327 protein-coding genes, 1 tRNA gene and 2 pseudogenes (1 of these 330 only partly in view) are annotated in these 359256 nt (G+C 71.7%); 209 read left to right on the top strand and 121 right to left on the bottom strand.

What is annotated here, in order from left to right:
• Window positions 1-258 precede the first annotated feature (258 nt).
• The 13 genes from rpmH (at window position 259) to GC092_RS16065 (ending at window position 9639) form a co-directional block, all read left to right on the top strand.
• Window positions 259-396 (top strand): 50S ribosomal protein L34, encoded by a 138-nt coding sequence (rpmH, locus tag GC092_RS16125; protein ID WP_156242570.1) that lies wholly within the window; start codon window positions 259-261, stop codon window positions 394-396.
• A 16-nt stretch (window positions 397-412) separates the two neighbouring features.
• Window positions 413-751: a ribonuclease P protein component gene (gene rnpA, locus GC092_RS16120; protein WP_271172529.1), complete on the top strand. Its 339-nt coding sequence runs from the start codon at window positions 413-415 to the stop codon at window positions 749-751.
• A complete protein-coding gene (yidD, locus tag GC092_RS16115) occupies window positions 748-1098 on the top strand; it encodes a membrane protein insertion efficiency factor YidD (RefSeq protein WP_271172530.1) in 351 nt (116 codons plus the stop codon). Before rnpA ends, yidD begins: the two co-directional genes overlap by 4 nt.
• A gap of 5 nt (window positions 1099-1103) precedes the next feature.
• Entirely contained in the window at window positions 1104-2135 is a 1032-nt protein-coding gene (yidC, locus tag GC092_RS16110) for a membrane protein insertase YidC (protein ID WP_324013305.1), read from the top strand.
• 41 nt (window positions 2136-2176) lie between these two features.
• The gene (locus GC092_RS16105; protein ID WP_324013303.1) at window positions 2177-2671 is read left to right on the top strand and encodes a Jag family protein; all 495 of its coding nucleotides are present in this window, start codon (window positions 2177-2179) and stop codon (window positions 2669-2671) included.
• Window positions 2671-3318 carry a 16S rRNA (guanine(527)-N(7))-methyltransferase RsmG gene (rsmG, locus tag GC092_RS16100; RefSeq protein WP_271172533.1) on the top strand — a complete coding sequence of 216 codons (648 nt, stop codon included), beginning with the start codon at window positions 2671-2673 and terminating at the stop codon, window positions 3316-3318. Before GC092_RS16105 ends, rsmG begins: the two co-directional genes overlap by 1 nt.
• A gap of 77 nt (window positions 3319-3395) precedes the next feature.
• Window positions 3396-4211, top strand: a complete 816-nt coding sequence (locus GC092_RS16095; protein ID WP_324013301.1) for a class I SAM-dependent methyltransferase — start codon at window positions 3396-3398, stop codon at window positions 4209-4211.
• A gap of 1250 nt (window positions 4212-5461) precedes the next feature.
• The gene (locus GC092_RS16090; RefSeq protein WP_271172535.1) at window positions 5462-6388 is read left to right on the top strand and encodes a ParA family protein; all 927 of its coding nucleotides are present in this window, start codon (window positions 5462-5464) and stop codon (window positions 6386-6388) included.
• Entirely contained in the window at window positions 6388-7401 is a 1014-nt protein-coding gene (locus GC092_RS16085; RefSeq protein ID WP_324013300.1) for a ParB/RepB/Spo0J family partition protein, read from the top strand. The genes GC092_RS16090 and GC092_RS16085 overlap by 1 nt, the downstream gene beginning before the upstream one ends.
• Window positions 7402-7423: 22 nt before the next feature.
• Window positions 7424-7822, top strand: coding sequence for a VOC family protein (locus tag GC092_RS16080; RefSeq protein ID WP_324013299.1), 399 nt, complete (start codon window positions 7424-7426; stop codon window positions 7820-7822).
• 117 nt (window positions 7823-7939) lie between these two features.
• On the top strand, window positions 7940-8857 hold the full coding sequence (locus GC092_RS16075; protein ID WP_324013298.1) for an SDR family oxidoreductase: 918 nt from the start codon (window positions 7940-7942) through the stop codon (window positions 8855-8857).
• A 14-nt stretch (window positions 8858-8871) separates the two neighbouring features.
• Window positions 8872-9129 (top strand): DUF7218 family protein, encoded by a 258-nt coding sequence (locus tag GC092_RS16070; protein ID WP_271172539.1) that lies wholly within the window; start codon window positions 8872-8874, stop codon window positions 9127-9129.
• Between the two features lie 156 nt (window positions 9130-9285).
• Entirely contained in the window at window positions 9286-9639 is a 354-nt protein-coding gene (locus tag GC092_RS16065; protein WP_324013296.1) for a tryptophan synthase subunit alpha, read from the top strand.
• A gap of 81 nt (window positions 9640-9720) precedes the next feature.
• Here the strand turns inward: GC092_RS16065 and trxA are convergent, their stop codons facing one another.
• The 3 genes from trxA to GC092_RS16050 all read right to left on the bottom strand — a co-directional run bounded on the left by trxA (window position 9721) and on the right by GC092_RS16050 (window position 12214).
• Window positions 9721-10047, bottom strand: a complete 327-nt coding sequence (gene trxA, locus GC092_RS16060) for a thioredoxin (RefSeq protein WP_271172540.1) — start codon at window positions 10045-10047, stop codon at window positions 9721-9723.
• 62 nt (window positions 10048-10109) lie between these two features.
• On the bottom strand, window positions 10110-11078 hold the full coding sequence (gene trxB, locus GC092_RS16055; RefSeq protein WP_324013293.1) for a thioredoxin-disulfide reductase: 969 nt from the start codon (window positions 11076-11078) through the stop codon (window positions 10110-10112).
• Between the two features lie 74 nt (window positions 11079-11152).
• Window positions 11153-12214 (bottom strand): LacI family DNA-binding transcriptional regulator, encoded by a 1062-nt coding sequence (locus GC092_RS16050; protein WP_324013292.1) that lies wholly within the window; start codon window positions 12212-12214, stop codon window positions 11153-11155.
• A 118-nt stretch (window positions 12215-12332) separates the two neighbouring features.
• Between GC092_RS16050 and GC092_RS16045 the strand changes: the two genes are divergently transcribed.
• The 6 genes from GC092_RS16045 to GC092_RS16020 all read left to right on the top strand — a co-directional run bounded on the left by GC092_RS16045 (window position 12333) and on the right by GC092_RS16020 (window position 18993).
• Window positions 12333-13262, top strand: coding sequence for a carbohydrate ABC transporter permease (locus GC092_RS16045; protein WP_324014934.1), 930 nt, complete (start codon window positions 12333-12335; stop codon window positions 13260-13262).
• 1 nt (window position 13263) lies between these two features.
• The gene (locus tag GC092_RS16040; RefSeq protein WP_271172542.1) at window positions 13264-14175 is read left to right on the top strand and encodes a carbohydrate ABC transporter permease; all 912 of its coding nucleotides are present in this window, start codon (window positions 13264-13266) and stop codon (window positions 14173-14175) included.
• Between the two features lie 34 nt (window positions 14176-14209).
• Entirely contained in the window at window positions 14210-15529 is a 1320-nt protein-coding gene (locus GC092_RS16035; protein WP_324013290.1) for an ABC transporter substrate-binding protein, read from the top strand.
• A 98-nt stretch (window positions 15530-15627) separates the two neighbouring features.
• On the top strand, window positions 15628-17637 hold the full coding sequence (locus GC092_RS16030; RefSeq protein ID WP_324013288.1) for a beta-galactosidase: 2010 nt from the start codon (window positions 15628-15630) through the stop codon (window positions 17635-17637).
• A 61-nt stretch (window positions 17638-17698) separates the two neighbouring features.
• Entirely contained in the window at window positions 17699-18220 is a 522-nt protein-coding gene (locus tag GC092_RS16025) for a PadR family transcriptional regulator (RefSeq protein WP_324013287.1), read from the top strand.
• Window positions 18217-18993, top strand: a complete 777-nt coding sequence (locus tag GC092_RS16020; protein ID WP_324013286.1) for an alpha/beta fold hydrolase — start codon at window positions 18217-18219, stop codon at window positions 18991-18993. The genes GC092_RS16025 and GC092_RS16020 overlap by 4 nt, the downstream gene beginning before the upstream one ends.
• 265 nt (window positions 18994-19258) lie before the next feature.
• On the opposite strand, the gene murJ is transcribed toward GC092_RS16020, so the two are convergent.
• The 3 genes from murJ to GC092_RS16005 form a co-directional block, all read right to left on the bottom strand.
• Entirely contained in the window at window positions 19259-20884 is a 1626-nt protein-coding gene (murJ, locus tag GC092_RS16015; protein WP_324013284.1) for a murein biosynthesis integral membrane protein MurJ, read from the bottom strand.
• Window positions 20877-23144 carry a DUF6049 family protein gene (locus GC092_RS16010; RefSeq protein ID WP_324013281.1) on the bottom strand — a complete coding sequence of 756 codons (2268 nt, stop codon included), beginning with the start codon at window positions 23142-23144 and terminating at the stop codon, window positions 20877-20879. The genes murJ and GC092_RS16010 overlap by 8 nt, the downstream gene beginning before the upstream one ends.
• Window positions 23145-23237: 93 nt before the next feature.
• A complete protein-coding gene (locus GC092_RS16005; RefSeq protein ID WP_324013279.1) occupies window positions 23238-24215 on the bottom strand; it encodes a LacI family DNA-binding transcriptional regulator in 978 nt (325 codons plus the stop codon).
• 86 nt (window positions 24216-24301) lie between these two features.
• Between GC092_RS16005 and galT the strand changes: the two genes are divergently transcribed.
• Window positions 24302-25450 carry a galactose-1-phosphate uridylyltransferase gene (galT, locus tag GC092_RS16000; RefSeq protein WP_324013277.1) on the top strand — a complete coding sequence of 383 codons (1149 nt, stop codon included), beginning with the start codon at window positions 24302-24304 and terminating at the stop codon, window positions 25448-25450.
• Entirely contained in the window at window positions 25447-26643 is a 1197-nt protein-coding gene (gene galK, locus GC092_RS15995) for a galactokinase (protein WP_324013275.1), read from the top strand. The genes galT and galK overlap by 4 nt, the downstream gene beginning before the upstream one ends.
• A gap of 68 nt (window positions 26644-26711) precedes the next feature.
• On the opposite strand, the gene GC092_RS15990 is transcribed toward galK, so the two are convergent.
• The 3 genes from GC092_RS15990 to GC092_RS15980 form a co-directional block, all read right to left on the bottom strand.
• Window positions 26712-27560, bottom strand: coding sequence for an IS3 family transposase (locus GC092_RS15990; protein ID WP_324013273.1), 849 nt, complete (start codon window positions 27558-27560; stop codon window positions 26712-26714).
• Window positions 27557-27883, bottom strand: a complete 327-nt coding sequence (locus GC092_RS15985; RefSeq protein WP_324013271.1) for a helix-turn-helix domain-containing protein — start codon at window positions 27881-27883, stop codon at window positions 27557-27559. Before GC092_RS15985 ends, GC092_RS15990 begins: the two co-directional genes overlap by 4 nt.
• A 271-nt stretch (window positions 27884-28154) precedes the next feature.
• Window positions 28155-28592: an Hsp20/alpha crystallin family protein gene (locus GC092_RS15980; protein ID WP_271172552.1), complete on the bottom strand. Its 438-nt coding sequence runs from the start codon at window positions 28590-28592 to the stop codon at window positions 28155-28157.
• Between the two features lie 181 nt (window positions 28593-28773).
• Between GC092_RS15980 and GC092_RS15975 the strand changes: the two genes are divergently transcribed.
• From GC092_RS15975 to GC092_RS15960, 4 genes and pseudogenes are all read left to right on the top strand, one after another.
• On the top strand, window positions 28774-30297 hold the full coding sequence (locus GC092_RS15975; protein WP_324013268.1) for a DUF7059 domain-containing protein: 1524 nt from the start codon (window positions 28774-28776) through the stop codon (window positions 30295-30297).
• A 145-nt stretch (window positions 30298-30442) separates the two neighbouring features.
• Entirely contained in the window at window positions 30443-31870 is a 1428-nt protein-coding gene (locus GC092_RS15970; protein WP_324013266.1) for a CCA tRNA nucleotidyltransferase, read from the top strand.
• 87 nt (window positions 31871-31957) lie between these two features.
• A pseudogene (locus GC092_RS15965) lies at window positions 31958-33159 on the top strand (glycosyltransferase).
• A gap of 4 nt (window positions 33160-33163) precedes the next feature.
• Window positions 33164-34381, top strand: coding sequence for a glycosyltransferase (locus tag GC092_RS15960; RefSeq protein ID WP_324013264.1), 1218 nt, complete (start codon window positions 33164-33166; stop codon window positions 34379-34381).
• 1 nt (window position 34382) lies between these two features.
• Here the strand turns inward: GC092_RS15960 and GC092_RS15955 are convergent, their stop codons facing one another.
• Window positions 34383-34535: a hypothetical protein gene (locus tag GC092_RS15955; RefSeq protein WP_324013263.1), complete on the bottom strand. Its 153-nt coding sequence runs from the start codon at window positions 34533-34535 to the stop codon at window positions 34383-34385.
• 84 nt (window positions 34536-34619) lie between these two features.
• Here GC092_RS15955 and GC092_RS15950 point away from each other — a divergent pair, with 84 nt between their 5' ends.
• Window positions 34620-35627: a GlxA family transcriptional regulator gene (locus tag GC092_RS15950; RefSeq protein WP_324013260.1), complete on the top strand. Its 1008-nt coding sequence runs from the start codon at window positions 34620-34622 to the stop codon at window positions 35625-35627.
• Between the two features lie 9 nt (window positions 35628-35636).
• On the opposite strand, the gene GC092_RS15945 is transcribed toward GC092_RS15950, so the two are convergent.
• A complete protein-coding gene (locus GC092_RS15945; protein WP_324013258.1) occupies window positions 35637-36176 on the bottom strand; it encodes a small multidrug efflux protein in 540 nt (179 codons plus the stop codon).
• Window positions 36177-36333: 157 nt separating this feature from the next.
• On the opposite strand from GC092_RS15945, the gene GC092_RS15940 reads away from it, so the two are divergent.
• The 3 genes from GC092_RS15940 (at window position 36334) to GC092_RS15930 (ending at window position 40351) form a co-directional block, all read left to right on the top strand.
• Window positions 36334-37515 (top strand): sensor histidine kinase, encoded by a 1182-nt coding sequence (locus tag GC092_RS15940; RefSeq protein WP_324013256.1) that lies wholly within the window; start codon window positions 36334-36336, stop codon window positions 37513-37515.
• The gene (locus tag GC092_RS15935) at window positions 37512-38114 is read left to right on the top strand and encodes a response regulator (RefSeq protein ID WP_324013255.1); all 603 of its coding nucleotides are present in this window, start codon (window positions 37512-37514) and stop codon (window positions 38112-38114) included. The genes GC092_RS15940 and GC092_RS15935 overlap by 4 nt, the downstream gene beginning before the upstream one ends.
• An 89-nt stretch (window positions 38115-38203) precedes the next feature.
• Complete coding sequence (locus tag GC092_RS15930) at window positions 38204-40351, top strand: ATP-dependent Clp protease ATP-binding subunit (protein WP_324013254.1); 2148 nt, start codon at window positions 38204-38206, stop codon at window positions 40349-40351.
• Between the two features lie 66 nt (window positions 40352-40417).
• On the opposite strand, the gene GC092_RS15925 is transcribed toward GC092_RS15930, so the two are convergent.
• From GC092_RS15925 to GC092_RS15905, 5 genes are all read right to left on the bottom strand, one after another.
• Window positions 40418-41008: a nitroreductase family protein gene (locus tag GC092_RS15925; protein ID WP_324013253.1), complete on the bottom strand. Its 591-nt coding sequence runs from the start codon at window positions 41006-41008 to the stop codon at window positions 40418-40420.
• 172 nt (window positions 41009-41180) lie between these two features.
• A complete protein-coding gene (locus tag GC092_RS15920) occupies window positions 41181-42308 on the bottom strand; it encodes an ABC transporter permease (protein ID WP_324013252.1) in 1128 nt (375 codons plus the stop codon).
• Window positions 42305-43189, bottom strand: a complete 885-nt coding sequence (locus tag GC092_RS15915) for an ABC transporter ATP-binding protein (RefSeq protein WP_282978398.1) — start codon at window positions 43187-43189, stop codon at window positions 42305-42307. The genes GC092_RS15920 and GC092_RS15915 overlap by 4 nt, the downstream gene beginning before the upstream one ends.
• Before the next feature lie 119 nt (window positions 43190-43308).
• Window positions 43309-43965, bottom strand: coding sequence for a response regulator (locus GC092_RS15910; RefSeq protein WP_324013251.1), 657 nt, complete (start codon window positions 43963-43965; stop codon window positions 43309-43311).
• Window positions 43962-45281, bottom strand: coding sequence for a sensor histidine kinase (locus tag GC092_RS15905; RefSeq protein WP_324013250.1), 1320 nt, complete (start codon window positions 45279-45281; stop codon window positions 43962-43964). The genes GC092_RS15910 and GC092_RS15905 overlap by 4 nt, the downstream gene beginning before the upstream one ends.
• Window positions 45282-45434: 153 nt before the next feature.
• Here GC092_RS15905 and GC092_RS15900 point away from each other — a divergent pair, with 153 nt between their 5' ends.
• The 4 genes from GC092_RS15900 to GC092_RS15885 are packed head-to-tail and all read left to right on the top strand — an operon-like array spanning window position 45435 to window position 47815.
• Complete coding sequence (locus tag GC092_RS15900; RefSeq protein WP_271172568.1) at window positions 45435-45872, top strand: VOC family protein; 438 nt, start codon at window positions 45435-45437, stop codon at window positions 45870-45872.
• A 4-nt stretch (window positions 45873-45876) separates the two neighbouring features.
• Entirely contained in the window at window positions 45877-46587 is a 711-nt protein-coding gene (locus tag GC092_RS15895) for a winged helix-turn-helix transcriptional regulator (protein WP_324013249.1), read from the top strand.
• 15 nt (window positions 46588-46602) lie between these two features.
• Window positions 46603-47241: a dihydrofolate reductase family protein gene (locus tag GC092_RS15890; protein ID WP_282978405.1), complete on the top strand. Its 639-nt coding sequence runs from the start codon at window positions 46603-46605 to the stop codon at window positions 47239-47241.
• Between the two features lie 34 nt (window positions 47242-47275).
• Window positions 47276-47815: a P-loop NTPase family protein gene (locus GC092_RS15885; protein WP_324013248.1), complete on the top strand. Its 540-nt coding sequence runs from the start codon at window positions 47276-47278 to the stop codon at window positions 47813-47815.
• Here the strand turns inward: GC092_RS15885 and GC092_RS15880 are convergent, their stop codons facing one another.
• Window positions 47816-48658: an exodeoxyribonuclease III gene (locus GC092_RS15880; protein ID WP_271172572.1), complete on the bottom strand. Its 843-nt coding sequence runs from the start codon at window positions 48656-48658 to the stop codon at window positions 47816-47818.
• Window positions 48659-49016: 358 nt separating this feature from the next.
• Here GC092_RS15880 and pyrE point away from each other — a divergent pair, with 358 nt between their 5' ends.
• Window positions 49017-49595 (top strand): orotate phosphoribosyltransferase, encoded by a 579-nt coding sequence (pyrE, locus tag GC092_RS15875; RefSeq protein ID WP_271172573.1) that lies wholly within the window; start codon window positions 49017-49019, stop codon window positions 49593-49595.
• Window positions 49596-49667: 72 nt separating this feature from the next.
• Window positions 49668-50573, top strand: a complete 906-nt coding sequence (locus GC092_RS15870; RefSeq protein ID WP_324013245.1) for an ROK family protein — start codon at window positions 49668-49670, stop codon at window positions 50571-50573.
• A gap of 100 nt (window positions 50574-50673) precedes the next feature.
• Here the strand turns inward: GC092_RS15870 and GC092_RS15865 are convergent, their stop codons facing one another.
• Window positions 50674-51153: a hypothetical protein gene (locus GC092_RS15865; protein ID WP_324013243.1), complete on the bottom strand. Its 480-nt coding sequence runs from the start codon at window positions 51151-51153 to the stop codon at window positions 50674-50676.
• Between the two features lie 168 nt (window positions 51154-51321).
• A complete protein-coding gene (locus tag GC092_RS15860; protein WP_282978413.1) occupies window positions 51322-52140 on the bottom strand; it encodes an HAD-IIA family hydrolase in 819 nt (272 codons plus the stop codon).
• A 117-nt stretch (window positions 52141-52257) separates the two neighbouring features.
• Between GC092_RS15860 and GC092_RS15855 the strand changes: the two genes are divergently transcribed.
• On the top strand, window positions 52258-53247 hold the full coding sequence (locus tag GC092_RS15855; protein WP_324013242.1) for an SDR family NAD(P)-dependent oxidoreductase: 990 nt from the start codon (window positions 52258-52260) through the stop codon (window positions 53245-53247).
• A gap of 118 nt (window positions 53248-53365) precedes the next feature.
• On the top strand, window positions 53366-53680 hold the full coding sequence (locus tag GC092_RS15850) for a hypothetical protein (protein WP_324013241.1): 315 nt from the start codon (window positions 53366-53368) through the stop codon (window positions 53678-53680).
• A gap of 31 nt (window positions 53681-53711) precedes the next feature.
• Here the strand turns inward: GC092_RS15850 and GC092_RS15845 are convergent, their stop codons facing one another.
• The 5 genes from GC092_RS15845 to GC092_RS15825 form a co-directional block, all read right to left on the bottom strand.
• Window positions 53712-54368 (bottom strand): response regulator transcription factor, encoded by a 657-nt coding sequence (locus tag GC092_RS15845; RefSeq protein WP_324013240.1) that lies wholly within the window; start codon window positions 54366-54368, stop codon window positions 53712-53714.
• The gene (locus GC092_RS15840; protein WP_324013238.1) at window positions 54365-55630 is read right to left on the bottom strand and encodes a sensor histidine kinase; all 1266 of its coding nucleotides are present in this window, start codon (window positions 55628-55630) and stop codon (window positions 54365-54367) included. The genes GC092_RS15845 and GC092_RS15840 overlap by 4 nt, the downstream gene beginning before the upstream one ends.
• Before the next feature lie 67 nt (window positions 55631-55697).
• Window positions 55698-56516: a hypothetical protein gene (locus GC092_RS15835; protein WP_324013237.1), complete on the bottom strand. Its 819-nt coding sequence runs from the start codon at window positions 56514-56516 to the stop codon at window positions 55698-55700.
• Between the two features lie 11 nt (window positions 56517-56527).
• Window positions 56528-57448: an ABC transporter ATP-binding protein gene (locus GC092_RS15830; protein WP_324013236.1), complete on the bottom strand. Its 921-nt coding sequence runs from the start codon at window positions 57446-57448 to the stop codon at window positions 56528-56530.
• Window positions 57449-57529: 81 nt separating this feature from the next.
• Window positions 57530-58162, bottom strand: a complete 633-nt coding sequence (locus tag GC092_RS15825) for a metal-dependent transcriptional regulator (protein WP_271172588.1) — start codon at window positions 58160-58162, stop codon at window positions 57530-57532.
• A 129-nt stretch (window positions 58163-58291) separates the two neighbouring features.
• Between GC092_RS15825 and GC092_RS15820 the strand changes: the two genes are divergently transcribed.
• The 3 genes from GC092_RS15820 (at window position 58292) to GC092_RS15810 (ending at window position 60846) form a co-directional block, all read left to right on the top strand.
• Window positions 58292-59485, top strand: coding sequence for a Gfo/Idh/MocA family protein (locus GC092_RS15820; protein ID WP_324013234.1), 1194 nt, complete (start codon window positions 58292-58294; stop codon window positions 59483-59485).
• A 177-nt stretch (window positions 59486-59662) separates the two neighbouring features.
• Window positions 59663-60301 (top strand): TrmH family RNA methyltransferase, encoded by a 639-nt coding sequence (locus GC092_RS15815; protein ID WP_324013233.1) that lies wholly within the window; start codon window positions 59663-59665, stop codon window positions 60299-60301.
• 77 nt (window positions 60302-60378) lie between these two features.
• Complete coding sequence (locus tag GC092_RS15810) at window positions 60379-60846, top strand: VOC family protein (protein ID WP_271172591.1); 468 nt, start codon at window positions 60379-60381, stop codon at window positions 60844-60846.
• A 1-nt stretch (window position 60847) separates the two neighbouring features.
• Here the strand turns inward: GC092_RS15810 and GC092_RS15805 are convergent, their stop codons facing one another.
• On the bottom strand, window positions 60848-62173 hold the full coding sequence (locus GC092_RS15805) for an MATE family efflux transporter (protein ID WP_324013232.1): 1326 nt from the start codon (window positions 62171-62173) through the stop codon (window positions 60848-60850).
• 69 nt (window positions 62174-62242) lie between these two features.
• On the opposite strand from GC092_RS15805, the gene GC092_RS15800 reads away from it, so the two are divergent.
• From GC092_RS15800 to GC092_RS15780, 5 genes are all read left to right on the top strand, one after another.
• Window positions 62243-64210, top strand: a complete 1968-nt coding sequence (locus GC092_RS15800) for a M13 family metallopeptidase (RefSeq protein ID WP_324013230.1) — start codon at window positions 62243-62245, stop codon at window positions 64208-64210.
• 125 nt (window positions 64211-64335) lie between these two features.
• Complete coding sequence (locus GC092_RS15795; RefSeq protein WP_324013228.1) at window positions 64336-65247, top strand: serine hydrolase; 912 nt, start codon at window positions 64336-64338, stop codon at window positions 65245-65247.
• 66 nt (window positions 65248-65313) lie between these two features.
• Window positions 65314-67185, top strand: a complete 1872-nt coding sequence (locus GC092_RS15790) for an HSP90 family protein (RefSeq protein WP_282978426.1) — start codon at window positions 65314-65316, stop codon at window positions 67183-67185.
• A complete protein-coding gene (locus GC092_RS15785; RefSeq protein ID WP_324013225.1) occupies window positions 67182-69989 on the top strand; it encodes a hypothetical protein in 2808 nt (935 codons plus the stop codon). The genes GC092_RS15790 and GC092_RS15785 overlap by 4 nt, the downstream gene beginning before the upstream one ends.
• Before the next feature lie 59 nt (window positions 69990-70048).
• Window positions 70049-72010 (top strand): BCCT family transporter, encoded by a 1962-nt coding sequence (locus tag GC092_RS15780; protein WP_324013224.1) that lies wholly within the window; start codon window positions 70049-70051, stop codon window positions 72008-72010.
• Between the two features lie 62 nt (window positions 72011-72072).
• On the opposite strand, the gene GC092_RS15775 is transcribed toward GC092_RS15780, so the two are convergent.
• The 3 genes from GC092_RS15775 to purU all read right to left on the bottom strand — a co-directional run bounded on the left by GC092_RS15775 (window position 72073) and on the right by purU (window position 75530).
• Complete coding sequence (locus GC092_RS15775; RefSeq protein ID WP_324013222.1) at window positions 72073-73773, bottom strand: long-chain-fatty-acid--CoA ligase; 1701 nt, start codon at window positions 73771-73773, stop codon at window positions 72073-72075.
• A gap of 79 nt (window positions 73774-73852) precedes the next feature.
• A complete protein-coding gene (locus tag GC092_RS15770; RefSeq protein WP_324013220.1) occupies window positions 73853-74506 on the bottom strand; it encodes a ThuA domain-containing protein in 654 nt (217 codons plus the stop codon).
• Window positions 74507-74654: 148 nt separating this feature from the next.
• On the bottom strand, window positions 74655-75530 hold the full coding sequence (purU, locus tag GC092_RS15765) for a formyltetrahydrofolate deformylase (protein WP_271172600.1): 876 nt from the start codon (window positions 75528-75530) through the stop codon (window positions 74655-74657).
• Between the two features lie 117 nt (window positions 75531-75647).
• Between purU and GC092_RS15760 the strand changes: the two genes are divergently transcribed.
• The 5 genes from GC092_RS15760 (at window position 75648) to GC092_RS15740 (ending at window position 82003) form a co-directional block, all read left to right on the top strand.
• Entirely contained in the window at window positions 75648-77225 is a 1578-nt protein-coding gene (locus GC092_RS15760; protein WP_324013218.1) for a pyridoxal phosphate-dependent decarboxylase family protein, read from the top strand.
• Window positions 77222-78571 carry a lysine N(6)-hydroxylase/L-ornithine N(5)-oxygenase family protein gene (locus tag GC092_RS15755; protein WP_324013216.1) on the top strand — a complete coding sequence of 450 codons (1350 nt, stop codon included), beginning with the start codon at window positions 77222-77224 and terminating at the stop codon, window positions 78569-78571. The genes GC092_RS15760 and GC092_RS15755 overlap by 4 nt, the downstream gene beginning before the upstream one ends.
• A complete protein-coding gene (locus GC092_RS15750; RefSeq protein WP_324013214.1) occupies window positions 78568-80931 on the top strand; it encodes a GNAT family N-acetyltransferase in 2364 nt (787 codons plus the stop codon). Before GC092_RS15755 ends, GC092_RS15750 begins: the two co-directional genes overlap by 4 nt.
• Window positions 80932-81044: 113 nt before the next feature.
• A complete protein-coding gene (locus tag GC092_RS15745) occupies window positions 81045-81707 on the top strand; it encodes an acyl-CoA synthetase (protein ID WP_324013213.1) in 663 nt (220 codons plus the stop codon).
• Window positions 81704-82003 carry an amino acid transporter gene (locus GC092_RS15740; RefSeq protein WP_271172605.1) on the top strand — a complete coding sequence of 100 codons (300 nt, stop codon included), beginning with the start codon at window positions 81704-81706 and terminating at the stop codon, window positions 82001-82003. The genes GC092_RS15745 and GC092_RS15740 overlap by 4 nt, the downstream gene beginning before the upstream one ends.
• Before the next feature lie 138 nt (window positions 82004-82141).
• Here the strand turns inward: GC092_RS15740 and GC092_RS15735 are convergent, their stop codons facing one another.
• From GC092_RS15735 to GC092_RS15725, 3 genes are all read right to left on the bottom strand, one after another.
• Window positions 82142-83611: a DUF5129 domain-containing protein gene (locus GC092_RS15735; RefSeq protein ID WP_324013210.1), complete on the bottom strand. Its 1470-nt coding sequence runs from the start codon at window positions 83609-83611 to the stop codon at window positions 82142-82144.
• A 74-nt stretch (window positions 83612-83685) separates the two neighbouring features.
• Window positions 83686-84438: a hypothetical protein gene (locus GC092_RS15730; protein WP_324013209.1), complete on the bottom strand. Its 753-nt coding sequence runs from the start codon at window positions 84436-84438 to the stop codon at window positions 83686-83688.
• Window positions 84435-84983 carry a hypothetical protein gene (locus tag GC092_RS15725; protein WP_324013206.1) on the bottom strand — a complete coding sequence of 183 codons (549 nt, stop codon included), beginning with the start codon at window positions 84981-84983 and terminating at the stop codon, window positions 84435-84437. The genes GC092_RS15730 and GC092_RS15725 overlap by 4 nt, the downstream gene beginning before the upstream one ends.
• A gap of 135 nt (window positions 84984-85118) precedes the next feature.
• On the opposite strand from GC092_RS15725, the gene GC092_RS15720 reads away from it, so the two are divergent.
• Genes GC092_RS15720 through GC092_RS15710 form a run of 3 tightly spaced genes read left to right on the top strand, consistent with a single transcriptional unit; the run spans window position 85119 to window position 91248 of the window.
• Window positions 85119-86288: a hypothetical protein gene (locus tag GC092_RS15720; protein ID WP_324013205.1), complete on the top strand. Its 1170-nt coding sequence runs from the start codon at window positions 85119-85121 to the stop codon at window positions 86286-86288.
• A 37-nt stretch (window positions 86289-86325) separates the two neighbouring features.
• The gene (locus tag GC092_RS15715; protein WP_324013204.1) at window positions 86326-90630 is read left to right on the top strand and encodes a type VII secretion EssC family protein; all 4305 of its coding nucleotides are present in this window, start codon (window positions 86326-86328) and stop codon (window positions 90628-90630) included.
• A 9-nt stretch (window positions 90631-90639) separates the two neighbouring features.
• Window positions 90640-91248 carry an FHA domain-containing protein gene (locus GC092_RS15710; protein WP_324013201.1) on the top strand — a complete coding sequence of 203 codons (609 nt, stop codon included), beginning with the start codon at window positions 90640-90642 and terminating at the stop codon, window positions 91246-91248.
• 181 nt (window positions 91249-91429) lie between these two features.
• Here the strand turns inward: GC092_RS15710 and GC092_RS15705 are convergent, their stop codons facing one another.
• Complete coding sequence (locus GC092_RS15705) at window positions 91430-92410, bottom strand: putative endonuclease domain-containing protein (protein WP_324013200.1); 981 nt, start codon at window positions 92408-92410, stop codon at window positions 91430-91432.
• Window positions 92411-92848: 438 nt separating this feature from the next.
• Between GC092_RS15705 and GC092_RS15700 the strand changes: the two genes are divergently transcribed.
• From GC092_RS15700 to GC092_RS15670, 7 genes are read left to right on the top strand one after another with little or no spacing between them, the layout of a single operon-like run.
• Window positions 92849-93142: a WXG100 family type VII secretion target gene (locus tag GC092_RS15700; RefSeq protein ID WP_271172613.1), complete on the top strand. Its 294-nt coding sequence runs from the start codon at window positions 92849-92851 to the stop codon at window positions 93140-93142.
• 55 nt (window positions 93143-93197) lie between these two features.
• Window positions 93198-94247, top strand: a complete 1050-nt coding sequence (locus GC092_RS15695) for a WXG100 family type VII secretion target (protein WP_324013198.1) — start codon at window positions 93198-93200, stop codon at window positions 94245-94247.
• Window positions 94244-94552 (top strand): hypothetical protein, encoded by a 309-nt coding sequence (locus GC092_RS15690; protein ID WP_282978450.1) that lies wholly within the window; start codon window positions 94244-94246, stop codon window positions 94550-94552. Before GC092_RS15695 ends, GC092_RS15690 begins: the two co-directional genes overlap by 4 nt.
• A 5-nt stretch (window positions 94553-94557) precedes the next feature.
• Window positions 94558-99492 carry a DNA/RNA non-specific endonuclease gene (locus tag GC092_RS15685; protein ID WP_324013195.1) on the top strand — a complete coding sequence of 1645 codons (4935 nt, stop codon included), beginning with the start codon at window positions 94558-94560 and terminating at the stop codon, window positions 99490-99492.
• Window positions 99479-99931 (top strand): hypothetical protein, encoded by a 453-nt coding sequence (locus GC092_RS15680; protein WP_324013193.1) that lies wholly within the window; start codon window positions 99479-99481, stop codon window positions 99929-99931. Before GC092_RS15685 ends, GC092_RS15680 begins: the two co-directional genes overlap by 14 nt.
• Window positions 99928-100218 carry a hypothetical protein gene (locus tag GC092_RS15675; RefSeq protein WP_271172618.1) on the top strand — a complete coding sequence of 97 codons (291 nt, stop codon included), beginning with the start codon at window positions 99928-99930 and terminating at the stop codon, window positions 100216-100218. Before GC092_RS15680 ends, GC092_RS15675 begins: the two co-directional genes overlap by 4 nt.
• Complete coding sequence (locus tag GC092_RS15670; protein ID WP_324013190.1) at window positions 100215-100838, top strand: hypothetical protein; 624 nt, start codon at window positions 100215-100217, stop codon at window positions 100836-100838. Before GC092_RS15675 ends, GC092_RS15670 begins: the two co-directional genes overlap by 4 nt.
• Window positions 100839-100845: 7 nt before the next feature.
• Here GC092_RS15670 and GC092_RS15665 read toward each other — a convergent pair whose 3' ends face one another.
• On the bottom strand, window positions 100846-101475 hold the full coding sequence (locus GC092_RS15665) for a TNT domain-containing protein (protein ID WP_324013189.1): 630 nt from the start codon (window positions 101473-101475) through the stop codon (window positions 100846-100848).
• A gap of 162 nt (window positions 101476-101637) precedes the next feature.
• Here GC092_RS15665 and GC092_RS15660 point away from each other — a divergent pair, with 162 nt between their 5' ends.
• The 5 genes from GC092_RS15660 to GC092_RS15640 are packed head-to-tail and all read left to right on the top strand — an operon-like array spanning window position 101638 to window position 105283.
• Window positions 101638-102030, top strand: coding sequence for a hypothetical protein (locus GC092_RS15660; protein ID WP_324013188.1), 393 nt, complete (start codon window positions 101638-101640; stop codon window positions 102028-102030).
• 2 nt (window positions 102031-102032) lie between these two features.
• Window positions 102033-102623 (top strand): hypothetical protein, encoded by a 591-nt coding sequence (locus GC092_RS15655; RefSeq protein WP_324013186.1) that lies wholly within the window; start codon window positions 102033-102035, stop codon window positions 102621-102623.
• Between the two features lies 1 nt (window position 102624).
• The gene (locus GC092_RS15650; RefSeq protein ID WP_324013185.1) at window positions 102625-103632 is read left to right on the top strand and encodes an RDD family protein; all 1008 of its coding nucleotides are present in this window, start codon (window positions 102625-102627) and stop codon (window positions 103630-103632) included.
• 7 nt (window positions 103633-103639) lie between these two features.
• Window positions 103640-104401 (top strand): FHA domain-containing protein, encoded by a 762-nt coding sequence (locus tag GC092_RS15645; RefSeq protein ID WP_271172683.1) that lies wholly within the window; start codon window positions 103640-103642, stop codon window positions 104399-104401.
• Window positions 104402-104425: 24 nt separating this feature from the next.
• Window positions 104426-105283 (top strand): carbohydrate kinase family protein, encoded by an 858-nt coding sequence (locus GC092_RS15640; protein WP_324013184.1) that lies wholly within the window; start codon window positions 104426-104428, stop codon window positions 105281-105283.
• 8 nt (window positions 105284-105291) lie between these two features.
• Here the strand turns inward: GC092_RS15640 and GC092_RS15635 are convergent, their stop codons facing one another.
• The gene (locus tag GC092_RS15635) at window positions 105292-106203 is read right to left on the bottom strand and encodes an NAD(P)/FAD-dependent oxidoreductase (RefSeq protein WP_324013182.1); all 912 of its coding nucleotides are present in this window, start codon (window positions 106201-106203) and stop codon (window positions 105292-105294) included.
• 62 nt (window positions 106204-106265) lie between these two features.
• On the opposite strand from GC092_RS15635, the gene GC092_RS15630 reads away from it, so the two are divergent.
• Entirely contained in the window at window positions 106266-106757 is a 492-nt protein-coding gene (locus GC092_RS15630) for a MerR family transcriptional regulator (RefSeq protein WP_324013181.1), read from the top strand.
• Between the two features lie 51 nt (window positions 106758-106808).
• Here GC092_RS15630 and purB read toward each other — a convergent pair whose 3' ends face one another.
• Window positions 106809-108191, bottom strand: a complete 1383-nt coding sequence (gene purB / locus GC092_RS15625) for an adenylosuccinate lyase (protein ID WP_271172627.1) — start codon at window positions 108189-108191, stop codon at window positions 106809-106811.
• Window positions 108192-108398: 207 nt separating this feature from the next.
• Between purB and GC092_RS15620 the strand changes: the two genes are divergently transcribed.
• Window positions 108399-108659 carry a hypothetical protein gene (locus GC092_RS15620; RefSeq protein WP_324013179.1) on the top strand — a complete coding sequence of 87 codons (261 nt, stop codon included), beginning with the start codon at window positions 108399-108401 and terminating at the stop codon, window positions 108657-108659.
• A complete protein-coding gene (locus tag GC092_RS15615) occupies window positions 108656-109981 on the top strand; it encodes a hypothetical protein (RefSeq protein WP_324013177.1) in 1326 nt (441 codons plus the stop codon). The genes GC092_RS15620 and GC092_RS15615 overlap by 4 nt, the downstream gene beginning before the upstream one ends.
• A 6-nt stretch (window positions 109982-109987) precedes the next feature.
• Here the strand turns inward: GC092_RS15615 and GC092_RS15610 are convergent, their stop codons facing one another.
• Window positions 109988-110386 (bottom strand): phage holin family protein, encoded by a 399-nt coding sequence (locus GC092_RS15610; protein ID WP_271172630.1) that lies wholly within the window; start codon window positions 110384-110386, stop codon window positions 109988-109990.
• Window positions 110387-110453: 67 nt separating this feature from the next.
• On the opposite strand from GC092_RS15610, the gene GC092_RS15605 reads away from it, so the two are divergent.
• From GC092_RS15605 to GC092_RS15590, 4 genes are all read left to right on the top strand, one after another.
• Window positions 110454-111527: a histidinol-phosphate transaminase gene (locus tag GC092_RS15605; protein WP_324013174.1), complete on the top strand. Its 1074-nt coding sequence runs from the start codon at window positions 110454-110456 to the stop codon at window positions 111525-111527.
• Window positions 111528-111642: 115 nt separating this feature from the next.
• A complete protein-coding gene (locus GC092_RS15600) occupies window positions 111643-112782 on the top strand; it encodes a thiamine pyrophosphate-dependent enzyme (protein WP_282978471.1) in 1140 nt (379 codons plus the stop codon).
• Complete coding sequence (locus GC092_RS15595; protein WP_271172633.1) at window positions 112779-113759, top strand: alpha-ketoacid dehydrogenase subunit beta; 981 nt, start codon at window positions 112779-112781, stop codon at window positions 113757-113759. The genes GC092_RS15600 and GC092_RS15595 overlap by 4 nt, the downstream gene beginning before the upstream one ends.
• 12 nt (window positions 113760-113771) lie before the next feature.
• Window positions 113772-115097, top strand: a complete 1326-nt coding sequence (locus GC092_RS15590; protein ID WP_324013171.1) for a dihydrolipoamide acetyltransferase family protein — start codon at window positions 113772-113774, stop codon at window positions 115095-115097.
• 11 nt (window positions 115098-115108) lie between these two features.
• Here the strand turns inward: GC092_RS15590 and GC092_RS15585 are convergent, their stop codons facing one another.
• The gene (locus GC092_RS15585; protein ID WP_324013170.1) at window positions 115109-116128 is read right to left on the bottom strand and encodes a GTP-binding protein; all 1020 of its coding nucleotides are present in this window, start codon (window positions 116126-116128) and stop codon (window positions 115109-115111) included.
• 77 nt (window positions 116129-116205) lie between these two features.
• On the opposite strand from GC092_RS15585, the gene ykgO reads away from it, so the two are divergent.
• The 9 genes from ykgO (at window position 116206) to GC092_RS15540 (ending at window position 123809) form a co-directional block, all read left to right on the top strand.
• Window positions 116206-116328, top strand: coding sequence for a type B 50S ribosomal protein L36 (ykgO, locus tag GC092_RS15580; RefSeq protein ID WP_067949122.1), 123 nt, complete (start codon window positions 116206-116208; stop codon window positions 116326-116328).
• Window positions 116329-116369: 41 nt separating this feature from the next.
• Entirely contained in the window at window positions 116370-117383 is a 1014-nt protein-coding gene (locus GC092_RS15575; RefSeq protein ID WP_324013165.1) for a metal ABC transporter solute-binding protein, Zn/Mn family, read from the top strand.
• A gap of 65 nt (window positions 117384-117448) precedes the next feature.
• A complete protein-coding gene (locus GC092_RS15570; protein WP_271172637.1) occupies window positions 117449-118279 on the top strand; it encodes a metal ABC transporter ATP-binding protein in 831 nt (276 codons plus the stop codon).
• Window positions 118276-119184 carry a metal ABC transporter permease gene (locus GC092_RS15565; RefSeq protein ID WP_324013162.1) on the top strand — a complete coding sequence of 303 codons (909 nt, stop codon included), beginning with the start codon at window positions 118276-118278 and terminating at the stop codon, window positions 119182-119184. Before GC092_RS15570 ends, GC092_RS15565 begins: the two co-directional genes overlap by 4 nt.
• A gap of 23 nt (window positions 119185-119207) precedes the next feature.
• The gene (locus GC092_RS15560) at window positions 119208-119612 is read left to right on the top strand and encodes a Fur family transcriptional regulator (RefSeq protein WP_271172639.1); all 405 of its coding nucleotides are present in this window, start codon (window positions 119208-119210) and stop codon (window positions 119610-119612) included.
• Window positions 119609-120637 carry a permease gene (locus GC092_RS15555; RefSeq protein ID WP_324013160.1) on the top strand — a complete coding sequence of 343 codons (1029 nt, stop codon included), beginning with the start codon at window positions 119609-119611 and terminating at the stop codon, window positions 120635-120637. The genes GC092_RS15560 and GC092_RS15555 overlap by 4 nt, the downstream gene beginning before the upstream one ends.
• Window positions 120630-121601: a TIGR03943 family putative permease subunit gene (locus GC092_RS15550; protein ID WP_324013158.1), complete on the top strand. Its 972-nt coding sequence runs from the start codon at window positions 120630-120632 to the stop codon at window positions 121599-121601. Before GC092_RS15555 ends, GC092_RS15550 begins: the two co-directional genes overlap by 8 nt.
• The gene (locus GC092_RS15545; RefSeq protein WP_324013156.1) at window positions 121591-123141 is read left to right on the top strand and encodes a hypothetical protein; all 1551 of its coding nucleotides are present in this window, start codon (window positions 121591-121593) and stop codon (window positions 123139-123141) included. Before GC092_RS15550 ends, GC092_RS15545 begins: the two co-directional genes overlap by 11 nt.
• Window positions 123138-123809, top strand: a complete 672-nt coding sequence (locus GC092_RS15540) for a DNA-3-methyladenine glycosylase (RefSeq protein WP_324013154.1) — start codon at window positions 123138-123140, stop codon at window positions 123807-123809. Before GC092_RS15545 ends, GC092_RS15540 begins: the two co-directional genes overlap by 4 nt.
• Window positions 123810-123851: 42 nt before the next feature.
• Here GC092_RS15540 and GC092_RS15535 read toward each other — a convergent pair whose 3' ends face one another.
• A complete protein-coding gene (locus GC092_RS15535) occupies window positions 123852-124850 on the bottom strand; it encodes an arabinan endo-1,5-alpha-L-arabinosidase (protein ID WP_324013153.1) in 999 nt (332 codons plus the stop codon).
• A gap of 291 nt (window positions 124851-125141) precedes the next feature.
• Between GC092_RS15535 and rpmB the strand changes: the two genes are divergently transcribed.
• The 6 genes from rpmB (at window position 125142) to GC092_RS15505 (ending at window position 129549) form a co-directional block, all read left to right on the top strand.
• Complete coding sequence (gene rpmB / locus GC092_RS15530) at window positions 125142-125378, top strand: 50S ribosomal protein L28 (RefSeq protein ID WP_271172651.1); 237 nt, start codon at window positions 125142-125144, stop codon at window positions 125376-125378.
• Window positions 125378-125548: a 50S ribosomal protein L33 gene (gene rpmG / locus GC092_RS15525; protein WP_155049151.1), complete on the top strand. Its 171-nt coding sequence runs from the start codon at window positions 125378-125380 to the stop codon at window positions 125546-125548. The genes rpmB and rpmG overlap by 1 nt, the downstream gene beginning before the upstream one ends.
• 2 nt (window positions 125549-125550) lie before the next feature.
• Window positions 125551-125856 (top strand): 30S ribosomal protein S14, encoded by a 306-nt coding sequence (rpsN, locus tag GC092_RS15520; protein ID WP_271172652.1) that lies wholly within the window; start codon window positions 125551-125553, stop codon window positions 125854-125856.
• Window positions 125857-126110: 254 nt separating this feature from the next.
• A complete protein-coding gene (locus GC092_RS15515; protein WP_271172653.1) occupies window positions 126111-126398 on the top strand; it encodes an HU family DNA-binding protein in 288 nt (95 codons plus the stop codon).
• Window positions 126399-126527: 129 nt separating this feature from the next.
• Entirely contained in the window at window positions 126528-128498 is a 1971-nt protein-coding gene (locus GC092_RS15510; protein ID WP_324013147.1) for a bifunctional copper resistance protein CopD/cytochrome c oxidase assembly protein, read from the top strand.
• 115 nt (window positions 128499-128613) lie between these two features.
• The gene (locus GC092_RS15505) at window positions 128614-129549 is read left to right on the top strand and encodes an intradiol ring-cleavage dioxygenase (RefSeq protein ID WP_324013145.1); all 936 of its coding nucleotides are present in this window, start codon (window positions 128614-128616) and stop codon (window positions 129547-129549) included.
• Window positions 129550-129552: 3 nt separating this feature from the next.
• Here the strand turns inward: GC092_RS15505 and GC092_RS15500 are convergent, their stop codons facing one another.
• A complete protein-coding gene (locus tag GC092_RS15500; protein WP_271172659.1) occupies window positions 129553-130668 on the bottom strand; it encodes a hypothetical protein in 1116 nt (371 codons plus the stop codon).
• A gap of 92 nt (window positions 130669-130760) precedes the next feature.
• On the opposite strand from GC092_RS15500, the gene GC092_RS15495 reads away from it, so the two are divergent.
• Together GC092_RS15495 and GC092_RS15490 are read left to right on the top strand one after the other, a co-directional pair.
• Window positions 130761-132137, top strand: coding sequence for an ATP-dependent DNA helicase (locus GC092_RS15495; protein WP_324013141.1), 1377 nt, complete (start codon window positions 130761-130763; stop codon window positions 132135-132137).
• A 91-nt stretch (window positions 132138-132228) separates the two neighbouring features.
• Window positions 132229-133494 (top strand): serine hydrolase domain-containing protein, encoded by a 1266-nt coding sequence (locus GC092_RS15490; RefSeq protein ID WP_324013140.1) that lies wholly within the window; start codon window positions 132229-132231, stop codon window positions 133492-133494.
• Between the two features lie 12 nt (window positions 133495-133506).
• Here the strand turns inward: GC092_RS15490 and GC092_RS15485 are convergent, their stop codons facing one another.
• Both GC092_RS15485 and GC092_RS15480 read right to left on the bottom strand, forming a co-directional pair.
• The gene (locus GC092_RS15485; protein ID WP_324013138.1) at window positions 133507-134571 is read right to left on the bottom strand and encodes an FUSC family protein; all 1065 of its coding nucleotides are present in this window, start codon (window positions 134569-134571) and stop codon (window positions 133507-133509) included.
• A 22-nt stretch (window positions 134572-134593) separates the two neighbouring features.
• Complete coding sequence (locus GC092_RS15480) at window positions 134594-135772, bottom strand: MFS transporter (RefSeq protein WP_324013136.1); 1179 nt, start codon at window positions 135770-135772, stop codon at window positions 134594-134596.
• Window positions 135773-135882: 110 nt separating this feature from the next.
• Here GC092_RS15480 and GC092_RS15475 point away from each other — a divergent pair, with 110 nt between their 5' ends.
• Window positions 135883-136332 carry a MarR family winged helix-turn-helix transcriptional regulator gene (locus GC092_RS15475; RefSeq protein WP_282978498.1) on the top strand — a complete coding sequence of 150 codons (450 nt, stop codon included), beginning with the start codon at window positions 135883-135885 and terminating at the stop codon, window positions 136330-136332.
• Here the strand turns inward: GC092_RS15475 and GC092_RS15470 are convergent.
• From GC092_RS15470 to GC092_RS15460, 3 genes are read right to left on the bottom strand one after another with little or no spacing between them, the layout of a single operon-like run.
• The gene (locus GC092_RS15470; RefSeq protein WP_324013134.1) at window positions 136324-139656 is read right to left on the bottom strand and encodes an ATP-binding protein; all 3333 of its coding nucleotides are present in this window, start codon (window positions 139654-139656) and stop codon (window positions 136324-136326) included. The genes GC092_RS15475 and GC092_RS15470 overlap by 9 nt on opposite strands.
• Window positions 139653-140384, bottom strand: a complete 732-nt coding sequence (locus GC092_RS15465; protein ID WP_324013132.1) for a DUF4194 domain-containing protein — start codon at window positions 140382-140384, stop codon at window positions 139653-139655. Before GC092_RS15465 ends, GC092_RS15470 begins: the two co-directional genes overlap by 4 nt.
• The gene (locus GC092_RS15460) at window positions 140371-141858 is read right to left on the bottom strand and encodes a DUF3375 domain-containing protein (protein WP_324013131.1); all 1488 of its coding nucleotides are present in this window, start codon (window positions 141856-141858) and stop codon (window positions 140371-140373) included. The genes GC092_RS15465 and GC092_RS15460 overlap by 14 nt, the downstream gene beginning before the upstream one ends.
• Window positions 141859-142064: 206 nt before the next feature.
• Here GC092_RS15460 and GC092_RS15455 point away from each other — a divergent pair, with 206 nt between their 5' ends.
• Window positions 142065-142304: a hypothetical protein gene (locus tag GC092_RS15455; RefSeq protein ID WP_324013129.1), complete on the top strand. Its 240-nt coding sequence runs from the start codon at window positions 142065-142067 to the stop codon at window positions 142302-142304.
• On the opposite strand, the gene GC092_RS15450 is transcribed toward GC092_RS15455, so the two are convergent.
• Window positions 142276-143565 (bottom strand): MFS transporter, encoded by a 1290-nt coding sequence (locus GC092_RS15450; protein WP_324013127.1) that lies wholly within the window; start codon window positions 143563-143565, stop codon window positions 142276-142278. The two genes, GC092_RS15455 and GC092_RS15450, sit on opposite strands and share 29 nt — an antisense overlap.
• Window positions 143566-143728: 163 nt before the next feature.
• On the opposite strand from GC092_RS15450, the gene GC092_RS15445 reads away from it, so the two are divergent.
• Window positions 143729-144811 carry a carboxylate-amine ligase gene (locus tag GC092_RS15445; RefSeq protein WP_324013126.1) on the top strand — a complete coding sequence of 361 codons (1083 nt, stop codon included), beginning with the start codon at window positions 143729-143731 and terminating at the stop codon, window positions 144809-144811.
• A gap of 6 nt (window positions 144812-144817) precedes the next feature.
• Here GC092_RS15445 and GC092_RS15440 read toward each other — a convergent pair whose 3' ends face one another.
• Entirely contained in the window at window positions 144818-145063 is a 246-nt protein-coding gene (locus tag GC092_RS15440) for a hypothetical protein (protein ID WP_324013125.1), read from the bottom strand.
• Window positions 145064-145274: 211 nt separating this feature from the next.
• Here GC092_RS15440 and GC092_RS15435 point away from each other — a divergent pair, with 211 nt between their 5' ends.
• From GC092_RS15435 to GC092_RS15415, 5 genes are all read left to right on the top strand, one after another.
• Window positions 145275-146531: a cytochrome P450 gene (locus GC092_RS15435; RefSeq protein ID WP_324013123.1), complete on the top strand. Its 1257-nt coding sequence runs from the start codon at window positions 145275-145277 to the stop codon at window positions 146529-146531.
• Complete coding sequence (locus tag GC092_RS15430) at window positions 146528-146959, top strand: DUF6098 family protein (protein WP_324013121.1); 432 nt, start codon at window positions 146528-146530, stop codon at window positions 146957-146959. Before GC092_RS15435 ends, GC092_RS15430 begins: the two co-directional genes overlap by 4 nt.
• A complete protein-coding gene (locus GC092_RS15425) occupies window positions 146956-148608 on the top strand; it encodes a RecQ family ATP-dependent DNA helicase (RefSeq protein WP_324013119.1) in 1653 nt (550 codons plus the stop codon). Before GC092_RS15430 ends, GC092_RS15425 begins: the two co-directional genes overlap by 4 nt.
• Before the next feature lie 92 nt (window positions 148609-148700).
• Window positions 148701-149147, top strand: coding sequence for an SRPBCC family protein (locus GC092_RS15420; RefSeq protein WP_324013116.1), 447 nt, complete (start codon window positions 148701-148703; stop codon window positions 149145-149147).
• 30 nt (window positions 149148-149177) lie between these two features.
• Window positions 149178-149492: a DUF7882 family protein gene (locus GC092_RS15415; RefSeq protein WP_324013115.1), complete on the top strand. Its 315-nt coding sequence runs from the start codon at window positions 149178-149180 to the stop codon at window positions 149490-149492.
• Window positions 149493-149632: 140 nt separating this feature from the next.
• Here GC092_RS15415 and GC092_RS15410 read toward each other — a convergent pair whose 3' ends face one another.
• Both GC092_RS15410 and GC092_RS15405 read right to left on the bottom strand, forming a co-directional pair.
• Window positions 149633-150907 (bottom strand): HNH endonuclease, encoded by a 1275-nt coding sequence (locus GC092_RS15410; RefSeq protein ID WP_324013113.1) that lies wholly within the window; start codon window positions 150905-150907, stop codon window positions 149633-149635.
• A gap of 25 nt (window positions 150908-150932) precedes the next feature.
• Complete coding sequence (locus GC092_RS15405) at window positions 150933-151748, bottom strand: DUF222 domain-containing protein (RefSeq protein ID WP_324013111.1); 816 nt, start codon at window positions 151746-151748, stop codon at window positions 150933-150935.
• Window positions 151749-151950: 202 nt separating this feature from the next.
• Between GC092_RS15405 and GC092_RS15400 the strand changes: the two genes are divergently transcribed.
• Together GC092_RS15400 and GC092_RS15395 are read left to right on the top strand one after the other, a co-directional pair.
• The gene (locus tag GC092_RS15400; RefSeq protein ID WP_271174638.1) at window positions 151951-152121 is read left to right on the top strand and encodes a CsbD family protein; all 171 of its coding nucleotides are present in this window, start codon (window positions 151951-151953) and stop codon (window positions 152119-152121) included.
• Between the two features lie 267 nt (window positions 152122-152388).
• Entirely contained in the window at window positions 152389-152946 is a 558-nt protein-coding gene (locus GC092_RS15395) for a hypothetical protein (protein WP_324013109.1), read from the top strand.
• 65 nt (window positions 152947-153011) lie between these two features.
• Here GC092_RS15395 and GC092_RS15390 read toward each other — a convergent pair whose 3' ends face one another.
• Both GC092_RS15390 and ilvD read right to left on the bottom strand, forming a co-directional pair.
• Window positions 153012-153506, bottom strand: coding sequence for a GNAT family N-acetyltransferase (locus GC092_RS15390; protein ID WP_324013107.1), 495 nt, complete (start codon window positions 153504-153506; stop codon window positions 153012-153014).
• A gap of 31 nt (window positions 153507-153537) precedes the next feature.
• On the bottom strand, window positions 153538-155394 hold the full coding sequence (gene ilvD, locus GC092_RS15385; RefSeq protein WP_324013105.1) for a dihydroxy-acid dehydratase: 1857 nt from the start codon (window positions 155392-155394) through the stop codon (window positions 153538-153540).
• Between the two features lie 73 nt (window positions 155395-155467).
• On the opposite strand from ilvD, the gene GC092_RS15380 reads away from it, so the two are divergent.
• Together GC092_RS15380 and GC092_RS15375 are read left to right on the top strand one after the other, a co-directional pair.
• Window positions 155468-156259 (top strand): helix-turn-helix domain-containing protein, encoded by a 792-nt coding sequence (locus tag GC092_RS15380; RefSeq protein WP_324013104.1) that lies wholly within the window; start codon window positions 155468-155470, stop codon window positions 156257-156259.
• Window positions 156260-156291: 32 nt separating this feature from the next.
• On the top strand, window positions 156292-156828 hold the full coding sequence (locus tag GC092_RS15375; RefSeq protein WP_324013103.1) for a DUF488 domain-containing protein: 537 nt from the start codon (window positions 156292-156294) through the stop codon (window positions 156826-156828).
• 6 nt (window positions 156829-156834) lie between these two features.
• Here the strand turns inward: GC092_RS15375 and GC092_RS15370 are convergent, their stop codons facing one another.
• Together GC092_RS15370 and GC092_RS15365 are read right to left on the bottom strand one after the other, a co-directional pair.
• Window positions 156835-157263: an SRPBCC family protein gene (locus GC092_RS15370; RefSeq protein ID WP_324013101.1), complete on the bottom strand. Its 429-nt coding sequence runs from the start codon at window positions 157261-157263 to the stop codon at window positions 156835-156837.
• Window positions 157264-157336: 73 nt separating this feature from the next.
• A complete protein-coding gene (locus tag GC092_RS15365) occupies window positions 157337-158260 on the bottom strand; it encodes an SDR family NAD(P)-dependent oxidoreductase (RefSeq protein WP_324013100.1) in 924 nt (307 codons plus the stop codon).
• Window positions 158261-158401: 141 nt separating this feature from the next.
• Here GC092_RS15365 and GC092_RS15360 point away from each other — a divergent pair, with 141 nt between their 5' ends.
• Entirely contained in the window at window positions 158402-159130 is a 729-nt protein-coding gene (locus GC092_RS15360) for an MBL fold metallo-hydrolase (RefSeq protein ID WP_324013098.1), read from the top strand.
• Between the two features lie 38 nt (window positions 159131-159168).
• On the top strand, window positions 159169-160080 hold the full coding sequence (locus GC092_RS15355; protein WP_324013096.1) for a dihydrodipicolinate synthase family protein: 912 nt from the start codon (window positions 159169-159171) through the stop codon (window positions 160078-160080).
• Window positions 160081-160090: 10 nt separating this feature from the next.
• Here GC092_RS15355 and GC092_RS15350 read toward each other — a convergent pair whose 3' ends face one another.
• Both GC092_RS15350 and GC092_RS15345 read right to left on the bottom strand, forming a co-directional pair.
• Window positions 160091-160810: a hypothetical protein gene (locus GC092_RS15350; protein WP_324013095.1), complete on the bottom strand. Its 720-nt coding sequence runs from the start codon at window positions 160808-160810 to the stop codon at window positions 160091-160093.
• Between the two features lie 64 nt (window positions 160811-160874).
• Complete coding sequence (locus GC092_RS15345) at window positions 160875-161414, bottom strand: helix-turn-helix transcriptional regulator (RefSeq protein ID WP_324013093.1); 540 nt, start codon at window positions 161412-161414, stop codon at window positions 160875-160877.
• Window positions 161415-161507: 93 nt separating this feature from the next.
• On the opposite strand from GC092_RS15345, the gene GC092_RS15340 reads away from it, so the two are divergent.
• A complete protein-coding gene (locus GC092_RS15340; RefSeq protein WP_324013091.1) occupies window positions 161508-162365 on the top strand; it encodes an SDR family NAD(P)-dependent oxidoreductase in 858 nt (285 codons plus the stop codon).
• On the opposite strand, the gene GC092_RS15335 is transcribed toward GC092_RS15340, so the two are convergent.
• Window positions 162356-162976, bottom strand: coding sequence for a TetR/AcrR family transcriptional regulator (locus GC092_RS15335; protein ID WP_324013089.1), 621 nt, complete (start codon window positions 162974-162976; stop codon window positions 162356-162358). The two genes, GC092_RS15340 and GC092_RS15335, sit on opposite strands and share 10 nt — an antisense overlap.
• An 83-nt stretch (window positions 162977-163059) precedes the next feature.
• On the opposite strand from GC092_RS15335, the gene GC092_RS15330 reads away from it, so the two are divergent.
• The 3 genes from GC092_RS15330 to GC092_RS15320 all read left to right on the top strand — a co-directional run bounded on the left by GC092_RS15330 (window position 163060) and on the right by GC092_RS15320 (window position 169146).
• A complete protein-coding gene (locus GC092_RS15330) occupies window positions 163060-165255 on the top strand; it encodes an MMPL family transporter (RefSeq protein WP_324013088.1) in 2196 nt (731 codons plus the stop codon).
• The gene (locus GC092_RS15325) at window positions 165252-166118 is read left to right on the top strand and encodes an SDR family NAD(P)-dependent oxidoreductase (RefSeq protein ID WP_324013087.1); all 867 of its coding nucleotides are present in this window, start codon (window positions 165252-165254) and stop codon (window positions 166116-166118) included. The genes GC092_RS15330 and GC092_RS15325 overlap by 4 nt, the downstream gene beginning before the upstream one ends.
• Window positions 166119-166218: 100 nt before the next feature.
• Window positions 166219-169146 carry a glycoside hydrolase family 32 protein gene (locus tag GC092_RS15320; RefSeq protein WP_324013086.1) on the top strand — a complete coding sequence of 976 codons (2928 nt, stop codon included), beginning with the start codon at window positions 166219-166221 and terminating at the stop codon, window positions 169144-169146.
• A 38-nt stretch (window positions 169147-169184) separates the two neighbouring features.
• On the opposite strand, the gene GC092_RS15315 is transcribed toward GC092_RS15320, so the two are convergent.
• Window positions 169185-170225 (bottom strand): LacI family DNA-binding transcriptional regulator, encoded by a 1041-nt coding sequence (locus tag GC092_RS15315; RefSeq protein ID WP_324013085.1) that lies wholly within the window; start codon window positions 170223-170225, stop codon window positions 169185-169187.
• A 102-nt stretch (window positions 170226-170327) separates the two neighbouring features.
• Between GC092_RS15315 and GC092_RS15310 the strand changes: the two genes are divergently transcribed.
• The 5 genes from GC092_RS15310 (at window position 170328) to GC092_RS15290 (ending at window position 174537) form a co-directional block, all read left to right on the top strand.
• Window positions 170328-171413: a substrate-binding domain-containing protein gene (locus GC092_RS15310; protein ID WP_324013082.1), complete on the top strand. Its 1086-nt coding sequence runs from the start codon at window positions 170328-170330 to the stop codon at window positions 171411-171413.
• A 73-nt stretch (window positions 171414-171486) separates the two neighbouring features.
• The gene (locus tag GC092_RS15305) at window positions 171487-172524 is read left to right on the top strand and encodes an ABC transporter permease (RefSeq protein ID WP_324013080.1); all 1038 of its coding nucleotides are present in this window, start codon (window positions 171487-171489) and stop codon (window positions 172522-172524) included.
• On the top strand, window positions 172524-173321 hold the full coding sequence (locus GC092_RS15300; RefSeq protein ID WP_324014932.1) for an ATP-binding cassette domain-containing protein: 798 nt from the start codon (window positions 172524-172526) through the stop codon (window positions 173319-173321). The genes GC092_RS15305 and GC092_RS15300 overlap by 1 nt, the downstream gene beginning before the upstream one ends.
• A complete protein-coding gene (locus GC092_RS15295) occupies window positions 173318-173635 on the top strand; it encodes a putative quinol monooxygenase (protein ID WP_324013078.1) in 318 nt (105 codons plus the stop codon). The genes GC092_RS15300 and GC092_RS15295 overlap by 4 nt, the downstream gene beginning before the upstream one ends.
• Window positions 173632-174537: a carbohydrate kinase family protein gene (locus GC092_RS15290; RefSeq protein WP_324013076.1), complete on the top strand. Its 906-nt coding sequence runs from the start codon at window positions 173632-173634 to the stop codon at window positions 174535-174537. Before GC092_RS15295 ends, GC092_RS15290 begins: the two co-directional genes overlap by 4 nt.
• A gap of 56 nt (window positions 174538-174593) precedes the next feature.
• Here GC092_RS15290 and GC092_RS15285 read toward each other — a convergent pair whose 3' ends face one another.
• Window positions 174594-176180: a glycoside hydrolase family 68 protein gene (locus GC092_RS15285; protein WP_324013073.1), complete on the bottom strand. Its 1587-nt coding sequence runs from the start codon at window positions 176178-176180 to the stop codon at window positions 174594-174596.
• 317 nt (window positions 176181-176497) lie between these two features.
• Between GC092_RS15285 and GC092_RS15280 the strand changes: the two genes are divergently transcribed.
• A complete protein-coding gene (locus tag GC092_RS15280) occupies window positions 176498-178081 on the top strand; it encodes a glycoside hydrolase family 32 protein (protein WP_324013072.1) in 1584 nt (527 codons plus the stop codon).
• 26 nt (window positions 178082-178107) lie between these two features.
• On the opposite strand, the gene GC092_RS15275 is transcribed toward GC092_RS15280, so the two are convergent.
• The 11 genes from GC092_RS15275 to GC092_RS15225 form a co-directional block, all read right to left on the bottom strand.
• On the bottom strand, window positions 178108-179700 hold the full coding sequence (locus GC092_RS15275) for a glycoside hydrolase family 68 protein (RefSeq protein ID WP_416383308.1): 1593 nt from the start codon (window positions 179698-179700) through the stop codon (window positions 178108-178110).
• 263 nt (window positions 179701-179963) lie between these two features.
• Window positions 179964-180989 (bottom strand): LacI family DNA-binding transcriptional regulator, encoded by a 1026-nt coding sequence (locus GC092_RS15270; protein WP_324013069.1) that lies wholly within the window; start codon window positions 180987-180989, stop codon window positions 179964-179966.
• 24 nt (window positions 180990-181013) lie between these two features.
• Window positions 181014-182570 carry a glycoside hydrolase family 32 protein gene (locus GC092_RS15265; protein ID WP_324013067.1) on the bottom strand — a complete coding sequence of 519 codons (1557 nt, stop codon included), beginning with the start codon at window positions 182568-182570 and terminating at the stop codon, window positions 181014-181016.
• Window positions 182571-182650: 80 nt separating this feature from the next.
• The gene (locus GC092_RS15260) at window positions 182651-184093 is read right to left on the bottom strand and encodes a glycoside hydrolase family 32 protein (protein WP_324013066.1); all 1443 of its coding nucleotides are present in this window, start codon (window positions 184091-184093) and stop codon (window positions 182651-182653) included.
• Complete coding sequence (locus GC092_RS15255) at window positions 184090-185115, bottom strand: LacI family DNA-binding transcriptional regulator (RefSeq protein ID WP_324013064.1); 1026 nt, start codon at window positions 185113-185115, stop codon at window positions 184090-184092. Before GC092_RS15255 ends, GC092_RS15260 begins: the two co-directional genes overlap by 4 nt.
• Window positions 185112-186023 carry a carbohydrate ABC transporter permease gene (locus tag GC092_RS15250; protein ID WP_416383281.1) on the bottom strand — a complete coding sequence of 304 codons (912 nt, stop codon included), beginning with the start codon at window positions 186021-186023 and terminating at the stop codon, window positions 185112-185114. Before GC092_RS15250 ends, GC092_RS15255 begins: the two co-directional genes overlap by 4 nt.
• Entirely contained in the window at window positions 186020-186901 is an 882-nt protein-coding gene (locus GC092_RS15245; RefSeq protein WP_324013062.1) for a carbohydrate ABC transporter permease, read from the bottom strand. Before GC092_RS15245 ends, GC092_RS15250 begins: the two co-directional genes overlap by 4 nt.
• A 64-nt stretch (window positions 186902-186965) precedes the next feature.
• Window positions 186966-188303 (bottom strand): ABC transporter substrate-binding protein, encoded by a 1338-nt coding sequence (locus tag GC092_RS15240; RefSeq protein ID WP_324013061.1) that lies wholly within the window; start codon window positions 188301-188303, stop codon window positions 186966-186968.
• Between the two features lie 48 nt (window positions 188304-188351).
• On the bottom strand, window positions 188352-189824 hold the full coding sequence (locus GC092_RS15235; protein WP_324013060.1) for a GH32 C-terminal domain-containing protein: 1473 nt from the start codon (window positions 189822-189824) through the stop codon (window positions 188352-188354).
• Between the two features lie 139 nt (window positions 189825-189963).
• Window positions 189964-190689, bottom strand: coding sequence for an aspartate/glutamate racemase family protein (locus tag GC092_RS15230; RefSeq protein ID WP_324013058.1), 726 nt, complete (start codon window positions 190687-190689; stop codon window positions 189964-189966).
• A gap of 25 nt (window positions 190690-190714) precedes the next feature.
• Window positions 190715-192244, bottom strand: a complete 1530-nt coding sequence (locus tag GC092_RS15225; protein ID WP_324013056.1) for an NCS1 family nucleobase:cation symporter-1 — start codon at window positions 192242-192244, stop codon at window positions 190715-190717.
• 150 nt (window positions 192245-192394) lie between these two features.
• On the opposite strand from GC092_RS15225, the gene metH reads away from it, so the two are divergent.
• Window positions 192395-196015: a methionine synthase gene (gene metH, locus GC092_RS15220; RefSeq protein WP_324013054.1), complete on the top strand. Its 3621-nt coding sequence runs from the start codon at window positions 192395-192397 to the stop codon at window positions 196013-196015.
• Here metH and GC092_RS15215 read toward each other — a convergent pair.
• The 3 genes and pseudogenes from GC092_RS15215 to GC092_RS15205 form a co-directional block, all read right to left on the bottom strand.
• Window positions 195930-196637: an ECF transporter S component gene (locus GC092_RS15215; protein WP_324014935.1), complete on the bottom strand. Its 708-nt coding sequence runs from the start codon at window positions 196635-196637 to the stop codon at window positions 195930-195932. The genes metH and GC092_RS15215 overlap by 86 nt on opposite strands.
• A 482-nt stretch (window positions 196638-197119) precedes the next feature.
• Window positions 197120-198295: pseudogene (locus GC092_RS15210) on the bottom strand (ATP-binding cassette domain-containing protein); the annotation flags it as partial.
• A 581-nt stretch (window positions 198296-198876) separates the two neighbouring features.
• The gene (locus GC092_RS15205) at window positions 198877-199425 is read right to left on the bottom strand and encodes a hypothetical protein (RefSeq protein WP_324013053.1); all 549 of its coding nucleotides are present in this window, start codon (window positions 199423-199425) and stop codon (window positions 198877-198879) included.
• A gap of 136 nt (window positions 199426-199561) precedes the next feature.
• On the opposite strand from GC092_RS15205, the gene GC092_RS15200 reads away from it, so the two are divergent.
• Window positions 199562-203143 carry an ATP-binding cassette domain-containing protein gene (locus tag GC092_RS15200; protein ID WP_324013051.1) on the top strand — a complete coding sequence of 1194 codons (3582 nt, stop codon included), beginning with the start codon at window positions 199562-199564 and terminating at the stop codon, window positions 203141-203143.
• A 27-nt stretch (window positions 203144-203170) separates the two neighbouring features.
• Here the strand turns inward: GC092_RS15200 and GC092_RS15195 are convergent, their stop codons facing one another.
• Window positions 203171-204415 carry an ammonium transporter gene (locus GC092_RS15195; protein ID WP_324013049.1) on the bottom strand — a complete coding sequence of 415 codons (1245 nt, stop codon included), beginning with the start codon at window positions 204413-204415 and terminating at the stop codon, window positions 203171-203173.
• A gap of 236 nt (window positions 204416-204651) precedes the next feature.
• Between GC092_RS15195 and glnT the strand changes: the two genes are divergently transcribed.
• Genes glnT through GC092_RS15155 form a run of 8 tightly spaced genes read left to right on the top strand, consistent with a single transcriptional unit; the run spans window position 204652 to window position 212633 of the window.
• Window positions 204652-206004 (top strand): type III glutamate--ammonia ligase, encoded by a 1353-nt coding sequence (gene glnT, locus GC092_RS15190; protein ID WP_324013047.1) that lies wholly within the window; start codon window positions 204652-204654, stop codon window positions 206002-206004.
• A 40-nt stretch (window positions 206005-206044) separates the two neighbouring features.
• Window positions 206045-206992, top strand: coding sequence for a class II glutamine amidotransferase domain-containing protein (locus GC092_RS15185; protein WP_324013046.1), 948 nt, complete (start codon window positions 206045-206047; stop codon window positions 206990-206992).
• Window positions 206989-207690 carry a GltB/FmdC/FwdC-like GXGXG domain-containing protein gene (locus GC092_RS15180; protein ID WP_324013045.1) on the top strand — a complete coding sequence of 234 codons (702 nt, stop codon included), beginning with the start codon at window positions 206989-206991 and terminating at the stop codon, window positions 207688-207690. Before GC092_RS15185 ends, GC092_RS15180 begins: the two co-directional genes overlap by 4 nt.
• Before the next feature lie 19 nt (window positions 207691-207709).
• The gene (locus GC092_RS15175) at window positions 207710-209074 is read left to right on the top strand and encodes an FMN-binding glutamate synthase family protein (RefSeq protein WP_324013044.1); all 1365 of its coding nucleotides are present in this window, start codon (window positions 207710-207712) and stop codon (window positions 209072-209074) included.
• On the top strand, window positions 209071-209646 hold the full coding sequence (locus GC092_RS15170) for a HutD family protein (protein WP_324013043.1): 576 nt from the start codon (window positions 209071-209073) through the stop codon (window positions 209644-209646). The genes GC092_RS15175 and GC092_RS15170 overlap by 4 nt, the downstream gene beginning before the upstream one ends.
• Window positions 209647-209672: 26 nt before the next feature.
• A complete protein-coding gene (locus GC092_RS15165) occupies window positions 209673-210809 on the top strand; it encodes an FAD-dependent oxidoreductase (RefSeq protein ID WP_324013042.1) in 1137 nt (378 codons plus the stop codon).
• Window positions 210806-212032 (top strand): allantoate amidohydrolase, encoded by a 1227-nt coding sequence (locus tag GC092_RS15160; RefSeq protein WP_324013040.1) that lies wholly within the window; start codon window positions 210806-210808, stop codon window positions 212030-212032. Before GC092_RS15165 ends, GC092_RS15160 begins: the two co-directional genes overlap by 4 nt.
• 7 nt (window positions 212033-212039) lie before the next feature.
• On the top strand, window positions 212040-212633 hold the full coding sequence (locus GC092_RS15155) for a type II toxin-antitoxin system RelB family anti-toxin (RefSeq protein ID WP_324013038.1): 594 nt from the start codon (window positions 212040-212042) through the stop codon (window positions 212631-212633).
• 65 nt (window positions 212634-212698) lie between these two features.
• Here the strand turns inward: GC092_RS15155 and GC092_RS15150 are convergent.
• Window positions 212699-212772 (bottom strand) — tRNA-Gly (locus GC092_RS15150).
• An 84-nt stretch (window positions 212773-212856) separates the two neighbouring features.
• Between GC092_RS15150 and GC092_RS15145 the strand changes: the two genes are divergently transcribed.
• Complete coding sequence (locus GC092_RS15145) at window positions 212857-213843, top strand: hypothetical protein (protein ID WP_324013036.1); 987 nt, start codon at window positions 212857-212859, stop codon at window positions 213841-213843.
• Between the two features lie 32 nt (window positions 213844-213875).
• Window positions 213876-214481, top strand: coding sequence for a dCTP deaminase (gene dcd / locus GC092_RS15140; protein WP_271174620.1), 606 nt, complete (start codon window positions 213876-213878; stop codon window positions 214479-214481).
• A gap of 1 nt (window position 214482) precedes the next feature.
• Here dcd and GC092_RS15135 read toward each other — a convergent pair whose 3' ends face one another.
• Window positions 214483-215022 carry an NUDIX domain-containing protein gene (locus GC092_RS15135; protein ID WP_324013035.1) on the bottom strand — a complete coding sequence of 180 codons (540 nt, stop codon included), beginning with the start codon at window positions 215020-215022 and terminating at the stop codon, window positions 214483-214485.
• Window positions 215023-215079: 57 nt separating this feature from the next.
• Here GC092_RS15135 and GC092_RS15130 point away from each other — a divergent pair, with 57 nt between their 5' ends.
• From GC092_RS15130 to GC092_RS15120, 3 genes are read left to right on the top strand one after another with little or no spacing between them, the layout of a single operon-like run.
• Entirely contained in the window at window positions 215080-216315 is a 1236-nt protein-coding gene (locus GC092_RS15130) for an MFS transporter (RefSeq protein ID WP_324013033.1), read from the top strand.
• Between the two features lie 52 nt (window positions 216316-216367).
• Window positions 216368-217093, top strand: coding sequence for a lytic murein transglycosylase (locus tag GC092_RS15125; protein WP_324013031.1), 726 nt, complete (start codon window positions 216368-216370; stop codon window positions 217091-217093).
• 37 nt (window positions 217094-217130) lie between these two features.
• Window positions 217131-217904 (top strand): hypothetical protein, encoded by a 774-nt coding sequence (locus GC092_RS15120; RefSeq protein ID WP_324014929.1) that lies wholly within the window; start codon window positions 217131-217133, stop codon window positions 217902-217904.
• A 1-nt stretch (window position 217905) separates the two neighbouring features.
• On the opposite strand, the gene GC092_RS15115 is transcribed toward GC092_RS15120, so the two are convergent.
• Window positions 217906-218274 (bottom strand): YchJ family protein, encoded by a 369-nt coding sequence (locus GC092_RS15115; RefSeq protein WP_324013029.1) that lies wholly within the window; start codon window positions 218272-218274, stop codon window positions 217906-217908.
• 52 nt (window positions 218275-218326) lie between these two features.
• Window positions 218327-218932: a MarR family winged helix-turn-helix transcriptional regulator gene (locus GC092_RS15110; RefSeq protein WP_324013028.1), complete on the bottom strand. Its 606-nt coding sequence runs from the start codon at window positions 218930-218932 to the stop codon at window positions 218327-218329.
• A gap of 61 nt (window positions 218933-218993) precedes the next feature.
• Between GC092_RS15110 and GC092_RS15105 the strand changes: the two genes are divergently transcribed.
• Window positions 218994-219587, top strand: coding sequence for a MarR family winged helix-turn-helix transcriptional regulator (locus GC092_RS15105; RefSeq protein ID WP_324013027.1), 594 nt, complete (start codon window positions 218994-218996; stop codon window positions 219585-219587).
• Between the two features lie 213 nt (window positions 219588-219800).
• Here the strand turns inward: GC092_RS15105 and GC092_RS15100 are convergent, their stop codons facing one another.
• Window positions 219801-222119 carry an immune inhibitor A domain-containing protein gene (locus GC092_RS15100; RefSeq protein WP_324013025.1) on the bottom strand — a complete coding sequence of 773 codons (2319 nt, stop codon included), beginning with the start codon at window positions 222117-222119 and terminating at the stop codon, window positions 219801-219803.
• 269 nt (window positions 222120-222388) lie between these two features.
• On the opposite strand from GC092_RS15100, the gene GC092_RS15095 reads away from it, so the two are divergent.
• Window positions 222389-223600, top strand: coding sequence for an MFS transporter (locus GC092_RS15095; RefSeq protein WP_324013024.1), 1212 nt, complete (start codon window positions 222389-222391; stop codon window positions 223598-223600).
• A gap of 14 nt (window positions 223601-223614) precedes the next feature.
• Here GC092_RS15095 and GC092_RS15090 read toward each other — a convergent pair whose 3' ends face one another.
• Genes GC092_RS15090 through GC092_RS15075 form a run of 4 tightly spaced genes read right to left on the bottom strand, consistent with a single transcriptional unit; the run spans window position 223615 to window position 227422 of the window.
• Window positions 223615-224499, bottom strand: coding sequence for a helix-turn-helix transcriptional regulator (locus GC092_RS15090; RefSeq protein ID WP_324013022.1), 885 nt, complete (start codon window positions 224497-224499; stop codon window positions 223615-223617).
• A 42-nt stretch (window positions 224500-224541) separates the two neighbouring features.
• Window positions 224542-225372 carry a Cof-type HAD-IIB family hydrolase gene (locus tag GC092_RS15085; protein ID WP_324013020.1) on the bottom strand — a complete coding sequence of 277 codons (831 nt, stop codon included), beginning with the start codon at window positions 225370-225372 and terminating at the stop codon, window positions 224542-224544.
• A gap of 24 nt (window positions 225373-225396) precedes the next feature.
• Window positions 225397-226794, bottom strand: a complete 1398-nt coding sequence (locus GC092_RS15080; RefSeq protein WP_324014927.1) for an MFS transporter — start codon at window positions 226792-226794, stop codon at window positions 225397-225399.
• A 10-nt stretch (window positions 226795-226804) separates the two neighbouring features.
• The gene (locus GC092_RS15075) at window positions 226805-227422 is read right to left on the bottom strand and encodes a TetR/AcrR family transcriptional regulator (protein WP_324013019.1); all 618 of its coding nucleotides are present in this window, start codon (window positions 227420-227422) and stop codon (window positions 226805-226807) included.
• A gap of 77 nt (window positions 227423-227499) precedes the next feature.
• Here GC092_RS15075 and GC092_RS15070 point away from each other — a divergent pair, with 77 nt between their 5' ends.
• The 5 genes from GC092_RS15070 to GC092_RS15050 all read left to right on the top strand — a co-directional run bounded on the left by GC092_RS15070 (window position 227500) and on the right by GC092_RS15050 (window position 232704).
• The gene (locus GC092_RS15070; RefSeq protein ID WP_324013017.1) at window positions 227500-228384 is read left to right on the top strand and encodes an alpha/beta hydrolase family protein; all 885 of its coding nucleotides are present in this window, start codon (window positions 227500-227502) and stop codon (window positions 228382-228384) included.
• 299 nt (window positions 228385-228683) lie between these two features.
• Window positions 228684-230543, top strand: coding sequence for a molecular chaperone DnaK (gene dnaK / locus GC092_RS15065; protein ID WP_324013016.1), 1860 nt, complete (start codon window positions 228684-228686; stop codon window positions 230541-230543).
• Window positions 230543-231163: a nucleotide exchange factor GrpE gene (locus GC092_RS15060; protein WP_282980380.1), complete on the top strand. Its 621-nt coding sequence runs from the start codon at window positions 230543-230545 to the stop codon at window positions 231161-231163. The genes dnaK and GC092_RS15060 overlap by 1 nt, the downstream gene beginning before the upstream one ends.
• A 77-nt stretch (window positions 231164-231240) precedes the next feature.
• Entirely contained in the window at window positions 231241-232221 is a 981-nt protein-coding gene (locus GC092_RS15055; RefSeq protein WP_282980379.1) for a DnaJ C-terminal domain-containing protein, read from the top strand.
• A gap of 45 nt (window positions 232222-232266) precedes the next feature.
• The gene (locus tag GC092_RS15050) at window positions 232267-232704 is read left to right on the top strand and encodes a heat shock protein transcriptional repressor HspR (protein ID WP_324013012.1); all 438 of its coding nucleotides are present in this window, start codon (window positions 232267-232269) and stop codon (window positions 232702-232704) included.
• A gap of 22 nt (window positions 232705-232726) precedes the next feature.
• Here the strand turns inward: GC092_RS15050 and GC092_RS15045 are convergent, their stop codons facing one another.
• Genes GC092_RS15045 through GC092_RS15035 form a run of 3 tightly spaced genes read right to left on the bottom strand, consistent with a single transcriptional unit; the run spans window position 232727 to window position 235342 of the window.
• On the bottom strand, window positions 232727-233305 hold the full coding sequence (locus tag GC092_RS15045; protein WP_324013011.1) for a flavin reductase family protein: 579 nt from the start codon (window positions 233303-233305) through the stop codon (window positions 232727-232729).
• Complete coding sequence (locus GC092_RS15040) at window positions 233292-234332, bottom strand: methionine synthase (protein ID WP_324013009.1); 1041 nt, start codon at window positions 234330-234332, stop codon at window positions 233292-233294. Before GC092_RS15040 ends, GC092_RS15045 begins: the two co-directional genes overlap by 14 nt.
• Window positions 234333-234349: 17 nt before the next feature.
• Entirely contained in the window at window positions 234350-235342 is a 993-nt protein-coding gene (locus tag GC092_RS15035) for a DUF1852 domain-containing protein (RefSeq protein WP_324013008.1), read from the bottom strand.
• A gap of 120 nt (window positions 235343-235462) precedes the next feature.
• On the opposite strand from GC092_RS15035, the gene GC092_RS15030 reads away from it, so the two are divergent.
• Window positions 235463-236404 carry a LysR family transcriptional regulator gene (locus GC092_RS15030; protein ID WP_324013006.1) on the top strand — a complete coding sequence of 314 codons (942 nt, stop codon included), beginning with the start codon at window positions 235463-235465 and terminating at the stop codon, window positions 236402-236404.
• On the opposite strand, the gene GC092_RS15025 is transcribed toward GC092_RS15030, so the two are convergent.
• Window positions 236347-236976, bottom strand: coding sequence for a TetR/AcrR family transcriptional regulator (locus tag GC092_RS15025; protein WP_324013004.1), 630 nt, complete (start codon window positions 236974-236976; stop codon window positions 236347-236349). The genes GC092_RS15030 and GC092_RS15025 overlap by 58 nt on opposite strands.
• A gap of 111 nt (window positions 236977-237087) precedes the next feature.
• Here GC092_RS15025 and GC092_RS15020 point away from each other — a divergent pair, with 111 nt between their 5' ends.
• The 15 genes from GC092_RS15020 (at window position 237088) to glgX (ending at window position 253649) form a co-directional block, all read left to right on the top strand.
• Window positions 237088-238515 carry an APC family permease gene (locus tag GC092_RS15020; protein WP_324013002.1) on the top strand — a complete coding sequence of 476 codons (1428 nt, stop codon included), beginning with the start codon at window positions 237088-237090 and terminating at the stop codon, window positions 238513-238515.
• Window positions 238516-238547: 32 nt separating this feature from the next.
• Window positions 238548-239363, top strand: coding sequence for a MoaF C-terminal domain-containing protein (locus tag GC092_RS15015; protein ID WP_324013000.1), 816 nt, complete (start codon window positions 238548-238550; stop codon window positions 239361-239363).
• Window positions 239364-239390: 27 nt separating this feature from the next.
• On the top strand, window positions 239391-239726 hold the full coding sequence (locus GC092_RS15010) for a cupin domain-containing protein (protein WP_324012998.1): 336 nt from the start codon (window positions 239391-239393) through the stop codon (window positions 239724-239726).
• Between the two features lie 10 nt (window positions 239727-239736).
• Entirely contained in the window at window positions 239737-241065 is a 1329-nt protein-coding gene (locus tag GC092_RS15005) for a flavin monoamine oxidase family protein (protein ID WP_324012995.1), read from the top strand.
• 26 nt (window positions 241066-241091) lie between these two features.
• Window positions 241092-242501 (top strand): aldehyde dehydrogenase family protein, encoded by a 1410-nt coding sequence (locus GC092_RS15000; RefSeq protein WP_324012992.1) that lies wholly within the window; start codon window positions 241092-241094, stop codon window positions 242499-242501.
• A gap of 136 nt (window positions 242502-242637) precedes the next feature.
• A complete protein-coding gene (locus GC092_RS14995; protein WP_324012990.1) occupies window positions 242638-242997 on the top strand; it encodes an ArsR/SmtB family transcription factor in 360 nt (119 codons plus the stop codon).
• 1 nt (window position 242998) lies between these two features.
• Window positions 242999-243988, top strand: coding sequence for an SRPBCC family protein (locus GC092_RS14990; protein ID WP_324012987.1), 990 nt, complete (start codon window positions 242999-243001; stop codon window positions 243986-243988).
• Window positions 243989-244072: 84 nt separating this feature from the next.
• Window positions 244073-244735 carry a GntR family transcriptional regulator gene (locus tag GC092_RS14985; RefSeq protein ID WP_271174598.1) on the top strand — a complete coding sequence of 221 codons (663 nt, stop codon included), beginning with the start codon at window positions 244073-244075 and terminating at the stop codon, window positions 244733-244735.
• Window positions 244736-244842: 107 nt separating this feature from the next.
• Window positions 244843-245802, top strand: a complete 960-nt coding sequence (locus GC092_RS14980; protein WP_324012985.1) for a tripartite tricarboxylate transporter substrate binding protein — start codon at window positions 244843-244845, stop codon at window positions 245800-245802.
• Window positions 245802-246320, top strand: coding sequence for a tripartite tricarboxylate transporter TctB family protein (locus GC092_RS14975; protein WP_271174596.1), 519 nt, complete (start codon window positions 245802-245804; stop codon window positions 246318-246320). Before GC092_RS14980 ends, GC092_RS14975 begins: the two co-directional genes overlap by 1 nt.
• A complete protein-coding gene (locus GC092_RS14970; protein ID WP_324012984.1) occupies window positions 246317-247972 on the top strand; it encodes a tripartite tricarboxylate transporter permease in 1656 nt (551 codons plus the stop codon). Before GC092_RS14975 ends, GC092_RS14970 begins: the two co-directional genes overlap by 4 nt.
• Window positions 247969-248838 carry a dihydrodipicolinate synthase family protein gene (locus GC092_RS14965; RefSeq protein ID WP_324012982.1) on the top strand — a complete coding sequence of 290 codons (870 nt, stop codon included), beginning with the start codon at window positions 247969-247971 and terminating at the stop codon, window positions 248836-248838. The genes GC092_RS14970 and GC092_RS14965 overlap by 4 nt, the downstream gene beginning before the upstream one ends.
• Before the next feature lie 9 nt (window positions 248839-248847).
• Window positions 248848-250479: a fucose isomerase gene (locus GC092_RS14960; RefSeq protein ID WP_324012980.1), complete on the top strand. Its 1632-nt coding sequence runs from the start codon at window positions 248848-248850 to the stop codon at window positions 250477-250479.
• Between the two features lie 34 nt (window positions 250480-250513).
• Window positions 250514-251410 carry a ribokinase gene (locus tag GC092_RS14955; protein ID WP_324012978.1) on the top strand — a complete coding sequence of 299 codons (897 nt, stop codon included), beginning with the start codon at window positions 250514-250516 and terminating at the stop codon, window positions 251408-251410.
• 82 nt (window positions 251411-251492) lie between these two features.
• On the top strand, window positions 251493-253649 hold the full coding sequence (glgX, locus tag GC092_RS14950) for a glycogen debranching protein GlgX (protein WP_324012976.1): 2157 nt from the start codon (window positions 251493-251495) through the stop codon (window positions 253647-253649).
• A 21-nt stretch (window positions 253650-253670) separates the two neighbouring features.
• On the opposite strand, the gene glgP is transcribed toward glgX, so the two are convergent.
• The 4 genes from glgP to GC092_RS14930 all read right to left on the bottom strand — a co-directional run bounded on the left by glgP (window position 253671) and on the right by GC092_RS14930 (window position 258832).
• Window positions 253671-256241, bottom strand: coding sequence for an alpha-glucan family phosphorylase (glgP, locus tag GC092_RS14945; RefSeq protein WP_282979251.1), 2571 nt, complete (start codon window positions 256239-256241; stop codon window positions 253671-253673).
• A gap of 76 nt (window positions 256242-256317) precedes the next feature.
• Window positions 256318-257307 carry a CU044_5270 family protein gene (locus GC092_RS14940; RefSeq protein WP_324012975.1) on the bottom strand — a complete coding sequence of 330 codons (990 nt, stop codon included), beginning with the start codon at window positions 257305-257307 and terminating at the stop codon, window positions 256318-256320.
• A 5-nt stretch (window positions 257308-257312) separates the two neighbouring features.
• Entirely contained in the window at window positions 257313-257894 is a 582-nt protein-coding gene (locus tag GC092_RS14935; RefSeq protein ID WP_324012973.1) for an RNA polymerase sigma factor, read from the bottom strand.
• 5 nt (window positions 257895-257899) lie between these two features.
• Complete coding sequence (locus tag GC092_RS14930; protein WP_324012972.1) at window positions 257900-258832, bottom strand: hypothetical protein; 933 nt, start codon at window positions 258830-258832, stop codon at window positions 257900-257902.
• Between the two features lie 250 nt (window positions 258833-259082).
• Here GC092_RS14930 and GC092_RS14925 point away from each other — a divergent pair, with 250 nt between their 5' ends.
• The 11 genes from GC092_RS14925 (at window position 259083) to glgB (ending at window position 272934) form a co-directional block, all read left to right on the top strand.
• On the top strand, window positions 259083-260816 hold the full coding sequence (locus tag GC092_RS14925; protein ID WP_324012970.1) for a dihydroxyacetone kinase family protein: 1734 nt from the start codon (window positions 259083-259085) through the stop codon (window positions 260814-260816).
• A 25-nt stretch (window positions 260817-260841) separates the two neighbouring features.
• The gene (locus tag GC092_RS14920; RefSeq protein ID WP_374727757.1) at window positions 260842-261297 is read left to right on the top strand and encodes a ribose-5-phosphate isomerase; all 456 of its coding nucleotides are present in this window, start codon (window positions 260842-260844) and stop codon (window positions 261295-261297) included.
• 3 nt (window positions 261298-261300) lie between these two features.
• Window positions 261301-262095, top strand: coding sequence for a triose-phosphate isomerase family protein (locus GC092_RS14915; RefSeq protein WP_324012968.1), 795 nt, complete (start codon window positions 261301-261303; stop codon window positions 262093-262095).
• 19 nt (window positions 262096-262114) lie between these two features.
• Window positions 262115-262825 (top strand): GntR family transcriptional regulator, encoded by a 711-nt coding sequence (locus GC092_RS14910; protein WP_271173405.1) that lies wholly within the window; start codon window positions 262115-262117, stop codon window positions 262823-262825.
• Window positions 262826-263003: 178 nt separating this feature from the next.
• On the top strand, window positions 263004-263960 hold the full coding sequence (locus GC092_RS14905) for a sugar phosphate isomerase/epimerase family protein (RefSeq protein WP_271173406.1): 957 nt from the start codon (window positions 263004-263006) through the stop codon (window positions 263958-263960).
• Window positions 263957-264934 (top strand): 3-hydroxyacyl-CoA dehydrogenase family protein, encoded by a 978-nt coding sequence (locus tag GC092_RS14900; protein ID WP_324012965.1) that lies wholly within the window; start codon window positions 263957-263959, stop codon window positions 264932-264934. The genes GC092_RS14905 and GC092_RS14900 overlap by 4 nt, the downstream gene beginning before the upstream one ends.
• Window positions 264931-265698 (top strand): SDR family NAD(P)-dependent oxidoreductase, encoded by a 768-nt coding sequence (locus GC092_RS14895; protein ID WP_324012963.1) that lies wholly within the window; start codon window positions 264931-264933, stop codon window positions 265696-265698. The genes GC092_RS14900 and GC092_RS14895 overlap by 4 nt, the downstream gene beginning before the upstream one ends.
• Window positions 265699-265874: 176 nt before the next feature.
• Window positions 265875-267233, top strand: coding sequence for an MFS transporter (locus GC092_RS14890; RefSeq protein WP_324012961.1), 1359 nt, complete (start codon window positions 265875-265877; stop codon window positions 267231-267233).
• Between the two features lie 10 nt (window positions 267234-267243).
• Entirely contained in the window at window positions 267244-268590 is a 1347-nt protein-coding gene (locus GC092_RS14885; RefSeq protein ID WP_324012958.1) for a four-carbon acid sugar kinase family protein, read from the top strand.
• A gap of 94 nt (window positions 268591-268684) precedes the next feature.
• Window positions 268685-270715, top strand: a complete 2031-nt coding sequence (locus tag GC092_RS14880) for an alpha-1,4-glucan--maltose-1-phosphate maltosyltransferase (protein WP_416383280.1) — start codon at window positions 268685-268687, stop codon at window positions 270713-270715.
• The gene (gene glgB / locus GC092_RS14875) at window positions 270712-272934 is read left to right on the top strand and encodes a 1,4-alpha-glucan branching protein GlgB (protein WP_282979261.1); all 2223 of its coding nucleotides are present in this window, start codon (window positions 270712-270714) and stop codon (window positions 272932-272934) included. Before GC092_RS14880 ends, glgB begins: the two co-directional genes overlap by 4 nt.
• Before the next feature lie 329 nt (window positions 272935-273263).
• On the opposite strand, the gene GC092_RS14870 is transcribed toward glgB, so the two are convergent.
• From GC092_RS14870 to GC092_RS14850, 5 genes are all read right to left on the bottom strand, one after another.
• Window positions 273264-274949, bottom strand: a complete 1686-nt coding sequence (locus tag GC092_RS14870) for a glycoside hydrolase family 13 protein (RefSeq protein ID WP_324012955.1) — start codon at window positions 274947-274949, stop codon at window positions 273264-273266.
• 58 nt (window positions 274950-275007) lie between these two features.
• A complete protein-coding gene (locus GC092_RS14865; RefSeq protein WP_324012953.1) occupies window positions 275008-276681 on the bottom strand; it encodes a glycoside hydrolase family 13 protein in 1674 nt (557 codons plus the stop codon).
• 77 nt (window positions 276682-276758) lie between these two features.
• The gene (locus GC092_RS14860) at window positions 276759-277658 is read right to left on the bottom strand and encodes a carbohydrate ABC transporter permease (RefSeq protein WP_416383279.1); all 900 of its coding nucleotides are present in this window, start codon (window positions 277656-277658) and stop codon (window positions 276759-276761) included.
• Window positions 277658-278569: a carbohydrate ABC transporter permease gene (locus GC092_RS14855; protein ID WP_271173414.1), complete on the bottom strand. Its 912-nt coding sequence runs from the start codon at window positions 278567-278569 to the stop codon at window positions 277658-277660. Before GC092_RS14855 ends, GC092_RS14860 begins: the two co-directional genes overlap by 1 nt.
• Window positions 278566-279864, bottom strand: coding sequence for an ABC transporter substrate-binding protein (locus tag GC092_RS14850; protein ID WP_324012949.1), 1299 nt, complete (start codon window positions 279862-279864; stop codon window positions 278566-278568). Before GC092_RS14850 ends, GC092_RS14855 begins: the two co-directional genes overlap by 4 nt.
• Before the next feature lie 117 nt (window positions 279865-279981).
• On the opposite strand from GC092_RS14850, the gene GC092_RS14845 reads away from it, so the two are divergent.
• Entirely contained in the window at window positions 279982-281211 is a 1230-nt protein-coding gene (locus tag GC092_RS14845) for an ROK family protein (protein WP_324012947.1), read from the top strand.
• 87 nt (window positions 281212-281298) lie between these two features.
• Here the strand turns inward: GC092_RS14845 and GC092_RS14840 are convergent, their stop codons facing one another.
• From GC092_RS14840 to GC092_RS14830, 3 genes are all read right to left on the bottom strand, one after another.
• Window positions 281299-281565, bottom strand: a complete 267-nt coding sequence (locus GC092_RS14840; protein ID WP_271173417.1) for a GlsB/YeaQ/YmgE family stress response membrane protein — start codon at window positions 281563-281565, stop codon at window positions 281299-281301.
• A 115-nt stretch (window positions 281566-281680) separates the two neighbouring features.
• A complete protein-coding gene (locus tag GC092_RS14835) occupies window positions 281681-282535 on the bottom strand; it encodes an endo alpha-1,4 polygalactosaminidase (protein WP_324012944.1) in 855 nt (284 codons plus the stop codon).
• Window positions 282535-283113, bottom strand: coding sequence for a hypothetical protein (locus tag GC092_RS14830; RefSeq protein ID WP_271173419.1), 579 nt, complete (start codon window positions 283111-283113; stop codon window positions 282535-282537). Before GC092_RS14830 ends, GC092_RS14835 begins: the two co-directional genes overlap by 1 nt.
• Window positions 283114-283143: 30 nt before the next feature.
• On the opposite strand from GC092_RS14830, the gene GC092_RS14825 reads away from it, so the two are divergent.
• Window positions 283144-284205 (top strand): VanZ family protein, encoded by a 1062-nt coding sequence (locus tag GC092_RS14825; RefSeq protein WP_324012942.1) that lies wholly within the window; start codon window positions 283144-283146, stop codon window positions 284203-284205.
• A gap of 13 nt (window positions 284206-284218) precedes the next feature.
• On the opposite strand, the gene GC092_RS14820 is transcribed toward GC092_RS14825, so the two are convergent.
• Window positions 284219-284353, bottom strand: coding sequence for an LAVTG motif-containing sortase-dependent surface protein (locus GC092_RS14820; protein WP_271173421.1), 135 nt, complete (start codon window positions 284351-284353; stop codon window positions 284219-284221).
• A gap of 81 nt (window positions 284354-284434) precedes the next feature.
• Between GC092_RS14820 and GC092_RS14815 the strand changes: the two genes are divergently transcribed.
• Window positions 284435-284962, top strand: coding sequence for an adenine phosphoribosyltransferase (locus tag GC092_RS14815; RefSeq protein ID WP_324012938.1), 528 nt, complete (start codon window positions 284435-284437; stop codon window positions 284960-284962).
• A gap of 78 nt (window positions 284963-285040) precedes the next feature.
• A complete protein-coding gene (locus GC092_RS14810) occupies window positions 285041-286549 on the top strand; it encodes a nucleobase:cation symporter-2 family protein (protein ID WP_324012936.1) in 1509 nt (502 codons plus the stop codon).
• Between the two features lie 256 nt (window positions 286550-286805).
• Here GC092_RS14810 and pucL read toward each other — a convergent pair whose 3' ends face one another.
• The 4 genes from pucL to GC092_RS14790 are packed head-to-tail and all read right to left on the bottom strand — an operon-like array spanning window position 286806 to window position 289256.
• Complete coding sequence (pucL, locus tag GC092_RS14805; RefSeq protein ID WP_282979269.1) at window positions 286806-287723, bottom strand: factor-independent urate hydroxylase; 918 nt, start codon at window positions 287721-287723, stop codon at window positions 286806-286808.
• Between the two features lie 3 nt (window positions 287724-287726).
• Window positions 287727-288038, bottom strand: coding sequence for a hydroxyisourate hydrolase (uraH, locus tag GC092_RS14800; RefSeq protein WP_324012933.1), 312 nt, complete (start codon window positions 288036-288038; stop codon window positions 287727-287729).
• A complete protein-coding gene (uraD, locus tag GC092_RS14795; RefSeq protein ID WP_324012932.1) occupies window positions 288035-288580 on the bottom strand; it encodes a 2-oxo-4-hydroxy-4-carboxy-5-ureidoimidazoline decarboxylase in 546 nt (181 codons plus the stop codon). The genes uraH and uraD overlap by 4 nt, the downstream gene beginning before the upstream one ends.
• A 52-nt stretch (window positions 288581-288632) precedes the next feature.
• Window positions 288633-289256 (bottom strand): type II toxin-antitoxin system RelB family anti-toxin, encoded by a 624-nt coding sequence (locus GC092_RS14790; protein ID WP_324012930.1) that lies wholly within the window; start codon window positions 289254-289256, stop codon window positions 288633-288635.
• Between the two features lie 176 nt (window positions 289257-289432).
• Between GC092_RS14790 and GC092_RS14785 the strand changes: the two genes are divergently transcribed.
• The 12 genes from GC092_RS14785 to add all read left to right on the top strand — a co-directional run bounded on the left by GC092_RS14785 (window position 289433) and on the right by add (window position 303326).
• Window positions 289433-291106: an NCS1 family nucleobase:cation symporter-1 gene (locus tag GC092_RS14785; protein WP_282979273.1), complete on the top strand. Its 1674-nt coding sequence runs from the start codon at window positions 289433-289435 to the stop codon at window positions 291104-291106.
• Entirely contained in the window at window positions 291106-291858 is a 753-nt protein-coding gene (locus tag GC092_RS14780; RefSeq protein ID WP_324012927.1) for an aspartate/glutamate racemase family protein, read from the top strand. Before GC092_RS14785 ends, GC092_RS14780 begins: the two co-directional genes overlap by 1 nt.
• Window positions 291855-293207, top strand: a complete 1353-nt coding sequence (allB, locus tag GC092_RS14775) for an allantoinase AllB (protein ID WP_324012925.1) — start codon at window positions 291855-291857, stop codon at window positions 293205-293207. The genes GC092_RS14780 and allB overlap by 4 nt, the downstream gene beginning before the upstream one ends.
• Window positions 293204-294361 (top strand): acetamidase/formamidase family protein, encoded by a 1158-nt coding sequence (locus GC092_RS14770; protein WP_324012923.1) that lies wholly within the window; start codon window positions 293204-293206, stop codon window positions 294359-294361. The genes allB and GC092_RS14770 overlap by 4 nt, the downstream gene beginning before the upstream one ends.
• Window positions 294354-295931, top strand: a complete 1578-nt coding sequence (locus GC092_RS14765) for an AtzH-like domain-containing protein (RefSeq protein WP_324012922.1) — start codon at window positions 294354-294356, stop codon at window positions 295929-295931. Before GC092_RS14770 ends, GC092_RS14765 begins: the two co-directional genes overlap by 8 nt.
• A gap of 46 nt (window positions 295932-295977) precedes the next feature.
• On the top strand, window positions 295978-297222 hold the full coding sequence (locus GC092_RS14760; RefSeq protein ID WP_324012919.1) for a (S)-ureidoglycine--glyoxylate transaminase: 1245 nt from the start codon (window positions 295978-295980) through the stop codon (window positions 297220-297222).
• On the top strand, window positions 297219-298511 hold the full coding sequence (locus tag GC092_RS14755) for an allantoate amidohydrolase (protein ID WP_324012917.1): 1293 nt from the start codon (window positions 297219-297221) through the stop codon (window positions 298509-298511). The genes GC092_RS14760 and GC092_RS14755 overlap by 4 nt, the downstream gene beginning before the upstream one ends.
• A 116-nt stretch (window positions 298512-298627) precedes the next feature.
• Window positions 298628-299686 (top strand): ABC transporter substrate-binding protein, encoded by a 1059-nt coding sequence (locus GC092_RS14750; RefSeq protein ID WP_324012916.1) that lies wholly within the window; start codon window positions 298628-298630, stop codon window positions 299684-299686.
• A 65-nt stretch (window positions 299687-299751) separates the two neighbouring features.
• Window positions 299752-300564, top strand: a complete 813-nt coding sequence (locus tag GC092_RS14745; protein ID WP_324012915.1) for an ABC transporter ATP-binding protein — start codon at window positions 299752-299754, stop codon at window positions 300562-300564.
• Window positions 300554-301438, top strand: coding sequence for an ABC transporter permease (locus GC092_RS14740; RefSeq protein WP_271173437.1), 885 nt, complete (start codon window positions 300554-300556; stop codon window positions 301436-301438). Before GC092_RS14745 ends, GC092_RS14740 begins: the two co-directional genes overlap by 11 nt.
• A complete protein-coding gene (locus tag GC092_RS14735) occupies window positions 301435-302271 on the top strand; it encodes an ABC transporter permease (protein ID WP_324012913.1) in 837 nt (278 codons plus the stop codon). The genes GC092_RS14740 and GC092_RS14735 overlap by 4 nt, the downstream gene beginning before the upstream one ends.
• 20 nt (window positions 302272-302291) lie before the next feature.
• Complete coding sequence (gene add / locus GC092_RS14730) at window positions 302292-303326, top strand: adenosine deaminase (protein ID WP_324012911.1); 1035 nt, start codon at window positions 302292-302294, stop codon at window positions 303324-303326.
• Between the two features lie 3 nt (window positions 303327-303329).
• On the opposite strand, the gene GC092_RS14725 is transcribed toward add, so the two are convergent.
• Entirely contained in the window at window positions 303330-304763 is a 1434-nt protein-coding gene (locus GC092_RS14725) for an NCS2 family permease (RefSeq protein WP_374727779.1), read from the bottom strand.
• Window positions 304764-304935: 172 nt separating this feature from the next.
• Here GC092_RS14725 and GC092_RS14720 point away from each other — a divergent pair, with 172 nt between their 5' ends.
• Window positions 304936-305688, top strand: coding sequence for an SDR family NAD(P)-dependent oxidoreductase (locus GC092_RS14720; RefSeq protein ID WP_374727761.1), 753 nt, complete (start codon window positions 304936-304938; stop codon window positions 305686-305688).
• Here GC092_RS14720 and GC092_RS14715 read toward each other — a convergent pair.
• The 4 genes from GC092_RS14715 to GC092_RS14700 all read right to left on the bottom strand — a co-directional run bounded on the left by GC092_RS14715 (window position 305673) and on the right by GC092_RS14700 (window position 311791).
• Window positions 305673-308399, bottom strand: coding sequence for a molybdopterin-dependent oxidoreductase (locus GC092_RS14715; protein ID WP_324012908.1), 2727 nt, complete (start codon window positions 308397-308399; stop codon window positions 305673-305675). The genes GC092_RS14720 and GC092_RS14715 overlap by 16 nt on opposite strands.
• Complete coding sequence (locus tag GC092_RS14710) at window positions 308396-309232, bottom strand: FAD binding domain-containing protein (protein ID WP_324012907.1); 837 nt, start codon at window positions 309230-309232, stop codon at window positions 308396-308398. Before GC092_RS14710 ends, GC092_RS14715 begins: the two co-directional genes overlap by 4 nt.
• Window positions 309223-310605: an 8-oxoguanine deaminase gene (locus GC092_RS14705; protein WP_324012905.1), complete on the bottom strand. Its 1383-nt coding sequence runs from the start codon at window positions 310603-310605 to the stop codon at window positions 309223-309225. Before GC092_RS14705 ends, GC092_RS14710 begins: the two co-directional genes overlap by 10 nt.
• A gap of 85 nt (window positions 310606-310690) precedes the next feature.
• A complete protein-coding gene (locus tag GC092_RS14700; protein WP_324012903.1) occupies window positions 310691-311791 on the bottom strand; it encodes an XdhC family protein in 1101 nt (366 codons plus the stop codon).
• A 74-nt stretch (window positions 311792-311865) separates the two neighbouring features.
• On the opposite strand from GC092_RS14700, the gene GC092_RS14695 reads away from it, so the two are divergent.
• Window positions 311866-312420 (top strand): nucleotidyltransferase family protein, encoded by a 555-nt coding sequence (locus tag GC092_RS14695; RefSeq protein WP_324012901.1) that lies wholly within the window; start codon window positions 311866-311868, stop codon window positions 312418-312420.
• Window positions 312421-312483: 63 nt separating this feature from the next.
• Here the strand turns inward: GC092_RS14695 and GC092_RS14690 are convergent, their stop codons facing one another.
• The 5 genes from GC092_RS14690 to GC092_RS14670 all read right to left on the bottom strand — a co-directional run bounded on the left by GC092_RS14690 (window position 312484) and on the right by GC092_RS14670 (window position 321299).
• Window positions 312484-317265 carry a lamin tail domain-containing metallophosphoesterase family protein gene (locus tag GC092_RS14690; RefSeq protein ID WP_324012899.1) on the bottom strand — a complete coding sequence of 1594 codons (4782 nt, stop codon included), beginning with the start codon at window positions 317263-317265 and terminating at the stop codon, window positions 312484-312486.
• Between the two features lie 154 nt (window positions 317266-317419).
• A complete protein-coding gene (locus GC092_RS14685) occupies window positions 317420-318349 on the bottom strand; it encodes a 2-hydroxyacid dehydrogenase (RefSeq protein WP_271173447.1) in 930 nt (309 codons plus the stop codon).
• Window positions 318350-318415: 66 nt separating this feature from the next.
• Entirely contained in the window at window positions 318416-319123 is a 708-nt protein-coding gene (purQ, locus tag GC092_RS14680; RefSeq protein WP_324012896.1) for a phosphoribosylformylglycinamidine synthase subunit PurQ, read from the bottom strand.
• Entirely contained in the window at window positions 319120-319368 is a 249-nt protein-coding gene (purS, locus tag GC092_RS14675) for a phosphoribosylformylglycinamidine synthase subunit PurS (protein WP_282979291.1), read from the bottom strand. Before purS ends, purQ begins: the two co-directional genes overlap by 4 nt.
• A 104-nt stretch (window positions 319369-319472) precedes the next feature.
• Window positions 319473-321299, bottom strand: a complete 1827-nt coding sequence (locus GC092_RS14670; RefSeq protein ID WP_324012895.1) for a gamma-glutamyltransferase family protein — start codon at window positions 321297-321299, stop codon at window positions 319473-319475.
• A 142-nt stretch (window positions 321300-321441) separates the two neighbouring features.
• Here GC092_RS14670 and GC092_RS14665 point away from each other — a divergent pair, with 142 nt between their 5' ends.
• The 7 genes from GC092_RS14665 to GC092_RS14635 all read left to right on the top strand — a co-directional run bounded on the left by GC092_RS14665 (window position 321442) and on the right by GC092_RS14635 (window position 328333).
• Window positions 321442-322713 (top strand): ABC transporter substrate-binding protein, encoded by a 1272-nt coding sequence (locus GC092_RS14665; RefSeq protein WP_271173451.1) that lies wholly within the window; start codon window positions 321442-321444, stop codon window positions 322711-322713.
• A gap of 109 nt (window positions 322714-322822) precedes the next feature.
• Window positions 322823-323857 carry a carbohydrate ABC transporter permease gene (locus GC092_RS14660; RefSeq protein WP_324012892.1) on the top strand — a complete coding sequence of 345 codons (1035 nt, stop codon included), beginning with the start codon at window positions 322823-322825 and terminating at the stop codon, window positions 323855-323857.
• Window positions 323854-324741: a carbohydrate ABC transporter permease gene (locus GC092_RS14655; RefSeq protein WP_271173453.1), complete on the top strand. Its 888-nt coding sequence runs from the start codon at window positions 323854-323856 to the stop codon at window positions 324739-324741. Before GC092_RS14660 ends, GC092_RS14655 begins: the two co-directional genes overlap by 4 nt.
• A gap of 8 nt (window positions 324742-324749) precedes the next feature.
• A complete protein-coding gene (locus GC092_RS14650) occupies window positions 324750-326165 on the top strand; it encodes a GH1 family beta-glucosidase (protein WP_324012891.1) in 1416 nt (471 codons plus the stop codon).
• Window positions 326166-326285: 120 nt separating this feature from the next.
• Window positions 326286-327320 carry a LacI family DNA-binding transcriptional regulator gene (locus GC092_RS14645; protein ID WP_271173455.1) on the top strand — a complete coding sequence of 345 codons (1035 nt, stop codon included), beginning with the start codon at window positions 326286-326288 and terminating at the stop codon, window positions 327318-327320.
• A 38-nt stretch (window positions 327321-327358) separates the two neighbouring features.
• Window positions 327359-327964: a GNAT family N-acetyltransferase gene (locus GC092_RS14640; RefSeq protein WP_324012888.1), complete on the top strand. Its 606-nt coding sequence runs from the start codon at window positions 327359-327361 to the stop codon at window positions 327962-327964.
• Between the two features lie 15 nt (window positions 327965-327979).
• Entirely contained in the window at window positions 327980-328333 is a 354-nt protein-coding gene (locus tag GC092_RS14635) for a PLD nuclease N-terminal domain-containing protein (protein ID WP_324014924.1), read from the top strand.
• A gap of 3 nt (window positions 328334-328336) precedes the next feature.
• Here the strand turns inward: GC092_RS14635 and GC092_RS14630 are convergent, their stop codons facing one another.
• Both GC092_RS14630 and GC092_RS14625 read right to left on the bottom strand, forming a co-directional pair.
• Window positions 328337-328726: a VOC family protein gene (locus GC092_RS14630; RefSeq protein ID WP_324012886.1), complete on the bottom strand. Its 390-nt coding sequence runs from the start codon at window positions 328724-328726 to the stop codon at window positions 328337-328339.
• A complete protein-coding gene (locus GC092_RS14625; protein ID WP_324012884.1) occupies window positions 328723-329139 on the bottom strand; it encodes an MmcQ/YjbR family DNA-binding protein in 417 nt (138 codons plus the stop codon). The genes GC092_RS14630 and GC092_RS14625 overlap by 4 nt, the downstream gene beginning before the upstream one ends.
• Before the next feature lie 81 nt (window positions 329140-329220).
• Between GC092_RS14625 and GC092_RS14620 the strand changes: the two genes are divergently transcribed.
• On the top strand, window positions 329221-329646 hold the full coding sequence (locus GC092_RS14620; protein ID WP_324012882.1) for a GNAT family N-acetyltransferase: 426 nt from the start codon (window positions 329221-329223) through the stop codon (window positions 329644-329646).
• A 153-nt stretch (window positions 329647-329799) separates the two neighbouring features.
• On the opposite strand, the gene GC092_RS14615 is transcribed toward GC092_RS14620, so the two are convergent.
• Together GC092_RS14615 and GC092_RS14610 are read right to left on the bottom strand one after the other, a co-directional pair.
• The gene (locus GC092_RS14615; protein ID WP_324012881.1) at window positions 329800-330273 is read right to left on the bottom strand and encodes a hemerythrin domain-containing protein; all 474 of its coding nucleotides are present in this window, start codon (window positions 330271-330273) and stop codon (window positions 329800-329802) included.
• 161 nt (window positions 330274-330434) lie between these two features.
• Complete coding sequence (locus GC092_RS14610) at window positions 330435-331820, bottom strand: uracil-xanthine permease family protein (RefSeq protein ID WP_324012879.1); 1386 nt, start codon at window positions 331818-331820, stop codon at window positions 330435-330437.
• A 230-nt stretch (window positions 331821-332050) separates the two neighbouring features.
• Between GC092_RS14610 and GC092_RS14605 the strand changes: the two genes are divergently transcribed.
• Window positions 332051-334024 (top strand): BCCT family transporter, encoded by a 1974-nt coding sequence (locus tag GC092_RS14605; protein ID WP_324012877.1) that lies wholly within the window; start codon window positions 332051-332053, stop codon window positions 334022-334024.
• Between the two features lie 15 nt (window positions 334025-334039).
• Here GC092_RS14605 and GC092_RS14600 read toward each other — a convergent pair whose 3' ends face one another.
• Window positions 334040-334933: a phosphoribosylaminoimidazolesuccinocarboxamide synthase gene (locus GC092_RS14600; protein WP_324012875.1), complete on the bottom strand. Its 894-nt coding sequence runs from the start codon at window positions 334931-334933 to the stop codon at window positions 334040-334042.
• A 246-nt stretch (window positions 334934-335179) separates the two neighbouring features.
• Here GC092_RS14600 and GC092_RS14595 point away from each other — a divergent pair, with 246 nt between their 5' ends.
• From GC092_RS14595 to GC092_RS14585, 3 genes are all read left to right on the top strand, one after another.
• Entirely contained in the window at window positions 335180-337036 is a 1857-nt protein-coding gene (locus tag GC092_RS14595) for a DEAD/DEAH box helicase (protein WP_324012873.1), read from the top strand.
• A gap of 371 nt (window positions 337037-337407) precedes the next feature.
• Window positions 337408-338466 carry a DUF998 domain-containing protein gene (locus tag GC092_RS14590; RefSeq protein ID WP_324012871.1) on the top strand — a complete coding sequence of 353 codons (1059 nt, stop codon included), beginning with the start codon at window positions 337408-337410 and terminating at the stop codon, window positions 338464-338466.
• A gap of 44 nt (window positions 338467-338510) precedes the next feature.
• Window positions 338511-338927 (top strand): DUF2695 domain-containing protein, encoded by a 417-nt coding sequence (locus tag GC092_RS14585; protein WP_324012869.1) that lies wholly within the window; start codon window positions 338511-338513, stop codon window positions 338925-338927.
• Window positions 338928-338991: 64 nt separating this feature from the next.
• Here GC092_RS14585 and purD read toward each other — a convergent pair whose 3' ends face one another.
• On the bottom strand, window positions 338992-340263 hold the full coding sequence (gene purD, locus GC092_RS14580; RefSeq protein WP_324012868.1) for a phosphoribosylamine--glycine ligase: 1272 nt from the start codon (window positions 340261-340263) through the stop codon (window positions 338992-338994).
• A gap of 48 nt (window positions 340264-340311) precedes the next feature.
• Window positions 340312-341064: a helix-turn-helix domain-containing protein gene (locus tag GC092_RS14575; protein WP_271173469.1), complete on the bottom strand. Its 753-nt coding sequence runs from the start codon at window positions 341062-341064 to the stop codon at window positions 340312-340314.
• A 61-nt stretch (window positions 341065-341125) separates the two neighbouring features.
• On the opposite strand from GC092_RS14575, the gene GC092_RS14570 reads away from it, so the two are divergent.
• The 7 genes from GC092_RS14570 (at window position 341126) to GC092_RS14540 (ending at window position 346467) form a co-directional block, all read left to right on the top strand.
• The gene (locus GC092_RS14570; protein ID WP_271173470.1) at window positions 341126-341656 is read left to right on the top strand and encodes a VOC family protein; all 531 of its coding nucleotides are present in this window, start codon (window positions 341126-341128) and stop codon (window positions 341654-341656) included.
• 4 nt (window positions 341657-341660) lie between these two features.
• Entirely contained in the window at window positions 341661-342029 is a 369-nt protein-coding gene (locus GC092_RS14565; protein WP_271173471.1) for a sterol carrier family protein, read from the top strand.
• A 62-nt stretch (window positions 342030-342091) separates the two neighbouring features.
• The gene (locus GC092_RS14560; RefSeq protein WP_324012864.1) at window positions 342092-342415 is read left to right on the top strand and encodes a potassium transporter Trk; all 324 of its coding nucleotides are present in this window, start codon (window positions 342092-342094) and stop codon (window positions 342413-342415) included.
• A 35-nt stretch (window positions 342416-342450) separates the two neighbouring features.
• Window positions 342451-343590, top strand: coding sequence for a phosphoribosylformylglycinamidine cyclo-ligase (gene purM, locus GC092_RS14555; RefSeq protein ID WP_324012862.1), 1140 nt, complete (start codon window positions 342451-342453; stop codon window positions 343588-343590).
• A gap of 6 nt (window positions 343591-343596) precedes the next feature.
• Complete coding sequence (gene purF / locus GC092_RS14550; protein WP_271173474.1) at window positions 343597-345069, top strand: amidophosphoribosyltransferase; 1473 nt, start codon at window positions 343597-343599, stop codon at window positions 345067-345069.
• Window positions 345070-345110: 41 nt separating this feature from the next.
• A complete protein-coding gene (locus GC092_RS14545) occupies window positions 345111-345473 on the top strand; it encodes a TIGR02611 family protein (RefSeq protein ID WP_271173475.1) in 363 nt (120 codons plus the stop codon).
• A 79-nt stretch (window positions 345474-345552) separates the two neighbouring features.
• Window positions 345553-346467, top strand: a complete 915-nt coding sequence (locus tag GC092_RS14540; RefSeq protein ID WP_324012859.1) for a CPBP family intramembrane glutamic endopeptidase — start codon at window positions 345553-345555, stop codon at window positions 346465-346467.
• A gap of 3 nt (window positions 346468-346470) precedes the next feature.
• On the opposite strand, the gene GC092_RS14535 is transcribed toward GC092_RS14540, so the two are convergent.
• Window positions 346471-346836: a pyridoxine 5'-phosphate oxidase C-terminal domain-containing protein gene (locus GC092_RS14535; protein WP_324012856.1), complete on the bottom strand. Its 366-nt coding sequence runs from the start codon at window positions 346834-346836 to the stop codon at window positions 346471-346473.
• 25 nt (window positions 346837-346861) lie between these two features.
• Here GC092_RS14535 and GC092_RS14530 point away from each other — a divergent pair, with 25 nt between their 5' ends.
• Window positions 346862-347902 carry an aldo/keto reductase gene (locus GC092_RS14530; RefSeq protein WP_324012854.1) on the top strand — a complete coding sequence of 347 codons (1041 nt, stop codon included), beginning with the start codon at window positions 346862-346864 and terminating at the stop codon, window positions 347900-347902.
• 7 nt (window positions 347903-347909) lie between these two features.
• On the opposite strand, the gene GC092_RS14525 is transcribed toward GC092_RS14530, so the two are convergent.
• Window positions 347910-348905 (bottom strand): LacI family DNA-binding transcriptional regulator, encoded by a 996-nt coding sequence (locus tag GC092_RS14525; protein WP_324012851.1) that lies wholly within the window; start codon window positions 348903-348905, stop codon window positions 347910-347912.
• 117 nt (window positions 348906-349022) lie between these two features.
• Here GC092_RS14525 and GC092_RS14520 point away from each other — a divergent pair, with 117 nt between their 5' ends.
• The 9 genes from GC092_RS14520 to GC092_RS14480 form a co-directional block, all read left to right on the top strand.
• Window positions 349023-350153 (top strand): Gfo/Idh/MocA family protein, encoded by a 1131-nt coding sequence (locus tag GC092_RS14520; protein WP_271173480.1) that lies wholly within the window; start codon window positions 349023-349025, stop codon window positions 350151-350153.
• A complete protein-coding gene (locus GC092_RS14515) occupies window positions 350150-350878 on the top strand; it encodes a cupin domain-containing protein (RefSeq protein WP_324012848.1) in 729 nt (242 codons plus the stop codon). Before GC092_RS14520 ends, GC092_RS14515 begins: the two co-directional genes overlap by 4 nt.
• Window positions 350875-351963 carry a Gfo/Idh/MocA family protein gene (locus GC092_RS14510; RefSeq protein WP_324012846.1) on the top strand — a complete coding sequence of 363 codons (1089 nt, stop codon included), beginning with the start codon at window positions 350875-350877 and terminating at the stop codon, window positions 351961-351963. Before GC092_RS14515 ends, GC092_RS14510 begins: the two co-directional genes overlap by 4 nt.
• Before the next feature lie 44 nt (window positions 351964-352007).
• Window positions 352008-353036: an ABC transporter permease gene (locus GC092_RS14505; protein WP_271173483.1), complete on the top strand. Its 1029-nt coding sequence runs from the start codon at window positions 352008-352010 to the stop codon at window positions 353034-353036.
• A complete protein-coding gene (locus tag GC092_RS14500) occupies window positions 353030-353959 on the top strand; it encodes a carbohydrate ABC transporter permease (protein WP_416383278.1) in 930 nt (309 codons plus the stop codon). Before GC092_RS14505 ends, GC092_RS14500 begins: the two co-directional genes overlap by 7 nt.
• 44 nt (window positions 353960-354003) lie before the next feature.
• Complete coding sequence (locus tag GC092_RS14495) at window positions 354004-355671, top strand: ABC transporter substrate-binding protein (RefSeq protein ID WP_324012837.1); 1668 nt, start codon at window positions 354004-354006, stop codon at window positions 355669-355671.
• A 62-nt stretch (window positions 355672-355733) separates the two neighbouring features.
• Window positions 355734-356438, top strand: a complete 705-nt coding sequence (locus GC092_RS14490; RefSeq protein ID WP_324012835.1) for a hypothetical protein — start codon at window positions 355734-355736, stop codon at window positions 356436-356438.
• Entirely contained in the window at window positions 356431-358530 is a 2100-nt protein-coding gene (locus GC092_RS14485; protein WP_324012833.1) for a beta-galactosidase, read from the top strand. Before GC092_RS14490 ends, GC092_RS14485 begins: the two co-directional genes overlap by 8 nt.
• 42 nt (window positions 358531-358572) lie before the next feature.
• Window positions 358573-359256, top strand: partial view of a CBM35 domain-containing protein gene (locus GC092_RS14480; protein WP_324012832.1) — the start only. Its footprint extends 1011 nt past the window's final position; only the first 684 of its 1695 coding nucleotides appear in the window; it begins with the start codon at window positions 358573-358575; its stop codon lies beyond the right edge, outside the window.

Genomic DNA, 359256 nt, shown 5'->3' with positions numbered 1-359256 from the left:
GGCCTCCCCTAGCCTGTGGATAACTTCGTGACACGCTAGTGGATGGACGGCGAACGGCAAACTCCGTCTTGGCGCGCGCTCGCGTGTTCCTGCGGGCGCGGATCCGACACTGTGGAGATACTGTCAGGTTGTCCGCCTCATTTGCAGGATCGCCCTCGGTCGGCGTACTCTAAATCGGTTGACTTATGCCCTTCCGGGCTCCACCAACTCTCGTCTCCGGTCACATGATTCCGGTGACCATCCCTCCGGAGTGATTCCATGAGCAAGCGCACTTTCCAGCCCAACAACCGCCGTCGTGCCAAGAAGCACGGCTTCCGCGCTCGTATGCGCACCCGCGCCGGCCGCGCCATCCTCGCCGCACGTCGCGGCAAGGGTCGCGTCGAGCTCTCGGCGTAATCCCGACGACGAGTCCGTGCTCGCGAGGCCGCATCGCCTGGTCCTCGGCGCCGACTATCGCAAGGTCGTGCGTCGAGGCTCTCGATGCGCCGGTGCGTCGACCGTGACGCACGTCGTGCACTCCTTCGAGGAGCGCGCGCCGCGGTTCGGATTCATCGTCAGCAAGGCCGTCGGCAACGCCGTCACGCGGAACACCGTGCGCCGCCGCCTCAAGGCGGTGTGCGCGGAGGCGCTTCCGGACGTGCGACCGGGGGCCGATGTCGTCATCCGCGCCCTGCCCTCGGCGGCCGACGCCACCTTCCAGGAGCTCCGCTCCGAGGTGACGCGCTGCCTCGCGCGCAAGGCGGCGGCATGAGCGTGCTGCCCGCGTCGGCCACAGGGTCGGCGCGGTTTCGCGTATCCGACGCCGTTCGGGCGCTCCCGCTGCTGCCGCGCAACGCCGGCCTCGTGCTCCTGCATGGATATCGCGCGACGATCTCGCACCTCTACGGCGACGTCTGCAAGTACTACCCCTCCTGCTCCGCATACGCGGTGACGGCCGTGCAGCAGCACGGTCTCGTGAAAGGATCGGGACTGGCGGCGATGCGCATCGCCCGGTGCCACCCGTGGGCTGCGGGCGGCGAAGACGACGTGACGCCGCACCCGCGCTTCCGCTACGACCTCACCCGTCACGGCTTCGTCGTGCCGCTACGAAAGGACTGACCTCCGTGGACTTCCTCGGAATCATCCTCTGGCCCATCCGCTGGGTCATCGAAATGATCCTCGTCGGCTGGCACGCCGTCCTGACCTTCTTCGGCATGCCGGTGGACGGCGGACTCACCTGGGTCCTCTCGATCGCCGGCGTCGTCGTCATCGTGCGCACGGCTCTGATCCCGCTCTTCGTGAAGCAGATCAAGAGCCAGCGCAAGATGATGGAAATCGCTCCTGAGATGAAGAAGATCCAGGAGAAGTACCGGGGCAAGCGCGATCAGCTCTCTCGCGAGGCGATGAGCCGCGAGACCATGGCGCTGTACAAGAAGCACGGCACGACGCCGGTGTCGAGCTGCCTGCCTCTGCTCGTGCAGATGCCGGTCTTCTTCTCGCTGTACTACACGCTGTACGACATCAAGGCGCACGCGGCGGCGAACAAGGGCGGCGTCGGTCTGCTGTCGCCGGAGCTCACGCAGCAGTTCAACGACGCGAAGCTCTTTGACATCGCCCCGCTGAGCGAGACGCTCGTCGACGCCATCCAGCACCGCCCGGACGGCTGGGTCGGCACCACGATCATCCTCGTGATCATGGTCGCGCTGATGATCGCGACGCAGTTCTTCACGCAGCTGCAGATCGTCTCGAAGAACCTCTCGCCCGAGGCCAAGACGGGCCAGGCGTACCAGATGCAGCGCATCATGCTCTACATCATCCCGTTCGCGATGATCTTCTCGGGCGTCTTCTTCCCGCTCGGCGTCGTCTCGTACTGGTTCTTCAACAACCTCTGGACCATGTGCCAGCAGTTCCTCGTGATCCGCGAGCTGCCGACGCCCGGCTCGGATGCCGCGAAGGAGCGCGAGGCGCGTCTGGCCCGCAAGGGCAAGGCGATCAACAGCCAGGGCAAGGTCGTCACGATCGCCGAGTACGAGGCCGAGCAGCAGGAGCTGCTGCGCAAGGCCGAGGAGGCCCGCGCGAAGCAGCCCAAGCGCCAGCAGCCCATGAGCGCGAAGCGCGCGAAGAAGCAGCAGCGGCCCGACGGCGCGTCGAGCTGACGCCCCCTTCCGCCCGGACCGGCCACACGAGAATGGACGCCATGAACACGCAGCCCGCCACCGCGGCCGACGCCCCCACCGAGGCCGACCTCGAGCGCGAGGGCGACGTCGCCGCCGACTTCCTCGAGGGCCTTCTCGACATCGCCGACATCGACGGCGACCTCACGCTCGACGTGCGCCAGGGGCGCGCGTACGTGTCGGTCGAGTCGGACGACGCGTCGCTGCGCGTGATCTCGCACCCGGACACCGTGCAGGCTCTGCAGGAGCTCACCCGGCTCGCGGTGCAGAGCGAGACCGGTGCCTTCTCGCGGCTCATCCTGGACATCGGCGGCTCGCGCGACGTCCGCCGTCGACAGCTCGAGACCCTCGTCGACGCGGCCGTCGCGAAGCTCGAGGAGGGCGCCACGCAGGCGTCCCTTCCGTCGATGTCGTCGTACGAGCGCAAGCTCGTGCACGACATCGCGGCGGACCGCGGTCTCGTCTCGGAGTCGTACGGCGAGGGACCCGACCGCCACACGGTCATCCGCCGCGGGTGATGGTCTCCTCCCCCGCCGGCCTCGAGGCCGAGCCCGCCGAGGCGGCCGCGCTCTTCGGAGATCGGATCGATCTGGCGCGCACGTACACGCAGGCACTCGCCGAGCACGGCGAGGAGCGCGGGCTGATCGGCCCCCTCGAGGTTCCGCGCCTCTGGTCGCGCCACATCCTCAACTCCGCCGTGACGGCACCCCTCTTCCCCGAGGGCGGACGCGTCGGCGACGTGGGGTCGGGTGCCGGTCTGCCGGGGCTCGTGCTCGCGATCGCGCGGCCGGACGTGCAGTGGGTGCTCATCGAGCCGATGGAGCGTCGCACGACCTGGCTCAACGAGCAGGTTGCGGCGCTCGGCCTCGACAACGTCGTGGTCGAACGCGCACGCGCCGAAGAAGCGGGGCGCTGGGAGGGTGTGCTCGACGCCGTCACGGCACGCGCGGTGTCGGCGCTGAGGACGCTCATCCCCTGGACTGCTCCGCTCGTGCGCGACGGCGGAGAGCTGATCCTCCTCAAGGGGCAGAGCGCTCCGAACGAGATCGATGCCGCGGCGAAGGCCATCCGGAAGTACAAGCTCTCGGATGTCCGCGTCGAGATGGTCGGCGAGGGCACGATCTCCGAGCCCACGCGGGTCGTGCGCGCTCTCGTCCGCGCGTAATTGGCCGCTGACCTGGGATTCCCTTCGTTGCACGACTGATGATGTCTCCGGGCGCTGCCTCTCGGTAGCCTCGGAGCATGGATCAACGCGAGCGTGACGAACGCATCCGCGCGTACTACGGGGAGCATTTCGACGAGGGCGAGCGCCTGTCCTCGCGATCGGCGGCGGGTCGACTTGAGTTCCTCCGTGTTCAGTCGCTGGTCCGCGCCCGGCTGCAGCCCGCGTCGACCGTGCTGGACGTCGGCGGGGCGACCGGCACGCATGCGCGCTGGCTGGTTGCGGACGGGCATGCCGTGACCCTGGTCGATCCGGTGCCTGCCCAGGTCGACGTCGCTGCCCGCATCCCCGAGGTGAGGGCTCTGGTCGGGGATGCACGTTCTCTGGAAGACGTCGATGCGAGCGCGGACGCGGTGATCATGCTCGGGCCGCTCTACCACCTGCAGGATCGGGCCGATCGGCTGCGCGCGTTGACTGAGGCGCTTCGCGTCCTGCGCCCGGGTGGCGTCGTGTTCGCGGGAGCGATCTCTCGTCTCTCTGCACTGACCAAGACGGTGCTGGCTCGTGGATTCCGCGATCTGCCCGCGGATGAGGTGCGCGTGCTGGTCGAGAACGGAGCCACGGCGGGATCGCTCGAGCCCGCCGCGGGGCGCTTTCCGGGTGGCCATCATCACACGGCCGCGGAGCTCTCCCACGAGCTTTCGGAGGCTGGCTTCGTGGACGTGGAGATCGTGGGGCTGGAAGGTCCCGGCGGGATGGGTCTCGAACTGATGGCGCCGGACGAGGAGGTGGTCGCGGCCGGGGACGTGCTTGCGAAGCGCCTTGAGGCGATTCCGTATGGCCCGGACCTGTCACCGCACCTTCTCGGCATCGCGTCGAGACCGCACGAGGTGTGAGTCGCTGCGCACCCGGCGCGGTCCTGGGTGCAGATGTGTTTCACGTGAAACCCTTTCGGGAGTGGTTGGGTCGCTCGCGTGTGTGCACCGGGTTCGTGTGGCGTTTCATGTGAAACGCCACGGCCCCTCGCGGATCGCATCGCTACTTCGCGGGATTGCTCCTGGATGCGTGGCCGGCCACGCTCTCGGGCGCTGACGATACGGAGTGACGGGCGGCGGGAGTGGCCGTGCGCGACATCGATGAATCTGGATCTTCCGGTTCACCGCGAGTACGCGCCCGGATCGGACGATCACGAGGATCCCGGAGCGCATTGCGCCCCGGGTGGCGCCGTGGAACCGGGTGTACCGGCGGTCGCCCGCACGCGCACGCCACTCGGCACTGAAGTCGAGGAGATGACGCGTTTCACGTGAAACATTGCGGAGCGCGGCGACCGCGGTCGCGGCCAGCGGGTGTCGCGCGAGCTGTCGCGCCCCATGCCGTCCCGAGGCGCGTATGTCCGGAGGAGATGGCGCGTTGTGAGGATCGCGAGGGGTTTCACGTGAAACAGAGCCATGTTGGTCCGTGTGGGCGCCACCTTGAAGACGGAAGCGACGCCTCGGACTCGGCAGCGTGAGAAATCTGGGAGAGCGACGAGACGTCGATGTGGAGGCCCGCTTGGTCGTGGGCGCTGCCCGCCCGTTCCCGGGCCGCACCCGCGCTCTGCACGAATCTCACTCGTCAGATCCAGTGCAACGCGGTCGTCTCCGTGATTCGATGTGGGACGTTCCTCGATGCCTTCTGCCCGTCGGTCTCCCCCGCGGTGGCGACGTTGGGCCCTCCGCTCGCCCTGCATCGACTCCGGAGATGCGGTTGGGTAGACCGGGCGCTCGAGATCAGCCCGGTCGGGACGTTTCACGTGAAACACGGGGACGGCCGACCGCTTCGGACCGCAACTTCGAGCGGAGCCCGAGCTCGCCGCTCTGCAACACGCCGAGCCACCCCGCGCCCATCTCTATTGCATGGGTTCGATGGCTCGTGCCGCCGCTCTGAGGTTCGAGTGCGGCATTGCTGCGCGCGATGTTTCACGTGAAACGCTGCGGGCCGCCGCGCGAGAACCGGACCGGCAGTGCGGCGGCGCCGTGATCGACGCGACGTTTCACGTGAAACATCCCGCCGGCACCAACACCCAGCCTCTACCTGGGTGCCCCTGCAGGCGTGGCGGGGTATCGCCCGTTAGAGTGGAGAGCGTCTGCTCGCGGCGAAGGGATGAGTGTTTCACGTGAAACAGTCCGGCAACATCACGGAGCCTGACGACAGTCCGATCGCGCGGGAGCTGGCCGACCTCACAGCCCGTCGCCGCGCGCTTGCGGACGTCGAGGTGTCGTTCACCGGCCCCACTCGGATCATGACGATCTCGAACCAGAAGGGCGGGGTCGGCAAGACCACGACGACAGTGAACATCGCTGCCGCGATCGCCTCGCTGGGTGGTCGTGTCCTCGTGATCGACCTCGATCCGCAGGGGAACGCGTCGACGGCGCTCGGTGTCCCCCACAACGCCGAGAGCCCGAGCATCTACGACGTCCTGATCGACGACGTTCCGCTGAAGGATGTCGTCCAGCAGAGCCCTGAGGGGGAGACGCTGGTGTGTGCACCGAGCAACATCCACCTCGCCGGCGCCGAGATCGAGCTGGTCACGCAGGTCGCCCGTGAGCAGCGGCTGAAGACCGCGCTGGCGGAGTATCTCGAGGATCGCGAGGAGCGTCTCGACTTCGTCCTGATCGACTGCCCTCCCTCGCTCGGGCTCCTCACGATCAACGCATTCACGGCAGCGACCGAGGTGTTCCTCCCGATTCAGTGCGAGTACTACGCGCTTGAGGGACTGAGCCAGCTCCTCGGGAACGTGAAGATGATCCAGAAGCACCTCAATCCGCGCCTGCGTCTGTCGACCATCCTTCTCACCATGTTCGACGCGCGCACGCGTCTGTCTCAGCAGGTCGCCGACGAGGTGCGAGGGCACTTCACGGGCGAGGTGCTCGACACCGTCATTCCGCGCTCCGTGCGCGTCTCCGAGGCACCGAGCTTCGGGCAGACGGTCATCACATACGACGGCAACTCCGCAGGTGCGATCGCGTACCGCGAGGCCGCGCTCGAGATCGTGCGACGCGGAAGCGCGGACGCGAAGGAAGGGGAATCCTGATGGCGAAACGTACTGGCCTGGGTCGCGGCATCGGAGCGCTCATTCCGACCTCGGAGCTGAGCGACGAGCGTCCCGTCGACGTCTTCTTCCCGTCGTCGACGAAGACCAAGGGCTCGAGCGCCGGCGAGACGTCGCCCCGGAAGCGCGCGTCGAAGGAGGAGGCCTCCCCCGCGTCGGGCGAAGAGCTCGTCGAGGTCCCGGGTGCGCGCCTCGTGCACATCGACCCGAAGGCGATCGTCCCCAACCCGCGTCAGCCGCGCACGAACTTCGACCCCGACGACCTCGCCGAGCTCGTCCACAGTGTGAAGGAGTTCGGCGTCCTGCAGCCGGTCGTCGTGCGCGACAAGGGCGACGGGACGTACGAGCTCATCATGGGCGAGCGCCGCACGCGAGCGTCGCGAGAGGCGGGACTGACCGAGATCCCGGCGATCATCCGCGACACGGCGGATGAGGACCTCCTGCGCGACGCCCTGCTGGAGAACCTCCACCGGTCGCAGCTGAATCCGCTCGAGGAGGCGTCCGCGTACCAGCAGCTCCTCGAGGACTTCGGGATCACGCAGGAGAAGCTCGCGACTCGGATCGGGCGCTCGCGCCCCCAGATCAGCAACACCATCCGTCTCCTCCGGCTGCCGGTGCCCGTGCAGCAGCGAGTGGCAGCGGGCGTGCTCAGCGCCGGCCACGCGCGCGCCATACTCTCCCTCGAGACCGAGGAGCAGATGCAGCAGCTCGCGGACAAGATCGTCAACGAGGATCTGTCCGTCCGCGCTGCCGAGGCAGCGGCCAAGCAGATCGCCGCAGCCGGGACCGCAGCGCCCCAGCGCACTCCTCGCCCTCAGGGCGGAGCGCGGCGCGCCTACCTCGATGAAGTGGCGACGCGACTCGGCGACCGGCTGAGCACGAAGGTCCGGATCAAGCTGACGGCGAGAAAAGGCCAGGTCACGATTGATTTCGCTTCGATCCAGGATCTCAACCGGATGCTCGAGGAGATCGGCGAGACCGCTTACGGCGAGTGAGGGTGGCGGCTAGCGTGGTCGCATGACCGCGCCCACGCCGTACATCCTCTTCCCCGGCACCTGCCGAGAGGCGCTGGAGCACTATCGCGCTGTGTTCGGCGGTGAGCTCGAACTCCACACGTACGGCGAGTTCGGGCGCACCGACGGCCCTGCCGACGACGTCGCGCACGGCGATCTCCTCGGGCCCGTCTCGCTTCAGGGCGCCGACGCCGGCGCGGACGAGGACGCGGTCGCGCTGACCGGGGTCATGCTGTCGCTCCTGGGGCGATCTGACGCGGCTACGCTGCACCGCTGGTTCGATGCGCTGGCCGAGGGCGGAACCATCGTCTCGCGGCTCGAGAGGCGCCCCTGGGGCGACTGGGACGGGATCGTCGTGGATGCGCACGGGCTGCGCTGGCTGATCGGCTACCGCGGGGCCTGAGCGCTGTCCGTAGGGCATGCGCCGCACGACCGTCAAGGGGTTTCGAGCAGAGTCACGGATTCGTAACGTCGAAACCGCACGACCTGTCGAGACACCGAGCCGGGAGGACGAAGCCCCATGGAGACGACCGAGAACGCAGGCACGAGCGGAGCGCAGAGCGGGCAGGACCCCCGCGACGCGAAGGACGGGGGCCCCTTCCCCGAGCAGGAGCAGGAGACGCAGCCGGGGCTGACCGAGGAGATGACCCCCGAGCCCGACCACGGCGAGTCGAGCTGGGTCGGTCGAGGCCGCCTGATCGGGCGCAAGGCGCTCATCACGGGCGGCGACTCGGGCATCGGCCGCGCGGTCGCGCTCGCGTACGCGCGAGAGGGCGCGGATGTCGCGATCGCGCACCTTCCCGAGGAGGAGGCCGACGCAGCCGAGACGCGGCGTCTCGTCGAGGCGGAGGGTCGCGTCTGCGCGACATTCGCCGTCGACCTCACCTCCGAGCAGGAGACCGTCGAGCTCGTGCGCGCGGCGCGCGAGGCCCTCGGCGGCATCGACATCCTCATTCCCAACGCCGCCTACCAGAAGCAGCGCGACGGCATCGAGTCGATGCAGGTGTCGGAGATCGAGCGCGTGTTCCACACGAACCTCGTCTCCGCCATCGTGCTGGCCCGCGAGGCCGTGTCGCACATGCCGGCAGGCGGCTCGATCATCGTCACGACGTCGATCCAGGCGTCCGAGCCCTCCCCCGGGCTGCTCGACTACGCCATGAGCAAGGCCGCTCTCGTGGCCTATGCGCAGGCTCTGGCGCAGGAGCTGGCCGAGAAGGGCATCCGGGTCAACGCAGTCGCTCCTGGCCCCATCTGGACGCCGCTGATCCCCGCGACGGGCTTCCCCGCCGACAAGGTGAAGACCTTCGGCTCGGACACCCCGCTCGGCCGGGCCGGCCAGCCGGCCGAGCTCGCGGGCGCCTACGTGTACCTCGCGAGCGACGAGGCGACGTATGTCACCGGTGCGGTCATCCCGGTCACCGGGGGCCGCCCCTTCTGAGAGGAGGCACGCAGATGCCCAACCCGAGGATCAAGGACGAGAAGCTCTACGAGGAGCTCCGCGAGGACGGTGCGTCGGCCGAGAAGGCCGCACGCATCGCGAACGCGGCCGCGCGAGACGGCCGGAGCTCGGTCGGCAAGCGCGGCGGCAAGGCGGAGGACTACGAGGAGCGCACGGTGCCGGAGCTGAAGAAGCGCGCGAAGGAGCTCGGAATCGAGGGGTACTCCAAGCTCCGCAAGGGCGAGCTCATCGACCGGCTCCGCAACCACTGAGCCGCCCGCGGCCGCACTCTGCATGTCTCACTCGGCGAGGCCATCCGGACCCGGATCCCTCGTCGAGTGAGACATGCAGAGTCGGGAAGCGCGGTAGAGCGGGCGGAATGGGGTGCGCGCGGCCCTCGTGCGCGTGCACGCGCGTACGCTTGACGGGTGGAGCTGCCCGCCGAATCCCTCCCCCGCCGCCGCGCGAGCGTCGAGGTGCTGCGCGCCGAGGCGGCCGACGAACTCGCGGCCCTCATCCACGAGCGGCTGCGCGAGGGCGAGGATCCCTGGGACTTCATGGAGGACCTCCCCACGGTCGACGAGCTCGTCGTCTTCACGCTCCGGGCTGAGCACATCGAGGCGGATGGCGGCCTGCGGCCTACGCACGCGCGCAATCAGCGCGTGCTGCGGCTCATCGCGGCCGAGTACCCCGAGCTCACGAAGGCCGTCTGGCGGCTCATCGGCCAGGAGAACACCCATCGCCGCTGGGACGCCGTCGTCCGGGTCGTGGATCGCGGCTGACACGGCGAAGCCGCCCTGCGGACGGATCCGCAGGACGGCTTCGAGGTGCACGCGGCGCAGGATTCGCTCCTGCGCGGAGTCTCAGCCCAGGTAGGGGGCGAGATCCTGCTCGAGCGCGAACTTCGGCTTGGCGCCGATGATGGTCGAGGCGACCTCGCCGTTCTGGAAGACCTTCATCGCCGGGATCGACGTGATCTGGTACTTCATCGCGAGGTCGGGGTTCTCGTCGACGTTGAGCTTGAGGATGGTGATCTTGTCGGGGTTCTCGGCCTGGATCTCGTCCAGGACGGGCGCGACCATGCGGCACGGACCGCACCAGGCGGCCCAGAAGTCGACCAGCACCGGGCCGTCGGCCTGGAGCACATCCTGCTCGAAAGTGGCCGACGAAGTGGCCTTGACGTTGCTCATGGGATCTCCTTGTTCAGCAGCTAAGGGGGAGAACACCGGATGGCGGTGCGATGTTCCCCGGGTCAGGCTTCGACCAGCTGGTCCTCGGTCGGGGCCGGCTCTCCCGCGTCGCCCAGCGACGCGAGGAAGTGCTCGGCGTCGAGCGCGGCGACCGTGCCGGACGCGGCCGCGGTGACCGCCTGACGGTACGACGGGTCGATCACGTCGCCGGCGGCGAACACGCCGCGCGCGGACGTGCGCGACGAGCGGCCGTCGACCGCGATCGTGCCGTCCGCCGTCAGCTCGAGCTTGTCGTGGACGAGGTGCGTGCGGGGGTCGTTGCCGATCGCCACGAACAGGCCGTCGAGCGCGAGGTCGCGGGTCTCGCCGGTGACGGTGTCACGCAGTGTCACGCCCTCCACGGCCGACTCACCGCGCACGTCGGCGACCTCGGCGTTCCACACGAACTCGATCTTCTCGTTCGCGAAGGCGCGATCCTGCATGATCTTGGAGGCCTTGAGGCTGTCGCGGCGGTGGATCACGTAGACCTTCGACGCGAACTTCGTGAGGAACGTCGCCTCCTCCATCGCCGAGTCGCCGCCGCCCACGACCGCGATCTCCTTCTCGCGGAAGAAGAATCCGTCGCAGGTCGCGCACCACGAGACGCCGTGACCGGACAGGCGCTCCTCGCCGGGCACGCCGAGCTTGCGATAGGCGGAGCCCGTGGCGAAGATGACCGCCTGGGCCTCCTCCACGGCGCCGCTGCCGAGCGTGACGCGCTTCACATCGCCCGCGAGGTCGAGCTCGGTCACGTCGTCATAGCGGACCTCGGCGCCGAAGCGCTCAGCCTGCTCCTGCATCTTCTGCATGAGCTCGGGGCCCATGATGCCCTCGGGGAACCCGGGGAAGTTCTCGACCTCGGTCGTGTTCATGAGCTCGCCGCCCACTTCGACCGAGCTGGCCACGACGAGCGGCTGCAGGTTCGCGCGCGCCGCGTAGATCGCCGCCGTGAATCCGGCCGGGCCTGATCCGATGATGATGAGCTGTCGCACGCGCGCCTCCTGAGGTGTCTGGATGACTCAACCCATGGTACGTCCGTGGTATTCCATAGATATTCGTCAATGTATCAGGATGGCCGCGCCGGCGGGGCGGTGCTCTCGCGCACGACGAGCTCGGTCGGCACGACGTCGACCCCCGGTCGGCTCTCGGCTCCGGTCCGCAGCTGAGCGAGAGCGGCCGCGACGGCCCGTCGACCGGCGTCCGCGAAGTCCTGATGCACGGACGTGAGCGGCGGGTCGTACGCGACCGCGTCGGCCGTGTCGTCGAAGCCCACCACGCTCACGTCGTCGGGCACGCGGCGCCCGGCCTCCCGCAGCGCACGGTAGAGGCCGAGCGCCATCTGATCGTTCGCGCAGAAGACGGCCGTGCACGACGGATCCGCGGCGAGAGTCCGCCCGATCTCGTAGCCGGACTGCGCCGACCAGTCGCCGCGGAGCAGCGGCGGCACGTCGCGCCCGGCGCGCTCGAGCGTCTGCCGCCATCCGTCCGCGCGGCGCTGCGCGGGATGCGACTCCTCGGGGCCGGTCAGATGCCACACCGTGCGGTGTCCGAGCGAGAGCAGGTGCTCGGTCGCCTGGCGCGCGCCGTCGAACTGATCGGTGTCGACCACGACGTGGGTGTCATCCGCGCTCGTGTCCATGAGCACGATCGGCACCCCCGGCGGGACGAGCGTCTCCGCGCGATCCAGCAGCTGCTTCTCGATGTTGAGGATGAGCGCGTCGACGGCGAGCTCCTGGAGGCGCGAGTACACGCGCTTGACGCCGCCCTCGGCCTGCGCGCGGAGCGGGATGAGCGTGGTCGTGTACCCCTCGACGGCAGCCGAGTGCGCGATCGCCTCGATCGTGCGGATGTCTCCGATCGTCGACAGGGTGCTGGAGACCACGCCGATCGTCCGGAAGGACCCGAGCTTGAGCGCGCGCGCCGCGCTGTTGGGCCGGTAGCCGAGCTCGTCCATCGCCGCGATGACCAGCTCGCGGGTCTCGTCGAGCACCCCGCCGAAGCCGTTCGCCACGCGCGAGACGGTCTGCGCCGAGACGCCGGCATGGGCCGCGACATCGGCCATCGACACGCGGCGTCCCTCGGAGGTGCGGCGTCGGCGCCGGGGGCGGGGGGAAGCGTCTTCGTCCATCGTCCTGAAACCGTATCGTGACCCCGCCGAGTTGCGCGCTCATCGATGTCGCGTACGATGTTTACGCAAACATAGCTGTTCCCACACTCCTGTCGACGCAGCGGAGGACCCCAGGATGATGACGACGTCGCCTGCCGTCTCGGTGAAGCCACCGGGCCGGGCGCAGACGAGAGCCGCGCGCCATGCACGCGGCCGATGGACCGGATGGGGGTTCCTCGCTCCGTTCATGATCGTGTTCGCGGTCGTCTTCCTCGCCCCGATCGCGTACTCGATCTACCTCAGCCTCTTCCGCTCGCAGCTCGTCGGCGGCACGGTCTTCGTCGGCCTCGACAACTACGTCGCGGCGTTCTCCGACGCCGCGTTCTGGGAGGGCTTCGTCCGCGTGGCGCTGTTCCTCGTCGTGCAGGTGCCCATCATGCTGTGCATCTCGCTCATCGCCGCTCTCGCGATCGACAGCGGCCGCCTGTACGGACGGGACTTCTTCCGCATCGGCATCTTCCTGCCCTACGCAGTGCCGGCCGTCGTCGCCGCGTTCATGTGGGGCTTCATGTACGGCGAGCGCTTCGGGCTCGTCGGCAACCTCGAGGACCTGCTCGGCATCGCGCTCCCCGAGCTGCTCTCCCCCGACCTCGTGCTCGCGTCGATCGGCAACATCGTCACGTGGGAGTTCGCGGGCTACAACATGCTCATCTTCTACTCGGCGCTGCGTGTCATCCCGACCTCTCTCTACGAGGCGGCGGCGATCGACGGCGCGAGCCAGTTCCGGGTCATCCGTGCGATCAAGCTCCCGGCCATCCGCGGATCCCTCGTGGTGGCGACGATCTTCTCGATCATCGGCAGCTTCCAGCTCTTCAACGAGCCGAGCATCATGCAGTCGCTCGCGCCGAACGCGATCACGACCTCGTTCACGCCCAACCTGTACGCCTACAACCTCGCGTTCTCGGGTCAGCAGCTCAACTACTCCGCGACCGTCGCGATCATCATGGGCGTGATCACGATGGTCATCGCCTACGTCGTGCAGCTGCGCGGGATGCGGAAGGCCGACTGACATGTCCACCACGAGCCTCGTCACCCTCCGCCCCGGCGCTCGCGCGCGCCGCCCGCTCGGCACGATCGACCGCCCGCGTCGCAGCGTGCTCCTGACCGCGCTGACCGCGATCATCCTCATCTACTCGCTCATCCCGCTCGTCTGGCTCTTCATCAACGCATCGAAGACGCAGGACGACCTCTTCACGACGTTCGGCCTCTGGTTCGGCGACGAGTTCGCGCTGTTCGACAACATCGGCCGCGCGCTCACGTACGACGACGGCATCTTCCTGCGCTGGTTCGCGAACACCCTCCTGTACGTGATCGTGGGCGCGGGCGGGGCGACCCTGCTCGCCGTCCTCGGCGGCTACGCCCTCGCGAAGTACGACTTCCCGGGGAAGAAGGCCGTGTTCGCGGTCGTCATCGGAGCGGTCGCCGTGCCCGGCACCGCCCTGGCCGTGCCGACCTTCCTCATGTTCAGCGAGATGGGCCTCACGAACACGCCGTGGTCCGTCATCGTCCCGTCGCTCATCTCGCCGTTCGGCCTCTACCTCATGTGGACCTTCGCGAGCGAGGCCATCCCGACCGAGCTCATGGAGGCCGCGCGGATCGACGGCGCCAGCGAGTTCCGGATCTTCTGGCAGGTCGCGCTGCGCCTGCTCGCTCCCGGGATGGTCACGGTGCTGCTGTTCACGATGGTCGCCACGTGGAACAACTACTTCCTGCCGCTCATCATGCTGCGCGACCCCGACTGGTACCCGCTCATCATCGGCCTCAACCAGTGGAACGCGCAGGCCGCGACCGCCGGCGGCACGGCGATCTTCGACCTCGTCCTGACCGGGTCGCTCCTCACGATCGTCCCGCTCATCATCGCCTTCCTCTTCCTCCAGCGCTTCTGGCAGTCCGGCCTCGCGGCCGGGTCCGTCAAGGAGTGACCGTCCTCACCCATCACAAAGGAGTGCCAACCGCATGAACCGCACCTTCCGCCGCCTGGGCCGCCGCGCCCTCATCGGCACCGCCTTCACGGGCGTCGCAGCCCTCGCCCTCGCCGGGTGCTCGGGCGGCGCCGCCGACCCCGACACCGCTGCCGAGGAGGGCGGCGAGCTCACCGTCTGGGCCTGGGATCCGACCGTCGAGACCATCGCGGACGCATACCAGGAGGAGCACCCCGACGTCACGATCGACGTCGTCAACGTCGGCACCGGCAACGACCAGTACACCGCTCTGCAGAACGCCATCACCGCCGGATCCGGTGCCCCCGACCTCGCCCAGGTCGAGTACTACGCGCTGCCGCAGTTCGCGATCGGCGAGTCGCTCGCCGACCTGACGGAGTTCGGCGCGGCCGATCTCGCCGACGCGTTCGCTCCGGGGCCCTGGAACGCCGTGAACTACGGCGGAACGGGCGTCTGGGGCCTGCCCCTCGACTCGGGCCCGATGGCGCTGTTCTACAACCAGGCCGTCTTCGACGAGCACGGCATCGAGGTGCCGACCACGTGGGACGAGTACCTCGAGGCCGCGCGCGCTCTCCACGAGGCGGACCCCGACCTCTACATCACGAACGACACGGGTGACGCGGGCTTCGCGACCTCGATGATCTGGCAGGCGGGCGGTCAGCCGTTCCAGGTCGACGGCACCGACGTCTCGATCGACCTCGCCGACGAGGGCTCCACGCGCTTCGCCGAGTACTGGCAGCAGCTCGTCGAGGAGGACCTCGTCGCGCCGATCAGCTCGTGGAGCGACGAGTGGTACCAGGGTCTCGGCAACGGCACGATCGCGACGCTCACCATCGGCGCGTGGATGCCCGGCAACTTCGAGACCGGCGTTCCGGACGCGGCGGGAGACTGGCGCGTCGCGCCCATGCCGCAGTGGGAGGAGGGCGGCACCGCGACCGCCGAGAACGGCGGGAGCGCGATGAGCGTGCTCGAGAGCAGCGAGAGCAAGGCGCTCGCCTACGACTTCCTCGAGTTCGCCGCGAACGGCGACGGCGTGCAGCTGCGCATCGACGGCGGCGGGTTCCCCGCGACGGTCGCGGACCTCGAGTCGGAGGAGTTCCTCGCGAAGGAGTTCGAGTACTTCGGCGGTCAGACCGTGAACGAGGTTCTCTCCGAGTCGTCGGCCAACGTCGTCGAGGGCTGGGAGTACCTGCCGTTCCAGGTGTACGCGAACAGCGTGTTCAACGACTCCGTCGGCAAGGCGTACGTCGGCGACACGACGATCGCCGAGGGCCTCGCCGAGTGGCAGCAGACCCTCGTGAAGTACGGAGCCGACCAGGGCTTCACGGTCGAGTAGCCGCGACCTCCCCTCGCGGGGTGCGTCGCGACCGCGACGCACCCCGCGCCTCGTCCCGCACCATCCGCCGGACCATCCCCATGACAAGGAGCCGATCCATGCAGACGCACCGCTGGCTGCGCACCCCCGAAGGCACGACGCGACGCATCTCGTACGGGGCCGACTACAACCCCGAGCAGTGGCCCCGAGAGGTGTGGGACGAGGATGTCCGCCTCATGCGCGAGGCGGGCGTCGACGTCGTCTCGGTCGGGATCTTCTCGTGGGCGAAGATCCAGCCGGCAGAGGACACGTGGGACTTCGCGTGGCTCGACGAGGTCATCGACCTGCTGCACGCGAACGGGATCGGCGTCGACCTGGCGACGGCCACGGCGTCGCCTCCGCCGTGGCTCACGATCAAGCACCCCGAGGTGCTCCCCGTCACGCACCACGGGCACATCCTCTCCCCCGGCGCGCGTCAGCACTGGCGCCCGACGTCGCCGGTCTTCCGCGGCTACGCCCTCCGCCTCGTCGAGGCGCTCGCCGAGCGCTACCGGGACCATCCGGCGCTCGTCGCGTGGCACGTCAACAACGAGCTCGGCTGCCACAACGCGTGGGACTACTCGGATGACGCGGCGCGCGCCTTCCGCGGATGGCTCGAGAGGCGATACGGCACGATCGAGCGACTCAACCACGCGTGGGGCACGGCGTTCTGGTCGCAGCAGTACGGATCCTTCTCCGAGATCCTCCCGCCGCGCGAAGTCGACTCGCATCCGAACCCGACGCAGCAGCTCGACTTCAAGCGCTTCTCGTCCGACGCACTCAAGGAGCACTTCATCGCCGAGCGCGATCTGCTGCGGCGGATCACCCCCGACATCCCCATCACGACGAACTTCATGGTGATGGGCGAGACGCAGCACGCGGACTACGCCGACTGGGCGCACGAGCTCGACTTCGTCTCGAACGACCACTACCGGCACCCCGGGCCGCAGTCGTACGACGAGCTGGCCTTCTCGGCGGCGCTCGTCTCGGGCATCTCGCATCGCCGCCCGTGGTTCCTCATGGAGCACTCGACGAGCGCGGTCAACTGGCAGAGCGTGAACCGCCCGAAGCGCGAAGGTGAGCTCGTCCGCGACTCGCTCACCCATGTCGCCCACGGAGCGGACGCCGTCTGCTACTTCCAGTGGCGCCAGTCGGCGGCGGGGGCGGAGAAGTACCACTCGGCGATGGTGCCGCACGCCGGCCCCGACAGCCGGGTGTTCCGCTCGGTCGTCGAGCTCGGCGCGACGCTGCGGCGCCTCGACGACATCGCGGGCGCCGAGGCCGTGCCGGCTCCTGTCGCCATCCTGTTCGACTGGGACTCGTGGTGGGGCAGCGAGCTCGACTCCCACCCCACCGAGCTGCTGCGGTACCGGCAGGAGGCCCTCGACTGGTGGACCGCCCTGCGGGATGCCGGCGTGCGCGTCGACGTCGTGCCCGCCGACGTCGACCTCTCGGGCTACCGCCTCGTCATCGCCCCTGTGCTCTACGCCGTCCCGGCCGCGCTCGCGGAGACGCTGGCGGCCTACGTCGAGGCGGGCGGGCACCTCGTCACGACGTACTTCTCGGGTGCCGTGAACGAGGACGACCGCGCGTGGCTCGGCGGCTACCCCGGCGCGTTCCGGGAGCTGCTCGGCGTGCGCGTGGAGGAGTTCCGTCCTCTGTACGACGGCGAGACCATCCGCCTCGACTCCGGCGCGATCGGCACCCTCTGGAGCGAGCCCGTCGACCTCGTGGACCCGGGCGTCGAGGTGCTCGCGCGCTACGCGGAGTCCGAGCTCGACGGCTCCCCCGCCGTCACGCGGCGCGCCGTCGGCGCAGGATCCGCCGCCTACGTCTCGACGCGCCTCGGCGCCGAGGGGCTCGCCACGATCGTCCCCGCACTGCTCGAGGGCGCGGGCGTCGAGAGCGAGCTGCCGGAGGCTCTGCGCGGGCGAGCCGCGCTCACGCTGCGCGGCTCCGACGGTGCCCGCTTCGCGTTCGTGCTCAATCGCACGGATGACGAGCTGCCTCTCGACGGGGTCGCCGGCGCGCCGCTCCTCGGCGGGGAGACCCTGCCTCCGCGCGGCGTGGCCGTGTTCCGCCAGGACTGAGGGGCGAGGGCTCGCACCGAACTAGTAGACAAGTCAACTAGATGTGTTGTCTACTAGGGGCGTGACCCTCTCCCGCATCATCCTCGGCCTGCTCGCTCTCGCGCCGATGACCGGCTACGACCTCAAGCGGCATTTCGACTCCACCGCCCGGCACTTCTGGGCGGCCGACAAGGCGCAGATCTACCGGACGCTCGCGCGCCTCGTGGACGACGGGCTGGCGGCCGTCGAGGTCGTGCCCGGTGCGGGCGCGCCCGACCGCCAGGTGCATCGCATCACGGCGGAGGGGCGGGCGGCGCTCGCCGAATGGCTGGTCTCGCCCGTCGAGGCGCATGCCGACCGCGACCCGTTCCTCGCGCGTCTCTTCTTCGCCGACGGGCTCGAGCCGGAGGCTCTCCGTCGACTTCTCGCGGTGCGCCGTCAGGAGGCGGAGGAGCTCCTCGCGCACTTCGAGAGCATCCGAGAAACGACGGGCGCACCCCGCGATCGCGCTGCCCGCTTCCGTCTGGCGACGCTCGCGAACGGCATCGCGCACATGCGGGCGGAACTCGCCTGGCTCGACGAGATCGAGGCGGACCTGCCATGAGCGCCTTCCCCGTCATCCACCCGGCGCATGCGGAGACGGGCACTCGGCCCCTCGTGCTCCTCCACGGCGGGAACGTCGCCAACTGGATGTGGGCGCCGCAGGTCGAGGCGTTCCGCGACCGGCTGGTCCTCACGCCGGATCTGCCGGGGTTCGGCGCGCGCACGGCGGAGGACTGGCCCGGCCTCGACGCCGTCGCGGATGACGTCGTCGCGCAGGTGCGGTCGGCCGGGGTCGGCGGCGCGTTCGACCTCGTCGGACTGTCGCTGGGCGGAGTCGTGGCCCTCCGGCTGCTGGCCCGGCACGGGGCGGATGTGCCGCGAGCGCTCGTGACGGGGGCTCCGCTCACGGGTGTGGGGCGCAGCGCGCGGGCCATCACCGCGCTGCAACTCGCCCTGTGGGACGCCGCCTGGTTCTGGCGTGCGCAGGCCGCGGCCTTCCGGCTGCCGGAGGATGCCCGCGAGGAGTTCGTGCGGCACGGGCTCTCGGTGCGGAAGGAGAACGCCCGTGCGATGTCGGCCGATGTCGACGCGGGCCGCGTGCCGACGGGTCTCGGCGCCTACGGCGGCGCCCTCCTCGCGGTCGCCGGGGAACGCGAGCCGGCCGTCGTGCGCCGGTCCCTCGCCGTGCTCCGGGCAGCGCTGCCGACCGCGCGGACGGGCCTCGTCCCTCGGATGCACCACGTCTGGAACGTCGAGGATGTCCCCCTGTTCAACGACGTCGTGCGCGAGTGGATGGATGGCCGGATGGACCCGCGGATCGCGCGCGCCGACTGAGCCCGAGAGCCGGGGAGGCAGGTCTCGCGGAGATTCTGACCACGACTCCCCGTTCTGCCCGGGTGGAACTGCCCGCCTGGCGTGGTGCGACGGGCGACGCGCCCGAGGCGCTCGCACCGCGCCGATAGCGTCGGAGGCGCCCGCGTTCCGCGGGTGCTCCGCTCGGGCGACCCCAGCGCCCGGAGCCGCACCGGCAGGCGTCCCCAGCGCTCCGGTGACCGCCTGCGGCGGGCGCGCCTCGGAACGCGCCCGCCGCAGGTGAGCGTCAGCGCCTGAGCCGCGCGCGGATGAGCTGCGTGACGGACTTCAGCTCGGGTGAGCGCAGGACCGCGAGGGCGACGACGTAGACGAGCGCCGTGGCGCCGCCGATGAGGATGCACCCCGCGATCGCCTGCGCGATGCCGTCGAGCATCCATCCCCCGGCGCCGCCGCACAGGAGGTACACGCCGACGCCCGCACCGGCGGCGGGGAGGGCGGCCAGCGCGAAGCGCAGCAGGGCCCGGAGCGAGACGCCGAGGCCGAGCGGCCCGAGACGACGCCGGAGGAGCCAGGTCGCGAGCACGACCTGCGCCGTGCTCGACAGCGACTGCCCGGTGGCCACCGCGGCGGTGAGGTAGGGGCGCAGCTCGTCGGTCGAGAACACGAGGATCGAAGCCGTCGCGAAGGTCACCGACAGCGCGCCCTGGAAGACCGTGAACCAGAACGGCGTCCGCGTGTCTCCGTAGGCGTAGAACGTGCGCTGCACGACGAACTGGACCGCGAGCGGGACGAGCCCGATGAGGAATCCGATGAGCACGAGGGAGGCCTCGACCGCCTGCTCCCCGTTCTCGGTGAAGATCCGCGCGACGGGCGCCGCCGCCGCCATGACGGCCGCCGTGGCGAGCACGCAGAGGAGCCCGAGCATCCGGATGGCCCGGCTGATGTCGGCGCGCACCTCGTCGTCGCGTCCGGCAGCCGCGTGCTCGCTGAGCTGGGTGAAGTAGGGGGTGCCGATCGAGAGGACGATCACCGAGTACGGGAGCATGAACACGAGCCACGACGTGAACCAGACGGTCACGGACGCCTGCCCGGACGCGTCCGAGATCGTGCTCTGCTGGTACATCGACACGAGCTGGCCGATGACCATCATGAGGAACGTCCAACTCGTGAGGCTGCCGACCTCGCGCAGGCCCATGCCGCGCCAGCGGAAGTCGGGGCGGATGCTCAGCCCCGTGCGTCGCCAGAAGAACAGCAGGACGAACATCTGGGCGACGATGCCGAGCGTCGCGACGCCGCCGAGGAGCGCCACCTTGGGGAGGTTCCAGCCGCCGTCCGCGGTCGTCCACTGCGCGAGGGACGACTGATGGCCGCCGAACACGGCGATGAACACGCCGAATCCCGCGATCGAGACGATGTTGTTGACGATCGGCGCCCACGCGTACGGGCCGAACACGCGGCGCGCGTTGAGCGTCTCGCCGAGCAGCGCGAACATCCCGTAGAAGAAGATCTGCGGCAGGCACCAGTAGGCGAAGGCGACCGCGAGCGCGATGGTGTCGGGGTCGAACCGGGCGCCGTACAGCCAGATGAGCGGCCAGACGAGGATCATCGCGAGCACGCTCGCGCCCGCGAGCAGCACACCGCCCAGCGTCATGAACTTCGAGATGTGCGAGGCCCCGCCGTCCTCGCGCGCGCTCCACCTCACGATCTGCGGCACGATCACGGCCGTCAGGACGCCCGTCGAGATGATCATGAAGATGTTGTTCGGCAGCTGGTTCGCCGCCGTGAACGCGTCGGAGGCGTTGCCGAACGAGCCGACCGCCGCGATGAGGACGATCGAGCGCACGAGACCCGTGACCCGCGAGGCGAGCGTCCCGGCCGCGATCATGGCGCTGGAGCGGCCGAGGCTAGTCATCCGATGCGTCCCTCTCCCCTGCGGGCGGGCCATCCGCGCCGTCCGCCGTCGCGCCGTCCGCATCCGCGCCATCCGGGGTCGCGCGCTCGGCCATCCGCCGGCGTCGCCGGAGCACCGTGCGGATCACGCCGCCCACGACGAGCAGCACGATGATCGCGACGAGCACGGCGATGCCGATGCGCTCCCACTCGGCGCGCACGGTCACGTCCATGGTCTGCACGCCGCCGATCTGCTCGCCCGATGCCGTGAACAGCGAGACCGCGAGCTGCACCTCGCCGCTTCCGACGCGCGCCTCGACGGGGATCTCGACGCGCGGGTTGCTGCCCGCCGGCACCTGCACCTCGATGCGCTCTTGCACGTCGAGGCGCACGTTGTCGGGCTGCACCTCGAGCACGACCGTGATGGGCCACGCGAGGCTGTTGCGCACCCAGACCGGCAGCGGCGCCTCGGCGCTCAGCAGCTGCACCTGGTCGGACACCGTCACGCCGATGCCGTCGACGCGCTGAGCGGTCAGCTCGGCGTGCGCGCCGATGGCCTCGCGCCAGCGGTCGGGGTCGTCGGTCCATCCGACGCCGAGCAGCTGCAGGGCCTCGGCGCGCGCCTGGCCCGTGAGCAGCTCGGGCTCGTCGAGCGCCGACGCCATGTGCGCGAGGCCCGGCTCGGCGGACGTGAAGGCCGAGACCGCCGCGGTGCGCTCCGGCTCCGGCGCGACCTCGGACACCGTGACGGGCTGCGCCTCGGCCTCGAGGACGTCGGTGAGCGGCACGGCCTCGACCGACGCATTGCGGGTGACGCTCTCGATGGCGTCGCGCAGGCTCTCCTCGGTGCGGATGGCCGTGGGCGCCTCCGCGTCGTCGGCCGGGTAGGCGGGGCGGTCGAGCGCCACGAGGAGCGGAGCTCCTCCGGTCTCGTGCGCCGCGAACCACAGCTCCGCGGAGGCCTCGACGAGATCGTCCTCGTGCGCGCTCTGGTCGAGCGCGGCGGCGCTGAGCACCTCGGAGATGGCCTCGTCGTACACGAGCGCGCCCTCGGCGCGCGCGGGCACGGCGGCTCCTTCTGCTCCCTCGGCGGTCGACGTCGAGGGGATGAGCGTGGTCGCTCCCTCCGCGGCGAGAGCGGACACGACGTCGGGCCCCGCGGAGCCCTCGGCCGGCCAGTACACGCGCGCCGCCTCCTCGCCGATGGAGAGGAGCTCCTCGAGGGAGGGGTAGGCGGGCTCATCCGGCGCGGCGGGCTCCTCCTCCGCGGCGGGCGTGGCCGACGGCGTCGGCTCCGGTGCCGCGAAGTTCTCGCCGCTCTCGAACGCGCGCAGACTCGTGGGCGCGAGCGGCGCCGCGAGGCCCGCCTGGATCTGCGGTGTCACGTCGGCGTCGCCGAACTGGAGGGCGAAGCGCTCGTTGGGCAGCTCCTCGAGCCGCTCGAGCCACTCGAGGGCGGCAGCAGGCGCTGCCGTGCCGAGCGCGCGGATCGCCGCCGGGATGGCCGGATCGACCGCGAGCACGGCCGTCGTGCCGGCGACGGCCTCGAGCGCCTGCGACAGCGCGCCGTCGGGGCCGGTCAGGGTGCCGATCTCGTCGGCGGTGAGGAGCCCCGCCGCGGTCGGCGGCGCGGTGATCGGGACGATGACCGAGACCGGCGCGCGCTCGCCGTCGGCGACCACGACGACGCTGCGGCCCTCGACCGCGGACGCGCCTGCGCCGAGCGTCGCGCGCAGCGGGTAGACGCCGGCTGCGAGACCCTCGAGGCCGGCGACATCCGCCGCGACCGAGAGCTCCTCGGTCGCGCTCGCACCTCCGCCGACCTCGTCGACCGGTGCGGTCTGGAGCGTCGCGAAGTCTCCGTCGGCGTCGCCCGACGCCAGCCAGGCGTCCAGCGCGGCGCGGTCGCCGAGTGCCGACCGCGCGATGTCGAGGCGGAGCGTGCCCGCCGGCAGCGCCTCCGCGCCGGGATTGGCGATCGTCGCCGTCGCGTTGAGGGCGGCACCGGCGCCGAGCACTCCCTGCTGGGCGGGGAGGAGCGAGAGAGCGGGCGCCTGGTCGTCGTCGCCGTCCGCGTCTGCGGGGACGCCGACCCGCGCCTCCTGCCCGCTCTCCTTCGGAGCGGTCACGTGACGGCGGGGCGCATCGGATGGCTCGGAGGTCGCATCGGGGACCGACGCGAGCGCGGGCTGGGCGCCCAGGAGCAGCGCGAGCAGGACCGCGGTCGGCGCGCCCAGACGTCGCAGACAGCTGCGTGCCTCGGCCGTGCGGCGGTGGGTCATGGACATCCTGCTCATCGGGTCGTGCGAGGGCGCACGGGACCGTTCAATCCTACGAACACGGCTGGACGCGCCCTGCGAGGCGTGCCGCAATGGTCACCGGGGGCGCAGTGAGCTCTCGCGGACGATGAGGCGCGTCGGCACGATCGTGCGGTCGGCCACGGCGTCGCCCGCGAGCAGCGCGAGGAGCAGGTCGACCGCGGTCGAGCCGAGCTCGTCGAAGTCCTGCGCCACCGTCGTGAGCGGCGGCCAGTAGTCCGCCGCGTCGACGACGTCGTCGAACCCGGCGACTGCGAGGTCGTCGCGCCCCGCTGCGTGGGCGGCGTGCAGGGCGCCGAGCGCCATCTGGTCGTTCGCCGCGAAGACCGCGGTGACCGCGGGGTCCGCGACGAGCTCCTCCGCGAGATCGCGGGCGGACGCGGCCGTCCAGTCTCCGCGCAGAGGACGCGGCGCGGTCGCGCCCCTCGCCGCGAGGGCGGCGCGCCATCCCCGTTCGCGCTCGGCGGCGGCGAACGAGCCCGCGGGGCCGGCCAGATGATGCACGGAGGCGTGCCCCTGCGCGAGGAGGTGCGCGGTGGCGCTCTCGGCGCCGCCGGCGTGATCCGACGAGATGACGGTGAACCGCTCGCTCGTGTCGGCGTCGACCGCGACGACGGGGAACCCGGGCTCCGCGGCCTCGTGGATGCTCGGTGTCGCCTCGTTGAGGACCACGGCGCCGTCGACGCCGTGGTCGGCGAGCGCCGCGAACGCCGTGTCGGCGCGCTCGGCGTCCTCCGAGAGCGTCACCACGAGGACGGCGTGGTCGCGGGCCGACGCGGCCTGCGTGACGGCCTCGAGCATGCGGGTGTTGCCGACCGAGGCCAGCGTGCGCACGACGACGCCGATCGTGCGGGTGCGGCCGGTCCGCAGGGCGCGCGCGGTGCGGTTCGGCCGATAGCCGAGCTGAGCCATGGCGGCCTCGACCCGCGCGCGGGTCGTCGGGTCGACGCGAGGAGATCCGTTGGCGACGCGCGAGACGGTCTGGCCCGAGACCCCGGCGAGTCGGGCGACGTCGGCGGCCGACACCTGCGCCATGGGGTCTCCCTTCTCCTGCGACCCACTTTGCACTACCATCCATGTTGACGTCAACACGCGCGGCATCGCGCAGGAACGGAGGAGCCATGGTGGCACCGGGGACGACGCTGGGCGCCGGCGTGGTCAAGCGCGTCGCGCGTCTCGCCGACGGGCGCGAGCTCATCTACTACGACGACCCGGGCACGACGCTGCCCGAGGAGCGGCGCATCGACGAGCGCGAGCTCGGTCCGCGGCCCGAGACGGCGACGATGCGTCGCGACGTGCTCACGGGCGACTGGATCTCGGTCGCCGCCGCGCGCCAGAACCGGGCGTTCCTGCCGCCGGCCGAGCTCGACCCGCTCGCCCCGCAGACGCCGACGAACCCGTCGGAGGTGCCGAGCCTCTACGACGTCGCGGTCTTCGAGAACAAGTCGCCGTCGTTCGGCCCGGCACTCGACGTCGCCACGGGGGACGCGCCCGCCGCCGTCGACCCGCCGCTCGGCCTCGACGACCTCGACGCGCCGGGGCTCGGCCGCAGCCGCACGTCGGTCGGCCGCTGTGAGGTCGTGTGCTTCAGCCCCGAGCGCGAGGGCTCCTTCGGCACGCAGACGGAGACCCGCGCTCGGACCGTCATCGAGGCATGGGCAGACCGCACCGCCGCGCTCTCGGCCCTGCCGGGCATCCGCCAGGTCTTCCCGTTCGAGAACCGGGGCGAGCAGATCGGCGTGACGCTGCACCATCCCCACGGCCAGATCTACGCGTACCCCTACATCACGCCGCGCACGAAGCTCCTGCTGCAGGCCATCGAGCGCGAGGGCGCCGATCTGTTCGAGAGGATCATCGCCTTCGAGCAGCAGGGCCCCCGCGTCGTGCTCGAGGCCGAGCACTGGATCGCGTACGTGCCGTTCGCCGCGCGATGGCCCGTCGAGGTGCACCTCGCGCCACGGCGCCACGCTCCCGACTTCGCCGCTCTCACGGACGCCGAGCGCGACGAGCTCGCCTCGGTGTACCTGCGTCTGCTGCGGGGCGTCGACCGTCTCTACGACACCCCCACGCCGTACATCGCGGCGTGGCATCAGGCGCCCGTGGACGTCGCGAGGGACACGGCGCGCCTGCACCTGCAGCTCACCTCGCCGCGTCGCGCGGCCGACAAGCTCAAGTACCTCGCCGGATCGGAGGCCGCCATGGGAGCGTGGATCGGGGATGTCCCGCCCGAGCAGACCGCAGAGCGACTGCGCGAGGCGGTGGGGGCATGACCGCGCAGCACGAGGCGATCGAGCTGCTCCGCCCGCTCACCGGCGGAGAGCCGGCGGGCGTCTGGTCGGCGCCGGGGCGCGCCAACCTCATCGGGGAGCACACCGACTACAACGAGGGCTTCGTGCTCCCGTTCGCGATCGAGCACCGCACGTATGCCGCGGTCGGCATGCGAGGCGACCGCATTCTCCGGGTCATCTCGACCCTCGACCGGGCCCCGTTCGAGCTGTCGATCGACGCGCTCGCGGCCACCTTCGACGGCGCAGCGGGTCACGCCGTGCAGAGCGGATCGGTGCCCGAGTGGGCCGCCTATCCCCTCGGCGTCGCCTGGGCCGCCCTCGCGGCGACCGGGCGCAGCGCATCCGACGTCGGCGGCCTCGACATCGCCCTCGCATCGGACGTGCCGGTCGGCGCGGGACTGTCCTCGTCGGCGGCGATCGAGGGGGCGACGGCATCGGCGCTCAGCGATCTGTGGGAGCTCGGGCTCGACGGCCTCTCGATCGCGAAGATCGGGCGGACGGCGGAGAACGAGGCGGTCGGCGCGCCGACGGGCATCATGGACCAGGTGTCGTCGACGCTCGGCCGGCCCGACGCCGCGACGTTCCTCGACTGCCGGACCCTCGCGACGGAGTCCGTCGACCTCGGCTTCGCCCGGGAGGGGCTCGCCCTGCTGGTCATCGACACGCAGGTCACGCACGCGCACTCGACGGGCGGCTATCGCGACCGCCGGGCCTCGTGCGAGAAGGGCGCGGCCGACATGGGGGTGCCCTCGCTGCGCGACCTGTCGGTCGACGACCTCGCGCGCGCCGCGGAGACGCTCGACGAGGTGACCTTCCGCCGGGTGCGGCACATCGTGACGGAGAACCAGCGTGTGCTGGACACCGTCGCCACGCTGCGCACGGCCGGGCCGCGGGCCATCGGCGATCTCCTCGTCGCGTCGCACGCGTCGATGCGGGACGACTTCGAGATCTCGGTCCCCGAGCTCGACACCGCCGTCGAGGCTGCGCTCGCGGCGGGCGCGATCGGCGCGCGCATGACCGGCGGCGGCTTCGGCGGCGCGGCGATCGCGCTCGTGGACGCCGATCGGGTCGACGTCGTCGCCGAGGCGGCGCATGCGGCCTTCGCGGAACGCGGCTTCCGGGCGCCGCACACCTTCACGGTGACGCCGTCGGAGGGCGCGCGTCGCGACGCGTAGCCAGCGCACAGGGAGAGGGGCAGATGCGATGAACTGGTCCGCGTTTGTTGGACTGGTCTAGTTGAAGCCTAGGCTGCGAGGGTCTGGGTCCGGTGTTGCGCCGGGCTCAGGCCCTCGAGTCGTTCGGTGATGCGGTCGTTGTTGTACCAGCGGATGTAGTCGTGCAGTGCGGTGTCGAGGGCTTCGATGCTGAGGTAGCGGACGTGGTGGAAGCACTCTTCCTTGAGGTGGCCGAAGAAGTTCTCCATGACCGCGTTGTCGAAGCAGTTGCCCTTGCGGGACATCGACTGTGTTGCGCCGGCGTCGGCGAGCAGCGCCCGCCAGGAGCGGTGCTGGTACTGGAATCCCTGGTCGGAGTGCACCAGCGGGTGCTGCCCGGGCTCGAGTGTTGCGATCGCCGCGGACAGCGAGCTGTTCGTCAGGTTCAGGTTCGGGGACCGGCTGGTCGAGTACGCGATGATCTCCCGGTTGCAGAGGTCCATCACCGGCGACAGGTAGAGCTTCTCGTCGCCGACGCGGAACTCGGTCACATCCGTGACCCACTTCTCATTCATCGTCTCGGCCGTGAAATCACGGTCCAGGATGTTCTCGGCGATCTGCCCGACCTCGCCCTGGTAGGACACATACCGCCGTTTCCGGCGGGATGTGGAGGCCAGACCGAGCTGACGCATCAGCTTCAGCACGGTCTTGCGATCGATCTGCCACCCGTCGTGCACCAGCACACGGTGCACGCGCCGATACCCGTAACGGCCCTTGTTCACGGTGAACACGTCCGTGATCGCGGCCTTCAGCTCCGCATACGGGTCCGGGGCGTCGCGGCGGGCCTGGTGATAGAAGAACGTCGACCGGGCAAGCCCGGCCGCGGCGAGCAGGTCGGTGAGGGAGTGTTCTGCCTTGAGGGTCACGACGGCGTTCACTTTGACCGTCGTTGCTGCTCCATCAAGGCCCGCAATTTTCCCAAGTACGCGACCTGCGCCTGCAGCCGCGCGTTCTCCCGCCGCAACCGCTCCAGCTCAGTCGCCTCGCTCGGGTCAGCGTTCCGTTCGGGTGGTCTGCCCGTGCGTTTGGGGCGCAGCGCGTCCTCGCCCTCGTTCCGGTATCTCCGCGCCCACGTCTCGATCAGCTTCGGAGACGACAGATCGAACTCGCGAGCCAGTTCCGCCTTGGTCTCGCCGGCGAGGAACCGGGTGACGATCTCGAGTTTGCGTTCGAACGAGTACGACGCCTTCGTCGGCTTCATCAGCAATGTCCTACCCTCACGCACCCGCCACCGGTCATAGAGCCGGCGCACCGGATTCAGACGCGATTCGAGTCGCGTGGCGACCGCATCCGGACCCCACCCGACCTCGAACAACGCTACCGCCGCCTCCCGCTGGTCATCGGACAGTGAACTACGTGGATGCATGAAACTGCTCCCTGGAAGTCGGAACTGAATTCAACAGTCCAACTTCCAGGGAGCAGTTCACGATCGCATCTGCCCCTCTCCCTGTGCGCGCGGATGATCCGGGGGATCAGGAGGTGAGCTCCGGGGCCGTCAGCGTCTGGCTGCTGTCGCCCGAGCGCTGCACCTCGATCTTGCGCGGCTTCGCCTTCTCGCTGATCGGGATGAGCACGCTCATCACGCCGTTCTCGTAGGTCGCCGTGATGCGCTCGGTATCGATGCCCTGGCCGAGGTTCAGCTGACGCATGTACGCGCCCGTCGGCCGCTCGCGCGTGATCCACTTCACGCCCTCTTCGCTGCGGCCCGTCCGCTGCGCGCGGATGGTCAGGAGCTGGCCGTCGACATCGATGTCGACGCTTCCGGGATCGATGCCGGGAAGGTCGGCGCTCAGCACGTAGTGGTCTCCGTCGCGGTAGAGATCCATCGGCATGAGGCGGGGGCCCTGGCGGTCGAAGAGCTGCTCGGCCACCCGGTCGAACTCACGGAACGGATCGAAGAACATCGCCATCGTGATCGTCCTCCTCTGTTCGCTCGGCGCTGTTCGCAACATCACCTTGAGTCGCATCGACTCATGTTTCAAATTAGCACTCTCAGGGGGAGAGTGCTAAAAGTGCGCTGTGAGCTCCCTTCGAGCTCGCTCGGAGCGGCGCGGGGAAGCGGATGACACGAGCGCGCGGTTGAATGGTCGGGTGACCCCGCGCCCCGATCCCGCCCTGTGCCGCGACCTCGCCGCCGACCTCTCGGCCGCGCGGTTCCGATCCGAGGCGCTGCGCGCGATGTGGGGAGTCGAGGCCGATGACGCGATCGGGCGCGGGCTCCGCGCCCCCGCCCTCCGGGCCATCCGCGAGCGCGACGACGCGCTCGCCGTCCTCGCGCGGCTGCTCGTCTTCGGCGTCGGGCAGCCGCTCGCCGCGGTCGACGCCGCGCTCCCCCGGGTCGGCGCCAGCGGGCTCGTCGCACTCGGACTCGCCGCGGTCGACGCCGACGTGGTCGCGCCGCTCGCGGTCATCCGCCCCCAGTCCTTCCACGACGACCGCGGTCCGGGCGAGTGGCTGCTCGCGAGCGATCTCGACGAGATCGCCCTGGGCGGGGGCGCGCTCGCGGAGGATCACGTGCTCGGCGCGGGCGGAGCATCCCTCACGCTGGCCGGTCTGCAGCTTCCGACTCCCGTGCGGACGGTCCTCGACCTCGGCACGGGGTGCGGCATCCAGGCCCTGCGCGCCCGTCGCTTCGCCGACCGGGTCGTCGCGACGGACATCTCCCGGCGCGCCCTCCGCTTCGCGGGGCTGAACGCGGCGCTCGCGGGCGCGACGGGCATCGAGACGCGGGCCGGGTCGCTGTTCGACCCCGTCGCCGGCGAGGTGTTCGACCGCATCGTGTCGAATCCGCCGTTCGTCATCACGCCGCGGGTCACGGGCGTGCCCGAGTACGAGTACCGCGACGGAGGGCTCGTCGGCGACGCGCTCGTGCAGCAGGTCGTCGCGGGCGTCGGCCGCCACCTCGCTCCGGGCGGAACCGCGCAGTTCCTCGCGAACTGGGAGACGAAGGACGGCGTGCCCGGGCTCGACCGCATGCGCGCGTGGGTCGAGGCGTCCGACGTCGCTCTCGAGGCGTGGGTGATCGAGCGCGAGGAGCTCGACCCGATCGCCTACGCCGAGATGTGGATCCGCGACGGCGGCACGACCCCTGGCAGCCCCGCGCACGACCGACTCCTCGACGCCTGGCTCGACGACTTCTCCGAGCGAGGCGTCACGGCGATCGGCTTCGGCTACGTGCTCCTGAGGAGAGCGGATGGCGCGCCGCGGCTCGCGCGCTATGAGCGCGTCACGCAGGCGATCCCGTCGGAGGGCGCGCTCGGCACGCATCTCGCGGCGGTGCTCGCGGCGCACGACCGCATCGCGCCGCTCCCCGACGCCGAGCTGCTCGCCCTGCGCCTGCGGGCGGCGCCCGACGTCACCGAGTCGCGTCACCACCTCCCCGGCGCCGCGGACCCCAGCGTGATCGAGCTGCGTCAGGGCGGCGGCTTCGGGCGCTCCGCGCAGGCCGACCCGGCGCTCGCCGCGCTCGTCGGCGCGTGCGACGGGGAGCTCGCCCTGGGGCAGATCGTCGCGGCGCTCGCGCAGCTGCTCGAGACGGACGAGGACGCGCTGCGTGCGGGGCTCCTGCCCGCCGTCCGCGAGCTCGTCCTCGACGGCTTCCTCGCCCCCGCCTGACCCCGCCCCCGGCCCCCGGGCCCGGCCCCGGCCTCCCGGTCCGTGAGACTAGCGCTCGTCGTCGAGACCAGTGCACCCGGCGCTGGCCTCGACGACGGACGCTAGTCTCGGGGCCGCCCTGCGACCGCCCGGTACCCTGGAAGCCATGCTCAACATGGCCGCCGGTCTCGCGCGCCTCGGCGACCTCGCGGCGTCGCCCGTGGTCGCGACCCTCGCGCAGGCGTTCGCCGATGCGGGCCACGGCCTCGCGGTCGTCGGCGGACCCGTGCGCGACGCCCTCCTCGGGCGGACGACGAACGACCTCGACTTCACGACCGACGCGCGCCCCGACGACATCCTGCGGATCGTCACGCCGGTGTCCTCCGCGCAGTGGGACATCGGCCGGGCGTTCGGCACGATCGGCGCGCGCGTGCAGGGCGAGCAGGTCGAGATCACGACCTACCGGGCCGACAGCTACGACGGCGAGACGCGCAAGCCGACCGTCGAGTTCGGCGACACCCTCGAGGCCGACCTCACGCGACGCGACTTCACCGTGAACGCGATGGCGCTGCGCGTCCCCGACGTGCGGCTCGTCGACCCGACCGGCGGCGTGGAGGACCTCGTCGCCGGCGTCCTGCGCACGCCGATCGATCCGCGGGTCAGCTTCGGAGACGACCCGCTGCGCATGCTGCGCGCCGCCCGCTTCTCCGCGCAGCTCGGCTTCGCGATCGAGGAGGGCACGCTCGCGGCGATCGCCGACCTGCGCGAGACGCTCGCGATCGTGAGCCCCGAGCGCGTCCAGGGCGAGCTGACCCGCCTCCTCCAGACCGACGACCCCGTGCGCGGGCTGCGCGTTCTCGTCGAGACGGGCCTCATCGACCAGTTCCTCCCCGAGATCCCCGCGCTGCGCCTCGAGGTCGACGAGCACCACCACCACAAGGACGTCTACGAGCACTCCCTCACCGTGCTCGCGCAGGCCATCGAGCACGAGCGCGCGCGCCATCCGGACGCCGAGCCCGATGTGAAGCTGCGCCTCGCCGCCCTCCTGCACGACATCGGCAAGCCGCGCACCCGCAAGCTCGAGCCCGGCGGAGCCGTCTCGTTCCACCACCACGACCTCGTCGGCGCGCGGATGGCGAAGAAGCGGCTGCAGGCGCTGCGCTACGACGGCGAGACGATCGGCTCGGTCTCGAAGCTCATCGAGCTGCATCTGCGCTTCTTCGGCTACGCCGAGGGCGCGTGGACGGATTCCGCCGTGCGCCGCTACGTGCGCGACGCGGGCGACGAGCTCGAGCGCCTGCACATCCTCACCCGCGCCGACGTCACGACGCGCAACCGCCGCAAGGCCGCGCGTCTCGCGCACGCGTACGACGACATCGAGGCGCGCATCGCGGCTCTCCGCGAGCAGGAGGAGCTCGACGCCATCCGCCCCGACCTCGACGGGAACGAGATCCAGCGGATCCTCGACGTGGGCCCGGGCCCGGTGGTCGGCCAGGCGTACCGGTTCCTGCTCGACCTGCGCCTGGATGAGGGCGCGCTGGGCCCCGAGGAGGCCGAGCGACGGCTGCGCGCGTGGTGGGCCGAGCAGGGCTGAGCCGCGTCGGCACGCCTCACAGTCAGCTCCAAACTGGTGCAATAGGCTCGGGAAGACTTCCCCCAGGCCGCATGGCGCCGCCACGAACTGCACTGTGAGGCATCCGTGACCACTTCCGCGTCCGACCGACTGACCATCCTGCTCGGGTGCGACACGTTCTCGCCCGACATCAACGGGGCGGCCCGGTTCGCGGAGCGCCTCGCCGCGGGTCTCGTCCAGCGCGGACACGACGTGCACGTGAGCGCGCCGAACACGGCGTGGAAGCGCACGGCGCCGCGCACCGAGGTCATCGAGGGCCAGCCCATGACCCTGCACCGGCTGCCGTCGGTGCACCTGTGGTGGCACGAGTGGCTCCGATTCGTGTGGCCGTGGCGCTCGAAGCACTACGCGCGCCAGGTGCTCGACGCCGTGAAGCCCGACGTCGTGCACATCCAGTCGCACATCGTCATCGGCCGCGGCCTCGCCCGCGAGGCGCGCAAGCGCGGCATCCCCGTGATCGCCACGAACCACGTGATGCCCGAGAACATCGTCGACTCGACGAAGCTGCCGCCGGCCCTCAACCGCCTCCTCGTCAAGCTCGCGTGGGACGACGCCAAGCGCACGTTCGACCTCACCGCGGCGGTCACGACCCCGACGCGCAAGGCCGCCGACTTCCTCGAGGCGACGATCGACATCGCCGGCGTCATCCCCATCAGCTGCGGCATCGACAAGTCGCAGTACACGGCCGACCTCTCCCCCGCACGGAGAACCGCGTCGTGTTCGTGGGGCGCATCACGACCGAGAAGCACGTGGACGTGCTCCTCCGCGCGATCGCGCGTCTCGATCCCGCCCTCGACGTCAAGCTCGACCTCGTCGGCGACGGCGACCAGCGCCCGCTGCTCGAGCGGCTCGCCGACGAGCTGGGGATCGCCGACCGCGTGACGTTCTTCGGCCACACGACCGACGAGGTGCTGCGCGACGCGCTCACGCGCGCCTCGGTGTTCGCGATCGCCTCGATCGCCGAGCTGCAGTCGATCGCCACCATGGAGGCCATGGCGTCCGGTCTGCCGGTCGTGGCGGCGAACGCCGTCGCGCTCCCGCACCTCGTGCACGAGGGCGAGAACGGCTACCTCTTCGAGCCGGGCGACGTCGACGCGCTCGCGGCGCGGCTGACGGATGTGCTCACGGCAGCTCCCGAGGAGCGCGAGCGCATGCAGAGAGCATCCCTGCGGATGGTCGAGGCCCACGACATCACGCGCACGCTCGACACGTTCGAGGCGCTGTACCGGGGCGAAGCGCTCCCCGCCTGACGCCGTGCACATCGTCATCTTCGGCGACCAGCACGTCGAGACGCTGGGCGGGGCGCAGGTCTCGACGCGGCTGCAGCGCAGCTTCCTCGAGCGGGCGGGTCACGTCGTCACCGTCGTCGCGCCCCGGCGCTGGTCGCGCGACCCCGTGAACCGCGACGATCCCGCCTACCTCGACCTGCCGTCCGTGCCCGTCACGTGGGACCGCGAGTACTCGTTCACCTGGCCGGGCGCCTCGGCCGACGCGTTCATCGACCGCGCGCTGACCCGCCGGGTCGCACAGGGCGCGCCGCTGCCCGACCTCGTGCACGTCCAGGCCGACTTCTGGAGCGCGTTCCTGGGGCATCGCCTCGCGCGGCGGCTCCGGGTTCCGGTCGTGCACACCATGCACAACCGGGTCGACGTCGGCATCGAGGCCACCGCGCCCTTCCCGGGTCTCGTCCTCCGGGCGCTCAACGCATGGCGACGACGCGCCCTCCCCGGCTCAGGACCGGGCGATGACGGATGGGCCTACCTGCGCGGCCTCGCGCGCGGTGCGTCGGCGGTGACGGCGCCGTCGCGCCACTTCGCGCGGCGGCTCGAGGAGCACGGGGTCTTCGCGCCCGTCGACGTCGTGTGGAACGGCATCGACGACGACGTCCGCGCGCGCGTGCTGCAGGCCGCCCCGATCCTCCGCGCCCCCGGGCGTCCGCGCTTCGTGTGGCTCGGGCGCATGTCGCCCGAGAAGCGGCTCCTCCCCGCACTCGAGGCCTTCGCCGACGCCGGCGTGCGCGCCGAGCTGGAGGTCATCGGCGGGGGCTTCGAGCTCGAGAAGGCGCGACGACTCGTTGCGCAGCGGGGGCTCGGCGATCGCGTGCGGTTCGCCGGCCGGCTCCCCTACGAGCAGACTCTCGCGCGCATCGCAGCGGCCGACGCCCTCATCCAGACATCGATCGGCTTCGAGACCCAGGGCATGACCCCGTTCGAGGCGGCGACCCTCGGCACGCCGTCGATCATCAGCGACCCCGACATCGCGGGCGAGTTCGACGGCGGCATCTGGGCGGTGCCCGCGCCCGACGACGAGCCGGGCCGGATCGCGGCGCTCGCCGCGGCCATCCGCACCGCCGCCGCCGACATCGCGGCCGGCACCGCGCCCGTCCCGACGGAGCGCGTCGCCCACGAGTTCCTGCAGTCGTCGCGCACGGCGGCGATGGTCGAGGTCTACGAGCGCGTGCTCGGCCGCTGACTCATCCCTGCACGGGGTTCACGCCGACCGTGTGCGCACGTGCCGCGTCGGCTTCGGACCCGTCCGAGGGCGCGCCGCCGCCCGGGAGCACCGCCGCGGCGACGGCGGCTCCCGCGGCGACCACAAGGGCGGTGACGATGACGACGACGAGCATGGCAGGAACGCTACGGTTGTGCGATTCCTGCCGCGAGTGGCAGGATGGCCGCAGATCGTCGCATTTCTGCCAACCGGAGCGCTCATGAAGACCGTCGCGTGCATCGTCCAGGAGGGGTTCGCCCCGTTCGAGTTCGGGCTGGCGTGCGAGGCGTTCGGCCTCGACCGCAGCGCCGACGGCGTGCCGAGCTTCGACTTCCGTCTCGTCTCCCCGACGCCCGGTCTCGTGGCATCCAACCTCGGGTTCTCGATCACGGTCGACGCCGACCTGTCCTTCGCCGACGAGGCCGATCTCGTCGTCGTCACCCCGATCCCCCGGTCGTCGTGGGGCGCCGTCGACGAGCGCGTGTGCGAGGTCATCCGTCGCGCGGTCGCACGCGGAGCGTGGGTGCTCACGGTCTGCAGCGGCTCGTTCGTCGTCGCGGCCGCGGGCGTGCTCGACGGGCGCAGGGCGACGACGCACTGGATGTACGCCGACACGATGCGGCGCATGTACCCGCGCATCGAGGTCGACCCCGACGTCCTCTTCGTGCAGGAGGGCCGCATCATCACGAGCGCGGGCACGGCGGCGGGTCTCGATGCCTGCCTGCACCTCCTTCGCCAGGAGATCGGGGCCGAGCTCACGAACCAGATCGCGCGGCGGATGGTCGTCCCGCCGCAGCGCGACGGCGGCCAGGCCCAGTTCATCCTGAACCCGCTGCCGGCGGAGGCGAGCCTGTCGCTCGCGCCGGTCGCCGACTGGGCTCTCGAGAACCTCCACCGCGAGCTGCCCGTCGACGAGCTCGCGCACCGTGCGCACATGTCGCCGCGCACGTTCGCGCGGCGGTTCAAGGCCGATTTCGGCACGACGCCGGCCGCGTGGCTCGCGCGCCAGCGGGTCATCCAGGCGCAGCGCCTGCTCGAGCGGACGGACTGGGGGCTCGACCGCATCGCGGCCGACTGCGGCTTCGGCTCGGCCGCGGTGCTGCGCCAGAACTTCTCGCGCGTGCTCGGGATCTCGCCGGCCGCGTATCGCGCGCGCTTCGCGTGCCCCGAGATGGCAGACGGCGACGAGCGGATGGCCGCAGGGGCCGATCCGCTCGTCGCCGCGTAGCGCGGGGCGTCAGCTCGCGATCGAGATGATGCCGGTCAGGGCGAGCGTGATGAGGGTCGTCCATCCGACGATCGCGATGCCCTGCCAGAAGAGGATGCGCGCGCGGCCCACGCCGGCGGCGGCGAGCATCGTCGCGGTGAACTGCGTCGGCAGGAGGAGCGGGCCGAGGAGGCTCACGCCAGGGACGCCGTAGCGCACGAGCGCCCGCTGGAACTTCTCCCTGCGGGGCGACGCAGCGGGGGCCGCGACGGCGGTGCCGCCCTCGGCGATCGCGCCGCCGCCCGCGGCGACCGCCACGCGCTCGCGGTGCCGCGTCACGATCGCGCGTCGGGTGCCCGAGCCGAGGAGCACGAGCGCGGCGACGCAGAGGAAGTTGCCGATCGCGCCGGCCGCGGCGGCGATCGCCGGGTGGATGCCGCCGATGATGCCGATCGCCGCGGCGCCCTCGCCCTCGATGAACGGGACGGCGCCCGCGAGGGCGACGATGAGCGGCTGGACGAGCTCCGGGACCTGGGCGACGAGGTTCTGGAAGGTCTCGATGAGGTTCATGCTGTGCTCCTGTCGGCTGTGCTGCGGAGGGGTCTCTCCGGCGATGTCTCCACTCCATCGCGCCGCGGCCGATCGCGGCAGTGCCGAGGTGTCACCGGAGTGCGGGAGAGCTGCACGCGCAGGGGGTGACATCTGTCACGGCCGTACTGTGGTGAGAGTGAAGGCGACATCGGGGGACGCGCGTCGGGGCGCGATCGATCTGACGCGCGGCATCGCCGCGACATGGTGGTACACGATCAGCGCGGTGATCTTCTTCGAGGCCATGATCGCCCTGCTCTGGACGACGACCTGGACCGTCGCGAGCGGGGCCGCGTGGCAGGGGCTCCTCGCCGGAGCCGTCGGCGTCGTGTGGGTCGCGTGCACCGTGCCCCTCCTCCTCGTGCATCGGTCGCGCAGCGAGTCGGACCCGCTCGTGGCGAAGCGCCTCGTGCCGCTCGTGCTCGTCGCAGCCGCATCGGGCGCGGTCCTCGGCGTCCTGACGCACAGCTGGCTCCTCGGCCTCCTGCTCCCCGCGCACGCCGTGGTCCTGCTCAACTGGTCTCGCGGCGTCCGCCTGCGCCTCGTCATGGCGATGACGGCCGCGCTCGCGGCGGCATGGTGGGTCGACGCGCGCGGCGGCGGGGGCGTCCTCGCGGTCGAGGGGGCGCCGATGCTCGCGGCCTTCTGCGTCATGCTGCCGGGAGTGGCCGTCCTGTCGCTGTGGTGGTGGGATGTGCTCGTCGCGCTCGACCGCGCGCGCGTCGCGGAGTCGCGGCTCGCGGCGACGCAGGAGCGGCTCCGGGTCGCGACCGACGTGCACGACCTCCAGGGGCACCACCTCCAGGTGATCGCGCTGCAGCTCGAGCTGGCCGAGAAGCTCATGGACCGCGGCGAGACCGGCGCGGCGCTCGAGCAGGTGCGGGCCGCGCGGGTGAGCGTCGCGGATGCCACGCAGGGCACGCGCGACCTCGCGACGCGCTTCCGGTCGGCGCCGCTGTCGGATGAGCTCGCCAACGCGCGCGACCTCCTGCAGGCCGCGGGGGTCGCGGCGGCGCTCGAGATGCCCGCGGATGCCGACGAGGCGCCTGGCGCCGTGCTCGGGCCCGTCATCAGGGAGACCACGACCAACGTCCTGCGGCACGGCGGGGGGCGGATGGCGCGCCTCTCGCTCGCGCGCGTCGACGGCGCATGGCGCTACGAGATCGCGAACGACCGCGCAGGGGCCGCCGAGGCGCGCGACGGCGCCGGCCTCGAGGGGATCGGACGCCGTGTCGCCGAGGTCGGCGGGCGTCTCGACGTTCGACGGGACCCCGACGCGTTCGCCGTCGTGGTGGAGGTTCCCGAGGAGGTCGTCCGATGATCCGCGTGCTGCTCGCCGACGACGAGGCGATGATCCGCTCCGCGCTCGCGGCGCTCCTGCGCCTCGAGAACGACATCGAGGTCGTGGCCGAGTGCGCCGATGGCTCCGAGGCGGTCGCGGAGGCGCTGCGCGTCGAGCCGGACGTCTGCCTCCTCGACCTCGAGATGCCGGGTCTGGACGGCGTCGAGGTCGCCGCGCAGCTGAGCCGGCGCATCGCGACGCGGTGCGTGGTCGTCACGCGCCATGCGCGGCCCGGCGTGCTGCGCCGCGCGCTCTCCTCGGGCGTCGCGGGGTTCCTGCCGAAGTCGCGCGGCGCGGGCGAGGTGGCCCAGGTCATCCGGCGGGTCGCGGCCGGCGGCCGGTACGTCGACCCGGAGATCGCGGCCGACGCCCTCGCGGACGAGCGCTGCCCGCTCACCCCGCGCGAGCTCGACGTGCTGCGCGTGGGACGACGCGGCGAGACCACGGGGCAGATCGCGCGCTCGCTGTCTCTCGCGCCCGGCACGGTGCGGAACCACATCTCGGTGATCCTCGGCAAGCTCGGGGTCGAGACACGGCAGCAGGCCGTGCTCATGGCCGAGGAGAGCGGCTGGATCTGAGCCGCGCCCTTCCCCGCGGGTCAGGCGGCTGATAAACTTGAGTCACTTCGACTCAGGTTTAGAGTCACCGTGACTCAGGGAGGACAGGAATGCAGGCGAACCAGATGCCGCAGCAGGAGGAGCAGCAGAGCGCCCTCGAGCAGTTCGGCATCAACCTCACCGAGCGCGCCAAGCAGGGCAAGCTCGACCCCGTGATCGGCCGTGACAGCGAGATCCGCCGGGTGAGCCAGGTGCTCACGCGGCGCACGAAGAACAACCCCGTGCTGATCGGCGAGCCCGGTGTCGGCAAGACCGCGGTCGTCGAGGGGCTCGCCCAGCGGATCGTCGCCGGCGACGTCGCCGAGAGCCTCAAGGGCAAGGAGCTCATCGCCCTCGACATCTCCGCCCTCGTCGCGGGCGCGATGTACCGCGGCCAGTTCGAGGAGCGCCTCAAGAAGGTGCTCCAGGAGATCACGGAGTCCGAGGGCCGCGTCATCACGTTCATCGACGAGCTGCACGTGCTCATGGGCGCGGGCGGCGGCGAGGGGTCGGTGGCCGCGGCGAACATGCTGAAGCCGATGCTCGCCCGCGGCGAGCTGCGCATGATCGGCGCGACGACGCTCAACGAGTACCGCGAGTTCATCGAGAAGGACGCCGCTCTCGAGCGCCGCTTCCAGCAGGTCTACGTGGGCGAGCCGAGCGTCGAGGACACCGTCGCCATCCTCCGCGGTCTCAAGGAGCGCTACGAGGCGCACCACAAGGTCGCGATCTCGGATGGCGCGCTCGTCGCGGCTGCGGGGATGTCGCACCGGTACATCCCGAGCCGGCAGCTGCCCGACAAGGCCATCGACCTCATCGACGAGGCTGCGTCGCGGCTGCGCATGGAGATCGACTCCGCGCCGCTCGAGATCGACGAGCTGCGCCGGCACGTCGACCGCCTGAAGCTCGAGGAGCTCGCGCTCAAGAAGGAGAAGGACGCCGCGTCGAAGGACCGGCTCGAGAAGCTCCGCGAGACGCTCCGCGAGGAGGAGGCGCACCTGAAGGGGCTGCAGGAGCGCTGGGAGGCCGAGCGCGCGTCGCTCAACCGCGTCGGCGACCTCAAGACCCGGCTCGACGCCGCACGCAGCGAGGCCGAGCGCGCGCAGCGCGAGGGCAACCTCGAGCGCGCGTCGCGCCTGCTCTACGGCGAGATCCCGGGTCTCGAGCGCGAGCTCGCGGATGCCGAGAAGGCCGAGCGCAGCGACGAGCGGATGGTCGGGGACCAGGTCAACGACGCCGACATCGCGTCGGTCATCGCGGCGTGGACGGGCATCCCCGTCGGGCGCCTGCTGCAGGGCGAGACGGAGAAGCTGCTCCACCTCGAGGCCGAGCTCGGCAGGCGGCTCATCGGTCAGAAGGAGGCCGTGAAGGCGGTCTCCGACGCCGTCCGGCGCTCGCGTGCGGGCATCAGCGACCCGAACCGGCCCACGGGGTCGTTCCTGTTCCTAGGCCCCACGGGCGTGGGCAAGACCGAGCTCGCGAAGGCGCTCGCCGAGTTCCTCTTCGACGACGAGCACGCCATGGTGCGCATCGACATGTCGGAGTACGGCGAGAAGCACTCCGTCTCGCGCCTCGTCGGCGCCCCTCCGGGCTACATCGGCTACGAGCAGGGCGGGCAGCTCACCGAGGCGGTGCGCCGGCGGCCCTACAGCGTGGTGCTGCTCGACGAGGTCGAGAAGGCCCACCCCGAGGTCTTCGACGTGCTCCTGCAGGTCATGGACGACGGACGGCTGACGGATGGCCAGGGCCGCACGGTCGACTTCAAGAACGTCATCCTCATCCTGACCTCGAACCTGGGATCGCCGATCCTCATCGATCCGACGATCTCGGCCGAGGCCAAGCGCGAGCAGGTGATGCTCCTCGTGCGGCAGGCGTTCAAGCCGGAGTTCGTGAACCGTCTCGACGACATCGTGATGTTCCAGGCCCTCAGCCAGGACGACCTCGCCCAGATCGTCGAGCTGCAGGTCGACGCGCTGCAGGAGCGGCTGGGCGACCGCCGGCTCACGCTCGCGGTGACGCCGGATGCCCGCGCCTGGCTCTCCGAGCGTGGCTATGACCCCGTGTACGGGGCGCGGCCGCTGCGCCGCCTCATCCAGCAGGAGATCCAGGACCGCCTCGCCATGGCCATCCTGTCGGGCGGCGTGCATGACGGCGACACGGTGCGCGTCGACGTCGACGCCGCGGGCGACCACCTCGCGCTCGTCAGCGAAGGCCAGTAGGTCCGGCCGAACACACGGAGCCGGCCCCGGGAGGATTCCCGGGGCCGGCTCCGTGCGCTCGTCAGGTCAGCGCGCGTCGACGATGACCGTCTCGGCGAGCGGACGGCGCTCGCGCGGCGCGGTCTCGCGCTCGCGGAGCGCCTCGGGGAGGGCGTCGACGTCGCCGAGCTCGCCGAGCGCGACCACGGTCGTCGGGGCGAAGCGCGCGTCGAGCGAGAAGCGCTCGCGGACGACCTCGGGGTCGAAGCCGCTCATCTGGTGGACGACGAGGCCGTCGTGGTGGGCCTGCACCGAGAGGTGCGCGACGGCCTGACCGAGGTCGTAGACCGCGTGCGAGTTCGCGCGGCCCTCCTCGTTCGCCGTCTCGGCGACCGCGACGATGAGGACGGCGGCGTTCGCGGCCCAGAGCTGGTTGAACTCGACGAGCGACTCGACAACCGACGCATGCTCGGCCGTGCCGCGGCGCGCGACGATGAACCGCCAGGGCTGCACGTTGTAGGCCGACGGGCTCCAGCGGGCGGCCTCGAGGGCGCTCGCGAGCTTGGCCTCGTCGACGGCGCCGGTCGCGTCGTAGGCGCGCGGGCTCCAGCGGTCGGCGAGGACATCGAGGACGGGGTGGTCGGTGGCCGCGGTGCGGTCGAGGGTCGTGGCGCCCATGGCGTGCTCCTTGCTGGTCGGTGGACTCGGTGGGCGCCGTTGCCCGATGGGAGAGGGAACCTCCGCGGGGACGATTGTATTCCGGCGCATGCTCTTCGCCGCGAGCCGACGCAACACGCGGAAACGCGAGACGCCGCCGCCCGCGAGGGCGACGGCGTCTCGCGCGTCGGGCTCAGCCCTTCAGAGCGTCCTTGAGCTTGACGCGCGCGCCCATTCGCAGCAGCGAGTTCTCGTAGATCTTGGCGCCGAGCGCGATCACGAGCACGCACGAGCCGAGCAGCACGACGAGCGAGAGGAGCGGTTCCCACCACTGCGCCTCGTTGAAGAAGAGGCGCAGCGGCATCCCGACCGCGGCCGAGAACGGCACGTACGACAGGATCGTCATGACGAGGGGGTTGTCGCCGAGGAAGATGACGAGGAAGTACGGGATCATCGTCAGGTAGATGAGCGGCGTGAGGGTCGGACCCGAGTCCTCCTGCCGGGAGACGAGCGAGCCCGCAGCGGCGAACATGGCCGCGAGCAGGATGAATCCGAAGAGGAAGAACACGGCGAACCAGACCATGGGCGCGCCGAGCCCCTGGAGGAACTCCGTCTGCCCCGTCACGATGAGGCCCACGACGGCGACCGCGATGAGCACCACGATCTGCGCGAGGGCGAGGATGGTGTTGCCGAGCACCTTCCCCGCGAGCAGCACGCGGGCCGGGATCGCCGAGATGAGGATCTCGACGACGCGGGTCTGCTTCTCCTCGATCACGCTCTGCGTGATGGGGGTGCCGAAGGACATCGCGGCCATGAAGAAGACCATGCCGAACACGATCCCGAGGATGTAGCGCAGGGGGCCCTCCTCCCCCGCTCCCGCATCCAGCAGCTCGACCGTCGGCGACAGCGACAGCGCCGCGATGACCGACGCCGGCGCCTCGCTCTGCGCGATGACGGTGACGCCGGTCGGCGACGCGTCGTCCTGCACGGCGGCCGCATCCACCTCGCCCGCTGCGACGAGCTGCTCGGCCTCGGCTCGATCGTCGACCTCGATGACCTCGAGGGCGTCCGCCGCGCTCAGCTGCGCCGCCACGGCCTGCGTCGCGGCGACCGGCGTCGTGCCCCCTCCTGCGGCCGAGAAGCCCATCCACAGCACCGCCGCGAGGGCGCCGAGCACGAGGATGGCGGTCGAGATGAGGAACGCCTTGCTGCGCAGCTTCGCGGCGAGCTCGCGCTCGGCGACGAGCCACACGCTCTGCGCGGTCGTGGGGGCGGGCGCCGGGGTGCGGTGCGTCGACCGCACGCTCGTGGGGGTGCTCACTGGATGACCTCCTTGAAGATCTGGGAGAGCGAGGGGTGCTGGGGCGCGAAGCTCGCGACCGCCCCGAGGTCGACGGCCTTGCGCAGCACGCGCTGCGCCGTGTCGTCGGAGTCGACGTCGAAGACCGCGAAGCCGCCCGCGAAGTCGACCACCTGCACGCCGGGCTCGCCGCGGAGCCAGCCGGCATCGCCATCCGACACGAGCTCGTAGCGGTTCGTCGCGTGCTGCTCGCGGAGGGCGTCTCGCCCGCCGGCCGCGCGGATGGTGCCGCCCGCGATGATGACGAGGTCGTCGCACAGGCGCTCGACGACGTCGAGCTGATGCGACGAGAACAGCACGGAGACGCCGTCGGCCGCGCGCTGCTGCAGGACCGACGCGACGGTCTCGACGGCGAGCGGATCGAGCCCCGAGAAGGGCTCGTCGAGGATGAGCACGCGCGGCTCGTGCACGAGCGACGCGGCGATCTGCGCGCGCTGCTGGTTGCCGAGCGAGAGGGTCTCGACGTTGTCGCCCAGGCGCTCGGCGAGGCCGAGCTGCTCGAGCAGCTCGGTGGCCCTGCGGGTGGCCTCCGCCCTGCCGAAGCCGTGCAGGCGGGCGAGGTAGACGATGTGGTCGAGGACCTTCATCTTGGGGTACAGGCCACGCTCCTCGGGCATGTAGCCGAAGTTGCGGCGCTCCTCCGGCGTGAGCGGCGCACCGTCGAGCGTGACCTCTCCCCCGTCGCGGGCGAGCAGGCCGAGGACGATCCGCATCGTCGTCGTCTTGCCCGCGCCGTTGCCGCCGACGAAGCCCGTGAGGCGGCCGGGCGCGACGTCGAACGAGACGTCGTCGAGCACCTGCCGCTCGCCGTATCGCTTGGTGATCCCGCGCAGTCTCAGCATCCGCGCTCCCTTCCTCATCGTGTGCTTCACACGCTACGGACGGGCGCGGAGGCGCGCGTCCCCCGCGGGGAGGAACGCGCGCCTCCGTCGCGCGGGGGAGCCGCCTCCCGCGCGAGGCGTCAGGTCAGTCCATGCCGGTGCGCGTATACGACGGCGGCGACACGGTCGCGCGCACCGAGCTTCAGCAGCAGGTTCGACACGTGGGTCTTGACGGTCGCCTCGCCGATGTACAGCTCGCGGGCGATCTCGCTGTTGCTCATGGCCCGGGCGAGCAGCCGCAGCACCTCGAGCTCGCGCTCCGTGAGACCCGCCGCAGACGGGTCCGCAGGGCCCGCGGACGGGGCAGGGGCGGACGCCGTGTGCCGCTCGATGACGCGCCGCGTCACCTCGGGAGCGAGCAGCGCGTCGCCTGCGGCGACGACCCGCACGGCGCCCACGAGCTCCTCGGGCCCCGCATTCTTGAGCAGGAATCCACTGGCACCGGCGTCGAGCGCGGAGAAGAGGTAGTCGTCGCGGTCGAAGGTCGTCACGATGACGACCTGTGCCGCCGTTCCGGCCGCGACGATGCGGCGCGTGGCCTCGATGCCGTCCATGTCGGGCATCTGGACGTCCATGCAGACGACGTCGGGGCGCAGCTCGGCCGCGCGTGCGACGGCCTCCTCCCCCGTGGCCGCCTCCCCCGCGACGTCGATCCCCGACGCCTCGAGGATCATCCGGAAGCCGGCGCGCATCGTGGCGTGATCGTCGACGAGCAGGACGCGGATGGGCGAGGTCATGACGGATCCTCCTCTGCGGTGACGGGCGAGGCCAGTGGCACGGTCACGCGCACGAGGTAGCCGCCCTGCTCGCGCGGCCGGAGCTCGAGCTGGCCGCCCGAGGCGATCGCGCGCTCGCGCATCCCCAGCTGACCGAGACCCGGCCGCGCATCGAGCGCGACGCGGCCGGTGTTGACGACCTCGAGCTCGACGGTGTCCGGGGTGTAGCGCACGCGCATCTCGGCGCGGGCGTCGGGGCCGCCGTGCCGGCGGGCGTTGGTGAGCGCCTCCTGCGCGATGCGGTACAGGTTGACCTGCACGAGATCGGGGACGGGCACCGGGTCGCCCACGACGACGTGCCGCGTGGGCGTCCCCGACGCGGTCATCACCTCCGCGAGGGCGGGCAGCCCCTCGAGGGTGAGCGTCGACGGCGCGCCGACCGCGAAGTCGGGATCGCCGTCGAGCGACCGGAGGGTGTCGAGGAGGTGGCGGAGCTCCGCGATCGCCGAGCGCGCCGACTGCTCGACGACCGAGAGGGCGCGGCGCGCCGCCTCCGGGTCGCGCTCGATCACGGTGCGGGCGGCCCCCGCCTGCACCCCCATGGCCGAGACGTGGTGGGCGACGACGTCGTGCAGCTCGCGCGCGATCCGCACGCGGTCGAGGGCGACCGCCTGGGCTGCGGTGAGCTCGCGCTCCTCCTCGAGCTCGCGCGTGCGCCGCTGGAGCACCGCGCGGTCGCGCGCGGCGGCATATGCCCGATTGCCCATATAGTAGGCGCCGCCGAAGTACGCGGCATTGATGAGCCACATGAGCAGCATGTAGGCGATGTACGGGGAGAGTCCGCCCGGGAAGTTCTCCTGGAGCGCTTCGGTGTCGGTCGCGCCGACGAAGGTCGTGACGAGCAGCCACACGAACATGCCGACGATGATGACGACGCGCGCGAGCGCGGCCCGGCGTCGATCGTCGACCCAGGCGCCGATCGTGAACATGCCGATGAACATCGTCACCTGGCTGACGTAGATCTCCGGAACCTGGAACGACGTGGCCACGAAGTACGCGGTGCAGATCACGGCCGCGACCGTGACGGGAAACCGTCGGCGCAGCGCGAGCGGCAGGGTCATGAACACGCTCGCGAGGAGCGACCACCCCGCGTTCTCGGGCTCCGTGAGGTACGCGCCGGAGACGGCGGTCAGGGCGATGCTCACGATGGCCGCGCCGAAGAGCGCGACCGCGAGGATCGCGTCCTTGCGCAGGTCCCGTGGCGTGACGCGCCGATTCAGCGGCTCTGATTCGTCGATCTCCGCCTCGGGCTCGGCGGGCGCGGTCGTGGCGGTCATCCCTCCACCGTAGGCATTCTGCGCCGTCCGGACATCCGTCGCGAGACGGACGAACTTGCTCTTGACAAGCGTGCTTGCTTTTAACAAGCTGGTGCCGTGCCGCACAGAGGCGGCGCGAAACAGACCAGAGCGATACGCGAGGAGCACACCGTCATGGCCACTCACATCTTCGTCAACCTGCCCGTCACCGACCTCGACCGCGCGAAGGCGTTCTACGAGTCGCTCGGGACGACGATCGTCCCCGAGTTCACCGACGAGAACGCCGCGTGCGTGAAGTGGGACGAGAACGTCTTCTTCATGGTCCTCAAGAAGGAGTACTTCGCGACCTTCACGTCGAAGTCGGTCGTGCTCGGCTCGGAGGGCGCGCAGGTCATCACCGCACTCAGCCGCGACTCCCGCGAGGACGTCGACGCGATCCGCGCGAAGATCCTCGAGGCCGGCGGATCGGAGAACAAGGATCCCCAGGACTACGGCTTCATGTACTCCGTGAGCATGGCCGACCCGGACGGCAACATCATCGAGTTCCTGTGGATGGACCCGGTGGCGGCGGAGAAGGGCCCCGAGGCCTTCTTCGCCGAGCAGGGAGCCTGATCGCTTGGCAGCACGCAGCTACGGGCAGTACTGCGGCGTGACGACGGCCGTCGAGCTGGTCGGGGAGAGGTGGGCGCTGCTCATCATCCGCGACCTGCTCGTCGGCCCTCGGCGCTACACCGATCTCAAGCAGGGCCTGCCCCGGATCCCCACGAACATCCTCAGCGCGCGGCTCAAGGAGCTGCAGGCGGGGGGCGTCGTGCGTCGCGTGCCCATCGCGCGCTGCGGGCTCGTCTACGAGCTCACGCCGTACGGGCGCGAGCTCGAGCCGATCGTGCTCGCGCTCGGACGCTGGGGATTCCAGAGCATGGGGGAGCCGGAGGAGGGCGACGCCGTGACGCCGGACTCGCTCACGATGGCTCTGCGCACCGCGTTCCGCCCGGATGTGGCCGCGACTATTCCGAGCACGGCATATGAGCTGCACGTCGGGGACGTCGTGCTCCGCGCCGACGTCGCGGGCGGCGAGCTCGCTGTCGCGCAGCTCGCACCGCCCATGCCGCCCGTCGGCGGGGCGGCGCCGAGCGGCGAACCGGACGCCGTCATCGTGGCGGGTCCGGGCATCCGCGGCGTGATCTCGGGCGAGATCGCGCCGCAGGACGCGATCGATCAGCAGATCGCGCACCTCCTCGTGGGCGACGTCTCGCACCTCGAGCGCTTCGCGAGGACCTTCCACATCGACCCCGGCCGCTCGACCGCCACGGCGCAGGCGGCCTGACCCCAGGAGGAGCTCATGGACGAGCAGACAAGCACGCGAGGCCGCATCCGCATCGACCTCTTCACGACCCTCGACGGCGTCGCGCAGGCGCCCGGCGGCCCCGAGGAGGATCCCTCGGGCGCGTTCCCCTTCGGCGGCTGGCAGGCGCCGCTGTTCGACGAGACCGTCGGCCGCGAGGTCGGACAGGCGATCGACGCCATGGATGCGCTGCTGCTCGGCCGGCGCACCTACGACATCTTCGCCGGCTACTGGCCGCAGCACACGACGGGTGAGAACGGGCCGATCGGGCGGAAGTTCGACGCCGTGCCCAAGTACGTCGCCTCCCGCGGCGAGCCCGACCTGTCCTGGCAGGGGAGCGCGCGCATCGGCGACGATCTGGAGGCCGACATCGCGGCCATCCGCTCCCGTCACGCCCTCACCGCCGTGATCGGCAGCGTCGACTTCGTGCAGACGCTGCTCTCGCGTCAGCTCTTCGACGAGCTCTGCCTCTGGGTGTACCCGGTCGTGCTCGGCCGCGGGAAGAAGGTCTTCCCGGATGGCGCGGCGCCGGCGACCCTGCGGCTCACGGCGCCGCCGGTGGCGGGGGAGAGCGGAGCGGTCCTGCTGCGGTACGCGCCGGTCGATCTCGAGGTGCGAACCGGGACCTTCGACTGAGCGATGGGAGGGCGCGCGCCGATAGGCTCCTCCGGTGGAGTTCACGGCGCGGCGCATCCTCATCGCCGGGGTGTCCGGCTCGGGCAAGTCGACGCTCGCCGCGCGCATCGCGGAGCGGACGGGTATCCCGCACGTCGAGCTCGACGATCTCCACTGGGGCCCAGGCTGGCAGCCCCGGCCGACGTTCGCTGCCGATGTCCGCGACCTCGCGGCGCGCGACGAGTGGGTGACGGAGTGGCAGTACGCGGGCGCGCGGCCTGTCCTGCTCGCCCGCGCGGAGGCGGTGGTCTGGATCGACCTGCCCACGCGCGTCACGATGGCGCGCGTCATCCGCCGGACCATCCGGCGCCGGATCCGACGCGAGCGCCTGTGGCGGGCGGGGAACGTCGAGCCGCCGATCCTCTCGGCGCTCGTCGACCCCGACCACATCGTCCGGTGGGCGTGGCGCACACGCGACAAGTACCGCACGGGCGAGGAGGCGCTGCCCGCGCGCCTCGAGAGCCGACCCGACGTGACGCTCGTGAGGCTGCGCACCGCGCGCGAGGTCGCGGACTGGCTCGACGCGCTCGGCTGATCAGCCGAAGATCATCGGCACGTCGTCGTCCTCCGCAGGGGAGAGGTCGAGGTCCACGACGACGGGCACATGATCGCTCGGGGAGTCGCCCTTGCGCTCCTCGCGCTCGATGAACGCGCCCGTGACGGCGTCGGCGAGCGCACGGGAGCCGAGGATGAAGTCGATGCGGATGCCCTGGTCACGCGGGAACTTCAGGCGCTGGTAGTCCCAGTACGTGTAGCCGGAGGGGACGAGCGGGCGGACGACGTCGGAGACGCCGGCGGTCTCGAGGGCGAAGAAGGCGTCGCGCTCGGGCTGCGAGACGTGCGTCGAGACGCCCGGCACGATGTCCGGGTCGCCGTTGTCCTCGTCGAACGGGATGATGTTGAAGTCGCCCACGAGCGCGAGCGGGAGGTCGGGCTCCGCCGCGAGCTGGGCGCGCGTCGCCTCGCGGAGCGCCTCGAGCCACCGCAGCTTGTACTGGTAGTGGGGGTCGTTCAGCGAGCGGCCGTTCGGGACGTAGAGGCTCCACACGCGGACGCCTCCGACGAGCGCCGAGATCGCGCGCGCCTCGTGCGGAGCGTCGTCGCCGTCGTACCCCTTCTTGAACCCGGGCATCCCCGCGAAGGCGTGCTGCACATCCTCGAGGGGCTCTCGGCTGGCGATCGCGACGCCGTTCCACTGATTGAGCCCGTGCGCCTCGACGTGGTAGCCCGCCGCCTCGAACGCGGCGTACGGGAATTGCTCGGGCTTGCACTTGATCTCCTGCATGGCGAGCACGTCGATGTGCTGGCGCTCGGCGAACGACACGATGCGGTCGACGCGCGCGCGGATCGAGTTCACGTTCCAGGTGGCAAGGCGCATGCTCCCAGCCTATTTCCCGCCGCCGACACGGCCGTCGCTCCGAGGGGCCGTGGCTTGGCGGGGTCGCTTGTCGGGGGCGTCGCCCTGTCCAGGTCGCGACTTGCGTCCTGAATCGGCGGTTGGGGGCCGCGAACTGCGACCTGGGCGAAGGAGGTGCCGTTCCGGTCGCGGTTTGCGTCCTGGATCGGCGGTTGGGGGCCGCGAACTGCGACCTGGGCGAAGGAGGTGCCGTTCCGGTCGCGGTTTGCGTCCTGAATCGGCGGTTGGGGGTCGTCAACTGCGACCTGGGCGGGGTGGGTGCCGTCAACGGCGCCGTCGCCGTCCTCCGCGGCAGCCCATCGTCTCTAAGCTGGAGCGCATGGCCATCGCATCCACGCCCGAACTCGAAGCCGACCGCCAGGAGCTCATCCGGCTCATCAAGGAGGACGCGGTCTTCCACGGCGACTTCACGCTCTCGAGCGGCAAGAAGGCCACGTACTACGTCGACATGCGCAAGCTCACGCTCGATCACCGCGCGGCACCCGCGATCGGCCGCATCATGCTCGACCTCATCCGCGACATCGACGGCGTCTCGGCGGTCGGCGGGCTCACGCTCGGTGCCGACCCCATCGCCAATGCGGTCGTGCACGCCTCGGTGGCTGCGGGCACACCCGTCGACGCCTTCGTCGTCCGCAAGGAGCCCAAGGACCACGGTCGCGGGCGCCAGATCGAGGGAGCCGAGGTCGAGGGCAAGCGGGTCGTCGTGCTCGATGACACGGTGACCACGGGCGGATCGCCGCTCAAGGCCGTCGAGGTGCTGCGCAAGGCGGGCGCCGAGGTGGTCGCGGTCGCGACGATCGTCGACCGGCGGACGGGGGCGCAGGAGCGCATCGAGGCCGAGGGCCTCCGCTGGCTCGCGGCGATCGACCTCGACGACCTGGGGCTCGAGGCCCAGTAGTCATAGCGGCGATCGCGGTCGCCGCTACGCTGTGGGGTGCCCGCGCCTCGGGCCATCCGCAGAGGAGCTCTCATGACCCGCATCGCGCTCGCCGTCGACCTCGGCGGCACCAAGATCGACGCCGCACTCATCGACGACGAGGGCGCGATCCTCGCGCCCAGCCGGAACCGTCGACCCACGGGGCCCGCCATCACGCCCGACGGCCTCCGGGCGGCCGTGACCGACGTCGTCTCGCGTGCGCTGGCGCACCTGCCCGAGGGTGCGGAGTTCGCGGGCGCCGGCATCGGCAGCGCAGGGCCGATCGACCTCCCGACCGGCTCCATCCATCCGGTGAACATGCCCGGCGTGCACGGCTTCGGTCTCGTCGAGGCGGTTCGCGATGCCGTCATCGCGTCGAGCGGGGAGTTCGATCCGATCGTCCGTCTCCGGCACGACGGCGGATGCCTCGCGCTTGCCGAGTCGTGGCTCGGCGCCGCCGCGGGCGCGCGCACCTCCCTGTCGCTCGTGGTCTCGACGGGCGTGGGCGGGGGAGTGGTGATGGGCGGCATCCCCATCGGAGGGGCGTCGGGCAACGCCGGCCACCTCGGCCAGATGCACGTCGGCGAGCTGACCGTCGAGGAGATCGCGGCGGGCCCCGCGAGCGTCCGCTGGGCGCAGCTGCAGGGATGGCACGGCGAGACCGGCGAGGACCTCGCGCGCTCTGCAGCGGAGGGCGACCGCATCGCCCGCGCGGCGATCGAGCGGTCGGCGAAGACGGTCGGCCAGGCGCTCGCGGACGCGTCGTCGCTGCTCGACCTCGAGGTCATCGCGATCTCCGGCGGCTTCTCGAACGTGTCCGACGACTACGTCGACCTCGTCGCGGCGGCGCTGCGCGACTGGGCCGCCCTGCCGTACGCGCAGCGCACCCGTGTCGTCCGCAGCGCGCTCGGCGGCGATGGGCCGATCATCGGCGCCGCCGCGCTCGTGCTGCGCGCCTGACCCGTACGCGGAATCGGAGTGCTGGGGCTGGTGTAGACCCGCGGGACCGACACGCGCACACGCGACCCGGCCATCCGATTCCGGTGACGCGCCGACCCGCTCAGGCCCGGCGGTAGGCGGCGCGCATGCGCGGCGTCGTGAGGAGCGCGCCCACGCCGAGCATGAGAGCGGCGAAGGCGAGTTGCTCGACGGTCATCCAGAGCGGGTAGATCCCGGGGATGGCGGCGATCGCCAGGGTGACGCACGGGAAGATGAACGAGAACAGGCGCATGCGCGAGTAGGCCCAGTACCAGCCCTGCTCGGCGCGGAACGAGAAGTAGCCGAGCCCGCCGGTGAGTCCGAGCACGACCGCGCTGCGCATCCACACCATGAACGGCTCCGGCATGCCCTGCATGGTGAGCCAGAAGGCGATCCCGAGCGCGCTCACGCCGAGCATGATCGCGACCCCGAGGAGCACGCGCACGACGAGCCAGTCGCGATGCAGGGTCGGATCGGCGAGGCGCACGGCGGGCACGCGGATGTCGCGCTGGCGCCCGGCTGCGAGTCGGTCGATGCGCAGCAGCACCTCGTTCAGACTCACGTCTGAGATCGTACCCGCGGGTCTGCGGCGGACCCCGGGAGGAGCCTCGACGTCGAGACGCTCAGTCGTCGTCGCGGTTGCGGCGGATGTACTGCCAGACGAACGCGACGAGGGTGCCGGCCGTGATGACAAACGTCGCGGCGAAGAGCAGGTCGCGCTCGGACATCCTCAGACTCCGGCGTCGAGCTCGGCGCCGCCCTCGCCCTCGACCTCGGGGTCGAGCAGCTCCGCGACCGAGGTGACGATCTCGTCGGGCCGGAACGGGTACTGCTCGATCGAGGTCCGCGTGCTGATGCCGGTCATGACGAGCACGGTGTGGAGCCCCGCCTCGATGCCCGCGACGATGTCGGTGTCCATGCGGTCGCCGATCATGCCCGTGTTCTCGCTGTGCGCGCCGATCCGGTTGAGGGCCGACCGGAACATCATGGGGTTGGGCTTGCCGACGATGTAGGGCTCCTTGCCGGTCGCCTTCGTGATGAGCGCGTTGATCGCGCCCGTCGCCGGCAGCACGCCCTCGGCGCTCGGCCCGGTCGCGTCGGGGTTCGTCGAGATGAACCGGGCGCCGTTGTTGATGAGGCGCACGGCCTTCGTGAGCGCCTCGAACGAGTAGTTCCGGGTCTCGCCGACAACGACGTAGTCGGGATTCGTCTCGGTCATGATGAACCCGGCCTCGTGCATCGCCGTGAGGATTCCGGCCTCGCCGATGACGAACGCCGAGCCGCCGGGGCTCTGCTGCTTGAGGAACGCCGCCGTCGCGAGGGCGCTCGTCCAGATGTGCTCCTCGGGGACGTCGATGCCCGAGCCGCGCAGACGGGCCGCGAGGTCGCGGGGCGTGAAGATCGAGTTGTTCGTGAGCACGAGGAACGGCGTGCCGGTGTCGCGCCACTGCGCGAGCAGCTCGGACGCGCCGGGGATGGGCTGCTCCTCGTGCACGAGGACGCCGTCCATGTCGGTCAGCCAGCACTCGATCTCGTCGCGTCGCGCCATGGCATCAGCCTAGAGAGCGGGCGGCTCGGCCGCGACGCTCCGCGCGCCGGGACGCGGTTTCCGGCGCGCGCTCGCGGCATGCTCCCGAAGGCATGCCGTTCGGCGTATCTTCGTCTCGTGACCGAACACGCGCCCCGGAGCTGGGATCCGGCGCGCCTGCCGGATCAGACCGGCCGCACCTACCTCATCACGGGCGCCAACGCGGGTCTCGGCTACTTCGCGAGCGAGCAGCTCGCGCGCGCAGGCGCCCACGTCATCCTCAGCGGGCGCAGCCCCAACAAGCTCGCCGCGGCGCACGACGCGCTCGAGGCTCGGGTGCCCGATGCCTCGGTCCAGACACTCCTCCTCGACGTGAGCAACACCGGGTCGATCCGCGCGGCGGCCGCGAGCGTGCGCGGCGGCCTGTTCAAGCGGCAGCGCCTCGACGGCGTGCTGCTGAACGCGGGCATCGTCCACACCCCGCGCCAGCGGGAGACGACCCGCGACGGCCGCGAGCTCGTCCTCGCGACGAACGCCCTGGGGCACTTCGTGCTCGCCGCCGAGCTGCTGACGACGCTGTCGAAGTCGGCGACCCGCACCTGGACGCCGCGCATGGTCTGGCTCGGCAGCATGTCGACGCGCATGGGCGCGTACGACCCCGTCGACATCCAGCTCGAGCGCGGGTACCACGCGTATCGCGCCTATGTGCAGTCGAAGGTCGTCGTCCAGGCCCTCGGAATCGAGGCCGACGTGCGCCTGCGCGACGCCGGCGTGCCCGTCGAGAGCGTCGTCGCGCATCCCGGGTACTCGATCGGCGGACGCACGCCGCGCGTGCAGGGCGTGAACGAGCCGAGTGTGTGGAAGCGCTTCAAGGACGGCCTCCAGGCCCCGATCGCGCAGTCCAAGGAGCGCGGGGCGGCCTCCCTCGTGCGCGCGCTTGTCGATCCCGCCATCACGGGCGGCGAGTACTGGGGGCCGCGCCTCATCACACGGGGTGAGCCCACCCGGCAGCAGCCCTCGCGCACGTCGGCGGACCCCGAGGTGCGTCAGCGGATCTGGGAGACCTGCGAGCGGCTCTCGGGCATGGAGTGGCCCTTCGCGCGCGCGGCGCGCGTGGCCGGCCGCTGACGCGTCAGCTGCCCGCGATCCCCGCGATTGCAAACCCGCGCAGGGGCGCTTCGGGGCGCGCGTCCTGATGGATGGCGCGATCGAGGCACTGGTACGTTGCGCTGACAAGGAGGTCATCATGTCTGACCCGTCTGCGGACCCGCGCTCCGCCCGGAATGACCGGCCCCCGGTGGAAGCGAGAAGGGGCTGGACGATCCACGCAGGGACGGCCCCCTTCCGGCCATCCGAAAGGCAGCGCGAGCTTCTGGGCGAGGTCGAGCGGATCATCGCCTCGGCGCGGAGGGGCGATGATCACCGGCAGATCCTCGAGGAGCTGGCGCCCCTCGTCGCGGAGCTGGCGAGGACAGGCATGACACGCGATCAGATCGCCGATCATTCGAGGATTCGACCGCAGGGCGTCGCCGCGATTCTGGAAGGTGACGAGCCGTCGTGAACAAGGGCGCGCCTGGCCGGCCGCTGACGCGTCAGCTGCCCGCGATCCCCGCCTCGTAGGCGAGGATGACGAGCTGCACGCGATCACGCGCCCCGAGCTTCTGCAGGAGCCGCCCGATGTGCGTCTTCACCGTCGACGACGCGAGGTAGAACCGCGCGGCGATCTCGTCGTTCGTGAGGCCCTCGGCGATGGCCGCGAAGATCTCGCGCTCTCGCGGCGTCAGCGCGTCGAGCTCGGCGGATGGCCGCGGTGCGGCGTGCGCGGTGAACTGCTCGATCATCCGGCGGGTGACGCTCGGCGCGAGCGCGGCGTCGCCCGCGTGCACGGCGCGGATCGCGCCGAGGAGGTCGGCCGGCAGCGCGTCCTTGAGGAGGAAGCCGCTCGCTCCTGCGCGCAGGGCGGCGAACGCGTACTCGTCGAGGTCGAAGGTCGTGAGCACGAGCACACGGGGGAGGGGCCCCGCGGCCGCGATCCGCTCGGTGGCTGCGATCCCGTCGAGCTGCGGCATGCGCACGTCCATGAGGATGACGTCGACCCTGCCGTCGCGGGCGACGGCCACGGCGTGCTCACCGTCCTCGGCCTCGGCGACCACCTCGATGTCGGGCTGGGCGTCGAGCACCATCCGCAGCCCCATCCGCACGAGCTGCTGGTCGTCGGCGATCGCGACGCGGATCCGCTCCCCGGTCATCCCTGCTCCTCCTTCAGCTGCGCGCGCAGCAGCCATCCGCCATCCGCCGTCGGCCCCGCGTCCACGTGACCCGCGTACAGAGCGGCGCGCTCCCGCACCCCGATGATGCCCGTCCCGCGCCCGGGAGGCGCTGTGCTCTGCCGCGCGGGCGCGTCGTTGCGCACCTCGACGGTCACGATCCCGTCCTCGCGGCGGATGGTCACGGCCGCGTACCGCGCGCCCGGCGCGTGCCGGAGGGCGTTCGTGAGGCCCTCCTGGACGATCCGGAAGACCGCGAGCTGCAGCGCGCGGTCGGCGATCGGGGTGCCGATCCGCGTGAGGCGGACGGGGAGGCCCGTCTCGCGGAAGCGCTCGGCGAGGATCTCGAGATCCGCGTCGCCCGGCTGCGGCGCGAGCTGCGCCGCCTGGTCGGGCGCGCGCAGGACGCCGAGCAGACGCCGCATCTCGGCGAGCGACGACCGGCCGGTCTCGGCCACGAGGCGCATGGCCTCGGCGGCGCGCGGCCCGCCCGTCTCGGCCTGCGCCGCCGCCCCCTCAGACAGGGTCACCATCACCGTGAGGCTGTGCGAGACGATGTCGTGCATCTCGCGTGCGATGCGCGCCCGCTCGTCTGCGACCGCGAGCTGCGCGCGCTGGTCGCGCTCGCGCGCGAGGTCGGCGGCCCGCGCGATGATCGCGTCGATGTACCGGCGGCGGTTGCCGACCGAGAGCCCGAGCAGGGTCGGGACGAGGTAGACGATCGCGTTCGGGACGGCCGTGGCCGCGGGGCTGATGTCCGGGTCCTCTGGGAGCACGGCACCCGAGAGGGTGAGCCACGTCGCCACGCCGGAGACGATCACCGTCACCGCCGCCACGACCCCGTAGCCGATCCAGGTGCGCCGCGGGGTGCTGTGGACGCCCAGCGCGTAGAGCGCGACGAAGACGGCGAGATGGCCGCCCATGCTGAAGGGGAGCGGCAGGACGGCCAGGCTGCCGCACACGATCGCGGCGATCAGGGGGCGCTCGCGCCGCACCACGAGCGCGACCGAGCCGACGGCGATCGATGCGGCGGCGCCCGCTCCCGACCATCCGTCGAGGGGGAAGTCCTCCGGGACCGCGGCCGCGAGGACGAGCGTGAGCAGGGCCGGCGCGATCTGGCACGTGAAGACGATGAGGACGTCGACGATCCGCGGATGGCGATCGACCCATCGCCGGATGACGCCGGGAGGGCGGGGGAGGGCGAGGTCCAGCCCGCCCGTCCTCGTCCCCTCTGCGCTGCTCACGTCTCCGACCCTATGCGGATGGCCCCGTCCCGCGCGGGACGGGGCCATCGGCCCGATGAGCGGATGGTCACGCGTCGCGGCGGCGGACCACGGCCATCCCGGCGACGAGTGCCGCGATCGGCCACGCGAAGGCGATCGCGATGTCGCGGACGGTCTCGCCGTCGACGTCTGCGTTCGGCGTCATGAGGGCGTCGCCGGCGGGTGCCATGAGCGCGTCGTGGATCGTCGGCGCCCATTCGAACGGCAGCGTCAGCAGCACGGTCGGGAGCACGAGGAGGAACACGAGCACGAGCGTGACCGACCAGGTCTCGGAGCGCAGGAGCGCCGCGACGCCGAGGGACAGCACGCCGACGAGCGCCGTGAACAGCGCCGCGCCGACGATCGGCAGCAGGATGGCCGTGAGCGCGTCGTCGAGGGCGGGCTCGACGCCCCAGACGGCGCCGACGGCGACGACGCCCGCGAACGACAGGAGCAGCGAGGCGAGCGACCACGCGAACGTGCTCACGGCGACGACCACGGCCTTCGCGCCGACCGTCGCGACGCGGCGCGGTGCCGCGGCCAGCTTGGTGCGGAGCGAACCCGTCGCGTGCTCCTTCGCGAAGACGCCCACGCCCACGAGCACGGCGATGATCTGCGCGACGGTCGCGGCGCCGAGGGTCATCATGAGCGCGGGCGGCGCGCCCGCCGGGTCGCCGTTCACGGCGAGGAGCAGGGCGGTCATGCCGACCGAGACGGCGAGCACGAGCACGGTCCCGACGACGAGCGAGGCGATCGTGCCGCGCAGACTCGTCAGGCCGATCCACTCGGCGCGGACGAGGCGGGAGAAGGTCAGGCGCGGGGCGCCGAGAGAGGCGGTGCGGCGCGGAGCCGCGGCGATGGCGGTCATGGGAACTCCGTTCAGGCCGCGAGAGCGGCGGGGTCGCTGCGGTACTCGACGGCGTCGCCCGTGAGAGCCAGGTAGGCCTCCTCGAGCGAGCCGCGCAGGGGGACGAGCTCGTGCACGTCGATGTCGGCGTTCACGGCGACGCGCGTGATCTGCGCCGCGGGCAGGCCCTCGACGTCGAGCGTGTCGGCGGCCGCCTGGGTGATGGCGACGCCCGGGTCGGCGAGGAGGAGACCCAGCCGGCGCGCGTCGGAGGAGCGGACGCGCGTGCGCTCGCGCTCGGACCCGCGCAGGAAGTCGCCCACGGGTGCATCCGCCAGGATGCGGCCCTTGCCCAGGACGATGATGTGGTCGGCGGTCTGCGCCATCTCGCTCATGAGGTGCGAGGAGAGGAAGATCGCGCGCCCCTCGGCCGCGAGCGAGCGGACGAACCCGCGCACCCAGTGCACGCCCTCGGGGTCGAGGCCGTTGACGGGCTCGTCGAGGATGAGCGTGTGCGGGTCGCCGAGCATGGTCGCGGCGATCCCGAGGCGCTGGTGCATGCCGAGCGAGAAGCCGCCGATGCGGCGCTTCGCGACTCCGGCGATGCCCGTGAGCTCCATGACCTCGGCGACCCGGGCCATCCCGATGCCGTGCGTCGCGGCGAGCATGCGCAGGTGCGCCTCCGCCGTGCGCCCCGGGTGGACGGCCTTCGCATCGAGGAGCGCTCCGACCTCGGTCAGGGGAGCGGCGTGCTGCGCGAACGGGCGCCCGTTCACCGTGACTGAGCCGGCGTCTGGCCGGTCGAGGCCGACGATCATGCGCATGGTGGTCGACTTGCCCGCGCCGTTGGGCCCGAGGAAGCCGGTGACCTGCCCCGGCCGCACCTCGAACGAGATGCCGTCGACGGCGGTCTTGGCGCCGAAGCGCTTCGTGAGGTTCTCTGCCGTGATCATGCCTCCGACGCTACGGAGGACAGGTGCCCTGCCGCGTCGGCGCGGAGGCGGATGTTCGCGGGGCGGTGCGGTACTGCGGTACTACGCCGTCAGCCAGATCACGTCGGCCGCACCTTCGGGCAGCACGACGTCGTCGCCGTCGAGCAGCACGCCGCGCTCGGTGACCGCCACCTCGCGGCCGACGTCGATGCCGGCGCCCTCGATCTCGCGCAGGAGCTCGGGGTCGCGGTCGCGCACGCGCAGCACCCGGCCGACGTGCCCGACCGGGGCATCCGCCAGCAGGACGAAGGCCTCGCGCTCGATCTGGCCCTCGGCATCCGGGATCTTGTCGCCGTGCGGGTCGAGCGACGGGCGCCCGAGGCGCTCGTCGATCCGCTCGAGCAGCCGGTCGCTCAGCGCGTGCTCGAGGACCTCGGCCTCGTCGTGCACCTCGTCCCAGCCGTAACCCATCTCGCGCACGAGCCACGTCTCGATGAGACGGTGCCGGCGGATGATGCCGATCGCGCGACGCTCGCCCTCCTCCGTGAGCCGCACGGCGCCGTAGGGCACATGCGAGACAAGGCCGGCCGCCGCGAGCTTCTTCACCATCTCGGTCACGCTCGACGGGGCGACGCCGAGCTTCCCGGCGAGCACCGACGGCGTGATCGGGTCGTCCTGCCACTCGGTGTGCGAGTACACCGTCTTGAGGTAGTCGTCCGCCGCGGGTGAAGCCACGCGATCAGCCTACGGCGACGCGCGGAGGTGCTGAAAGAGCTAATGTCTTGACAAAAGGGATGCGCGTTCGTAGCGTGGTGCGGTCCCGTTCCCGCGACGTCGTCGTCGCCCGTGCCCCGGAGGTCGTCGATGACCGCATCCCCCGTCCGCGAGATCGGCGTCGGCCTCGTCAGCGTCGGCTGGATGGGCCGGCTGCACAGCCGCGCCTACCGGTCGGTCCCGTTCGTCTACCCCGAGCTCGGTCTGCGGCCGCGCCTCGTCCAGGCCGCGGATACCGCGGAGGCGGGTCGCTCGCACGCGACGGATGTGCTGGGCTACGAGAGCGCCGTGGCGGACTATCGCGAGGTGCTCGCGAACCCCGACGTCGACGTCGTCTCGATCTGCGCGCCGAACTTCCTGCATGCCGAGGTGGGCGTCGCGGCCGCGCGGGCGGGCAAGCACATCTGGATCGAGAAGCCCGCGGGGCGCGGCGCGCACGAGACCGCGGCCATCCGCGACGCCGTCGTCGACGCGGGCGTGCAGTCGGCCGTGGGCTTCAACTACCGGCAGCCGCCGGCCATCCAGCGGGCGCGCCAGCTGATCGGGGAGGGCGCCCTCGGCCGGATCACGAACGTGCGCGGTCGCTTCTTCGGCGGCTTCAGCGCCGACCCGCAGTCGCCGCGCGCGTGGCGCTTCGTGCGCGAGACGAGCGGATCCGGCGTGCTCGGCGACCTCATGGGCCATCTCGTCGACCTCGTGCACTTCCTGCTCGGCCCGATCGGCTCGGTGACCGCGTCGACCGGCACGTTCATCACGGAGCGCCCGGGCCTTGCCGGGACGCCCGACGAGGGGCGGATGCTCCCGGTCGAGAACGACGACTACGCGAACATGCTCCTGCGCTTCGACGACTCCGCGCTCGCCGCGGGCGCGCTCGGCACGCTCGACGCCTCGTGGCTCGCGGTCGGCCCCAAGGCGGAGTACGCGATCGAGGTCTTCGGCACCGAGGGCTCGCTGCGCTGGGACTTCGAGCGCCTCAACGAGCTCGAGCTCGCCATCCGCCGCCCCGGCGAGAGCCTCGGGTACACCCGGCTGCTCGCCGACGAGACCTTCCCCGAGTTCGCGCGCTTCCAGCCGGGGTCCGGCACGTCGATGGGCTACGACGATCTCAAGACGATCGAGGCGAAGAAGTTCCTGCTCGCGGTGGCGGGTCAGCCATCCGATACTTCGACCATCCACGACGGGCTCGCGTCGGCGCAGGTGCTGACCGCGGCCGAGGAGTCGGCCGCCTCGGGGCAGTGGGTCGAGACCCCCGTGGTCCCTGGACACACGGGTCACGTGCGCTGAGCGGACTCGGGCAGCGGCCCGTGTTGCGCTGGCGCCGGGCCGGCGTGCGTGTGCGGATTCGGATGGCTGGGGCTGGTGTCGCCGGGTGGGGTCGACACGCGCACACGAGCCCCACGGGTCCGACAGGAGGACCGGGCGCCGGGGCCGTGTTGCGCTGACACCCGGTAACCTCGTCCGGTGACGGACCCGCAGCCCGAGCCCCACCGCGAGGCGTCGACGCACGGCGTCGGGCCCTGGCCCGGCGCGTGGCCCGAGGGCGATCACTACGACCCCGAGCTCCTCGCGAACGGCGATTCGCGCAATGTCGTCGACCGGTACCGCTACTGGCGCATGGAGGCGATCGTCGCCGACCTGGACACGCGCCGCCATCCGTTCCATGTCGCGATCGAGAACTGGCAGCACGACATGAACATCGGGTCGATCGTCCGCAGCGCCAACGCGTTCCTCGCCGAGTCGGTGCACATCATCGGCCGCAAGCGCTGGAACCGGCGCGGCGCGATGGTGACCGACCGCTACCAGCACGTGGTCCACCATCCGGATGTCGCGTCGTTCGCGGCCTGGGCCGCGAAGGAGGGGCTCCCGATCATCGCGGTCGACAACGTGGGCGACGCCGTGCCCGTCGACAGGGCCGAGCTGCCAGAGCGGTGCGTGCTCCTCTTCGGCCAGGAGGGGCCGGGCCTGACGGACGAGGCGCTCGCCGCGGCCTCGGGCCACATCGAGATCACGCAGTACGGCTCGACGCGCTCGATCAACGCCTCCGCGGCGGGTGCGATCGTCATGTACGAGTGGGCCCGGCGGCACGCGCGCGACGCGTGACGCCACCCCTCGACGCGACCCGCGCGCGGGCGTAGCGTGAGCGGCGTCAGCGACCGTCGACGCCGAAGGAGTCCGAAATGGCCGAGCTCGCCCGCATCCAGCCGTGCCTGTGGTTCGACGACAACGCGCGGGAGGCGATGGAGTACTACGTCTCCGTCTTCCCGAACTCGCGCATCCGCAGCATCGAGGAGTACCCCGACGAGAAGCTCGACGCCCACTTCACGGGCATGAGCGGGAAGGTCCTCAACGGGCAGTTCACGCTCAACGGGGTCGACTTCGTGTGCCTCGACGGCGGACCGCTCTTCACCTTCAACGAGGCCGTCTCGTTCGTCGTCTCGTGCGACGGGCAGGAGGAGATCGACCGCTACTGGGAGGCGCTGTCGCACGTGCCCGAGGCCGAGCAGTGCGGATGGTGCAAGGACCGGTTCGGGGTCAGCTGGCAGATCATCCCGCGCAACATGGGCGAGCTCGTGAGCAGCCCCGCGGCCATCCAGGTGATGATGCAGCAGAAGAAGGTCGTGATCGCCGAGCTCGAGAGCGCCTGAGCTACGCGGCCTGCTCCATCCAGGCCCGGCCGCGGATGCGCGCGCCGAGCGTGACGCCGCGCGCGAGCATGTAGACCCCGTAGTAGGTCGCGGAGAGCCACGCGAGCGCTCCCGGTCCGGATGGCGAGAGCCACGCGAGCGCGATGAGCGCGGGCAGGTAGGGGAGGAGGTTCAGGCCTCCCGCGATCGCGAGGTAGCGTGCGTCGTTCGCGCCCATGAGCACGCCGTCGAGCACGAACACGAAGGCGCCGATCGGCTGCGAGACCGCGAGCACGAGGAGCGCGGGCTGGATGTCGGCGGCCACCTCCGCGTCGCCCGTGAAGACGACGCCGATGACGCCCGACAGCGCGGCGATGACGACGCCGGCCGCCACGCCGCCCCACACGCCCCACAGCACGGTGCGGCCGAGCACGGCGCGCACCTGCCGCGGGTCCCTCTCGCCGAGCGCCTTGCCGACGAGGGCCTGCGCGGCGATCGCGAGCGCGTCGAGCGCGAACGCCGTCGTGGAGAAGATCGTGAAGACGACCTGCCATCCGGCGAGCTCGCGCGTGCCGAGGTCGGTCGCCACCCAGACCGTGCCGAGCGTCGCGACGCGCAGGCTCACGGTGCGCAGGAACATCCATCCGCCTGAGCGGGCGGAGCCGCCGAGCCCCTCGCGGTGCGGACGGATTGTCGCGCGGTGGCGTCGCGCGAGCCGCCCGATGACGACGACGTAGGCGCCGACCATGCCCCACTGCACGAGGACGGTTCCGGCCGCCGACCCGGCGACGCCCCATCCGAGCCCGTAGATGAGCAGCCAGTTCACCCCGGCGTTGAGCGTGAAGCCCGCGCCCGCGATCCACAGCGGCACGATCGTGTTCTGCAGCCCGCGCAGGAGGCCCGTCGCGGCGAACACGATGAGCATCGCGGGAAGACCCCACATCGAGATCCCGAGGTACGCCTCGGCGTGCCCGGCGACCGCGGCGTCCGGCGAGAACGCCGCGACGAGCGCGGGGACGGCGAAGGTCCCGGCGACTGCGAGGACGGCGCCGATGCCGAGTGCGAGCCACATGCCGTCGATGCCGACCGAGACGGCCGCGCGGACGTCTCCCGCGCCGAAGCGGCGCGCGACCGCGGGGGTCGTGGAGTACGCGAGGAACACCATGAGGCCCACGATCGTGGTGAGGACCGCCGACGCGATGCCGAGGCCCGCGAGCTCGTCGATGCCGAGGTGCCCGACCATGGCGGCATCCACCGCGAGGAAGAGCGGCTCGGCGATGAGCGAGCCGAGAGCGGGGACCGCGAGCCGCAGGATGTCGCGGTCGAGGGAGCGGCGGGCGGTCACCATCCGAGCCTAGGACGGAGGCGGGACGCGAGCGCGGCGCCCGCGTCCGGGGCTGTGCATACGATGGAGCGCATGACGGCTGCATCCCTCCCCTCCGGTATCGCCCTCGACGAGCTCAGTGAGGAGATCCGGCCGCAGGACGACCTGTACCGCCACGTCAACGGCGCCTGGATCGATCGCACGGAGATCCCGGGCGACAAGGCGCGCTGGGGCGCCTTCCACCAGCTCGCGGAGCAGGCCGAGAAGGACGTGCGCGCGATCGTCGAGGAGGCGCAGGCCGCCGAGCCCGGCACCGAGACGCGCAAGGTGGGCGACCTCTACTCGAGCTTCATGGACACCGAGCGCATCGCCGCGCTCGGGGCCGCTCCGCTCGTCCCGCTCCTCGAGCGCGTCGACGCGGTCTCCGACGTGGCATCGCTCCTGCGCACCGCCGGGGAGTTCGACCGCGAGGGTCTGGGCGGCCCGATCGGCGTGTTCGTCGAGCCCGACCCGGGTGACCCCACGCGCTACGTCCCGTTCCTCGTCCAGTCGGGCATCTCGCTCCCCGACGAGAGCTACTTCCGCCTCGAGAACTTCGAGGGCACGCGCGCGGCGTTCCGCCGTCACGTGGAGCGCCTGCTCGAGCTCGCGGGCGTCGACGACGCCGCGGGCCAGGCCGAGCGCCTCTACGCGCTGCAGAAGGACATCGCGTCGCATCACTGGGACAACGTCCGCAGCCGCGACGCCGTCGCGACCTACAACCTGAAGTCGTGGGACGAGATCCAGCAGCTCGCGGGCGTCGACCTCGCGCCGTGGCGCGACGCGGTCGCGCCGGGCAGGCCCGAGGTGTTCGCCGAGGCGGTCGTCTACCAGCCCTCGGCGCTCGAGGGCCTCGGCTCGCTCCTCGTCGCCGAGCGCCTCGACGACTGGAAGGCGTGGCTGCGGTTCCAGGTCGTGCACGCCCTCGCGCCGTACCTGTCCGACGACTTCGTCGATGAGAACTTCGCCTTCTACGGCACCGAGCTCACCGGCGTGCCGACCATCCGCGAGCGCTGGAAGCGCGGTGTGTCGCTCGCGGAGGGAGCGCTGGGCGACGCGATCGGCCGCGTCTACGTCGAGCGGCACTTCCCGCCGAGCGCGAAGACCGCGATGGACGAGCTCGTCGCGAACCTCACCGAGGCGTACCGCCAGAGCATCTCGACGCTCGAGTGGATGAGCCCTGCGACGCGCGAGAAGGCGCTCGAGAAGCTCGACACCTTCACCCCGAAGATCGGCTATCCCGCGAAGTGGCGCGACTACGACGCCGTCGAGATCACCGCGACCGATCTCATCGGCAACGTCCGCCGCACGAACATCGCCGAGCACGACCGGCAGCTCGGCAAGGTCGGCAAGCCGATCGACCGCGACGAGTGGTTCATGACGCCGATGACCGTGAACGCGTACTACAACCCGCTCATGAACGAGATCGTCTTCCCCGCGGCGATCCTGCAGCCGCCGTTCTTCGACGCCGATCGCGACCCCGCGGCGAACTACGGCGGCATCGGCGGCGTCATCGGGCACGAGATCGGCCACGGGTTCGACGACCAGGGGAGCCGCTACGACGGGACCGGTGCGCTCAACGACTGGTGGACCGAGGAGGACCGCGCCGCCTTCGAGGAGCGCACCCGGTCGCTCATCGAGCAGTACAACGCCCTCGTCCCGCAGGGCCTCGACGCGTCGCACACCGTCAACGGAGCGCTCACGATCGGCGAGAACATCGGCGACCTCGGCGGTCTCGGCATCGCCCTCAAGGCCTACGAGCTCTCGCTCGGCGGCGAGGAGGCGCCGGTCGTCGACGGCCTGACCGGTGTGCAGCGCCTTCTGCTGTCGTGGGCGCAGGTGTGGCAGCAGAAGTCGCGCGAGGCCGAGACCATCCGCCTCCTCACGATCGACCCGCACTCGCCGAACGAGTTCCGGTGCAACCAGATCGTGCGCAATGTGGACGCGTTCTACGCCGCCTTCGACGTCCAGCCGAGCGACGCGCTGTGGCTCCCCGAGGACCAGCGCGTGACGATCTGGTGAGAGTTCGCTGAGGGCGGCTCCCGCGCGGGCATAATCGAGACACACCTGCATCCATCGCGGAGCGGGCGTCGCCGAGAGCACCCCGACGTCGCCGCTCGCGGGTGCGAGCGGATGGGAAGGGACCCGTGGCCATCGAGCCTCAGAAGGAAGCCGTCTCGCTGCGCGGCGAGCGTCGGGAGGCGCGCCGCCTGCGTCGCCGTGCCATCCTGCAGCCGACCTTCACCGCGACGCTCCGCTCGATCGAGGCCCTCGTCGCGGCGGACGCCCGTGCCGGCGTGCACGTCGTCGACCTCGACCGCGAGACGGTGCTGCTGAGCGGAGACGACCACGTGACCCTGCCGGTCGGCGGCGTGGGCACGGTGCCGCTGCTCGTCGAGGCCGCCGCGCAGTTCGACGCCGGAGAGCTGGATCCCGACGAGATCGTCGCGCGGGATCCGCTCGACCCGGTGCGGATGTCGGGGGTGTGGCGGCACCTGCGCACGCGCGAGCTCCCCGCCGGCGACCTCGCGATCCTCGCCGCCACGACCGACGACGCGCTCGCCGCGAACGCCCTGCTGGACCGGGTCGGGCACGAGAGGGTGACCCGGCGCTTCGTCTCACTCGGGATGCCGCGGTCGGCCCTGCTCGACCACTTCCGCGAACGGCGAGGGCCGGATGATGCCCCGCACGTCGCGCTCGGAACGGCGCGCGAGTTCGCGCGGCTCTTCGCCGACATCGTGTCGCGTCGCGTCGTGAACGCCGCGGTGAGCGCGCAGGTCGCGGAATGGCTGACGCAGGGTCACGATCTCAGCCTCGTGGGCAGCGCGACCGGGCTCGACCCGTTCGCCCACGACGACGACCCCCACGGGCTCCTCTTCCTCAATCGCACGGGCAGGGCGCCCGACGTGCGCGCCGAGGCCGGCGTGCTCGCGGGAGCGCGCGGCGCCGTGGCCTACGCGCTCTTCGTCGAGTTCGACGACGCCGGGATCCTGCACCGCGACCGTGCGCACGAGGCGTTCCGGGCACTCGGCCGCGAGCTCATGGAGTACGTCGTCTGAGGCACGCCGCGACGCCTGACGGCCCCGCGCGCACGGGGAGTTCACCGACATCCGTAGGCTGGACGGGTGCGGTTCGAATCGGGTGCCCCTGACGTCCGGCCTTTCCAGGTCGATCTCCGCGGGGTCGTCGACCTCCTGAGCCGCCACATCTACTCCAGCCCCCAGGTCTTCCTGCGCGAGCTGCTCCAGAACGGCCGGGACGCCATCCGGGCGCGCCGCGACCTCGACGGAGGGGCTCCCGCCGGCGTGCTCGAGATCGAGCCGGCCGCCTCCGGACGCCCCTTCCGCTTCCGCGACAACGGCGTGGGCCTCACGGCCGAGGAGGCCGCCGAGCTGCTGTCGACCGTGGGGCGCTCGTCGAAGCGCGACGACCTCCTGCAGGCCCGACGCGCGGACTACCTCGGCCAGTTCGGCATCGGCCTGCTGAGCTGCTTCATGGTGGCCGACCGGATCGTCGTGCGCAGCCGGTCGGCGAAGGGCGCCCCCGCGATCGAGTGGATCGGCGACGCGTCGGGGCAGTTCGGCATCCGGGAGCTCGACCCGGAGGAGACCGCGCGGATGGCCGTGGGCACCGAGATCGTGCTGGAGCCGCGCCCCGACGACGCGGCTCTGCTCGCGCCCGACCGCGTCCGGGCCCTCGCGACGCGCTTCGGGCAGTACCTGCCGGTCTCGGTCGCCATCCGCAACGACGACGCCACGCTCGACACCGTCACCCGCACGCCCGTCTTCCTCGGGGCCGCGGCGGATGAGCCGTCCGACGCGCTCCTCGCGCTGGGCACGGAGCTGCTCGGCCGGCGGCCGCTCGACGTCATCCCGCTCTCCGTCCCGGGGACGGGGACGGAGGGCGTCGCGTTCGTGCTCCCGTTCGCGCCGCCTCCCGGTGCGCGCCAGGCGAGCACGGTGCACCTGGGCCGGATGCTCGTGAGCGAGCACCTGGACGGCCTGCTGCCCGACTGGGCCTTCTTCGCCCGATGCGTGCTCGACACGACGGGGCTCTCGCCGACCGCGAGCCGCGAGGCCTTCGTGGAGGACCCCGCGCTCGAGCACACGCGCGAGCAGCTGGGTGCCGCCATCCGCGCGTGGATCCTGCGGCAGGCGACCACCCGGCCGTGGAAGTTCCAGGAGTTCCTCGCCGTGCACCAGCTCGCGCTCAAGGCGATGGCGGCTCACGACGACGAGCTCGCGCGCACGGTGCTGCCGTGGCTGACCGTCGAGACGTCGGCGGGCGACATGACCATCGCCGACCTGACCCGGCGGCACGACGCGGCGCGCTACGCCGAGACGGTCGACGAATTCCGCCAGGTCGCGGCGATCGTGCCGTCCGACGCTCCCGTCGTGAACGGCGGATACGCGTACGACGCCGCGCTGCTGCGGCGGCTGCCCGAGCTGCTGGACTTCCCCGTCTCGCGGGTCACCGTGAGCGAGCTCCTCGACGAGCTCACGCCGCCGCCGCTCGCCGAGCGGGCGAGGGCCGTCGCGCTCGAGGAGCGGGCCACGGCCGCGCTCGCCGAGGTGGGCTGCTCGGTCTCGGCTCGCGGGTTCGCTCCCGCCGAGCTGCCCGCGCTCTGCGTCGTGGATCCCGAGGTCGTGCGCCGCATCGAGCGCGACAGCGCGCGCGAGGTCGCATCTGGCGGGATCTGGGGCGACGTGCTCGGCGACGTGAGCGCCCTCATCGAGGAGCGCCGTCGCGAGGACGGCAGGGAGGCCGCGACCGTGCGCCTCTGCCTGAACTGGACGAGCCCGCTCGTCGCGCGCCTCGCGGCGCTCGGCGACGACCTCGTCTTCGACCGCACGGTCAAGCTGCTGTACGTGCAGGCGCTGCTCGCGTCGCATCGGCCGCTCACCGCGGCCGATCGCCGGATGCTGACGTCGGCGATGAACGACATGGTGACCCTGAGCGTCGGGATCGCCGGAGACCTCGAAGGGGAACAGGCATGAGCGCACTCGGAAGCCGCAAGGCGCGGAAGATCGAGCGGCTTCTCGAGGAGGCGGCGGAGCTTCCGGTCGGACCGGAGGAGCGCGCGCTGCTCGACGAGGCCGTGCGGCTCGCCGACGAGGCGGGCGAGGAGGAGCTCGCCTATCGCGCGCGCATGCACCTCACCCCGTCGGCGCACATGGCAGGCGACACCGACACGATGCTCGCGTCGTTCGGATGGTGCGTCGGCAAGCACGATGCGGACCCCGTGCGCTTTCCGATCGACCCCGGCGTGCACGTCGACCTGCTGTTCCAGTACAAGTGGATGGCCGGGCGGCTCGCGAGCAACAGCCGGTTCCCGCGGGAGCGCGTCACCGCGTTGCACGCCGACATGGAGCGGCGCTATCGCGAGGCCGGCGTCGGCCAGACCGGCGTCCTGCAGTCCCGGCACGACGTCGCGCTGCTGCTCGGCGACCCGGATGCGGCCGCGCGCTTCCTCATCGAGCGCGACGGACTCGAGCGAGACGACTACTCGCACTGCGAGGCGTGCGTGCGCTCGAGCGACGCCACCTTCGCCCAGCTGCGGGGAGACGATGCCGAGGCCATCCGGCTGTGGGAGGAGATCCTCGAGCAGGGCCTCTCGTGCGGGGAGGAGCCCGAGTTCGCCGAGTCGGAGGCGCTGCTCCCGCTCCTGAGGGCGGGGCGCGTCGAGGAGGCGCTCGCCGCCCACGCCCGCAGCTACCGCGCGGCCCGGACCAACCCGGACGGCTTCCCCATCATCGCCAACCACCTCGTCTTCTGCGCGGTGACCGGCAACCTCGCGCGCGGGCTCCAGCTGCTCGAGCGGCACATCGACGGGCTCGCGCACGACCCCTTCCACGAGGCGAACCACTTCTCCGGACTCGCCGCCGTCGGCGTCCTCCTCGACGCGGTCGTCGAGGCGGGCGAGGGAGCGACCCGGGTGCGCGGCTCCGACCATCCGACGCTTGAGCCGCTCCTGGGCGCCGCGGACGGGCCGCGGACCGCGGGCGAGCTGCGGGATGCCGCGTGGTCGGCCGCCGAGACGATCGCGGCGCGCTTCGACGCGCGCAACGGGAACGACTGGTTCGCCCGCACGCTGGCCGGCAAGCGGGCCCTGAGCGCGCAGCGCTGGGAGGCGCCGTTCGGCGGCGAGAGCTACGCGCCGCCCGTCGTCGACGACGCCGAGCCCGCTGACGCGGCCGGATGGCTGACGCACGCCCGTCGGCGCCTGTTCGCGGCCGACCTCGATGGCGTGCGAGCGGCCGTCGCCGCAGGCCTCGCGCTCGGAGAGGGCGACCACGATGCCGAGCTGCATCGCGTGCTCCTCTACGCGCAGCTCGAGAGCGGCGACGATGAGGCCGCCCTGGCTACTCTGGCCCTGCGGACCGCGGCCCTGCGCGCCCACGGCCTCGCCGAGCACGCGGACCTCGAGGAGCGTCTCGGCCTGCTCCTGCTCGGCCGGTGCACCCCCGACGACATCCCGACGCTCGAGGCGGAGATCGAGCGCGCACGCGCCGCGCACCTGCCGTCGACCGTCGTCGCCGACCTGCTCATCACGATCGGCGCCGCCCGCCTGCGCGCCGAGCAGCCCGAGGCCGCGCTCGCCGCTCTCGACGAGGCGGAGGTGCTTCTCCCCGCCGACGACCCGCTCCTGCTGCGCCACGCGCTCGAGAGCGAGCGGCTCCAGGCGCTCATCCAGCTCGGACGAGCGGACGAGGCCGACGCGCTTGCCGCGTCGCGCATCGACGACCGCGCGAACGCCGGGTGGCCGCTGTTCTCCGAGCTGCGCCTGCGCGCCCAGGTGCTCGGCGGTCAGGGGCGCTTCGACGAGGCGCTCGGCTTCGCGGAGCGGCTTCTCGCGGAGTCTGTCGCGATCGACGTCGCGGGCCTCATCGCGTCGTCGGCACAGCTCACCGCCATGATCCTCAGCGACCTCGGGAGGCCTGAGGAGGCCGCGGCGCGCATCGAGTTCGCCCTGCGCCACGCCGAGCGGGCTGAGCTGCCCACGGTCGGCCTGCGGTTCAACCTCGCGCGCATCCAGCTCGAGGCGGGTCAGGCGGCCGCCGGCCTGGAGAACCTCGAGACGGTCTACCTCGAGGAGAAGGCGACGGGCGCGGCTCCCGAGGCGGTGGCCGAGACCGGTCTCCATCTCGGGCACGCCGCCCTCGCGAACGACGAGCCGGGGATGGCGTATCGCGCGTGGAGCGAGGCGATCGACCTCGCGGAAGGGGCGGAGGCCTTCGGGCTGGCCGCCGAGGCGGGCTCCGCACTCGGCGAGCTGCTGCTCCGCTTCGGCGACCCCGACGCGCGCGACGTGTTCGAGCGCGCGCTCGAGCACGGGCGGCGCGTCGAGGGCTTCCGGGGGATGCCCGCGCTCCTGCACGGGATGGGCCGCGCGCGGCTGATGGGCGGCGACGAGGCGGGATTCGCGGACCTCGACGCGGCGACCGCGCAGGCGGAGGCCGAGGACGCGGTCTGGTACGCCGCGAACGTGCAGGACACGAAGGGGCGCTTCCTCGTCGACGCCGGCCGCCTCGACGAGGGCGTGCGCGTCCTCCTCGCCTCGGCCGACGTGCTCGCGCGCGAGGGCGACGTCATGACGGCAGCGGGCGGCGAGGTGTACGCCGCACGCGGTCTGGCAGCGGCCGACCGCGCGGACGAGGCCGTCGCGGTGATGGCGAGCGCCCGCGATCGGGTGTCCGTCGGCACGGCAGCGCACACGGGGATCAGCCTCGAGCTCGCCGACCTGCTCGACGGGCTGGGCCGCGGCGCCGAGGCGGCGCAGGTGCGCGCGAGCGTCGCCTAGGGGCCGCTGCGCACGGGTGCCCAGGTACCGCTCAAGGCCTGCGTGGCAGGATGGAGCGAATGAGCGGAACTGAGAAGAGCCGCCGTGAGCAGAGCGCGCCCCTGAAGCCATCGGGGCCCGCCGACGCGGCGAAGAGAATCGTCCGTGACATCGCCGACCCGGCACCGCAGGGAGTCCACCCGGCGCTCATCCCCGGCATCGGGGTCGAGCAGACCGGCCGTGATTTCCGGACGGACCGGGTCGTCTTCGGTGCAGCGATCGTCGTCACGATCGCGTTCATCGTCTGGGGCGTTGCGGCAGGAGACAACCTCGCGGGGACCGCCTCGAGCGTGCTGTCGTGGGTCATCGAGTACGTCGGGGTGTTCTTCACCGTCATCGCGACGGTGGTCCTGGCCTTCATGCTGTACATCGGCTTCAGCCGGTTCGGCCGCATCCGGCTGGGGCGCGATGACGAGGAGCCCGAGTTCTCGGTGTTCTCCTGGATCTCGATGCTCTTCGCCGCCGGGATGGGCATCGGGCTCGTCTTCTGGGGCGCAGCCGAGCCGCTGACCTTCTTCGAGTCGCCTCCTCCGAACACGGCGGAGGCGGGCACCGTCGAGGCGATGCACACCGCCCTGACCCAGGTGCTCTACCACTGGGGCCCGCAGGCCTGGTCGTTCTACGCGCTCGTCGGCGGCGCGATCGCGTACGGCGCGTACCGCCGCGGGCGCACGCCCCTCATCTCGTCGATCTTCGCGCCGCTCCTCGGCGAGCGGCGGACGACGGGTCCGGTCGGACGCACGATCGACGTCTTCGCGATCATCGTCACGCTGTTCGGGACGGCCGCGTCGCTGGGCCTCGGCGCGCTGCAGATCGGCCACGGCGTCGAGCTCATCTCGGGGATCGGCGAGGTCGGCAACGGCCTCCTCATCGGCGTGATCGCGGTGCTCACGGCCGCCTTCATCGCGTCGGCGGTGTCGGGCGTCTCGCGCGGCATCCGCGCGCTCTCGAACATCAACGCCGTCGTCGCGCTGCTCCTGGCGTTCTTCGTCTTCTTCGTCGGCCCGACGATGCTCATCATCAACATCATCCCGTCGGTCGCCGCGCAGTTCCTCACCGACTTCACGACGATGGCCGCGCGCTCGGGCTCGCAGGGGCCCGAGGTGCAGGCGTTCCTCTCGGGCTGGACGATCTTCTACTGGGCCTGGTGGATCTCGTGGTCGCCCTTCGTGGGCATGTTCATCGCGAAGATCTCGCGCGGCCGCACGCTGCGCCAGTTCGTGTCGGTCGTCGTCGTGGTGCCGTCGGTCATCTCGTTCATCTGGTTCGCGATCTTCGGGACCACCGCGATCGACCAGCAGATGAACGGCGCCGGGCTCGAGGTCTCGCCGCCCGAGAGCGTGCTCTTCGGCGTGCTCGGCAACCTTCCTCTCGCGGGCGTCACGACGGTCATCCTCGCGGTGCTCGTCGCGATCTTCTTCGTGACCGGCGCCGATTCCGCCTCCCTCGTGATGGGGACGCTGTCGCAGCGCGGCAACCCCGAGCCGACGCGCTGGGTGACGATCGTCTGGGGCGCCCTCGTCGGCGTCATCGCGGCCATCCTCCTCGTGTCGGGCGAGGAGGGGAGCGGCCTGACCGCCCTGCAGAACGTGACGATCATCGCCGCGCTGCCGTTCGCGGTCATCATGGCGCTCATGATGGTGGCGTTCATGAAGGACCTGCACCGCGACCCGCTCATCCTCCGCGACGAGTACGCCGAGCGCGCCGTCCGCCACAGCGTGCGGACGGGTCTCGAGGAGTACGGCGACGACTTCGCGCTCGTCCCCGCTCCGTACGACCACTCGAGTGACGACCTCGCGTGGGTCGAGCCGGTCGTGGACGAGGAGTTCACGGAGCTCTACGCCAAGACCGAGGCGATGCCGATCGTCTCCGACGAGACCGAGCCCGATCTCGGCGGCTCGGCCGCGCCGGGCGGCGACCGCCTTCCCGACGACGAGCGCGACGAGGAGCGCGACGACGAAGGGCGCAGGGCGGAGGTCTGACGACCTCGGAATGCGACAGGGGCTCGGCTTCGGCCGAGCCCCTGTCGCATTCCGGAGGTGCGCTACGGGCGCGCTCCGACCATCCGCTCGCGCACCTCGCGCCGCAGGACCTTGCCGACGAGCGAGCGCGGCAGCTCGTCGACGACGTCGATGCGCCGCGGCACCTTGTAGGCAGCGAGGTGCGTGCGGCAGAAGTCGCGCAGCGCCTCGGGCTCCGCCGCCGCGCCCTCGCGCAGTACGACCGACGCGCCCACGGACTCCCCGCCCTGCCCGCGCGGGAGCGACACGACCGCCGCGTCGACGACGTCGGGATGCGACAGGAGCGTCTCCTCGACCTCGCTCGGCGAGACGTTGAACCCGCCTGTGATGATGAGCTCCTTGAGCCGGTCGACGATCGTCACGAACCCGTCGGGCGAGACCGTCGCGATGTCGCCCGTGCGCAGCCATCCGCCCTCGAGCAGCGCCGCGCGCGTCTCGGCGGGGCGCTGCCAGTAGCCCGAGAACACCTGCGGCCCGCGCAGGAGCAGCTCGCCCGCCTCGCCCGGAGGCAGGTCCTTCGTCGGGTCGTCGGGGTCGACGACGCGGATGTCGGTGCTCGGAAACGGGACGCCGACCGTCCCGGGGCGGCGCGTGGGTCCCATCGGGTTGCCGAGCGCAACGGGGGAGGACTCGGTCATGCCGTAGCCCTCGACGAGCACGCCGCCGCTGATCTCCTCCCAGCGGCGGACGGTCGCCGTCGGCAGGCTCATGGCGCCCGAGATGGCGAAGCGGATCGAGCGGAGGTCGATCGCGCCCTGCGCGGCCGCGCGCGCGAGGCGGTCGTAGATCGGCGGAACCGCCGGCAGGAACGTCGGCGGGCTCGTGCGCGCGGCCTTCGTGACGAGGTCGACGTCGAACGTCGGGAAGAGCACGAGGCGCGCGCCGATGCTCATCGCGAAGGTGAGGCAGAGCGTCATGCCGTACGCGTGGAACAGGGGGAGGACCCCGTAGAACGTCTCCGCACCCGGCCGGAGCCCTGGCACCCAGGCCTCGCCCTGCATCGCGTTCGCGCGGAGGTTCCGGTGCGTGAGCATGGCGCCCTTCGGCGAGCCGGTCGTGCCGCTCGTGTACTGCAGGAGCGCGATGTCGTCGAGCGCGGGGCGGGGCGTCCGCCGCGACAGGCGGCGCGCGCCGACGATCGACTCCCAGGTCGTCACCCGGCGGGCGGATGGCCGCCGGGTGAGCTTCGCGCGGGCGGCGCGCGCCGACGGGAGGGGAAGGCGGAGGCCCAGCCGCATCGCGAACGGGAGCGCTCGCGTCAGGTCGACGCTCACGATGCCCTCGACGCGCACGTCGTCGGGGAACCCCGCCACGGTGTCGTGCACCCTGTCCCACACGATCGCGAAGCGCGCGCCGTGGTCCTCGAACTGATGACGCAGCTCGCGCGCGGTGTACAGCGGGTTGTGCTCGACGACGATGGCTCCCAGACGCAGAAGCGCGTAGAACGCGGCCACGTGCTGCGGGCAGTTCGGCAGGACGATCGCGACGCGGTCTCCGCGTCGCACGCCGAGACGACGCAGGCCCTCGGCCGCGCGCTCGATCTGCTCGCCGAGCTCGCGGTAGCTCGTCTCGGCGCCGAAGAACTCGAGCGCGGTGCGGCGTCCGAAGGCGGCGACGCTCGCGTCCATCATGTCGACGAGCGTCTGGGTGACCTCGCCGATCTCGTGCGGCACCTCGGGCGGATACGCGGACAGCCAGGGCCGGGAGTCGTACGGAGACGTCATGACCCCACGCTAGCCGCGGCCCCTCTGCGCCACCCGGGTCTTGACAGGCGGCAGGGTCTTGACGGGCGGCCGAGTCGCGTCAGTCGCGGGATGTCACCCAGCGCGCGAGCTGCGCGAAGAGCGCGCGGTGGCCATCCGAGGCCCACGACCGCTCGTCGTGGCCGAGCGCGTCGACGGCGACCCGCGACGCGCCGTGCGTGCGCACCCACGCGGTCGGCTGGCTCTCGCCCTCCGTCTCGTGCCGCGCCACGACCATCCGCTCGCCGAAGGCCTGCAGACGCGTGTAGCGCTCGTCCTCGACGTCGAAGTCGTCGATCCGCGTGCCGTCGGGCAGCGCGTCGCCCGCGATGCGCACGCGGTCGAGGGGCGGATGCCACGAGATGCCCGGCACCCACATCCCGCCGATCGCGCCCGGCCAGTCGGGGTAGTCGCGCAGCGAGGAGAGCGCCGCGTGCACGGCGATGACGCCGATCCCGCGCTCGAGCGCGGCGTGCAGGCCGTCGACGGAGGCGCCGGGGAGCGGCTCGGTCGTCTCGGATCGCCACGGGTCGCCCGCGTTCACGACGAGCAGGTCGACGCCCTCGAGCCGGGTCATCGCGCCGTCGACGTCCTCGTCGATCTCGACGTCGAAGCCCGCCTCGCGCAGGACATCCGCGATGAGCGGGCTGGTCTTCGTGTACGGATGCCAGGGGTCGGCGTAGCGGCCCGTTCCGGTGGCGATGAGCGCGCGCATGGGTCTCCTTCGTGTCCAGCCCGATGCTATCGGCCCGCCCACGTCGGAGCGGAGAGCTCACCGTGTCTCACTCGCCGCGGGAATGGCGGCGGGATTCCCGCGGCGAGTGAGACATGCAGAGGGGGCAGAAGACCCGGGGGTCAGAGGGTCAGAACACGATGGTGTGGTTGCCGTGGCGGATGACCCGGTCCTGGGCGTGCCAGAGCACGGCGCGCGAGAGGACCGCGCGCTCGACGTCGGCTCCGCGGCGGCGGAGGTCGTCGGCCGAATCGGCGTGCGTGACCCGCACGACGTCCTGCTCGATGATCGGACCCTCGTCGAGGTCCTCCGTGACGTAGTGGCTCGTCGCGCCGATGAGCTTGACGCCGCGCTCCTTCGCCTTGCGGTACGGGTTCGCCCCGATGAAGGCCGGCAGGAACGAGTGGTGGATGTTGATCACCGGCACGCCGACCTGCTCGAGGAAGTCGCTCGAGAGGATCTGCATGTACCGGGCGAGCACGACGAAGTCGACGTTGCCCTTCAGCAGCCGGACGATCTCGGCCTCGGACTGCGACTTGTCCGGCCCCGCCTGCGACGGCACGTGGAAGAACGGCACGCCGAACGAGCGGACGTCCTCGGCGGTCGTCGTGTGGTTCGCGATGACCATCGGGATGCTCACCGGCAGCTCGCCGCGACGATGGCGCCAGAGCAGGTCGAGCAGGCAGTGGTCGTCCTTGGAGGCGAGGATGGCCATCCGCTTCGGGATCGACAGATCGTTGAGCGTCCAGTTCATGCCGAGCGGCGCGAGCGTCGCGGTGAGATCGGCCTCGATCTCGTCCTTCGCGACCGGGAAGTTGGGGCGGTGGAACACGACGCGCTGGAAGAACTTCCCGCCCTCGGGGTCGGTCGAGTGCTGATCGAGCGACACGATGTTGCCCTGGTTGCGCGCGATGAGCGCGGCGATCGCGGCCACGACTCCCGACTGGTCGGGGCCGTCGACGATGAGGCAGGCGTGGTCGATCAGTTCTTCCCTCTGGGGCGTCATGCCCTCCATTCTCTCAGCGCCTCTCCGGGCATCCGTGCAGCGGCGACTCGCCGGATCCGCTACCGTGCCTTAGGTTAGCCAAGCCTAAGTAGAAGACGAGCATGGAGGATCACGCGAATGGCACGAGTTCTGCCGGAGACGAGCGGGAGCGCCGCGGGGGAGACAGCCGGTGCGACCGCGCTGCTGACGGATCGGACCGCGGACGAGTACGCGCGGCTCGTGCACGGCGTCGTCGACGCCGTCGCGGCGCGGTTCCGGATGACGACCGCCCCGTCCTCGGGTGCCGAGCGGCGGGAGCTCGAGGCGCTCGTCGACGCCGTCGCGCTCGACGACGATGGCATCGGCAGCGCGGCGGCCCTCCGCGAGGCCGACGAGCTCTACGCGCAGCACGCGGTCTGGTTCCACCACCCGGCCTACGCCGCGCACCTCAACTGCCCGGTCGTCCTCCCGGCCGTCGCCGCCGAGGCGATGCTCGCGGCGATCAACACCTCGGTCGACACGTACGACCAGTCGCTCGTCGCGACGCTCATGGAGCGGCGCCTCGTCGCCTGGACGGCGGAGCGGATCGGGTTCGCCGACGGCGACGGGATCTTCACCTCGGGCGGCACGCAGTCGAACCTGCAGGCGCTCTTCCTCGCGCGGGAGAAGGCGCTGCGCGGGGTCGACGACCGCGGACGCGCGATGGCGCGGCTGCGCGTGCTCACGACCGCCGCGAGTCACTTCTCCGTCGCCCGGTCCGCGCACCTTCTCGGGCTCTCGGCCGACGCGGTCGTGCCGGTCGGGGTCGACGCGGACGGGCGGATGGATCCCGCGGCGCTCGCACGGGCGCTCGCGGAGACGACGGGCGCGGGCGGGGTCGTCATGGCCGTCGTCGTCACCGCGGGCACGACCGACCGCGGCATCGTCGACCCCATCCGTCCGGCGGCCGGTCTGTGCGACGCGTACGGCGTGTGGCTGCACGTCGACGCCGCGTACGGCGGGGGCCTGCTCGTGTCGCCCACACGGCGCGGGCTGCTGGACGGGATCGAGCGCGCGAGCTCGGTCACGGTCGACTTCCACAAGACGTTCTTCCAGCCCGTGTCCTCGAGCGCGCTCATCGTGCGCGAGGCGACCGACCTCCTCGCCGCCGCGTGGCACGCCGACTACCTGAACCCCGCCGAGGAGGCGCGGGCCGACGACGCCGACCCGAACCAGGTCGACCGCTCGTTGCAGACCACGCGGCGCTTCGACGCGCTCAAGCTGTGGACGACCCTGCGCGCGCTGGGCCCCGACCGGGTGGGGCGGATGTTCGACGACGTCTGCGCGCTGGCCCGCCGTGTGCGGGAGCGCCTCGACGCCGACCCCGAGCTGCGCCCGGTCGGCACGACCGATCTCAGCACGGTGCTGTTCCGCTACCAGCCGGATGGCGTCGACGACGCGACCGCGGACCGGCTCGTCCCGCTCGTGCGCCGCGTGCTCTTCCAGTCGGGCCGCGCCATGGTCGCCCGGACGGTCATCGACGGCGTCCCGTGTCTCAAGCTGACGCTGCTGAACCCCGACGCCACTCTGGCGGACATCGAGGCCGTGCTCGACCTCGTGCGCGCGACGGCGCACGGGCTCCTCGCGGGCGACGCCCTCGCGACGCGCGACGATCCGCCCTGCCGCGACGTCCATCCGCGCCTCCCGCGCCTGACCGCCGAGGAGGACGGCCGATGATCGCGGTCCGCGATCTCGTCGGGATCGGCATCGGCCCGTTCGGACTCGGGCTCGCCGCCCTCGCGCAGCCGCTGCCCGACGTCGATGCCGTCTTCCTCGATCAGGCCGACGGCTTCCGGTGGCATCCGGGCATGATGATCGACGGCGCGACCATCCAGGTGCCGTTCCTCGCGGACCTCGTGACGATGGCCGACCCGACCTCGCCGTACTCGTTCCTCGCGTTCCTGAAGGCGACGGGGCGGCTCTACCCGTTCTACATCCGCGAGTCCTTCTATCCGCTGCGCTCGGAGTACGACGCCTACTGCCGCTGGGTCGCGGCGCAGCTGCCGACGCTGCGCTGGCGCCGCCGTGTCGTCGCCGTGGAGGAGGCCGGAGACCTGCTCCGCGTCCGCGCCGAGGTGCGCGGGCCGGATGGCGAGGTGCGCGGCATCGAGGAGCATCTCGCGCGGCACGTCGTCCTGGCCGTCGGCACGCGGCCCGTGCTGCCGTCGGCTCTCCAGGGGCTGTCCGGCGCGGGCGCAGGCCCGGTCGTCCACTCCGCCGAGTACCTCCCGAACCGCGCAGCGCTCCTCGCGAGCGGCGCGGTGACGGTCGTCGGCAGCGGGCAGTCCGCCGCCGAGGTCTACCGCGACCTGCTCGAGGCGCGCGAGGGGCGGGTGGACTGGGTCACGCGCTCGCCGCGGTTCTTCCCGATGGAGTACACCAAGCTCACGCTCGAGATGACGTCGCCCGAGTACACCGACCACTACCGCTCCCTTCCCGAGGAGCTGCGCGAGCGTCTCGGCCGCGAGCAGCGCGGGCTCTACAAGGGCATCAGCGCGGACCTCGTCGACGAGATCTACGACACCCTCTACCGGCTGTCGAGCGCGGACGGCACGGTGCCGTCGACGCTGCTCACCGACACCGAGGTCGTCGACGCGCGCCATGACGTCGAGACGGGCGAGCACGTGCTCACCCTGCGCCACGCGCAGCTCGATCGGACGCACGAGCACCGCACGAGGGCCGTGGTCGCCGCAACCGGCTACCGCGCCGAGGTCCCCGACTTCCTCGACCCGGTCGCGCATCGCGTGCGCAGGGATCGCCGCGGCCGCCTCGACGTCGCGCGGACGTACGCCGTCGACGACGCCGAGCGCATCCACGTCGTCGGGGGCGAGGAGCACACGCACGGCGTGACGGCGCCCGACCTCGGCTTCGGGCCCTGGCGGGCGTCGGTCGTGCTCGCCGCCATCACGGGCCGTGAGCCGTACCCGATCGAGCGAAGGATCGCCTTCCAGACCTTCGGCGTCCCCGGTGACGGCGCGGCGACGGATGGCGCGGCGCGCGTGCTCGAGGAGGCGGCGCGATGAGCGCGGCGGCTGTCTCCGCCCGGCTCGCCGTCGAGATCGAGCCGATCGATCCCGCGCGCGATGCGGCGCGCCTGCAGCGGTGGCTCGCGCATCCGCGCTCGCGCTTCTGGGAGATGGCGGACCTCGACGTCGCGCAGGTCCGCGCGTACCTCGAGACGATCGCGGATGACGCGAGGCACGGCGGATGGCTCGGGCGCGTCGACGGGGAGGCCGCGTTCTACGTCGAGACCTACGAGCCCGACACGCTGCTCCCGCCGGACGTGTTCCGCGCCGAGCCCGGCGACATCGGCATGCATCTCCTCATCGCGCCGCCTGCGGGCGACCCGAAGACGGGCTTCACGTCGGCGGTCATGCGCGGGGTGATGCGCTTCTGCCTCGGCGCGGCGCAGGAGGGCGGACTCGGCCGGAGCCGGGTCGTCGTCGAGCCCGACGTGCGCAACGAGCCGATCCTCGCGAAGAACGCCGCAGCGGGCTTCCGGGTGCTCGGGGAGGTCGACCTCCGCGCGGAGGGGCGGGTCAAGCGCGCCGCGCTCAGCGTCTGCACGCGCGACGACTTCGCGGCGAGTCCGCTGGGCGCCGGCTGGGCGGGGGAGCGCTCGCCGCTGCCGCACCTCACCGCCGACCTGGCGGCGCACGCGCATCGGCACCTCGTCGTGAAGGCGCTCTCGGAGCTCTCCCACGAGCGGCTCATCGCGCCGACGCCGCTCGCGGACGGGCGGTGGGAGGTGGCCGAGGGCGACGTGCGCTACACCTTCCGCGCCCGCCTGCTCCCCCTCGAGCACTGGGCGATCGATCCCGCGAGCGTGCGGCGCGAGCGCGACGGCGCCGAGCTCGAGCTCGACGTGCTCGAGCTGATCCTCGAGCTCCAGCCGCGCCTGGGCATCCCCGATCAGCTCCTGTCGGTGTACCTCGAGGAGCTCTCGTCGACGCTCGCGAGCGCGGCCGGCAAGCGTCTGCGCGGTCTCGAGGGCGCGGCGCCCACCGCCGAGGGCCTGCTCGAGGCGAGCTTCCCCGAGACGGAGGCGGCGATGACGGAAGGGCATCCGGGGTTCCTCGCGAACAACGGGCGCATCGGGTTCTCCCACGCGGACTGGAGCGCGTACGCGCCCGAGAACGGCCGCCGCACGCGCCTCGTGTGGGTCGCGGCTGCCCGCGAGCACACGCACCTGTCGCTCGGGCGCGGTCTCGACGAGGCGACGCACCTCGAGCAGGCGCTCACGGCCGACGAGCGGCGCGCCTTCGCGGAGCGCCTCGCCGACGGGGGGCACGACCCCGCGGGCTTCCACCTCCTCCCGCTCCACCCCTGGCAGGCGGAGCACCGTCTCCCGGTCACCTTCGCCGCGGACGTCGCGCGCGGTCACCTCGTCCTCCTCGGGCGGAGCGCCGACGAGTACCAGGCGCAGCAGTCCATCCGGACGTTCCTCAACCTCACGCGACCCGGCGCTCCCTATGTGAAGGTGGCCCTGGCCATCCAGAACATGGGCTTCCTGCGCGGGCTCTCGCCCGCGTACATGCGCGACACCCCCGCGATCAATGACTGGGTCGCCGACACCGTCGCTTCGGACGCGACCTTCGCGGAGGCCGGCTTCGCCGTGCTGCGCGAGCGTGCGGCGATCGGGTACACGGGCGACGTCTACCACCGCACGCCGACCCCGAACCCCCACCGGAAGATGCTCGCGGCGCTGTGGCGGGAGAGCCCCGTGCCGCTCATCGGCCCGGGGGAGCGGCTCGTCACGATGGCCGCCCTGCTCCACCGCGATCACGAGGGCTCCGCCTCCGCGACGACCCTCATCCGGGCGTCGGGTCGATCGCCCGAGGAGTGGCTGCGGGCCTACCTCCACGCGTACCTGCGGCCGCTCGTGCACGGCGTGCTCGGCCACGATCTCGCGTTCATGCCGCACGGCGAGAACCTCATCCTCGTGCTGCGCGAGCACACCGTCGCGCGCGCGTTCATGAAGGACATCGGCGAGGAGGTCGCCGTGCTCGGTCCGCGCGGCCTGCCGCCGGAGGTCGAGCGCATCCGCGCCGAGGCGCCGGGGAGCGAGAAGGCCCTCGCGATCTTCACCGACGTGTTCGACGGCGTCCTGCGGCACCTCGCGGCGATCCTCGATGCGGACGGGCTCCTCCCTGCCCCGTCGTTCTGGCGGCTCGTGGCCGAGTGCCTCGACCGCTACGAAGGCGACCACCCCGACCTCGCGCGCGGGCTCGCGGGCGACGTCGACCTGAGGGCCGGGTCCTTCGCGCACTCGTGCCTCAACCGCCTCCAGCTGCGCAACACGCTCCAGATGGTCGACCTCGCCAACCAGGCGGAGTCGCTGCTGTACGCGGGTGAGATGCCGAACCCGGTCGCGCGCGTCTGATCGTCACGCGAGGGAGGGGAGTGCACGAGCCCCTCCCTCGCGTGACGGGCCGTTCCCAGGGGCGGGTTCCCTAGACTGGACGTGTCCCTTCGCACGCACGAGGTCCCATCACCATGCCCGCACGTCAGCCGTTCGCCCCGAGCACGCGCCACGTCCAGCTGCTGCGCGCGCTCATCGCGGCGCTGGCGGCCCTCATGGTGACCTTCTCGCCCGATCACTCGGCCGCGGTCGGGCTCTCGGTCTTCAGCGGGTGGGCGATCGCGACCGCCGTCGTGCTGGGGCTCGGCACCTGGATGGTCACGCCCGCGGGGCAGCGCGTCCTGCCTGCCCTGCTGGCCTTCGCGCACCTCTTCGCCGGCATGGCCGCGGGCATCACGAGCCTGCGCGGCCCCGCTCTCTACTTCGTCGTCATCCCCGTGTGGGCGCTCGTCGCAGGAGCGCTCGAGACGGGCCTCGGCGTCGCCCAGCGCCGCCGTGGCGAGAGGATCGTCGCGCGCGACACCCTCACGATCGGCGTGCTGACCCTCGTCATCGGCGCGGCGACGCTGCTCGTGCCCTCGGGATACGCGCTCGACTACTTCATCGAGGACGCCGGACGCACCTTCACCCTCACCGGCGAGATCATCGCGGTCGGCCTCTTCGGCGGCTACGCGGCGATCGTCGCGGTGTTCCTCGCGATCGCCGGGTTCTCGCCCGCGTCGCCGTCCGCCGCGTCGGCGGAGACCGCAGCACCCATCAGCGGGGGCGACCCCCGCACCTCGGAGGACCGTCCGTGACCGACAAGCCCACCCGACGCGCGCTCATGCGCCCTGTCCAGCTGCTCGCGATCGCCTTCGGGTCGGCCGTGTTCGCGCTGCTCGTGGGCGCCATGTCGATGGGGGCGTTCACGCAGCAGCCCATCGAGGTCATCTCCCAGGCGTGGACGGTCGCCTCGATCATCGCGGGCATCGTCTTCATCGTCGTGCTGCTCGTCGTCGCGATGCTGCTCCTCGTGGTCGACCCGGCCGACGTGACGAAGACGATCGACCGCCCCGTGCTCCTCCCCGACGAGGACGAGCCGGAGGCGAAGTAGCCCGCGCGCCACCGCCCCGCGCCCCGCCGCGCCCTGCGCCACCGCCGAGCGCAGGAGAATCGCGCGGCAGCAGGACGTCGTCGCCGAATCCATCCTGCTGTGGGCGGATTCTCCTGCTCTGGCGCGCGCTCCGCGTGCTCAGAACCGGGACGAGCTGCCGGAGCCTGAGAAGCTCCCGCCGCTCGATCCGTACCCGGTCGCGCTGCCGCCGCTCGAGAACGAGGACGACGACGCGGCGCTGCGGTCGCTCTCGACCTGCGTGACGCCGGCCGAGTAGCCGGCGCTGAAGGCCACGGGGCTCCAGTACTGCCCCGGCGTCGACACCGTGTCGAGGATCGAGCCTGTGCGGGCGCGGTTCGTCTGGCGCTCGCGCTCGAGCTCGGCCTCCATCGCCTCGCGCTCGGAGTCGGCCTGCGCGAACGCCGCGATGAGGGCGCGCGAGTGATCGGCGAGCAGGTCCGAGAGCCGCGCGCGCAGCGCCTCCAGCGCCGCGAGCGCATCGCCCGGTTCGAGGGAGCCTGCGCGCAGTCCGGCGCCGAGCCGCTCGAGCTCGGCCTCGGCCTCCGCCCGGAAGGCCGTGAGCGCGTGGGCGGTCGCGAGCTCAGCCGCCGCGGGGTCCTCCACGAGCGCCGTGATCCCCGCGAGGTCCTCGCGCACCGGATCGACCTGCGCAGCCCACGCGCGCTCCCACGTGTGCGACTTCGTGAGGAGCGCCGCGGCGTGCACGATCGCGTCGTCGACGAAGTCCATCTCGGCCGTCTCGTCGGCGAACCGGCGCGCGGCCTCCACGGCGTCGGCGCGCGAGCGCTCCTTCTTCGTGAGCGCCTCGATGCGGCGCTGCTCCTCGAGGGCACGGTGGTAGCGGGCCGAGAAGTCGTGGAAGCGCTGGTCGAGCCGCTGCGCGTACGGCGAGTCCGACGGCAGCGTGCGCGCCGCGAGCTCGGTCGTCTCGAGGTCCATCGTCACGCGGGTGAGATGCTCGCCGCCGCGCGCGAGCGCCGTCGCGACCTTCTCGCGGCGGCTCGCGCGGACGCCGAGGGCGATGAGCCACGCGCCCACAGCCGCACCCCCGCCCACCCAGCCTGTGACGATGACGGCGGGCGAGGCGTACCAGGGGCGCTCGATGATCCCCGCGGCGGCCTCGACGCCGTCGATCACCCCGCCCGTCCAGTCACCCGCGCGGAACGCGTCCTTCGTCGCGTCCTGGATGGCCGCCTGGTCGTCGAGCGACACGGCGCGATCCTCGCCGAAGTACGTCCCGACCTGTCGGCCCTCGGGGTCGAGGGCGAGGAGGAACAGCCCGTCCGCCCACTTCTGGCCGTTGTCGGTGATCCACTCGGGATGGCTCTCGCGCGCATACGCGAGGACGCGCTCGTTCATCTCATCGGAGGCCTCGCCCTCGTAGGTGTAGATCGCGACGGTGGTGGGCGCGTAGAAGTCGATCTCGTCGAGCGCGTCCTCGAGCTGCGGCAGGTAGAGGCGACCGGCGGTGTCGTCGACGACGAGGTCGCCGTCGTCGAGGGAGACGGCCTGCGCGGCGGTCGCGCCGCCGAGCGCGGTCAGGGCGAGGATGGCGGTCGCGACCGCCGCGCGCATCCATCGGGACATGGGACCTCCCCGGTCGTCGTCGTGACCACCCTAGGCGCGCGTCCCGGCCGCGCGGATCCGCCGCACGACGGAGGTCAGCACCCCTGCGCGAGATCCTCCGGGGCCGTCACCGCGACGTCCTCGCCCCATCCCGCGAACGAGAAGCGGCCGTCGCCGGAGCCATCTCCCGCGAGGAACTCGAGAGGGAGCGGCGCACCCACGGCGGCGACGGTCAGGTGACCGGTCGGGCTCTCGCTGCCGCCCATCACGAGCTCGGCCGTCTCGGCGTCGGCCGCGGGCGGCATGACGGCGACCTCCTCGGCGCTGCGCAGGAGCTGCTCGACGAGCAGCGACGGATCCAGCAGCGGCTGCCAGTCGTCGAGCGCGCTCGCGGAGGCGAGGCACACGAAGCCGTCCCGCGCCGCCGCGAGCCCGCTTCGCTGCGCGAACGCGTCGTTGCCGCGGACGTACGCGGCGCCCTCGGCGACGACGACGTCGAGCGCGAGGTCGCCGGCCGCGAGGCTCGCCTCGTACGACTCGGGGTCGCCCGCGAACGTCACCGACACCGTGCGCCCGGGCGAGGGCGGCGTCTCGGGATCGTCGTGCGCGACGAGCTCGGTGTACGACCCCTCGTAGCGCACGTCGCCCGCGGCGCGCACCGCCTCCGCGATCTCCGCGATCGCCTGCTCTCCCGGGATGAGCCAGAGTCCGTTCCCCGGGTGCGCGGGGTCGTAGGCGCCGAGGTCCACGCCCTCGAGCGGCTCCGCCTCGACGCCCGCGGCGCCCGAGCAGCCGGCGAGCGCGAACGCAGTCGCCGTGAGCACGAGGGCGGCGGAGGGCCGTCTCATCGCTTCGCCTGCGCCACGCAGACGCTCTGCGCGCCCTCGCGGGTGAGGGCCGCCGCGTCGAGCGCGACCGGCTGGTCGGCGAAGGCCGCTGCGCGCACGACGAAGCACGTGTCGCTCTCGAAAGCGCCCGTCGACTGCGGCAGCCAGACCTCGGAGCTCTCGATCACGAACTGGCTGAGGTCGGTCGCCGTGCCGTCGCCGTGCACGGCGTAGACCGAGTACGCCGCGTCGGGACCCTCCCAGTCGAGGTGGGCGTTGCCGTCCTGCACGGTGAGCGCGATGTCCGAGACGACGACGTCGCTCGAGAGCATCGCGCTGACGACCATCCACGCGGCCATCCCGAGCATCGCGAGGATCGTGAGGATGGCCGAGACGAGGAAAGCGGGGTGCCGCCACCACCGCTTGGGGCGCTGCTGGCGCGCGGTCAGCTCGGGGAGCGGCCATCCGCCGCGGCCGAGAGGCGGCTTCGGGCCGTCGGCGCGCAGGCGGGTCTGCCCGGCGTCGGTTCCGATCGCGGGCGGCGGGGCTGCGGATGGCGCGTTCATGGGATCCCGTCGATTCTCGCGCACGACCGGATGGGCGGAGGTGGGGAGTACTGCCCCCAACGACACCGGGCAGCCCGACCTAGCATGGGAAGCCGCCGCGTCCGCGCGCGGCGAGGCGACGGAGAGGAGCGACGCATGCGCCGCAGCCTCGCCGTCCTCGCGCTCGCCGCGGCCTCTGCCGCGAGCCTCGTCGCGCCGGCCGCCGCCTACAGCGGGCCGAACGCGATCGCCATCCCGTATCTCGATGAGAAGGCGGTGAACACGCCGGAGGGCTGGACCGTGACGGACTGCGCGCCCGTGCTGGCCGCGTCCGACCTCGTCGTCGCGTGCGCGGCGGACGGGTTCCTCCTGCGCGCGGAGGAGTACGACCCCGACTACGGCAGCGACATCGTGCCGGTGCCCATGACGAACGGGCGCACGACGACGATCATGGAGTACGTCGTGTCTCTCGAGGCGCCCGAGGCGCCGTCGGTCCCGTCGGCCGCCTACCCGCATCCGGTCGCGGCCGGCGGCACCCTGCTCCTCCCCGTGAGCGACCTCGGGGCGACGTGCCTCGTCTGCGGGGGAGGCGGTCGCCTGGAGGTCTTCTCCGTCTCGCCGTCCGATGTCGCCGAGGTCACGGCCACGGAGACGCACCTCGTGATCCGCCCGAAGGCCTCGTTCGACGGCCCGCTCGAGGTCACGGTGCGGATGGCCGACCAGTACGGCACCTGGTCGGAGCCCGCGACCATCTCGGTGCCGGTGTACCGCGCCGAGCGGCCGCCCGTGGCGCAGTCCGTGCATGCGCCGCTCACGCCCGGGGAGGTCTCCGAGTTCGATCTCGCGGGGCTCGTGGCGACCGAACCGGGTGCGCGTCTGTCTCTCGTCTCGTGCGGCGACGCGGTGCACGGGACGGTGGTGTGCGGCGCCGACGGCATCGCGCGCTATCTGCCCCGCGACGGCGCGCGCGCCGATCAGTTCAGCTTCCACGTCGCGCAGGGCGGCGCGCAGGCGACCGGCTCCGTGACGCTCGCGCTCCCCGACGGCGACCTGCCCACGGAAGGCCTCGTGTCCGCCCAGCCGGTCGAGCCCGCGGAGCGGGTGCCGCGCGCCGAGCTCGAGGCCGCGCAGCAGGCGCAGCGCGACAAGGAGGTCGAGGCCGCGGAGGCGCGCGGCGAGGAGCCGCCGGCAGAGGACGAGGACGTCGAGCTCGTCGGCCTGCGCGTGCCCCTGCGGCTCGCGCCGGCGACGCCCGTGGAATCGGAGCGCTCGGCGGGCGTCTTCCGACCGCTCGGCGCGCTGCTCGACCGGGTGGGCGCCCGATGACCCCGAAGACCCCGAACGACCGAGAGGACGCGAGCCGATGAGCGTGCGCCTGACCCTGCAGACGACGCCCGTGCAGGCCGATTCCTGGCTGCTCGACGTCGACGAGGCGACGACCGTCGGCGAGGTCGCCGAGTCGCTCGGCGTGAGCCCGCAGCTGCTCGCGGGCGGCGCAGACCCGGCGACGCCGCTCGCCGGGGCCGGTCTGCTCTCCGGCGCGGTCATCCCCGACCGGGCCGCGCCCGAGCCCGACCCGCGCACCGTGCGCCTGGAGATCGTCGGCGGCCCGTTCGCGGGCCAGACCGTCCCCGTCGAGCGCGGGCAGGCGCTCACCGTCGGCTCGGGCGAGGGCGACGACGTGCGCGTCGCCGACCCGGCGCTCGCACCCGCCCACCTGACGATCCAGATCGCCCTCGGCGGGCCATCCGACCCCCTCCTCGCGACGATCACCCCCGCGGCCGGGGCGAAGACGCTCGTCAACGACGTCGCGATCACCGCGCCCGAGCGCATCGTGCCGGCCGACCTCGTCCAGATCGGCAGCCTCGTGCTCCGCATCGGCATGGCGCCGCACGCCGACGCCGACCTCACAGACACGATCGGGGGCCGAGGATTCAACCGCCCGTCGCGCGTCCCCGCGCGCGCGGTGCAGCCGTCCATCCAGCTCCCGGGCGACAAGCCGGACGACCCCGATCAGTCGCCTCTGCCGTGGCTGTCGGCCGTCATCCCCGTCGTGCTCGGCGTGACCATGGCCATCCTCTTCCAGCGACCCGTCATGCTGCTCATGGCCGCGGCGAGCCCGATCATGGTGATCGGCTCGTTCCTCACGCAGCGCAAGCTCGCGCAGAAGAAGGGGCTGAAGACCGAGCAGCAGTGGATCGACGAGGTCCGCGTCGCGGGCGAGCGCATCCGCGATCTCGTCAAGCGCCAGCGCCTGGCCGCCTGGTACCGGCTGCCCGACCCCGTGGTCGTGCGCGACATCGTCCTGCGCCCGCTCTCGCGTCTGTGGGAGCGGCGCAAGGCCGACGACGACGCCATGGCGCTGCGCGTGGGCGTGACCGAGATCGACCTCGACGTGCGCTTCGAGGGCGGCGGCCGCGACCGCGGCGCCGAGCAGCGCGTCGGCGTCGGGCCCGCGCCCGTGGCCGTCGACTGCCGCGCGGGCGTCGTGGGCGTGGCGGGGCCGGCCGACGCCGTGCGGTCGCTCGCGCGCTCGATGGTGCTGTCGTTCGCGGCCCTGCGCAGCCCCCGCGACGCCGAGGTCATCGTGCTGTGCGACGACGGCGCGGAGGCCGAGTGGGGGTGGACGAGCTGGCTCCCGCACGCGCACACCGCCGAGCACGTGCCCGCCCTCATCGGCAACGACGACGACACGCGCCGCGAGCGGCTGCGGGAGATCGCCGTCGCCCTCGACGTGCGCATGCGGATGGCCGGCCAGCGCGGCTACGAGGCGCCCACCGACGTGCTCGTGGTCGTCGACGGGGCGCGCCGCTTCCGCATGCTGCCCGGCATGGTGCCGCTGCTCGAGCACGGAGCGCAGCACGGCATCCACGTCCTCGCGCTCGACAGCGACCGGTCGCGCCTGCCCGAGGAGGCGACGAGCGTCGTGGTCGTCGACCCGTCTGATCCGTCGATGGCGTCGCTCGAGCGGCCGGGCGGCTACTTCCCGTCGGTGCTGCTCGACGGCGTCTCGGTGCCGCAGTGCGAGCGGATGGCCAGGGCGCTGTGCTCGCTCGAGCACGTCTCGGGGGTGGGCGACGAGGCGATGCTGCCGACGAGCGTGCGGATGGTCGACCTCCTCGGGATCGACCTCGAGGATCCGTCGCCGCTCGTGCGCCGCTGGAACGCGCAGCCGCGCAACACCTACGTCGTGGTGGGCGCGAACGCCGACGGGGAGTTCGCGCTCGACATCTCGCGCGACGGCCCGCACGCCCTCGTGGCGGGAACGACCGGATCGGGCAAGTCGGAGTTCCTGCAGGCGCTCGTCGTCGGCCTCGCGATGGCCAACCGCCCGGACGCGCTCAACTTCGTGCTCATCGACTACAAGGGCGGGTCGGCGTTCGCCGACTGCGAGCGCCTGCCGCACACCGTCGGCATGGTCACGAACCTCGACGCGCGCGAGACCGAGCGCGCGCTCGCGTCGCTCGACGCCGAGCTCAAGCGCCGCGAGCAGGTGCTCCGCGAGATGGGCGCGAAGGACGTGGACGCCGCGTGGGCGAAGGACGCCGAGACGGCAGCCCGCCGCGGCCTCGCGCGCCTCATGCTCGTGATCGACGAGTTCGCCGAGCTCCGCACCGAGCTCCCGGAGTTCATCGACGGCCTCGTGCGGATCGCCCGCGTCGGCCGCTCGCTCGGCGTCAACCTCGTACTGGCGACCCAGCGGCCATCCGGTGTCGTCACGCCCGAGATGCAGTCGAACATCAACCTCCGCGTCGCCCTGCGCGTGACCGATCGCAACGACTCGTCCGACGTGCTCGGCTCGGGCGAGGCCGCGCTCATCAGCCCGTCGACCCCCGGGCGCGGCTTCGTGCGCCTGGGGCCGTCGGCGGCGCCGATGGGCTTCCAGACGGCGCGCGTCGCGGGCATCCGCCCCGGCGCCGTGCGCACGACGAAGGTGCTGCCGCCCAAGGCGCCGATCACGTGGGATGCGCTCGGCTTCCCCGTGAAGTACCCGCCCGCTGCCGCGCACGCCGAGAACCACGACCACGACGACACGGATCTGCGCGCGCTCGTGAACCTCATCACGGCCGCGGCGGACCAGCTCGGCATCGCGAAGAACCCGAGCCCGTGGCTCGTCCCGCTGCCGGTGACGCTGCCGATCGAGCGGTTCGAGGGGGAGGCGCTGCGGGAGACCGAGATCGTTCTCGGCCTGGAGGACGTGCCGAAGGCGCAGGCGCAGCGCACGCTCACGTGGGACATCGCGACCGGCTCGCACCTGCTCTTCGCGGGCGGGGCCCTGTCGGGGCGCACGACGGCGCTGCGCACCGTGCTCGCGCAGGTGGTCGAGCGGGTCGACCCGGGCGACGTGCACCTCTACATCGCCGACTTCGGCAACGGCGCCCTCCTGCCGCTCGCGGACGCCCCGCACTGCGGCGCGGTCGTCACCCAGCTCGACAGCGACCGGCTGCCGCGCCTCATGCAGCGCCTCCTCGAGGACCTCCAGCGCCGCCAGACGGTGCTCTCGAGCGCGGGCGTCGGGCACATCTCCGAGCAGCGGCGGAACGCGCCCGGGGCCGCACTGCCGTTCGCGATCGTCGCGGTCGACGGCTGGGAGCGCCTGCTCTCGTCGATGGGCCCCGACCAGCTCCTCGCCTTCCGCGAGCAGTTCATCCGACTCCTGCGAGAGGGCCCCGCCGTGGGCGTGCGCGTCGTGATGACGGGCGACCGCGGCGTCTTCGGCGACAAGGTGACGAACTTCGTCGACACGCAGTACGTGCTGCCGGTGCGCGACATCGCGGACTATCGCGCGGCGGGCATCCACGCGAAGGATGTCCCGACCGATCTCCCGCAGGGACGCGTGCTCTTCGGCGCCGAGGCGGCGGAGGCGCAGCTGGCCGTGCTCGGGCGCGACACGAGCGGCGAGGCCCAGACGACCGCGCTGCGGCGCGTCGTCGAGCGCGTGCGCGACGCGTTCGACGAGCGCGGGGGAGCGACCGGCCCCGAGCCGTTCCGCGTCGACCCGCTGCCGAAGTACATCGCGCTGTCGGCCGTGCGCGACCTCCCCGTGGCGGAGGGCGACGACCCCGACGGCATCGTCGTCGCCGTCGGGGGCGACCGACTCGCGCGCTGCACGCTCACGTGGCCGGGCGACGGCGGCTTCGTCGTCTCGGGCACGCGGCGCTCGGGGCGCTCGTCGACGCTCGCCGTCATCCTGCGCCAGCTCGCCGAGCGCGGCGACCACGCGGTCGTCGTCGCCCCCCGGCCCTCGCCGCTCAGCGAGCTCGCGCGCGACATGGGTGTGCCGGTCATCGAGAACACGGCACTCACCCCGCTCGAGCTCGACGAGGTGCTCGCGCCCTACCCCGGGGTCGTGACGTTCGTGGTCGACGACGTCGAGCAGCTGAAGAACGCCCCGCTCGACCACGCCCTCACGGGCGTGCGGCACCGTGCCGTCTTCATCGTGGCCGTCGACGCCGAGTCGACGTCGACCCTCTTCGGCGGTCCGTTCGTCGAGGCCAAGCGCTCGCGGCGCGCGATCGTGCTCCGCCCGGAGGCCGCGCTGTACGGCACCCAGGCCGCGGGCGCGGCCATCCCGAAGTTCATGCTCGGGCAGGTGCCGATCGGCGGCGGGGTGCTCTCCACGCCCCGCGGCTGGCTGCCCGTCCGCGTTCCCGACATCCGCCAGTGAGGAGCTGACATGGCATCGGCACGCTGCGCGTACTGCGCTGCGACACTCGAACCCAGCAGCATGTACTGCCTCGCGTGTGGGCAGCTCGTCCTCACCACGCGGGCCGACCGCGCCGCCGACGACGGGTGGGAGCCGACGGAGCGCGCGGCGGCTCCGGCACCCGTGCCGCCCGCGGAGCCGGCCGCGGATTCGAGGGCCGCCACCGCGCCATCCGCCCCCGCGTGGACGCCGCCCGACATCGCACCGCCCGCGACCCGTGCCGCGGCCCGGGCGCGCGAGGCGTGGGGCGAGCGGGTCCGACTCGTCTTCTCGACAGGGGAGGACGTCATCGTCTCGGGCAGCGCGGTCATCGGGCGGCGACCCGAGCAGACCGCGGCGACCCTCGGCGCGCAGGCCGTGGAGGTCGCCGACACGACGCGGTCGATGTCGCGCGTGCACCTGTACCTCGAGCTCGAGCGGGGCGTCCTGCGGGCGGGCGACGCCGGTTCCGGTAACGGCTCATCGCTGCGCCGCGGCGACCGGACCATCCCGCTCCCCGTGGGCGAGGAGCGGGTCGAGGTGCGCCCGGGCGACGCCCTCCGCGTCGGCGACGTCGAGATCGCGCTGTCGCCGGCCTGAGCCCGTGGTGGCGCCGGTGGCGGGGGCGGCGCCGGTGGTGGGTGCGGCTGTCGGGGTCGCAGTTCGCGGCCGTGTTCGGCGGTTTGGGGCCGGGAAGTGCGACCGGAGTGGTGGGTGCGGCTGTCGGGGTCGCACTTTGCGGCTCTATTCGGCTGTTTGGGGCCGGGAAGTGCGACCGGGATCAGGCGCGACGGCCGCCGAGCGCGTGACGCACGCGTCGGACGAGCTCGCGCGGATTCGCCAGCAGCGGTGCGGTGACCTCGACGACCGTCCATCCCGCTGCGCGCAGTGACGCGATGCGCTCCACGTCGCGAGCCCACGAGGCGCCGTGCAGCATCCCGAGGTACTCGATCGCCACGCGCTCGCGGCGGTAGAGCATGTCGACGCAGGCGAGGAATCGTCCGGAATCGTCGAACACGTCGCCGTTGAGCTCCGGCTCGGGCAGTCCGCCGCAGACGAGCTCGAACCGGACGCGCGATTCCTTGGGCGACCAGGCGTCGGGCCGGATCCATCCGACCGCCTCGCGCAGCCTGACGATTCCCTGCCACCGGCCGGTCGCGAGCGCGGCCTCGAGCTGCGCGACGGTGGCGAGGGGAAGCCGTCCGGGCGTCGGCCGGCCGACGCCTTCGCGCCAGACTCGGCAGAAGAAGTCGCCGAGAGCGATGAGATCCGGCAGCGGAAGCGTTCCGAGGCCGGCCCAGGTCGTCGCCGGCGAGGTCACGAGCAGGCCGGCGTGCTCGCGGAGCGACGTCATCTTCGCCTGCGCGCGGTGCCGGATGACGCCTCGAGCGCGAGGAAGCGCCGTCGGTCCGATCACACCCACGTGGACGCCGAGGTGCGTCTCGTCCGCGACAGCTCCGTCCGGCGTGAACACCAGGGGCAGCGGCGCGCCCCAGACCGACGCTGCCGTCTCGCGGCAGAAGAAGTGGCCCGGATGCAGGCGATGCGCGTACGCCCTGGCGAGTCGGAGCCGCTGCTGCCGCTGCCGTTCGTAAGGGTCCTCGACCTCGAGCGGAGCCAGGTCGACCGTGCGGATGCCGCGAAACGGGCGCCCGAGATCGGCCGCGCGCAGGCGCTTCTCCCCGACGCCCAGCGCGCGTGCGTCGCGCACGGCGAAGGTGTCGCCGAGATCCTGCGGGAGGTTCATCCGGTGCCGGCCCATCTCCTCACCGTCGCACCAGCGCGCCGAGGCGCGTCCGCGCTCTCCACAGCCACCGCGACCTCTGGCTCGCGGTCCACGAACGTTCCGGTCGTAGCTCGCGGCCCCCATCGTCGATTCGGGGCCGCAAACTGCGACCTGGGCGGTGGTGGCGCTCTTCCCGGGGGCGGAACGCGGCAGGTCCCGGCGGGTCCCGGCGGATCCGGGGCGGGTGCCGGCGCGTCGACGGCGGCGCTGTGCAGACGGCGTCGACGCGCGTCCGGGAGACGCCCTCGGCGTCGCCGCCGGCGACATCCCCTGCCGCCTGCCCGCCGGCTGCGCCTGGGCACTCCTCCCCACAGACGGATTTCGGGCCCGCGGCTAGCGTGGAGGCGACCCCGATCATCTGGGGTCAGGGGGCACGACTTCACCGCGCAGCGCGGTCACACCACGGAGGAAGAAATGGCAGAGATCAAGGTCACATCCGAGTCGCTCGCCAGCGTCGCGGGACAGCTCTCGAGCGGATCGCAGTCGATCGAGTCGCAGCTGTCGAACCTCAAGTCCCTCGTCGAGGGCCTCATCGCGGGCGACTGGAACGGCCAGGCGTCGCAGAGCTTCAACGAGCTCTACTCGCAGTGGGACCAGGCGGGCATCCAGCTCAAGGAGTCGCTGCAGGGGATCAGCGACCTCCTCAACCAGGCCGCGCTCTCGTACGAGGACAGCGAGTCGGCGATCGCCGCGACGTTCAACGGCTGATCCGTCGCGGTCGTCGGCGTCCGCGCCGACGACCGCGCCTGCGTAGGGGGCTTCCATGGTGCAGTTCAGGGTGCGGGCCGAGTCGCTCGCCGAGGTCGCGGGCCTTCTCGGCTCGGTGATCGCGACGTTCGACGGCAACATCTCGTCGGTCGACTCGCAGGTCCAGAACGCGCTTCAGAACTGGAAGGGCGACGACGCCGAGTCGTTCCGGCAGAACTGGTCGCGGTTCGTCGCCCTCTCCGAGCAGGTGCGCCTGTCGCTGACCGGACTGCAGAACGGCCTCATCTCCGCCGGCGTGAGCTACGACACGACCGAGAGCGGGCTCCGCCAGGGGATGGCGCAGACGGTGCCGAGCGTGCAGGGGCTGCGCAAGCACGCCGTGCAGTTCGAGGAGGGCGTCGCCCGAGGCGAGGCCCGCGCCGAGGACATGGCCGAGTTCTTCGGCCGCGACTACGCGGGCGACGACGAGGTCGAGCGCTTCGGGGGAGGCGCTCTCGGCGGTTCGAAGGGCCGCTACACGGGCGGCGGCTCGGGCGACACCGACGGCGACGGCGACGACGACTCGATCGGCACCACGCCGTTCCTGTCGGACGAGTCGGTCGAGGAGCTGCACGGCGACGACAGCGAGCTCGAGGCGGGCTTCGTCGAGACCGAGGACGGCGTCGTGCAGAAGCCCGAGGGCGACGTCGACGCCGGCGACGACGCCTCGGACGGCGGCGCAGCAGCGGATGGCGGTGCGCCAGCGGATGGCGGTGCGCCAGCGGATGGCGGCGCGGGCGCGGGCGAGGACGCCGCCGGGCTCGACGCCCAGGGGCAGCCGGCTCCCGCCGATCTGCCGCCGGCTGCGGACTCGTCGATCCACGGCGACGCCGTGCCCGCCGAGTTCGAGCGGCCCGCACCGGAGCAGCGCGCCGAGGCGCCATCGCTCGATGCGCCGTCCTTCGAGGCCTTCGTCGGCGAGCAGCGGGTCGAGGCCCCGTCGCTGCAGGCCGAGTCGCTCCGGGCCGAGATGGGCGCCGTGAGCTTCGAGAGCCCGTCGCTGCAGGCCGAGTCGCTGCAGGCCGACGTCGAGCTCTCGTTCGATGACACGCAGGGGGAGCGATGACCGATCAGCAGGCCGATCCCGCCGAGCTCAAGGCGCTCGAGCAGGCGATGACCGAGCTCGTGGGCTACTGCGACGCACTCCGGAGCGGGGCGTCCGGGTTCGCGTACATGCTCCCCAACGAGTGGCAGGGGCCCGCCATGCAGGCGTTCCTCGGCGCGTTCAACTCCTGGGCGCTCGGCGCCGAGGCCATGCGCCTGAGTGCGGAGGGCCTGCAGAAGCAGGTGCACGCCGCTCAGGTCGCGTACGAGACCTCGGTCGACGCCATGGAGGACTACTGGTCGACCCTCGCGGCGGCTCTGGGATAGGCACGATGTCGAAAGAAGTGAAGATCACCGCGGCCACGATCGAGGCCGACGCCGCCACGTATCGGAACGCCGCGCAGCAGCTCGAGTCGGCCGTCTCGGTGGCGAAGGGGTCGCTGAGCGGCGTCGCGGGCATGGCCGGCGACGACAACGCCGCCGAGGACTTCGCCGGCGGCGGCGACGACGGCTACGACGCGACGGCCACAGCCGTGCTCCAGTCGGTCCAGAGCATCGCGAACGGCTACTGGATCATGGCCGCCGCGCTCGAGAACACCGCGCGGATGTACCGCGCCGCGCAGTCTCCCGGTGCGGGTCAGACTCCCACGATCGAGAAGGCGACGGCGACCGAGGTCAAGGACGAGAAGGGCATCGACGCCCCCTCGGCGCTCGGCCCGGGGCTCCCCGGCGTGCTCGGCGAGTTCCAGGAGATCATCGAGTGGGGCCTCCAGCAGGTCGGCGTCGTGATCCCCACGGGCGACGAGGACAAGCTCGCGCGCGGATCGACCGCGTGGATCACCCTCGCGACGACGGTGCGCACCTGCGGCACGACTGCCGACGGCGCGCTCTCGTGGATCGGCGGCATGAGCCTGCCGCAGCAGGCGATGGTCCAGACGTCGCACGACGGCCTCCGCGCCTCCACGACCGCGATCGCCGGCAACGCCGAGAGCCTCGCGACGCGCATCGACGACTTCGTCGAGCAGCTCAAGATCATGCGCGAGCAGCTGAAGGACTTCCTGCAGCAGATGGCGCTCGAGCTCGCCGTGGATCTCGCGATCACGGGCATCCTCGGCGCCCTCACCTTCGGGCTCGGCGCGATCGCGGGCTCCGCCAAGGCCGCCGCGACCGTCGTTCGCTGGGCCATCAAGATCAAGAACCTCATCGACAAGCTGAAGAACGCCCTCCGCGCGATGCGCGGGGCGCGCGGGGTGACGGCACGCGCCGCGCTCGCCGCGGGCCGTGAGGGCCTCCAGTCGGCGATCTCGAGCTCCGTCTCGACGGCGATCATGAACGCCGCGCACGACGAGAACGACCCGTCCTACCAGCAGCAGGATGTCGGCACGGCCTTCATCTCCGCGTTCGCGGGCGGCGCGGTCGCCTCCCCGGTCTCGCGCGGGCTCGGCGGATCGGGCGGCCCCGGGTTCCGGAGCGGGCTGCGCGAGGTCGGCGGCGAGACGGCGGGCGGTGCGCTCGACGGCCTCGCGAGCGGCGCGGTGGATGCCGCGATGAACGGCACCGAGTTCAACCCGCTGAGCGCGGCGGTGGGTGGCATGATCATCGGCGGCGTCATGTCCACCGGCATGCGCGGCGGCACGAGCGCCGTGAACGCGGGCCGGAACGCCCTCGGGCTCAACAACGGGCGCACGGTGACGCCGAACCCGGCCGGCGACACGAGCGGCAACGCCTCGCCGAGCCAGAACGCGGGCACGACGACGAACCTGCCCGACAGCCCGGCCACGGGCGGAAGCGTCGGCGGCGGATCGTCGAACGGCGGCGGCGGCGGGACGGGCCGCACCGACTACGACGGTCCGACCCCCGGCGGCGTGGGCAGCGGCGGCTCGACGACCGCCGGCGGCGGCGGAGCGGGCACGTCGGACTACGACGGCCCGACCCCGGGCGGCGGAGCGGATGGCGGCGGCGCGGGAGGCGACGGCGGTCACGTCGACGTGCCCACCGATGCGAGCCCCGACGCGCCGGCCGAGCTCCCGGGCGACGGCCCCTCGGCCGAGACCCCGGAGAACGGCTCTGCCCCGGAGAACGGTGCGGGCGACAGCGGCACGGATGGCACGACGCCCGACGCGACGCAGAGCACCCCGGAGACCACGTCGCCCGACGGCACGACTCCCGAGAGCGCGACGCCGGATGGCACGACCCCGGAGGGCCCGACGCCGGATGGCACGACTCCCGAGGGCGCGACGCCGGATGGCACGACTCCCGAGGGCACGACTCCCGAGGGCACCACGCCGGTTGGCGCGACTCCCGAGGGCGCGACGCCGGATGGCACGACTCCCGAGGGCACCACGTCGGATGGCACGACCCCGGAGAGCGCGACGCCGGATGGCACCACACCGGACGGCACGACCCCGGAAGGCACGTCGCCGGAGGGCACGGCCCCGGACGGCACCACGCCGGACAGCACGACTCCCGAGGCCACCACCCCGGAGACCACGGCCCCGGACGGCACAGCCCCCGAGACCACCTCGCCGGAGGCCACCTCGCCCGAGGCCACCTCCCCGGAGGGCGCGTCGCCGGAGTCGGGCACGCAGACGGATTCTCCGTCGGACGGCTCGGCGGAACACCCTGTGGCCGGCGACTCGGACGCATCGCCCGAGAGCTCGACGGACTCCGCCTCGAACGCAGACGCGGCCTCGCCGCAGGAGAGCTCGACGAGCACCGAGTCGCCCGACTCGAGCACGGACGCCGCTGCGGACAGCGACCAGACGCCCGCTGCCGCGGCCGCCGGTCGCGCATCGACGCGCGAGACCGACGCGGCGCCGGTCGATGCGGATGCCGGGCAGAGCGCGGGCGACGGCGCCGGAATCGAGGCCGCGACCTCGGCCGAGTCCGACGCCGACGCGTCGTCCGACGCCGATGAGTCGTCCCACACCGACGACTCCGGTGACACCGAGGAGTCCCGCGACGGCGAGAGCGACCAGCAGGACGCGGATCAGCAGGACGCGGAGCAGCAGGAGGCCGAGGAGGCTGCCGCGGCCGGAGCGGCTTCCGCCGCCGCGGCGGCGGGCGTTCTGGCCGCCCCGCGCGCGATGCCGTTCCGGGGGGCGGGAGCCGGAACCGGCAGCGTCGCCGGCGGTCATGGCGCGGGTGCCGGCAACGGCTCTTCGTCGTCCAGCGATTCGTCGTCCAGCGACCCGATGAGCTCGCCGGATCAGTTCGGGAACGGGTGGGATCGCACGCAGAGCCCCGTCGGGTCGAACCCGATCGATCCGGCCTACGGCGACCCGCGGGGGCCGGGCAACAGCGGGCAGCTCGACCCGCGGTACACCCACCCGGGCGCGGTCCGCCCGGACGTCCAGCACCTCGTCACCGACCCTGCTGCCCCGTACGGGCGCGACGACGCCGGCAACCCGCTCTCTCAGGCGGACTGGGAGTCGCGGTACACCGACGCGAACAACCGGCCGGTGTATCCCGGCAACGACGGCGGCGACCCGGGGTCGTATCGGCACATCACAGACCTCGACGTGTTCCACCAGAACTACGGCGGGCAGCTCGATCGCATGGGCGGTCCGCAAGGCGACTACTTCTCGCTTCCCGGCACGCCGTTCGAGGCGCGCGCCCTTCCGCCGGGCAACCTCCGCGCGGACTACACGATCCGCGATCTCGTGAGCCTCCCTCCGGGCGGGCGGATCGAGGTCTCCCGGATCGCGCCGGCCTTCGGGCAGCCGGGCGGCGGCCTGCAGGTGCGCATCCTCGACGGCAGCGGCCGGCCGATGTCGCAGGAGGCTCTCGAGCGCGGCGGCCACCTCCGCGATCCCGATGCCCCGGACGCGTCCGACGGATCGAGCACGCGGAACGGCGCTGCGACCGGACACGACGCGGACGCCTCGGATGGCCCTGCGGACGGCGCTGCGGACGCCTCGGATGGCGCTCCGGACGCCTCGGATGGCGCTGCGGACGCCTCGGATGGCGGTGCGGACGCGGACGAGACGGGTGCGGCCTCCGACGACCAGTCCGCGGCCCAGGAGGGCGAGCGTGACCCGCGGTCGCCCTCGCCCGAGGACAGCCCCGAGCAGATCCGCGACAAGATCGACGAGGCGCTGGGGCAGTCGAACACGGGCTACGACCCGTACGACCTCTCGAACGGGTACGCCGAGAACTGCGGGAACGTCGCGGCGAACATGCACGACTTCCTGAGCGGCCAGCCGATCCGGGATGCCGACACCGGCACGCTCGACATCGACGAGATGGAGGCGCGCACGGGGCTGCCGCAGACCCCGATGACGCCGGATCAGATCGAGGCCACGCTGCGCGCTCAGGGACCGGGCTCCCACTGCGTCGTCGGCGTCGACCGCGGCGACGACCTCGACGGGCACTGGTTCAACGCGGTGTTCGACGGCGAGCAGGTCTGGGTCGTCGACGGCCAGGACGGCACGCGGTCGCCGTGGCCGCCGGACGAGCCGGACGCGACGAACTGGGACGCGTCGATCGACCCGTCAGACGTCGTCGACGGAGGCGTCGACGCGGATGCCGGCGCCGACGGGGCCGGCGCCGACGTGGACGGCCCGGCCGGTGACCGGACGGGCGGGCGGCGGATGCAGCCCGTGCACACGGGACAGGACGCTGCGGGCCGGCACACGTACACGGTCGACTGGGATCGTCCGAGGACGCCGTTCGCGAAGCAGAGAGGGCTGGAGCCGAACGCCGTCTACGAGGTGAAGGGCCGGGGGACGTTCTACACCGACGCTTCCGGCACGGTGACCCGCGTTGAGACCTCGTACAGCTCGGACGGACTGAATCCGGACCTCCACAATCCGCAGCCGAGCACGACCTACGTCGTGACCACGGAGAACGGCAACAGCACGCACACGTTCGAGACGGACCATCGGGGCCGGACGATCGAAGCGCACACCGACAGCCTCGACTTCGACGACGCGCGTCGATCGGAGAGCGTGCAGAGCCGTGTCGGTCGGCAGGGCGGTGCCGACTACGACGGCGGGCACCTGTTCGGCAATCAGTTCGGCGGCGGCGGCGAGAGCGTCAACCTCGTCGCGATGCTGCGCGACGTCAACCAGAACAGCGGAGCGGACAGCTTCTACGCGCTCGAGCAGCACTGGGCCGACCTCCGCCGCGCCCACCCGCAGACGCCGATCGAGGTGCGGATCTCGCCGATCTACGATGGGAACGCCAAGACGCCGGATGTCATCCAAGTCCGCTGGACGGAGAACGGACAGGTGAAGATGAGGGAGTTCTTCAATGACGACATCTGATGACGCGGCGGTCGAACCCCCCTTCCTCGTCGAAGCGCGGCTCCGAGAGGAGATCGCGAGGACCCTGGCGAGCGCCGCACCCGGCGACTGGGAGGCCATCCGCTACCGCGCCGCGACCGTCGCCGGCGTCGCGGATGTCACGATCTCCCTCGTGCGGGAGGGACGCGAGGAGCCCTTCCTCGACGCTCCGTCGGTCGCGCTGCCTCGGAGGCGACTCCGCGCGGCGATGTACCGGCCGGGCGAGGGGACCTGGTTCTCGCTCGAGCTCGAGGTGTCGCGGAGCGGGTCGGTCGAAGCCCGGTACGACTACGACGGCGAGCCGGCCTTCCACGTCGCCCCGGCGGCGAGCGCATGGGCGCAGGACCAGGAGCGGTTCCCCCGCGATCCGGAGAACCAGCCGGACTGGCTGAAGCGCAAGCTCGAGGAGGCGTCGTCGTGAGCGGCGCATCACCCTCTCCGGCGCAGCAGCGTCTCATCGACGTCGGTGTGGCGTACTGGCGGCGGATGGTGTCGGAGGAGGCTCCGCTCGGCGTCGAGCTGCTGCCGGACGACGATGCGGTCGTCGTCTCGCACGCCGTGCGCGGCGGAGGGCGGATCTACGTCGCCGCCGATGAATCCGTCCTGTTCGCGGGGTCGGGGGCGCCCCCGCACGAGGCGATCGAGGTCTTCCGGTCGGGGCGGCGCACGCCGCCGGAGCAGTTCCGGCCGCGCGACGGCCGCCGGTGACGATGCGCACGAGCTTCTCGGCGCCTCCGCCTCACGGCCCGGACGCGCCCCTCGTCGGCGAGGCCGAGCTCGACATCTGGGGTGCGCGTGCGGTCCGGCACGCGTCCTGGGCGAGAGAGCTCCTCGGCCGGCTCGCGGCGCAGCGCGGGGAGCATCTCGACCGGGAGAGCCTCCGCTACGCGGTGACGGCGGGTCCGGAAGAGCTCGCGGCCGTGTGGGCAGCGGGGCACGCCGTCGTGTACGTCGCGCCCGACGGCTCCGTGTGGCATGCGGACGCGGAGACCGTGCGCCGAGAGGACTACGAGGACTTCGCACGGGGAGAGCGGACGCCGATCGAGCGGTTCGGCGCGCCGGCCGACGAGGGCGACCTCGCGCGGTCCGCGATCCCGGGGCTGGCCGAGGATCTGGCCGCGCGCGCGGGACTCGACGTGCTCCCTCGTCGAGCAGGGGTGCTGCTCGCGGTGGGCGACATGGAGCTGGAATGGCTCATCGCGGAGGAGGACGGCGTGCTCGTCGCCTATCGCGTCGAGCGGGGCTCCGCGCGGGAGCTCGCGCGATCGTCCGACGCGTCCGTCGCGGTGCGCGCTGTCGAGTCCTCGCTCGGTCTCCCGCGCGACTGAACGGCCGTCAGCCGTCGACGCGGATCCGCTCGAGCGCTCCGCCGACGACGAGGTCGCGGATGCCGACGAAGTCCTGAGCGAGCGTGCAGCGGAGTCCTCCGCCGCGCTGACCGAACCAGGGCTGGGCGATCTCGACGCGCACGAGCACGTTCGACCGGGTGAGGAACGCATGCCGTTCCGAGCCCTCGGGCAGCACGCCCACCGGCGGGAGCGAGCGTGCTTCGTAGGCCGTCCCGTAGGGGAAGAGCATCGTGCCGTCGAGAGCGCCGATCCGGTCCAGCGCGACGCCCGACGGCAGCTCGACGAGGAGCGAGCCGCTCGCCGCGCGGTCCTGCAGATCGGCGAAGTGCGCCGTCGCATCCTGCACCGCGCGCTCGACCTCCGCCTCCGGCAGCGTCGTCTCCTCCGGGATCGGGCGGTCCAGGTACGCGAGCAGGAGCGTGGCGGCGGCGGCCTCGTCCGGCGCCGATCCGAGCGCGAAGGCGCGCCCGTAGTCGACGGTCTCCAGCAGCCATCCGTCGGCGTCGGGGGAGAGGCGCAGTGCACCCTCCAGCGCGGGGCCGTCGTCTCCGGGCAGGATCACCGCCCGAGGGTGCACGGATCGGCGCGCGAGTTCCTGCCGCAGCGTGTCGAACATGCCTCGAGCCTAGCCAGCGCGCCCGCCGGGCGCGGGTCTCCGACATGGGCAGGACGACCCGCTGGCGCGCCCGTCCCGGGTGCAGCGCATGCGCATGGGCTGAACTCCCCATCCCGCGGACGGGGAGCGGATGGCCCGCGCCTCTAGCATGGAGGATCGCGAATGCCGTCGCGCCCGCGCGACGGCGAGGCAGGACCCACGGAGCGGAGCAGGACTGTGTCGACGACCGCGGACACCCTCGCGCAGCGCTGCGAGCGGCTGCGCGAGCCGGTGACCCAGCTGACCGCCGTGAGCATCGGCGCTGCGGTGAGCCCGACGGGCATCGCGGAGGCGCTCGTCGCGGCGCGCGAGGTGCAGGCCATCCTCGAGGACGACAGCTCGGGCATCGAGCCCGGAGCCTTCGCCGACTGGCTCCCGACCGCCCGCTCGACCGTGCGCGGCATGGTCGAGGCGCTCGAGCGCGGCGACGCCGCCGAGTCCTACCGGCTCTTCACCGACCAGTCCACGGGCTTCTACCGTCTCGCGCTCGGGTGCGCGGGATTCCCGGGGTGGTGAGGATGGCCCTGCAGGAGATCGAGCGCGGGCTCCTCCGCGCGCAGCCCGAGCGGTTCGCGCAGGAGCGCTCGCGACAGAAGCTCGTCGGGTACGGCATCGCCGCGGGCGTGCTGCTGCTCGCCGCGATCATCGGCACGGCGAGCCTGCCCGCGTTCTGGGCGCACTTCAGCGGGATGGCGCAGGCCGGGTACGACCCCGTGCGCCCGTTCCGCGGCGCGGGGATGGGGTTCGTGGGGGTCGTGATCGCCCTCGTGTTCCTGTGGCTCTTCGGCCTCCTCTTCGCCCATGCCGCGATCTTCCGCGCACGCAACTGGGTCGAGCGCGCGTCGGGTCACCGCATCCGCACGGGTCGGACCGCCCGGTTCGGGGACGTCGGCGCATACGACCGCTGGCTCGCGCAGATCCAGTCCGGCGGCCTCGCGTCGTTCCCCGACGCGGCCGGCGGCGCCGGCGCGGGGAAGGCCATCCTGCAGACCTTCGAGGATCGCGAGGGCGGCCGTGTCTTCGTGTGGCTCGAGGCGGCCGACGGGCGCCACGCATCGTTCGAGTTCGAAGGCGCGCCCGCCCGGGCGCTGATGACGCCCGCGGGGTGACATGAGCGGCTGGGCGATCATCGACGCACGGGAGGCGGCGCCGGAGCCGACCCCCGTGAGCGTCGACCGCGCCGCTCAGCTCGGCCTCCGTGCCGCGCCGCTCGGGCGCCGCATCGGCGCGGCGGCGATCGACGCCCTCCCGGCCGCCGTGTTCGCGGCGCCGGTCGCGCTCGCTCCCCGCGCCATCCTCTCGGGCGAGCTCCTCTGGATCCTCATCGCCGCGACGGGTGCGCTCCTCCTCGTCGTCTACGGGCTCGTGCAGCTCGCCTCGCACGGTTCGCGCGGTCAGACGTTCGGCAAGCAGCTGCTGCAGCTGCGCACCGTCCGCGCCGACACGCTCCGTCCGATCGGATTCTGGCGCGCGGTCCTCAAGGCCGGCATCCCCGTCGCCGCGGGCGTCGTGCCCGTGGTGGGAACCGCCGTCGTGCTGCTGTCGCCGCTGTGGGATCGCGAGGGACGCCGCCGCGGCTGGCACGATCATGCGGCGCGCGCGTGGCTCATCGACCTGCGCGCGGTCGACCCGACCGACCCGATCGCGTTCGAGGCCGCGCGCGGCCGGGCCAGGGCGCGCGTCGACGTGGCGCCAACGCCATCCGCTGCCGCGCCGTCGCCATCGCCCGCGTCGGCGCCATCCGCCGAGCCCGTGCCGTCCGCGCCGGCCGAGCCCGCGCCATCCGCATCGGCACAGGCGCGCGTGCGCCTCGACACGGGCGAGGAGTACCTCGTCTCGGGGCTCTGCCTCGTCGGCCGGATGCCCGCACCCGAGCCCGACGAGCGCGTCGCCTACGCGCTGCCCGTCCGCGACGATGCGCGCTCGGTGTCCAAGACCCATTTCGCCCTCGACGTGCGGGCCGAAGGGATGGCGGTCCTCGATCGCGGTTCCGGCAACGGCACGCGCGTCATCCGAACCGGCGTCGAGTACCCTGTCGCCGTCGGTGTCCCTGTTCCGATCCGCCCAGGCGACCGCATCCGCTTCGGCGATCGCACGATGGAGGTCCTCCATGTCTGACAACCTCATGAGCGCGCCCGACAGCGCTCCCACCGACACCGTCCCGGGGGCCGAGCGCCCGCTCCGCGTCGAGTTCGCCGGCGAGTGGTTCACGGTGAGCCCGAGAGCGCGCTTCTCGATCGGGCGCGAGGGCGACCTCGAGGTCGACGACAACCAGTACCTCCACCGGCACTTCCTCGAGCTGTCGTTCAACGACGGCCTCTGGTGGCTCGCGAACGTCGGGTCGCGCCTCGCGGCGACCGTCTCGAGCGCGGGCGGAGCGGTGCAGTCGTGGCTCTCGCCCGGCGCCCGCATGCCCGTCGTCTTCGCGCAGAGCGTGATCGTCTTCACCGCCGGCCCCACGACGTACGAGATCGGGCTGCACACGGAAGAGGCCCACTACGCCGTCTCGAGTCAGGTGCAGACGTCGATGAGCGGCGAGACGACCGTGATGCCGGTGAGCTTCACGCCCCTCCAGCGCGTGCTCATCGTCGCGCTCGCCGAGCCCATGCTGCGTCGCGAGGGCGTGAGCGTGAGCGAGCTGCCGTCGTCGAGCGCCGCGGCCGCGCGGCTCGGGTGGACGATGAGCAAGTTCAACCGCAAGCTCGACAACGTCTGCGACAAGCTCGACCGGATGGGCGTGCAGGGCCTGCGCGGAGGCCCCGGCAAGCTCGCGACGAATCGCCGCGCGCGCCTCGTCGAGTACGCGGTGTCGTCGCAGCTCGTGACGCGCGCCGACCTGCCGCTCCTCGACGACGAGGCGCTGCGGAACTCGACCGAGGAGGACTGACCCGCCATCCGGTTGGATGGGGGCATGCCCTCTCCTCGCGTCGTCGTGTGCGGCCCCTCCGCCTGGAACCATCTGATCGTGCTCGACCGGCTCCCCGAGCCCGTTCCGCACATGCAGTTCGCCGAGCGCGCCTGGCACACGGCGGGCGGCACATCGGCCGGCAAGGCGCTGCACCTCGCCGACCTGGGCGTCGACGTGCGCCTGCGGACGCCCGCCGGCGACGACGCCGACGGCGCGCGTCTTCTCGCGGCGCTCGAGGCGGCAGGGGTCACGGTCGACCGGGTCGCGTCGGAGCGCACCGAGCGCCACGTCAACCTCATGACCGACGCCGGCGCGCGCGTATCGCTGTACGTCTCGACGCCCACCACGCCGTCGTCGGCGGATGTCGACGCGGCCGCGCTCGCCGTGGCGGAGGCCGACATCGCCATCGTCGACCTGAGCGAGCTCGGGATGCTGCTCGTCGAGCGCTCGCCCGCGACCCCGCTGTGGATCGACCTGCACGACTACGACGGCTCATCGGCCTTTCACGAGCCGTTCGTCCGCGCGGCCGACGTCGTCTTCATGAACGACGACCGCACCGACGACCCCTGGGCGCTCATGCGGTCGTGCCTCGACCGCGGCCCGCGCCTGGCCGTCTGCACGCGCGGAGCGGAGGGCGCGGTGGCCCTGTCGGCGTCGGGCGAGCGGTTCGAGGTCGCGGCCGCACCCGCGACCGTGGTCGACACGAACGGCGCGGGCGACGCCTTCATGGCGGGCTTCCTCGCGGCGACGGCGCGCGGGGCGGCGGTGGACGATGCCCTGCGCGCCGCCGCCGAGCAGGCCCGCATCGCGATCGGATCGCGGCACCTGCACCCCGCGCTCGAGAGCGCCGTCGGCGACTGAGCCCGCGACTACATCCCCAGCGCCTCCGCCACGAGATCCTGCACGCACGCGGCGCCGGCGAGCTGCCCCGACGCGACAGCGGCCGCGACCGCGTGCAGCGGCATCGGCAGGCCCGGTGGCTGCGCGATGTCGCCGGCGGCGTACACGCCCGCGCGGCTCGTGCGGCCGAAGCCGTCGACGACGATCGCTCCGCCGTCGCTCATGGCGAGCCCGAGGTCCGCGGCGAACGGCGCGGCCTGCCGCCACGCGGTCGACGTGAACATCCCCGCGAAGCGCTCGCTCGAGCCATCCGAGAACCGCGCGGCGACGCCGGCGCCCTCCTGCGCGATCTCGGCGATCCGGCCCGAGCGGATGGCGGCGCCGAGCCGCGCGAGCACGCCGGCCACCTCCGGGGCGACGGGCTCGTCACCGGGCAGGACCACCGTCTCGGCGGCGATCGGAGCGAGCATGGCGACGAGGCGCGGCGTGTGCTCGCCGGCCCCGATGATGCCGACGCGTCCGCCCGCGAACTCGTGCCCATGGCAGAACGGGCAGTGCGCGACGGCGTCGCCGAACGCATCGGCGAGGCCCGGGATGGCCGGCAGGGCGTCGGCCACGCCCGTCGCGAGGATCACGCGGCCGGCATCGATGCGATCGCCGTTCTCGAGCTCGAGGGCGAACGCTCCGAGGTCGCCCGTGATCGACACGACCTTCCCCTCGACCGGCGTGATCGTCGGGTAGGCGGCGATCTCCTCGCGTGCCGTGGCCCGGAACGCGGCGGGCGGGCGTCCGTCGTTCGTGACGATGTTGTGCATCGCGCTCGTGGGGGCGTTGCGGTAGACGCCCGAGTCGATGAGCGCGGCCGAGCGGTGCATCCGGCCCAGTGTGAGGGCGGCCTGGAGGCCGGCCGGGCCTCCTCCGATGATCGCGACGTCGTGCATGTGCGGCTCCTTCCGGATGGTGCGGGTTGCGGGAGGAGGCCAGTGTGTGACTTCATGTCGACATGAAGTCAAGTGCGTGGACGGTCGGCGAGCTGGCGGAGCGATTCGGGCTGGCGACGCACGTGCTGCGCCACTGGGAGGACCGCGGGCTCCTCGCGCCCGAGCGCGACGGCGCGGGGCGGCGCCGCTACGGCGAGGCCGACGCGTATCGCGTCGCGGTCATCATCGCGAGCAAGGCCGCCGGGATGAGCCTCGATCAGATCCGCGCGCTCGTCGACACGGGCGCGGCCGGGCGGCATGAGATCCTCGAGCGCCACCTCGCCGAGATCGACGAGAGCATGGCCGCGCTCGAGCGGGCGCGCGCGATGGCGCTGCACGCGCTCGAGTGCCGCGCGCACGACATCTCGACGTGCCCGAACTTCCGCGCGAACGTGGCCGACATCGTCGCGGGCACGCGTCGCGGCATGGGGTTCCCCGGCGTGCGAGCGCAGGAGAATCCGCCGAGAGCAGGACGGCAGGGGCCGATCGGTCCTGTCGCGGCGCGATCGTCCTGATCCCGCGCGGGCGCTGCGGCCATCCGCCGACGACGGATGGCCGGACCCGGCTCAGAGGTAGGTGCGCGTGAGCTGCTCGGCCAGGCCCGAGTAGGTCGCGGGCGTGAGCGCGAGCAGGCGCTGCTTCGCCTCGTCGCCGATGTCGAGGCCCTTCACGAACTCGGCCAGCTCGGCCGCGCCGACGCGGCGACCGCGCGTGAGCTCCTTGAGGAGCGCGTAGGGGTCGCTGATCTGCGAGCGGCCCGCGACGACCTCGGCGCGCACGACGGTCTGGATGGCCTCGCCGAGAACCTCCCAGTTGACGTCGAGGTCGGCGAGGAGCACGTCGCGCGAGAGCGAGATCTCGCCGAGACCCCGGCGCAGGTTGTCGAGCGCGAGCAGCGAGTGCCCGAACGCGACGCCGATGTTGCGCTGCGTCGTGGAGTCGGTGAGGTCGCGCTGCAGGCGCGACGTGACGAGCGTCTGCGCGAGCGTCGTGAAGATGCCGCCCGCGATCTCGAGGTTCGCCTCGGCGTTCTCGAAGCGGATCGGGTTGATCTTGTGCGGCATGGTCGACGATCCGGTCGCGCCCGCGACGGGGATCTGCGCGAAGTAGCCGAGCGAGATGTACGTCCAGATGTCGCTCGCGAGGTTGTGCAGGATGCCGCCGGCGTGCTTCGCGCGGTCGTACAGCTCGACCTGCCAGTCGTGCGACTCGATCTGCGTCGTGACCGGGTTGAACGTGAGGCCGAGCGACTCGACGAAGTCGCGCGCGAGGTTCGGCCAGGCCACCTGCGGGTCGGCCGCGAGGTGGGCCGACCACGTGCCGGTCGCACCCGAGAACTTGCCGAGGTACTCGGTGCCCTCGATCTGCCGGATGACCCGCTCGAGGCGCCACACGAAGACGCCCAGCTCCTTGCCCATGGTGGTCGGCGTCGCGGGCTGTCCGTGCGTGCGCGAGAGCATGGGCGCGTCGGCGTGCTCGTGGGCGAGTGCGCGCAGGCGCTCGACGACCGCGCGCAGGGCCGGCAGCCAGACGCCGATGACGGCGCGCTTCACCGTGAGGGCGTACGAGAGGGAGTTGATGTCCTCGCTCGTGCAGCCGAAGTGCGTGAGCTCGGCGATCGCGTCGAGGCCGAGCTCGGACAGGCGGTCGCGCACGAGGTACTCGACGGCCTTGACGTCGTGGCGCGTGACGGCCTCGCGCTCGGCGAGCCAGTCGATCTCGGCCTGGCCGAAGGTGAGGTAGAGGGCCCGCAGCCGGTCCTTGTCCTCGCCCGACAGCGGCGCGGTGCCGAAGAGGGCGTTGTCGGTGAGGGCGATGATCCACTCGACCTCGACCTCGACGCGGGCTCGGTTGAGGCCCGCCTCCGACAGGTAGTCGCCGAGCGGCGAGACGACGCCCTGGTAGCGGCCGTCGAGCGGGCTCAGGGGCTGGGTGGGGAATGCGGTCACGATGAGCCTCCGGTGACGGGCTGGCGCGCGCTCGCGTGCGGATGGCGGAAGGGAGCGGCGGGACAGCGGCGTGGCTGGCCCTCCCGATCATACTCAGCGCGGCATCGCGGCCCCTCACCGCGTGCACAGGCGGGCGACACGCGCGCGGGCCATCCACGCGCCCGCTCCGTCGTCTTCCCGGGCCGCCGTCCGCACGATCCTGGACGCATGATGACGCAAGACGAGCTGGCCGCGATGATCGAGATCGCCCAGCGCAGGATGGACGAGATCGCCGGCGAGCTGCGCGAGGTGGCGGCCTCGGTCGAGGCCGTGTCGCTGCTCACGACATGGCGGTCGGAGGCGGCCGACCGGTTCCGCGCGTCCGCCAGGGACCTCCTCACCGCCCTGCACAGCGCGGCGTTCCGGTGCGAGGCCGAGGCGCGGGCGCTGCCGTCCGCCGCGGCGACGGTGCTCTTCCCCGCGGCATGATCGACGTCGGCTCGGGCGGCGCCGTGGCCGTCGATCCCTCGGAGCTGCGCACCCTCGCGGCGCAGCTGGATGGCGACGCCGCTCGGCTGGGCGACCTCGCGCGCGAGATCGGCGGCGTCGCGCGCCTGCTCGGCGACGTGCTCGCGGCGGTCGAGGGGCTGCACGCGTGTGCCTCGACCGTCGCGGTGGACGCGGCATCCGCCGGAGACATCGCGCGGGCGATGCGCTTCGCCGCCGACACCTACGAGATGGTCGAGCTGCAGGCGCGCGCGCTCATGGAGCAGCAGGACGCAGACGCGCGAGGTCCGCTCGCCGAGCTCCTGCGGATGCGCCAGGAGCAGCTCGAGCAGCGGAGCCCCGGTGCGGGTGAGGAGGCGGAGCGCCTGCTGAGCGCGTGGCGCGCCGAGCATGGCGGCGAGTTCCTGCGGCAGATCGACCGCGGCCCTGGCTGGCTGCTCGGGATGTTCGGCCTCTCGGCTCCGCTCATGTTCGCGCCCGTGCCGTTCATCATCCAGGGGCTGCGCCGCGCGCGCACGGGGCGGATCCCCGACGGCACCTCCCTGCGCGGGCGCGCCCCCGAGCCGGTGATGCGGCCGGGGGCACGCGGGGAGCCGGGGCGCGCTCCGCTGTCGTTCGGCGATCTCGCTTCCCGCGTGCCCGACGGCGATGACGCGACGATCCGCGTCGAGCGGTACACGCTCGCGGATGGCCGACGCGAGTTCGCCGTGTACGTCGCGGGCACGCAGGGCGAGAGCGGCACGGTGCTCGACTGGGACTCGAACGTGCGCCTCTACAGCGGCGAGCGGTCGCAGGCGTACGAGGCCGTCGAGCGCGCCCTCGAGGAGGCGGGGGCGCAGCCGGGCGACGTGCTGCACGCGGCCGGGTTCTCGCAGGGCGGCATGATCGCGGGCTGGCTGGCGGCCGAGGGGCGCTACGACGTGCAGACGCTCGTGACCCTCGGTGCGCCCATGGAGCTCGACACCCGCTCCGACACGGTCGTGGTCACGGTGCGCCACGACGACGACCCGTTCCCGCTGCTCGTGGGCGGCGGGGCGCCGCATGCGCCCGGCTCCGACCGGAGCGTGCTCATCGAGCGCACGCTCGACCCGGCGAGCACGCCCTTCGACGTCGCGATCCCCGCGCATCGGCTCGAGGCGTACATCGAGACGATGCGCTCGTTCGACGCCTCGGGGGATCCGAGGGTCGCCGCGCTCGGCGAGCGCCTCGCGCACCTGCAGGAGGCGCCGACCGTCGAGGTGTTCGACTTCCGGCCCGAGAAGTCGCCCGAGCGGTCGGCGCGGGAGGGAGGCGGTGCGTTCTGACCCGCGTCAGCGGGCGCGCTTCTGCTGCGGGCGCAGGATGACGCCGAACAGCCAGTTGATGATGCTGATGAGGATGCCGGCGAGCACGGCCGGCCAGAACCCGTCGAGGCCGAGACCCCATCCCCACGACGACATCACCCAGGCCGTGACCCACAGCAGCACGCCGTTGAGCAGGAGGGAGATGAGGCCCAGCGTCAGGATGAACAGCGGGAAGGCGACGATCTTGATCGCCGTGCCCACGATCGTGTTCACGATCGCGAACACCGCCGCGATCGCGAGCAGCGTGAGCACGAGCTGCAGGTCGCCGCCCGGCGCGAACGGCGTCACGGTGACATGCAGGAACGGGATGAGGCTCACGATCCAGATCGCGAACGCGTTGACGACGACGCGGATGACGAAGCGCATGCCCGCAGTCTTCCACCGCCGTCTGCATCCGCGCTGGCCATCCGGCGGCGGTCCCTAGAATCGACCCGTGACCACGCCAGAGCCCGTCCTCCCGCGCATCCGTCCCGAGATCGCGGCCCTCCCGCCGTATCGCCAGGGCAAGGCCGCGGGCGTCGGCGGGTTCAAGGTCTCGAGCAACGAGAACCCGTTCGACCCCCTTCCGAGCGTCGTCGAGGCCGTCCGCGGGGCGTCGGCGCTGAACCGCTACCCCGACGCCACGGCCGCCCGCCTGCGCGAGAAGCTGGCCGAGCGCTGCGGCGTCACGGCCGACGGCGTCATCGTCGGGGCGGGCAGCGTGTCGCTGCTCGCCGCGTTCATCCAGGCCGCCGCGGGGGCGGGCGACGAGGTCGTCTACGCGTGGCGATCGTTCGAGGCGTACCCGAGCCTCGTCCTCGTCGCGGGCGCGACGGGCGTGCAGGTGCCGCTGCTGCCCGACGGGCGCCACGATCTCGACGCGATGGCGGCCGCCGTCACCGATCGCACGCGCGTCATCCTGCTCTGCACGCCGAACAACCCCACCGGGCCGATCATCACGGCGGCCGAGTTCGCGGCGTTCATCGCGCGGGTCCCCGCCGACGTCCTCGTGCTCCTCGACGAGGCCTACGCCGAGTTCGTGACCGACGCGGCGCGCGTCGACGGGCTCGCCGAGCGCGTCTTCGAAGCGCACCCGAACGTCGTCGTCCTCCGCACCTTCTCGAAGGCCTACGGGCTCGCGGCGCTCCGCGTCGGCTACGCGATCGGGCACCCGCGCGTGCTCGACGCGGCCCGCAGCACGGCCATCCCGCTGTCGGTGACCGCGCACGCCGAGGAGGCGGCGCTCGCGAGCCTCGACGCGGCCGACGAGCTCGAGGCGCGCGTCGCCGAGATCGTCGCCCGGCGCGACGATCTCGCCGCGCGACTGCGCGAGCTCGGATGGCGCGTGCCGGCCGCCGAGGGGAACTTCGTGTGGCTGGACGGAGCGGATCAGGCGATCGCAGACGCGTTCGAGGAGGCCGGCATCATCGTGCGGCCGTTCCCCGAGGGCATCCGGATCTCGGTCGGCGAGCCCGAGGCCGTCGAGCGCATCCTCGAGGTCGCCGCGGCCGTCGCGCCGGCCTCCTGATCGTCCGCGCATCCGCCGCGGCGCATACGACTGTGGGGTGCGGACCACGAAATCGGCGATCCGTTGTCCGCCGTGTTCCCCCGCCCGACCGCCGCAGGGCGATTAGCGTGGAGAAGTGACTTCGTCAGACTTCCTGACCGACCCGGAGACGGTTCGCGTCCTGGCCCCGGACGGGACCTTCGCGCCGTCCCCCGCGGCGGAGCGGTACCTGCCCGTGATCGAAGCGCTCGGCGACGCCGATCTCGAGCAGTTCTACCGCGACATGGCCGTCATCCGCGCGTTCGACCAGCAGGCGACGCTCCTGCAGCGCCAGGGGCAGCTCGCCCTGTGGCCGCCGTCGTTCGGGCAGGAGGCCGCACAGGTCGGGTCCGCGCGCGCGACGCGCCCCCATGACCACGTCTTCCCGTCGTATCGCGAGCACGTCGTCGCGCGCATCCGCGGCGTCGACCCGATCGACATCATCAAGCTCATGCGCGGCCTCACGCACGGCGGGTGGAACCCGTGGGAGGAGCGCAACGGCAACACGCACATCTACACGCTCGTGCTCGGCTCGCAGACGCTGCACGCGACCGGCTTCGGGATGGGCCTGAACTTCGACGGCAAGACCGGATCGGGCGACCCCGAGAAGGACGAGGCCGTGATCGTCTACTACGGCGACGGCGCATCGAGCGAGGGCGACGTGCACGAGGCGATGGTGTTCGCCGCCTCGTACAAGAGCCCGACCGTCTTCTTCCTGCAGAACAACCAGTGGGCGATCTCGGTTCCGGTCGCGACCCAGGCCAGCGCGCCGTTCGCCGCGCGCGCGGCCGGCTACGGCATCGGATCGGTCCGGATCGACGGCAACGACGTGCTCGCGAGCTATGCCGCGACGCGCGTGGCGCTCGACGAGGCGCGCTCGACGCCCGGACCGCGTGCGATCGAGGCGGTCACCTACCGCCGCGGCGCGCACACGACGAGCGACGACCCCACGAAGTACCGCACGGAGGACGAGGAGGCCGCCTGGGCGCAGCGCGACCCGATCGCCCGCATGCGCGCGTACCTCCTCGCGCGCGGGGCATCCGAGGCCTTCTTCGCCGAGGTCGATGCCGAGGGCGCCGACCTCGCCGCCGACGTGCGCAAGCGCACGGTCGAGCTGCCGGCGCCCGTGCCCGCCGACATGTTCGCGCACGTCTACGCCGATCCGCACCCCCTCATGGACGAGCAGAGCCGCTGGCTCGCCGACTACGAGGCCTCGTTCGAGGAGGGACGCGCATGACCCTCGAGACCCTGACCTTCGCGAAGGCCCTCAACGCCGGCCTGCGCCAGGCGATGGCCGACGACCCGCGCGTGCTCATGATGGGCGAGGACATCGGCCGCCTCGGCGGCGTGTTCCGCATCACCGAGGGCCTGCTCGCGGAGTTCGGCGAGCAGCGCGTCCTCGACACCCCGCTTGCCGAGTCGGGCATCGTCGGCACCGCGATCGGCCTCGCGATGAACGGCTTCCGCCCCGTCGTCGAGATCCAGTTCGACGGCTTCGTGTTCCCGGCGTTCGACCAGATCACGACGCAGCTCGCGAAGCTCACGAACCGGCACGAGGGCGCCCTGTCGCTGCCCGTCGTCATCCGCATCCCGTACGGCGGTCACATCGGGGCCATCGAGCACCACCAGGAGAGCCCCGAGGCGTACTTCACGCACACCCCGGGTCTGCGGGTCGTGAGCCCCTCGACGCCGAACGACGCCTACTGGATGATCCAGGACGCCATCCGCTCGAACGACCCCGTGATCTTCATGGAGCCGAAGAGCCGCTACTGGCCCAAGGGCGAGGTCGACCGCAGCGAGCGGCCCGCGCCCCTGCACGCGAGCCGGATCGTGCGGCGCGGCACCGACGTGACGCTGGTCGGCCACGGCGCGATGGTCACGACGCTCCTGCAGGCCGCCGCGCTCGCCGAGGCGGAGGGCACGAGCTGCGAGGTCGTCGACCTGCGCTCGCTCTCGCCCGTCGACTACGGGCCGATCATCGACTCCGTGAGCGCGACCGGCCGCATGGTCTACGCGCAGGAGGCGCCGCAGTTCACGAGCCTCGGCAGCGAGATCGCGGCGACCGTCGCGGAGCGCGCCTTCTACTCGCTCGAGGCGCCCGTGCTGCGCGTCTCGGGATTCGACGTCCCCTTCCCGCCCGCCAAGCTCGAGGGCGCCTTCCTGCCCGACGCCGACCGCGTGCTCGAAGCCGTGGACCGCGCGCTCGCGTACTGAGAGGATCGACGGATGCAGACCTTCCACCTCCCCGACGTCGGCGAGGGCCTGACCGAGGCCGAGCTCGTCGCGTGGCGCGTCAAGCCCGGCGACGCGCTCCAGGTCAACGACGTCGTCGCCGACATCGAGACGGCGAAGTCGGTCGTCGAGCTGCCCTCGCCCTACGCGGGGGTCGTCGGCGAGCTCCTCGTGTCGGAGGGCGAGACGGTCGACGTCGGAACCGCCATCATCACGATCGCGGAGGCCGACGACGCGGCCCCCGAGGAGCCCCGAGGGGCGGCGGATGGCGCTGCCGCGAAGGAGGGCGGCGGCTCGGTCCTCGTCGGGTACGGATCGGGGGGCGAGGCGTCGACGCGCCGACGCCGCAAGCGCCCCGAGACACCGCCCGCGAAGCCCGCCGGCGTGCTCGCGAAGCCGCCCGTGCGCAAGCTCGCACGCGACCTCGGCGTCGATCTGTCGGAGGTGCGCGCCACGGGCCCGTCCGGCGAGGTGACGCGCGACGACGTCGTGCGCCACGCCGAGCAGGCGTCGGTGTTCCGGAACATCTCCACGCCCGAGTGGTCGCCCGTCCGCGAGGAGAAGATCCCCGTGGCCGAGCCCGCGGCCCCCGAGGCCCAGCCCTGGACATCCGATCCCTCCCGCGTCGAGTCGATCCCGGTCAAGGGCGTCCGCAAGGCGACCGCGAACGCCATGGTCGGATCCGCGTACTCGGCGCCGCACGTGTCGGTGTGGACCGACGTCGACGCGAGCCGGACGATGGAGTACGTCAAGCGGCTGAAGGCGTCGCCCGACTTCGCCGACGTCAAGGTCTCCCCGCTGCTCATCATGGCGCGCGCCGTCATCTGGGCGGTGCGCCGCACGCCCATGATCAACGCGGCGTGGGTCGAGGAGGAGGACGGCGCGAAGATCCACGTGCGCCACTACGTCAACCTCGGCATCGCCGCCGCGACCCCGCGCGGCCTGCTCGTGCCGAACATCAAGGACGCGCAGAGCATGTCGATGCGCGACCTCGCGAAGGCGCTCGAGCGGCTCACCGTCACGGCGCGCGAGGGCAAGACGACGCCCGAGGACCAGCGCGACGGCACGATCACGATCACGAACATCGGGGTGTTCGGGATGGACGCCGGCACGCCGATCATCAACCCGGGCGAGGCCGGCATCATCGCGATGGGGGCCATCCGCCAGAAGCCGTGGGTCGTCGACGGCGAGGTGCGCCCGCGCTGGGTGACGACCGTGTCGGGGTCGTTCGACCACCGCATCATCGACGGCGACAAGATCAGCCGGTTCATCGCCGACATCGCGTCGGTGCTCGAGGAGCCGGCGCTCCTGCTCGACTGACGGCGGCGGGGTCAGTCCGCGCCGGCACCCTCCCACGCGGGGAACGGGTCGGGCAGGCCGGCCCACGCCTCGGGGCCGGCGGCGAACTCGTCGTCGGTGAGGCACGCCGCGTCGAGGGCGGCCACGAGTCCGGCGCGATCGAGGTCGAGGCCGATGAACGCGAGGTCCTGCCCGGCGGCGAGCAGCTCGTCATCGACGCCCAGGTCGTCGTCGGTCGCGAGGGGCTGGAACGACAGCATCCGCCCGACGTGCTCCCAGTGCGCCGTGACGTGCGGCCGCGTCGCGAGGCGGCAGAAGCCGGCCGAGCGGAGCACCGTCCCGAAGGCGCCCGCTTCGACGGGGCCGTCGAGCAGGGCCGCGAGACGACCGGGGTGGAACGGGCGCAGCGCCTCGTAGCGCAGCGCGCTCACGCGCGCGTCGGTCATGTGCGGTGCATGGTCGTCGTTGAGCACGGCGATCCACCCCGGGCGCTCCTGCACCGCGGCGTACTCGGTGCGGAGCTCGGGCGCGGACGACGGCGCCGGATGGAGGCGCAGGCGGCAGCGAGGGCTCAGTGCGCTCACGATCGCGAGCGCGAGCGACAGGTCGGGCGTCGAGAGGCGCTCCCAGCCCACGAGGACGACGGTCGAGGCGTACTCGATCTGCGTCACGGCCGCGAGCGCGGCGGCCCGCAGCGTTCTGCCCCCGTCGGGCGCTCGATAGGCCAGGTAGTCGTCGCGCCCGAGATCGTCGAGCAGGTGGGGCGCATCGACGACGCACGTGACGCCGACGAGGCGGGCGGGCGACGACGGATGCGCGAACTCGCCGATGATCTCGGTCGTCGGCGTGCCCGTGGGGAATTCGATCACGGCGCCCGCACGCGTCTCCACCCACGGCGCAAGGGCGATCGCCTCGTCGACGGGGTCGAGCGAGACGGCCAGACGCGAAGCGGGGATGACCGTGCGCGCCGTGTGCTCGGCCGTCTCGACCGCGTATCGGAGGCGCTCCGGCGGGCACGTGCCGACCACGGCGACGACGTCGATCTGCGGCATGAGGTGGTCCTTCCGTTGGGCAGGCGGGTCTGCACACGCTACCTTAGTGAGAACCATTCTCAGTAACGGAGGTCGCCATGAAGGTCCGCGCATCCCTCAAGTCGCTCAAGAATCAGCCGGGGGCGCAGGTCGTGCGCCGTCGGGGTCGCGTCTACGTCATCAACAAGCTCAACCCTCGCTTCAAGGGTCGGCAGGGCTGACCCGATTCGAGAACGATTCTCATTTCGTTTAGTCTGGAGTCATGATCGATCGCCGCCTCGCCCTGCCCGCCCTCATCGCCCTCCCCGCGCTCGCCCTCGCCGGCTGCGCGACGGCGTCGAGCGGTGAGACGGGCGACGGCGGCGACGCCTTCCGGATCGTCGCCTCGACCAGCGTCTACGCCTCGCTCGCCGAGCAGCTCGTGGGCGACGCTGCCGAGGTGACCGCGATCATCGACTCGCCCACGCAGGATCCGCACTCGTACGAGGCCACCGCGCGCGATCAGCTCGCGGTCGACGGCGCCGACATCGCCATCCTCAACGGCGGCGGGTACGACCACTTCATGGAGGAGCTCGTCGAGGCCGCGGGGACCGAGCACGTGCTCACCGCCGTCGAGTTCTCGCATGCCTACCCCGGCAACGAGGGGCATGAGGAGGGCGACGGCCACGACCACTCCGCGGAGGCGGAGGAGGAGCACGACCACGCTGAGGAGGAGGAGGGCGCCTCTCACGAGGGCCACGACCACATCGAGGGGTTCAACGAGCACGTCTGGTACGACCCGCACACGATCGCGCACGTCGTCGAGGATCTCGCGGGCGAGCTCGAGGAGCTCCTCCCCGACGCCGCATCCGACATCGCTGCGGCCGAGGAGGCGCTCGTCGCCGACATCGAGGGGCTCGAGGCGTCGCTGGATGAGATCTCCACCGCGCATGCGGGCTCGCACGTCTTCTTCACCGAGCCCATCGGCGGCTACCTCGCCGAGGCGGCCGGTCTCGAGGACGTCACGACCGACGGCTTCGCGGAGGCGGTCGAGGAGGGGCAGGATGTCGCGCCCGCGACGCTCCTCTCCGCGACTGAGGCGATCGAGGGCGGCGAGGTCGACGTGGTCGTCGCGAACGCGCAGACCGGCGGTGCGGAGACGTCGCGGATCATCGAGACGGCCGAGGCCGCGGGGGTCCCGGTGGTCGAGTACGCCGAGACGCTCCCGGAGGGGCAGACGTACGTCGAGTGGATGGCCGACAACATCGCCGCCCTGGGCGACGCTCTCGAGGGCTGATGCGCGGCGGGGGAGTTCCCGCTCTCACGGAGAACGATTATCAATCCGGGACTAGGCTGACCGTCATGCCCGAACCCGTCCTCGAGATCTCCGGAGCCGCCCTCCGCCTGCGCGGACGCGAGCTGTGGTCGGGGCTCGACCTCGCCATCCGTCCCGGCGAGTTCGTCGCCGTGCTCGGGCCGAGCGGGTCCGGCAAGACCACGCTCCTGCGCGCGATCCTCGGTCTCCGGCAGCTCAGCGCCGGCTCGATCCGCGTCGAGGGCAAGCCCGTCCGCAAGGGCAACCGCCGCATCGGGTACATCCCGCAGCAGCGGCCGTTCACCCCGGGAACGAGCCTGCGCGCCCGCGACCTCGTCGCGCTCGGCGTCAGCGGCTCACGGTTCGGCCTGCCGATCCCGCGGCGCGGCGACCGCGCGCGCGTGGATGCGCTGCTCGAGGCGGTCGGCGCGACGCGGTACGCGGATGATCCGGTCGGGTCGCTCTCGGGCGGCGAGCAGCAGAGGCTGCGGGTGGGGCAGGCGCTCGCCGACGCGCCGGGTCTGCTCCTGTGCGACGAGCCGCTCTCGAGCCTCGACCTCGCGAACCAGCGCGCCGTGACGGCGATCATCGACCGCGAGCGCGCCGAGCACGGCGCCGCGGTGCTGTTCGTGACGCACGACGTGAACCCGATCCTCGACTCGGTCGACCGCATCCTCTACATCGCGGGCGGCCGCTTCACGTTCGGCGCTCCCGACGAGGTGCTCCGCACCGAGGTGCTGAGCGACCTCTACGGCGCTCCCGTGCAGGTGCTGCGCGCGGGCGGCCGCCTCGTGGTCGTGGGGATCCCGGACGCCGAGCCGCACCATCCGCACGAGCACCACGACCACGCCCACCATGACGCGGAGGCGCACGCATGAGCCCGCGCATCCTGCCCGGCGTCGAGTGGAGCGACGTCTTCTCGTTCGACGACTACGGCGCCCTGCTGCAGCTCGTGTCGAACTCGATCATCGCCGCGGCGGCCCTCGGCATCGTGGGCGGGCTGATCGGCGTCTTCATCATGCAGCGCGACATGGCGTTCGCCGTGCACGGCGTGAGCGAGCTGTCGTTCGCGGGCGCCGCCGCCGCGCTCCTCTTCGGCGGCAGCGTCGTGATGGGGTCGCTGCTCGGCGCCGTGGCAGCCGCGCTCATCATCGGCGCCCTCGGTGCGAAGGCGCGCGACCGCAACTCCGTCGTCGGAGTGCTCATGCCCTTCGGGCTCGGCATCGGCATCCTCTTCCTGTCGCTCTACGAGGGCCGCAGCGCGAATCGCTTCAGCCTGCTCACGGGCCAGATCGTCTCGGTCTCGAGCCCCGACCTCGGCTGGCTCATCCTCATCAGCGCGATCGTCTTCGCGGGCCTGCTGCTCATCTGGAATCCGCTGCGCTTCGACTCCCTCGACCCGCAGTCGGCCGAGGCGCGCGGCGTGCCGACCCGGCGCGTGAGCATCCTGTTCATGCTGCTGCTGGGCCTCATCGTCGCGGTCGCCGTGCACATCATCGGCGCCCTGCTCGTCATGGCCCTGCTCGTGACGCCCGCGGCGGCGGCGATGCGGGTGAGCCACGGTCCGCTCGCCGTGCCGCTCCTGTCGGCGCTGTTCGGATTCGTCTCGGCGGTCGGCGGCATCCTCCTCGCGATCGCGGGAACCCTGCCGGTGAGCCCCTACATCACGACGATCTCCTTCGCGATCTGGGGCGCGTGCCGCCTCATCTCGTGGCGTCGCGATCGGGCCCTGCGCACCGGCGATGCTCAGTCGGCGCCCAGCGCTGCCCCGAGCATCGCATAGGCGCCCGGCCTAGAATCTCTCGTATGGCCCAGCGGAACACGTGGCAGCGCGAGCGCGTGCGCGACGCCCTCAGCGACGCCGAGGGATTCGTCAGCGCGCAGGCGCTGCACGCGGCCCTGCGCGACGAGAACACGGGCATCGGGCTCGCGACGGTGTACCGCGCGCTCGCGGGGCTGACGGCCACGGGCGAGGCCGACACGCTGCAGAGCCCGGACGGCGAGGCGCTCTACCGCGCATGCTCGCAGGGGCATCATCACCACCTGATCTGCCGCCGCTGCGGAAAGGCCGTCGAGATCGAGGCCCCGCCGGTCGAGCGGTGGGCACAGGAGACCGCCGCCAAGCACGGCTTCCGCGAGGCCGAGCACATGATCGACATCTTCGGGATCTGCGCCGAGTGCGCGGCCGAGAAGGACGCCGCCTCGGCGTGACGTCCGTCACGACGCGCGAGCGCCCCGCGCAGCCGCCGACATCCCGGAGCCGTCTCGCGATCGGGCTGGGAGCGGGGCTCGCGGTCGTCGCGGCGCTGTTCCTCATCGACGCGCTCGCGCCCGCGCTCTTCCCGCAGCCGCTGCCCACGCGCGCGCAGGACGGCCTCACGCTCTCGCTGAGCGTGCTCATCGAGTCGCTCCCGTTCGTCGTGCTCGGCGTGCTCCTGTCGATCGTCGTCCAGGTGTGGGTGCCTGCGCACGTGATCGAGCGCGCGCTCCCGCGGCAGGGCTGGGCGCGGCGGGCGGTGCTGTCGCTCCTCGGCATGCTCATCCCGGTATGCGAATGCGGGAATGTGCCGTTCGCACGGGGGCTCCTCATGCGCGGGCTCACCCCGGCCGACGCCCTGACCTTCCTCGTGGCGGCGCCGATCGTCAACCCGATCGTGATCCTGACGACGCATCAGGCGTTCGGGTGGGACGGCGGCATCCTCGTGGCGAGGCTCGTCGGCGGCTTCCTCATCGCGAACCTCATCGGATGGCTGTACAGCCGCCATCCTGATCCGGAGCGCATCCTCACCGATCGCTTCCGCGACACGTGCGAGGTCGTCGCGGGCGAGCAGGGCGACCGCGCGCGTCGCAGCCTCGCCCAGTTCGTCGTCGAGCTGCGCGCGGTCATGCCGGCGCTCGTCATCGGGTCGGCGATCGCGGGAGCCGTGCAGGTGCTCATCCCTCGCAGCGTGCTCATCGCGATCGGCTCGAACCCCGTGCTGTCGATCGTGGCGATGATCCTCCTCGCGATGACCGTCGCGATCTGCTCGAACGTCGACTCGTTCTTCGCGCTCTCGTTCGCCTCGACGTTCTCGTCTGGCTCGCTCGTCGCCTTCCTGCTCGTCGGGCCGATCGTCGACGTGAAGATGCTCGCGCTCATGCGCACGACCTTCACGGCGCGCGTCCTCGCGGGCATCGTGGCGGTCGTGCTGCTGTCGGCCTTCGTCATCGGGATCGGGGTGAATCTCGTTGCGTGACGATCGGACGGCCGCCGTGCGGAAGGCGGGCGCACGCTGGCTCGGCGTGGGCCTCGCGGCCGTGCTCGCCGTCGTGACGATCGGGCTCGCCGTCGCCGGCCGGCTGCAGCTCTACATCAACCCCGCGCAGACCTGGTTCGCGGTCGGGATGGCCGTGCTCGCGCTCGTGGGCACGGTGTGGTCGTTCGCGCTCCCGCTCGGCGCCGAGGCCGACCACGGCCACGACCACGGCCCCGGTGGCGCCCACGATCACGCTGACGCCCACGGCCACGGCCACGCCCACCACGACCACGTTCACGCCCCGGCCGACGGGCACCACCCCGATCAGCATGTCTCGATCGCCGCGGGAAACCGACCGCCATACCCGCCGGGAGTGAGACATGCAGAGGGGCGGCACGGCGCAGGGGCACGTGGGGTCGCAGGGGTGCGGCGAGTCACCGGGACGCGGCGCGTCGCAGGGGCGGCGGCGGTCGTGGTCGGCGGTGTGGCGGCATCGGCCGTCGCGGTCGCGGCGCTCGTCCTCCCGCCGGCCTCGCTGTCGGTCGAGCTCGCGATGGACCGCGACACGGGCACGCCGCCGCTCTTCGCCGGAGCCGACACCGTCACCCTGGCCGCGAGCGGCGACACGAGCGGGTTCGGCATCGGGGAGTGGTCGACCGTCTTCGCGACGGCGACGAACCCCGACGCCTATGCGGGCAAGGAGGTGACCCTCACGGGCTTCGTCACGCCCGACGAGGAGAGCCCCGACGGCGTCCGCCTCGGGCGCCTCGTCATCACGCACTGCGTGATCGACGCGCAGCCCGCCTCCGTTCCGGTGTCGGTGCCCGAGGGCACGGCCAGCCTCGCCGTCGGCGAGTGGATCGAGGTCACCGGCACGATCGCCGCCGACGCGTCGGGCGCGCTCTCCATCGAGCCCGAGACCATCACGGCCGTCGACGCACCGGAAGATCCGTATGAGTACTGACGGCGGGCGTCCTCTCAGCCGCCGGGAGCTGCGCGAGCGGACCGAGGCCGCGCGAGCCCCCGAGGCCGCGCGAGCCCCCGAGCCGCCCGAGCCCGAACCGCCTCAGCCCGCACCGTCCCGCCCCGCGGAGCCCGAGCCATCCGCGCGGCCTCGCCGCTTCGTCGCGGCGATGCTCGCGGTGCTCGGCGTGCTCGGGGTGCTCGCCGGCGGCGGCGCGGCCGTGAGCCTCACGCAGGGGCCGCGCGTGAGCACGGTCGAGGTCGACGCCGAGGCGGCCACGCAGGCCTCGGGGAGCCGCGTCGTCCTCACCGCGAACCAGGCCCTCGCCGAGATCGACGCGTCGCAGGTCACCGTCTCTCCTGAGACCCCGTTCACGGTCGCCGCGGCCGGGCGCATGGTGGGCGTGCGGTTCACCGTGCCTCTCGACGACGACACCGAGTACACGGTCACGATCGACGGCGCGGAGAGCGTGGGCGGCGGGCCGGCGGCGACGCTCGAGACGACGTTCACCACGCCGCCCGCGGAGATCTTCCTCCTGCAGCGCGACGCAGACGGCGACGACACGATCTTCCGCAGCGACATCTCGGGCGACGCGGCGGTGCCCGTCTACACGGCGGCGTCGATCGACGACTTCCGGGTCACGGGCGAGCACCTCGTCGTCTCGGTGCGCGAGGACGACGCCTCGGCGCTCTACGTCGCCGACCGCGACGGTTCGCACGCGGAGAGGATGCCGCTGCCGGGCGAGGGCACGATCACCGGCCTCCAGGTCTCCAGCCGCGGCGAGCTCGTCGGATACACCTACACCGACCTGCAGCTGAGCGAGACCGAGGGGCGGGCGAGCGTGCTCTTCACCGCAGACCTCCGCGAGCCAGATGCGGAGCCCGAGCCGATGGTCGTCGGCGACGAGGAGCCGAGCATCGCGAGCTGGCGCTTCGTGCCCGACTCCTCCGCGCTGCTGTTCGTGAACTTCGCGGGCGACCTCATCGTCTACGACCCGGCCGCCGAGAATCCGTCGCCGACCGCTCTCGGCACGGCGTTCGCGATCGACGCCGTCACGCGCGGCACGTACACGGCGTTCATCGAGCGCCTGGATGTCGCCGGCGGCGTGCAGCTCGACCTCACCACCGGCGACGAGACCGACCTCGTCGAGCCGTCAGACGACCTCGGGCAGCCGGGTCGTGTGCTGCCCGTGCCCGGCGGAGGGACCGTCCGGGAATTCGTCCGGCTCGGAGCGGATGGCACGCCCGAGGCGCAGCTGGTCGCGTACGTCGACGACGAGGGCGCGTCGCGGACGCTGCTCGAGGCGACGGGCGCGGATGGCCTGCTCCAGACGTGCGTGTCGCCGAGCGGCCGGTACGCGGCGGCTCTCGTCGCTCCGGATCTCACGACGAACCGCTACGACTACGACGCCCTGCAGCCGCTGCCGACGACGCTCGAGACCCACATCATCGAGATCGAGACCGGCGAGGAGGTCTCGAACCTGTCGGGCTTCGGCATCAGCTGGTGCGACGTCGGCCCGTGGGACTCAGTGACCGGATGACCGACGGTCTCCACGCGGCGACGCGGGAAGAGCTGCGCGGTCTTCCCGTCGAGGTCGCGCCCAGGCTCCTCGACGGGCTCCTCGCGACGACGATCGACGGCGACGACGTCGTCGTGCGGCTGACGGAGGTCGAGGCGTATCACGGACTCGGCACGGGCGACGTCCATGACGCCGGCTCGCACGCCCGCATGGGGCGCACCGCCCGCAATGCGACGATGTGGGGCGAGCCCGGCCATCTCTACGTCTACCTCAGTCACGGCATCCACTCGTGCGTCAACGTCGTCTGCGGCCCCGAGGGAGAGGCCGGCGGAGTCCTCCTGCGCGCCGGGGAGATCGTGGAGGGTGCGGATGTCGCGCGCCGGCGGCGCGAGGAGCGCGGCGTTGCGCGCACGGATCGGGATCTCGCCCGCGGCCCCGGTCGCCTGGGCGACGCCGTCGGGCTGCGGTACCCCGTGCACGACGGGATCGATGCCGTGACCGGCGAGCCGCAGGCCGGCGCGACCGCCCGCCTGCAGCTGCGGGACCATCCGATCGGGTTCGTCTCGGGGCCGCGCGTGGGCGTCGCGGGCCTCGCGGGCACGAGCGCGTTCCCGTGGCGCTTCTGGATCCCGGGAGACCCGACCGTGTCGGCGTTCCGCCCGGGCCGCGGAGCCGTCGAGCCGCGCTGAGGCGCGTGCGCCGCCCGTGGACGGCGCACGCGCCTCAGCGGCTCAGTACACGTAGGGCCATCCGCCCGAGTAGCCGAGCAGATTGATGCCGAGGCGCGAGGCGCCCGCGTCGTCGTAGTAGTGGTAGAAGAGCACGTCGGCGTCCGCGTCGGCGAGCACGGCCTGGTGCCCGGGACCGTGGATCGATCCGTGGCTCGCGAGGATCTCCGTTCCGCCGCCCGCGGTCATGGCGACGCCGTTGCGGTCGAGATACGGCCCCGTGACCGACGTCGCGCGGCCGACCATGACGCGGTACGTGCTCGCGGCGCCCTGGCAGCAGCGGTCGAACGACACGAAGAGGTAGTAGTACCCGTCGCGGTAGTGGATGGTCGGCGCCTCGATCGCGCCGCCGCCGCGCCCCGCGATGCTCGCGAACGTGCTGTCGAGCCGGAGGCCGGACACGTTGCTGAGGCGGATCATCTTGATGCCCGACCAGAAGGATCCGAACGACAGCCACCATCGTCCCGTGTGGTCGATCACGAGGTTCGGGTCGATCGCGTTCCAGTCGTTCGACGTCGTCGACGAGATGATCGCGCCCTGGTTGGTCCAGGTGCCCGGAGCGCCGCTCGTGCTCGTCGCGAGGAAGATCGCGGAGTTGTTGGAGCCGAAGGTCGACGCCGAGTAGTAGAGGTAGTACTTGCCGTTGGCATAGGTGATGTCGGGCGCCCACACCGTGTTCGTCCCGTTCGTGTAGCCGTGCACCCACGGCATGCCGCCGGGGAAGGCGACGCCCGCGTCGGCCCAGGCGGTGCGGTCGCCCGAGGTCTTCAGGGGGATGTTGTCGCCGGTCTGCGCGAGCAGGTAGGTGCCGTCGGGCTTCTTCACGACCTCGGGGTCGTGCGTGTAGGTCGAGCCGGTGACGTATCCGGGATTCGGATACGTCGCCGCGGCGGTCGGCTCGGCGCCGCCGGGGGCGACCAGCGGCGCGAGGGCGACCGCGAAGGCGAGCGCGAGGGCGATGCCGGCGCGTCGTCTGCGGTGCGGGCGGGGGAATGCGGCCATGAGACCTCCTCGTCGAGGTGATGGATGCGCTCGGCTCCGAGCGCGTCGCCAGTATTCCAACGTTGGAAATGCTGCGTCAAGGGGGAGATGGAGGAGCGGGCAGGGGTCCTTGCGCTCCGATTCGGGCGACACGCCCGGCTGTGCTAGGATCGACGTTTGTCTGCGTGCACTCCTGCGCGCAGTTCGTGCGGCCCCACCTGTACACAGCCCGGTCTCCGGGTGGGTGACGGCTGCGCAGACAAGAGATCTTGGGTGGAGCCGTCCGGCTCCACGGTAGTGAAGGAGTGAACCATGGCTGCTGTGTGCCAGGTGACCGGTGCCGTACCCGGCTTCGGTCACAATGTCTCGCACTCGCACCGACGGACGAAGCGCCGCTTCGACCCGAACGTGCAGAAGAAGACGTACTACGTTCCGTCGCTCGGCCGTAAGGTCACGCTGAACGTCTCCGCCAAGGGCATCAAGGTGATCGACGTCCGCGGCATCGAATCGGTCGTGAAGGACCTGCTCGCGAAGGGTGTGAAGCTCTAATGGCGAAGAAGGCTCAGGACGTCCGTCCCATCATCAAGCTGCGTTCGACCGCGGGCACGGGCTACACGTACGTGACCAAGAAGAACCGCCGCAACAACCCCGACCGCCTCGTGCTGAAGAAGTACGACCCGGTCGTGCGCAAGCACGTCGACTTCCGCGAGGAGCGTTAATCATGGCGAAGAAGAGCAAGATCGCTCGCAACGAGCAGCGCAAGGCCGTCGTCGACCGCTACGCGGCGAAGCGCCTCGAGCTGAAGAAGCAGCTCGTCGACCCGAACGCGACGGACGAGCAGCGCGAGGCCGCTCGCGTGGGCCTGCAGAAGCTGCCCCGCAACGCGTCGCCCGTGCGTCTCCGCTCGCGCGATGTCATCGACGGCCGCCCCCGTGGCGTGCTGACGAAGTTCGGCATCTCGCGTGTCCGCTTCCGCGACATGGCGCACCGTGGCGAGCTGCCCGGCGTGACCAAGTCGAGCTGGTAAGCACCCGCTTCGGCGAGAGGGCGGGACTCCTTCGGGAGTCCCGCCCTCTTCCTTTTCCCGCCTCGCGAACCGTCACTTCCGTCACATCCGTCACATCCGAGGGGCGACACGCCGGGCGAATCGCGCGGAAAGCCGCGAGAATCCGCGGAATTCCGGGGCGCGTTGGTACATTCATCACGGTCGCAAGACCACCGGAGGCAAACGCCTGCGGTCCGTTGAAACGTCGCGGCGTCCTCACGCCGCTGGAGGATGACATGGCCGACAAGACCATCACCAAGACCGAGCTCGTCGCGAGCATCGCCAGCGCCACCGGTCAGAGCCAGGCCGCCGTCTCGGGCGTCCTCGACGCTCTGTTCACCTCGGTCTCCGAGTCCGTCGCCAAGGGCGCGAAGGTCTCGATCCCCGGCTGGATCGCGTTCGAGCAGGTCGACACCGCCGCCCGCACCGGCCGCAACCCGCAGACCGGCGAGGAGATCGCCATCCCCGCGGGCAAGCGCGTCAAGGTGACCGCGGGCTCGAAGCTCAAGGCCGCCGTCAAGTAAGACGTCTGCCGCGTCGAAAGGGCGCCGTCCTCCGGGACGGCGCCCTTTCGCATGCCCCCACGGAAGGGTGAACGATCCGGACATGCCCCGCGCGGCGTCCGCCCAGGGGCGCGCGCATAGGGTTGAGGGGTGAACCCGCGCGCGCTGCGGGCCGCTGGGCCCCTCATCCTCGTCGTCGCGGCGATCGCAGCCGTCATCGCGGGTCTCGTGATCGGCGGCGGTGCCGCCGAGCGGTTCAGCGCCGACCCCGGCGCCTTCGTCCGCTGGGGCCTCCCGATCGCGAAGCTCGTCGTCAACCTGGCGGCGGCGACGATGCTCGGCGCGCTGGTGCTCGCGCTCTTCGGGCTGCGCGCGCAGGAGCGCGAGTTCGACGTCGCGCTCGACACGGCGTCGATCGGCGCGGCCGTCCTCACCCTCTCGAGCGGCGCGGTCGGGTTCCTGACGTTCCTGTCGTCGTTCAACCCGCAGCTCAGCCTCGGCGCGGAGTTCGGTGCGCAGCTCGGCCGCTTCCTCACGCAGACCGAGCTCGGCAGCGCCTGGCTCCTGACGACCGTCCTCGCGGCCGTCGTCACGATCCTCGCGTTCGCCATCCGCTCGTGGACCCCGACGCTCCTCACCGCCGTCCTCGCGGCCATCACGCTCGTCCCGATGGCCACCCAGGGCCACTCGGGCGACCTCGCGGGCCACGACGCGACCGTGACCGCGTTGACCCTGCACATCGTCGCCGCGGCGGTCTGGCTCGGCGGCCTGCTCCTGCTCGTCATCCTGCGCCCCGCCATGGAGGAGGGGCGCCTGGGCCCGCTTCTCGCGCGCTACTCGTCGCTGGCGCTCGCCGCGTTCGTCGTCGTCGCGGTCTCGGGCTACGCGCGAACCCTCACCTCCATCGGGCAGTGGGACCAGCTGCTCACCCCGTACGGGGCCATCCTCATCGCGAAGATCGTCGCACTGCTCGCGATGGGCCTCCTCGGCGCGCTCTACCGCCGTCGGCTGCTCGCGCGGGCGGCGGATGGCGCGGGCGCGTTCTGGGGTCTCGTCGCCGTCGAGCTCGCGTTCATGGGCATCGCGAGCGGAGCGGCCGCCGCGCTCGCGCGCACGTCGCCGCCGGTCGGGGAGGTCTCGGCGCCGCAGTCGACGCCCGCCGAGATCCTCACCGAGGCGCCGCTGCCGCCCGAGCTGACGCCTGCGCGCTGGCTCACCGCGTGGGACGTCGACCTGCTGTGGGTGTTCGTCGCGGGCTTCGGGCTCTTCTTCTACTACGCGGGGGTGCGGCGCCTGCGTGCGCGCGGCGACGCGTGGCCCGTGCACCGCACCGTGCTGTGGACGATCGGCATGGTCCTGCTCGTCTGGGTGACGTGCGGGCCGCTCACGGCGTACGGCGACTACCTCTTCAGCATGCACATGCTCGGGCACATGCTGCTGAGCATGGCCATCCCGCTGCTCCTCGTGCCCGGCGCACCGGTCACGCTCGCGGCGCGCGCCATCCGCAAGCGCGAGGATGCCACGCGCGGCGGCCGCGAGTGGATCCTGTGGGCGGTGCACAGCCCGTTCGCCCGCGTCATCACGCACCCGCTCGTCGCGGCCGGCATCTTCATCGGGTCGCTGTGGGCCTTCTACTACACCGACCTGTTCCGGTGGTCGCTGTACGACCACTTGGGCCACGAGTGGATGATCGTCCACTTCCTGCTGTCGGGCTACCTCTTCGTCATGTCGCTCGTGGGCATCGACCCGGTGCCGTACCGCCTGCCGTACGCGGGGCGTCTCGTCACCCTCATCGTCACCATGGCGATGCACGCGTTCTTCGGCATCTCGATCATGAGCCACTCGGGTCTCATGGTCGCGGAGTGGTTCGGCGCGATGGGCCGCACGTGGGGCGCCACCCCGCTCGAGGACCAGTACACGGGCGGCGGCGTCGCGTGGTCGATCGGCGAGATCCCGACGCTCATCACGGCCGTCATCGTCGCGATCCAGTGGAGCCGCAGCGACGAGCGGACGCAGAAGCGCGCCGATCGCCACGCCGACCGCACGGGCGACGCCGAGCTCGAGGAGTACAACGCCCGCCTCGCCCGTCTGGCCGAGCGCGACCGCCGTCGCGGGCTCTGACCCTCAGCCCTCATAGGCCGTTCACAGACCGGTGAACGGCCGCGCATAGCGCCGTTCTCCAGCATGGACGCATCACCGCCCCCAAGCGGGCGGCCGCGAGACAAGGAGACGGATCATGGCGCGCATTCCCGAGCCCGAGCAGACCCCTGACGGGCCGGCCTACGAGGGCCGGCTCCTCGCCCGACCGGACGAGGAGGTCGTGGACCAGGGTGCCGGCTTCGACCTCAGAACGCTCGTCAGCCGGCGAGGCATCCTCAGCCTCGTCGGAGTCGGCGTGGGCGCCGCGACCCTCGCGGCCTGCGCGCCCGCCGCGACGAGCTCGACGCGCACCTCGACCCCGAGCGCGACATCGGACACCTCCACGAGCACGTCCACCCCGACGCCGACGGCAACGGCCGATTCGACGGAGGCCGCGCTCCCCGACGGCGAGATCCCCGACGAGACGGCTGGGCCCTATCCGGGGGACGGGTCGAACGGGCCCGATGCGCTTGCGGACTCGGGCATCATCCGCAGCGACATCACGTCATCGATCGACGGGTCGGCCACCGCCGAGGGCGTCCCCCTGACCTTCACTCTGCGGCTGACCGACATGGCGAACGGCGACGCGCCGTTCGAGGGCGTGGCCGTGTACGCCTGGCATTGCGACGCGCAGGGCCGCTACTCCATGTACTCGTCCGGCGTCGAGGACGTCACCTACCTCCGAGGCGTCCAGATCGCCGACGCGAACGGGCAGGTGACCTTCACGTCGATCTTCCCCGCGTGCTACACAGGGCGCTGGCCCCACATCCACTTCGAGGTGTACCCCGACGCGGCGTCGATCTCGGACTCGGCGAACGCGATCGCGACGTCGCAGCTCGCGCTTCCGCAGGCCGCGTGCGAGACCGTGTACGCGCTCGCCGGGTACGAGGGCTCGACCGCGAATCTCGCTCAGGTGACGCTCGCGAGCGACAACGTGTTCGGCGACGACGGCGGCGCGCTGCAGGTCGCGACCCTCACGGGCGATGCGACGGGCGGCTACGCGGCATCTCTCGTCGCCCGCGTCGGGACGTGAAGCCTAGACGTCCGGCGACCCGATGCTGATCGCGGCGGAGCCGTCGGGCAGGATGTCGATGGCCCCGTCGATCGTGAAGGTCACGTCCTGGCTCACGTGGAAGATCGAGCCGTCGTAGATCGACTGCACGTCCATCTCGATGTGGGCGATCGCGCCGGCGGGCGCGATCGCCCAGTACGCGCCGTCCGGCACGACGGCGACGTTCGGCTGCGCGGCGATCGACCAGGTGGGCGGCGTGATCACGCGCTCGTAGGTCTCGTAGCCGAACGGGCAGCCGGTCGGCTGAAGCACCCGCTGCGTCGTGCACTGCTCGAGGAAGTCGTGCACCTGACCCGTGATGATGTCGTTGAACTCGTCGGTCGGGCGCGCCTGCACGTCGACGGGGACCGCCGCGAGGGACTGCTGTGCGAGCGCGCGGACGGGCGCGGCCTGCGCGGCCGACGTGTCGACCGAGACGGCGTACGCGCCCGGCGCGAACACGAGCATCGAGACCGGATCGAGGGGCGCGGCGTCGGCCCCGTCGGGCGAGACCTGCCGCTTGTCGAGCTCGAACCCGTTGACCGTGAAGCGCATCGAGCCGCGCACCGTCACATCGAGCACGGCGAGGGGCGTCGTCTCGAAGCGCCAGGCCGGGACGAGGCCCGACCATCCGTCCTGCTCGACGCGGAACGTGGAGCGCCCTTCCTGGCCCGCCGCGGAGAACGAGAGGGTCACCTCGACGACGCCCTCGGACATCCGCGACGCGATCACCTTCACGTCGCCGAGGTCGTCGGACAGCGCCGATCCGCGCAGCAGCGCGTCGCTCACGGTCGTCGGGATCCCGGCGGCCTCGAGATCCGCCGAGTCGACGGCGACGCCGGGGATCGTGAGCGCGTCGGCCGCGCGCCCGTCGGCGAGCATCCCGACGTACCGCTCCACGAAGGCCTCCGGGCCCCAGAAGACGCGATACAGGGCCGCGAAGCCCGCGGCGATCGCCGCGACGAGGAGCAGCCCGACGACGACGAAGCCCGCCACCTCGGCGGTGCGCCCCCGCTCGCGCCGGCGGATGGCCGTGGCCGGGGAGGGCGCGTCGGCCGACCCTCCGCGCGAGGGCGCGGCATCGGTCACGGCCTGCTCCATGCGGCCAGTCTAGGAACGACACGCCGGGCGGAGCCTGCGAACGGCTGTGGAGTGCCGGAACCGGGCCGCGTTCACCTCTCTACGATGGAAGGGTGACCGCACCTGCTCTGTCGGCGGAGCAGGAAGCCCTGTTCCGCCTCATCGAGGACACGCGCGAGCATGTCTTCATCACGGGGCGCGCGGGCACGGGCAAGTCGACCCTGCTGCGCCACCTCACGTGGCACACGAGCAAGCAGATCGCGATCTGCGCGCCGACAGGCGTCGCGGCGCTCAACGTCGAGGGCCAGACCATCCACTCGCTCTTCAAGCTCCCGATCGGGCTCATCGCCGACCAGGATCTCGAGCAGAGCGACGCGACCCGCAAGCTTCTCAACGCGATCGACACGCTCGTGATCGACGAGATCTCGATGGTCAACGCCGACCTCATGGACGCCATCGACCGGTCGCTCCGGCAGGCGCGCGGCCGACGGCGCGAGCCGTTCGGCGGCGTGCAGGTGGTCATGTTCGGCGACCCCTACCAGCTCGCCCCCGTCCCGCCGCGCGGCGACGAGGCGCGCTACATCGCCGACCACTACCGCTCCTTCTGGTTCTTCGACGCCCACGTGTGGGCCGGGGCCGAACCGGGCGGCGACGGGCTCATCGACCTGGGGCGCCACGGAGCGGATCTGCACATCCGTGAGCTCACCCACATCCACCGTCAGTCCGACGACGGGTTCAAGGCGATGCTGAACGCGGTCCGGTACGGGCGCGTCACCGCCGACATCGCCGATAAGCTCAACCGCGCGGGCGCGCGCACCCCGCCCGCCGACCCCTCCGATCCCGTGATCACGCTCGCGACGCGCAACGACCGCGTGAACGCGATCAACGCGAAGCACCTCGCCGCACTGGCCGGGAGAGAGCAGACCGCGGTCGCCGAGATCAGCGGCGACTTCGGCCGCGGTGACGTGTACCCGGCCGACGAGCAGCTCAAGCTCAAGGTCGGCGCGCAGGTGATGTTCCTCCGCAACGACGTGTCGGGCCCCGACGGGCCGCGCTGGGTGAACGGCACGATCGGCATCGTCACCCGCATCATGGGCGACTCCGTGCGCGTCGAGGTCGACGGCGAGGAGTTCGACGTCGAGCCGACCGTGTGGGAGAAGCACCGCTACTCGTACGACGCGGCGTCGAAGAAGCTCAGCCGCGACGTGGTCGCCGAGTTCACGCAGTTCCCGCTCCGCCTCGCGTGGGCCGTCACGATCCACAAGTCGCAGGGGAAGACCTACGACCGCGCGATCGTCGATCTCGGCTCAGGCGCCTTCGCCCCCGGGCAGACGTACGTCGCGCTCTCGCGCCTCACGTCGCTCGACGGCCTGTACCTCACCCGCCCCCTGCGGCCATCCGACATCCGCGTCGACGAGGACGTCCGCCGGTTCATGCGGGCCGCGTGGGAGCGCGACGCGGCGGGCATGCGCTCGGCGGCGACGGGCTGAGCGCCGCGGAACGTCACGGTTCTGCATCCTCGCCGGGATCCCGGGCAAGGGTCGCCTAAACTCGACCTCGGAGCAACTGGGGGGTTGTGGAATGCGGAAATCCACTGTGCGCGCGCGGATGGCGCGCGCCTCGGCGGTCCTCGCGGGACTCGCGGCGATCGCGCTCGCGGCGTCCGGCTGCACGGCGAGCGCTGCGGCTGCCGGATCGGAGGTGCCGATCGCCTCGTCGGAGCTTCCGAAGAAGACCGTCGAGCAGCTCGAGGCGGCGGTGGACCACGCGATGCAGGGTGCCGGAGCATCGGGCGCCCTCGTCTCGGTCTGGATCCCGTGGGCGGGGGCCTGGGTCGAGGGCATCGGCACGACCGGCCCCGACTCGGACGAGCCCGTCACGACCGACATGCGCTTCCGCGTCGGCGAGGTCACCCGGGCGATGACGTGCGACGTGCTCTATCGGGTCGCCGACGAGGGCGTCGTCGCCCTCGACGACCCCGTGAGCGAGTGGGTGTCGAGCGTTCCCAATCTCTCCGACGTCACCCTCCAGCAGCTCTGCGACGGCACGTCGGGCCTGGGCGACGGCCGCGACCGCCTCTCCCCGCAGTTCACGGCCACGCCGAAGCGCGAGTGGAACCCGCGTGAGCTCGCCGCGACCGGCATCGCCGAACGGGGGCGCGTGGGCGCGGAGGTCCGCGACTCGGACGCCGGGTACATCCTCCTCGGCATGGCCCTCGAGCACGCGACCCGCGAGAGCATGCACACGCTGTTCGAGGAGTACCTCGTCGAGCCGCTCGACCTGACCGCGACCGAGCTCCCCAAGGACGCGGCCGCCGAGCCGGGGGAGCCCGCGCTGCGCGGCTGGATCTCGGACGGCGCGGATCGCGAGGCCGGCTGCGTCGCGCCGAAGGAGTACACGACGAGCTCGTCGAGCATCGGCTTCACCGACTCGGGCGCGACGAGCACGATCGGCGATCTCGCCCGCTTCGGGCAGTCGCTCGCGCTCGCGTCGGTCGACGATGAGGGCGAGCGCACGGAGCGCTGGTCGAAGGCGCTGCCCTACGAGGGCGACGACTACGTCAGCGGCGCGTACATCGCGGGCAGCCTCGTCGGCCAGAAGGGCGCGGCGCTCGGGTACCTGACGAGCGTGTACGCCGACCCGCAGACGGGCATGACCGTCGCCGTCGCGCTCAACAACTCGGCCGCCGGCGCGGATCTCGTGGGCGCGCTCGCGAAGGAGCTCGCGGCGATCGCGTCGAAGGCGCCGGCCGCGGACGGCCAGGAGCAGCCCGAGTTCGGCCTCCCGTGGACCGCGGAGGACTTCCACGCCGTCGTCGCCGAGAAGGCGGTCTGCCCGATCGACTGACGTCGACGGCGCCTACTCCGCGTCGCCGCGCTGACGGCGCTCGCGGGTGATCAGCGTGATGGCCATCGCGACGGCGACGCCGAGCACGGTCTCGATCGCGCGGTCCGCCATGAGCTGCGTCACCGGCAGCGGATGGCCGAGCTGCACCATGCACAGCGCGAGCGGTGTGATGAAGAGCAGCGCGACCGTGTAGTTCCGGCCGATGAACAGCTCGGCGCCGAGCTGCATCACCGCGATGATGAGGATGAGGGCGAGCGGCGGCGGCGCGAAGGCCAGCACGGCCCACGTGATGAGCACGCCGACGAGGGTCCCGACGACGCGCTGCGTGCCGCGGAGGAGGCGCGCGGATGCCGTCGGCGCCGCCATCGGGACGACGACCGAGACGATCGCCCAGTACGGATGGCCGATGCCGATCGCGGTCGCGACGGAGCCCGCGAGCACGACGCCGAGTCCGTACCGGACGAGGTAGTGCCGCAGCGGCCACTCGGGGCCGTCGCCAGGCAGGGTGCCGGGGTCCGCGGGGCGGCGCGGCCAGGTCTGCGCGACGCGCGCGACGTGGCGCCGCCAGAGGTGGCGACCGAGCGAGGTCAGATAGGTGAGCGCGAGGCTCAGCGCGAGGGCGGCGGCCGACACGAGCGCGGCGGGCACGAGGTCGGCGACAGTGCGGGCGGTCGAGGCGCACGCGCCGAGCGCGAAGACGTGGAAGAGCACGCCGGGCGGGTGCCAGTTGCGTCGGTGCGAGACGACCGCGATCCCGGTCGCGAACACGGCCGCGACCGGGATGAGCAGCCACTCCCGTCCGGGCGAGAGCGCCACCGCGACGCCGAGGAGGATCGCGAGGATGAGCGTCAGCCCCGCCTCCGCCTGCGACCGCAGCCGCTCGGGGAGGGGGAGGGTCCGGCCGAAGATCGACGACAGCGCGCCGAACGACGCGTACATCGCCCAGTCGAGCCGGTCGGCTCCCCAGAGCACGAGGAGGGGCAGCAGCACGGACAGCGCCGTCCGGATGGCCACGGTCCACTCCCCGCGCGCCGGCTGGATGCGGAAGAGGTCGCGCAGGAAGGAGGGAGGAGCCATCCCCTCTATTCTCCTCCTGCGGTCAGGCCGCGACCGCGACCGCGTCGGCGGCGACCCGGGTGCGCGCCATCCCGGCTGCCACGGCGAGCACGGCCAGGGCGGCGGCGGTCATCGCGGCGCCGACCCAGATCGGCGCGGTGTAGCCGAGGCCCGCGGTGATCGCGACGCCTCCGGCCCACGCGCCGAGCGCGTTGCCGACGTTGAACGCGCCGATGTTCGCGCCCGAGGCGAGCGTCGGAGCCTGGCCGGCATACGCCATGATGCGGCTCTGGAGGCCCGGGACGGTGCCGAAGCCGAAGCCGCCCATGAGGAAGAGGGCGACGACGGTCGCGATCTGCGATCCGGCGAGCAGGGCGAAGAGCGCGAGCACGACGACGAGCGCCGCAGTGAAGACGATGAGCGTCCGGTCGATCGCGCGGTCGGCGAGCCGCCCGCCGACGCCGTTGCCGAGCACGAGGCCGGCCCCGAACACCACGAGCAGCCAGGGCACGGCGCCTGCCGCGAAGCCGCTGACCTCGGTGAGCGTGTACGCGATGTACGTGAAGGCGCCGAACATGCCGCCGAACGCGAGGACCGTGACGACGAGCGAGAGCCAGACCTGGGTCGAGCGGAACGCACGCAGCTCGCGGCGCAGGCTCACGCGCTCCTCGGGAGAGGGGATGGCCGGGACGAGGGCCGCGACGCCCGCGAGCGCGATGAGGCCGATCGCGGAGATCGCCCAGAACGTGGAGCGCCAGCCGAGCTCCTGGCCGAGGAACGTGCCGAAGGGCACGCCCAGCACGTTCGCGGCCGTGAGGCCCGTGAACATGATGGCGATCGCGCCGGCCTTCTTCTCGGTCGCGACCAGGCCCGCGGCGACGACCGAGCCGATGCCGAAGAACGCGCCGTGACAGAGCGCGGCGAGGACGCGCCCGGCCATGGCGGTGGCGTAGTCGGGTGCGAGCGCAGTGAGCGCGTTGCCGAGGATGAAGAGGACGACGAGGCTGAGGAGCACGGCCTTGCGGGGGAGGCGGATGGTCGCGGCCGTGAGGAGGAGGGCGCCGACCACGACGCTGAGCGCGTAGCCCGAGATGAGCCATCCGGCGGCCGCCTCCGAGACGGCGAACTCGCGTGCCACCTCGGGCAGCAGGCCCATGATGACGAATTCCGTGAGTCCGATGCCGAAGGCGCCGATGGCGAGGGCGATCAGTCCGAGGGGCATGAAGGGGTCTCCTGGTATGCTCGGTTTACTTGCACGCGCGGGATTTTGCAGCGGCCCGAGAAATACTGCCACACGCGGATACAACGCGCAAGCAACTATCTGGAGGAGACATGGGAATCGCCGACGACGCGGTCGAGGTGCGCGCGCAGGGATGGCGCACGCTCGCGGCCCTGCATGGCCTCATCGAGACCGCCCTCGAGCGCGCGCTCGCGACATCCGTCGAGCTCTCGGTCGTCGAGTACACGGTGCTCGACGCGCTGAGCCGTCAGGACGGGTGGCACATGCGGATGCAGCAGCTCGCGGGCGCCGCCGCCCTGAGCGCGAGCGCGACGACGCGGCTCGTGAACCGGCTCGAGGACCGCGGGCTGCTCACGCGCGTCCTCTGCGCGGACGACCGCCGCGGCATCTACACCGAGCTCACGCCCGCCGGACGCGATCTCTTCGAGCGGGCGCGCCCCATCCACGACGAGACGCTCGAGCGCGTGCTGGACGAGGCCGCTGCACGACCCGAGCTCGCTCCGGTCGTGCACGCGCTGCAGGGCGCGCCGGTCTCAGCGTAGGGCGACGTCGCGGAACGCCGTGATGAACGAGTAGCCGGCGTCGTTCTTCGTGACCGAGAGGTTGAGCCCCATGTGCGGCTCGAGCGTCGTCACCTTGTCGAGCGGCGCCACGACGATGATCTGGAAGCCGAGGCCGAGCCACGCGCGGATCGCGCGCCCCGTGAACGCGCTGTCGGCCTTGACGAATCCCTCGTCGAGGAAGACCGGCGCGAACCGCGGCCAGGAGCGCGTCTGATCGCCGAGCTGGTACCGCAGGGCGGCGCCCACGATGAACGCCACGAGCTCCTGCGACTCGCCGCCCGACTTGTCGCCGAGGGTCGAGTACGTGCTCACCTCGCGGCCCTCGGGATCGATGCGGCTCGCCGTGATCTCGATGTGGCGGCGCACGTCGAGCACCTCGTCTCGGCGCGGGTTGACGCCGGACTCGGGGAGGTCGATGAGGTCGATGAACTCCTGCAGACGCGCGAAGCGCCGGTCGGCCTCCTCCGCGGTCCACTCGCCCGTGACATCCGCGGAGAGCTCCCTCAGCTGCGTCTTGATCGACTCGATGCGCTCGGGGTGCAGATGGCGCATGTCGATGCGGAGCCGGTCGGTCTCCGATGCGAACGGCAGATCGCGGAGGATGTCGTTGACCGGCTCGAGGCGCTCCTCGATGCTCAGCAGGGCGTGGCCGAACGAGTCGCTCAGCATCTTGAGGTCCATCGTGCTGACCTCCTGCAGGTGACGCCGGAACTCGAGCCGGTGCTGCGAGAGGCCGTGGTGCGTGATCTCCTCGTAGATGGCGGCGAACTCGTCGTACGCGTCGACGGTCGTGCCGCGGTTCGGATCCGGCCACCTCTCGTTGTAGGCGGCGAAGATGCGCTCGAGCGACGCCGCGGCCGAGTCGAGCGTGGCGTGCGCGCGGCGGACGTCCAGCTGCAGCTCGTCGGCGAGCCGGGGGACGGCCTTCGCGAACCGGTCGTGCGTCGCGTCGGGCTCGATGCGGCGGAACTCCCGGTCGAGGTGCGCCGCGTCCTCGTCGGTCAGGACGATGTCGGGGCGCTCGGCCAGGCGGTCGCGCTCGGTCGCGACGGCATCCTGCCGGTCGACGATCGCGCCCCACGTGCGCTCGAGGTCCTCGAGCGCGGCCGCGCGGCGGTAGCGCTCCTCGCGCGCCGACTCGAGGCGCTCCGCCGCATCGCGCAGCCGCTCCTCGAGCTCGACGAGAAGGTCCGACCGGTCGAGGATGGCCTCGCGCTGCGCCTCGAGCTCGGCGACCTCCTTCTCGACGGAGGCGACATCGATCGACGCCCACTCGACGTCCTGCACGCGGCGGTACGCCTCGGCGACGCGCTGCACCTCGTCGGCCTCGCGCTCGTGTGCGGCTCGGGCCTCCTCGTGCGCGGCGATGCGGGCGGTCGTCTCGGCGATCTCCGCCTCGATCTCCTGCCGACGCGCGGCGTTCGAGAAGCCGAGGATCGAGCGCTCGCGCGGATCGCGGCCGTGCGCACCGCGCCGGCCGTGCGACGTCTGGCCGTTGACGGTGACCTTGGGCTCGTCGCCGCCGAGCTCGGCGGGCGAGTCCACGCAGAGGTGGTCGCCCGCGACGACGCGCCGCTTGACCCACGCCGTGAACGGCGAGTCCCGGAAGATGAGGCGCCCCGAGATGTACCGCGGGTCCGACGGGGTCTCGGCGTCCTCCGACAGGTCGACGCCGTCGAAGCGGATGCGCCGCGTGAGCTTCATCGACTCGATGGCCTCGCGGATCTGCCGCTGCCGCCGCGCGTCCATGAGCATCGTCATGCCGATGCCCGACAGGGTGACCTCGGCGGCCGTGCGCCACGGCTCGTGGTCGGGGTGCACGTCCATGAGCTCGGCGGCGAAGGGCAGGTCGGATGGCTCGAGCCCGCATGCGCGGGCGATCTCGCGCCGGGTGCGGTCGTAGGCGTCGGGGATGAGGCTGTCGCGCCCCGAGAGCGATTCGAGCTCTGCGGCGTCGCCGCGCCGGCGGCGGGTCAGGTCGCCGATCGCGAGGACCTCCTCGTCGCGACGGCGCTTGAGCTCGGCGAGCCGGTCGTCGACGCCCTCGAGGAACGTCGCCGCGGCATCCTGCACGGCGCGCAGCGCGCTCTCGGTGGGGAAGTCCGCGCCGAGCGTGCGCACGCGCTCCTGCAGGGTGCGCCGGGCGTCGGCGATCCGGGCCGCTCGGGCCCGCGCCTCCGCGACCCGCGCGTCGAGCCGGGCGAGCAGGTCGCCGCCGTTCTGCGCCCGCTGCTCCTTGATCTCCTCGACCTCGACCGCGAGCGCGGTCTCGGCCGAGAGGGCGAGCGTGAGCGCCTCCTTCTCGGCGTCGCGCGCGGCCTTGTTCGCCTCCTCGGCCTCGCCGAGCAGGCGGTACTCCGTCGTCAGGCACCACAGCCGGAAGGGCGTCGCGTCGTCGCCGCGCGTGAGGCCGTAGCGGTCGAGGCGCGCGACGCGGTCTCGTGCGCTCTCGTAGTCGTCGTGCAGGTGCGCGATCTCGGCGAGCATCCGCTCCTTGGCCTCGTCGGTCGCGAGGCTCTCGTGACTCTGCTTGAGCGCCTGGAACTGCGCGAGCACGGCGTCGGCGGCCGCGTACGTCGGCGGCTCCTCGAGCACCATCTCCTTGTAGAGCCGGTCGACGGTGCGCACCTGGTGGCCGGCCTGGATGCGCGACAGGAGGCGCAGGGCGTTGTCGCTGTTGCCGCCCTCGCCGATGCCGAGCCGGGCGGCGACCGCGGAGAGGAAGTCCTGGGTCGTCTCGTAGGAGCGCAGCCCCGTGAACCGGGCCCGCAGGGCGCGCGGATCGAACCGGCCGTCCGCGAAGTCGGCGAGATCGGGCAGATGGAAGTCGCCCTCGACGGTGAGCTGGCGCGTGCGCACCTCGGTGCTGCGCTGGGCGCCCGCGGGCGCGAAGTACGTGCGCAGGGCCGTGTACCGCCGGCCGGAGCCGTCGACGAAGGTCATCGAGATCGCGCCCCACGCGCTCGTGCCGTCGCCGCGGAGCACGCGCTCGACATCGCGGACGGTGTCGCGCTTGCCGCGCAGGTACGTCAGCACGTTGCGCTGGTCGGCACCGCGGGCCCGGCCGACCGTCGCGTCGTTCGAGGCGCCGTTGAACGGCACGGTCGACGGCATCATGAGCGCGATGTACGCGTCGAGGAGCGTGCTCTTGCCCGTGCCGGAGCCGCCCGAGATGAGGGTCGCCTCGCGGTCGAAGTCCACGCGGTGGTGGCCGTGGAAGCCGCCCCAGTTCAGCACCTGGAGGTGGCTCGCGCGCCACTGGGCGGTCTCGTCGTCGTACCCGGCGATGAGCAGATCCGTCACGCGGCGTCCTCCTCGTCGTCCTCGTCCTGCGGTGCGTCCTCCGGCTCATCCGCCGCCGGCTCGATCCGCCGCCGCAGCGCGTTCTCGGGGCGGTTCTGCTCGGCCAGCCACTCCTGGATGACCCGCAGCCGGTCGATCGGCAGGAGCGTCTCGATCACGGGCGAGATGAGGAAGCGGTCGTCGCCGTCGGCCTTCACGAGGATGCCGGACTTGAGGAGCGAGTCGACGGCGGCGCCCGCCTTCTTCTCGTCGCCCGAGCGGTCGGTCGCGTGCGCCGGGCGGAACTGCGCCACCGCGGCGAGGCAGTCGTCGCGGTCGATGTGGGCGTGCGGGCGCCCGCTGCCGCGCTCGGCGAGGTGCCGCTGGCGCAGGTGCGCGAGGAGGACGGTCTCCTCGCGGGTGTAGGCGGAGTCGCGCAGGAGCGGGGGGACGTAGCCCGACGCGTCGGAGCGGATCTGCACCTTGTAGGCGACGCCGCGATCGCGGTCGATCACGAGGTCGAGGAAGAGGTCGTTGAGGCGGCTCTTGATGAGGCGCGCGTCGCGCAGGAGGACGGGCCACTCCTCGCGCTCGTCGGTGATGATCTGGTGCTTGAGCATCACGACGAGGCAGCGGCGCTGCTCGAGCGTGAGCATGCCGTCGTCGCCGTCGAAGAGCGACAGGGCGGTGTCGTCGGGCGCGTTCTCGATCGCGTCGGGCGTCGTGAAGGCGTCGTCAGGCGTCGTCATCGTCGTCTCCTGTCAGGTCGGTCGGCGGCTGCAGGCGGGGGAGCGCGAGCGCGCGCTCGGTGCCGTCGGGGCGGACGGTGCGGACGACGCCCCCGTCATCGGCGATCCCGCCGGGAAGGCCGTCGCGGGCGGCGAGGTAGGCGAGGCCGAAGACCTCGACGGGGCGGCGCAGGTCGTCCGGGAGGGCGTTGAACGCCTCCGCGAGGGTGGTCGCGCCGTCGGCGGCCGCGGCGTCGAGCCCTCGGCGCACCTCGTCGAGCAGCGGGCCGCCCTGACGCCGGACGTCGTCAAGCGACGGCGGCGCCGGCGCGAGGTCGGAGACGTCCTCGAGCGCGGGAGCGGGCTTCTCCCGGCTCGGATCGTAGAAGCGCGTGCGGAGGTGCTCGATGTCGAGGCGCGACGGCATCCACGGCAGGGGGACGGTGTCGCGGGCGCGGGCGGTCTCCATCCACACCGCGAGCTCCTGCTCGACCCGGCGCAGCGTGCGGGTGACCTCGCGCTCCTGCAGGGAGTCGTACGCCGCGAGGTACTCGGCGAGCGACTGAGACGCCCGCTGCTGGCGCGTCTGCACGTCGCGGAGACCGCGGCGCAGCAGCGCGTCGGCGTTGACGAACGCCGCGCGCTCGTCGGGGGACAGGTCGCGCGCGAACGGATGGCTCATGATCGCGCGGAGGTCCTCGCGGAACTCGGCGAGCAGGTCCTCATCGCTCAGCACGGTGAGGGCGCCCTGGAACGCGCGGCCCTCGCGGGTCTGCGACGCGAGGCGGGTGCTCGAGGCGAGGTACTCGCCGAGCACCTCGCCCTTGGGGCGCTCCTCGGCGCGGAAGTCGCGCACCATCTGATCGTGGATGGCGTCGAGCGCCTCCTCGACGCGGCGGAAGTCGCCGGGGAGCTGACCGAGGAGGTCGACGAGATCCGTGTAGCCCCCGAGCATCCGCTCGTCGTCGGCGATCTCGACCTCGCCGCCCGCCGCGATGCGGTCGCGCTCGGCCGTGAGGCGCGCGATCTCGGCGTCGAGCATGGCCATCCGCGTCGTCTCGTCGGGGTTCGCCTCGGTCGCCCAGCGGCGGACCGCGTCGAGGATGGTCGTGAGCCGCGACTCGCTGAGCAGAGCGCGCTCGCGCGAGAGCTCGCTGTGCATCCGCATCGCGGCGAGGGCGTGCGACGTGAGCTCGTAGGCCTCGCCGCCGTCGTCGAGCGGGACGCGCCGCAGCCACTGACTGCGCATCCACGACAGGCACAGCGCGCGCCCCTCCTCCTGCGCGGGGACCTCGAAGCCCGCATCGCGCAGCTCGTGCAGGTAGGTGTCGACCTGCACGTGCAGGCGCTCGGCGCGGACCTGCTTGATCTCCTGCGAGAACGAGGCCCGGAAGATCGCGAGGATGAGCGGTGCCCAGCGGCTGCGGACGAGGCTGAGCGCCGCGCCCTCGCGCGCCTCGGTGAGGCGTGCGACGTCCCTGGGGACTCCGCTCACTCGGGCCGCTCCGTTCTGCGCTTCGGGGGTTCTCGCCGCACGGCGGCGGCAACCCTCGATTCTCTCACGGAGGCCGGGATGGTCCGGAAGCCGGGTGCGCGGCGGATGTCCCTCTCGAGGATGACGCGGTTCGGCCTGCGGGGTGATCCCCTCGCGGCTGCCGCCCGCGAGAGTGGGATCACCGTCGTTCGAAGAGGGAGAAGCCGATGTCCACGGTCCAGTCGGTCGGAAGCGAGGTGCTCGTGCGCGGCGCATCCGCCGCCAGCGCCGTCGTCGAGGTGCTCGTCCTCGCGGGAGTGGCGGTCTTCATGGTGGGGGTGGTCGTCGTGTCCCAGATCGTGCAGGCCGTCGAGGCCGCCAAGGAGGCCCGCAGCCTGCGGCGGCGACTGCGGCACCCGGTGACCGCCCCGCCCGTCATCACGCCTCCACGCGCGAGGGCTTCGTGAAGCAGAACGCGATCGCGCCCACGAGGAGGAGCGCTGCGGAGAGATAGAAGCCCGACTCGAGCATGCCGGTCGCGTCGGCGAGGGCGCCGGTGATGTACGGAGCGAAGATCGACGACAGCATCCCGGCGAAGTTGAAGTAGCCGTACGCCCGCGAGTACATCTCCTGAGGCGTGTTCTCGGCCAGGAACGCGATGAGGATCGGGTCGAGCGCGAGCTTGCCCACGAGGCCGTAGACGACGAGTCCCGCGATCATGAGCGCGTAGTCGCCCGTGAGCGGAACGAGGATCTGGCAGAGGCCGCCCAGCAGCGCGAGGGCGATGATCAGCGGCCGTGTGTTCGACATCCGGCGGGCGAGCATGCTGAGCACGATGGCCCCGGGGATCGAGGCCCAGGGCACGAGGGAGGCGATGATCCCCGTCTGCGCGGGGGCGACGTCGCGCACCTGCTGCAGGTAGGTCGGCAGCCACGTGAGCATCGAGAAGAAGCCGTACAGCGAGCAGAAGATCAGCACGTACGTGAGCAGGTGGTTGCGCGAGAAGAGCGCGCGTCGCGCCGGCGCGTCGGGAGTCGCCACGGTGCGCGCGGCGGCGAGCTGCGCGCGGTGCTCGTCGTCGATCGGCGCGAGGAAGTAGTGGATGAGGCCGGCCACCACGACCGTCGCGATGCCGAACACGAGGAAGGTGACGTGCCACGGCAGGCCGAGCGTGAAGGTCAGATAGCTCGACCCGATGAATCCGAGCGAGATGCCGACGGCCATCCCGCTGTTGATGACGGCCGCCGAGACGCCGCGCCAGCGCTTCGAGACGTAGCTCGACGAGATGCCGTAGACGGGGCTGTAGTACGTGCCCTCGCCGACGCCCGTGAACGCGCGGAACATGAGGAAGATGAGGAACGTCGACGCGAAGCCGCTCAGAATCGTGCCGATTCCGAAGAGCACGTAGCCCACGACCACGACCCGCACGCGGCCGAACCGATCGGCGATGTACCCCGTCGGGATCTGCATGAGCGCGTAGGTGAGGAAGAACACCGTCGACATCAGGCCCAGCTCGGTGCGCGAGAGGCCCCACTCCTCCTGGATCACCGTCATCACGGGCGAGAGGATGTTCCGATCGGCGTACATGAAGACCCAGCCGAGTGAGAACAGGGCCGTCACGAGGAGCGGGCCCGGTCGGCGTCGGCTCGCGGGGAGCAGCCGCCTGGCGGGGGAGGGCGGTGCGGTCGGGGCGGAGATCGTGGGACGCGACTGCGTGGACGTGGTCATCTGGCTCCTCGTCGCCGGGCTCGAATGGTCGTCTCATTCGAGCGGAGCCGTGTTGCGGCCGATCCCGCGCCGTGTGAAGGCTCTGTTACGCGCCCGCTACCCGATCCGGAGCCCTTCCGGCAAGCACCTCCCGTCGCGCGAGCGCACGTGCGGATACTCGAGCATGAGGACATTCGGCGTGGAGGAGGAGCTGCTGCTCGTGGACGCGACCACGGGGCGGCCGCGTCCGCTCGCGCCCGAGATCCTCGCGCAGGCGGCCGGCCGCGAGCTGGCCGGCTTCGCGCTCGAGTCGGAGATGGACCAGGAGATGCTCGAGGTCATCTCGCCCCCGTGCGCGACGGCCGACGAGCTGAGGTCGTTCGTGCTCGCGGGGCGGGAGACGGCGGATGGTCTCGCTCGCGAGCTCGATGCGCGCGCGGTCGCGCTCGCCACGTCGCCCATCCGCGGCCGGCCGCACACGAGCGTGAGCCCGCGCTACAACGCGGTGCTGGAGCGCTTCCGCGGACTCGCCGCGGCGACGCTCGAATGCGGCCTTCACGTGCATGTGTCCATCGCGGACGCCGAGGAGGGTGTGGCCGTCCTCGACCGCATCCGCGCCTGGCTGCCGATCCTCCTCGCCCTCAGCGCCAACTCGCCCTTCCGCGACGGCGCCGACACGGGGTACGCGAGCTACCGTCATGTCGTGTGGCACCAGTGGCCGACCGCCGGTCCGCTCGAGCTCCTGCACACGCCCGCCCGCTACGAGCAGCTCGTGCAGTCGCTCCTCGCGACGGGCGGCATCCTCGACGACGGGCAGCTCTACTTCGACGCGCGTCTGTCGCGGCACCATCCGACCGTCGAGATCCGCGTCGCCGACGTCTGCCTCGATCCCGAGGACACGATCACGATCGCCGTCCTCGTGCGGGCCCTCGTCGACACCGCGGCCGCGGCATGGCGCGCGGGCGAGCCGGCCCCCGACATCCCGACGCCGAGCATCCGCCTCGCCTCGTGGATGGCGGCGCGGTGGGGCGTTCGCGGCGACCTGGTCGACCCGGGCACGGGGCGCGCGGTGCCCGCGGCGGATGCCGTCGAGGCGCTGCTGGGTCACGTCCGCGCGGCCCTGCGCGCGAACGGCGATGCGAAGCGGGCGCAGACCGGCGCGCGGGACATCCTCGTGCGCGGCACGGGCGCCGAACGGCAGCGGGCGCGGCACGAGCTCTCCGGATCGCTCGCGGGCGTCGTGCTCGGAAGCGATCACGAGGGCTGAGCGGCGCTACCCCATGACGGTGCGCACGGCCTCGAGGAGCGTCCGGCGCACGCCGAGGTCCTCGGCGGTGTCCAGGGCGCGTCCGGCGCAGCACTCCCATCCTTCGCTCGTGCAGCAGAGGTATCCGCGCACCTGGTCGCCCACGGCGACCTGATAGCAGGTCAGGGTCACCGGGATCAGCCGCGCGCCCAGGGACCGCACGGCCTCCGGCGTCGCGCTCCGGGCCTCTCGGGCATCTGAGATCACGCTCACGGTTCTCCTCCGCTCTCGACAGCGCTGTCGATCCGTCCGCTGATGTGCCGTCCAGTGTCGCGTCCGCGATCCTCCGGAGCACACGGGTTGACAACGCCTGTCGAACGTGAGGGGCGAGGGCGCGCGAAGATACCCGTCGTCGGGCTGCCCCGTGCCGGAGGCGCCTGTCAACCCCGTGGGATCCGGCCCTGCGCCCTGATTACCTCGGAGCATGACCGCATCCGCCTCCGCGCCCTCGAGGCCCTCCGACGGATCCGCCGCGGACGGCGTCCCGACGCTGTGCCTCGACGCCACCCATCGCCTCGCGCGCGACGGCTACGCCTTCGGCCTCCGCGGATACCGGGACGTCGGGGCCGACGCCTTCCGCACCCGGCTCGTCGGGCGCCCCGTCGTCGTCGCCCGCGGATCCGAGGCCGCCCACGTCTTCGGCGCGGGCGGCTTCCGACGCAGCGGCGCCATCCCGCGATCCGCGATGCACCTCCTGCAGGACGAGGGCAGCGTCCAGGCGCTTGAGGGCGAACGGCACCGCGTGCGCCGCGCGCTCCTCGTCGAGATCGCCGAGCGCGGGCGCGGGACGCTCGTGGCGCTGTTCCGCTCCGAGTGGGGCGCCGCGGTGGAGGAGGTGTCGGGGGAGCGGACGAGTCTGCTGGATCTCGCGACGACGGCGCTCGCACGCGCTGCGTTCCACTGGGTCGGGGTGATGCCGCCGCCCGTGGAGGAGCGCGCGATCACGGCCGGACTGCGCGGCATGATCGACAGCGCGGCGAGCGTCGGCCCCCGCAACTGGGCGGCACGCGCGCACCGTCGCCGGGTCGAGCGCTGGGCGGCGTCGCTCGTGTCCTCCGCCCGATCCCGCGGAGACGCCGTCTCGATCGTCGGTCGCCTCGCGCACCACGAGGAGGATGGCCGCCCGCTCGACGTCGAGGTCGCCGCGGTCGAGCTGCTGAACCTCCTGCGCCCCGTCGTCGCCGTGGCCCGGTTCGTCGCGTTCGCGGGCCACGCGCTCCACGCGCATCCGGAATGGGCGGCGCGGGTCGGGACCGGCGACGCCGAGACGACGCGCTGGATGGCCGACGAGGTGCGGCGCTTCTACCCCTTCTTCCCGATGATCGGCGGGATCGCGACCGCGCCGTTCCGCCTGCGCGGAGAGGAGTTCCCGGCAGGCCAGTGCCTCCTCTTCGACCTCTACGGCACCGACCACTCGCCCGAGCTCTGGGAGCGGCCGGACGTGTTCGACCCGTTCCGCTTCGCGGACGCCTCGCCGCACGCGATCGTCGCGCAGGGCGTCGGCGATGGCCTCGGAGCGCACCGGTGCCCCGGCGAGCTCGCGACATCCGATCTCGTCGCCGAGGCGCTGTCGCTGCTCGTCAACAGCTCGCGGTACGAGGTTCTGCCGCAGGATCTGCGCATCAGCCTGCGGCGCATCCCGGCGCGGCCGGAGGGCGGGATGGCGGTGGTGTTCGCATGAGCCTGCCCGTTCTGCGCACGCTCGAGGAGCTCGCGGCCGCGGTCCGCGCGGCGAGGGGCCTGCACGTGCGCTACTCCGCGGGGCCCGATGCCGACGCGTCGCGGACGAGCATCGACACCGAGAGCGGCCTCGAGCTGCCTGGCCTGTCGGTGAACCCGCTCGATCCGGAACCGTGGTGGACGCGCCCGCTCGACGACTGGCTCGCCCGCCAGCTCTGCCAGTACCGCCACCTGGAGGAGAAGGACGCCGAGCGCTATGCGTGGGTTCTGCGCGGCCGCGAGGCCGGTCGCGGCCCCGACTGCGAGCCGCTGCTCGCCGACGTCGAACCCGTCGCGAGACTCGCCGACGCGCTGCTCGACGAGGCCGAGGAGCGGTATCGCGCCCGCTTCGACGCGGGACGCGGCCCGGCCGATGGCGACGAGGGATGAGCCGCGCCGACATCGAGCGCACCGCGCGCGAGCGCTTCGGGCTGGATCGGCTTCGCCCTGAGCAGGCGGAGGCGATCGCCGCGGCGGTCGAGGGGCGTGACGTGCTCGCGGTCTGGGCGACCGGATCGGGCAAGTCCGCGGTGTACCAGGTCGCCGGTGCGCTGCGCCCGGGGCTCGCGGTGGTCGTCTCGCCGCTCATCGCCCTGCAGGAGGATCAGCTCGCCGGGCTCGGAGATGCGCCATCCGCGCCCGGTGCGGTCGCACTGAACTCCGCGCGCGGCGTGCGCGCTCAGAGAGAGGCCTGGCGTCGGATTCGCGAGGGCGACGCGGAGTACGCGCTTCTCGCACCCGAGCAGCTCGTGAAGGACGATGTCCTCGACGCGCTCGCCGCATGCGATGTCTCGCTGCTCGTCGTCGACGAGGCGCACTGCATCACGTCGTGGGGGCACGACTTCCGCCCGGACTACCTCCTCCTCGGAGGGCTCGCCGATCGGCTGGGGCGCCCGCCGATCGTCGCCCTCACGGCGACCGCGTCGACGCCCGTCCGCGAGGAGATCGTGCGGCGCCTGGGAATGCGCGAGCCCGCGGTGCTCGTGGGCGACATGGATCGTCCGGAGATCTCTCTCGCCGTCCGCCGCCACCGCGACGACGCCGCCAAGCGCTCCGCCGTCGTCGACGAGGTCGCCGGTCTCCGCGGCACGGGTCTGCTGTACACCTCGACGCGGAAGGACACCGAGCGGTACGCGCACGAGCTCGCGGATCGCGGCGTGCGCGCTGCGGCCTATCACGCGGGTCTTCGCGCCGCCGAGCGCCATCGCGTGCATGAGGCGTTCCTCGACGGCGAGGTCGACGTCGTCGTGGCCACCTCGGCGTTCGGGATGGGCATCGACAAGGAGGACGTGCGCTTCGTCGTGCATGCCGATGCGCCCGAGTCGCTCGATGCGTACTACCAGGAGATGGGTCGCGCCGGTCGCGACGGCGAGGCCGCGCAGGCGACGCTGCACTATCGGCCCGAGGACCTCGCGCTGCGCCGGTACTTCGCGGCCCGCTCTGCCGATCCGGACGATCTGCGGGGTGTTCTCCGGGCCATCCGCGACGGACGCCGGCGCCGCGCGGAGATCGCGGAATCCGCGGGCGTCCCGGCCCGCAGGGTCTCGGCCCTGCTCACGCTCCTGTCCGACACCGGCACGGTGCGCCTCGACCGGCGAGGGGCGGCGCTCGTGCGCGGGGTGGACGACGATTCGGCGGTCGACGCCGCGCTCGCGCACGTCGAGGACCGGGAGCGCATCGACCGATCGCGCATCGAGATGCTCCGCTCGTATGCCGAGGCGCGGCGCTGCCGACGCCAGGTGCTCCTCGGCTACTTCGGCCAGGAGCTCGCCGACGCGTGCGGCAACTGCGATGTGTGCGCGGAGGAGCGGGGAGAGGGGCCGGATCTGACGGACGTTGCCGTGTCAGACGTGTCAGACGCGCCGGATGCGGCGTTCCGCGCGGACGATCGCGTGCGTCATCGCGAGTGGGGCGAGGGCACCGTCATGGAGGTCGAGGAGGATCGGATGACCGTGTTCTTCGAGACGGCGGGGTACCGGGTGCTCGCACTCGAGCTCGTCGACGAGGGGGGTCTGCTGGACCGGGTCTCTTCGGGCTGACGGGAAGGTGGGTGCGGCATGCCCACCACGGGTCTAGGATCTGTTCACCAGGAGGGCGGCCCGACGCCCGACGTCAGCCCTGGGGAGGGAAGATGACGACCACGCAGGTTGCGCAGATCCACGTCGACGTGCCGATCGAGGAGGCCTACCGTCGCTGGACGGCGGTCGAGTCGTTCCCGGACTACATCGACGCAATCGACTCCGTGCGGCGCATCGACGAGGTGCGCTCGCGATGGTCGGCCACGATCGAGGGCGTCTCCGACGACTTCTACGTCGACATCGTCGATCAGACCCCTCCCGAGCGTATCGCCTGGCAGAGCACCGACGGCGTCTTCCACAATGGCCGTGTCGACCTCTCTCGCGACGGCACGGGCACCCGGATCGTGCTGCGCATGGCGTGGGAGGTCGAAGGCGATGAGGGCACAGGCTCCGAGCTCGGCGACCGCCCGATGCAGCGCGACCTCGAGCGGTTCAAGGCGCTCGTCGAGGGTGCGGCTGCGGCGGACGACGATGCGGAGGACGGAGCCGTCGCCTCCTGACCGGCCGCGGCGTCGCGTAGGGTCGTGCGCATGGGCGTCCTCTACTACGGCTCCGAGTCGCTGCCGATCGCGATCGAGGATCGCACCCTCGCGCACCTCAAGGCCGTGATCGTGACCAAGCTCCGCCGCCACGAGAGCTTCGCCGTCTCGTGGCGCCATCCCGAGGGCGAGCCCGCGGGCCGAAGCACGATCTGGGTGCACCCCGCCATCCCGCTGCGCTTCGAGTTCGATGAGCCGGTCGCGCCCGAACTGAACCGAGCCTGGCTCGAGGAGCTGGCGACCTCGGCCAACGTGCTCGGCGGTGTCACGCTCGTCGAGGAGCACATCGCCCCCGCCGTGTCGTAGCCGGGGGTCTCCGCGCCTTCGCGTCTCCTCGCGTCCGTGTCCGCCGCGTTTCCGTCGGCCCAGGCCTCCTCGCGATTCCGTCGCCCGCGTCTCCGTCCGCCATGCGTCCGCCCGTCCGGGCCTCCGCCGGCGGGCCGGTTTCAGGGTGCTGCTGTGGCGAGCTGCGGTTGCGGTTCGGTGCGTGGGGGTGTGCCGGGGCCGTGGTCGAGGTCTTCGTGGTGGGCGATGTCGTCGGCGTCGAGGAGGGCTTGGGCGAGGTATTCGGGGGTTGTCCGGTAGTGGCGGAGCCATTCCTGGATGTCCTGTTCGATCTCGAGGTGCAGCCGCCTCTCCCGCTCCTCCTGCTCACGCTGGCGGTGCTCCTGCTCTCGCTGGTGCTGTTCCTGCTCGCGCTCCTGTTCGCGTTCGTGCTGGCGGGCGCGGCGGCGCTGCTCGGCCTGCTCGCGGTCGCGGTGGTGGCGGGCGAGGGCGTCGGCGATGAGCGGGTTCGGGGTGGCTTCCGCGCGGACCTGCGGGGGTGGTTTCTCGGTGTACGTGTGTCCGGCGGGGCTGGTCCATTCCAGGACCCCGTCGCCGAGCTGCCTGACCTGCCAGGGCGTGTGGTGCTTGTCCTGGTGGCATCCCTCGCACAGGCAGGCGAGGTTGCCCACGTCCGTGACACCGCCCTGGGCGTACGGGATGGTGTGGTCCAGGTCGGCGGTGATCGCGAGGTTGCGGCACCCGGGGGTGCGGCAGCGTTCGTCGCGGGCGAGGAGGTACCGCTTCTGCGCCGCGGTGGGGGTGTACCGGTCGACGGTGAGCAGCGCCCCGGTGTCGGGATGGCAGAACACCCGCTCCCACCCCGCCGCGTTCCCCGCGAGCTTGCGGGCGGTGTCCGCGTCGATCGGCCCGTACCCGGCCAGGAACCCCGGCTCGTCATCCAACCCCGCCAGCGTCGTCGCCGCGACCGTGACCTGCACCACCGCCCGCACCCGCGACAGCACCCGATCCACATCCCCCACCAAGCCCCGCACCGACGGCGCCACACGAGGAGGACCTCCGTCTGGAGGCGATCCGTCCGGGGGCGCTCCGTCCGGGGAACCCGCGTCCACGCTGTCCGCGTCGGGCCTCGCGCCGTCGTCCTCGGCGGCCGCATCGGGGGCCGCCGAATCCGTGTCCGCGGTCGCACCCGCGGCATCCACTTCGGGCGCCGTCGTGCCCGTTCCCGCGTCCGCGGGGTCCGCGCCGTCCGAGTCGGGTTCCATTGAATCCGCGCCGGGCTCCATCGTCCCCGTCGCGCCCGCGTCCGCATCGCCGACATCCGTCGCGTCCGCGCCGTCTGCGTTCGTGTCTGTGCTCCAGGGGGCGGGGGTGTCGTCGGCGTCGCCGCACAGGGCGGACAGGACCTCCACGGCGAGGTCCGACGCGATCTGCATCGCCGTCCGCGACCCCTCCCCACCCTCACCGACCCGCTCCGAATCCTCGAACCGCACACCCGACCCACCGGCGACGCCCGCACCCGCGGCGCCCACACCCACACCCGCACCCGCGCCCGCAACGCTCCCGACGCCCCCACCGGTGGTGGTTTTCGGCGGCGCGGCGTTCCTGCCGGGCCAGGTCCCGTGCGTGCTGGCGCAGGGCCCGGGCGATCGCCTGGATCCGGGTCGCCTCGCCCACGATCTCCAGCGCCTGCGTCCCATCCGGGAGCACCTTCACCCACACACCCCGCCGCGCCATCGCCGACCGATGCCGATCCGAGAACGACCCCGGATCCAGCCTCTCCGCCAGGGCCTCCGCGAACACCCGCGTCTCGAACGGCGTCGCACCCTCCGCGTACCCGACGGCCGCGGCCTCGAACACCTCCCGCAGCCCATCCGGCAGCCGCATCCCGACCTGCCGGATCACGTCCGCGTGCCGACCCGTGATCCGCGCGCCCTCCAGTGCCGCGAACGTCTCCGGGAACGACCCCAGCAGCACCATCGCATCCGAGATCCGCGACTGCATCCGCCCCTTCGACTCCCCCAGAGCCGCCGCGAACTCCCCCGCCATCGCCCGGAACGGGAAGTCATACCGCGACGAGACCGCCCCCGACCTCGCCAGCTGCGCCCGCGCGACCTCCCCCGCCTCAGCCAGCGCCCGCGCCTCCATCGCCGCCGCCTGCGCCTGAAGCACCCGCGCCTGGCGCGCCCGCTCCACCGCCGAACGCGTCACCGCGACCTCCGCCGGAGTGGGCTCCCAGCCCACCCCCGCGTCCTCCCGCGGCATCGTCCTCGACATACCCCCACACTACCCACCCCATCGGACATTCCACCAAACAATCCCGAACTGTGGATAACTCCACATTCGCAAAGAGATACGAGCGATGAGAGGCGCGCAGGGCCCCTGCCTTCTCCTCCTCACTCTGTCAACCCCGTTCTGCCTGCCCGTCGCGTGTAGTCGAATGGTCTGCACGACCGAAGGCACGACGAGAGGAGGCCCCATGGGACTCGACGACAAGATCGAGAACGCCGGGCAGGACATCGCGGGCAAGGCGAAGGAAGCCACCGGCAAGGCCACGGACAACGAAGAGCTCGAGGCTGAGGGCGAGGCCGACCAGTTCGGCGCGAAGCTCAAGAAGGCCGGAGAGAACGTCAAGGACGCCTTCAAGTAAGAGGCCTCCTCAACGCCGGCGGCGCACTCGCGCCGCCGGCGTTGCCCTCGCACCCGGGAGTGCGACATCGCGTGATCGACGAAGACCACACGACAGACGAGGACGTGCACCATGATCGAACCCCTGCAGAACGCAGACCCCCACAGACGCGACGGTTTCCGCCGTGCCGGCGCCGCGAACGGGAGGCACCCGTCGCAGCGACCCGTGCCCATCCCGCATTTCCCGCCGTTGACCGACGGCTACCACCGTCCGACGGGGCGGTGACCCGTGCTCAAGCAGATCGGCGGCCGCCGCGGCTACGCGGGCCGCGAGGTCATCGAGGGCTGCTGCGCGGATGACGACGCCTGGGCTCTCATCGCCTGGGACGGATGGGACGACGAGCGCTGGTGGGAGCTGCCCGACGGGCGCGCGATCGACGAGGTCCTCGCCGCGGGCGATCTCGCGTCGCTCCCGCCGCTGCGACTCGCGTTCGAGCGCGGCGGCCGTCTCGGCGACATCCTCTGGTCGAGCACGCCCGTCGCGCCGATCGTCTCGCAGCGCTTCGCGACCGTCCTCGCCGACATGGGTGCCACGGGGTACGCCCTGGTTCCGCTCGCGACGCCCGAGGGCATCCCGCCCTACTTCCTGCTGCTGCTCGACGACAACGACTTCGACGATGTGCGGGCGTTCCCCCAGGGCGCGCAGCCCGTGGATCGCCTCGACGTCTCGCGCGAGGTGATGGCGGCGCTCCGCGCGGCGCACGCCGACTGCTTCCATGTCGAGCATGCCGAGGCGGCGTCGCAACGTGAGCGGATGCGCCAGCTCACGGTGGCGATCCCCTCCTGACAGCCGATCGTGGGCGGACGCCCCGGCTCACCGAGCGGGGGAGCGGGGAACTCCGCCCACGATCCTCAGTCGAGCGGCTTCTCGAAGAGCGCGGCCGGCACGCGGCCGATCTCCGGCGGGAACTCGCGGATGCCCTGGAAGACGTACCCGCGGCCCTCGTAGTAGCTGCGGAGATCCGCGTTCGACGCGACGCAGTCGAGGCGCGCCGCGGCCCACCCGCGCGAGCGGATCATCCCCTCGGCGAACGCGAGGACGCGCCCGCCGAGGCCCTCGCCCGCGCGCGACCGCGCGACCATGAGGCCGTGGATGTATCCGGCGTCGTCTCCCTCGGCGTCGGGCCAGAAGAGCGGGTCGTCGTCGAGCACCCGCACGGTCGCCTCGATCCCGTCGCGATCATCGAGGACGTGCCACTGGCCATCCGCGATCTGCGCCTGGATCTCGGCGAGCGGCACCTGCCCGGGCGTCCACTGGCGGATGCCGCGCGAGAGATGCCAGCGCGCGAGCGCATCGCGCAGCGCGAGGATGGCCGGGGCGTCGTCGGTCTGAGCGGGGCGCAGCACCCGACCATCCTCTCGCATCCGGATGCCCCGATCAGATCTCGGGGACGATCCGGACAGCGCCCTTGTCGGCCGACTGCGCGAAGGCCGAGTAGGCGCGCAGCGCGGGCGAGACCTCGCGGACGCGGTTCCTCGGCCGGTAGCCCCCGCCCGCCTCGAGCGCAGCGCGACGGCGCTCGAGCTCCTCGGGCGCGACGTCGAGCGAGATCGCGCGCGTGGGGATGTCGATCGAGATGATGTCGCCGTCCTCCACGAGCGCGATGAGCCCGCCCGCCGCGGCCTCGGGGGAGACGTGTCCGATCGAGAGACCCGACGTGCCACCCGAGAAGCGGCCGTCGGTGATGAGCGCGCAGCTCTTGCCGAGGCCGCGCCCCTTGAGGAACGACGTCGGGTACAGCATCTCCTGCATGCCCGGCCCGCCCTTGGGGCCCTCGTAGCGGATCACGACGACGTCGCCCTCCGCGACCTCCTTCGCGAGGATCTTCTGCACCGCCTCGTCCTGCGACTCGCACACGACCGCGGGGCCCGAGAACGTCCAGATCGACGGATCGACGCCGGCGGTCTTGACGACCGCGCCGTCGACGGCGATGTTGCCGCGCAGGACCGCGAGGCCGCCGTCCTTCGAGTACGCGTGCGCGACGTCGCGGATGCAGCCGCCCTCGGCGTCGAGGTCGAGCGCCGCCCAGCGCTCGGACTGCGAGAAGGCCGTCGCCGAGCGGCGCCCGCCGGGAGCCGCGTGCCACAGCTCGACGGCCTCGTCGCTCGCGGAGCCGCCGCGGACATCCCACTCGTCGAGCCAGGCGCCCAGCGTCTGCGCGTGCACCGTGTGCACGTTCTCGTCGAGGAGCCCGCCGCGCCGCAGCTCGCCGAGGAGCGCGGGGATGCCGCCCGCGCGGTGCACATCCTCCATGTAGTAGGTCCGGCCGTTCGCGACGTTCGGCGCGACCTTCGCGAGACACGGCACGCGGCGCGAGACCTCGTCGATCTCATCGAGCCCGAACGCGACGCCGGCCTCGTGCGCGGCAGCGAGCAGGTGCAGGATCGTGTTCGTCGACCCGCCCATCGCGATGTCGAGCGCCATCGCGTTGCCGAACGCGGCAGGCGTCGCGATGCTGCGCGGGAGGACCGAGGCGTCGTCCTCGTCGTAGTAGCGGCGCGTGATGTCGACGACGAGCGAGCCGGCCTTCTCGTAGAGCGCGCGGCGCGCGGTGTGGGTCGCGAGCACCGACCCGTTGCCCGGGAGCGAGAGGCCGATCGCCTCCGTGAGGCAGTTCATCGAGTTCGCCGTGAACATCCCCGAGCACGATCCGCAGGTGGGGCAGGCCGACTCCTCGATGCGCTGGATGTCGGCATCCGAGACGTTCTCGTTCACGGCCTCCGAGATCGCGTCGACGAGATCGAGGGTGCGCACGGTGCCGTCGACGAGCGTCGCGCGGCCGGCCTCCATGGGCCCGCCCGACACGAACACGGTCGGGATGTTGAGGCGCAGCGCGGCCAGCAGCATCCCGGGAGTGATCTTGTCGCAGTTCGAGATGCACACGAGGGCGTCGGCGCAGTGCGCGTTCACCATGTACTCGACCGAGTCGGCGATGAGGTCGCGCGACGGCAGCGAGTAGAGCATGCCGCCGTGGCCCATGGCGATGCCGTCGTCGACCGCGATCGTGTTGAACTCGCGCGGCACCCCGCCCGCGGCGGTGATCGCGTCGGAGACGATGCGGCCCACGGGCGCGAGGTGCGTGTGGCCGGGCACGAACTCGGTGAACGAGTTGGCGACCGCGATGATCGGCTTCCGGCCGATGTCGGCGCCGGGGACGCCGGCGGCGCGCAGCAGTGCGCGGGCGCCGGCCATGTTGCGGCCGTGCGTGATGGTGCGAGAGCGGAGTGCGGGCATGCTCCCATCTCCGCACGTCGCACGAGGAAGCGGGAGATGCGGTCAGTACCGGTACTCGCAGTACCATCAAAGCGTGATCCGGCCGCGCACTCCTCGTCGCGAGCAGCTCGGCGAGTTCCTTTTCGCGCGCCGCCGCACGACGAGCCGCTCCGCCTTGGGGCTGCCGCTGACCGCCCGCCGCGGCGACGCCGGTCTCACCCGCGAGGAGGTCGCGACGCTCGCCGGCGTGAGCGGGTCCTGGTACACGTGGCTCGAGCAGGGGCGCGACATCAACGTCTCCCGCCAGGTGCTCGCCGCCGTCGCGCGCGTGCTCGGGCTGACCTCGGTCGAGACGGAGTACGTCTTCGCGCTCGCCGAACAGGAGTCAGCCGAGCCCGCGCCCGAGCGCGAGGCGGTGCCCGACCACCTGCAGCGGCTCGTCGACGCCCTCGACTTCCCGGCTTTCATCGTCGCGACCGACTGGGCGATCGCCGGATGGAACGCGCGCTACGCGTGGCTCTACCCGCGGATCGCGACCCTCGACGAGGCTGACCGCAACCTGCTGTGGCTCGTCTACACCGACCCCGAGCTGCGCGAGATGCTGCCCGACTGGGAGCGCGACAGCCGGCGGTTCCTCGCGGAGTTCCGCGCCGAGGCCGGGGTGCGCCTCGCCACTCCGCGGCATCGCGCGATCGTCGAGCGGCTGCGCGCGGCGAGCGACGACTTCCGCGTCCAGTGGGCCGAGCTCGAGATCCTGCGCTTCGCGTCGCGGCGGCGGATGTTCCGGCATCGCGAGGCGGGTCTGCTCGCGTTCGAGCACCATCGGCTCGTGCCATCCGACGCCTCCGACCTCCACGTCGTGATGTACGTGCCCGTCACGACCTGAACCGCGACATACTGCAGAGGATGCTTCCGCTGATGACGACCGTGTTCACGGTCGGGCACTCCAACCGGCCGATCGAGGAGTTCCTCGCGATGCTTGCCGCGAGCGGGATCGAGCTCGTGTGCGACATCCGCTCGGTCGTCGGATCGCGTCGGAACCCGCAGTTCGGGCGCGACGAGCTGCCGCGCGCGCTCGAGGACGTGGGCATCGCATACCGGCGTCTCGAGGATCTCGGAGGGCGTCGCTACACGCGGGTCGGCGAGGAGTCGATCAACGGAGCCTGGCGCAACCGCAGCTTCCGCGCGTACGCCGACTACATGCAGACCGAGCCGTTCGCGCGCGGCGTGGACGAGCTCATCCGCCTCGCGGAGCGGCAGCGGACCGCGATCATGTGCGCCGAGGCGGTTCCGTGGCGCTGCCACCGCTCGCTCGTGGGCGACGCGCTGCTCGTGCGCGGGATCGAGGTCGTCGACATCATGAGCCCGACCGCGTCCCGGCCGCACACGCTCACGTCGTTCGCGCGCGTCGAGGGCGAGCGCGTCTGGTACCCGCCGGAGGACGACCCGGCGTGAGCGACGTCAGTGGGCGGCGCGGCTGCGCTCCTCGACGAGGCGCTTGAAGCGCTCGAGGTCACGCTGGGCGAGGTCGTGGTCGAGGTCGAGCGGCAGGCCGATCGCGGCGAACGGATCGGGAGCATCCCAGGTCGTCTCGAGCGCGACATGGGTGCCGCCGTCGCGCGGCTCGAACTCGGCGCGTCCGGAGTGGAGCGCGCCGTCGGTGCTCTGCCAGCAGATGCGCCGTTCGGGCACGTCGTCGACGATGTCGGCGTAGAACGTCTGCGGGGTCCGCCCGAGCCGCACCGTCCAGAACGAGCGGATGTCGTCCACACGGCGGACGGATTCCACGAGCTCGACGAACTCGGGGAACGCCTCGACGTCCCTCCAGCGCGCGTACACCTCCCCGGGAGGGGCCTCGACGTCGATCTCACCGGTGAGTGCTGTGCGCATGTGTGCCTCGGCTGGTCGCATGATGGAGTGCTCTCTTCGTGGACCCGAGGCTATGTTCTGCTCCCGCGCGGGTTTAATGGGCTTGACGAGCGGTCCGCTTCTCCTCACGCGCACGCGACCGCCGCCATCCGCCGCTCACGGCGTTCGAGCCGGGGTCGACGTGGAACAGATTCCCTTCGGAGGGGGAGGCGGCCATCCGGCGCACGCCGACATGGCGCATGTACGCCGACATGAACGCGTCGACGAGCCCCGGGCACAGGGGGCGCAGGTAGACGGCCGCTCCCTGCGTCCAGCCGACGACGCGACGGCGACGCGGGCGGATGGCGAGCTCGACGATCGCGCTCGCGACGCGCTCCGCTGGCACGAGCGGAGGGAGGGGGCGGATCGCGCGGCCGGTCGCGTTTGCGGCGTGCTGGTGGATCGGGGTGTCGATCGTCGCAGGGAGAAGCAGGCACACGTCGACCTCGCCGCGCAGCTCGAGGCGGAGGACCTTCGCGAATCCGGCGATGCCGTGCTTGCTCGCGGCGTACGCGCCGACGAACGGCGCGGGGACCTCCGAGAAGACGGAGCCGAGGAGGATCATCGCGCCGCGCGACCTCCGCAGGTACGGGATGGCCGCACGCGCGGCCTCCATCTGCGCGATGAGGTTCACCTCGAGGATGCGTCGCGTCACCTCGCTCGGCGTGCTCTCGACCGTGCCGAGACTGTAGAGGGAGCTCGCGGCGACCCAGACGTCCACGCGTCCGAGGCGGCGCTCGACCGAGGCGAGCATGTCGGCGACCGCGTCTTCGTCGACGACGTCGAGGGGGAAGATCAGGACGTCGGCCGCACCGAGGCTGCGGCACTCGTCCGCGGCGGCCTCGAGGCTGGCCGGCGTGCGTGCGCAGAGCACCAGACGCGCTGCGTGCCGCGCGAAGGCGTGCGCAGCCGCGCGCCCGATGCCGCTCGAGGCGCCGAGCACCACGACCACGGTGCCCGAGTCGATGCGGCGTCTCATGGCCGCTCGCATGCTGCCATCGGTTCCTCCCGTCGGTGCCATCCCTAACACCGCCGATCGGCGCGCGGCAAGCCCCTGGCGGACGCGGCGGCGCGGACGCAGGGTGCTCTCATGCGCGATCGATCGAGATCCTGGAGCGTGGTGGCCGAGGGGGTCCACCGGCTCGATGTCGCGCACGTGAACTGCTATCTCGTCGTGCGCCCCGACGGCATGACCCTCGTCGACGCGGGCCTGCCGGGCACGTGGGGCGCGCTCCGGGACGTGCTCGGCCACCTCCGCGCGACACCGGCCGACATCGACGCCGTGGTGCTCACGCACGGCCATTTCGATCACGTCGGGATCGCCCGGCGGCTGCAGCGCGCGCACGAGACCGCCGTGCACGTCCACGCGCGGGATCGACGACTCGCGCGCCATCCGTACCTCTACCGCCCCGAGCGCGCCCGGCCGCCGTACCTCGCCCGGTATCCGAAGGCGCTCCCCGTGCTCGGCGACATGGTCCTGCACGGAGCGCTCGGCGTGCGCGGCGTGACCGCTCGCGCGTCGCTCGCGAACGGCCATCCGCTCGATGTGCCGGGATCGCCCGTGCCGCTGTGGACGCCGGGGCACACCGACGGGCACTGCGCGCTTCTCTTCGACGACATCGGGATCCTCTTCTCGGGCGACGCGATCGTCACGCTCGACCCGTACACGGCCGAGACCGGGCCGCGCCTCGTCGCGAACGCCGCGACGGCCGACAGCAGGGCCGCGCTCGCCTCGCTCGATGCGCTCGCGCAGGTCGAGGCGCCGCTGATGCTGCCCGGCCACGGCGAGCCGTGGCGCGACGGCGTGCGCGCGGCCGCACGTCTCGCCCGCGCCGCGGGCGCCCGCTGACGCTGGCACCCGCCCCACCAGTGCACTATGGTGCACCTATGACCTCTGCGGCATTCACGGGTGTGAGCGCGTTCCCGCTCACGCCGCTGCGCGACGACGCGCTCGATCGCGACGCGTACGCGGGCCTCGTGGAGCGCCTGGCGCGCAGCGAGGTCGACACGATCACCGCGCTCGGCTCGACGGGCTGCTCCCCGTACCTGTCGCGCTCCGAGCGTGCGGAGGCGGCGCGCATCGCGGTCGAGAGCGCGGGCGAGAAGCCCGTGCTCGTCGGGATCGGCGCGCTGCGGGCGAGCGAGGTGCGCGCGCTCGCCGCAGACGCGCAGGAGGCGGGAGCGGCGGGTCTGCTCGTGCCCGCGCTGAGCTACCAGCCTCTGACCCATGACGAGGTCTTCGCTCTCTTCGAGACGGTGACGGCCGAGGTGTCGGTGCCTGTGGTCGTCTACGACAACCCCACGACGACGGGTTTCGCCTTCACCGACGATCTCCTCGAGCGTGTGGCGGCGCTGCCCCACATCGCCTCGATAAAGATCCCCGGCGTGCCCGCCGAGCCGCTCGCTGCCCGGGAGCGGGTCCGGGCTCTGCGGCGGCGCATCCCGGCGAGCGTGAGCGTCGGCATCTCGGTCGACCCGCTCGCCGCGGCGGGCTTCGCCGCCGGCTGCGCCGTGTGGTACTCGGTGGTGGGCGGCCTCTTCCCGCAGGCCGCGATGGCGATCGCCGAGCCTGCCGGCCGGGGCGATCACGCCGCCGCGGCGGCGGCATCCGAGCGCCTCGAGCCGCTGTGGCAGCTCTTCCGCGCGCACGGGAGCCTGCGCGTCGTCGCCGCGCTCGCTGGGGAGCTTGGCCTCACGGCGGACGACCCGCTGCCGCGGCCGCTCCGCGCGCTCGAGGGGGACGCGCGGCGGCGGGCCGTCGAGGTCGCGCACGAACTGGGCCTCGACGAGGAGCTCTGAGGAGGGCGGGTCACCCGTCCGGCTGGGGCCGTTCGCTTGGCTTCCCGGACGTCCACGCCTGGACCTCGCGGTACGACGGGTCGCGGATCGCGTGGATCCACGACGCCACCGTCGCGCCCGGCGGAACATGCGCGCCCACGTCGATGCGCTCGGACGTGTCGAGCGCGCCGGTCTCGTGCCGGAGCGTGAGCTCGGCGAAGGGATGCCAGCGCCCGGTCGGGGTGGCGACGTGCAGGCGCAGGCGCCAGGGCGTCTCGCGCAGGGCGGCGGCCAGAGCGGATGGCTCGCTCGGCAGATCGCTCGGCGCGAGCGGCCGCGCGGCGAGCAGCAGAGAGCCCCGGGAGCCCCTGTAGGGGAGGAAGGTGCTCAGCCATGCCGCCGAGGGCGACCGGTGCGCCGTGAGAAGCCAGCGGGAGACGGGCCCACGCCCCGTCGACGCCAGAGCGAGGTGCACGCGGCCGCGTTCATCGTCCACACGGAGCGCAAGGCCGATCACGTCGGGCAAGGGCGCGGGCACGCCGATCGAGCGCGATGCTCGGGCCGACACGCGCTGCGGGCCGCTCGGCGGCTCGTCGACCCACGCGATCCCCGAGCCGCTCGGGCCGAGCCATCGCATCTCGCCCGTGAGCGCGACGCCATGGGGATGCACGGGGCGCGGATGGCGCACGCGCACGAGTCCCGAGAAGAGCGCCTTCAGGACCGTGCCGGTGAGCGAGGCGATGCGATGCATGCGTCCATCCCACAGAAGCGGGCGGTCTCGGCGGAACCCGTTGACAGCGTCTGCGGTCAAGGGCTCAGCTGCTGCCGGACTGGTCCTTCCTCGCCTGCTCGGAGACCCATTCCGCCCACTCGGCGAGCGCGTCGTACAGTCGCACCCCGGCCTCGAGCGTTGTGCGCACCGAGCGTCCGGATGGCGTCTGGGTATGCCCCGACGCCTCCTTCGCCTGCGCGATCTGCGCGTACGTGTCGCGGAGTGTGCGGTAGTGGGCGGCCTCCGCGACGGCGACGTCCAGCAGCTCCGCGGGCGTCAGCGTCCAGAAGAAGAACGACCTCAGGAGGGGCTCGTAGCGGAGCGTGTGATCGGGCTCCGAGAGCAGCCAGCGGTGCAGCTCTCCCTCACCCTCGCTCGTCAGGCGGTACACCTTCCGTGCTCGAGCGCCCTCGCTCTCGATCTCGATGAGTCCCTCGTCGCGAAGGCGCGCGAGCTCCCCGTAGATCTGCGGGTGGCGGGCCGGCCACACGGCACCGAGAAGCTCTTCGAATCGCTTCGCGAGGTCGTATCCGCTCGCCGGCGCCTCCGCGAGCAGGCCGAGCAGTCCGTGGCGCAGCGACATCGGCGCCTCCCTTCTCCCCTCAGACTAGCGCTCGCCACCGCGGACATGTATAAGTAGACCTGTCCGTAAGTACATGTGGAAGGGATGACTCGGATGAGCCGAGAAGCAGTGTTCCTCACCGGCGCGAACGGAGGGATCGGCCGGGCGACCGTCGCTCGTCTGTCCGGCACCGGCCTGAGGGTGTTCGCGGGCGTGCGCGATCGCGCGACGGCCGCCGTGTTCGACGGTCTCGACGGGGTCGAGTCCGTCCATGTCGATGTGGCCGACGACGCCTCCGTGGCCACGGCCGCGCGTGAGGTCGAGCGCCGGCTCGGCGGCGATCGCCTGGCCGCTGTCGTCAACAATGCCGGGATCATCGTGCAGGGGCCGCTCGAGCAGGTCCCGCCCGCGGAGCTCGAGCGGCAGTTCCGGGTGAACGTCCTCGGCCCGGCCTCGGTCATCCGCGCCTTCGGCGAGCTCATCCGGCGCGACGGCGCGCGCGTCGTGAATGTGAGCGCGCCGACGGCACGTCGTGCGGTTCCGCATCTGGGTGCGATCTCGGCGAGCAAGGCCGCGCTCGAAGCGCTCTCGGCCGCGCTCCGTGTCGAGCTCGCGCCGTGGGGATGCGACGTCGTCATCGTCGAGCCGACGGCCGCCGAGACCGGCGTGTTCGCCGCCGCGGCGGAGTCGGCTCGCGCGGTGCAGGGCGAGGTGCCGAGCTCGGTCAGGGACGCGTATCGGGAGCAGTGCGCGGCCGTCGAGCGGGCGACCGAGAAGCAGTCTCTCGCCGACCCGGACTCGGTCGCGGCGGTGCTCGTTCGCGCCATCACGGCGCGACGGCCGCGAACCGTCTACTTCGCGGGCCGCGGCGCTCGGGTGCTGCCGATGCTCAGCGCCCTCCCTGATCGGATGGGCGACAGGCTCGTGGCAGGATCCTTCGGCCTCGACGCACGGGTGCGGCGTCAGTCCTGATCGACCTCGCGGCGCACGGCCGTGAGGTAGGCCAGGACGCCGCGGTGCAGCTCGTCGGCGAGTGCCCGGCGGCGGTCGTCGTCGGCCTCGGCGACGATCACGGGCAGAAGGCCCTTCACCATGCTGAGGATCACGGTCGCGGTCGTGTGCACACGGCCCTGGTCGGCGTGCGGCAGCACGGCCGCGACCGCTCCCCGGATCCGCTCCTCGATCGCGGCGTGCGCGGGAGCGACCGCCTCGCGCATGGACGCGGGCATGTCGGTGCGCGCGAAGAGCGCCTTGAACCCCGGATGGTCGATGTTGAACGCCGTGATGCGATCCAGCGCGTCGCGCAGCGCTCCGTCGAGGCTGTCCGCACGGAATCCGGCGAGCACATCGAGCGTGGCGAGTCGCTCGGCGTAGGTCTCCGCGAGTGCTCGGCCGACCTCGTCCTTGTTCGCGAAGAACTGGTACAGCGAGCCCGGGGAGATGCCCGCGCGCGCCGCGATGGCATTCGTCGTCGCCGCTTCATAGCCGACCTCGCCGAACACCGCGGCTGCGGCCTGCAGGATCTGCTCCATCCGCGCTCGACCGCGCGCCTGACGTCGTCGCGGACCGGTGTCGTCCGGCATCGCTTGACCTCCCCGCTCACTAATGCGAGTATTTGCTCGCGTTACAAATACGACTGACTGCTCGCATTCTATGGGAGGCGCCCATGATCATCCGCGCTGTCTCGACCCGTCCCCGGGTCGTGATGCTCGTCACCGCCGTGATCTTCGCGGTGTACCTCGCGCTCGGCGCGGCCGCGTTCGAGGCGCTGTCGCTGAGCCGCTACGAGGCGCCGGGATCGGAGTCCATGCAGGTGCGCGCCGAGCTGGCGAGCGAGTTCGAGACCGGTGCGGCCAACATCGCCGTCCTCGTCGAGGCGGATGCCGGGGTCGACGACCCCGACGTCGCCGAGGCAGGGCGCGACCTCACGGCACTGCTCGCGGACTTCCCCGGGATCGGGGACGCCTGGTCGTACTGGACGCCGGGGGCGGCCGAGACCCTCGCGGCGGACGATGGATCATCGGCGCTCGCTCTCGCCTGGGCGCCGGGCGATGCCGATCTCGTGCGCGCCGAGCTGCTGCCGGCGCTCGCCGAGGCGATCGACGAGCGCATCGACGACCCGTCGATCCACGTCACGCTCGGAGGAAGCGACGAGGTGTTCCGCGCGGTCGCCGAGCAGGCGAGGGCGGACTTCCTCCGCGCCGAGGCGATCATCCTGCCGCTCGTGCTGGGTCTGCTGTGGGTCATCTACCGGCGCTTCCGGACGGCGCTCGCGACGCTCGCCGTCGGCCTGTACTCGGTCGCCGGCACGCTCGCCATCCTCCGACTCGTCAGCGGCTTCGCCGAGATCTCGACCTTCGCGTCGAACATCGCGCTCGTCATGGGCATCGGGCTCGGCGTTGACTACGGCCTGTTCATGACCTATCGCTTCCGTGAGGAGCTCCGCCGCGGCTCCGACGCCCAGCAGGCGACGGCCGACGCCGTGCGCACCGCCGGCCGGACCATCCTGTTCAGCGGCGCCACCGTCGCGGCGTCCCTCGCGGTCCTGTTCGTCTTCCCGCTGCCGTTCCTCTCCTCGTTCGCGTACGCCGGGATCGCGGTCGTGCTCACGGCGATCATCGGCTCGACCGTCTTCCTGCCCGCGGTCCTGCGCCTCCTCGGCACGCGCGCGCTCCCGAGAGGGGAGGGGCAGAGGCAGAGGCAGCCGGATGGCGACGCGAGCGGCTGGGCGCGGCTCGCATCGCGGGTCATGCGGCGGCCCGTCGCCTTCGGCGCCGTCGGGCTCGCGGTGCTGCTCGCGCTGGGCGCTCCGTCGGCCGCGGCGCAGTTCGGCGCCCCGGACGACCGCGTGCTCCCCGCCGGTCAGCCCGTGCGCGACATGTACGACACCGTCCGGAGCGACTACACGGCGGAGGACGCCGATGCGATCCAGGTCGTCGCCGGCGACATCTCGGACGCGGAGGTCGCCCGCTTCGCGGCGGAGGCATCGCTCGTCGAAGGGGTGGAGAGGGTCGACTCCTCGGCCGGCGTCTTCATCCGCGGCGCCGTCGCCGCGGAGGCTCCGGATGATCGCTTCCGCTCCGGCGATGCGGCGTACCTCGCCGTGCTGCCGACGTCGGAGCGCCTCGCGGCCGATCCGGTCGGGCTCGTCGAGGAGATCCGCGGGCTCGACCCCGGACTCGATGCGCGGGTCGGCGGGTATCCCGCCGAGCTCGCCGACTACCGCGCGACCGTCATGGAGCGCCTGCCGCTCGTCCTCTCGCTCATCCTCGCCGTGACGTTCGTCCTGCTGTTCCTCATGACCGGGAGCGTGATCGCGCCGCTCAAGGCCTCCGTGCTGAACCTCCTGTCGCTGTCGGTGATGTTCGGGGCGCTCGTGTGGGGATTCCAGGAGGGCGGGCTCGCGCCCCTGCTCGGCTTCACGCCGACGGGGGTCATCGAGCCGAGCATCCCGCTGCTGATGTTCTGCATCGCGTACGGGCTCTCGATGGACTACGAGGTGTTCCTGCTCGCGCGCATCAAGGAGGACTACGACCGCACCGGCGACGTCCGCGGCTCCGTCGTCCGAGGGATCGGCCGCTCCGCCCCGCTCATCGGAGCCGCGGCGCTCACGCTCGCCGTCTCGTTCCTCGTCTACGCGACGAGTCAGGTGACCTTCCTCCAGCAGCTCGGAATCGGGATGGCCCTTGCGGTGCTCGTCGATGCCACGGTCATCCGAGGAGTTCTCCTTCCCGCATTCATGCAGCTCGCGGGCGACCTCAACTGGTGGGCGCCGGGGCCGCTCCGGCGTCTGCACCGGAGGCTCGGATGGCGCGAGGTGGCGGCGCAGGACCGCGTCGAGGCCGTCGAGGTGGCGGCGTGACCGGGCGGATCCTCGTGACCGGCGGGTTCACGGGGCTCGGGCGGGAGCTGACGAGAGAGCTCTCCTCGCGCGGTGAGTCGGTGATCGCTGCCGGGCGGGACGCACGCCGCTGCCCTCCGTTTGCCCGGGTCGTCCCGCTCGAGCTGGATCTCGCCTCGCTCGGCTCGATCGCCTCGGCGGTCGAGCGCGTGAGGGAGGTGGTGGAGGACGGGCTCTCGGGCATCGTGTGCAATGCCGCCGTTCAGGTCGTCGACGGCGTCCGCCGTTCGGCGGAGGGCCACGAGCTCACGTTCGCGACGAACCATCTCGGCCACTTCGCACTCGTGACGCGGCTGCTCGAGAGCGTTCGCGACGGCGGCACGGTCACGATCGTCAGCAGCGGAACGCACGCCGGGCCGCAGGGCGCTTTCGGGTTCCCCGGGCCGCGGTGGCGCCCGCCGGCCCTCCTCGCGGATCCGCGCGAGCAGGACCCCTCGCCCAGGGCGGGGCGCGTGCGATATGCCACCTCGAAGCTCGCCAACCTCTACTTCGCGTACGAGCTCGCCCGGCGCGAGCCCCGGCTGCGCGTCCGCGCCTTCGATCCGGGGCTCATGCCGGCGACGGGTCTCGCACGGGACTACCCGGTGCTCGTGCGCGGTGCGTACCGCCTGCTCGCCCCCGCGATCGCCGCGCTCGTCCCCGGCGTGCGCACGCCGGCGTCCGCGGCGCGTCACCTCGCCCGGCTCGTGTGCGATGCGGCGGACGCCCAGACCGGCGCCTACGTCGTCGGCGGCCGCGTCGCGCGATCCTCCGAGGAGTCATACGACCGTGAGCGGGCCAGCGAGCTCTGGCGGTTCTCGGAGGCCGTGGTGTCGTCGGGCTGAGTTCGCTCGCTTGCAATGTCCGCCGGACAATGCGTAGCGTCTCGCTCCAGGCGTTGACAACGATGTCAACCCCCGCGCGACGAAGGGCGAACACCATCCCATGACGAAGAGACGACTCCTGCGCTTGGCCGCGATCGCGGCCGCCACTGCTCTCGGATGCTCCCTCGCGGCATCGCCCGCATGGGGCGCGGACGAGCCACCACCGCCCGAGACCGAGCAGCACCGGCCGTACCTCCACTTCACGCCCGAGCGCAACTGGATGAACGACCCGAACGGACTCGTCTTCGAGAACGGCACGTGGCACCTGTTCTTCCAGCACAACCCTCATGGCACGCGCTGGGGCAACATGAGCTGGGGGCACGCGACGAGCACGGATCTCGTGCACTGGGAGGAGCAGCCGCTCGCGATCCCCCGCGGGTTCGGCGAGAGCGGCACCGAGATCGAGCAGATCTTCTCGGGCTCCGTGGTCTACGACGAGGCGAATACGAGCGGCTTCGGGACGAACGAGAACCCTCCGCTCGTGGCGATCTACACGAGCGCGTACACCTCGCAGCACCCGACCCATCCCGGCATCCAAGCGCAGTCGCTCGCGTACAGCCTCGACCACGGCCGGACGTGGACGAAGTACGAGGGGAATCCCGTGCTCGACCGCGGCTCGCAGAACTTCCGCGACCCGAAGGTCATCCCGTACACCGATCCCGAATCGGGTGAGTCGTACTGGGTGATGGTCGCCGTGGAGGCGCTCGATCACAAGGTCGTGCTGTATCGCAGCGAGGACCTCCGCACGTGGACGCATCTCAGCGACTTCGGCCCGGCGAACGCGGTCGGCGGCATCTGGGAGTGCCCTGACCTCTTCCCGCTTCCGGTCGACGGCGACCCCGCGAACACCAAGTGGGTTCTCGTCGTGAACCTCAACCCGGGTGCACCAGCCGGCGGGTCGGGTGGCCAGTATTTCGTCGGCGAGTTCGATGGCACGACCTTCACCTCCGAGAGCACCGTCGCGGGCGATGCTCTGCCGCAAGGGGAGCTGTTCGCGGGCTTCGACGGCGGCGGCTACGACGGCTGGACGGTCATGAACGAGCAAGGGGGCACCGGTCCGTGGGGCGCGGCTCCCGCGCCCGGCACGCTGGACGGCCAGAACCCCGTGACCGGCTTCGTCGGCAGTGGTCTCGTCAACGGCTTCGTCGGCGGCGACGGGCCGGTCGGCTCGATGGAGTCGCCGCCGTTCACGGTGTCGGAGTCGCACGTCAACCTCCTCGTGGGAGGCGGGCGCCATCCGCGTGTGGACGGCACCCAGCTCGGCAACGAGCCGCCCGAGGGTCGCCTTCTCTTCGATGGCTTCGAGCTGCCCGACGGCACGGACCTCGCCGACGCCGGATGGGAGCTCACGGGCGACTTCGCGACGGATCCGTCGCGCAACCCGTCGACCACAGGTGGGGACTACTATCTGGGAGCCAAGCGTCTGAACACGTGGGAGGGTGGGCCGAAGGGCGACGAGAACCTCGGCGACCTCACCTCGCCCGCCTTCGCGATCGAGCCCGGCGAGGACCACCTGTCGTTCCTCATCGGCGGTGGCAAGCGTGCGAACGGGACCCTCGAGGTGCGCCTGATCGTGGACGGGCAGGTCGTTCGCACCGCGACCGGCCCGGAGGCCGGCCAGCTCAACTGGCAGTCCTGGGATGTGTCGGAGTTCGCCGGGCGCGAAGCGCGCTTCCAGGTGCATGACGACGCGACAGGCGGGTGGGGCCACCTCACGGTCGATCACCTCGTGCTGGGTGCGGAGCCCGCGCAGCCGCGCTCCGAGGAGACAAGCGTGAGTCTCGTCGTCGATGGCGAGGTGGTGCGGACCGCGACCGGAGCGAACAGCGAGACCCTCGACTGGGTGAGCTGGGACGTCGAGGAGTACCTCGGGCGCGAGGCGACCATCCGCATCGTCGACAACAACCGGTTCGGCTGGGGGCACATCCTCGTCGACCAGATCATGTTCGGACCGGAGGCGGCTGCCCCCCGCATCGAGTCCTTCGACTGGCTCGACTGGGGGCGTGACGCGTACGCGACCGTGTCGTTCAACGGCGCGCCGGACGGGCGGCGCGTGCTCCTGGGGTGGATGAACAACTGGGACTACGCGAACGACATCCCGACCGGCTCATGGCGCAGCGCTATGGCGCTGCCTCGCGAGGTCGAGCTCGCGTCCACTCCCGAGGGGCCGCGTCTCGTCCAGCACGTCGTACCCGAGTTCGCGCAGCTCGAGCAGTCGGACCGCGCGTGGAGCGAACCGGTCGGGCCGATCGCCGATGGCGCGGCGACGCTCCCCGTCGAGGGCGACGTGCTGAGGATCGACGCCGTGCTCGCACCCGGCGGTGCCGACGCCGTCGGACTCAGCGTTCTCGGAGACGACGAGAGCGCGACTCGGATCGGCTACGCGGACGGGCGGCTCTTCATCGACCGGCGCGACTCGGGCGACGTGGCGTTCCACCCCGCGTTCCCGTCGCTCGACGACGCCCCCGTCGCGCTGGAAGACGGCCGCGTCGCGATCACGGCCTACGTCGACCGCGCGAGCGTCGAGGTCCTCACGGCCGACGGCGAGATCTCGATCACCGACCAGGTGTTCCCGAACGAGGGCGCAGACCGCATCGCGCTCTGGGCTGAGGGAGACGGCGCGACGGTCGAGTCCCTCACGATCACGCCGATGCACGGGGCGATGTGGAAGGAGGCCGGCGCGGACGACGCGACCGCGACGCCCCCGGCCGCCGAGGTGAGCGCCCTAACCGGCCCGAGGCGTGGACCGGATGCCGATGGCGACTTCTCGATCAAGGTGAAGGTCGGCAAGGGGCAGCCCACGACGGTCGTCCGGCTGCTCGAGGACGGACGCGTCATCGGCCGCGTCCACCGCGCCGTCGCGAGCGATCGCGTCGTCGAGTTCCTGGTCAGCGGCGCCTCGCCGGGCGCGCACGAGTACCGCGTCGAGCTCGAGAACTCGGTCGGCGTCGTCGACGGCGGTGCAGTCCGCGTCGGCGTCGCGGGGTGAGTCGGGGTGTCCCGGGGCTCGTCCCCGGGGCACCCCGCTCACGCGGGAGCGGCGATCTCGCCACTCCCGCGTGGGATGAGGCTCGTCTGCACGACGATCCGGCGGGCGGAGGCGTCCTCGCCTTCGAGCCGCGCGAAGAGCAGCTCGACAGCGCGGCGACCGATCTCCTGCGGGTCCTGCGCTGCGACGGTGATGCCCGGATCGAGAAGGTCCGCGAGGGGCAGGTCATCGAACCCGACGAGCGCGACCTGATGCTGGAGACCAGCCTCGCGCAGGGCGTGGAGTGCGCCGACGGTGACGAGGTTCTGGCTGCTGAACACGGCGGTGGGCGGCGTCTCGAGCGCGAGGAGCTCGGCGAGCGCCGCGCGCGCCTGCTCAGGGGTGTGCAGCTCGGTGACGGTCGGAGCGAGTGCGGTCGGGATGCCCGCCGCCCCGAGCGCGTCGAAGAATCCCGCTTGGCGCATCCGTGCGGTCTCGATGTCAAGCCGATCGGCGAGAAGGGCGATGCGGCGGTGCCCGTGCCGGATCAGGTGGGCCGTGGCTGCGGCTGCCCCGTCACGGTTGTCGCTCGCGACCTGGTCGACCTCGGCGAGCGGGTCGCGGTCGACGAACACAGACGGGATGCCCCGCGCGCGGAGCGTCTCGAGGTAGGCGGGGCGCGCCTGGGCCGTCGTGAGGATGAGCCCGTCCACTCGGCGCTGCAGGAAGGTCCGCACCGCAAGGTCCTCGCGGTGCGGGTCGTCGTCCATGCTCGCGGCGAGCACGGCCACGCCGCGGGGAGAGGCCGCGTCCTCGACCGCGCGGTGCACGGCGCCCGCGAACGGGTTGTCGACGCTTCCGACCAGGAGCCCGATCGTCCGCGTGCGTCCGTCGGCTCTGCGCAGGCTGCCGGCCTGGAGGTCCACGTGGTAGTCCAGCGTGCGCACCGCGTCCCAGACCTTCGCCGCCGTCGCCGCAGCGACGTTCGGCTCGCCGTTGACCACGCGCGAGACGGTCTTGATCCCGACACCCGCGAGCGCCGCCACGTGCTTCATGGTCGCCCGGGGTCTGCGGGCGTGGTCTTCTGCCAGATCTGACATCGATGTCACATTCTCATCTCGGCGACGGTTTGTCCCCTTGACTCTATCCGAGCTCTCAGATACAAACGTCACTGACATCGTTGTCATCACCTGGAGGACTCAATGACGAAGCACAGCATCCGGTCCCGCTCCCTCATGGCGGTCGGCCTCGCGGCAACCGCCGCGCTCGCGCTCTCCGGCTGTGCCGGTTCCGCGTCGAGTGGCGACCCAGACGCGATCGGCGTCTCGCTCATCGTGAAGACGAACTCGAACCCGTTCTTCATCGCGATGGAGGAGGGCGCCCGCGCTGCGGCAGAAGAACACGGCGTGAGCCTCACGGTCGCCGCCGGCAAGGAGGACGGCGACGAGGACACCCAGATCCAGGCCATCGAGGCCGCGATCTCGAAGGGCGACCAGGGCATCCTCATCACCCCGAACGGTCCCTCCGTCCTCGACGCGATCCAGAAGGCGCGCGACGCCGGGCTCTACGTCATCGCCCTCGACACCGTGCCCGAGCCGGCCGACGCGGTCGACATCACCTTCGCCACGGACAACTTCCTCGCGGGACAGCTGATCGGCCAGTGGACGGCCGGCGCGCTCGGCGGGGAGGACGCCGTGATCGGCATGATCGACCTCTTCGACGACAAGGTCGTCACGGTGGACTACAGCCGCGACCAGGGCTTCCTCGATGGGCTCGGCGTCGATCTCGGCGATCCGGCCGTCAACGGCGACGAGGCCGCGAGCGGCGAGTACTCGGGCGGCTCATACACGATCGTCGGCAACGAGGCGTCGCAGGGCGCCGAGGACGGCGGACGCGCGGCGATGGAAAACCTCCTCGCGAAGAACCCCGACATCAACGTCGTCTACACGATCAACGAGCCCGCGGCCTACGGCGCATATCAGGCGCTCGAGGCAGCGGGCAAGAGCCCCGAGGACGTCATCATCGTCTCGGTGGACGGCGGATGCGCCGGCGTCGGCCAGGTCGCGGACGGCATCATCGACGCCACGAGCCAGCAGTACCCCGTCAAGATGGCGGAGCTCGGCGTCGAGGCGATCGCGCAGCTCGCAGAGACGGGCGAGACCCCCGAGGTCAGCGAGGGCCTGGACTTCTACAACACGGGCGTCGCGCTCGTGACCGACACGCCCGTGGACGGCGTCGACTCGATCGACACCGCCGAGGGTGCGGACCTCTGCTGGGGCGCCGAATAGGCGGAGGTGGCGGGGCGGCGCGTCCTCCCCGCCCCCGCTCCTCGTCCACGCCATCCCTATCCCTGGAGATCCCGTGACTCAGAACATCTCACCGCCGACCAGCGCCCTCGACCTCGCAGCCGAGTTCCTCGATCGTCGGACGCCCGTCGACCGCCTTCGCGGCCTGCTGCACCGGTACCCTGTGATCAGCCCCGCGGTGGTGCTCGTCCTCGCGGTCATCGTCTTCGGCAGCATCAACCCGCGATTCTTCGCTCCCGCGAACCTGTCCCTCGTGCTCGACCAGGTCTCGGTCGTCGGCACCGTCGCCGTCGCGCAGACGCTGATCATCCTCACCGCCGGCATCGACCTCTCGGTCGGCGCGGCGATGATCCTCGCGTCCATGGTCGCCGCGCAGACCGCCGCCGACGCGGGGCTTCCGGCGCCTCTCGCGCTCGTCGTGGGCCTCGTCGTGGCTCTCGCTGCCGGTGCGATCAACGGACTGCTCGTGACGCGGCTGAAGCTGCCGCCGTTCATCGCCACGCTCGGGACGTTCAACGCGTTCCTCGCGCTGAGCCTGCTGTACAGCGGCGGGCAGACCGTGAGGCGCACCGACATGCCCGACCTCATGACCTGGACTGCCACGGCCATTCCGGTCGGAGACGTCCGGCTGACCGTCGGGGCGATCATCATGCTCGCGCTGTACGCGGGCGTCGCGTTCATCCTCGGCCGAACCGCCTGGGGGCGTCACGTCTACGCCGTGGGCGACGATGCCGAGGCCGCGCGCCTCGCGGGCATCTCCACGAGCCGCGTGCTGATGAGCGTCTACGTCGCGGCGGGAGCCGTGCTCGCGATCGCCGCCTGGATCCAGATCGGACGGTCCGGCGCTGCCAGCCCCAACGCCGGCGCGGATCTCAACCTCGACTCCATCACGGCGGTCGTGATCGGCGGCACGTCGCTGTTCGGCGGGCGCGGCGTCATCTGGGGCTCGCTGCTCGGCGCGATCATCGTCGGCGTCTTCCGCAACGGCCTCTTCCTCGCCGGTGTGGACGGGCTCTACCAGACGCTCGCGATCGGCATCCTCGTCATCGTCGCCGTCTCCGTCGACCAGTGGATCAGGAAGGTGCGCAAGTGATCCCTTCAGAGAGCGCCGCCGCGGCGGCCGTGGCCTCGGGGCGCGCCCCGGTGCTGGAAGCACGCCGGCTCGTGAAGACCTTCGGCCGCGTGGTCGGCCTGGACGGCGTGAGCCTCCAGCTCCACGCGGGCGAGGTGCTCGCTGTCATCGGCGACAACGGCGCCGGCAAGTCCACGCTCATCAAGTGCCTCACGGGCGCCTACATCCCCGACGAGGGCGAGCTCCTCCTCGACGGCTCCCCCGTGCACTTCAAGCGTCCGCAGGACGCGCGCGCGGCGGGCATCGAAACCGTGTACCAGAACCTCGCCGTGTCGCCCGCGCTGGACGTCGCTTCGAACCTGTTCCTGGGGCGCGAACGGCGCAAGCCCGGTGTGCTGGGCTCGGTCTTCCGCATGCTCGACACCGCGGGGATGCGCAAGGATGCCCGCGATGAAGTGCAGCGCCTGGGCATCTCCACGCTCCAGGACGTCACCGTCGCCGTCGAGAACCTGTCCGGGGGCCAGCGTCAGGCTGTGGCTGTCGCGCGCGCTGCGGCCTTCGGCTCGAAGGTCGTCATCCTGGACGAGCCGACGGCCGCGCTCGGGGTCCGCGAGTCGAATATGGTGCTCGAGCTCATCACGCGGCTGCGCGACAACGGCGTGCCGGTCATCCTCATCTCGCACAACATGCCGCACGTCTTCCAGGTGGCCGACCGCATCCACATCCAGCGTCTCGGCAAGCGGGCCGCGACGATCACGCCGCAGTCGCACTCCATGACCGACGCCGTTGCGATCATGACGGGAGCGGCCACCGAATGAGCGAACCGGTCGTCCTGCATGCCGAGTTCACCGCCCGACCCGGCTCCGAGGATCATGTCGCGCAGCTGATCACCGCGTACGCGAGCGTCGTGCGCGCAGAGTCCGGGAATGTCGTGTTCGACGTGTACCGGAGGGCCGAGGCGCCCGAGCATTTCTTCGTCTTCGAGGTGTACCGCGATCGCGCGGCGTTCGACGCGCACCTCGGGGGCGACGCCGGTAGCGCGTTCAACGCCGAGCTGGCCGACCACGTCACGGGCGGCGGCAGCGCGCTGCGCTTCCTCGAACCGGCGTCGGTCGACGGATGGCGCACGTGACGGCGCGGCGGATCCTCGTCGTCGGCGAGGCGCTCATCGACATCGTGCGCCGCGCCGACGGGCGCATCGAGGAGATCCCCGGTGGCAGTCCCGCCAATGTGGCGATCACGCTCGGGCGCCTCGGACGTTCGCCGCGTCTCCTGACGGCGCTCGGGGCGGATGGCCACGGCGGGGTGCTGCGCGACTGGCTCGCCGAATCGGGCGTCGATGTCGCGCACGCTGAGATCCCGCGGACGGCGACCGCGACGGCCGAGCTCGATGGGACGGGAGCGGCCACGTACGTCTTCGACATCGCCTGGTCGCTCTCCGGGGCGACGACCGAAGATGCGGACGTCATCCACGTCGGCTCGATCGCCGGCCTGCTCGAGCCGGGAGCGGACGAGGTCCTGCGCATCGTGGAAGCGGGGCGACCCGGAGCGCTCGTCACGTACGACCCGAACATCCGCCCCGCCCTCGTGTCGGATGGGGCCGACACCCGGCGGAGGGTCGAGTCCCTCGTCGCCCAGGCGGACGTCGTCAAGGCGAGTGACGAGGATCTGCACTGGCTCTATCCCGGATTCGACCCTCGCGACGCTGCACGCGCCTGGCAGGCTTCCGGGCCGGCCGTCGTCATCGTGACGGAGGGGGCGAAGGGTGCGTTCGCTGTCGCCGACTGCGGGGAGCTGGAGGTGCCAGGGCGCCGCGTCTCGGTCGTCGACACGGTCGGTGCGGGGGACACGTTCATGGGCGCTCTGATCGACGGCCTCATCTCCGCAGGGTGGGTAGACGGCACCGCGCGCGATGCGCTGCGCGCGGCGGACTCGGCGCAGCTCGCGTCGATCCTCGACTGGGCCGCGCGGGCTGCAGCCGTCACGGTCTCACGCCCGGGCGCGGACCCGCCGCGACGCGGCGAAGTCGCCTAGCGAGATGAGGGAGGGCCCTCCACGCGCGTGCGCGGAGGGCCCTCGTGTGCTGCGGCTCAGCGGCTGTTCTGGGGCTTGAGCTCGAGGTTGGAGGGGATGTCGGCGTAGCCGCCGAGGCCGTTGTCGCCGTACGTGCGGTCGACCGTTGCGGTGTCGCCGTCGATTTCGATGCGGACGGTGGGGCCGAGGGTTCCGCCGCGGCGGAAGTCGTCCTTGGTGCCGATCGTGTCGATGAACGACTGCACGAGGCCGTTGGGCATGACGTAGTGCGAGTACGCCTGGAACTGGCCGGGGTGCTGGTTGTAGTCCGGGTCGAAGGGGTGTCCCACCGCGTAGTTCAGGTTCGACGGGCTGGCCAGCGCGAGTCCCGAACCGCGGTTGAGGGGCTGGTAGTCGCTGCGGATGCCGTCGCCGACGAAGCCGTACACGCCCTCGGGGCCGTCGAGGCCTGCGGCATACGTGTGGCGGTGGCTGATCGTGAAGAGGTAGTACTTGCCGTCCTGCATGTAGATCTGCGGGCGCTCGGTCTGGTCCGTGACGCAGTTCGCGGAGAGGATGGGCGGGAGGAACTCCCACTCGGTGAGGTCCTTGTTCGTCGCGCGGGCCAGTCCGACGTTGCCGATCTGGTAAGTCGCGCCCGAGGCGTTGACCTCTTCGACGGTCTCCGCGTAGGGGTCGCCTTCGCGGTAGCCGAGGTCCTCCTCCGTGCAGTAGGCCTCGTCACGGGGCATGGCGGTGTTGCCCTCGAAGACCATGAAGGTCTCGCCGGGGTGGGCGGGGTCCTCGAACGTGAACGGGTCGCGGAAGTTGAAGAACGGGTTCTGCTCGGCGGTCTGGTAGTACTCGCCGTCGGCCTGGAGCAGGTCGTGGACCTTGTCGAAGCCCGTGAGCTTGACGCCGTTCTTGTTGGCGTGCACGTGCCCGACCGAGAGGGCGATGCGCGGGTCGTAGGGCTTGATGTCCTGCCCGTTCTCGTCGCGGTAGAACGCCACGTCGGTGAAGAAGAGCTTGATCTCGCCGTTCGGGTACACCCGGGCGGAACCGGACCACTGGGTCTGGTGGCTGTAGGACTGGTCCTCGAAGATCGTGCCGGTCACGCCCTCGTCGAACACGAGGCCGCCGTAGGTCCAGCCGCCGTTCTCGGCGTACTCGCCGCCCTCGTTGCCCGGAGCGGTGCCGGCCGGGCGGTAGAAGTAGCCGATCTTGGCGTAGTGGTGGCGCTCGTCGAAGCCGAGGCTGCGGTCGGCGACGAGGGAGAAGATGATCTCCCAGCCGTTCACGCGGTACTGGTTCGCCTTCTCGTCGGTGAGCGGCCAGGTGTCCCAGACCCAGACCTGCTCGTTGCTCATGTCGGGGAAGTCCTGCGGGATGGTCGGCATCGTGTACTCCTCGGGGAGGGAGTTCTCCCGGGGAGCGGCGTTCGGATCGGACATCGCCTGGATCTGCATGGCATCCGCACGCGTCCACTTCGCGGTGAAGTCCGACAGCGGGTCGTATGCCTCCTGCGTGTGCTCGGTGGGAGCGGGGAAACCGGGCACCGCATCCGAGGCGGCGATGGCTGGGGTGGCCAGGAGGGAGGCGCCGAGGGCGCCGATCGCGACAGCGGCACCGAGCAGGCGCCGTCGAGTGCGTGTGATGGTCACGTTCTTCGCTTTCGTGGGGAGACAGGAAAGTCGCTCGAACGCAGGGTGTGATCTTCCGGTGGGCAAGCTATGCGCGCGCTGAGAGCCGTGTCAAACGCGTCGGGTACCCAGGCGGAGATCCGCTGCCGATTCCGCCGCGTCATCGCGCGGCGGAAGACGGTTTCCTGGGAATCCACTGATTGCAAAACGGTTTGCAACGCCATACGGTGGAGGCGTCACTCGGATGTGGCGTGCTGAACTTCCACCCCTGTTGTCCGCGATGGTGCACCGTCTCCGTCGCCCATCGGCGGGGAGGCGGTGCACCCCAAGGAGTCCTCATGACCTCCCGCCGCGCTCGCACGCGCCTCGCCGTGCTGGCCGCGCTCTCCATCGTCCTGGTTGTCGGCGCCGCTCTCGTATGGGCCTGGCCCCGCGACGACGACCGATCCGCACCCGGGCCGTCTGGGTCGCCCGCCGCGACGGCCGATGGTCGTCCGAGCATCCACCTCACCCCGTCGGCGCACTGGATGAACGACCCTCAGCGGCCCGTCTTCGTCGACGGTCGCTGGCATCTCTACTACCTCTACAACGCCGACCACCCGCACGGCAACGGCACGGCCTGGTACCACGTGAGCTCGACCGACCTGGTGCACTGGCGCGACGAGGGCGTCGCGATCGAGAAATACCGGAACGGCCTCGGCGACATCTGGACCGGCAGCGTCGTCGTCGACGAGCACGGCACAGCGGGCTTCGGGGCGGGCGCGCTCGTTGCGCTCGTCACGCAGCAGGACGACGGCGTCCAGCGGCAGTCGCTCTTCTTCTCGACCGACGGCGGTGCCAGCTTCGCGTCGTACGACGGCAATCCGGTGATGGACAACCCGGGGGTCGACGCCTGGCGGGATCCCAAGGTGATCTGGGACGAGCAGCGCGGGCGCTGGCTGATGCTCCTGGCTGAAGGCGACAAGATCGGCTTCTACACCTCGCCTGACCTGAAGGAGTGGACCTATCGCTCGGGGTTCGAGCGCGACGATCTCGGCGTGCTCGAGTGTCCGGACCTCTTCGAGATGACGGCCGAGGACGGGTCGCGGCACTGGGTGCTCGGTGTGAGCGCCAACGGCGAGGCGCACGGGCGCACGACCGGGTACGCGTACTGGACGGGCTCATTCGACGGCGAGGTGTTCGCCCCCGACGAGGATGACCCGCTCTGGCTGGACGGCGGCGCCGATTTCTATGCGGGCGTGACGTGGAGCGATCCGCGCGACGGCGCCGCGAGCATGCGGCGGTATGCGCTCGGATGGATGAACAACTGGGCGTACGCCGGATCGCTGCCGACCGCAGGGTGGCAGGGCGGAGCGCTCTCGATCGTGCGCGAGCTCCGCCTTCGCGAACAGGACCGGCGCCTTGCTCTCACGTCGGAGCCCATCGACGCGATCGGCGCCCTCGAGGGCGCGCCGATCTCGGCATCCGGCATCCGGATCGTCGAGGGCGAGACCGCGGTCGACGGGATCCCGCAGCCAGCGGAGGGCGCGTTCCGGTTGCGGATGACGATCGCCCAGGACCCTCGCGATCCTGCGGACGAGGTCCGGGTGCGGGTCGGCGACGAGAGCGCGTTCGCGACGGTCGGCGCGGACTTCGCCCAGGGAGCCGTCTTCCTCGCCCGCGACGCGGACCTCGCTGCGGACGCGATGCCCGAGCAGTACGGGGCTGTGCGCACCGCGCGGGCGCCGCTCGCCGACGGGCGGGTCGAGTTCGACGTCGTCGTCGACGCGATCTCCATCGAAGCCTTCGCGGAGGGCGGGATCGCGTCGCTCACGGGGCTGGTCTTCCTCGATCCCGCGGCGCGAGCGATCGCCGTCGAGTCCGTCGGCGGTGACGTCATCGTCGAGGACGTGAGTGTGGCGTCTCTCTCCAGCACGCGCTGACGAGAGACGCCACACTCGGCACCGCGTCAGCGGTTCTTCTTGGGCTTCAGTTCGAGGTTGGCCGGGATGTCGGCGTAGCCGCCGAGGCCGTCATCCCCGTAGGAGCGGTCGACGACGGCGGTGTCGCCGGAGATCTCCAGCCGCACCGTGGGGCCGAGGGTTCCGCCGCGGCGGAAGTCGTCCTTGGTGCCGATCGTGTCGATGAACGACTGCACGAGGCCGTTGGGCATGACGTAGTGCGAGTACGCCTGGAACTGGCCGGGGTGCTGGTTGTAGTCCGGGTCGAACGGGAACCCTGCCCAGTAGTTCAGGTTCGACGGGCTTCCGAGGGCGAGGCCGGAGCCGCGGTTGAGGGGCTGGTAGTCGCTGCGGATGCCGTCGCCGACGAAGCCGTAGACGCCTTCCGGGCCGTCGATGCCGGCTGCGAAAGTCGATCGGTGGCTGATCGTGAAGAGGTAGTACTTGCCGTCCTGCATGTAGATCTGCGGGCGCTCGGTCTGGTCCGTGACGCAGTTCGCGGAGAGGATGGGCGGGAGGAACTCCCACTCGGTGAGGTCCTTGTTCGTCGCGCGGGCCAGTCCGACGTTGCCGATCTGGTAAGTCGCGCCCGAGGCGTTGACCTCTTCGACGGTCTCCGCGTAGGGGTCGCCTTCGCGGTAGCCGAGGTCCTCCTCCGTGCAGTAGGCCTCGTCACGGGGCATGGCGGTGTTGCCCTCGAAGACCATGAAGGTCTCGCCGGGGTGGGCGGGGTCCTCGAACGTGAACGGGTCGCGGAAGTTGAAGAACGGGTTCTGCTCGGCGGTCTGGTAGTACTCGCCGTCGGCCTGGAGCAGGTCGTGGACCTTGTCGAAGCCCGTGAGCTTGACGCCGTTCTTGTTGGCGTGCACGTGCCCGACCGAGAGGGCGATGCGCGGGTCGTAGGGCTTGATGTCCTGCCCGTTCTCGTCGCGGTAGAACGCCACGTCGGTGAAGAAGAGCTTGATCTCGCCGTTCGGGTACACCCGGGCGGAACCGGACCACTGGGTCTGGTGGCTGTAGGACTGGTCCTCGAAGATCGTGCCGGTCACGCCCTCGTCGAACACGAGGCCGCCGTAGGTCCAGCCGCCGTTCTCGGGGCGCTCCTCGGACGGGACGCCGGCGGGGCGGTAGAAGTAGCCGATGCGGGCGTACTGGTGGCGTGCGTCGAAGCCGAGGCTGCGGTCGGCGACGAGGGAGAAGATGATCTCCCAGCCGCCCACGCTGTACTGGTTCGCCTTCTCGTCGGTGAGCGGCCAGGTGTCCCAGACCCAGACCTGCTCGTTGCTCATGTCGGGGAAGTCCTGCGGGATGGTCGGCATCGTGTACTCCTCGGGGAGGGAGTTCTCCCGGGGAGCGGCGTTCGGATCGGACATCGCCTGGATCTGCATGGCATCCGCACGCGTCCACTTCGCGGTGAAGTCCGACAGCGGGTCGTATGCCTCCTGCGTGTGCTCGGTGGGAGCGGGGAAACCGGGCACCGCATCGAGCGCGGTAGCCGCAGGGGCGGCGATCGCCGGCCCCGCGATGACAGTGGCGCTGAGTGCGCTCAGCGCCAGGGCGACGCCCAGAAGGCGGCGCCGGGTTCGTTGTGTGCTCACGATCTTCGCTTTCGTCAGATGGGTGGGACGGCCGCTCGAACGTGACGTGTGATCTTCCGGGGCAGACGCTATGACTGCGCTGAGGGTGTGTCAACTGCCCGGGTTACCGGGCAGCGGCGGCACACGGTTTCCGCGAGAAGACGGGTTGCAAATCGGTTTGCAACAGTGTTAGCCTCCGGGCGGTCACTCGAGAAGTGACGTGCGCATCTTCCGATCGCTGCACGGTGCATCGCCCTGTCGTGACCCGACGGGGCGATGCACCCCGCTCACGCGGGAGGCGCGACCGAGCCGCGCTCCACGAGGGCGCATTCCAGGCGCGCCTGGACCGGCTCGGTGTCGCCCTCGACAGCCGCGAGCAGACGCGACGCCGCCCAGTGGCCCATCTCGGCATGCGGCAGCGCGATGGTCGTCAGAGACGGGCGGAGACCTGCGGAGATGATCCGCAGGTCATCGACGCCGACGACGGAGAGCTCGTGCGGGATCGAGATGCCCGCTGCTGCCGCCGCCTGGTACACGCCCATCGACATCTCGTCGTTGAAGCAGAAGACGGCGGTCGGGCGCGGTGTGCGCGCGAGCAGCGCGACGCCGGCTTCGTAACCACCGGCCGGATCGCCGCTCGCGCGGACGACGAGCCGCTCGTCGGCCGCGAGCCCCGCTTCCGCGAGGGCCGCGCGGTAGCCGGCCTCTCGCCCGTGCGCAGCGGGCACGTCCCCGCCGATCGTGGCGAGAGCGATCCGACGGTGCCCCGCCGCGATGAGGTGCCGCGTCGCGGTGAGTCCGATCCCGTGCTCATCGGGCACGACCGACGAGAGGCTCGGATCGTCGCTCGTCGCGTCGGCGAGGACGACGTTCTGGTCGCGCAACTCCTCGGGGACGACGACGGATCGGTGGAACATCCGCGCGTAGATGAAGCCGTCGACGCGATGCGTCAGCAGCGTGCGGATCTGACGTCGCTCGCGGTCGGCCATCCCATCGGAATCGAGCACGACGAGGACGCTGTCGTGCTCGGCAGCGGCCGCCTGGGCGCCGCTCACAATGCGACCGGCGTGCGGCGTGGATGCGATGACGTCGCTCAGGAAGCCGAGCGTGTACGTGCGCGAGCCGCGCAGCGATCGCGCGCGGACATCCGGCAGGTAGCCCAATCGCTCAGCCGTCTCGATCACCCGCGCGCGGGTATCGGGGTTGAGAGCGCGTGCGCCGCTGAAGGCGTGGGAGACCGTCGTCGGCGACACGCCGGCGGCAGCAGCGACATCACGGATGCCGACCCTCCGCTTCGGTTCCGCCGTGGCCATAGCGCAACGCTAGTGCACACGCCTTCAGCTCCCCTCGAAAGAGCGGATGACGATACCCGAGAAGCGCGCCGGGCCGCCGTCGGTGTAGAGCGAGATGCCGGTGTCGCCCTCAGTGAAGTGGACCTGCTGTGACAGGACCGTGTGTCCGGCGTTCACGAACACCTCCACGCTCTGCGTGTCGACGAAGATGCGAAGGTGCACCGTGCGCGCGGCGGGATCGATCGGCGCAGCTGCCCGCGTGTAGGGCGCAAGCTCATACCCCGCGAGCTCGGACGGCCCGCGGTCGACGTAGAGGTCGCTGCCGTACTTGCCGATGTTCGTATGGCGCGCGCCGTCTGCGGAGCGCCCGACCGAGACGCCGACGTTGGTCGCCGAGTCCCACGAGATGTCCACTTCGAGTTCGTAGGCGCGCCCGCTCCAGGGCAGCACGACACTTCCGTCGACGATCCGATCAGGCAGGGCCGTCTCGGAGGTCACGCGTTCCGCGAGCGTCGCGACGGGACTGCTGAGGAGGCTGTACCAGCCGCCGGCCTGGCGTACGAGGCGCAGTTCGCGCGTGATCGCGTTCTGCCCGTTGTATCCGTCGGTCGCGTCTGTCGGCACATCGCGGGCGGCGTACTTCCAGTTGTTCATCCAGGCGGTCGCATAGCGCCGGGTCTCGGGCGCGTCCGCCTTCGGCCACGTCACCGCTCCGTACCAGTCCCAGCCCCAGTCGAGCCACTGCGGAGTGAGGTCGTCGGCAAGGAACTGCTCGCCGTCCCACGTGCCCATCCAGTACGCGTAGGTCATGGGGAGTCCGACGCCGTACGCGTCCATGCTCGCGCCGAGGATCCAGTGACGAGAGCCGTCGTCGGCCGTCATCTCGAAGAGGTCGGGGCACTCGATGCCGCCGAGCGCGTGGTCCGGGTAGTCGAAGTTGCGTCGCAGGCGCCAGTCGCGCAGGTTCGTCGAGGTGTAGAAGGTCGCGTAGCGCGCACGGCCGATCACGCACACCCACTCGCCCCGTGCAGCATCCCAGTGGATCTTCGGGTCGCGGAACCATTCCGCGTTCGCGATCTCCTCGGGCGTGCTCGCCGTGCGCCCATCCGGGTTGACGATCACGGGGTCCGGCAGGGGAGTGAACGTGTACCCGCCGTCCGTCGACCAGTACAGGTACTGCTCCTGGAAACGGCGCACGCCGTCGGTCGGCTGCGTCGCGAGCGCGACGATCGCCCCTGACCCGAAGCCCGCGGTGTTCGCCGCGTCCACGACGAGCGATCCGGACCAGACCGGGACGTTCTGCCGCAGCGGCATGACCGTCCCGTGGTGCGTGAACGTCACCGCATCCACGGTCGTTGCGTGGTCCCATCCGCCTGGCCCATTGTTCACATCGGAATGCAGGTAGTACAGGTGGTAGGCGCCGCCCACGTGGACGGGACGCTGGGGATCGCAGAGCCAGCCGGACGGCGGGGTCAGGTGGTAGATCGCGCGCAGGGACGTCAGCGCGCGCGCAGGCGCTGCGTCGACGGAGCCGACGAGCAGGGCGAGGGCGCCGGCTCCGGCGCCTTGCATGAGTCGGCGGCGGGAGATTGGATGCATCATCGCAGATTCCTCTCGGTGTTCGCGGGCGCAACGGTGCGCCCGCCGTGGCGTGTGCGGACGGCGGCGTTCGAAGGGCAGGGTCAGGCGAGGGCGGCGGCGAGGGCCTCGGTCGGACGATCGGCGGCGAGATGGGCGGTCGAGGCCCTGACGGCGCCCGCCCGCTCGGTCTGCAGGCTTGCGACGACTGGGCCGTCCCCGAGCATCACGAGATGTGTGATCGTCGCCGCGCCGTCGTCGGCGAACACCTCGAGCAGAGGGCCGTCGAGGCTGATCAGCAGCCGTCGTGTCGATCCGTCCTCGATCAACCCGGTCGTGCACGCCGATGCGAAGTCGGGATGGACGGCCTCCGCGTCGGGGCCGCCGCGCTCGAAGCGGAGGGTCGCTGTCTCGGGATCGTGGCTCAGCTCTGCGAACGCGTCGGCGTCGCCCGCGAGCCGCAGGCGCAGAGAACCGGTCGTGCGCGGATCCCACTCCAACTCGAGCAGGGAGTGGCCGGTCAGGGCGAGCTCAGCGAATGGTCTCGCGGCGAGGACCACCTTCGACGGCGTATCGGCGAGGTGCTCACGCACGAAGACCGGGGGTTCCTGGCGCAGTCGCACTCGTCCGCGACAGTCTCGGCGGAGCGAGAGTCGACGCGGGAGCGACATCGCTCCCCGCCAGGGCGACGACGGGATGGCATGGGCGTAGCGCCAGTTGCTCATCCACGCGAGCATGACCGCCTCGCCGTCTGGTGCGCTGTCGAACGTGACGCCGGCGTAGAGGTCACGTCCCTCGTCGAGCCGAGCGAACCGGCGGGTGTCGGGTGTGAAGGCGATCCCGTCGAAGGTCCCGGCGATCCAGCTCATGGCCGATCCGCGAGGATCGGCATCGTCGCCGACCGGGTTCGTGCTGAGCAGGAGAACCCAGCGGATGTCATCCGGATCGTCGTCGACGGCGAGCGGGACGAGGTCGGGGCACTCCCAGACCACACCGCCGGGTCCGAGTGGCCCGAACGAGCTGAGATGCTCCCACGTGCGGAGATCGTCGGACCCGTAGAAGAGCACCTGACGCGCGTCGGCTTCGACCGCGACGAGGATCCATCGATCGCGGCCGTCGGCCGTCGGGAACCGGACGACCTTCGGATCGCGGAAGGACGTCGTCCCTCGGTCGAGCACCGGGTTCTCGAGGTCGGGCGACCAGGTGAGGCCGCCGTCGTCGCTCACGGCGCGGGACTGCGCTTGCCGGCCGTCGTCGTATGCGCTCGTGTAGTGCGCGATGAGCCGGCCGCCGTCCTGCTCGGCCACCACGGACCCGGAGAAGATCTGTTCACCCGGCCGGTGCCGCAAAGCGACCGGGTGCTCGGTCCAGTGCGCGAGATCCGTGCTGGACGCGTGGCCCCAGCTCATGTTGCCCCAGTCGGACGACTCGGGGTTGTACTGGAAGTAGGCATGCCAGAGGCCGCTGTGATGGACCAGGCCGTTGGGGTCGTTCATCCAGTTGCGCCTCGGCGTGAGGTGGAACGCCGGACGAGGGACGCGGATCATGACCGAGGCTCCGCGATCGACGCGCGCGCGACGGGAGGGCAGGCGATGCGGCGCAGTCCGTCGGCCGCCTCGTCGATGCCGAGCAGAACCCGCACGCCGGCGGCCCCCAGCTCGTAGTGCGGGAGGGCGACCGTCGACAGGGGCGGTCGGAGGTGCGCGGCGATGACCTCCTGGTTGTCGAACCCCATCACGGCGATGTCCTCCGGCACGCGTCGTCCGTGTTCGCGGAGTCCGTCATAGAGGCCCATCGCCACGCGGTCGTTGTGACAGAACACCGCTGTCGCCTGTGACGCGAGGACCTGCCGCGTGCACGCGTAGCCGCCCTCCTGCTCGGGCGCCGCGGGGAGGACGAGCGCGTCGTCGAAGGGGACGCCGGCCGCCTCGAGGGCTGCGCGGTAGCCCGCCAGGCGTCCGCTCTGAGCGGGCGAGGGCGTGGTCGTGTTGATGAAGGCGATTCTCGTGTGCCCCGCTGCGAGCAGGACCTCGGTGGCCGTGCGGCCGCCCTGCTCCTCGTCCGGCACGACGGCGGGGAGGCCGCTGCCCGGCGCGAAGCAGTCGACGAGCACGGTGTCGGTCTGGCGGAGCGTCTCCGGGACGACGATCTCGCGGTGGTACCAGGTCGAGTAGAGGATGCCCTGCACCTGGTGCTCGAGCATCATGGCGATCGCGTCCGTCTCGGCGGCGGTGTTGCCGTCGGTGTTGGCGACGAGCAGCACATAGCCGTGCTTCCAGGCCTCGTCCTGTGCGCCGTGGATGATCTGGCCGGCGAACGGCGTCGTCGCGATCGCGTCGGCGACGAGGCCGATGAAGCGCGAGGAGCCTTGCGACAGGGTCTTCGCGAGGGCGTTCGGACGGTAGCCGAGTTCGAGCACGGCCTCTTGCACGCGGCGGCGGGCGTCTTCGCCGATGCGCGCGCCGGGCTTGTCATTCACGACGTGGGAGACGGTCGCCACCGAGACGCCTGCGGCCCTGGCGACGTCTCTCATGGTGACCGGCGAGCGCCCGTGGTCGGTGGTCGTCATCCCTTGGTCGCTCCGCTCTCGAGTCCGCTGATCATCGCCTTGTTGAGCACGAGGAACACGAGGAGCAGCGGAGTCACCGTGACGCACACGGCGGCGAACGTCGCTGTCCAGTCGGTGTTGCCCATCGCCCCGATGTAATTCTGCAGGCCGAGCGGGATGGTCTTGAGACCATCCGACAGCACGAACGTGTTCGCGAAGATGAAGTCGTTCCAGATGAAGATGCTGTTCACGAGGACGACCGTGATGATCGTGTTCGCGGAGAGGGGGAAGGTGATCTTCGCGAAGATCCGATACGGGCCCGCTCCGTCGAGTGAGGCGGCCTCGTACATCTCTCGCGGGATGTACTCGTAGAAGGAGGAGAACAGGTACACCGACATCGGCAGAGAGAACGCCGCGAGCGGAATGATCATCGACATATGGGTGTCGAGCAGGCCCACTTGCGAGTAGTCGATGAACAGCGGAACGAGCGCGATCTGGACCGGCACGATGATGCCGAGGAGGAACAGCGAGCGCACGAGCCCGCTGAAGCGGAAGCCGAGCACCTGCAGGGAGTACGCCGCCATCATCCCGGCGATCACGATGAGCGCGCTCGAGCCGAGCGTCACGATGAGGCTGTTGAGGATGTTCAGCCACAGGTCGCCGGTCGCGAACGCCCGCTCGTAGTTCTCGAGCGTGTACGCCGACGGCAGGGCGAACGGGTTGCCTCCCGCGAAGTCGGACGCCGTGCGGAAGCTCGTCACGAACAGCCAGGCGAGCGGGTAGACCTGCACGACCACGATCAGGGCGACCGTGACGCTCAGCAGTGCGCGGTGGATCGGGAGTCGCTGCGTGCGCGGGCTCCGCGCGCGATCGCGCGGCGGTTCGGTCACGGCGGTCTCCGGAGGTCGGATGAGGGCGGGAGCGGTCACGAGTCGTCCCTTCGACGGAGCAGGAGGATGATGAGGCCGACGGCGACGAGGCACTCGACGACGATGAAGACCGAGATCGCGCTCGCGTACCCGTAGTCCGTGTGCACGAACGCGGTCTTGTACATGTACGTCGTCAGGAGCTCGGAGGCCTGCCCCGGACCTCCTCCTGTCAGGAGGTAGGGGATATCGAACCCCCGCAGGGCGAAGGTCGTCGCCATGATCGTCGTGGTGATCCAGACGGGGCGGATATACGGGAAGCGGATGCGCCAGAAGGTCTGCCACCAGGAGGCGCCGTCGAGACGAGCGGCCTCCTCGAGCTCGCGCGGGACCGCGATCAGGGCCGCGTAGATGATCAGCATGTACAGGCCGGTGAAGCGCCATCCCTCGGGGATCGAGACCGCAGCGAGCACGGTCTGGACGTCCGAGAGCCACGCGGATTGAAGGTCTTCGAGACCGAGCCACGCGAGCGCCTGGTTGAGGAGGCCGACCGGGTCCAGCGAGTAGATGCGCTGGAAGAGGAAGGCGATCGCGACGGTCGAGATCACGGCAGGCAGCAGGTAGAGCGTCTTCACGAGCTCCCGGGCGCGCGGCAGCGCGGTGAGCAGCCCGGCGACCGCGAGCGCGCCGCCCAGCTGCAGCACGAGGCAGATCGCGAGGTAGCCGAGCGCGTTTCCGAACGACGTCCAGAACACGTCGTCACGCGTGAGCATCTTGACGTAGTTGTCGACGCCGACGAAGACCATGTCGGTGATCCCGTCCCAGCGGAACAGACTGAGGACGAGCGACTGGATGATCGGCAGCAGCACAGCGACGCCGTAGAGCAGCAACGGCGGGACGAGGAACACCGCGACCGAGAGCGCCGAGCGGCGCGGCAGCATGGACGTCCGCATCGTCGGGCGGGGCCGGGACGGGCGGCGTACGCTCGCCCCGGACCGAGCCGTCTCAGCCATCGAGGTTCTCCGCGAGGGTCGCGTCCATTGTCTCGATGAACTGGTCCGGGGTGATCTCGCCCTGTACGAGCAGCGTCAGCTCCTGCTGGAGGCGCGTGTTCGTCGCGGGATCGAGCTGCGTGTCCCACGGCATCGCGATGGCCTCGCCGACGCCGTCGGCCTGCTCGACCGCGCGCGTGTACAGGTCGGTGGCGCCCTCGGGGATGGCGGTCTCGGAGGTCGTCGTCGGAGACAGTGCGCCCGTGGCCGCGTAGACCTCGGGGTAGCGCTCAAGCGCGAACGCGAGGAAGTCGCGGACGAGCGGGTCGTACGTCTTCGCGTTCACGGCCATCCCGATGCCCGACGGCGTCACGTACTCGTTATCGGCCGTCACCGCCCCGTCGATCGTCGGCAGCGTGAAGTAGTCGACGGCGTCTCGCACCGCCGGGTCGAGGGCATCGGTCGCGAGGCTGCCGAGCTCCCAGGTCCCAATGTTGTAGATGGCCGCGCGCCCCGAGGTGAAGAGCGCCTGCGCGTCCGCGTATCCGGTCGAGGAGAAGCCGTCGGCGAAGCAGCCGGCCTCGCCGAGTGCGTGCATCCACTCGGCAGCGGCGCGACCCGCCGGGTCGGCGAACGACGCGTCGCCGTTCTTGAGGTCCTGAACGTACTCGGGCCCGGCCATCCGGAACGGGTAGTAGGCCAGGTAGCGCTCGAGCGGCCACTGGTCCGCCCCGTCGAGGGCGATCGGTGTGATGCCGGCGGCGCTCAGCTGCTCGCACATCTGCGGAAAGTCGTCGAGTGTGGCGGGCACCTGGACGCCCGCCTCGGCGAAGAGATCGGTGTTGTACCAGAAGAACTCGAGCTGGAACTCGAACGGCACCATGTACAGCGACCCGTCGTCGAACCGCTGGTAGGCGAGGGCGGCCTCGCGGTAGTCGTCGGCGAGTCCGAGATCCTCGAGGAGCAGTTCCACGTCGACCATGCGACCCTGATCGGCGAGCTTCTGCGCGAACGGCGTCGCATCGGTGTCGAACAGCTCGGGCAGCTTGTTCGCCGCGGCGAGCGTCTCGTACTTCTGGATGTACGAGGGGCGGTCCGGTGTCGTGATGAGGTTCAGAGCGAACCCGGGGTGCTCATCGGCGTACTCGTCGGCGATCTGCTGCATGGCCGTGATCACGCCGCCGTCTGCTGGTCGGGAGAGGAGCCACGAGATCTCGCGGGCGACGATCTCGCCGTCGGGGTCGACGTCGGCGGGATCGGAGGAGGCGGTCGTGCCGGAGCAGCCGGCGAGGGCGAGAGCGGAAGCGGCGAGGCCGGCGAGCAGCGCCGCGCTGCGGTGAGGGCGGGACATGGTCGTCATCTCCATTGACTGATCGATCGGGTGTGGGCGGGCGTCGGCTCAGCGGCCGAGGGAGAGGAGGTTCTCGCGGCGATCCGCAGAGGCGGTGGACTCGGGGACGCGGACGGTGAGTTCGTGCAGGAGTGCGGATCCTTCGCCGACAAAGAAGCCCACGCGGCCCGAGGTGCGGTCGTAGATGCGCGTGCTGAGCACCGTTGCGTCGTCGAGGGTCGCGACGCAGATGTCGCCGTCGACGAGGACGTCGAGTACGTGCGCGCCCGGGTCGACGGTGCACGGCCGCTCGAGCTCGACCGCGAACGGGACGTCGCCCGAGATCTGCCATTGCTCGCCGCCCGTGCGGCGCCTCGGCCAGCGGTCGAAGACGAGGCGGTTGCGTCGAGGCTCCACGCGGATGGCGTAGCCGGCGTCGCCGTCGGCGCTCGTCCGCAGGAGCATGCCGCACTCCGTCGTGCCTTCGCTGATCTCGAACTGAGCAGTGACTCGGAAGGCGTCAGGGGCATCCTCGTGCGAGAGGATGTGCTGATAGCCGTCGGGTGCGGCGAGCGTCTCAGCGTGCATGACGACCCCCGTCGACCCGGTGGAGTAGGCGCTGCGCAGCTCGGCGGGCGGATGGAAGGCGAGCGTGCCGTCCATCCGCTGCTCCGCCTCGAGCACCGAAAGCGTGCCGGCCCACTGCCACGCGCCGTCGTCGCACGCGCCTTCGCGCGTCGCGATCCAGCCGAAGAAGAGGCGTCGTCCGTCTCGCTCGGCCGACTTGGCCGCGTAGTAGGCCCGTCCGTCGAGCGTGTCGTGCTCGGGTACCAGCCACGGGCCGTCGAGGCTCCGGGCCATCCGGTACCGGGTGGTGAACGACTCGCTGAACTCCGACGAGACGAGGTACCACCAGTCCCCCCACTGGAACACCTCGGGACACTCGTGCGCGAGAAAGCGCCGCGGGTCCCAGAACGGCGCTGCGGGTTGCCACGCGCGCAGGTCGTGCGAGACGCACTGCGCGATGACGCCCCGTCGGCGCCGCGGCCCGCTGTCGTGGCGAGCCGTGATGAGCATGCGCCAGAGGCCGGCCTCGTGGTCGCGGAACACGAACGGATCGCGCCAGTCCGAGGTCTCGTAGCCGGGCGTTGCGCCGAAGGCGTCGTCGGGGTGCCGTTGCCACGTGCGCATGCCGTCTGCGCTCGTCGCATGCATGACGACCTGGACGGGAAGGCCGTCGGATCCGAGTACGGCCGGGTTCTGACCCGTGTAGAACGCGTGGTGGAGGCCGCTCTCGTCGCGGACGATGCTGCCGGTGTAGACGTTGAAGTCTGCCGCGTCCGGCCCGCCCGAGGCGAGTGCGACGCCCTTCTCTGAGAACTCGACGAGGTCCGTCGTCTCGATGCGCAGCCACGGCATTCCGGTCTTCGGTTCGCGGCGCTCTTCGTGAAGGTAGAAGAGATGGAAGACGCCATCCTCCTGCCAGGGGATCACGTCCCCCACCCAGGCTCCGTCCGGTCGGTAGAACCCTCGTCGGCTCATCGTCACCCCGTCATTGGTGGTTAATCGGTTGAGCAGGACGTTAGCAGGTCTCGGTGGAGATGGTCAAACGGTTAATCACGATCAAGGGGAACGGGCCCTCCGCGTCTGACGCGGAGGGCCCGTCGTTCGGCCCCCCTCGTCAGCGTGCGAGTGCGGCGAACCCGGTGACGCGCTTGGGGCGCGGCGGCGCATAGGTCCGCACCTTGGACGTGCGAAGGCCCAGGCGCACGAGGCCCTCCGCGACCGCGACCGCCGCCTGGACGCCGTCCACGACGGGCACCCCGCACAGCTGCACGACGCGGTCCTTCAGCTCGGCCATCCCGCCGCATCCGAGCACGATGACCTCCGCGCGGTCCTGCTCGACGGCGCGCTGCGCCTCCGCCGCGATCGCCTCGACCGCGCGGGCGGGGTCGGACTCGAGCTCGAGCACGCCGAGGCCCGACGACCGCACGGAGGCGCACCGATCGTGCAGCCCGGCGAGGACGAGCCGGTCCTCGATGAGCGGGACCGCCCGGTCGAGCGTCGTGATGACCGAGTACGAACGGCCGACGTACATCGCGGTCGACGCCGCGGCCTCCGTGATGTCGACGACGGGCACGTCGAGCAGCTCCTGGAGTCCTTCGCGCCCGTGCTCGCCGTACCCTGCCTGGATCACGGCGTCGTACGGGCCCTCGTACCGCGTCACCTTGTCCATCACGGCGATCGCGGCGAGGTAGCTCTCCACGTTCCCCTCGCACGACTCGGCGCCGAAGTCGGGGGTGAGGCCGATGATCTCGGTGCCCGGAGAGGCGGCCGAGCGCGCGGCCTCCGCGATGCCCTCGGTCATCGACTCCGTCGTGTTCACGTTCGCGACGAGAATGCGCATGTCGGTGCTCCTTCTTCCGGGGCGATCAGTGGGTCGGCGTGACGGCGATGTCGGTGCCGGCGACATCGTGGAACGGCCCGCGGCGATCGGCGATCACGGCGTACACGACCGCGGCGAGTCCGGCGGCGAAGAACCACGAGAAGTCGCGGACCGCGGCGAACGCGGGCAGGAACGTGAACAGGAGCGAGATCGCGCCCGAGATCGCGAGGGCGATGACGGCCCGTGGGTTGAAGCCGCGCGTGTACGCGTACTCGCCGACCGGCGAGGTCGAGTACAGCTCGGGCACGTTGATCCGCTGCCGGCGGATGATCCAGTAGTCGACCATGATGATGCCGAAGAGCGGGCCGAGCAGGGCGCCGAGGCCGCCGAGGAACACGTTGATCACGACGGGCGAGTTGTAGAGGTTCCACGGCAGGATCGCGAGGCCGATCACGGCCGACAGGATGGCCGCCTTGCGGAAGTCCAGGTGACGCGGCAGGAGGTTCGTGAACGCGTAGGTCGGGGCGACGAAGTTCGCCATGAGGTTCACCGCGATCGTGAGGGCGATGAGCGCGAGCGAGGCGAGCACGAGCAGGAAGGTGTTCGGGATGGCCGCGACGACGTCGGCGGGCGAGGTGATGAGCGTGCCGTTCAGGCGGAACGTGCCGCCCGAGAGCACGACGACGATCGCGCCGAAGAAGAGCATGTTGATCGGGATGCCCCAGAAGTTGCCCTTGACGACGGCCGCGCGCGACTTCGCACCGCGCGTGAAGTCGCAGAAGTTGAGCACGAAGGTGCCGTAGATCGAGACCCACAGCGACGCCGCGCCGAGCATCGTGAGCCAGAGCTCGCCGCCCTCGGCGGTGCCGAGCGGCGCCCAGTCGATCTGGAACCCGCTCTGGATGAGCACCCAGACGGCGAGGACGACGAAGGTGCCGAGGATGATCGGCCCGGCCCACGCCTCGTACTTGCGGATCATCTCCATGCCGTAGCTGACGATGACGACCTGGATCGCCCACAGGGCGAGGAACGTGATCCACCCGAGGGCCGACAGGCCGAGGAAGGATCCGGCCTGCAGCGCGACCGCTCCGGGCGCGACCGCGATGATGACGACCTGCAGCACCTGCGACGCGAGGTACGTCTGGATGCCGAACCATGCGATCGCGACGATGCCGCGGAGCAGGCCGGGGATCTGCGCGCCGTGCACGCCGAAGGCGATGCGGCTCATGACGGGGAAGGGCACGCCCGTCTTCTCGCCCATGAAACCCGACAGCGTCAGGAGCAGGAAGAGGAAGAGCGCCCCGAAGGCAAGTGCCCCGAGGATCGCGCCGCCGCTCAGCCCGAGCGCGAACAGGCCGATCGCGAACGCGTAGTTGCCGAGGCTGTGCACGTCGTTCGCCCAGAGGGTGAAGATGCTGTAGGCGCTCCAGTGGCGGCCCTCGCGGGTCGTGGGCGCGAGGTCGCTGTTGTAGAGGCGCGGGCTGATGCCGGCCTGGACGGCGAAGGTCGCGGATGGCGGGTTCGCGAGCCCCTCGGAGGCGCGGCTCGGGATGTGGACGTACTCTTCGGTCGACATGGACGCTTCTTTCCTCGACATCGTCGTCAGGGGAGAGGGATGATAAAAGTTCCATAATATGGAACGCCTGTTTCGGGTAAAGGAATTTCACCACGTCGTCGGTCGAGCTGTCAACGGTCTGGCCTGCGCCCGCGCCCTAAGATCGACCCCGTGCCGACCCCCTCGCTCCGCCACCCCCTCGACATCGACGGGATCCCGTACGCGCCCCGCGCGCAGGCGCTGCGCGACGCGCTCGCGACGCGCGTCGTCATCGCCGACGGCGCGATGGGCACGATGCTGCAGCGGTACGAGCCGACGCTCGACGACTACCAGGGGCTCGAGGGCTGCAACGAGATCCTCAACGTCTCGCGCCCCGACATGGTCGGCCGCATCCACGACGACTACCTCGCGACCGGCATCGACGCGATCGAGACGAACACTTTCGGCGCCAACTGGTCGAACCTCTCCGACTACGACATCGACGACCGCATCCACGAGCTCGCCGAAGCGGGCGCCCGCATCGCGCGCGAGCGGGTGGATGCGGCGGAGGCGGCGGATGGCCGGATGCGCTGGGTCCTCGGGTCGATGGGGCCGGGCACGAAGCTGCCCTCGCTCGGGCACACGACCTACGCGCACCTCAAGGAGACCTTCGCGCGGCAGGCCGAGGGCCTGATCGACGGCGGCGCCGACGCCCTCCTCATCGAGACGTCGCAGGACCTGCTCCAGACGAAGGCCGCCGTGAACGCGTGCAAGCAGGCGATCGTCGCCCGCGGCATCCGCCTGCCGATCTTCGTCGAGGTGACCGTCGAGACGACCGGCACCATGCTCATGGGGTCGGAGATCGGCGCCGCGCTCACGGCTCTCGCACCGCTCGGCGTCGACGCGATCGGCCTGAACTGCGCGACGGGGCCGCAGGAGATGAGCGAGCACCTGCGGCACCTCTCCAAGCACTCGCCCGTCACGGTCATGTGCATGCCGAACGCCGGCCTTCCCGTGCTCACGGCCGAGGGCGCGCACTACCCCCTCATGCCCGCCGAGCTCGCCACGGCGCACGAGCAGTTCGTACGGGAGTTCGGCCTCGGCCTCGTCGGCGGATGCTGCGGCACGACGCCCGAGCACATGCAGGCCGTCGTCGACCGGCTGCGCGGGGCATCCGCCGCCGAGCGGTCGGCGCAGATCGAGCCCGGCGTCGCCTCGCTCTATCAGCACGTGCCCTTCGACCAGGATGCGTCCTACCTCGCGATCGGCGAGCGCACGAACGCCAACGGGTCGAAGGCGTTCCGCGAGGCGATGCTCGAGGGCCGGTGGGACGACTGCGTCGAGATCGCGCGCTCGCAGATCCGCGTCGGCGCGCACCTGCTCGACGTGTGCGTCGACTACGTCGGGCGCGATGGCGTCGCCGACATCCGCGAGATCGTCTCGCGCTTCGCCTCGGCCTCCACCCTGCCGCTCGTCGTCGACTCGACCGAGCCCGCCGTCATCCAGGCCGGTCTCGAGCTCATCGGCGGTCGCCCCGTCGTGAACTCGGTCAACTACGAGGACGGCGACGGCCCGACCTCCCGCTTCGGGCGCATCATGCCGCTCGTCAAGGAGCACGGCGCGGCCGTGATCGCGCTCACGATCGACGAGCAGGGGCAGGCGCGCACCGCGGAGGACAAGCTCCGCATCGCCTCGCGCCTCGTCGACGAGCTCGTCGGCGAGTGGGGCATGAAGGTCTCCGACATCATCGTCGACTGCCTCACCTTCCCGATCGCGACCGGCCAGGAGGAGACCCGGCGCGACGCGATCGAGACGATCGAGGCCATCCGCGCCCTCGTCGCGAAGTACCCCGGCATCCACACGACGCTGGGCGTCTCGAACGTCTCGTTCGGGCTCAACCCGGCCGCCCGCTCGGTGCTGAACTCGGTGTTCCTGCACGAGGCGTCGCAGGCGGGCCTCGACTCGGGCATCATCGACGCCGCGAAGATCGTGCCGCTCGCGTCGATCCCCGAGGAGCAGCGCCAGGTCGCGCTCGATCTCGTCTGGGACCGCCGCGCATACGACGCCGACGGCACCCTGACCTACGACCCGCTCGCCCGCATGCTCGACCTCTTCGCGGGCGTCGACAGCGCCGCCCTCCGCGACCAGCGCGCAGCCGAGCTCGCCGCGCTGCCCACGGGAGAGCGGCTCCAGCGGCGGATCATCGACGGCGAGCTGAAGGGGCTCGAGGACGACCTCGACCTCGCGCGCGCCGAGGGGATGACCGCACTCGGCATCATCAACGACCACCTGCTCGAGGGCATGAAGGTCGTCGGCGAGCGCTTCGGGTCGGGCCAGATGCAGCTGCCCTTCGTGCTGCAGTCGGCCGAGGTCATGAAGACGGCCGTCGCGCTGCTCGAGCCGCACATGGAGAAGAGCGACGACGCGGGCAAGGGCCGCATCGTCCTCGCGACCGTGCGCGGAGACGTGCACGACATCGGCAAGAACCTCGTCGACATCATCCTCACGAACAACGGGTACGAGGTGATCAACCTCGGCATCAAGCAGCCGATCGCCGACATCATCGCCGCGGCCGAGGAGCACGACGCCGACGTGATCGGGATGAGCGGCCTGCTCGTGAAGTCGACGGTCGTCATGAAGGAGAACCTCGAGGAGCTGCAGGCGCGGGGCCTCGCGAAGCGCTGGCCGGTCATCCTCGGCGGTGCGGCGCTCACGCGCGCCTATGTCGAGGACGACCTCGCGAGCCTGTTCGAGGGCGAGGTGCGCTACGCGAAGGACGCGTTCGAGGGCCTCGCCCTCATGGAGCCGCTCGTCGCGATCGCGCGCGGCGCCTCCCCCGACGAGGTGGGCCTCCCGCCCCTCAAGAAGCGCATCCACCGCAAGGGCGCCGCCCTCACGCTCACCGAGCCGGAGAGCATGCCCGAGCGCTCCGACGTCGCGGCCGACAACCCCGTGCCGGCGCCGCCGTTCTGGGGCACGCGCATCGTGCGCGGCATCGCCCTGGCCGACTTCGCGGCCTTCCTCGACGAGCGCGCGACGTTCATGGGCCAGTGGGGGCTGAAGCCCGGTCGCGGCGACGACGGACTGTCGTACGAGCAGCTCGTCGAGCGCGAGGGCCGGCCGCGCCTGCGGTACTGGCTCGACCGCATCCTCGCGGAGGGCATGCTCGATCCGTCGGTCGCGTACGGGTACTTCCCCGTCGTCTCGGAGGGCGACGACCTGGTCGTGCTCCATCACGGAGACGATCCGGATGGCCGCATCGGCCGCGCGGGGCTGCTCGCGCCCGACGGAGGGTCGGGCGGGCCGGTCGGCTCCGACCGGCTGCGCTTCCACTTCCCGCGCCAGCGCCGTGATCGGCACCTGTGTCTGTCGGACTTCGTGCGCGCACGCGCATCGGGCGAGGTCGACGTGCTGCCCGTGCAGCTCGTGACCGCGGGCGCGAGGATCGACGAGGTGACCGCGCGGATGTTCGCCGAGAACCGGTACCGCGACTACTACGAGCTGAACGGCCTCGTCATGCAGCTCACCGAGGCGCTCGCCGAGTTCTGGCATGCGCGCATCCGCGACGAGCTGGGGTTCTCGGCCGAGGACCCGACGAGCACCGAGGGGCTCTTCAAGCTCGAGTACCGCGGCGCGCGCTTCTCGCTCGGCTACCCCGCATGCCCCGACATGGAGGACCGCCGCAAGGTCGTCGAACTGCTGCGGCCCGAGCGGATGGGCGTCGAGCTCAGCGAGGAGCTGCAGCTGCATCCCGAGCAGTCGACGGACGCGTTCGTCTTCCACCACCCGGAAGCGAAGTACTTCTCGGTGTGACGGCCGGCTTCGCCCGCCGCAGCGCGCGCAGGCACGCGGTGCCGACGAGGGCGAGCCCGACGACGGTCGTGATCGCCCGCAGCGTGTCCCAGCTCAGCGTGGAGGTCACGAGCGAGTACACGAGGAAGCTCGCGAGGTTCTCGGCGAGCGGCGCCCCGGGCGCGTAGGACGCTCCCGTGCCCGCCCCGACCGCGAACGGCCAGAACCACATGTTCATGATGAGCCCGAAGGCGTACGACGCCGCGACTCCGTAGACGCACAGCATCGCGATCTCGGCCCGTCCGCGCACGCGGCGGGGGAGGAGCCCCGCGCCCGCCGCGACCCATCCGCACGCGAACATCTGGAACGGCAGCCACGGGCCGACGCCTCCCCAGAGCAGCGCCGACATCCCGATCGACACGGCGCCCAGCAGCAGGCCGAAGCGCGCCCCGAGCACGCGGCCCGCGAGGATGAGCAGCACGAACAGCGCCTCGACGCCGCCGACGCCCGTCCCGACGATGCGGATGGCCGCGCCCACGGCGCCGAGGACGGCCAGGTGCGCGAGCGTGTGGGCGGAGCGCACCGAGCCGTCGAGGAGGGCGAGCACGGCGATGACCGCGAGCGGCGCGACGGCGACCGCCACGTACGGGACGGCGGCCTGCGCCTCGGTCGGGAGGGCGCTCGCGAAGAGGGGCCACAGGAAGGCCCCCCTGCGACGAGGTTGGCGAGTGCGAGCAGCGACCTGCTTCCGGTCGTTGAGCGAGCGGAGCGAGTCGGTTCGTTCGGGGAGCGCAGCGACCTGCTTCCGGTCGTTGAGCGAGCGGAGCGAGTCGGTTCGTTCGGGGAGCGCAGCGACCTGCTTCCGGTCGTTGAGCGAGCGGAGCGAGTCGAAACGTCGTGACCCGTCGTCGACAACCGCACCCCCGTTCCGGCTCCGTCCGCGGGCACCCTGCCCCCGGTCGTTGAGCGAGCGGAGCGAGTCGAAACGCCGTCCCCCTCCGTTGAGAACGCACCCACGCGCCCGTCCGCGATCGCCAGCCGGCGGTCCGCGACGAGCTCCGCGAACGCCGCGTCGTGCGTCGCGAGCAGCACGCCCACGCCGGCGTCGGCCTCGGCGAGCACGGCGCGTGCGACGAGCGCGCGGGCCGCGGGATCGAGCCCGCGCGTCGGCTCGTCGATGAGCAGCGCCCTCGGGCTGCGCGCGGTCTGGAGGGCGATGGCCAGGCAGCGTCGCTGCCCCGCGGAGAGGTCTCGCGGGTGCGTGCGGAGGATGCGCGTGAATGCCGGCGCCCCGGGCTCGAGGCCGAGGAACGCCGCGAGCCGCTCGGCGGTGGGCTGCGCGGGGCGGAAGCGCCGGTCGGCCGCCCGGCATTCCGCGGCGACCGTGTCGCGCAGGAGGAGGTCGTCGGACGCATCGGGGACGAGCGCGACGCGGCGGCGCACCCCGCCCGCGACCGCGACCCCGGGCGCTCCGGTCGCGAGCGCCTCGAGAAGGCTCGACTTGCCCGCCCCGTTGGGGCCGGTCAGCACGAGCACCTCGCCCGCGTGCAGCTCGAAGCTCGCCTCGTCGACGGCGATGCGCTTCCCGCGTCGCACGGTGACGTCGTGGGCCGCGAGGGCGACGGCGGCTGCGGGCGGCGGCGTGCGGCGCGGCGCTCTGCTTCGCTCGGAGCCGGAAGGGCGGTCGGCAGGCCCCGCCGTCCCATCCTCGATCCGCAGCGAGAGGTCGGCGATCGACGCGAGCTCGGCCATCCGGTGCTCGGCGACGACGACGCACATGCCGTCGCGATGGGCGAGCGCGTCGAGGAGCGCGACGATCCGGCCGCGGAAGTCGGCGTCGAGGTCGGCGAGCGGCTCGTCGACGAGGAGGAGCGCCGGGTCGTCGACGATGGCCGATGCGAGGGCGACGAGGGTCGCCTCGCCCGCCGAGAGCCCGCGGACGGGGCGCTCGAGGAGGCGCGCGATGCCCATCCGCTCCGCGACGTCGGCGACCTTCTCGCGACGGTCCGCTGCGGAGACGCCGCGCAGCTCTAGGGTGAAGCCGATCTCGTCGACCACGCGAGCCGCCGCGAACGCCTGCCGGGGCTGCTGCAGCACGACGCCGATGTCTCGCGCGAGGTCGCGCGGCGGCACCGCGCTGCGGTCGCGGCCGACGACCTCCGCGCGTCCCGCCATCCATCCGCCGTCGACGTGCGTGTGGAGCCCCGCGATGAGCCGCAGGAGCGTCGACTTGCCGGCGCCGGTCGGCCCCGAGAGGCAGACGACGGATGCCCGCGGCAGCGCGAGCGCATCGACGCGCACGACCTCGACGGGCCCGAATCCCGCGCGGAGGCCATCGAGCAGGACGGCCGTCTCGGCGCGCGCCGCTGGGGATGGCCGGGCCGCGTAGCCGCGGAGCTCGAGTGCCGCGCTCAGCGCGGTCGCGCGCTCGATGGCGCGCTCGAGCACGGGCGCGAGGAGGCGCACGGCGTTCCGCTCGTCGCGCAGTCGCTGGGCGAACCGCGCGGCGCGCACGGCGTCGGCGAGAGAGGGAACGGTGGCCCACGCGATGGCGAGGGCGCGGCAGATTCCGCCGAGGAAGCGCCCGCGCGCGCCGTGCGCGAGGAGGCGCGGCACGTCGACGAGCGCCGTGAGCACGCCGATCCCGAGGATGACGAGCGCGATCGGAACCGCGCTCAGCGCGGCGTCCGCCAGGCCATCCGCCGTGACCTCGCCGAGCAGGCGCACATGCGCGAAGGGCGGCGGGAGGCGCAGCTCGGGCAGCGCCCAGAGCACGGCGCCGTCGCCGTCGGCGCCGTGGAAGAGGATGCGGTAGACGATCCGGACGACGATGAAGCCCGCGGCCACGACGGCCGCGGTCCTCACCGCCGCGGATCGCGTGGTCACGGTGCCGCGGGTGCGCCGTCCAGCGCGAAGAGGAGCTCGAGGCTCTCGCCCGGTGCGACCTCCTGGGTCGACAGGCCCTCCATCGCGTACCCCCACTCGCCGTCGGCGGGCTGGATCCAGATCGACCAGTAGGCGAACGCGGCGGGCATCGACGCGCACTCCTCGACGTACGCCGGGCCCTCGGTCGAGCCGACCGGCTCGGTCGCCGACGGCAGGCCGTCCACGCGGCAGAGCACCTCGTCGCCGTACTCCTCCGTGCCCTCGGTCTCGACGCCGGCCTCGGCCAGGACGTCGGCCGCGACCTGCGGCTCGTCCGCGAGGACGCAGCGCTCGCTGCGCTCGCCGCCCTCGAGCGCGGTGCTGTCGACGATGAGCGTGATGCCCTCGTCGTCGGCGCACGCGCCGTCGACGACCGTCTCGGCCGCAGGGGTCTCGGCCGGTGCCGACTCGGCCGGCTCCTCGGATGCGGGGCTTGCACAGGAGGCCAGGGCGAGCAGGGCGATCGCGCCGGCGAGGCCCGAGAGGGCGCGCAGTGTCTTGGTCACCGACTCAGCGTAGGGCGCGCGGCGGCGGTGGTCGGAACCGTGCGTAACAGGAGCGCTCGGGGGCATGCCGACGTTTCCCTGCCCTGATGCCCCGGCAGCGCCCGCCTGTCGGTCGTTGCCCGTAGCGTTGGCGGTGATGTCCGACGCAGCCTCTCCCGATTCTCCCGCGCCCTCCGGCCCCCGTCGTCCCGCTGACGCGGCGCGGAGCGCATCCGAGCGCCCCGCCTGGCGCCGACTGGGCTGGCGTCGGCTGGGCGGGCCCGCTGCGTTCGCCGCGATCGTCCTGCTCGTCGCGGGCACGACCGGCCAGGCCGCGGGGACCGTGATCGCGGGGCGCCTCTCGGGCGACCCCACGGTGGACGCGCTGCTCCTCTTCGCCCTGTGCGTCGTCGGCGGCGCGGTCGTCGACAGCGTCGGGCAGGTCCTGTGGGCCGGCGTCGTCGACCGCGCCGAGGGGCGCCTGCGCGGCGATCTGCTCACGGCCGCGATGAGCCAGCCCCTGGCGGTGCTGTCGGAGCAGGCGGTGGGCGAGGTGCTCGACCGCGTCGACGACGACACGCGCGCGGTCGGCTCGCTCGTGCGGCGTCAGCTGTGGGGAGCCGGGCGGACCCTCGTCGGCGTCGTGCCGCTGTGGATCGTGGCGAGCACGACGTGGTGGCCCGCGTGGATCCTCTTCCCCGTCCTCGGCGTGATCGTGGCGCTCGTCGCTCGCCCGCTGCTGCGCGAGATCGCCCTGCGCAAGGTCGCGGAGGAGGAGGCGTGGACCGACCACGCCGCCGCGTTCGAGGAGGCGGTCGCTGCGCGGAACGACCTCCGCACGAGCCTCGGCCAGGCGTTCGCGGTGCGGCGCCTCGCGCAGATCTCGGCCGTCGTGCACGCGCGGCTCCGCACGCTGACGGGCCTCGAGATGCGGCTCATCAACCGGGCGGAGGTGCTGCTGCACGCCCTGCTGGGCGGCGTCGCGGTGACCGGAGCCGTGCTCGCCTTCGGCGGCAGCCTCCCCGTGGAGCAGCTCGTCACGCTCTTCCTCTCGACCGCCCTGCTCGTCGGGTCGGTGTCGAACCTCGTCCACCACCTGCCGGACATCCAGGAGGGCATCGGCGCGCTCATCCGCATCCGGCAGATGCTCGAGGTGGAGCCCGAGCCGGTGGGTGGCCTCGACGTGCCGCCCGGCCAGGTCGGTCTGGAGGTGCGCGACCTCGACTTCGCCTATGAGGAGGGCGCGTTCGCCCTCGCCGGGGTGTCGCTCGACGTGCCGGCCGGGCAGACCGTGGCGCTCGTGGGGCGGACGGGGTCGGGCAAGTCGACGCTCGCCGCGCTGATCTCGCGCGCGCAGGAGCCGCCGCGCGGCACCGTGCTGCTGGGCGGCGTCGATGTGCGCGACCTGGATCTGCAGAGGCTGCGCGCCGCTGTCGGCGTCGTGACGCAGCGCACCGAGATCCTGTCGGGCACGCTCGCGGAGAACATCGCTCTGTTCGCGCCGGTCGACCGGCGCGAGATCGAGGCGGCCGTCGCGGAGCTCGGCATCGCCGACTGGGTCGCCGGCCTGCCCGACGGGCTCGACACCGCCCTCGGGCCGGGGGGAACTGCGCTCTCCGCAGGCGAGGAGCAGCTCGTCGCCTTCGCGCGCCTGCTCGTCCGCCACGTCCAGGTGGTCGTCCTCGACGAGGCGACGGCGCGGATGGACCCGCTCACCGAGGCGCGCGTCGTCGCGGCGTCCGAGCGGCTGCTGCGGGGGCGGACGGGCGTGCTCGTCGCGCACCGCCTCACGACGATCGAGCGCGCCGACCTCGTCGCCGTTCTCGACCATGGGCGCATCGTCCAGCAGGGGCCGCGCGAGGCTCTCGCGGCAGCGGACGGCCCCTTCCGCCGCCTGCGCGAGGCGGCGGCGTCCGACGGTCAGATCGACGACGCCGCGCCCGACGCGCAGCCGGATGGCGCAGGGGCGGATGCCCCGGCGGCGGTTCCCGACGCCGCGGCCGGCGTGGGCACGCGGCGCCGCACCGGCACTCCGCCCGCGCTCTCGGAGCCCGGCGATGGGCCGTCGCTCGCGCGCGGCATCCTGCACGTGCTGTTCGTCCGGCCCCAGTGGGGCATCGCGGGCGCGGCGCTCTTCCTCGTGTCGTCGCTCGCCGCGGCGCAGGGCGCGCTGACCGGCTTCCTCTGGGGGCGGATCGTGGAGGCGCTTCAGGCGGGCGAGCTGCCGTCGGCTCTTCTCCTCGGGCTCGTGGTGCTGATGCTGCTCAGCCCGCTCGCGCTGGGTCGGGCGATCTACCTCTACCCGAGCTGGTGGGTCGAGAACCTGCTGCGCGTCCGCATGCGCGTCATGTACGGCCAGACCCGCCAGCACCGGCTGCCGACGACTCCCGCCGGCGAGATCGTCGCGCGCGCGATGGACGCCGACCGCTACGTCATGTACGCCGACCGCTGGGTCGACTTCGTGAACGGCCTGGTCATCGCGGCGGTCACGGCCCTCGTCTCGCGCTCCTGGCTCGCGGGCGGCGTGCTGCTCGCGGTCATGGTGGTCTCCGCGCTCGCGGCCGCCGTCGGCCGGCCGATCGCCGGTCGCTCGGCGACCCGCTCCTCGGCTGCCCGCGCGCGGTTCGGGCGCTCCCTCGTCTCGGCTCTCGATGCCGCGCGCACGGTCAAGCTCGCCGCCCGCACGCCGGAGGTGCACCGTCATCTCCAGGAGGTCGACAGCGGCCGCGTGCGCGCGGCGATCTTCGAGCACCGCGTGCAGGCCGTCCTCGATGGCGTCCCGATCGTCGCCCTGCACATCGGGGCGGTGGCCGCATGGGCGGCGTTCCTCTCCGGCGTCTGGGATCTCGCGACCACCCTCCTGGTCGCGAACGCGGTCACGGGCTTCGGATGGTTCGGCGTCGTCGCGGGAGCGGTGGTCACCGAGGCGCCGGGCACGCGCAGCTGGCAGCAGGCGACCGCGCGCTTCGCGGGCGGCGTCGACCTCGTCGATCCGGTGCCCGGCGTCGACCTCGTCGCGGGGACCGCGCCCGAGCCGCCCTCGACGGGCCGCGAGCCGCTGCAGGCGCTCGAGCTGCGCCGGGTGAGCGCGGTGCACGACGACGGAACGCTCGGCGTGACGGACGTCGATCTCGAGGTGCGCCGAGGCGAGCTGGTCCTGCTCCTCGGGCAGGTCGGATCGGGCAAGTCGAGCCTGCTCGCGGCGCTCGCGGGGCTCATGGAGCACACGGGCGAGATCCGGTGGAACGGCGTCGAGATCGCCGATGCGCAGGAGTTCCTCCGCCCCGGCCAGGTCGCGCACGTCGCTCAGGTGCCCCGCGTCCTCAGCGGCACCTTCGCCGACAACGTGCGCCTCGATCACGAGCGCGACGTCGACGGCCCGATCGACAGCGCCCGGCTCAGCGAGGACGTCCGCGAGGCGGGCGGCGCCCACGCCCTCGTCGGCCACCGCGGGGTGCGCCTGTCGGGCGGGCAGGTGCAGCGGCTCGCGCTCGCGCGGGCGCTCGCGGCCGACGCCGAGCTCCTGCTCGCGGACGACGTGTCGTCTGCGCTCGATGCGCGCACGGAGATCGAGCTCTGGCAGGCGCTGCGCGATCGGGGTGCGACCGTCATCGGCGCGACCTCCAAGCGTGCCGCGCTGGCCCGAGCGGATCGCGTGGTCGTGCTGTCCGACGGCGAGGTCGCGGCCGTCGGCCCCTGGCGCGAGCTGGCGCCGCGGTGGGGGCACCTGGCGGGGTGAGGCGCGACGCTCGCCGTCCGGCGCGCGTCAGTCCGCGAGTGCGTAGGCCTCCTCGTGGTGGATGGTGTCGATGCCGGCGATCTCGTCCTCATTCCTGACGCGGAAGCCGATGGTCTTCTCGATCGCGAACCCGAGGAGCCAGGTGACGGCGAAGGAGTAGGCTGCCACGCCCACCGAGGCGATGATCTGCACGATGAGCTGGGAGAGGTCGCCGCCCGTGAACAGGCCCGTGCCCTGCGCGAAGAAGCCCAGGTACCAGCAGCCGAGGAAGCCGCCGACACCGTGGATGCCGACGACGTCGAGGGAGTCGTCGAAGCCGAGCTTGTACTTGAGCTCGATCGCGAGGGCGCACAGGGCCCCGGCCATCAGACCGAGCAGCAGCGCCCAGCCGGGGTCAAGGGCGGCGCAGGCGGGGGTGATGGCGACGAGACCGGCGATGGCTCCGGAGCCGGCCCCGACCGCGGTGGCCTTGCCCTCCTTCAGCTGCTCGACGAGCACCCAGCCGACGATGCCCGCGCAGCCGGCGACCAGCGTGTTGAGGATGATCTCGCCCGCATCGGCGTTGTCGGGGCCGAGCAGGCCGAAGGTGCCCTCGGCACCGGCGTTGAATCCGAACCAGCCGAAGAACAGGATGCCGACGCCGATCAGAGTCAGGGGCACGTTGTGCGGCTTGGACACGCCCTTGGCGAAGTGGATGCGCTTGCCGAGCACGAGGGCGAGCGCGAGGGCCGCGGCGGCGGAGTTGATGTGCACGGCGGTGCCGCCCGCGTAATCGATCGTGGAGGCGCCGAGTCCGAGGATCTCCCCGAGGTCGAACACCCAGCCGCCCGCGCCCCACACCCAGCCGGCAACGGGGAAGTAGACGAGCGTGGACCACAGCGCGGCGAACACCAGCCAGGAGCCGAACTTCGCGCGGTCGGCGATCGCCCCGGACACGAGCGCGGTCGTCGCGATCGCGAACGTGGCGCCGTACGCGGCGGTGATCAGGGTGAAGCTGTCGTAGCCGGCGAGGGCGAAGTGCTCCGTGAACGGATTGCCGGCGAACGTGAACCCGGGGAATGATCCGTCCTCGGCATCCGGGATCGCGGACATCCCGAATCCATAGAGCACCCAGAGCATGCCGACGACGCCCATCGCGCCGAAGCTGAGCATCATCATGCTGATCACCGACTTCGCCTTGACCATCCCGCCGTAGAAGAGCGCGATGCCGGGCGTCATGAAGACGACGAGGGCGGTCGCGACGATCGCCCAGGTGAACTGTCCGCTGTCCATGAGGGTCCTCTCGTGCGCGGCGAGGCCGCGCGAGCTTGGGAGACTGATATGCAACAAGGTTTACGGACAGGAGGCGGCGCGCGGGTTTCGCTGTCATGAAGTGCCTGTTTCGCGTTTCCTCGGGGCTTTTACGTGCTTGCAACACGTGCGGCACGCGCCCGTTATCCGTGAACGGTTAATGTCAGGGAACCAGCTTCACTGTTGGTAAACTTCCGGCATCGAACACGGAGACTCCCATGACTCTGACCACCCCGTTCGCCACGGACATCGCGCCGGCGACGCCCAGCCTCAAGGAGCGTGCCCTCGCCGATGGTGTGCGGTTCATCCTTGCCCTGTTCGTCGATCTCAATGGCAAGCCCTGCGCGAAGCTCGTGCCCGTCAGCGCGTCGGACGAGCTCGAGGGCGGCGCCCTCGGCTTCGCGGGGTTCGCCGCCGGCCTGGTGGGGCAGAAGCCCCAGGACCCGGACCTCATCGCCATCCCGGACCTGGACTCCTACACGCCGGTGCCGTTCATCCGCGAGGGTCTCGCGATCGTCCACTGCGATCCGCATGTGGACGGCGAGCCCTGGCCGTTCGCGCCGCGTGTCATCCTGAAGCGCGCGTTGTCCCGGCTGGCCGAGCGCGGACTGAGCAGCAAGGTCGGCGCGGAGGTCGAGTACTTCCTGCTCGACAAGGATGAGGAGGGCCGCCTCGTCACGGCGGACCGCCGAGACGGAGAGCGCGCGTGCTACGACGCGCGCGGCCTCACCCGCATGTACGAGCACCTCACGGCCGTGAGCGATGCGATGAACCGGCTCGGCTGGGCGAACTACGCCAACGATCACGAGGATGCCTCGGGTCAGTTCGAGCAGAACTTCGCCTACGACGACGCGCTCGTCACCGCCGACCGCGTGATCACGCTGCGCTACCTCATCAACGTGCTCGCCGAGCAGCGCGGCATGACGGCGACATTCATGCCCAAGCCGTTCACGGAGCGCACCGGCAGCGGCCTGCACCTGCACCTGTCGCTGTGGGAGGGCGATGCGCCGGTGTTCCCCTCTGCCGCGGACTCCCGCGGATTGGGGCTCTCGGGCACCGCCTACTCGTTCATCGCCGGGGTGCTCGACCACGCGGCCGGGCTGCAGCTGTTCCTCGCTCCGAGCGTGAACTCGTACAAGCGTCGCGGCGCGACGACCAGTGCCTCCGGCGCGACCTGGTCGCCTCGGCGCGCGACGTACGGCGGCAACGACCGCACCCACTTCATCCGCGTGCCGGACGGCAACCGGATCGAGCTGCGCGCGGGCGCCGGGTCCGCGAACCCCTATCTCGCGATCGCGACGACCCTGCTGGCCGGGCTCGAGGGGATCGAGCGCTCGGCTGATCCGGGCGACCCGTGCGGCCCCGGGCAATCGCGCGAGGGATCCGCGGAGCTGCCGCGCACGCTGCTGCATGCGGTCGAGGAGCTTCGCCGTGACGAGACGCTGCTGGGCGCCATCGATGCGGGTCGCGGCGTCGGGCGCTACTTCGCGGACGCGAAGGAGGAGGAGTTCCTGCGCTGGCACAACACGGTCAGCGAATGGGAGATCGATCACTACCTCACGGCGTACTGAACACCACCACGTCCTCAGAACACTTCGACAGGAGAAGACCATGTGCGGGATCGCTGCACTGCAGATCCGTAACCCCGAGCTGCGCGAAAGCCTCGGGCAGATGCTGCACGGCATGCTGTGTGAGATCGTCGACCGCGGGCCCGACTCGGCCGGGCTCGCGCTGTACGGATCGGACCGGCTCACGCCCGAAGGCACGGCGACCGTGACCGTGCTCGAGACGGGCTCGTCCGCCGATGTCCTGGCGGCGACGATCGCCGCCGTGCTTCCGGGGGACGCCGACGTCACGGTGACCGACTACGGCGAATCGACCCTGATCAACGCGCGCACCGACGCCGCCGTGCTCGAAGACGCCGTCGCCCGCGCGCTGCCGGACGCGCACGTGATCGGCCGCGGCGAGCATGTGGCGGTCCTGAAGGGCGTCGGTCACCCCGTGGAACTCGCCGAGCTCTACCGTCTCACGGCGACCTCCGGTGTGCAGGGTCTGTCGCACACGCGCATGGCGACCGAGTCGGCGGTCACCGCCGGCGGCGCCCACCCGTTCACGGTCTCCGAAGACCTGTGTCTCGTGCACAACGGCTCGTTCAGCAATCACGCGACCATCCGCGGGCGTCTGCGTCGCGTGGGCGTCGAGTTCGACAGCGAGAACGACTCCGAGGTCGGCGCGCGCTACATCGCCTGGCGGATGGAGCAGGGCGCCGACCTGAGAACCGCGCTGCAGGATCTCGGTCGAGAGTTCGACGGCTTCTACACCCTCGTCGTCACGACGGCCGACAGCATGGCTGTCGTGCGCGATCCGATCGCCTGCAAGCCCGCCATCATCGCGGAGACCGACGACTGGGTGGCCATGGCCTCGGAGTACCGGGCCCTCGCCGGCCTGCCCGGCATCGAGGGCGCCCGCATCTTCGAGCCCGACCCCGGCGTGGTCTACACCTGGAGCATCTCGGCGCCCGTCGCCGACCTCACCGTCGCGGAAGGAGCGATCCGATGAGCATCATCACACCCGTCGCGGAGGCCACCGTGGTGGATCTGGCCGTGCGCACCGTCCGCGAGGTGAACCAGTGCCTGCACGACGCCGAATCGGGCACGTCGTGGCTCATCGAGAACCCCGCGGGGCAGCACAACGTCGCCGTCGGCATCGACCGCGAGCTCGATGTGACGGTCGAGGGCAACGTCGGCTACTACTTCGCGGGCATGCATCAGCGCGGCACGGTCAGGGTGCACGGCAGCGCGGGCGTCGGCCTGGCCGAGAACATCATGTCGGGCACGGTGCATGTCACCGGCGACGCGTCGCAGTCCACCGGCGCGACCGGGCACGGCGGGCTCGTCGTCGTGGAGGGCAACACCGGAGCGCGCTGCGGCATCTCCATGAAGGGCGTGGACATCGTGGTCGGCGGCAGCATCGGACACGCCTCGGCCTTCATGGCGCAGGCCGGGCGCCTTGTGGTGTGCGGGGACGCGGGTGAAGCGCTCGGCGATTCGATCTACGAGGCCCGCATCTACGTGCGCGGCACCGTCGCATCGCTCGGCGCCGACTGCGTCGAGAAGGAGATGCGCGCCGAGCACATCGCCGAGGTCGCCGAGCTGCTGCAGCGCGCCGGTCGACCAGAGGACCCGTCGGAGTTCCGCCGCTATGGATCGGCACGCACGCTCTACCACTTCCACGTCGACAACGCCGGCGCGTACTGAGCCGGAAGGGAACCGCATCATGACTCTCGACCTCGCCCCCGACCTCGCCGGCCCGACGCGCGCCCGCGACCTGTCCGCTCTCGGACTGCGCGAGTCGGCCACGTTCGATCGCGCGACGATCCATGACATCCAGCGCGCCGCGGCCACGGGCATCTACGACATCCGCGGCTGGGGGGCCAAGCGCGCCCTGCCGCACTTCGACGATCTGCTGTTCCTCGGCGCCAGCATGTCCCGATACCCGCTCGAGGGCTATCGCGAGAAGTGCGGAACCGACGTCGTGCTGGGTTCGCGCTACGCGCAGAACCCCATCCAGATCGACATCCCGATCACGATCGCGGGCATGAGCTTCGGCGCCCTGTCCGGCAACGCGAAGGAGGCCCTCGGTCGCGGTGCGAGCGCCATGGGCACCACCACCACCACGGGTGACGGCGGGATGACCCCCGAGGAGCGCAGCCAGTCGTCGAAGCTCGTGTACCAGTACCTGCCGTCCCGGTACGGGATGAACCCCGATGACCTGCGCAAGGCCGACGCGATCGAGGTCGTCCTCGGTCAGGGCGCCAAGCCCGGAGGCGGCGGGATGCTGCTGGGGCAGAAGATCACCGAGCGCGTCGCCGGCATGCGCACCCTCCCCGTCGGCATCGACCAGCGCTCCGCCAGCCGCCACCCCGACTGGACGGGCCCGGACGACCTCACGATCAAGATCGCCGAGCTGCGCGAGATCACCGACTGGCGCGTGCCGATCTACGTCAAGGTGGGCGCATCGCGCCCGTACTACGACACGGCGCTCGCGGTGAAGGCGGGGGCGGATGTCGTCGTGGTGGACGGTATGCAGGGCGGCACGGCGGCGACGCAGCAGGTGTTCATCGAGCACGTCGGCATCCCGACTCTGGCGGCCATCGGGCCGGCGGTCGCGGCCCTGCAGGACCTCGGTGTGCATCGCACGGGCGTCCAACTCGTCGTCTCCGGCGGCATCCGCACCGGGGCCGACGTGGCGAAGGCTCTCGCGCTGGGCGCGGACGCGGTCGCGATCGGCACTGCCGCGCTCATCGCGCTGGGAGACAACGATCCGCGCTACGCGGACGAGTACGCGCAGCTCGGCTCCGCGGCAGGGTTCTACGACGACTTCCAGGACGGCCGCGATCCTGCCGGCATCTCCACGCAGGATCCGGATCTCGCCTCCCGGCTCGACCCGGTCGCCGCCGGTCGCCGACTGGCGAACTACCTCAGCGTGCTGACGCTGGAAGCGCAGACGATCGCCCGTGCCTGCGGCAAGTCGCACGTGCGCAACCTCGAGCCGGAGGACCTCGTCGCGCTCACGGTCGAATCCGCGGCGATGGCCGGCGTGCCGCTGGCCGGAACCTCCTGGGTCCCGGGCCGCGCATGAGGGCGGAGCCGGGCGCGACGGCGCGCTTCGAGAGCGATGTCGTCGCGCCCGGCTCCGTCGTCGCCGAACCCTGGTCCAACGGCGTCGGCGTCACCCGGGTGCTCGCGCGGCGTCTGGGCTGGCGCCTGAGCGTCGCCGACATCCGCGGCGCGCACCGCTTCTCGCACTTCCCGGGGCTCGACCGGCTGCTGCTCGTGGCGGGAGACCAGCCCCTCGGCCTCACGATCGACGGACGCGCGCATCGGCTCGACCCGGGTCAGGGTGTGGAGTTCGCGGGCGAGGCGCGGGTCGTGCCGGCGCCGACCGCCCTCGGCGCCACGGTCGTCAACCTCATCACGTCCCGCGCGCTGACCACGACGCGATGGGCGCTCGCGGCGTTCGACGGGAGCCGCCCTGTGCGGGCGGAAGAGACCAGCGTCGTCGTCGTGCTGACCGGCGACGTGCGCTACAACGGCGTCCTTCTCCCTCACGGCACCGCGTTCCTGCCCTCCGAGCGCCCGCGGACCGTGACGGGACGCGGCGTGCTCGGCGTCCTGACCATCGAATCGCAGCGCGACGCCCTCTCCCTCTAGCCGACATCGATCCGAACCGGAGCATCATGTCCGTCACCTCCATCGCCGTCATCGGCGCAGGCCTCGCCGGCGCCGCCACCGCCTGGCAGCTCGCACGCCGCGGTCACGATGTGACCGTGCTCGAGCGCAGCGAGCCGGCCAACCCCTGGGGCAGCTCGCACGGCTCGGCCCGGATCTTCCGGTACGCCTACCCCGACCCGCTCTACACAAGGCTCGTCGTCGAGTCCCGCGCCGGATGGGACGAGCTCGAGCGCGACGGAGGGCGGCGGCTGATCGCACCCGTCGGCGCCCTCGACCACGGCGCCGAGCGCGACCCGGAGGGTCTGGCCCGCGTCCTCGAGGTGGCGGGTGTCGCGCACGAGCTGCTGTCCGCGGCAGCGGCATCCGAGCGCTGGGGCGGCATCTCCTTCGATGGGCCGGTGCTCTGGCATGGGGACGCCGGAGTCGTCGACGCCGAGGGCGCGGTCCAGACCATGCTGCGTCTCGCCACAGCGGCCGGTGCTGTCGTGCACCGCGGCTGGTCGGTCGCAGCCGTGACGCCCCGGGGGTCCGGGTACCGGGTCGTCTCGCAGACGGGCGAGATCGTCGAGGCCGCGCAGGTGGTCGTCGCCGCCGGCGGCTGGCTGCCCGACCTGCTGCCGCGCCTCGGCCTCGGCCCCGGCGTCCTCCGCGGCCTTCCGACGCTCCAGGTTCGTCAGGAGCAGGTGTTCCACTTCCCGTACCGCGATGGGGTGGGCGAGTGGCCCACGATCATCCACAAGACCGCGCCCATCCGGGTGTACGCGCTTCCGGGCGGACGCGATGCCGGCTTCCGCGGGCAGAAGGTCGCCGAGTACAACGGCGGCCCGGCGATCCCGTCCGCCGCGTGGCACGATCGCGTGATCGACGAGGCCCGGCGTGAGCGGGTCGTCGCGTACGTGCGAGAGCACCTGCCCGGCCTCGAGCCGGAGCCGTACGCCGAGTCCACGTGCCTGTTCACGAACACCCCCGACGAGGACTTCGTGATCGACAGGGTGGACGGGATCACGATCCTCTCTCCGTGCTCGGGCCACGGGGCGAAGTTCGCTCCGCTCATCGGGGAGCACGCCGCTCGGCTTGTCGAGGGCGATGCACGGGTGCCCGAACGGTTCCGCCCGCTGTCGGCGCGTGGTGTGCGCGCATGACGGGCGTTGCACGCCTGCTCGGCGAGGTCGCGCACATCGGCGTCGACGCCCGCGGCGGGTACGCGCGTCCCGGATACGGCGACGCCGACCGCGAGCTGCGCGAGTGGTTCGTGGGGCATGCGCAGGCGCGGGGGCTCGACGTGCACCGCGACCGCAACGGCATCGTCTGGGCGTGGTGGCGCCCTCCCGGCAGCAGCGGCCCCGCCGTCGTCACCGGCAGCCACCTCGACTCCGTGCCGGGCGGCGGCGCCTACGACGGCCCGCTCGGGGTCGCGTCCGCCATCGGCGCGATCGACGTGATGCGCGCCCGCGGCCTCGCCCTTCAGCGCCCGATCGCGATCGCCGTGTTCCCGGAGGAGGAAGGCTCGCGGTTCGGGCTCGCCTGCCTCGGCTCCCGTCTCCTTGCGGGCGGGGTGCAGGCGGAGCGCGCCCTCGCCCTCACCGACCGCGAAGGGGACACGCTCGCCGAAGTGCTGCGGCGCGACGGTCTCGACCCGCGGCATGTCGGCCGCGACGACGAGACGCTTGCCGGTGTGGGGTGCTTCGTCGAGCTGCATGTCGAGCAGGGCCGCGGGCTGGTCGACCTCGGTCGGCCGGTGGCGATCGGCTCCTCCATCCTGGGACACGGCCGGTGGCGCATCACGATCGACGGCCAGGGCAACCACGCGGGCACGACGCGGATGAGCGATCGCAGGGACCCGATGGTGGCGGCGGCGCGCACGGTCGTGGAGATCCGCGATCTCGCCCGGGGGATCCCCGACGCCCGCGCCACCGTCGGACGGATCGAGCCGGTCCCCGGCGGCACGAACGTGATCGCCTCGCGCGTCTCCTTCTGGGTCGACGCCCGCCATCCGGACGACCTCGTCACCGCCGCGCTCGTGACATCGATTCGCGACGCCGTCACCCGGGTCGCAGCGGAGGAGGGGTGCGCCGCGGCGCTGCAGGAGGAGTCGCTCAGCCCGACCGTCGACTTCGACCACGGTCTGCGGGACCGCCTCCGCTCCGCCCTGCCGGATGCGCCTGAGCTCGGCACGGGAGCGGGCCACGATGCGGGCGTGCTCGCCTCGCGCATCCCCACCGCCATGCTGTTCGTCCGCAACCCCACGGGCATCTCGCACTCGCCCGAGGAGCTGGTCGAGGACTCGGACGCGGATCACGGTGCTGTCGCGCTCGCGGACGCGCTGGAGGCGGTGGCGGGAAGCGCGGCTGATGGCTCCATATGATGGGTCGATGACGATCGACGAAGGCGACCCTGGCGGCGTCCTCGAGCCGATCATCGCCCAGCAGGTGCGCCGATACCGGGCCGAGCTCGGGTACACCGCCGCCGAGCTCGCCGCCCGCACCGGGCTGTCGAAGGCGATGATCTCGCGCATCGAGTCGGCAACGACATCCTGCTCCCTGACCACCCTCCAGCGGCTCGCGGAAGGGCTGGGAGTTCCCGTCACCGCGCTGTTCCGGGGAAGCGACAGCGACCGCGAGGCCTCGTTCACGAAAGCCGGGCACGGGAGCGTCAGCGTCCGCAGCGGCACTCAGCACGGGCACGAGTACCGGATGCTCGGCGTGCTGAAGGATGTCCCCGGCGCGATCGAGCCGACCCTCGTCACCCTCACCGACGCGTCGAACGTCTTCCCTCTGTTCCAGCACCCCGGCACCGAGTTCCTCTACATGCTCGAGGGCAGCATGGTCTACGGACACGGCGGCTACGAATACGAGATGGAACCGGGTGACTCGCTCCTGCTCGACGGCGGGGCGCCCCACGGCCCGGTCGAGCTGCGCGAGCTGCCGATCCGGTTTCTCGCCATCCGAGATCGGTGGCGTCTCTAGCGCTCGAATCGAGCGCTCAACTCTCTGCGAGACGGATCGCGCTCGTTCGGGGAGAACGAGCCAGGTGGAGGGGCTGACGGGAATCGAACCCGCGCTGTCTGCTTGGGAAGCAGAAGTTCTGCCATTGAACTACAGCCCCGCGCGCGTGGAGCACGCGACTCCGCCAGCATAACAGGGGCTGCGGGCGCCCCGGGATCCCCCGACAGCAAGTAGCGTCGGCTTCATGGGACGCGACGACCGGTACACCGAGACCTTCACCTCGGTGCCCGAAGGGCATCAGGGGCCCTACGTCATCCCGCCTCTCGACGAGATGCGGCGTCGCGGGACGCGCACGCCGACCCCGCAGCCCTCCCGACCCCGACGGCGCGGACGCGGGTGGCTCGTCCTCCCGATCCTCGTCGTGATCGTGGTGGCGGCGTTCGAGACACGGCTCTTCGGGCTGTGGCCGGTCGTCGTGGAGACCGTCGAGACGTGGATCAGCAGCGCGCCGGACGAGCCCGAGCCCGTCGTGCCGACCGCGGATGCCGATGCCGATGCCGAGCCATCCGCCCCGCCCGTGCCGCAGCCATCCGAGTTCCCTCCCGTCGATGCAGCCCGGCTCGCGGCCATCCTGGATGCCCCCGAAGCGCACGTGGGCGAGGGGTTCGTCGCGTACGCGGAGATCCTCGCGCCCGACACGCCGGAGGCCGACGTGCCCGCCGACGCCGCCGCGCACCTCGTCACGCTCAGCGCACGGCAGCCCGCGACCGCGTACGAGTACGTCGGCGACAACCAGACGGTCATCGTCGACCCCGAGGGGCGCCCCGTCGAGACAGGCGACGTGCTCCTCGTCTCGCTCGCCGTGCCCGATCTTGAGAGCTTCGAGTCGTACTACGACCTCGCCGGCATCGACTCCGCGCGGTTCGACGTCGTCGAGCTCGAGGTCGTCGGCCTCTACGACCTCGCGCAGGACGTGACCCTCGGCGAGCTGAGGCTCGACGGCGACGAGCCCGTCCTGCCCGTGAGCGTCCGGAACTCCGCCGACGTGCCGATGGAGTACGCGATCGACATCACCGCCCTGAACCCCGACGGGTCGGAGGCGGCGACGTCGATCGCCTGGTCCGCCGACATCGCGCCGGGCGAGACGGGTGCGGCCGACGTCACGCTGTACGGGGCGGTCCCGGATGGCGTCACGTTCCGCATCGACAGCGTCTCGCGCTACGCGCACTGAGGCGGATGGCCGCGGCCGACTACGCTGGCACCGTGCTGCTCTCGGATCGCGACATCAAGGCCCAGCTCGACGCCGACCGCATCAGGCTCGACCCGCTCGATCTCGCGATGGTGCAGCCCTCGAGCGTCGACGTGCGCCTCGACCGGTACTTCCGTCTCTTCGACAACCACAAGTACCCCTTCATCGACCCCGCCGAGGACCAGCCCGAGCTCACCCGCCTCATCGAGGTCAAGCCCGACGAGCCGTTCATCCTGCACCCCGGCGAGTTCGCGCTCGGCGCGACGTTCGAGCAGGTCACGCTCCCGGATGACATCGCGGCCCGTCTCGAGGGCAAGTCATCGCTCGGCCGCCTCGGTCTCATCACCCACTCGACGGCGGGCTTCATCGACCCGGGCTTCACCGGCCATGTCACGCTCGAGCTCGCCAATGTCGCGACGCTGCCGATCAAGCTCTGGCCGGGCATGAAGATCGGCCAGCTCTGCTTCTTCCAGCTGACCTCGGCGGCCGAGAACGCCTACGGCTCGGGCCCCTACGGCAACCGCTACCAGGGGCAGCGCGGGCCGACCGCCTCCCGCTCGTTCCAGAACTTCCACCGGACGGACGTGTCGGTGAGCGATGCGGGCGCGAGCGGGGCCTGACCTACAGCCGCTTCAGATGCACCGCCGCCATCGCGAGCGCGGCGATCGACTCGCCGTCTGAGATCTCCCCGGACACGGACATCCGCAGCGCCTCGTCGAGCGGCACCCACCGCGAGGCGGTGATGCCCTCCTCGGCCTGATGCGCGCCCGCGTCGTGAGCGGACATGAGCCCGCGGGCGAGGAACACCGTCTCGGGGGCGACGCAGATGCCGTTGAGCGCGTTCATCCGCCCCACCTCGATCCACTCGGCCGCCTCGAGCCCGCTCTCCTCGAGCAGCTCTCGACGCGCGGCCTGCTCGGCGGGCTCGCCATCGCTGCCGCCCGCGACGACCTCCCACGATCGTCCGACCGTGTAGCGGTCGACCTCGACGAGCAGCACGCGGCCCTCCTCGTCGAGCGCGACGACGAAGACCGCCGGATGCCGCAGCTCGACGACGCCGTAGATGCCCTCCCCGCCGTCCGGCCGGGCGACGTCGTCCTCCCGCACGCGGATCCACGGGTTCTCGTACACGGTGCGCGTGCGCTTCGTCTGCCAGGCCATGGCCCCATCGTAGGAAGGCGCCCCGCATGTCGCCGATCGGTGCCAGGATCGACTCTCGTGGCATCACTGGGTGAGATCGTCGCGCCGCGGCGGATGGGGCGCGACTTCCGATGGCTCCTCGCGTCGTCGTGGACGAGCAACATCGGCGACGGCATCGCGCTCGCCGCAGGGCCGCTGCTCGTCGCGTCGCTGACCGACTCCCCGTTCCTCGTGGCCTCGGCGGCCCTGCTGCAGTACCTGCCGTGGCTGCTCTTCGGCCTGCACGCCGGCGCGATCGCCGACCGGTTCGACCGCCGCACGCTCGTCATGATCGCGAACGCGCTCCGCGCGCTGGTCGTGGCGATGCTCTGCGTGTTCATCGTCACCGGCGCGGTGAACATCGGGATCGTGCTCGTCACGATGTTCGCCTACGGGGTCGCCGAGGTGTTCGCCGACTCCGCGAGCAGCACGCTGCTGCCGATGCTCGTCGACCACGACGACCTCGGCGTCGGCAACGCGCGCATGCAGGGCGGCTACCTCGTCGCGAACCAGTTCGCGGGGCCGCCCCTCGGCGCCTTCCTCTTCGCCGCCGGCTCCGCCTGGCCGTTCGCCGCGCAGATCGTCTGCGTCCTGCTCGCGATCCTCCTCGTCTCGCGCATCGCCCTCCCGCCGCTCCCGCCGCGCGAGGGCGGCCATCCGCCCGTCCGCCGCGACATCGCGGAGGGCCTGCGCTGGACGTGGCGCAACCCTCCCATGCGCACGCTCGCGATCGTCATCCTCGTCTTCAACATCACGTGGGCGGCGCCGTGGGGCGTGCTCGTCCTCTACGCGACCGAGCACCTGCACATGGGCGCCGTCGGCTACGGGATGCTCACGACCGCATCCGCCGCGGGCGGTCTGCTCTCGACGATGGCGTTCGGATGGCTCGAGCGGCACGTCTCGTTCGCCACGCTCATGCGCGTGTGCCTGTCGCTCGAGGTGGTCATGCACCTCGCCTTCGCGCTCACGACCGAGGGATGGCTCGCGCTCGTCATCATGGGAGTGTTCGGCGCGTACGCGTTCGTGTGGGGCACGATCTCGACGACGGTGCGCCAGCGGGTGGTGCCGAACGAGCTCCAGGGCCGCGCGAGCTCGCTGAACATGGTGTGCGTGTTCGGCGGGATGGTCGTGGGTCAGGCGCTCGGCGGCGTGATCGCGCAGCTGTGGGGCCTCACCGCCCCGTGGTGGTTCGCGTTCGGCGGCGCCGGCATCACGCTGCTGCTCGTCTGGCGGCAGCTCGGCCACATCGCCGCCGCGAAGCGCGCGCCGGCGTGATCGCACGGCGGGCGCCGGGCGGACCGTCAGGAGACTGCGGCACGCTGAGGGCGTGAGCAGGCGCCGGAGGAGCACGACGCAGGCCGCCGCGGTCGTCGTGAGCGGCGTCGTGGGTGCGGGCGTGCTCGTCGGGCTGATCGCCCTGGCCGTGCGGCCCGCGGAGCCCACTCGGCCCGCACCCACCTCGGCTGCCGCGCTCGCGACGCCGTCGTCGGACGGCGCCGCGGTCGACGCCGAGTGGCTCGCGGCGACGGCCGCGTCGCAGGGGATCCCCGAACGCGCGCTCGCGGCATACGGGGCGGCCGACCTCGGCGCGCGGGCGACCTACGGCTGCGCGGTCGGATGGAACACGCTCGCCGGCATCGGATGGGTCGAGAGCCGGCACGGGGCGCTCGAGGGCGGAGCCGTGGACGGCGACGGCGTCGCCCGTCCGGCGATCATCGGCATCCCGCTCGACGGCACGAACCGCACCATGGCCATCCCCGACACCGACGGCGGCGCTCTCGACGGGGACGCGGTCTGGGATCGCGCGGTCGGGCCTCTGCAGTTCATCCCGGAGACCTGGGCCATCTGGGCCGTCGACGCCGACGGCGACGGCCGCACGGACCCGCACGACATCGACGACGCCGCGGCCACGGCCGCACGCTACCTCTGCCAGGCGCACGGGACGCTCGATTCGCCCGAGGCCTGGATCGGCGCCATCCGCTCGTACAACGACACCGACGACTACCAGCGGCAGGTCGCCGAGGCTGCGACGCGGTATGCCGAAGGCGGATGAGCCCGATGTCGCCCGCTCGCGCTAAGGTCGCGCCGTGATGCGCGACTCCCTGCCGCCTCCTCCGTCGCGTCGCCCCGACGTCGAGGACGACTTCGCCGACGGCCCCGATCCTGCGCTCTGGGTCGCGCACTACCTGCCGCACTGGACGACGCCCGACCGCTCCGCGGCGCGGTTCGACGTCGCCGCGGATGGCCTGCGCCTCCGGATCGATGAGGACCAGCTCGACTGGCGCCCCGAGGACGCCCCGCTGCGCGTCTCGAATCTGCAGACCGGGGTCTTCTCGGGGCCGCTCGGGTCGACGCGCGGCACGCATCGGCATCGCCCCGATGGCCTGACGGTTCGAACCGAGACACCGGCGCGCCTGCTGTGGGCGCCGCGCTCGGGCCGCGTCGAGGTCACCGTGAGTGCGAGCACGGATGAGGGCGCGATGCTCGCCGCTTGGCTCGTCGGGACAGAGCATGAGCGCGCAGAGGACGCGGGCGAGATCTGCATCTTCGAGATCGACGCGGACGCTGTGGGGTCATCGACCGTCGCCCGCACGGGCATCAAGGCCCACGGCGACCCGGGGCTGCGCACCGACATGGCCGAGGTGACGCTGCCGTTCGACGCCGCGAGACCGCACACGTGGACCGCGATCTGGGGCGCGGGCGAGACCGTCATCGGATGCGAGGGCGTGGTCGTGCGCCGGATCCCGCAGGCCCCCGACTGCCCCCTGTTCCTGCTCGTCGACCTGTTCGAGGTCGGCGGGCGCGGCGGCTCCTACCCGAAGACGGCGCGGCTGCACCGCGTGCGCGGCTGGAGCGGCGCGTGACTCAGCCGGCGACGTCGCCGTCGACGTAGACCCAGCGGCCGCCGCGGCGCGCGAAACGGGAGCGCTCCTCGAGCCGGCCAGGGCCATCCGCCGTCGTGAAGTGCGCGACGAACGCTACCTCGTCGCCCGCGGCCTCGAGGATATCGAGGCGCGTCCACGTCGTGCTGTCGTCGAGCGCGAGGTCGGCGGGGCGCGTGCGCGGGTGCCAGGTGCGCGCGAGGTAGTCGACATCGCCCTTCGCGAAGGCGCTGTATCGCGAGCGCATGAGCTCTTCCGGGGTCTCCGCGACGCGAGCGCCGGAGTGGAGGGCGCCGCAGCACGACGGGTACGGCCGCCCGCTCCCGCACGGGCAGGTCTCGGCGAAGCTCATGACTCGAGCCTACGGTCCGGGGCCGAGACCGCCCGTGTGCAGGGAGACCGCGTCACGACGCGTCGCGGTGGCCGTGGTGGAAGCCGCGCGCGCCGAAGCGGTGGGGCCCGAAGCCGTGGCCGTGCGGGCCGTGGCCGTGGCCGTGGGGCCCGAACCCGTGGGGCCCGAAGCCGTGGCCGTGCGGGCCGAAGCCGTGGCCGTGTCGGCCGCGGGGACGCTTGCGGCGGGGCAGGGGCTTGCCCTCCTCCCAGCCGAGCTCGCGCGCGATGGCCTCGAGTGAGGCGAGGGTCGTGGCGAAGTCCTCGGGAGAGACCGCGGCGGCGACGTGCTCGCGCACGGCGGCGACCCGGGGCGCGAGCCGATCGAGCGTCGTGCGCCCCTCGTCGGTCAGGGTCCACTCGCCGTCGACGAGCTCGACCCATCCGTGCTCGGCGAGCATCGTGACGCGGTGGGGCTTGCGGGCGAGTCGGTCGTGCAGACCTGGCGCGTCGACCGTGCCCGCGAGTGCGTTCAGCAGCCGCCAGTCGCGGTGGTCGATGCCCTCGCTCTCGAGCGCGGCGTCGATCTGCTGGGAGAGCAGGGAGTCGACGGCCTTCAGCCAGAAGCCGAGGGGGCGTCCGTCGTCGTGCGGGGTGCGGTGTGTGGTGTCGGTGTTCATGGAGGTCTCCAAATCAATGTCATCGTGCATGTATATGCAGGATGACATGCATCGGATCTCCATGTCAAGTGTCATGTACTTTAGAGGGGTGGCAGAGCCGACCGATCCCGCAGCCCGCATCGCCGCCGCCCTCGCGCGGCTGCGGCTCGGGCGCCGCGGCGGGGAGGGGCCGTTCGAGCACGGGCATCCGCTTCACGGCGGCCCGTTCGGAGGCCCCCACGCCGGGCCGCACGGCGGTCCGCTCGGTGCGCACCATGGGCACGGCGGTCCGCACGGCGATCACCCGCGCGGTCCGTTCGGGCGCTCGATCGCACGTCTGCGGCTGCTGGAGATCCTCGCCACGGCGGATGGTCCGCTGTCGGTCGGGCAGATCGGCGAGCGCCTCGGCGTCGATCAGCCGCGCGCGAGCCGGCTCGTGCAGGCCGTCGTGGAATCGGGGCATGCTCGTCGGGAGGCCGATCCTGCCGATGCACGTCGGACGCTCATCGCGCTCACCGACGAGGGCCGCGCGATCGCGGCGCGCACGCACGGCGCGCGCACGGAGGCCGTCGAGCAGGCGCTGGCTGGCTTCACCGCCGAGGAGCGCGCGCAGCTCGCCGACCTCCTCGGCCGCTTCGCCGACGCGTGGCCCGACCCGCGCCGTCCGCAGGGCTGAGCCGGCCCGGGCTCCGAGCCGAGCCATCCGTCTCCCGCCCCGGGACACACCGCAGGAGTTTCTTCCCACCGCGCGCTGACCATCCGCGGGATCACGTGCCTCGGGCGCGCACGTGTGCGAGATTCTCCTGCGTCGTGTCCCGCTCGCAGCCCCGCTGACGCGGAGAGGCCGGGCCGCCCGGAGGGGCGACCCGGCCTCGGTGTCGTGCCGTCGTCAGGACCCGGCGTTGACCTCGATGGTCATCGTGCCCTCGCGGCGGTCAGCGCCCACGACCTGGATGGTCGTGCCCGTGCCGCCGACGATGACCGAGTTCTGCGGGTTGGCCTCGTCGTAGTAGGCGTACGGGTCGGAGTCGTCGAAGAGCGACACCGGCTTCTGCTTCTTGAGCTCGAGGGTGGTCATGCCCTCCTCGGTCTCGCGGTGCAGCGACAGCTTGTCGGTCTTGTCGAGCCCGAACGTCGCGTCGAACGTCTGGATGCGGTTGCGCGCGATCGTCCCGTCCGTCCAGGTCAGCGCCTGCGGACGCGCGTCGACCGGCAGGGCCTGGCCGCCGCCCGGGTGCGCCGAGGTGTTGTTGTCCTCGTAGAGCCCGTTCACGTACCAGATGAGCAGGCCGTCCTGGAACGGGAAGTGCTCGACCTGGTTCGGGTTGGTCTGCGACCAGCCGAAGTTGTACGGGCCCTCGGCGAGCGTCGCGTCGTAGCCGCCGTACACGCGGTTCTCCGCGATGTAGCGGTGGTCGTACTGCACGGTGTACCCGCCGTCCTCGATGAGCTCGAAGCCGGCGCGCTCCCAGTCCGCTGCGCCGTCCTCGACGTCGGTCGACAGCGCGTCGCCCACGGCGATGTCGTCGACCTTGAAGCCGGGGTTGTTGACCGCGCCGTCGGTGACGTACCGGAAGCGGATCTGCGCGGTCTGCCCCGCGTAGGCCCCCAGGTCGGCGGTGAGGGCCGTCCAGCCCTCGGTCGCGCCCGTGATGCCGTTGCCGAGGTTCGCCCCGTTCGGGTCCTCGGTCGTCGAGTGGTCGGTCGCGAGCGGCGTCCAGCTGGACCCTGCGTCGGTCGAGATCTCGGCGTACGCGTAGTCCCAGTCGGCTTCGATGTCGTAGTCGACCTGCGCGGTCAGCGCGGCGCCTGCCGGAACCTCGAACGCAGGGCTCGTGACGGTGCTGTCGAGCCCTGCCCCGCTGCCCGAGAAGAAGTACTTCGTGCCGGATGCCGCGGGCCCGGTCTCGACGAACTGCTCGCCGGGAGGCAGGTTGACGATGACGGCCTGCGGGCGCGTCGTCGCGTGGAAGGCTGGTCCGAGGTCGACGGTCGCCGACTCGCCCGCCTCGACCGTCTCGTAGTCGAGCCAGCCGAGGAACAGCTTCTCGGTCGCGCCCATGTGGTTCGGGGTCGTGCCGATCGTGCCGTCGCCGTGCCCGAGCCACGAGCCCGAGCTCATCAGCGTCCAGAAGGCGGTGCCGTTGTCGCCGCCGTCGGTGTCGTAGTAGTCGGGAAGGCCCAGGTCGTGCCCGAACTCATGGGCGAAGACGCCGAGGCCGCCGTTCTCGGGCTCGGTCGTGTAGTCGCGGATCCAGATGTCCGTGTCGCCGATGCGGACGCCGCCCGCCTTCGGGTGGTCGGCCGGTCCGTCGACGCCGAGACCCGCCTGGTTCGCCGCCCAGCGGTGCGACCAGATCGCCCACTCGGGGGCGCCCGCCTCCTCGCCCTCGCCGGCGTGGATCGCCTGGAAGTGGTCGATGTAGCCGTCGGGCTCGTTCGTGATGCCGTCGCCGTCGAGGTCGTACCGGTCCCACACGTCGAACGCCTGGAGGTACGCCACGATCTCGTCGTGCGTCTTGCCCTGCGCGAGCTGATCGGCGTACCACGCGTCCGCGGAGTCCTGGATGAAGCGCGTCATGTCGTCCTGCGACTCGGTCTGCCCGTACGACGCCTCCGCGTACGGCACGGTGACCCAGTCGGACACGTCGCCCTGCAGGTCGAAGCGGCCGGACGACATCTCGTCGTAGACGCCGCGGAACGACTCCCCGCCCTGGTCCTCGAGGCCCGTGAAGAACATCTCCAGGAAGTGCTCGCGCGAGAAGTCCTCCTCCCAGTAGGTCGAGTTGTCGTCGGCGGCGGGCTCCGGGATCTCGTTGTGCAGCGGACCCGCGGCCGGGGCCTCGGGGAACCGCTCGTCCGGGGTGTCGCCGAACTCCACGAGGATCGAGAACAGCTGGGCCGTCTCCTCGACGCCGTACTCCACCCAGTCATCGGGGGCGATCTCCACGACGCGGGTCTTGTTCTTCCCCTTGCCGCGCTCGGTGACCTCGGCCTGGCCCGTCGCGACCAGCTCGGCCGCCCGCATCTTCTCCGCCGTGCGCTTCTCGGCGAGCGGATCGGGGCGGTCGTCCTGCTGTGCGGGGACGGTCGGGTCGAGCGGCGGAGCCGTGTCGGTGTCGCTCGGTGCCGCGGTGGCGGCCGTCGGTGCGAGCGCCCCGGCGAGCAGGATCGCTGCTCCCAGTGCGCATGCGGTGCGTGACTTCACTCTTCCTCCAGGTTTCACGCGTCGACCGCGAGGTCGGCGCCCGGATGTCCGCGACACGGCGTCGTCGCCGTGCGCAGACGGATGAACCCAACCTAGAGACCCAGGTGTTTCACAGAAATGACATTCTGTCGAACCGCGATGGGGAGTTCTGCCCATGAGGTGCCCATCTGGTGCGTCGTTCCGCACATCCACGCGGATGCGGACGATCGGTCGGATGGCCCGGACGCGCGGTCGGGCGGCCAGCGCCGGGCTCCGCGACGCTGGAGGGCATGACGAACACCGCCTCGCTTCCGACCGTCGACGAACGCCTCTCACCTCCGCGCGAGCGCCTCCGCTACGGCGCGCTCGTGACGATGATGGTCATGAGCTTCGTGCTGGTGACCGCGGAGTTCCTTCCGAACGGCGTGCTCACCGAGTTCGCGCGCGACCTCGGTGTGACGGCGGGCCAGGCGGGGCAGGCGGTCACCGTGACCGCTCTCGTCGGATTCCTCGTCGCCCCGACGATCGGCCTCCTCGTGCCGCGCCTCGACCGCAGGGACCTGCTCGTGTGGCTCGCGGTCGCGGCCGCCGTGTCGAACCTGCTCGTCGCGCTCGCGCCGTCCCTGGGCATCGTGCTCGCGTCGCGGGTCCTGCTCGGCGCGGCGCTCAGCGGGTTCTGGTCGATGTCGCTCACGGTGGCGTCGCGCATCGCCGGCCCGGAGCGGCTCGGGCGCGCGGTCATGTTCACGACCGCCGGGACGTCGCTGGCGACGGTGCTCGGGGTTCCGCTCGGCGTGCTCCTCAGCACGTTCGCCGACTGGCGCGCCGTCTTCGCGGGCGCCGCCGTCGTCACGGCCGCCGTCGCCGTCGCGCTCCGCGTGCTCCTGCCGAAGGTGCCGGCGCAGAGCGCAGCGAGCCTCGCCATCCTCGGCAGCACGCTCCGCCGGCCCGGGATCGCACTGGGCCTCGCCGGCCACGTGCTCACGGTTCTCGGCCACTTCACCGCGTACACCTACATCCGGCTCGCGCTGGAGCGGATCACGGAGGGACCCCAGCGCACGCCGCTCGACGAGGGGGCGATCGTGCTCCTCCTCGCCCTCTTCGGCGTCGGCGGGCTCGTCGGCAACGTCGTCACCGGCGTGATCGTCGACCGCCACCTGGGCCTGCTCTCGGCTGCCGTGCCGGTGCTCGTCGGCGCGCCGATCGTCGCGGTCATCCTGTGGCCGACCTCGCTCGCGGTCGTCGGCGTCGCCGTGGTCGTGTGGGGTGTCGCGTTCTCGGCGTGGCTCATCGTGCTGAACGCCTGGATCGGCCGCCGCCTGCCCGACCGACTCGAGGCCGGCGGAGGCCTGGTCGTCGCGGGATTCCAGCTCGCAATCATGCTCGCGGCCGGCATCGGCGGGGTGCTCGTCGACGCCGCGGGGGTCGACGCGGCCTACATCACGGGAGCCGTCGCGGTCGCCCTCGGCGCCGTGCTGTTCGGTCTCGCCGGTCGCGGGTAGGGGCCCGGCCGCGTCTACGCGCGGACGAGCGCTCGCGCACGCCACGCCGACGGCGTGACGCCCGTGTGGCGTCGGAATGCGCGGCTGAAGCCCTCGTCCGACGCGTAGCCGAGGCGGCGGGAGACCTCGGAGACCCCGGCACCGCCCGCGAGCAGGTCCTGCGCGGCCGCCATGCGCACCTCCGTCAGGTATCCGAGCGGCGACCGTCCGACGACCGAGCGGAACCGCTCGGCGAAGACCGAGCGAGACATGGCCGCGATCGCGGCCATCCGCTCGACCGTCCAGTCGCGCCCGGGCTCTGCGTGGATGGCCTCGATCACGCGCGCGAGGAACGGATCCGCGGTGCGCGCGGGCCATCCGTCGGGTGCGCAGCCGGCGACGGCCCACGCGCGCAGCGTCGCGAGAGCGAGCGTCGTCGCCATGAGGCGGCAGATCACGGGAGCCGCCCCGGCGTACGGGCTCGTCACCGCGGGGAGGCCGAGGTGGGCTGCGAGCGCCGCGGCGGCGGGCTCGATGCGCGAGAATCCGCTGACCGACACGAGATCCGGCACGATCGCGAGCTGCCGCTGGACGGACTCGGATGCGCTCAGCCGCGAGACGATCACGAAGGCTCCGTCGCCGCGGATCCGCATCGGCTCGCGGCCCAGGGAGAGAAGCGTGTCGCCCGCGACGAGCTCCGTCGGCGGCGCTCCGTCGCGCGCGCCGCAGTCGTAGGCGCGCGGCGGCAGGGCCAGTGCCCCCTCGAGTACGTACACGAGCGCGGCGTCGCCCGCGCCGAGAGCGATCTCCCGCTCGATGCGGAGCCGGTCGGTGCTGCGCACCTCCCACTCGAGCGACGACAGCAGGCGCTCGAGCGCATCGCCGTCGCGCAGTGCGGGGAGCGGGGTCAGCAGCGTCACACCGGCGTGAACCGCCGTCGGCGCGCCCCTATTCCGTCTGCGTCAGAGGAGACCGTGCCGCGCGAAGGCCTTCGCGAGGCCGTCCTCGTCGATCGGAGCGGTCACCTCGTCGGCCGCCTCCTTCGCCTGCAGCGTGCCGTTGCCCATCGCGATGCCGACACCCGCGAGCTCGAGCATCTCGAGATCGTTGTTGTTGTCGCCGATCGCGATCGCGTCGGCGAGGTCCATCCCGATCCGGTCGACCAGCTCGCGGATCGCGCTGCCCTTCGTCACCGCGGGCATCGACACCTCGCCGCTCGCCGTGCCCATGCCGGGGATCGTGCCCGTGATGACCGTGAACTCGGCGCCCACGGCACGCTGCACGGCGTCATAGGCCCCGAGGTCGTCGCCCGAGAACACGGCCTTCGCCGTGCGATCGTGGCGCAGCGGCGGGATCTCGCCGAGGTACCGGCCGAGCCCGCGATCCGAGACGCCCTCGCCATCCGAGACGCCGAGCTGACGGCGCAGGTGCCGCTGCATGCCCGCGGTGGCATAGAAGTACTCGCGCCCCTGGAGCACGTAGTCCAGCCCGAGCGCGTCGAACTCCTCGCGCAGCCTCCGGCAGGACGCCTCGGGCATGAGGCGCTCGATGACCCACTCGCCGTCGTACTCGACGAAGGCGCCGGCGCCCGCGACGATGCCATCGAACCCGATGTCGGTCACCTGCACGTCGACCTCGTAGGGCGTCCGCCCCGTCGCGAGCAGCACGAGATGGCCGTTGGCGCGAGCGCGGCGGATGGCATCGGGCGTCGAGGGCGGGATGGTCCCGTCGTGGTCGAGGATCGTCCCGTCGATGTCGAGGAACACGATGCGACGGCGGGCGGTGCGGGGCATGCTCCCGACGCTACCCGCCCCGGATCACCGCGCGGCCTTCACGGGCAGCAGCAGGAGGAATCCGAGCAGGAGGACGAGCACGAGGCCGAGGATGCCGAACGTCGTCTGGTGCGTGACGGTGATGAGGAGCGCCCATGCGGCCGAGGCCATCCAGCTCGCGGCGCGCCCCGTCGTCGCGTAGAGGCCGAAGATCTCGCCTTCGCGGCCCGCGGGCGTGACCCGGGCGAGGAACGACCTCGACGCCGCCTGGGCCGGTCCGACGAACACGCACAGGATGAGCCCGCCGATCCAGAACACGGTGCGCCCGGCATCGGCGAGTGCGAAGACCGCGAGCCCCGCGAGGGTCATCGCGCCGAGCGAGAAGAGGATGATGCGCTTGGGCCCGAACCGGTCGTCGAGGCGACCCGAGATGATCGTCGAGACGCCCGCGATGACGTTCGCGGCGACGCCGAAGATCATGAGCTCGAGGGTGCCGAAGCCGAAGACGCTCGCCGCGATCACCGCGCCGAACGTGAACACCCCGGCGAGGCCGTCGCGGAAGACCGCGCTCGCGAGGAGGAACCAGAAGGTCGGGCGCGCGGCGGGGGAGCGGTAGAGGCCGGCGACATCCTTCACGAGCAGCGCGTACGACTGCACGAAGCCCACGCGGCGCTCGGGGCGCCCGAGCGAGGGCTCGGGCACCTTCACGAAGATCGGGATGGCGAACGCGATCGTCCACAGCGCGCAGCCGACCGCGATGACGCGGAATGGGAGGCCGCCCTCCGACGAGAGCCCGAACCAGTCGCCCAGGTAGAAGACGATGACGAGAGCGAGGGCGACGATGCCGCCGAGGTACCCGAACCCCCAGCCGAGGCCCGAGATGCGCCCGATCGTCTTCGGCGTCGCGATGCCGACGAGGATGGCGTTGGAGTTGACGGCCGCGATCTCGCCGAACACCATGCCCGCGGAGATCAGCGCGACCCCCAGCCAGAACAGGGTCGGGGTGGGCTCGACGAACCACAGGCCGAGCATGCAGACGATGAGCGCCCCCGTGCCGATCCCGAGCCACAGCTTCTGCCGGCCTGCGGCATCCGCCTGCTGTCCGAGAACCGGGGCGAGCAGGAGGATGAGGAGGCCCGCGACCGTGGTGCCCCATCCGAGGCCCGACGCGAGGTCGGCGAGAGCCGCGACCTTGACCGGGTCCTGGTCGGCGAGACCCTGCACATCGGGCGGAAGGAAGGCGTCCGTCGTGAGGTAGAGGGCCGTGAAGATGAACGTGAGGATGACCGTGTTGAACGGCTGGGTCGCCCAGTCCCAGAGCGCCCAGGCGAAGACTGTGCCGCGCGATGCGGGAGCGCGCTGAGGGAGCTCGAGCCCCATCACGGTCAGCGCGGCGGTGTCGGCGGCCGCGGGCGGCGCGGAGGGGTGGGCGGGCTCGGGCATGTCGGTCACGCTAGGCCTCCTCGGTGAACGCGCGGTGGCGCGCCGTCGCGCCGCGCTCGAGACGAGTCTCCACCACATCGCGGAGGACGTCGAAGGCCCGTTCCGCGCGCCGCTCGTCGCCCGTGCTGATGAGGTCGACCATGAGGCCGCGCAGCGACGCGAGGACGAGGGTCGCGAGCGGCTCGGCCTCCTCCTGCGGGCAGCCCGCCTGCGTGAACCCCGCGGCGAGCAGATCGACGCGCTCGCCGACCGACCGGACGACCGCCTCGCGCAGGGCGCCGTCCGCGTGCGCTGCCGCGACGGCGATCTCGAGGAAGGCGGTCGACAGGGCTCGGCCCCGCGCAGACCGCGCCCTCTCCCAGAGGGCGGCGAGCGGATCGGGATGGCCGTCGGGGATCTGCGGTGCGGCCAGCGCGGCGCCGAGGATCGACTCGACGACCTCGGCGACCAGCTGCTCTCTGCTCCCGAAGTGGTGCAGCAGCGTGGCGTGGCTGACGCCGACGTGCGCGCTGAGGCGGCGAAGCGACAGCCCGGAGAGCCCGTGCGCGAGCACCGCTTCGGTCGCTGCCTGCAGCACCTCTCCGCGGCGGTGCTCGAAGCGGCGTCGGCGCCCGTCGTCGTCCGTCATGGACCCAGGGTAGACAGCGCGGCACACGCCTGGCAGATTGATCTACCAATTGGTAGATCAATCCAGAAAGGGAAGCCATGGGGGGACGCACGACGTCATTCAGGAGGAGAGTTCGCGCGGCGGCGCTCGCGATCGCGCTCGCCGCGGGGTCGCTGGCGGCAGCGGGGCCGGCGGCCGCGATCGTTCCCGCGGTCGAGATCGGGCCGCCTCCGACGCAGCAGACGATCGAGGCGCCGCGGGGTCCGTTCGCGGTCGCGGAGGAGCGCGTGCCGGGCTACGCCGTGCGCGGCTTCGGCGGCGGCGCGATCTACTTCCCCTCCGGCCAGCAGGGCGTCGCATTCGGCGCCGTGGCCATCTCGCCGGGGTACACGGCCTCGCAGTCGAGCATCGCCTGGCTCGGGCCGCGGATCGCCTCGCAGGGGTTCGTCGTCTTCACGATCGACACGCTCGGGCGCTATGACCAGCCGGGCCAGCGGGGCGACCAGCTCCTCGCCGCGCTGGACTACCTCGTCTCCTCGAGCGACGTCCGCGACATCGTCGACCCGAACCGGCTCGCCGTCATGGGGCACTCGATGGGTGGCGGCGGGGCCTTCGAGGCGGCCAAGGACGATCCGTCGCTCCAGGCCGCGATCGCGATGACCCCGTGGGACGCGGACAAGACGTTCCCCGAGGTGTCGACCCCGACGCTGGTGTTCGGCGCGGAGCGCGACACGGTCGCTCCCGTCGCTCGTCACGCCATCCCGCTGTACGAGGGGCTGCCCGCGGATCTGCCGCGCGCCTATCTGGAGCTGCGCGGGGCGTCGCACTTCGCGCCCAACACGTCGAACACGACGATCGCGGCGCAGTCGATCGCCTGGCTGAAGCTGTTCGTCGACGACGACCCGCGCTACAGCCCCTTCGTGTGCCCGGGCCCTGCGGTGGGCATCACCCTGAGCGACGCCCGCTCCACCTGCCCCTTCTGACCGGCGCCCGGCCCCGCCGCCCCGCCGCCCCGTGCCGCCCGTTCTGCCGCCCGTTCTCCCGCTGAGACTAGTGTCCGGCGTCGAGACCTCTGTTCCCGACACCGGTCTCGACGACCGGCGCTAGTCTCGGACCCCCGCTACACCGGTCTCGACGGCCGGCGCTAGTCTCGAGGGTGCGGGGTGAAGTTGAGTCGGGCTGTATCAAGTTTCTTGACTTCCCCCGGTTGTCGCCGTACGCTTGAGTCAGCGCGACTCAAGATCGCGCGCAGACTTCAGGCAGCGACAGAAGGAGAAGCAACATGGCACGTGCTGTGGGTATCGACCTCGGGACGACCAACTCGGTCGTCTCGGTCCTCGAGGGCGGCGAGCCGAAGGTCATCGCCAACGCCGAGGGCTTCCGCACGACCCCGTCGGTCGTCGCGTTCACCAAGGACGGCGAGGTGCTCGTCGGCGAGACCGCGAAGCGCCAGGCCGTCACCAACGTCGACCGCACGCTCGCGTCGGTCAAGCGCCACATGGGCACCGACTGGACGTTCAAGGTGGACGACAAGTCGTACACGCCGCAGGAGATCTCGGCGCGCATCCTCCAGAAGCTGAAGCGCGACGCCGAGCAGTACCTGGGCGACACGGTGACCGACGCCGTCATCACCGTGCCCGCGTACTTCAACGACGCCGAGCGCCAGGCCACGAAGGAGGCCGGCGAGATCGCGGGCCTCAACGTCCTGCGCATCATCAACGAGCCCACGGCCGCCGCCCTCGCGTACGGTCTCGACAAGGGCAAGGAGGACGAGCTCATCCTCGTCTTCGACCTCGGCGGCGGAACCTTCGACGTCTCGCTGCTCGAGGTGGGCAAGGACGACGACTTCTCGACCATCCAGGTGCGTGCCACGGCGGGCGACAACCGCCTCGGCGGCGACGACTGGGACCAGCGCCTCGTCGACTACCTCATCAAGCAGTTCAAGGACTCCACGGGCGTCGACGTCTCGAACGACAAGATCGCCCTGCAGCGCCTCAAGGAGGCCGCGGAGCAGGCGAAGAAGGAGCTCTCGAGCTCGACGTCGACGAGCGTCAACCTGCCGTACCTCTCGCTCACGGAGAACGGCCCCGTGTCGCTGTCCGAGACGATCTCGCGCGCGAAGTTCGAGGACCTCACGAAGGACCTCCTCGAGCGCACGAAGAAGCCGTTCCAGGACGTCATCCGCGAGGCGGGCATCAAGGTCTCCGACATCGCGCACGTCGTGCTCGTCGGCGGCTCGACCCGCATGCCCGCGGTCAGCGAGCTCGTGAAGAGCGAGACGAGCCAGGAGCCCAACAAGGGCGTCAACCCGGACGAGGTCGTCGCCGTCGGCGCCGCCATCCAGGCGGGCGTGCTGAAGGGCGAGCGCAAGGACGTCCTCCTCATCGACGTCACCCCGCTGAGCCTCGGCATCGAGACCAAGGGCGGCGTGATGACCAAGCTCATCGAGCGCAACACGGCCATCCCGACCAAGCGCAGCGAGACCTTCACGACCGCAGACGACAACCAGCCGTCGGTGGCCATCCAGGTCTTCCAGGGCGAGCGCGAGTTCACCCGCGACAACAAGCCGCTCGGCACCTTCGAGCTCACCGGCATCGCGCCGGCGCCCCGCGGCGTGCCGCAGGTCGAGGTCACGTTCGACATCGACGCGAACGGCATCGTGCACGTGTCCGCCAAGGACAAGGGCACGGGCAAGGAGCAGTCGATGACCATCACGGGCGGCTCGTCGCTCTCGAAGGAGGACATCGAGCGGATGGTCCGCGACGCCGAGGAGCACGCGGCCGAGGACAAGAAGCGCCGCGAGGCCGCGGATGTCCGCAACCAGGCCGAGACGCTCGCGTACTCGATCGAGAAGCTCATCTCGGAGAACGACGACAAGCTCCCCGCCGACGTGAAGGACTCGGTCAAGGCCGACGTCGACGCGCTCAAGACCGCGCTCGCGGGCGAGGACGACGACGCCGTGAAGGCCGCGTTCGAGAAGCTCAACGAGAGCCAGACCAAGCTCGGCGAGGCGATCTACCAGCAGGCTCAGGCCGCGCAGGAGCAGGCGCCGCAGGACGCCCCGGCCGGCGAGCAGAGCTCGGCGGAAGAGGACGTCATCGACGCCGAGGTCGTGGACGACGAGGACGAGAAGAAGAGCTGATGACGGACAAGGACTTCGAGGAGCCCCAGGGCGAGCAGCCCGACGGCGACGAGGTCCAGCCGGACGCCGAGGGGTCGGAAGCCGCCGCTTCCGACCCCGCGGCGCAGCCGGCTGAGACCGCAGAGGAGGGCGACGGCCTGACGGTCGACGACATCCTCGGCGCCGAGCAGACCGACGAGGCGGCGGAGGCGGAGAAGAGCGACTACGAGACGCAGCTCCTGCACGACCTCAAGCGCCTCCAGGCGGAGTACGCGAACTACCGTCGCCGCACCGAGGAGCAGCGCGAGATCGAGATCTCCCGTGCCAGGGGCGAGGCCGTGAAGGGCCTCCTCCCCGTGCTCGACGACCTCGACCGGGCCGAGAAGCACGGCGACCTCGCCGAGGGCAGCCCGTTCTCCGCTGTCGCTGCCAAGGTGCGCGGCGTCGCCGAGCGCCTGGGCGTCGTCGCGTTCGGCGCGACCGGCGAGACGTTCGACCCGCAGCGTCACGAGGCGATCTTCCAGCAGCCGGTTCCCGGCACGACGGAGAGCACGATCCTCGAGGTCGTCGAGGTCGGCTACCTGCTGGGCGACGTCGAGCTGCGCCCCGCCAAGGTCGTCGTCGCCGTCCCGGCGGAATGACTCCCGGTCGGCCCCGCTGCGGCGGGGCCGACCGCTTTCCGGATCACGCGTAGAGCATTCGCAAGAAGAAGGTGCAGATGGCCAGTCAGGACTGGTTCGACAAGGACTTCTACAAGATCCTCGGCGTCGACAAGAACGTGAGCGACGCGGATCTGAAGAAGACCTACCGCAAGCTCGCGCGCAGGTACCACCCCGACTCGAACCCGGGCGACGCGGCTGCGGAGTCGCGGTTCAAGGAGATCAGCGAGGCGTACTCGGTGCTCTCCGACCCCGAGCAGCGCAAGGAGTACGACGAGCTGCGCGCGATGGGCTCGGGTGCGCGGTTCACCGCGCCCGGCGGCGCCGGCGGCGGGTTCGACGACGTCTTCAGCCGGTTCACGCAGCAGCGCACGGCGTCCCCGGGCGACTTCGACGACATCTTCTCGATGTTCTCCGGCGGGGGCGGAGGCTTCGGCTCCGGCCGCTTCGGGCAGTCGACGGGCGGGTACCGCGGCTTCGGCGGCCCCCAGCGCGGCGCCGACGTGCGTGCGCGCACGACGATCGACTTCACGACGGCCGCCAAGGGCGAGACCATCACGCTCCAGGGCGAGGACGGCAAGCCGTTCAAGGTCAAGATCCCCGCGGGTGTCGCGGATGGCCAGAAGATCCGCCTGCGCGGGCGCGGGCGTCCCTCGCCGGACGGAGGCGAGAGCGGCGACATCGTCGTCGAGGTCGCGGTCCGATCGCACCCCGTCTTCACGCGCGACGGCCTGAACGTCCGCGTGACCGTGCCGATCACGTTCACCGAGGCGGTGTTCGGCGCGACCATCGAGGTTCCGACGCTCGGTGGCGACCCCGTGAAGCTGCGTGTCGCCCCCGGCACGCCCTCCGGCCGCGTGCTCCGCGTCAAGGGACGCGGCATCGCGTCCAGCAAGGGCACGGGCGATCTCCTCGCCGAGGTGCAGGTGGCTGTGCCGTCGCATCTCGACGACGCCGCGCGCGAGGCGCTTCTCGCCTACCGCGAGGCCGAGCCGAAGGAGAACCCCCGCGCTGAGATGATGGCGAAGGCGAAGCAGTAGCCCGCTGCCGCCATCCGCCCCCGACACCTTCAGGAGGTGAGGACCATGCCGATCCCGGTCGACCCGGCCGACATCGACCCCGATGCGCCGATCTTCCCCATCGCGGCGGCTGCCGAGCTCGCCGCCATGCACCCGCAGACCCTGCGGCAGTACGACCGCATGGGCCTCGTCGTCCCCGGGCGCACGCGCGGCGGATCGCGGCGCTACTCGCTGCGCGACATCGACCAGTTGCGCGAGGTCGCGCGGCTGTCGTCCGAGGGTGTGCGCCTCGCCGTCATCGAACGCATCCTGCACATGGAGAACGAGGTGCAGGAGCTGCGCGGCCGTGTCCGGGAGCTCGAGCGCGAGCTGCGCGCCGAGCGCGAGCAGCGTCCGGGCGCGCGCGTGTTCGCGACGAGCGCGAACGGCGCGGTCGTGACGCTGCGTGCGGGCACCCGCGTGCGCCGTCAGACCGACGTCGTGCTCTGGCGTCCCACCGACTGACGCCCGCAGGCGCGCGCGGCCGTCAGGGCTCGATGCGCGAGTGCTCGCCGAGGCGGTGCCACGTGCGGTTGTGATAGACCAGCGCGTCGCCGGCGTCGCCCGGGTGGACGTCGCGCTCGATGTGCGACTGCAGTGCGTGGGCCGCGACGACCGTCGACGTGCCCGCATCCATCCGGTCGATGACCGCGCAGCGCACCCACGCGCGCACGCCCTCGTACACGGGCTCGCCCGTGGCCAGGCGCGTCCACGGGTGCTCCTGGGCGAAGCGGTCGACACCGCTCGCGGCGCCGAGCTTCGCCACCTCCAGATCGTGAGCGTCGAGGAAGTGCACGACGACGGTCTCGGCGCGCGAGAGAACGTCCGACGCCGACGACAGCGCCGAGATCGAGAACACCAGGAGCGGGGGCTCGGCGCTCACCGACGCGACCGAGGTCGCCGTCAGGGCGACGGGCCCGTCGCCGGCATCCGCCGTGATGACGGTGACGCCCCCGGGGTGCCCCCGGAAGAGGGCCTTGAAGTCGTCGGGCGACAGCGACGGCGCGAAGCCGTGGCGCGGGGTCTCGGCGGGTGCGTCGGCGGGCGACGCCTCAGACGCGCGCATCGGCCAGCTCCTCGCGCAGGATGGCCGCGCCCGCGCTGAGCGCGCTGAGCTTGCGCAGCGCGACCTCCCGGGGGAACGGCGCCATGCCGCAGTTCGTGCTGGGCACGAGCTTGTCCGCGTCCACATAGGCGAGCGCACGGCGGAGGGTGTCGGCGACCTCCTCGGGGGTCTCGACCGTCTCATCCGCGACGTCGATCGCGCCGAGCATGACCTTCTTGCCGCGGACGAGCTCGACGAGCTCGAGCGGGACGCGGGAGTGGTGGCACTCGAGCGAGACGATGTCGACGGCCGACCGCTGCAGAAGCGGGAACGACTCCTCGTAGTGGCGCCACTGCGAGCCGAGCGTCGCCTTCCAATCGGTGTTCGCCTTGATCCCGTAGCCGTAGCAGATGTGCACGGCGGTCTCGGCGCGCAGCCCCTCGCACGCGCGCTCGAGGGCGGCGACGCCCCAGTCCTTGACCTCGTCGAGGAAGACGTTGAAGGCGGGCTCGTCGAACTGGATGATGTCGACGCCCGCGGCCTCGAGCTCTCTGGCCTCCTGGTTGAGGATGGTCGCGAACTCCCACGCCAGCTTCTCGCGGCTCCGGTAGTGGGCGTCGTAGAGCGTGTCGACCATCGTCATCGGGCCCGGCAGCGTCCACTTGATCGGGCGGTCGGTGCTCGCACGGAGGAACGCCGCGTCGTCGACGAAGACGGGGCGCTCGCGGTGCACCGCGCCGACGACCGTCGGCACGCTCGCGTCGTAGCGGTCGCGGATGCGCACAGTCCTGCGCTGCGCGAAGTCGACGCCGTCGAGGTGCTCGATGAACGTCGTCACGAAGTGCTGGCGCGTCTGCTCCCCGTCGCCGATGATGTCGATGCCGCGGCGCGTCTGCTCCTGGACGGCGATGCGCATCGCATCCTGCTTGCCCTCGGTCAGCGCGGCGCCCTCGAGCTTCCAGGGGGACCAGAGCGTCTCCGGCTCGGCGAGCCACGACGGCTTGGGAAGGCTGCCGACGATCGAGGTCGGCAGGAGCGCGGGGGTCATGGATGGTCCTCCGGGGGTCATGCGACGAGAACGGGGTCGCCGGCGGTCCACTGCTCCAGCAGCTCGCGGTTCGGCTCGATGAAGTGCTCCTGCGCGTACTTCCCCTGCGTGACAGCGAGCTGGCTGCGCTCCTCGCGGTCGTAGGAGATCTGCGTCCGCGAGAAGTCCTGCGCGCCCAGGCTCGGGCGGTAGACGGCGGCGGCGGCCGAGTTCGCGTTGTAGATCTCGGGGCGGTAGATCTTCTGGAATGTCTCCATCGTGCTGATCGTGCTGATGAGCTGCAGGTTCGAGTAGTCGTTCAGCAGGTCGCCGCGGAAGTAGAACGCGAGCGGCGCGACGCTTCCGCGCGGCATGAAGTAGCGCACGCGGAGCCCCATCTTCCCGAAGTACTCGTCGGTCAGGGAGTGCTCGTCCTGCTGGTACTCGACGCCGAGGACGGGGTGGCTGTTCCCGGTCTGGTGGTAGGTCTTGCTCGTCGAGACGCTGATGCAGATGACGGGCGCCTGCGGGAAGCGCTGCCGGTAGACATCCGAGTCGAGGAAGTGCTGGAAGAGCCTGCCATGCAGGACGCCGAAGTCGCGGGGGAGCGCGGGCGCGCCCGTGCCATCCTTCGCCGAGGGCAGGACGACGCTGAAGTCGTAGTCGCGGATGTAGGACGAGAAGTTGTTGCCGACGATCCCGTGGTGGCGGGCGCCCGTGTGCCGGTCGATGATCCGCGTGTCGAGGACCTCCAGCAGTGGGAACGGCTGAGCCTCGTCATCCGCCGACGTGCGCAGCTGCACGGAGACGATCTCGAGTTCGAGGGTGTAGCGGTCGCGAGTCGGGTTGTCCCAGTGCGCGAGGTCGTTGAACCGCCGGTCGATCATCGTCAGGGTGCTGCGGAGGTTCTCCTGACGGCGCTCGCCGCGCGCGAGGTTGGCGAAGTTGGTCGTGATCCGGGAGCTCTCCGACGGCGTGTAGTCCTCGTCGAAGGGGGTGGTCGTGATGCTGAACTCGAATGCGCTCGCCATGGGCCAATCCAGGGGTGATGAGGGTCGGGTCGATCCTCGGTCGTCGGAGCCTCCATCGTGCCGGGATCCGGGCGATATCGGGTAAGAAGACGACGCTATCCCTTCATATAGTCTGTGGCTATGGCACAGGGAACGAGCGGTCTCACGCTGCAGCAGCTCCGCTACTTCATCGAGGTCGCCGCCGAGGGCTCGATCTCGGGTGCCGCCGACCTGCTCTACGTCGCGCAGCCGACCATGTCGGCGGCGATGAAGGAGCTCGAGGCGCGCGTGGGGCGCACGCTCCTGGTGCGCTCCGCACGCGGCGTGACGCTCACCCTCGACGGGGCGGAGTTCCTCGGCTATGCGCGGCAGGTCGTCGAGCAGGTGGAGCTCCTCGAGCAGCGCTACCTCGACCGGCCCCCGTCACGGCGTCTGCTCGGGGTCTCGGCGCAGCACTACTCGTTCGCGGTCGACGCGTTCGTGCGGATGGTCCAGGCGAGCGGGGCGGCCGAGTACGAGTTCTCCCTGCGGGAGACCCGGACGGGGGACATCATCGAGGATGTCCGCACGCTCCGCAGCGAGATCGGCATCCTCTACCGGAACGACTTCAACCGGAAGGTGATCGACAAGCTGCTGCGGGACTCGGGGCTCGCGTTCCATCCGCTGTTCCTCGCCGAGCCGCACATCTTCATCTCGCGGCGCAACCCGCTCGCCTCCCGGAAGCGCGCGACCCTCGCCGACCTCGAGGATCTGCCGCGACTCACCTTCGACCAGGGTGCGGACAACTCCTTCTACTTCGCCGAGGAGATCCTCTCCACCATGTCGAGCAGGCGGGAGATCCGGGTCTCCGACCGGGCGACGATCTTCAACCTCATGATCGGCCTCGGCGGGTACACGATCTCGACCGGCATCATCAGCGACGAGCTCGATCCGGAGATCGTCGCCATCCCCCTCGACGTCGACGAGCGCATCGAGATCGGGTGGATCGACCACGCCGCGATCCCGCTGACGGAGCAGGCGCAGCGCTACCTCGACGAGGTGCGCGCGGTCGTCGCCGGGTTCGGCGTGGAGGTGCTGGGGTAGCGCGTCCCTGATGCAGCAGCAAGACGCCAGAGGGCGCTGACGGACGCGTCCACCTGGTCGCGCGTGATCGCGCCGCCGACGTACTGGAGCACGAGACCGTCCAGTGCTGCGAAGACGGCGCGTGCGAGGGCGTCGTCGTCGGCTGTCGCGGCGCTGCCGAACATGCTCCGCGAGACTCCCGCCGTGTAGCGGTCGTACATATCGATGATCTGCGAACGGACTTCGGCGTCCCGACTCGCTTCGAGAATCATCTCGAACTGATAGACGTGCAGGTCCCGACGCTGGTCGAGGGTGGACCACAGCGCGGCCTTGTAGTCGCTCTCCGAGTCAAGGAAGCCGTCGAGGTGGGAGTCGCGCATTGCGGTCGCGGCCGACCACTCGAGGGCGGCGTTGGCCAACGCTGACAGCGACCCGAAGTGGTGGGCGACCAGCGAGTTGTTGACACCCGCCTCCTGCGCGACCTTTCGGAAGGTCATGCCATGCAGGCCGTGTCGCGCGACCACGCGAACGGCGGCCTCGATGAGCGCCTCGCGGCCGGTGCCGTACTTGATGCGTTGAGGTTCATCGGCCATGTTCGCACCCTATCTCCCGATGAAGCGACGGCGAATCTAAGCAAACGCTTGACTTTAAATTGAGCAGATGCTGGAATTGCTCGCACTACCCGACGTTCAAAGGAGAACGCCATGGCAACCGCTCGAACGGATGCGACCGCCGGACCGACGACGGCGCTGAAGCGCAACAGTCTCGGCGTGGTGGGCATCGCCTTCTTCGTCATCGCCGCCGCTGCCCCGATGGCTGCCTTCGTCGGCGCGTCTCCTGTCGTCTTCTCCCTCGTCGGCCCTGGTGCACCTGCGGTGTACGTGATCGTCGCCGGAGTGATCGCGATCTTCGCGATCGGATATCTGAAGATGAGCCGGCACATCACGAACGCGGGCGGCTTCGTGGCGTACATCGCTCGCGGGCTGGGATCGAGGACGGCCACCGGCGCGGCGGGGATCGTCGTCGTGACCTACCTCGCCCTTCAGATCGGCCTGGTGGCTCAGTTCGGTGTGTTCGCACAGCAGCTGGCTGCCGAGGCGGGGCTCGACCTCCCTGTGTGGGTCTGGGTCATGCTCGCCATCGTCATCACCACCATCCTCGTCATGCGCGGCGTCGACCTGAACATGCGCGTGCTCGGCGTGATCATCGCGCTCGAGGTCGTGGTCGTCGCCATGCTCGTTGTCGGCATCCTCGTCGCTTTCCCGGGCCAGGACCCCTCGCTGGTGAGCTTCAGCCCCGCGGTTCTCGCGAACCCGGGCGTCGGCGTCGCCGGCCTCTTCGTCTTCACATGCTTCACGACCTTCGAGGCGACGACGGTGTTCGCCGAGGAAGCCCGCAACCCTCGCCGCACCATCCCCGTCGCGCTGTTCGTCGTGATCGGCTTCGTCGCTGCCTTCTACACCCTCGCCACGTGGGCGGTCAGCTACGGGATCGGCGCCGACAACGTCCAGCAGGCGTCGGCAGACGATCTCTCCGGGGTGATCTTCGATATCGCCAACCGTGCCGTGGGCCCGTGGTTCTCGCTCGTCCTCCAGGTCCTCGTGCTCACGAGCTTCCTGGCGATGCTCATCGGCGTGCAGAACATGTTCGCCCGCTACTGCTTCGCGCTGGGCCGAGCCCGCGTCCTGCCTCGTCTCTTCGCTCGCGTGTCCGAGGTCAAGCGCGCCCCGCACCTGGCCGCGCTCGTGGATGCCGCTGTCTGCGTGGTGATCCTGGCAGCGTTCTTCGCCGCCGGGGCGGACCCCATCGTCGTCATCTACGCCTGGTTCGTCGCGCTGGGCACCATCGGCTTCATCGTGATGATGACCATCGCTTCGGTGGGCATCCTCGCCTTCTTCATCCGTGAGCGGCTGGAGACCGGATTCTGGAGCACCAAGTTCGCGCCGACGCTCGCGATGCTCCTGAATGCCGCGGTTCTCGTCATCGCTCTCTCGAACTTCGACGTGCTGCTGTTCGATGACGGCACGGTCGCGAAGACGATGCTCTGGATGATCCCCATCGCCTTCGCCATCGGGTTCGTGATGCCCAGCTTCCGCAAGAACATCGACTTCCACGTCGTCGCGATCTCCTGAGCCCCACCGCCAGCTTCAGCAAGGAACGAATCATGAGCACAACCACCGACTCCCAGGTCCAGGCACGGGACTTCGTCGCCCAGAGTGACTGGCCCGACGTCTCCGCCATGATCAGCGGCTTCGGCGACCCGAGCCTGCCCGCCAGCAGCGCACTCGTCGGCCAGACCATCGACATCACGTACGACAACGGATGGATGGTCCGGCACGAGTTCCATACCGACGGTGAGTTGACCTGGACCTTTCTCGAGGGCGACGATGCCGGCGCAGCGGGCACCCATCCGTACCGCGCCGTCGAAGTGCGCCCCGGCATCCAGCTTGTCGACGTCCTCAAGGGCGAGGGGCCGCGTACGCACTCCTTCACCTTCGTGCTCGACCTCGCTGACGGACGGGTCACGGCCGCGGACAGCGGCATCACCATCGCGGATGGCATCGGACGGACGAACACGACGTTCCTCTCGGGTCGCGTCGTCGGCACGGGCGAGATCGAACCCCGTCGTCGCAGTGACGAGCTCGTGGGCAAGCGCATCTACTACCGCTACAGCGAGACCGAACGGTACGAGCACATCTACCTCAATGGCGGCACGTTCGTGTGGCACTGCATCTCTGGTGCCGAGGCCGGCCTCGCCGACGTCGACGAGACGAAGGCGTTCGAACTCGCCGACGGGATCGTCGTCTTCTTCTGGAAGGAAGGCGTGATGCCGGTGGAGAGCTTCCTGGTGGTCGACCTCGACGAGAAGCGCTCCGTCGGACGCATGTTCTGCTGGGAGAACTCGACGCAGAGCGTCGTGCACATCCCCTTTGACAGTCGCTTCACCATCCTCAACGAGACCACTTATCCGAACGACTGATCGGCACCATCCACAAAGGAGATCACGATGCCAGACTTCATCAGCCACGCTCGTCTCGACCGCTCGAATGCGGAGCCGTTCGAGGTCGGCGTCGTCCAGTGGACCCGACGCCCGGGCGACGGCGAGCGACCCCATCTGTCCTCCGGTTTCTGGTTCGTCACCCCCGAAGAAGCGCCTGGTGCAATGCGTGTCGTCGGGCACGCCGACGAGACCGTGTACATCCTCGAAGGGCATCTGCGGATCGAGCCCGAGGGTGGCGAGCCCTTCGAGCTGACCGCAGGTTCGGTGGCCTCCTTCAACAAGGGCGCTGCCGCGCTGTGGACCGTCTTGGCGCCCACGGTCGAGTTCTTCGTCTACTCCTGAGAAGCGCGCCATGATCGATCAGCACTACGAGGTCATCGTCGTCGGAGCCGGGTTCGCAGGCCTCACCGCCGCACGCGAACTCACCTGGAGCGGAAAACGCGTCCTCCTCGTCGAAGCGCGCGACCGCATCGGCGGACGCACATGGTTCGACCGTCGGCTCGGCATCGAGATCGAGCTCGGCGGCACCTGGGTGCACTGGACGCAGCCGTACGTCTGGGCCGAACTCCATCGCTACGGACTCGGAGTCGTGGCCAGCCCAGCGCCCGCCACTGCGTGGTGGCACGTGGACGGAAAGCCGACCGTCGTCGCGCCCGATGCGCTACTCGAGCTCATGGACGAGCCGAACCGCGAGCTCGGTGCAGAAGCGCGTGCCGTCTTCCCGCAGCCGTTCTCGCCCCTGAGCTCTGCACCCGGAGCGGCATTCGATGCCCGCGGGATCTCCGAGCGCATCGACGCTCTGGATCTCGACGAGAATCGTCGCGCACTCCTCCGCGCGTTCTGGGCGCTGAACTTCAACGGGCGCCTCGGCGAGGCCGCCTACACTCAGGCCCTGCGCTGGCTCGCGGTCGCCAATGGTGACTGGAGGGTCATGTTCGAGGCGTGCGCGAGTTACAAGATCGCGGGAGGTACGCGCGCTCTGGCCGAAGCGATCCTCGCCGACACGAACGCGGAGCTGCGACTCGGCGCAGAAGTGACGGCCGTGGTCGAAGGTGACGGCCCCTCTCGCGTGGAGTTCGCAGACGGCACGCACGCTCGCGCGGACGCCGTGATCCTGACGGCTCCGCTGAACGCACTCTCCCGCATCCGCTTCGAGCCCCCGCTGCCGGAGAGCGCCGGGCGGGCGGTCTCCGCCGGACAGATCGCACTCGGTACGAAGATCTGGTTCGCGGTCCAGGGAGAGCTTCCCCATTTCGTCGCCTTCGGCAGCGAAGACGATCCCTTCACCTTCCTTCAATCCGAATACCACGTGGACGGACGCACCATCGTCATCGGCTTCGGCCCTGATGCGCGCGCGATCGACGCGAGCGATGTCGCCGCCGTGCAAGCCGCGGCGGACAGGCTCGTGCCCGGGCTCGCCGTCGTCGCTGCGACGGGCCACGACTGGACGGCCGATCCGCTGTCGGGGGAGACCTGGCCGATGCACCGCACCGGATACCTCTCACAGGGGCTGCCGGCGCTGCGCGCCGGACATGGATGCGTCGTCTTCGCCGGCTCAGACGTCGCCGAAGGGTGGGGCGGATTCATCGACGGCGCCATCGAGAGTGGCCTGTCAGCTGCGCGGAAGGTTCTCGACCGCGCACCCCACGCCGTCGATTCGACGCTCACCCGTACCGCCTGATCACCCCACTCAGCCCAGGAGCAATCATGACGACCGCCACCAGCATCCTCGATGCCATCACCGTTCCCGTCTCAGAGGGTCGTGCGATCCCTGATGCCGCGACGCGGGAGACCATCGGCTACGCGCCGATCCACACCCTCGCCGACCTCGAGTCCGCCGTGTCCGCCGCCCGCGCCGCGCAGCCTGCCTGGGATGGCCTCGGCCACGCGGAGCGCAGCCGTGTGCTGCATGCCATCGCCGATGACATCGATGCCCATGCGGAGGAGCTGGCCGTCATCCTGTCTCGCGAGCAGGGCAAGCCGCTCGACGGGCCCAACGCCCGATTCGAAGTCGGCGCGTGCGCGGTGTGGACCCGCAGCGCGGCGGACACCGTTCTCGAACCGGAAGTCGTCTTCGAGGCGGGCGCAGCGCGAGCCGAGGTCCACTATGGGGCACTCGGAGTGGTGGGAGCGATCGGCCCCTGGAACTGGCCGATGATGATCTCGGTCTGGCAGATCGCGCCATCCCTGCGCATGGGCAACACGGTCGTCGTCAAGCCCAGCGGGTTCACACCGCTCTCGGTTCTCGCGCTCGTGGAGATCTTCAACCGCCACTTGCCCGCGGGTGTCCTCACCGCGGTCACGGGCGACCGGGAGATCGGATCGACTCTCGCTGCGCACCCTGGCGTGGACAAGATCATGTTCACGGGTTCGACACCGACGGGTCGGAAGATCGTCGAAGCCTCGGCGCAGAACCTCGCCCGCCTCACCCTCGAGCTCGGCGGAAACGACGCCGGCATCGTCCTGCCGGGCACCGACGTCGCCGCGCACGCCGAGGACCTGTTCTGGGGCATCTTCATCAACACCGGGCAGACCTGCGCCGCGCTCAAGCGCCTGTACGTCCACGATTCCGTCTACGACGAGACCGTCGAAGCGCTCGCGCACCTCGCACGCACGATGCCGATGGGGCGGGGGCTCGATGAGGGCAACGTCCTGGGGCCTCTGCAGAACCAGAATCAGTTCGACATCGTCCAGCGCCTCGTCGAGGACGCCCGTGCCCGTGGAGCGCGGATCGTCGCCGGAGGCGAGCCTGCGGCCGACCTCGGGCCTCTGTTCTTCCAGCCGACCGTGGTTGCGGACATCGCCGACGGAGCAGCGCTCGTCGACGAGGAGCAGTTCGGGCCGGCGATCCCGGTCATCCGGTACAGCGATGTCGATGATGCGATCTCGCGCGCGAACGCCGCCGAGCAAGGTCTCGGTGCCTCCGTATGGTCCGACGACCCTGAGGCGGCGCTCGCCGTGGCGCAGCGCCTGCAGGCCGGTACCGTTTGGATCAACCAGCACGGCGTGCTCAACCCCCAGGTCCCGTTCGGGGGCACCAAGTCGTCCGGATACGGGCAGGAGTTCGGTGTCGCCGGCCTCAAGGCCGTTGCCGCCCCGAAGGTCATCAGTCGATGACGTGCGCCGGGGCGGCTGTCAAGGCGGTCCGCGTCCCGCCCGACGCTCAGCAGTTCATCCGACGGTCGTTGCGTCACCGGTCTTTCTCGACAGCGAGTCTTGACACGCGCCCGCCGCGGCCCTAACGTACAACCAAATGGTTGCACAAACGGAGTTGAGCGAGACGGAGATCGACCGTGTCTTCCATGCACTGGCAGCGGCGACGCGGCGCGACATCCTGCGTCGGACGATCGAGCGCGAGCAGTCCGTCTCCGCACTGGCCCGCGACTACGACATGTCGTTCGCCGCGGTCCAGAAGCACGTGGCCGTGCTCGAAGAGGCGCGGCTCATCGTCAAGCGCGCGGAGGGGCGCGAGCGGCTCGTCCGCGCGAACCCCGAGATGATCGCGCGCGCCAGGGCCCTGCTGGGCCGATACGAGCAGCTGTGGCGCGCCCGCATTGCGCGCCTCGACGACCTGCTGGGCGAACCGCACGACACCACTGGATCAGGAGATTGACATGCCCGTCACCGATGTCACCACCGACGCCGAGAATCTCACGATGACCGTCGTCGCCGACTTCGCAGCGCCGATCGAGCGCGTGTGGAGCGCCTACGCCGACCCGCGCCAGCTCGAGCGCTTCTGGGGTCCTCCCGGCTGGCCTGCGACATTCACGGCCTTCGACCACACGGTCGGGGGAATGGCGCAGTACACGATGGCCGGCCCGCGCGGCGAGCGCTCCTCGGGGTCGTGGGAGTTCCTCGAGATCGACGAGCCGCGGGGGTTCGCGGTGATCGACCGGTTCGTCGACGACGAGGGCCGTCCGCTCGAGGGCTTTCCCTCCCTGCGCATGACGTTCTCCTTCGAGGAAGCGGGCGACGGCACGCGGATGGTCACCACGAGCCACTTCGACTCGATCGAGGCGCTCGAGCAGGTCGTCGAGATGGGCGCGATCGAAGGCACGCGGATGGCCATGGCCCAGCTGGACGCCGTGCTCCAGGACCTGCGCGCCTATGCGCAGGGGAAGGGGACGCGCGTCGAGGAGCTCGACGACACCCACGTGCGGATCACGCGCCTCGTGGAGGGCCCGCGGGAGCTCGTGTGGCGGGCCCACCACGACCCCGACCTGCTGCGGCAGTGGATGCTCGGTCCCGACGGGTGGGAGATGACCGAGTGCGTCGTCGCGCTCGCTCCCGGTGACCGGCACAGCACGTCGTGGGCGCCGGTCGGCGAGACCGAGGGCGAGGCCTTCGGCTTCGAGGGGGAGGCGCTCCTCATCGAGGCTCCGCGGCGCGCTGTCACGACGGAGCGCATGAAGGGCACCGAAGGGCCCGAGACGCTCAACGACCTCAACCTGTACGAAGAGGACGGCGCGACCCTCATCACGCTCCTCATCGAGTACCCCGACAAGGAGACGCGCGACATGATCCTCGCGACCGGGATGGCCGACGGCATGGAGGCCTCGTACGCCCGCCTCGAGAGGGACGTGCTCGTCGCCTCCGGTCGCTGACTCGCCGCGGCCGCGTCACCCGAGGTGGCGCGGCCGCGTTCTGGGCGTACTCTGTTGACAGTCAACGACGTTCAGGGAGGCACGATGCGGGACAAGGTCGAGCGCGGCGTATCGCTCGGAACGCAGGTCGCGGACATCATCCGGCAGCGCATCGTGCGCGGCGAGCTCCAGGCCGGCGACCGCCTGACGGAGGAGGGTGTCGCCGAGGAGTTCCAGGTGAGCCGCGGGCCGGTGCGCGACGCCGTTTCGCAGCTGAGCTACGAGGGCCTCGTCGAGGTGCGGCGCCCGAGGGGCATCTACATCCTCGGGCTGTCGGCCGATGACGTCGAGCAGCTGTACAGCCTGCGGGGCGCGCTCGAGCGGCTCGCCGTTCAGCGCGCGATGGATGTGACGGACGACGAGCCGTGGCGCCGCGTCTGGCAATGCGTCGAGCGGATGGCTGTCGCAGCCGATGAGGGCGATCATCCCGCCTTCCAGAAGGCCGACGTCGAGTTCCATTCGCTCTTCTACGAGATGGCGCGGCATCCGCGTCTTCTCGCGACCTGGCGTCAGTACGAGCCGACGTTCGCCGCTCTGCTCGACGTGACGATCAACCACGACGACGACCTGCACGAGTCGTCCGAGGCGCACCGGCGCTTGTATGACGTGCTGCGCTCCGGTGATCGAGCCGCCGCCGAGGCGGAGCTCATCGAGCATCTGCGAGGCGCGGAGGAGCGCATGCGGCTGGAGCTCGTCGCTCGGCGCTGACTCTCCTCGGATGATCTGAGCGCGGTCAGCGTTGACTGTTAACAGTAAACGTGCAAGACTCGGCTCAGCCGACAGAGCCCGTCGGTTCCGCGCCGAGAGGAGCAATGATGCCCCGGTACATCCGTTTCACCGCAGCGTTCGCGGCGGCAGGCCTGGCCGCGACCGCGCTGGCTGCCTGCACGCCGGTGGCTGAGGGCGGCGACAGCTCGTCCTATCCCGAAGAGGACATCCGCCTCATCATCCAGGCTGACGCGGGAGGCGGCTCCGACCTCTCATCGCGCGCGCTCGCGACGGAGCTCGAGAAGATCCTCGGCGTCAGCGTGATCCCCGAGAACATGCCCGGGGCATCCGGAGCGCTGGCGATGGAGTACGTCGCCGAGCAGGAGCCCGACGGCTATGTCATCGGCTTCGGTCCGGTCGAGATCTCCATGCTGAACACGACCCAGAACGCAGACGTGCTCCCGGAGAACTACGACCTCCTCGGACAGATCATGCTCGCGCCCGGCGTCATCTCGGTCAGCGCTGACAGCGGCATCGAGACGCTCGAGGATCTCATCGCGCAGGGTGAGTCCGGCGCGCTGACGGTTGCCAATTCCGGCGCCGGCTCGATCTGGGAGGCCGCCACTCTCGGCCTCGGCGACTCGACGGGGGCCCAGTTCACTCCGGTCGCGTACGACGGCGGCGCGACGGCGGTGAGCGCCGCTGCATCGGGTGAGGTCGTGGCCGCGGTCTCCGGAGTCGGCGAGGCTCTCGCTCAGGCTGAGTCGGTCCGGATCCTCGCCATCATGCACGACGAGCGTCATCCCGACCTGCCCGACGTCCCGACGGTCGCGGAGGCGATCGGCGAGGAGATCGAGTTCGGCGGCTGGGGTGGGATCTACGCCCCCGCAGGGCTTCCTGACGATGTGCACGACACCCTCGAGTCCGCGATCGCGAAGGCGGTCGAGACCGAGTCCTACCAGGACTTCCAGAAGAGCTCGGGCAACCTCGTGGTGTACCGCGACTCCGCGGAGTTCACGACCTTCGTCGACGAGCAGTTCACTCGCTTCCAGGAGCTGCTCGGCTGATGAACGTCGACGCTGAGGCGGAGCCGGGCACAACGCCCCGCCCCTCTCGAGCACTCGAGATCGCTTTCGCAGGCACCGCCCTGGTCTTCTGTGTGGTCTACTTCGCGCTGGGGCTGCAGATCGAGCTGCGGCGCGAAGTGCCCGGTCAGATGGACGCGCGCACCTGGCCGCTCGTCCTCGGCGTCCTCGGAATCGTCGTCTCGCTCGTGCTCGTCGCGATCGCGATCACCCGACCACCGTCGACGAGGAGCGACCTGGAGCGCGTCGCCGTCGGCGGCCCGCTCAGGGTCGTGCTCACGCTGCTCGTCTCGGGCGGGTTCCTCGCTCTCTGGTCGTTCTCCGATGTGATCGCATTCGGGTACCGCATCCAGCTGTTCCCGATCGCGGCGGCGATCTACCTGGTCGCTCTGCTGCTGCTCTTCGGACAGCGGCGCCTGATCGGACTCATCGTCTATCCCGTCGCGGTGACGGCCTTCGTCTACGTCGTCTTCGGCCTGCTGTTGAGGATCCCGCTATGAACCCGCTGATCGAGGGTCTGTCGTCCCTCATGGACATCTCCGTCCTCCTGTACATGTGCGTGGGACTCCTCCTCGGCTTCCTGGTCGGAGCGTTCCCCGGCATCACCGCGACGATGGCCGTCGCGCTCGCCGCCGGGTTCACCATGACGCTCGACCCTGTCCAGGGACTCGCGGTCCTGCTCACCATCTACGTCGCCGCGAACTTCGGCGACCGGGTGCCGGCCATTCTCGTGAACACGCCGGGCACACCCGCGTCGGTTGCGACCACGCTCGACGGATACCCCATGGCGAAACAGGGAAGAGCGGGGCTCGCCCTGACCATCTCGGCGATCGTCAGCGCGGTCGGGATCCTCGCCTCCGTCATCCTCTTCGCCGCACTCGCCGTGCCGATCGCGACGCTGGCCAGGAACCACTTCCGCTCGCCCGAGCTGTTCGCCCTGGTGGTGTTCGGCATCGCGATCATGATCGGCATCTCGTCGAAGTCCATGATGAAGGGGATCCTCGCGGGCCTGATCGGGCTCATGCTCGGAACCGTGGGCACCTATGCCGCGACAGCGGACCAGCGCTTCACCTTCGGAGTGCTCGAGCTGTCGGAGGGCCTCAACTTCATCGCCGTCATCATCGGGCTCTTCGGCATCGCGGAACTGCTCGATCAGCTGCTCACGCATCACGCATCGAAGGTGCGTCCCATCTCGTCGCTCGGGCGCTGGTTCCCGAACGGCCGCGAACTGCGGCAGACCGGGCGAGCGGTCGCGGTGAGCGGCGCGGTCGGCCTCGGTGTGGGTCTGGTTCCCGCGGCAGGCGGCGACATCGCCGGTCTCATCGGATGGGAACGGGCGCGCGCGGTCTCGCGGCACCCCGAGATGTTCGGCAAGGGATCGATCGAGGGAGTCGCGGCTTCGGACACCGCCTCGAGCGCGACTCTCGGCGGGTCCCTCACGACCACCATGGCGCTCGGCATCCCGGGCGACTCCGTCATGGCCGTCATGATCGGCTCGATGATCATCTGGGGCATCACCCCGGGGCCCACGCTCTTCGCCGAGCGCCCGGAGCTCGTCGTCTCGATCGCGACGATCATGATCGTCGCGACGGTGCTCTCCCTGGCGCTGAGCCTCGTGCGCATGCGCGGGATGGTGAAGCTCCTGGACATCCCGCGGCCCTATCTGTGGAGCGGCATCCTCGTGTTCTGCATCATCGGGACCTACGCCACGTCGAACAGCCTCTCGGCCGTCATCCAGATGCTCGTGTTCGGTGTCGTCGGGCTCGCCTTCAAGCGCCTCGAGATCCCCGCAGGCCCCGTGGTGCTCGGCCTCCTTCTCGGTCCCCTCGCAGAGCAGAATCTCGCTCGCACGCTGGCGATCCTCCCGACCGAGCCGTTCTTCAGCGTGGTCAGCCCGATCGCACTCGTGCTCATCGCTCTCGCGATCGCCTCGATCATCGTGCCGGTCGTCCGCAACGCGCGGCGATCGCCCGAGCAGCGTCGGTCCTTCGCCGAATCGGTCCTCAGCGAGGACACCGTCGCCGAGATCGAGGAGGCGCACGACGAGCTGCGCGCGCGCCCGGATCTGCTCACATCGACCATCCGCAACGACGAAGCCGACCCTGCGCGCGAGCGCACGGCGCGAAAGAACCGCAAGGAGCCCCGTTCATGACCCGCCGAGACATCCTCACCGCCGTGCCGACCTCGTTCCTCGCGGACGGCCGACTCGACCTCGAGGGGAGCCGCGCGATCTTCCGCTACGTCGCGGAGTCGGGGAACGAAGGGGCGTTCGTCCTCGGGACGACGGGCGAGTTCCCGGCCGTCGACGACGCCGAGTTCGCCGAGCTCGTCGAGGCCGCGCTGGCGGATCTCGCCGACGCCATGCGCGTCGTCGTGCACGTCGGGGCGACCAGCGCGTTCGAGGCGGTCCGCCGCGTGCAGATTGCTCGCCGCCTGGGTGCCCGCGAGTTCGCCGCGGTCACGCCCTACTACCTCCCCTCGTCGGAGGCCGGTCTGTTCGCGTACTTCGCCGCCATCTCCGAGGCGGTCGGCGACGGGCAGCTGTACGTCTACGCGTATCCGGCCCGCACGGGGAACCCCGTCTCGCCAGAGCTTCTGGCCCGCCTCGCCGAGCTGCCCAACGTGGTCGGGATCAAGGCCAGCGAGCTCTCCCTCGAGCAGATCGCGGCCTATCGCGCGGCGGTGCCCGCGGACTTCGTCATCTACACGGGAGCGGATCGCGACCTCGTCGCGGCCGGAGAGGTCGGCGCCCAGGGCGTGGTGTCCGGAGTCTCGTCGGTGCTGCCGAAGCCGTTCCGCGCACTCGCAGCCGCTGCCGACTCCGGTGATGCGGACGCGATCGCCCGTGCGCAGGCCGCCGTCGACGACGTGGTGTCGGTAATCGGCGGCGACATGCCGCGCATGAAGGCCGCCTACCGCGCGATGGGGGTCGCGGATGGCCGCTGCCGCATGGCCCTCGACGAGCCGGACGCCGCCGCCCTCGCCGAGATCGACCGCGTCATTGCGACGCACCGCTGAAGGAGCCCCATGTCCTACGCATTCCCTGAACCGTCCACGCGGCCCGCGCTCGCCCCGAAGACGGCGTATCTCATCGCGTCGGGCGATCTGCGCGAGTCCGCGAACGTCGCAGGATGGCCCACGCAGGTCGCGCTCGAGTCCGCGGTGACGCGCGTGCTGAACGACCTGGGGTGGCAGGTGATCCGCGCCAACGACGTCGATCCCGCGACGGGTCACGGGTTCATCTCGAGCCAGCGGATGGGCCTCGAGGTGTTCAAGACGATCCCGGTCGACGCGCCGCTCATCGTCGCCGAGGCGGTGTGGCAGTACTCGCATCACGTCCTGGCGGGTCTCCGCACGCATCGCGGGCCGGTCCTGACGGTCGCGAACTTCGCGGGCGACTGGCCGGGTCTCGTCGGGCTTCTGGGCCTCAACGCGGGCCTGACGAAGATGGGCAAGGACTACGCCACGATCTGGTCGACCGACTTCACCGACGAGTGGTTCACCGCCGGTCTCAAGGAATGGACCGAGACCGGTCGCATCACGCACGACGCCTCGCACGTCCGCGCGCTCCCGTCGCTTCCCGACACCCCCGAGGTCGAGCTCGGCCGGGCGCTGGGCGATCAGCTGCTCGCCGACAAGGCGATCATCGGCGTGTTCGACGAGGGCTGCATGGGCATGTACAACGCCATCTTCGACGACGAGCTGCTGAACCCGACCGGCATCTACAAGGAGCGCCTGTCGCAGTCCGCCCTGTACGCCGAGATGCTGACGGTGCCGGACGCGGAAGCCGACGCCGCCCGCGACTGGCTGGTCGACCGCGGAATGACGTTCCGCTTCGGCAGCGATGAGGCGACAGAGCTCACCGAGTCGCAGGTGCGCTGGCAGATGAAGATGTACATCGCGGCCCTGCGCATCGCCGACGACTTCGGCCTGGACGCCGTGGGCATCCAATACCAGCAGGGCCTGAAGGACCTAATCCCGGCATCCGACCTCGCCGAAGGCGTGCTCAACTCCACCGAGCGCCCACCGGTGTTCTCGCGCGACGGTCAGCGCGAGCTCTTCGCCGGCCGCGCATTCCCGCACTTCAACGAGGCCGACGAGGGCGTCGCCGTCGATGCGCTCGTGACCGACCGCGTGTGGACGGCGATGGGACTCGTGCCCGACAACACCCTGCACGACGTCCGCTGGGGCGAGGACTACGACGGGCAGTTCGTGTGGGTCTACGAGATCTCGGGCTCGGTCCCCGGATCGCACCTGGGCGGATGGGACAAGGCGGAGGGCTGGCGTCAGGACCCCGTGTTCTTCCCGGCCGGCGGGTCGACGATCAACGGCGTGTCCCGGCCGGGGGAGCTCGTCATCTCGCGGATCTTCATCGCGGACGGCGTGCTTCAGGCCGACATCTTCCGCGGAACCGCGATCGAGCTGCCCGAGGAGGAGACCGCGCGCCGGAAGCAGGCGACCAACCCCGAGTGGCCCATCGCGCATGTCGTGCTCCACGGCATCACGCGTGATCAGTTCATGGCCCGGCACAAGGCGAACCACGCTCAGGTGGTCTACGCGCCCGACGCCGCCACGGCCGACCGGGCGCTCGTCGCGAAGGCGGCCATGCTCGACCGCATGGGCATCCGCGTGAATCTCGTGGGGGACGTGCGCCTGTGACCGGCGAGACCGGGCGCGCACTAGCGTGGACGTCGTGAACCGCACGGGCCCCATCGTCGTCCTCGGCAGCGCCAACATGGACCTCGTCACGCGGCAGCCGCGTCTCCCCGAGCCGGGCGAGACGATGGCCGGCTCCGACTTCTCGACGGGCGCCGGCGGCAAGGGGCTCAACCAGGCCGTCGCCGCCCGTCGCGCCGGAGCCGAGGTCGCGTTCGCGGGCGCGGTCGGCGACGACGGGTTCGGGCGCGAGCTGCGCGCCTTCCTGGAGGGCGAGCGCATCGCGACCGCCGCGCTGCGGACATCCGCTGCGCCGACGGGCATCGCCCAGGTCAGCGTGCTCGACGGCGGCGAGAACAGCATCGTCATCGTCGCGGGCGCGAACGGCGAGGAGGAGCTGACGGATGGCGACCGCGCGCTGATCGCGTCGGCTGCGGCCCTCGTCGTGCAGCTCGAGCGCCCGCTCGCCCTCGTCGAGCGCGCCCTCGTCGCCGGCCGGCAGGCCGAGGCGCTCACGGTGCTCACCCCCGCCCCGGTCGACGCCGAGGCGGCGCGCCTGCTGCCGCTCGTGGACATCCTCGTGCCGAACGAGTCGGAGGCGCTCGCGCTGTCGGGCGCGTCCGATGTCGAGACCGCGGCACGGCGCCTGAGCGAGCAGGCGTCGACGGTCATCGTCACGCGCGGGTCGGCGGGCGCCCTCATCGCACGCGGCGGCGAGATCGTCGCCGCGGTGCCGGCGCACGAGGTGGAAGCCGTCGACACGACGGGCGCCGGTGACACGTTCGTCGGCGTGCTCGTCGCGTGGCTCACCCGCGGCGAGCCGCTCGAGGCGGCGGTCGAGGCGGCGACGGCGGCTGCCGCGATCGCGGTGACCCGGCCCGGGGCCGCGCCCGCGATGCCGACGCGCGAGGAGATCGATGCCGCGCTCGAGTGACCGGCGCGCATTGTGTCCGTACTGTGGCCATCCGGTTACCGGAACGGCGGGTTCTGTCATCTGAGCCTGGGACAATCGCCCTGTGAGCCCGGAGATCTGGACCCGCATGGGTGAGACAGCCGCCATCTGGCCAGGACGCAACTGGCCGCTCGGAGCGACCTGGAGCGAGGAGTCGACGAACTTCGCGGTCTACGCGCCCAACGCGACGCGCGTGTGGCTGTGCCTCTTCGACGAGAACAACTCCGAGACGCGGCACGAGCTCACCGAGCACTCCCAGAGCATCTGGCACGGAGCCCTTCCCGGCATCCGCCCCGGGCAGCGCTACGGCTACCGCGTCGACGGCCCGTGGGATCCGGCGCAGGGCCTCCGGCACAACCCGCAGAAGCTCCTCCTCGACCCGTATGGCCTCGCCACGAGCGGCACGATCATCGCCGAGCAGCCGATCTTCGGTGTCCGCGAGGACGACCCCGCCGTGCGCGACGACACCGACTCGGCCGCGTACACGGCACGGAGCGTCGTCGTGAACCCGTCGTTCGACTGGGGCGACGACGAGCCGATGAAGACGCGCTGGCGCGACACGGTCATCTACGAGCTGCACGTGAAGGGGTTCACGAAGCTGCACGACCGCATCCCCGAGCACCTGCGCGGCACCTACGCGGGCCTCGCCGAGCCGGCGGTCGTCGAGTACCTCCGCGACCTCGGCGTCACGGCCGTCGAGCTGCTGCCCGTGCAGCAGTTCTTCTCGGAGCCGGGCCTCCTCGAGCGCGGGCTCGTCAACTACTGGGGCTACAACACCCTGTCCTACTTCGCGCCCGATGCAGCGTACTCGTCGTCGGGCGATCGCGGCGAGCAGGTCGACGAGTTCAAGCGGATGGTGAAGGCGCTGCACGGAGCGGGGATCGAGGTCATCCTCGACGTCGTCTACAACCACACGGCCGAGGCCGGTCCGCACGGGCCGACCCTCTCGTTCCGCGGGCTCGACGACCGCGGCTTCTACAAGCGGCTGATCCCGGAGAACGGCGGGTTCGACGACACCTACTGGGATGTCACGGGCTGCGGCAACACCGTCAACACGGGCGACCCCTACGCGCTGCGCCTCATCCTCGACTCGCTGCGCTACTGGGTCACCGAGATGCACGTCGACGGGTTCCGGTTCGACCTCACCTCGGCGCTCACGCGCACGGGATACGACATCGACTTCGCGTGCGCGTTCCTCATCGCGGTCGACCAGGACCCGGTGCTGCGTCACGTCAAGCTCATCGCCGAGCCGTGGGACGCGTCGATGGACGGCTACCTCGTCGGCCGCCTGCCGCAGCCGTGGGTCGAGTGGAACGACAAGTACCGCGACACCATCCGCGACTTCTGGCGCGGGCACGCGCAGATCAAGGACGTCGCGACGCGGCTCGCGGGCTCGAGCGACCTCTACGCCGACGACGGCCGCTCCGCGTACAACTCGGTGAACTTCATCACGGCGCACGACGGCTTCACCGTGCGCGACCTCGTCAGCTACGACCACAAGCACAACGAGGCGAACGGCGAGGACAACCGCGACGGCACCGACAACAACCGGTCCTGGAACCACGGCGTCGAGGGCGAGACCGACGACGCCGAGATCGTCGCACTGCGCCGCCGCCAGGCCGCGAACCTCATGATGACGCTGTGCCTGTCGAACGGCGTGCCGATGATCACGGCCGGCGACGAGCGCGGCCGCACGCAGCGCGGCAACAACAACGCCTACTGCCAGGACAACGAGATCTCGTGGATGGACTGGCGCCCCGACGACGCGTGGCTCGACGTGTACGAGCTCACCAAGGCGGCGCTCAGGCTCCGGCGCGAGCACCTGGCGCTGCGGCAGCGGCACTGGTTCGAGGGGTCGCCGACGATCAAGGGCGGCCCGGCCGACCTCGTCTGGCTGCATCCCGAGGGGCGCCGCATGCGCACGGCCGACTGGGCGGATGGCGGGCTCAGGACCATCGGGATGTTCCTGTCCGGCGGTCCGCTGCGCGAGCCGGGCCCGCACGGCGAGCAGCTCGTCGACCACTCGTTCCTGTTCTGGTTCAACGCGGGCGAGACCGAGGTGACGATCACGTTCCCCGAGAACGAGTGGATCAGCATGGGCGACGTCGTGCTCTCGACCGATGAGGCGGTGCCCCCGGGCACGCGCGTCACGGTGGAGGCGCCGCTCGTCATGGCGCCGCGCACCGTGGTCGTGATGCAGTCGCTGCAGGCTCCGCTCTGACGCGGGCCGGGCCGCTCGACCCTACGCGGTGGCGACCAGGCCCAGCTCGGCGACCGAGGCGAGGTGCTCCTCCTGGGGCACGACGCGCACGGTGTACCCGAACGCGCCCGATCGGTCGAGGGTGATCCCGCCCGCGAAGCAGACCCGTCCGCCCTCGTAGCTCTCCACCGGCGAGAGCGCCGTGTACGTCGGGTCCGCGATCTCGTCCTCGCCGACCGCGCGCCCCGAGACGAGCTGCACCGCGACATCCGCCGGCCGCAGGTCGCCCAGCGCGACGAACGCGCGCACCGACAGCTCGCCGCCGACCTCGGCGGCGTCGCCCGGGCCACTCGACTCGACGTGCTCGACGCGCACCGCGTGCCATCCGGCCGCGACGCGCGCCTTCCAGGCCGCGAGGTCGATCGCCGCGGCGAAGCCGTCGTCGAGCGCCCGTCCCGACGTCGCGGCCGGCGCGTAGAGCTCGGTGACGTAGTCGCGCACCATGCGGGTCGCGAGCACCTTCGGGGCGAGCGACACGAGCGTGTGCCGCACCATCTCGAGCCAGCGGATGGGCAGGCCGTCGCCGTCGCGGTCGTAGAAGCGCGGCGCGATCTCGCGCTCGACGAGGTCGTAGAGCGCAGCGGCCTCGAGGTCGTCGCGCTTGTCGGGGTCGTCGAGGCCGTCGGCCGACGGGATGGCCCAGCCGTTGTCCCCGTCGAACCACTCGTCCCACCATCCGTCGAGGATCGAGAGATTGAGCCCGCCGTTCAGCGCGGCCTTCATGCCGCTCGTGCCGCAGGCCTCGTAGGGGCGCAGCGGGTTGTTGAGCCAGACGTCGCAGCCGGGGTAGAGCGGCAGGGCCATCGCGATGTCGTAGTTGGGCAGGAACACGATGCGGTGGCGGACCTCGGGGTCGTCGGCGAAGCGCACGAGATCCTGGATGAGCTTCTTGCCGCCGTCGTCGGCGGGGTGCGCCTTGCCCGCGACGACGAGCTGGATGGGCCGCTCGGGGTCGAGAAGGAGGCGCTTGAGCCGCGCGGGGTCGCGGAGCATGAGGGTGAGGCGCTTGTACGACGGCACGCGCCGCGCGAAGCCGATCGTGAGCACATCCGGATCGAGCGCGTCGTCGATCCAGCCGAGCTCGGCCTCCGCTGCGCCGCGCTTGCGCCACGAGGCGCGCAGCCGATCGCGCGCATCGAGGACGAGCCGCTCGCGCATCGCGCGCTTGAGCTCCCACATGCGGCGCGACGGCGCGGTGTCGATCGCCTGCGCGAACTCCGCGGGGTCGCCGTCGGGGTCGGCGCCGAGCTCGGCCACGAGCTGCTGGAACTCGCGAGCCACCCACGTCGGGGCGTGCACGCCGTTCGTGATGGAGGTGATCGGCACCTCCGCCTCGTCGAACGCGGGCCACAGGCCGTGGAACATCTCGCGGCTCACGTGTCCGTGCAGCTGCGAGACGCCGTTCGCGCGCTGCGCGAGGCGGAAGCCCATCACGGCCATGTTGAACACGCCGGGGTCGCCGCCCGGGTAGCTCTCGGCGCCGAGAGCGAGGACCCGGTCGAGCGGCACGCCCGGCGTCGCGCCGTCGGATGCGAAGTACTGCTCGATGAGCGTGCGGGGGAAGCGGTCGATGCCCGCGGGCACGGGCGTGTGCGTCGTGAACACGGTCGAGGCGCGGCACACCTCGAGCGCCGCGTCGATGTCGAGGCGCGGGCCCGCTGCGTCGACCGTGAGCTCGCGGATGCGCTCGAGCCCCTGGAACCCCGCGTGCCCCTCGTTGGTGTGGTACACCTCGGGCACGGGCGCGCCGGTCAGGCGGCTGTAGGCCCGCAGCGCGCGCACGCCGCCGACGCCGAGGAGCAGCTCCTGGCGGAGCCGGTGCTCGCTGTTGCCGCCGTACAGGCGGTCGGTGACGGCGACGTGGTGATCCGGGGCGCCCTCGACCGCCGTGTCGAGCATGAGCAGCGGCACGCGCCCGACCTTCGCGACCCAGATGCGCGCGACGAGATCGCGGTCGCCGGGCTGGGCGATCGAGATCGTCGCGGGCGTGCCGTCCGGCTCGCGCAGAGCCGTGATCGGCAGCTCGTCGGGGTCGAGCAGCGGGTAGCTCTCCTGCTGCCAGCCCTCGCGCGACAGCGCCTGCGAGAAGTAGCCGTGTCGGTAGAGCAGGCCCACACCGACGATCGGGACGCCGAGGTCGCTCGCCGCCTTGAGGTGATCGCCCGCGAGGATGCCGAGGCCCCCGGAGTACTGCGGCAGCACCGCGGTGATCCCGAACTCGGGGGAGAAGTACGCGATCGCGCGCGGGCCATCCGCGACCTGGCGCTGATACCAGCGGTCCTCGGCGAGGTAGCGCTCGAGGCTCGCCTCCGCCTGCCCGAGGCGCGCGAGGAAGCCGTCGTCACCAGCGAGCTCGTCGAGCCGCTCGCGCGAGACCGATCCGAGCACGTGCACGGGATCGTGCGTCGCGGCCCACGCGTCCGGCGCGACCTCGGCGAAGACATCCTGCGTGGCGGGATGCCAGGACCATCTGAGGTTCCCGGCGAGGCTGCCGAGCGCCGCGATCGGGGCGGGGAGGACGGGTCGGACGGTGAAGCGACGGATGGCGCGCATGCGCACACGGTAGTGCATGGACGTAGCCATGTCAGCACAAGGGGGTTGACACGAGGTGTCGGAGCGTGCGGCTCCGTCAGTCCACGGGCGACGCGCCCCACGCCGTGTACTCGATCACGGTGTCGGCGGGCAGATCGAGTGTGTCGCTGCCGCCCCGGTACACGACGTCGGCCGCGATGAACTGGCGCGTGTCCTCGTCGAGCACGACGGTCACGTCGAACGCCGGCCGCTGCTCGGCGGTGACGGAGAGCGCGACGCCCTCGCGCCCGAGACGATCGGTCACCGAGCCGAGCAGGTCGACATCCCCCGTCCGCATCAGGAGCTCGAGAGCCGCGGCGGACTGCTCTCCGGACAGCATCCATTCGTCAAGGAGCGCGTCGACCGCACCCCACACCTGCAGGCCGTCCGCCTCCTCGGGCAGATATGCACGCTCCCTGAGGTACGCCGCGAGAGCGTCGGCGTCCGACGGGGGAGATTCGTAGAACCATCCCTCGTAGCTCGCCTCGTCCCACTCCTCGGCGGTCATGCCCTCCGCCGCGGGCGGAAGCGGGAACTCCTTCTCGACGACCTCGCCGTCCTCGATCGAGTAGGCGTCGCCGGGGACCGTCTCGAGGTGGCCGGTGCCGTCGTCGTCCCAGACCCAGCGCGCCCAGAAGGGGGCGATGACGCGCTCATCCGCGATCTCGGGGTCGTAGTGCCAGGTGACATGCCAGCCGCCGCGCTCTCCGGCCGTGCCCGCGGTCTCCAGTGCGGCGAGCGACTCGTCCACGACCTCGTCGAGGGATGCCGCGAGCGGCGCGGTCTCGAGCAGGGGCGGTGTCACCGCCACCGCGGGTGCGGGCGCCGCGACCTGGGCGGCGACGACAACCGCCGTCGCGAGCGCCATCGCCGCGAGCGGCGTGATCCAGGCCACGCGGATGGCCGTGCGCGACCGCCGAGGGCGGCTCGCGTCCATCGCGCGCTCGAGGCGCGCCCATTCCGCCGCGGTCGGCCGGGCATCCGCGCCCGAGGCCGCGGGATCCATCGCGCGGAGCCCTTCGGCGATCCGCTCATCCGTCCACTGCATGCCACTCACCTGCTCTCTGTCTGGCGGGGCTCGGCGGGTGCTGCGAGGCGGGAGCGGAGCGCGTCCCGCGCCCGGCTCAGCCGCTTCCATACCGCGGCCTCGCCGCATCCCAGCACCTTCGCGGCGTCTGCCGCGGAGAGTCCGTCCCAGTACACGAGCGCGAGGACCTCGCGCTCCTTCGGCCGCAGCCCCGCCATCGCGATGGCGAGCTCGGCGCTCTCGAAGCCGTCCGACCCGTCGGCGTGCCGGCCCGCCTCGAGGAGGTGCGCGGTCGCCGCGCGCTCCCTGTCGCGCTTCCGGTAGGCGTCGCCGATGCGGTTCCGTGCCGTGCGCAGCAGCCATGGCAGCTCGAACGGCGCCGCGGGGTCGAAGCGGCGCCACGCGATCTCGAAGCTGTCCATCGCGATCTCCCTCGCCTGCTCGCGGTCGTCGACGCGGCGCTCCGCGAAGCGGAGGACCGTGGCGAAGTGCGCGCGGAAGAGGCTCTCGAACGCGGCCCTCGCGCCATCCGCGGCGGTTCGCGCCGAGGCTCTCGCCGTGAGGGGGAGATCGCTCTCGGAGCCGAGATCGGCCGGCACGCTGCTCACGTCGGTCAGCCCTCGACGGTGTAGCCGTCGACGGCCGCCAGCATCTCCGTGCGGAGCTCCGACCAGCGGTCGCGCTGCGCGCGGATCTCGTCGGCGTGCTCGACGATGTAGGCGACCTGCGCCGTCCACTCCGCGTCGTAGCGCTCGGCGTTCCACCCGCTCGTCGCGCGGCAGGCAGCGTCGGCGGAGGCCAGTTCGATCTCGGCGGCCGTCGGCGCCGGCCAGGGGACGACGTCCTTGAGGCCCGTGAGGCCCCAGTCCTCCGCGTCGGCAGTCGTCGGCATGAGCGTCGGGTCGTCCGTGCGCCGCTCGAACCCGGCCTCGGCGAGGCACCGGGACCACGTCCTCGCCGCCGCCGCGACCTCCTCGTCCTCCGCGGCGCGCTCGGCCGCGAAGGTGAGACCGGGCGACAGGATCCCGTTGAGGATCTCGACCTCGATGCGCGACCAGTCGTGCTGCTCGCGGACGCCGTCGAGGCAGTCCTGGAAGGCCGTCTCGAACCCGGGGGTCGAGCCCGCGATCCGGTTCAGCAGCTGATGGGCCTCCTGGCCCGCGACGTCGACCTCGCCCGCCGTGTGGTACCCGTGCGCGTCAGCCCACTCCTGAGTGAGCGGGGCCCGGCCGTGCGTGCTCGCGTCGATCTCCGCGACGTCCTCCTCGGGGATCGGCCAGTCGAGGCCGGCTCCCTCGAGGCATGCCGCGACGAGCACGTTCTCGGCGTGGTTCCCGAGACCGCCCTCGACCCCGGGGAACAGGCTCGGCAGCGGCAGCCTCCAGGCGGCCAGGTCCCGCTCGGGCAGCTCGATGCCCTCGACCACGTCGCCGGGCTCGGCGCTTGCGGCGATCTCGGCCCCGTGCGCCGACGCGCACCCCGCCGCGAGCAGCGCGACCGCGCCCACCGCCACCGCGGCCATCCCGTGTCGCATCCGTGTCCTCATGCGCATGTCCTCTCGTTCCGACCGCGCGGTTCACGGGCGGTCATGGGGGAGGTTGTCGCAGGTGCGGGATCCTGACGCGATTCCCGAGACCGCGGGACCGTGAGCCCCTCCGCAGACATTCTGCGGGGCGAAGGGCGCCCCTGCCGGCGAGCCCATGCGCGGTGGTCGAGAGCAACGCTGGATGATGTGGAAAATATCCTATAGGATCGTGCTCGACCACGGATGACGACGTCCACGAGGAGGCGGCGCGATGACGCGACTGTTCAACGACCCTGCGGCGTTCGCCGACGAGATGACCGAGGGCTTCGCCGATGCGGCCGCGCGCTGGGTGCAGCGCGTGCCGGGCGGCGTGGTCCGCGCCACGGCGGCCGATGAGCCGACCGTCGCGCTCGTCGTCGGCGGCGGCAGCGGCCACTATCCGGCCTTCGGCGGCCTGGTCGGGCCCGGCCTGGCGCACGGAGCGGCCATGGGCAACCTGTTCGCCTCGCCCTCGGCGCAGCAGGTGTACTCGGTGGCCAAGGCCGCCGATCAGGGCCGCGGCGTCCTGCTGTCGTACGGCAACTACGCCGGCGACGTGCTGCACTTCACGCAGGCGCAGGACCGCCTGAACGCCGAGGGGCACGACGTGCGCACGGTGCTCGTGACCGACGACGTCTGGAGCGCCCCGGCCGATCAGCAGGAGAAGCGCCGCGGCATCGCCGGCGACCTCGTCGTGTTCAAGATCGCGGGCGCCGCGGCCGAGGCCGGCATGGACCTCGACGACGTCGAGCGCCTCGCCCGGCGCGCCAACGCCCGCACGCGCTCGTTCGGCGTCGCGTTCGGCGGGTGCACGATGCCGGGGGCCGACGCCCCGCTCTTCGAGGTGCCGAAGGGGCGGATGGCCGTGGGCCTCGGCATCCACGGCGAGCCAGGGATCGACGAGGTGGACATCCCGACGGCCGAGGGCCTGGCCGGGATGTTCGTCGCGAAGCTGCTCGAGGAGCTGCCCGACGGCGTGACCGTCGCCGGGTCGCGCGTGGTGCCGCTGCTGAACGGCCTCGGAAGCGTGAAGAGCGAGGAGCTCTTCGTCGTCTACCGCACCGTGCACCGCCTGCTCGACGAGGCGGGCGCGACCGTGGTCGAACCCGAGGTCGGCGAGCTCTGCACGAGCTTCGATATGGCGGGCTGCTCGCTCACCCTGCTCTGGCTGGACGACGAGCTCGAGCGCCTGTGGGCCGCTCCCGCCGACAGCCACGGGTACCGGAAGGGAGCGGTCGCTCCGCAGCGTCGCGTCGAGGTCCACGTCGACGAGGAGGAGGCGCAGCTGCCGATCGGCCCCGCGTCCGAGGCCTCGCGGGCCCTGGGCGACGTGATCGCGAGTGCCCTCGCCGATGTCGCGCAGGCCCTGGACGACGCCGCCGACGAGCTCGGCCGCATCGATCGGGTGGCCGGCGACGGCGACCACGGCATCGGCATGCAGCGCGGGTCGCATGCTGCTCGCGACGCCGGTCGCCGCGCGAGCGAGGCCGGCGCCGGCGCCCAGACGGTGCTCGCGCATGCCGCCGAGGCTTGGAGCGACAAGGCGGGCGGGACCTCGGGGGCGATCTGGGCCGAGATCCTGAAGACCGTCGGCACGGCCCTGACCGACGACGAGGCCGTCACCGCGCAGCGGGTCGCCGACGGCGTGCGCGCCGCGAGTGACGCCGTGCGGGCGTTCGGCAAGGCCGAGGTGGGTGACAAGACGATGGTCGACGCCATCGTGCCCTTCGCCGAGACGCTGAGCGCCGAGGTCGCCGCCGGCCGCCGCCTCGGCGACGCATGGGCCGCCGCGACCGACGCCGCCGAGGCGGCTGCCCGGTCGACCGCCGACCTCGTCGCGACGCTGGGCCGCGCTCGCTCGCACGGCGAGAAGTCGATCGGCACGCCCGACCCGGGCGCGGTGTCGTTCGCGCTCGTCTGCCGCACCGTCCACCGCGCCTTCGTCGACGCACCCGCGACGACGTGATCCCCACGAGACCGAAGGAGTGACCATGGCCCTGCGCCTCATCGTCGGCTGCGACGACGCCGGCTACCAGTACAAGGAGATCCTCAAGGGCGACCTCGAGGCGAGCGACCTCGTCGAGAGCGTCGCCGACGTCGGCGTCGACGCCGACGGGCACACCTCCTACCCCCGGATCGCGATCGAGGCGGCCGAGCGCATCGCGCGCGGCGAAGCCGACCGGGCCATCCTGATCTGCGGCACGGGGCTCGGCGTCGCGATCGCTGCCAACAAGGTCAAGGGCATCCGCGCCGTGACCGCGCACGACTCGTTCTCGGTCGAGCGCTCGATCCTGTCGAACAACGCGCAGGTGCTCTGCATGGGCCAGCGCGTGGTGGGCATCGAGCTGGCGCGCCGTCTCGCCGCGGAGTGGCTGACGTACACGTTCGACCCGTCCAGCGCGTCGAACGACAAGGTCAACGACATCTGCGCGTACGAGGGCGACTGAACCGTGGCGCGCTTCGTCGTCGGCGCGAGCCTGAAGGCCTACTTCGGTCGCGAGCGCACGATGACCTGGGCCCGCGCCGTGGATGAGCTGAGCCGAGCGCATCCCGCGGTGCGCTCGGGAGCGGTCGAGCCGTTCGCGGTCCCGGGCTTCCTGTCGATCGCGGAGGTCGCGGCGGTCGCCGCCGACGGGCCGCTGCGCGTCGGCGCGCAGGACGCGCACTGGGACGACGGCGCGTTCACGGGGGAGGTGTCGCCGCGGCAGCTCGCCGAGTTCGGGGTGAGCCTCGTCGAGGTCGGCCATGCCGAGCGGCGTCGCCACTTCGGCGAGACCGACGAGACCGTCGCGCGGAAGACGGACGCCATCCTCGCCGCGGGGTTGACGCCGCTCGTGTGCGTCGGGGAGGAGAGCGAGGGGTCACCGCAGGATGCGGCGCGTGCGGCCGTGCGGCAGCTCCAGGCGTCGCTCGCCCGCGCGCTCGCCGCAGGACGCGACGGGCGGGTGCTCGTGGCGTACGAGCCGGTCTGGGCGATCGGAGCGCCGGAGCCGGCGCCCGACGAGCACATCCGCGTCGTGTGCGCGGAGCTGCGCGCGGCGCTGCGGGCGATGGGGATGGCCGTCGATTCGGCCGTCCTCTACGGCGGGAGCGCCGGACCGGGGCTGCTCTCGCGCATCGGCGCGGCCGTCGACGGGCTCTTCCTCGGTCGCTTCGCACATGATCCCGAGGCGTTCGGCCGTATTCTCGACGAAGCGGGATCCCTCGCCCAGAGCGACGGGGTCCGGCGGCCGGGAACGGAGTGAGCACCGAGGAGGAGCACGCGTGAGCAGTCTGCCGCTGGGACGCGTCGTCGAGATCGAGCGGCGCGGTCTGCGAGACCGTGTCTACGATCTGATCCTCGAGATGCTGCTGACCGGCGAGGTCGAGCCGGGTGCGCGCCTGTCGATCGACTCGATGGCCCGCCTTCTCGACGTGTCGCCGACGCCCGTGCGGGAGGCGATGGTCCAGCTGGAGCGCACCGGCCTCGTGACCCGCGAGGCGCTGCGCGGCTACCGCGTGGCTCCTCCGCTCGCGCCCGAGGAGCTCGAGCAGCTGTTCGACGCGCGCCTGGTCATCGAGACGGCCGCTGCCGGGGGCGCCGTCAGGGGAGGCGCTGCCGCGGTGACCGCGCTGCGCGCAGCGCACGCGGGGCACGTCGACGCGGCCGAGGCGGTCATCGCCGCCCACGACGACGCGGGCGTGCCGCTCGAGGTGACGAAGGCCTATTTCGCCGCGGACGGCGAGTTCCATCGGCAGCTGTTCCTCGCGAACGGGAATCACTACCTGCTGGAGATGCACGACGGGCTCGGCGCCCTGACGCATCGGATGCGCCAGGCCGTCATGGGCGGGCCCGACGACGTCCGCGAGGCGGTCGCCGAGCACGAGACGATCCTCGACGCGGTCGAGCGCGGCGACGCCGAGGCGGCCGTCGCCTGCATGCGCGCGCACCTCGAGAAGGTGCGGGCGCGCTCCCTGCGCGACACCGACCGCTGATCCCGCGCGCACGGTCGCGCAGCCGCCGCGTCTGACGGCGGGGTCTCCGCTGATCCCTCGGATCCTCGGATCCTCGGATCCTCGGATCCTCGGATCCGCCCTTGACGCGTCCTAGCAAAGATCCTATAGGATCGATGATGCGCCGCCGATGGCGCGAGAACGCAACGGAGCACACCACATGGCGACTGCATACGAGTACACCCGCGAGGGATGGCCGATCGCGACCTGCCTGCACGGATTCCCCACGGTGGGGCGCGACGGCACGGCCCTGCACGACGCGGCCCCCGAGGTGTGGGACGACATGTTCGAGCAGATCGAGGAGGTCGGCTTCGACCTCGCCGAGCTCGCCGACAGTCACGTGCGCCCCGCCGATCTCGAGGCGAGCCGCCGCGACGAGCTCCTCGCGATCGCCCGATCGCACGGCGTGCGCATCCCCAGCGTGCACCTGCAGCGCCGGAGCGTGATCTGGCCGGGGCGCGAGGACGAGAACCTCGCGTACGCCCACCGCACGATCGACGCCGCGGCCGAGTGGGGCATGGACGTCTTCTCGACCGGCCTTCACCAGCCCTTCAGCGAGGCCCAGCGGGATGCGCTGTGGTTCTGGACCGCGCAGGGCCCGAAGGACCCGGATGACCCGGAGGTCTGGAAGGCGGCCGTGTCGCGTCTGCGGGAGCTGGGCCGGCACGCGGCCGAGGTCGGCCTGCAGATGTCGCTCGAGATGTACGAGGACACCTACGTCGGCACAGCCGACAGCGCCGTCCGGCTCATCGAGGACATCGGCCTCGACAACGTCGGCATCAATCCCGACATCGCGAACCTCATCCGCCTGCATCGCCCCATCGAGGACTGGCGCGAGATGTTCGCCAAGACGCTTCCGTACACGAACTACTGGCACGTCAAGAACTACACGCGCGACGAGGCGGGCGACGGATCGTGGGCCACGTCGGTCCCGACGAGCATGGAGCTCGGCCTCATCAACTACCGCCAGGTCGTGCGCGAGGCCATCAACGAGATCGGCTTCCGCGGCATCTTCCTCATGGAGCAGTACGGCGGCGACTCGCTCGGCGTCTGCGCCACGAACGCGCGATACCTCCGCACCCTCATCCCCCGCAACATCAAGGAGCGTCAGCAGTGACCACCATCGCCATCGTCGGATCGGGCTACATGGGCGGCGGCATCGCCCAGGTGCTCGCGCTCGCCGGCTACGACGTCCGCATCGCCGACGTCTCGGCGGAGATCGCCGCCGCCAACCTCGAGCGCCTCCTCACCGAGGCCGGGCAGTTCGTCGCAGACGGACTGTTCCCGGCGGACGCCGTCGAGCGGATCCAGGCGCGCCTCACGGCCGCCGCATCCATCGAGGAGGCCGTGGCGGGCGCCGACCTCATCGAGGAGGCCGTGCCCGAGAAGATCGAGATCAAGCACGCCACCCTGTCCCGCATCTCCGCCGCGGCCCGGCCCGACGCCGTCATCGGATCCAACACGTCGACGATCCTGATCGCGTCGCTCGCGACCGCCGTGGAGCATCCCGAGCGCTTCCTCGGGGTGCACTTCTCGAACCCCGCTCCGTTCATCCCGGGTGTCGAGATCATCCCCCACGAGGGCACCGACGAGGCCATCCTGCCGTTCGTCGAGGAGGTCGTGCGGGCCACGGGCAAGCAGACCGCGCGCGTGAAGGACTCGACGGGCTTCGTGCTCAACCGCCTCCAGTACGCGCTGTTCGCCGAGGCGTCGCAGCTCGTCGAGGAGGGCGTCGCGTCGGCCTCCGACGTCGACACGATCGTGCGCACGACGTTCGGCTTCCGCCTTCCGTTCTTCGGCCCGTTCGCGATCGCCGACATGGCCGGGCTCGACGTCTACGCCTTCTGCTACGAGTCGCTGCAGACCCGGTGGCCCGAGCGCTTCGCCACCCCGGCCGCCCTGCAGGAGCTCGTCGACGCCGGCAAGCTCGGCACGAAGTCGGGCGGGGGATTCCTCGACGTCCCCGCCGAGCGCACGCCCGAGCTGGTGGCCTACCGCAACAGGGCGTACGTCGCGATGCAGAAGCTGCTCGACGAGCTGGGCCCTGCCCCGATCGAACCCGCGGCGCAGGCCTCGGAGGTCGTCCGATGAGCGCGTTCCCGGCCGAGCGCACCGCGATCCTGACCGGCGCGGCGTCGCCGCGCGGCATCGGCCGCGCCACGGCGCACTACCTCGCCGAACGGGGCTGGAGCATCGGCATCATCGACCTCGACGAGGCGGCCGCGCAGGGCGTCGCCGACGAGATCGCCGAGCAGCACGGCGTCGCGGCCGCGGGAGCCGGGGCCGACGTCGCCGACGAGGCGCAGGTGCGCGCCGCCTTCGATGCGCTCGAGCCGCGGCTGCCGACTCTCGTCGCGCTCGTGAACCTCGCGGGCGTCTCGTCGCCGGATCCGTACCTCGAGGTCACGCCCGAGGAGTGGAACCGCGTCATCGCGATCAACCTCAACGGCGTGCACTACGCCACACGGCGGGCCGCGGAGACGATGACCGCGAACGGGCTCGGCCGCATCGTGAGCATGTCGTCGATCTCGGCACAGCGCGGCGGCGGCACGTTCTCGAAGACCGCGTACTCCGCGGCCAAGGCCGGGGTCATCGGCTTCACCCGATCGGTCGCGCGCGAGCTCGGGCGTCTCGGCGTGACCGTGAACGCGATCGCCCCTGGCCCCATCGACACCGACATCATGGGCGGCACCCTCACCGAGGAGCGGAAGACGGCCATGGCCGCCGACGGCGTGCTGCCCCGCATCGGCTCCCCTCGCGACATCGCCGCGGGCGTCGCCTACCTGATCAGCGAAGACGCCGGCTATGTGACGGGCCAGACCCTGAACATCGACGGCGGCACCTACATGCACTGAGGAGTCCTCCATGACCACCGGCAGCTGGAGCAAGTCCCGCCTGGCGTTCCTCGCCCTCGGCATCGTCCTCGTCGGCATCGGGGTCTGGCAGATCCTCGCGGTCTGACCCGCGCACCGACCACCTCGGCCCGACACCCCCAACCCGTCCGTAGCCATGCTCGAAGGAGAGTCCATCTATGGCTGACACCGCCACCCTGAGGACGGAGCCGCTCGCCAGCGCCGTCCGCAAGGCGACCCGGCACCTCATGCCGATGCTCGTCATCCTGTACTTCGTCGCGTTCCTCGACCGCACCAACGTCGGCTTCGCCGAGGCCGCGCTGCAGACCGACCGCGGCATCTCCGCGGGAGCGTTCGCGCTCGGCGCCGGCATCTTCTTCATCGGCTACGCGATCTTCGAGATCCCGTCGAACCTCGCGCTCAAGAGGTTCGGCGCCCGCTGGTGGCTCGCGCGGATCGCGATCACGTGGGGCCTCGTCGCGGCGGCGTTCGCGTTCACGACGAACGACACGATGTTCATCATCCTGCGGTTCCTGCTCGGCGTCACCGAGGCCGGGCTCTTCCCCGGCGTCATCATGTTCCTGGCCGAGTGGTTCCCGAACAAGGTGCGCGTGCGCATGTTCGCGATCTTCTACCTCGCTCAGCCGTTCTCGCAGATGCTCGGCGCTCCGCTCTCCGGCGGCCTGATCAGCTTCGGCGACCAGTACACGCCGTGGGCGGGCTGGCAGGTGATGTTCTTCAGCGAGGGCATGCTCGCGGTCATCGCCGGTGTGGCGGCGATCTTCCTGCTCATCGACACGCCGCAGAAGGCCAAGTGGCTGAACGACGACGAGAAGCGCGCCCTGACCGACGTCATGGCGCGTGAGGACGCTGTGCGCCAGGAGGACGGCCCGACCGGCATCTGGCGCGCGATGGCCAACTGGAAGGTCTGGTACTTCACGGTCATCTACTTCTGCCTGCAGATCGCGGTGTACGGCACCACCTTCTACCTGCCGCAGCAGGTGGCCGGGCTCCTGGGCCAGGACGTCGGATGGCAGGTCGGCCTCGTCACGGCGATCCCGTGGCTCGTGGGCCTGTTCGCCTGCTACTACTTCGGCAACAAGGCCGACACGGTGAGGCGCCGTCGCAACTGGGGCGCCACGTTCTACGTCCTCACGGGGGCGTTCATCGTCGGATCCGCGTGGGCGGGGGCGACGGACCAGCCGCTCCTCGGCATCCTCTTCATCACCGTCGCGGTCGCGAGCTTCCTCTCGGTGGGCCCGATCACGTGGTCCTTCCCGACGGCGTTCCTCACCGGCACCGCGGCCGCGGCCGGCATCGGCCTCATCAACTCGCTCGGCAACCTCGGCGGCTTCGTCGCCCCGCTCATGCGCACGGCCTTCAACGAGGCGATGCCGACCGAGAGCGGCGCCTGGGGCGTGGTCTCGCTCGGGGTGTTCGCGTTCCTCGCGGCCGCCATGATGCTCGGCACGCGCTTCTTCCGCGCGAAGGCCGACGACCTGCTCGACGACGCGCCCGCGCAGACCCCGGCCCACTGAGGAGGACCCCATGCCCCGCCCTGTCATCGTCCTCGACGACGACCCCACCGGCACGCAGACGATCCGCGGCGTCCCCGTCCTGACGCGGACGGACCCCGACGATCTGCGGTGGGCGTTCGATCAGGGCGGGGAGGGGTTCTTCATCCTCACCAACACCCGCAGCCTCGGACCCGCCGAGGCCGCGGAGCGCGTGGCCGGCGTGGCCGCCGCCGTTCGCGGAGTCGCGGCCGAGCTCGGCGTCGATCCCGTGTTCATGGCGCGCGGCGACTCGACCCTGCGCGGGCACTTCCCGCTCGAGACCGACGTGCTCGCGGCCTCCGAGCCGCGGCCCGTCGACGCCGTGCTGCTCGTCCCCGCCTACATCGACGCCGGGCGCATCACGGTCGACGGCGTGCACCTCGTCGTCGGCTCCGACGGCACGCGCACGCCCGTCGGCGAGACCGAGTTCGCGCGCGACGCGACGTTCGGCTTCCGCGAGTCGGCGCTGCCGCGCTGGGTCGAGGAGCAGACGGGCGGGCGCGTGCGCGCATCCGACGTCGCGCAGATCCGCCTGTCCGACATCCGCGAGGGCGGGCCGGATCGCGTGCGCACCATCCTCGACGAGGCGCGGGACGGGCGAGTCGTGGCCGTCGACGCCGAGCACGACGACGACCTGCGCGTCGTGGCGGAGGCGGTGCAGCGCGCGGAGGCGGACGGCCGGAGGCTCGTCTACCGGTCGGGGCCGTCCTTCGTGCGGGCGCGGCTCGGCCAGCGCGCGAGCAGCCCCGTGGCGGACCACGAGCTCGCGGCGCCGGAGGGCGGCGCACCAGGCGGGCTCGTGGTGGTCGGATCGCACGTCGCGATGACGACCCGCCAGCTCGAACGGCTGCTCGCGGACCGCGAGCTGCCGATCGTCGAGCTCGACGCGGCGCGCCCGTCGGACGCCGCGCACCGGCGCGCCCTCGCCGATGCGATCGTCGCGGCGCTCGAGCGCGGCACGGTCGTCTTCCGGACGAGCCGCGCCCTGCGGCGCGGCGACGACGCCGAGGGCAGCCTCGCGATCGCCCGCGAGGTGAGCGCCGCGGTCGTCGACGTCGTGAGCGAGGTGCTCGCGCGTCGGCAGCCCGCCTTCCTCGTCGCGAAGGGAGGCATCACGTCGTCCGACGTCGCGACCGAGGCGCTCGGGATGAGCCGCGCCGAGGTCGTGGGCACGGTGCTGCCCGGCATCGTCTCCGTGTGGCGCCCCGTCGACGGCCGCGCGCCGGGGCTGCCCTACGTCGTGTTCGCCGGCAACGTCGGCGGCGACGACGGCCTCGTGCACGTCGTCGACCGCCTCGAGCAGGCGACCGCGCGGACCGGCCGCCGCTCCGCGGGCTGAGCGGCGCACTCTACCGTGTCGATCGAACGCGATCGGGAACTCTCCGGACACCGTCGACACGCGCGGGAACGCGGGTAGTCGCCGGGTGCTCCGGATGGCTAGGTTGGGTGCCATGGTCGGACGCATTCCCGTGATCGACGTCCATCCGCTCATCGAGGGCGGCGAGCTGCCGGCGAAGGCGACTCGGGGCGAGCCCCTTCCCGTGCGCGCGACGGTCTTCCGCGAAGGCCATGACCGTCTCGGCGCCGAGGTGGTGCTGATCGATCCGGATGGCGCGCGGCGCCCGCCAGTGCGCATGCGCGAGATCGCGAAGGGCACCGACCGCTACGAGGCGTGGGTCACCCCCGACGTCGAGGGCGCGTGGACGTTCGAGGTGCACGGATGGTCCGACCCGCTCGCGACGTGGGAGCACGCGGCGAGCGTGAAGATCGCCGCCGGCGTCGACGTCGACCTCATGTTCCTGGAGGGGCGGCTGCTGCTCGAGCGCATCGACGCGGCGGCGCTGTCGGCCGCCGAGCGCGAGGTGCTGCAGGGCGCGCTCGAGGCCGCGACGGATGCGTCGCGGCCGGCTGAGGCGCGGATGGCCCAGCTCGCGAGCGACGAGGTCGTCGCGCTGTTCCGCGCGCATCCGCTTCGCGACCTGCTGACGGTCGCGGGGCCCTACCCGCTGTACGCTGACCGTCCGCGCGCGCTGTTCGGCAGCTGGTACGAGTTCTTCCCCCGCTCCGAGGGCGCGAAGGTCGACAGGAAGACGGGCAAGGTCGTCAGCGGAACGTTCAAGACCGCGGCCAAGCGCCTTCCCGCGGTGGCCGCGATGGGCTTCGACGTGCTGTATCTGCCGCCCATCCATCCGATCGGCGAGATCAACCGCAAGGGGCCGAACAACACGCTCACGCCCGGGCCGGACGACGTCGGATCGCCGTGGGCGATCGGCTCGAAGGACGGCGGGCACGACGCCATCCACCCCGATCTCGGGACCTTCGCCGACTTCGACGCGTTCGTGAAGAAGGCGAACAAGCTCGGCCTCGAGGTCGCGCTCGACCTCGCGCTCCAGGCCGCCCCCGACCATCCGTGGGTGAAGGAGCATCCGGAGTTCTTCACGACGCGGGCCGACGGGTCGATCGCGTACGCGGAGAACCCGCCCAAGAAGTACCAGGACATCTACCCGATCAACTTCGACAACGACTTCGACGGCATCTACGCCGAGGTGCTGCGCGTTGTCCGGCTGTGGATGAGTCACGGCGTGCGGATCTTCCGCGTGGACAACCCGCACACGAAGACCGTGCAGTTCTGGGAGAAGCTCCTCGGCGAGATCCGCCGCACCGACCCCGACGTGCTCTTCCTCTCGGAGGCGTTCACGCGCCCCGCGATGATGCACACGCTCGGCGCGGTCGGCTTCCATCAGTCGTACACGTACTTCACGTGGCGCACCGCGAAGGGCGAGATCGAGGACTACCTGCGCGAGGTCGCGACCGAGAGCGACCACCTCATGCGGCCGAACTTCTTCGTGAACACCCCCGACATCCTCCACGGGTTCCTCCAGTACGGCGGCCCCGCGGCGTTCCGCCTGCGGGCGGCGCTCGCCGCGACGGGCTCGCCCTCGTGGGGCGTGTACGCGGGCTACGAGCTCTTCGAGCACGTCGCGGTCAAGCCCGGCAGCGAGGAGTACCTCGACAGCGAGAAGTACCAGATCCGCATCCGCGACTGGGAGGGCGCGGAGCGCGAGGGGCGCACGCTCGCGCCTTACCTCACGCGGCTCAACGAGATCCGTCGGGCGCACCCCGCCCTCCAGCAGCTGCGCAGCCTCGTCATCCACTGGACGGACGATGACCACGTGCTCTGCTTCTCGAAGTCCGATCGCCAGGGCGACACGGTCATCGTCGTCATCAACCTCGATCCGCACGGGACGCGCGAGACGATGGTCCACCTCGACCTCGCGGCGGCCGGCCTGCCCGAGGCGTTCGCCGTCCGCGACGAGATCACCGGCAGCGAGTGGACGTGGGGGCGCGACGCGTACGTGCGGCTCGACCCCGGCCACGAGGTGGCCCACATCCTCGCCGTGCGCGACCCGCACGCCGAGCCGGCGCCGAGCCCCGCCGCCGACATCCCGAGGGGAGCGTCATGACCGCGTCATCGCCATCCGTCCTGCCCATCGATCCGGCGATCCTCGCGCAGATCGCCCACGGCGAGCACGGCGATCCGCACGCCGTCCTCGGGCCGCACCCGCACGACGGCGGCGTCACGGTCCGGGTGCTGAAGCCGCTCGCGAAGTCGGTCACGGTGCGCTATCGCCTGCCCGCGCCGACGCGCAAGAACCCCGACGGATGGGCCGCGGTCGACCTCGCGCACGAGCACGAGGGCGTCTGGGCCGGGGTGCTGCCCGTGGCCGACGTCCCGGCGTATCGGCTCGAGGTCGCCTACGAGGGGTCGGAGCCGATCGAGCGCGACGACCCGTACCGGTTCCTGCCGACGCTCGGCGAGGTCGACCTCCACCTCATCGGCGAGGGGCGGCACGAGCAGCTGTGGACCGTGCTCGGCGCGCACGTGCATCGCTACGACGGCCTGGGCGTCGCGCCCGACGTCACGGGCACGGCGTTCGCGGTCTGGGCGCCGCGCGCCCGCGCCGTGCGCCTCAAGGCCGACTTCAACAGCTGGGATGGCCGCGAGCACCCGATGCGCCAGCTCGGCAGCTCGGGCATCTGGGAGCTGTTCGTGCCGGACGTCGGCAGCGGCACGACCTACAAGTACGTCATCCTCGGCGCCGACGGCGTGTGGCGCGAGAAGGCCGACCCGATGGCCGCATGGGCCGAGGTGCCGCCGCAGACCGCGTCGCGTGTGTTCGACTCGGCGTACGAGTGGGGCGACGACGAGTGGATGGCGGCGCGCGCGTCGCGCGGCCAGGTCGACGCGCCGATGTCGATCTACGAGATGCACCTCGCCTCCTGGCGCCGCGACCGGTCGTACGCGCAGCTGGCCGACGAGCTCGTGCCGTACCTCTCCGACCTCGGTTTCACGCACGTCGAGCTCATGCCGGTCATGCAGCATCCGTTCGGCGGATCGTGGGGCTACCACGTGACGGGCTACTACGCGCCCGACAGCCGGTTCGGCGATCCCGACGGCCTGCGCCTGCTCATCGACCGCCTGCACCAGGCGGGCATCGGCGTCATCCTCGACTGGGTGCCCGGCCACTTCGCGACCGACCCCTGGGCGCTCGTCCAGTTCGACGGCGCACCGCTCTACGAGGACCCGAACCCCCAGCGCGGATGGCACAAGGAGTGGGGATCGCACATCTTCGACTTCGGGCGACGCGAGGTGCGGAACTTCCTCTACGGCAACGCGCTGTACTGGCTCGAGGAGTTCCACGCCGACGGGCTCCGGGTCGACGGCGTGGCATCGATGCTCTACCTCGACTACGCGCGCGAGCCGGGGGAGTGGACCCCGAACATCCACGGCGGCCACGAGAACCTCGAGGCCGTGCAGTTCCTGCAGGAGCTGAACGCGACCGCCTACAAGCGCGTGCCGGGCATCTCGATGATCGCCGAGGAGTCGACCGCGTGGCCCGGCGTCACGCAGCCGACGAGCGCGGGCGGCCTCGGATTCGGCTTCAAGTGGAACATGGGATGGATGCACGACACGCTGCAGTACCTGCAGCGCGACCCCATCCACCGCGCGTACCACCACGGCGAGATGACCTTCTCGCTGGTCTACGCGTGGAGCGAGAACTACGTCCTGCCGCTGTCGCACGACGAGGTCGTGCACGGAAAGGGCTCGCTGCTGCGCAAGATGCCCGGCGACCGCTGGCGCCAGCTCGCGACGCTGCGCGCGTACTACGCGTTCATGTGGGCCCACCCCGGCAAGCAGATGCTCTTCATGGGCTCGGAGTTCGGCCAGGAGGCGGAGTGGGCCGAGTCGCGCGAGCTCGACTGGTGGCTGCTCGACCACCCCGAGCACCGAGGCCTGCGTGACGCGCTCCGCGACATCAACGCGCGGTACCGCGAGTCGCCCGCGATCTGGCGATCCGACGCCGACCCCGGCTCGTTCGCGTGGGTCGAGGCCGACGATGCGGCGGGGAACGTGTTCGCGTTCGTGCGCCGCAGCGGGGACGACGAGATCCTCTCGGCGACGAACTTCGCGGCCATGCCGCACCACGGCTACCGCCTCGGCTTCCCGGGCGACGGGGAGTGGGAGGAGTGCCTCAACACCGACGCCGAGGCCTACGGCGGGTCGGGCGTGGGCAACCTCGGCGCGGTCACGGCGGTCGCCGGCGAGCACAAGGGATGGCCCGCGCACGCGGAGGTCGTGCTGCCGCCGCTGTCGACGGTGTGGTTCCGGCGCAAGCGCTGACGCGGGGTCGGTGAGGGCGGGCGTGGCTCGGTCGCCGTGGGTGTGTCTCAACCGCCGTGGGTTTGGGCCGGGTATTCCGGCGTCGGGTGAGACATGGTGTGCCCGTGGGGTGGGGCGTGTCCCAAACGCCGTGGGTATGGGCGGGGTATTCCCGCGTGTCGTGAGACATGGTGTGCCCGGTCGGGTGGGCGTGTCTCAACCGCGGTGGGTATGGGCGGGGTATTCCCGCGTGTCGTGAGACATGCACACCCGCGGCCACGCAAGCGTGTCTCACTCGTCGCGGGTATCCGGAGGCGGAACCCGCGACGAGTGAGACACGTGGGGCGGCGTCAGCCGCGCTGGAGCCAGACGGTCGTCGCGCCGGGGAGCTCGTCGCCCTCGAGCGGCCCGCTCGAGAGGAGCACCTCGCCCTCAGGCAGCGGAACCGGGGTGTCGCCGAAGTTCGTGACGCTCGTCCAGCCGCCCGGGCGCGAGAACGCCAGCACGTCGCCCGTGGTGAGCTTCTCATCCCACGTCAGCGCCTCCGCCGCCTGGAGCTCGTGCCGCAGGCGGAGCGCCTCGCGGTAGAGGTTCAGCGTCGACGCGGGGTCGTCGTCCTGCGCCTCGACCGAGACCTCGGCGAACCAGGCCGGCTGGGGCAGGTGCGCGCCGTTCGGGCCGAAGCCGAACGACGAGCCGCTCGTCGTCCAGGGCAGCGGCACGCGGCATCCGTCGCGGCCCACCTCGACGCCCTTGTTGCGGAAGAACGACGGGTCCTGCCGCGCCTCGTCGGGGATGTCGCCGACCTCGTGCAGACCGAGCTCCTCACCCTGATACAGGTACGCCGAGCCGGGAAGCGCGAACTCGAGCAGCGTCGCCGCGCGCGCACGGCGCACGCCGAGCTCGCGGTCGAGCTCCTCCTCGGGGGCGCCGCGGAGAAGCCAGTCCTTGCTGGGGATGGCCATGATCTCCGACGTCTCGACCTTCTCGGTCGGCGTCGGCAGGCCGTAGCGGGTCGCGTGCCGGACGACGTCGTGGTTCGAGAACACCCACGTCGTCGACGAGCCCGACGCCGCCGACAGGGCGAGGTTCTCGGCGATGATCGTCCGGAACTGCGCGGCGTCGAAGTCGGCCTGCAGCAGGTCGAAGTTGAACGCCTGGCCGAGCCCCTCGGCGCTCGCGTACCGCGGGCGGCGCGACGTCTCGACCCACGCCTCCGCGACGGCGATGCGCGGCGGGTCGTACTCGTCGAAGACCTTCCGCCAGTCGGCGTAGATGTCGTGCACCTCGTCGCGGTCCCACAGGGGGTGCTGACCGGGCTCCGTGATCGCCTTCATCTCCTCCTTGGAGGGCAGCTCATCGGGGAGGTGCTTGGCGAGGCCGTGCGCGACGTCGACGCGGAACCCGTCGACACCCCGGTCGGCCCAGAAGCGCAGCGTCGTGCGGAAGTCGGCGCGGACCTCCTCGTTGTCCCAGTTGAGGTCGGGCTGCTCCTTCGCGAAGAGGTGCAGGTACCACTGCCCGTCCTCGACGCGCGTCCACGACGGGCCGCCGAAGATGCTCTCCCAGTCGGCGGGCGGCAGCTCGCCGTTCTCGCCGCGTCCGTCGCGGAAGATGTAGCGGTCGCGCGCGGGCGACCCCTTGGGCGAGCGCAGCGCCTCCTGGAACCACGCGTGGCGGTCGGAGGAGTGGTTCGGGACGAGGTCGACGATGAGGCGGATGCCCGCGGCATGGAGCTCGCGGACCATCTCGTCGAACTCCTCGAGGGTCCCGATCCTCGGGTCGACGTCGCGGTAGTCGTCGACGTCGTAGCCGCCGTCGGCGAGGGCCGACGGGTAGAACGGGCTGAGCCACACCGCATCGATCCCGAGGGCGCGCAGGTACGGGATGCGCGAGATGATGCCGCGCAGGTCGCCGATGCCGTCGCCGTTCGCGTCCGCGAAGGAGCGGGGGTAGATCTGGTACACGGCGGCCTGGCGCCACCAGTCGGCCTCGCCGAGGAGGGTGGGTTCGGATGTCGCGGTGAGCGTGGTCAAGGGATGTCTCTCCTCAATGCGGTGCGGATGGCGGGTCGTGCGGTGTGCGGATGGCGGGTCATGCGCGGGTCAGCCAGGCTGTCGCCGCGCCGGGGAGGAGGTCGCCGTCGAGCGGTGCGCTCGCGAGGACGACCTCCCCGTCGGGAAGGGCGACGGGAGCGTCGCCGAAGTTGGTCACGCTCACCCACCCGCCGGGGCGGGAGAAGGCGAGCACATCGTCTCGTCCGAGCTCATCGTGCCATGCGAGCGTCTCGTCCGACTGCAGCTCGCGGCGCAGTCTCAGGGCCGCGCGGTACAGGCTGAGGGTCGAGGCGGGATCGCCCTCCTGCGCCTCGACGGAGACGTCGCCGAACCAGGCCGGCTGCGGCAGATGCGCGCCGTCGGAGCCGAACCCGAACGATGAGCCCGAGCGTGCCCAGGGGAGCGGCACGCGGCATCCGTCGCGCCCGAGCCCGTCGTAGCTCCAGGCCGGCTGTCCGACGGACCGGTGGTACGCGGGATCCTGCCGCTGCTCGGCGGGGATGTCGCCGACCTCGTGCAGCCCGAGCTCCTCGCCCTGATAGAGGTAAGCGCTGCCGGGGAGGGCGAGCAGGAAGAGCGTGGCGGCGCGCGCACGACGCAGCCCGAGCGCGAGGTCGACGCCGTCGGCTGGCGCGCCCGCGAGCATCCACTCGACGCCCTGCTTGACGCGGCGCCCGTTCAGCGGAGGCAGGCCGTAGCGCGTCGCGTGGCGCGTCACGTCGTGGTTCGAGAGGACCCAGGTCGACGACGAGCCCGTGGCCGCGGACTGCGCGAGGTTGTCGGCCACGATGCGGCGGAACGCGCCGGCGTCGAAGTCGGCCGTGAGCAGGTCGAAGTTGAACGCCTGGCCGAGGCCGGCGGGGGAGGCGTAGCGCGCGCGGCGCGCGGGGGAGTCGACCCACGCCTCGGCGACCGCCGTGCGCGGCGGGTCGTACTCGTCGAAGACCGCGCGCCACTGCGCATAGACCTCGTGCACCTCGTCGCGGTCGAGCAGCGGATGGCGCCCGGAATCGCGGTCGAGGGCGTCGAGCTCCGCCTGCGAGGGCAGCGGATCGGCGAGCTCCTTCACGAGCAGGTGCGCGACGTCGATGCGGAAGCCGTCGACGCCGCGATCCGACCAGAAGCGCAGCGTCGTGAGGAAGTCCTCGCGCACCTCCGCGTTGTCCCAGTTGAAGTCGGGCTGCTCCCTCGCGAACGTGTGGAGGTACCACTGGCCGTCGCCGACCGGCTCCCATGCGGATCCGCCGAACACCGACGGCCAGTCGGCGGGCGGGAGCTCGCCGTTCTCGCCGAGACCGTCGCGGAAGATGTAGCGGTCGCGCGCAGACGAGCCCTTCGGCGCGGCCAGGGCCTCGCGGAACCACGCGTGCTGGTCGGACGAGTGGTTCGGCACGATGTCGACGACGACGCGGATGCCGGCCTCGTGCAGCGCGGCGACCATCTCGTCGAACTCGGCGAGCGTGCCGATGCGCGGGTCGACGTCGCGGTAGTCGGCCACGTCGTATCCGCCGTCGGCGAGCGCCGACGGATAGAACGGGCTCAGCCACACGGCGTCGACCCCGAGCGCGCGGAGATACGGCACGCGCGAGACGATGCCGCGGAGGTCGCCGATCCCGTCGCCGTTCGCGTCGGCGAACGACCGCGGGTAGATCTGGTAGACGGCGGCCTGGCGCCACCAGTCGGCGCCGGCGGGCGCGATCTGCTCTGACATGACGTGGGATCCCCCCTGGGAGCAAGGGGCGGATGAGCGGGCGCGGCCCGCTCATCCGCCCGTGGACGGTTCGGCGCTCAGCCCTTGACGGCGCCCTGCGTGACGCCCTCCATGACCCAGCGCTGCGCGAACAGGTAGGCGATGATCGCGGGCGCCATCGCCATGAGGTACGACGCGAACGCGACGTTGTAGTTGCTGCTGAACTGCGTCTGGAACAGGTTCTGGCGTACCGGCAGCGTCTGCAGGTTCGCGTCGGAGATGATGAGCGACGGCATCATGAAGTCGTTCCACGCGTAGAGGAACGCGAAGATGCCGACCGTGGCGCTCATCGGGGCGAGGAGCGGGAAGATGAGCTTCCAGAACGTCTGCCACGTCGAGGCGCCGTCGATGCGCGCGCTCTCCTCGAGCTCGAGCGGGATCGACCGCAGGAACGCGGTGAACAGCAGCACGCTGAAGCTCAGCTGGAACATCGTCGCGAGCAGGATGACCCCGAGCGGGTTGTCGAGGCCGACCCGGCCCGTGAGCTGGATCTGCGGGAGGGCGACGACGGGGAACGGGATGAACATGGCCGCGAGCAGGTAGAAGAACGACCAGCGGAACAGCTTGCGGTCCCAGTTGCGGACGATCGCGTACGACGCGAACGCCGCGAGGATGATCGTCGCGACGACGGTGCCTGCGGTCACGATGAGCGACATCGCGAAGCCGACCGGGAACTTCGTGAGCTGCCAGGCGTCGATGAACCCCTGGATGCTGAACGGCATCGGCAGCGAGAACGCGTTGCCGTCGACCGCCTGCGAGCTCGTCTTGAACGCCATCGAGACGGTGACGTAGAGGGGCAGGAGCACGGTGATCGCGCACAGGAACAGGATGACGGTGGCCGACCAGTTCACGCGCTCCATGCGGAAGCGCGGGGCCTTGCCGGCGGCGCTCGTGACGATGGCTCTCGTGCTGCCGGTGGGGGCGGTGTGCGTGGACATCAGAGTGCGCTCCTTCCGCGCGTCACCGACAGCTGCAGGACGGCGATGATGACGGTGATGATGAAGAACAGCGTCGCTGTCGCCATCTGGTAGGCGTAGTCGCCCGTCTGGAAGCCGCGGATGATCGTCATCGCGATCGTGCGGGTGGAGGTGCCGGGGCCGCCGTTCGTGAGGCCGACCACGATGTCGTACGAGTTCAGGAAGTTCTTGAAGCCGAGGATGACGTTGATGACGACGTAGCCCGCGACGAGGGGGAGCGTGATCCGCAGCAGCTGCTGCGGCTTGGACGCACCGTCGATGTCGGCGGCCTCGTAGACCTCGCCGGGGATCGACAGGAGCCCCGCGATGTAGATGAGGAGCGTGCCGGGGATCGACTGCCACGCGGTCACGATGACGATGCCGAGCCAGGCGAGGTCGGGGTTCGCGAGGATGCTCTCCTCGAGGAACGGGATGCCGAGCGCGGCGCCGGCGCCGGGGAGGGAGTTCTGGAAGAGGAACTGGAAGACGTACGCGATGATGATGCCCGACACGACCATCGGGATGACGAAGATCGCGCGGAGCCCCATCTTGAAGCGGATGCGCGCCGTGAGCCCCACCGCGAGGAGGAACGCGATCACGTTCACGACGACGACCGTCACGAGCGAGAACCCGAAGGTGAACAGGAAGCTCGAGAGGATGGCCGGGTCGCTGAAGGCCGCGATGTAGTTGGTGAAGCCGATGAACTTCCAGTCGCCGAGGCCGATGGAGTCGGTGAAGCTGAAGACGATGCCGATGACGCCGGGAAGCGTGATCGCGAGCGTGAACAGCAGCAGCGACGGCAGCAGGAAGAGGTAGTAGATCGGCTCGACCCGCTTGCGGCTGCGGCGCACGCGGCGGTCGCCGCCGGTCACGATCGTCGTGGTGGTGCTCATTCTGCCGTCTCCTCGGTCGAGACCGCCGGCTGGCGGAAGGCGAGGCGGGCCCAGTCGGCGTCCATGGTCTGCAGGACCGAGGAGGCGTCCGCCCCGAGGACGAGCGACTGCGCGTAGTTCTCGGTCGGGATGGCCCGCGGGTTCAGGACGCCCGGGCCCTGGTAGACCGCGCCCTCGTTGTAGTAGCCGATCATCCCCTCGACGCGGGGGTCGCTCGGGTCGTCGCCGGTCGTCGTCGGCACGAAGCCGAGCTGCGACTCGTTGTACTCCTGGATGAGCTCGGGCTGGAAGAGGTGCTCGAGGAACGCGAGCGCGCCCTCCTTGTTCTCCGCCTCCTCGGGGATCATCGTGACGAGGTCCATGTTGACGCGCACCTTGAGGTCGGCCGGGTCCTCGGTCATCGGGAGCGGGAAGGTGCCCAGCTCGAGGTCGGGGTTCGTCTTCGCGATCTCGCTGAAGGCCCACGGTCCCTGCAGGTACATCGCGCCCTCGCCATTCGCGAAGGCGACGTTGCCCGCGTCGTAGCCGCGGCTGCTCGCGTTCGGCTGCGTGTAGGTGCTCGCGAGGAGCTGCATCTTCTCGATCGGCTCGAGGAAGTCCTTCTGGAAGGACACCGGCGAATCCGGGCCGACGTCGGTGCCCTGCGCGGCGAGCTGGTCGTAGAAGTCGAGCACGTCGAGGGATCCGCCGATCGCGTAGTCGAACCATCCCTGGTTCGCCGTCCAGGCATCCGCGAACGTCGCGTAGAACGGCGCGACGCCCGCGGCCTGCAGGGTGTCGCAGACCTCGATGAGCTCGCTCCACGTCTGCGGGACCTCGAGGTCGTGCTCCGCGAAGATCTCCTTGTTGTAGATGACCGATGCGGCCATCACCGAGTACGGGAGCGCGGTCGTGCGGCCCTCGCAGACGCCGTACTGGTCGAGGAGGGGCTGCATCTCGGGGCGGATGTCGGCGGCCGCCTCGGTCTCGGACAGGTCCGTGAGCGCGCACCGCTGCACGAAGCGCGCGACCTCCTGGTTGTAGTTCGCGAGCATGAGGTCGGGCGGATTGCCGCGGACGAAGCTCGCCGCGATGACGTCGGGGCCCGACGTGTCCATGACCACCTCGTACTCGTCCTGCGACGCGTTGAACTCGTCGACCACCTCGGTCATGAACGAGATCGCCTCGCGCTTGCTGAACGTGAAGTGGACGGTCTCCCGTCCGCCGGCGGAGCAGCCGGCGAGCAGCGACGCGGTCACGGCGACGCCGATCCCGGCCGCGGCGACCCTCGTCGCTCTTCTCAGTCCCAAAGACATCGTCGTCCTCTCCTGCGTCTCGATTTATTCAGCGAGTAAATCTAGACTGCGAATATAACGGGGACACTCTCTCACCGCCAGTCGGGCGGCGTCAAGACCCCCAGTAAGGTCGAGAACATGGCTCACGGCACGGCGAACTCGCCCCAGGTGCTGCGTCGGATGAACTCCGGCGCGGTGGTGCGCTTCGCCCTGCGCGTCGCGGAGTTCACGGCGGCCGAGGTGATGGCGGAGACCTCGCTCACCCGCGCGACGGTGCTCGGCGTGTGCGACGACCTCGTCGAGGCCGGATGGCTCGTCGAGCTCGAGGACAGCCGCGCCGCCGGCCTGACGAGCAAGGGGCGTCCGGCACGGCGCTACCGTCTGCGCGACGAGGCGGGGGTCGTCGCCGGCATCGACGCGGGCGAGCACCGCTTCACCGCCATCGTCGCCGACCTCCGCGGGAAGGTGCTCGGCGAGGTCGGCGCCGACGCGCCCGCCGTCGACCGCCGCCCCGGTACCGCGGCCGAGCGCAGTCGCGCCGAGGCGGCGGACGAGCGCCGCGCGCTCGCCGTGCGCCTGCTCGACGAGGCCCTCGCGGCGGCGGGGGCCCGGCGTGACGATCTGCTCGTCGTCGTCGCCGGCGTTCCGGCGCCCGTCGACGCCGACGGGCGCTCGCCCGCGGGAGATCGGGACTACTGGAAGACGATGAACCCGGGCTTCGCGGACGCGCTCCCCGGCCCGTCCGTGGTCGTCGAGAACGACGCCAACCTCGCGGCGGTCGCCGAGCAGAGCCACGACGGTCAGGCCCACACGGCGAACGTCGCGACGCTGCTCTCGGGGGAGCGCCTCGGCGCGGGCGTCATCGTCGACGGCCGGCTGCTGCGCGGAGCGCGCGGCGGAGCGGGCGAGATGCGCTTCCTCGACATCGTGGAGGGAGCGGGGAGCCCCGACGGCGTCGGCGCGCTCGCCCGCATGTGGGCGCAGGACGCCGTGGCGAACGGGGAGCGGAGCGCCCTGGCCGAGCTCCCCGTCGACGAGATCACGGCGCGCGACGTCTTCCGCGCGGCCGCCGACGGAGACGCGCTCGCCGCGGCCATCCTCGATCGGCTCGGCGACCGCATCGCGCGGGTCGCGCTCGTCCTCGCGAGTCTCCTCGACATCGAGCGGGTCGTCATCGCCGGCGCGATCGCGGAGGCGGTCGAGCCGGTCCTCGCGCGTGCGCGGACGGTGCTCGCGGAGAAGTTCTACCCGCCCGTGCCCGAGCTCGTCGCGAGCACGCTGGGTCGCGACATCGTCGTCCGAGGCGCGGTCGAGTCGGCTCGCGCCCGCATCCGCGAGGAGCCGCTCGCCTTCGAGCCGCGCCGCTGACACGGCGATGGCCGGCGCATCCCCCGACGCGCCGGCCACCTGTGCCGCTCGATTCCCGGCACGCTCACATGCCGTGCACGCTCACACTCAGTTCGTCTTGCGTCGACCCGTGATGAGTCCCCAGATGAGGAGGACGATGATCGCTCCGCCGATCGCGAGCAGCCAGCTGCCGAGATCCCAGAACTGGTCGACACCCACTCCGAAGAGGGCCGTTCCGATCCATCCGCCGAGCAAGGCTCCGACCACGCCGAGGATGAGGGTGGCGATCCAGCCGCCGCCCTGGTTGCCCGGCAGGATGGCCTTCGCGATGGCTCCGGCGATGAGGCCGAGGATGAGGAATGCGATGAAGCCCATGACTGCTCCCTTCTCAAAGCGGTGCGCGGATGTGCGCCGCTGATGCAAACCTAGGGGCGACGGCGGCAGCGGCGCATGGGCTTGACAGCGATGACTCGGCGGCGGTAACCGGGCCTCAGCAGTGCGCGAACACGTGCGCGGGGTCGCCGCGCGGGGTCGCGTCGCGGTCGCGGAGGGTGATCGGATGGTCGCCCGAGCGACGGGCGCACGCCCATTCGAACGCGGTCCGCGTGGTGCCGTCGCGCTCGACGGCGCCCGTGTCGTCGTACTCGATCTCGAGCACGCGGCCCGGGTAGCGATAGTCGGCGCACTCGTCATGGAGCTCGCACTCCTCGGCGACGGCGAAGTCGAAGCCGAGCTCGGGTCCGGACGTCCCGAGCTCGGCGGTGTTCTTCTGCGCGACGGCCAGCCCGAGCCGGTGCGCGAGGGGGATGACCTCCGCCATGTAGGCGAGCGCGTGGTCGAGGGTCTGCAGCCCGTGCGAGCGCTCGTGCTGATCGAGGTTGTCGGGCTCCACGGCGTCGTAGCCGTCGTCGGCGCACCCGCGCAGCCACGCCGACTGGATCTGGAGCAGCGCCTCGCGCGTGGCGGCGGTCCGGATGTCGAACAGGGCCTCGTTCCACTCCTCGTCGACCACGAGAGCGCCGTCCGCATCGCGCAGCAGCAGCTCGGGGTGAACGGCGTCCCACCACGCGGTCGTCCCCTCGAGGGCGGGGTCGGGCCCCGACGCGGGGTCCGGCTGGGTCTGGAAGAGGTTGACGTAGCAGACGCCGTAGGCCCCGTCCGCGGGCGCCTCGGTGCGGTCGCGCACGACGATCGTCACCTCCGGGGCGGGCGCGTACGCGCCGCCGAGCTGGTAGTCGAGCACGCCGTCCCGAGGGGGAAGGCGGATGCCGTCGTCGGCCGCCGCGCATCCCGCGACGAGCGCGGCGGCCGCGAGCAGCGCGGCGGCTCCGCCGGTCCGCCGCATCAGGCGGGCGGGAGCCGGAGGATGTTCGACTCCCCGACCTCGAGGTCGTCCGAGAGGCGGATGGTCCGGGCCAGGTCCTCGATCGCCGGCAGCAGCGTGCGGAAGCGCTCGCGGTCGGGCGATGCCGCCTGCAGCGTGACGAGCTGCGTGCCGGTGTCCCACGTGTAGGTCGCCGAGAGGAGGGAGCGCTCGCCCTGCGGCATGTCGATGACGAGCTTCTCGCCCTGCCCGAGGAACGGCGACCGGAAGTCCTCGGTGTCGTCGTACTCGATCGGCATCATGGCGCGGGCGGTCCGCAGCTGCGCCGTGAGCTCCTGGACCTGGGCGATCGCGACGAGGAGCTCGGGGTCGTCCTTCCAGACCCACGCGAGGATGCGGCCATCCGATCGGCGCATCATCGCGCGCGCCGCGCGATTGGCGATCCACGCGAGGAATCCCGACCCGGGAGCGCCCTGCGGGAGGCCAGCGCTCCCGAGGAGCATGCGGATGGCCGCCTTCCGGTGGCGGCCGCCGCGGAGTCCGCGCCCGGTCACGGGCACCCAGCGGGTCGAGTCGGCGTCGGCGAGCAGGCGCGTCATGGGTCCAGGGTAGGGGCTCGGATAGCGTGGATGCCTGTGAACGGTCAGGTGCTCCCCGCTGTCGTCGCCGTCCTGCTCGGGGCGGTGTTCGCGGTGCTGCTGTTCGTGCCGTTCGTCGCCGTGCAGTATCGGCGGGAGGGCCGGCTCACCCTCCGGCAGCTGCTGCTGTGGGGCGCCTTCCTCGTCTACGGCCTCGCGCTGTGGACGTACACGCTGCTTCCGCTCCCTGACCCCGACGCGATCCGCTGCGCGGCGCCGCAGCTGCGGCCGTTCCAGTTCGTCGACGACATCCTCGACTACCCGGTCGGCTCGCTCTCCGCCCTGCGGCACAATCCCGCGGTCATGCAGGTCGCGCTCAACGTGCTCCTGTTCGTGCCGCTGGGGTTCTTCCTGCGCCTCATCTGGCGGCGCGGCGTGCTCGTCTCGACGCTCGTCGGGTTCGGGCTGTCGCTCGCGATCGAGATGACCCAGGTCACGGGCGTCTGGGGCATCTACCCCTGCGGGTACCGTCTGTTCGACGTCGACGACCTGCTCGCCAACACCGCGGGAGCCCTGCTCGGCGGCGCCCTGTCGCTCGCCGTGCGGCCGCTGCTCGCCCGCCGCGATGCACGGCCTGTGGCGGACGCCCCGCGCCCGGTGACGATCTGGCGGCGCCTGCTCGGCATGCTGTGCGACGCGCTCGCGGTCGCGCTGACCGGCGGTGCGGCGGGCATCGCCGTGAACGCGTGGCAGCTCTACGTCGTCGGCGTCCCCGCTGCGCAGCTGGATCCCGCCGCCCCGAACGCCGCGGCGACCGCCGTGCCCTTCGTCCTCCTGGGGGCGGTCGTCCTCGTGACGGGCGGCACGGTGGGCGACCACGCCGTCCTCGTCCGGTGGGAGGGCGGGGTCGGGCCCGCGCCGGCGGCCCGCGCGCTGCGCTATCTCGCGGGCATCGGCGGCTGGCAGCTCCTCGGCATGCTGACGTCGCCGCTCGACGCGCTGTTCGCCGTGGCGAGCATCGTCGCGCTCGTCATCGCGACCGAGCGCGGCGGACTGCCGGGCGTCGTCTCCAGGATGCGCCCGGTGGATGCGCGCGCAGGGGCTCGGGTCTAGGCGGCCCCGCTCGTCACTGCCGGCGGCGGAGGACCAGGAGCCCGGCGCCCGCGAGCACGAGCACCACGGCGCCGCCCACGATCCAGGGCACGAGGTCGTTGCCGGTGCTCGCCAGCGCGGTCGAAGCGGAGAGGAGGGTCGTCGTCACGCGCCCAGTCTGCCTCATGCCCGCCCCGAACCGGGAGCACCGCCCCCGCGGCCGTCCAGGCGGCGCCGGTAGCCTGGGCAGGTGAACGACGCCCTCGCCCGTGCCGAATCGCTCATCGACCTCACTCCGGACTACCCGGAGCCGGGCATCCTGTTCCGTGACATCTCGCCGCTGCTGGCCGACCCCGAGGCTCTCCGCGTCGCGTGCGCCGCGCTCGTCGAGCCGTTCGAGGGCCGGTTCGACATCGTCGGCGGCATCGAGGCGCGCGGGTTCCTGCTCGCGGGGTATGTCGCGGCCATCGCCGGAGTCGGTGTGCTGCCGATCCGCAAGGCCGGGAAGCTGCCCAAGCCGGCGGCCGCCGTGTCGTACGACCTCGAGTACGGGTCGGCGGCGATCGAGGCTCCGGGCGTCCTCAGGCCGGGGGAGCGCGTCCTGCTCCTCGACGATGTGCTCGCGACCGGCGGGACGCTCGCGGCCGCCCAGCAGCTCATCCGGGACCTCGGCGCCGAGGTGGCCGGGTCGGCCGTCGTGCTCGAGCTCGTCGATCTGGGCGGCCGGGCCGTCGCGGGCGACGTGCACACGCTCTTCACGGCGCACGAGTCCGCCTGACGCGGCCCCTGAGGCGCTCGTCATGAAGTGACTCCTTCACGAAACGCCCGGGCAACACCGCGTCATTAGCGTCGCGGCATGACGACCTCCTCCCGCGACGCGAACACCGTCGACTCGATCCCGCCGCTCGCGCGGCTGTTCCCTCTCGGCCTCCAGCACGTGCTCGCGATGTACGCGGGCGCCGTCGCCGTCCCGCTCATCGTCGGCGGCGCGATCGGGCTCGGCGGCGCCGACCTCGCGTACCTGATCAGCGCCGACCTCTTCGTCGCGGGCATCGCGACGATCGTGCAGTCGATCGGGTTCTGGCGGTTCGGCGTGCGCCTGCCGCTCATGCAGGGCGTCACCTTCGCCGCGGTCGGCCCCATGATCGCGATCGGAACGCAGCACGGCATCACGGCGATCTACGGCGCGACCATCGCCTGCGGCCTCTTCATGATCCTCGTCGCGCCGTTCTTCTCGCAGCTCCTGCGCTTCTTCCCGCCGCTCGTCACCGGCACCGTCATCCTCATCATCGGCCTGTCCCTCATGGACGTCGCGGCCGGGTGGGTGATCGACGGCGCGGAGGACGGCGCTGCCGACCCGCTCAACCTCGCCTTCGCGGCTGGGACCCTGCTCTTCATCGTCCTCGTCGAGCGGTTCGCTCCGCGGGCGCTCGCCCGCATCTCCGTGCTCCTGGGGCTCGTCGTCGGCACCCTCGCCGCACTCGCCGTCCCCGGGATGGTCGACTGGTCGGGCGTGGCCGACACGGCGTGGTTCGGCATCGTCACGCCGTTCCACTTCGGACTGCCGACCTTCGAGATCGCCTCGATCGTCTCGATGCTCGTCGTGGGCCTCGTCATCATGACCGAGACGACGGGCGACATGATCGCCGTCGGCGAGATCGTGGAGCGCCCTGTGGGCCGTCGTCAGCTCGCCGACGGGCTGCGCGCCGATGGGCTCGGCACCGTCATCGGCGGTGTCTTCAACACCTTCCCCTACACGGCGTTCGCCCAGAACGTGGGGCTCGTCTCGCTCACGGGCGTGCGCTCGCGCTGGGTCGCGACGATGGCGGGCGGCATCCTCGTCGTCCTCGGCCTGCTGCCGCCGGTCTCGGCGATCGTCGAGGGCGTCCCGCGGGCCGTGCTCGGCGGCGCGGGGATCGCGCTGTTCGGGATGGTCGCGGCCAGCGGCATCCGGACGCTCGCGAAGGTCCGCTTCGACAACCGCAACGTGCTCGTCGTCGCGGTCTCGGTCGGCATCGCCCTGCTGCCGACGGTCGCGCCGGAGATCTACGCGCGCTTCCCCGACGCGTTCACGCTCATCTTCGACTCGGGTATCTCCGCGGGCGCGATCGCGGCCATCCTGCTCAACCTCCTGCTGAACTCGCGCTCGGCGAAGGAGAGGTACGGCGCCGACCCGGTCGTGGGGTCGTATGACGGCGTGCGCTCGACCGCCGCGATCGCCCTCGTCTCCTCCGAGGCGGTGGGGGCCGGTCTCACCCCTGTGCGGTTCCGCGACGAGAGCGGTCAGGAGCTGCCGGCCGTCGACAAGGACGGCAACCCGGTCGACGCGCACGTCGTCGCGCCCGAAGGCGACCCCGGCCGCTGAACGGCCGCCCTCGGCGGGCGGGGCGGGCAGGGCGGGGAGGGTCTTGTCCAGGTCGCACTTCGCGTCCGTAAGGGGGCTTTTGGGGACGCGGAGTGCGACCTGGGCGAGGAGGGTCTTGTCCGGGTCGCACTTCGCGTCCGTAAGACGGCGTTTGGGGACGCGGAGTGCGACCTGGGCGGGAGAGGCGGGGGAGAAGAGGGGACGACGGACTGGAGGGAGGGGCAGACCGAGGGGCAGACCGAGGAGCGGCGTGACGTCAGATGAACGTCGGGACGTCGGCCCAGGCCGCGGGCGCGTCGTCGACGCCGTCGCGCACGACCGTCCCCTCGATGAGCCCGTAGGGGCGGTCGTCGGCGATGAACACCTCGCCCTCGTTCTCGAGGTCGAAGCGCGCGAGGTCGTAGAGGAAGTGGTGCCGGTTCGGCATCGCGAAGCGGATCTCCGCGAGCTCGGGCCGCGCCTCGATCGCCGCGCGCCCCATCGCGAAGAGGGTCTGCTGCAGGGCGAGCGAGTGCACGACGGCGAACCGCTCGAGGAGCACGGCCGTGACCTCCTCGTACACGCCGTTGTAGTCCACGCCCTCCGCGACCGCCTCGGGAAGGAAGCGCCAGCGCGCCGTGACCGACGTCGCCATGATGCGGTCGTCGGTCTCGGGGAGGGTCGTGAACGGCGTCCTCGGGAACCCCCGGAACTCCGATCCCGTCGACTTCAGGACGACGAGGTCCTTCACGCCGCCCAGTACGTGGGTGCCGCCATCCGCGACCTGGACGGCGGCGAGCCGCGTGCCGCGCCCCGTGCGCACGAACGCGTGATCGTGGCCGGAGCCGTCGACGACGATGCGCTCCCACACGTGCTGCTCGGCCTGCCACAGCCCTCCCTCGACCCAGTCGAACTCGGTCGTGAAGTGCTCGGCGAGGAGGGAGAGGAAGCGCTCGGGCGAGCCCACGCCGTGCGTCTTCGCGAATGCGAACACCGTGTTCTTCTGCGTGTCGGTGGCGATGACCTTCGCGTTGTCGCCGGTCAGGAACGAGTCGGCGAACGCCTCGCCGCGCAGCTGCGAGGTGACCGTGAGGTCCTCGATCTCGTGCCGGGCGGTGTCCCGCGTGATCCGCACGAGGCGGTTCTCGGCCTTGCCGTACTTGTGCGGTCCCAGGTGCACGGACACGTCGCTCATGGATCAGCTCCCTCGATAGGTGGAGTACGCGAACGGGCTCAGGAGGAGCGGCACGTGCGCGTGCGGCTCGCCGTCGACCCGGAAGGCGACGGCGACGGACGGATAGAACGCCTCGACGCCGCGCGCCGCGAACCACGCGCCGGTGTCGAAGACCAGCGTGTGCTCGCCCGCGCCGAGCGCTCCCAGCGCCGCGCGCCCGTCGGCGTCGGTCGCGGCCGTCGCGACGACGGCGCCCGCGGTGCGCACGGCGACGGCCATGCCGGCCGCGGGGCGTCCGCTCGCGGCATCCAGCACATGGGTCGTCAGCTCGGTCATCGGGTCTCCTCGGATGGCGCGGCGGCGGATGGCGCGGTCTCGGATGGCGCGGCGAAGGCCGCGCGGATGCGGGCGAGGGCGATCTCGAGGAGCTGCCCGCACGCCTCGCGGACCTCGGCGGCGTCGTCGTTCGCGCGCCGGCGGTCGAGCTCGCCGAGCATCTCGACGGGGGAGCGGCCCGCGGCGCGGATGAGGAACACCCGGCCGAAGCGCGCCTCGTAGGCCGCGTTGCCCTCGGCCATCCGCGCGGCGACCTCGGCGTCGGCGTCGGCCATGGCCGCCTGCTCGCGCCGGGAGGCGGCCGCCTCCGCGCTGTCTCCCGTCGGACGATCGCCGATCCGCGGATGGTGCGCGAGCGCCGCGTCGAGCTCGCGCTCGCCCCAGGCCGCGGCCTCCTCGGCCGCCCTCGCGAGCAGCGCATCGAGCGACCCGTGCGGTCGGGACGCGACGAGCGCGTCGACCCAGCTCGGGACATCCGCCCACACCCGCGCGACCGCCGCGGCGTCGGGAGCGGGCGCGCGGTCGAAGTCCTCCAGGAGCATGCCGCCACGCTAGGGGCGGCGTATTTCGGCGCGGTAACGCGGGGCGGTTCGCTCAGTCGGCCGAGGGCGGATGGACGATGAGCCAGCGGGCGACGGCGGGTTCATCGCCCGTGTTGTGCAGGCGGTGCGGCTTGTCGCAGGGGTACCGGATGGTGTCGCCCGCGCGCAGCACGACGACCTCGTCCGAGAAGTCGATCGTGAGCTCGCCGGAGAGCACCTCGCCGACCTCGTACCCCTCGTGGCGGAAGAGCTGATCCTTCGACGACGCCGTGCTGCCGGGCGGGTAGATCGACTCGAAGTAGTCGATGCCGGGGCTGTCGCCGGGAGCGAGGCGGCGGAAGACGACGCCTCCGCCGAGCTCGAGGTACGCGGCGTCCGCGGCGCGCTCGAGAGCGTACGACCCGTCGTCGGGCCCCGTGGCGACCGACCCGGAGAGCACCGTGGCGAGCGGGACGCCGAGGGCGTCGGTGATCGCGATGAGGCGCGAGACGCTCGGCTGCATGACGCCGCGTTCGATCTGCGAGACCGCGCTCGTGGAGATCCCGAGGCGCCGGGCGAGGGCGGAGACCGAGAGCCCGGTGAGCGTCCGGGCCTCGCGGAGCCGGCGCCCCACGAGGGTGCGCGGGTCGGGCGCGTCCCCGACGCCGGCAGCGGGTCCGGGGGCCGAGAGGGTCACGCCGACATGCTAGCCCGCGCCGCGAGCGAGCCGCCGTCGGGATTTACGCCGCCGAAACACGAGGGACACGGCGTGGGAAACGTGAAGGGATAACTTCACACCACGCCTCTCGTCCGGCAAGCCTCCATCGGCCGGAGCACCACCGACACCGCATCCTCCTCTCGAAAGGCACCATCGTGTCGCAGAGCAGCTCCCCCACCCGGCCGCAGGACGTCGTGGAGGCCGCGGGCCACCCCGTCGGCTCCGGCAACATGCGCCCCGGCTACGACCCCCGCCTCGCCAACGAGGACCTCGCCCCGCTGCGCCGCCAGCGCTGGACGAGCTACAACATCTTCGCGTTCTGGATGAGCGACGTGCACTCCGTCGGCGGCTACGTCACCGCCGGCTCCCTGTTCGCGCTCGGCATCGCGAGCTGGCAGGTTCTCGTCGCTCTCGTCGTCGGCATCCTCATCGTCCAGTTCTTCACGAACCTCGTCGCGAAGCCGAGCCAGCGCACGGGCGTGCCCTACCCCGTCGTCAACCGCTTCCTCTTCGGGGTCAAGGGCGCGAACATCCCGGCCATCGTCCGCGGCGTCATCGCGATCGCCTGGTACGGGGTGCAGACGTACCTCGCCGCCGAGTCCCTCACCATCGTCTTCCTCAAGTTCATCCCGGCGTCGGCCGCGCTCCTCGAGCCGAGCTTCCTCGGCCTCGACGCGCTCGGATGGATCTCGTACGCGATCCTCTGGGTCGCGCAGGCCGCCGTCTTCTGGAACGGCATGGAGGCCATCCGCCGCTTCATCGACTTCGCGGGCCCCGCCGTGTACGTCGTGATGATCGTCCTCGCGGTGTATCTCGTGAGCCAGGCGGGCTGGGAGAACATCAGCCTCGACCTCTCGAGCGGCGAGCCCCTCGACCTGTGGGCCTCGATCCCCGTCATGCTCTCCGCCATCGCGATCGTCGTGTCGTACTTCTCGGGGCCGATGCTGAACTTCGGCGACTTCGCGCGCTACGGCCGCAGCTTCCGAGCCGTGAAGCGCGGCAACCTCTGGGGCCTGCCCGTCAACTTCCTCTTCTTCTCGATCCTCACGGTGGTGACGGCGTCGGCGACCGTGCCGGTCTTCGGCGAGCTCATCACCGACCCCATCCACACGGTCGAGCGCATCGACCACTGGTTCGCCATCCTGCTCGGCGGTCTGACCTTCGTCACCGCCACGGTCGGCATCAACATCGTCGCGAACTTCATCTCGCCGGCGTTCGACTTCTCGAACGTCGCGCCCCACCGCATCTCGTGGCGGATGGGCGGGATGATCGCGGCCGTCGGGTCGGTGCTCCTCACGCCCTGGAACTGGTACGCGAACGACCAGGCCATCCACTACACGCTCGGCATCCTGTCGGCCCTCATCGGCCCGCTGTTCGGCATCCTCATCGCGGGGTACTACGTGGTGGCGCGTCAGCGGATCCGCGTCGACGACATGTACACGATGTCCGAGCAGGGCGCCTACTGGTATCGCCGCGGCTACAACCCGAACGCGCTGTGGGCGGTCGCGGGCGCGGGCGTGCCGACCATCCTCCTCGCGATCGTGCCCAAGTCCCTCGTGTTCGCCGGAGCGATCGACCCCGCGTGGGGCGCGATCGGCGATTTCACGTGGTTCATCGGGTGCGGTCTCGGCTTCGCCATCTTCACGCTGCTCGAGCGCGCCCGACCGACCGTTCCCGTGTTCGACGGCGAGACCGCCGGCGTCTCCGACGGCACGGCAGAGGACGTGCTCGAGGAGTACCCCGACACCGCGACCGCCTCGCTGGCGGTCGCGCAGGCCGAGGCCGCGCTCGCGGCCTCCGACGAAGAAGAGGACGCCCAGGTCCGCTGATGCGCATCACCCTCATCAACCCCAACACCTCCCGGGCCATGACGGCCAAGATCGCCGCCGCGGCCCGGGAGGCGGCCGCCCCCGACGTCGAGGTCGTCGCCGTGTGCCCCGCGGAGGGCGACGGCCCGGCCGCGATCGAGAGTCACCTCGACGAGGTGCACGCGGCGGCCGCGGTCGTCGACGCCATCCGGCGCGACCAGGCGGCGGGCGGCAGCGACGGCTACATCGTCGCGTGCTTCGGGGACCCCGGCCTCGACGCCGCGCGCGAGCTCGTTGACGCACCCGTCGTCGGGATCGCGGAGGCCGCTATGCACGTCGCCGCCCTCACCGGGCGGACCTTCGGGATCGTCACGACGCTCTCGCGCACGCTCGGCCGCGCCGAGGACCTCGTGCTCCGCTACGGGTTCGAGCGCGCGTGCGTCGCCGCCTACGGCACGGGCATCCCCGTCCTCGACCTCGAGGAGGCCGACCCCGCGGCCGTCGAGCGCATCGCCGCGTGGTGCGAGCGCGTCGCGTGGGAGGACCGCGCCGACGCCGTCGTGCTCGGCTGCGCAGGCATGGCCGACCTCTGCGCGCACCTGTCCGAGCGCGTGGGCGTCCCGGTCGTCGACGGCGTCGCCGCGGCGGTCGGGCTCGTCTCGGCGATGGCGCGGATGGGCGTGGGCACGAGCAAGCGCGACGAGTACGCGACGCCGCCGCACCGCGAGCCCCTGGCGCGCGACGCGGCTGTCGCGGGGAGCGTGACCGCATGAGCGGCCCCGTCTCCGCCATCGCCGCGCGGCGCGTGCTCGTGGGCGGCGCCTTCGCGGCCGCCACCGTGCGCATCGCCGACGGCCGCGTGGCCGGCGTGGAGCCGTTCGACCCCGACGCCGAGGTCGTGCTCGCCGACGCGGAGGTGCTGCTCCCTGGCCTCGTCGACAGCCACGTGCACCTCAACGAGCCGGGGCGCACCGCGTGGGAGGGCTTCGCCACCGGCACGGCGGCGGCCGCCGCGGGCGGCGTGACGACGCTCGTCGAGATGCCGCTCAACTCGGTGCCCGTCACGACGACGCCCGCCGCGCTCGCCGCGAAGCGGCGGGCCGCTGCCGGCAAGCTCGCGGTCGACGTCGCGTTCTGGGGCGGCGCCGTGCCCGAGAACCTCGGCGCCCTCGGCACTCTGCTCGACGCGGGGGTCGTCGGGGTGAAGTGCTTCCTCGCCCCGAGCGGGATCGACGAGTTCGGGCACCTCGACGCCGCTCAGCTGGAGACGGCGCTCGCCGAGCTCGCCGCGCGCGACGGCCTGCTCATCGCGCACGCCGAGCTCGAGGAGCACCTGTCCGACGCCGCGGGCCCCGTGTTCACCGATTTCGTGGCATCGCGCCCTCCTCGCGCGGAGGTCGAGGCGATCCGCCTCGTGATCGAGGCGGCCCGGCGGACCGGGGCCCGCGTGCACATCGTGCACGTCTCGGCCGCGGAGGCGCTCGACCTCGTGCGCGCGGCCCGGGCCGACGGCGTCCGCATCACCGTGGAGACGTGCCCGCACTACCTGACCCTGCGCGCCGACGAGCTGCCGGACGGCCAGGGCCGCTTCAAGTGCTGCCCGCCCATCCGAGACGGCGCGAACCAGGACGCCCTGTGGGCGGGCGTCCTCGACGGCACGATCGCGGCGATCGTGAGCGACCACTCGCCCGCGACCTTCGATCTCAAGGGCGTCGCCGACCTCGGGCTCGCGTGGGGCGGGATCGCGGGTGTGCAGACCGGGCTGTCGGCCGTGTGGACCGAGGCGCGCCGCCGGGGCCTGCCGCTCGAGGCCATCCTGCCGGCGTTCACGACCGGGCCAGCGGACCTCGTGCGCCTCGGCGACCGCGGCCGCATCGCCCCGGGGGCGCCGGCCCACCTCGTCGTGTTCGACCCCGAGGCCGAGTACGTGCTCGATGCCGCATCGCTCGCCTACCGGAACCCCATGTCGCCGTGGGAGGGCGCGCGTCTGCGCGGGATCGTCCGGGAGACCTACCTGCACGGCGAGCTCATCCACGCGCACGGCACCGGACTGCGCGCACGACGCGGGCACGAGGTGCTCGCCCCCACGACGACCGCGACCCTGACGGAGGCCAGCGCATGACCATCGACACCGCCGAGCGGAACCGGTTCGGAGCGGCCGCAGCGCCGGCGCGCTTCGCCGACATCCCGATCCTGCAGCCCGGTCGCGGCCTGCCCGACGGCGCGACGTACCTGACGTCGTCGCCCGAGACCGTGCGGTGGGGGCGGCTCCCGAGCGGCGAGGACGAGCCCGTCCTCACGATCGCGTCGGGCGAGACGATCATCGTCGACACGGTCAGCCACGAGGGGCTGCTGCCCGACCAGGGCCAGGACCCGGTCGCGTTCTTCGCGCAGCACGGCGTCCCCGCGGGCGCCGTCCTCGACGACGCGGTCGCGATCGCCGCATCGGTGCCGCGCGACCCCGTCGCCGACGGCCCGCACGTCGTCACCGGTCCCATCCGCGTGGAGGGCGCGCAGCCGGGCGACCTCCTCCGGATCACCGTCGTCGCGCTCGAGCCGCGGGTTCCGTACGGCGTCATCTCGAATCGACACGGCAAGGGGGCGCTGCCCGGCGTGCTGCCGCGCAGCGGCCGGACGGTCAGCGTCTTCGCCCCGGTCGAGGAGCGCGCAGGCCGCCTCGTCGGAGCGCTCCCCGCGACCGAGGGCGGAGCGCGCGACGTCGTCTTCCCGCTCGCGCCGTTCCTCGGCACGATGGGCGTCGCGCCGGCCGGGCCGGAGCGCGCGCATTCGGTCCCGCCCGGTGCGCACGGCGGCAACATCGACATCAACCTCCTGACGGCGGGCTCGTCGCTCTACCTCCCCGTGCAGGTCGAGGGCGCGCTCGCGTACGTGGGCGACCCCCACTTCGCGCAGGGCGACGGCGAGGTCGCGCTCACGGCGCTCGAGGCCTCGCTGCGGGCGACCCTCCGCTTCGACGTCGTGCCCGCCGCCGCGGCCGAGCGCGCCTTCGGACGCATCGCCGGCCCGCTCGTGCGCACGGCCGACCACCTCGTCCCGACGGGCCTCGACCCGGATCTCGATGCGGCGATGCGGGCGTGCACGACGGAGGCGATCGCGCTCCTGCAGGCGCGATGGGGGATGGACGAGCATCTCGCCTACGCCTACCTGTCGGCGGCGGTCGACTTCGACATCTCGCAGGTCGTCGACGTCGTGTGCGGCGTGCACGCGCGCATCCGCGAGGCCGACTTCGCCGCGATCGAGGCCGCCGATGCGTGACGCGACGGCCGTGCAGGCGCCGCCGCGGATCCCGGGCGACGAGACGGTTCCGGCCGAGCTGCTCGACGCGTTCCACGCGTACGAGCGGGCCGTGGTCGCGAACGACCTCGATGCGCTCGATGCGTGGTTCGACGACGCCCCCGACACGCTGCGCGGAGACGAGGGCGGCCTCCTCGTGGGGCACGACGCGATCAGCGCGTTCCGCGCGCAGCGGGGCGGAGTCGCGCCGCGCGCCATCGAGCGGATCGAGCACCGTCCCCTCGCCGACGGGACGGCCCTGCTCGTCTCGGTCTCGCGCTTCGACGCGGGCGGGCGAGGGCTGCAGACCCAGATCTGGCGCCGCACGGCGGCAGGATGGCGCATCGTCGCCGCGCACGTCTCCGCGCGGCCGCGGGCTTTCGACCGCGCGATCTGGCGCGAGGTCGGCGAGCCCCTCGCGCCGGCGGTGGCCGACGGCCCCCTCTCGGGCCTCTCGTTCGCGGTCAAGGACCTCTTCGCGATCGCCGGGAGCAGGATCGGCGCGGGCAATCCCGCCTACCTCGACGAGGCGCGGCCCGCCACGACGACCGCGCCCGCCGTGTCGACCCTGCTCGGCGGGGGCGCTGCGCTGCGCGGGATCGCGCGCACCGACGAGTTCGCCTACTCGATCGCGGGGGACAACGCGCACTACGGCACCCCGCCGAACGGGGCCCTCCCCGGGGCTCTCCCCGGCGGGTCGTCGAGCGGGCCCGCGTCGGCCGTCGCGCTGGGCCAGGCCGACATCGGCCTCGCGACCGACACCGCGGGCTCCATCCGCGTACCGGCGTCCTATCAGGGGCTGTGGGGCCTGCGGACCACGCACGGCCGGGTCCCGCGACGCGGCGTGCTGCCGCTCGCGCCCGCGTTCGACACGGTCGGATGGCTCACGCGCGACGGCGAGACGCTCGAGCGGGTGGCCTCGTGGTGCCTCGACGGCGACGCCGAGGCGCCGCTGCCGTGGCGCTTCCGCGTCCCCGTCGAGGCGCTCGAGCTCGTCGAGCCCGCCGTGCGCGAGGCGTTCGAGGAGCTGCTCGCGGCGCTCGGCCGCACCGCGCCGATCGAGCGCGTCTCGATCGGCGACCTCGCGGCCTGCCACGAGCGGTTCCGCACGGTCCAGGCCGCCGAGGCCTGGCGAGTGCACGGGGCGTGGCTGGACGCGCATCCCGGGGCGCTCGGCGGAGCCGTCGCCGCCCGCTTCGCCGCCGCGGCGGAGGTGACCCCGTTCGCCGAGCAGGCGGCGCGCGAGCAGCTGCGCCCGTTCGCCGCGCGCGTGCGCGCGCTCGTCGGCGACGCGGTGCTGATCCTCCCCGTCGTCCCCGGCCCCGCGCCGTCCCGCACCGCCGAGCCCGACGAGATCGACGCCATCCGCACCGCCACCCTCCGGCTCACGGCTCCCGCCGCGGTGGCGGGAGCGCCCTCGATCTCGGCTCCGCTCCTGACCGTCCCGTCCGCCCTCGGTCCTGCTCCCGTCGGGGTGGGGCTCATCGGGCGGGCCGGCTCCGACCTCTCCCTCGTCCGCCTGGCGCGGGCGCTCGCCGACGCCGTGTCGTGAGCCCGCGCCGTCCCCTCCCGACCGCCCCACTCGGAAGCAGCACATCATGACGATCACCGCCCCGCTCGACCCGCCCGCCCGCCTCCTCATGGGCCCCGGCCCCATCTCGGCGTATCCGCGCGTCCTGCGCGCGATGTCGGCGCAGCTCGTCGGGCAGTACGACCCGTTCATGACCGCGACGATGCGCGAGACGCAGCAGCTCTACCGTCGCGTGTGGGCGACGCGGAACGACGCGACGCTTCTCGTCGACGGCACCGCGCGCGCCGGCATCGAGGCGGCGCTCATGTCGCTCATCCGCCCGGGCGACCGGGTGCTCGTGCCGGTCTTCGGGCGGTTCGGGCATCTGCTCGCGGAGATCGCGGAGCGCGCGCTCGCCGAGGTGCACGTCGTCGAGGTCCCGTGGGGCCAGGTGGTGCCGACCTCGCTCATCGAGGAGGCGGTCGCGCGCGTGAAGCCGGCGGTGCTCGCGCTCGTTCAGGGGGACACCTCCACGACGATGAACCAGCCGCTCGACGAGATCGGCGCGATCTGCGAGCGGCACGGCGCGCTCTTCTACACCGACGCGACGGCCTCGCTCGGCGGGAACGCGTTCCTCGCCGACGCCTGGGGGGTCGACGCCGCCACCGCGGGGCTCCAGAAGTGCCTCGGCGGGCCCAGCGGCTCGGCGCCGCTCACGCTCTCGGAGCGCGCCGTGTCGGTCATCCGCTCGCGCTCGCGCGTCGAGGCGGGCATCCGCGAGGACGCCGACGCGAGCGCCGCCGACTTCGTCCGCACGAACTACTTCGACCTCGGCATGATCCTCGACTACTGGGGGCCGCGACGCCTCAACCACCACACCGAGGCGACCTCGATGCTCTACGCGGCGCGGGAGTGCGCGGCCGTGCTCCTCGAGGAGGGGCGCGAGGCGGTGATCGAGCGGCACCGGCTGGCGGGCGCCGCGATGCTCGCGGGAGTCCGCGGTCTCGGGCTGGGCGTCTTCGGCGATGTCGCGCACCGGATGAACAACGTCGTCGCGGTCGAGGTCCCGGATGGCGTGCCGGCGGACGCCGTGCGCGAGGCGCTGCTCGACGACTTCGGCGTCGAGATCGGCACGTCGTTCGGGCCGCTGCACGGCCGGGTCTGGCGGATCGGCACGATGGGCTACAACGCGCGCAAGGACGCGGTTCTCGTCACGCTCGCGGCGCTCGAGGCGGTCCTGCGCCGCTTCGGCGTCGCCGTCGCGGCGGGCGGCGGGGTCGAGGCGGCCGGCGATGTCTTCCGCGCCGCGGTGCGCGAGGAGGTGCTCGCATGATCGCCTCGCGTCTCGCGCTCGCGCCCGAGCAGATCGCCGCGGCCGCCCGCCGCGTCATGGCGCGCTGCGACGAGCTCGCGCGGATCAGCGCCGACAGCGGAGCCATCACGCGCGTGTACCTCTCGCCCGAGCACGCGCGGGTGAACGCGCTCGCCGACGCGTGGATGCGCGAGGTCGGGATGACCACCCGGCAGGACGCCGCGGGCAATCAGCTCGGGCTCCTCCCCGCGGCCGATCGCGACGCGCCCGTGCTCATGCTCGGCTCGCATCTCGACACCGTGATCGACGCGGGGCGCTTCGACGGCATCGTCGGCGTGCTCATGGCGATCGAGGTCGTGCGCATCCTCCGGGTCGCGTCGGCGGACGGCGGGTGGCGGTCGCCGTTCCCGTTCGGGATCGAGGTGGCGGCGTTCGCCGACGAGGAGGGCACGCGCTTCGGACGCGCGCTGCTCGGGTCGTCGGCCGTCGCGGGCACCTGGGACGACGCCTGGTGGGATCTGGAGGACGCCGACGGGATCACGCTCCGCGACGCGCACCGCGCCTTCGGACTGGACGCGGCCGCCATCCGCGACGCCGCTCGCGCCCCCGGGCAGCTCGTCGGCTACCTCGAGGCGCACATCGAGCAGGGGCCCGAGCTCGATCGTCGCGACGAGCCGCTCGCCGTGGTGTCGTCGATCGCCTCGGCGCGGCGGTTCCAGGTGGTCGTCGAGGGCGAGGCCCGTCACGCGGGTGGCACGCCCTACGACATGCGGCGCGACGCCCTCCTCGGAGCCAGCGAGGCGGCGCTCGCGGTCGAGCGCATCTGCGCATCGGAGCACCACATCATCGGCACCGTCGGGCAGCTCGAGGCGTTCCCGGGGGCGGTGAACGTCATCCCCGGCGAGACGCGGATGAGCATCGACCTGCGCGGCGAGTTCGACGGCGCGCGCGACCGTGTGTGGGAGCGGATCGCCCGCGAGCTCGACGAGATCATGGGCAGGCGGCGGCTCCGCTGGCACGCGCGCGAGGTGCACAGCGCTCCCGCGCTCTTCTGCGCACCGCTCCTGCAGGACGTCGTGCGCGAGGGCATCCGCGCGAGCGTCGCGAGCGCCGAGCCGGCGTCGCTGTTCAGCCCGGCCGGGCACGACGGGATGACGCTGGGCGCGCTGACGGATGTCGGGATGCTCTTCCTGCGCAATGCGGACGGCATCAGCCACCATCCGGCCGAGTCCGTCCTCGGCGGCGACGTCGCGCTCGGCATCCGCGCGCTCGCGGAGGCCGTCGCGCACCGCGGCGCCGAGCCGAGCTGACCGGCGTCCTGCCGCGTAACACCGGCGCAACAGGCGCGCACGTCGGCGAAATCTGAGGCCCGTACTGTCGCCGAGTACTCACCCGAGAGCACCACCACCTGCAGATGGAGACCCGCATGCCCGCTTCATCCCTTCGTGCCCGGCTCGGCGCATCCGCCGCGGTCGTCGCCCTGTCATCGCTCGTGCTCGCCGGATGCGCGGGCGAGCCCGCCGGCGGCGCCGCCGGCGACGACGAGAGCTTCGGCGAGATCTCGCTGCAGCTCAGCTGGATCCTCAACGAGGAGTTCGCGGGCGAGTACATCGCCGACAGCGAGGGCTACTACGAGGACGCCGGCTTCGACGCCGTGAACCTCGTGCCCGGCCCCTCGACTGGCACCGCCGAGCTGCTGAGCGGAAGCGTCGACATCGCGCTGAGCGACTCCGCCGCGGTCGGCACGGTCATCGCGAACGAGGGCGCCCCGCTCAAGATCATCGGCGCGACCTTCCAGGCCAACCCGTTCACGGTGCTCTCGCTCGCCGACGGCGGGAACATCGCCACGCCGGCCGACCTCGTCGGGAAGCGGATCGGCGTGCAGGACTCGAACACGTCGCTCTTCCAGGCGCTCCTCGCGGCCAACGGCATCGACCCCGCCGACGTCGAGGTCGTGCCGGTCCAGTACGACCCCGCGCCCCTCGTGAACGGGGAGGTCGACGGGTTCATCGCCTACCTCACGAACGAGGCCATCACGCTCGACCTCGCGGGGCTCGACACAGTCAACCTCGCCTTCGCCGACAACGGCCTGCCGTTCGTGGCGGAGACGGTCACCGTCACGGACGAGACGATCGAGACCGAGCGCGAGATGCTCAAGGCGTTCCTGGTCGCCGAGATCCGCGGCTGGACCGACGCGCTCGCCGACCCGCAGCGCGGCGCCGACCTCGCGATGGAGGAGTACGGCACCGATCTCGACCTCGACCCGGAGAAGACGCTCGCGGGCTCCGAGGCGCAGAACGCGCTGGTCGTCTCGGCGGACACCGAGGAGAGCGGCCTGTTCACGATCAGCGAGGAGCTCCAGGAGCGCACGATCGCGAGCCTTGCGGGGGCGGGCATCGACGTCACCGCCGAGGAGCTGTTCGACATGAGCCTCCTCGCCGAGGTCTACGAGGAGAACCCCGACCTCGTGGCGTACGCCGGCTGAGCGCAGCCAAGGGCCGGCCGACCCGGCCGGCCCTTCCCGGCATCCCGACAACCCAAGGAGCACACGTGACCGACACGGCCATCCCCGCGATCCCCGCATCGACGGCGGGGACCGGGCTGCAGATCACGGGGCTGAACAAGGTGTTCCGCTCGGGGCGCCGCAGCGTCGTGGCTCTGCAGGACGCCGACCTGCACACCGATCGGGGAGCGTTCCTCTCGCTCCTCGGACCGTCCGGGTGCGGCAAGTCGACCATCCTGCGGATCCTCGCGGGCCTCGAGGAGCCCACGAGCGGCACGATCCTCGTCGACGGACGCAGCCCAGAGGACCTGCGCCGCGAGAACCGGCTGGGCATCGCGTTCCAGGACGCGGCGCTGCTGCCGTGGCGCAGCGTGCAGGCCAACATCCAGCTGCCGTTCGAGGTGGCCGGCCGGCCTGTCGACAGGGACTACGTGCGCGAGCTCATCGATCTCGTCGGCCTCACCGGCTTCGAGAAGGCGCGCCCCGCGCAGCTCTCCGGCGGGATGCGCCAGCGCGTCTCGATCGCGCGCTCGCTCGTCCTGAAGCCCGACGTGCTGCTGTTCGACGAGCCCTTCGGCGCGCTCGACGACATGACGCGGCAGCGGCTCAACCTCGAGCTGCTGCGCATCTGGACCGAGAAGCCCGCGACGACGCTGCTCGTGACGCACGGCATCTCGGAGGCGATCTTCCTCAGCGACAAGGTCGCGGTGATGAGCCCTCGGCCCGGGCGCGTCAAGGCGGTCATGGACATCGACCTGCCGCGGCCGCGCACCCCCGAGCTCATGCGCACGCCCGAGTTCCACGCGTACGTCGACCAGGCATCGGAGCTCCTGTTCGGAGGGGGCGACGATGAGCGCTGACGGGGTGGGCGGCGGCTCGGGCGACGCGCTCGCGGCGGTTGCGGCCCAGGCCCCGGACGGACGCGGCGCGCGCATCGCGTGGGAGGACGTGCGCCTCCCGTCCTGGCTCGTCGGCGCGATCGGGCTGGTGGGCGTGGTCATCGCATGGTGGGTGCTCGCCGAGACCGCGCTCGCCGGCGTGGGCGCCGGCGTCCGCGCCGTCCCCACGCCGCCCGAGGTCGTGGTCGGCATCGTCTCGGCGGGATGGGACTTCTACGCGCGCAACTTCGCGGTCACCCTCGCCGAGGCCGGCATCGGGTACCTGTGGGGCAACGCCATCGCCCTCGTGCTCTCGGCCGCGGTGCTCGTCGTGCCGCGCCTCGAGGGCCTCGTGATGCAGCTCGCGATCCTGACCTACTGCATCCCGATCGTCGCGATCGGCATCGTGCTCGTCGTCATCATCCCGGTGCCCCCTGCGGGGCAGCCGGCGGGCAACGCCGTGTTCCTGGCGGCGCTGTCGGTGTTCTTCACGACCGTCGTGAGCACGCTGCTCGGCCTCAAGGCCGCCGACCGCTCCGCTCTCGACGTCGTGACCGTCTACGGCGGCTCGCGTCTGATGCAGCTGCGCAAGGTCCGCATCGTCGCGGCGCTGCCATCCGTCCTGAACGCCCTCCAGGTCGCCGTGCCGGCCGCCTTCCTCGGCGCGGTGCTCGGCGAGTTCTTCGGCAAGGTGCAGTCCGGCGTCGGGCCGGCGATGATCGCCGCCCAGCAGGGCCTCGACGCGCCGCGCGTGTGGGGCCTCGCGCTCGTGTCGGGTCTCGTCGCGCTCGCCGGATTCGCGCTCCTCGGCGCCGTCGCGCGTCTCGTCGCGCCCTGGGCGAAGGGCGCGGCATGAGCGCGGGAGGCGCCGCGGCGGGCATCCGGCGCGAGGCGCGCAGGGCCACCCTCCGCGCGCTCGGATCGAGTCTCGCGACCTTCGGCCTCACGCTCGCGGCGGTGCTCGTCCTCTGGCAGGGCCTGCTGTGGGCGACGGGCGTCTCGCCCTACGTCGGGAAGGGGCCGCTCGACGTCTGGACCTTCCTCGTCACGGCACCCGAGGCGGCGGAGAACCGTGCGCTGCTGATGGGCCAGCTCGTCACCACGCTCCAGGACGCCGCGATCGGGTTCGTCGCGGGGCTCGTCGTCGCGCTGCTCGTCGCGATCGGGTTCCAGCTGAGCCGGGGGCTCGAGCACGCGCTCATGCCGCTCGCGATGCTGCTGCGCTCGGTGCCGCTCGTGGCGATGGCGCCCGTCATCATCCTCCTGTTCGGGCGCAGCGCGGCCACCGTCGCGGTGATCGGCGGCATCGTCGTGCTGTTCCCGGCGCTCGTCAACATCGTGTTCGGGCTGCGGCAGGTCTCTCCGCAGATGAGCGACGTCATCCACGTCTACGGCGGATCGGCGTGGACGGCCCTGCGGAAGGTCGCGCTGCCGAGCGCGCTGCCCTCGCTCCTCGCCGCCGTGCGGATCTCGGTGCCGGGGGCCATCACGGGCGCGCTGCTGGCCGAGTGGCTCGCGGTGGGCGGCGGGATCGGCGGAGCCGTGGGCGCGTACAGCTCGCAGGCGCAGTTCTCCGCCCTGTGGTCGGCGGTCGTGCTCGTCACGGCCGCGGCCCTCGTGATCTACAATCTCGTGGCCGTCGTCGAGTCCGTCGTCCTCGCCCGGATGGGCATGGCGGATCGCGCCTGAGCTCGCATCGAAGGGAACCCATGACCACCGACCTCCGCGCGTTCGCGCGCGCCCTGCCGAAGGCCGAGCTGCACCTCCACCTCGAAGGGACCCTCGAGCCGGAGCTGAAGTTCGCGCTCGCCGCCCGCAACGGCATCGCGCTCGCCGAGAAGACCGTCGAGGACGTCGTCGCCAGCTACGACTTCACCGATCTGACGAGCTTCCTCGCCGTGTACTACCCCGCGATGACCGTGCTGCAGACCGCCGACGACTTCCACGATCTCGCGTGGGCGTACCTCCAGAAGGCGAGGGAGCAGGGCGTCGTCCACGTCGAGATGTTCTTCGACCCGCAGGCGCACACGAGCCGAGGGGTGCCGTTCGCCGACGTCATCGCCGGCTACCGCCGTGCGGTCGTGCGCGCGCAGGATGAGCTCGGCGTCTCGGCCGAGCTCATCCTCTGCTTCCTCCGCGACTTCACGGCGGAGCACGCGATGTCGACCCTCATGGAGGCGCTGCCCTACCGTGCCTGGATCATCGGGGTCGGACTCGATTCGGACGAGCGCGGCAACCCGCCGGCGAAGTTCGCCGAGGTGTTCGCCCGTGCGAAGGCGGAGGGCTTCTTCACGACGATGCACTGCGACATCGACCAGCCCGGCTCGATCGAGCACATCCGCCAGGTGATCGAGGAGATCGGCGTCGACCGCATCGACCACGGCACGAACATCGTCGAGGACCCGGCGCTCGTCGCCGTCGCCCGCGAGCGCGGGCTCGGCTTCACGACCTGCCCCGTATCGAACTCGTTCGTGACCGAGGAGATGAAGGCGGACGAGATCGTCCAGCTCCTGCGCGAGGGCGTGCGGGTGACGGTCAACTCCGACGATCCGGCCTATTTCGGCGGCTACGTCGCCGACAACTACGTCGCCCTCGCGGAGCACGCGGATCTCTCCGCCGCCGACCTCGCCCGGCTCGCGATCAACTCGTTCGAGGCCGCGTGGCTCACGCCCGCGCGCCGCGCGGCCTACATCGCATCGGTCGTCGACTGCGCGCAGGCGCACGGCGTGCCGCTGCCGGAGTGAGCGCTACGCCCCGAGCAGCGCCCGGATCGGCTCGATCGTGAAGTACACGACGAAGAGCGCGCCGACGAGCCACATGAGCCAGTGCACGTCGCCGACCTTGCCGCGGGCGAGCTTCACGATGATGTAGGCGATGAAGCCCGCGCCGATGCCGTCGGCGATCGAGTACGTGAACGGCATGATGACGATCGTGAGGAAGGCCGGCAGGGCGACCTCGATGTTCTTCCAGTCGATGCCGGCGACCTGCGTGAGCATGAGGAAGCCGACGAGCACGAGCGCGGGGGCCGCGGCCTCGTAGGGCACGAGCGCGACGAGCGGCGCGAAGAGGGTCGAGAGCAGGAACGCGATGCCGGTGACGACCGACGCGAGGCCGGTCCGCGCGCCGTCGCCGACGCCCGCGGTCGACTCGACGAAGGCGGTGTTCGAGGACACCGAGCCCACGCCGCCCGCGACGGCGCCGAGCGAGTCGACGATGAGGATCTGCTTCGTGCGCGGCGGGTTCCCGTTCGCGTCGAGCAGCTTCGCCTCGGCGCCGATCGCGACCATCGTGCCCATGGTGTCGAAGAAGTCGGCGAGCAGCAGCGTGAAGACGAGCAGCACGAGGGTGACGATGCCGATGCTCTGCACCGAGCCGAGCAGGTTGAACTGCCCGATGAGGGAGAAGTCGGGCACGGCGATGACGCCCGAGAACGTCGGGGGCGAGTTGAAGCCGCCGGGGTTCTCGTCGCCGCGCGCGCCGATGTGGAGGGTGTTCTCGAGGAGGATCGCGAGCGCGGTCGCGACGAGGATCGAGATGAGGATGGCGCCCTTCACCCGGCGCGCGTGCAGGACGATCGCGAGGACGAGCCCCACGACGAAGACGAGGATCGGCCACGTGCCGAGGTTGCCGAGGGCGAGGATGGTCGCGCCGTCGCCGGTCACGAAGCCCGCGTTCGCGAGGCCGATGAGCGTGATGAACAGGCCGATGCCCGCCCCGATCGCGGTCTTCAGCGGCGTCGGGACGGCTCGGAAGACGGCCTCGCGGAACCCGGTGAGCACGAGGAGCAGGATGAGCAGGCCCTCGATTACGATGACGCCCATCGCGTCGGCCCAGGTCACGCCAGGGATCGCGGCGATCGAGTAGGTCACGACCGCGTTGAGGCCGAGGCCCGCCGCCATCGCGAGCGGGAAGTTCGCCACGACGCCCATGAGGATCGACATGATGCCGGCGATGAGAGCGGTCGCCGACGCGATCATGCTGAGGTTCGGAGCGTCGCCGCCGCCGAGGAACTCTCCCGTGCCGTCCGCCGACGTGCCGATGATGAGCGGGTTCAGCACCACGATGTACGACATCGCGAAGAAGGTGACGAGGCCGCCGCGGATCTCGGTGCCGACGGTCGAGCCGCGCTCGGTGATGCGGAAGAAGCGGTCGAGGGCGCCGCGGGGCGCAGGGGTGCTCATCATAGGGTCATCGTTCCATCGGGGTGAGGGGTGGAGCCGCACGGGTCACGGGTTCAGGATGGCAGTTGCGGGCTGCGCGCGCATCGACCCGCCTGTCTTCGACAGGCGTAGTCTAGATGTCAGGGTTCATGCAAAGGCATGGATCTTCGCGCAGGAGATCGAAGGGAACATTATGTCATTCGACGGAAGGGTCGCCCTCGTCACGGGCGGCGGATCGGGCATCGGCGAGGCCATCGCGAAGGACCTGGCGGCCCACGGCGCGAAGGTCGTCGTGACCGACATCGACCTGGATGCCGCGCAGCGCGTGGCCGACGACATCGCCGCTGCCGGGGGCGAGGCCGCGGCGTTCCGCGCCGACACCTCGGTCGCCGAGGACAGCGAGAAGGCGGTCGCGTTCGCCAAGGAGACGTTCGGCCGCCTCAACTACGCGGTCAACAACGCCGGGATCGGCGGCCGCCAGGCGCCGACCGGCGAGATCGACGTGGACGACTGGAACCGCGTCATCGGCATCAACCTCGACGGCGTGCTCTACGGCATGCGGCACCAGATCCCCGCGATGCTCGAGGCCGGAGCCGGCGAGAGCGCGATCGTGAACATGGCGTCGATCCACGGGATGGTCGCCGCGCTCGGCAACTCCGCGTACACGGCCTCGAAGCACGCGGTCGTCGGCCTCACGAAGAACGCCGCCGCCGAGTACGGCGCGCAGGGGCTGCGCATCAACGCGGTCGGGCCCGGCTACATCGACACCCCGCTCCTGCAGAAGCTGCCCGCCGAGGCGCTCGAGGCGCTCAAGGCCAAGCACCCGCTCGGGCGGCTGGGCCGGGCAGAGGAGGTCGCGAAGGTCGTCCGGTTCCTCCTCTCCGACGACGCGTCGTTCGTGACCGGCGGCTACTACCTCATCGACGGCGGCTACACCGCCGTCTGACCCTCCTGCAGCAGCCGCCACACGCGCTCGCGGGTGAACGGCTGATGGAAGGGGCGCCGGCCGATGGCGCGCGCGATCGCGTTGCCGATGGCCGGCGCCACGGGGTTGTAGGGGGACTCGCTCATCGACTTGGCCCCGAACGGGCCGAGCGCGTCGGCGGTGTCGGCGAAGAGCACCTCGGTGTCGGGGATGTCGGCCGACTGCGGAACCCGATACGTGCGGAACATCGGATTCCGCACGACCCCGTCCTCGACGAGCACCTCCTCGTAGAGTGCCCCGCCGATGCCCTGGGCGACGCCTCCCTCGACCTGGCCGCGGCACTGCGCGGGGTTCATGACGAAGCCCGCGTCGGCCGCGTGGACCGACTTCAGGATGCGGACGACGCCGGTCTCCGGGTCGACGGCGACGCGGACGGCGTGCACGTCGAACGCGAGGGAGCGGCGGTCGCCGTGCTCCTCGCCGGCCGCGGTGATCCCGCCGGGCCCCGCGAGCTCCGCGAAGGGGATGACGCCCGCCGGGGTCGCGACGCCCTCGGCCGTGGGCGCGCACTCCGCCGGGGAGACGCCCGTGCGCGCGGCAGCGAGCCCGACCATCCGCTCGCGCAGCGCGAGGCAGGCGGCGTGGAGCGCCTTGCCGGCGACGGTCGTGCCGGCCGACGCGAACGCGCCGGTGTCGTGCGGAACGAGCGCCGTGTCGGCGTGGGCGAGCCGGATCATGGAGAGCGGCACGCCGAGCGCGCTCGCCGCGATCTGCCGGTGGACGGTGGTCGTGCCGTTGCCGAACTCGGCCGTGCCCGTGCGCAGCTCGAAGACCCCGTCGGGCCGCAGCGATGCCGACGCGTGCGCCACGTGGCCGAAGGGCGCCATCGTCGCGATCATGGCGGCGGCCATCCCCTCGCCGACGAGCCAGCCGTCGGGCGCGGTCTCGCCGTCACCGCGCTGCATCGCCTCCTGGGCGAGGTCGAGGCACTGATCGAGCCCGTAGCTGCCCCACACGAGGTCGTCCTCGACGTGGCCGTCGGCCGCGAGGATCGGGTCGCCCTCGCGCACGGCGTTGCGGCGCCGGACCTCGAACGGATCGAGACCGAGCCGCTCGGCGAGCATGTCCATGGCCGACTCGATGCCGAGCATGACCTGCCCGAGGCCGTATCCGCGGAAGGCCCCCGACGGCGGGTTGTTCGTGTAGACGACCTCGGCGTCGAGCCGGAGCACGGGCGTGCGGTAGATCGTGACCGACTCGGCGACGCCGTGGAAGAGCACGCCGAGCGCGTGGTTGCCGTACGCGCCGGTGTCGCTCAGCACGTCGAGGCGCATCGCCGTGAGCCGGCCGTCGGCATCCGCGCCCAGCTCGACGCTCACGCGCATCGGATGCCGCACGGGCGCGCGGAGGAACTCGTCCGCGCGGGAGAACTCGTACGCGACGGGGCGCCCCGTGCGCAGCACGGCGAGCGCGACGAGGTCCTCCGCGAGGAGCTCCTGCTTGCCGCCGAAGCCGCCGCCGACGCGGGGCGCGAAGACGCGGACGCGCTCGCGCGGCAGCTCGAGGATGCGCGCGAGCTCGTCGCGGGTGAGGAACGGGACCTGCGTCGACGAGCGGATGGTCAGGACGTCGCCCTCGAGCCATCCGACCGCGCCGTGCGTCTCGAGCTGCGCGTGCGACGTGCGCGACGTCTGCCAGGTGCCCGCGACGGTGACGGCGCTCGCCGCGAGCGCGGCGTCGATGTCGCCGCCCCGCCCCGTGTGGACGGCGCCGACGACGTTGCGCGCGGCATCCGCGACGCGGTCGTCGGGCGTGCGGTCGGGATGGACGGCCGGAGCACCCGGCGTGCGCGCGGCCTCGGGGTCGAAGACGGCGGGGAGCGGCTCGTAGGCGACCGCGATGAGGCCGCAGGCGCGCTCGGCCGCCGCCGCGGTCTCGGCGACGACGGCCGCGACGCGCTGGCCGATGTGCCGCACGACGTCGTCGAGCATGCGCGTGTCGTCGGGGTCGTCGGTGCGGTGCTCGTGGCGCCCCGTCGAGTAGCGGATGCCGGGCACGTCGCGGTGCGTGAAGACCGCCACGACGCCCGGCACCGCCTCGGCTGCGGTCGTGTCGATGGACGTGATGCGGGCGTGCGCGTGGGGCGACGACAGGACGCGCAGGATGAGCGCCCCGTCCGGCACCTCGTCGAACGTGTACGACTCGCGCCCCTGCACGATGCGGCGGGCGGCCTCCGGCACGACGGACCGGCCGACGCCGCCGGCCTCCTCCTGGGACGAGCCGGACCTGGTCTCACGCACGGCCGTGAGCGTCGACGCGATCGCCTCGCGGATCGGGCGGTATCCCGTGCAGCGGCAGAGGTTGCCCTTGAGGCGCCGGTCGAGGTCCCGCTCGTCGCCCGGCTGCAGGCACGACGCGGTCACGCTCATCCCCGGCGTGCAGAACCCGCACTGGAACCCGAACCCGGTCGCGAGCGCCTCCTGCACGGGGTGGAGCTCGTCGCCCGGAGCGAGCCCGGCCGCCGTCGTGACCGCGACGCCCTCGGCGCGCACGGCGGGGATGAGGCACGAGTGGACAGGGACGCCGTCGACGAGCACGCCGCACGCGCCGCAGTCGCCCGCATCGCAGCCCTTCTTCACCTCGGTGTGCCCGTGCTCGCGCAGGAGCGTGCGCAGGCACTGACCGGGGCGCGGATCGGCGTCGACGGGGGAGCCGTTGACCGTGAACCTCATTCCGCGTCTCCTTCCGCGAGGGCCGCGCGGCAGCGCTCCGCGAGGACGACCGAGACGCCGCGGCGCCAGTCGGCGGCGCCCAGGGGGTCGGTGTACCAGCCCTGGGCCCCGGCCACCGCGGCCCTCAGGTCGGCCGCGCTCGGGAGGGATGGCCAGCGCAGCACGACGGGGCGCGCGACGCTCGCCGTGATGCCGAACACCGCGGCTCCGCCCTCGTCCACCCGGCCGATCACGACGGCGCCCGAGCGTCCGAGCTCGGCGAGCGCGATCCGACGCAGCGCGGCCCGCGACCGCAGGGCCCGCGCGGGGATGTCGATGGCGCGGATGATCTCTCCCGCACTGAGCGAGCTGAGGCCGTTCCCTGCCGGGATCTCGGCCACGGGCATCCGGCGCTCGCCTCCGTCGGGGGTCCAGATGAGCGCCTCGGCGTCGAGGGCCGTGCCGAGCGCGACCATGGCCGCCGCGGCGTAGGACTGGGCGATGTTGCCGCCGACCGTCGCGGTGTTCCAGATCTTGAAGGAGGCGAGGAGAGCGTGCGCGGCGTCGGCGAAGAGCGGCACGGCCGTCCAGGTCGGATCGGGGCGCAGCGCGTCGCGGCCCTCGGCGAACGCGACGAGGCGCGCGATGGGGCAGGTCGCGCCGATGCGCAGGCCATCGGCCGACGGCTCGAGGTCGGGCCAGCCGAGTGTCGTGAGGTCGACGAGCCCCGTGATGAGCGGGCTCGGCGCGCTGAAGAGCAGCGTGCCGCCCGCGAGCGGCACCTCGCCCGGCGCGAGGGCGAGGTCGGCGCGCGAGCGTGCGCGCCGGTAGGTCTCGACGGCGTTCAGATCCATGACGCCCGCTCCGCCAGCGCGCGCGATGCGGCGGTCGCCCGCTCGGCGATCCGCCCCTCGTCGGAGGAGACGAGCACGTCGTCCGCCACGACCGTGCGCCCGCCGACGAGAAGCCGCCGCAGCGGCGGCAGGGCGCCCAGGCCGAGCGCCGCGACCGGGTCGAGGATGCCGGCGTGCTCGACGCCCCCGATCCACCACACGGCGACGTCCGCGAGCAGTCCGGGCTCGAGCGCCCCGATCGCGTCCTCGCGCCCGAGGACGCGCGCGCCGCCGGCCGTCGCCATCCGAAGGGCGTCCCGCACGCTCATCCCGTCAGCGCCCGAGCGGAGCCGGCCCATGAGCACGGCCTCGCGGATCTCGACCCCGAGCTGCCCCGACTCGTTGGACGCCGCCCCGTCGACGCCGAGCCCGACGGGCACGCCCGCGTCGAGCATCGTGCGCACGGGCGCGATCCCGGCCGCCAGCCGCCCGTTCGACGACGGGCAGTGGGCGACCCCCGTGCCGGTGGCCGCGTACCGCGCGACGGCGGCGTCGTCGAGGTGCACGGCGTGCGCTATCCAGACGTCGTCACCCAGCCAGCCGAGGCCCTCGAGATACGCCGTCGGCGACATCCCGAAGCGCTCCGCGCAGAACGCGTCCTCCTCGGCGGTCTCGGAGGCGTGCGTGTGGAGGCGGACGCCCAGGGTGCGAGCCAGGGCCGCCGATTCGCGCAGCAGGTCGCCGGTGACCGAGAACGGCGAGCACGGCGCGATCGCGATGTGCACGCGCGAGTCCGGGCTCGGGTCGTGCCAGCGCTCGACCGCCTCCTGCGATGCGCGGAGGGCGGCGTCCGTCTCCTCGACGGCGGCGTCCGGCGGCAGCCCGCCCTGCGAGGCGCCGAGGTCCATCGACCCGCGGGTCGCGTGCAGCCGCACGCCGATCTCGTCGGCGGTCGCGACGAGCGCGCCGACGATGTCGCCGGAGCCCTGCGGGAAGACGTAGTGGTGGTCGGCGACGGTCGTGCAGCCCGAGCGGGCGAGCACGGCCATCGCGCCGGCGGCGCCCTCGCCCGTGAGGTCGGCGTCGATGTGCGACCACAGGGGGTAGAGCGCCGTCAGCCAGTCGAAGAGGATGGCGTCCTGCGCGCGCCCTCGGGTGAGCCACTGGAAGAGGTGGTTGTGGGTGTTCACGAGGCCCGGGGTGACCAGGCAGTTCGTCGCGTCGACGACCTCGGCGCCCGCGCGCAGCTCGGCCGGAGCGGCCCCCGCTCCCACCGCGGCGATGCGCCCGCCCTCGATGACCACGTGACCCGTGCGGTGCTCGGTCCCGTGCTGGTCGACCGTGACGACGTAGCCGCCCTCGATGATCGTGCGGGCGGGTGCGATGGTGCTCATGACGCTCCTGGGGTCTGTGACGGACGTCGCAGTCCCCGCCCTGACGTGCGCGGAGTCATGGTGATAGGACACGCTCACGCCGATCCTAGGAACCCCGTGTCACGGCGGTGTTACGCGGAGGAGCCGCGCACGCGGCCTCGGCCGCCGGGCGGTCGCGGTGCAGCGGCCCGGTCCGCTCGCGCAGCGGCGCGCCGGTTCCCCCATGCCGGGCGGCGAGGATCTCCGCGAGGATCGCGACCGCCGTCTCCTCGGGCGCCGAGCCGCCCAGGTCGAGCCCGAGCGGGGCGTGCAGCCGCGCGAGGTCGGCGTCGGAGACGCCCTCCGCCCGCAGGAGCTCGGCGCGCCGCGCGACGGTCGCGCGGGCGCCGAGCGCGCCGACGAACCCGATCGGCAGGGCGAGGGCCTGGCGGATGGCCGGCACGTCGAGCCGCGCGTCGTGGGTGAGCACGCACACGGCCGTGCGCGCGTCGACTGCGCTCTCCGGAAGGCGCGCGAGGTGCTCGTGCGGGAGGGCGACCACGAGGTCGTCGGCATCGGGGAACCGCTCGCGCGTGACGAGCAGCTCCCATGGATCGACGACGGTCACCGCGAAGCCCGCCGCCGCGCCGACACGGCAGAGCGCCGCGGCGTGCTCGGTCGCGCCGGCGAGGATGAGGCGCGGTCGCGGGGCGCTCGAGACCGCCAGCACCGCCGGACGGCCGACGACCCGCGTCTCGGCGAGGAGCGCCGCGGCGTCGAACGCGGCCGACGACGCGGGGCCGAGGTCGCGCGAGGCCACGATCCGACCGCGGTCCGCGCCCTCCAGGACGATCCCGGCGGTCGCCGCGCGGCCATCCGCCGCCCGCTCGAGCGCCCGCATCGCGACGGGGTCGGCGGCGCGGACCTCGTAGGCGATGACGTCGACCTGGCCGCCGCACGCGAGGCCCGCCGCGTGCGCCGTCCGGTCGTCGAAGCCGAAGGTCGCGGTGCGGGCGACGCCGTCGGCCAGCACGGCGTGCGCGAGGACGACCGCGTCGCCCTCGACGCATCCGCCCGAGATCGAGCCCACGACCTCGCCCTCATTCGTCACGGCCATCGACGCGCCGAGACCCCGGGGCGCGCTGCGCGCGACGCGGGTCACGGTGATCACCGCGGCGCGTCGGCCGCGCGCGAGCCGATCGAGGAGAGCCGAGGCGAGTTCGAGCATGCTCCACGCTATCCCTCCCCATGTTTCACGGAGAAGACAGGAGCGCTGTGAGATCGGCGCGCTACGGTCGGAGGATGGCGGCGATCTGCGGGATCGTGCTGGCGGCCGGCGCCGGCACGCGCTTCGGCGGGCCCAAGGCGCTCGCGCGCACGGCGGATGGCACGCCCTGGCTCGCCCGCGTCGTCGCGGCGCTCGAGGAGGGCGGCTGCGATCGCGTCGTCGTCGCCCTGGGAGCGCGGGCCGCAGCGGCGCGCTCACTCGTGCCGGACCGCGCCGACATCGTCGTGGCATCCGACTGGCAGGACGGCATGTCCGCCACCCTGCGCTCCGCGCTCGCCGCGTCTGCGGGCGCGGACGCGGTCGTCGTCGCGACCGTCGACGTCCCCGAGCTGCCGAGCACGGCCGTCCGGCGCGTGCTCGCGGCCGCGGGCGATCCGCCGACCGCCCTCGCGCAGGCCGTCTACCGGGGCCGGCCCGGCCATCCGGCCGTCATCGGCTCCGCGCACGTCGACGCGCTGACGGCCTCGCTGTCGGGCGACCGGGGAGCGCGCCCCTACCTCGTCGCGAACCGCGTGCGCGAGGTCGAGTGCGGCGCCCTGTGGTCGGGCGAGGATATCGACACGCGCTGAGGGAGGCGAGAGACGCCGAAGCGGCCGGATCCATCGGGATCCGGCCGCTTCGGGTGCGCGGCGTCAGCTGCGGCGCGTGCGGGCGCGGGCGACGAGCGCCGTTCCGAGCGCGATGAGCGCGAGCGCGGCGGCCACGAGCGTCGCGGCCATCGTGATGCCGGTCGGCTCGAGCTCCCGCTGCTCGTCAGCGGTCGGCTCCTCGGGTGCGTCCTCGGGCGCCGTGTCCTCGGGGGCAGCCTCGGGCGTCGACTCGGCCGGCGGAACCGGCTGCTCCGACTCCGGGGCCTCCGACTCGGGCGACTGCTCCGGGGCGGGGGACTGCGGTGCCGGCGTCTCGTCGGGGCGCGGAGCCTCGGGCGGGGGCGACCCCTCGGGCTTCGGCGTCTCCTCGGGCTCGGGGGTGCCCGCGGGCGCCTCCGGCTCGGGCGTCTCCTCGGAGTCCGGTCCGCCCGGGCCCTCGCCGAAGTCCGGCGTCTCCTCCGGCCGGGGCGTCTCGCCCGGCTGCTCGGACCCGGGCGTCTCACCCGGACCGGGCGTCTCGCCCGGACCAGGCGTCTCGCCCGGCTCGTCGGTCGCCTCGATGAGGGTGAAGGTGCGCACGGCCGAGACCTCGACGGCGCCGTGCGGGTCGCGCGTCTCCACGAACCAGCCGTGGTCGCCGAGCACCTCGAGCGGCCACTTGACCGCAGCCACGGTGCCGCTCTCGACGCCGGCGAGGGCGTCGATCTCGTTCGCGGTGAGGATCTCCGCCGTGAACGCGGAGGTCGCGAGCGTCTTGTCGCTCGGCGCGATCCCGAGATCCGCGTAGGGCACCTCGAAGTCCTGGTGCAGGTAGGGGTCCTCGGCGGGCCCCAGCAGACTCGGCTCGTCGGAGTTGTAGCGCTGGAGCGACGGCGAGAACGTGCGCACGGCCATCCGCTGCCCGACGTTGTCGAACTGCAGCAGGCGCAGGAAGCCCTGACCGCCCTCGGGCAGGCCCTGGTAGTCGAACAGCATCGCGTGGACCTTGCGGTCGGCGACGCCGTCGCCGTCGTCGTCGAACTCGTCCACGCGCGTGAACGCGTCGTGGTAGTGCCCCGAGAAGACGAGTCGCACGTTGGGGTTGGTCGCGACGACCTCGTCCATGATCTGCTGCGGCACGGGTCCGAGTCCGCCCGTCGTGAGCATGAACTCGTGCAGGTTGATGATCGCGATGCGCTCGGGGTGCTGCGCGAGCACCTCGTTCATCCAGTCGATCGCGCTCTGCTGGGGGTCCCACCCCATGTAGAGCATGATGAAGTCGATCCCGCCCGCGGTGATGAGGTCGTAGTGACCGCGGTTGTCCTCGAAGCTCTCGCCGTACCAGGGCCGGTCGGCATAGCGGGCCTCGCCGAAGTACCGCGAGAAGTTCGCGTAGTCGCTCACGCCGTGCCCGACGTCGTGGTTGCCCGCGAGCACGCCATAGGGCAGACCGGCGTCATCGAGCCGCGCGTACTGCGGGGAGGCGTTCAGCCACTGGTACTCCTGGTCGTAGTCGTCCACGACGTCGCCCGTGTGGATGAGGTACTGGATGTTCTGCGCCTCGCGCTGGCCCAGCACGTAGTCGTGGATCGCCGCCTGGTGCTGGGTGAACTCCTCGTTGTAGTACTGCGTGTCCGACTCCCACGCGATCGTGAAGTCGTACTCCGAGCGGGGCGTGTCGTCGGGGTGCGCGGGGGCGACCTCCGAGTCGCGCGTCGAGAGGTTCGCGCCGGCGAATCCCTCGGAGTGCTGCACGAGCGCCGTGATCACGCCGTCGTGCGCCGCGTCGGCCACGGGGATGGAGCCGGTGAGCGTGAACTCCTCGCCCTCCGACGCCGTGAGGTGACGCGAGATCTCGATCCATGAGGCGCCGTCGGCCGCGAGCGCGTACAGGATGACCTGCGCGTGCGCGTCGGCCGAGCCCGACCAGGTGAGGCGCGCGGTCGCGCCCTCGCCCGCGTCGTCGGGGACGGCGACGTCGAACGTGTAGTACGGCAGCGCGTCGGTCGACGTCACGGGGGCGAGCCCCGTGGTCGTCGGCAGGTCCGCTGCGGCCGCTGCGGCACCGGCGGATGGCGCGGGCTCGGCCGACGGCTCGAGGTCGCGCTCGAGGGCCGACGCGTCGTGCGTCGTGCCGCTCGCCGCGGTCACCTCCTCATCGCCCAGCTCGAAGCGGTGCCCCTCGCGGAACGACACGTCGAGCGGGTCGCCCGTGGGGTCGGTGACCGTCGCCTGCAGGATGACGTCGCCGGCCTCGACCTCGGCGCCCTCATCGGGGGCGAAGCCGTCGGCGCCCGGCTGCTCCTCGGGCACCGTGAAGGTCGTCGTGGACTCGCCCACGTTGCCGACATGGTCGGTCGCCGTGACGGCGAGCACGTGCTCCCCGGCTGCGAGCTCGACGGAGGAGGTCCGCGTGCCGAGCTCGACCGGCTCGCCGTCGAGGGTCGCGACGACCTCCGCGACGCCCGAGCCCGCGCCATCCGCCACCTCGGCGTCCAGGACGATCTCGCCCTGGTACACGCGCCCGTCCTCGATCGCGGGTGCGATCTCGGGGGCCGTGTTGTCGACCGTGACCTGCGCGGTCGCGGCGTGCGTGCCGTCGGTCGCGCTCACCTCATGGGCGCCGTCGGCGGTCGCCGTCGTGTCCCAGTCGTGCGCGACCGCCGTGAACGCGTCGTTGGGGATCGCGAAGACCGACGCGAACATGTCGTTCTTGCCCGCGCTGTCGCCCATCTGGATGATCCGCGTCGGGTCGTCGTAGCCCTCGGGGCGCAGCGTGCGCCCATCCGGCAGGACGAGCCGCATGCCCGAGATGACGAAGTCGTCGTTGTTCTCGAACTCGTCGATCCACGGGCCGGCCTTCGTGCCCGCCCAGATGTCGACCGAGAGCGGCGCACCCTGCGCGATGTGCTCGAGCGGCACGGGGACGGCGATCGTCTCGGTGCGCTCGTACGTGCCCTCGTCGAAGATGTGCAGGATCTCCTCGCCGATCCGCACGCCGTTGCGGAAGTAGAAGTCGGTCTGCGACGTCTCGAACACGAACTGCGGCTCGTGCTCGAGCGACGCGCGCGTCGGCACCGACGCGCCGTCGATCGCGAGGTCGAGCGCGGGCGGGAAGTCCTCTCCCGCCGCCGACACGGTCGTCGTGCCGCCCACGAACTGCCCGTCCGACACATTGAGGCGGACGGGATCGGTCGACGCGCCCGCGACCGGGACGCGTCGCGTCTCCGTGCGGATCTCGTTGACGCCGTCGGTCGCGACGACGGTGTACTCGTACCAGCTCTTGCCCATGAGGTCGGCGGCGCCGACGGTGTGCCGGTAGGTCGCCTCGTCGTCTGCGGCGTGGACGAGGTTGACGACGCGCGACTCCGGGTCGACGTCGTTGCGGATCTCGAGCGAGACCGTGCGCACGCGCACGTCGTCGGTCACGGAGAGATCGACCGTGAAGCCGGCGGCCGGGTCGATCTCGGCGACCGTGCGGTCGGCGAGAGACGGCGCGACCGCGTCGTCGGCCACGACCGCGAGGCCGGACGGCACCTGATCGACCTGGACGCGACCCGGCGACGCCGCGCGCGCATCGACGATCGACTGCAGGGCGAGGTCGTCCGAGGAGGTGTAGCGGATGCCGCGATCGGCGTCGACGTCGTCGGCTCCCGCCATGTTGTAGTAGACGCGGTTGATGCTGAAGCCCGTGTTCGTGCGGATGTCGAGACCGCGCGCCGAGCCGTTGGCCATGCCCGCCGACGCGATCTCGACGAGACTCTCGCCGGCGACGAGGTCGGTGCCGAACTTCGCGTTGAAGTCGGCGGCGCCGAGACCCGCGTTGCCGGCGTTCTTGATCCAGAGGACGAGCGTCTCGCCGCCCGGGATCACGACGTCGCGCGGCGACGACGGCCACAGCGCCTCGTTGGTGTTCGTCTCGTAGTCCTGCGGGTACAGGTAGGTGATCGCGTAGTCCGCGAAGTCGATCGGAGCGCTCGTGGCGTTGTAGACCTCGATGAACTCGTAGCCGTCGGCGCCGCCGACGTTCTCCGAATCCGGGAGCACCTCCGTGATCTGCAGCGGCGCGGCGACGACCGACGGGTCCGGCTCGAGCACGCCGATGTCGGCCGGATCGCCCGGCGTCGGCTCAGGCGTCGCGGTCGGCTCGGGGGTCTCGGTGGGCTCGGGCTCGGGCGTCGTGGGCGTGAGCTGCGCGGGCGAGACCGCGCCGGGGGTCATCGCCGTGCGGGTCGCCACGACCGGGGCGGGCTCGCCCACGGCGGATGGCACCGAGAAGTCGACGCCGAGATCGGTCGCCATCGAATCGGTCGGGTAGAACGACCACGAGAGGATGCCGTGGGCGTCGCTCACGCGGATGCCGCGCCCGCCGCCGTTGGCCATCCCCGGCTGTCCGGTCACGCGGAGCACCTGCGTGCCCTCGGGCGTGCCGGTGGCCGCGCGGAACTCGTCCGCCGTGCGCGCGAAGGAGTCGAGCGTGCCGTCGCTGTTCGCGTAGCTCACCCACAGCACGACCGACCCGCCGGGGGCGATCGTCGCGTCGCCGTCCACCGTGAGCGCGATATCGCGCGCCGTGTCGGCCGAGTCGACGTAGGTGTATGCGAAGGAGAGGCTCGAGAGCGGCACGGGCGCATCGGTCGGGTTGGTGACCTCGATGTACTCGAACTCGTCGGCTCCCGCGGGATTCGCGAGGATCTCCGACACGAACACGGGCGGCGTGGCACCTCCTTCCGCCGCGGTCGCCGAGACGGGGACGAGGGCAGCGCAGCCCGCGAGGATCACGGCGGTCGTCGCGAAGGCGAGCGACCGCGTGAGCCCCGGGCGCGCCGAACGATGTTCGGGCATGAGGGTGCTTCCGGGAGAGATGCGGGAGAGGGGCCGTCGAGACGGCGATGACCCGCACGCTAGCGATCCCGGTCAACCGCGCGGTGACGCCCGCTGTCCGAACGGTGAACGACAGGTGTCGAAAGAGGGGCCGCACCGAGGGGGGCGTCCGCGATCAGGTCCGGATGACGACGTTCTCGGGCTCCTCGCCCCGCGCCATCCGCTCGGCCTGCCGCGCGATCAGGCGCGCGATCCGCGGGCGCATCGCGCCGCTGTTGCCGCCGACATGCGGGGAGATGAAGACGCCGTCGAGCGACCAGAGCGGATGGCCCTCCGGCAGGGGCTCGGGGTCGAACACGTCGCTCGCCACGCGGATGCGCCCGCGGCGGACGTGCTCGACGAGCGCGTCGGTGTCGACGGTCGGCCCGCGGCCGACGTTCACGAGGAGCGCGTGCTCGGGGAGTCGCCCGAGGACAGCGGCGTCGATGAGGTGGCGCGTCTCCTCTCCGCCCGGGAGCGCGTTGACGAGGATCTCCGCGCCGGGAAGCAGCTCGTCGAGCTCGTCGAGGGCGTGGACGTGCAGCCCGTCCTCGTCGCGCGCGCGGGAGGCGACCGGCACGAGGTCGACCTCGAAGGCCGCGAGGCGACGGGCGATCGCCTTGCCGACGCCGCCGAAGCCGAGCAGCACGACCCGCCGATCGGCGAGCCCGGGCATCCGGAAGCTGTGCCACTCGCCGCGCTCCTGGCTGTGCACCATCCGGTCGAGACCGCGCTGCGCGAGGATCATGAGCCCGACCGCGAGCTCGGCGGTCGCGGTCTCGTGGACGCTCGCCGCGTTCGCGTAGACGATCCCCGGAGGCAGGCGCTCCTCGACGCCGTCGAAGCCGATGGCCTGCGCCTGCACGAGACGGCACTCGAGCTCGGGCAGCCGCGCGAGCATTCGACCCTGGCGCATGTACGGCGGCACGACGATGTCGATGCGGTCGCGCGGCGGCGCATCCTGCCCGTCCCACAGGACGACGTCGATGTCGAGCGCGGGGTCGAGCAGCGCCGTCACGTCGGCGACGAGCTCGTCGGTGGGAACGGAGAGCGTCAGTGCAGTCACGCTTCGAGGCTACCGGCGCGGGCACGCCGAAGCCCCGGGGAGTGCCCCGGGGCTTCGGACGGCGGGCTACGCGGTCTGCGCGACGACGGCGGCGATGGCCGACTCGAAGAACCGCAGCCCGTCGATGCCCGAGCGCATGGCGGCGGGGATGCCGGGGCCGAAGCCGGGCTCCACCGCGTGCTCGGGGTGGGGCATGAGGCCGACGACGTTGCCGCGCTCGTTCGTGAGGCCGGCGATGTCGTCGAGCGAGCCGTTGGGGTTCACACCGAGGTAGCGGAACGCGACCTGGCCCTCGCCCTCGATGCGCTTGAGCGTCTCGTCGTCGGCGATGTAGCCGCCGTCGGCGTTCTTGAGCGGGATGACGATCTCCTCGCCCTGCTCGAACGCGTTCGTCCAGGCGGTCGACGCGTTCTCGACGCGGAGGCGCTGGTCGCGGCGGATGAACTGCTGGTGCGCGTTGCGGATGAGCCCGCCGGGAAGGAGGTGCGCCTCGACGAGCATCTGGAAGCCGTTGCAGATGCCGAGCACCGGCATGCCCTTCGCCGCGGCGTCCGCGACCTCGGCCATGATCGGCGCATGCGCGGCGATGGCGCCCGCGCGCAGGTAGTCGCCGTACGAGAACCCGCCGGGGAGGATGACGGCGTCGACGCCCTCGAGATCGTGCGAGCCGTGCCAGAGCGCGACCGGCTCGGCGCCCGCGATCCGCACCGCGCGCTGGGCGTCGCGGTCGTCGAGGGAGCCGGGGAAGGTGATGACCCCGATGCGGGCGGTCACTCGACCACCTCGATGTTCACGACATCCTCGATGACGGCGTTCGAGAGGATCTCGTCGGCGACCGTCTTGGCCTCGGCGAGCACCTCGTCGGTGACCTCGCCCTCGACCGTGAGCTCGATGCGCTTGCCGATGCGGACGTTCTGGAAGGCGCCGTGGCCCAGACGGGCGAGCGACCCGGTGACGGCCTTGCCCTGCGGGTCCAGCAGCTCGGCCTTGGGCATGACGTCGACGACGATGGTGGGCATGAGATGAGCTCCGGATGTCGCGGGCGGGGAATCGGGACCATTCTAGTCGCCGAGACCCGCGCCATCCGCCGCGCTGCCGTGGGACGCTGGTCGCGGTGCTCGGCTCAGCGCCCCACGGCGTAGCCCTGGGCGCCGCGCGGGTTCGCCGCGGCGCCGAGCAGCCCGGTCCGCGGGTCGCGCGTGACCGCGGAGAGGCGCCCGAGGGCCCATGCGCCGGCGCGCGTCACGGCGTGACCGCGGCGCTCGAGGCCCGCGATGACGTCGTCGCCGAGTCGGTCCTCGACGGCCGCGCCACCGGGCGTGCCCGTCCGCGGCCAGAACGAGCCGGGGAAGGCCGTCGTGTGGAAGGCCGGCGCGTCGATCGCCTGCTGCGGCGACCATCCGCCCACGAGCACCCGGAGCAGGAAGAGCAGCTGCCACTGATCCTGCTGATCGCCCCCGGGGGAGCCGAGCGCCATGACCGGCTCGTCTCCCTCGAGCACGAGGGTCGGTGTGAGCGTCGTGCGCGGTCGCGCGCCGGGGCGCAGCGCCGACGGCGACGTCTCATCGAGCCAGGTCATCTGCAGGCGCGTGCCGAGGCAGAAGCCGAGGCCGGGAAGGGTCGGCGACGACTGCAGCCAGCCGCCCGACGGCGTCGCCGAGATGATGTTGCCCCACCGGTCGACGACGTCGACGTGGCACGTGTCGCCGCGGGCGACCCCGCGGGCGTCGGTCTCGAGTCCGCTCTCGGAGGGCCGGGCTCCCGGGACGGTCGGCTCGCCGACGCCCGCTGCGAGCTCGGCCCCGTCGCGGTGCAGCGGGCGGATGGTCGGCGCCGGGCGGCCGGGCAGGCGTCCGGGGCGCGGGGCGAGCGCCGCCCGATCGCCGATCAGGGCCCGCCGTTCCGCGGCATATGCGTCGGAGAGCATGTACGCGAGGTCGTCCGAGGAGAGCTGCTCGCCGTACCAGGCCTCGCGGTCGGCGAAGGCGAGCCCCAGCGCCTCGAGGATCGTGTGCGCTCCGAGCTCGGTCGACGGGTCGAGTCGGTCGTCGTCGAACCCCTCGAGGATCTTCAGGGCCTGCAGCAGGACGGGGCCCTGCCCCCATGGCCCGGTCTTCGCGATGGTCCGCCCGCGGAACGTCGCGGTCGTCGGATGCTCCCAGCTCGCCGAGAACGCCTCGACATCCGCGCGAGAGAGCACGCCGGCGTGATCGCGGCCGTCGGAGTGGCGGTGCGGTGTGCGAGCGAGCTCCTCCGCGGCGCGGCCGAGGATCTCGCGCCACCGCACCCGCGCGGCGTCGATCCGCGCGACGCGGGTCCCCGCGACGGCCGCGGCGTGGGTCGCGACCTCCTCGAGCACCGCGGCGTACTCGGGGTTCGTCACGATCTCGCCCGGGCGCGGGATGCGGCCGCCGGGCATCCACCGCTCCGCCGAGGTCGGCCAGTGGTCCCGGAAGAGCGCCGACACGCCCTCGATCGTCGTCACCACGTTGCGGAGGACGGGATGGCCCTCCCTGGCGTACCCGATCGCGTAGGCGAGAGCATCCGCCGGCTCCCATGTGCCGTGGTCGCGCAGGAGGAGGAGCCACGCGTCGACGGCACCCGGGACGGCCGCCGCGAGCGCGCCCGCGCCCGGGACGAGGTCGAGGCCCTCCGACCGGAAGTGCGCGACCGAGGCGGCCGCGGGCGCCGGGCCCTGCCCGACGAGCACGCGGGGAGGGGTGCCGGCAGGTCGGATGATCGCGGTCAGGTCGCCGCCGGGTCCGTTGAGGTGCGGTTCGACGACGTGGAGCGTGAAGGCCGCGGCGACCGCGGCGTCGAAGGCGTTGCCGCCGCGCTCGAGCACCGACTGGGCGACGCCGGTGGCGGTCCAGTGCGTCGAGGCGGCCATGCCGAACGTGCCGGTCAGGTCTGGTCGCGTCGTGAACGCAGCAGGTGTCGAGAACGCCATGTCCTCCACCCTCGCATCGAAATTTCGACCAGCGCCGTCGAAATATCGACTTGACGGATGTGAGAGCGCTCCCATAGAGTCCGTGAGCATGTCGTGGGAGCGCTCTCACGGCAGGTCCCACACCCACCACAAAGGAGTGACAGTGAACACTCGTGCCTTCCGCCGCGGAGCCGCCGCGGTCAGCGCCCTCGCCATCGGCGGTCTCGCCCTCGCGGGCTGCTCCGGCTCGTCGCAGGGCGCCGACGCCGCCGATCCCGACGCTCCCGTCGAGATCTCGATCTCGACCTTCAACGACTTCGGCTACACCGACGAGCTCCTCCAGGAGTACATGGACGAGCACCCGAACGTCACGATCGTCCACAACAAGGCGGCGACGTCGAACGACGCCCGCGCCAACTTCTTCCAGAAGCTCGGGAACACGGGCCTCGCCGACATCGAGGCGGTCGAGGTCGACTGGTTCGCCGAGATGATGGAGTACGCCGACCTGCTCGCGCCGGTGCCCGAGGACCTCAAGGGCCGCTGGCTCGACTGGAAGGAGGCCGCGGCGACCGACGCCGACGGCAACCTCGTCGCGTACGGCACCGACATCGGCCCGCAGGCGGTCTGCTACCGGTCCGACCTCTTCGAGGCAGCGGGCCTGCCGACCGATCGGGCCGAGGTCGCGGGCCTCTTCACGACCTGGGACGACTTCTTCGCCGTGGGCCAGGAGTACGTCGACAAGACGGGCAAGCCGTTCATCGACTCCGCGAACTCGGTGCTGCAGGGCCTCATGAACCAGATCGAGGTCACCTACGAGGAGGCCGACGGCACCGTCGTCGCCACTGAGAACCCCGACGTCCAGGAGGCGTACGAGACGGTCGTCGAGAAGGCCGTGCCGATCTCGGCCTACGCGGGCCAGTGGAGCGAGGACTGGTACGCGTCGATGGCCAACGGCGAGTTCGCCGCGATGCTCTGCCCGGGCTGGATGCACGGCATCATCTCGGGTGAGGCGCCCGACATCGAGGGCTGGGACATCGCCGACGTCTTCCCGGGCGGCGGCGGCAACTGGGGCGGTTCGTACCTCGTGATCCCGGCGAACGGCGAGAACGTCGCGGCCGCGCAGGAGCTGGCCGACTGGCTGACGTCGCCCGAGACGCAGGTCAAGGCGTTCGTGAACGCCGGCACGTTCCCGAGCCAGCCCGAGGCGTACGAGGACGCCGAGCTCACCGGCTTCTCGAACCCGTACTTCAACGACGCGCCGACCGGCGAGATCGGCATCGCTCGCGCCGAGGCCGTCGAGGTCTCGCCCGTGAAGGGGCCGAAGTACTTCCAGTTCCACGACGCGCTGCAGAACGCGGTCACCCGTGTGTTCGACGGCATCGAGGACGCCGACACGAGCTGGGACACGTGGGTCGAGGAGGTCTCGGCGTTCTGACGCCCCTCCGTCTCCCCGACGCGGGCGGCCGGCTCCGGCCATCCGCCCGCGTCGGGGGCAGGCGACCGCCAGCCCCGATCATCCGCCCGCTCCTTCCGAGGGAACCTCCGTGACCGTCACCGCCACTCGCCCGACGCGCGCCGACGCGCCGCCGCCGGATCGGCCCATCCGCGTGCTGTCCTTCTCCCAGCGCCTCAGCCGCTGGGACCTCAAGCTCTCGCCGTACCTCTACATCTCGCCGTTCTTCGTGCTGTTCGCGATCGTCGGCCTCTTCCCGATCATCTACACGGGCGTCATCTCGTTCATGGACTGGGACCAGGTGCGCCGATCGGGCGAGTTCATCGGCTTCGACCAGTACGCGTGGATCCTCACGCAGCCGAAGTTCTGGACGGCGCTCGGCAACACCTTCAGCATCTTCCTGCTCTCGAGCGTGCCGCAGCTCATCCTCGCGATGTTCATCGCGGCGATGCTCGACCGCCACATCCGCGCGCGGACGTTCTGGCGGATGAGCGCCCTCCTGCCCTATGTCGTCGCGCCCGTCGCGGTGGGCCTCATCTTCAACGCGCTCTTCGCGGACAAGTCCGGAGCGATCAACGGCTTCCTGTCGCTCGTGGGGATCGGGGCGATCCCGTGGCACGTCGAGCCGTTCTGGAGCCACGTCGCGATCGCCACGATGGTGAACTACCGCTGGACGGGGTACAACGCGCTCATCCTGCTCGCGGCGATGCAGGCCATCCCGCGCGACTACTACGAGGCAGCGACGGTCGACGGGGCGAACGCGTTCCGGCAGTTCTGGAGCATCACGCTCCCGTCGCTCAAGCCGACGCTCATCTTCGTGATCATCACCTCGACGATCGGCGGCCTGCAGATCTTCGACGAGCCGCGGATGTTCGACCAGTTCGGGCGCGGAGGCTCGGCCCAGCAGTGGCTCACGATCACGCTGTACCTCTACGACATCGGGTGGGGCGAGTGGAACTTCGGGCGCGCAGCTGCGATGGCCTGGATCCTCTTCCTCATCATCCTGGCCATCGGCCTCATCAACCTGCTCATCACCCGGTCGCTCGTGCGCGACGAGGGGACGCGCGGGCGGCAGCTGTCGCGACGCGAGCGTCGAGCCCTGAAGCGAGCGGAGGCCCGCCGATGACCGCCACGTCCGCACTCGTCCTCAAGGAGGCACCGCGCCGGTCCCGCACGGTGCGCATCCGCGGCGCCCGGCCGGGCTTCTGGGTCTACGCCGGACTCGCCGTGGTCCTCGTCGCGAGCCTCTTCCCGCTGTACTTCTCGTTCCTCATCGGATCGGGCGACTCCACGACGCTCCGCGACCCCGCGCGGTCGTGGATTCCCGGGGGCAACTTCATCGCCAACGCGCTGAGCGTGATGAACGATCCCGCCGTGAACTTCTGGCTCGCGCTGTGGAACTCGCTCTGGAGCTCGACGGTCATCGCCGTGAGCGTCGTCGTGTTCTCGACGCTCGCCGGGTGGGCGTTCGCGAAGCTGCGCTTCCGCGGCGGCAAGGTGCTCCTGTCGTTCGTCGTCGCGACGATGGCGGTGCCGCAGCAGCTGGGCGTCGTGCCGCTCTACATCCTCTTCAGCGAGATCGGATGGACGGGGCAGATCGGCGCGATCGTCGTGCCCGCTCTGACGAGCGCCTTCGGCGTGTTCTGGATGACGCAGTACCTCCAGCAGGCAGTGCCCGACGAGCTCATCGAGGCCGCTCGGATGGACGGCGCCTCGATGATCCGCACCTTCTGGACGGTCGGGGTGACGGCCGCGCGGCCTGCCGCCGCGATGCTGTTCCTCTTCACGTTCGTCACGGCGTGGAACAACTTCTTCTGGCCGTTCATCGTGCTCGACCGGCAGAACCCGACGCTGCCCGTGGCGCTCTCCCTGCTGCAGTCGAACTACTTCGTCGACTACTCGATCGTGCTCGCGGGGGTCGTGCTGGCGACGCTTCCGCTGCTGCTGCTGTTCGCGGTGGCCGGCAAGCAGCTCGTCAGCGGCATCATGGCCGGCGCGGTGAAGGGATGATGTCCTTCATGACCCGAACCTTTCCGGACCACTTCCTCTTCGGCGCGGCCACGGCGGCCTATCAGATCGAGGGCGCGGCGTTCGAGGACGGACGCACCGCATCGATCTGGGACGCGTTCGCACGCGTGCCGGGAGCCGTGATCGACGCCGACAACGGCGACGTCGCGTGCGACCACTACCACCGCTACCGCGATGACGTCGCGCTCATGAAGGACCTGGGCCTGCAGGCCTACCGGTTCTCGACGTCGTGGTCGCGCGTGCGCCCCGACGGCGGGGCGCCCAACGCCCGCGGCATCGACTTCTACAGCCGCCTCGTCGACGAGCTGCTCGAGGCCGGCATTCTGCCGTGGCTCACGCTCTACCACTGGGACATGCCGCAGGCGCTCGAGGAGAAGGGCGGATGGACCGCCCGCGACACCGTCGACCGCTTCGTCGAGTACGCGATCACGATGCACGAGGCGCTCGGCGACCGGGTCACGCACTGGACGACCTTCAACGAGCCGTGGTGCTCGTCGTTCCTGTCGTACACGGCCGGCGCTCACGCCCCCGGCCGGCAGAGCGTCCGCGACGGCCTGCTCGCGTCGCACCACCTCCTGCTCTCGCACGGGCGCGCCGTGCAGGAGCTGCGGGATCGCGGTGCGCAGGAGCTCGGCATCACGCTCAACCTCACGAACGCCGAGCCGGTGGACCCCTCGGATCCGGCCGACCTCGACGCCGCGCGGCGCATCGACGGCCAGTTCAACCGGTGGTTCCTCGAGCCCGTCTTCCACGCGACCTATCCCGGCGACATCGTCGAGGACATCCGCGCGGTCGACGCGGCCGCGGTCGGCGAGTTCCAGGCGGCCGTGCGCGACGGCGACCTGGCGACGATCTCGACGCCCCTCGAGTTCCTCGGGGTGAACTACTACCACGGGGAGTACGTGTCGGGGCGGCCGTCGTCGACGCCCGTTCCGGGCGGCGACGCACCCACCGACCGGCACATCGAGCCCGCCTTCCCGTCGCACGAGGGGATCCACTGGCACGAGCGCGGGTACGAGCGGACGAACATGGGCTGGGAGATCGACCCGGCCGGGCTCACACGGCTCCTGCAGCGCGTCTCGGACGAGTACGCGAGCGCGGCCGGCGTGCCCCTCTACGTCACCGAGAACGGCGCGGCGGGCGACGACGCCATCGCGGATGGCCGCGTCGACGACGCGCAGCGCGTCGCGTTCGTGCGCGACCACGTCGAGGCGGTGGGCGCGGCGCTCGACGAGGGCGTGGATGTGCGCGGCTACTTCTACTGGTCGCTCATGGACAACTACGAGTGGGCGTGGGGCTACGCGAAGCGCTTCGGCATCGTGCACGTCGACTACGAGACGCAGCAGCGCACGGTGAAGGCATCCGGCCGCGCCTACGCGCGCATCATCGCCGATCGCGCGGTCTGACCCGCGCCCGGAGGCGCCGTGCTGCGGAGCGCGGCGCCTCCCGAGGGGTGCCCGGATGGCGGGGGTGCGCGGCGGGGCCCGGTCGCGAGAAGATGTCCTGAAGACAGAAGGAGCCTCCCGATGAGCGCGGATGCCGACGCGGGGCGCGTCCCGGCGACGCTGGAGCAGGTCGCCGCGCGCGCGGGGGTGTCGCGCTCGACCGTCTCGCGCGTCGTCAACGGCGGGGAGCGGGTGAGCCCCGAGGCGCTGGAGGCCGTGCGCCGCGCGATCGCCGAGCTCAACTACGTGCCGAATCGCGCGGCGCGCTCGCTCGCGAGCCGGCTGACGCATGTCATCGCGCTCGTCGTGCCCGAGGACACGACCCGCTTCTTCGGCGACCCGTTCTTCGCGGCGATCGTCACCGGGATCAGCAACCGCCTGTCGCGGTCGGATCACATGCTGAACCTCATCATCGCCTCGGACGACCCGGGCGACAAGGCGACGACGTTCCTCGCGGGCGGCAACGTCGACGGCGCGCTCGTGGTCTCGCACCACACGAGCGACACGTACATCGACCGGATCTCGGCCTCGGTCCCCGTCGTGTTCGGCGGGCGCCCCGCGCGCGAGCGCGTCGACGACTACTTCGTCGACGTCGACAACGTTGCGGGCGGCCGCGTGGCGACCGAGTACCTGCTGAGCCGAGGGCACCGCCGCATCGGCACGATCACCGGTCCGCCCGACATGCCGGCGGGCGTGGACCGGCTCACGGGCTTCCGCGATGCGCTCGCGGAGGCCGGGATCGAGGCGGGGCCGGTCGTCGACGGCGACTTCACCTCGGTCGGCGGCGCGGCCGCGATGCGCCGCATCATCGAGAGCGTCGACCGGGGCGAGGCCGAGTGGCCCGACGCCCTCTTCGTCGCGAGCGACCTCATGGCGCGCGGTGCGCTCGAGGTGCTCGCCACGGCGGGCAGGCGCGTCCCCGACGACATCGCGATCATCGGGTTCGACGACTCGCCCGTCGCGACGAGCGTCGCCCCCGCGCTCACGACCATCCGCCAGCCGTCGCTCGAGCAGGGCGAGGCGATGGCCGACATCCTCCTGGCGCGGCTCGCCGGGCAGTCGCCGCCGCGCGTGACCATCCTGCCCGCCGACCTCGTCGTACGCGACAGCGCGTAGGGCTGTCGGATGTCGGCGGTGCGCGGGATGCTGTCGACATGGACATCGAGGTGCGCCCCGCGACCGTCTTCGACGACGTCAAGGTGCTGCTGGGCCCGAAGCACCCCGATGCGAGCGTGTGCTGGTGCCTGAGCCACCGCCTGCCCTCGAAGGTCAACAGCGCGCTGCACGGCCCCGAGCGCGGCGCCTTCGTGGCCGAGATGTGCGCATCCGATCTGCCGCCGGGCGTCGTCGCGTATGACGGCGGCGAACCGGTCGGATGGGCGGGGGTCGCTCCCCGCGCGCACACGCAGTTCGCGCGGAGCACGAGGATCCCGCACGTCGACGGCCCCGAGCCGTGGTCCATCTGGTGCCTGCGGGTGCGCCCGGGGCACCGCGGTCGCGGCATCCTGCCGCCGCTGCTCGACGGCGCCGTCGCGTTCGCGATCGAACGCGGCGCCGCGGCGATCGAGGGGTATCCCGTCGACAACGGCGACCGGAAGGTCGATCTGACGATGGCCTTCGTCGGCTTCCGGTCGCTCTTCGAGCGGGCCGGCTTCCGCAAGGTCGCCGACACCGACTCCGTGTCGGGCGGCATCCCGCGCGTGCTCATGCGGCTCGAGGTCGCCGGCTCGCCCTCGACGGAGGCGGAGGGTGCTCGCTAGCGTGAGAGCGTGCCCATGCTCTTCTCGCTCCTCGTCCTGGCCTTCTCGGTCGTCACGCTGATCGACATCATCACGCGCGAGGAGGGGCAGGTGAAGCACCTCCCGAAGTTCGGATGGGTGATCATCGCGATCCTCATCCCCCTGCTCGGCGGCGCCCTGTGGTGGGCGATCGGCCGCGAGTACCCCGAGCGCGTCGCGCGCCCCGCGCTCTTCACGCGGCCCGCGGCCGAGCGGCCTCAGGCCGCGCCCGTGCGCCCCGTGGACACGCGCACGACGGAGCAGCAGCTCGCCGACCTCGAGCGCGAGGCCGAGGAGGAGCGGCTGCGCGCCGAGATCCTCCGCCGCAAGCGCGAGCGCGGCGAGGCCTGAGCCTCACGCGGTTGCGACGATCTCGGCCTTGAAGCCGCCCGGCCCCTCGATCCAGCCGGCGTAGTGGTCGGGGCCGCCCGCGTGCGGGTACCGCTCCGAGTACAGGGGCGTCCACCGGTGCGCGGGCGCAGCCGCGATCACGGCGTCGACCTCCTCCTTCGTGCCGCCCTCGAAGGCGAGATGGTTGAGCCCGGGGCGACGCCGGTCGTGGAGGTGCCCCACGAGGTTGGGCGACTCGGTGAAGGTGAGGTAGGCGCCGTCGGACACGAAGGTGAAGCCGCCGTCCCACGCGGCGTCCAGCAGCCATCCGAGCCGCTCGAGCAGCCAGGTCCACTCTTCGCGCGCGTCGGCGGCGTCGGCGACCCAGATCTCGACGTGGTGCAGCCCGCTCATCGCTCCATCATGCCGTTCTCCTCGAGCCAGTCCCGCGCGATCCGCTTCGGCGCGCGGAGCAGCCACGACTCGACGACGAGCTCGCGCAGCAGGTCGACGGGCGTCTCCGGAAGGCGCAGGAGCACCGCGGGATAGCCGTCGAAGTGCGGGATCGTGAAGGCGGCCCGCGGGTTCGCGGCGAGCACCTCGCGCTTGCCCTCCTCGCCGTCGACGCGGACCCCGAGCACCGCGTCACCCGGCTCGTCGCCCTGCGCGCGCATCCACTCGAGGTCGCGCCCCCGCACCGGTCGCGACCACGCGAACATCGTGCCGCCGATGATCCGCCAGCTCGGGCCCATGTGCCATCCGCCCTCGCGCTCCTCCGTGCGGGGGAGGGCGAGGGCGATCGTCCGCACATCGTCGAACGTGGACATGACACCAGTGTGGCCCCGATCGGGCCACCGGTGTGCGATCGGACCGGGAACCCGCTGCGGACGCCTTGCCAGACTGGGACGATGGACGACGCGCTGTACGAGTTCTCCGCCGACGCCACCCGGATCGACGCGGCGTGGGTGCACGAGATGCTGAGCACCCACGCGTACTGGGCCGTCGGCCGCACGCGCGCACAGCAGGACGCGGCGAACGCGGGCTCACGCTGCTTCGGGGTCTACCGCCGGGCCCGAGGCCGCCAGGTGGCGTTCGCGCGCCTCGTCACGGACGGGGTGACCTTCGGATGGCTCGCCGATGTGATCGTCGACCCGGCCGTGCGCGGCGAGGGCATCGGGAAGGGCCTCGTCGAGGGCATCGCGGCGGAGGCCGACGCCCTGGGCCTCAGACGGACGCTGCTCTTCACGAAGGACGCGCACGCGCTCTACGCCCGCAGCGGCTGGGAGCCCGTCACACCGCCCGAGAGCTGGATGGTGCGCTGGCGGAGTGAGTGAGCGTCACGCCGTGTCGTCCCACCAGGAGAGCACGCGCAGGGCGAGGAACGTCACCCAGGGGGAGGGCAGCCCGGGGGAGACCATAGGGCGGAGGGTTCTCGCGACCGCCCGTGAGCTCGGCCCCGACGCACTCGGCCTCAGAAGCACCCGGCCTCAGAACGGCCCGAGCGCCTCCTCGGTCGTCGCGTCGAGGTCGAGCGCGTCGAGCACGACGAGCAGCTGTCGTTCCTCGAAGCGGAAGTGCGACTCCATGATCGCGGAGACGCCCTCGAGGTGACGGAGCAGCTCGTCCGGCGAGCTGCCGCCGTCGACGGCCTGCTGCAGCCCGCCGAGGAGGTGCGCGATCATCGAGTGGTCCTGCTCGAGCTTGCGGATGGTGTCGCGCAGTTCGGGGTGCGCGCTCACGACCGCGGGGAACAGCGTCCGGTCCTCGGCGACATGGTGCGCCGTGAGCGCCGCGCAGAATCCGTGGCAGAACAGCAGCAGCTCCCGCGAAGCCGCCTCGGCCATCCGCTCGTCGGACGCGAGGGCCTCGCGCGTGACCTGAAGCGCCTTGCGCAGGCGCGCGTGCACGTCGCGCAGCTCACGCGCCCACGCGGCGAACCGTCTCTCGTCGCCCTGACTCATCTGCCTGTGAGACTAGCGCCCGTCGCCGAGCCCGGTGCCGGGAGCACTAGTCTCGACCACCGCCGCTAGTCTCACCGAACGGGTGATCACCGCCGCTAGTCTCACCGGGGGCGCCACCGGGGGCGCCACCGGGGGCGCCACCGGGGGCGTCACCGGGGGCGTCACCGGGGCGCGTCACCACCGGCGGCGTCGCCGTCGAGGGGGTCGCCGCCGAGCGGGCCGACGGCGGGGATCGGGCCGCCGTCGTCGGCGCCCGTGCGGCGCGCGCGGGCGATGAGGTTGCCCAGGTGGTAGATCGCGAGCGCGGCGACCGTGCCGAGCACGATGCCGCCGAACGAGAACGCCCCCGCATCCAGGCTGAAGCCCGCGATCGCGATGACGAGGGCGACGGCCGCCGTGTACTGGTTGACGGGGCGCGAGAAGTCCACGCGGTTGTCGACCCAGATCTTGATGCCGATGATGCCGATGAGCCCGTACAGCGCGGTCGTGGCGCCGCCCAGCACTCCGGCGGGGATGGAGTTGAAGACCTCGCCGATCTTCGGCGAGAAGGCGAGCAGGATCGCGAAGCCGCCGGCGATCCAGTACACGGCCGTCGAGTACACGCGCGTCGCGGCCATGACGCCGATGTTCTCCCCGTACGTCGTCGTGCCCGAGCCGCCGAAGCCGCCCGCGAGCATGGTCGCGGCGCCGTCGGCGATGAGCGCGCGGCCGGTGTGCCGGTTGACGGACGCGTCCGTCATCGTCGCGACGCCGCGCACGTGCCCGACGTTCTCGGCGACGAGCACGAGCACGACGGGCAGGAACATGGCGATCGTCGTCCAGGTGCCGGGCGAGACGAAGTCGGGCAGGTGGAACTCGGGAAGCCCGATCCACGGCGCATCCGCGATGAGCTCGGCCGGGGTCCGGTCCCCGCGCAGGGGATTCGGGATGTCGAACGAGCCCGTGAACGCCGCGTAGACGTATCCGACGACGACGCCGAGGAAGATCGAGATGCGACCGAGGAAGCCGCGGAACATCACCGAGAAGAGGATGACCGCGACGAGCGTGATCGTCGCCGTCGCGCCGTCGGCCTGGAAGTTCGTCCACGCGGTCGGGGCGAGGTTGAACCCGATGAGCGCGACGATCGCCCCGGCGACGACGGGCGGCATGAGCGCGTCCACCCACCCGAGCCCGGCGACCTGGACGACGACGCCGACGAGGGTGAGCAGCAGGCCGACCGCGACGACGCCCGCGAGCGCCGAGCCGGTGCCGCCGGCCGCGACGGCGGCCGTGATGGGGGCGATGAACGCGAAGGACGAGCCGAGGTAGCTCGGCAGCTGGTTCTTCGTGACGACGAGGAACAGCAGCGTCCCGAGACCGCTGAAGAGCAGCGTGGTCGACACGGGGAAGCCGGTGAGCGAGGGCACGAGGAACGTCGCGCCGAACATCGCGACGACGTGCTGCACGCCCATCGCGAGCGTGGCCGGCCACGACAGCCGCTCGGTCGGCGCGACGACGGCGCCAGGGGCGACGGTGCGTCCGTCGCCATGCACGGTCCACAGGGGCATGGTTCTCCTTCGGGAAGCGGGAGCGCGCGCCGATGCGGATGGCCGGCGCGGGAGGAGCGGATGGCCGGATGCGGCCTCTGAAACGCTAGCGCCTCGCGCGCGCGGGCGGTGCGGGCGCCGCGCGTGCCCCTGTGCGATCGGGCCGTCGTCGCTATCGTGAAGCGCAGCATACGGACGGACGCATACGGAACGCAGGGAGCCCCGCGGGGCGACGACGGCTTGGGGGAGACATGACCCAGAACACCGGCGCGGCAGGTGCCGCGCGCAGGAGCGAGGCCGGCAGGGAGAGCAGGAAGAGGGTCCTCCGGGAGGTGACCCACCCCGCCCTCATCCCCGGCATCGGGGTGGAGGACACCGGGAGATCGTTCACCACGAACTGGGCGGTGTTCGGCATCGCGGGCGTGCTCGTGTTCGCGGTGGTCCTGTGGGGCTTCCTCGCGCCCGAGAGCATCAGCGAGGTCGGTGCGGCATCGCTGAGCTGGGTGACGACGAACTTCGGGTGGCTGTTCTCGCTGCTCGCGGTCGTCACGATCGTCTTCATGCTCGTCGTCGGCTACGGGCGGACGGGCGGCGTGCGCCTCGGGTCGGATGAGGAGGAGCCGGAGTTCTCGACGGTCTCCTGGATCGCGATGCTCTTCTCCGCCGGGATGGGCATCGGCCTGCTCTTCTGGGGCCCCGCGGAGCCCCTCGGCTACTTCACCGACGTGCCGTACGGCTTCGACTCGGAGCCCGGCAGCCGCGACGCCATGCACGACGCGCTCGCGCAGTCGCTCCTCCACTGGGGGCCGATGGCGTGGGCCTTCTACGCGCTCGTCGGCGGCGCCATCGCGTACGCCGCGTACCGGCGCGGGCGCCCGCCGCTCATCTCCGCGATCTTCCATCCGATCTTCGGCCAGCGCACCGAAGGATGGGCCGGCGCGATCATCGACGTCTTCGCGATCATCGTCACGCTCTTCGGAACGGGCGTCACGCTCGGGATGGGTGCGCTGCAGATCGCGAGCGGCGTCGAGTACGTCACGGGCGCCGGGCCCTTCGGCAATGCGGGCCTCATCATCATCGTGACGGTGCTGACGGCGGCGTTCGTCGCGTCGGCGGTGTCCGGCATCAAGCGCGGGATCCGGGCGCTGTCGAACATCAACATGATGCTCGCGTTCGTCATCGCGGTGATCATCTTCGTCGTCGGACCCACGCTCTTCCTGCTGAACATCATCCCGGCGAGCCTGTCGGCGTTCCTCGAGGACCTCTGGACGATGCTCATGCGCAGCGCCGCCCAGGGTGAGGCCGCCGGAGAGTTCGTCTCGACGTGGACGAACTACTACTGGGCCTGGTGGATCTCGTGGACGCCCTTCGTGGGCATGTTCATCGCGAAGATCTCGCGCGGCCGCACCCTGCGGGAGTTCGTCACGGTCGTCATCGTCGTGCCGTCGGCCGTGTGCGCCATCTGGTTCGGCATCCTCGGCGGCACGACGATGTGGCTCGAGGAGGCCGGACGCGGGATCAGCGAGGCCGGCGCGCCCGAGGCCATCCTCTTCGCGGTGCTCGACGAGATGCCGTTCGGGGTCGTCCTGTCGGTGGTCGCGATGGTGTCCATCGTGCTCTTCTTCGTCACGTCGGCCGATTCGGCCGCGATCGTCATGGGCTCGATGAGCCAGCGCGGAAAGCCCGAGCCGTCGACGTGGGTCACGCTCACCTGGGGGCTCCTCCTCGGCGCGGCGGCGCTCGCGCTGCTCCTCGCGGGCGGCGAGACCGCGCTGTCGGGCCTGCAGTCGATCATGGTCGTCTCGGCTCTGCCGTTCGCCTTCATCGTCATCGGCGTTCTGATCGCGTGGGCGAAGGAGCTGCACACCGACCCGTACATGCTCCGTCGGCGCTTCGCGAAGGCCGCGATCGCGCAGGGCGTGCGTCTCGGCATCGCCGAGCACGGTGACGACTTCGTCTTCGGCGCGACCGAGGTGGCGGCCGACGAGGGCGCGGGAGCCGGCATCGACACGGAGGACCCTGCGCTCACCGAGTGGTACGAGACGGCCACCGAGCAGCATCCGATCGTGACCGCGGAGGATGTGCGGCGCACGCTCGACCCCGGGCACATCCAGCCGCGCGGACCGGAGAATCCCCGGCACACCGCGTCGGGCGATGCGTCGCTCACGGTGGGAGAGGAACGGCGCGCGCAGCGTCGACCCCGCCCGGAGGACGAGGAGGCCTGAGCCCGGCGGTCGCCGTCAGGCGGTCATGCGCTCCAGAAGCTCGCGGTAGCGCGCGACCGTCCGCTCGACGATCTCGGCGGGGAGCGACGGCGGCTCGCCCTGCTTGTCCCAGTTCGCGGCGAGCCAGTCGCGCACGATCTGCTTGTCGAAGCTCGCCATGCGCTCGGCGGGCGTCGTCCCGGTCTGCCACGACGCGGCGTCCCAGTAGCGCGACGAGTCGCTCGTGAGCACCTCGTCGGCGAGCCGCAGAACGCCCTCGTCGTCGAGGCCGAACTCGAACTTCGTGTCGGCGAGGATGAGGCCCTTCGCCTCGGCGGCTGCGGCCGCTCGGCGGTAGATCTCGAGCGAGCGGTCGCGCAGCGCGGCCGCGCGCTCCTCGCCGACGAGGTCGACGGTCTGCGCGTACGAGATGTTCTCGTCGTGCTCGCCCATCGGCGCCTTGTACGCCGGGGTGTAGATCGGCTCGGGCAGGCGGTCGCCGTTCTGGAGTCCCTCGGGAAGAGGGATGCCGCACACCGTGCCGCTCTCGACGTACTCGGCCCAGCCCGATCCTGTCAGGTAGCCGCGCACGACGCACTCGACCGGGAGCATGTCGAGCGAGCGGACGATCATCGCGCGTCCGGCGACCTCGGCGGGGATCTCCTCGGATGCGAGGTGGTTGGGGACGCGCTCGCCGCCATCCGCTCCCGCGAGCTGGTCGAACCACCACAGGCTGAGCGTCGTGAGGAGCTCGCCCTTGCCGGGGATGCCCGGAGAGAGCACGACGTCGAACGCGCTGACGCGGTCGCTTGCGACCACGAGCATCCGCTCGGCGCTCTCGCCGTCCGGTGTGTCGGCCGGCACGTACAGGTCGCGGACCTTGCCGGAGTAGACGTGCTTCCAGCCGGGGATCTCGAGGGCGTCGCTCACGGGACCATTATCGCGGGTGCGGAGGAGGCCTCCGCACCCGCGATAATCGGCGTCACTGCACGGCGACGAACGCCGTGTCGGCGAAGAGCCCCGGGGTCACCGCGCTCTCATGTGCATCGCCGTCGAGCGCGCGGGGTTCGGCCCTGGCATGGTCTGACCCGACGAGCGCGCGGCAGATCGGCCGATCCGCGGCGGGATCACGGCGAGGACGACGCGGAATCGGCCGGGGCCGCATACCGTGGACACATGGCTTCAACCGATCCGACCGACACGCCCATCGACGGCGAGGGCGAGAGCACGCCGACCTTCTCCGACCTCGGACTCGGCGACGCCGTCCTGAAGGCGCTCAAGGACGTCGGGTACGAGACCCCGTCCGCGATCCAGGCCCAGACCATCCCGCTTCTCCTCGGCGGCCGCGACGTCCTCGGCGTCGCGCAGACGGGGACGGGGAAGACGGCCGCGTTCGCGCTGCCCATCCTCGACCAGCTCGACACGACGCAGAAGACGCCGCAGGCGCTCGTGCTCGCGCCCACGCGCGAGCTCGCGCTGCAGGTCTGCGAGGCGTTCGAGAAGTACGCCGCGCGCATGAAGGGCGTGCACGTCCTGCCGGTGTACGGCGGACAGGGCTACGGCACGCAGCTGTCGGCCCTCCGTCGCGGCGTGAACATCGTCGTCGGCACCCCGGGCCGCGTCATGGACCACCTCGACAAGGGCACGCTCGACCTGTCGGAGCTGCGGTTCCTCGTGCTCGACGAGGCCGACGAGATGCTCAAGATGGGCTTCGCGGAGGACGTCGAGACCATCCTCGCCGACACCCCCGACGACAAGCAGACCGCGCTCTTCTCGGCGACGATGCCCGCGCAGATCCGTCGGATCTCGCAGCAGCATCTGAACGACCCCGAGGAGATCACGGTCAAGAGCAAGACGACCACCTCGGCGAACATCACCCAGCGGTACCTCATGGTGTCGTACCCCCAGAAGGTCGATGCGCTCACGCGCATCCTCGAGGTCGAGAACTTCGACGGGATGATCGTCTTCGTCCGCACGAAGAGCGAGACCGAGACGCTCGCCGAGAAGCTGCGCGCCCGCGGCTACACGGCCGCGGCGATCAGCGGCGACATCGCACAGGCCCAGCGCGAGCGGACGGTCGAGCAGCTCAAGTCGGGCAAGCTCGACATCCTCGTGGCCACGGATGTCGCCGCGCGCGGCCTCGACGTCGACCGCATCACGCACGTCGTGAACTACGACATCCCCGTCGACACGGAGTCGTACGTGCACCGCATCGGCCGGACGGGCCGCGCGGGCCGCACGGGCGACGCGATCAGCTTCGTGACGCCGCGCGAGCGCCGCCTGCTCGGCGCGATCGAGAAGGCGACGCGGCAGCCGCTGACCGAGATGCAGATCCCGACCGCCGAGGACGTCAACGTCACGCGCCTCAGCCGCTTCGACGACGCGATCACGGCCGCGCTCGCCGACCAGGAGCGGATCGCGGAGTTCCGCGACATCATCGCGCACTACGTCAACCACCACGATGTCGTCGAGTCCGACGTGGCGGCCGCGCTCGCGGTCGTCGCGCAGGGCGACACGCCGCTCCTGCTGCCGCCCGACCCGCCCCGGCGCGAGCGGGCGCAGCGCGAGGATCGCGAACGCCGCTTCGACGACGACCGCGGCGGGCGCGAGGAGCGCCGCCCCCGCGGCGGCGGCCAGTACTCCCCGTACCGCATCGAGGTCGGGAAGCGCCAGCGGGTCGAGCCGCGCCAGATCGTGGGCGCCCTCGCGAATGAGGGCGGGCTGCGTCGCGACGACTTCGGTCGCATCGACATCCGCCCCGACTTCTCGATCGTCGAGCTGCCGGCCGACCTGCCCCAGGAGACGCTCGACCGCCTCGCCGACACGCGCATCAGCGGCCAGCTCATCGAGCTCAAGCCCGACCCGCGTCCGTTCCGCAGCACGGGCGGACCGCGTGGCGGCGGGCGCTTCCGCGACGACCGCGACGGTGGGCGTGGCGGCTACCGCGGGGACCGGGATGGCCGCGGCCGCGGATCGCGCGACGGCGGCTTCCGCGACCGCGACGACCGGCCCCCGCGCAAGCCGAGGCACTGACGCTCGCGCCGCGGCGGCGACGGCCGCGGCGGTGGCGCCGCGGCGGCCGTTCAGGTCGCGGTTGGCGGCCTTGATCGGCCGGTTGGGGCCGGTTACTGCGACCTGGGTTGGATGGTGGCCGTTCGGGTCGCGGTTGGCGGCCGTAATCGGCGAGTTGTGGCCGGTTACTGCGACCTGGGTTGGATGGTGGCCGTTCAGGTCGCAGTTGGCGGCCTTGATCGGCGAGTTTGGGCCGGTTACTGCGACCTGGGTGGGGCGGCGCCGTTCAGGTCGCGGTTCGCGGCCTTGATCGGCGAGTGGGGGCCGCTTTCTGCGACCTGGGTGGGGCGGTGGCTCCGCCTGACGTCCGACGCGCGTGCTTCGATGGACGCGTGAACGACGTCGACGCCCTCCGCTCCGAGTCCGCCGAGACGGCGGCGTCGTGGGTGTGCTTCATCGTCGGCGCGCTCGCGGGGTCGGCACTGCTGTGGGGCGTCGCGCGGCCGCTTGCCGGAGAGGGGTCGATCGGCTTCCCCGCGGCGGCCGTGACGGCGCTTGTCGCCGCGGGTGCGTTCGCGATGAGCACCGTGCGCTTCCGCCGTGCGGAGACCGCGAACATGCCGCCGTGGCAGACCGCCGTGTCGCGTGTCTCGGATGCCGCGGTCGCCCTCGCTGTGGCAGGCGTGAGCGCGCTGGCGGTGCTCTGCGCGGGGGAGGTGCTCGCGATCGGCCTGCACGGGCTCGAGGTGCCGCCGCTCGGCGGAGGGCTCCTCACGGGCATCGCCTCGGCGGCGAGCGGAGGCTTCGCGTATGGCCTCGGCATGCGCCTGCGCACCCGCGAGCTCGTGACCCTGCTCTTCGCGTTCCTCATCACGGGGACGCTGTTCTCGATGCTCACCGCGGCCGACCCGCGGTGGTGGGAGCGCAACTTCTCCCAGCTGGGCGCGGGCGGGCAGACGTCCTGGGCCTTCAACGGCACGCTCGTCGTCGGCGGGCTCCTGCTCGCGACGGTCGGCTCGTACGTGGGCCGCGACCTCCACCGGATCCTCGGCGACGACGCACTCGGCCGCATCGGATGGATCGTCGTGCTGTTCGCGCTCGCCGGCGCCGCGCTCGCGGGCGTCGGGCTGCTCCCGGTCCACCGCGCGCAGCTCGCCCACAACGTCGCGGCCTTCGCCCTCCTCGCCCTCCTCGGCGCGCTGGCGGTCGCGACCATCCGGATCATCCCCGGCCGCCCTCGCGCCCTCGCCGTGACGTCGGCCGGCGTGGCCGTCGGCCTCGTCGTCGCGGTCCTGCTGTGGCGGCCCCTTGCGATCTACTCCGCGACCGGTCTCGAGGCCGTCGCAGTGGGGCTCGCGTTCGTGTGGCTCACGACGCTCCTGCGCACGCTCGCTGCACTCGCTCCCGAGGGCTCGAGGCCCTCCGCACGCGCGCGTCTCGCCGTGCGCTGAGCGGCCGATCCGCGGATGTCGGCGGTCGGCCGTACGTTCTGCGCATGGAGACGAAGGATGTCGGCGATGAGGCCGAGCAGATCGTCCGGGCGCTGTCCGACGGTCTGACGACACCGCGCGAGGTCGAGTGCCTCGTGTGCTACCTGAACCGGATGATGACCGAGTTCGGATGCGACGGGACGCTGCGGTTCGCGCGGCGGTTCCGAGACGAGCGCGCGCCGCGGGCGACGGGGCTCGAGGCGCGCCTGGAGGGGATGGGCGGGTTCTGCGACTGCGAGGTTCTCTTCAACGCGTACGCGCCTGCGCGCCATCTCTGGACGCCCGAGCACTGGAGCGTCGATGACGACGGCGAGCCCGTGCTGATCGAGGAGGCGGAGCCGGAGACGATCCCCGTGTGCGCGGGCGTGACGCGAGGCTCCTCGCAGCCCTGCCGCAACTGGGAGCGCGCCCGGCGATGGTGACGCACACCCGCCGCGGGCAGCGTGCGCCTCCCGCCGTGCGCCTCCCGCCCTGCGCCTGCCGCGTCTACTGGGCGACGCGGGCCGCGATGTCGGTGCGGTGGTGGGAGCCCTCGAGACGGATCTCCGCGATGCCTCGGTAGGCGCGCTCGCGCGCCTCGCGGAAGTCGGCGCCGCGGGCGACGACGTTGAGCACGCGGCCGCCGGTCGCGATGAGTCCGCCGTCGTCGGCCTGCGCGGTCGCGGCGTGCGCGACATGCACCCCGGCGATGGCCTCGGCCTCGACGATGCCCGTGATCGGCCGACCCGTCACGGGCGACTCGGGGTAGCCCTCGCTCGCGACGACGACCGTCACGGCGACGTCGTCGGAGAACGCGGGCGCGGGCTCGTCCTCGAGGGTGCCGGTCGCCGCCGCCAGGAGCAGGCGCGAGAGCGGCGTGACGAGGCGCGGCAGGACGACCTGCGTCTCGGGGTCGCCGAAGCGCGCGTTGAACTCGATGACGCGCACGCCCGCCTCGGTCACGATGAGTCCCGCGTAGAGGAGGCCGATGAACGGGGTGCCCTCCTCGTCGAGGCGGCGGATGACCGGCAGCGCGACCTCGTCGGTCACGTGCTGGACGAAGGCGTCCTCGCCGCCGAAGCGCTCGGCGAGCCACGGGAGCGGCGAGTAGGCGCCCATGCCGCCGGTGTTGGGGCCCTCGTCGCCGTCGAGCGCGCGCTTGAAGTCCTGCGCGGGGCTCAGGGCGCGCACGGTGTCGCCGTCGCTGAGGAAGAAGAGCGAGACCTCCGGCCCGGAGAGGAACTCCTCGACGAGCACGGGCCCCGTCGGCAGGTACTCGGCGGCGTGGTCGAGAGCCGCCTGTCGGTCGGAGGTGACGATCACGCCCTTCCCGGCGGCGAGCCCGTCGGCCTTCACGACGTGGGGCGCTCCGAACGCGTCGAGCCCGGCGGCGACCTCGTCGAGCGAGCGTGCGTGCGTGGCGCGGCCCGTGGGGACCCCGGCCTCCTCCATGATCCGCTTCGCGAAGGCCTTCGAGCCCTCGAGCGCGGCGGCGGCCTTGCCCGGGCCGAAGACGGGGATGCCGTGCTCGCGCAGCACATCCGCGACGCCGGCGACGAGCGGAGCCTCGGGGCCGACGATGACGAGGTTCACTCCGTGCTCGTTCGCGAACTCGGTGACCGCCGCGCCGTCGAGCATGTCGACGTCGACGATGTCGGCGTCGCGGGCGATGCCGGCGTTGCCGGGGGCGGCGAGCAGCTCGTGGCCCGCGTCCTCCGACTTCAGGGCGAGGATGATGGCGTGCTCGCGCGCACCGGAGCCGAGAACGAGGATCTTCACGCGCAGAAGCCTACCGAGGCGCTTCCGGGCGCGGAAACGCGATGACGCTCACGGCCCCGCGCGGTACTCCGACGGTGTGAACCCGAGGACCGACGAGAACTCGCGCGTGAGGTGGGCGTGGTCGGCGAAGCCGAACTCTGCGGCGATGTCGCGCAGCGGGCGATCCGGCGCGAGCCGGACGGCCTCGGCCGCGTCCTGCAGACGGCGGCGGCGGATGATCGCGGCGGGCGGCAGGCCGAAGCTGCGGCGAGCGAGGCGGTCGAGCGAGCGGACCGAGCGGTGCATGCGCTCGGCGAGGTCGGCGACGCGCAGCAGCGTCGGATCTCCCTCGACCGTCTCGAGGAGCGCGTTCGCCGCGAGATCGTCGTCATCGAGCCGCTCGAGCACGCGGCGGAGCGCCTCGGTCAGGGCTTCGCGCGCGGTGTCCGGACGGTCGACCGCTCCCTCGACGGCGACCGGCTCCCACGCGTCGACCAGTGCGGCGAAGGGGCGGGTCGCGAGGTGACGCCCGGCCGCCGGCGTGAGCAGCGCGCCCAGCGCCCAGCCCGTGCCGCGCAGCTCGCGGACCCCGTGCGTCGTGGTCGGACCGTACAGCAGCGCGGCGCCGTCCTCCGCGACGAGATTCGCGACGGGGTAGCCGAGCACGTGCTGCGCGCGCACCTCCCCGTCGGGCAGATCCCACGAGGGCTGCCACCACTGGCGCATGACCGGCGCGAGCTCCGCCGACGCCGCGACCCGCACCATCCGCACGTCTGGGCGCGGCGTGAGATCGCCCTTCCGGAACAGGGGGTCGTCGGCCACGCGTCCGAGTATGGCGCGAATCTTCAAGCGCGGCCTCGAGCCCCCGACCTAGCGTCGGGGCATGGCAGAGAACACGATCGCCGCGAACGGCGAGCACACCGACAACGGAACCCCTCGCACCGTCACCGCGCTCACGCCCTTCCTCGCGCTGCGGGATGCGCGCAGTGCCGTGCGCTTCTACACCGAGGCGCTCGGCGCCCGGCAGCTGTACGCGGTCGAGATGCCCGGCGAGAGCGGCGAGTCCGTCGTCTCGCACGCGACGCTCGACTTCGGCGGGCGCGGGCGGCTCGAGGTGGGGGAGGCGATGGCGGCCTTCGGCACCGTCCCGCAGCCGGACGGCGACGCGGCGCACTTCTCGATCGCCCTCTACGTCCCCGACGTCGATGCCGTCGTCGCGCGCGCCGTGGCCGCGGGTGCGACGGTGCGCGAGGCGCCGCAGGACTTCGTCTCGGGCGACCGATTCGCCTCCATCCGCGACCCGTACGGCGTGCGGTGGTCGATCATGACGCGCATCGAGGACCTCTCCGACGAGGAGAGCGCCGACCGCGTGCTGACCTGGGCCGCCTCCTACGCGGAGGCGACCGTAAGCTGACGGGATGGCACGGAGGATCCCGACGGGCGACGGCCGCGACGCGATCGCGGCCGTCCGCGCCGCCGTCGCGCAGGGGAGCCGGCCGCAGCGGACCGACCTCGCCACGGCCGTCCGCTACCTCCTGCAGCTGCTCGAGGAGCGCGCGCCCGGCGGCAGCGTCGAGGTGCGCGTGCCGCCGTTCGGCGCCGTGCAGGTGATCGAGGGCCCGCGCCACACGCGCGGCACCCCGCCCAACGTCGTCGAGCTCGACCCGGTCACGTGGATCGCGGTCGCGACCGGCGAGCGCAGCTGGGAGGACGAGGCCGCAGCGGGCCGCATCTCGGCCTCCGGCACGCGCGCCGACATCTCGATGCTCCTGCCGGTCCTCTTCTGACGGTTGCCGGCTCGTCCCCCGATGGGAGACGGTTCCCAGGATGCCGGGGGAGAATACCGACCATGGCCGAGACCTCCGCAGCGCACACCGACGCCGATGTGGCGAAGGTGCGCCGCGCCCCGAAGTACAGCGTGTTCGCCGCGCTCGGGGCCGCCGTCGGCATCATCGCCGCGCTCATCCTGTCGACCGTGTTCGACGGCACGGGGGAGGCGAGCCCCTTCACGAAGGTCGTCTACTCGCCGTCGCAGGCGTTCGGCTTCATCATGCTGTGGTGCGTGCCCGCGGGCGTGCTCCTCGGGATGCTCGTCGCGCTCGTGCTCGACTGGACGATCGGCCGGCGCACGCGCGAGGTGCAGGTCGCGCACGAGCAGGTCGACGAAGCCTGAATCCGGGCACAGCGAGCGGCCGCTATCCTTGTCCGGTGGTCTTCGATCCCACCGCAGCTGCGGCTGAAACCCCCTCATCCACCTACGCCCAGGCCGGCGTCGACACGGCTGCCGGCGACCTCGCCGTCGAGCTCATGAAGTCGTCGGTGCGCGCCACGCACGGCCCCGAGGTCCTCGGCGGTGTCGGCGGGTTCGCGGGGCTCTTCGACGCGAGCGCGCTGCGCGACTTCCGTCGCCCGCTGCTCGCGACGAGCACCGACGGCGTCGGCACCAAGGTCGCAATCGCGCAGGCCATCGACAAGCACGACACGATCGGCCAGGACCTCGTCGGCATGGTCGTCGACGACATCGTCGTGGTCGGCGCCCGTCCGCTCTTCATGACCGACTACATCGCGTGCGGCAAGGTCGTGCCGCAGCGCATCGCCGACATCGTGCGCGGCATCGCCGAGGCGTGCGCGGCGACGGGGACGGCCCTCGTCGGCGGCGAGACTGCCGAGCACCCTGGCCTCCTCGGCGTCGACGACTACGACGTCGCGGGTGCCGCGACGGGCGTGGTCGAGGCCGACCGCGTGCTCGGCGCCGAGCGCGTGCGCCACGGCGACGCCGTGCTCGCGCTCTCCTCGAGCGGCCTGCACTCCAACGGCTACTCGCTCGTGCGTCACATCCTCTCCGGCGCGGGCATCGGCTACGCCGACCGCTCCGACGACCTCGGCGCGACCTGGGGCGAGGCGCTGCTCGAGCCCACGCGTCTCTACACCTCGCCGCTGCTGCGCCTCATCGAGTCCCTCGGCGACGACGTGCACGCGCTCAGCCACGTCACCGGCGGCGGCATCGCGGCCAACCTGGCCCGGGTGCTCCCGGTCGGCACGTGGGCCGAGGTCGACCGCTCGACGTGGTCGCCCTCGCCCGTCTTCCGCGTGCTGAGCGACATCGCCGGCACCTCGCTCGAGTCGAGCGAGGGCACGTGGAACCTCGGCATCGGCTTCCTCGCCGTCCTGGCCCCCGAGCGGGTGGATGCGGCCGTCTCGGCGCTCGCCGCCGACGGGATCGACGCGTGGCAGGTCGGAACGGTCAAGACCGGAGAGCGCCCCGTGGGCGCCTTCGAACAGGGCGCCAAGGGCGTCGACGGCGGTGCCGTCCGCCTGGTCGGCGCATACGCGGACGGAGCGAAGTAACCCCACATGTGCGGCATCGTCGGAGCGGTCGGGCGCGGCCCGGTCAACCAGGACATCTACGACGCCCTTCTCCTGCTGCAGCACCGCGGCCAGGACGCCACGGGCATCGCCACGGCCGAGCCGAGCGGCGTCATGCACATGAGCAAGTCGCGCGGGATGGTCCGCGAGGGCTTCCGCACGCGCGACATGCGCTCGCTCCTCGGGAACGTCGGCCTCGGCCACGTCCGCTACGCGACCAAGGGCACCGCCTCGAGTGAGGAGGAGGCCCAGCCGTTCTACGTGAACGCGCCGTACGGCATCATCCTCATCCACAACGGCAACCTCACGAACACCCGCGAGCTCACGCTCGACATGGCGCAGCGCGACCGCCGCCACCTGAACTCGTCGAGCGACACCGAGCTCCTGCTCAACGTGCTCGCGAACGAGCTGCAGGCGACGACGTCGCCCGTCGACCTCGACCCCGAGCGCATCTTCGAGGCCGTGGCGCGCACGCACAAGCGCATCGAGGGCGCGTACGCCGTCATCTCCGTCATCGCGGGGTACGGGCTCCTCGCGTTCCGCGACCCGTTCGGCATCCGGCCGCTCATCCTCGGACGTCGCACGGCGGAGGACGGCGGCGACGAGTGGGTCGTCGCGAGCGAGTCGCTCGTCCTCGAGAACGCCGACTACGAGGTCGTCCGCGACGTCGAGCCCGGCGAGGCGATCTTCATCACCAACGACGGACAGCTGTTCTCGAAGCAGTGCGCCGAGTCGCCGCAGCTGTCGCCGTGCTCGTTCGAGTACGTCTACCTCGCGCGCCCCGACTCGATCATGAACGGCATCTCGGTGTACGAGGCGCGCCTGCGGATGGGCGCGAAGCTCGCCGCGACGATCGAGAAGCACGTGCCCGAGGGGGCGATCGATGTCGTCATGCCGATCCCCGACTCGTCGCGTCCGGCGGCGATGCAGGTCGCGCGCGTGCTCGGGATCGAGTACCGCGAGGGCTTCTACAAGAACCACTACGTCGGCCGGACGTTCATCATGCCGGGCCAGGCCGTGCGCAAGAAGAGCGTGCGCCAGAAGCTCAACGCGATGTCGAGCGAGTTCAAGGGCAAGAACGTGCTGCTCATCGACGACTCGATCGTCCGCGGCACGACGAGCAAGCAGATCATCCAGATGGCTCGCGATGCGGGCGCCCGGTCGGTCACCTTCGCGTCGGCAGCGCCGCCCGTCCGCTACCCGCACGTGTACGGCATCAACATGCCGTCGAGCAAGGAGCTCATCGCGCACGGCCGGTCGATCCCCGAGATCGCCGCGGAGCTGGGCTGCGACCACCTCGTGTACCAGGAGGTCGAGGACCTCAAGGCCGCGATCCTCGAGGGAAGCACCGCGGGGCAGGGTCTCGACGACCTCGACATGAGCTGCTTCGACGGGCGCTACGTCACGGGCACCGTGTCCGAGGAGTACCTCGAATGGGTGGAGCAGACGCAGGGTTCCTGAACACCCAGCGCCCTTCGAGATATATCGTGTGGAATCCCGTCATGGAACGGGATGCGATTCAGGCGACCTCGACTGCGGGCGCCCACCTCGACGGGCCGGCTCCGCGGCCATCCGCCCTGGTGCGCGCCGGGCGCGCGACGCGCCGCGCGATCGGGCGCAGCCGCACCATCGAGCGCGCCTACCGGATCGCGGTCGGCACGGTGGGCGGCGTCCTCGCCGTCGGCGGCCTGCTGCTCGTGCCGCTGCCCGGGCCCGGGTGGCTCATCGTCTTCGCGGGCCTCGCGGTGCTCGGCACGGAGTTCGGCTGGGCGAAGCGCGCGGCCGGATGGCTGAGGCGGCAGCTCGAGCGGTTCTGGGCATGGTGGAAGGCGCGTCGAGAGCGGAAGGCCGCCGCCGCGCGCTGACCTCCGCCGTGCGGGGGATCCCCGGAACTCCGCCCCGAGGGGGAGGCGCGCCGGGCGCGCGGCCGGGCACGCTGGGGGCATGACGAGCGCAGAGAGCATGCCGGAGACCACCCGCGTCCCGTGGGGCGCGATCGCGACCTTCCTCGTGATCGCCTTCGCCCTCGCCTGGGTGGTGACGCTGCCCCTGTGGCTCGGCGGAGAGGGGCTCCGCTCGCCGCTCGCGCTGCCGCTCATGGCCGCCATGATGTGGACGCCCACGGTCGCGGCGCTCGTCGCGACGTTCTTCGTGCGGCGACCGCGGCGGCGCGCGCACTACCTCGGGCTCGTGCCCTTCCGGCCGGTGGGCCGCAAGATCGCGCTGTTCCTCCTGTTCCCCGTCGCCTGGACCGCGATCGCCGTGGCGTCGCTGCTGCTCGCGACGGCACTCGGATGGGCGCACCCCGACTGGAGCCTGTCGCAGATCGCGCCGTTCCTCCCGGAGGGCATGACGACCGACGTCTACATGGCCGTCACGCTCGCCGCCATCCCCGTCAACACGGTCGTCGCGACCGTGTCGGCGTTCGGGGAGGAGCTCGGATGGCGCGGGTTCCTCACGACCGCGCTCGCGCCGCTCGGATTCTGGCCCTCGGCCATCCTCATCGGCATCGTGTGGGGGCTGTGGCACGCGCCGGTCATCCTGCTCGGCTACAACTTCGCGCGCCCGGATGCCGCCGGCCTCGCGCTCATGGTCGTGTTCACGCTGTTCGTCGGCGTCATCCTGCAGTGGTCGCGGTACTGGACCGGCAACGTGTGGCCCGCCGCGGTCGGCCACGGAGCGCTCAACACGGCTGCATCGGTCGTCGTGCTGTGGAACGGGCCGGGCGACGACGCGGCGATCGCGACCGTGCTCGGCGCGCCCGGCTGGATCGTGATGGGCGTCGTCATCGCGCTGCTCGTCGTCACGGGCCTGCTCGGCCGGCGCACGCGCACCGCGCTCGAGGCCGTCCCGGCCTGACGCTCACGCGCGTTCGCGCCGCCATCCGGCGGTGTCGCGCAGGTACACGACGCGCACGTGGTCGCGATCGTGCGCAGCCTGGAAGAACTCGACGCGATCCGGGCGGATGGCCCACGCCTGCCAGTCGGGATCGACTGCAGCCCCCGCGGTCGGGCGCGCGAGCCAGTCAGTCGCCGATTCGTCTGCGGAGAGCGCGACGGCCTCACCCGACACCTCGACCTGACGGCCGAGCGTCCGCCAGAACACGTGCGCTCCGACGACCGGGCGCTGCGCGAGATGGCGGCCCTTCCGCGAGCTGCGTCGGCCCGCGAAGTGCACGCCGCGCCCGCGGTAGCATCGCCCTGCCGGCGTCCTCGTCCGACGCACCATCCCATCCGCCTCGCAGAGGAGCGCCATGCCCATCGCCGCCGACGACCCCCGCCTGCACGCGCCGCACGTCGCCTCGGCATCGCGTTACGACGACGTGCCGTTCCTCCGCGCCGGCGCGAGCGGGGTGAAGCTGCCGCGCGTCTCGCTCGTCCTGTGGCAGAACTTCGGGCGTGACCGCTCGATCGAGAGCCAGCGCGAGATCCTCCTGCACGCCTTCGATCGGGGCGTCGTGCACATCGACCTCGCGAACAACTACGGGCCGCCCTACGGCGCCGCCGAGTCGACCTTCGGCACGGTGCTCGACTCCGACCTGCGGCGCTACCGCGACGAGCTCTTCGTCACGAGCAAGGCCGGCTACGACATGTGGCCGGGGCCCTACGGCGACGGCGGCTCGCGCAAGTACCTCATGCGCTCGCTCGAGCAGAGCCTGACGCGCATGCGCACCGACTACGTCGACGTCTTCTACTCGCACCGCGTCGACTCCGAGACGCCCATTGAGGAGACGATGCAGGCGCTCGTCGACATCGTGCGCAGCGGCAAGGCGCTCTACGTGGGCATCTCGAACTACCCCGCGCCCCTCGCGCGGCGCGCCCGCGAGCTGCTCGCCGGAGAGGGCGTGCGCCTGCTTCTGCACCAGCCGCGGTACTCGCTCTTCGACCGCACGCCGGAAGCCGAGCTCTTCCCGCTCCTGCGCGAGCTGCAGGTCGGCAGCGCCGTGTTCTCGCCGCTCGCGCAGGGTCTGCTGACCGGCAAGTACCTCGACGGCGTCGTCCCCGCCGACTCTCGCGCGGCGGGGAGCTTCTTCCTGAACGAGTCGGCGATCACCGACGACTACCTTCGGCGCATCCGGGGGATCGATGCGATCGCGCGGGAAGCCGGTGTGTCGATCCCGCAGCTCGCGATCGCCTGGGTGCTGCGCGATCCCGTCGTGACGACGGCGATCATCGGAGCCTCGCGTCCGGCTCAGGTCGACGATGCGATCGCGGCGAGCCGCCTCGAGCTCTCGACCGACGCGATCGCGGCCCTCGAGGAGTTCGCGGCGCCGAGCGGCGCCGCCACCGCCTGAGGCGCGCTCAGCGCGCGCGGGGCGGCGCGACCGACTCCCGCCAGACGACGCGCTGCAGCACGGCCTCCTGCTCGGGCGGCGTCTCACCGCGGATCGCCGCGATCAGGCGGCGCATGGAGTCGGTGCCGAGCCGCTGACGGTCCTGGAACACCGTCGTGAGCGACGGGATGAAGTGCGCGCTCATCGTGAGGTCGTCCCATCCGGTGACGCTCACATCGCCCGGCACCGACCATCCGCGCGACACGGCCGCCCGGATCGCGCCGGCTGCGAGAACGTCGTTCGCCGCGAGGATCGCCAGCGGCGGGGCGTCGTCGGGCAGCTCGCTCACGCATCGGTTCGCGGTGATCCCGCTCCAGTCGCCGCCGACGACGCCGAGCGACTCCACGCCGAGCCGGTCGATCGTCGCGAGATAGGCGTCGCGTCGGGCGACGGCGGCGGGGAAGTCGGAGGGGCCGGCGACGTGGAGGAAGCGGCGATGCCCGAGCTGGACCAGTCGCTCCATCATCTCGACGACCGGGCGGGCGTCGCTGAACGCCCCCGTCGCGTGCATCTCCTCGTCGAACTCGGAGAGCGAGAGGAAGACCGGCGCTGCGGCATCGGACGCGACGCGCGGGGTCCGCATGGGGCTGAAGGAGAGGACGCCCTCGTACTCGGTCGAGTCGATGAGCGACGCGAGCTCGCCCTCTCGCTCCTCGGGTGAGCGGGAGAGGCTGAGGACCTCCACCACGTAGCCGGCATCGCGGGCGGTCGAGACGGCGCCCTCGAGGACGGGGAAGAGGTTGAGACCTGTCACCGGGATGACGACCGCGATGCGGCCGGTGCGCTGAGTGCGCATCGATCGCGCCGCCAGATTGGGGCGGTAGTTCAGGTCGGCAGCCGCCTTCAGGACCCGCTCGCGGGTCGCCTCCGAGATGCCGCTGCGCCCCGTGAACACGAACGACACCGTCGACTGCGACACCCCCGCTCGTCGCGCGACGTCGTGGCTAGTCGGGCGCTTCGCCATCCCTCGATCCCCCATCTTCGACATCCTGCCCCGAAAAACCTCTTGACCGAGCGGACGCGATGTGTCCATACTACCTACTACGTCTTAGTAATACGTAGTAGAACTTGCGAGGAAGCAATGCTCAGAATCGGGATCATCGGCACGGGCAGCATCGCGAGTGCCCACATCAGCGGGTATCTCGCGTTCCCGGAGGAGTGCGAGATCGTCGCGCTCGCCGACGTGATGCCCGGGAAGGCCGCGCAGAAGGCGGCGGAGTTCGGGCTGACCGACGCCGTGGGGTACGACGATCCTCTTCGCATGATCGCCGAGGCGGGGCTCGACCTCGTGAGCATCGCGACGCCGCCGTCGACGCACGCCGCGCTGTCGATCGCGGCCCTCGACGGGGGCGTGAACGTGCTCGTGGAGAAGCCGATGGCGCCGTCTCTCGAGGAGTGCGACGCGATGCTCGCGGCGCAGGAGCGCTCGGGCAGGGTGCTGTCGGTCGTGGCTCAGAACCGGTTCCGCGACGACCTCGCGACCCTGAAGGAGGTCGTGGAGTCGGGCCTGCTCGGCACGATCTCGCATGTGCGTGTGGATTCGGCGTGGTGGCGCGGTCTTCCGTACTACGACCTCTGGTGGCGGGGCACGTGGGAGAAGGAGGGCGGCGGCTGCACCCTCAACCACGCGATCCACCACATCGATCTGCTGCTGTGGCTCCTCGGTCGTCCGACCGAGATCACCGCGATGCTCGCGAACGCGCAGCACGACAACAGCGAGGTCGAGGATCTCTCGGTCGCCGTGTTCCGCTACGAGCGGGGCCTGGCGCAGCTGACGAGCTCCGTCGTGCACCACGGCGAGGAGCAGGAGATCGTCATCCAGGGCGAGAAGGCGCGGGTCTCGCAGCCGTGGAAGGTGATCGCGGAGCGCGCGGATGGCGGCGGCTTCCCCGCGAAGGGCGGCGACGCCGATCTGGTCGCCGAGATCGAGGCGGTCGCGGCGGCGAAGGAGCCCCTGGGGCACTACGGGCACGAGGGGCAGATCGGGGATCTGCTCGGCGCGATCCGCGACGGGCGCGCGCCGATCGCGGATGGGCGGGATGGTCGCAACGCGATCGAGGTCGTCACGGCGATCTACAAGGCGGGCATCGAGCGCGCGTTCGTCGAGCTGCCCCTCAAGGCCGACGACCCCTATTACCGTGCCGGCCAGCTCGTCGAGCACGCTCCGCACTTCTACGAGAAGCAGGCGTCCCTCGTCGAGGCGGCATCATGAGCGCCTCATCGTTCCCGGGCGGCACCTCGCTGTCGCACCTCGACATCTACGACGGCGCGGCGCCCGACGGCATCTGCGGCGGCAGCCCGCACATGCATCTCGTGTCGACCGAGGCGTACCTCGTGGTCGAGGGGCGCGGCGCGCTGCAGACGATCGACGGCGACGGTTTCCGCGAGACGGACCTCGAGCCCGGGTCCGTCGTGTGGTTCACCCCCGGCACCATCCACCGCGCGGTGAACCGCGGAGGGCTGAAGGTGCTCGTGCTGATGAGCAACGCGGGTCTTCCCGAGGCGGGTGACGCCGTGATGACGTTTCCCGCCGAGATCGTCGGGAACGCCGACGCGTACGCCGAGGCGGCGTCGCTGGGCGAGGCGGAGGGGCGCGCCGAGCGCGCCGCCCGTCGCCGCGATCTCGCGGTGACCGGGTTCGAGGTGCTGCGCGACGCGGTCGTCGCGGGCGACCGCCGGCCCCTTGAAGACTTCCATGCGGCGGCCGGTGCACTCGTCCTGCATCGCGCCGCCGCATGGGGGCAGCTCGTGCGCGAGCGGCCGCTGGCCCAGGCGGAGCGCTCCCTCGCGCTCACCGAGGCGATCGCGCGGGGCGACGTCGCCCACCTGCGCGAGGCCCGGGTGCACGAGGCGTCCTCGCCCGCGGGCGGGCGCGCCTTCGGAATGTGCGGACGGATCCGCGCCTACGACGTGACAGACCAGGAGAACCCCCGATGAGCCATCCGTACACCTTCGACCCGCTTCCGCAGCCCGCCGTCGCGCCGGGGGAGTTCGCCTTCGCGGCCGTCGGCCTCGACCACGGTCACATCTTCGGGATGACCGACGGACTCCTCGGCGCCGGCGCGACGGTGACGTGGGTCTTCGACGAGAACCCCGAGCGCGCCGCCGCGTTCGCCGAGAAGTACCCGACGGCCCGCATCGCATCCAGCGAGCAGCAGGTTCTCGACGACCCCGACGTGCGGCTCGTCGCGACCGCGGCGATCGCCTCCGAGCGTGCTCCCATCGGGTTGCGCGCGATCGAGGCGGGCAAGCACGCGTTCGTCGACAAGGCGCCGCTCACGACCTTCGCGCAGCTCGAGGCGGTGCGCGAGGCCACCGCGCGGACGGGCCTGAAGTACGCCGTCTACTACGGCGAGCGCGTGCACTCGGAGGCCGCGATCCTCGCCGATCAGCTCATCCAGCGCGGGGCGATCGGGCGGGTCCTGCAGGTGGTGTGCTTCGGCCCGCACCGCATCGGAGGAGGCCGGCCCGACTGGTTCTACGACCCGGCCCAGTACGGCGGCATCCTCTGCGACATCGGCAGTCACAACTTCGACCAGATCCTCCACTACACCGGCGCGGCGGACGGCCGCGTGTCGACCTCGACGATCGCGAACTACGCGCACCCCGAGACCCCGGGCCTCCAGGACTTCGGCGACGCGCACGTCATCCTCGACAACGGCGCCACGGGGTACGTCCGCGTGGACTGGTTCACACCGGATGGCCTGGGCGTGTTCGGCGACGGACGCACCCTCCTGCTCGGCACCGACGGGTACATCGAGCTGCGCAAGTACATCGACATCACCACCGACAACGGCGGCGGCCAGGTGCTCCTCGTCAACCAGGAGGGGCAGTACCGCTTCAACGCGAACGGCATGACCGGGTTCCCGTACTTCGGGCAGCTCATCCGCGACTGCATCGACGGCACCGAGACCGCCATGAGCCAGGCGCACGCGCTGAAGGCGGCCGAGCTCAGCCTGCAGGCGCAGGCCGACGCGACCGTCCTCACCTCGCCGTCCGAGGCCATCCTGCTCACTCCCTAGCGGCGACCCGTTCGCCTGAGAACCACGAGGATGTGGAGTTCCGAATGACGCAATCCGTTGACGCGCCCCTGCGGCTCGGGGATGCCCCGCCCGCAGGGGGCGCGACGCGCCTCATCACGACAGCGCGCGCGAAGCGGCGGCTGTTCCGGCGCGATCGCACGCCGCGCGCGAAGCAGACGTGGCGGCGCGCTCTCGCCCGCGACTGGCGCCTCTACACGTTCCTGATCGCACCGGTGATCTTCCTGCTCATCTTCCGGTACGTGCCGATGCTCGGCAACGTCATCGCGTTCCGACGATTCCGCCCCGGCGGCTCGATCTTCGGCGACGAGTGGGTCGGCTTCTACTACTTCGAGGCGTTCATCTCGAACCAGCAGTTCTGGACCGTGTTCTGGAACACGGTGATCCTCGGAGCGCTCACGCTCCTGATCACCTTCCCGCTGCCGATCGTCCTCGCGCTCATGCTCAACGAGCTGCGCTCGCGGCGGTTCAAGCGGATCGTCCAGACCATCTCGTACCTCCCGCACTTCATGTCGATCGTCATCGTCGCGGGTCTCGTGCTCCAGCTCACCGCGCTCAACGGCACGATCAACCAGGTCGTCGAGGCGATGGGCGGCGACCCCGTGCCGTTCATGCAGCGGCCCGAGTGGTTCCGCTCGATCTACGTCTCGTCGGAGGTGTGGCAGACCGTCGGATGGGGGACCATCCTCTACCTCGCGGCCCTCACGACGATCGACGATCAGCTGTACGAGGCCGCCCGCATCGACGGCGCGAACCGCTGGCAGCAGACCTGGCACATCACGCTGCCCGGCATCCAGCCGACCATGATGGTGCTCCTCATCCTCAACATCGGCTCGTTCATGGCGGTCGGATTCGAGAAGGTGCTGCTCCTGCAGAACCCCCTCATCTACTCGACGGCCGACGTGATCTCGACCTACCTCTACCGCGTCGGCATCCAGTCGGCCCAGTTCTCGTACGGAACCGCGATCGGCCTCTTCGAGGCGGTCATCGGCCTCGTGCTCGTGCTCGGCGCGAACGCCCTCTCTCGACGAATGGTGGGTACCTCGCTGTGGTGACCGAAGCCCTTCCCCAGAAGCCCGACATCGCGCACGTCCGCCGGGAGACCGGCATCATCCGCGAGTCGCTCGGGTACCGCGTGTTCCGCGTGGTCAACGCGATCGCCCTCGTGCTCGTGTGCGCCGTCACGCTCTACCCGTTCATCAACCTCGTCGCGAAGGCGTTCTCGTCCGAGGGGTACATCGCCGCCGGCGAGGTGAACCTCATCCCGCGCGGCTTCAACATCGACACGTTCCGCGTGGTCATGAGCGATGAGATGTTCTGGACGAACTACGGGAACACGTTCCTGTACACGATCGTCGGCACGATCATCGCGATGGCGATCACCACGACGTACGCGTACGCGCTCAGCAAGCCGTACCTCAAGGGGCGCACGTTCTTCGTGGGCATCGCGGTCTTCACGATGTTCTTCGGCGGCGGGCTCATCCCGAACTACATCCTCATCGCCAACTACCTCGGTTGGCGCAACAGCATCTGGGCCGTCGTCGTCCCGGGAGCGCTGAGCGTCTTCAACCTGCTCGTCATGAAGTCGTTCTTCGAGAACTTCCCCGAGGAGCTCGAGGAGGCCGCCGCGATCGACGGGCTCACGACATACGGCATCTTCTTCCGGATCGTGCTGCCGCTGTCGAAGGCGGTGCTCGCGACGATGACGCTGTTCTACGCCGTGAGCATCTGGAACTCGTGGTTCAGCGCCTTCCTCTTCATGGATGACAAGTCGCTCTTCCCCGTGACCATCTACCTGCGCAACCTCATCGCCGCGGCGACGGGCGCGCAGGAGGCCGTGGGCGGCGAGGCCGCGCAGATCGCCTCGAACATCCAGGCCGTGACGATGCTGCTCACCGTCCTGCCCATCATCTGCTTCTACCCCTTCATCCAGCGCTACTTCGTCTCGGGCGTGATGCTCGGGTCGGTCAAGGGCTGATTCCCCCACGTCGAACGACGACGTTCACCTAGAGGAGAAACACAATGAGAATCACTCGCCACACCCTCGTCGGTGCTGCGGGCCTCGCCGCCGTCGCGGTCGCGCTGTCCGCCTGCTCCGCCACGCCGAGCGAGGAGGCCGTCGGAGACGACGGCGTCACGATCGACGAGGCGCACTCCGTGGGCGCCATGGAGGACTTCGAGGCCGGTGTCACCTTCAAGGCGACCGAGCCCGTGAACTTCTCCCTCATGTACCGGGATCACCCGAACTACCCGGTGAAGGACGACTGGTCGGTCTTCCAGCACCTCGAGGAGGACCACAACGTCACGTTCTCCCGCACCGACATCCCGATGGCCGACTACGACCAGAAGAAGTCCCTGCTCATCGGCAGCGGCGAGGCGACCGACATCATCTCGTCGACGTACGCCGGCACGGAGACGCAGTTCGTCTCGGGCGGAGCGATCCTCCCTGTCTCGGACTACTTCGACTACATGCCGAACTTCCAGCAGAAGATCGAGGACTGGGGTCTGGAGGAGGACCTGCAGAACCGTCGTCAGGAGGACGGGAAGATCTATCACCTCCCTGGCCTCCGCGAGGTGCCGGACGTCCAGTACTCGGTCGTCATCCGCGAGGACCTCTGGGAGAAGGCGGGCATCACGGAGGACCCGGCGACCTGGGACGAGTACCTCGAGCAGCTCGAGCAGGTCAAGGAGGCCAACCCCGAGCTCGACTACGCGATGTCGGACCGATGGACCGACGCCACGCCCCTCGGCTCGCTCCTGAGCGTCATGGCGCCCAACTACGACACTGCGGCCGGATGGGGATACGCGAACACCTGGTACGACGAGGAAGCCGGGGAGTACGTGTTCACCGGCACGTCCGATGAATACCGGGAGCTCGTGGCGGACGCCGCCGCGCTCGTCGAGGCGGGCGTCCTCGACCCCGAGATCACCCAGAGCGACGACCAGGCCGTGCAGAAGTTCATCTCGGGCAAGTCCGCCGCGATCTCGGGCAACACCCAGGTGATCGCGGAGTACCGCCAGAAGTTCGCCGACTCGGGGCAGGGCGACGTCCCGATCCGCCTCATCTCCATCCCGGGCGGCCCCGCCGGCGACAACCTCCCGAGCGGTCGATTCACGTCGGGCATCCTCATCTCGAGCGAGGCCGCCGAGAAGCCGTACTTCAAGGCGCTCCTGCAGTTCGTCGACTGGCTGTACTACTCCGACGAGGGCCTCGAGTTCGCGCAGTGGGGCGTCGAGGGCGAGACGTTCACGCGCGAGGCGGATGGCACGCGCAAGCTCATGGACGACATCGCCTGGAGCTCCATCAACGCGGGCGCCCCCAAGCTGCTGAACGCCGACTACGGCTACAGCAACGGCGTCTTCCTGCTCGCCAACGGCTCATCCGAGGAGCTCGTGCTCTCGATGATGACCGACGAGATCGCCGAGTGGACCGCGCAGCAGCTCGAGAAGAAGGAGCAGCTGCCGACGGCTCCCGCGCCGCTGCTCAACGAGATCGAGCTCGAGCAGACCTCCCTCCTGCAGACGCAGCTCACGGACGCCGTCCACGCCGCGACCGCCTCGTTCATCACGGGGCAGCGCTCCGTCGAGGACGACTGGGACGCGTATGTGACCGAGCTCGAGGGACTCGGGTCGACGCAGCTCGTCGACACGATCAACGCGGCGCTCGAGCGCACGCAGAGCGAGGGCTGATCGGAGGCGGCCGGCCGTCCGCACCGGCCGGCCGCCTTCCCTCACGCAAGGGAGCTGAGGACATGGACACACAGAACCGCACATCGTCGCGCGGCGACAGCGCCGACGAGATCGGCCGCGGGCCCCTCTCGCGGGGCGCGGCGGCCATCTACCGGATGATCGTGCTCGAGGCGCAGCTGCTGCTCGCCGCGCTGCCGTCGATCATCGCGGTGATGCTGCTCGACCGCGACCCGTCGAATCTTCCCCTGTTCGTGATCGCGCTGCTCCCCGTCGCTCCCGCCCTCGTCGCCGGGGTCGCCGCGGTGAGGGTCCCTGGCACCGACCTCTCCCCGGGGCGGCACTTCTTCCGTGCGTATCGGCGTGATGCTGTCCAGACCCTTCGCTGGGCGACCCCTGCGACCGCAGCGCTCGCGCTGCTGACCTTCAACCTCATCCACCTCGACAGCGTCGACGGCGGCGGGGCGCTCCGGCCCGCCCTCGTCGTGCTGGGCACGCTGATCCTCGTGTGGGGTGGCCACATGGTCGTCCTCACCGCAGGCTTCCGCTTCCGCACGCGCGACGCCGCGCGCATCGCCGTCGTCCAGATCGCGTCGCAGTGGAGGTTCTCGCTGGGCGTCCTGTCCCTGCTGGTCGTGGCGGGGTTCCTCGTCCTCGCGGCGTCGGAGCTCCTCGTCCTGCTTCTCCTCTGGGCCTTCGCGGCCCTCCTCGCCCTCATGGCGCGCCCCGTGCTCGCCGACGTCACGAGAAGGTTCACGCGCGATGCCTGAGCGGCGCCCCCGCCCCGTCCCGTCCCGCTCTGTCCTCGGCCATCCCGTCGCCCCTCCTTCGCCTGCGCGCCTGCCGCGCCTCGACCGCATCGCGTACGGCGGCGACTACTCGCCCGAGCAGTGGGACGGCGAGGTCTGGGACCGCGATCACCGGGCCTTCGACGCCGCGCGCATCTCGACCCTCACGGTCGGGGTCTTCACGTGGTCTCTCACCGAGCCAGAGGAGGGACGATTCGACTTCTCGACGCTCGACGCGATCATCCGGCGCGCGGCCGACGAGGGCCGCACCGTCTGCCTCGGGACCGGCACGGGCGCCATCCCGCCGTGGATGGCGCGTACCTACCCCGACACGACGCGCGTCGACTTCGACGGCCGTCGGCACCGCTATGGACAGCGGCACAACGCGTGCTGGAGCTCGCCGGACTTCCGACGGCTCGCCGCGCGGATGGCCGAGCGCCTCGCGGAGCGGTACGGAGACCATCCCGCCGTCGTCGCCTGGCACGTCGGCAACGAGTACGGCGGCCGCTGCTACTGCGACCTGTGCGCGGCCGAGTTCCGCCAGTGGCTGCGCCGCCGCTACGGCACGCTCGACGAGCTCAACACGGCGTGGAACACGACGTTCTGGTCGCATCGGTTCACCGACTGGGACGAGATCGAGGCGCCGAGCGCGCTGACCGAGCACTGGGGCGGAGAGGGGAAGACCGCGTTCCAGGGCATCACGCTCGACTATCGGCGGTTCTCGACCGACAACGCGATCCGACAGTTCGCCGATGAGAAGGCGGCGATCCGGGCGCACTCCGACCGCCCCGTGACGACGAACTTCATGGGGTTCTACGAGCCGCTCGACTACCACCGCTGGGCGCCGCATCTCGACTTCGCCTCCTGGGACAACTACCCGCGTCGGATGGACGAGCCGTGGGGCACCGCGCTCGCGCACGATCTCATGCGCGGGCTCAAAGACGGGGCTCCGTTCTGGCTCATGGAGCAGACGCCGTCGGTCACGGCCTCGCGCGACGTGAACCCGCAGCGGAGACCCGGCATCATGCGGCTCTGGTCCTGGCAGGCCGTCGCGCATGGCGCCGACTCCGTGCTCTTCTTCCAGATGAGGGCCTCACGCGGAGCCTGCGAGATGACGCACGGGGCGGTCCTCGACCACTCCGGGCGACTCGATACGCGCACGTTCCGCGAGGTCGCCGCACTGGGCGGCGAGCTCGCCTCGGTCGGCGACGCCCTGCTCGGCGCGCGGACCAGCGCGCGCTGCGCGATCGTCGTCGACTGGGAGTCCTGGTGGGCGGTCGAGATGGCGGATGGTCCCAATCGCCTGCTGAGGTACCTTCCGACGGTCACGGAGTGGACGCGCCCCTTCTGGGAGGCCGGCGCGCAGCTCGACGTAGTGCCGCCGACCGCGGACCTCGGCGCCTACGACGTCGTCGCGGCGCCCCTGCTCCATCTCGTCGCGGGCGACACGGCTGAGCGGCTGCACGCGGTCGCCGAGCGAGGCGGAACGGTGATCATCGGCTGCCTGTCGGGGCGAGCCGATGAGGACGATCTGCGCTTCCTGGGCGACGTCCCCGGACCGCTCGTGCGGATGGTCGGCGCGCGGGTCGCCGAGACCGATGCCGCCGAGCCGGCCGTGGCGAATCCCGTGCGGTTCTCGGACGGGGCGACGGCGAGGGGCCGGATGGTGTTCGAGGTCCTCGTGCCGGAGGGCGCGGAGGTGATGGCGCGATACGGCGCCGACTACTACGCGGGAGAGCCCGCGGTGACGCGGAACGTCATCCGGGGCCCCGAAGGCGAGGGCCACGTCTGGTACGTGGGGAGCGTCCTCGACGAGGAGGGGATGACCCAGGTCGCGCGGTCGGCGATCGAGCGCCACGGGCTCGCCGGCCCCTACGCCGGTGTCCCTGGTCTCGAGTTCGCGACGCGCGAGGCTCCGTCGGGCGCGGTCATCGACTTCCTGCTGCATCACGGTGCGGAGGCCGTGACGGTGCGCCTCCACGCCGACGGCACCGACCTGCTGACCGGTCGCGTGCTCCGCGAGGGGGAGGCCGTTGTGCTGAACCCCACGGACGTGATCGTCCTCCGCCGCTGACGCGGTGCTGTCCGCACCACTCGAGAGAAAGAGAGAATGCCCATGGCAACGACGCCATCCTCCGACGGCATCAGCCGACGCACCGTCCTGGCGGGCGGTGTCGCCGCCGTGCCCATCGTGCTCGGCCTCGCGGCTGGGCCTGCGCACGGCGCGGCCCCCGCCGTCCGGCCCCGTTCCCTCGTGATCCAGCCCACGCAGCGCCGACAGGTGATCCGCGGCTTCGGCGGCATGACCCACGCGGGGTGGATCGGCGAGCTGACGCCGAGCCAGTGCGCGACCGCCTTCGGCAACGGCGTCGACGATCTCGGGTTCACGATCCTCCGGATCCCCGTCCCCGAGGACTCGGCCAATTGGGCGCGCGATCTCGCCTCGGCGCAGGCGGCGGTCGCGAAGGGCGCGCTCGTGTTCGCGTCGCCGTGGAACCCTCCGGCCGACCTCGTGGAGCTCTTCGAGCGCGTGGACGACGTGCCGCGCGGCAGCCAGTACGAGGCCGAGGCCGCGGCGCTCGTGAACGCGCACGTCGCGACGGACCTGTCCGGCTACCAGGGCGAGGGCTACGTGCAGTTCGACGGCGCGACGGGCGCGAGCGTCGAGTTCAGCGGCGTCATCATCGGGTCGTCGGGCACGAAGAACCTCGCCTTCCGCTACGCGGCGCCGACGGGCGACGTGCACGTCGACATCCACGTCGCCGGTGCGCTCGTGGCGGAGAACGTGCTCTTCCCCGCG

It is taken from the genome of Microbacterium sp. JZ37, from assembly GCF_035188445.1.
Lineage (GTDB): Bacteria > Actinomycetota > Actinomycetes > Actinomycetales > Microbacteriaceae > Microbacterium > Microbacterium barkeri.
Note: the sequence above shows the minus strand (reverse complement) of the source record. Positions and strands in the feature narration are given on the sequence as shown.

What these genes read in the sequence shown, in the direction of transcription:
- rpmH (WP_156242570.1), top strand. Translation starts at nt 259, where the DNA reads ATGAGCAAGCGCACTTTCCAGCCCAACAACCGCCGTCGTGCCAAGAAG.
- yidD (WP_271172530.1), top strand. Translation starts at nt 748, where the DNA reads ATGAGCGTGCTGCCCGCGTCGGCCACAGGGTCGGCGCGGTTTCGCGTA.
- GC092_RS16105 (WP_324013303.1), top strand. Translation starts at nt 2,177, where the DNA reads ATGAACACGCAGCCCGCCACCGCGGCCGACGCCCCCACCGAGGCCGAC.
- rsmG (WP_271172533.1), top strand. Translation starts at nt 2,671, where the DNA reads ATGGTCTCCTCCCCCGCCGGCCTCGAGGCCGAGCCCGCCGAGGCGGCC.
- GC092_RS16095 (WP_324013301.1), top strand. Translation starts at nt 3,396, where the DNA reads ATGGATCAACGCGAGCGTGACGAACGCATCCGCGCGTACTACGGGGAG.
- GC092_RS16085 (WP_324013300.1), top strand. Translation starts at nt 6,388, where the DNA reads ATGGCGAAACGTACTGGCCTGGGTCGCGGCATCGGAGCGCTCATTCCG.
- GC092_RS16080 (WP_324013299.1), top strand. Translation starts at nt 7,424, where the DNA reads ATGACCGCGCCCACGCCGTACATCCTCTTCCCCGGCACCTGCCGAGAG.
- GC092_RS16075 (WP_324013298.1), top strand. Translation starts at nt 7,940, where the DNA reads ATGGAGACGACCGAGAACGCAGGCACGAGCGGAGCGCAGAGCGGGCAG.
- GC092_RS16070 (WP_271172539.1), top strand. Translation starts at nt 8,872, where the DNA reads ATGCCCAACCCGAGGATCAAGGACGAGAAGCTCTACGAGGAGCTCCGC.
- trxA (WP_271172540.1), bottom strand. Translation starts at nt 10,047, where the DNA reads ATGAGCAACGTCAAGGCCACTTCGTCGGCCACTTTCGAGCAGGATGTG.
- GC092_RS16050 (WP_324013292.1), bottom strand. Translation starts at nt 12,214, where the DNA reads ATGGACGAAGACGCTTCCCCCCGCCCCCGGCGCCGACGCCGCACCTCC.
- GC092_RS16045 (WP_324014934.1), top strand. Translation starts at nt 12,333, where the DNA reads ATGACGACGTCGCCTGCCGTCTCGGTGAAGCCACCGGGCCGGGCGCAG.
- GC092_RS16040 (WP_271172542.1), top strand. Translation starts at nt 13,264, where the DNA reads ATGTCCACCACGAGCCTCGTCACCCTCCGCCCCGGCGCTCGCGCGCGC.
- GC092_RS16035 (WP_324013290.1), top strand. Translation starts at nt 14,210, where the DNA reads ATGAACCGCACCTTCCGCCGCCTGGGCCGCCGCGCCCTCATCGGCACC.
- GC092_RS16030 (WP_324013288.1), top strand. Translation starts at nt 15,628, where the DNA reads ATGCAGACGCACCGCTGGCTGCGCACCCCCGAAGGCACGACGCGACGC.
- GC092_RS16020 (WP_324013286.1), top strand. Translation starts at nt 18,217, where the DNA reads ATGAGCGCCTTCCCCGTCATCCACCCGGCGCATGCGGAGACGGGCACT.
- murJ (WP_324013284.1), bottom strand. Translation starts at nt 20,884, where the DNA reads ATGACTAGCCTCGGCCGCTCCAGCGCCATGATCGCGGCCGGGACGCTC.
- GC092_RS16010 (WP_324013281.1), bottom strand. Translation starts at nt 23,144, where the DNA reads ATGACCCACCGCCGCACGGCCGAGGCACGCAGCTGTCTGCGACGTCTG.
- GC092_RS16005 (WP_324013279.1), bottom strand. Translation starts at nt 24,215, where the DNA reads ATGGCGCAGGTGTCGGCCGCCGACGTCGCCCGACTCGCCGGGGTCTCG.
- galT (WP_324013277.1), top strand. Translation starts at nt 24,302, where the DNA reads ATGGTGGCACCGGGGACGACGCTGGGCGCCGGCGTGGTCAAGCGCGTC.
- galK (WP_324013275.1), top strand. Translation starts at nt 25,447, where the DNA reads ATGACCGCGCAGCACGAGGCGATCGAGCTGCTCCGCCCGCTCACCGGC.
- GC092_RS15985 (WP_324013271.1), bottom strand. Translation starts at nt 27,883, where the DNA reads ATGAAGCCGACGAAGGCGTCGTACTCGTTCGAACGCAAACTCGAGATC.
- GC092_RS15980 (WP_271172552.1), bottom strand. Translation starts at nt 28,592, where the DNA reads ATGGCGATGTTCTTCGATCCGTTCCGTGAGTTCGACCGGGTGGCCGAG.
- GC092_RS15970 (WP_324013266.1), top strand. Translation starts at nt 30,443, where the DNA reads ATGCTCAACATGGCCGCCGGTCTCGCGCGCCTCGGCGACCTCGCGGCG.
- GC092_RS15955 (WP_324013263.1), bottom strand. Translation starts at nt 34,535, where the DNA reads ATGCTCGTCGTCGTCATCGTCACCGCCCTTGTGGTCGCCGCGGGAGCC.
- GC092_RS15950 (WP_324013260.1), top strand. Translation starts at nt 34,620, where the DNA reads ATGAAGACCGTCGCGTGCATCGTCCAGGAGGGGTTCGCCCCGTTCGAG.
- GC092_RS15945 (WP_324013258.1), bottom strand. Translation starts at nt 36,176, where the DNA reads ATGAACCTCATCGAGACCTTCCAGAACCTCGTCGCCCAGGTCCCGGAG.
- GC092_RS15935 (WP_324013255.1), top strand. Translation starts at nt 37,512, where the DNA reads ATGATCCGCGTGCTGCTCGCCGACGACGAGGCGATGATCCGCTCCGCG.
- GC092_RS15930 (WP_324013254.1), top strand. Translation starts at nt 38,204, where the DNA reads ATGCAGGCGAACCAGATGCCGCAGCAGGAGGAGCAGCAGAGCGCCCTC.
- GC092_RS15925 (WP_324013253.1), bottom strand. Translation starts at nt 41,008, where the DNA reads ATGGGCGCCACGACCCTCGACCGCACCGCGGCCACCGACCACCCCGTC.
- GC092_RS15915 (WP_282978398.1), bottom strand. Translation starts at nt 43,189, where the DNA reads ATGCTGAGACTGCGCGGGATCACCAAGCGATACGGCGAGCGGCAGGTG.
- GC092_RS15910 (WP_324013251.1), bottom strand. Translation starts at nt 43,965, where the DNA reads ATGACCTCGCCCATCCGCGTCCTGCTCGTCGACGATCACGCCACGATG.
- GC092_RS15905 (WP_324013250.1), bottom strand. Translation starts at nt 45,281, where the DNA reads ATGACCGCCACGACCGCGCCCGCCGAGCCCGAGGCGGAGATCGACGAA.
- GC092_RS15900 (WP_271172568.1), top strand. Translation starts at nt 45,435, where the DNA reads ATGGCCACTCACATCTTCGTCAACCTGCCCGTCACCGACCTCGACCGC.
- GC092_RS15890 (WP_282978405.1), top strand. Translation starts at nt 46,603, where the DNA reads ATGGACGAGCAGACAAGCACGCGAGGCCGCATCCGCATCGACCTCTTC.
- GC092_RS15880 (WP_271172572.1), bottom strand. Translation starts at nt 48,658, where the DNA reads ATGCGCCTTGCCACCTGGAACGTGAACTCGATCCGCGCGCGCGTCGAC.
- pyrE (WP_271172573.1), top strand. Translation starts at nt 49,017, where the DNA reads ATGGCCATCGCATCCACGCCCGAACTCGAAGCCGACCGCCAGGAGCTC.
- GC092_RS15870 (WP_324013245.1), top strand. Translation starts at nt 49,668, where the DNA reads ATGACCCGCATCGCGCTCGCCGTCGACCTCGGCGGCACCAAGATCGAC.
- GC092_RS15860 (WP_282978413.1), bottom strand. Translation starts at nt 52,140, where the DNA reads ATGGCGCGACGCGACGAGATCGAGTGCTGGCTGACCGACATGGACGGC.
- GC092_RS15850 (WP_324013241.1), top strand. Translation starts at nt 53,366, where the DNA reads ATGTCTGACCCGTCTGCGGACCCGCGCTCCGCCCGGAATGACCGGCCC.
- GC092_RS15845 (WP_324013240.1), bottom strand. Translation starts at nt 54,368, where the DNA reads ATGACCGGGGAGCGGATCCGCGTCGCGATCGCCGACGACCAGCAGCTC.
- GC092_RS15835 (WP_324013237.1), bottom strand. Translation starts at nt 56,516, where the DNA reads ATGACCGCCATCGCCGCGGCTCCGCGCCGCACCGCCTCTCTCGGCGCC.
- GC092_RS15830 (WP_324013236.1), bottom strand. Translation starts at nt 57,448, where the DNA reads ATGATCACGGCAGAGAACCTCACGAAGCGCTTCGGCGCCAAGACCGCC.
- GC092_RS15820 (WP_324013234.1), top strand. Translation starts at nt 58,292, where the DNA reads ATGACCGCATCCCCCGTCCGCGAGATCGGCGTCGGCCTCGTCAGCGTC.
- GC092_RS15810 (WP_271172591.1), top strand. Translation starts at nt 60,379, where the DNA reads ATGGCCGAGCTCGCCCGCATCCAGCCGTGCCTGTGGTTCGACGACAAC.
- GC092_RS15805 (WP_324013232.1), bottom strand. Translation starts at nt 62,173, where the DNA reads ATGGTGACCGCCCGCCGCTCCCTCGACCGCGACATCCTGCGGCTCGCG.
- GC092_RS15800 (WP_324013230.1), top strand. Translation starts at nt 62,243, where the DNA reads ATGACGGCTGCATCCCTCCCCTCCGGTATCGCCCTCGACGAGCTCAGT.
- GC092_RS15785 (WP_324013225.1), top strand. Translation starts at nt 67,182, where the DNA reads ATGAGCGCACTCGGAAGCCGCAAGGCGCGGAAGATCGAGCGGCTTCTC.
- GC092_RS15780 (WP_324013224.1), top strand. Translation starts at nt 70,049, where the DNA reads ATGAGCGGAACTGAGAAGAGCCGCCGTGAGCAGAGCGCGCCCCTGAAG.
- GC092_RS15775 (WP_324013222.1), bottom strand. Translation starts at nt 73,773, where the DNA reads ATGACGTCTCCGTACGACTCCCGGCCCTGGCTGTCCGCGTATCCGCCC.
- GC092_RS15770 (WP_324013220.1), bottom strand. Translation starts at nt 74,506, where the DNA reads ATGCGCGCGCTCATCGCCACCGGAACGGGCCGCTACGCCGACCCCTGG.
- purU (WP_271172600.1), bottom strand. Translation starts at nt 75,530, where the DNA reads ATGACGCCCCAGAGGGAAGAACTGATCGACCACGCCTGCCTCATCGTC.
- GC092_RS15760 (WP_324013218.1), top strand. Translation starts at nt 75,648, where the DNA reads ATGGCACGAGTTCTGCCGGAGACGAGCGGGAGCGCCGCGGGGGAGACA.
- GC092_RS15755 (WP_324013216.1), top strand. Translation starts at nt 77,222, where the DNA reads ATGATCGCGGTCCGCGATCTCGTCGGGATCGGCATCGGCCCGTTCGGA.
- GC092_RS15750 (WP_324013214.1), top strand. Translation starts at nt 78,568, where the DNA reads ATGAGCGCGGCGGCTGTCTCCGCCCGGCTCGCCGTCGAGATCGAGCCG.
- GC092_RS15745 (WP_324013213.1), top strand. Translation starts at nt 81,045, where the DNA reads ATGCCCGCACGTCAGCCGTTCGCCCCGAGCACGCGCCACGTCCAGCTG.
- GC092_RS15735 (WP_324013210.1), bottom strand. Translation starts at nt 83,611, where the DNA reads ATGTCCCGATGGATGCGCGCGGCGGTCGCGACCGCCATCCTCGCCCTG.
- GC092_RS15730 (WP_324013209.1), bottom strand. Translation starts at nt 84,438, where the DNA reads ATGAGACGGCCCTCCGCCGCCCTCGTGCTCACGGCGACTGCGTTCGCG.
- GC092_RS15725 (WP_324013206.1), bottom strand. Translation starts at nt 84,983, where the DNA reads ATGAACGCGCCATCCGCAGCCCCGCCGCCCGCGATCGGAACCGACGCC.
- GC092_RS15720 (WP_324013205.1), top strand. Translation starts at nt 85,119, where the DNA reads ATGCGCCGCAGCCTCGCCGTCCTCGCGCTCGCCGCGGCCTCTGCCGCG.
- GC092_RS15715 (WP_324013204.1), top strand. Translation starts at nt 86,326, where the DNA reads ATGAGCGTGCGCCTGACCCTGCAGACGACGCCCGTGCAGGCCGATTCC.
- GC092_RS15710 (WP_324013201.1), top strand. Translation starts at nt 90,640, where the DNA reads ATGGCATCGGCACGCTGCGCGTACTGCGCTGCGACACTCGAACCCAGC.
- GC092_RS15705 (WP_324013200.1), bottom strand. Translation starts at nt 92,410, where the DNA reads ATGGGCCGGCACCGGATGAACCTCCCGCAGGATCTCGGCGACACCTTC.
- GC092_RS15700 (WP_271172613.1), top strand. Translation starts at nt 92,849, where the DNA reads ATGGCAGAGATCAAGGTCACATCCGAGTCGCTCGCCAGCGTCGCGGGA.
- GC092_RS15695 (WP_324013198.1), top strand. Translation starts at nt 93,198, where the DNA reads ATGGTGCAGTTCAGGGTGCGGGCCGAGTCGCTCGCCGAGGTCGCGGGC.
- GC092_RS15690 (WP_282978450.1), top strand. Translation starts at nt 94,244, where the DNA reads ATGACCGATCAGCAGGCCGATCCCGCCGAGCTCAAGGCGCTCGAGCAG.
- GC092_RS15685 (WP_324013195.1), top strand. Translation starts at nt 94,558, where the DNA reads ATGTCGAAAGAAGTGAAGATCACCGCGGCCACGATCGAGGCCGACGCC.
- GC092_RS15680 (WP_324013193.1), top strand. Translation starts at nt 99,479, where the DNA reads ATGACGACATCTGATGACGCGGCGGTCGAACCCCCCTTCCTCGTCGAA.
- GC092_RS15665 (WP_324013189.1), bottom strand. Translation starts at nt 101,475, where the DNA reads ATGTTCGACACGCTGCGGCAGGAACTCGCGCGCCGATCCGTGCACCCT.
- GC092_RS15660 (WP_324013188.1), top strand. Translation starts at nt 101,638, where the DNA reads ATGCCGTCGCGCCCGCGCGACGGCGAGGCAGGACCCACGGAGCGGAGC.
- GC092_RS15655 (WP_324013186.1), top strand. Translation starts at nt 102,033, where the DNA reads ATGGCCCTGCAGGAGATCGAGCGCGGGCTCCTCCGCGCGCAGCCCGAG.
- GC092_RS15650 (WP_324013185.1), top strand. Translation starts at nt 102,625, where the DNA reads ATGAGCGGCTGGGCGATCATCGACGCACGGGAGGCGGCGCCGGAGCCG.
- GC092_RS15645 (WP_271172683.1), top strand. Translation starts at nt 103,640, where the DNA reads ATGAGCGCGCCCGACAGCGCTCCCACCGACACCGTCCCGGGGGCCGAG.
- GC092_RS15640 (WP_324013184.1), top strand. Translation starts at nt 104,426, where the DNA reads ATGCCCTCTCCTCGCGTCGTCGTGTGCGGCCCCTCCGCCTGGAACCAT.
- GC092_RS15635 (WP_324013182.1), bottom strand. Translation starts at nt 106,203, where the DNA reads ATGCACGACGTCGCGATCATCGGAGGAGGCCCGGCCGGCCTCCAGGCC.
- GC092_RS15630 (WP_324013181.1), top strand. Translation starts at nt 106,266, where the DNA reads ATGAAGTCAAGTGCGTGGACGGTCGGCGAGCTGGCGGAGCGATTCGGG.
- GC092_RS15620 (WP_324013179.1), top strand. Translation starts at nt 108,399, where the DNA reads ATGATGACGCAAGACGAGCTGGCCGCGATGATCGAGATCGCCCAGCGC.
- GC092_RS15615 (WP_324013177.1), top strand. Translation starts at nt 108,656, where the DNA reads ATGATCGACGTCGGCTCGGGCGGCGCCGTGGCCGTCGATCCCTCGGAG.
- GC092_RS15610 (WP_271172630.1), bottom strand. Translation starts at nt 110,386, where the DNA reads ATGCGCTTCGTCATCCGCGTCGTCGTCAACGCGTTCGCGATCTGGATC.
- GC092_RS15595 (WP_271172633.1), top strand. Translation starts at nt 112,779, where the DNA reads ATGACCCTCGAGACCCTGACCTTCGCGAAGGCCCTCAACGCCGGCCTG.
- GC092_RS15590 (WP_324013171.1), top strand. Translation starts at nt 113,772, where the DNA reads ATGCAGACCTTCCACCTCCCCGACGTCGGCGAGGGCCTGACCGAGGCC.
- GC092_RS15585 (WP_324013170.1), bottom strand. Translation starts at nt 116,128, where the DNA reads ATGCCGCAGATCGACGTCGTCGCCGTGGTCGGCACGTGCCCGCCGGAG.
- ykgO (WP_067949122.1), top strand. Translation starts at nt 116,206, where the DNA reads ATGAAGGTCCGCGCATCCCTCAAGTCGCTCAAGAATCAGCCGGGGGCG.
- GC092_RS15575 (WP_324013165.1), top strand. Translation starts at nt 116,370, where the DNA reads ATGATCGATCGCCGCCTCGCCCTGCCCGCCCTCATCGCCCTCCCCGCG.
- GC092_RS15570 (WP_271172637.1), top strand. Translation starts at nt 117,449, where the DNA reads ATGCCCGAACCCGTCCTCGAGATCTCCGGAGCCGCCCTCCGCCTGCGC.
- GC092_RS15565 (WP_324013162.1), top strand. Translation starts at nt 118,276, where the DNA reads ATGAGCCCGCGCATCCTGCCCGGCGTCGAGTGGAGCGACGTCTTCTCG.
- GC092_RS15560 (WP_271172639.1), top strand. Translation starts at nt 119,208, where the DNA reads ATGGCCCAGCGGAACACGTGGCAGCGCGAGCGCGTGCGCGACGCCCTC.
- GC092_RS15545 (WP_324013156.1), top strand. Translation starts at nt 121,591, where the DNA reads ATGAGTACTGACGGCGGGCGTCCTCTCAGCCGCCGGGAGCTGCGCGAG.
- GC092_RS15540 (WP_324013154.1), top strand. Translation starts at nt 123,138, where the DNA reads ATGACCGACGGTCTCCACGCGGCGACGCGGGAAGAGCTGCGCGGTCTT.
- GC092_RS15535 (WP_324013153.1), bottom strand. Translation starts at nt 124,850, where the DNA reads ATGGCCGCATTCCCCCGCCCGCACCGCAGACGACGCGCCGGCATCGCC.
- rpmB (WP_271172651.1), top strand. Translation starts at nt 125,142, where the DNA reads ATGGCTGCTGTGTGCCAGGTGACCGGTGCCGTACCCGGCTTCGGTCAC.
- rpmG (WP_155049151.1), top strand. Translation starts at nt 125,378, where the DNA reads ATGGCGAAGAAGGCTCAGGACGTCCGTCCCATCATCAAGCTGCGTTCG.
- rpsN (WP_271172652.1), top strand. Translation starts at nt 125,551, where the DNA reads ATGGCGAAGAAGAGCAAGATCGCTCGCAACGAGCAGCGCAAGGCCGTC.
- GC092_RS15515 (WP_271172653.1), top strand. Translation starts at nt 126,111, where the DNA reads ATGGCCGACAAGACCATCACCAAGACCGAGCTCGTCGCGAGCATCGCC.
- GC092_RS15505 (WP_324013145.1), top strand. Translation starts at nt 128,614, where the DNA reads ATGGCGCGCATTCCCGAGCCCGAGCAGACCCCTGACGGGCCGGCCTAC.
- GC092_RS15500 (WP_271172659.1), bottom strand. Translation starts at nt 130,668, where the DNA reads ATGGAGCAGGCCGTGACCGATGCCGCGCCCTCGCGCGGAGGGTCGGCC.
- GC092_RS15490 (WP_324013140.1), top strand. Translation starts at nt 132,229, where the DNA reads ATGCGGAAATCCACTGTGCGCGCGCGGATGGCGCGCGCCTCGGCGGTC.
- GC092_RS15485 (WP_324013138.1), bottom strand. Translation starts at nt 134,571, where the DNA reads ATGGCTCCTCCCTCCTTCCTGCGCGACCTCTTCCGCATCCAGCCGGCG.
- GC092_RS15480 (WP_324013136.1), bottom strand. Translation starts at nt 135,772, where the DNA reads ATGCCCCTCGGACTGATCGCCCTCGCCATCGGCGCCTTCGGCATCGGA.
- GC092_RS15475 (WP_282978498.1), top strand. Translation starts at nt 135,883, where the DNA reads ATGGGAATCGCCGACGACGCGGTCGAGGTGCGCGCGCAGGGATGGCGC.
- GC092_RS15465 (WP_324013132.1), bottom strand. Translation starts at nt 140,384, where the DNA reads ATGACGACGCCTGACGACGCCTTCACGACGCCCGACGCGATCGAGAAC.
- GC092_RS15455 (WP_324013129.1), top strand. Translation starts at nt 142,065, where the DNA reads ATGTCCACGGTCCAGTCGGTCGGAAGCGAGGTGCTCGTGCGCGGCGCA.
- GC092_RS15450 (WP_324013127.1), bottom strand. Translation starts at nt 143,565, where the DNA reads ATGACCACGTCCACGCAGTCGCGTCCCACGATCTCCGCCCCGACCGCA.
- GC092_RS15445 (WP_324013126.1), top strand. Translation starts at nt 143,729, where the DNA reads ATGAGGACATTCGGCGTGGAGGAGGAGCTGCTGCTCGTGGACGCGACC.
- GC092_RS15435 (WP_324013123.1), top strand. Translation starts at nt 145,275, where the DNA reads ATGACCGCATCCGCCTCCGCGCCCTCGAGGCCCTCCGACGGATCCGCC.
- GC092_RS15430 (WP_324013121.1), top strand. Translation starts at nt 146,528, where the DNA reads ATGAGCCTGCCCGTTCTGCGCACGCTCGAGGAGCTCGCGGCCGCGGTC.
- GC092_RS15425 (WP_324013119.1), top strand. Translation starts at nt 146,956, where the DNA reads ATGAGCCGCGCCGACATCGAGCGCACCGCGCGCGAGCGCTTCGGGCTG.
- GC092_RS15420 (WP_324013116.1), top strand. Translation starts at nt 148,701, where the DNA reads ATGACGACCACGCAGGTTGCGCAGATCCACGTCGACGTGCCGATCGAG.
- GC092_RS15415 (WP_324013115.1), top strand. Translation starts at nt 149,178, where the DNA reads ATGGGCGTCCTCTACTACGGCTCCGAGTCGCTGCCGATCGCGATCGAG.
- GC092_RS15410 (WP_324013113.1), bottom strand. Translation starts at nt 150,907, where the DNA reads ATGCAGATCGCGTCGGACCTCGCCGTGGAGGTCCTGTCCGCCCTGTGC.
- GC092_RS15405 (WP_324013111.1), bottom strand. Translation starts at nt 151,748, where the DNA reads ATGTCGAGGACGATGCCGCGGGAGGACGCGGGGGTGGGCTGGGAGCCC.
- GC092_RS15400 (WP_271174638.1), top strand. Translation starts at nt 151,951, where the DNA reads ATGGGACTCGACGACAAGATCGAGAACGCCGGGCAGGACATCGCGGGC.
- ilvD (WP_324013105.1), bottom strand. Translation starts at nt 155,394, where the DNA reads ATGCCCGCACTCCGCTCTCGCACCATCACGCACGGCCGCAACATGGCC.
- GC092_RS15375 (WP_324013103.1), top strand. Translation starts at nt 156,292, where the DNA reads ATGACGACCGTGTTCACGGTCGGGCACTCCAACCGGCCGATCGAGGAG.
- GC092_RS15370 (WP_324013101.1), bottom strand. Translation starts at nt 157,263, where the DNA reads ATGCGCACAGCACTCACCGGTGAGATCGACGTCGAGGCCCCTCCCGGG.
- GC092_RS15365 (WP_324013100.1), bottom strand. Translation starts at nt 158,260, where the DNA reads ATGAGACGCCGCATCGACTCGGGCACCGTGGTCGTGGTGCTCGGCGCC.
- GC092_RS15355 (WP_324013096.1), top strand. Translation starts at nt 159,169, where the DNA reads ATGACCTCTGCGGCATTCACGGGTGTGAGCGCGTTCCCGCTCACGCCG.
- GC092_RS15350 (WP_324013095.1), bottom strand. Translation starts at nt 160,810, where the DNA reads ATGCATCGCATCGCCTCGCTCACCGGCACGGTCCTGAAGGCGCTCTTC.
- GC092_RS15345 (WP_324013093.1), bottom strand. Translation starts at nt 161,414, where the DNA reads ATGTCGCTGCGCCACGGACTGCTCGGCCTGCTCGCGGAGGCGCCGGCG.
- GC092_RS15340 (WP_324013091.1), top strand. Translation starts at nt 161,508, where the DNA reads ATGAGCCGAGAAGCAGTGTTCCTCACCGGCGCGAACGGAGGGATCGGC.
- GC092_RS15335 (WP_324013089.1), bottom strand. Translation starts at nt 162,976, where the DNA reads ATGCCGGACGACACCGGTCCGCGACGACGTCAGGCGCGCGGTCGAGCG.
- GC092_RS15330 (WP_324013088.1), top strand. Translation starts at nt 163,060, where the DNA reads ATGATCATCCGCGCTGTCTCGACCCGTCCCCGGGTCGTGATGCTCGTC.
- GC092_RS15320 (WP_324013086.1), top strand. Translation starts at nt 166,219, where the DNA reads ATGACGAAGAGACGACTCCTGCGCTTGGCCGCGATCGCGGCCGCCACT.
- GC092_RS15315 (WP_324013085.1), bottom strand. Translation starts at nt 170,225, where the DNA reads ATGTCAGATCTGGCAGAAGACCACGCCCGCAGACCCCGGGCGACCATG.
- GC092_RS15310 (WP_324013082.1), top strand. Translation starts at nt 170,328, where the DNA reads ATGACGAAGCACAGCATCCGGTCCCGCTCCCTCATGGCGGTCGGCCTC.
- GC092_RS15295 (WP_324013078.1), top strand. Translation starts at nt 173,318, where the DNA reads ATGAGCGAACCGGTCGTCCTGCATGCCGAGTTCACCGCCCGACCCGGC.
- GC092_RS15280 (WP_324013072.1), top strand. Translation starts at nt 176,498, where the DNA reads ATGACCTCCCGCCGCGCTCGCACGCGCCTCGCCGTGCTGGCCGCGCTC.
- GC092_RS15270 (WP_324013069.1), bottom strand. Translation starts at nt 180,989, where the DNA reads ATGGCCACGGCGGAACCGAAGCGGAGGGTCGGCATCCGTGATGTCGCT.
- GC092_RS15265 (WP_324013067.1), bottom strand. Translation starts at nt 182,570, where the DNA reads ATGATGCATCCAATCTCCCGCCGCCGACTCATGCAAGGCGCCGGAGCC.
- GC092_RS15260 (WP_324013066.1), bottom strand. Translation starts at nt 184,093, where the DNA reads ATGATCCGCGTCCCTCGTCCGGCGTTCCACCTCACGCCGAGGCGCAAC.
- GC092_RS15255 (WP_324013064.1), bottom strand. Translation starts at nt 185,115, where the DNA reads ATGACGACCACCGACCACGGGCGCTCGCCGGTCACCATGAGAGACGTC.
- GC092_RS15245 (WP_324013062.1), bottom strand. Translation starts at nt 186,901, where the DNA reads ATGCTGCCGCGCCGCTCGGCGCTCTCGGTCGCGGTGTTCCTCGTCCCG.
- GC092_RS15240 (WP_324013061.1), bottom strand. Translation starts at nt 188,303, where the DNA reads ATGTCCCGCCCTCACCGCAGCGCGGCGCTGCTCGCCGGCCTCGCCGCT.
- GC092_RS15235 (WP_324013060.1), bottom strand. Translation starts at nt 189,824, where the DNA reads ATGAGCCGACGAGGGTTCTACCGACCGGACGGAGCCTGGGTGGGGGAC.
- GC092_RS15230 (WP_324013058.1), bottom strand. Translation starts at nt 190,689, where the DNA reads ATGCGCATTCTCGTCGCGAACGTGAACACGACGGAGTCGATGACCGAG.
- GC092_RS15225 (WP_324013056.1), bottom strand. Translation starts at nt 192,244, where the DNA reads ATGTCGACCGAAGAGTACGTCCACATCCCGAGCCGCGCCTCCGAGGGG.
- GC092_RS15200 (WP_324013051.1), top strand. Translation starts at nt 199,562, where the DNA reads ATGTCCGACGCAGCCTCTCCCGATTCTCCCGCGCCCTCCGGCCCCCGT.
- GC092_RS15195 (WP_324013049.1), bottom strand. Translation starts at nt 204,415, where the DNA reads ATGGACAGCGGACAGTTCACCTGGGCGATCGTCGCGACCGCCCTCGTC.
- glnT (WP_324013047.1), top strand. Translation starts at nt 204,652, where the DNA reads ATGACTCTGACCACCCCGTTCGCCACGGACATCGCGCCGGCGACGCCC.
- GC092_RS15185 (WP_324013046.1), top strand. Translation starts at nt 206,045, where the DNA reads ATGTGCGGGATCGCTGCACTGCAGATCCGTAACCCCGAGCTGCGCGAA.
- GC092_RS15180 (WP_324013045.1), top strand. Translation starts at nt 206,989, where the DNA reads ATGAGCATCATCACACCCGTCGCGGAGGCCACCGTGGTGGATCTGGCC.
- GC092_RS15175 (WP_324013044.1), top strand. Translation starts at nt 207,710, where the DNA reads ATGACTCTCGACCTCGCCCCCGACCTCGCCGGCCCGACGCGCGCCCGC.
- GC092_RS15170 (WP_324013043.1), top strand. Translation starts at nt 209,071, where the DNA reads ATGAGGGCGGAGCCGGGCGCGACGGCGCGCTTCGAGAGCGATGTCGTC.
- GC092_RS15165 (WP_324013042.1), top strand. Translation starts at nt 209,673, where the DNA reads ATGTCCGTCACCTCCATCGCCGTCATCGGCGCAGGCCTCGCCGGCGCC.
- GC092_RS15160 (WP_324013040.1), top strand. Translation starts at nt 210,806, where the DNA reads ATGACGGGCGTTGCACGCCTGCTCGGCGAGGTCGCGCACATCGGCGTC.
- GC092_RS15155 (WP_324013038.1), top strand. Translation starts at nt 212,040, where the DNA reads ATGACGATCGACGAAGGCGACCCTGGCGGCGTCCTCGAGCCGATCATC.
- GC092_RS15145 (WP_324013036.1), top strand. Translation starts at nt 212,857, where the DNA reads ATGGGACGCGACGACCGGTACACCGAGACCTTCACCTCGGTGCCCGAA.
- GC092_RS15135 (WP_324013035.1), bottom strand. Translation starts at nt 215,022, where the DNA reads ATGGCCTGGCAGACGAAGCGCACGCGCACCGTGTACGAGAACCCGTGG.
- GC092_RS15120 (WP_324014929.1), top strand. Translation starts at nt 217,131, where the DNA reads ATGCGCGACTCCCTGCCGCCTCCTCCGTCGCGTCGCCCCGACGTCGAG.
- GC092_RS15115 (WP_324013029.1), bottom strand. Translation starts at nt 218,274, where the DNA reads ATGAGCTTCGCCGAGACCTGCCCGTGCGGGAGCGGGCGGCCGTACCCG.
- GC092_RS15110 (WP_324013028.1), bottom strand. Translation starts at nt 218,932, where the DNA reads ATGAACACCGACACCACACACCGCACCCCGCACGACGACGGACGCCCC.
- GC092_RS15105 (WP_324013027.1), top strand. Translation starts at nt 218,994, where the DNA reads ATGTCAAGTGTCATGTACTTTAGAGGGGTGGCAGAGCCGACCGATCCC.
- GC092_RS15095 (WP_324013024.1), top strand. Translation starts at nt 222,389, where the DNA reads ATGACGAACACCGCCTCGCTTCCGACCGTCGACGAACGCCTCTCACCT.
- GC092_RS15085 (WP_324013020.1), bottom strand. Translation starts at nt 225,372, where the DNA reads ATGCCCCGCACCGCCCGCCGTCGCATCGTGTTCCTCGACATCGACGGG.
- GC092_RS15080 (WP_324014927.1), bottom strand. Translation starts at nt 226,794, where the DNA reads ATGCCCGAGCCCGCCCACCCCTCCGCGCCGCCCGCGGCCGCCGACACC.
- GC092_RS15075 (WP_324013019.1), bottom strand. Translation starts at nt 227,422, where the DNA reads ATGACGGACGACGACGGGCGCCGACGCCGCTTCGAGCACCGCCGCGGA.
- GC092_RS15070 (WP_324013017.1), top strand. Translation starts at nt 227,500, where the DNA reads ATGGGGGGACGCACGACGTCATTCAGGAGGAGAGTTCGCGCGGCGGCG.
- dnaK (WP_324013016.1), top strand. Translation starts at nt 228,684, where the DNA reads ATGGCACGTGCTGTGGGTATCGACCTCGGGACGACCAACTCGGTCGTC.
- GC092_RS15060 (WP_282980380.1), top strand. Translation starts at nt 230,543, where the DNA reads ATGACGGACAAGGACTTCGAGGAGCCCCAGGGCGAGCAGCCCGACGGC.
- GC092_RS15055 (WP_282980379.1), top strand. Translation starts at nt 231,241, where the DNA reads ATGGCCAGTCAGGACTGGTTCGACAAGGACTTCTACAAGATCCTCGGC.
- GC092_RS15050 (WP_324013012.1), top strand. Translation starts at nt 232,267, where the DNA reads ATGCCGATCCCGGTCGACCCGGCCGACATCGACCCCGATGCGCCGATC.
- GC092_RS15045 (WP_324013011.1), bottom strand. Translation starts at nt 233,305, where the DNA reads ATGCGCGCGTCTGAGGCGTCGCCCGCCGACGCACCCGCCGAGACCCCG.
- GC092_RS15040 (WP_324013009.1), bottom strand. Translation starts at nt 234,332, where the DNA reads ATGACCCCCGCGCTCCTGCCGACCTCGATCGTCGGCAGCCTTCCCAAG.
- GC092_RS15035 (WP_324013008.1), bottom strand. Translation starts at nt 235,342, where the DNA reads ATGGCGAGCGCATTCGAGTTCAGCATCACGACCACCCCCTTCGACGAG.
- GC092_RS15030 (WP_324013006.1), top strand. Translation starts at nt 235,463, where the DNA reads ATGGCACAGGGAACGAGCGGTCTCACGCTGCAGCAGCTCCGCTACTTC.
- GC092_RS15025 (WP_324013004.1), bottom strand. Translation starts at nt 236,976, where the DNA reads ATGGCCGATGAACCTCAACGCATCAAGTACGGCACCGGCCGCGAGGCG.
- GC092_RS15020 (WP_324013002.1), top strand. Translation starts at nt 237,088, where the DNA reads ATGGCAACCGCTCGAACGGATGCGACCGCCGGACCGACGACGGCGCTG.
- GC092_RS15015 (WP_324013000.1), top strand. Translation starts at nt 238,548, where the DNA reads ATGAGCACAACCACCGACTCCCAGGTCCAGGCACGGGACTTCGTCGCC.
- GC092_RS15010 (WP_324012998.1), top strand. Translation starts at nt 239,391, where the DNA reads ATGCCAGACTTCATCAGCCACGCTCGTCTCGACCGCTCGAATGCGGAG.
- GC092_RS15005 (WP_324012995.1), top strand. Translation starts at nt 239,737, where the DNA reads ATGATCGATCAGCACTACGAGGTCATCGTCGTCGGAGCCGGGTTCGCA.
- GC092_RS15000 (WP_324012992.1), top strand. Translation starts at nt 241,092, where the DNA reads ATGACGACCGCCACCAGCATCCTCGATGCCATCACCGTTCCCGTCTCA.
- GC092_RS14995 (WP_324012990.1), top strand. Translation starts at nt 242,638, where the DNA reads ATGGTTGCACAAACGGAGTTGAGCGAGACGGAGATCGACCGTGTCTTC.
- GC092_RS14990 (WP_324012987.1), top strand. Translation starts at nt 242,999, where the DNA reads ATGCCCGTCACCGATGTCACCACCGACGCCGAGAATCTCACGATGACC.
- GC092_RS14985 (WP_271174598.1), top strand. Translation starts at nt 244,073, where the DNA reads ATGCGGGACAAGGTCGAGCGCGGCGTATCGCTCGGAACGCAGGTCGCG.
- GC092_RS14980 (WP_324012985.1), top strand. Translation starts at nt 244,843, where the DNA reads ATGCCCCGGTACATCCGTTTCACCGCAGCGTTCGCGGCGGCAGGCCTG.
- GC092_RS14975 (WP_271174596.1), top strand. Translation starts at nt 245,802, where the DNA reads ATGAACGTCGACGCTGAGGCGGAGCCGGGCACAACGCCCCGCCCCTCT.
- GC092_RS14970 (WP_324012984.1), top strand. Translation starts at nt 246,317, where the DNA reads ATGAACCCGCTGATCGAGGGTCTGTCGTCCCTCATGGACATCTCCGTC.
- GC092_RS14965 (WP_324012982.1), top strand. Translation starts at nt 247,969, where the DNA reads ATGACCCGCCGAGACATCCTCACCGCCGTGCCGACCTCGTTCCTCGCG.
- GC092_RS14960 (WP_324012980.1), top strand. Translation starts at nt 248,848, where the DNA reads ATGTCCTACGCATTCCCTGAACCGTCCACGCGGCCCGCGCTCGCCCCG.
- glgP (WP_282979251.1), bottom strand. Translation starts at nt 256,241, where the DNA reads ATGCGCGCCATCCGTCGCTTCACCGTCCGACCCGTCCTCCCCGCCCCG.
- GC092_RS14940 (WP_324012975.1), bottom strand. Translation starts at nt 257,307, where the DNA reads ATGCAGTGGACGGATGAGCGGATCGCCGAAGGGCTCCGCGCGATGGAT.
- GC092_RS14930 (WP_324012972.1), bottom strand. Translation starts at nt 258,832, where the DNA reads ATGAGGACACGGATGCGACACGGGATGGCCGCGGTGGCGGTGGGCGCG.
- GC092_RS14925 (WP_324012970.1), top strand. Translation starts at nt 259,083, where the DNA reads ATGACGCGACTGTTCAACGACCCTGCGGCGTTCGCCGACGAGATGACC.
- GC092_RS14920 (WP_374727757.1), top strand. Translation starts at nt 260,842, where the DNA reads ATGGCCCTGCGCCTCATCGTCGGCTGCGACGACGCCGGCTACCAGTAC.
- GC092_RS14905 (WP_271173406.1), top strand. Translation starts at nt 263,004, where the DNA reads ATGGCGACTGCATACGAGTACACCCGCGAGGGATGGCCGATCGCGACC.
- GC092_RS14895 (WP_324012963.1), top strand. Translation starts at nt 264,931, where the DNA reads ATGAGCGCGTTCCCGGCCGAGCGCACCGCGATCCTGACCGGCGCGGCG.
- GC092_RS14890 (WP_324012961.1), top strand. Translation starts at nt 265,875, where the DNA reads ATGGCTGACACCGCCACCCTGAGGACGGAGCCGCTCGCCAGCGCCGTC.
- GC092_RS14885 (WP_324012958.1), top strand. Translation starts at nt 267,244, where the DNA reads ATGCCCCGCCCTGTCATCGTCCTCGACGACGACCCCACCGGCACGCAG.
- GC092_RS14880 (WP_416383280.1), top strand. Translation starts at nt 268,685, where the DNA reads ATGGCTAGGTTGGGTGCCATGGTCGGACGCATTCCCGTGATCGACGTC.
- glgB (WP_282979261.1), top strand. Translation starts at nt 270,712, where the DNA reads ATGACCGCGTCATCGCCATCCGTCCTGCCCATCGATCCGGCGATCCTC.
- GC092_RS14865 (WP_324012953.1), bottom strand. Translation starts at nt 276,681, where the DNA reads ATGTCAGAGCAGATCGCGCCCGCCGGCGCCGACTGGTGGCGCCAGGCC.
- GC092_RS14860 (WP_416383279.1), bottom strand. Translation starts at nt 277,658, where the DNA reads ATGTCCACGCACACCGCCCCCACCGGCAGCACGAGAGCCATCGTCACG.
- GC092_RS14855 (WP_271173414.1), bottom strand. Translation starts at nt 278,569, where the DNA reads ATGAGCACCACCACGACGATCGTGACCGGCGGCGACCGCCGCGTGCGC.
- GC092_RS14850 (WP_324012949.1), bottom strand. Translation starts at nt 279,864, where the DNA reads ATGTCTTTGGGACTGAGAAGAGCGACGAGGGTCGCCGCGGCCGGGATC.
- GC092_RS14845 (WP_324012947.1), top strand. Translation starts at nt 279,982, where the DNA reads ATGGCTCACGGCACGGCGAACTCGCCCCAGGTGCTGCGTCGGATGAAC.
- GC092_RS14840 (WP_271173417.1), bottom strand. Translation starts at nt 281,565, where the DNA reads ATGGGCTTCATCGCATTCCTCATCCTCGGCCTCATCGCCGGAGCCATC.
- GC092_RS14835 (WP_324012944.1), bottom strand. Translation starts at nt 282,535, where the DNA reads ATGCGGCGGACCGGCGGAGCCGCCGCGCTGCTCGCGGCCGCCGCGCTC.
- GC092_RS14830 (WP_271173419.1), bottom strand. Translation starts at nt 283,113, where the DNA reads ATGACGCGCCTGCTCGCCGACGCCGACTCGACCCGCTGGGTGCCCGTG.
- GC092_RS14825 (WP_324012942.1), top strand. Translation starts at nt 283,144, where the DNA reads ATGCCTGTGAACGGTCAGGTGCTCCCCGCTGTCGTCGCCGTCCTGCTC.
- GC092_RS14810 (WP_324012936.1), top strand. Translation starts at nt 285,041, where the DNA reads ATGACGACCTCCTCCCGCGACGCGAACACCGTCGACTCGATCCCGCCG.
- pucL (WP_282979269.1), bottom strand. Translation starts at nt 287,723, where the DNA reads ATGAGCGACGTGTCCGTGCACCTGGGACCGCACAAGTACGGCAAGGCC.
- uraH (WP_324012933.1), bottom strand. Translation starts at nt 288,038, where the DNA reads ATGACCGAGCTGACGACCCATGTGCTGGATGCCGCGAGCGGACGCCCC.
- uraD (WP_324012932.1), bottom strand. Translation starts at nt 288,580, where the DNA reads ATGCTCCTGGAGGACTTCGACCGCGCGCCCGCTCCCGACGCCGCGGCG.
- GC092_RS14780 (WP_324012927.1), top strand. Translation starts at nt 291,106, where the DNA reads ATGCGCATCACCCTCATCAACCCCAACACCTCCCGGGCCATGACGGCC.
- allB (WP_324012925.1), top strand. Translation starts at nt 291,855, where the DNA reads ATGAGCGGCCCCGTCTCCGCCATCGCCGCGCGGCGCGTGCTCGTGGGC.
- GC092_RS14770 (WP_324012923.1), top strand. Translation starts at nt 293,204, where the DNA reads ATGACCATCGACACCGCCGAGCGGAACCGGTTCGGAGCGGCCGCAGCG.
- GC092_RS14765 (WP_324012922.1), top strand. Translation starts at nt 294,354, where the DNA reads ATGCGTGACGCGACGGCCGTGCAGGCGCCGCCGCGGATCCCGGGCGAC.
- GC092_RS14760 (WP_324012919.1), top strand. Translation starts at nt 295,978, where the DNA reads ATGACGATCACCGCCCCGCTCGACCCGCCCGCCCGCCTCCTCATGGGC.
- GC092_RS14755 (WP_324012917.1), top strand. Translation starts at nt 297,219, where the DNA reads ATGATCGCCTCGCGTCTCGCGCTCGCGCCCGAGCAGATCGCCGCGGCC.
- GC092_RS14750 (WP_324012916.1), top strand. Translation starts at nt 298,628, where the DNA reads ATGCCCGCTTCATCCCTTCGTGCCCGGCTCGGCGCATCCGCCGCGGTC.
- GC092_RS14740 (WP_271173437.1), top strand. Translation starts at nt 300,554, where the DNA reads ATGAGCGCTGACGGGGTGGGCGGCGGCTCGGGCGACGCGCTCGCGGCG.
- GC092_RS14735 (WP_324012913.1), top strand. Translation starts at nt 301,435, where the DNA reads ATGAGCGCGGGAGGCGCCGCGGCGGGCATCCGGCGCGAGGCGCGCAGG.
- add (WP_324012911.1), top strand. Translation starts at nt 302,292, where the DNA reads ATGACCACCGACCTCCGCGCGTTCGCGCGCGCCCTGCCGAAGGCCGAG.
- GC092_RS14725 (WP_374727779.1), bottom strand. Translation starts at nt 304,763, where the DNA reads ATGAGCACCCCTGCGCCCCGCGGCGCCCTCGACCGCTTCTTCCGCATC.
- GC092_RS14720 (WP_374727761.1), top strand. Translation starts at nt 304,936, where the DNA reads ATGTCATTCGACGGAAGGGTCGCCCTCGTCACGGGCGGCGGATCGGGC.
- GC092_RS14715 (WP_324012908.1), bottom strand. Translation starts at nt 308,399, where the DNA reads ATGAGGTTCACGGTCAACGGCTCCCCCGTCGACGCCGATCCGCGCCCC.
- GC092_RS14710 (WP_324012907.1), bottom strand. Translation starts at nt 309,232, where the DNA reads ATGGATCTGAACGCCGTCGAGACCTACCGGCGCGCACGCTCGCGCGCC.
- GC092_RS14705 (WP_324012905.1), bottom strand. Translation starts at nt 310,605, where the DNA reads ATGAGCACCATCGCACCCGCCCGCACGATCATCGAGGGCGGCTACGTC.
- GC092_RS14700 (WP_324012903.1), bottom strand. Translation starts at nt 311,791, where the DNA reads ATGCTCGAACTCGCCTCGGCTCTCCTCGATCGGCTCGCGCGCGGCCGA.
- GC092_RS14695 (WP_324012901.1), top strand. Translation starts at nt 311,866, where the DNA reads ATGGCGGCGATCTGCGGGATCGTGCTGGCGGCCGGCGCCGGCACGCGC.
- GC092_RS14690 (WP_324012899.1), bottom strand. Translation starts at nt 317,265, where the DNA reads ATGCCCGAACATCGTTCGGCGCGCCCGGGGCTCACGCGGTCGCTCGCC.
- purS (WP_282979291.1), bottom strand. Translation starts at nt 319,368, where the DNA reads ATGCCCACCATCGTCGTCGACGTCATGCCCAAGGCCGAGCTGCTGGAC.
- GC092_RS14670 (WP_324012895.1), bottom strand. Translation starts at nt 321,299, where the DNA reads ATGGCGTTCTCGACACCTGCTGCGTTCACGACGCGACCAGACCTGACC.
- GC092_RS14655 (WP_271173453.1), top strand. Translation starts at nt 323,854, where the DNA reads ATGACCGCCACGTCCGCACTCGTCCTCAAGGAGGCACCGCGCCGGTCC.
- GC092_RS14650 (WP_324012891.1), top strand. Translation starts at nt 324,750, where the DNA reads ATGACCCGAACCTTTCCGGACCACTTCCTCTTCGGCGCGGCCACGGCG.
- GC092_RS14645 (WP_271173455.1), top strand. Translation starts at nt 326,286, where the DNA reads ATGAGCGCGGATGCCGACGCGGGGCGCGTCCCGGCGACGCTGGAGCAG.
- GC092_RS14640 (WP_324012888.1), top strand. Translation starts at nt 327,359, where the DNA reads ATGGACATCGAGGTGCGCCCCGCGACCGTCTTCGACGACGTCAAGGTG.
- GC092_RS14635 (WP_324014924.1), top strand. Translation starts at nt 327,980, where the DNA reads ATGCTCTTCTCGCTCCTCGTCCTGGCCTTCTCGGTCGTCACGCTGATC.
- GC092_RS14630 (WP_324012886.1), bottom strand. Translation starts at nt 328,726, where the DNA reads ATGAGCGGGCTGCACCACGTCGAGATCTGGGTCGCCGACGCCGCCGAC.
- GC092_RS14625 (WP_324012884.1), bottom strand. Translation starts at nt 329,139, where the DNA reads ATGTCCACGTTCGACGATGTGCGGACGATCGCCCTCGCCCTCCCCCGC.
- GC092_RS14620 (WP_324012882.1), top strand. Translation starts at nt 329,221, where the DNA reads ATGGACGACGCGCTGTACGAGTTCTCCGCCGACGCCACCCGGATCGAC.
- GC092_RS14615 (WP_324012881.1), bottom strand. Translation starts at nt 330,273, where the DNA reads ATGAGTCAGGGCGACGAGAGACGGTTCGCCGCGTGGGCGCGTGAGCTG.
- GC092_RS14610 (WP_324012879.1), bottom strand. Translation starts at nt 331,820, where the DNA reads ATGCCCCTGTGGACCGTGCATGGCGACGGACGCACCGTCGCCCCTGGC.
- GC092_RS14605 (WP_324012877.1), top strand. Translation starts at nt 332,051, where the DNA reads ATGACCCAGAACACCGGCGCGGCAGGTGCCGCGCGCAGGAGCGAGGCC.
- GC092_RS14595 (WP_324012873.1), top strand. Translation starts at nt 335,180, where the DNA reads ATGGCTTCAACCGATCCGACCGACACGCCCATCGACGGCGAGGGCGAG.
- GC092_RS14585 (WP_324012869.1), top strand. Translation starts at nt 338,511, where the DNA reads ATGGAGACGAAGGATGTCGGCGATGAGGCCGAGCAGATCGTCCGGGCG.
- GC092_RS14570 (WP_271173470.1), top strand. Translation starts at nt 341,126, where the DNA reads ATGGCAGAGAACACGATCGCCGCGAACGGCGAGCACACCGACAACGGA.
- GC092_RS14565 (WP_271173471.1), top strand. Translation starts at nt 341,661, where the DNA reads ATGGCACGGAGGATCCCGACGGGCGACGGCCGCGACGCGATCGCGGCC.
- GC092_RS14560 (WP_324012864.1), top strand. Translation starts at nt 342,092, where the DNA reads ATGGCCGAGACCTCCGCAGCGCACACCGACGCCGATGTGGCGAAGGTG.
- purF (WP_271173474.1), top strand. Translation starts at nt 343,597, where the DNA reads ATGTGCGGCATCGTCGGAGCGGTCGGGCGCGGCCCGGTCAACCAGGAC.
- GC092_RS14545 (WP_271173475.1), top strand. Translation starts at nt 345,111, where the DNA reads ATGGAACGGGATGCGATTCAGGCGACCTCGACTGCGGGCGCCCACCTC.
- GC092_RS14540 (WP_324012859.1), top strand. Translation starts at nt 345,553, where the DNA reads ATGACGAGCGCAGAGAGCATGCCGGAGACCACCCGCGTCCCGTGGGGC.
- GC092_RS14535 (WP_324012856.1), bottom strand. Translation starts at nt 346,836, where the DNA reads ATGGTGCGTCGGACGAGGACGCCGGCAGGGCGATGCTACCGCGGGCGC.
- GC092_RS14530 (WP_324012854.1), top strand. Translation starts at nt 346,862, where the DNA reads ATGCCCATCGCCGCCGACGACCCCCGCCTGCACGCGCCGCACGTCGCC.
- GC092_RS14525 (WP_324012851.1), bottom strand. Translation starts at nt 348,905, where the DNA reads ATGGCGAAGCGCCCGACTAGCCACGACGTCGCGCGACGAGCGGGGGTG.
- GC092_RS14520 (WP_271173480.1), top strand. Translation starts at nt 349,023, where the DNA reads ATGCTCAGAATCGGGATCATCGGCACGGGCAGCATCGCGAGTGCCCAC.
- GC092_RS14515 (WP_324012848.1), top strand. Translation starts at nt 350,150, where the DNA reads ATGAGCGCCTCATCGTTCCCGGGCGGCACCTCGCTGTCGCACCTCGAC.
- GC092_RS14510 (WP_324012846.1), top strand. Translation starts at nt 350,875, where the DNA reads ATGAGCCATCCGTACACCTTCGACCCGCTTCCGCAGCCCGCCGTCGCG.
- GC092_RS14505 (WP_271173483.1), top strand. Translation starts at nt 352,008, where the DNA reads ATGACGCAATCCGTTGACGCGCCCCTGCGGCTCGGGGATGCCCCGCCC.
- GC092_RS14495 (WP_324012837.1), top strand. Translation starts at nt 354,004, where the DNA reads ATGAGAATCACTCGCCACACCCTCGTCGGTGCTGCGGGCCTCGCCGCC.
- GC092_RS14490 (WP_324012835.1), top strand. Translation starts at nt 355,734, where the DNA reads ATGGACACACAGAACCGCACATCGTCGCGCGGCGACAGCGCCGACGAG.
- GC092_RS14485 (WP_324012833.1), top strand. Translation starts at nt 356,431, where the DNA reads ATGCCTGAGCGGCGCCCCCGCCCCGTCCCGTCCCGCTCTGTCCTCGGC.